Raw genomic sequence first — 347,158 nt, forward strand, 5'->3', positions numbered from 1 at the left:
GCATTAACATGCTGTATTCGTTGAAATCACGCATTAGCTCACGTGACACCACCAGCAGGATAGCCGCGAGGATCACCGCAAACTGTGAGCCCATTCCGCCCAGTACCACAATCGCCAGCACAAAGGCCGACTCGGCAAAGGTGAACGATTCCGGGCTGACAAAACCCTGGCGCGCAGCAAACAGCGTACCGGCAAAACCCGCGAACGCAGCGCTGATGGTAAAGGCGGTCAGCTTGATGCGCGTAGGGTTTAAGCCCAGCGAGCGACAGGCAATTTCATCTTCACGCAGCGCTTCCCACGCACGGCCCAACGGCATACGCAGTAGACGGTTGATGACAAACAGCGAGAAGACCACCAGCAGCAGCGCCACCAGATAGAGGAAAATGACGCGGTCAGACGGATCGTACTTCACATTAAAGAAGTTGCTGAAAGTATCCCAGCCGCCTTCACGGGCGGTACGGCTGAACTCCAGACCGAAAAAGGTGGGTTTCGGGATCTGGCTGATACCATTTGGGCCACCGGTCACTTCGGTGTTGTTGAGCAGCAGGATACGGACGATTTCGCCGAAGCCTAACGTCACAATAGCCAGATAATCACCGCGCAGGCGCAGTACCGGGAAGCCGAGCAGGAAGCCCGCAGCAGCGGAAACCAGCCCTGCCAGCGGCAGACAGGTCCAGAAGCCGAGTCCGTAATAATGGTTCAGCAGTGCGAAGGTGTAAGCGCCGATGGCATAGAAGCCGCCGTAGCCCAGCACCAGCAGGCCGGAAAGCCCCACTACCACGTTTAAGCCGAGGCCGAGGATGATATAAATCATCGTCAGCGTGGCGATATCCACCGTTCCGCGCGACACCATAAACGGCCACGCCACGGCAATCACCAGCAGCGCCACCAGGAACAGCTTCTGTTTAACGGTGGAGCCATCAATCGCCGGCAGAATAAACTTCGGTCCGGAGACGCTCTTCAGCCCCTTCTGGAAAGCAGGACGCAACAGTTGAAAGAGAAAGACCACGCCAGTGCCGATAAACACCCATTGCCAGCGGATATCCGCAGCGGTATCCACCACCAGTTTGGTGCCGTCAAGTTCCAGTTGAACGCCCATAAAGACGCCCGCCAGAATGAAGAACATAGCGGCGGAAAGCAGCGCCATTGCAAAATGCATCGGTTTCATACTTTCTCTACCTCCGGGCGACCCAGAATACCGGTCGGCATCACCAGCAGCACCAGAATCAGCAGCGCGAACGACACCACGTCTTTGTATTCGGTACTCAGGTAAGCAGAGGAGAGCGCCTCGGCAACGCCCAAAATCAGGCCGCCGATCATCGCCCCAGGAATGCTGCCGATGCCGCCCAGTACCGCCGCGGTAAAGGCCTTCATCCCGGCCATAAAGCCGATGTACGGGTTAATTACCCCGTAGAACTGACCGAGCAGTACGCCCGCTACCGCCGCCATTGCCGCGCCAATCACAAAGGTCAGCGCAATCACGCGATCGGTGTTAATACCGAGCAGGCTGGCCATCTTCAGATCTTCCGCGCAGGCACGACAGGCGCGACCCATACGCGAATAGCGGATAAACAGCGTCAGCGCCAGCATCGCGAGGAAGGTTACAATCCAGATAACCGCCTGCATGGTGGTGATGGAAGCAGAGAAGTTTTCACTACTGCCAACAGTCCACTGGCCGTTGAACAGGCTGGGCAGCGCCACATCACGCGAACCCTCGGTGAGGCTGACGTAGTTTTGCAGGAAGATAGACATCCCGATGGCGGAAATCAGCGCAATCAGGCGCTTGGAGCTGCGCACGGGCCGATACGCCACGCGTTCAATACTCCAACCGTAGGCGCTGGCAATCACAATCGCGCCGACGAAGCCCGCCGCGACCAGTAGCCAACTGGAATCAATCCCCATCATCATTAGCGCAGCGATGATCATAAAGGAGACATAGCTGCCGATCATATACACCTCGCCGTGGGCGAAGTTGATCATGCCGATAATGCCGTACACCATCGTATAACCGATAGCGATCAGCGCGTAGGTGCTTCCCAGCGTGACGCCGTTAAACATCTGCTGCAAGAAATAGAGGAACTGCTCGGACATAAGGTAACCTTTCTTAACCCGCCCGTTTTGTACGGGCGGTGGGATAACTCGTCTTCAGCGATTACTTCGCGACGGTCGATGATCCGTCCGCGTGCCACTGGAAGACACCAAACTCAAATCCCTTCAAATCGCCTTTTTCGTCCCATTTCAGCGGCCCAATCACGGTATCAGCCCCGTGAGCTTTCAGATCTTTCACCAGGTCCAACGGCTCTTTGCTACCGCTGCGATCCATTGCAGTTGCCAATGACTGGACGGCTGCATAAGTGATCCACACGTACGGACCGGTTGGATCTTTCTTGTCAGCTTTGAGCGCATCGACGATAGCTTTATTCGCCGGATCCTGGTCATAGCGTTTTGGCATGGTCACCAGCATGCCTTCAGCGGCATCACCGGCGATGTTAGACAGCGACGCATTGCCGACGCCCTCTGGTCCCATAAACTGGGTTTTCAGCCCGACAGAACGCGCCTGGCGCAGCATTTGCCCCATTTCCGGGTAGTAGCCGCCGTAATAAACAAAGTCGATATTTTCTTTTTTCAGGCGGGCGATCAGCGCAGAAAAATCTTTTTCCCCGGCGGTGATCCCATCGAAGAAGACGATGTTGCCTTTGCCCGCTTTCAGGCTGTCCTGAACTGAACGCGCCAGGCCTTCACCGTATTGCTGTTTATCGTGAATGATGGCGATGCGCTGCGGCTTCACTTTCTCCAGGATGTATTTCGCGGCGGTCGGCCCCTGAGAGGAGTCCAGGCCCGCTGTACGCATAATGTGTGCATAACCGCGCTGGGTCAGTTCTGGATTGGTTGCGCCAGGAGAAATCATCAGAATGCCTTCATCTTCATAGATATCTGATGCAGGCTGCGTAGAAGATGAGCACAGATGACCAATAACGTACTGAATGCCGTCATTGACGATTTTGTTCGCTACCGCAACGGCTTGTTTTGGATCGCAAGCGTCGTCATATTCCACAGCGACCAGTTTGTCGCCTTTGACTCCACCTTTGGCATTGATATCTTTTATGGCCTGACGTGCGCCATTAAATTCCATATCACCCCACTGCGCGACCGGACCTGACATCGCGCCAACAACAGCGACCTTGATATCTTCCGCCATGACCGCATGCGACATTGCCAGTGCTATCACCCCTGCGATGATTGTTTTCGCATTCCGTTTCATTTCTGAATCCCCATTCGTGACGTAATTAATATTTTGTATTTATGTGGTTAAAAAGCAGACTGTGCTTTTTTTGCGCTGTGCTATTTTTACCAGTCTCATTAATGGCTTAGCACAGTTTTTTAAGCAAATTACGGCTAAAAGCTCTATTTTTCAGTCGATTAAGAAAAGATAATATTCTGCTTTTCACTATAGATAAACAAAAAAAAGCGCGTTTGTCAGCATAAAATAATGGCACAAAGAGCGGAATAAAATGCTGCATTCCAGGGGATTATCCTGCCTGTTTTTCAATCTCTACTGTTTCAATCTGTCATTACCGTTGTTACAAAACTATTAACCTGGTGAATCACGTAAAAAAGAGAAAGCATCCGGGCGAATTATTTCGGTACACTGATTCCATCTTTTGTGATTTGGACATGCTGTTAATGAAGCTGACCATCGTTCGTTTAGATAACTTTAGCGACCAGGACCAGATTGATCTGGGTAAAATCTGGCCGGAATATTCCGCCTCATCGTTAAGCGTAGATGAAACGCACCGGATTTACGCCGCGCGCTTTAACGAGCGTCTGTTAGGCGCAGTTCGCGTAACCCTGAGCGGCACACAAGGCGCGCTGGATTCATTGCGCGTGCGCGATATCACCCGCCGTCGCGGCGTCGGGCAGTATTTGATCGAAGAAGTGATCCAGGAAAACCCTGACGTGAGTTCATGGTGGATGGCCGACGTCGGCGTTGAAGACCGCAGCGTGATGGCCACGTTTATGCAGGCGTTAGGGTTTACAGCCCAGGAGAATGGCTGGGAGAAGCGCTAAAAGAAAGCCGGATGGCGCTGACGCTTATCCGGCCTACGAAGTGCTCGTTGTAGACCTGGTAAGTATGTAGGCCGGGTAAGGCGAAGCCGCCACCCGGCACTCAATTACTTGGCGTCTGTCGCCGTCCCGTTTGCGTGCCAGTCAAACACGCCGAACTCGAAGCCTTTCAGATCGCCCTTCGCATCCCATGACAGCGGCCCCATTACGGTTTCCACTGAGTTTGCTTTCAGGTATTTGGCAATTTCAGCCGGATCGTCAGACTGGTTCAGGCCGGCCTGCAAGGATTGCAGCGCGGCGTAGGTGGTCCAGACGAATGCGCCGCTCGGATCCTGTTTCTTGGCTTTAATAGCATCTACGATGGGTTTGTTCGCCGGAACCTGATCGTAGTTCTTCGGTTTCGTCACCAGTAAACCTTCCGCAGACTCGCCCGCGATGTTAGACAGCGATACGTTCGCTACCCCTTCCGGTCCCATAAACTGGGTTTTCAGGCCAGCAGCGCGCGCCTGACGCAGAATCTGCCCCATTTCCGGGTGGTAACCACCGTAGTAAACGAAATCAATATTTTCTTTCTTCAGACGCGCCACCAGCGTAGAGAAATCTTTTTCGCCGGCGGTGATACCGTCGAAGAACACCACATCAGCGTTGGCTTTCTTGAGGTTGTCCTGCACGGAGCGCGCCAGGCCTTCGCCGTACTGCTGTTTGTCGTGAACGATGGCAATGCGCTTCGGTTTCACTTTATCGACGATATATTTCGCCGCAGTTGGGCCCTGATCGGAATCGAGACCGGTGGTACGCAACACCAGATTATAGCCGCGCGCGGTCAGTTCTGGCGCCGTTGCCGCTGGGGTGATCATCAGAATACCTTCGTCTTCATAGATGTCTGATGCAGGCTGAGTGGAAGAAGAGCACAGGTGACCAATAACGTATTTAATCCCGTCGTTGACCACTTTGTTAGCAACCGCTACCGCTTGTTTCGGGTCACAGGCATCGTCATATTTCACCATGACCAGTTTGTCACCCTTCACGCCGCCCTTGGCGTTGATATCTGCGATCGCCTGCTCTGCGCCAGTAAATTCCTGATCGCCATACTGCGCTACCGGACCGGACATCGCGCCGACAACGGCCACTTTAATATCCTTAGCAAACGCCATATTGCTCAAAGACAGGGCGATACATCCTGCCAATAACGCTTTACCCTTCATATTCATCCTGACAATCCCCATTATTGTGGTTATTACGTGTGTTGTGATGTTGTTGTTCAGCACTTTATTTCGATTATTGGATAGCCACCCGTGCTTTAGCAGCATACTCTGCTAAAACATACCCGATTTTTATTATTTTGGAATAGCTAAATTTACATCCAGATAACAAATTCGTGTCTGTGGAGGGGAGGAAAGGTCATAGGCCCGATAAGCAAAGCGCCATCGGGCAAAGGTGTTGCCGGATGGCAGCGTAAACGCCTTATCCGGCCTACAAAAAACAAAACCCCCGAATTCACATTCGAGGGTACATTGGCAATGCGCGAAGATTACGCTTCGATCGCCGCACGCAGTTTTTTCATGGCGTTCTTTTCAAGCTGACGAACACGTTCAGCGGAAACGCCGTAGCGATCGGCCAGCTCCTGTAACGTCGATTTGTTGTCTTCGTCCAGCCAACGGGCACGAATGATGTCCTGGCTACGCTCGTCCAGGCCTTCCATTGCGTGGGTCAGTTTGTTCGCGGCCTGATCTTCCCAGTTATCTTCTTCAATGCCGTCGGCAAAGTTAGAAGATTTATCCTGCAGATACAGCACCGGAGCCATCGGCTGGCTGTCAGACTCATCGTCTGAAGACATGTCAAACGTCATGTCCTGCGCCGCCATACGGGATTCCATTTCGCGCACGTCTTTGCTGGAAACACCCAGTTCGCGAGCAACCATTTCGACTTCATCCTGGTTAAACCAGCCCAGACGCTGCTTGGTTTTACGCAGGTTAAAGAACAGTTTACGCTGCGCTTTGGTGGTCGCGACTTTAACGATACGCCAGTTACGCAGGACGTATTCGTGGATCTCAGCTTTGATCCAGTGCACGGCGAAAGAAACCAGGCGCACACCCACTTCCGGGTTGAAACGGCGCACGGCTTTCATCAGGCCGATATTACCTTCCTGAATCAGATCCGCCTGCGGCAGGCCATAGCCCGCATAATTACGAGCAACATGAACAACAAAGCGCAGGTGAGACAGGATCAGCGTTTTAGCTGCTTCCAGATCGCCCTGGTAATGCAGCTTTTCAGCCAGTGCCCGCTCCTCGTCAGCCGACAACATCGGCCACGCGTTCGCAGCCCGGATGTAAGATTCCAGGTTACCAACAGGGGCTAAAGCTAAATTTTGCATTTCTTTGGTCATTCAAATCCTCTCAATCTTTTCATCTGGCGCATTGGCTAAAAACTAATTAACAAAAACCAGTAGCAACAACCATGCCAGAGCTTATGAGCAACGAGAATATCATTCAATCTTTTATCAGACAGTGATTTTATCCACAAGTTCCATGTCGTAATGTGTATAGATTACGCACAAAATGTGACATCACAATGAATACGCCGGGAAGAGACAACAGGGACTCTTTCCCTGCAGAGCGAACTACTCAGTGCAGGGAAAGATTATACCAGAGATTTTTTAATCGGGGGTAAAGTGGCGTAAATGTTGAACCGTGGCAAGCCAGGCTGCCACCCAGCCAATCATCGAGCACACCAGCAGCAATAACAGGCATTCGTCGAATGATAAGCCGTTGATATCAAACTTGGTTCCAAAAACCTGCGCCACTTCAGTTACCGCTGACGACAGACGCATCACCAAAATTTCTGACAAAATCAGTGAAAGAAATGCGCCGGAAAAACCGAGCAGTGCACCACCATAAAGGAACGGACGCAGGATAAATCCATCCGTCGCGCCAATCAGTTTCTGCACGTTAATGGTATCGCGACGCGCAAAAATACTCAGACGTACGCTGTTACCAATGACGAGGAAGACCGCCGCCACCATCAGCACGCCAATCATCGCGGAAACGCGTCCAACAAGGCCCGTCAGCGCCGCCAGGCGAGCGAACCAGCTGTCATCCATCCGCACTTCATCAATACCGTTGATTTGTGCGATGCGGTCACGCAGCGTGTTCAGCGACTCCGTCCCCTGGAAGTCCAGTTTAGGGATAACCACCGCCACGGCCGGCAGCGGGTTCTCTTCCAGCATATCCAGCGCGCCGCCAAAACCAGACCAGTTACGGAATTCACCCAGCGCGTCGTCACGGGAAAGATAATTCACTTTCTCAACGCCCTGCTCGGCCTGCAACTGACCCACCACCCGCGCCGCCGCATCATCATCCAGCGTTTTTTGCAGGTAAACGGTGATCTGCGGGGACGGATAATACTGGCTTGCCGCATGGTCTACGTTCTTATAAACCATGTAGCACACGCTTGGCAGCGTCAGGGAGATGGCAATAACCATCACCGTCAGAAACGTCGCCAGCGGCTTGCTTTTCAGGTCCTGCAACGCGCCCTGGAACGCATAACGTACCTGCTCGTTAAAGACATTGGTTTTACGCGAGTTCGGCTTTGGCGCAGCTTTCGCCCGCTTTGGCGCGTTGCGACCGCCGTCACCCGGCGCACCGCCCGATTTACGAAAGCGATCCAGTCGGCCACCGAACTGCTTGATTTGATTAATAGCGTCACGTCTATTCATGCGCCAGGCCTCCATGCAGATGTCCATCGCTCAGAACCATTTGGCGATAGGAGCGACGGGAGATCAGGCCAATATCGTGCGTGGCCATTAATACCGTGACCCCGACGCGGTTAAACTCTTCGAACAGGCGAAGGATCCCTTCTGACAGCGCGTCATCCAGGTTCCCCGTTGGTTCGTCCGCCAGCAGTACCGCAGGTTTGTTCACCACCGCACGAGCGATGCCCACGCGCTGTTGTTCACCGCCGGAGAGCTGAATCGGGAAGTTTTTCGCTTTGTCCAGTAGCCCGACTTTATCCAGCGCCGCTGACACGCGACGACGAATATCGTCCCCGCTGGCGCCCGCGATGATCAGCGGGATTGCCACGTTGTCAAACACGGTTCGGTCCATCAACAGGTGGTGATCCTGAAAAATCATGCCAATCTGACGACGCAGAAACGGCACTTCACGGTTTTTCAAACGGCTGATGTCATGCCCGCTGAAGTAGATTTTCCCGGCGCTGGGCCGTTCAATTCCACAAATCAGCTTCAGCAGGGTACTTTTCCCCGCGCCGGAGTGGCCGGTCAGAAACGCCATCTCGCCAGGCTGCATATGGAAGGTCACTCCCTGCAGCGCTTGTCTCCCACCGAGATAGGCCTTGCTGACATGTTCAAAGCGAATCATTGTTAATCCTCTCGGGCAAAAAGTGCCTCTATAAAATCGTCCGCTTTAAACGGACGTAAATCCTCGATACGTTCGCCCACACCGATATAACGGATAGGGATGCCAAACTGATCGGCAACCGAGAAGATGACCCCGCCCTTCGCCGTACCGTCCAGCTTGGTCAGGGTGATACCGGTTAAGCCCACCGCTTCATGGAACAGTTTGGCCTGGCTTATCGCATTCTGCCCGGTGCTGGCGTCGATAGTCAGCATAACTTCATGCGGCGCATCTTCGTCCAGCTTCTTCATGACGCGAACGATTTTTTTCAATTCTTCCATCAGGTGCGATTTATTCTGCAAACGCCCTGCGGTATCAGCGATCAGCACGTCTACGTTACGCGCCTTCGCCGCCTGGATGGCATCAAAGATAACGGACGCAGAATCCGCACCGGTATGCTGAGCAATCACCGGGATATTGTTACGCTGACCCCAGACCTGCAGCTGTTCTACCGCCGCCGCACGGAAAGTATCGCCCGCCGCCAGCATGACCGATTTACCCTGTTGCTCAAACTGACGCGCCAGCTTACCGATAGTGGTGGTTTTGCCCACGCCGTTGACGCCAACCATTAAGATAACAAAGGGTGTTTTGCCATCAACATTCAGCGGTTCGTCAACCTTCGCCAGAATCTCGCCCATCTCGTCTTTCAGCAAACCGTACAGCGCTTCCGCGTCTTTAAGCTGCTTGCGACTGGCGCCTTCCGTCAGATTCGCAATGATCTTGCGGGTCGTTTCTACGCCCACGTCGGCGATGAGCAACTGCTCTTCCAGCTCTTCAAACAGATCATCGTCGATCTTTTTACCACGGAACAGACTGATAAATCCGGAACCGAGGTTTTCTTTTGTTTTCAGCAGGCTGCGTTTCAGGCGCGCAAAGAAACCTTCTTTAGTTGGTTTTTCCTGCTCCTGGACTGCCTCTTCTTTTACCGGTTCTTCAACGGCTGGTTCTTCTACCGGCACCACTATGACGGCTTCTTCAGCAGCCTCAGCGGCCAGCGCTTGTGCTTCCAGCTCTTCGTCGGTCAGTTGCGGTTCGTTTTCAGCTTCTTCTTCAGCCGCCTCAACGATTTCCACGGTTTCCGCTTCGGCCTGCCACTCTTCGGCAGAAACATCTTCGGTTTTAACCTCTTCCGGCAGCGGCAATTCTTCGCGTTCGATGACCACCGCTGCTGGCGTTTCCACTACAGTTTCAGCAACCGGCTCAATCTCCAGTTGCGCTTGTTCGGCGACAGGTTCGTCTTCCGGCTGCAGTTTTTCGATTTCCGCAACCTGTTCAGTTACTTCAACGACTTCAGCTGCAAAGGCTTGCGTTTCAGCCTCGCTACGGGTTTCCTCGACGTGCGGTTGTTCGTCAACGACGGTAGTTTCTTCAGCAACCGGTTGTTGTTCTTCGTTTTTTACTTCTGTCTCGTTTTCCGGTGCCTGCTCTTTTTGACCAAAGCCCAGCCAGGAAAAAAAGCCACGTTTTTTCTCTTTCGCCATTTGCGACTACACTCCCCCGCTGTTGCTTCATGGCACAGCGTCAACGCTATGTACATAGCAGCTAAAAAAATGATGAAATAGTCTATCACTTAACTTAACTCACATCACCGCCTGGAATGACATGCTATAGGCGGATTGAGCAATAATAGAAATGAAAAAACCGAATCACTCTGGTAGCGGCCAGATTCGCATTATTGGCGGGCAATGGCGTGGCCGTAAACTCCCGGTTCCGGACAGCCCTGGCCTGCGTCCGACCACTGACCGTGTACGCGAAACGTTGTTTAACTGGCTGGCCCCGGTAATGGTCGATGCCCACTGCCTGGACTGCTTCGCCGGCAGCGGCGCGCTGGGTCTGGAAGCTCTCTCTCGCTATGCGGCAAATGCGACGCTTCTGGAGATGGATCGCGCGGTATCTCAGCAGCTACAAAAGAATCTCGCCACGCTGAAAGCCCCCCATGCCCGCGTCGTCAATACCAATACGCTGACATTTTTGGCCCAGACGGGTACGCCGCATAACGTGGTATTTGTTGACCCGCCGTTCCGCAAAGGATTACTGGAAGAAACATTAACTCTTCTGGAAACTCATGGCTGGCTGGCAAATGAAGCGTATATTTACGTTGAAAGCGAAGTAGAAAACGGTTTGCCGCCGGTTCCGGTAAACTGGTCGCTATACCGTGAAAAAGTCGCCGGACAGGTCGCCTATCGCCTGTACCAACGTGAAGCACGAGGAGAATACGATGCTGATTAACCTGGGACGCCTGCTGATGCTGTGCGTCTGGGCATTTTTACTACTGAATATTTTTCAACCCTTTCCACGCCCGCTTAACATCTTCGTTAACGTCGCACTGATATTTATGGTGCTAATGCATGGCATGCAACTGGCGCTGCTAAAAAGCACCATGCCCAAAGATGGCCCGCAGATGACCGGTGGAGAGAAAATCCGTATTTTTCTGTTCGGCGTTTTTGAACTGCTGGTGTGGCAGAAGAAGATTAAAGATCAGTTGAAGAAGTAACTGCGCTCTTTTCGCCCAGCGGCGCGTTGCGAGCCGGGGCGACAAAATTTGTAGGCCGGATAAGGCGTAAGCAGCCATCCGGCATCAGTCAGATGAAATCTTAGCGTTCAGCCGTAAAATCAATAAAACGCGAACCTTTGTAACTCAGCGTGCCTTTATCCCCAACCGTTAACGCATGGTACTGGCGGGCGTCCAAACGAAAGGTTTGCTCGAGGCCGCCGCTTTGTGGCTTAAAGCTGGCTTCATAGCGCATGCTGGTTCCTGCCGGGCTCACTTCCTGCTGACGGGATCGCCGATCGTTAAGCGGTTTTTCCCGTTTGTTACTCACCACCACCTGCTTTTGCACCAGCGGCGCCGCATCATTATCGGCTTTTTCACGCCGCTGCTGGACAAAACGAAACGACGCGGCGACAACGATAAAGATAATGATAATAATGAAAAAAAGTGGTGGTTTGCTCATGTTATTAACCCATCAGAAAATGCGGAAATAAGCATACATTGCCTGTTATGGTGTTGTCATCTGGCTGTGTCGGCCTCTACACTGGACAGTAGAGCCGTGAGCACCCCGCTTACGAAAAAATAACGAATTCAAGGAACTAAGATGCTTTGGTCGTTTATCGCTGTCTGTCTTTCCGCATGGTTGTTCGTGGATGCTTCCTATCGTGGGCCTGCATGGCAACGCTGGGTCTTTAAGCCCCTGACATTGCTGCTCCTGGCGCTGCTGGCCTGGCAGGCGCCAATGTTTAACGCTATCAGCTATCTGGTACTGGCTGGCCTGCTTGCCTCACTGCTGGGTGATGCGCTTACGCTGTTACCGCGCCAACGCCTGCTGTACGCCGTGGGAGCATTCTTCCTGTCGCATCTGCTGTATACCATCTACTTCGCCAGCCAAATGACGCTGTCGTTTTTCTGGCCTCTGCCGTTGGTGCTGGTCGTAATGGGGGCGTTGCTGATTGCCGTGATCTGGACGCGTCTGGAAGAGCTGCGTGTCGCTATCTGCACCTTTATCGGCATCACGCTGATGATGGTCTGGATGGCCGGAGAGCTGTGGTTCTTCCGCCCGACCGCGCCGGCGCTGTCGGCATTTATGGGCGCATCGCTCCTGTTCATCGGCAACATTGTCTGGCTGGGTAGCCATTATCGTCGCCGCTTCCGCGCCGATAACGCAATTGCCGCCGCCTGCTACTTCGCCGGACATTTCCTGATTGTTCGTTCGTTGTATCTTTAAAACGCTTGACTCTGGAGTCGACTCCAGAGTGTATCCTCCGGTTAATACGAAATGATTATCAACCGGAGGATGCCATGTCGACACCCGATACCCGTGGCAAAAAGGTCCCACAATTCTCTTCTTTCAAGCCAGTGCCTGCGCCACAAAAGGTGGATGACTGCTGCTGCGAAGGAAGCTGCTCTACCCCACCGCCCGTATCCGATACCGTACAAGGTACCCGCTATTCCTGGAAAGTGGCGGGCATGGACTGTGCGGCCTGCGCCCGAAAAGTAGAGAATGCGGTCCGCCAGGTCAGCGGCGTCAACCAGGTCCAGGTTCTGTTCGCCACTGAAAAACTGGTAGTCGATGCCGGTTCCGATATCCGTCAGCAAGTTGAAAACGCGGTGCAGAAGGCAGGCTATACCCTGCGCGATGAGCACGCGTCGGACGCCGCTCCCGAGTCACGCTTTAAAGAGAACCTGCCGCTGATTTCGCTGATTATCATGATGGCGATTAGTTGGGGGCTGGAGCAGTTCAATCACCCCTTTGGTCAGATAGCGTTTATCGCCACCACGCTGGTTGGTCTGTATCCCATTGCCCTTCAGGCTCTGCGCCTGATGAAAACCGGCAGCTACTTTGCCATTGAAACGTTGATGAGCGTGGCCGCCATTGGCGCACTGTTTATCGGCGCTACGGCGGAAGCCGCCATGGTGCTGCTGCTGTTTTTAATTGGCGAACGCCTGGAAGGATGGGCCGCCAGCCGCGCCCGCAAAGGGGTCAGCGCGCTGATGGCGCTCAAACCGGAAACCGCCACACGCTTGCGTAACGGCGAGCGCGAAGAGGTGGCTATCAATACTCTCCGGCCTGGCGATGTTATTGAAGTTGCCGCAGGTGGACGTTTACCTGCCGACGGCAAACTGGTCTCTGGTTTTGCCAGCTTTGATGAAAGCGCCCTGACCGGCGAATCGATCCCCGTTGAACGCGCCACCGGCGAGAAAGTCCCGGCCGGCGCCACCAGCGTGGACCGTCTTGTAACGCTGGAAGTACTCTCCGAGCCGGGTGCCAGCGCCATTGATCGTATTCTGAAGCTGATTGAAGAAGCGGAAGAACGCCGTGCCCCCATTGAGCGCTTTATTGACCGTTTCAGCCGGATTTACACCCCGGCCATTATGGCGGTTGCGCTGCTGGTCACCCTCGTACCGCCGCTGCTATTTGCCGCATCCTGGCAGGAGTGGATTTACAAAGGACTGACGCTGCTGCTGATTGGCTGTCCTTGCGCTCTGGTGATTTCAACACCCGCAGCCATTACTTCTGGTCTTGCCGCCGCGGCGCGTCGTGGCGCGTTAATCAAAGGCGGGGCCGCGCTGGAACAGTTGGGTAGAGTCACGCAGGTGGCGTTTGATAAAACCGGCACCCTGACCGTCGGTAAACCACGCGTCACGGCGATTCATCCGGCAAGCGGTATTGGTGAGGCTGAACTGCTGGCGTTGGCAGCGGCTGTAGAGCAGGGCGCGACGCACCCGCTGGCACAAGCGATTGTTCGGGAAGCACAAACGCGCGAGCTGACTATTCCTGTCGCAAAAGAGCAACGGGCGCTGGTTGGCTCTGGAATTGAAGCGCTGGTCAACGGCGAACGCGTGCTGATTTGCGCGGCCGGTAAGCAGCCTGCCGATGCCTTTGCCGGACAGATAAGCGAGCTGGAAAGCGCGGGCCAAACGGTAGTGCTGGTGCTGCGTAACGATACCGTTCTCGGCGTGCTGGCCCTACAGGACACGCTGCGAGACGACGCTCGCAGCGCCATCAGCGAGCTTAATCAGATTGGCGTGAAAGGGGTGATCCTGACCGGTGATAACCCACGTGCGGCGGCCGCCATTGCCGGTGAACTGGGCCTCGAATTCAAAGCGGGTCTTTTGCCGGAAGATAAGGTACAGGCCGTTACCCATCTTAACCAACAGTCGCCGCTGGCGATGGTCGGCGACGGCATCAACGACGCTCCGGCAATGAAAGCGGCCACAATGGGTATTGCGATGGGAAGCGGGACCGACGTCGCGCTGGAGACCGCCGATGCCGCCCTGACCCACAACCGTCTGCGTGGTCTGGTGCAAATGATTCAGCTGGCGCGCGCCACCCACGCCAATATTCGCCAGAACATTGCGATTGCGCTGGGCCTGAAGGGGATTTTTCTCGTTACCACGCTGCTCGGGATAACCGGGCTGTGGCTGGCGGTGCTGGCCGATACGGGGGCGACGGTACTGGTGACCGCTAACGCGTTGCGGTTATTGCGTAAAGGATAATGTGTGCGCCGGGTGCGGCGTTGCCTTATCCGTCCTGGAGGTTACACCGTCTTTGTAGGCCGGATAAGCGTTAGCGCCATCCGGCATAACAAGATTACTGGCCTTTGCGCACCAGATAGCGGTACGGCAGAGAGTCAGTCTCTTTGGCCACCAGCTCATGTTCCATAAAGGTACAAAAGCCGGGAATGTCACGGGTTGTTGCCGGATCGTCGGCGACAATCAGCAGCGTTTCACCCGCCTGCATGCCGCGCACGGTTTTACGTACCATCATTACGGGTTCCGGGCAGCGCAACCCCTGGGCATCAAGAGTATGGTCGGGAGAGGTAAACAGATCGCTCATCGTAGTCTCGTTCATTCAAAAACGGCGTTATTTTACGCTCTGTTGTGGCGTAAGCCAATCAGGTTAACGATTGCGTGAAAAACAACCATTGCAATGTGCTCTTAAAGCAGTATCATGCGACGGTTTTTATTGGGTTCCCTCACCCCATCCAACAAAAAGGTCACAATATGACTCCGTTTACACAATCTCAGCGCGTAAAAGCGTTGTTTTGGCTATCGCTATTTCATCTGCTGGTGATCACCTCCAGCAACTATCTGGTGCAGCTCCCGATCTCCATTTTTGGTTTCCATACCACTTGGGGCGCTTTTAGCTTTCCGTTTATATTCCTCGCGACCGACCTGACCGTGCGTATTTTTGGCGCGCCGTTGGCACGTCGTATCATCTTTGCGGTAATGATCCCTGCGCTGCTGATCTCTTATGTCGTTTCATCCCTGTTCTATATGGGATCGTGGCAGGGCTTCGGCGCGTTGCTGCACTTTAATCTGTTTGTCGCCCGTATCGCCGCCGCCAGCTTTATGGCTTACGCGCTGGGACAAATTCTGGATGTGCATGTCTTCAACCGCCTGCGTCAGAACCGGCGCTGGTGGCTGGCGCCGACGGCTTCCACGCTGTTTGGCAACATCAGCGATACATTGGCCTTCTTCTTTATCGCCTTCTGGCGCAGCCCGGACGCCTTTATGGCCGAGCACTGGATGGAAATCGCGCTGGTCGATTACTGCTTCAAAGTGCTGATCAGCATTATTTTCTTCCTGCCAATGTATGGCGTACTGCTGAATATGTTACTGAAAAGGCTGGCAGATAAATCCGAAATCTCTGCATTGCAGACGAGTTAAAGGTTCATTTTCCGAGTTGTGATAAGATGAACGAATGAGCCGTTATGGCCGTTTATCGAAAGGAAGAAGTCAATGCGCAATCTGGTTAAATATGTCGGTATTGGCCTGCTGGTTATGGGGCTTGCGGCCTGTGATAATAGCGATACAAAAGCGCCAGCAGAGGGTGCTGCCGCGGAGAGTAGCGCCACCGGACAACCGGTCAGCCTGCTGGACGGCAAACTCAGTTTTTCCCTGCCTGCGGATATGACCGATCAGAGCGGCAAGCTGGGCACTCAGGCGAACAATATGCACGTATATTCTGACGCAACCGGCCAGAAAGCGGTGATTGTGATTGTTGGCGACAATACCAACGAAGATCTTGCCGTACTGGCAAAACGCCTGGAAGATCAGCAGCGTAGCCGCGACCCGCAACTGCAGGTCGTCACCAATAAATCTATTGAGCTGAAAGGTCACACGCTGCAGCAGTTAGACAGCATCATCTCGGCCAAAGGCCAGACCGCTTACTCTTCCGTAGTGCTGGGTAAAGTGGACAACCAACTGCTAACTCTGCAAATCACGCTGCCTGCTGACGATCAGCAAAAAGCGCAGACGACCGCAGAAAATATCATTAACACGCTGGTTATCCAGTAACGGTTAAGACGATGACGCGGCCTCCGGTGACACCACCTGAGGCCGTTTTTTTAACCGCCAGGTCAGCAACAACGCCACCGCTACCAGCCCGGCTGCCGCCAGATAGATAACCGGCACGCCCGCCCACGTCATGACCAGCCCGGCCAGCGGCCCGGTAACCCCCAGTGATAAATCCATAAACACCGTGTAGGTCGCCAGCGCAGCGCCCTGATTTTGCTGCGGAACGGCTTTTACCGCCACCACGCCCAGCGCCGGGAAGACCAGCGAGAACCCAGCGCCGGCCAACAGAACACCGATTTTCGCCATCCACGGCATGGAAGCCATCCCGACCAGCAGCAGCCCAACAATCTCGACGCTAAAGCAGATCATTGCCACATTCAGTCCGCCTAAGCGGTTGATGCCGTTTGGGAACAACAAACGCGTGCCCACAAACGTGCAGCTAAAAAGCGTCAGCGCGAATGCGGCGCCATCCCAGCCTTTGGCATCATAAAACAGGGTAATGAAGGTAGCGATTACCCCAAATCCAGCGGAGGCCAGGGCCAGCGCCATACCGTACAACCAGACGCGCCCAAGTACCGCGCGAAACGGCAATGGTTTGCCTTTACTGGCTTTCACCGCCGGACGAGGGAGCGCCAGCAGTATCGCCAGCAACGCCACGCCCATCACGGTCAGCGCCAGCCCCCGTAAGCCTCCCCAGGCATAAAACAGAACGCCCAGCGGAGCGCCTATCGCCATCGCGCCATAAGTCACGATGCCGTTCCACGAAATCACCCGTCCGATGTGCATTGAGCCAACAACCCCCACGCCCCACAGCGTAGAGCCGGTTCCGGCAAAGCTTTGCCCGATGCCAAGAATCACGCGCCCCAGGCATAGCAGCAGCAGACTGGCCAGCGGCCAGCCGTTCGTTGAGCCCGCCAGTAAATAGCCCAGCCCACTTAAAAAGCAGCCGCACAGCCCGAATACCACAATCTTCTTTGGTCCCAGCAGGTCGGCATAGCGACCTGCATGAGGACGGCTCAGCAGCGTAGCGAAATATTGCAGGCTGATGACCAGACCTGCCCAGAAAGCGCTAAATCCCATCACGTCATGGACGTAGCCAGGCAATACCGCGAGCGGCAGGCCGATGGTCAGGTAGCTGGCGAAATTAAACATCACCACAGAAACAATACGCAGATTCAGGCGTAAACCGCTAAGCGTCGGTTCAGCGACGGGTTCGGGCATGGAGGGTCACCACATTTTCACAACAGTGTTTCATTTCTACCATGTTGCAGACTATAAATCAGCAGCCAGTTTAGGAATAACAGACGCAAGCCAACCGCTACACTTAATGCAAAAACGCAAACAGGAAGAAAACATGACAACCGCTCAGCCCGATAAAACGGGTTTGCACATTTTGCTCAAACTGGCCGCTCTGGTGGTGATCCTCGCAGGTATCCATGCCGCGGCGGATATCATTGTGCAACTGCTACTGGCTCTCTTTTTTGCCATCGTATTGAATCCACTGGTCACCTGGTTTATTCGCCGGGGGGTACGTCGCCCGGTAGCCATTACGTTAGTGGTGGTGGTGATGCTGATCGTTCTTACGGCGTTGGTCGGCGTTCTGGCGTCGTCAATCACTGAATTCATGGACCTGCTGCCAAAATACAATAAGGAGCTGACGCGCAAAGTTCTGTATTTGCAAGAGATGGTGCCTTTTCTGAATCTGCATATGTCCCCAGAACGCATGCTGCAACGCATGGACTCCGACAAGCTGATGACCTTCACAACCACGCTGATGACAAGTCTATCCGGCGCCATGGCCAGCGTCGTCCTGTTGGTGATGACGGTGGTCTTTATGCTGTTTGAAGTGCGTCATGTCCCCTATAAACTGCGCTTTGCGCTGAACAACCCACAAATCCATATTGCAGGACTGCATCGGGCGTTAAAGGGTGTATCTCACTATCTGGCGCTGAAAACGTTGCTCAGCCTATGGACCGGCGCTATTGTCTGGCTGGGGCTGGCGCTGATGGGTATTCAGTTTGCTCTGATGTGGGGCGTGCTGGCATTCCTGCTAAACTACGTGCCCAATATTGGCTCGGTCATTTCCGCCGTCCCGCCCATGATCCAGGCGCTGCTGTTCAACGGCGTTTACGAATGCGTGCTGGTCGGCGCGCTGTTTCTGGTGGTGCATATGGTGATTGGCAATATCCTCGAACCCCGCATGATGGGGCACCGGCTGGGATTATCGACGCTTATCGTCTTTCTCTCTTTGTTAGTGTGGGGATGGCTGCTTGGTCCGGTTGGTATGTTGCTCTCCGTGCCGTTAACCAGCGTGTGTAAAATCTGGATGGAAACGACCACAGGCGGCAGTAAGCTGGCAATTTTGCTGGGGCCCGGCAGGCCCAAAAGCCGATTACCGGGATAAACTTGCAAACGGCATGTGAAGAATGGTACACAACCCCATTATTACTAAAGGTTAGCCGTGATATGTACCGGATTGTTCTTGGGAAAGTTTCTGTTTTAAGCACTGGCGCGTTGCCTGTCGCACTGAGTAATCAGGCCCCGCAAGGTGCTCACCGTGCGCGCTGGCTGGCAGGTCGCGTGCTGCTTTCCCATGCGCTTTCGCCATTACCGGACATTGTCTACGGTGAGCAAGGAAAACCGGCCTTTTCCGCCGACACGCTGCTGTGGTTCAATCTCAGCCACAGCGGCGATGATATCGCCCTGTTGCTCAGCGACGAAGGGGAAGTCGGCTGCGATATTGAAGTCGTGCGCCCACGCGATAACTGGCAGACGCTGGCAAACACGGTGTTCAGTCTCGGAGAACATGCCGAAGTTGAGGCCGAATGCCCGGAGCAACAGTTGGCGGCGTTCTGGCGCATCTGGACGCGTAAAGAAGCTATTGTGAAACAGCGTGGCGGCAGCGCCTGGCAAATTGTCAGCGTCGATAGCACCGCACTAACCTCCTCACTCTCTGTCAGCCAGTGCCAGCTCGACGCCCTGAGTCTGGCGGTCTGTACCCCCACGCCGTTTACCCTGACCGCAGACGCCGTGCAGCGTCTGTAACGCCCTCATTCCCGTGCGCCACCGCGCCATATCGTAAGGTTGAAATCGGATGCAACGTATCACCATTACCCTCGATGATGATTTACTGGAAACGCTCGACGGCCTGAGCCAGCGCCGTGGCTACAACAACCGTTCCGAAGCGATCCGCGATATTCTGCGCGGCGCACTGGCGCAGGAAACCACTCAGGAGCATGGCACTCAGGGCTTCGCGGTGCTCTCGTATGTTTATGAGCATGAGAAACGTGACCTGGCGAGCCGCATTGTTTCTACTCAACACCACCACCACGATTTATCGGTCGCCACGCTGCACGTGCACATCAACCATGACGACTGCCTGGAAATCGCCGTGCTGAAAGGCGACATGGGCGAGGTGCAACATTTTGCCGATGACGTGATTTCCCAGCGCGGCGTGCGCCACGGTCATTTGCAGTGCCTGCCGAAAGAAGAGTAATTGCCTGTTTCGTTGCCGGATGGCGGCTGCGCCTTATCCGGCCTACGTCCGTTACCGTCTGTAGGTCGGGCAAGCGAAGCGCCCCCGGCAATGATGAGCAAACCAGCTAGCAACTATGCCTGTTTGAGACTTTTGCTGAGCGTTTCGATGATCCATGTATTGACTGATACCTGTTCTTCCGCTGCCGCAAAACTTAAACGTTCTCCGAAAGACTCTGGATAGCGCAGAGTAAATGTCTTCAGCTTTTCCGGGTTTGCGTAAGGTTCTATCCCTGCGGCAGAGCAATCATCAAGATAATCTCGTAAGGAGATCTCTCCCTCTTTTTGCAGCCCCTGAATGCTGTCAGAGACAAAATCACAATAGCCTGACAATCCCAGGAACTTACCGCGAAACGCATTAAGCTCAGGGACATAATTAATCACCGCAGGTTGACCGGCGATTTCCATTGAGTTTGGCGTTTTGGGTTTGATCATGGTTTTACCCCTATACTTGTTAACCAGTCACGTACGTTTTCGACCGCGCCTTTATCTGTATCCGGAGAAGGATGTGGTCTATGAAAACTCGCAATGCTCTTATTTAAAAGAAATTTACACCGTGAGCCTCGTCCTTCTTTGATTTCGCCACCTAACGCCTTGATCAGTGACTCAATTTCCGACCACTTGATTCCCTGCGGCGTCGGTGCTTTAAAAAGCTGATCCAGCGTGTTCTTTTGCTTTTTGCGTAAAGACAACACTTTTTCCTTCATCGCATGTCCTTATGACTTCATCCTTTGAAGTCATATTATAACAGCACACAATGCAGTCAAGATATGAAGCCAACCAATTACGCCATCGTACCAATCGTCTTTCGAAAGCGTAGTAGCGCTATCAGGAAAAACGCGCTGCCGATCGCCAGCAGCGTCAGAAACTGCGGCCAGACGATGCTAAACCCAGCTCCGCGATAAAGTATCGCCTGCGCGAGACTGACGAAATGGGTAGTCGGCATCGACAACATAATGTCCTGCACCGCCTGCGGCATACTTTCACGCGGAGTGGAGCCGCCGGAGAGCATCTGTAACGGCAGCAGCACCAGAATCATCAGCAGCCCCAGTTGCGGCATAGAACGTGCCAGCGTGCCCATAAAAATGCCGATCGAGGTGGTGGCGAACAGGCTCAGCGCCACGCCCAGCATAAACAGCGGTATTGAGCCTTCAATCGGTACCCCGAGCACGCCTTTTACCATCAGCATCAGCGACAGACCGGAAACCACCAGCACCACCAGCCCCATCGACCAGATTTTTGCCATCATGATCTCAAACGGCGTCACCGGCATCACCAGCAGATGCTCAATGGTTCCGTGCTCGCGCTCGCGAATCAGCGCCGACCCGGTAAGCACGATCGCCAGCATGGTGATGTTGTTGATAATCGCCATTACCGCGCCAAATCGAGCAGGTTCCAGATTAGGGTTAAAGCGCATGCGCATTTCCAGCGCCACCGGCGGCTCGCTGTTATCACGGTAACGTGCCACAAAGCTGTTCACCTCGCCGCTGATGATATTCTGGATATAGCTGTTGCCGGTAAAGGCCTGGCTCATCCGAGTGGCATCGACGTTCACCTGTATATCCGGTTGTCGTCCGGCCAGAACATCACGCTGAAAATCAGGCGGAATGTTCACGGCGAAGGTGTAGCGTCCGGCATCCAGCCCGGCATCCATCTCATCGGCAGTAATCATCTCCGGCGGTAAAAACCACGGGCGATAAAAGCTGTTCACAATCCGATTCGACAACTGCGACTGGTCCATATCGGCAATGGCAATCGGCGCCAGATGCAGCGAACCCGGGAGGACGGTCGCGGAAGAGTAAACCGAAATCGTGAAAGCGAAGACGATCAGCGTCAGCATCGCTTTGTCACCCAGCAAACTGCGTAACTCTTTGATGCCGAGGTTATAAATATTGCGTAATCGGCGCATCACCCCTCCTGTTTTTTCAGCAGTAATACGCTCAGACCAATCACCACCGGAATGGCCACCGCCAGCGGAATAAACAGCGGCCAGAGATCGGTCAGATCCAACGCTTTAGAGAACGTCCCACGCGCGATAGTCAGAAAATGGCTGGTCGGGTAAATTTCACCAATCCACCGTCCCGGCCCTTCCAGCGAGGCGACCGGATCGATCATCCCGGAAAACTGCGTCGCCGGGATCAGCGTTATAATCGCCGTACCAAAAATGGCGGCGATCTGGCTTTTCATAAACGTAGAGATTAATAAGCCCAGCCCGGTGGCAATGGTGACGTACAGCAGCGCGGCCAGCGCCAGGGTCACAAAGCTCCCCTTATGCGGGACCCCGAACACAAACACCGACAGCGCGCACAGCAGCAAGAAGTTCAGCATGCCCAGCACGATGTAAGGCAACTGTTTGCCGAGTAAAAACTCGCTGCGGGTCGTGGGCGTAACGTACAGGTTGATAATCGACCCCAGCTCTTTCTCACGTACTACGCTGAGGGCGCTGAGCATGGAAGGGATCATCATCAATAGCAGTGGGATCACCGCCGGAACAATCGCCGGCAGACTTTTCACATCCGGGTTGTAACGATAGCGAGTTTCAATGGTCATCAATCCGTTTTGCCTACTGGCATTGGGTTGACGCGCCATCACATCCTGCAGCCAGGTCTGGTGCATCGCCTGCACATAGCCCCTGACCGTTTCAGCACGGCTCGGCATTGCGCCATCGATCCAGACGCCAATCTTCACCGGTGTTCCGCGCGCAATATCGCGGCCAAAATTTGGCGGGATTTCAATTGCTACCGCGACTTCGCCCGAACGCATCCGTTTGTCCAGCTCGTCATAACTGGCGAGCGGCGGCTGCTCGATAAAATAGCGCGAGCCCGCCAGATTCAGCGTCCACGCCTGGCTGCTGACGGTCTGGTCACGATCGAGCACCGAAAACCGCAGGTTTTCCACATCCATGCTAATGCCATAGCCCATGATAAGCATCAGGATCACCGTGCCCATCAGCGCCAGCGTTGAACGAACCGGGTCACGCCGCAGCTCCAGCGCTTCGCGGCGGCTGTAGCTGAACAAGCGCCGCAGGCTAAAACCCTGCCGCGGCGGGTTATTGTTTTCATGCACTGCCGGAACATTGCCTGGCGCTAACTGAGCTTCCGGCGCCGGACCAGCCGCTTCCTGTAACCAGGAGATAAACGCCTCTTCCAGACTGGCGGCGCCGCGCTGTTTCACCAGTTCCTGCGGCGTGCCGCTGGCCAGTACTTTTCCGGCGTGCATCAGCGACATCCTGTCACAGCGCTCCGCTTCGTTCATAAAGTGGGTGGAGATAAAAATGGTCACTTTGTCCTGGCGCGACAGATCAACCATCAGTTGCCAGAACATGTCCCTCGCCACCGGATCGACCCCGGAGGTCGGTTCATCGAGAATCAACATCTCCGGGCGATGGATAACCGCCACCGCCAGCGACAGGCGTTGACTGATCCCCAACGGCAGCGCGCCGGGCAACGCGTCTTCGACATCGGTCAGCGAAAAGCGCTCGCTCATCTCCTGTATCCGCCCCGGAATTTCTGCTTCGGGGATATGGAACAGCCGCGCGTGTAGTTCGAGGTTTTGCCGGACGGTCAGCTCGCTGTAGAGCGAAAACGCCTGTGACATATAGCCTACCCGGCGGCGGGTATCGATATTTTTCGGGTCAACCGCTTGCCCAAACAGCCACGCCTCGCCCTCGCTTGCGGGCAGCAGCCCGGTGAGCATTTTCATGGTAGTGGATTTACCGCATCCGTTAGAGCCGAGAAAACCGAAGATTTCCCCGCGCGGAATACGGAAGTTAACGTGGTCCACCGCCACAAATTTACCGAAGCGCATGGTCAGGTCTTTCGCCTCGATGGCAATCTCTTCCTGCTCAGCGTGATACGGCGGGATCACCACCGGTTTATGCGCCTGGCGCTGGGCTTCGGGTAACAGCGCGATAAATGCCTGCTCCAGCGTGTCGCTGGCGGTTTGTTCACGGAGCTGCTGCGCGCTCCCGGTGGCTAACACCTCCCCGGCGTTCATCGCCACCAGCCAGTCAAAGCGCTCGGCTTCTTCCATGTAGGCGGTGGCAACCAGCACGCTCATGTTGGTCTGTCGCTGGCGGATGCTGTTAATCAGATCCCAGAACTGGGCGCGGGACAGCGGGTCGACCCCGGTGGTGGGTTCATCAAGAATCAACAGTTCCGGGTCGTGGATTAACGCGCAGCACAGCCCCAGCTTTTGCTTCATGCCGCCCGAGAGTTTCCCGGCAGGACGATCGCGAAACGGCGCCAGTCCGGTGCTGTTCAGCAGCTCGGTAATCCGTGCTTCGCGCTCCGCTTTGTCATGACCAAACAGCCGGGCAAAGAAATCGACGTTCTCATACACTGACAGCGTGTGGTACAGGTTTTTCCCCAGCCCCTGCGGCATCCAGGCAATTCGCGGGCAGACATCCCGGCGATGCTTCGGGTCGCGCATATCGCCGCCCAGTACCCTCACGTTGCCGTGTTCAATAACCCGTGCCCCGGATATGAGAGACAGCAGGCTCGATTTTCCGACGCCATCCGGACCAATCAGCCCCACCATGCAGCGGGCGGGGATATCCAGCGTGATATTGTTCAGCGCTACCGTTTTCCCGTAATGCTGACTCACGCCGTCAAGGTGCGCCACGGGAGGAACGGGAACCAGCGCCAGATGCGTCATTGCGGCAACCTCACGACCAGGTCGTCAGGCCAGGCGCGATTTTCATCAACACGCACCCACGCCATACCCGGCAGACCGGTTTTCACGTACTCAAGATGCTGCTGTAACAACTCTGGCGGGATACGCGCTTTGACGCGAAACATCAGCTTCAGCCGTTCATCGCTGGTTTCGACCGTTTTCGGCGTGAACTGCGCCACGCTTGCCACAAAGCTGATGGTTGCCGGAATACGCAAATCCGGTGCGGCATCCAGCACCAGACGCGCTTCACCGCCAATCTTCAGTAAGCCAGCCTGCTCGGTAGGCAAGAAGAACGTCATGTAGACATCGCTGAGATCGACCATATTCAGCACGCGCCCACCCGCAGAAAGTACCTCGCCCGGTTCGGCTACGCGGTACTGCACGCGACCATCGCGCGGGGCTTTCAGCTCACTGTCATCAATATCAGCCGCAATACGACGTTCGGTGGCTTGCGCGGCTTCTACGCGGGTTTGCGCCTGAATAATGCTGGTGCGAGCGGCTTCAATGGCGGCTTTTGCCGCAGAGACCTGCGCCTTTGCGGATTCCAGCGCAGCGCGTGCGCTTTCTGCCGCAGCCCGATCGTCATCCAGTTGTTGCTCAGATACAGCCCCACGCTGGGATAGAGAACGAGAACGCACGTGGCGTTTAGAGACCGACTGCAGTTCCGCCTCGCGCTGTTTGACCACCGACTGCGCGGCGCGCATTTCACTTTGCCGCTGTTCTAACAGCGCCCGCGCCGCCGCCACCGCGCTTTCAGCTTCCTTGATTTGGGCGACCGCTTCCAGCCGCTGCTCCTGCAGCACACGGGTATCCATTTTCGCCAGCACTTCGCCCTGACGAACGAATTGCCCTTCTGACACGAGGATCGTGTCAATTCGTCCGGCAATCTTGGTGGCAATATCCACTTCCGTGGCCTCAATTCTGCCGTTGCTGGCTGCGAACCCTTCCGGTATTCCGGCAGGGCGGAGCATCCACCACGCTATCGCGGCCACCACGACCAGGAGGCCCGCGCCCCACCACATCAAATGACGCTTCAACTTATCCATATTCGACCCGCCGTAATCCCTGTTTTCAAACGATGCGTGTCACAAAGCCCACTAAATAGCTATTCAGCGGGAGATTCCATCCGGGATGAGAAGGAATGAGAAACAATGGCCAGAGAGCGGACAGGCGCTAAGGCAACCTGCGCCGCGCAGGAAGTGAATGACGAAAGTGCTGTGAGATCGGGTAGTAATGTTGTCATCATCAGCGTTCCTGGCCGGAAATGAAACACGCATACTCATAACTGCTGTCTATTGAATACTAACACCTGGATTCAATATGTCTATTCGGTTGTAGCACGGATGTTGCAGGCAAAAAATCGTGCCCGGCAATCCATTTGCCGGACAAACGTTCTTCTTAGAAGGTTAGCTGGATGACTAAGGTAACGCACTGAAAGTACCATTTTTTGTATGGCGTCCAGAACGTTACTTCTGGCTCTGGAACGCCTTAAGATCCCTCTTCCTCTGCCCGCGCTCCATTGCCCAGGGAAATAAACTCTTCCAGCAGCATGGTAAGTTGCTGCATTTTTTCGACGGTAAAATCGGCTTCTATCAGGCGATAGGCCTCTTCCACCTGGACCTGCGCACTTTCATAAAGTTTTGAACCGGCCGGGGTTAGAGAAACGTACAGCTTGCGCTGATCGTTAACTGGCTTGAGGCGCAGAACCAGGCCATCGCGTTCCATGCGGGTCAGGATGCCCGTCAGACTCGGGCGTAAAATACAGGCGCGAAAAGCCAGATCGTGAAAATCCATCGACGGGTTTTCGGCAAGGATACGCACGATACGCCATTGCTGTTCGGTAAGATTGTGGCGTTTAACGATCGGGCGAAAGTGGGCCATCGCCGCTTCCCGCGCCTGTAGTAGCGCGATAGTTAATGAATCATGCATGACTGACCTCTGAATCACACCTTCATTTGTTAATAAGTTAATAATTAGCGTTAATCACACCAGAACGCAACCGGTTTCTGTCTCTGAAAAGTACAGGTCGAGATAAGAAGATAATCTTATATATTGATTTATAAGAAATAAAAACAAAACCTGTAAATTTATTGTTAATCAGATCACAAATCATTCACTTCTGTTTGCCAAACCTTTCTGCAAAGCATAAAAAATGATCATTAATATGTTAATGAAATGATCGTATCCGAAATCAGAATCAGAGGAGTGGTGAATGAAAGGTACCATTTTCGCCGTGGCGCTTAACCACCGCAGCCAGCTCGATGCCTGGCGCGAAGCGTTCCAACAGGCCCCCTACAAAACGCCGCCAAAGACCGCGGTGTGGTTTATCAAACCGCGTAATACCGTTATCGGCAACGGAGATAGCATCCCCTTCCCGCAGGGTGAAACCGTGCTAAGCGGAGGGACTGTGGCCCTGATCGTCGGTAAAACCGCCCGTAAAGTAACTGCAGAAAAAGCGGTTGCTTACATTGCCGGATATGCGCTGGCTAACGACGTAAGCCTGCCGGAAGAGAGCTTCTATCGCCCGGCAATCAAAGCCAAATGCCGCGATGGCTTCTGCCCGATTGGCGCACTTTCTACGCTCAGCGACGTCGATAACCTGACCATTATCACCGAAATCAACGGTCGGGAAGCTGACAGTTGGAACACTGTTGATCTCCAGCGCTCCGCCGCCGAGTTGCTAAGCGCCCTGAGTGAATTCGCGACCCTCAACCCTGGCGACGCCATTCTGATCGGCACCCCGCACAACCGCGTAACCCTGCGACCAGGCGATCGCGTACGTATTCTTGCCGCAGGCCTCCTGCCGCTGGAAAACCCGGTGGTTACCGAAGGAGAACTGGCATGAAACAAGCACGTATTGAGTGGCAGGGACAACAACACAACGTCCAGATCGATGAACGCGAGCAGGTTCGCCTGGCTGACGGCAGACTGCTAAAAGAAGGCGAATTTCGTTGGCTGCCGCCCGCCGACGGCACGCTGTTCGCGCTGGGTCTGAACTACGCCGATCACGCCAGCGAGCTGGAGTTCAAGCCGCCCACCGAACCGCTGGTGTTTATCAAAGCGCCAAACACCTTTATCGGCCACCAGCAGGAATCGGTACGCCCGGATAACGTTGAGTACATGCACTACGAAGCCGAACTGGTGGTGGTGATCGGCAAAACCGCGCGTAAGGTCGCCGAAGCCGACGCCATGGAGTACGTAGCCGGATACACCGTCTGCAACGACTACGCCGTCCGCGACTATCTGGAAAACTACTATCGCCCCAATCTGCGGGTAAAAAGCCGCGACACTCTGACGCCAATAGGCCCCTGCATCGTCAACAAAGCGGATATTCCTGACCCGCACACCCTGGCCCTGCGCACCTGGGTCAACGGCGAACTGCGCCAGCAGGGCACCACCGCCGATCTAATCTTCAGCATCCCGTTCCTGATCGCTTATCTGAGCGAGTTTATGACCCTGCAACCGGGCGACATGATCGCCACTGGTACGCCAAAAGGGCTGTCAGACGTGGTGCCGGGCGATGAAGTGATCGTCGAAGTGGAAGGCGTCGGCCGTCTGGTCAACCGCATCATCAGTCAGCAGGCATATGAGGAGAAGCTGTCATGAAAAAGATTAACCATTGGATCAACGGCAAAAACGTCGCGGCTACGGAGTATTTTCACACCACCAACCCGGCAACCGGTGAAGTGCTGGCGGAAGTGGCCTCCGGCGGTGCCGACGAAGTGAATCAGGCGGTGGCGGCAGCGAAGGAAGCGTTCCCTAAATGGGCCAATCTGCCGATGAAAGAGCGTGCACGCCTGATGCGCCGTCTGGGCGACCTGATCGACCAGAACGTCCCTGAAATTGCCGCCATGGAGACCGCCGACACCGGCCTGCCGATCCACCAGACCAAAAACGTGCTGATCCCTCGCGCGTCGCATAACTTCGAATTTTTCGCCGAAGTGTGCCAGCAGATGAATGGCAAGACCTATCCGGTCGACGACAAGATGCTCAACTACACCCTCGTACAGCCGGTCGGCGTTTGTGCACTGGTGTCGCCGTGGAATGTGCCGTTTATGACCGCCACCTGGAAAGTCGCGCCGTGCCTGGCGCTGGGCAATACCGCTGTGCTGAAGATGTCCGAGCTTTCGCCACTGACTGCCGATCGTCTGGGTGAACTGGCGTTAGAAGCAGGCATTCCGGCAGGCGTATTGAACGTGGTTCAGGGCTACGGCGCAACGGCAGGCGATGCGCTGGTACGCCACCACGACGTACGCGCGGTGTCGTTTACCGGCGGTACCGCCACCGGGCGCAATATCATGAAAAATGCCGGGCTGAAAAAATACTCCATGGAACTTGGCGGTAAATCACCGGTGCTAATTTTTGAAGATGCCGATATTGAACGTGCTCTTGATGCCGCGCTGTTTACCATCTTCTCGATCAACGGCGAACGCTGCACCGCTGGCTCGCGCATTTTTATCCAGCAGAGCATCTACCCCGAATTCGTCAAACGCTTTGCTGAACGCGCCAACCGCCTGCGCGTCGGCGACCCAGCCGACTTGAACACTCAGGTAGGCGCGCTGATTAGCCAACGGCACTGGGAGAAAGTCACCGGTTATATCCGCCTCGGCATTGAAGAAGGGGCGACCCTGCTGGCGGGCGGCCCGGATAAACCCGCCGACCTGCCTGCACATCTGAAGAGCGGCAACTTCCTGCGCCCAACGGTGCTGGCGGATGTCGACAACCGCATGCGTGTCGCGCAGGAAGAGATATTTGGCCCGGTAGCCTGTCTGCTGCCGTTTAAAGACGAGGCGGAAGGTCTGCGCCTGGCCAACGATGTGGAGTACGGCCTCGCCTCTTATATCTGGACCCAGGACATCAGCAAAGTGCTGCGCCTGGCACGCGGCATCGAAGCCGGAATGGTGTTCGTCAATACGCAGAACGTCCGCGATCTGCGTCAGCCGTTTGGCGGAGTGAAGGCTTCTGGTACAGGCCGTGAAGGCGGCGAATACAGCTTTGAAGTGTTCGCCGAAATGAAAAACGTCTGCATCTCGATGGGCGACCATCCGATCCCAAAATGGGGAGTCTGATATGGGAAAGTTAGCTTTAGCTGCAAAAATTACACACGTTCCGTCGATGTATCTCTCTGAACTGCCGGGGAAAAACCACGGCTGTCGTCAGTCAGCCATCGATGGACATAAAGAGATAAGCAAACGCTGCCGCGAAATGGGCGTCGATACCATCATTGTGTTCGACACCCACTGGCTGGTCAACAGCGCCTACCACATCAACTGTAGCCCCCATTTTGAGGGGAACTACACCAGCCACGAACTGCCGCACTTTATTCGCGACATGGCCTACCGCTACGAGGGAAACCCGGAGCTGGGCCAATCAATCGCCGATGAAGCCGTCAAACTGGGTGTGCGTGCTCAGGCACACAATATTCCCAGCCTGACGCTGGAATACGGCACTCTGGTACCGATGCGTTATATGAACGAAGACAACCACTTCAAAGTCGTTTCCATCTCAGCATTCTGTACCGTGCATGACTTCGCGGACAGTCGCAAGCTGGGTGAAGCAATTCTTAAAGCTATCGAGAAATACGACGGCACCGTGGCGGTCCTGGCCAGCGGCTCACTGTCGCACCGCTTTATCGACGATCAGCGTGCGGAAGAAGGCATGAACAGCTACACCCGCGAGTTCGACCATCAGATGGACGAGCGGGTCGTGAAGCTGTGGCGTGAAGGTAAGTTCAAAGAGTTCTGCACCATGCTGCCGGAGTACGCCAACTACTGCTACGGCGAGGGCAACATGCACGACACGGTGATGCTGCTCGGCATGCTGGGCTGGGATAAATATGACGGCAACGTTGAATTCATCACCGAGCTTTTCGCCAGTTCCGGCACCGGCCAGGTCAACGCCGTCTTCCCGCTGCCTGAGCAGGTTTAAGGAGTTCAGAATGCCGCACTTTATTGCCGAGTGTACCGACAACATCCGCGAACAGGCCGATTTACCGGGTCTGTTCGGCAAAGTGAACGAAGCGCTGGCGGCGACCGGCATCTTTCCCATCGGCGGCATTCGCAGTCGCGCCATCTGGCTGGATACCTGGCAGATGGCCGACGGCCAGCATGATTATGCCTTCGTGCATATGACGCTGAAAATCGGCTCCGGGCGTAGCCTGGAGAGCCGTCAGGACGTGGGTGAGATGTTGTTTGCGCTGATTAAGGCCCATTTCGCCACGCTGATGGAGAGCCGCTATCTGGCACTGTCGTTCGAAATCCAGGAGTTGCACCCGACGCTGAATTACAAACAGAACAACGTGCACACGTTATTTAAATAATGTGCAAATTGCCCGGTGGCGCTGTGCTTACCGGGCCTACACCGGCCATGAATTGTAGGCCGGATAAGCGAAGCGCCATCCGGCAATGCAATGCCACAGGAACCACTATGCTCGATAAACATACCCATACCCTGATCGCCCAGCGTCTAAACCAGGCGGAAAAACAGCGCGAACAGATCCGCGCTATTTCGCTGGATCACCCGACGATCACCATCGAAGACGCCTACGCCGTTCAGCGCGAATGGGTAAAAATGAAAATCGCCGAGGGCCGCGTGCTTAAAGGCCACAAAATCGGTCTGACCTCCAAAGCGATGCAGGCCAGCTCGCAGATTAGCGAACCGGACTACGGCGCGCTGCTGGACGATATGTTTTTCCACGATGGCGGCGATATTCCTACCGACCGCTTTATCGTCCCGCGCATCGAAGTGGAGCTGGCCTTCGTGCTGGCCAAACCGCTGCGCGGCCCGAACTGCACCCTGTTCGACGTCTACAACGCTACCGACTATGTGATTCCGGCGCTGGAGCTTATCGATGCCCGCTGCCACAACATCGACCCGGAGACCCAGCGCCCGCGCAAGGTCTTCGACACCATCTCCGATAACGCCGCCAACGCCGGGGTGATCCTCGGCGGTCGCCCCATCAAACCCGACGAACTGGATCTGCGCTGGATCTCCGCCCTGCTCTATCGCAACGGCGTGATCGAAGAGACTGGCGTGGCTGCAGGGGTACTCAATCACCCAGCCAACGGCGTGGCCTGGCTGGCGAACAAGCTTGCGCCGTATGACGTCCAACTGGAAGCCGGGCAGATTATTCTCGGTGGCTCCTTTACCCGTCCGGTTCCGGCGCGCAAGGGCGACACTTTCCACGTTGACTACGGCAACATGGGCGCGATTAGCTGCCGGTTTGTTTAGGAGAAACATGATGAATAACGCCTTTAAAGATGCCTTAAAAGCCGGTCGCCCACAGATTGGCCTATGGCTTGGACTCACCAGCAGCTACAGCGCAGAGCTACTGGCCGGGGCCGGGTTCGACTGGCTGTTAATTGACGGAGAGCATGCGCCGAACAGCGTGCAAACGATACTGACCCAACTGCAGGCGATCGCCCCTTACCCCAGCCAACCTGTGGTGCGACCATCATGGAACGACCCGGTGCAAATTAAACAATTGCTGGATGTGGGTGCGCAGACTCTGCTGGTGCCGATGGTACAAAACGCTGACGAAGCGCGACTGGCAGTGAAGGCCACCCGCTACCCGCCCGCAGGTATTCGCGGCGTAGGTAGCGCGCTCGCCCGCGCCTCACGCTGGAACCGCATCCCCGAATATATCCATCAGGCCAACGACGCAATGTGCGTGCTGGTGCAAATTGAAACCCGCGAAGCGCTAAAAAATCTGCCACAGATCCTCGACGTTGAGGGCGTGGACGGCGTGTTCATCGGCCCGGCCGATTTCAGTGCTGATATGGGATTTGGCGGCAATCCGCAGCACCCGGAGGTGCAGGCTGCCATCGAACAGGCCATCGCGCAAATTCGTGCAGCCGGTAAAGCGCCGGGGATCCTGATGGCTAACGAACAGTTGGCGAAACGTTATCTGGCGCTAGGCGCACTGTTCGTTGCCGTCGGCGTTGATACCACTCTGCTGGCCCGTGGCGCAGAAGCGCTGGCGGCGCGGTTTGGGGGGGAAATAAACGCGCCGGGTTCGCCAGGCGTCTACTAATGCCCGGTAAGCGCAGCGCTACCGGGCAAAATAGCCGTACCCTACAAAATTCCCATTAGAGGAAAATGACAATGAGCGATACATCATCTGCCATCCCGGAAAAGTTCGATCCGGCTAACCAGCATAAACAGCTGACGGCGCAGCAGCAGTCAGTTATCAACAAACTGTTCCGTCGCCTGATCGTATTTTTGTTCGTACTCTTTATCTTTTCGTTTTTAGACAGGATCAATATCGGCTTTGCCGGACTGACCATGGGGCAGGATCTGGGACTGAACGCCACCATGTTCGGCCTTGCCACCACCCTGTTTTACGTTACCTACGTGATTTTTGGCATACCCAGCAACGTGATGCTCAGCATCGTCGGCGCTCGCCGCTGGATTGCCACCATCATGGTGCTATGGGGCATCGCCTCTACCGCCACCATGTTCGCCACCGGGCCGAACAGCCTCTACATCCTGCGGATGCTGGTGGGGATTACCGAGGCCGGTTTCCTGCCCGGCATCCTGTTGTATTTGACCTTCTGGTTCCCGGCCTTTTTCCGCGCCCGCGCCAACGCGCTGTTTATGATTGCTATGCCTGTGACTACCGCGCTGGGGTCGATCGTTTCTGGATATATTCTGTCTATGGACGGCATGCTTAACCTGCGCGGCTGGCAATGGTTGTTCTTGCTGGAGGGCTTCCCGTCGGTGCTGCTCGGCGTTATGGTCTGGTTCTGGCTCGATGATTCACCGTCGAAGGCCAAATGGCTGACGGCAGAAGACAAAAAGTGCCTGCAGGAGATGATGGATAACGATCGCCTCACGCTGGTACAGCCGGAAGGCGCGATCAGCCATCACGCCATGCAACAACGCAGCCTGTGGCGGGAAGTATTTACGCCGATTGTGCTGATGTACACCCTGGCCTACTTCTGCCTGACGAATACACTCAGTGCGATCAGTATCTGGACGCCGCAGATCCTTAAAAGCTTTAACGAAAGCAGCAGCAACATCACTATCGGCCTGCTGGCGGCAATCCCGCAGATTTGTACCATTCTCGGAATGATCTACTGGAGCCGTCACTCTGATAAACATCGAGAGCGTAAGCATCATACCGCTCTACCTTTTCTGTTTGCCGCTGCAGGCTGGCTGCTGGCTTCAGCCACCGATCACAACCTAATCCAACTACTGGGGATCGTGATGGCCTCCACCGGCTCCTTTAGCGCCATGGCCATCTTTTGGACCACCCCGGATCAGTCGATCAGCCTACGCGCCAGAGCGATCGGTATTGCGGTGATCAACGCCACCGGCAATATCGGATCAGCAGTAAGCCCATTAATGATCGGCTGGCTGAAAGATATTACTGGCAGCTTTAGCAGTGGTCTGTGGTTTGTTGCCACCCTGTTGGTCATTGGCGCGGTGATTATCTGGGCTATTCCGATGAAAGGATCGCGTCCTCGCGCGACGCCGTAAGGAGCCGCTATGTGTCAGAGCTCTATCGCCAATATCGATATCAACAAAGAGTACGATGAGAGTCTGGGAACGGAAGATGTGCATTATCAGTCGTTTGCCCGCATGGCTGAGTTCTTTGGCCGCGATATGCAGGCGCACCGTCACGACCAATATTTTCAGATGCACTTTCTTGATACCGGGCAGATTGAGCTGCAGCTTGACGAGAGTCGTTATTCAGTACAGGCACCGCTGTTCGTTCTGACACCGCCGTCGGTGCCGCACGCCTTTATCACTGAGTCTGATAGTGATGGGCACGTACTGACGGTGCGGGAGGATTTGGTCTGGCCGCTGCTGGAGGTACTTTATCCCGGCACACGGGAAGCCTTCGGCCTGCCGGGTATCTGCCTGTCGCTGGCCGATAAGCCCGAAGAACTGGAGGCACTAACGCACTACTGGCGGCTGATTCAACGTGAGTCGACCTCGCAATTACCGGGACGTGAACACACACTGATGCTATTGGCGCAGGCGGTGTTCACCCTACTACTACGGAATGCGAAGCTTGACGATCATGCCGCCAGCGGGATACGCGGCGAGATAAGGCTGTTTCAACGTTTTAACCAGCTAATCGATAACCACTATCACCAGCACTGGACGGTGCCGGACTACGCCTACGAGCTGCATCTGACCGAATCCAGACTGACCGATATCTGTCGCCGCTTCGCTAACCGCCCACCAAAAAGGCTAATTTTCGACAGGCAGTTGCGCGAAGCCAAGCGGCTATTGCTGTTTTCCGACAGCGCGATCAACGAAATAGCCTGGCAATTGGGTTTTAAGGACCCAGCCTATTTCGCTCGCTTCTTTAACCGCTTAGTCGGCTGCTCACCGAGCGCGTTCAGACTGAAGAAAGTGCCCGTGTCGTGACTCTGCTTACCCTTTCATTCTAAATGACGTCTGGATCACAGAACGTTATCTCACCTGAAAAGTACCCACAGATGACCTAAAAGTCTCTTCACGAAAACCTTCTTAACCGCTTCAATTGAACAACAAAAACAAAACATAAATCTAACATCACAATCCGATTAATACTGAAGAGGTCCCCTATGAAACCTGAAAATTTCCGTGCAGACGCTAAACGCCCGTTAACTGGTGAAGAGTATTTGAAGAGCTTGCAGGACGGCCGCGAAATCTATATTTACGGTGAGCGTGTTAAAGACGTGACTACGCATCCAGCTTTTCGCAACGCAGCCGCTTCTGTCGCCCAAATGTACGATGCGCTGCACAAACCCGAACTGCAGGACACCTTGTGCTGGGGTACCGACACCGGCAGCGGCGGCTATACCCACAAGTTTTTCCGCGTCGCGAGAAGTGCCGATGACCTGCGCCAGCAGCGCGATGCCATCGCCGAATGGTCGCGCCTGAGCTACGGCTGGATGGGGCGTACTCCGGACTACAAAGCCGCGTTTGGCTGTGCGCTGGGTGCTAACCCAGAATTTTATGGTCAGTTTGAACAGAACGCCCGCAACTGGTACACCCGCATTCAGGAAACCGGCCTGTACTTTAACCACGCCATCGTCAATCCACCGATCGACCGCCATAAGCCAGCGGATGAAGTGAAAGACGTCTATATCAAGCTCGAGAAAGAGACCGATGCCGGGATTATCGTCAGCGGTGCAAAAGTGGTGGCGACCAACTCTGCGCTGACCCACTACAACATGATTGGCTTCGGCTCCGCGCAGGTGATGGGCGAAAACCCGGACTTCGCGCTGATGTTCGTCGCGCCAATGGATGCCGAAGGGGTCAAACTTATCTCGCGCGCCTCCTACGAACTGGTCGCCGGAGCAACCGGATCGCCATACGATTATCCGCTCTCCAGTCGCTTCGACGAAAACGATGCGATCCTGGTCATGGATAACGTGCTGATCCCGTGGGAAAACGTGCTGATTTACCGCGACTTTGACCGCTGCCGCCGCTGGACGATGGAAGGTGGCTTCGCCCGTATGTATCCGCTGCAGGCCTGCGTACGTCTGGCGGTGAAGCTCGACTTTATCACAGCCCTGCTGAAGCGCTCGCTGGAGTGCACCGGTACCCTGGAGTTCCGCGGCGTACAGGCCGAGCTTGGCGAAGTCGTGGCCTGGCGCAATATGTTCTGGGCGCTGAGCGACTCAATGTGCGCTGAAGCAACGCCGTGGGTCAACGGGGCATATCTACCGGATCACGCCGCGCTGCAAACCTATCGCGTGATGGCGCCGATGGCTTACGCCAAAATCAAAAATATTATCGAGCGCAGCGTCACCAGCGGCCTGATCTATCTGCCGTCCAGCGCACGCGATCTCAATAACCCGCAAATCAACGAATATCTGGCGAAATACGTACGCGGATCGAACGGTATGGATCACGTCGAGCGCATCAAGATCCTCAAACTAATGTGGGACGCCATCGGCAGCGAATTTGGTGGCCGCCACGAGCTGTATGAAATCAACTACTCCGGTAGCCAGGACGAAATCCGCCTGCAGTGTCTGCGCCAGGCACAGAGCTCCGGCAACATGGACAAAATGATGGCGATGGTCGATCGCTGCCTGTCCGAGTACGACCAAAATGGCTGGACGGTTCCACATTTGCACAACAATTCCGATATCAACATGCTGGATAAGCTGCTGAAGTAACCAGCAGCGGGAGGTCACAATGCAATTAGATGAACAACGTCTGCGTTTTCGCGATGCCATGGCCAGTCTGTCGGCCGCCGTTAACGTCATCACCACCGAAGGCGAAGCGGGCCGCTGCGGGATCACCGCTACGGCAGTCTGTTCGGTGACCGACTCGCCACCGTCGGTGATGGTCTGTATCAACGCCAATAGCGCGATGAACCCGGTGTTTCAGGGCAACGGCAAGCTCTGTATCAACGTGTTGAACCACGAGCAGGAAGTGATGGCCCGCCATTTCGCCGGGATGACAGGCATGGCTATGGAAGATCGCTTCAACCTTTCATGCTGGCAGAAAGGCGCGCAAGGCCAACCGGTACTGAAAGGATCGCTGGCAAGCCTCGAGGGTGAGATTAATCAAGTGCAGACTATCGGCAGTCATTTGGTCTATCTGGTCGAAATCAAGAACATTACCCTCAGCCAGCAAGGCCACGGGCTGATTTACTTCAAGCGCCGTTTCCATCCGGTGATGATGGAAATGGAAGTGGTCGCGTAGTGATCATATAGGGTTTACCTGGCCGCAAACCGGGTAAACCCTAAGTGAGGTTCTGTTCCCGCTATCGGCCTGAATAACGATAGCGATTGAGCACACTGCTAATTGATTCCATTCATAAAATTCTGACTTCTTGCTGGCAAAATCTACTGTGTTTTTACCCCAGAAGCTAAATCCTGTGCGCACGCCCAGGCGCTCGACCACGCCCACTGGAAGTTATAGCCGCCCAACCAACCAGTGACGTCCATAACTTCGCCGATAAAATACAGCCCCGGCACTTTGCGCGCTTCCATCGTGCGCGATGACAGCTCGTTGGTATCGACGCCACCTAACGTGACTTCAGCGGTACGATACCCTTCCGTACCGTTCGGCTGCACCCGCCACTCGGTCAGCGTTTCAACCAGCGTTTGCTGATCGCGTACGTTAAGCTGCTTCAGCGAGACATCCGGAATTTGCCCTAACTGCTGTAAGCATTCCACCAGACGCTTTGGCAACTGCATCGCTAACGTGTTCTTTAAGCTTTGATTAGGGTGTGCGCTTCGTTGGTCATCGAGGAAGCCCGCGAGGTCAACATCCGGCAACAAATTAATGCTGACAAATTCACCTGGCTGCCAAAAACTGGAAATCTGCAGCACGGCCGGACCAGAAAGCCCGCGGTGCGTAAAGAGCAGGTTTTCACGAAATACGGTGCCGTCCTCGGCGGTGATAACGGAGGAAACCGATACGCCAGAGAGCACCTGAAGCTGCTCCAGTAGCGGCTTATGTAAGGTGAACGGCACCAGACCTGCGCGGGTCGGCAACACGTTCAGGCCGAACTGTTCGGCAATTTTATAGCCAAACGGCGTTGCGCCCAGACCCGGCATAGAGAGGCCACCGGAGGCGATCACCAGCTTTTTCGTGCCGACAGTCATCCCATTCAATTCCAGGATAAAATCGTCACCATCGCGCTCAACGCTCAGGACTTCGCTACGTAACCGCATAGTTACGTTACCTTTTTCACACTCGTCCACCAGCATATCGACAATTTGTTGGGCGGAATCGTCGCAGAAAAGCTGACCTAGCGTTTTTTCATGCCAGGCAATGCCGTGCTTGCCCACCAGATCGATAAAATCCCACTGCGTATAACGCGCCAGCGCCGATTTGCAAAAATGCGGGTTTTGGCTCAAATACGCGGCCGGTTCGACATAAAGATTAGTAAAGTTGCAGCGGCCCCCGCCAGACATGAGAATCTTGCGCCCTGGCTTTTTACCATTATCGATCAGCAGTACGCGACTACCTGCTTGTCCTGCCTGCGCGGCACAAAACATACCCGCTGCGCCAGCGCCTATAATAACGGTATCAAACCTTTCCACGTTGCGATCCTCTCTAAAAAGCGGGAGTGAATTGTAAAGATTCCTCAGTGGTCGCACCAGCACCAAACTACCGATAAAGGGTATTTATCTGAAATATATAGGATAATTCTTTAGTGGTGTAAAACAAAGCAGGAGACAAATCAAAAAAACTCTATATTTCACTTTGCCCGCGCCGCCAAAGTCACTGATAATGCGCCGCGTTCATGTCCTCAAAATGGCGTAACGTCCTATGCTACATTTGTTTGCTGGCCTGGATTTACATACCGGGCTTTTACTATTGCTTGCTCTGGCTTTCGTGCTGTTCTACGAAGCAATTAACGGCTTCCATGACACAGCCAATGCTGTCGCAACCGTGATCTACACCCGCGCAATGCGTTCGCAATTGGCGGTGGTCATGGCTGCGTTGTTCAACTTCTTTGGTGTTTTGCTGGGCGGTCTCAGCGTGGCGTATGCCATCGTGCATATGCTGCCAACGGATCTGCTGCTAAATATGGGATCGTCACATGGCCTCGCCATGGTGTTCTCCATGCTGCTGGCGGCAATTATCTGGAACCTGGGTACCTGGTACTTTGGTTTGCCTGCATCCAGCTCCCACACGCTGATTGGCGCCATTATCGGTATTGGTTTAACCAATGCGTTGATGACCGGCACCTCGGTGGTGGACGCACTTAACATCCCGAAAGTTATCGGTATTTTTGCCTCGCTAATCATCTCGCCAATTGTCGGTCTGGTGGTTGCAGGTGGTCTTATTTTCATTCTGCGTCGCTACTGGAGCGGTACGAAAAAACGTGCCCGTATCCACCTGACGCCGGCAGAACGTGAAAAGAAAGACGGTAAGAAAAAGCCGCCGTTCTGGACGCGTATTGCACTGATCCTCTCCGCAATCGGCGTGGCGTTCTCCCACGGTGCGAACGATGGTCAGAAAGGCATTGGTCTGGTGATGTTGGTGCTGATTGGCGTAGCGCCTGCAGGTTTCGTGGTGAATATGAATGCTTCCGGTTACGAGATTACCCGTACCCGTGATGCAATCAATAACGTCGAAGTCTTCTTCCAGCAGCGCCCTGACCTGCTTAAACAGGCCACAGGCGTAGACCAGTTGATTCCGTCACCGACGGACGCGGCACCCGCGACGGCGACAGAGTTCCATTGCCACCCGGCGAATACCATCAACGCGCTGGAACGCGCGAAAGGTATGCTGGCGAATCTGGAAACTTACGACAAGTTAAGCGTCGAGCAGCGTGGTCAGCTGCGCCGTATTATGCTGTGCATCTCTGATACCACCGATAAAGTGGTTAAGCTGCCTGGCGTAAGCGCTGACGATCAGCGTCTGCTGAAGAAACTGAAAGCTGACATGCTGAGCACCATTGAGTACGCGCCTATCTGGATCATTATGGCCGTCGCACTGGCGCTGGGTATTGGTACGATGATTGGCTGGCGTCGCGTAGCCACCACCATCGGCGAGAAAATCGGTAAGAAAGGTATGACCTATGCCCAGGGGATGTCGGCGCAGATGACTGCCGCAGTCTCTATCGGTCTCGCCAGTTACACCGGTATGCCCGTTTCCACCACTCACGTTCTTTCCTCTTCCGTTGCGGGAACGATGGTTGTTGATGGCGGCGGTTTGCAGCGTAAAACAGTGACCAGCATTCTGATGGCCTGGGTCTTCACCCTGCCGGCTGCGATTATTCTTTCCGGGGTGCTGTACTGGCTCTCCCTGAAGCTTATCTAAGCGAATGCACGGTAAAAAAGCGGGTCAGGAAACTGGCCCGCTTTTTTTGTATCTGTCGTTGGAATCAGTGCCAGATAATCAGCGCAACCATGCTGATTAACACCAGGCCGCATAGCGCGCTGGTGAGAATGAACTGACCGCGAACCCGCTCACAGCGGCGAATAAATTCATCATCATGATGATCGCGGTAACGCTGAGCGTAGATATACCACACCAGACGCATCTGCTTATTCGGTTGCCCATGCGAGGTAAAAAAGCCTCCTCCATCTACATACTGGTAAAGCAATGGATCGCAACCACGAAGTACCACTAACAGTGCGCGTAGCGAAGAAAAATAGCGCGCCATATTAACAATGCAAACGACACATAAAGCCCAGAACAATGCAATGGTGCTTATCATACCTCCTCCCCGGCGACCCGCCCACGGAACTCCTTTCCGGGACTACCGCTCCCCGATACCCTGCCAAACCATTCAGTGAAGAGTACAGCCGAAACCGTTCGTATTAGTATCACGCATCCGAACGCCCCTCTAGATAGTGTAGGAGATTAGTTAATTTTTTTGCCAGAAGGTTAATCGCTATCAATGCAATTAACTAAAAAATTTGTTTAACTGCTTGGCAAGCAAGGCGGATTGACGGATTATCCTGGTCGCTATAATGTAAGGATAGTCCTTATATGGTACGTTTTTACGACTGGGCTAGCCCCGCGCGCAAGGTTCGCAGGACGCGGATGACGCGGCGGCAGATAACGCCAGCAGGCTAGTCATCGACAACTTATGGAAGGAGTAACACTATGGCTTATAAACACATTCTTATCGCGGTTGATCTTTCTCCGGAAAGCAAAGTTCTGGTTGAAAAAGCGGTCTCTATGGCGCGGCCTTACAATGCTAAAGTCTCCCTTATCCACGTTGACGTAAACTATTCCGACCTGTACACCGGGCTTATCGACGTGAATCTGGGCGACATGCAGAAACGCATTTCTGAAGAAACCCACCACGCGTTAACCGAGCTGTCCACCAATGCAGGCTACCCTATCACCGAAACCCTGAGCGGTAGCGGCGACCTGGGTCAGGTTCTGGTTGATGCCATCAAAAAATACGACATGGATCTGGTCGTTTGTGGTCACCACCAGGATTTCTGGAGCAAACTGATGTCCTCCGCGCGCCAACTGATCAACACTGTCCACGTCGACATGTTGATTGTTCCGCTGCGTGACGACGAAGAAGCATAAAATGCTTACCGCCGGAACATAACCCGGCCCGCAGCAAGTCGCTTAGCCTGTAAACGCCCGCCTGTGCGGGCGTTTTTGTTTTTATCATTCGGACACAATTAGTACATCAATCCAACAAACAAATCATAATTAGTGTGATCAACTAATTGGATCGAAAACTATCTCTATAATACTCTACCCCCGCGGCCAATAACCGCAGTCTATAACAAAATAAGACTTTTTCGGCGCGTTTCAGCATACGCGTTCATACTTTTCGGGATGGCTTTGAAAGGCGATGGAATATGAATAAAACTGCACCTACGGGCTTGCTGCAGCAACCTCGTCCGTTCTTCATGATCTTCTTCGTAGAATTATGGGAACGATTTGGCTATTACGGCGTTCAGGGCATCCTGGCGGTATTTTTTGTTAAGCAGCTCGGATTTTCACAAGAACAGGCATTCGTCACCTTTGGTGCCTTTGCCGCGCTGGTCTACGGCCTGATTTCGATCGGCGGCTACGTCGGCGACCACCTGCTAGGCACCAAGCGCACACTGGTACTCGGTGCCATTGTACTGGCCATCGGCTACTTCATGACCGGGATGTCGCTGCTTAAGCCCGATCTGATATTTATTGCTTTGGGTACCATTGCCGTTGGTAACGGGCTGTTTAAAGCCAACCCGGCAAGCCTGTTGTCAAAATGCTATCCACCGAAAGACGCCCGTCTGGACGGTGCTTTCACCCTGTTTTATATGTCGATTAACATCGGTTCGTTGCTGTCGCTGTCGCTGGCGCCAGTGATCGCCGATAAGTTTGGCTACGCAGTGACCTACAACCTGTGCGGTGCCGGGCTTATCGTCGCGCTGCTGGTCTACTTTGCCTGTCGTGGCATGGTGAAGGATATCGGCTCTGAGCCAGACCATAAGCCGCTGAGTTTCCGTAATCTATTCTGCGTGCTGGCCGGTACGGTAGTGACGGTATTTATCTGCGCCTGGCTGATGCACAACGTGCAGGTTGCCAACCTGGTGCTGATTGTCCTGTCGATTGCCGTGACGATCATCTTCTTCCGTCAGGCATTCAAACTGGATAAAACCGGGCGAAACAAGATGTTCGTGGCCTTTATCCTGATGCTGGAAGCGGTGGTGTTTTACGTTCTGTACGCGCAGATGCCGACATCGCTGAACTTCTTTGCTATCAATAACGTGCACCATGAAATTCTCGGTTTTGCCATCAACCCTGTGAGCTTCCAGGCGCTGAACCCGTTCTGGGTGGTACTGGCAAGTCCAGTGCTGGCCGCTGTCTATACCCGTCTGGGAAACAAAGGCAAAGACCTGACCATGCCGATGAAATTTACGCTCGGTATGTTCCTGTGCTCGCTGGGCTTCCTGACGGCCGCCGCTGCCGGGATGTGGTTTGCCGATGCGCAGGGGCTGACGTCACCGTGGTTTATCGTGCTGGTCTACCTGTTCCAGAGTCTGGGTGAACTGCTGATTAGCGCCCTGGGACTGGCGATGGTCGCCGCTCTCGTGCCACAGCACCTGATGGGCTTTATTCTCGGGATGTGGTTCCTGACCCAGGCTGCGGCCTTCCTGATGGGGGGTTATGTCGCCACCTTCACCGCCGTACCAGAGAACATCACCGACCCGCTGCAAACGCTGCCTATCTACACCAACGTCTTCAGTAAGATTGGCCTGGTCACCCTGGCAGTAACGGTCGTGATGGCGATTATGGTGCCATGGCTGAACCGCATGATTAATACGCCAAGTACCGAGCAATAATCATCAGTGCCGGATGGCGGCTATTGCCTTATCCGGCCTACATTCAAAATGCCCGGTAGCCTGCCGCCATCGGGCATTTTCAATCGCTACCCTTTGCGGGCGTCTATCCACTCCTGAACTTCAACGACAAAAGTGTCCGGCGCTTTGCGATACATTTTGCGCGCCAAATCGAGGATCGTATGCTGGCCGAGCGCTTCTTCCATTCGCTGCTGGGCCATATCCATTACCGAGCGCACACCACAAATGCCTTCACAGGCCCACTCTGGCGGATGCTCCTCAAATACCGCCAGCCGCTGGCGAATTTCGCGACATTCGAAGATGCGCTTGTCGCCATCGATGGCATTCACCACGTCCAACACCGTGATATGTTCAGCGGGTTTAGCCAACTGGAAACCGCCGCCCTTGCCCTCAATACTGCGTACCAGGCCCGCTTTCGATAAACGGGTAAAAATTTTCGCCAGATAGTCATACGGCACGCTTTGCAGCTCGGCAATTTCACGCACGCTCATATCCCGCGCGTCGCCCTTGCTGTCGACCATACACATCAGGCTATGAATGCCGTACTCAACCCCGGAACTGTAGAATGCCATTCTCTTATCTCAGCCAAAATGAATCTGAGTTTATTGTAGCTTTTTCGTCTCATTCATTCCAGACAGCAAAGTGAAGCCACTTTAAAATATAATTTTAAATACATATTTATCAAATAGATATTAAAAAACCCTTACCCTTTTCAGTAAAAAGGAGTTTGATCGCATTGCAATTCTTAACTACGACAAATAAAATCCGAGTAAATAATTCGTAGTCACCAGTGAGAAAACCCTAATGCGTAAACAAATTCTGATCGTGGGCGCCGGCTTTGCCGGTATGTGGGCAGCATTAAGCGCCGCACGACTGGCGGATAAACATCAGCAGACCATTGATATTACCGTAATTGCGCCACAACCAGAGCTGCGTGTCCGTCCACGCTTTTATGAAAGCGCCGTACAAACCCTGGTCGCCCCGCTGCAGCCGTTGTTTGACGTTACTGGCGTCAACTTCCTGCAAGGCCACGTAGAGCAGATCCTCCCGGACTCTAAAGAGATAAGCTGGAAAGATGCCAACGGTGAAATTCATCTGCGCCGCTATGACCGCCTGGTGCTCGCCAGCGGCAGCCACGTAAACCGCGACATTGTCGCCGGCGCCGCTGAGCACGCGTTTGACCTCGACCAGCTCGAGAGCGCCGCCGTACTGGAGCAGCACATTAAGGATCTCGCATTACAACCGGAAAGTGAGGCCCGCAATACGGTCGTGGTCTGTGGTGGCGGCTTTACCGGGATTGAGATGGCGCTGGAATTGCCGGGGCGTTTGCGCGAAATATTGGGCGCTGATGCTAAGACCAGAGTTGTCGTAGTTGAACGCGGCGCTCAGCCAGGCGGGCGCTGGAGCCAGGAATTACGTGACGTCATTATCGAAGCCTCCGCTGAACTGGGCGTCGAATGGTTGGTCAATGCGGAAGTAGAGTGCGTGGATGCCTCCGGCGTCACGCTGAAAGATGGTCAGGTGATTGCTTCGCAGACGGTTATCTGGACGGTCGGCGTACAAGCGAATAGCCTGACAGCACAGATTAACGCTCCGCGCGATCGCCAGGGCCGTCTGCATGTAAATACCCATCTGCAGGTTGTGGGTCACGATGATATCTACGCCACCGGCGATGTGGCCTATGCCGCCACCGACGACAAAGGCAACCATGCGTTAATGACCTGCCAGCACGCAATTTTATTGGGCAAGTTCGCCGGAAACAACGCCGCAGCAAGCGTGCTGGACGTGGCGCCGCTGCCGTACCGCCAGGAGATGTACGTCACTTGTCTGGATCTGGGAGCCTGGGGCGCGGTATATACCGAAGGTTGGGACCAACAGGTGAAACTGACGCGCGCAGAAGCGAAGAAGCTGAAGGTGTCGATTGTCAGCGAGCTGATTTACCCACCGAAAGCAGACCGCGCGGTAGCGTTTGAGATTGCCGATCCGCTGGCACCGTTTGTTTAAGCCGTAATGCCGGATGCGGCTACCGCCTTATCCGGCCTACAAACTATGCTGTCCCTGAGTAGATATCGAACCGATGCCCTTTCGTGACTACCGCATTCGGCGTGGCGACATCCGCCAGCGGCGGCGCGTAGTCCGGGCGTTTCACCACTACACGTTTGGTGGCCAACTGACGCGCAGGCTCCAGCAGGCCGTCCGCATCCAGATCCGGTCCTACCAACGACTGAAACACCCGCATCTCTTTTTTCACCAGCGCGCTTTTCTGCTTATGCGGGAACATCGGGTCGAGATAGACCACCTGCGGGCGCGGGGTGATATCGGTTAACGCCGTCAGGCTGGAGGCATGGATTAGTTGTAAACGTTCCTGCAGCCACGGGCCGATTTCCGGGTCGGCATAGCCGCGCGCCAGACCATCATCAAGCAGCGCCGCCACTACCGGGTTACGTTCCAGCATTCGGACGCGGCAGCCTACCGAGGCCAGTACAAACGCATCGCGCCCCAGCCCGGCTGTCGCATCGACTACATCCGGAAGGTAATCGCCTTTAATGCCAACCGCCTTCGCCACCGCTTCACCGCGGCCACCGCCAAACTTGCGCCGATGGGCCATTGCACCGCCCACGAAATCAACGAAGATACCGCCAAGTTTAGGTTCGTCACGTTTGCGCAGTTCCAGATGTTCCGGCGTCATCACCAGCGCCATCAGGTTATCTTCATCGTGTTCCAGTCCCCAGCGGGCGGCCAGAACAGATAAGGCGCCGTCTCCGGCGCCTGTTTCATCCAGTAAACAAATTTTCACGCGAACAATCAGCCCTTGATGCCGTAATGCGCCAGCATGGCATCCAGCTGCGGCTCACGGCCGCGGAAGCGTTTGAACAGCGTCATCGGCTCTTCCGAACCACCACGGGTGAGGATGTTATCGAGGAACGATTGTCCGGTTTGGCGGTTGAAAATCCCTTCATCTTCAAAGCGAGAGAAGGCATCTGCCGCCAGCACGTCGGCCCACAGATAGCTGTAGTAACCTGCCGCATAGCCACCAGCAAAAATGTGGCTGAAGGCATGTGGGAAGCGGCCCCACGTTGGGCCCGGCACCACGGCAACCTGCTTTTTAATTTCCGCCAGTGTGTCGAGGATTTTCGCCCCTTGCTGCGGGTTAAACTCCGCGTGCAGACGGAAATCAAACAGGCCGAACTCCAGTTGACGGAGAATAAACAGCGCCGCCTGATAGTTTTTCGACGCCAGCATTTTATCCAGCAGTTCCTTCGGCAGCGGCTCACCGGTCTCAAAGTGACCGGAGATAAATGCCAGTGCTTCTGGCTCCCAGCACCAGTTTTCCATAAACTGGCTCGGCAGTTCGACCGCATCCCACGGCACGCCGTTGATGCCGGAAACCCCCGCGGTTTCGATACGAGTCAGCATATGGTGCAGACCATGGCCGAACTCGTGGAACAGGGTGATCACTTCATCGTGGGTAAACAGGGCGGGTTTGCCGTTCACCGGACGGTTAAAGTTACAGGTCAGGTAGGCAACAGGCTTTTGCAGCGTACCGTCGGCTTTACGCATCTGCCCGACACAGTCGTCCATCCACGCCCCGCCACGTTTATGCTCCCGGGCATACAGGTCAAGATAGAAGCTGCCGCGCAGTTCGTTGTTTTCGTCATACAGCTCGAAGAAACGGACTTCTGGGTGCCAGACGTCAACATCGGTGCGCTCTTTGGCGGTGATGCCATAAATACGTTTAACCACTTCAAACAGGCCGTTAACGGCTTTGTTTTCCGGGAAATATGGGCGCAACTGCTCGTCGCTGATGCTGTAGAGGTGCTGTTTTTGTTTCTCGCTGTAGTAAGCGATATCCCACGGCTGCAGCTCATCAACGCCAAATTCCGCTTTTGCGAAGGCGCGCAGCTGGGCTAACTCTTTCTCACCCTGCGGACGGGCGCGTTTCGCCAGATCGGTCAGGAAGTCGAGCACCTGCTGCGGGTTCTCCGCCATTTTGGTGGACAGCGATTTAAAAGCGTAGCTTTCGAAACCCAACAGCTGTGCCAGTTCGTGGCGCAGCGCGAGGATCTCTTCCATTATCGGGCTGTTGTCCCATTTGCCAGCGTTTGGTCCCTGGTCAGACGCGCGAGTGGAATAAGCGCGATACATCTCCTCACGCAGTCCCTGGTTGTCGCAGTAGGTCATGACCGGCAGGTAGCTTGGGATATCCAGCGTTAACAGATAGCCTTCCTGCTCTTTAGCTTCAGCCTGGGCTTTTGCGGCGGCCAGCGCGCTCTCCGGCATGCCGGAGAGTTCCGCTTCATCAGTCACCAGCTTAGTCCAGCCCATGGTGGCATCCAGCACATTGTTGCTGTACAGGTTACCCAGTTCAGACAGGCGGGTAGCGATCTCGCCATAGCGCTGCTGTTTTTCCTTCGGCAGACCAATACCAGAAAGTTCAAAATCGCGCAGTGCGTTATCGACCGCTTTTTTCTGTGCGGTGTTCAGAGTGGCGTAATGATCGCCATCACGCAGATCGCGGTACGCCTGATACAAACCTTCATGTTGCCCAACCCAGGTGCTGTATTCAGACAGCAGCGGCAGCGTTTGCTCGTAGGCTTCGCGCAGTTCCGGGCTATTTTTCACCGAGTTCAGGTGACTAACAGGAGAGAAAATACGCCCCAGCACATCGTCAACTTCTGCCAACGGCTGGCAGAGATTTTCCCAGGTGTATGGCGCGCCCTGCGCAACCACTCGCTCAACGTTTTCGCGGCAATCATTCAGCGCCTTAGTGACGGCAGGCACAACGTGCTCAGGCTGAATTTTAGAAAACGGCGGCAGTTCGAAGGGAGTCAGCAATGGATTGGTCATTAGCGCGGTCCTGTTGAAAAGAGTGAATGAAGCGCGTATCCGGCGCTGTGCATATTAATTTGTACAATGGGGTTAAGTGTAGAGGATTTCAATGCCAGGCGTTGCGCTTTCGCGGCAGTGACGAGTTTTCTGTATACTGTGGCGATACGCTTTATTTTCGCCCGATATCGCGCTGTTTTCGGGCCTACGTTTATAACCTGGAACACGTTTACCCATGCTCAGTTATCGCCACAGTTATCACGCTGGCAACCACGCCGACGTCCTTAAACACACCGTTCAGAGCCTGATCATTGAATCGCTCAAAGAGAAAGAAAAACCGTTTCTCTATCTGGACACCCATGCTGGCGCAGGCCGTTATCAGCTGAGCAGTGAGCATGCCGAACGTACCGGTGAATATCTTGAAGGGATCGCCCGTATCTGGCAGCAGGACGATTTGCCTGCCGAGCTGGAACCCTACATTGGCGTGGTGCAGCACTTCAACCGTAGCGGTCAGTTGCGCTACTACCCGGGCTCTCCGTTAATTGCTCGCCAGCTGCTGCGCGAACAGGACAGCCTGCAATTAACTGAACTGCACCCGAGCGACTTTCCTCTGCTGCGCGGCGAATTCCAGAAGGATGAGCGCGCTCGCGTGGCCAAAGCCGATGGTTATCAGCAGCTAAAAGCAAAATTACCGCCAGTTTCCCGTCGCGGGCTGATCCTTATCGATCCACCATATGAAATCAAAAGTGACTACCAGGCGGTGGTAACCGGTATTAACGAAGGCTACAAGCGTTTCGCGACCGGCACCTATGCGCTGTGGTATCCGGTGGTTTTGCGCCAGCAAATCAAGCGCATGGTCCACGATCTCGAAGACACCGGCATCCGCAAAATTCTGCAAATTGAGCTGGCGGTACGCCCGGACAGCGATCAGCGCGGCATGACGGCGTCCGGCATGATTGTGATTAACCCGCCGTGGAAGCTGGAGCAGCAGATGAACAATGTTCTGCCGTGGTTACACAGCAAACTGGTACCGGCAGGAACCGGCCATACCTCGGTAAGCTGGATCGTGCCGGAGTAATCGCAGCCATCGGTGGAACCTTTTAATATCAGGTATACAATCGCGAATATTTTGGCGGATGGCGTAACGCTTCTCCGCCCTACAATCAACATGAAGGAGCGGTCATGACCAAGCACTATGATTACATCGCTATTGGCGGCGGCAGCGGCGGTATTGCCTCCATTAACCGTGCAGCAATGTACGGCCAGAAATGCGCACTGATTGAAGCCAAAGAGTTAGGCGGCACCTGCGTTAACGTTGGCTGCGTACCGAAGAAAGTGATGTGGCATGCCGCACAGGTCCGCGAAGCGATCCACATGTACGGTCCGGATTACGGTTTCGACACCACCATCAATAAGTTCGACTGGGATAAACTGATCGCCACGCGTACCGCTTATATCGACCGCATTCATACCTCGTACGACAACGTGCTGGGCAAAAATAATGTCGATGTGATTAAAGGCTTTGCCCGCTTTGTAGATGCCAAAACCATTGAAGTGAACGGAGAAACCATTACTGCCGATCATATTTTGATTGCTACCGGTGGTCGCCCGAGCCATCCGAGCATTCCGGGTGTGGAATACGGTATCGACTCCGATGGCTTCTTTGAACTGCCAGCGCTGCCAAAACGCGTGGCTGTTGTTGGCGCAGGCTATATCGCCGTTGAGCTGGCAGGCGTGATAAACGGCCTGGGTGCCCAAACGCATCTGTTCGTACGTAAACACGCGCCGCTGCGCAGCTTCGATCCAATGATCGTCGACACGCTGGTTGAGGTGATGAACGCCGAAGGCCCGACTCTGCATACTCATGCAATTCCGAAAGCAGTCGTTAAAAATGCTGACGGCAGTCTGACCCTGCAACTGGAAGATGGCCGTAGCGAAACGGTAGATTGCCTGATTTGGGCAATTGGTCGTGAACCTGCTACCGACAACTTCAACCTGGCGGCGACTGGCGTGAAAACCAACGAAAAAGGCTACATCGTCGTTGATAAATATCAGAACACCAGCGTGCCGGGAATTTATGCCGTCGGCGATAACACCGGTGCCGTTGAGCTGACGCCGGTTGCTGTTGCCGCGGGCCGTCGCCTGTCCGAGCGTCTATTTAACAACAAACCGGACGAGCATTTAGACTACAGCAACATCCCGACCGTGGTCTTCAGCCACCCGCCAATTGGCACCGTGGGCTTAACCGAGCAGCAGGCTCGCGAACAGCACGGCGATGACCAGGTGAAAGTGTATAAATCATCGTTTACCGCGATGTATACCGCTGTCACCACGCACCGTCAGCCGTGCCGCATGAAACTGGTTTGCGTCGGTCCGGAAGAGAAGATTGTCGGTATTCACGGCATCGGTTTTGGGATGGATGAAATGCTGCAAGGCTTCGCGGTGGCTCTGAAAATGGGCGCAACCAAGAAAGACTTCGATAACACCGTTGCGATTCACCCAACGGCGGCAGAAGAGTTCGTTACCATGCGTTAAGCAATTAAAAACCGGATGGCGCTTTGCCATCCGGTTTTCTCTTATTTACCCTGCATATACGGCGTATACACACCGTTCAGACTCTCAAGAAACGCCACGATATCGTCGATATCTTCCTGCGGCAGTTCTTTACCCACCTGATAACGCAGCATCAGTTTTACCGCACCGTCGAGCGTTGGCACATCACCGCGATGGAAATAAGGCGCGGTCAGCGCAACGTTACGCAAGCCAGGGACTTTTTGACGCAGCTTGTCACGTAATTCATTGGTGACGTTCATGCGGCCAATATCTGCGGCAGTGACCTCGCCGAAATTAAAGTCCTTTTTCAAACCCAGTGGTTCAAATGAACGTCCGCCTAAAATAATACCGCCATGACAGGTCGCGCACTTATTATCTTTAAATAACTGATAGCCATGTTTTTGCTGGGCCGTTAACGCGCCTTCATCACCACGCAGCCATTTATCAAACGGCGAATTTGGCGTGATCAGCGTTTTCTCAAACTCGGCAATCGCATCGGTAATATTATCCCCGCTGAATCCCTGCGGATAAACAGCGATAAACTCTTGCTTCAGGGTCGGGTCTTTATCCAGTTTCTGGATGATTTCATCCCAGGATTTAGACGCCATTTCAATTGGATTGAGCGGTGGACCACCCGCCTGCGCCTGCAGTGTTGGCGCACGGCCATCCCAGAATTGTTCTACGTTAAAGACCGAGTTAAATACCGTTGGCGCATTAATAGGCCCAACCGCGCCGCCTACGCCGATTGATGTTTTCCGGCCATCCACGCCGCCCGCATTCAGGGCGTGGCAGTGGGCGCAAGAAATTGTGCTATCGCCGGAAATACGCGGGTCGTGGTAAAGCGTAAAGCCCAGCGCCACTTTGCGGGCATCGGTCGGGATACTTTCCGGTATCGGCTGCACAGGTTCGTTACGATGCTGTGCGGCGGTATCGTTACTGGCGTAGTACTGCTCACGCTGTTTCGCAATCCAGCCCAGGATCTCGGCTCGCTCCGAATCGCTTACCTTGCCAGCCCAGTGCAATGCGGTATAACGCGTCGGTGGCATGGTGTCGTACTGCATCACCCATTCAATTTTATTCAGGTCGCTTTGCGATACAAGTTTATCCCCGACCAGCGCCGCACGAACGGCCTCAAGATTGAATGATTTGTATCCCAGTTGAATGTCGTAATTCATCAACTGTTTAGCGACAGGAAAAGAAGAATAGAAAGGTAATTCGGCTGAAGGGGTGTGACAATAATCGCATCCTTTTTCGCGTAAGAACCCTAATACTTTATTATTTTCTTCCAGCGTAGAGGCCTGAACATCAGCCTGTTTGCTACGTTGATTATCGTGATACCACACATAACCGGATAATCCAAAATAACAAATCGCGATGCCAGCTATAGCAATCGCGGTAAGACGGGTAATGATTTTCATTATTTTTACCCTCACCGTTGTGAGTTATTGTGACCCAGAAAATAGACTAATTAACACACAGTCTTTGTCGGACCTGACCATCATAGGAAATGAGGGGATTACTATTTTGATAAGTATCAAGCAATTACATGGGGGAGAACTATCGATAGAATAGCCTGTGCCTATTATAGAGATAAGACGTTACCTGTTTTGTTCACACCTCGTTGCAATCGAATGTTCTGAAAATGGAATATCTTCAGGTCGCGCAGAATTCTGAATTATTCATTATTTTCATTGGGATAGTTTTATTTTTTAAATATTGCCCAGCATTAAAACGTGATCGACCGCACGCTTTACTCACCAGACACCGAAGCGAATGTCTACGCTTAACTGACGAGCGGGCAATAGCCTTAATCTTTCAACGTCCATCGGAGGTCTTTCTCATTATGCTCAACCAGAAACTACCCCACGCCCCTTCTGAAGAAATGACGATCGACATCGATCTGCTTTATGAAATGGATCCGTGCGAGTTAAAGCTGGATGAAATGATTGAGGCGGAGCCTGAACCGGAGATGATTGCAGGGTTACCCGCCTCAGATGCGTTAACCCCCGCCGATCGTTACCTCGAACTGTTCGAACACGTTCAGTCGTCAAAATTGTTTGCAGATAGCAAAACCTTTCCCGATTGCGCGCCCAAAATGGACCCGCTGGACATTTTAATCCGCTATCGCAAGGTTAAACGCCACCGCGACTTTGATCTGCGACGCTTTGTCGAGAACCACTTCTGGCTCCCGGAAACGCCCTCCAGTGAATACGTTTCTGACCCGGAAAATTCGCTGAAAGAGCATATTGATCAACTGTGGCCAGTACTGACGCGCGAGCCACAGGATCACATCCCCTGGTCCTCCCTGCTGGCATTACCGCAGTCATACATTGTGCCCGGCGGACGTTTTAGCGAAACCTACTACTGGGACTCCTATTTCACAATGCTGGGCCTGGCCGAGAGCGGTCGCGAAGACCTGCTGAAATGTATGGCGGATAACTTTGCCTGGATGATTGAAAACTATGGTCACATCCCGAACGGTAACCGTACTTATTACCTGAGTCGCTCGCAGCCGCCAGTTTTTGCGCTGATGGTGGAACTGTTTGAAGAGGATGGCGTACGCGGCGCGCGTCGTTACCTTGATCATTTAAAAATGGAGTACGCGTTCTGGATGGATGGCGCTGACTCCCTGGTGCTTAACCAGGCCTACCGTCACGTGATCAGAATGTCTGACGGCTCTCTACTCAACCGCTATTGGGACGATCGCGACACGCCACGCGATGAGTCGTGGCTTGAAGACGTCGAGACCGCTAAGCATTCGGGTCGCCCACCCAATGAGGTGTATCGGGATTTACGCGCGGGCGCGGCCTCCGGCTGGGATTACTCCTCGCGCTGGCTACGCGACGCAGGCCGCCTTGCCAGCATACGCACCACTCAGTTCATCCCGATTGACCTGAACGCATTCCTCTACAAGCTGGAAAGCACTATCGCCAATATTTCGGCACTGAAAGGCGACAAAGAAACTGAAGCGCAGTTTCGCCAGAAAGCCAGTGACCGCCGCGATGCGGTGAACCGCTATCTCTGGGACGATGAAAACGGCTGCTATCGTGATTACGACTGGCGACGCGAGCAAATGGCCCTGTTCTCTGCCGCCAGTATTGTGCCGCTGTATGTCGGCATGGCAACCCATGAACAAGCCGACCGACTTGCCAATGCGGTGCGTAGCCGCCTGCTAACGCCCGGCGGGATTTTAGCCACGGAACATGAAACCGGTGAGCAGTGGGATAAGCCCAACGGCTGGGCGCCGCTGCAGTGGATGGCGATCCAGGGTTTCAAACTGTACGGAGACGATCATCTCGGAGATGAAATCGCCCGTAACTGGTTGAAAACGGTGAATCTCTTTTATCAGGAACACCATAAGATTATCGAAAAATACCACATAGCGGATGCCGCGCCGCGCGAAGGCGGCGGCGGGGAATATCCGTTGCAGGACGGCTTTGGCTGGACCAATGGCGTGGTGCGCAGACTCATCGGTCTGTATGGCGAGCCCTAACGGCTGACGGTCTGAATCATCAGGCTGTCAGTTAATCGCATCATACAGTTCGGCGTGAATTTTCTGCCATTTCTTGTTTTCCGGGCTTGGCTGGGCGCGAACGCGCAGCTCGGCCTGTTCAAGATCATACTGCTGACGTGCGACGACCGCAGGCACTGAGCAAAAACTTTGCAGATAACTTTTGTGCAGCGAAGTGAGTGACGCCCCATTCGACATCGCATGGCTGAGCGTGGTCATAAACTGTCGGCATGGTTTGCTTTCGTCCATTTGCGAAGGGTAACGCAGCAGCAGCCTCAACACCTCGGTATTGCCCGCCGAGAACGCCTGCTCCGTCCATGCCAGCTTCCAGTCCATCCCGCCCTGCAGGAACAGAGACGTCACGCGGGTGTCATTGCGATCGATAGCCGCGCGCATGTTAAAGGCATCCCAGGTGATGCCCATTCGGGTTACCGCCTCCCGCGCGCTGGGGGCATCACGTCGCGGTTCTTCCTGCACAATTTCAACGGATTGCCCGGATGGCGCCTGTGGCGCTGGCACAGTGAATAACCAGAACGCACCCAGCGAAATCGCCAGCACCATCACGCCGACCGCGACCCACAACATGCCGGAAATTAGCTGTTCACGCTCTTCCGCCGTGCGTTTGGTCCGCTTCTCCGGCGGATCGATACTGTCTGCGATTTCTTGTTTATCACCACCCGCCTGCTCGTCTTTTTGCTTTGCGGCTTCCCAAAACTGGCGAACCGTCGCCTCATCTGACTCCAGATACGACGCAGGATTAATGCGCGTACGCCGTTCTTCAAATGCTCGCTGCACAGAATGAGTAATCTGACGGTACTGGTAATCCAGCAGCAGCAGTTGTACTGAGGTTAGAGGTTGCTGCGCGATAACACAGTTACGGGCGAGGCGGCAATCATCCAGGAACATCCGCAGCGTGATACGTGGTTCAACAAACGACATGAGCACTGAGGTATCGTTAAAAATCTGGGTAAAGTGGCGTACGAATAATTTCTTATCGACGACCATCAGCGCCAGTTCGCTAAACATCATGCCGTCCAGCGCATCCCGGCTTTCCCCCAGCTTTAACCAGCGACGCAAGCGTTCACCGCCAAAGTGCTGTTTCAGGAAGCTGTTGAGCGGATGTTGATCCGGCCATACCCGCGCAATCAGGGATTTGAGGGTTAATTCTATTGCGCGAAGCTGACGCTGCGCCCGCATCTGTGCATCCGGTTCTGCACGTTCAATCTCGGTTGGATACTTCAGGATGGGCTGTTGCTGGCGCAACTGTTCCAGAGAGGCGACAAAACGCAGCGCAGAAATCAGTTGGTTTTCACTGACGTCCTGACCATTTTCATATTGGGGTACGCTCTGCTGAAGATGACGCAGGCGCAAAGTGAACTGGCTCAATTGCGCATCATTCATCTGCAACCGTCTGGCGACAACTCCCCAACCGCCCAGATTCAGTCGTGCCTGGTCAAGCTGCTCGAGAAACCAGCGTGGATCTTTCCCCTCTGCTACGTGCACACCCAGCATCAGCAATATTTCTACCGACGCCTGGCGGATTATCCCCAAACAATGTTCAAATGGTGTACATGTCGCCTGTAATGCGCTATTGGTCATTATCTTCCCTAAAAGGCCCCAAAAAGTGCGGTCTCACAATGGTATGTAGTTATCTTTTTATAAACGCAGCGCTGTGACGCCGACCAAAACATATTCATATAGTAAATAAAAGTGTTTTACAGTGACTTCCGCACAATCATTGCAAATTATTCAGGGGATAAGCCAGTGCCTGTACTGCACACCCCGCGTCTCATCAGTCAACCGCTGCAAGATGATGACTGGATTTTTGGCCTGTTAAAACATGAATATCAGCCGCCCGCGCCATAAGGCATATTGCGGTAAAAACTGGCTGGGTGGCAACTGGCGTAACGCTGAGCATTACTTAGAATAGGTCTCTTTGCACAGAGATTATTATGCCGCTGCGTTCGACGCCTTTCACGCCCGCCTGTGTCACATTTATTAAGCAATGGCAGGGCCTGTCGCTGGAAAAGTATCAGGACAAAAAGGGAATTTGGGTTATTGGCCACGGGCATGAAATCACCGCAAACGAAACCTTTGCTACCCCAATAACAGCGATGCAGGCAGAAACATTGCTGCTCGCGGATATGCGTATCTGCGAGGCATTCATCCATAAGGAAATGCCGCAAATAAAAGACAGGTTTCAGCTGGAAGCATTAATTGTATGGATATTCAGCGTGGGAATTGCCCGATTTTGCGCTAAAGAAATCTGGCCGGTGGCTATTTCACAGCCAGAAACATTCTGACTGTGAAATATGTGCCCATTACATGGCGTCGTTTAACATCATTGCCGCCTGGGTACGGTTTTTTACCTCCAGGCGCTGATACAGCGATTCAAGATGGGCTTTTACCGTTCCGGTGCTGATATTTAACAATCGACCAATTTGTTTATTAGATTCTCCGGCGGCCAGCATCGTCAGAATCTCCCGCTGACGCGCGCTGAGCAATCTGATATTTTGCCCACCGCTTTCGGTAGCAGTTATGCAATCTCTGGGGATAAACATCATCCCCATCGCGACGCTATTGAGAGCCAGCGTGAAGGTTTCCGCGTCCGAATCACGCGGAACAATGGCCAGCACATTTAATTGCGTGACCTCCTGCAGCCACTTTTTACGGCAATCCGTTGCGGTTACCAGCACTTTTACCGTCGCAAAGCGTTCTGCTATCTGTTGCAGCAAGCTACGGCAGAACTCTGCATCAAGGTCGCCATCCAGCATAACCAACGCATCAGGGCTGTCTTCCAGCATCTGCCAAAGGTCATCTGCCTGACTGACACCCTGAACATCCACTCCTGGAATATGCTCTTGCAAACTTACATTCATTCCATGAATAAATATTGACTGCCTGTCAAACATTATTACCTGCATTATTTATCTCCGTCTGAATAAGATATTAGCCTTAACACGCGGAAGGGTATTACCCGGGGGGTAAAATAAGAAGTCACCATTTGGCGGAGGCCATTTTACCGATAGACGGAAAAGAAAAAAGGAGAAGTTATTAATAGTTACAGCTCAAACCAAAGAATCACACAAAGGATCAAAAACGGGGTCCAATATTAAGAAAATCCTTAATACTGGACGTTCAAAATCGGAACGTTAATATTAATTTTCAGAGTCTATATTCTTAGCTAAAAATAAGGAACTCACAATAACAGACAAATATGTTACAAAACGAAATGTCGCATCAAATGATCATCACCTGTGGTTTACCCGGGCAGCATTGCCGTATCAATCGACGCTAAAGATTGCAGGTGATTGCATTACTCCAATCAGCTCTTCAAGCGGAACGGGTCTGCAGAAATAATACCCTTGTAAAAAATCACAGCGTTTTACGCGCAGATAGTCAGCCTGAGCCCGAGTCTCAACGCCTTCGGCAATCATGCGCAGATTCATCTTTTGCGCCAGCTCAATAAGCGTATCGATAATCCTGGTATCACCTCCCTCGCCAATCTGGCCGACAAACAGTTTGTCTATCTTGATGAACTCCGGTTCCAGCGCGTGGAGGTAACACAGATTCGAGTACCCCGTCCCAAAGTCATCTAACGCCACGGCGATATTGGATTTCCTCAACGAGGCAAACCACTCGCTTAACTGAGGGGTAAAGTGCAGAGGGCGGCTTTCGGTAATTTCGATAACCAGTTGAACCTGACCTGGGGCAAGTTTTTGCATGAGCGCCACGGCGTCCGATTCAAAGCGCGGATCGAGGCAGTTTTCGGGGCTCAGATTCAGGTTAAGGTAAAGTCCTTTGGGGAAAAGAGGGAGTCGTGGCTGCAGATCGGCAATGACCTGCTGGATAAGTTGATGCGTCAGCGAGGCAATCAGGCCCTGCTCCTCCGCCAGGGGAATAAATACATCAGGGGGAATAATGCCATACTGAGGATGCGTCCATCGGGCGAGCACCTCAATACCTGCTATTTTACCCGTCTGGCTGTTAAAAATGGGCTGATACACTGGTCTGAACTGGCGCTGAGCAATGGCTGTCTTCAACGCTTTTACCGGCGCACAGGTAAGGAAACGGGCCAGCAAGCCACTGGCGTCAGAGAATAATGTCGGGAGTTGCCTGGTTATGGTAATCATCACGAGCCTCAAGCGTGCGGCAGCCGGTCCAGAACAGCCGCACGGCAATCATCAGAACTTGACCCAGTCGTCCTGGTCGTTAGAGGAAGGACGTACCATCGAGGTCGGCCTGACGGTGTTCCCACCTTTTACCTTGTGGTTTCGCGCAATGGCGCTTTGATCGTTCGACACGCGGAAGATCGACACCACTTTTTCAAGTTGTACGGCCTGTTCCTCCAACGAGCTGGCCGCTGCTGAAGACTCTTCAACCAGAGCGGCGTTTTGTTGGGTAGTGGTATCCATCTCCGCCATGGCCTGCGCAATTTGCGAAATCCCGCGGCTTTGTTCATCGGTCGCGGCGGCAATTTCATTCATGATATCGCGCACCTGAGACACGGAAGTCTCAATCCTGGTCATCGCAACGCCCGCGCTCTCCACCAGGTGAAAACCGTTATCCACATACACCACGGACTCATTAATCAGGTTTTCAATCTCTTTTGCTGACTGAGCGCTGCGTTGGGCAAGCGTACGCACTTCAGCCGCAACCACGGCGAAACCTTTCCCCTGATCGCCCGCACGGGCAGCTTCTACCGCGGCATTGAGCGCCAGAATGTTAGTCTGGAAAGCAATACTGTTAATGACGGTGGTGATTTCAGAAATACGGTGCGAACTGTCGCGCACGCTCTTCATGGTCTCAATCACCTGCAGTGAGATCGTGCTTCCTTCCGTCGCGTTCTGTGAGGCTTCATCCGCCAGCAGTCGCGCATGGTTAGCATTTTCAGCGTTCAGCGCGACGGTCGAGGTGAGCTCTTCCATACTGGCGGCAGTTTCCACTACCGCGGCAGACTGTTGCTCAGTGCGGGCCGATAAATCCATATTCCCCGCCGCAATTTCTGAGGACGACCTGGCAACACTATCCACGCCGTCACGCACATCGTTAATGATGTTTTTCAGGTTGCTGTTCATGGTGGAAACCGCCTGCATGAGCAGGCCCGGCTCATCACGACGCGTACTGGTCAGGGTGCTGGTTAAATCCCCCCTGGCGATAAGCTCCGCCACGCGCAGGGTTTCGTTCAGCGGACGAGTAACGGATAAGGTAATCCCCATTGCCAGCAGGACGCCCAGCGCGATACCAATAACGGCGACTATGCCCATCTGCAGTTGGACGCTCTCTACCGTATCGGTGACCTTTTTCTGCTGCATGCTAAATAAGGTCTGAATCGCCTGGGTCAGCGTGACCGCTTTGCCGGTCAAGGTATCGGAGAGCGCTGCCTGTTGATCCCAAACGCTTTTGTAATTGACCAGCTCAGCCGCTACGCTCTGCATGTTTTCACGCCCGGACTGCAACCAGACCTTTTGATCTTCAGAAGCAACCAACAGCAGTTGCCCGGTATCGGACTTTGCCGTCTCCAGACGTTTGCGGATCCCATTCATTAACTCATCTGTCGGATGCTGTTTATACAGCGACATCTGTGAGTCAATGTCACTCATGATAAATGCGATTTGCGCCGCAACAAGCGCATGTTGGGCGTCCAGCGTACCATTCCGGCTCAGCGTTGAAGCCAGCTCAGAGTTATCGCACAGTCCCTGGGTATTCAGTTTTTGTTCGCTGATTTTCTTTTCAGAAAGCGCTTTCGTAAAGGGTTCAAGGCTCGCAACGTAGCTATTGACTGCATTTACCGTATCGTCCAGCGCCTTTTTCCCCTCCTGGGACCAGGACAACGTATCCATCTCAACGGCAATACCCTGCATGCGTTTGGTGGCGGCGTTGATTTGATCCAGATATTTCTGGTCCAGCGTATACTGAAAATTCGTGCGTCCCAGGCGTACCTCGGACAGCGCGTTAAACAGATCGGTGGTATGTCCGTTTTTTCTCACTTTGTCCTGGATATTTGCCAAACCAAGCAAGCCCGAAACCAGAATAGCAAGCGTAACAAGCAGGACGATTGAAAATCCAAAGAATAATTTCTTACTGACTTTTAAATTGGTAAACCGATTAATTATGCCCATATATTACCCCAGAGTCGGTATATACCGAACAACAATGCTATTTAACGAACATTAATAGAAAATAGATATAGAAAAGGTAACGATAAAAAAAAGCCCCTCACACCTGCGTGCTCAGGGCAAATACCTGGGTTGACATCACTCACTCAGGTTATCTGTCTTCTCCCTTTTTTTAACGGCGTGAGTCGGGAGTTCGCTCACTCTATAATAAACGGGGATGACATCAGGATAATTGATAATATACCCCCGCCCTCTTATATTAAGAATAAAATCCCTGGGTAACCCCAGCAGGCTAAGTTTATTATTAAGATTGTGCAGAACCTGCCATAATCTTTGCGTGGAGGGGCTCAGACTGTGCGCCTCCCAGATTTTTTCAAATAACTCTTCTTTCGTTACCGGCTGGCTCCTGGCATTCATTAATAAATACAGGAAAAGCCTTAACATTGTTTCATTAAAATAAATTGACGCAAAAGCGAGGCTTTTCTCGGTATGGCTACCTGTAAGCCGATACAGTCGGCGATTAGAAATGTCAAAATGAATTTCATCACCGATCATAAATCCATATAGACGATAGCCCATATCTTATACCCACGTTAAATGAAGACTAACATGCACCTCTACATATAAGCGTTGAGATAATCCATACCGTTTATGTGGTGGATTATATGGCTGCTATGAATGCTTTCCAATCCACAACCCGATGTACTATAAGGAACCGGTCGTTTAGCATTCGTTTATGGTAGATTAGAAGTTATAAATTAAATTCACGGTTTATTATTCTTCATATGTGAAATTTTCAGAGTATGTACCCTGTTTGCGCATAAGCGATCGAACACTCAACTTTTAATGTCGAATTTTTATAATTCTAAAGAATTAAATCCTTAACCCCCTGACTCGCTGTATCGTCTGCTCCCTTTATCACATTGACGCCACGATAAGAGCAATCGGCCACAAGAAGCAGTGATATTTTTTGATTTATACTGAATCATAGCGCACAACTTGAGGGGAAACGCGTGAAACACGCTGACAGATATAACGATAATTATTTGATTTACAAACTAAAAAATCTGAATCAGAAGTTTTACGCGCAAGCCAGTTAAACATCGCGGACAATCCGGCCCCTGAACGGCCGCAAATGGTCATGTCATGAATAAAGTGTTTCTGATAAACGAAACGGTAATATTTGAACCGGAACTTCGCCGCCTTGGGTCATTAGCGAGTTACCCGGAACGCGCGGTCACTCTGCATGGCCCGGTAAATGAATGCCTGGCGCAACTACTTGAACACAATGGAGAAGTGCTTACACAACGTTATCTTTTCTCTGCCGTATGGGAAAAGCAGGGAGCGGTTGTCACGACCAATGCGCTTTATCAGACGATTTCATCCATTCGCAAAGCGCTGAAGGCGGCGGGTCTGGCTGATGATGTGGTAAAAACGCTGCCCAAGGCGGGCTTTAAGTGTATTGCCCGGGTTGTTGCGGGTGAGCGGGACAATTTTATTAAACCGCAGAAAATATCTGCCGACCCCGTTTTAATCGCACCATCATCTGAACAAACAGAAGCATTTGTCGAGGCCACTAAAACATCACCAAAGCGTTTGTGGCCGTACTGGGTAGCTCTCCTGCTGTTTATTCTCTCCTGCAGCGTCCTTTATCAGACCTGGAAATATGAAGAGCCCATTTTTGCTCGCTATCACCCTGTTGGCCAAATGAACGGATGCACGGTTTTCTCTTCCTGGTACGATCGTGACAAAAGCCAAAGCGCATTTGAAGCGTTGTCCGGTCGCTATCCATTCAGTTGTCATGAAGGCGAAAATGCTTATTTAACCCTCAACCATGCGCAGCGTGGTGTAACGGTGTTAATTTGCGATAATAACCCACAAAAGAGCGCCACACGTTGCCGCTCCATTTATTACAAGCAGCAATATAATGAAAATAAATAAGGGTCTTCTAATCTGGTCGCTAATTGCTCTGGCGATTGCGGCACCGCTATTGGCCGCCATTTATATTCAACATCAGCGAGCGAATTTTAGCTGTGAGATCCACACCGCCATTGTGTATGACAATTCGGTACTGGATATGATCCTGGACTTTAATCTTAATAACGGTAATGGTAACTATGAAGCCGTGGGGGAATATACAGAAGATGGCGCTCAGTCTCAGTCCGTCAGTAATAAAGTGACGTTTAAATACTGGCATGAGGATGGGGAAGTGATCATGGTTTCTGATGAAACAAATCCACTCCCGAAGAAGAATGAACTCTTCAGAACGTTTATCCCCGATTTCTTTCAGCACCGCGATCGCGGGATCAGATTTCAGATAATACCGGCAAACGCCACCAGCTATATTTTTAACTATGATGGCGCGCCAGTTTTCTATTGCTCCAAAGGCTGACCAAAAGAGGGTCGATTACAGGAACATCCCGCCAGAGACTTCGATACGCTGCGCCGTCATCCAGGCCAGCTCATCGCTGAGCAACGCAGCAATAGCGTCGCCAATATCATCCGGTAACCCAACGCGCCCCAACGCCGTTTGCGATGCGATGTACGCATTCAGTTGCGCATTATCCCGCACGTTTCCGCCGCTAAAATCCGTCTCTATTGCACCAGGCGCTATAATATTCGCCGTAATACCGCGCTCGCCCAGCTCTTTTGCCTGATAACGGGTTAATACCTCCATCGCGCCTTTCATGGCAGCGTAAGCGCTGTAGCCTGGCAGCGCAAAGCGCGCCAGCCCGGTCGAAACATTAAGGATCCGTCCACCGCTGTTGATCAACGGCAGCAGGTTCTGCGTCAGGAAAAAAGGACCTTTAAAATGGATGTTCAAAAGCTGGTCAAATTGCGCTTCGGTGAACGCCGGATACGGTGCGTTAATGCCAATCCCGGCGTTGTTCAATAAATAATCAAAGGTGTCGCTTTGCCAGTGCGTCCGTAGGGTTTCCTGCACCTGTTTAACAAACTGTGGGAAAGTCGAAATATCGCCGACATTCAACGGCAATGCCGCTGCTTTACTGCCAGATTGGCGGATCTCCTCCACAACCTGCTGCGCTTCTTTTTCATTGCTGTTCCACGTCAGGATGATACCAATTCCTTTACTCGCCAGCTTCAGCGCCGCGTTTTTACCGAGTCCACGGCCGCCGCCGGTCACCAATGCGATACGTTGCGTCATAAGAAACCTCATTTCAGGTGTTGTGAAGATTGAGACAAAGCTTATTAGGTGGTAGAAAAACAATAAATACCGCTGACTGCGCATTACTGTTTCATTTAGAACAACAATAGGGCATGAGAATGGATAAAATTCACGCAATGCAGTTGTTCATCCGCGTCGCAGAACTGGAGAGCTTTTCACGCGCGGCAGACACCCTCGGACTTCCTAAAGGTAGCGTATCGCGCCAAATCCAGGCCCTGGAAAATCATCTGGGCACGCAGTTGTTGCATCGCACTACCCGCCGCGTTCAGCTCACGCAAGACGGCATGATTTATTACGAACGTGCGAAAGATCTGTTGAGCAACCTGGATGAACTGGATGGGCTATTTCATCACGATCCGGCCAGCATCAGCGGCAAGCTGCGCGTCGATATGCCAGTTGGCGTGGCGAGAAATCTGGTGATGCCCCGCTTACCGACCTTCTTGCATCAATATCCGGGCCTTGAGATCGAACTCAGCAGCAGCGACCGTCTGGTGGATTTGATCCGCGAAGGCTTCGACTGTGTAGTACGCGTGGGAACGCTGAAAGATTCAGGGTTGATTGCACGCCTGCTGGGAAAACTCACCCAGATTAACTGCGCCAGCCCACAATATCTCGCCCGCTTTGGTTATCCGGAAAGCCTCGAAGATTTAGCCTCCCATGCGGTGGTGCACTACTCGGTCAATTTGGGAACGCGTGCGCAAGGCTTCGAAGTGGCGACAGACAACGGTGCTAAATGGGTTAAAACCGGCGGTATGCTGACGGTGAACAGTACCGAAACGTATCATGCGGCATGTCTTGCCGGTCTGGGCATTATTCAGGTACCGCGCGTGGGTGTACGTGAAGCCCTGCGCGCCGGTACATTGGTCGAAGTATTGCCGCAATATCGCGCCGAGCCATTACCGGTTTCATTGCTCTATCCGCATCGCCGCAACCTCTCCCGCCGGGTACACCTGTTTATGGAATGGTTGACCGGCGTGATGAAAGACTATGTGGACTGACAAGCTATACTGTCTTGAGAATGAATAAAACAAGGATTACTGCCCTGATGACGCAGGAAAAAGAAATTAAACGCCCCATCCAGGAACTTGAGCACGCACCGATCCCAAAAATTGAGACCCAGGAGCGTAAAAAAACAGAAACCGACGGTACGACCAATCAGGCATTGAAAACCGCCCTGACCTTCGCCGATAAAATTCAACGTCAGCCCGTCATCGCCCATATGATTCGTGCCGCAGAGCGTTTTAATGACCGCATGGGAAACCAGTTTGGCGCCGCCATCACCTACTTCTCGTTTCTGTCGATGATCCCCATTCTGATGGTGTCGTTTGCCGCCGCAGGTTTTATTCTCGCTTCGCACCCTACGCTGTTGCAGGATATCTTCAGCAAAATTCTGCTCAACGTCAGCGACCCGACGCTCGCCTCTACGTTGAAAAACACCATCAATACCGCCGTTCAGCAACGTACCACCGTGGGTCTGGTCGGGCTTGGCATTGCGCTCTATTCCGGAATTAACTGGATGGGCAATCTGCGCGAAGCGATTCGTGCCCAGTCGCGGGATGTCTGGGAGCGTACCCCACAGGATCAGGAAAAAATTTGGGTCAAATATCTGCGTGATTTTGTGTCCTTGATAGGCTTATTGATTGCGCTGATTGTTACTCTGTCCATTACCTCCATCGCCGGTTCCGCCCAGCAGATGATTATCTCTGCGCTGTATCTCGACGGTATCGACTGGTTGAAGCCCGCCTGGCGACTGATCGGCCTGGCCATTTCTATTTTCGCCAACTACCTGCTGTTCTTCTGGATTTTTTGGCGGCTACCGCGTCACCGACCGCGTAAGAAAGCGCTCATTCGCGGTACGTTTATCGCGGCGCTGGGGTTTGAAGTCATCAAAATGATCATGACGTACACGCTGCCATCGTTGGTCCAATCACCGTCAGGCGCGGCGTTTGGTTCCGTGCTTGGACTGATGGCATTTTTCTACTTCTTCGCCCGTCTGACGCTGTTTTGCGCAGCCTGGATTGCCACGGCGGAATACAAAGACGACCCGCGAATGCCGGGGAAAACTCAATAGCCACCGCCGGATTAGTTGTGAATTGCCGGATGGCGACGCACTCGTCTTATCCGGCCTACGGGTGAGTTTGTAGGCCGGATAAGCGCAGCGCCATCCGGCAATTATAATGCCGCCTGTTCTTACTGATTTAGTGAATAAATCCAGTCCGTAACTTTTATTTAACCAAAAACCAGTTTTATCATCCAAGTTTTAAATTTTGTGAAGCATTTCATGGAAGTGAAATCTCCAGCCTAAAAATTATCCCCTTTTTGCTCCATTTTTGACCAACACCAAGGTTTGTTACAGATTGAAATGTCTCTTTTGCTGTGCGTAATATGACCTTTCGTTCGACCTAAAATAAGAAAATATTATGCAAGCAACAGCCACAACGCTCGACAACGAACAGGAACATACCCCGGTCAACTCGCGCAATAAAGTCGTCGTCGCCTCGCTCATTGGCACCGCCATTGAGTTCTTCGACTTCTATATTTACGCCACCGCTGCGGTAATCGTGTTCCCGCATATCTTCTTCCCCCAGGGGGATCCGACCGCTGCTACGCTGCAGTCGCTCGCCACCTTTGCTATCGCCTTTGTCGCACGGCCGATCGGTTCCGCTGTGTTCGGCCATTTTGGCGATCGCGTAGGGCGCAAAGTCACGCTGGTTGCTTCTCTACTCACCATGGGGATCTCGACGGTTGTCATTGGCCTGCTGCCGGGCTATGAAACTATCGGCATTTTCGCCCCGCTGCTGCTGGCTCTGGCGCGTTTTGGCCAGGGGTTAGGTCTGGGTGGTGAATGGGGTGGTGCTGCGCTGCTGGCGACGGAAAACGCACCGCCGCGTAAACGCGCGCTGTACGGATCATTTCCGCAGTTGGGCGCGCCTATCGGCTTCTTCTTCGCCAACGGCACTTTCCTGTTGCTCTCATGGCTGCTGACCGACGAGCAGTTTATGAGCTGGGGTTGGCGCGTGCCGTTCATCTTCTCTGCGGTGCTGGTGATTATCGGTCTGTACGTACGCGTCTCGCTGCATGAATCTCCGGTCTTCGCCAAAGTGGCTGCGGCGAAAAAACAGGTGAAAATCCCGCTGGGAACCCTGCTGACAAAACATGTCCGCGTGACGATCCTCGGCACGTTCATCATGCTGGCGACCTATACGCTGTTCTATATCATGACCGTCTATTCGATGACGTTCAGCACCGCTGTAGCGCCTGTAGGGCTTGGCCTGCCGCGTAATGAAGTGTTGTGGATGCTGATGATGGCGGTTATTGGCTTTGGCGTTATGGTGCCGGTGGCGGGTCTGCTGGCCGACGCGTTTGGTCGTCGCAAGAGCATGCTCATCATCACCACGCTTATCATTCTGTTTGCGTTGTTTGCCTTTAAACCACTGCTCGGCTCTGGCAATCCGGTGCTGGTTTTCGCCTTCCTGTTGCTGGGCTTGAGTTTGATGGGACTGACATTTGGTCCGATGGGCGCGCTGCTGCCGGAGCTGTTCCCGACCGAAGTGCGCTACACGGGGGCATCGTTTTCATACAATGTTTCATCGATTCTTGGCGCTTCCGTTGCCCCTTACATTGCCGCATGGCTGCAGGCGAATTACGGTCTGGCGGCAGTCGGTACGTATCTGGCATCGATGGCGGCGTTAACGCTGATTGCGCTGCTGTTAACCCACGAAACCCGCCATCAGTCATTGTGATTCTATTGCCGGATACGGTGTAACCACCGCATCCGGCCAGACGTCACTTCTTCATCTGCGACAGGATCGTCCGGCACTGATTCGCGTCACTCTCTGACGGCGAAATTAGCGCCAGCAAGGCCGCCGCTGGCGTCACCAGTGTTGCCAGCGCGGCAGCAACCGCACCGCGCGCAATCAGCGGCCCGGCCTTCACGCCAGCCTGCGGATCCTTAAAGGTGCCGCGAACATACAGCGGCGAACGCAGCGTAATAATACGAATGCCTTTGCTCTCTGGATCGATGGTTAAATCCAGTTGCTCCGACGCAAAGCTCGCCGTACCGGTGACATTGATGACCGCGTTTTCCGTGTCGAAAGCAAAAATCTGCGGACGCGCCACGCCGTTCACAATATCCAGATTCGCCGCCGCGCAGTTCACCCGCACCTCGTCATCACCAAATATCTGCCCGACGATATAGTTACCCAGATTCAAGCCCACAATTTCCATCAGATTCCGGCTGATCAAACCATCGTTCATCAGTAGCTTGAGGTTGCCATTGCTGTTACCAAGCAGCGCAGCGACCGAGTTTCCGCTCCCACTAAACCTGGCGTCACCGTTCATTTCGCCAAGCGTTTTTTGCATCAGTTCCACATCCGGCATCAGCGCTTTAAGCTTCAGGCGGCGAGCCTGGATATCCGCCTGCCCCCGCATCGGCTTTTTATCCCCTTCCAGATGGATGCTGGAAACAATGCTGCCGCCTGCAAGACCGAATTTCAGCGGCTGCAGGCGCAGGTCGGCATTTTTCAGGATGATATGGGTGGAGAGATCGCTGATCGGCAGACTGCTGCCGTGCTCAATACGCCGTCCTTTGAAACGCACGTCAGCGTCCATCACGTTCCATTTGTCGGTTTCAAAACGGTCATACGGCAAGACCTTGCCCGCAGGTTGAACGCTCTTCTCACCTTTGCGCTGTTCAGATTGTTTTGCCCGTTCTGCCCCTTTGCCTGAATCCACACCGATCAACGGACCCAAATCAGCCAGCCTCAGTTGGCGAGACTCAACATCCCCCTTCAGCATGGGTCGCGGTTTACCGGTGGTATAGGCCAGCGTTCCGTGAATATCGCTATCACCAATGCGGCCATTAAAATCGCGGTAATCAAAAACAGAGGATTTTTCCGGGTCGATTTTTGCCACCAGACGCCCGTCGGTTTCAAACGGCGGCGTATCCGGGAGCAGTACGCCGGTCAAATCGTACAAATCCCCTAGCGAATCTCCCGAGAATTTAAGCCGCAGATCCGCCCCGCCCATGTTCAACGGATCGTTTATCGTGCCGATAAACGCCACGCGCGTATTGCCCGAACGGAAATCAGCCTGAATCGGGAAAGGGGTATTTTCACCACGCAGCGCCAGCATTCCGCCTATTTTCCCGCTACCGCTTAGCGGTTCGCCGTTATATCGCCCTTGCGCTTTCAGCCCAAATACGTAGTCCTCGACGCGGGCGTTGCTCTCTTTACCCTTTGCGCCGGTCACTTCGCTAAAGGGCAACGGTTTACCCAGCGGATCGACCAGGATCTCAAGCTCTGACTTCGTCACCTTATCGTTAATGGCGATACGTCCCTGATCGAACAGAATGTTATCCAGCCGGAACGACCACGCGGATGGCGGCGCATTGGGATCGCGATTTTCATCCCCTGCTAAGTTAAAGATCCAGTTATTGTTTTTCTCAGACAGGCGGATAAGCCGCGCATCGGGTTTGACCAGCTTGATCCACGGGAGCCAGACGGTTTTTGTCAGCAGCGCCAGTGGGGCGAGCGTGGCTTCAACGCGCGGGAGATGCACCATGGTAACGTCAGGAATATCTGGCGGGTTGCCAAGGATAATATCTTCGGCATGGATATGCGGCCACGGAACCCAGCTACGCCAGCCGGTTTCCTGCTGCTGGCGCTGCCAAACCACGCCCAGATCCCCTCTTATGGCGAAGGGCCGGTTGAGTTCTGTAGAGACTTTCTGGTTGATGGTCGGTTTGAGCCGGTTCCAGTCAAATGTCGCAATCACAATGATGAGTACGACGATCAACAACAAGAAAACCCCTATTACTGAAGTGGTTATTTTACCTGTTCTCGTCATGTCTAACCTCCTTACTTCCTTCCTTGCCTGTCCTAAAGATAGTCCAGTAGAAGAAAAGGAGGCGCTCTACATCCTCATCAAAGGGACAGAATAACGTCTTCGAGGGTATCCAGGGGCACTGGACGAGAGAGAAAATAGCCTTGGGCCGCGAAAGCCGGTGAGTTTTGCACATCACGCCACTCTTCCAGCGTTTCGACGCCTTCAACAATTACGCCGCGGCAATAGCGGTTCATCAGCTGTAACAGTAGCGTGAAGAGATTGCGGCCTTCCGGCGTCTGGCGCAGCATGACAAACAGGTCCCGCGCCACTTTGATATAGTCGTAACTCACTTCGCTCAGGGCCGAGAAGTTCGCCATACCGGTACCGAAATCATCCAGCCAGAGCGGGCCAAATTCGCACATTGAGGCAAACGACGAGCCCTTCGGCAAACGGATATGCTCCACCAGTTCAAAGCGCAGCCACGGCAGGCATTCGATGATTTTCAGGATTTCGGGATCCTGGCGCATGGCAATAAGCGTTGGCCCGTCGACATTCACTGATGCCAGCAGATTATTGACCCGGAAAAACGCTGCTTTTTGTTCAAGCTGTAAAAGCTGCTCTTTCACTACATCGACACGATGTCGGACGGCTACTTCGGCAAAATAGCGGTCTGGCGCGATGCGTTGGGAGGGGTTTTCAGGATGGCTCACGACGGTCAGCAGCTCAACGGCCATCAGCCGACCGTTGGTCTGGTAAATCGGCTGGTAGGTGTAAGCACGCTCGCACTGCAGCCAATAGCGTCTCTCCTGCAAGCTTTCAATACTCGCATCGGGCGTAATTAGCTGCTGGGTAACCTGCTTTATCATCTGAGATGTCCTGTAAATAAGAGTGTGACTGACCGGACTCGTCAAAGGTTATCGGCGTTCAGGCGCAGAACTTTACGTTCAGCCGTACGCAAAATAGAAACTAAGCGGCAAAAAACGACGCAGAACACGTGCTGGCTCAAAAAAATAATGGAACGATGTTTTAATATAGTTGACCACTTAACACCCACAGCGCACACTAACGCTAATTTTTTTCAGAGCAGGTTACGACTATGTCCAGAAAGATTGCCGTGATTGGCGAATGCATGATTGAGCTGTCACAGAAAGGCGCTGACGTTCAGCGCGGATTCGGTGGCGACACGTTGAATACATCCGTTTATATCGCCCGTCAGGTCGATGCTGCGGCACTTTCCGTACACTATGTGACTGCACTGGGTACCGACAGTTTTAGCCAACAAATGCTGGAATCCTGGCAGGGCGAAAACGTCGATACCTCATTAACTCAGCGCATGGAAAACCGCCTGCCGGGCCTCTATTACATTGAGACCGATAGCACCGGCGAGCGCACCTTCTATTACTGGCGTAATGAAGCCGCCGCAAAATTCTGGCTGGAGAGCGAACAGTCCGCCGCGATTTGCGAAGAGCTGGCGACATTTGACTATCTGTATCTGAGCGGAATCAGCCTGGCGATTTTAAGCCCGGCAAGTCGTGACAAGCTGCTGTCATTGCTGCGTGAATGCCGTGCCAACGGTGGAAAAGTCATTTTTGACAATAACTACCGTCCACGCCTGTGGAGCAGTAAAGAAGAGACCCAGCAGGTGTATCAGCAGATGCTGCAATGCACCAATATTGCGTTCCTGACGCTGGACGATGAAGACGCGCTGTGGGGTGAAAAACCCGTTGCCGAGGTGATTGCCCGTACTCACGCTGCTGGCGTTCAGGAAGTGGTTGTGAAGCGCGGCGCAGATTCTTGCCTGGTTTCCATTGCAGGCGAAGAACTGATCGACGTTCCGGCCGTAAAACTGCCGAAAGAGAAGGTGATCGATACCACCGCTGCGGGAGACTCCTTCAGCGCCGGGTATCTGGCGGTACGTCTGACCGGTGGCGATGCTGCTGATGCCGCAAAACGCGGCCATCTGACGGCAAGCACCGTCATTCAGCATCGTGGGGCGATTATCCCCCGCGACGCCATGCCGCAATAACGTGTTGTTCTTGTAGGCCGGGGGCGCTTAGCTTGCCCGGCCTACAGGTTTACTGTACCGGCGGGATGTCCGACACTTCAGGATGTGATTCATCCGTCTCAACCGAGGTTGCCGCTGCGGTAACCGGCGCCATAATGCTATCCCACGTCGCCTGCAGATCCTTCATATTGAATTCAGGTTCACCCTTTGGCTGCAGCAGGATTAACGCCATGTCTTGCGACAATTGCTGACGCAGGTCCTGATTCAGCATCTCAACGCTCAGGCTGTTCAGGAAGCTCTGGCGTAAACGCTGATACTGTTCAGGCGCAATATCCACCACCTGATTTTGCAGCGAGCGCAAACGCTGGCTGATCAAAATATCGGTATCGGTGCGACCATAGGTGGCAAACAGCTTCTGCAGTTCCAGATTCTTTTGCGCCACCAGCGCATTAAACTCTTCTTCCGGCAGCCCCTTATCACGCACTTTGGCCAGCTCACGCGCAACCGTACCGAGGTTCGCATTCAGCTTACCGTTCGGTGATTCAACGTTGATGGCGCACTGCGCGCGCAGGAACAGCACCCGACAGTCGAATCCAAGGCCAATGTCTTTGGCATTGTTTTTGGTGAGCTCCTGCTGAATGTGCCAGAACAACGCTTCGCGAGCTAAATCAGCGCGCCAGTAACGTAGCAGTGCGGCAGATTCACGGATCGGCTGCCACGGCGTATCCCACATAATAGACAGACGATCCTGACGTACCGCATCAGTCATGATGCTCACAGCCTCTGCACGCAGCGGAGAGAGCGTCGGTACCGGCGCCGGGGTTTCGCGTTTACCTTTTAACTCGCCAAAGGTTTTGTTGATTTGCTCAGCCACGCTGCGCGCATCTACGTTACCGACGATAATCAGCGTCATCGCATCCGGGGTATACCATTTCTGGTAGAAGGACTGGATTTTCGTCGCATCGACAGGCGTTTTCAGCGGATCGGCTGGATCGTGACCCAGCAGCGTCGATCCCTTCAGACGATAGCGCCACCATCCCTCTTTGGTATCTGACGGCCAGGTTGCCACCATGTCTTCACTACTCAGCGCATGATTGACCGTTTCAGGGGTAATGCTCAAATTGCCGGAAATATTGGCCAGATATGAAAGCGACTCTTTCAGCAGATCGTTACGGCTGTTAGGCAGACTGAGGTTATACAGCGTGGAATCATAGGAAACGATAACGGGCGGCATGGGACGTTTGGGATCGAACCCCTGCTGCCAAAGTGAACGGGCTTGCGTGGCGTCGAGGCCGCCGCTTTGCGTCAGCGCGATACGTGGGATCGCATGGCTGAAACCACTCTGTTGCGTACTTTCGGTGAGTGAACCGGTATTAACCAGCAGGCGAACCTCAATACGGTCGCTGGGGCGCTGGGGAGTGGCCAAGACTTGCCACTGTAAACCATTTGCCAGCGTACCCTGTTGCCACGCCGGGTCAGGCTGGAGCGCATCTGCCTGCACATAGCCGGCAGTGGCCATCATCAGCAAGCCGCCCGCTAAAAGTCGAATTTTTGTGCCCTGCATGTGAACCCCTGATCAACTATCCTGGAAATAAAAAGACAGCCCGTGAAAGGACTCTCTGAATATGACGTTAAAAACACTTCGTGTTAGACCGCAAGAACATAAAAATGTCACGGAGGAAGTGAAAAAATCCCGACGCCGCCGAATCGGCAGTTTCAGGCACAGGGGGTAATTATGCGCAAACACCCGCAGTCCTGGAAGGGACTACGGGCATAAGTGACGAGATTAAGAGGATAAATCGTGCGTTTTGCCATCCGGCGCACGGTTATTCAACGTATCATCCAGCTTTTTGGTGTCCAATTCTTTCACCCATTTAGCCACAACGACAGTTGCCACACCGTTACCAATCAGGTTGGTCAGCGCACGGGCTTCAGACATGAAGCGGTCAATACCGAGAATCAGCGCCAGACCTGCAACCGGCAAATGCCCCACCGCAGAGATAGTCGCGGCCAGAACAATAAAGCCACTCCCGGTCACACCCGCAGCACCTTTTGAGGAGAGCAGGAGCACTACCAACAGGGTTATCTGATGGAAGATATCCATATGGCTGTTGGTGGCCTGTGCGATAAACACCGCCGCCATCGTCAGATAGATTGATGTCCCATCAAGGTTAAACGAGTAGCCCGTGGGTATAACCAATCCGACAACCGACTTCCGACAGCCCAGTTTTTCCATCTTATCGAGCATGCGCGGTAGCGCGGACTCGGAAGAGGAAGTCCCCAGAACGATCAGCAGTTCTTCACGGATATAGCGGATGAATTTAAAGATACTGAAGCCGGTTGCGCGCGCAATTGAGCCCAGCACCAGCACCACGAACAAAATACAGGTGATGTAGAAGCAGATGATCAACTGACCCAGTTGGACCAGCGTCCCGACGCCATATTTACCGATGGTAAAGGCCATGGCACCGAAAGCACCGATCGGCGCCAGGCGCATGATCATATTGATGATGCCGAAAATAACCTGTGAGAAACTTTCAATCACGTTGAAAATCATCTGGCCTTTGCTACCCAGACGATGCAGCGCAAAACCAAACATTACTGCAAACAGCAATACCTGCAGGATGTTACCGCTGGCAAACGCGCCAATGACGCTCGCCGGGATAATATCCATCAGGAAACCTACGATCCCCTGGTCTTTTGCCTGCTCTGCATACATTGCAACCGCTTTGGCATCCAGCGTCGCCGGATCGACGTTCATCCCGGCACCGGGTTGCACCACGTTGACGATGATAAGGCCGATGATCAGCGCAATCGTACTGACAATTTCAAAATAAAGCAGTGCAACCGCACCGGTGCGGCCTACGGCTTTCATACTTTCCATGCCTGCAATGCCGGTAACGACAGTACAGAAGATGACAGGTGCGATGACCATTTTGATGAGCTTAACGAAAGCATCACCAAGCGGCTTCATTTGTGCGCCTAATTCAGGATAGAAATGGCCAAGGAGAATACCTATGGCAATTGCTGTCAGGACCTGAAAGTAAAGGCTTTTGAATATAGAGGTTTTCATAGGGTGTCCTTAAAGTAAAAACCACAGGTCTTGTAAGGTTTTGTTTAACCTGCGGCCTTAAAGTAACACCCACTCAACATGACAGAAATGCACCTGGATCATAATTGATACAGAAATGTTAAAAATTTTGAGCTGGCTCGCACAAGCGAGACCTTTTTTAACTTTTGTAATCAGCGTTTTCCGGCGTCAGATAACGTTCTTCGAAGATATTTGCCGGGACCGGCCTTGCAAACAGGAACCCTTGCGCCACTTCAACTCCGGCTTGTGATAACCATTCGCGTTGCGCTTCAGTTTCGACGCCTTCGGCGATCATCTGCAAATTAAGGCTATGAGCCAGCTGAATAATGGCGGAGATCATGCTGCAATCTTCAGGAACGCCATCGACAAACATCTTATCGATTTTAAGTACATCTACCGGTAACGACTTCATATGCTGCAGCTGTCGCAGACCGGCATACCCCATGCCAAAATCGTCCAGTGCGATACGCACGCCTGCGTTGCGCAGCGGGCGTAAAATAGCCACAGCGGCATTAGGATCATCAATATGCCGGCTTTCGGTCACTTCCAGAATCAACGTCCCTGGCTTGATGCGATAGCGATTTAACAATTCCAGCAGATCCGACACCATACTCGGGTGCATCAGCTGTAGCGCAGACAGGTTCACCGACAGAGGCAGCATCAGGCCGCGTTCCTGCCAGGCTGACAGCTGGCGGCATGTCTCTTCCAGCACCCAGTAACCGACCGTTACCATCAGACCACAGGACTCAATCCTGTCGATTAACCCTTCTGGCAGCTCCCAACTTCCGTCCGGCTGCTGCATTCGCAATAATGCTTCTGCGCTCAATACCTTACCGCTAGACATCTCCACCTGCGGCTGCATCCAGAGCGCAAACTGACGGTTATCCAGCGCGGTAAGAATATCGTTCTCTTCCGTCAAACGCTGCTGCGCCTCTTCCATTTGCAACGGATCAAAGAACTGAATCTGGTTTTTACCTTTGTGGCGCGACGTTAACACGGCTGAGAGCGCCCGGCGGTATAGCTGTTCTGCGGTCAAATCGCCATTAAACATCGCCACCCCAATGTTGCAGGCAGGACGGAGTTGAATACCCTGAATCGGTAATCGCTCATTAACGATAGTAAGTACTTGCTGACCTAGCGTAATCGCGTGCCAGGGCTCTTTTACGCCATGTGCGAGGATGGCAAAGTCATAGCCGCTCACCTGGGTAAGCACCATTCTGGGGGCCAATACTGACTTCAGCTTTTCAACCAGCGTAAGCAACAGGATTTCCCGCTGGGTCTCGGATAACACACCCGCGGTATCACGCAGGGTTTCGCAGGTGACAATCATCAGCGCCGTCGTCTGCTGGCGGGTAACAACCTGCTCCAGCAGTTCCATCAGAAACGACTTGTTGGGCAGTTCGGAAACCGGGAACCGCATTGAATTGTCGCTTTGTTCTTCACTGTGGCGCTGAATCAGCTGCTGATTGAGGTTGTAGCTACGCACCAGCAGGCCAATCTCATCATCCTGATGCAGACGCGGCAGCGTCAGCTGATAGCCAATCAGATTCTGTTGGGGAATATCGTTTAACTCACGTGCTATTTTACGTAATGGATGCAAAATCAATCGGTTAATACACCATGAGATGGCTATTGTGAGGATTAACGATAGAAGTAAGTAAATGGTCACTAACGTTGAGAGCGTACTCATCACGAACTTATACATGCGGTAAGAATCCGCCTGCAGCACCAGATACGCCAGCGGTTGCGGGTTCGCTGAACGCTCAAGAGAATAGACCGGTAGCGAGATTTGTACCGGAAGCTCAAACAGACGGGTCACCGTAACCGGAACCGGACGCTCAGGGATAAAGCTCATGCGCAACGCCTGAAACTGATTGGGCAGCACCACATCGGCACGACTGACCACGCCTGCAGGCCGAATACTTCTTAAAATGGCTTCCGCTTCGGGAATATCCCCTTTCAGGATTGTGCCCGACAGAGGCTCACGGACGGAGCGAGCGATACTTTCCAGTTGCGTAGCCGTGTTATAGCGGTTCTGCTGGACCAAATGGAACAACAAAACGGTGCAAAAAATAAACACAAACACCATGACAACGGCCGCAACCATTGCCATCTGCTTAATTGTTAACGAGCGACTGACACGCAAACTGACTCTCCACGGATAGACGAAACTGCCGTCAGAGTATACCCGATCGTGGCGGTATTAAGAGAGGCGGTATCTGAAAACTTCCCAGCATGCATTATCGCGACAGGATAGGCACCTGACGACGAGATTTATCTGCATTTAAGCCGAAAAAGGCCGCAAGGTCGCCCCTGCGGCCTGGTTCGGGCGCATGTTGCCATCGCGGCAGACAGACGCCCACAAAGCGCATTACTTCCTGTTACGCAGCCAGCTCACAATCAGGCTGGCAATAATGCCAGCGATGACTGGAGCCGCTAAATCGTGCCAGAAGGCCACGCCTAACTGTGCGAGCGTCATATAGCCGCCTGTGTTGCAATGGCAACTGTTCGCGGCTATCCTTAACTTGTCTGGAGTCAAGTTAGCCCCCGTTTTGTTGCCAGGTTTATACCGAACAACGTGCGGGGGTTTTCTCTTTCCAGCAACCGATGCCGCCGGGGATCAAGCCCCCGCAACATTGCGCCTCACCGGGAATTCCCGGCTTGCCGCTGATTCTACGGTAGCCCACTTGCCATATCACTGCGCAATATTCCGCTCTGCGTAGCGCCTCGCATTTCACCCTTTTTTCTCGCCAGTACGCTGGAAAGATTCTTGCCAGTTGGCAACATTCCTGCCGACTATCAATCCAGGAAAACACATAATCCATTGATATCTATTAATTCAATTTCTGGCACAGCGATTGCTATTTGAGTGTGAGCTGTTCTGTTCCGAATTAAAGGAGATATCATGTCTGACTGTCGTACTTACGGATTCAACACCCAGATCGTTCACGCGGGGCAACAACCCGACCCTTCAACTGGCGCGCTCAGTACGCCTATTTTCCAGACTTCAACGTTTGTTTTTGACAGCGCCGAACAAGGTGCCGCCCGCTTTGCGCTCGAAGAGTCCGGGTACATTTACACCCGCCTGGGTAACCCCACCACCGATGCGCTGGAGAAAAAGCTGGCGGTACTGGAAAGAGGTGAAGCCGGGCTGGCAACCGCGTCCGGTATTTCTGCCATCACCACAACGCTGCTGACGTTATGCCAGCAGGGCGACCATATTGTTTCCGCCAGCGCGATTTACGGCTGTACCCACGCGTTTTTGTCGCACAGCATGCCGAAGTTTGGCATTAACGTCAGCTTTGTCGATGCGGCTAAGCCTGAAGAAATTCGCGCCGCCATGCGTCCGGAAACCAAAGTGGTGTATATCGAAACACCCGCTAACCCGACGCTCTCATTGGTTGATATTGAAACGGTGGCCGGCATTGCCCATCAGCAAGGCGCATTGCTGATGGTGGATAACACCTTTATGTCGCCCTACTGTCAGCAGCCTTTGCAACTGGGCGCAGACATCGTGGTGCACAGCGTCACTAAATATATCAACGGCCACGGGGACGTGATTGGCGGCATCATTGTCGGCAAGCAGGAGTTTATCGACCAGGCTCGGTTTGTTGGTCTGAAAGATATCACCGGCGGCTGCATGAGTCCGTTCAACGCCTGGTTGACGCTGCGCGGCGTTAAAACGCTGGGTATTCGTATGGAGCGCCACTGTGAAAACGCGTTGAAAATCGCCCGCTTCCTCGAAGGGCATCCGTCCATTACCCGGGTCTATTATCCTGGCCTGTCTTCGCATCCGCAGTATGAGCTGGGTCAGCGGCAGATGAGCTTGCCAGGAGGAATCATCAGCTTCGAAATCGCTGGCGGCCTCGAGGCTGGCAGACGGATGATCAATTCTGTAGAATTGTGCCTCCTCGCGGTCAGTCTCGGTGATACCGAAACCCTCATTCAGCACCCAGCGTCTATGACACATTCGCCCGTTGCGCCAGAGGAGCGGCTTAAAGCAGGTATTACCGACGGGCTTATCCGTCTTTCTGTGGGTCTTGAAGATCCAGAAGATATTATTAACGACCTTGAACACGCCATCAGAAAGGCAACATTCTGACCATTATGACCTGAACCGACGCAGATCGGTTCAGGTTGTTGAGAATCAAGGCACAACAGTCTGGCAATACGCGCAATCCTGTTTCGGGGGAGCGCGTATTTTGGGCAGGGGGTTCTATGCAGGACAACACATTACAATTAAGCAACAATACAGCAACCGCCGTACCATTCTCAAAAAAAATACCGTTTACGAAATACGATTTTGGCTGGGTATTACTGTGCATCGGCATGGCCATTGGCGCCGGAACGGTACTGATGCCGGTACAAATAGGTTTAACAGGCATTTGGGTATTCATTGTCGCCTTTATTATTGCCTATCCGGCAACCTATATTGTGCAGGATATTTATTTAAAAACATTATCAGAAAGTGAAACCTGTAATGACTACACGGATATTATTAGTCATTATCTGGGAAAAAACTGGGGCGTATTTCTTGGCGTCATCTATTTTCTGATGATTATTCACGGCATATTTATTTATTCCTTATCCGTGGTTTTTGACAGCGCCTCATATATCAAAACCTTCGGCTTGACCGAGGCCGATCTTTCACAGTCGATAATCTACAAAGTGGCCATTTTTGCCGTGCTGGTCGCCATTGCTTCCGGAGGAGAAAAACTGCTGTTCAAAATCTCCGGTCCGATGGTGGTAGTCAAAGTGGGTATCATCATCGTGTTTGGTTTTGCGATGGTTCCGCACTGGAACTTCGCTAATATCAGCGCATTCCCTGAAGCATCGGTCTTCTTTCGCGACGTGCTGCTGACCATCCCGTTCTGCTTCTTCTCAGCGGTGTTTATTCAGGTGTTGAACCCAATGAACATCGCCTACCGCAAACGGGTGGCGGATCGGGTGCTGGCCACGCGTATGGCAATCCGTACGCATCGGATCAGTTACATTACGCTGATTGCGGTCATTCTGTTTTTCTCTTTCTCTTTTACCTTTTCCATTAGCCATGAAGAGGCCGTTTCGGCCTTTGAACAAAATATTTCCGCACTGGCGCTGGCGGCGCAGGTCATTCCAGGGCAAATTATTCATATCACCTCCACGGTGCTGAATATCTTCGCCGTATTAACCGCATTCTTTGGTATTTATCTGGGGTTCCACGAGGCGATTAAAGGTATTATTCTTAACGTTCTGAGTCGCGTTATTGACGTCGAGAAAATTAATCCCCTGGTGCTTACACTGGGTATTTGCACCTTTATTGTTATCACCCTGGTCATTTGGGTATCATTTCGCGTCTCGGTACTGGTGTTCTTCCAGTTGGGTAGCCCACTGTACGGGATTGTGTCGTGTATTATTCCGTTTTTCCTGATCTATAAAGTAACGCAACTGGAAAAACTGCGCGGGCTGAAAACCTGGCTCATCCTGCTGTACGGGATCCTACTGTGCCTGTCGCCATTATTGAAGCTGATTGAATAATCCACGTATACTGCGCCGTCAGTCACTGGCGGCGCTTAATCCACACTCTCCAGTTGATAGCTGCGAATTTTATTCAACACCGTCGTATGCGACACCCCCAGCGCTTTAGCGATATGCCGCGACGACACATTCTCTTCCACCATCTGTTCAATAAGCTGACGTTCAGCACACAAAACCTGTTCTTTAAAAGGACGTTCCGTTGGGGCTTGCTCAACGGCGGGCAAATTCACCATCCCTAATTCTTCCCGCGTAATAACATCGGATTCCGCCATCAGCATCAGGCGAATAATGGTATTTTCCAGTTCACGCACGTTTCCCGGCCAGCTGTGATGATGCAGGGCATCAAAGCAGGCTTTATCCAGAATGATCCGCCGCTGGAATTCCTTCGCGTATTTCTGCACAAAGTGGCGAATCAGCAGGCTGATGTCCTGCGGACGCTCCCGCAAAGGCGGAATAGTCAGTGAAAGTACGTTGATGCGGTAATAGAGATCCGCGCGCAGCAGACGTTGTTCCACCCTCTCTTCCAGATTGGCGTTGGTGGCCACAATAATGCGCACATTGACCGGAATAATTTGCGCCCCGCCAACGCGACGGATCCCGCCATCCTGAAGAACACGCAGTAATTTAGCCTGTAAACTCAGCGGCATTTCGCCAAATTCATCGAGAAAAAGGGTGCCTTTATCGGCCATTTCAAACAGCCCTTTTTTGCCTTTACCGTCTGCGCCGCTAAAAGCCCCTTTCTCGTAGCCAAAGAATTCACTCTCCATTAGCGACTCAGGTAGCGCAGAGCAGTTGACCGGAATAAACGGATAAAAACGTCGCTGCCCGGAATTATGGATAGCCCGGGCCAACAGCTCTTTGCCGGTACCCGTATCGCCGCGGATCAGAACAGTGTATTTGCTGTCGGCAATTTTTATCGCCTTTTCGATAAGCAAGCGCATGCTCTGGCTGCTGCAAATAATGTCAGAGAAATAGCGCGGGCGTTCCGGCTCAGACATCGACAGCTCGCTTATCTCTTCGCACAGGTAAGCGACGTTAATAATATCGGTGCGCTGGCTTAAACAGGATTGCACGCAGGAAATATCCTGTAACTGGCGGCACCAGGATTTAATCAGGATCCGTCCAGGCGTGACTTTCATCGAGATGATATTGATATCGCAGCAGGAAAATTCCTTCAGGACATCCTCAACCATCGACAGACGATCAATTGTTTTAATATCCCAGCGTATCGTGACCACATTTGCTCCTGATAGTTAGCAACTGCGACACAGATATTTCTGTGACGAGAGAAAATCTGACTACATTTTAGACGCTATGGAATAATGTTCTGCCAGAGGACTCACATTGTGGGCGTAAAAACAAAATATAAAAAAACCGGAGCACAAGGCTCCGGTTATTGGGTCATAACCCACGTTTATTGCTGCGGGTTTTCATCCTGGTCAACGGCGAAACAGGCGACCAGTTGACCGCCGTAATCTTTCAACTGCGGCTGAAGCTGGGTACACGGACCAAAGCGACGACGGCAGCGCGCGTTGAACGCACAGCCCGGCGGCGGATTCAGCGGGCTTGGCAGCTCACCGGTCAGCTTGATACGCTCACGACGATCGTCAGGGTTCAGGCGCGGCGTTGCGGAAAGCAGCGCCTGCGTGTACGGATGACGCGGATTATTGAAGATCTGATCCTTCGTTCCTTTTTCCACACAGCGGCCTAAGTACATCACCATCACTTCATCGGCAATGTGCTCAACTACCGACAGGTCGTGGGAGATGAAGACGTATGACAACCCCAGTTCCTGCTGCAAGTCCATCATCAGGTTTAGCACCTGCGCACGAACGGAAACGTCCAGCGCCGAGACCGGTTCGTCGGCAATCACCACGTCCGGGTCAAGCATCAGCCCACGAGCGATGGCAATACGCTGACGCTGGCCGCCGGAGAACATGTGCGGATAGCGATCGTAGTGCTCAGTTTTCAGCCCCACTTTCGCCATCATCGCCAGCGCCTTTTCACGACGCTGCTCTTTGCTCAGCGTGGAGTTGATTAGCAGCGGCTCTTCCAGAATCTGCCCGACTTTTTTACGCGGGTTCAGGGAACCGTACGGGTTCTGGAACACAATCTGGATTTTCTGCCGACGCAGCTTCTGCGCCTGCGGGTCGTGCTTAAGCAGATCCTGCCCCTGGTAATACAGCTCACCGCCGGTCGGAACTTCAATCATTGTCAGCAGGCGGCCAAGGGTGGATTTCCCACACCCCGACTCTCCGACCACCGCCAATGTTTTACCGCGTTCTAAGGTAAAGGAGACACCGTCCAGCGCTTTCACCAGGCGTTCCGGGGCGAACATGCCCTTTTTCACCGGGTAGTGTTTTTTCAGGTCAATTGCCTGCAACAGCGGCTGTGGCAAAGCGGCCTTTTGCGTACTCATAGCCCAGGCCTCCCGGCATCATCAAGTGGGTAGTGGCATTTCGACTGACGACCGCCTTCCAGCAGGTTCAGTTCAGGTTCTTCAGCGCGGCATTTGTCGGTCGCATAGGGGCAGCGCGGATTCAGCAAACAGCCGTTCGGGCGGTCATATTTACCGGGCACCACGCCCGGCAACGAAGCCAGACGCGCTTTATCCTGAGCAAACTCCGGCAACGCGCGCAGCAACGCCTGGGTATACGGGTGACGCGGCGCGCGGAAAATATCCTGCGCGGCCCCGGTTTCCACAACCTGCCCGGCGTACATCACGATAATTTTGTGCGCTGCTTCGGCCACCAGCGCCAGATCGTGCGTAATCAAGACCAGCGCCATGTTCTCTTTTTGCTGCAACTCCAGCAGCAGCTCGATGATTTGCGCCTGAATAGTCACATCCAGCGCCGTGGTCGGTTCGTCGGCAATCAGCAGCTTTGGACGACAGGCTATCGCCATCGCGATCATGACGCGCTGGCTCATCCCACCGGACAACTGGTGCGGATATACATCCAGACGCGAGGCCGGATCGGGGATCCCGACCAGCGTCAGCAGGTCAATCGCCCGCTGAATACGCGTTTTTTTGTTGCCGCCCTGGTGCACCTTGATGGCTTCCATAATCTGGTAACCAACGGTATAGCACGGGTTAAGGCTGGTCATCGGGTCCTGGAAGATCATCGCGACTTCCGCGCCCACTAACTGGCGACGCTCTTTCTCAGAGATGCGCTTCAGGTCGCGACCATTAAATTCCAGATTTTCGGCCATTACCCGGCCTGGGTAGTCAATCAATCCCATAATCGCCAGCGAGCTGACGGACTTACCAGAGCCTGACTCCCCAACAATGCCAACCACTTCACCCTGGTTCACACTGTAGCTAATGCGGTCTACGGCGCGGAATTCGGAACCGACATCGCCGAAATGCACCGATAATTTATCTACATTTAATAACGCCATCTCGAACCTCTTACTGCTTCAGTTTGGGATCGAGCGCGTCACGCAGACCGTCACCCATCAGGTTAAATGCCAGCACCGTCAGCAGGATTGCCAGCCCCGGGAAGGTCACGACCCACCAGGCGCTTTGCGCAAACTGCAACACGTCAGAGAGCATGGTGCCCCATTCCGGCGTAGGCGGCTGTGCGCCCATCCCCAGGAAGCCGAGAGCAGCCATATCGAGAATGGCGTTAGAGAAACCCAGCGACGCCTGAACAATCAGCGGCGCAAGACAGTTAGGAAGAATATTGACGAACATCTGGCGCATCGCACCGGCTCCCGCCACGCGGGATGCGGTGACGTAGTCGCGGTTAACTTCCACAAGGACAGCGGCGCGCGTCAGACGTACATAGTGCGGCAATGCCACGAACGTCAGCGCCAGCGCGGCGTTGCCAATCGAGGGGCCAAACACCGCCACCAGCACCAGCGCCAGTAACAGGCTCGGCAACGCCAGCATGATATCGACCACACGCATAATGACGTTATCGACAATCCCGCCAAAGTAGCCGGCGATAAGCCCGAGAATCACGCCCATCAGCAGGGAGAGCACCACCACCAGACAGCCGACCAGCAGCGACAGACGCGCACCGTACATCAGGCGGGACAGCACATCGCGGCCCACATCATCTGTACCAAACAGATGCGCCATGGTACCGCCTTCCTGCCACGCAGGTGGTGCCAGCAGCGCATCACGGAACTGCTCAGCCGGATTATACGGGGCGAGAACATTCGCAAAGACCGCAATCAGAATCATGATGACAACATAAACCAGCCCGACAACCGCGCCTTTGTTGCGTTTAAAATAGTGCCAGAACTCCTGCAGCGGAGTCATTGGCACCGGTGCAGCAATAACTTTATTTTCAGTAACCTGTGACATGATGGCCCCTTACTTCTTATGCCGAATACGCGGGTTCACCACGCCGTACAGCAGGTCTACCAGCAGGTTGACGAGAATAATCATCGTCGCGACCAGCAGCACCCCGCCCTGCACCACCGGATAATCACGGCGTTGCAGCGCATCGATCAGCCAGCGCCCCAGCCCCGGCCAGGAGAAGATAGTTTCGGTCAGGATCGCCCCAGCCAGCAGCGTACCGACCTGCAGGCCGATTACGGTTACCACGGGCAGCATCGCGTTACGCAGAGCGTGAATGATGATGACGCGCATACGGGTCAGGCCTTTGGCGCGCGCGGTGCGAATGTAATCCTCGCCCAGCACTTCCAGCATCGATGAACGGGTCATACGCACAATGACCGCCAGAGGAATGGTACCCAGCACCATCGCCGGCAGAACCATATGCGCCAACGCATCAATAAAGTTGCCCTCTTCCCCCCAGATGGCGGTGTCTATCAGCATAAAACCGGTCAGGGGATTGGAGTCATCAAGGAACACCATGTCGCTCACCCGACCGGAAACCGGCGTCAGGTTCCACTGCACGGAAACCAGCATGATCAGCATCATGCCCCACCAGAAGATCGGCATGGAGTAACCGGTCAGCGCCAGGCCAACGGCGGTGTGATCGAAAATAGAGCCGCGCTTCACAGCAGCAAGTACGCCCACCGGAATACCCACCGCAACGGCGAAAATCATCGCGCAGACGCCGAGTTCCAGCGTTGCTTTAAAGCGAGGAACGAACTCTTCCCATACCGGTAAGCGGCTTTTCAGCGAGATACCTAAGTCACCATGCATAACCCCCCAGATATAGTGGAGGTACTGCTGCCACATCGGTTTATCCAGACCGAGTTCAGCCAACAGTTGAGCATGACGCTCAGGGGAGATTCCACGTTCACCCGCCATGATCATTACCGGATCGCCGGGGATCATATGGACGAAGGCAAAAGTGAGAAGAGTGATACCGATAAACGTGGGGATGACGAGTCCCAAACGTCGGAGAATGAACTGCAACATAACCCGGATTCTCTCTAATGACACACGGCCTGGAACCGTGAGTCTGTATTGCTCACAAATCTTATCCCACGCAAACTGCATCGCGGGTAAAGCATTACGCCGGATGGCGCTGCGCTTATCCGGCCTACACAATACCGGGGCGCAGCGCTTCCTTAATTGCTTTTAATTATTCGACAGAAACGTTTTCGAAGTGGTGTTTGCCCAATGGATCAACCACATAGCCTTTCACTTCTTTACGCACTGGTTCGTACACGGTGGAGTGAGCAACAATCAGAGCCGGAGCCTGATCGTGCATAACTACCTGCGCTTGCTTGTACAGTTCAATACGTTTGTTGTGATCGTCAGTCGCACGCGCCGGCTGAATCAGGTCTTCAAACGGCTTGTAGCACCAGCGAGAGTAGTTGGAACCGTCTTTCGCTGCCGCACAGCTGAACAGGGTGGCGAAGAAGTTGTCCGGATCCCCATTGTCACCGGTCCAGCCCATCATCACCGCCTGATGCTCACCCGCTTTGGCGCGTTTCAGATACTCGCCCCACTCGTAGGTCACAATTTTGGCCTGAACGCCAATTTTCGCCCAGTCGGCCTGAACCATCTCCGCCATACGGCGAGCGTTCGGGTTGTACGGACGCTGTACCGGCATCGCCCACAGCTCAACGGTAAAGCCTTTATCCTGACCGGCTTCCTTCAGCAGCGCTTTGGCTTTCTCAGGGTCGTAGGTGTAGTCTTTAACGTCGTCGTTATAGCCCCACATGGTCGGCGGGATCAGGTTCTTCGCGGCGACGCCAGCGCCCTGATAAACCGCTTTAATGATGGCTTCTTTGTTCACCGCGTAGGTCAACGCCTGACGGACTTTCACGTCATCAAACGGTTTCTTCTCGGTGTTGAAAGAGAGGTAGCCAACGTTCAGACCGGCCTGCTCCATCAGGTTGATGTTTTTATCCTGCTTCATGCGCGCGATGTCTGCCGGGTTCGGGTACGGCATCACCTGGCACTCGTTCTTCTGCAGCTTGGCGTAACGCACGGAAGCGTCAGGCGTAATGGAGAAGACCAGACGGTCGATCTGCGGCTTGGTGCCCCAGTAACCTTCGAATGCTTTATACAGAATACGGGAGTCTTTCTGGTACTGCTGCAGCTGGAATGGACCGGTACCGATAGGGTTCAGATCCACTTTCTCCGGGGAACCGGCTTTCAGCATGTTATCCGCATATTCTTTGGAAAGAATAGAAGCGAAGTCCATCGCCAGGTCAGCCAGGAACGGTGCTTCCGGACGAGTCAGGACGAACTGAACGGTTTTATCGTCCACTTTTTTCACTTCGGCGATCAGATCTGGCAGACCCATCCCTTCGAAGTATTCATAGCTGCCGCCGGACACTTTGTGGTACGGATTCTGGGCATTTTTCTGACGATCGAAAGAGAACACCACGTCATCGGCGTTTAAATCGCGCGTCGGTTTGAAATCTTTGTTGTCTTGCCACTTCACGCCCTGGCGCAGGTGGAAGGTATAGGTTTTACCGTCTTCGCTGATTTCCCACTTCTCAGCAAGGCCCGGGATGACTTCAGTTGTACCCGTTTTGAACTCAACCAGGCGGTTATAGATCGGTACGGAGCTGGCATCATAGGTGGTGCCAGAGGTGAAAAGCTGCGGGTTAAAGCCTTCAGGAGATCCTTCTGAACAATAAACCAGAGTTTTAGCCTGTACGCTTGCGGCGCAGGTCATGGCCACCAGGCTCAGACCAAGCTTCAGCATCCCTGACTTCTTCAAGGAAATACTCATTCTTCTGCTCCAAATGTGATGTTTGTTGTTTTACCCTTTGCAGTGGGTTTGCACCGCCTGGCCTTTTTTGTTTTTTACCCGGCCGGGTCGGCGTTAAGAGGATGGGGATTCCGTTCACATAAGCGACTGAGTTGCAGTGCGGATTCTCCATGAAATGCCCCTCATGCCCTACAATCTGTCAACAGAATGTGTAAACGTCAATAAGGGAGCCTTGATTTACACGGAGGATGAGAAATCCCGAACAAAGATAAAAAAAACATTTCTGAAACATTTCCAGCAGGGAAATTTATGCTACGCCCTCTGACTCAGCATAAAAAACCAAACATATTGCAACACTTAGAGTATAAATTTTACGCAGATTATGAAAAATAACTCACATTTTGCTGAATATGTGAGCATGACCTTCTGTGAACGTTAAAACGCACAGGTGAAAATGCTACTTTCAGACATAAGTTCAGACACCTTTCTCAGCGCAAGCTCATACATAAAATCAATAGAAGATGTCACAAAATGGCACGTTATCCTCACTAGCCGACATCATCTCCTCTCGTAAAATCTCACAGCATCATTGAGGGGATGGCGTTCCGCTATAAATATATAAATAAAGCCATTTTTATCTGATGTGATTTCATTCATTGCTGTTACCTCCATTAAATTTGATTCACGGCCATCAATCCGCCGTATCCGAAATTAAATATGAAATGGAGAAATACAATGAGCGACATGATTTTTTATACTGAAGCTAATTTTCAGGGAGAGAGTTTCACTTTATCATCACGTGACACTATTAACTTATTTTTAGTTAAAACGTGGAATTTTCGTTCGGCAAAGCTGAATGGCAATAAATTGTTTACTACCGTGACTTTTGAAACCTACGATCCCGTAGGTACCAAGGAGATGTATTTCAATGAAGACATTACCGATTTTACTACTATTATCGGTGACACGGCGAATGTACTCAAAATCAATGCCATTAACTTGCTTAGTAACGATATCATCGTAAGCATGGAATCAACAACAGCCTTTGCAGGATATTGCTCTCAGGGAGACGCTTGGGCTCCAGGCACTACAAATAATACTGGAGTCTGCTATGACCAGTATTCGACAGAAACTATTCCGGGTACAATGGCAATTATGAATCCGGACAGCTTAACAACACTCAAAATGACCCTGAGCTCATATACCAGACCAATTCGTCTCGCTGAAAAGCTAACAAATACGACAGTTGGAATGGATACACCACTTACGCTCAACTATGATTCAGTCGATAAATCACTTTCTGTCGATTTTACAAGTGATGTTATCACTCTCAGCGTAGATAAATTTGACGATTACCACTTTATGGTGCGCTTCCGCTTCCAGCCCAAGGGCGACATTCATGTTTGTTACTACCCTGGTGACGAGTATCGTGGAGCTATTGATATTCAGCTTGAAAACACTCTGGCAGAACTCCGTGACGCTGATGGAAACTTTATTTATAACTCAGCAAAACTGATTCATGATGTTAACTATCCATTCTATTGGGCGCAAACCACTTATAACCCTGGTGATGCAAATTATGATTTCAGCACCTATAAGAGCCAGGTTATTACCGATGGCGTACCCAATTTAGGCGCCATTTTTGATTCTACGACCTCAAACGCAGTGAGATCCATAGTCAGTGCAAACGTCATTCCGGTTTTCCTACGCCTGACCAATACCACCAACCCGAATGACTGGAAGGGCTTTGTCATTGAGAGCGAGTTTGCAACATCAATGTTAGTGGAAAACACACAGCCGACTGTCTACACCACCTTCTGCTCAAACAATCCAGCCCGAACCCAGCCGGGGATGATGTGCGTCACCTCTTATGAGGACCAGCGCCAGGATTACCGCATTTGTTTCTTACGCTATGGCTCTCTGGATGAAACGGATTCCACTGCGACCTGGAAGGGTACAACATCGGTTAATATTGATTATGCTTCGAGTGATACCCTCACGCTATCTCTGGGTAGTGATGCTCCTGCAGATTGGGTGATTACAGCCGTAACACGTGGTGAGGACTGCTGGTACGTTGATCTGAGCGGCTCTGTTCCTGCCTGATAGGCAATCATCTTCTTTTATAAGACGACAAAAGCCTCATCGATTCTCTGATGAGGCTTTTTTTATGCTTTCAAACTTATCTTCAGTTCGCATTATAAGGGGCAAAACCTGAGTGAAAATTGTCGCGTTGGCCTCAACAGCCGACATCAACATCTCCCATTAAATCCTACAGCATCATAGAGGAAGTTGCCTTTTTCTATAAAAATTATAAATAAACCGATTTTTATCTAATGTGATTTTATTTAACCCTGCTTTCTCCATTAAATTTGATTCGCGGACAACAATCTACCGCAGTAAAAATTAAATATGAAATGGAGAAATATAATGAGCGATATGATTTTTTATACTGAAACTAACTTTCAGGGCACATCCATTACCCTGCCAGTGCACAAGGTATTAGATGTCTTTGAGTATGGTATCTGGGCATTTCGTTCGGTTAAAGTAAACGGGAATAAACTTTTTCTTCAGAGTATCGATGCTGTTCAGGAAAATGAATATGTTGTCCCTTACCGTTCAGAGCTTTTTATTAATGAGGATGTCAGCGACCTGACCGTACTGACAAATAATATTGAGAACTTATCTGGCGTTTTTGCAATTTCCCTACCTGAAAATGAAATTATTGTCAGCATGGATGTGACTAACAAACTGAATAACTTCAGAACATCTATAGATTCATATGTTTCATCATTACCCCATATTAACACGGATTGTTATTTTAATCATACCCAGCAAAACATCCCTGGCGTGATGGTTTTTTTAAACCCAGAAACGCAGCTTTCTGAGTCTACCTCACTGACTGCCGAGGCTACGACGGCCAAATATCCCTATGACTGTCAATTCAGTTACGATAAATTGGCCAGCGTTACCGTCACTTATTTACCTGAATCAGAGACGATTACCCTAACGCCAGATGTCAGTGTATTGCCCTATACAATTGAGAAATTAAGTGACAACCATTTTATTGTTCACTATGAATATATTGTGGAAAACTACAACCATAGTTATTTTTACGATCAAGAGGAATATCGCGGTGACATGGCAGTTTTAAGCACTCAGTTCAGCGTGAATTTAAAAGATGATGCAAATAACTGGCTGTACCAATCAGCATCAATTTTTAGTACAGCAAATTCACCGCTGTTTTTTTTCACAACACCTTACCCTACAGATGGCGTAGGTTTTGACTTCAATGAGTTCCGCAATTTAATCACCAATACAGGTGTGGATAATATTCCTGTCGCATTAAACCATACTTCCGCTGCTGTAACCGCAGTTTATACAAGTAATGCCGTGCCGGTTTTTGTGCGCCTGACGAACACAGTAGACGCCGATAACTGGAAAGGTTTTGTCCTCCAAAGCGAGTTTATTACCGATCTCATCCAATTCGACCAGCGAGATTATTCCTCATTTTGCATGAGCAAACCGGATACCCAGCCAGGCTTGCTGTGCATTGCCCCCTATAGCGCCTCTAAACTTGATTACCATGAATGCAACCTGCGTTATGGTTCGCTGAGTGAGGATGGCTCGACCGTCACCTGGACCGGCGACTGCGGGCTTATCATCGAAAATGCTTCAACCGATGAATTAAACGTTTCACTACTGAATGCCCCGGCTGACTGGGAAATCACAGCGGTAACGCGCGGTGATGACGGCTGGTACGTTGATCTGAGCGGTTCAGCCGTTGCCTGATGGCGTTTCTCTTATCAGGCCTGGAAATGCCACTAAAGCAAAAAACCCTGCTCGTTGAGCAGGGTTTTGAATTTGGTCGGTGATAGAGGATTACTCGCCACTGCGTGGCTCGCCCTGCGGCCGTTGCTGACGCAACGTTCTCTCACTACGCTCGAGTCGAACCTCTTGCCCCCGGAGGTTCTCATCCTCGTGGATTCCTGAATGCAAAAAGCCCGCTCAAAGAGCGGGCTTTTCTAATTTGGTCGGTGATAGAGGATTCGAACCTCCGACCCCTTCGTCCCGAACGAAGTGCGCTACCAGGCTGCGCCAATCACCGAATGCGGGGCGCATCTTACTGCTCAGCAGCGCGCCCGTCAATCCCTTAGCATCAAAATGCCATTTGATCGGTGAGAAAGTCAGCAGCCCAATTACTGAGCCTTAACCTTCTTCGCGTCCGGAATGCGGCACCAGTTGTTATTCTCGTTAATACCGCCATTTGGCGAGGTATAACCGAGGCAACCCAAAATAGTGTCGTACAGTTCCACATGACGACGCGGCACCTTCATATCAGCTTCTTGCTTCAGATGTGCAAACGCCTTCGCATGGTCTGGGTCTTCCAGATATTTGTCTGACATCCACACCAACATAGGAACGCGGAACTGCTCTGGCGGCGCCATTTTACGCGGCGTACCGTGCAGGTGCTCACGCTCGTTAATCGACTCACCGTGGTCGGCGGCGTAGAACACAATCGCTTTCTTATCGCGCAGTTGATCGAACACTTTGGTAATAAAGTGATCAACATAGGTTACCGAGTTATCAAACGAGTTGATCATCTCGGCCTTCGAGCAGCCGCTATCAACATTGACACACTCCGGCTTCCATTGCGCATATTCGCGGGTATAGCGCTGAGTGTAGTTAAAATGGGAGCCTTTGGTGTGCAGAATAATCAGATGCTTGTCACCATCTTCATTATTCTGCAAAGACTGCTGCATCTCGGTAATCAGCAGCATATCGTCAACGTTTTTGCCACGGTTACGCGGCTCAGCGCCAATCTGCTCACGGTAAGCGATGTTCTCCGCCATGGTATTACTGTAGAACCACATCTCGCTTTGCATCGCGTAGAGGTCGGTCTTGAACCCTAACTGGCTGAGCACAGCAAAGACGTTTTGCTCTTTCAGGGTACGCTGCGGGTTTTCTTCCGCCCCGCCCTGACGTACAAACATACAGCGCAGCGAAAGTTTAGTTGCCGTATCGCAGGAATATCCCCGGAATGCGGCCAAATTTTTCTCCTGGGCGAGTCTTGGCGTGGTATTGCGCTCATAGCCAAAAATCCCCATATGATCCCAACGCGTGGTTTCCCCGATAATAAAGACCACATAGGTGTCGTCGAGATTTTTGGGCGCAACGTAGGTGAACTTCTTCGCCGGGTTCATCAGCGATTTGTTGTCTGAAGATTCATCCACCTGTGCCCAGGCGTACAGACCCAGCGCTGAGAGCCAGTTTGACGGCAAATAAGAGTTCGCCACAACCCCGCCATAGCTGGGTAGATCGATCCCCGTTTCACGTTCAACGCTTCTCTGTTGCATGCTCAGCAGGCGAATCGGCGCCCATACCAGCAGGCCAGCTAACAATACTACCCCCACGCTACGCCATCTCATACCCGGTGTACGAATCTGTCTCATCAGGGTATAGCGGCAGCGGTTACTCCAGATCAGCACCAATGGGATAATACTGACCGAAACCAGCCACACGATGAAATGCCAGCCGACGACTTCTTTCGATAAATCAATATCCGTGGTCATAACGGAGGCGATAATGCCGTAGCCAATTACCACGTTCAGGAAGGTCATATAATAACTGGCGCCGGCAGAACACAGCACCACAAAGGTTGCCAGCACACGCCAGGCGCGTCGGCCAAATAACGAGAGAAGTCGGAGTAAAAAGAAGGTCACCAGCACAGTGCCGGCCAATTCAACAACCGCGGAGAGTCCTTTCCAGACGGTAAACTCGTGCGCATATCCGCTAAAGCGACGGAAAAATACAGCACAGTTCATAAACAAACCGATATAGATTGCCAGCAAGAAACTGAGTTTCTGCTGCGTCATCGACTTAATGTATCTCATGCAAACAAACCCTGGAAATCGGGATAAAAACACCCTGTGCAGCGATCAATCAGACCGGACAGAGGAAAAATGCGACAACAGCAGAAGTGAAATGTCTACGGGCGCGGATAAGTAGACCACAGGAGGGAGCAAAAGTGCTTATAGAGAATGAAAATGGCGCATATATTTTTGTAAATATATGCGCCAGGTATTAATCAGACCACTAATAGATTTAGGCGTGCGCCTCGGTGTAGACGCTACGTTGTGGCTGACGAATGGTGGTAGAAAGCGCCAGCGAAATGATTAACAGCGCAAAGATAACGCAGAAGGTCACAAAGAACCCGCCAAACAGCGAGGCGATAATGGAACCGCAAATACTGCCAATACCGAAGCCCAGGTAGATAACACCGTAGTTTTTAGCCAGGTTATTCAGACCGAAGAATTCGCTCACCAGTGACGGGAACACGGTGATGGTGCCGCCAAAGTTAAATGCGACACAGGCAATCGCCATAAAGAAAGTGACGTCATTCAGCGGCGCGAACAGCAGAGCAGCCATACCCACCAGCGAAACGACCTGGCCAATGGTGATAACGCGAATACGGGAGATTTTATCGGACAGAATCCCCAGCACCAGACGGCCCGACAGGTTCGCGATAGAAATCACGGTAACCGCATTTGCCGCCGTTGCCACATCCATATGCGCCAGGCTTTGTGCGATATCTTTCGCCACGCCAATCACATACAGGCCGCTCATACACGCCGTCAGGAACATGACCGCCAGCATCCAGTACTGCGGTTTACGCATGGACTGCGCCAGGGTGAAGTCATTCTCGACCACGCCATTTTTCGTTTTCACTTCCTGATTCGGCGCATCTTTCATCAGCGTGGAGCCAAAGACGATCATTACCAGCACAATCGCGCCCCAAATCATGAAGGTTTTTTCCAGGCCTACGGTACTCAGTAACTGGCTATCGATAAATTTAAAACCGAGGCTGCCAAGGCCATAAGAACCGATGGCAAAGGCGGAAATCAACCCTTTACGCTCCGGGAACCATTTTACGCAGTTGGAAAGCGTTAACAGGTAACCTGCACCATCCGCCAGACCAACCAGCACACCGGCGCTCAGCCACAGCATAATCAGGCTGTCGGAGTGGGCGGTTAAGAAGAAGCCGACGCCGAGTAAAACACCGGAGGCCATGGTGACGCGTTTCACGCCAAAACGTTCCTGCAGCTTGCCGGCAACGGAAGAGGAAATCGCCAGCCCAAGGCTTAGCAAGCCAAAGGAAAATGCAACCTGGCTCACTGGCGCATCAAGCTTAGAAGAGAGTGCGCCATTAAACAGGCTCCAGGTATAAACAGAACCTAAAGCAAATTGGGTAATAATGGTGCCGATCAGAGTCAGCCAGCGGGTACGCTGATAATCAGAAGTTTTCATGGCAGTCTTCCTGCATAAACAAAATGGGAAATTCTCTGCCAACAACCATACCGAAGCGCTTTTATGAGCAGGAGAAAACGGCATGAAATGCCGCCAGGACGGAATGAAATGCCTGGATTGTGGAATGAATGACGAGACAAAAAGTTGGGTTACTGAATTTTATCGCATGAGTTAGTACACGCTATCGCTGAGGCGCGTGTGATTGTTGATCTCGATATGTAACAGAGATGTTTTTCTGATGATTTTTTACGTTAAAATTTGGCGCTCACACCCATGGTGTATATATAGTCGCTGTTGTTGGTGCTATTTTCCGCCTGCGAGAGCGCCGCATAAGCCGCCATGTGCGGGTTCAACAGCATGTCTGCACCGACGGTAACATCCAGCCAGTTACCGTCCTGACCCGCCGCCGTCATGCGGCTGAGTCCCGACTGCGCTTTCCAGATATTCTCGCCAAACTGCTGGTTATAGCTGATTTGCGCCCACGGTCGCACATCACCGAACTGGGAGTTCACTCGCCAGCCTAACGTGCTAACGCTGGCATGCCACAACGGATCGTTCTGCGCTATCGACGTCGCGCTATCGCCAAACTCGTTGTAAGTAGACGTGGTTGAACCGTCATAATGCAGCGCGGCAACCGGACCGGTTGTCACCTGCCTTGAAAGCGGGAAGTTCCAGCCCATACTCATGCCGCTGGTCGCCTCCATAGGCGTCTCATCCGCCAGATTCACCACGGGCCCCGCTACGTTTTGAGTGGAGCGAATACGTTCTTCCAGAATATCGTTATAACGTGGTTGGTGATCGCTGTCCCATGTATAACGTTCAGCCGTATGCCCTGACATCGCATCAACGATATATTCTTGTTGCCAGCCATATGCTGTATTGATGGACAGCGCACAAACTATGACGCTCGCCAGAGTTAACCTTTGGCGACCACTACTGTTTCTTATAATCATCAACGCGACTCCAGAAAAGAGCCGAATTCGGCGATATTATTGTCATTGTGTGAAGGATATCGGGCCCATCAGGCCCTGTATTAAATATTGTCTTTTTAGCTGGCGCGTCAAGGCGGGCCGAATGAAATTTTTACGCCAGTAAAAACAGCGAGGAAGAATATGCAGCGTTGCGGATGGGTCAGCCAGGACCCACTTTACATTGCCTACCACGACAAGGAATGGGGCGTCCCCGAAACCGATGGCAAAAAGCTGTTCGAAATGATCTGCCTTGAAGGCCAGCAGGCCGGATTATCGTGGATTACCGTACTAAAGAAACGGGAAAATTATCGCCACGCCTTCCACCATTTTGACCCGGAAAAAGTGGCGGCCATGACTGAAGAGGATGTGGAGAGGCTGGTACTGGATGCTGGCATTATTCGCCATCGCGGAAAGATTCAGGCCATTATCGGCAACGCTCGCGCCTTTTTGACCATGGCGCAAAACGGAGAATCGTTTAGCGAGTTCGTCTGGTCATTTGTTGATAATCAACCGCAAGTGACCCGCGCCGCCAACCTGAGCGATATCCCCACCTCAACGCCTGCGTCAGATGCGCTGTCTAAAGCGTTAAAAAAACGCGGGTTTAAATTTGTCGGCACCACCATTTGTTACTCCTTTATGCAGGCGTGCGGCCTGGTCAACGATCATGTCACCAGTTGCATCTGCTATCCGGGAGAACAACATGATTCGTGAATCAAAGGCTGACGATCTACCGGCGATTCTGGCGCTATGGATGGAAAGCACAATCCATGCCCACCCGTTTATCGAAGAGCGCTACTGGCGCGAAAGTGAATCCGTCGTGCGTGATGTTTACCTGCCCGCCGCGCAAACCTGGGTGTGGGAAGAAGAAGGCGAGCTCAAAGGCTTTGCCAGCGTTATTGATGACCGCTTTCTCGGCGCGCTGTTTGTCGCGCCTGCCGCCATCAGAAACGGGATCGGCAAAGCGCTGGTGCAGCATGTGCAGCAGCGCTTTTCGATACTCAGCCTTGAGGTCTACCAGAAGAACCAATCGGCGGTGAACTTCTACCATGCGCTGGGTTTTCGCATTGAAGACGGTGCATGGCAGGAGGAAACTCACCATCCCACGTGGATTATGGGCTGGCAGGCGGATCAAACGCCGTAAGGGTCAACGTTGGTCCGCTGTATTTTTCGAGCCACGCCAGCGCAGTGTTGCCCGCGCAGCCATTCCCCAGCTTCGAGCTGGGGAGATCTTTGGTCAGCACGTTGACGGCGCCATTTTTACAAATACCGTTAGCAGCGAGATCCAAATCAGGCCAGGCGCCTTCATGAATACAGATGACGCCAGGTTTAATACCTGCCGACACCACCGCTCCCGCCAGAACTTGTCCTCGCTGATTCCACACCCTGACCGTGTCGCCATCCACAATGCCGCGCGCGTGGGCGTCCTGCGGGTGGATCGTGACCGGCTCACGATCCGCTACCGCATACTGTTCGCGCAACGCGCTGTAGTTAAGCTGGCTGTGCAAACGGTGAGACGGATGAGCGGAAAGCAACTGTAACTGCTCCGGCTCTGCGTTACCGAACCACTCATCAGGCTCCAGCCACATCGGGTGTCCCGCACAGTCTGCGTAGTCGTAACCGGCAATCCTCTCACAGTAGATTTCAATTTTTCCGCTGTCCGTTTTCAGCGGATGCGCCTGCGGGTCGCGGCGAAAATCCGCGAAACGGATAAACTGCGCGCTGGCGGCGTTTTCTGGCATTTCGATCAGGGCGTTGCGCTGCCAAAACTCGGCGAAAGGCGGCAATGTCACCTGCTGACTGGCCCCGCGTTGCCCGGCAATATTGTAAAAGGTCTCCAGCCACGCCAGTTCGCTTTTACCTTCGGTAAATCGGTCATATCCGCCTTTTTCCCAGCGTTCACTCAGCTCGGCAAAGACATCATAATCATTTCTCGCTTCGTCCTGCGGCGGTACGACCTGCTTCATCGGTACCAGATGCTGGTTGCTGTAATCGCCGGTCATGGTCAAATCATTACGCTCAAACGACGTTGTCGCCGGCAGCACGATATCGGCATGCTTCGCTGCGGCAGTCCAGAAACATTCCGAGATAACCACCAGCTCCGGTTTCTGCCAGGCGCGAATTAAACGGTTGGTGTCCTGGTGATGAGTGAAGTTAGCACCGCCCGCCCACCACAGCATGCGGATGTCCGGGAAATGACGGTCCATGCCGTTGTGCTGGTAAAAACCGCCGGGGTTCTCCAGCGCTTCAACAATTCGCGCCACCGGGATTTTATCTACTGCGTCGGTGCCGCCTTTAATGCTGCCCTGCATTGAGGCCAGCACCGCAGAGCGGCGCGTTGGGTTGCCGCCGTTGGCAAAATGGTACGACAGCCCAAAGCCACCGCCTGGCGTGCCGATTTGTCCGAGCATGGCGGCCAGGGTGACGATCATCCAGTGCTTCTGCTCGCCATACTGCTGGCGCTGCATCCCCCATCCTGCCATCAGCATGGTGGTGTTTTGGTGAAATATCGCCGCCAGCTCACGTATTTTCGCTGCCGGAATACCACAAATGTCGGCTGCCCACTCTGCCGTTTTTGCAACATCGTCAGATTTACCCAGCAGATAGTCGGCAAAACGGGCATAACCGGTCGTGCACCGGGCGAGAAAGTCCTCGTCGTGCCAGCCGTTTTCCACCAGCGTATGCGCGATACCCAGCATCAACGCCACGTCAGTCCCCATATGCGGGGCGATCCATTCCATCTTATCGCCAAAAAAATCGACGCTTTCCGATCGCATCGGATCGATACAGATCAATCGTTTCCCGCTGTCGCGTAAAGCCGCAAAGTAAGCGATCCCCTGTTCGTCAGAAGCGTTCCAGGCAATCTTCAGGGTATTCAGCGGATTGGCGCTCCATAACACCACCACCTCGCTGTGCTCCAGCACCACCGGCCAGCTGGTTTGCTGCTGGTAAACTTCGTTGCCGCCCACCACGTACGGCATGATGGCCTGCGCAGCCCCCGTCGAGTAATCCCCCAGATGCCCGGTATAACCGCCCGCCAGCGCCATATAACGCTGTAACAGCGTCGCGGCTTTGTGTAACACGCCGTTGGAACGCCAGCCGTAGGAACCAGCAAAAATCGAGGCCGGGCCGTAGCTGTCACGGATGCGTTTATGCTGCGTATGGATAAGATTTAGCGCGTCATCCCAACTGACGCGAACAAATTCATCCTGCCCGCGCACCCCCTGTGGGTTATCCGGCGAGGCGAGAAAGCCTTTACGCACCATCGGAAAACGTACCCGCGTTTTACTGTGAACCTGGTCGCGCACCACGGTTTGCAAAGAGTTGGGATGGGTGCCAGGCAGCGCGCCACGCGAGGAGAAAACCGTCTCCCCATCGGTTTCGACAAGGACTGGTCCCCAGTGAGCGGCGGTTAATACCGAGTAATGTGCGGGTGAATTAGCCAAGATGGTGCTCCTGAATGCGATGTGACGGCTTATTTATTATGCCGTTCAATGTTACTTACAAATTTCAGAGTCTTCCCTGGAATTTTCTTCATGTTCACACGTCATAATCAACCGCCACGGTCGCTGTGGCAAAGAAGAAAAAGTCATTAAGGAATTAAGATGAAGAAACGTGTTTTTGTTATTGCTGCCATCGTGAGCGGCGCCCTGGCGGTTTCTGGCTGCACAACAAACCCTTACACCGGCGAACGCGAAGCGGGTAAATCCGGCATTGGCGCGGGTATTGGCTCTCTGGTCGGCGCGGGCATTGGCGCACTCTCTTCTTCGAAGAAAGATCGCGGCAAAGGCGCACTGATTGGCGCAGCGGCTGGCGCGGCCGTTGGCGGCGGTGTCGGCTATTACATGGACGTGCAGGAAGCAAAACTGCGCGAAAAAATGCAGGGAACCGGCGTCAGCGTGACGCGTAGTGGCGATAACATCATTCTGAATATGCCAAATAACGTCACCTTCGACAGCAGCAGTGCCAACCTGAAACCTGCTGGTGCCAACACCCTGACCGGCGTAGCAATGGTACTGAAAGAGTACAATAAAACCGCCGTCAACGTGCTGGGCTTCACCGACAGCACCGGCAGCCAGGATCTGAATATGCGTCTGTCGCAGCAGCGCGCGGACTCCGTCGCCAGCGCCTTAATCACTCAAGGGGTCGCGGCTAACCGTATCCGCACTCAAGGTATGGGCCCGGCAAATCCGATCGCCAGCAACAGCACGGCAGAAGGTAAAGCGCAGAACCGTCGCGTAGAAATCACCTTAAGCCCACTTCAGTAACGTTTTGTGCCGGATGGAGACAGGTCGAATCCATCCGGCATGAAGCACTTGCCATCGTTGATTTTCGCGTTAAGGTGTTGTCACCAAACTCAGGGAAATCAGCGATGAGCAAATCAACACGAGCAACCATCAGCGATGTGGCGAAAGCCGCAAAAACCGGCAAGACCAGCATTTCACGTTATCTCAACGGTGAAAAGCACCTGCTTTCCGACGCGCTGCTGGCCCGCATTGAACAAGCCATTGCCGATCTCGACTACCGCCCCAGCCTGATGGCAAGAGGCCTGAAACACGGTCGTACCCGCCTGATTGGCCTGATCATCGCCGATATTACAAATCCTTACTCCGTCAACGTGTTAAGCGGTATTGAAGCCGCCTGTCGCGATAAGGGCTTTACCCCGCTGGTGTGTAACACCAACAACGAAGTGGATCAGGAGCTGCATTATCTCGACCTGCTGCGCAGTTACCAGGTTGAAGGGATTGTGGTCAACGCCGTCGGGATGCGCGAAGAGGGGCTGAACCGCCTGCAGCAGTCTGCGCTGCCGATGGTGCTGATTGACCGTAAAATTCCCGATTTCGCCTGCGATATGGTCGGGCTGGATAACACCCAGGCGGCAACGGTTGCCACCGAGCATCTGGTCGAGCAAGGTTTTGAAGCCATCCTGTTCCTCAGCGAACCGCTGGGCATGGTGAATACGCGCCGCGAACGTCTGAGCGCTTTTCGCGCCACGCTCGCGCAGTACCCCGGCGTTATCGCGCAAAATGCCGAAGTCCCGCTAACGGACAATACGCAACTGGATGACACGCTGCGCCATTTCCACCAGCAGCATCGGGGCATGCGTAAAGCCGTTATCTCCGCCAATGGCGCCCTCACGCTACAGGTTGCCCGCGCCCTGAAGCGCATTGGCCTTAACTGGGGCAGCGATATCGGCCTGCTCGGTTTTGACGAACTGGAATGGGCAGAGCTGGCGGGCGTCGGTATTACCACATTGAAACAACCCACCTGGCAGATTGGCTACACTGCCGTTGAGCAGGTTGTAAGCCGAATTGATGGCGGCTCTTCTGCCATTCAGGAACAGGTCTTCTCCGGCGAGCTGATCGTACGCGGCTCTACCGCCCGTTAAATTACCTTCGTGATGGTGATCATAAATTCGACATCCCAGGCTTTTCTTTGGAACCGGTTCCATTTAGCGTTATTACAAGAACGCTAGTCTGGAGTTTCCATGAAAAGAAAAATTATGGTGGTCACCGCCGCTTACGGCCAAGACCAGGTGCGGGCCGCAGGCGGACAAACGGCATTATTGCCTATCATTGCCGAAGCCGGTGCTGACGGCGTTGAAATCCGCCGCGAGTTATTAACCGATGCCGAGCTGAAAACGCTCCCTACGATGGCTTCTGCTATCGAAATCTTCGGCCTGCTGGCCTGTTACTCAGCGCCTGAGCCATTGTTCCTTGCGAACGGTAACCTCAACCCCCTACTTCCCGCGCTACTTGAAGAAGCGCAGGCCCTGCAGGCGCTGTGGTTAAAAGTCTCCCTCGGCCATTTTTCCCATACCGAACAGTTCAACGTTTTACGCGAATGGCTCGACAACAGCGGAATGGAGCTGGTTGTTGAGAACGATCAAACCGCCTGCGGACGCCTGCAACCGATGCAGCGCTTTAACGAAACCTGTCAGACGCAAAACCTGCCGATATCTTTAACCTTCGATATGGGCAACTGGCTGTGGGTGGGCGACTCCCCGGAAGAAGCAGCACAAAACATGGCGTCAACCGTTGGCTATATCCATGTCAAAGCCGCTGTCACACATCGCGACAGCTACCGCGCCGTACCGCCAGATGCAGCAGACTCGCGCTGGATGGCGCTGCTAAAAATGCTGCCCAACGACGTCCCGCGCGGCATTGAGTTCCCCCTGGAAGGGCAGGATCTGACGGCGGTTACCCGCCACTACGTCGAGCTGTTACGCGAGGAGTAACGTATGAAAAATTCACTGGATGTGGTCACTATTGGTGAAGCGATGGCGATGTTTGTCGCCACGCAAACTGGCGAACTGGCGGATGTGGAGCAGTTTATCAAGCGCGTTGCAGGCGCGGAGCTTAACGTGGCGACCGGTCTTGCCCGTCTGGGCCTGAAGGTCGGCTGGGTGAGCCGCGTTGGCAACGACAGTTTTGGCCGTTTTATCGTTAAGTCGCTGGAAAAAGAAGGGATTAATGCGCAGGGAGTCACCCAGGACGGGCGTTACGCTACCGGCTTTCAGCTTAAATCCAAGGTCGAAAATGGAACCGATCCCATTGTGGAGTATTTCCGCAAAGGTTCCGCTGCCAGCCGCCTCAGCGTTGAGGATTATCACGAGGCCTATTTCGCCAGCGCGCGCCACCTGCACCTGAGCGGCGTAGCAGCCGCGCTTTCCTCCAGCTCTTATGAACTACTGGCGCATACCGCCCGCACCATGAAGGCCCAGGGGAAGACCATCTCGTTCGACCCGAATTTGCGCCCAGTGCTGTGGAAAAGCGAAGCCGAGATGGTGGAAAAACTGAACCGGCTGGCATTTCAGGCTGACTGGGTTCTACCCGGGTTAAAAGAGGGCATGATTTTAACCGGCCAGCAGACGCCCGAAGCCATCGCCGACTTTTATCTGCGCCATGGCGTGAAGGCCGTGATCGTTAAAACCGGGGCTGATGGCGCCTGGTACAAAACTGCCAGCGGTGAACAAGGCTGCGTTGCGCCGGTAAAAGTCGACAACGTGGTCGATACAGTCGGCGCAGGCGATGGCTTTGCCGTGGGCGTTATCAGCGCCCTGCTCGAAGGCCGCTCGCTACATCAGGCAGTGACCCGCGGCAATAAAATTGGCGCACTGGCCATTCAGGTTCAGGGCGACAGCGAAGGATTACCCACACGTGAACAATTAGGGGAATAAATTCCCGGCCAACTCTGTACCCTACATACAGAGGCGGCGTAACAGCATAACCAGAGGGCAGTCTATGAATAGCTCAACTAATGCAGCAAAACGCTGGTGGTACATCATGCCAATCGTGTTTATCACGTATAGCCTGGCGTACCTTGACCGCGCGAACTTCAGCTTCGCCTCCGCCGCAGGTATCAACGAGGACCTCGGCATTACCAAAGGGATCTCTTCCCTGCTGGGCGCGCTGTTTTTCCTTGGTTATTTCTTCTTTCAGATCCCGGGCGCAATTTATGCCGAACGCCGCAGCGTACGAAAACTGATTTTTGTCTGTCTGATCCTCTGGGGTGCCTGCGCGTCGTTAACCGGGATGGTCAGCAATATTCCAATGCTTGCCGCCATTCGCTTTATTCTTGGCGTCGTTGAAGCCGCCGTGATGCCGGCAATGCTGATTTATATCAGCAACTGGTTTACAAAATCCGAGCGCTCGCGCGCTAACACCTTCCTGATCCTCGGTAATCCGGTCACCGTCCTGTGGATGTCCGTGGTTTCCGGTTACCTGATTCAGGCGCTGGGCTGGCGGGAAATGTTTATCATCGAGGGCTTCCCGGCCATCATCTGGGCATTCTGCTGGTGGGTGCTGGTAAAAGACAAACCGTCTCAGGTCGGCTGGTTGTCAGAATCTGAAAAAGCCGCGCTTCAGGCGCAGCTGGAAAAAGAACAGCAAGGCATCAAAGCCGTACGTAACTACAGCGAGGCTTTCCGCTCACGTAACGTTATCCTGCTGTGCATGCAGTATTTCGCCTGGAGTATTGGCGTCTATGGTTTTGTCCTGTGGCTGCCGTCGATTATCCGCAACGGCGGTGCAAATCTGGGGATGGTAGAGGTTGGCTGGCTGTCATCCGTACCGTATCTGGCGGCGACGGCGGCGATGATCCTCGTCTCCTGGGCCTCCGATAAGCTGCAAAATCGTAAACTGTTTGTCTGGCCGCTGTTACTCATTGCCGCTTTCGCTTTTATCGGCTCATGGGCCGTGGGCGCAGACCACTTCTGGATTTCTTACACGCTGTTGGTTATTGCGGGTGCGGCAATGTATGCCCCTTATGGCCCCTTCTTCGCCATCATTCCGGAAATGCTGCCGCGCAACGTCGCCGGCGGGGCAATGGCGCTGATAAACAGCATGGGCGCGCTAGGCTCATTCTTTGGTTCATGGTTTGTCGGCTACCTAAATGGCGCAACCGGCAGCCCGTCCGCCTCGTACATTTTTATGGGGGTAGCGCTTTTTGTCTCAGTATGGCTAACTTTGATCGTTAAGCCTGCTAATAATCAACAGCTACCTATTGGCGCACGCCACGCTTAAATTTTAACTTACGGAGATTCGCATGAAGCCGTCCATTATTCTCTATAAAGCGTTACCTGACGATTTACTGCATCGCCTGGAAGAGCATTTTACTGTGACTCAGGTGCCTAACCTGCGCCCGGACACGGTCGCACAGCACGCCGACGCTTTTGCCAATGCAGAAGGTCTCCTAGGCTCCAGTGAAGCCGTCAATACCGCCCTGCTGGAGAAAATGCCCAGGCTGCGGGCGACATCCACGATTTCCGTAGGCTATGACAACTTCGACGTCGATGCTCTCAACGCGCGTAAGGTGCTGTTGATGCACACGCCAACCGTGCTGACGGAAACCGTCGCCGATACGGTGATGGCGCTGGTGTTAAGCACCGCTCGCCGCGTGGTAGAAGTCGCTGAACGAGTTAAAGTTGGCGAATGGACCAAAAGTATCGGGCCGGACTGGTTTGGTACCGATGTACACCACAAAACGCTGGGGATTGTCGGCATGGGCCGTATTGGCCTGGCACTGGCACAACGCGCGCATTTCGGCTTTAGCATGCCAATTCTCTACAACGCGCGTCGTCATCACCAGGAGGCGGAAGAGCGCTTCAATGCACGTTACTGCGATCTTGATACGCTGTTGCAGGAGTCTGATTTTGTTTGCCTGATCCTGCCGTTAACCGAAGAAACGCATCATCTTTTCAGCACCGAACAGTTCGCCAAAATGAAGTCTTCCGCCATTTTCATTAATGCCGGACGTGGACCAGTGGTTGATGAAAAAGCGCTGATTGCCGCCCTGCAAAATGGGGAAATTCATGCCGCAGGCCTGGATGTGTTTGAGCAGGAGCCATTACCGGCTGACTCACCGCTGCTGTCGCTGCCAAACGTGGTTGCCGTGCCGCACATTGGTTCAGCCACGCATGAAACACGCTATAACATGGCGGCCTGTGCGGTGGATAATTTAATCGATGCGCTGCAAGGACGCCTTGAGAAAAACTGCGTGAACCCGCAGGTCGCGCCATAAACAAAAGGCCGGGTAGCGCTTACGCTCACCCGGCCTTTCATGTATTACAGCGTCTTAATTACTGAGCGGCATTCACCGCAGCAGTCCAGGCCTGATTAAATGCCTGATGCTGAGAAGCCAACGGGCCAATTAGCGTATTGTACTGACTTGCCTGCTGTGACGTTGGGAACTGGATACCGTTGGCGACAAAGCTCACCTGTGTATCCTGCTGCGCGACAAAATCACCGACCTGCACTAACTGCTGCGTGAAGATTTGCGCGGCAGGAATCAGCGGCTGTAACGCCTCTGAAGGTACAGTGACGACTTTGTTGTAGACCTGGTCAAAGACCGGCTTCAGATCCTCGCCCTGCTTCAGCGCGCCATGCGCAGCATCCGCCTGCAGTTTCGCATTTTGCAACTGTTGCCCTAACACGCCCAGCGCACCATTTGCCTGACGCAGCGGTTCACGCTGAGTCACATAATCCTGAGGAACACGAATCGCATTTACGCTATCAACCACCGGACGCAGACCGGAGTCCATCGCCTGATTAACCTGCTGTGAATAGCCATACAGAATCGCGTAATCGGACACAAACGGGCCAAACTGTTTTTTCTGATCGGCGGTCAGCGTTGGTAAACGCTCTCCGCTACGCATTGCAGTATTCTGCAGAAAATCGATAAACGCTTTGCGTTGATCGCCTTCTTTATCAAAACACCCACTCAGGCCAACTACCATTAAGAGCGCCAAAACAGGCGCAAACCAGCGAGAGCAGGACTTACCTGTCGCCATTTTAATACTCCTTTCACCCAAAAATGCGCACAACGACACCCGCGTGCCTGACGTTGACAAGGATAGTCCAGGTCAGCCCCGCAAGATACCCTTTCCGCGTAATCTTGTGGGGGAAAATAACCACTCCCGCCACCCTTCGTTTTGCTAAACAATGCTGCATTTGCCCCACGGCGTCATATTTTAGTCATCTTTACAATCGGGTTTGCTCGTTCGGAGATCCCGACCGTTATCAGTTCGTTAGCCTGCAAAAGATTATCGGCCACAATCCGCTGAAACGAATCCATCACGCAAAGCTTAAATCCGGCTTCATTTTTTCCGACTACTCTTAATGAGCTTCGATGAAATTCACGATCCCGCTGTGTGATTTGTAGGAGTTCTCAATGGAATACAAAGATCCTATGTTTGAACTGCTGAGCAGTCTGGAGCAGATTGTTTTTAAAGATGTATCGCAGACGGTCACTCTGACGCAAAAAACCAACCCTTTCACCGAATTTGAACAGCTACGACGAGGGACAGGTTTAAAAACAGACGATTTTGCCCGGGTGATGGGCGTGACGGTCGCAATGGTTCATGAATGGGAGTCTAAACGCGTAAAGCCTTCCAGTACCGAATTGAAGTTAATGCGCCTGATTCAGGCAGACCCAAGACTAAGTAAGCAATTGATGGATTGAACTATTTTTCAATTTTACCTAAGAACGGTCCGGTAAAAGGACCGTTCCCTTACGGAGAGTATCCACAAATAAGAAAATAGTAGTTGCATCCACATGCGTAAAATGAGTTAATGCCCTCAACGGTTTGACGTACAGACCATTACAGCAGTTAGTAAGGCAAGTCCCTTCAAGAGTTATCGTTGATACCCCTCGTAGTGAGCATTTCCTTTACTGTTAAAAAATCTGTAGAGCACGCCATATCGCCGAAAGGCACACTTATTTTTTAAAAGGTAATACACTATGTCCGGTAAAATGACTGGTATCGTAAAATGGTTCAACGCTGACAAAGGTTTCGGCTTCATCACTCCTGACGATGGCTCTAAAGACGTGTTCGTACACTTCTCTGCTATCCAGAACGATGGCTACAAATCTCTGGACGAAGGTCAGAAAGTTTCCTTCACCATCGAAAGCGGCGCTAAAGGCCCGGCAGCTGGCAACGTAACCAGCCTGTAAGCTTAAAAAGCTCAAAATTCTGAATCCCTGCCATACGGCGGGGATTTTTTTATCTGTACTTCGCAAGACTTCCCCCCAAACGCTTCTTTGCATTACTTTACCCGTCGTCCCTTTGACCTTTCCCTAAGGGCAAGCTTTATAGTGAGCCAGTCTGTATTCCACAACATTCACAAGGAATTGAAGCTATGTCGAAATCCTCACTGCTGCTGATATTAGGTTTGCTCACAACCGGTAGCGCGTTCGCTGCAACCCCGCCAGCGACTTTTCTGGCGGAGAATGGGCTCAGCGGTAAATCCGTCGAGCAAATCGTCGAAACCATTGACCAGTCGCCGCAGAGCCGCCCGCTGCCGTACTCCGCATCCATCACCAGTACCGAATTAAAGCTCTCGTCGGGCGATCAGATTTATACCCTGCCGCTCGGTGACAAGTTCTATCTGTCATTTGCCCCTTATGAATGGCAAACACATCCTTGCTTCAACCACAGCCTTTCTGGCTGCCAGGGTGAAATGCCGGAGAAAACATTCAATGTCAAAGTGACGGATAACAAGGGGGGCGTGGTGGTCCAAAAAGAGATGAAGAGCGGTCGAAATGGCTTCGTCGGGATATGGTTACCGCGCAATATGACAGGTACCATCGCAGTAAGCTACAACGGTAAAACAGCGCAGTATCCCATCACGACGATGGAAGACAGCCAGACCTGTCTGACAAAATTACAGCTGCGCTAACAACATAAAAAAATGCCGGATAAGGCACAGCCGCCATCCGGCATTTTCTAAGTCAGCTCAGGACCATTACTGCAGCAGAGAAATATCCGCCACGCGCAGGAACAGTTCGCGCAGTTTTTCGAGCATAGACAGACGGTTAATACGCAGATCTTTATCTTCCACGTTAACCATCACTTTCTCAAAGAACGCATCAACCGGTTCACGCAGCGCCGATAGCTCAACCAGCGCTTCCTGGTAATGACCGGCTGCAAAAACAGGCTCCAGCTTATCGCGCAGCACCACAACCTGCATCGCCAGCGCAATTTCTTCCGGCTCCTTCAGCGTTGCCGCATTTACGCGGTCATTCAACGTCTCTTCAGACTTCGCCAGGATGTTCGATACACGCTTGTTCGCGGCAGCCAGCGCGGACGCGGCTTCCAGCGTACGGAAGTGCGAAACCGCCTTCATACGTGCGTCAAAATCAGCCGGACGAGTCGGACGACGCGCCAGTACTGCCTGGATGGTATCGACGGTGTAACCTTCATCCTGATACCAGGCGCGGAAGCGACCAAGCATAAAGTCGATAACGTCATCCACCACGTTGGCGTTAGTCAGCTTATCGCCATACAGACGAACCGCTTCCTCGGTCAACGTTTGCAGATCCAGGTTCAGGTTCTTCTCAACGATGATACGCAGTACGCCCAGCGCGGCACGACGCAGCGCAAACGGGTCTTTGTCACCTTTCGGATGCTGACCGATACCGAAGATACCCGCCAGAGTATCCATCTTATCGGCAATCGCCACGGCACAGGCAACCGGGTTAGACGGCAGGTCATCACCAGCAAAACGCGGCTGATACTGCTCGTTCAGCGCCACAGCCACATCTTCCGCTTCACCATCGTGACGCGCGTAGTGCATGCCCATTACGCCCTGGGTATCAGTGAACTCGAAGACCATGTTGGTCATCAGGTCGCACTTAGACAGCAGGCCAGCACGCGTTGCGTGGTTAACGTCAGCGCCAATCTGACCAGCAATCCAGCCCGCCAGCGCCTGGATACGGTCAGTCTTGTCGCGCAGCGTACCCAGTTGCTGTTGGAACAGCACGGTTTGCAGACGCGGCAGATGGTCTTCCAGACGTTTTTTACGGTCGGTATTGAAGAAGAACTCGGCATCCGCCAGACGTGGACGAACCACCTTCTCGTTACCGGAGATAATCTGGCTCGGATCTTTCGATTCGATGTTGGCAACGAAGATAAAGTTCGGCAGCAGTTTGCCGTCGTTCGCGTAAACCGGGAAGTACTTCTGGTCACCTTTCATGGTGTGTACCAGCGCTTCAGACGGAACCGCGAGGAATTTCTCTTCGAACTTCGCAGTCAACACTACCGGCCATTCCACCAGCGAGGTGACTTCTTCCAGCAGGCTTTCGCTCAGGTCAGCGTTACCGCCGATCTTACGCGCCGCTTCTTCAGCATCGGCTTTGATTTTCGCTTTACGCTCAGCGTAATCCGCAATCACTTTGCCGCGCTCACGCAGGATTTCTGGGTACTGATCGGCAGAATCGATGGTGAATTCCGGCTCGCCCATAAAGCGATGTCCGCGGATCACGCGATCTGACTGAATACCCAGAATAGTTGCCGGAATGACTTTGTCGCCCAGCAGCAGGGTCACGGTGTGAACTGGACGCACGAAGTGCACGTCAGACGCGCCCCAGCGCATCAGTTTCGGGATAGGCAGTTTCGCCAAAGAGGTGGCGATCATATTCGGCAGCAGCGCTTCAGCGCTTTCACCTTTCACATGCGCGCGATACAGCAGCCACTCACCTTTGTCGGTGGTCAGACGCTCAGCCTGGTCAACCGTAATGCCGCAGCCACGCGCCCAACCTTCTGCCGCTTTGCTCGGTTTTCCTTCAGCGTCAAACGCCTGGGAAATGGCCGGGCCGCGTTTTTCAACTTCACGGTCAGGTTGCGCTTGCGCCAGATTCGCGACTTTCAGCGCCAGACGACGCGGCGCGGCGAACCACTCCACGTTGCCGTGCGCGATGCCAGCGTTATCCAGCTCCGCAGTAACGTTCGCAGCAAAGGACTCAGCCAGGCTGCGCAGTGCTTTTGGTGGCAGCTCTTCAGTGCCGATTTCCACCAGAAAAGTTTTCTCAGACATGGCCGCCTCTTATTTGTCTTTGTTGCACATCGGGAAGCCAAGGGCTTCACGGGAAGCGTAGTAAGCTTCTGCCACTGCTTTGGTCAGGGTGCGAATGCGCAGGATATAGCGCTGACGCTCGGTGACGGAGATCGCTTTACGCGCATCCAGCAGGTTGAAGCTATGGGCGGCTTTCAGGATACGTTCATACGCAGGCAGCGGCAGCGGATTTTCCAGCGCCAGCAGCTGCTGCGCTTCTTTCTCGTACTGCTCGAAGCAGGTGAACAGGAAGTCCACATCGGCGTATTCGAAGTTGTAGGTGGATTGCTCCACTTCGTTCTGATGGAAAACGTCGCCGTAAGTGGTTTTACCCAGCGGGCCGTCGCTCCAGACCAGGTCGTAAACGCTGTCTACGCCCTGAATGTACATGGCCAGACGTTCCAGACCGTAGGTAATTTCCCCGGTCACAGGTTTACACTCCAGACCACCAACCTGCTGGAAGTAGGTGAACTGCGTCACTTCCATGCCGTTCAGCCACACTTCCCAACCCAGACCCCAGGCACCCAGCGTCGGGTTTTCCCAGTTATCTTCCACGAAACGGATATCGTGAATGGTCGGGTCCATACCCAGCTCTTTCAGAGAACCCAGGTACAGCTCCTGAATGTTGTCCGGAGACGGCTTAATCACTACCTGGAACTGATAGTAGTGCTGTAAGCGGTTCGGGTTTTCGCCATAGCGGCCATCGGTCGGACGACGAGAAGGCTGCACATAAGCAGTCGCCATCGGTTCCGGCCCCAGCGCACGCAGGCAGGTCATTGGGTGAGATGTGCCCGCGCCGACTTCCATGTCCAATGGTTGAACGATGGTGCAGCCCTGGCGAGCCCAGTAATCCTGTAAGGTCAGGATCAAGCCCTGGAAGGTCCTGGTATCAAACTTTTGCATATTATTTCGTGCTGGATACGTGTGGATTTAAAGGAAGCGGTCAGTATACCCGCTGGCTGCAAGATATACAGTACGAAACGGGAAAAAGGGGGAACTTAGCGCATGGAAAGGTGCAAAAACTGCCCGTCTGCATCAAAAGAGCAGACAAAACTCTCTTTACGGAAGGTCGAACCACGCATCTCATAGCTGCCCTGGAATTGTTCCAGGCCGGAGATATCAATTTTCTGCGCGCCGGTGTTATAAAGTTGTGCCGCCTCATTTTTGCACAGCGACTCCATATCCAGCGAGCGTGTTGCACTGACCTTAACCTTTTGCGCCTTCTGCGCGGGTGCAGGCGGCTGTGTGTTAGCGCACGCTACCAGCATGAGGGTAGCGATCGCGGGAAAGAAATACTTCATCATCATTTTATTACCGCCTGGTTTGCTGGTCAGTCTTATTATTAGTGTCTGGAAACGGATCCTATTTTGAGAATCTCATCAGACCATCTCAAGCTTTAGCGTAAGAACTCGGATTATTCCAGTGAGCTACGCGCGCAAAATTTCGGTCAGACTTTTTTTAACGGATACAGAGGAACTGATGCAGCCCAAAATTTTCTGGATTGATAACCTGCGCGGGATAGCCTGTCTCATGGTCGTGATGATCCACACCACGACCTGGTACATCACCAATGCGCAAAGCGTCAGCCCGTTGAATTGGGATCTGGCCAATGTGCTCAATTCAGCCTCTCGCGTCAGCGTCCCGCTGTTCTTTATGATTTCGGGCTATCTTTTTTTTGGCGAGCGCAGCGCCAAACCGCGCCATTTCACGCGCATCGCGCTCTGCATTTTGTTTTACAGCAGCGTGGCGCTGGCCTATATCCTGCTGTTTACCTCGATCAACGCCGGGCTGTCGCTGAAAAACCTGCTGCAAAAGCCGGTGTTCTATCACCTGTGGTTTTTCTTCGCGATCGCCGTCATCTACCTGGTTTCACCGCTGATACAGGTGAAAAATATCAGCGGCAAGATGCTGCTGGCGCTCATGGTAGTGATTGGGGTGATTGCCAATCCCAACACCGTTTCGCAAAAAATTGGCGGTTTTGAATGGCTGCCCATCAATCTGTACATCAGTGGCGACACTTTCTATTACATCGTGTACGGCCTGCTGGGTCGGGCGATTGGCATGATGGATACGCAAAAGCGCACGCTCACCTTGCTCTGTGCGGCGTTGTTCATCACCGCGGTGTTTATTATTTCTCGGGGCACGTTGCATGAACTGCGCTGGCGAGGCAATTTTGCAGATACCTGGTACCTCTACTGCGGCCCGGCTGTGTTTATTTGCGCCGTCTCGCTCCTGACGCTGGTCAAAAATACGCTCAGCACGCGCACTTTGCCGGTACTGGGCCTTATTTCCCGCCACTCGCTGGGCATTTATGGCTTTCATGCGCTGATCATTCACGCGCTGCGCACCAACGGCCTTGAACTCAAGAGCTGGCCACCGCTGGATATGCTGTGGATTTTCAGCGCTACGCTGGCTGGTAGTTTACTGTTGTCCATACTGTTGCAGCGTATCGATACGCGCAGACTGGTGAGCTAAAAAGAAAAGCCCTCGATCGGTAACCATCGAGGGCAAGCGATCATTCTGTAAAATCTTCCGCTACTGCTGGCGTTTCTTTTGATTGATCCAAACCACCATCACGGATATTTTTCTGTACCGCAACGGTACCAAACAGGCTCAAAAAGAAGGCCAGGCCATAAAATCCTTTCTCGTTTAGCAGCAGCGTGGCATTCCACAAACCGATAACCAACAACGCCACCGCAATAACAAACGCGGCCAGGCAGGTTACGTAGTAAATCGGCGTAGTCGGGATCCCTTCATATTTATCCCGTACCGTTTTTTGATAAGACGCAGCAGAAAACAAACCAAGCACCAAAACAGCAAAGTAATACCCCTTTTCGTTCAACTGCATTCCGCGTTCCACAACCCCAACAGATAAACCACAATACCGCCGAGCAGCGCGACCCACGACACAATGCTAAATGCGGGTGAATAAGTTGATGTCCTGTTTTCCATTTAGAGTTCCTGTCCTTTAGATAAATATTCTGCTGGGCGCATGAGTAAAACTTGCCCCAGTAAACACACAAAGAATGCCGCCGGGTACAGCCCCATTTCGATGGGTGCTAACGGGGTATTCCACACCCCCACCAGCAACAATCCGATCGTTATGAGCGCCACCATCTGACACACGGAAGCGAAGCGTTCGTCGTTCTGATTGAGATTTTCAGCACGCTGATAAGCGTACGTCACAAACATCCCCGTCATCAGCGCACCAAAAAAATAGCCTTTGCCGCTCAATAACGGGCATGCTCGCCATAAGCCAATAACGTAAATCAACGCGCCAGAGAGGAATAATATCCATGGCAACAGCCTTGTCGTCTTCATTGGGATCTCCTTATCCATCATGGATACAATATGAATAACCCGCTAAAGACAACACAGAAAAATGCCACTACGCCGGACTTTCAGAATAAATTCATGCACGCTAATTATTTATTAGATTGAAATATATATTTGATAAATCCCCACTGTTTACCAGAGGGGATTTAGGGTCAGGACATCAGCGGTTTTAATTGCTGATAGATTTGGCGGAAGGTTTCCCGACGCTGTTGGTAAAGCGCGTGGCGCCCGGCATCCGGATAATGCGCTTGTTCCAGCGTAAGCTGAGGCAGAAGGTCTGATAAAGCCCGCTGCGGATTCATGGCAATTTGCGCCAGTCGCGCCGCGCCGAGTGCAGGACCGACATCGCCGCCGGTACGGTAATCCAGCTGCAATCCGCTGATGTCAGACAGCATCTGACGCCAGTATTCGCTGCGCGCCCCGCCGCCAATCAGCGTGATGCTGGCGGGCTGCACGCCGCAGGCATGAACCACGTCCATACCATCAGCCAGCGCAAATCCCACGCCTTCCAGCACCGCCTGCGCCAGTTCTGCCGGTCCGTGCTGATGCGTCAGACCGAAAAATACGCCCTTTGCCTGTGGGTTGTTGTGCGGCGTACGTTCCCCGGACAGATAGGGTAAAAACCAGACCGGCTCAGCGTGTTCATCCGCCCCTTGCGCAGCAGCAATCAACGCAGGAACGCTCGCCAGTCCGGTTAATTTTGCCGCCCAGTCCAGGCAGGACGCCGCACTCAGCATCACGGACATCAGATGCCATCGTTCAGGCAAGGCATGGCAAAAGCTGTGGACTGCGCTTTCCGGTTTGCTGAGAAAGCCGTCGCTGACCGCAAAATAGACCCCGGAAGTACCCAGCGATAACATCGCCTGACCGGCATTCATCATGCCCACACCCACTGCTCCCGCCGCGTTATCGCCGCCGCCGGCAACCACCGCAACCTCCTGCATACCCCAGGCGTGGGCGACCTCTGGCAACAATGTTCCGGTAATATCGCTGCCTTCATAGAGCGCAGGCATATGCGCACGAGTCAGCTTACAGGCGGCCAGCATGACATCACTCCAGTCACGCTTCGCGACATCCAGCCACATCGTACCTGCCGCATCAGACATATCGCTGGCAAAATCGCCGGTCATACGCAGGCGCAGGTAATCTTTCGGCAGCAGGACTTTATCAACCCGGCTGAAAATCTCCGGTTCGTGGCGCTGCACCCACAGCAGCTTTGGCGCGGTAAAGCCGGGCATCATCAGGTTGCCGGTGATGGCACGAGAGTGCGGAACCAGGTTCTCGAGCATCACGCACTCTTCAGCACAGCGACCATCGTTCCACAAGATAGCCGGACGCAATACCTTCCGTTGCTCGTCCAGTAGCGTGGCGCCGTGCATTTGTCCGGCAATCCCCAGCGCTTTCACTTCGCGAAGTGAATGCTGCTGGCCCAGCGCTGTCACCGCACGATCCGTTGCCCGCCACCACTGCTCAGGGTCTTGTTCAGACCATAACGGATGAGGCCGCGAGACGGTGAGTTTCTCCGTGTGCGAAGCGACCACATCGCCCTGCTCATTGAGCAGAATAGCCTTTACGCCTGATGTACCTAGATCTATCCCGATATACATAGGGCATCGTTCCTTAAAGAAAGGCCCGGTAGCGCGAGCTGACCGGGCTTACCGACGTTCTCAGAGATCCGTTATTTGTCGAACAAATAATGGTTTACCAGATTTTCCAGCAATTCCTGATGACCACTCTGGTGCACCGGCGCCAGGTTGTGTTGCTCAGCGTACTGCGCAATTTCCGTCAGCGTCATCTGTCCTTTCAGAATTTGCTGACCCAGCTCACCATTCCAACCGGCATAGCGTTTAGCCACGCGTTGATCCAGACCACCGTCTTCAATCATACGGGCCGCAATTTTCAGCGACAGCGCCATGGTATCCATCGCGCCAATATGACCATAGAACAAATCGTATTTATCGGTACTCTGACGACGCACTTTGGCATCAAAGTTCAGGCCGCCGGTGGTGAAGCCGCCCGCTTTCAGGATTTCATACATCACCAGTGCATTCTCTTCGACGCTGTTAGGGAACTGGTCTGTATCCCAGCCCAGCTGTGCGTCACCACGGTTGGCATCGACAGAACCAAACAGACCCAGCGCGATGGCGGTAGCAATTTCGTGATGGAACGAGTGGCCTGCCAGCGTGGCGTGGTTGGCTTCGATATTCAGTTTGATCTCTTTTTCCAGACCGAACTGCTTGAGGAATCCGTACACGGTCGCCGCATCGTAGTCGTACTGGTGTTTGGTCGGTTCCTGCGGTTTCGGTTCAATAAGCAAAGTGCCCTGGAAACCGGTTTTGTGTTTGTGTTCCACCACCAGTTGCATGAAGCGGCCAATCTGCTCACGTTCCTGACGCAGATCGGTATTCAACAGTGTTTCATAGCCTTCACGACCGCCCCACAGAACGTAGTTTTCGCCGCCGAGCTTATGCGTGGCATCCATAGCCGTAACCACCTGCGTGGCGGCCCAGCTGAACACTTCCGGATCCGGGTTCGTGGCCGCGCCCGCGCCGTAGCGTGGGTTGGTGAAGCAGTTTGCCGTTCCCCACAGCAGCTTCACACCGCTTTGTTCCTGTTTTGCCGCCAGCACATCAACCATCTGCGCAAAGTTGTTTTTATACTCTTTCAAAGACGCGCCTTCCGGCGAAACATCCACGTCATGGAAGCAGTAATAAGGCACGTTCAGCTTGTGGAAGAACTCAAATGCCACATCCGCTTTGCGTTTCGCCAGCGCCAGTGCTTCACCAGGCTGCTGCCATGGGCGATCGAAAGCCCCCATACCGAACATATCCGCACCGTTCCAGCAGAAGGTATGCCAGTAGCAGGCCGCAAAACGCAGATGATCTTCCATGCGCTTGCCCAACACGATTTCGTCAGGGTTGTAATGGCGGAATGCGAGCGGGTTGGTGGATTGAGTGCCTTCAAAACGAACACGATCGAGTTGGTCAAAATAAGCCGGCATAATAAGCTCCATAATCAGGTAATACGGCAAGTAAACTGCGATATGGCTATACTGGAATTTCCTGATTTATTGCTCAATTACGTTATTTCACACCGCTATTAAGAGAATACCCAAACGTGCGCTGGCTCCCAAAAAAACGCGCTGAAAAAAGAAATAAAAAAGCGATCGCGATCGAAGGTTAGCCATTAAACAAAAAACCGTAATGCGTAGATAAAAAATGACAATTGTCATCCCGCTGACAGTATGTGAATTTTGCGTAGCGCCAGGCAAATAAGAAATTTGTCACGCTTCATCAAGCAGTCGTACCTGCGGTTTTGCTAGTATCGACAGGCCCACGTTAACCTTTCCAGGACAGGTTCTTATGTTTGATAAACGTCACCGCATCACTCTGCTATTTAATGCCAATAAAGCCTACGACCGCCAGGTGGTAGAAGGAGTGGGTGAATATTTACAGGCATCGCAATCCGAGTGGGATATATTCATTGAGGAAGACTTCCGCGCCCGTATCGATAATATTAAAGACTGGTTAGGCGACGGCGTTATTGCTGATTATGACGATGATGACATTGCGCAATTACTTGCCGATGTCGATGTTCCCATCATCGGCGTTGGAGGTTCTTACCATCTGGAGCAAGATTACCCACCGGTACATTACATCGCCACCGACAACCACGCGCTGGTAGAAAGCGCTTTCCTGCATCTGAAAGAGAAGGGAGTTAACCGCTTTGCATTTTACGGCCTGCCCTCCTCAAGCGGTAAACGCTGGGCCGCGGAACGTGAATATGCGTTTTGCCAGGTGGTTGCCAAAGAGAAGTACCGCGGCGTCGTCTATCAGGGGCTGGAAACCGCGCCGGAGAACTGGCAGCACGCGCAAAATCGACTGGCGGACTGGCTACAAACTCTGCCGCCGCAAACCGGTATTATCGCCGTTACCGACGCGCGGGCACGACACGTCCTGCAAGTCTGCGAACACCTGCATATTCCGGTACCGGAAAAACTGTGCGTGATAGGAATAGACAACGAAGAATTGACCCGCTACCTGTCCCGGGTGGCGCTGTCATCCGTGGCTCAGGGAGCCAGGCAGATGGGATATCAGGCTGCTAAACTCCTGCACCGTTTACTGGCGAATGAGGAACTGCCGCTGCAACGCATTTTGGTTCCTCCGGTGCGTGTCATTGAACGTCGCTCAACCGACTACCGTTCCTTAACCGACCCGGCGGTCATTCAGGCGATGCACTTTATCCGTAATCATGCCTGTAAAGGTATTAAGGTTGAACAGGTGCTGGATTCAGTAGGAATCTCACGCTCTAACCTGGAGAAGCGCTTTAAAGAAGAGGTCGGCGAGACTATTCACGCTGTGATTCATGCAGAAAAGCTGGAAAAAGCGCGTAGCCTGTTGATTTCTACCACACTTTCAATCAACGAAATTTCACAGATGTGCGGCTATCCGTCTCTGCAGTATTTCTATTCAGTCTTCAAGAAAGAGTACGACACGACGCCAAAAGAGTATCGCGATGTGAACAGTGAAGTGTTGCTATAGAGGGAATTGCCGGATGGCGGCTTCGTCTGATCCGGCCTACGAGATGACTTGTAGACCGGATCAGCACGCGAAATTACATATGCGCGGCGATTAAACGCTGGTTATCCTGATACATTGCGAACAGATAGTTGTTGTAGCTCTGTCCCTTAGTGGAGTAACCCTTCAGCTTATGGATCATCGCGGTAGCGGTGACTTCCTGGTCGGCTTTACGCAACTGCGCGCGTGACTTACGGAAGGAAGAGTAAGCCGGATGCGTGTTCAGGTTGATGACGTAAGCATTCACCGACTCTTTCACCGATTCAAACTGTGAGTAGCCTTTCACCTTACCTGGTGCATTGTTACAACGACCTTTGCCACATTTCATGCCAAACAGGTTGTTGTTGCTGCGCGCCAGCTTCGACGTGCCCCAGCCGCTTTCGGCCGCAGCCATGGTTGCCACCATACTGGTCGGGATAATGTCTACGCGCTCAAGCAGCGTATTCCACGGAATTTTACGCGTGTTACCAGACCAGCTCACTTTGTAGCGCTTCGCGATGTCTTTCATCCGCGTACGCTCAGTCGGTGACCAGCGGTTCTGGTACTGTTTTGAAATCAGCCAGTTACGGTCCGCCGTAATGGCAGCATTTTGACTGGTAATATAAGGCATAACCGTCCGGAGAAACGCTTTTTTCCTTGGTGTTCCGGAAGGGTATTTTCGCAAATCAGGAAGTGAACTACTCTTTGCACTATTGCGAGAATACTCTTGTTTACTGCTAACCTGTTTATTACTTGCCTTGGTTATCTGGGGCTTGTGACTCGTTGTCGCCGTGTGTGTCTTTGCCAGCACCTCACCCGAAAATGCAACGGTGAGTAACATAAGAATCATTGCCCCATATCGTCGAATGGGAGTCAATATCATTAGGTCTCCTGGTCGGATTTATACATTCCAACACCTTATATTTTTCACAAAAATGAGAGATGAATCTCAAATCATATCAAAAATAGCTGTCAAGAGCACCCAAAGGAATAGTCCAATTCTGAAACTATGTCACGCATTAACGGTTCGGGGTGCCATTAATTCGAAGAAAATGTGGGGGTTATCGCAAAATCAGTTTGTTTTTTGCGCGCGTTAACTCACCCTCACTTCTCCTCCTGGCGGAATCGACTCTAAGGAGGAGTTTCCGGCCTGATTTCACTGGCAAACTGGCGAAAATCGCAGCATCAAGGACAGCATTATGAAACTTGCCGCCGTTGCGCTGGCGCTCATACCCGGCATTGCCATCGCTTCATCATGGACTTCTCAGGGACTACCGACCTTCGAAGCGGAAGGTACGGGTAAATTCGTCAGCCATGCAGCGTTGACGAAGGGTACTCGTCCTTTAACCCTGAATTTTGACCAACAGTGCTGGCAGCCCGCCGATGCGATAAAACTCAACCAGATGCTGTCGCTAAAACCGTGTGAAGGCGCTCCGCCGCAGTGGCGCTTATTCAAAGACGGCGATTACACGCTGGAAGTGGATACCCGCTCCGGTACGCCAACGCTGATGCTCTCGGTAAAAAGCGCCGCAGACCCTGTCACGACCCAGATTCGCCAGTGCCCGAAATGGGACGGTGCGCCGGTCACGCTGAACGTGAGCCAGACCTTCCCGGAAGGTGCCGTGGTACGTGATTTCTACAGCCAGCAAACCGCGACGGTAAAAAACGGGGCGATTACCCTGCAGCCCGCCGCAACCAGTAACGGGCTGTTGCTGCTCGAACGGGCGGAAACTGATGCCCCTGCCGCTTTTGACTGGCATAACGCCACGGTGTATTTCGTCCTGACGGACCGCTTTGTAAATGGCGATCCGAGTAACGACCACAGCTATGGGCGTCGCAGCGACGGCATGCAGGAAATTGGCACCTTCCACGGCGGCGATTTGCGCGGGCTCGCCAGCAAACTCGACTACCTGCAACAACTGGGCGTCAACGCCCTGTGGATCAGTGCGCCGTTTGAGCAAATCCACGGCTGGGTCGGTGGTGGCACCAAAGGCGACTTCCCTCACTACGCTTACCACGGCTACTACACTCAGGACTGGACCACGCTCGACGCCAATATGGGTGACGAAGCAGACCTGCGCGCGCTGGTTGATGGCGCACATCAGCGCGGCATCCGTGTTCTGTTTGATGTGGTAATGAACCATACCGGCTACGCCACCCTGGCGGATATGCAGGAATATCAATTTGGGGCGCTGTACTTATCGGGCGATGAGCTGAAAAAAACGCTCGGCGAACGCTGGACTGACTGGAAACCGGCCGCCGGGCAGAGCTGGCACAGCTTTAATGATTACATCAACTTCAGCGATAAAGCCGGCTGGGAAAAATGGTGGGGGAAAAACTGGATCCGCACCGATATTGGCGATTACGACAATCCTGGCTTTGACGACCTCACCATGTCGCTGGCCTTCCTGCCCGACCTGAAAACCGAATCCACCAGGCCCTCCGGGCTGCCACATTTTTATCAGCACAAGCCGGATACGCACGCTAAAGCTATCGCCGGATACACGCCCCGGGATTATCTGACGCACTGGCTCAGTCAGTGGGTGCGTGATTACGGGATTGACGGCTTTCGGGTCGATACCGCTAAACACGTCGAACTTCCCGCCTGGCAGCAGCTAAAAACACAGGCCAGCGCGGCGCTGGTCGAATGGAAGAAAGCCAACCCTGACAAAGCGCTGGATGATAAACCCTTCTGGATGACCGGCGAGGCCTGGGGCCACGGCGTGATGCAAAGCGACTATTACCGTCACGGCTTCGATGCGATGATCAATTTCGACTACCAGGAGCAAGCGGCAAAAGCCGTCGAGTGTCTGGCGAATATGGACCCCACCTGGCAGCAGATGGCGGATAAACTACAGGACTTTAACGTTCTGAGCTATCTCTCCTCGCACGATACACGTCTGTTCCGCGAAGGTGGAGACAAAGCCGCCGAGCTATTGCTGCTGGCGCCTGGCGCAGTACAACTCTTTTATGGCGACGAGTCGGCCCGCCCCTTTGGCCCAACCGGCTCAGATCCATTACAGGGGACGCGCTCGGAGATGAACTGGCAGGATGTGACCGGGAAATCTGCCGCCAGCGTCGCACACTGGCAACGTATCGGCCAGTTCAGGGCCAGACATCCCGCCATTGGCACCGGTAAACAAACCACGCTGACCCTGAAGCAGGGATACGGATTTATCCGCGAACATGGCGACGACAAAGTGATGGTGGTGTGGGCCGGTCAGCCCTGACGCGCCCGGCTTCTCGCTGTGCACGCAGCGGGAAGCCTGATTCAACATAAAAAACCAGCCAGATAAAAATCTACAGAACAAAACCTCAATCCAACCTGATGCCCCCGATTTGCACCCTGCCATGGGTAGCGCTATGGTTAGCCACTTTACTACTCAGTTCGACAGACCACCTGCTATGACATTCTCACTTTTTGGCGACAAATTCACCCGCCATTCAGGCATCACACGCCTGATGGAGGACCTCAACGACGGTTTACGCACCCCAGGCGCCATCATGCTTGGCGGCGGTAATCCGGCGCAAATTCCAGAGATGCAAAATTACTTTCAGTCTCTGCTGGCAGATATGCTGGAAAACGGCAAAGCCACTGATGCGCTTTGTAATTATGACGGTCCACAAGGAAAAACCGAGCTACTGTCTGAGCTGGCGAAACTGCTACGTGAGAAGCAGGGTTGGGATATCGAGCCACAAAATATTGCTCTGACAAATGGCAGTCAGAGCGCGTTTTTCTACTTATTCAATCTGTTCGCCGGACGTCGCGCCGACGGCACAACGCAAAAAGTATTGTTCCCGTTAGCCCCGGAATACATTGGTTATGCCGATTCCGGGCTGGAAGAGGAACTCTTTGTCTCCGCGCGCCCAAACATCGAACTGTTACCGGAAGGCCAGTTTAAGTATCACGTTGATTTTGAACACCTGCATATTGGTGAAGAGACGGGGATGATTTGCGTGTCTCGTCCGACGAATCCGACAGGCAACGTGATCACCGACGAAGAGCTGATGAAGCTGGACCGGCTGGCCAACCAGCATGGGATCCCGCTGGTGATTGATAACGCCTATGGCGTACCGTTCCCCGGCATCATCTTTAGCGAAGCGCGCCCGCTGTGGAACCCCAACATTGTGCTGTGCATGAGCCTTTCGAAGCTGGGCCTGCCAGGCTCCCGCTGCGGCATCATCATCGCGAATGAAAAAATCATCACCGCCATCACCAATATGAACGGCATCATCAGCCTCGCGCCTGGCGGAATGGGGCCGGCAATGATGTGCGAGATGATTAAACGTAACGATCTGCTGCGCCTCTCCGAAACGGTAATCAAACCGTTTTATTATCAGCGTGTTCAGGAGACGATTGCGATCATTCGCCGCTATTTGTCTGAAGATCGCTGCCTGATTCATAAACCGGAAGGCGCGATTTTCCTGTGGTTATGGTTTAAAGATTTGCCGATCACCACCGAGCTGCTGTATCAGCGCCTGAAAGCGCGCGGCGTACTGATGGTTCCCGGTGACTACTTCTTCCCGGGTCTGGATAAACCCTGGCCGCATACCCATCAGTGCATGCGGATGAACTACGTTCCGGAGCCGGAGAAAATCGAAGCTGGGGTGAAAATTCTGGCGGAAGAGATCGAGCGCGCCTGGAGCGAAGGGAGCAACTGATTTTTGTCGCCCGATACCGTTTTGTATCGGGCGCTAGCATCACGAACTGTGCGATATCAGCTCGAAAATATTATCTGGGGTAAACACTCCCCGCGGATGATAAATGCGCCAGTCACTGAGCAGTGTAAACGGTAACGTATATTGCTCGCCTTCCTGCATATGATGCACGTAATACGGCTGATTGGTTAATACGCCTGTCAGATGTTCATCAGCGATGTTCTGCAACATAAACCACATATGTTCGCGCTTATCGTCATCGCCGTAGGGAACACCGATTTTGACAAGGGGCGCTGATATTTCATTATGCTGCGTCTCAAAAATATGCTGGAAATAAGGCCAGCGCATTTGCGCTTTTTGCGCATCGCTATCCGACAATGCGATACTTTTCATGAACATCACTTGATCGCCACCCAGCCCACCGTCAATCACGCTGCCAATGCCGCCACGCTCATCGGCTAGACGGAACAACAGGCACGACGGGCCATTATGCTCATCTTCCCGATCGGCCAGATCGCCGGAAAAACGCCCGGAAGGTAAATCTGAGATATCACCCACCCTCTCTGCGATCTCAGGCAACAGGTTCAGGTTGCCGCCATGTTCGATCACGCTAAGTCCCTGTTCCCAGGGAATGGCCACAATATACTGCTCGCCTTCGTGAGTTCGCGCCAGCATCAGCGGTTCATTACAATACATGCCGCGATCGTCAATACAGATATTCACAAACGCTTCAATCATGTAGCCAATACTGCCCAGATTTTCCACCGGCTGGTGAATAATCACCTCGCACTCCGGTAAACCCAACCGCCGCAGGCCATGCGTGTGCAACCAGTAATGATCGTTTTCATCATCGTGAACGGCGTGGATCGCATACAGTGTATCTGCACGCGGCCGCGCCGGAAAACGCGCTTCAAACAGTAACCGCTCGCGGGAAAACAGCCTACCGCCTGCGCTAGCGTCCTGGGCCACCAGCAGGTCCGGCACCAACAGTCCCACAATTTTGATCGCCTGCTGCCAGCTCAGGAAAACATCATTACTAAAACGGGTCGTGACTGAGATTCGCTGGCGATATTCTGCCATCTCAGAAAGTACTTCCGGTGCAACAGAACGTGCGCCAGGGACGTATTCCAGGGCGGAAGGATCGTGCTCACAGCTAAAGAGAGAAACGCGATAAAGATAAAGCTCACCGTCTGCGGTAAAGGTCAGATGCAGTTCTTCTTTCTCTTCGTCAATACGTGACAACAGCTCCGGAAATAGCGTCTGCCCCTCCACACGCGCCTGTAACGCTTCAAGGGTAACGGGTTGTGGCGGGGTCGCTACAAACTCGGAGTCCGTTTTAAACAGACCGTTGTTCGCAGCGGCGAGATACGCTTGCTTGTTTGATGCCATAATTATGCGTCCTTGCTCAATGTTCAAAAGGTAGAAAACGCCGTACGGCTACGCCTTTCACAGTTTAGCTGCGCGATCTGATTCTCGCTTACGCACTGCAACGCACTTGTCGGGCAAGCTTCAACACACGCAGGCCCCGTTTCGCGATGCCAGCACAAATCGCATTTTATCGCCTGCACCCGCGATGAGCGGGCGACAACATTCATTGCCCCAAACGGACAGGCCAGCATACAGCTTTTACAACCAATACACCGTGTTTGTTCAACGAAGATATGCCCATGTTCACGGCGAATAGCGTGCGTTGGACAAACATTCGCGCAGGGAGCATCTTCACATTGATGACAGGCGACTGCCGTTGTAAAGGCATCGTCTTTGATCACCCGAATCCGCGGGACAAACGCAGAAGAAGAGACCGACGCACAGTCCTGGTTTTGCTGATGCGCGACGACGCAGGCAACTTCACAGGTACGACACCCAATACATTTTGCCGCATCCGCCATAATAAACTCGTTCATTGCCCCCTCCTTCTGCATGAAAACTTCAGATTGCCAGAGAGACTGCCCCTGTCGCTTTGATCGGACAGGGGAAACGGTTAAATAGTGTCAGGTGTCTGAACGACGCCTGGCATGCGCCTAATCGCGAACGGTAAAGCCCAGCTCATTTGAAATGGCCTGTGCGGTTTCCCGCAGCGGCTTGAGTAGATTCTTTTCCCCTACCTGCTTGAGTCGCGATGTCGAGAGTGAAATTGATACCGCGTAGGGCACCCGGCCATGAATATCAAACACCGGCACGGCAATACAGGATACCCCCAGCTCATTCTCTTCCCGATCCATCGCCATACTGCTTTCGCGGATCTGCGCCAGTTCATCGTACATCGCCGGTAGACCGGTAATGGTATTGCGGGTCAGCGGCTGAATCAGATCCTGATGGCTCTCCCAGTAGGACTCCACGTAATCCGCATGCCCAAACGCCATGTAAATTTTGCCCATCGCGGAGCAGTACAGCGGCATATGTTGGCCGATATAGGCGCGGGTACGCAGCATGCCTGTCGTCGGCTCCAGCTTATAAATCAGAATCGCATGGTCATCTTCACGACTGGAGAAGTTGATCGTTTCGCCAGTGGCGATGTTCAGCGCTTCAAGGTGCGGTGCGGCAACATGGATGATATTCAGTGACGACAGCGCCTTTTGTCCCACGGCGATAAATTTAGTGGTCAACCGATAACTGCCCGCAGCGGGTGCGGGCGTGACGTATCCGCATGACTGAAGGCCTTGCAGGAGTCGATGCACGGTACTTTTGTTCAGCCCGGCCAGTTCAGACAAATGGGCCAGCGGACACCCATTCGGATAGTTGCTCAGGATCTCAATCAACATCAAACCACGGAACAGGCTCTGACTTCCGGCTGGCCTCTCTTTATCTTGCGTCATTTCACTCTCTTTGGTGCCCATCGCTTCCGCTCCCCTTTTCGTCGCGCTCTGATGGTAGCGCAAAGTGTGTTTCAGTTCACGATCTGAACCGAAAAAACACAACTATTTGATTTTGATGATTTTAAAAAATAGACCACCCCGTTGATCTGTCAAAATTTGATCGCTATATTTGAAATCAGATTTCGCATAGTGAAATTTAGAGATAAAAAAGCGATCAAACTTAAACAAGGAAACAGGAATGAAAGTCACTTTTGAGCAGTTGAAAGATGCGTTCAATCGGGTACTGCTGGCACGCGGTATCGCCGTTGAAACCGCCGATGCCTGTGCCGAAATGTTTGCGCGCACCACCGAGTCCGGCGTTTATTCGCACGGCGTGAATCGCTTCCCCCGTTTCATTCAGCAACTGGATAACGGCGACATCATTCCTGAGGCCAAACCGCAGCGCATTACCAGCCTGGGGGCGATTGAACAATGGGATGCCCAGCGTTCGATCGGCAACCTGACGGCGAAAAAGATGATGGACAGAGCTATTGAGTTGGCTTCCGATCACGGTATTGGCCTGGTCGCGCTGCGTAACGCCAACCACTGGATGCGCGGCGGCAGCTATGGCTGGCAGGCGGCAGAGAAAGGGTACATTGGTATCTGCTGGACCAACTCGATTGCCGTAATGCCGCCATGGGGTTCGAAAGAGTGCCGTATTGGTACCAACCCGCTGATTGTCGCGATCCCCTCCACGCCAATCACCATGGTTGATATGTCGATGTCGATGTTCTCCTACGGCATGCTGGAAGTGAATCGCCTAGCTGGTCGCGAACTGCCGGTAGACGGTGGTTTTGACGATGAAGGCAATCTCACCAAAGAGCCGGGCGTTATCGAAAAAAATCGCCGCATTTTACCAATGGGTTACTGGAAAGGTTCAGGCCTGTCGATTGTGCTGGATATGATTGCCACCCTGCTTTCTGACGGTTCCTCCGTGGCGGAAGTCACCCAGGATAACAGCGATGAATATGGCGTTTCACAGATTTTCATCGCCATTGAAGTGGATAAGCTAATCGATGGCGCCACCCGCGATGCCAAACTACAGCGGATTATGGATTTCATCACCACCGCCGAACGCGCTGATGAAAACACGCCTGTTCGTCTGCCGGGCCACGAGTTTACAAAGCTACTGGCAGAAAATCGCCAAAACGGCATCACCATTGATGACAGTGTCTGGGCAAAAATTCAGTCGCTGTAAGGAGCAACACCATGATCTTTGGACATATTGCTCAGCCTAATCCGTGTCGTTTGCCCGCAGCGATTGAAAGGGCGCTCGATTTTCTGCGCACCACGGATTTCCGCAAACTGGAGCCGGGCGTGGTGGAGATAGACGGTAAAAATATCTTCGCGCAGATTATCGATTTAACTACCCGTGACCCAGCCGAAAATCGCCCGGAAGTGCATCGCCGCTATCTTGATATTCAGTTTTTAGCCTGGGGTGAAGAAAAAATCGGTATCGCTATTGATACCGGAAATAATGAAATCAGCGAAGCGTTATTAGAACAGCGCGATATTATTTTTTATCACGCCAGTGAACATGAATCTTTTATTGAAATGACTCCGGGAAGCTACGCCATATTTTTCCCGCAGGATGTTCATCGTCCGGGATGTCATAAAACTGTCGCCACACCGATCCGCAAAATAGTCGTGAAGGTTGCTATTTCAGTTTTATAAAAGGAGCACAAAAAATGAAAGCTAATACAACCGGTTATATTATCGGTGCGTACCCCTGTGCACCCTCATTTCACCAAAAGAGTGAAGAGGAAGAGAAGGAATTCTGGCGGCAGCTCTCCGATACCCCGGATATTCGCGGACTGGAACAGCCCTGCCTTGAACATCTGCATCCGTTGGGCGACGAATGGTTATTGCGCCATACGCCGGGCGACTGGCAAATCGTGGTCACGGCCATTATGGAAACCATGCGCCGCCGCGGTACTGAGGGTGGTTTCGGGTTGGCCTCCAGCGACGAAGATCAGCGTAAAGCCTGTGTGGCGTATTACCGCCATCTGCACCAGAAAATCAACCATATCAATGCAACTAATGGCGGAAAAGTGATCGCGCTGGAGTTGCACGCTGCCCCGCTGGCAGGCAACCCGAACGTCGCCCAGGCCACCGACGCGTTCGCTCGTTCACTGAAAGAAATTACCCACTGGGACTGGTCCTGCGATCTGGTGCTGGAGCATTGCGATGCCATGACGGGCCCTGCGCCACGCAAAGGCTTTTTGCCGTTAGAAAACGTGCTGGACGCAATAACCGGATATGACATCAGCGTGTGCATTAACTGGGCGCGATCGGCCATTGAAGGGCAGAACCTCGCCCTACCGCTGACCCACACGCAGCAAGTCCAACAGGCCGGTAAATTGGGCGCGCTGATGTTTTCCGGCACCACAATCACGGGAGAGTATGGCGAGTGGCAGGACTTACACGCGCCGTTTGCTCCTTTCTGCCCGCAAAGCTTGATGACCACCGACCATGCCCGCGAATTATTCGCCTGCGCAGGAACCGAGCCATTGCAATTTGCCGGTATTAAATTACTGGAAATAAATGCCAATGCAGATGTGGATCATCGCGTAGCAATATTGCGCGACGGTATCGCTGCATTAAACAAAACAAAATTATAAAAATAACATACTACTCTACGAGAATATTAATATGAACATGACCTCTCGCCCTACACTCAAAGATATACCCCGTCAGCGCTGGCTGCGAATTATCCCACCCATTCTCATCGCCTGTATTATTTCTTATATGGACCGCGTTAATATCGCATTTGCGATGCCGGGCGGCATGGACGCCGAATTAGGTATTTCCGCCACCATGGCGGGACTGGCTGGCGGTATTTTCTTTATCGGTTATCTGTTTTTACAGGTTCCCGGCGGAAAAATTGCCGTACACGGTAGCGGCAAGAAATTTATCGGCTGGTCGTTGGTTGCCTGGGCGGTTATTTCCGTTTTGACAGGATTGATCACTAATCAGTATCAACTGCTGGTTTTGCGCTTTTTACTCGGCGTTGCCGAAGGCGGCATGCTGCCGGTTGTGTTGACGATGATCAGCAACTGGTTCCCCGACGCCGAGCGCGGTCGCGCCAATGCGATTGTGATTATGTTTGTGCCGATTGCCGGGATCATTACCGCCCCGCTCTCGGGTTGGATCATCACCGTGCTCGACTGGCGCTGGCTGTTCATTATTGAAGGTTTACTCTCCATTGTGGTCCTGGTGCTGTGGGCCTATACCGTTTACGACCGACCGCAGGAAGCACGCTGGATCTCTGACGCCGAGAAAAATTACCTCGTTGAAACGCTGGCCGCCGAGCAAAAAGCCATTGCCGGAACCGAAGTCAAAAATGCCTCTCTGGGCGCGGTGCTGTCCGATAAAACCATGTGGCAGTTGATCGCACTGAATTTCTTCTACCAAACCGGGATTTACGGTTACACCCTGTGGCTGCCGACCATCCTCAAAGAGTTGACGCACAGCAGCATGGGACAGGTCGGTATGCTCGCCATTCTGCCGTACGTTGGCGCAATTGCCGGGATGTTCCTGTTCTCTTCTCTCTCTGACCGCACCGGTAAACGCAAGCTGTTCGTCTGCCTGCCGCTGATTGGCTTTGCCCTGTGCATGTTCCTCTCCGTAGCGCTGAAAAATAACGTCTGGCTGGCTTATGCCGCGCTGGTCGGCTGTGGCTTCTTCCTGCAATCGGCTGCGGGCGTGTTCTGGACCATTCCGGCGCGGTTGTTCAGCGCGGAAATGGCCGGTGGCGCACGTGGGGTTATCAACGCCCTCGGCAACCTTGGAGGCTTCTGCGGTCCTTACGCGGTCGGCGTACTCATCACCCTGTACAGCAAAGATGCGGGCGTTTACTGCCTGGCAATCTCACTGGCGCTGGCCGCGCTGATGGCACTGCTGCTGCCAGCAAAATGCGATGCCGGTTCTGCGCCGCTAAAGACGCTGAATCCGCGTAAACACGCGGCGTAACACGATGTCCGGTGACGCTTCGCTTATCGGGCCGACGAAATCCATACATACCCCAGGCCGGATAAGCGCAGCGTCATCCGGCCAAAATGAGATGACAAAGATGAGTGAGAAAGCGACCTTCTGGCTGGGTATTGATTGTGGCGGTACATATCTGAAAGCAGGTTTGTATGATGCCAAAGGTCATGAGCAGGGAATTAACCGGCAATCGCTGCAGACAATATCGCCGTTACCCGGTTACGCCGAACGCGATATGCACCAACTGTGGCAACAGTGCGTCGCGACCATTGCCGGTCTGTTAAAACGCACTGGCGTCTGCGGCGATCAAATTAAAGGCGTCGGTATTTCCGCTCAGGGCAAAGGCCTGTTTCTTCTTGATAAGCAGGATAAACCGCTGGGCAATGCCATTCTCTCTTCCGATCGACGCGCGATGGACATCGTTCAGCGCTGGCAGCAGGATGGGATCCCTGAACAGCTCTACCCGGTCACCCGCCAGACATTGTGGACCGGGCATCCGGCATCGCTCCTGCGTTGGGTAAAGGAGAATACCCCTCAGCGCTACGCGCAAATTGGCAGCGTCATGATGGGCCATGATTACCTGCGCTGGTGCTTAACCGGCGTCAAAGGCTGCGAAGAAAGCAATATCTCCGAGTCGAACCTCTACAACATGACCACCGGTCAGTACGACCCGCAACTGACCCAATGGCTGGGCATCAGTGAAATCGACGCTGCCCTGCCACCTGTCGTTGGCTCAGCAGAAATATGCGGGGAAATCACCGCTCAGACAGCCGCCATCACCGGTCTGGCGGCGGGTACGCCCGTCGTCGGCGGTCTGTTTGATGTGGTTTCCACCGCACTCTGCGCCGGTATTGAAGATGAGCACACCCTCAACGCGGTAATGGGAACCTGGGCTGTCACCAGCGGGATCGCTCACGGCCTGCGTGACCACGAGGCCCATCCCTATGTTTATGGCCGCTATGTGAATGACGGGCAGTACATCGTTCACGAAGCCAGTCCGACCTCCTCCGGCAATCTGGAATGGTTTACCGCTCAGTGGGGCGAACTCTCTTTTGATGAGATCAATCAGGCCGTCGACAGCTTACCGAAAGCCGGTAGCGAGCTTTTCTTCCTGCCCTTTTTGTACGGCAGCAACGCCGGGCTGGAGATGACCAGCGGCTTTTATGGCATGCAGGCTATACACTCTCGCGCCCACTTATTACAGGCCATCTACGAAGGCGTGGTTTTCAGCCACATGACCCACCTCAACCGCATGCGCGAACGCTTTACGCAGGCGCATACCCTGCGCGTCACCGGAGGTCCGGCGCACTCAGATGTCTGGATGCAAATGCTGGCCGACGTCAGCGGCTTACGTATCGAGCTGCCGCAGATTGAAGAGACCGGCTGCTTTGGCGCAGCGCTTGCTGCCCGCGTAGGCACCGGCGTTTATCACGATTTCAGCGACGCCCAGCGCAGCTTACAGCACCCGGTACGCACGCTGCTGCCAGACGCCGCCGCGCATGCGAGCTACCAGCGTAAATACCGCCAATACCAGAATTTAATTACCGCACTACAGGGCTATCACGCCCGCATTAAGGAGTACGAATGATGAGTCGACCATTACTGCAACTGGCGCTCGACCACACCAACCTGCAGGCGGCCCAGCGCGATGTCGCACTGCTACAAGAGAGTGTTGATATCGTTGAGGCGGGGACGATTCTCTGCTTAACCGAAGGCCTTAGCGCCGTAAAAGCGTTACGCACCCAGTGCCCAAATAAAATCATCGTCGCCGACTGGAAGGTGGCCGATGCGGGCGAAACCCTCGCACAGCAAGCGTTTGATGCTGGCGCTAACTGGATGACCATCATCTGCGCTGCGCCGCTGGCGACGGTAGAAAAAGGTCATGGCGTCGCGCAGTCCTGCGGCGGTGAAATTCAGATGGAACTGTTCGGCAACTGGACGCTGGATGACGCCCGAGACTGGTATCGCGTTGGGGTTCGTCAGGCGATTTACCATCGCGGGCGCGATGCCCAGGCCAGCGGGCAACAGTGGGGCGAAGCGGATCTGGCACGCATGAAAGCGCTTTCCGATATTGGTCTGGAACTGTCGATTACCGGCGGGATTACGCCCGCCGATCTGCCGCTGTTTCGCGATATCAACGTCAAAGCCTTTATCGCCGGACGCGCGCTGGCTGGGGCGAAAAACCCAACGCAGGTTGCTGGCGAATTCCATGCGCAAATCGATGCCATCTGGGGAGCACAGTATGCGTAATCATCCGTTAGGTATCTATGAAAAAGCGCTAGCGAAAGACCTCTCCTGGCCGGAGCGTCTGGTGCTGGCGAAAAGCTGCGGTTTTGATTTCGTCGAAATGTCAGTGGATGAAACCGATGAACGCCTGTCGCGTCTCGACTGGAGTCCCGCTCAGCGCGCATCGCTGGTGAGCGCGATGCTGGAAACCGGTGTGGCAATCCCCTCAATGTGCCTGTCCGCCCACCGCCGTTTTCCGTTTGGCAGCCGCGATGAATCTACACGCGCCCGGGCGCGCGACATCATGACCAAAGCCATTCGTCTGGCGCGCGATCTCGGTATTCGCACCATTCAGCTGGCAGGCTACGACGTCTATTACGAAGAACATGACGAAGGTACGCAGCAGCGCTTTGCCGAAGGGTTGGCATGGGCAGTCGAGCAAGCCGCCGCCGCGCAGGTCATGCTGGCGGTAGAAATCATGGATACCGCATTTATGAACTCGATCAGCAAGTGGAAAAAGTGGGATGAAATGCTGTCATCGCCGTGGTTCACCGTCTATCCGGACGTAGGCAACCTCAGCGCCTGGGGTAATGACGTCACTGCCGAATTGACACTGGGCATTGACCGTATCGCCGCTATCCACCTGAAAGACACGCTGCCAGTAACCGAAACCCATCCGGGCCAGTTTCGCGATGTGCCCTTTGGCGAAGGGTGTGTGGACTTTGTTGGTATCTTCAAAACGCTGCATGAGCTGAACTATCGCGGGTCGTTTCTGATTGAAATGTGGACTGAAAAAGCGAAAGAGCCGGTACTGGAAATTATCGAGGCACGACGCTGGATAGAGGCACGTATGCAGGAAGGAGGATTTCCATGTTAGAACAACTGAAGTCCGAGGTGCTGGCAGCCAATCTGGCGCTTCCGGCTCATGGTTTAGTCACCTTTACCTGGGGTAACGTCAGCGCGGTAGATGAAACGCGGACACTGATGGTGATTAAGCCATCCGGCGTAGAATATGACGTGATGACCGCCGACGATATGGTGGTGGTGGATATCGCCAGCGGCGACGTGGTTGAAGGGAGTAAAAAACCCTCATCTGACACGCCAACCCATCTGGCGCTATACCGCCGCTACCCTGAGATCGGTGGGATCGTCCATACCCACTCACGCCACGCGACGATCTGGTCGCAGGCGGGTCTTGATCTCCCTGCATGGGGCACCACGCATGCCGATTATTTCTATGGTTCTATTCCATGTACCCGTCTGATGACCATTGAGGAGATCAACGGTGAATATGAATACCAGACCGGCGAAGTCATCATTAAAACTTTTGAGCAACGGAACCTGAACCCGATGCAGGTTCCGGCGGTGTTAGTGCATTCACACGGTCCGTTTGCCTGGGGTAAAGACGCCGCAGACGCCGTACATAACGCCGTGGTGCTCGAAGAGTGCGCCTACATGGGACTGTTCTCGCGCCAGTTAGCTCCGCAGTTGCCGGATATGCAGCCTGAGTTGCTGGATAAACATTATCTGCGCAAACATGGCGTGAATGCGTATTACGGGCAGTAACGGGTCAGGCGCTATTAATATGCTCTTTGCAATAGCGCCGTTTCCACGCCGCGGGCGTCAGGCTGGTATGCTTGCGAAAGATTTTGCGAAAATAACCCACCTCATTAAATCCACATTTCATCGCCACTTCGGTAAGCGATAGCGAATCACTGATCAACAGTTTTTCTGCCGCCCTCACCCGCTGGCGATGCAACGCTTCGGTGAGTGTCAGCCGGAAAGCGCTACGGAATACACGCCCCAGATAGTCCGCATTGCAATGCAGCTCTTTCGCCAGCGTTGAGGCACTAATCGGCAGGTGGAACTGAGTGTGAATTATCTGCTGCGCTTTCCACGCCAGCGCATTACCTGGACTGTCTGGTGGTTGCTCGCTGGCAGCCGCGGATATTTGCTGCAAAATCAGCAGCAGGATCAGTTCCAGCGCTATGCTGCGATGAATATTTTCCTGCTCGCGTAAGAACTGACGAAACAACGAGATAATATATTGTGGCTCGCTCACCCGGGTATGTTGAGGGATAGCAAGTAACGGTTCCGTTATTGATGCGTCGCTTTCTGCCGTCACCTCAAAATGCAGCCAGTAAAATTTCAAATCAGCCGGAAATTGCCCAACGCCAATATGCGAGCGCTGCGGCCACAGCAGCAAACTTTCTCCGGCATTCACGCAAAAAACGGTCTGGCCTTCGCGAATCGTTAATGTCCCTTTTTCGACAAAGATAATTTCCCAGGATTGCAATCGTCGCGCAGGATGACTGCCCACGCCCCGGGAAATAAATAATCCGCCATTTTGTACTTTAATCGGAAGAGACATGGATAATTCGAGCATATATATTCAAATTCCCGCTTTCAGCATTATTTAAATCGGTCTTTATTATTGATTATTCACGATAAACCCAGGTTTCACCGGATCGAAATCACATTTTCTAAATGAAGTCGGAATTGTTATCTTTTTATACTTTTCTCTTCCCTTGTTGCTCCAAACATTTCGTGCAGAATAAATAACGTACTTTGCAAATTACCCACAAATAACCCGCAGTGTAGCGGGAATTTTTCTGAACATTCTCTCCGGGAGTTATTTATGACTTCGGCTCCGATTACGACATCCGATTTGGCACAGCGTGCCCAGGACGACAAACTCTCTCTGCGTGAAAAAATAGGCTATGGGTTAGGCGATGCGGGCGGGACGGTCATTACCTGTCTGATCATGAACTTCCTGACATTTTTCTACACCGATGTCTTCGGGTTAACGCCCGCACTGGTTGGTACATTGTTTATTGCCCTGCGCGTATTTGACGCCATTTCCGACCCGATAATGGGCGTGCTGGCCGACCGTACCCAAAGTCGCTGGGGGCGCTTTCGCCCCTGGCAGCTGTGGGTGGCAATTCCCATTGGCATTATTGGCGTACTCACGTTTACCGTCCCTGACGCCAGCATGAGCGTAAAAATTGCCTGGGCGTTCGGCACCTATCTGCTGCTCTCCGTCGGCTATACCGCCATCAACGTGCCGTACTGTGCGCTGATCAACACCATGACCACCCGCCACAATGAGGTGATCGCCTGCCAGTCCTGGCGCTTTGTGTTGTGCGGCGTGGCGGGATTCCTTGTCTCCGTCGGCCTGCCGTGGATGGTGGATGTTCTGGGTCAGGGCAACGCTGCGCAGGGTTATCAGTTCGGCGTGGGTATCCTGTGCGCCATCGCGGTAGTGATGTTCCTGTGCTGCTTCTTCTGGGTGCGCGAGCGCGTGCCGCTGGCGATGATGGGGAAATTTACCCTGCGCGAACACATTGGCGGGCTGCGCAAAAATGATCAGCTATTACTGATGCTGGTAATGTCTTTCCTGCTGATTAACGTCTTTAATATTCGCGGCGGCGGGTACATGTACTTCATTACCTATGTGCTGGAGGGCAGCACCGCTTACACGTCGCTGTTTTTCACCATGGTCACCTTCGCGTCCATCATCGGTTCGGTGATCGTCAGCCCGCTGACCCGCCGCATGGATACCGTCAAACTCTATTACTACACCAACCTGGTGCTGACGGCGCTGGCGGTGCTGATGTGGTTCCTGCCAACCGGTCCGGCTTATCAGACGCTGTGGCTGGCGGTGATCCTCGGCAACGGCATTATTCTGGGCTTTACGCTGCCGCTGCATTTCTCGCTGATGGCCTTTGCCGACGACTACGGCGAGTGGAAAACCGGCGTGCGTTCTTCCGGCATGAATTTCGCCTTCAACCTGTTTTTCATCAAGCTGGCCTGGGCCTCAAGCGCGGGGATCATCAGCCTGTTGTTTATTTTTGTCGCCTATCAGCCAGGCGCTGGTAACCAAACCGCCAGTTCGCTGCAAGGGATTACCGCGATGGAAACGCTGCTGCCCGCGCTGTTCCACCTGCTGCTGGCGCTGTCTATCCGCCTTTGCAAACTCAATAACCCGATGATGTCGCGCATTGCCACCGATTTGCGTCAGCGTCATGTACAGCCTTAAGGAGCACGAAATGAACGTACTGGAAGTCGACCTGCATAAGCTCACGGTCAGCGATCCGTTCCTCGGACAATATCAGCAGTTGGTGCGTGATGTGGTGATCCCCTACCAGTGGGATGCGCTTAATGACCGCATTGCAGAGGCGGAACCAAGCCATGCGATAGAGAACTTCCGCATCGCCGCGGGACTGCAGGACGGCGAGTTTTACGGCATGGTTTTTCAGGATAGCGACGTGGCGAAATGGCTGGAGGCCGTCGCCTGGTCCCTGTGCCAGAAACCCGATGCGGAACTTGAGAAAACCGCTGATGAGGTCATTGAACTGGTGGCTGCGGCACAGTGTGCAGACGGCTATCTCAATACTTACTTCACGGTAAAAGCTCCGGATGAACGCTGGACCAACCTCGCCGAATGCCATGAACTGTACTGCGCCGGTCATTTAATTGAAGCGGGCGTCGCATTCTTCCAGGCGACGGGTAAGCGTCGTCTGTTAGAAGTGGTGTGCCGCCTGGCGGATCATATCGACAGCGTGTTTGGGCTTGGTGAAAATCAGTTACGCGGCTACCCTGGACACCCGGAAATCGAGCTGGCCTTAATGCGCTTATATGAAGTGACTCAGCAGCCACGCTATATGGCGCTGGTAAATTACTTTGTTGAACAACGCGGCGCTCAGCCCCATTTCTATGACGAAGAGTACGAAAAGCGGGGGCAAACCTCTTACTGGCACACTTACGGCCCGGCGTGGATGGTGAAAGATAAACCCTACAGCCAGGCACATCAGCCCATTTCAGAACAGCAAACGGCGATCGGTCACGCGGTGCGCTTTGTATATCTGATGACCGGCGTGGCGCACCTGGCACGTTTAAGCCAGGACGAAGGCAAGCGTCAGGATTGCCTGCGTCTGTGGAAAAATATGGCCCAGCGCCAGTTGTACATTACCGGCGGCATTGGCTCTCAAAGCAGTGGCGAGGCGTTTAGCAGCGATTACGATCTGCCCAACGACTCCGTGTACGCGGAAAGCTGCGCTTCAATCGGACTGATGATGTTCGCCCGCAGAATGCTGGAAATGGAGGCCGACAGCCAGTATGCCGACGTCATGGAGCGCGCCCTGTACAACACCGTTCTCGGCGGCATGGCGCTGGACGGTAAACACTTCTTCTACGTTAACCCACTGGAAGTACACCCTAAGTCATTAAAATTCAATCATATTTACGACCACGTGAAGCCCGTTCGCCAACGCTGGTTCGGCTGCGCCTGCTGTCCGCCCAATATCGCCCGCGTCTTAACCTCAATTGGCCATTACATCTACACGCCACGTCAGGACGCGCTGTATATCAATATGTATGTGGGCAATAGCATGGAAGTCCCCGTGGCAGATGGCGCGCTCAAACTGCGCATTAGCGGGGATTATCCATGGCATGAGCAGGTGAAAATCGCCATTGAATCACCGCAGTCGGTGTATCACACCCTGGCCTTGCGCTTGCCTGACTGGTGCTCCGCGCCGCAGGTTTTGCTGAATGGCCAACCGGTTGAGCAGGATATTCGCAAAGGCTATTTGCACATCAGCCGAACCTGGCAGGAGGGCGATACGCTCAGTCTGACTCTGCCAATGCCAGTGCGTCGGGTGTACGGAAACCCACTGGTGCGTCATGTTGCCGGTAAGGTCGCTATTCAACGTGGGCCATTGGTGTATTGCCTGGAGCAGGCCGACAACGGCGAAGAACTGCATAATCTGTGGCTGGCGAAAGAGAGCGAATTCAGGGTATTCGAGGGTAAGGGGCTGTTCAGCCATAAGATGTTAATTCAGGCTGAAGGCGTGAAGCAAAGCTGCGCCGACGCGACGCAGCAATCCTTGTGGCACTATGATGTTTCACCGGCTTCTCGCCAGGCGCATACGCTGACGTTTATTCCGTGGTTTAGCTGGGCGAACCGTGGTGAAGGCGAAATGCGAATCTGGGTAAACGAGCAGTAACGGTAAGCGTACCGGATGACGACGCTTCGCGTCTTATCCGGTCTGGCGACTGAAAAGATTGCCCTCCTCCCTGAGGACAAACGGGTGAGAATCAGAAACGCCAGGTCAGACCGGACATCAAGGTGAAGCTGTCATCGCGATCAACCATCGGGCTATTTTTAATGTCGTCCGGCAGCGCACTGTAGTTGGCGCTGGCCAGCAGCGTCAGGTTGCTGGTCAACGCGTATTTAGCGGACAGGCCAACATACGGTGTCCAGCTGTCCCCAGGAGAGTAGCTTGATAACCCACTACGGCGGGATTCATTGCCAGAGATGCCGTAGTAATATTCGTTGAAGTTTTCGTCATAGTAGAGCACGCCAATCGCCGGCGTCAGCGTTAGCTTGCCCATCGGCATTTGGCGGAACAGAGACATTTCCGCGACCCAGCCATTGCTGTTATCCAGCACATCCGCTGCGGCGGAGACTTTCACACTGCCCCATTTCTGATGGTGATACCACGCGGCGCCCGCCATGGCGGTCGCGTCACGCTTATCCAGCTTTTTCATCGCATGATCGTCGTTATCACCTGGATCAAACTCAAGCGGCATGTATGAGGCAGTAATGCTAAATTCATTACTTTCGTTTTTTGAAAGAATATAACCTAACGTTGTTTGCCTAAAATAAAAGGATTCACTTTCATAACTGACAAGCGGTACTGCGTGAACGTTATCATTATATCCACGATAAGGAGATTCATTATATACAGCGCCAGCACCAATAGAAAATTCTGCGGCAGTTGCACTCGCCATAAAAGAAAAGGCGAACAGCGCCACAATATTGCGTTTAATTAACATGCCAACATTCCATTTTAAAATAAGCTACAAAGCGCGTGCATAATAATGCTTACAATTTCATCGATGCAACATTCATATTTATATAGTAATATATACAAACATATATATATTGGGTTTGGCGATGAACAAATTACAACTCAAACACCGGGAACTGAAAATTATTTCGGTAATTGCTGCCAGTGAAAACATCAGTCATGCCGCTACGGTTCTCGGCATCGCACAGGCCAACGTCAGCAAGTACCTGGCTGATTTCGAATCAAAAGTTGGATTAAAGGTGTTTGACCGCACCACTCGGCAGCTAACTCTTACGCCGTTTGGTACGGCGCTGCTTCCTTACATCAATGATATGTTGGAAAGAAACGATCAGCTCAATAGTTTCATTGCTGATTATAAGCATGAAAAACGTGGGCGGGTAACGGTCTATGCACCAACGGGAATTATTGCTTACTTATCGCAACATGTTATTGCAAAAATTCAGAATATCGGCGGCATTAGCCTCTCACTTAAAACATGTAACCTTGAACGTAAAGCATTTTATGAAGGCGTCGACTTTCCTGATGATTGTGATGTTTTAATCACCTATGCACACCCTAAAGATGAATCACTGGTCGCCAGTTTTATTACCAAATATGCAGTGACGGCATTTGCCAGCCCTGAATACATCAAACAACATCCTATTAGTAGCCCTGATGAGCTGGAAGAACATTCCTGCATTCTGATTGATTCCATGATGATAGATGATGCCAATATCTGGCGCTTCACCTCCGCCGGCGGCAAGGAAATGCACGATTATCGGGTTACCGGAAATTATGTCTGCGACAATACACAGTCTGCGTTGGCGCTTGCACGTAACCATCTGGGCATTGTTTTTGCGCCGAATGCAAGTGTACAAAAAGATGTTCAATCCGGATTGCTGGTCCCATGTTTCTCAGAACAACATGAATGGTGGTTGGATTTGGTGGCGATTTTCCGCAAGCGTGAATACCAGCCATGGCGGGTACAGTTTATTCTTGATGAGATGTTGGCAGAGATCCGCCAGCAGCTTACTCAGTCGCTGGAGCAGCAGACTGAGTAAGCAAAATGAGGGTACCAGACTCAACAGGCGTTATTGGCGCAGGTAGTTTGAACACTGCCCAGGGTCAAAAATAGCCTGCACCTAGTGGTCGAGATACAGGTAATGCACCCAGCTGGTCATCCGCAGCAAGACCTTACGCATGACCGACACATGCTCGAAGTGGTCAGAGTAAACGGCGACCTGGGCGTAAATCCCATCAGGTAATGCGCTCACATCCGCATTTTCATTTAGCTCAATTGTGGCGATCACCCCTTCCGAACCGGGCGTCGAGTTTAAGGATTGTAGCGCCCCGTTCGACTGGTATGTCCCCCCCGGTACGGCTGGGCTGATGGCAGCCAGTTTGCCGCTAAATACCTTACCCGGCAGGGCGTTAAAGACCACTTCCGCTTCATCGCCTGGCTCCAGTCGCAGCAGCGAGTTTTGACGGAACTGGGCGATAATTTGCCGTTTTTGATCCGGAATAAACACCATCACCGGGCGCATCGGCAGCGCGGCGGCGTAGGTTCCGGGGCGCATCAGCACCTGGGTTACGTAACCATCGCTGGGCGCGCGAACCACGGTCTGATCCAGATTGAATTCCGCTTCAGCTAACTGTGCTTTCAGGCTGGCAATTTGCGAATTCTCACCCTGCACCAGGCTGTCTAACTGACTCTGGATTTGCTGTTGTTCTGCAACGGAGGATTTCACCGCGGCTTCCTGCGCCAGATAGTTTTGCCGCGCCGCGTCGATATCGCGTTCAGAAAAAGGATTCACCTTCGCCTGACTCCCCTGCGCATAGCGCTGGTAATCTTTAGCCAGTTTGTCGCGCGTGGCCTTTGCCTGCTGCGTGTTGGCTTGCATTTCGTCTAACTGTGCCACCAGAGCCTGCTCTTTATGCTGTGCGGTGACAATATCAGCTTTCAGACGATCTACCCGCGCCTGATAACGTCCCGGATTAAGCTTAAAAAGAACCTCGCCTTTTTTGATCAGCGTATTCTTCTTATCCGTTACTTCCGTCACTACACCCGTTACCTGCGGCACTACGGGAATTGAAATTACCGCCTTTTGCGCCTTAAATGTATACGGATGGTTATAATTCATCAGTAATATCAGCCCGCAAACAATAAATATACCGCCTAAGGCTGCAGTGGGTACTGTCCATTTATTTACAGGAATTTTAAATATTTTAAATATTGACCATGCGCACGCCACATAGGTCAGAACAATCAGTAAATCCATCGATATTACTCCGCCGGAGAGGTCTTCGCCTCACCCAGTTTCTTTTCCAGATCGGCCACCCGTGCCTGAAGCTGGATCAGGGAAGGATCCGCGCTCTGCATGCCCCATCCGCGCTCGGGGCGATAAAGCGTTGCCCAGATCCACAAAAAGGGCCAAATAACATGTAAGGTAAACAAACTAACCCAGCCCGCGACGTGTATTGCGTCAGCATGTGGATGGTTACGTTTCTTTGCAATTAGATAGGGAATATCATGCAGAATAATAATCCCGTAAAAAATGACCAGGAATACAAAAATAAGCACTCCTAATGCAAAATAATCAAGGAACATATTTGCCTCAGGGATTTAAATTAAAAATTCGGCTGCTGTTTGATTTAAACAATAGAGTTGATAATAGTAGTGGAATGACCAGATTGGATGCAATGGTGTTATTTATATAACGATATATGGGTTTCTATATATACCCGTCGTCTTTCGAGCTGCTTCTTTGTTGGCTGCGTTCGTTCACCCCAGCCACTTACCTGAGTAAGCATCCTGGGGATGCCCGGTACGCTAAACGCGTCCGGGCAGTAAGTGACGGGATATTAGAACAGCCCCAGCGGTTTATCTGAGTAACTCACCAGCAGGCATTTGGTTTGCTGATAATGCTCGAGCATCATCTTATGCGTCTCGCGCCCGATGCCCGACTGCTTGTAACCGCCGAACGCCGCATGCGCCGGGTAAGCATGGTAACAGTTGGTCCATACACGCCCCGCCTGAATACCGCGGCCCATCTTGTACGCCAGATTTCCGTTACGACTCCAGACGCCAGCACCGAGACCGTATTGGGTGTCATTGGCGATTTCCAGCGCCTCTTCCATGGTTTTGAAGGTCGTGACGGCCAGTACCGGTCCGAAGATCTCCTCCTGGAAAACCCGCATATTATTCTTACCAAACAAAATGGTCGGTTCGAGGTAGTAACCCTCTTTTAACTCGCCATCCAGCTGCTTACGCCGCCCGCCGGTGAGAATATCTGCCCCTTCTTTCTTACCAATATCGATGTAATTCAGGATGGTTTCCAGTTGACCATGCGACACCTGCGCGCCCATTTGCGTCACGCTGTCTAACGGGTTGCCGCTACAAATACTTTCCACCCGGCGAATCGCTCTTTCCATAAAACGTTCGTAAATGGATTCCTGCACCAGGGCACGGCTTGGACAGGTACACACTTCGCCCTGGTTGAAGGCAAACAACGCAAAGCCTTCCAGCGCTTTGTCAAAGAACGCATCTTCTTCATCCATCACGTCTGCAAAGAAGATATTGGGAGATTTCCCACCCAGCTCCAGCGTGACAGGGATAATATTCTGCGTGGCGTACTGCATGATCTGCTGCCCGACTTCCGTTGAGCCGGTAAACGCCACTTTCGCAATGCGTTTAGATGTCGCCAGATATTCACCGATTTCTCCACCCGCGCCGTTTACCACGTTCACTACGCCTGGTGGGAGAAGATCGCCGATGACTTCCATCAACAGCAGTACGGACAGCGGCGTCAGACGCGCAGGTTTAAGCACCACGCAGTTACCCGCCGCCAGCGCGGGCGCCATCTTCCAACTGGCCATCAGTAGCGGGAAGTTCCACGGGATAATTTGCCCTACCACACCTAGAGGTTCATGGAAGTGATACGCCACGGTCTCGCTATCAACCTCACTGATTCCCCCTTCCTGCGCACGAATACAGGAAGCGAAATAGCGGAAATGGTCAATCGCCAGCGGCACATCTGCCGCGCTGGTTTCGCGGATAGGTTTACCGTTATCCCAGGTTTCTGCCGTCGCCAGCAGCTCGAGATTTTGCTCCATGCGATCGGCGATTTTGAACAGAATCGCCGCCCTGTCCTGCACGGATGTCTGCGCCCACTTGTCTTTTATCTTGTGCGCGGCATCCAGGGCGAGATCGATATCCTTTTTGCCGGAAGAGGCCACTTCGCACAGTAATTGCCCGGTTACCGGCGTCAGGTTTTGGTAATACTCGCCGTCCACCGGTGCGACCCAGTCACCACCGATAAAGTTATCGTATCGGGCTTTTAACTTCAGAGGGTAACCATATTCGCCGGGATAAATACGCGTTGAAGGGGGATTATTGGTCATGACCGTCTCCTTGCTGTAGGGGTACTACAAGGGTAGACGGGGCTGGCGAATTATTCGCCAGCCATTTCCTGCTTTACGACAGGTATCACGAATTACATGGCTGCGCGATAAATCGCCATAATTTCTTCATGAGTCGCCTGAATCGGGTTAGTGAAACCGCAGGCATCTTTCAGGGCATTGGTCGCCAGTACGGCAATATCTTCTTCCTTCACGTTCAGCTCACGCAGACCGGCAGGAATATTCACTTTCTGCGCCAGTTCGCGGATCGCCGCGATGCAAGCTTCCGCCCCTTGCTCTGCGCTCAAGCCAGCAACGTCCACGCCCATCGCCTTAGCGCAATCACTCAGGCGAGCGGCAGCCACTTTACTATTGAAAACCTGCACATGCGGCAGCAAAACCGCGTTACATACACCGTGCGGCAGATCGTAGAAACCACCCAACTGGTGCGCCATGGCGTGCACGTAACCCAGAGAAGCGTTGTTAAAGGCCATGCCTGCGAGGAACTGCGCGTAGGCCATAGCCTCACGTGCCTGAGCATTGCTGCCGTCTTCAACAGCGACCGGCAGGTTTTCCGCAATCATGGTGACCGCTTTCAGCGCGCAAGCATCGGTAATTGGGGTTGCAGCAATAGAAACGTAGGCTTCGATAGCGTGGGTCAGCGCATCCATACCAGTGGCCGCCGTCAGAGACTTCGGCATACCGACCATCAGCGAGGAGTCATTAACGGACAGCAGCGGCGTAACATGCTTATCCACAATCGCCATTTTAATATGGCGTACTTCATCGGTAATAATGCAGAAACGCGTCATCTCCGACGCCGTGCCCGCGGTGGTGTTAATGGCGATCATCGGCAACTGAGGTTTTGCTGAGCGATCCACGCCTTCGTAATCGCGAATATCGCCGCCGTTAGCCGCCACCAGCGCAATACCTTTTGCACAATCGTGCGGAGAACCACCGCCGAGGGAAATAACGCTATCACATTGGTTTTCTTTCAACATTTGCAGGCCAGCAGCGACGTTACTGGTCGTAGGATTAGGATGTGTACCGTCGTAAATGACGCTGAAAATATCACGTTCCTGTAATGCCTTTTGAATCTCGCCAGCCATACCTAATTTCGTCAGCATGGCATCTGTGACAATCAGCGTACGGCGAAAACCATATTCCGCCATTGTATTCATCGCGTCTTTTAATGAATCAGCGCCAATTACATTCACGGAAGGAATAAAAAATGTTGAAGCAGCCATTGTACGTTCCTTATTTTATTCTGAAGAGCCAGGAAGCATACGTGTGAATTTTTCAACAAAGTATGATCGTGGTGGTTATTTTAATAACACTATAAATAAAAAAGCACATTAGGCTTAGAATCTAATGTGCTTATTTCAATCAACATATATTTTGTATTAATTCATTTAAACCATGAATTAATTGTTTCATTATTTTTCCGGAAACAATAACGCATCGCGTAATAAATGATCATTTCCCCGGCGACGCGTAAAACCAATGCGGTCAAAATATTCCAGAATCTGAATAGCCAATTTGCGCCCAACGTTCAGCCTGTCGCGGAAATCAGCCGCACAGGTCGATCCCCGTTCCTGATCCAGCTCGCGGATCATATTGGCAAAGGCCACAATCCGATCGTTACGGTAATAGCGATCTTTAACGATCGCGGTAATAATGCCTTGCTGTGCCGCTTGTCGTAACGCCACGCGCATCATTTGCTCATCCGTACCCGTCTGTTTTGCCAGATCGCGTACCCACCACGGTTCATCGCCAAAAAGCGGTTCTGCTTTTAGCCAGATTGCCTGCTGCTCATCGCTGAAACCCGCCTTATGATCCGGCAAATGCAGCCAGCCATGATGGCTATGGATGGCACCGCTCTCGCGCATCTTTTCAATCAGCAGCAAGACCAGCGCTTCGTCTTCCATCGGCAAAGCCATACGCCGCAGACGTTCGCGTCCAGGCCCTGGCTCATCACGGTGCTGTTCGTGGTAGGTCGCCAGCGTATCGAGGACTTTTCGCTGCCAGCGCGCCGCAACGGGAGCATTCAACAGGCTGTATCCCGCCTGAATAAAACCATGTTGCTCAATCAACGGACGCATCCCGTTGCCGTTGAGCTGGCGCGCCCAGGCGAAATCAGGAATATTCACCGCCCCACGCGTCAGATGCAGCGCCAGGGCGTCGCCGTCACTCTGCGCCTTTTCCAGCGCCGACAGCCACTGCAGATATTCCGGCTTACGTTTCCCGCGACGCGGCGGATTGAGCGTTACCACGCGCGCACCTGCTAGCGTCGTGCGGGCAGAAATATCGCGCAGCACCAGACGGTCGTTATCAGCAAGCCAGAGCGGTGTATCAAACACCAGTTCCGCCAGCGTTCCTTCAAGCAGCGAGATTCGCCCGGTTACATGACTGGCCGCGTGGTGAATATGCAGCGGTTGCCACTGCATCAGCGGCGCGGCATGTTCTAAAGAAACAATTACGCGGGTAAAAGCCTCCGGCGGCGCATCAGAAAGTAGCCAGTCGCCGCGGTTAAGTTCTTCTTTTTGCGCATCGCCGGCAATATTCAGCGCGATACGTTGCCCCGCCTGCGCGCGTTCGGTGGCCTGATTTTGCGCATGCAGGCTACGTACGCGCATCGGTTTGTTGACGCCCGTGAGCCACAGCGTGTCACCGATATTCACTTCACCGCTAAGCGCCGTCCCGGTCACCACCAGCCCCGCGCCTTTGACCGTAAAGGCACGGTCAATCGCCAGGCGAAAGCTGCGATCGCAGGCATGCTCGCGCGACGTTAATTGCAGCAAATGCTCGCGCAGTTCTTCAATCCCACGACCTTCACTGGCGGCCGTCACGAACAGAACCGCACCGGCGAAACCATAATTCTCAAGCGTGGTGTGCACCTCGGCACGTACCGCGTTGATGCGATCCTCATCCACGCGGTCGGCTTTCGTGAGCGCCACGGTGATCTGCGGATTACCCGTCAGTTGCAAAATTTGCAAATGCTCACGCGTTTGCGCCATCACGCCATCATCACACGCCACCACCAGCAGCGCGTGGTCAATCCCGCCGACACCTGCCAGCATGTTGGACAAAAACTTTTCGTGTCCCGGAACATCGATAAATCCCAGTATCCGTCCGTCCGGCTGCGGCCAGTAGGCATAGCCGAGATCGATGGTCATGCCGCGCTTTTTTTCTTCCGGCAGACGGTCGGCATTCACGCCGGTAATCGCCTGTAATAACGTTGTTTTTCCGTGGTCAACGTGTCCGGCGGTTGCAATAATCATTTCAGCATCATCTCCATAAACCGGGTCTCGTCTTCAAGGCAGCGCAGATCCAGCCACATGCGACCATCATAAATTCGCCCAATGATCGGCACGGGCAACGTACGCCAGCGAGCGGCCAGCGCTTCAAGGCGGCTACCGCGCCCGTCGTGGGGGGTAAAGGTTAATGCCGCGCTGGGCAGCCTATCAACAGGTAGCGAGCCGCTGCCAATCTGCGACAGGCAAGGCATCACATTCAGGGCGAATTCGTCGCCGTAATGCTCAGCAAGCCGTGCCTGTAATTGTTGGGCCTGCGCATGGACAGCCTCTTGCGAACGGGTGAGCTGGCGTAGCGTCGGCAGCTTCGTCGCCAATGCTTCCGGGTGCAGATAAAGCCGCAGCGTCGCTTCCAGCGCAGCCAACGTCATTTTATCAGCCCGTAATGCACGTTTCAGCGGATGGCTCTGTAAGCGAGCGATCATCTCTTTTTTACCGACGATGATCCCGGCCTGCGGCCCGCCCAGTAATTTATCGCCAGAAAAGCTCACCAGACTGACGCCAGCGGCAATCAGTTGCTGCGGCATCGGCTCCTGCGGCAGTCCATACTGGCCGAGATCGACCAGCGAGCCACTGCCGAGATCCGCCACCACCGGTACATCCAGCTCCTTACCAATAGCGGCCAGCTCAGCCTCACCCACCGACTTCGTAAAGCCTTCGATGCTGTAATTACTGGTATGCACCTTCATCAGCAGCCCGGTGTTTTCATTCACCGCCTGACGGTAATCTTTCGCATGGGTCCGGTTGGTGGTACCCACTTCACGCAGCATACATCCGGCCTGGCACATAACGTCCGGAATACGAAACGCGCCGCCAATTTCTACCAGTTCGCCGCGTGAAACGACCACCTCTTTGCCGTTAGCCGTGGCGGCCAACATCAGTAAAACCGCTGCTGCATTGTTATTAACGATACAGGCGTCTTCCGCCCCCGTCAGACGGCAGAGTAAATCCGCCAGCGCCCGATCCCGATGTCCACGCCCGGCATCATCCAGGCTGTATTCCAGCGTCACCGGCGTGCGCATCGCCTGCACCACCGCCTCGATCGCTTCTTCTGCCTGCGACGCGCGACCAAGGTTGGTGTGCAGCACCGTGCCGGTCAGGTTAATCACCGGACGCAGCGCGCTTTGCGATTCTCGTTCCAGCCGGGCGCTGGCTTCTTGTGCCCAGTCCTCACACCATGCCGGGAGCGCGTGCGTGTCGCGGATGGCTTCTCTGGCTTCGTCGAGCATATGACGCAGCAGGTCAACCACTCGGGTATGACCGTGAGACTCACGTAAGGCTGGGAAGGCGCTATCGCGCAATAAACGATCGATAGCGGGAAGCTGGCTGTAGAGTGAACGCATGTCGGTTGTCATGAAAGGGCCTGGCTGTTGGTGGCCCTCTCCACCGTGGAGAGGGATATCGATATAGGAAGGATTGTACCGTGACTTTGCTCAGGCGGACATACATACACAAAATCATTCAAGATGCATCGAGGCGGCAAGAGAATGAGTCCCCAGGAGCGTACGAATAGTACGTAACTGGGGCGAAGAAACGCTGCCAACAAAGAGGCAGCTTGAAGGATGAAGTGTAAATGTGCATCAAGCCTTTGGCGGTTCTGTACGGGCAAAACTTTCGCGTTGAAAGAGCGTTTCCACCAGTTTGACCAGGCGCGGGCGATCAACACACCAGCCGGGCGCGACCCGACGGAAATTGAGATAACCGACGGCACAAGCAATCGCAATGGTTGCCAGGTTAACCGTATCCGTTTTCAGCGTACCGTCCGCCAGATAGCCCTCCAGCATATCCAGACTACGGGTAATCTTTTCCCGCTGGCGTAACAGTTCCGTTTCTGACTGCTGCGCGGCGGGGCGAGCCTGCTCACGCACCGAGACTAAACCCGCATCCATAATTCCGTCTGCCAGCGCTTCCAACTGGCGTACCTTCAGCGCCGCCAGCGGTTCACGCGGCAGCATGGCTGGCGCAATATCCAGCAGCTCGATATATTCCGCAATGATCGGGGAGTCAAACCAGTACTCGCCCTCATCGGTGACCAGCGCGGGCACTTTTCCTAGCGGGTTATAGCGCGCCACGCCGCTATCCGCGTTATAGGGAAGTTCATTCACAAATTCGAAGGTGATGCCCTTTTCCAGTAACAGAATAGAAATTTTACGCACAAAAGGGCTGGTATAGCTGCCGATGAGTTTCATGCCGGGTCCTTTTTGCCAACAAAAATATCAGTATGGCTCAGGTCGCCGTAAATGGCAGGTGATGACGATCTCAATGATCCAAATAAAGGTAATGCATCCAACTGGTCATGCGCAGCAACACTTTACGCATCACCGACACGTGGGCGAAATGGTCAGAATAGACCGCCACCTGGGCATAGATACCGTCCGGCAACGCATCCACATCGGTATTAGGATCCAGTTCAATCGTGGCCAGCACCCCATCGGTACCCGGCACCACCGTTAAGGATTGTAATGCCCCCTGGGCCTGATAAGAACCGCCCGGCACAACCGGCAGAATGGAGGTCAACTTAGCGGAGAAAACCTGACCTGGTAGCGCATTAAACACCACTTCCGCTTCATCGCCCGGTTTCAGACGCAACAGCGAGTTCTGGCGGAATTGCGCCACGATTTGTCGTTTCTGTTCCGGAATAAACACCATCACCGGGCGCAGAGGCAGCGCGGCAGCGTAGGTCCCGGGACGAATAAGCACCTGCGTAACATAGCCGTTGCTGGGGGCACGGACGATAGTCTGCTCAAGATTGTATTTGGCTTCAGCGAGCTGAGCGCGCAGAGACGCAACCTGAGATTGCTCCCCGTTGACCATACTGTCTAACTGGCTTTGAATCTGTGTCTGTTCCGCAACCGATCCTTTGACCAGCGCATCCTGGGCCAGATAGTTTTGCCGGGCGTTGTCGATATCGCTTTCAGAGAATGGGTTTACCCTCGCCTGGCTGCCCTTCAAATAGCGTTGATAATCCTTATACAGGCGGTCACGTTCCGCAGACACGCGGGTGGTATTAGCGACCGCTTCCGACAGCTGTGCTTTCAGATTGTCGATATTATGCGTCGCGGTCACCAGGTCTGCCTGGAGTCTGTCAACCCGCGCCTGATAACGCACAGGATCGAGTTTAAATAACACCTCGCCTTTTTTAATCAGCTGATTATTTTTATCTGTCACCTCACTAACAATTCCCGTGACCTGCGGGGTAACAGGAATTGAAATAACCGCTTTTTGCGCCGTAAAGGTATACGGGTGGTTATAGTTCATTAATAAAATAAGTCCCGCCACAATAAACACGCCGCCTAATGCAGCGGTTGCAAGCGTCCATTGGTTGACCGGAATACGAAATATTTTAAAGATGGCCCAGGCGAATGCCACGTAGGTCAGGACAATCAACAGATCCATGATTAAATCTCCGGAAAGGTGGAGTTATCGGTTTTATTCTCCCCATCCAGTCTTTTTTCCAACTGGCTGATGCGCGCTGCCAGCGCAGCAATCTCGGGGTCTGGATCCTGTCCGGTCGACGTGATGTGTGACTGCATGCCCCAGCCACGCTCAGGCTGGTAGAGCGTCGCCCAAATCCACAGGAATGGCCAAATAACATGCAATGTAAAAAGACTCACCCATCCCGCCGTGTGGATGGCATCGGCATGAGGATGGTTGCGCTTCTTAGCCATGTTATATGGGATATCGTGGATGGCGATGATTCCATAAAACAGCACCAGAAATACGAAGATCAGCACGCCCAACGCGAAATAATTAAGAAACATACCTGCCTCGAATTCACGCTAATTAGAGTTTTTTTATGCCGGCAGCCGTATGCACCCAGGCTGATGTTTTGAACATAACTGCAGTTTGGGGTTTTCGCCATACCACAAAAAAAATATTTTTTCTGGTGAGAAGTTGCTTTCTTTTGCAATAAAAATGTCGGGGGTAGAACCTGCTGTAGATCACATCCGGGCAAATGCAGATAAAAATACTTTGCGATCTACATCACAAAGATTCAACAAACAGCAAAAGCAAAAATGTGAATCAGTTCACATTTACCCCTAGTTTTTGGCGAATTCGGATCCAGTGATGTTTTTTTGTACTGGTATTTTGTGATTAAGGTCACATTAACTAGCGCCCCACACCCTATATTTACGTGACGGAAGTCACACAAAAGGGCGTCGACTGGACAGTTGAACGATTCAGTGCCAGATTTCGCAGTATCTACAGGGTCCGGCTACCTCCTGCCGCTACATTAACAAACCTCGGGCTTTCAGCCTGCGCGATAGCAAACATAAGAAGGGGTGTTTTTATGTCATCCGATATTAAGATCAAGGTGCAAAGCTTTGGTCGATTCCTCAGCAACATGGTGATGCCAAATATCGGCGCGTTTATCGCGTGGGGTATTATCACCGCATTATTCATTCCGACAGGGTGGTTGCCGAACGAAACGCTGGCGAAGCTTGTCGGCCCAATGATCACCTATCTGCTGCCGCTACTGATCGGTTATACCGGTGGTAAGCTGGTTGGCGGCGAGCGTGGCGGCGTGGTTGGTGCTATCACCACCATGGGCGTTATCGTCGGTGCTGATATGCCAATGTTCCTCGGCGCGATGATCGCAGGTCCGCTGGGCGGCTGGGCTATCAAACATTTCGACAACTGGGTAGACGGTAAGATCAAGTCCGGTTTTGAGATGCTGGTGAATAACTTCTCCGCAGGCATCATCGGGATGATCCTCGCCATTCTGGCATTCCTTGGCATTGGCCCATTGGTTGAAGCACTGTCCAAAATCCTGGCGGCAGGCGTTAACTTCATGGTTGTCCATGACATGCTGCCGCTGGCGTCTATCTTCGTTGAACCGGCGAAAATCCTGTTCCTCAATAACGCCATCAACCACGGTATTTTCTCACCGCTGGGTATTCAGCAATCCCATGAGATGGGCAAATCCATCTTCTTCCTGATTGAAGCTAACCCGGGTCCGGGTATGGGCGTCCTGCTGGCATACATGTTCTTCGGTCGCGGCAGCGCTAAGCAGTCTGCGGGCGGCGCGGCAATCATTCACTTCCTGGGTGGTATCCACGAAATTTACTTCCCGTACGTGCTGATGAACCCACGTCTGATTCTGGCCGTTATCCTTGGCGGTATGACTGGCGTATTTACCCTGACTATCCTGAACGGCGGTCTGGTTTCTCCGGCCTCTCCGGGTTCTATCCTGGCCGTGCTGGCAATGACGCCGAAGGGGGCTTACTTCGCTAACATCGCCGCTATCTGTGCAGCAATGGCGGTCTCCTTTGTAGTCTCAGCCATTCTGCTGAAAACCAGCAAAGTGAAAGAAGATGATGACATTGATGCTGCCACACGTCGTATGCACGACATGAAAGCGGAATCTAAAGGCGCATCTCCGCTGGCGGCTGGCGACGTGACTAACGACCTGAGCCATGTGCGTAAAATCATCGTTGCCTGCGATGCCGGTATGGGTTCCAGCGCCATGGGTGCGGGCGTACTGCGTAAGAAAGTGCAGGATGCCGGTCTGTCTCAAATTTCTGTCACCAACAGCGCGATTAACAATCTGCCGCCGGATGTGGATCTGGTCATTACCCACCGTGACCTGACCGAACGTGCGATGCGCCAGGTGCCTCAGGCACAGCACATTTCGCTGACCAACTTCCTCGACAGCGGTCTGTACTCCAGCCTGACCGAACGTCTGGTTGCTGCACAGCGCCACAACGTGAATGAAGTGAAAGTCCGCGATCACCTGAAAGACAGCTTTGAAGAGGGTGATACCCACCTGTTCAAGCTGGGTGCGGAGAATATCTTCCTTGGCCGTAAAGCCACTAACAAAGAAGAAGCAATTCGCTTTGCCGGCGAGCAACTGGTGAAAGGTGGTTACGTTGAGCCAGAATACGTTGAGGCAATGCTGGACCGTGAAAAACTGACCCCGACTTACCTCGGCGAGTCCATCGCAGTACCGCACGGTACGGTTGAAGCCAAAGACCGCGTGCTGAAAACCGGTGTGGTGTTCTGCCAATACCCGGAAGGCGTTCGCTTCGGTGAAGAAGAAGACGATATTGCCCGCCTGGTTATTGGTATCGCAGCACGTAACAACGAGCACATCCAGGTGATTACCAGCCTGACCAACGCTCTGGATGATGAATCTGTGATCGAACGTCTGGCCCATACCACCAGCGTGGATGAAGTTCTGGAATTGCTGGCGGGTAAAAAAGCTTAACGCTTAAGTATCTCCAAAATAGTTCGAGCTGCAGGAAGGCGGCAACGCAGTGAATCCCCAGGAGCGTACATAAGTACGTGACTGGGGTGAGCGAGGAGAGCCAACGCATCTGCAGTTCGAAATATGAAGGCGATATCCTCTCCCTTGTGGAGAGGGTTAGGTTGAGGGGAAATCTATGCAGTCCCTCACCCCAGCCCTCTTGGGTAAAAACATTAATGAAGGTTAATACTATGAAAGCATTACATTTTGGCGCAGGTAATATCGGTCGTGGCTTTATCGGCAAATTGCTGGCGGACGCGGGGATACAGCTGACGTTCGCGGATGTAAACCAGGTTGTGCTCGATGCCCTGAATGCCCGTCATAGCTATCAGGTTCATGTGGTGGGTGAAAACGAGCAGGTTGATACCGTCTCCGGCGTCAACGCCGTGAGCAGCATCGGCGATGATGTCGTCGACCTGATTGCCCATGTAGATTTAGTCACTACCGCCGTCGGTCCGGTCGTGCTTGAGCGTATCGCTCCGGCCATCGCCAAAGGGCTGGTTAAACGCAAGGCACAGGGCATAGCTACTCCGCTAAATATCATCGCCTGTGAAAACATGGTGCGCGGAACGACCCAGTTGAAAGGCCATGTAATGAACGTGCTGGCAGATGAAGACAAAGCCTGGGTTGAAGAACATGTTGGCTTCGTCGATTCCGCCGTGGACCGTATTGTTCCTCCTTCAGCCTCTGCGACCAATGACCCGCTGGAAGTTACCGTTGAAACCTTCAGTGAGTGGATTGTCGACAAAACGCAGTTTAAAGGCGAATTGCCGAACATCCCGGGAATGGAATTAACTGATAACCTGATGGCATTTGTCGAACGTAAACTCTTCACGCTGAACACCGGGCATGCTATAACCGCGTACCTCGGAAAATTGACCGGTCATCAGACCATCCGTGACGCGATTCTCGACGAGAAAATCCGCGCAGTGGTAAAAGGTGCGATGGAAGAGAGCGGCGCGGTACTGATCAAACGCTATGGCTTTGATGCAGCAAAACATGCGGCATACATTCAGAAAATCCTCGGTCGCTTTGAAAACCCGTATCTGAAAGATGACGTTGAGCGCGTGGGTCGTCAGCCGCTGCGTAAGCTGAGCGCGGGCGATCGTCTGATTAAACCGCTGCTGGGCACGCTGGAGTATGCTCTGCCGCACGCCAATCTGGTCACCGGTATTGCCGCTGCAATGCACTATCGCAGTGAGGAAGATCCGCAGGCACAGGAACTGGCCGCGCTGATTGACGAAAAAGGTCCACAGGCCGCGCTGGCGCAGATCTCCGGCCTGGATGCCAACAGTGATGTGGTGGCGGAGGCGGTTAACGCATATAACGCGACCAAATGATAGAGAATGTGGCGCAGGTCAGCCTGCGCCCAAATGACAGATTGTCAGATATGCAGGCAATAATGGAACAAACGCAGGCCTTTGAAAATCGTGTGCTTGAGCGTCTGAATGCTGGCAAAACCGTACGCAGCTTCCTCATCACCGCCGTAGAACTGCTCACCGAGGCGGTGAATATTCTTGTGCTTCAGGTATTTCGCAAAGACGACTATGCGGTGAAATATGCTGTAGAACCGCTGCTTGACGGCGATGGTCCGCTGGGCGATCTTTCCGTTCGCCTGAAGCTCATCTACGGTCTGGGCGTACTCAGCCGGCCGGAGTATGAAGACGCGGAGCTTCTGATGGCGCTGCGGGAAGAGTTAAACCATGACGGCAATGAATATGCGTTCACCGACGACGAAATTCTTGGTCCGTTTGGCGAACTCCACTGCGTGACGGCACTCCCGCCGCCACCGCAGTTTGATACCTCAGACTCAGGTCTGCACGCGATGCAGATCCAGCGCTACCAGCAGATGGTGCGCTCCACGATGGTACTTTCCCTGACCGAGCTGATTTCTAAAATCAGCTTAAAAAAAGCCTTTCAAAAATAAGACCCTGCAGGCTTACTTCTCTTCCTGCTGCGGTCGATAAAGCTGCCGATAGTACGCCAGACGTTGCAGATACAGCTGCGCATTCTCCTGCGGTATTTCAGAAGGGACAACGTTGCGCGGTGGTGTTTTATTCAGATACTCGCGAAAAGCCTGGCTTGAAGCCATAAAATCGACCGTCTTATCAATAAGGACCGAAACGTTCTCACCTATTTTCGCCATAATCTTCCCTCCTCCATGTATTAACCACGCTCAGCCTGCGCGGTTGATCATTTAAGTTTAGGATCGGTTGGGCAATTACATTGAGGAAAACGTGCTTCATTATGAACCCGCCAATAAAAAGCGCCATGGCCGATCTTATCGCTTAAAATTCCTTATTAATCAAAATGGTAGTATTTTCATTAGCTGAATAATACTTGCGGCATTTGATTATTTATCTTCGATTAGTTGTGAATAATCCCGCTCTGCGCGCATACTATAGGATATTCATCCTATTTTTATCAGAAGCTATCCTATGAAAGAAGTCGAAAAAAACGAAATTAAACGCCTGAGCGATCGTCTGGACGCTATCCGCCACCAGCAGGCTGACCTGTCTCTGGTTGAAGCCGCCGACAAATATGCCGAGCTGGAACAAGAGAAAGAAACTCTGGAAACCGAGATTGCGCGTCTGCGTGAAGTCCATGGCCAGAAGCTGAGCAAAGAAGCGCAAAAGCTGACGAAACTCCCTTTCCGTCGCGCCATCACCAAAAAAGAGCAGGCGGATATGGGCAAGCTGAAGAAGAGCGTGCGCGGCCTGATTGTCGTTCACCCGATGACCGAGCTTGGCCGTGAAATGGGCCTGAAAGAGATGACGGGCTTCGCGAAGAGCGAGTTCTAATCTCCCACCGGGCAACATCCGCTTGCCCGGTCCTTCATTTCACCTCGCAATTGGCCCTACCAATTTCAGTCAGATCCTACCAGCACCTCACATTTCATTAAAATGCGCGTACAATACCGTTGCCAATAGATAACATTTGATTAACCATTCATTGTCATTACCCCTACACAACAATATTGGCAGGGCCACTTTTACACATAATGTGACCTGGAGATGAGCACAGACTCATTCCATTATGTCGGCGGCCCCCAGGAGACCTGCAATGAATCTCTGGCAACAGAACTACGACCCGGCCGGTAACATCTGGCTTTCCAGTTTGATCGCATCGCTCCCTATCCTGTTCTTTTTCTTCGCCCTGATTAAGCTCAAGCTGAAAGGCTATGTTGCGGCATCATGGACGGTGGTGATTGCTTTGTCGGTCGCCCTGCTGTTTTACAAAATGCCGGTCGATCACGCTCTGGCTTCCGTGGTCTACGGCTTCTTCTATGGTTTGTGGCCGATTGCCTGGATCATTATCGCCGCGGTATTCGTCTATAAAATCTCGGTGAAAACCGGACAGTTCGACATCATCCGCTCATCGATACTCTCGATTACCCCGGACCAGCGTCTGCAAATGCTGATTGTCGGTTTCTCCTTTGGTGCCTTCCTCGAAGGAGCAGCAGGCTTTGGCGCTCCGGTAGCGATTACCGCCGCGCTGCTGGTAGGCCTCGGCTTTAACCCACTGTACGCGGCAGGTTTGTGCTTGATCGTAAATACTGCGCCGGTCGCTTTTGGCGCAATGGGCATTCCGATTCTGGTTGCCGGTCAGGTGACCGGACTGGACAGCTTCGAGATTGGCCAGATGGTGGGCCGTCAGTTGCCGTTCCTGACCATTATCGTGCTGTTCTGGATTATGGCGATTATGGATGGCTGGCGCGGCGTAAAAGAGACCTGGCCTGCGGTGATGGTCGCTGGAGGCTCGTTTGCTATCGCGCAGTACCTCAGCTCTAACTTTATCGGACCGGAGCTGCCAGACATCATCTCTTCTCTGGTTTCGCTGGTCTGCCTGACGCTGTTCCTGAAACGCTGGCAGCCAGTACGCATCTTCCGCTTTGGCGATATGGGCGCTTCGCAGGTCGATATGGACCTGTCGCGCACCCGCTACACCGCAGGACAAGTGGTACGCGCCTGGTCTCCGTTCCTGTTCCTGACCGCCACCGTCACGCTGTGGAGCATACCGCCGTTTAAAGCGCTGTTTGCGCCCGGCGGCGCGATGTACCACTGGGTGGTCAATATTCCAGTCCCGTTCCTCGACAAGCTGGTTGCCCGTATGCCGCCGGTCGTACACGAAGCCACAGCCTACGCGGCGGTGTACAAATTTGACTGGTTCTCTGCGACCGGTACCGCGATCCTGTTTGCCGCCCTGCTGTCTATCGTCTGGTTGAAGATGAAGCCGTCTGCTGCGCTGCAAACCTTTGGCAGCACGCTGAAAGATCTGGCGCTGCCTATTTACTCCATCGGCATGGTGCTGGCGTTCGCGTTTATCTCTAACTACTCAGGTCTTTCATCAACCCTGGCATTGGCCCTGGCGCACACCGGCAGCGCGTTTACTTTCTTCTCGCCGTTCCTCGGCTGGCTGGGGGTATTCCTGACCGGGTCCGACACCTCATCAAACGCACTGTTTGCCGCCCTGCAGGCCACGGCCGCTCAGCAAATCGGCGTATCAGACGTACTGATGGTGGCGGCAAATACCACCGGCGGCGTGACCGGCAAGATGATCTCTCCACAATCTATCGCTATTGCCTGTGCGGCAGTGGGATTAGTGGGGAAAGAATCTGACCTGTTCCGCTTTACCGTGAAGCACAGCCTGATTTTCACCTGCATGGTGGGTGTGATCACCACGCTGCAGGCCTATGTCTTAACCTGGATGATTCCATGATAGTGATGCCCAGACGCCTGTCAGACGAAGTCGCATCTCGTGTGCGGGCGCTGATTGAAGAACAACAGCTGGAGGCGGGCATGAAGTTGCCCGCTGAGCGTCAGCTGGCCGTACAGCTCGGCGTCTCGCGCAACTCGCTGCGTGAGGCGTTAGCAAAGCTGGTGAGCGAAGGCGTACTGATTAGCCGTCGTGGCGGCGGGACGTTTATCCGCTGGCAGCATGAGGCCTGGTCTGAACAAAACATCGTTCAGCCGCTGAAGAGCCTGCTGGCGGACGATCCCGACTACAGCTTCGATATTCTGGAAGCCCGCCACGCCATTGAAGCCAGCACCGCCTGGCACGCAGCGATGCGGGCCACCGCCGCCGACAAAGAGAAAATCAGGCTCTGTTTCGACGCCACGCAAAGCGAAGATCCGGATCTCGCCTCACAGGCTGACGTGCGCTTTCATCTCGCCATTGCGGAGGCCTCGCACAACGTGGTGCTGTTGCAGACCATGCGCGGTTTCTTCGACGTATTGCAGTCTTCGGTTAAACAGAGCCGCCAACGTATGTACCTCGTGCCCCCCGTATTTTCACAACTGACGGCGCAGCATCAGGCAGTGCTGGACGCCATTGTCGCCGGCGATGCCGACGGGGCGCGTAAGACCATGATGGCGCACCTTAGTTTTGTCCACACCACGATTAAACGATTTGATGAAGATCAGGCCCGCCAGGCGCGTATCACCCGCCTGCCCGGTGACTCTGGTGAAAATAGCAGGGAGAACAACACATGATTATTTCAGCAGCCAGCGACTATCGCGCCGCAGCCCAGCGCATCCTACCCCCTTTCTTGTTCCATTATATTGACGGTGGGGCGTATGCCGAGCACACCTTGCGCCGTAACGTGGCAGACCTGTCGGAAGTGGCGCTGCGCCAGCGCGTGTTGAAGAATATGTCCGACCTGAGCCTGGAAACAAAGCTGTTCAACGAAACGCTTTCCATGCCGGTGGCCCTCGCGCCTGTCGGACTGTGCGGCATGTACGCACGCCGGGGGGAAGTTCAGGCCGCCGCCGCTGCTGACGCTAAAGGCATTCCGTTTACGCTTTCCACGGTCTCCGTATGTCCTATTGAAGAAGTCGCCCCGACCATCAAGCGTCCGATGTGGTTCCAGCTGTATGTCCTGCGCGATCGCGGCTTTATGCGTAACGCCCTGGAGCGCGCCAAAGCAGCGGGTTGCTCCACGCTGGTCTTTACCGTCGATATGCCTACGCCCGGCGCACGTTACCGTGACGCCCATTCCGGTATGAGCGGTCCAAATGCGGCACTGCGTCGCTACTGGCAGGCAGCCACTCATCCACAGTGGGCATGGGACGTTGGCCTGAACGGTCGCCCGCATGATTTAGGCAATATCTCGACCTATCTTGGCAAACCCACCGGCCTTGAGGATTACATCGGCTGGTTGGCGAATAATTTCGATCCGTCGATTTCCTGGAAAGACCTCGAGTGGATCCGTGAATTCTGGGACGGCCCGATGGTGATCAAAGGGATCCTCGATCCGGAAGATGCTCGTGATGCAGTCCGTTTCGGCGCGGATGGCATTGTCGTTTCTAACCATGGTGGCCGCCAGTTAGATGGTGTGCTGTCTTCTGCTCGCGCGCTGCCCGCCATTGCCGATGCGGTGAAGGGCGATATCACCATTCTGGCCGATAGCGGGATCCGCAACGGTCTGGACGTTGTGCGCATGATTGCGCTGGGCGCGGATAGCGTGCTGCTGGGGCGGGCCTATCTGTACGCGCTGGCGACCCACGGCCAGGCCGGGGTGGCGAATCTGCTGAATCTGATCGAGAAAGAGATGAAAGTGGCAATGACCCTGACCGGTGCGAAGTCGATTAGCGAAATCAGCGGTGATTCGCTGGTACAGGAACTGGGTAAGAGCCTGCCTGCCGCGCTGGCACCTCTGGTCCAGGGTAGCGCAGCGTAACAACACTTCATAAAACCCTATTTCCTGAATGGTCGGCCTGTTCTCAGCCCGACCATTTTTTATCCAAAAATAACGACCAGTTAACATTTACAACCAATATATTTGACAACTTTTTATCCACCTGCCAAATGTATATACAAGCTAATACAAGAGCGATTTATACAGATAACAACCATCATAACGGGCGAGGGTGACATGGCTTATTCCGGTAAAGTGAATATCCAGCAGGCGATAGATGATAGTCCTTTTTCGCGCTTCCATTGGGTCATTATTGTCCTGGGATTTCTGGTTTTAGCCATTGACGGCTTCGATACCGCGGCGATGGGTTATATTGCTCCCACGCTCTCAGCCGACTGGGGCATCAAGAAGCAAGATCTCGGACCGGTGTTAAGCGCCGCGCTATTAGGCCTGTCATTTGGCGCCCTGCTCGCCGGACCGATTTCCGATCGTATGGGCCGTAAGCGTGTCCTGGTCTTTTCCTGTCTGTTCTTTGGCCTCGCCAGTCTGGGAACCGCCTATGCCCAGACGCTGAATATGCTCACATTTTGGCGTTTTCTCACTGGACTTGGGCTTGGCGCGGCAATGCCCAACGCCATCACCCTGGTGTCAGAATTCGCCCCGAAACGCTGTCGTTCAATGGCGATTAACACCATGTACTGCGGCTTTCCGTTAGGTGCTGCGGGCGGCGGCGTAATCTCCTCCTGGCTTATTCCCAATTACGGCTGGCACAGTGTTCTGCTTGCCGGTGCGATCGCCCCGCTGGCCCTCACCGTACTGTTGGTGCTGTTCCTGCCGGAGTCGGTGAAGTATCTGGTTCACCGCGGTAAAGGGGTGGCACAGGTTAAACGCATTGCTCAACGTTTTATGTCGGGAAATCTGGAACAGGTTACTCAGTTTTATCTGGATGAAGACCGCGTCACGATCAAAAAAGGCAGCGTGGCGCAGCTATTCAGTATGCCCTGGCTGCCGGGCACGCTGATGCTCTGGACGACCTACTTTATGGGGCTGGTTATCTATTACGTGCTGCTGAGCTGGATGCCAACGCTGATGCTGGGCATGGGCTATCCGCTGGCTGAATCCGCCTGGCTGACGTCACTGTTTACCTTCGGCGGTACCGCAGGGATCCTGCTGGCCGGTTGGTTAATGGACCGTTGGGAAGCGCATAAAGTGGTGTCACTCGGCTTTATGCTGACGATGCTGTTTGCCCTCGCTCTCGGGTTTGAACACAACCATATCATCCTGTTCGGCGCACTGATCTTCCTGATGGGGATTACCATGAACGGCGCGCAGTCCGGGCTACAGACGCTGGCTGCAACGTTTTATCCAACCCACTGCCGCGCAACGGGCATTGCCTGGATGCAGGGCGTGGGCCGCTTCGGCGGCGTAGCCGGAACGATGATGAGCGCCCAGATGCTTTCCCTGCAATGGCAAGCAGACAGTATCTTAATGTTCCTCAGCCTTCCGGCTTTGGTCGCCGCTGCCGCGACGATTTACAAGCTGCAACGCTATAAACCGCACGCGCTGACCGTCGCATAGTACCGGCTCTTTCTGCTATTCTGCCCCCCGTTATTAAGGGGGCAGTATGCTTAACATCGTTTTATTCGAACCAGAAATCCCGCCAAATACCGGCAATATTATCCGTCTTTGCGCCAACACCGGTTTTCGTCTGCATATTATTGAGCCAATGGGCTTTACCTGGGACGATAAGCGCCTGCGTCGCGCGGGGCTGGATTACCATGAATTTACCGCCGTGCTTCGCCACCCTGATTACGCCGCCTTCGTCGCTGCAGAACATCCGCAACGTTTGTTTGCCCTGACCACCAAAGGTACGCCAGCGCATAGCGCGGTAAGCTATCAGGACGGAGATTATCTGATGTTTGGCCCGGAAACCCGCGGCCTGCCAGCCAGCATCCTCGATGCGCTGCCTGCCGAACAAAAAATTCGTATTCCGATGATGCCGGACAGTCGCAGCATGAACCTGTCAAATGCGGTGTCGGTGGTGGTGTATGAGGCCTGGCGCCAGTTAGGTTATCCCGGCGCGGTATTACGGTCGTAAAAGAATTAAATGCCGGATGGCGGCTACACCTTATCCGGCCTACAAATACCACGTAGGCCCGGTAAACGCAGTGCCACCGGGCATGGCTCGAAATCAGATGCCATCGCCGTATTCGAAAGTATGATGAATCCCATTGAAATGCTGATCCATATCCATGGACGGCTTATCGCTGTCTGGCTTACCAACGATGCGTGCCGGAACGCCTGCCGCGGTAGTGTGCGGAGGGACCGGCTGTAAAACCACGGAACCTGCGCCAATCTTCGCGCCGCGTCCGACTTCAATGTTGCCAAGAATTTTTGCTCCTGCGCCAATCATCACCCCTTCACGAATTTTCGGATGACGATCGCCGCCGGCTTTACCGGTCCCGCCGAGCGTAACGGATTGCAAAATAGAGACGTCGTTTTCAATCACGGCGGTTTCACCCACCACAATACCGGTGGCGTGATCGAGCATGATCCCACGGCCAATTTTTGCCGCCGGGTGAATATCTACCTGGAAGCTAACGGACACCTGATTTTGCAGGAAGATCGCCAGTGCCTGACGCCCCTGATGCCACAGCCAGTGACCAATACGGTAGGCCTGAAGCGCATGAAAACCCTTCAGGTACAGAAGTGGGGTGGAATATTTATCGACAGCCGGGTCACGCGTACGTACCGCCTGAATATCACAGGCCGCTGAGGCAATCATTTCAGGATCGGCGGCGTAGGCCTCTTCCACGACTTCGCGAATCGCAATGGCAGGCATGATCGGAGAGGCGAGTTTATTCGCCAGCATATAGCTTAGCGCACTGCCGAGATTTTCATGCTTGAGCAGCGTTGCGTGGTAAAAACTGGCCAGCATTGGCTCACATTCCGCCAGTGCCCGGGCTTCCGCTTTAATGTTTTTCCAGACGATATCCAGTTCTTCACACGGCATTGCGTACTCCAGAAGGTAGCAAAACGACCGACCCGTTCTTCGCGGGTCGGGTCGTTATATTCAACAGTTCCTTACAGCTAGTGGCGACTCAGCTCGTCCTTGCGTGCACGGCCTAATAACGTCAATGCTGCCTCGCGCGCGTTTTTTCCGCAATACAATACTTGATAAATTTCCTCGGTTATTGGCATCTCAACACCAAAACGGTGCGCCAATTCACGAACTTCTTTTGTATTGCGGTAGCCTTCAACCACCTGACCAATCTTGTCCTGCGCGCCCTGCACGTCCATCCCCTGGCCGAGCATCATGCCAAAACGACGGTTACGTGACTGGTTGTCGGTACAGGTCAGCACCAGATCGCCCAAACCCGCCATCCCCATAAAGGTGGCAGGATCGGCACCCAGCGCCGCGCCAAGACGAGACATTTCGGTCAGACCACGGGTGATCAATGCGGTTCGCGCATTCGCGCCGAAACCAATGCCGTCAGACATCCCTGCGCCAATCGCAATGACGTTTTTCACCGCGCCGCCCAGTTGAACGCCAATGAAATCCGGGTTGCTGTACACACGGAAGCTTTTGCCGCAGTGCAGCAACTGCTGGAGATCGTCAGCAAAAGTATCATCCGTTGAGGCCAGAGATATCGCCGTCGGCATGCCCGCCGCCAGCTCTTTCGCGAACGTCGGACCGGAGATAACCGCCAGTGGAATAGAATCACCTAACGCTTCACGCGCGACGTCCTGCAGCAGGCGTCCCGTTTCCGCTTCCAGACCTTTTGTCGCCCAGACCAGCCGCGCGTCAGGGCGCATCAGCGGTTTGATGTTACGCAGCACTTCGCCAAAAACGTGGCTCGGCACTACCACCAGAATATTACGACTGGCGGCCAGCGCAGTGGCTAAGTCACTTTCCAGGCGCAGCGTTTCGGGAAAAGGCACATCAGGGAGGAACGCGACGTTGCAGCGATCGTGCTCGAGGGTCGCGATATGTTTCGGATCATGGCCCCACAGGACAACCTGATGGCCATTTCTTGCCAGGGTAATGGCAAGAGCGGTGCCGTACGAGCCGGCACCAATCACAGTCATTGAAGCATTACTTTGGTTCATCAGGCATCCTGATGTTCTTCAGTACCTTCGCCAGCTTGCTGCTGTAAATAGTTCATGAACAGCGCATCAAAGTTGACCGGCGCAAGGTTCAGTTGCGGGAATGTACCGCGTGAAACCAGGCTGGTGATGCATTCGCGGGCATACGGGAACAGAATGTTCGGGCAGTATGCGCCAAGGCAATGCGCCATCTGAGTCCCTTCAATACCACTGATGGAGAAAATACCGCCCTGCTGAACTTCGCACAGGAACGCAGTTTCTTCGCCCAGAGAAGCCGTTACGGTGACACGCAGCACTACTTCATACACATCATCTGCCAGTTGGGTAGATGCGGTATCAAGATCAAGTTTAACCTCTGGCTGCCAATCTTTCTGGAAAACATGCGGTGCATTTGGCGCTTCGAAAGACACATCCTTGGTATAGATACGTTGGATCTGGAAAGCCATTTCAGTGTTATTTTGTTCTGACATGTTGAGAAAACCCTTTAGTGTTGTCCTTTAAATACTTCGGTACGCCTTAACGCAGCAGTGGATCCAGTCCACCACGCGCATCCAACGCATACAAGTCGTCACAACCACCAATGTGCTGTGCATCAATAAAAATCTGCGGAACCGTAGTACGGCCACTGCGCTTGATCATCTCTTCGCGCTTCACGGCATCGCCGTCAATCGGAAGTTCCTGGAAACTCACACCCTTGCTGTTCAACAGCGCCTTTGCGCGATGGCAAAACGGGCAGGTTGCTTTGGTATAGATCTCAATATTGGCCATGACTTATCTCCAGTGTTCTTTTACCCTGCGGTATGAAAGAAGACGGGTAAATTACTTGCCGCGAACCAGTGGCAGGTTCTCACCACTCCAGCCCGCTACGCCGTCTTTCAGTACAGATACCTGCTCAAAACCGGCTTTAATCAGCGCAGTTGCTGAATCCTGGCATTGCATGCCTGAGCCATCAACCACAATAACAGGTTTGTTTTTGTGTTTTTCCAGCTCGCCAAAATTATTGGCTTTGATTTCGCTCGGCAGCAGGTTAGTGGAGCCTGCGATATGACCTTTACGGAAGTCGTCGCGCTGACGTAAATCCACAATCACCGCATCTTCTTTATTGATAAGACGTGTAGCTTCTCCGCGCGTAATCACCTTCACTTTCGAAGTCAGGCTCTTAAACGTGGTAAATAATACAGCCGCCAGTAACGCAATCCAGGCGATACTCAAGACAGGGTGGCGACTAACAAATTGCATAATTTCTTGCATGGGGGGTAACAACTCCCGACTCAGTGATTAAAAAACCAGGAAAGGAGTATACCTGCGCGTTGGCGCAAATACAGCCAGAGCGTGCATTGGATTGCATTTTTGCGGGGCGCTACGGAAAAAAAAAACGTAAATCCGCGCCCTCTGCGGCGCGCTCTGGTCGATTATTTGATCTTCTGGGGCTACTTTATCGATTCAGCTGTAGTAAAATTACGCAATTATTTTTTATCTATTAAGTGTGAGGTTGTCGCAATGTCGGTTTCTAAAAAACCTATGGTACTGGTGATTCTGGATGGCTACGGTTATCGTGAAGACAGCCAGGATAACGCCATCTTTAATGCCAAAACCCCGGTAATGGATGCCCTGTGGGCAAAACGTCCGCATACCCTGATTGATGCGTCTGGCCTGGAAGTCGGCCTGCCCGATCGCCAGATGGGCAACTCCGAAGTGGGCCACGTCAACCTGGGCGCTGGCCGCATCGTGTATCAGGACCTGACCCGTCTGGATGTTGAAATTAAAGAGCGTACTTTCTTCGCTAACCCGGTGCTGACCAATGCGGTCGACCAGGCAAAAAATAGCGGCAAAGCGGTACACATCATGGGTCTGCTCTCTGCTGGCGGCGTTCACAGCCACGAAGATCACATCATGGCGATGGTAGAAATGGCCGCTGAACGTGGCGCTGAGAAAATCTATCTGCACGCTTTCCTTGATGGCCGTGACACCCCGCCGCGCAGCGCTGAACATTCCCTGCAGAAATTCGAAGAGAAATTTGCCGCGTTGGGCAAAGGCCGCGTAGCGTCCATCATCGGTCGTTACTACGCTATGGACCGCGACAACCGTTGGGATCGCGTTGAACAGGCTTATGACCTGATGACGCTGGCAAAAGGCGAGTTCCAGTTCGCTACGGCGGTTGAAGGCCTGCAGGCTGCTTATGCCCGCGACGAAAACGACGAATTCGTGAAAGCGACCGTGATCCGTGCTGAAGGCCAGGCTGAAGCCGCCATGGAAGACGGCGATACGCTGATTTTCATGAACTTCCGTGCTGACCGTGCGCGTGAAATTACCCGTGCGTTTGTTAACGCTGACTTCGACGGCTTCGCCCGTAAGAAAGTCGTTAACCTCAACTTTGTGATGCTGACCGAATACGCGGCCGACATCAAAACTGCGGTAGCTTACCCACCAGCGTCTCTGGCCAATACCCTTGGCGAGTGGATGGCGAAGAACGACAAAACGCAGCTGCGTATTTCCGAAACCGAAAAATATGCGCACGTGACCTTCTTCTTCAACGGCGGCGTAGAAGAACCGTTCAAAGGCGAAGACCGCATCCTGATCAACTCGCCGAAAGTCGCGACCTACGATCTGCAGCCGGAAATGAGCTCTGCAGAGCTGACCGAAAAACTGGTTGCTGCGATTGAGAGCGGAAAATACGACACCATCATTTGTAACTACCCGAACGGCGACATGGTTGGCCACACCGGGGTGATGGAAGCAGCGGTTAAAGCGGTTGAAGCGCTGGATCATTGCGTTGAGCAGGTGACTAAAGCGGTTGAATCCGTTGGCGGCCAGTTGCTGATCACCGCGGACCACGGTAACGCAGAGCAAATGCGCGATCCGTCCACCGGTCAGGCACATACAGCGCACACCAACCTGCCCGTTCCGCTGATTTATGTCGGTGGTAAAAACGTCAAAGCAGTCGAAGGCGGCAAACTTTCTGATATCGCCCCGACGATGCTGACGCTGATGGGTATGGAAATCCCGCAAGAGATGACTGGTAAGCCGCTGTTCATCGTGGAATAATCCCTCCCCATGAGGGGAAAGGCGATTAATACCATCACTCGGGCCGTGAAGCTGCGCAAGCTTTCAGTCAGGCCCTTGTTCTACGCCAGCGCGCTTAGCGCTGGCGTATTGCTGTGCGCCTTTTCCGCCCACGCGGACGAACGCGACCAGCTCAAATCTATTCAGGCCGATATCGCGGCAAAAGAACGCGCGGTACGCCAACAGCAACAACAACGCGCCACCCTCCTCGCTCAGCTTAAAGCGCAGGAACAGGCCATTGCCGTTGCCGCCAGGCAACTGCGCGAAACGCAAAACTCACTGGCGCAGCTGAACGCGCAAATTGCAGAGATGAATGCCGCCCTTGCGAAGCTGGAAAAACAGCGGGCCGCGCAAGAACGCAGCCTGGCAGCCCAACTCGACGCTGCATTTCGCCAGGGCGAACATACCGGCATTCAGCTCATTCTTAGCGGTGAAGAAAGCCAGCGTGGGCAACGCCTGCAGGCCTATTTCGGCTATCTGAACCAGGCGCGACAGGAAACCATCGCGCAGCTGAAACAAACCCGCGAAGAGGTCGACTCGCAAAAAGCCGAGCTGGAAGATAAGCAGAGCGAACAGCAGACTCTGTTGTACGAGCAGCGTGCTCAGCAGGCTAAGCTGGAGCAGGCGCGTAATGAACGCCAGAAGACGCTCTCGGGTCTGGAGTCATCGATTCAACAGGGTCAACAGCAATTGGGCGAAATGCGCGCCAACGAATCGCGCCTGCGTAACAGCATTGCTCGCGCCGAAGCCGCAGCCAAAGCACGCGCGGAACGTGAAGCCCGCGAGGCGCAGGCCGTACGCGATAAGCAGCAGGATGCCTCACGGAAAGGCTCAACCTATAAGCCAACCGAAAGTGAAAAATCACTGATGTCGCGTACCGGCGGTTTGGGTTCGCCACGTGGCCAGGCATTCTGGCCCGTTCGTGGTCCAACGTTACATCGTTATGGCGAACAGCTGCAGGGTGAGCTACGTTGGAAGGGGATGGTTATTGGCGCATCCGAAGGCACCGAAGTTAAAGCCATTGCCGATGGTCGCGTCATTCTGGCGGACTGGCTGCAGGGCTATGGCCTGGTCGTCGTCGTTGAGCACGGTAAAGGCGATATGAGCCTGTACGGTTATAACCAGAGCGCACTGGTCAGCGTCGGTACGCAGGTTCGCGCCGGGCAGCCTATTGCACTTGTGGGTAGCAGCGGCGGTCAGGGCAGACCGGCGCTCTATTTCGAAATTCGTCGCCAGGGTCAGGCGGTCAATCCACAGCCGTGGTTGGGAAGATAAGTTTTGCCTCAATTTCGTCGTCTATTACTCTCTCTCGCCAGCCTGCTGGCCTTCGCAACACCTGTTTTTGCTGGCAAACTCGCCATCGTCATTGATGATTTCGGCTATCGTCCACACACTGAAAATCAGGTGCTGGCGATGCCTTCCACCATCTCCGTTGCCGTTTTGCCTAATGCTCCGCATGCGCGGGAAATGGCAACCAAAGCGCATAACAGCGGGCATGAAGTCCTGATCCATCTACCGATGGCGCCACTGAGCAAACAGCCGTTAGAGAAAGACACTTTACGCCCGGAAATGAGCAGCGAAGAGATTGAGCGAATTATTCGCGATGCGGTAAGCAAAGTACCGAATGCGGTCGGTCTGAACAACCATATGGGCAGCGCGATGACCTCCAGCCTGTTTGGCATGCAGAAGGTGATGCAGGCGCTGGAACGATACGATCTCTACTTCCTTGACAGCATGACCATCGGCAACAGTCAGGCCATGCGCGCAGCATCAGGAACCGGTGTGAAGGTCATTAAACGCAAAGTTTTCCTGGACGACACGCAAAACGAAGCCGATATTCGCCGTCAGTTTAATCGTGCCGTCGAACTTGCGCGTCGCAACGGCTCGGCAATTGCCATTGGCCACCCTCACCCGTCTACGGTTCGCGTCCTGCAGCAGATGCTTTATAGCCTGCCAGCCGACATCACGCTGGTTCGCCCAAGCAGCCTGCTCAATGAACCACAGGTGGATACGTCCAGACCAAACCTCACTCCGCCAAAAAACGGTACGCCTGACGCACCGCGTAATCCTTTCCGCGGGGTGAAATTATGCAAACCGAAACAGCCGTTAGAGCCGGTTTACGCCAGCCGCTTCTTCAGCGTGCTCGGTGAAAGCATCACCCAAAGCACGCTGGTGCAGTACATGAAGCTGCAGTGGCAGGGCTGGGGAAATACATCCTCTCCCGGCACTATGAACGCTAACGTAGATTAAGCGTTTTACGTGTAATACGAGAAGGCGACGATGTTTTATCTCGCCATTTCCAGAGACGGAATGACCATAGCAGCGCCTGGTACATAACTTTGGCGCTGCGTACATTAGTAATCATGCGTTTATACATACCCGAGACAAAAATCTCTGCAATCATACGCTGACGAATATGAACATCCGGTTCTTTGCGTACTGCGTGACAAACGCGCAAAGCTTCATAGGTTATTTGCTGATGAAATTCCGGATAAAGAGTAATCCGTCCAGCATATTCACGATTCAACTTATCCAATAACCGTGTAATTTTAATATAGTGTCGTTGGTAATTGAGATTTTTTAAGCCTTGTCTTTTAAGACGGCTAACTGATTGATCATGTAAGAAGTATTTATATAAAGATTGTTCGGTATATCGTACACGTTTGGCGTTAAACATAAACTCCGTCGTCCATACAATATCCTGATGATGCAACCCAGGAACAAACGATATCTTATTTTTCTCGATAACATCCCTGCGGTAAACCCCCATCCAGACCACATGTGTCCAACGGCGTGAAGCCAATGCCATACGTAACCAGTCAGGGCCGGTCAATACACCCGTAGACCGCAAACGGTCCGTCGGTATTGATTGCCAGGTGTCCCCCGTTTCGAAAATGCACCAGTCAGAATTGCACTGCGCCAGATCCAGGTCATCCTGAAGTGCCATGGTCATCAGGGTTTCATACATATTGGGATAAACCAGGTCATCAGCATCGACAAATGCAACATAATCCCCTCTGGCCGCTGCCAGACCACGATTACGCGCAACAGATGCCCCAGCGTTAGCCTGATGCAACAACCGAACATGGGGATAGTTATCAGCATACTGTCTTGCAATATCAACAGAGTTATCCGTTGAGCCATCATCGACAATAATGATCTCTATCGCACTCCATGTCTGTGCGATCAAAGATTCCATGCAATCCCGAAAACTATCACCCGCGTTATACAACGGAATAATAACACTCAACATATTTGTGCTGTTTCTCATCAGCTAACCCTGGTTTGTTAGTACACTGATGACTTTTACTACAGTTTCATTAAGGAATTATTAAGCCTGGAACGATTTATCGCCAGAAGCGGCGCGGCGAAAGCAGCCAGTATGAGAAAATGCTATGCGAAACCTGAGTTCAGCGGGCAGTGAAAGCTCAGATCGTCTACATATTGAGGGGCGCAACCTGTATACTATATCGCTATAAATTAACGCATTATGTACACTGATATTGAGGAAAGTGATGGCCATCAGTAAGACACATGAAAAAGGTTATACGGTCTATTGTAAAGAGACCAATATAGACCTTAAGTCACTGATGAGTAAGTATATAAATAAAGAAATCAGTGGCAAACCGTTGAGCAGTGGTAACGCTATGCGCAGCGTGGAACTGGTCGAGTACAACTCACAAAAATTTATCATCAAAAACGACCGTGAAGTTGATCCTCGATTCGAGAAAAAAATGCAGAATTTTATCTCCGGTCCCTTCTATTCCAGGCTCATCAAGAAGCTGGACAAGCTCTCCCCGGAAATGCGCGCCTGTACAGCCGATCTCTACTACGCTGCAGAGAAAGTGCGCCTTCGCCAGTGTCATGATGTTTATATTATTCATGAATATATTGAAGGTACTCCTTTAAAAGAAATTAGCCCTAAGAATGCCGATGAAGTGAAGCAGTGCGTTCTGCGCCTTCACAAAGCCGGGTTGGCATCTAATGATATCCACCCAGGAAACTTCATTCGTACGCCAGGCGGTGAATTAAGAATTATCGACTTATCTTGTAAGGGAAACATGAAGATTTGTCAGGCTAATGACATTTTAGCGTTGCAGCGAAAATATAATATTAAAATCAAAGGGAAAGGGTTAGTGTATAAGCTCATCTGCCTCAAAGAAGCGACAAGATCTTTATCCAGAAAGCTTCGTGGTAAATAGCATTTATTATGTATACGGCCAGATCAAATAATCTGGCCGTTGGTAACATTTAATACAAATCGAGCCTTCAATCCCAACTCAGGATCACTTTCCCTGACTGGCCTGAACGCATCGCGTCAAAGCCCTGCTGGAATTCATCGATGGAGAATCGATGGGTGATGATTGGCGACAAATCCAGACCAGACTGAATCAGTGCAGCCATTTTGTACCAGGTCTCAAACATCTCACGACCGTAGATACCTTTAATAAACAGCCCCTTAAAGATAACTTTCGTCCAGTCGATTGACATGTCAGATGGCGGAATACCCAGCATAGCAATGCGCCCACCGTGGTTCATAGTGTCCAGCATGGCGCGAAACGCTGGCGGCGCACCGGACATCTCCAGACCTACATCAAACCCTTCGGTCATACCCAGTCCAGCCATCACGTCAGTCAGATTCTCTTTCGAGACGTTGACCGCGCGAGTGATGCCCATTTTACGCGCCAACTCAAGGCGATACTCATTAACATCGGTAATCACCACGTGGCGTGCGCCAACGTGCTTCGCGACCGCCGCCGCCATAATTCCGATTGGACCCGCGCCGGAAACCAGCACATCTTCCCCAACCAGATCAAACGACAGCGCCGTGTGCACCGCATTACCGAACGGATCGAAGATAGACGCCAGGTCGTCGGAGATGTTGTCCGGAATTTTAAACGCGTTAAACGCCGGGATCACCAGGTACTCTGCAAAGCAGCCAGGACGATTTACGCCGACACCGGTCGTATTGCGGCACAGGTGAGTACGCCCACCGCGGCAGTTACGGCAATGCCCACAGGTGATATGACCTTCGCCTGAAACGCGATCGCCGATTTTAAAGCCTTTAACTTCCTGGCCGATGCCAACAACTTCGCCGACATATTCATGCCCAACGACCATCGGTACCGGGATGGTTTTTTGCGACCATTCATCCCAGTTATAAATGTGAACGTCAGTCCCGCAGATGGCTGTTTTACGGATTTTAATCAGCAAATCGTTATGGCCGACTTCCGGTTCAGGAACGTCGGTCATCCAAATGCCCTCTTCCGCTTTCAGTTTGGATAACGCTTTCATTTCACATCCTCAGGCAATAACGCCCAGTTGTTTACCAATGCGTGTGAACGCCTCAACAGCACGCGTGATCTGCTCAGGGGTATGCGCCGCAGACATCTGGGTACGAATACGCGCCTGGCCTTTTGGAACCACCGGATAGAAGAATCCGGTAACGTAAATCCCCTCTTTTTGCAGTTCACGGGCGAACGCCTGCGCCACAACCGCATCACCCAACATGACCGGGATAATCGCGTGATCCGCACCCGCTAACGTAAAGCCTGCGGCAGACATTTGCTCACGGAACTGACGTGCGTTCGCCCACAGGCGATCGCGCAGCTCGTTGCCAGCCTCGACCATCTCCAGCACTTTAATGGAGGCTGCAACAATCGCCGGAGCCAGTGAGTTGGAGAACAGGTACGGACGGGAACGCTGACGCAGCCACTCAACAACCTCTTTGCGCGCTGCGGTGTAACCGCCGGATGCGCCACCGAGCGCTTTACCCAGCGTACCGGTGATGATGTCCACACGGCCCATCACATCACAGTATTCATGGGAGCCACGACCGTTTTCGCCGACAAAGCCGACCGCATGAGAATCATCAACCATGACCAGCGCGTCGTATTTATCCGCCAGGTCACAAACGCCTTTCAGGTTAGCGATAACGCCATCCATAGAGAACACGCCATCGGTGGCGATCAGAATATGACGGGCGCCCGCTTCACGTGCTTCTTTCAGGCGCGCTTCCAGCTCGACCATGTCGTTGTTGGCGTAACGGAAACGCTTTGCTTTACACAAGCGAACGCCGTCAATGATAGACGCGTGGTTTAGCGCATCTGAAATGATCGCATCTTCGGCGCCCAGCAGCGTTTCGAACAGGCCGCCGTTGGCGTCAAAGCAGGAAGAGTAAAGGATGGCATCTTCCATACCGAGGAATGCCGCCAGTTTTTGCTCCAGTTGCTTATGGCTGTCCTGGGTACCGCAAATAAAGCGGACCGAAGCCATACCAAATCCGTGAGAATCCATGCCCGCTTTTGCCGCTGCAATCAGCTCCGGGTGGTTAGCCAGCCCCAGATAGTTGTTCGCACAAAAGTTAATAACGTGGCTTCCGTCCGCCACGGTGATATCCGCCTGCTGGGCAGACGTAATAATGCGCTCTTCTTTAAACAATCCTTCCGCACGTGCGGTGTCGAGATCGTTGGTTAACTGTTTGTAAAAATCCCCACGCATTTCAATTCTCCAGACTGGGCAAATTTCAGCACATATTACCCAAAGCTATACGTTGATACGAGATGACGCATCACTACTTCTTCAAAATGAAGCATAAATCACGTATATCCACATGGCTAATCAGTGATGCTGCCGTGTATCTTTATTAGGAGGGATAATTCACAACCACTTGATTTATAAGAGCTTTATTGATTGAGGTGAAAAAACAGCATCAATAACAGAAGAATGCCTTCACAGCATTCTATCTGCTCAGGTAACCCTTAGATCCCATTCGAACCACTACTTTCGGGTCAGAAAAATTCGTAGTGCCTGGAGTTTTGCACCTAACGCGGTTCGCCGATAAACACGGAACAGATCGAACCATTTGCCACGACCAAGGTAATTAAGCATTAATAGCGCAGGGCGCTTGTAATAACACATAACAAAAATACCCTGATCATCATCAACAATATTATTTCTGAGGGTCTCTTTTTGGCATTCAGTGACTAATGAATAAAACTCTTTCCATTTTTCCTGAGAGCCAACAATAGCGCCACCGATAATATAAATATGATTCCCAATCATAAAGTCAAACACTTGCTTTATTGATGATACAACCAAGCCTTTTTTAATCGTAAAGAGATGCATTTTATTACGATCAAATGGGAAATCCCATATCTTTAAACCGCCAGTGACCTGAGGTTTACGACAATACCCGAAGTCGATCCACGCAACCATCGGAGTATTAACTAAGCCTAAATTAATAGCTTTAGCTACAAAATATGCTTTTAAATTAGTGATCAACACATATTCTGGAGACCAGTATTCAGGGTTACCAAGCTGTCGAGTTTCTAACTTACTCTTAAAGGCATCATCCTGCTGGATTTGTCTAATTTTATTTTTAATGTGTTTGAATTTATTATCTAAATCTATAGTTATAATTTTTGTGGGCTTACCTTTGCGTATTTCCGCAATTCTGGCTTCAAACTCAGGCGAAGTAAAAATAACCATATCGTTTTCTAAAGCGGCTAACCGCTTGAAGTAATCAAAATAGACATCAGAAGATCGGGATAGTTTTTCACGGAAGCCTTTATTAACAGTCCACTCCCCCCTACCGATATCAAAATATGCTGTAACAATAGTGGTAGACGATTTCATAGCCATATCAAACCATTAATAAAAAAAATATTATATCACATAGCTTTTGTTTTTGTACATATAATATACATGGGTGGTTATTAAAAAACCGCAATACACTTAAGAATAATTCAATACAGATAATAACCATTAAATAAGCATTCTTATGCAAGTGTTTATAGACCGTCTGCCGACTCGCCATCTTACTTAAGAGGCTGAAGGGATGCCGATGTGATGGTATGATTACAAACATTAGTGTCTGAGATTGTCTCTGACTCCATAATTCGAAGGTTACATTTATGATCATCGTTACCGGCGGCGCGGGCTTTATCGGCAGCAACATCGTTAAGTCCCTGAATGATAAAGGCATCACCGACATCCTGGTGGTGGACAACCTGAAAGACGGCACCAAGTTTGTTAACCTGGTGGATCTGAATATTGCTGACTACATGGACAAGGAAGACTTCCTGATCCAGATTATGGCCGGGGAAGATTTCGGCGATATCGAAGCGATTTTCCACGAAGGCGCATGCTCTTCCACCACCGAGTGGGACGGCAAGTATATGATGGATAACAACTATCAATACTCCAAAGAGCTGCTGCACTACTGCCTGGAGCGTGAAATCCCGTTCCTGTACGCGTCTTCTGCCGCCACTTATGGCGGTCGCACTTCTGATTTCATCGAATCCCGTGAATATGAGAAGCCGCTGAACGTCTACGGTTACTCAAAATTCCTGTTCGACGAGTACGTTCGTCAGATCCTGCCAGAAGCGAACTCTCAGATTGTTGGCTTCCGCTATTTCAACGTCTACGGACCACGTGAAGGCCATAAAGGCAGCATGGCGAGCGTCGCCTTCCACCTCAATACCCAGCTCAACAATGGCGAAACACCAAAACTGTTCGAAGGCAGTGAAAACTTCAAACGTGATTTCGTTTATGTCGGCGATGTGGCTGCGGTAAACCTGTGGTTCCTGGAAAACGGGGTTTCCGGCATCTTTAACCTCGGTACCGGTCGTGCGGAATCTTTCCAGGCCGTTGCCGATGCTACGCTTGCGTATCACAACAAAGGCAGCATTGAGTACATCCCATTCCCGGAAAAACTGAAAGGTCGCTACCAGGCATTTACTCAGGCCGATCTGACTAACCTGCGCGCAGCGGGCTATGACAAGCCGTTTAAAACCGTCGCCGAAGGCGTCACGGAATATATGGCCTGGCTGAACCGCGACGCGTAAGGCAGGCAATCAATGAGGATTCTGGTGGTGGGCCCGTCCTGGGTGGGCGACATGATGATGTCGCAAAGTCTCTATCGCACGCTTAAGGCGCGCTATCCCCAGGCGATAATCGACGTGATGGCACCTGCGTGGTGCCGTCCGCTGCTGTCGCGCATGCCTGAAGTCAACGAAGCCATTGCCATGCCGCTGGGTCATGGCGCGCTGGAGATCGGCGAACGCCGTAAACTCGGTCACAGCCTGCGTGAAAAGCGCTATGACCGCGCCTATGTGCTGCCTAACTCGTTTAAATCAGCTCTGGTGCCGTTCTTTGCTGGCATTCCCCATCGTACCGGTTGGCGTGGCGAAATGCGCTACGGTCTGCTAAACGATGCGCGCGTGCTGGATAAAGACGCATGGCCGTTGATGGTCGAGCGCTATGTGGCCCTGGCTTATGATAAAGGTGTGATGCTGACGGCCAAAGATTTGCCGCAGCCTCTGCTATGGCCGCAGTTGCAGGTCAGCGAAGGCGAGAAATCACTGACCTGTAGTCAGTTTTCCCTCTCTGCCGAACGCCCCATCATCGGCTTTTGCCCTGGCGCGGAATTTGGCCCTGCAAAACGATGGCCACATTACCACTACGCAGAACTGGCGAAGCAATTGATCGATGAGGGCCATCAGATTGTGCTGTTTGGCTCGGCAAAAGACCATGAGGCCGGAAATGAGATCCTGGCGACGCTGAGCGTTGAGCAGCAGGCATGGTGCCGTAATCTGGCGGGCGAAACACAGCTGGAGCAGGCCGTCATCCTTCTCGCAGCCTGCAAAGCGGTGGTCACCAACGACTCTGGATTAATGCACGTTGCCGCCGCGCTAAACCGCCCATTGGTCGCATTATACGGCCCCAGCAGCCCGGATTTCACTCCGCCTCTTTCACACAAGGCGCGCGTGATTCGCCTGATTACGGGTTATCACAAAGTACGCAAGGGCGATGCGGCAGAAGGCTATCATCAGAGCCTGATTGACATTACCCCCCAGCGCGTACTGGAAGAGCTCAACGACCTGTTGTTACAAGAGGAAGCCTGACGGATGCGGGTACTGATCGTTAAAACATCGTCTATGGGCGATGTACTGCATACGTTACCTGCATTAACTGACGCGCAGCAGGTCATGCCGGATATTCAATTTGATTGGGTAGTGGAAGAGGGCTTCGCGCAGATCCCATCCTGGCATGCGGCCGTTGACCGCGTGATCCCAGTGGCGATTCGTCGTTGGCGTAAAGCCTGGTTTTCAGCGCCGATTAAAGCCGAGCGTAAAGCCTTTCGCGATGCGGTGCGTTTACGCCAGTATGACGCGATAATTGATGCGCAGGGTTTGGTTAAAAGCGCAGCGTTGGTTACGCGTCTGGCGCGTGGCATCAAGCATGGTATGGACTGGAGCACGGCACGCGAACCCTTGGCTAGCCTGTTTTATAATCGCAAACATCACATTGCCCGGCAGCAGCATGCGGTAGAACGTACGCGTGAGCTGTTCGCCAAAAGTCTGGGATATGCTAAACCGCAGTCGCAGGGTGATTACGCTATCGCTCAGCATTTTCTGAAAGAACGTAATGCTGAGACAGGACAGTATGCCGTATTTCTGCATGCCACGACGCGTGATGATAAACACTGGCCAGAAGCCAACTGGCGGGAGCTAATTGGCCTGTTAAATAACGCTGGCATACGTATTAAACTGCCCTGGGGTGCTCCCCATGAAGAAGCACGGGCCCTTAGGCTGGCGGATGGTTTTTCTTATGTTGATGTTCTTCCACGGATGACTCTTGAAGAGGTCGCTCGCGTATTGGCGGGGGCAAAATTTGTGGTGTCGGTTGATACAGGCCTGAGCCATTTAACCGCTGCGCTGGATCGCCCTAATATTACGTTGTACGGTCCAACGGACCCAGGATTGATTGGTGGGTATGGGAAGAATCAAGTGGTATGTCGCTCAGGAAGTGAAAACCTTTCAGACTTGCATTCTTCGACCGTATTTAGATCAATTAATTGTGAATTTTTGAATAATTGTCTGCCGGTGTCGGAGAAATGATGGCTCTAACAAAGTTTTTTTTAAATGAGAAAAAAAACTGGAAGGTAAACTGGAATAGAGGACTTGTATTTCTTTTTATCGCCACCTATTTCTTAGGTGATATTACACGTTATAAACATTTGATTGTCATACTGATGACAATCACTACGATAGTCTATTTATGCAATAATCCTCGTCATTACATTTCAACTTTTAAAACATTTATTTTTTCAAGTGTATTATTTCTTGTAATCGCTACTTTCGTCTCTTTAATGTTCACTCCTGAACTAAAAGCCAGCCTGAAAGAGATAAACAACTCTGTTGTTGAAAATGTTTTATTATGCACCATTGCGATCCCTGTATTATTAAGAGAAGAAAGCAAAGAAACCATTTCGAAGTTGATATTCTTCTCGTTCCTTACAGCTCTTAGTTTGCGATGCCTTTCAGAACTTGTCCTTTATTATCAGGACTATCAGCAAGGAATCATGCCTTTTACTAATTATCAACATCGCGGAATTTCAGACGCAATGGTATTTTTATTTCCCGCGCTTCTGAATCTCTGGTTACTTAAATCAGCAAAATACCGTATATTATTCCTGACGCTAGGGGCAATTTATACCTTTCTAATTCTCGGAACATTGTCCCGTGGCGCTTGGTTATCGGTATTTATCATCGCTCTTACATGGATAGTTATTTATAAACAATGGCGATTGTGTCTTGTTGGAGTACTCGTCGCCATTGTTGCTCTGACAGCTATTTTTTCACACAAAGATATGTCAGAAAACCTGACAGTTAAATTACAGCAAACTGACAGCTCATACCGCTATACTAATGGTACCCAAGGAAGTGCGTTTGACCTAATCCTTGAAAACCCGGTTATAGGCTATGGCTTTGGTAACAATGCTTATAAGATAGTGTACAACAAGCGTGTTGTTGATTATCCAAACTGGACATTCCGTGAGTCAATTGGGCCACACAACCTTATTCTCTTTGTCTGGTTTGGTACAGGGTTGCTTGGACTTCTGGGATTAATACTGGTGTACACAAGCATTGTGAGAGAGTGCGTCACGCATGCATTTAGGGAGAATTATCACTCCCCATACAATGCTTATATGATAATTTTACTTTCATTTGTCGGTTATTTTATTATTCGCGGTAACGTTGAGCAGATTGAATTAGATCTGTTGGGTATTTTTGCTGGGTTACTGTTAGCCCTGAAGAATAAATAAATCATTAAAAAAGGCTACTTTATGTAGCCTTTTTATCACTCGAACCAGTTACAAATAACCTCTTCAAAACGTTGCGTAACAGCAGACCAGCTATAGTTTTTAAAGACGTATTGCTGCCCTCGTTGGGCCGTATCCGGTAAATCACTTTCCAGCATGACCCTGGTGATATCCTCAGCAATAGTGTCTGCAGTCATCGGCTCTGTTAAGTGATAGCCTGTAATCTTATCTTTAACAAACTCAATCATGCCGCCTCGAGTGCTGACTAATACAGGCCTCCCGGCTCCCATAGCCTCAATTGCCACCATACAAAATGGCTCCTGAAACTGCGAAGGAATCACTACTATGTCTGCCAGTGGATAGTAATAGTGCATTTTCTCGGGAGAGATACTACCCAACATAATGCAATGTGGCTTGAGACGCTCGGCTATCTCCCGCACTTCGCGCTGATAATCACCTTTATCATTCTTACTTACTTCCATGTGATCACCAACGACCACAAGCTTCAGATTTTTGTTTTCATGTTGCAGCTTTTCAAAAGCCTGCAGAAGCAAGAGAACACCTTTATCAGGTACTATGCGTCCAGCAAAAAATACCACCTTGCTTTCTGGGGAAATATTTAATTTACTCTTTGATATGGATTCATAGGACGATTGATAGATATCCAGGTCAATACCATTAGGTACAATAACAATATCAGCTTCAGGAAGATAAGATTGATAATAATTCTTCAAAAACAAACTTGGTACGATCATCTTAACTTTTTGATCGAGCAACTTAGGTTCAAAAGCATTATGCATATGAATCACAACTCTTGCCTGAGGAGCTCGCGAGCGAATTTGTCGATATAGCTTCATACTGTTATGGACAACAATCACACTTTGATCGGTTATCTCAAACTTTTCAGCAACTTTCAGTATGCGCTTTGAATAAGGTACCGGATCCAGTCGGGTCCACTTTTGGAAAATACGCTTATATAACGGACTAAATCCAATGCGATGAATACTGCATCGTTCGTTTACGTAAGAATAATCAGAATATCCTTCATTCCTTATGCAGACAATACGATTAGGGAATTGAGTTCTCTGTGCAACCTGATACATCCAGGTCTCAACTGCTGCGGCACCACGTGGTGGAATAGAATAAATAGGGGTTACAGTAAATATGATTTTATCAATCATAAAGATCACCTTCACATTGTCTTATATTTAATTGCTGCGATCAGGCCTGGAATTATTTTATTTTGATAAAGAAGATGCTTATATTTTTCTCTATATTCATGTTTTTGTTTTGCAACTTGATAAGGCTGATTCTTCCATGGTGACTTCTCATATACTGTGCGGAAAAACTGTGCTGAGGAATAATCAGCCCACTCGTGCCATGGTTTTGTTACACCAGTATAATGAATAAATACTGTCTCTTCATTAATCACTGATTTATAATGATTTTTATTTTTAATTTCAAACTCAGACTTCAATGAGTAAATTGAGTTAAATTTTCTCGGTAATAATACCGCATGATGCAAAAACATAATATTTAAAATATCTTGATCAGGATATTTTACTTTGGAAACTATATTTTCATCTGACAATAGTTCAAAAAATCTCTTCGTCAAACTAGAGTTAAGCCATTGTTGCAAGTTTATATACATGACCCCCGAGTTAAAGTAGTTGCCTTTAAACTCAGGGTTATGTAAACGTTCTGCGCTTTTAGCCTGCATGGAATCAACATCTACTACGACCGCACCATATTCCCCATCAAATTTCAGAGCGGCAAGATCCTCTAAAGAGCCTTTACACGTAATATCAGCATCTAGATATAGCAGTCGATCTAATCGTTCAGAAAAGTAATCAAATGAAAGCAAGCGATAGTATATTGACACTGGCCATATATTTGTTTTAGGCAGTGACACCAACGGTTCAGAATCAATATGATATAGCTTAATAACTGTTTTATACTGTTCTGCTAACTGTGTCAAAAGTGCAATATAATCTTGGTCTAAATAATCCGCAATAATATGAAAGGTAAAATTAATATTACTCTCTTTATTATTTTCAAGGATAGATGCAATAGAGATTGCCGCACCAGTTTGGTAATTTTTATCGATCCCCCATGAAATATTAAAAGTGTCACGATCATCACATGGAGTAACACGTCTGTCTAACTCAATGATATCTTTGAAGTTAGTTAACCTTTTGAAGTCCAATTTAATTACCTTTAATTATTTCAGCTATATTTTTCAGCGGCCAAGTTCTGCATAGTTATGGATGATTTTAGTAATGCACTTAACCAGCAGTTAACCTTTCAACTTGGTCAGATAATAATTAAAGTAGCTATACAGTCCCTGAACGTATAACCCTTGTTTAAATTTATGCTTTGCACAATATCTGAATTGGTTACTATTGGTCGGTTTGAGAAGCGCGACTGAATGCCAGGGCGAGGCCTCTTTCGCAACTAAAAAACTCTTCGATACCGGATAGTTGGACCACTCATGCCAGGGTTTAGTCGGTCCTACATAATGAATGAAGACAGTTTCATTATTAACAGGGTTGACTACTTTATCTTTCAGTTCATAATTAATGCTAAAGCGAGTATTGTATTTACCATTGATAAAAGTTACTTTTCCGGCTAACAACACATTAAGGACATCTTGATCAAGATGAGTTATTCTTTCCACCCATTCTGGAATACGCAACATTTCGATGGCTCGGGAAGAGATATTATTACTGTGCCATGCGTTGATATTGATAAGTAAGAATCCAGCATTAAAGTATCCGGCAGTTAATTCTGGAGTGGCCAGAGTTACAGAACGATTATGCCACCATTCGGAATCTCTTTCCGTTACAACGACAGCGATCTCATCTGCGGAAAACTTATAATCGACCAGTTCTCGTACACAACCCTGGCAAGCAATATCAGCATCAAGGTATAATAATTTATCTACCTTTTTATAGAAATAATCTGCAATAACAAAACGGAAGTATGTTGCATAAGTCCAATTTTTGGTACTAGGTAAGTCTTTTAATTTATTGCAATCAATTAGGTAGACTTTGATACAGGATTGATATTGTTTAGCCAGATCGGAGAATCTGGCTTTATCACTCTCATCGAAATAATCAGTAAATATATGAAATGTGAAATCGATTTTTTTATTCGACAATAATATAGAGGCTATTGAAACGCCGCAGCCAAATAAAAAATTCCTGTCAATACCATAACCGATATTAAAACACTCTGCAGAAGTATTTTCCCGAAAATCGTACTCAAAAACAGAAAGGATAACTTCTTTATCACTAAATTGAGACATTTGACTCTTACCAATTTTTGAGAAATAAACCACGTTCTCACATGCCCTATTCCAAATAGTTCAGGATAAATTAATCACAGAGATTTACGAATTGTTCTTTCGCGTATTTTATTAGCTTTAACCTGTGCTTCATTGAACAAATCAGCCTCCTGGCTTAGGATGCTTTTCAATGGCAATTCGCAATAGACGCGTAGAAATCTATATATATCACGCTGTGTTAATCCAATATTCATGGATGAAAAATAGAGACCAATCAAGTCTTTGTCGCGCCAGCGTCGGGGAACGGTCGACCGAATTTGAGCACGGTGCAAATCAATCACTGAAATCTTGAGATCGTCCTCATACCCAGAAAAAGGAAGATGTAATAAAAAGTGGCAAATATAGCAATCGCGATGATTGATACCTCCAGCATGCATCTTACGCACCATGGTGGCAACATGATCAATAATCATACGCTTCACTTTCACATCGGGAGAATTTGTGGCCCATTCCGCACAGTAATCTTCCAGGCTGATGGTTGGAGTGAGATCCTCAGTAATAATAAACGAGGTTTTAGTCAGTGGATTCAATCCTTTCTCACCAAATCCCACCCCTGTCATTGTATCCACGCCCAATTGACTCAGGCGATGAATAGCATTCCATTCTCTATCAGCACCTAATACTGGCATGCGTAATGAAAGTAGATTTTTAACAATCTCCTTCAGAGAAGTGCCTCTGTGCCATTTTAAAAAATAGCTTTTACCCGCTAGTTCAAATCGTAGCGTACGGCGAGTTTCCAGCTCTCTGAATACTTCACCTTGTAAATTTTTAACTTCTTCAAATGCATCTTTCCCGCGCCATAATGTGGCTAACGGTTCTTTTAATTCAACCATCTAAACCACCCGTAATCATATCCGCTGCTTTCTCCGGTAGGCTGTATAAATCTTGCGTATCCGCATAGTTTCGCGCATTTTCCCTCCACTCAGAACACAATGAAGGCTCTACCAGCGCTTTACGTAAGACTTCATTCAGCGTTTCTTGCCGGAATGGTTCTGCAATTGCCATACCACAGTTAGCATCAACAATATAATGCGCGTAACCGCATACAGCTGTGGTCAAAACCGGCAGCCCTGCAGTGATTGCCTCTAGTAGCACAATGCCTGCCGCCTCCTGATAAGCCGGATGCATCAATAAATCAGCCGCAGCCATTAATTCTGCAACATCATTACGGCCTGAATAGAAATGGACATTACTGCGTACGCCAAGTTTTTCCGCCAACGCCTCAAATTTTCTCGGTTTGTCTTGTCCAACAACAAACAGTAGCGTATTGGTTCGAAGAGTTTCTGGTAATGATGCCAACGCGCGAATTGAACGATCCACACCTTTACGAGTGAAATCAGAGCCTACCTGTAATAAAAGATTTTGTTGCTCTGTTATACCGTTTTTCTGGCGAAAAACTTCATGGCTATTCGGGATCTGCTGACTATACTTTCTGTCCGGATAAATCCCGGGAGGAAGAATATGAAATCGCTCAGCTTCTGTCTGATAATGCTTCTGAAAATCAGCAATCTGCTTATCAGTTAGCATTAATAGCTGCGTCGATTTACCCTGCTCAAACGTCGCACGCTCAAACGCTGCATAGTGCCGATATCGTGAAGTTAACCGATAGAGGAAACCTTTTTCTTGCGCCACTTTCTCGGCATAGCAAACGTCAGCAGCATAGTAGATATCCAGGCCCGGCATTTTATTAAAACCAACAACCCGATCGACAGGATGCTGAAGTAAATGAGCCTGGACCCAGGAATAATACTCCGCATTGCGGCCATGGTTTGTCCGGGACTTTACCGGTACAAGAATTAATTCAAAAACGTCAGGACACTCACCTTCCCAGGACTGCGTGTAGACACGAACATGGTGACCTCGTGCCGCTACAGTTTGCGCAATGCGCATAAAATCACGCTGTAACCCACCGAATGGGAAGTATTTATACAAACAGAAAGCAACAATCATACGGGACTCCCCGCTTGTGGCGGCACAAGTCTACCGGGTAATAGTTTATCGACAGCAGCAATAACATCGTCAGCGGGAATCACCGAAAGATACATTTCATTGCGATCGCGCTGCTCACGTGGTGGCATCGGACGGTAATCACCAGCCCAAAATTGAATCATCTGCTTTGACCATGGTCGCCAAAAATTATGATCCGTTGCGCCAAACAGGCATATCAATGGTGTATCAACCGCAGCAGCAATGTGTCCGGGAGCAGAGTCCACCCCAATAAACAACTGGGCATGATCGATGACTGCTCCTAGCTCTGGGAAGCTCATCTTTCCGGCCAACGCAGTAACGGGCTTTTCTTTGCAACCTTGTGCAATTTCATTCACGCAAGCCAGATCGTCTGCGCCTGGGCCAGAGGTCAGAACTACCTCCAGACCACGCTGGTGTAAGGCGTCAATTACCTGTGAAAACTTTTCGTTATTCCAACACTTGAAGCGTTGACGTGCCGTCGGTTGAATAACAACGTATTCATCACCAACCCCAGCCCGATTTAATTCTGTGCGCATACGTTCCCAACTATCCGGAGGATAGCTCATTGTGGTATGCGTCACAGTCGAGTTAAGTTTCAACGGGGCCAGCACAGACAGATTACTTTCCACCACATTTTCTCCGCTCAGCGGAGCCAGACATGTAAAACTATTTTTCCAAAAAGAAGATTGCCGATGAGCATAATCCTGAGAGATTTTAATCGGCGCATTCAGTAGCCGCATCAATATCGCGACGATCCACTGGTCGGTAAGGTTTACAACTAAATCATACCCATTTGCGCGTAACGTTGTGGCCAGGTGCATGAAATTAGTAATTTTGTCGGTTACTTTTGTCTTTTTATTTTTAATACCATAAAGGGCATTAATTTCTGGGTTTTCCGACAAAATTGGGATGGTATCCTGATAAAGAAGCACGTCGATTTTCGCTTCAGGATAGTTCTGCTTTAGCGTACTAATGACAGGAGTTGTTAACAACATATCTCCGTGAAAACGCATTTTTATGACCAGAATTCTATTAATTGGCTTATCCACAAGCGGCTCTTTTATCGTGAGTGTCCGGTAAAGTTAAGCAGAAAAAAGCACGCTACCGCCCCAGGCTCAACAGCTACCTGATTACTGATATCGCACTGATTTTTTACGCGCTAGTGTATCACTTCTTTCGCCATGTTCCGACTCGAATAATTCTTGCACAACCAATATCATTAAGCCATATAAATCAATAAATTACCATGTCAAGACCTTTTGATTTTAAGCTCTCTGGCTCGACTAAACCTGAAAATATCAACAGATATCGTAAAGATGCAAAAGATGTTTGCACCCAAGGTAATCCCCGCCTGAGACGCTATTTAATTTAAAAATAGGAAAAGTATTGGTAAAGCCACAACTAAATACATAGAATCCCCAGCACATTCATAAGTCAGCTACCATTATGCTCGAATTGCTTTACACCGCCCTTTTCTACCTTATTCAGCCTCTGATCTGGATACGGCTTTGGGTGCGCGGACGTAAGGCTCCGGCCTACCGTAAACGCTGGGGTGAACGCTACGGCTTTTACCGCCGTCCGCTTAAACCAGGCGGCATCATGCTTCATTCAGTTTCAGTAGGCGAAACGCTGGCAGCTATCCCATTAGTCCGCGCTCTGCGACATCGTTATCCCGACTTGCCGATCACGGTAACCACCATGACGCCAACCGGTTCCGAGCGCGTACAATCCGCTTTTGGCACTGACGTTCAACACATTTATCTGCCGTACGATTTACCGGATGCCCTGAACCGTTTTCTGAATAAAGTTGACCCCAAGCTGGTGTTAATTATGGAAACAGAGCTGTGGCCAAATCTGATCGCGGCGCTCCATAAGCGCCACATCCCGCTGGTTATTGCCAACGCACGTCTTTCAGCTCGTTCAGCTGCTGGCTACGCTAAATTAGGGAAATTTGTTGGCAGGCTGCTGCGTCGTATCACCTTGATTGCCGCCCAGAACGAAGAAGATGGCGCACGTTTTATTGCGCTTGGCGCCAGAAGCAATCAGGTCACCGTCACCGGTAGCCTGAAGTTTGATATTTCCGTCACGCCGCAACTGGCCGCAAAAGCAGTCACATTACGTCGTCAATGGGCGCCTCACCGCCCGGTATGGATTGCAACCAGCACCCACGACGGCGAAGAAAGCATTATCATTGCCGCCCATCAGGCGTTATTAAATCAGTTCCCGAATCTTTTACTGATTCTGGTTCCCAGACATCCGGAACGCTTCCCGGATGCTATTAACCTCGTACGCCAGGCTGGGCTAAGCTATACCACACGCTCTTCGGGCGAAGTTCCGTCATCGGGTACTCAGGTTGTGATCGGCGACACCATGGGCGAGCTGATGCTACTGTACGGCATTGCCGACCTCGCTTTTGTCGGCGGTTCACTGGTTGAACGTGGTGGACACAATCCACTGGAAGCCGCGGCACACGCCATTCCTGTATTAATGGGACCGCATACTTTTAATTTTAAAGATATTTGCGCCCGCCTCGAACAGGCAAGCGGATTGATCACCGTCACCGACGCAACGACGCTGGTGAAAGAAGTCTCTTCTTTACTGACCGATGCAGATTATCGTAATTTTTATGGCCGTCACGCAGTTGAAGTTCTGTATCAAAATCAGGGCGCGCTACAGCGTCTGCTGCAGCTGCTGGAACCTTATCTGCCACCCAAAACGCATTGAGGCAAGTCATGCAAAAACGGGCGATTTATCCGGGAACCTTTGATCCCATTACTAACGGCCACCTCGATATTGTGACGCGTGCAACAAGCATGTTCGATCACGTAATTCTGGCCATTGCCGCAAGTCCCAGTAAAAAGCCGATGTTTACTCTGGAAGAGCGTGTTGAGCTGGCGCAACAGGCAACGGCGCATCTTGGCAATGTCGAAGTTCTGGGATTCAGCGATTTGATGGCAAATTTTGCCCGCGATAATCAGGCTAATATTCTGATCCGTGGTCTGCGTGCGGTAGCCGATTTTGAATATGAAATGCAGCTGGCCCATATGAACCGTCACCTGATGCCACAACTGGAAAGCGTCTTTTTGATGCCGTCTAAAGAGTGGTCATTTATCTCATCGTCGCTGGTGAAAGAAGTTGCCCGCCATCAGGGTGACGTGACGCATTTTCTGCCGAAAAACGTCCATCAGGCATTATTGGGTAAACTGAAGTAATACGTCTGGCCGGATGAGACGTATGCGACCTCCGGCCAATAACGGTGTTATTTCTGACAGCGACGGCAGTAGAACGTTGTGCGCTGGGCGTGTTTTGTCGCAATGATTGGCGCGCCGCACGCGCGACAGGGTTCACCTTCTCTCCCATAGACTTGCAGCTCCTGGGCAAAATAGCCCGGCTTACCGTCACTTTGCAGGAAATCCTTCAGCGTGGTGCCCCCCTGCTCAATAGAACGCAGCAAAACCGCCTTGATGACGCGCACCAGCAGTTCACACTCGTCCTGCGACAAAGATGACGCCAGACGGTCAGGATGGATGCCAGCCGCAAACAGCGACTCGCTGGCATAGATGTTACCCACCCCCACCACCAGCTTGTTATCCATCAGCCAGGGCTTAATCGCAGTTTTCTTCTTCGCACATTTCTGCTGCAAATAACCGGCGTTGAAATCATCGCTCAGCGGCTCAGGACCAAGATGAGCGAGGACATTATGCCCATCCAGCTCTTTAGCCCACAGCCATGCGCCAAAACGGCGTGGATCGGTATAGCGCAGGACTTTGCCATTGCTCATCACCAGGTCAACGTGGTCATGCTTTTCTGCCGGAAGCTCTTCAGGGAGGATACGCAAACTACCCGACATCCCCAGATGAATGATTACCCAGCCATCCGATAGCTCCAGCAGCAGGTATTTCGCGCGCCGCTGTACGCTCAGAACGGGTTTATCACTCAGACGATAGATTTCCTCAGATACCGGCCAACGCAAACGACCGTTACGCACCGTCGCGTGCATAATCGTTGCCCCCACCAGATGCGGCTCAATACCGCGGCGGCTGGTTTCGACTTCAGGTAATTCAGGCATAGTATCTCCGGCGATGTATCAGGTCACATTAATATGGGGACGGCCAGAAAACAAAAAACCCCGCCGAAGCGAGGTTTTTTATTACATCAAAGCGAGAATTATTTGATTTTCGCTTCTTTGTAGAGAACGTGCTGACGGACAACTGGATCGAATTTTTTCAGTTCCAGTTTTTCCGGCTTAGTACGTTTGTTCTTCGTAGTGGTATAGAAGTGACCAGTACCAGCAGAAGAAACCAGCTTGATTTTCTCACGAATACCTTTAGCCATGATTTATTTCCTCTTAGTACTTAGTACTTTTCGCCACGGGCACGCAGTTCAGACAGAACTGTTTCGATGCCTTTCTTATCAATAACACGCATACCTTTAGCAGATACACGCAGGGTGACAAAACGCTTCTCGCTCTCAACCCAGAAACGGTGAGAGTGCAGGTTAGGCAGGAAACGGCGTTTAGTCGCGTTCAGTGCGTGGGAACGGTTGTTACCGGTCACCGGACGCTTGCCAGTAACTTGGCAGACTCGGGACATGTCTATTCTCCAAAAATCAAATTAGCTCGAGCTTCGTATGGGGTATCGGCGCCTCGTCAGGCTTTACAGCCCGGTCATCGCATAGTTCTAAGTGAACTCTCGATTGCCAGGCCCAAATGCCAAACCCGAGATTCTCAAAGGTGGCGTAGTATACGCTGACCCGGCGTTATGCTCAAGTCCCGAACAGACAAAGATCCCGATGGATCGCGTAAAGTGCGTTAAATCCAACCGCGTTCCGCGAAAGAAACGTACTCTCCGCGCCCAATGACCAGATGATCTAGCACCCGGATATCCATGAACTGACAGCATTTCACAACACGCTCGGTGATGAGTTTATCTGCTTTGCTCGGCTCTGCACACCCCGAAGGGTGATTATGTGCAAGGATCACCGCCGAAGCATTCATTTTTATCGCTTCACGGACAATTTCTCGTGGATGCACCTCAACGTGGCTTAGCGTACCGGAAAAAAGTTTGCTGTGCTTAATCACACGGTGTTGAGAATCCATAAAGATCACAAAAAAGATCTCGCGTTCCTCTTGCGAGAGCTGACTTTGCAGAAATTCGCGCGCCATTTCCGGGCTAAGTATCGCGCGCTCCTCTATCACCCGTACGTTGTAATAACGCCTCGCCAGCTCCGCTATTCCCTTCAGTTGCGCGTACTTCGCGATACCGATGCCCTGAACGTAGCTGAAATCCAAGTAATCAGCAGACAACAGGCCATACAGCGAATCAAAATGCTGAAGCATCTCTTTCGCCAGCGTAAGCACATCTTTACCCAGCATCCCGGTGCGTAAAAATAGAGCCAGTAGCTCAACGTCGGTCAGCGAACTGGCCCCCTGCGCCAACAGCTTTTCCCGAGGCATTATACGTCCTGTATTTCCCATGCTTTTCCTCTCCTTTAGCGTGCGCATAGTGGCATAACGCCAGCGGTGAATCGACGCTCTGTTTTCACTTCTTCGTAGCGCCTCGCAAACTGGATCGCGGGCAAAAGCACGACAAATTGCGGATTGTGATAAAATATCCGCCTTCTGGTGAAACCCAACAGGAAAGATCATGATGAGCCTGGCCGGTAAAAAAATCGTACTTGGCGTCAGTGGCGGCATTGCTGCGTACAAAACCCCTGAGCTGGTACGTCGTTTACGGGAACGCGGCGCTGACGTCCGCGTGGCGATGACCGAAGCGGCAAAAGCGTTTATTACACCTCTGAGCTTACAGGCCGTTTCGGGTTATCCCGTTTCCGACAGCCTGCTTGATCCTGCAGCCGAAGCCGCGATGGGCCACATTGAGCTGGGGAAATGGGCCGATTTGGTTATCCTGGCCCCTGCTACGGCAGACCTGATTGCTCGCGTTGCCGCAGGTATGGCCAACGATCTGGTGTCAACAATCTGTCTGGCAACGCCAGCGCCTGTTGCCGTGCTACCGGCCATGAACCAGCAGATGTACCGCGCTGCCGCGACCCAGCACAACCTGGGCATCCTTGCTTCGCGAGGGTTGCTCATTTGGGGCCCTGACAGCGGTAGTCAGGCATGTGGTGATATCGGTCCTGGACGTATGCTGGACCCATTAACCATTGTGGATATGGCGGCAGAACATTTTTCACCTGTCAACTCCCTGCAACATCTCAACATCATGATTACGGCGGGCCCGACGCGTGAACCGCTTGATCCCGTGCGTTATATTTCCAACCACAGCTCCGGGAAAATGGGATTTGCTATCGCAGCCGCGGCCGCAAAGCGCGGAGCAAACGTCACGCTGGTATCGGGTCCGGTTTCGTTACCCACTCCGCCATTTGTCCAGCGCGTTGATGTGATGACCGCGCTGGAGATGGAAGCCGCCGTGCAATCTGCGGTGCAACAACAGCATATTTTTATCGGCTGCGCCGCAGTCGCTGATTATCGCGCTGACACGATCGCCCACGAAAAAATCAAAAAGCAGGCGACGCAGGGTGATGAATTAACAGTAAAAATGGTCAAAAATCCGGATATTATCGCCGGTGTTGCCGCACTGGTTGCTAACCGTCCCTTTGTCGTTGGGTTTGCCGCCGAAACAAATAATGTGGAAGAATATGCCCGGCAAAAACGCATCCGCAAAAACCTTGATGTGATCTGTGCGAACGATGTTTCGCTGTCTACTCAAGGATTTAACAGCGACAGCAACGCATTACACCTTTTTTGGCAGGATGGAGATAAAGTCTTACCGCTTGAGCGCAAAGAACTCCTGGGCCAATTATTACTCGACGAGATCGTGACCCGTTATGATGAAAAAAATCGACGTTAAGATTCTGGACCCGCGCGTAGGGCAACAATTTCCGCTTCCTACGTACGCCACCTCTGGTTCTGCCGGACTTGACCTGCGTGCTTGTCTTGATGACGCCGTAGAACTGGCGCCGGGCGCAACAACGCTGGTACCAACGGGGTTAGCTATCCACATTGCCGATCCTTCTCTGGCAGCGGTAATGCTCCCGCGTTCCGGATTGGGCCATAAGCACGGTATCGTACTGGGCAATCTGGTCGGTTTAATTGATTCCGACTACCAGGGCCAGCTGATGGTATCCGTCTGGAACCGTGGTCAGGACAGCTTCACTATCGAGCCGGGCGAGCGCATCGCGCAGATGGTATTTGTACCGGTTGTGCAGGCTGAATTTAATCTGGTGGAAGAGTTTGAAGCCACCGATCGTGGCGAAGGTGGCTTCGGCCATTCCGGGCGCAAGTAACCCGCAGAAAAGTATCCCACAGCGTAATAACGCAATAACATACCGCAAACAACAGTTTGCGGTCGCTGTGTGGATGCCTGCCTGGCAAGAGCTTATTTTCAGGGGTATTTTGTAACATGGTAGAAAAGCAAACTGCGAAAAGGAATCGTCGCGAAGAAATACTTCAGTCTCTGGCACTGATGCTTGAGTCCAGCGATGGTAGCCAACGCATCACCACAGCAAAGCTGGCAGCCTCAGTTGGCGTATCCGAAGCGGCATTGTATCGCCATTTCCCCAGCAAGACTCGCATGTTCGATAGCCTGATTGAGTTTATCGAAGATAGTCTGATTACCCGAATCAATCTGATTTTGAAAGATGAAAAGGACACCAACGCGCGCTTGCGTCTGATCGTACTGCTCATTTTAGGGTTCGGTGAGCGCAACCCTGGCCTGACGCGAATTCTGACCGGACACGCGTTGATGTTCGAGCAAGATCGTCTGCAAGGACGTATTAACCAGCTTTTTGAGCGAATTGAGGCGCAATTACGCCAGGTTCTGCGAGAAAAAAGAATGCGTGAAGGTGAAGGCTACACCGTGGATGAAACGCTGCTGGCCAGCCAGTTGTTGGCTTTCTGCGAAGGTATGCTGTCCCGGTTTGTACGTAGCGAATTTAAATATCGTCCGACGGATGATTTCGACACCCGCTGGCCGTTGGTGGCTGCTCAGTTGCAATAGCAGATTTGTTTAGTCCGGCCTACGGGGTTACGTAGGCCGGATAAGCGCAGCGCCATCCGGCAATTCTTAAACGCCGTACGCTTCGCGATAGGCCCGTACTGCCACCAGATGCTCTGCCATCTCTGGCTTCTCTTCCAGATACGCAATCAATTCTTTCAGGGTAATGATAGAAATCACCTTGCAGCCATAATCGCGTTCCACTTCCTGAATCGCTGAAATCTCGCCGCGACCGCGTTCCTGACGATCGAGAGAAATCAGTACCCCCGCCAGCGTGGCGCCATGAGCCTGGATAATTTCCATCGACTCACGAATAGCCGTACCTGCGGTGATAACATCATCGACCAGCATGACACGCCCTTCAAGTGCGCTACCTACCAGATTACCGCCTTCGCCGTGGGTTTTCGCCTCTTTACGGTTAAAGCAGTACGGCAAATCTTTATCATGGTGTTCCGCCAGCGCAACGGCCGTTGTGGTAGCAATCGGAATACCTTTGTAGGCCGGACCAAACAGCAAATCGAACTCAATACCGGAATCCACCAGCGCTTCGGCATAAAAACGGCCTAACAGTGCCAGGTCGCGCCCGGTATTAAACAGCCCGGCGTTGAAGAAATAGGGGCTTTTGCGCCCGGATTTCAGCGTAAATTCGCCAAACTTTAGTACCTGCTTGCTAAGCGCAAACTCAATAAACTGGCGCTGATACGGTTTCATGGATTCGCTCCTCATCTCACTTTATTACAGACAAAAAAAAGGCGACTAATCAGTCGCCTTTAAAATCAATTTTCTAACGCCGCCTTCTGCGTCGCTACAATGGACTCGATCCCCCCTCGGGCCAATGCCAGTAGGGTGAGAAGTTCTTCATGGCTGAACGGCTCGCCTTCCGCCGTGCCCTGCACCTCTATAATGCGACCGTCTTCAGTCATCACCACGTTCATGTCGGTTTCTGCGGCAGAATCTTCAACGTATTCCAGGTCGCAGAGTGCTTCGCCGTTCACAATACCTACGGAGACCGCCGCGACCATCCCTTTCATTGGGTTGGTTTTCAGCTTACCGCTTGCTACCAGTTTGTTCAGCGCGTCAGCCAAAGCGACACAAGCACCGGTAATGGATGCGGTGCGCGTACCGCCATCGGCCTGAATAACATCGCAGTCCAGCGTAATAGTGAATTCGCCGAGCGTCTTCAGATCAACGGCGGCGCGCAGCGCACGCGCGATCAGACGCTGGATTTCCATGGTACGACCGCCCTGCTTACCTTTCGCCGCTTCACGGGCGTTACGGGTGTGCGTGGCGCGTGGCAGCATGCCATATTCTGCGGTGATCCAGCCCTGGCCCTGTCCTTTCAGAAAACGCGGTACGCCTTCATCAATCGAGGCGGTACACAGCACTTTGGTATCACCAAATTCGACCAGCACGGAGCCTTCAGCGTGTTTTGTATAATTACGGGTCAGGGTGACGGGACGCACCTGATTGGCACTACGACCTGCTGGACGCATGATAAATTCTCCGGCTTGAAACGAATGTGGCTGCGCATTATACGGACTTCCGACTGTTATTCCTATCCTGACAAGACGTGGATGGCTATAATCCTCCCATCTCATCTTTAAAAACAGGAACGTCTATGATCCGCAGCATGACCGCCTACGCCCGGCGTGAAATCAAGGGTGAATGGGGTAGCGCAACCTGGGAAATGCGCTCGGTAAACCAGCGTTATCTGGAAACTTATTTTCGCCTGCCGGAGCAGTTCCGTAGCCTTGAACCCGTTGTTCGCGAGCGCATCCGCACACGTCTGACGCGCGGTAAAGTCGAGTGTACGCTGCGTTTTGAGCCCGATGCCAGCGCCCAGGGCGAGCTGATTCTGAATGAAAAGCTCGCTAAACAGCTCGTGAGTGCAGCTAACTGGGTCAAAATGCAGAGTGATGAAGGTGAAATTAACCCGGTTGATATCCTGCGCTGGCCAGGCGTAATGGCTGCCCAGGAGCAAGATCTGGACGCCATTGCCGCCGAAATCCTCGCTGCGCTTGACGGTACGCTGGATGACTTCATCGTCGCGCGTGAAACCGAAGGTCAGGCGCTGAAAGCGCTGATCGAGCAGCGTCTGGAAGGCGTCAGCGCTGAAGTTACGAAAGTACGTGCACATATGCCGGAAATCCTGCAATGGCAGCGCGAGCGTCTGGTAGCCAAACTGGAAGACGCCCAGGTGCAACTGGAAAATAACCGCCTTGAGCAAGAGCTGGTGCTGATGGCGCAGCGCATCGATGTGGCAGAAGAGTTAGATCGTCTGGAAGCCCACGTCAAAGAAACCTACAACATTCTGAAGAAGAAAGAGGCGGTTGGCCGTCGTCTGGACTTCATGATGCAGGAATTCAACCGTGAGTCGAACACTCTGGCATCCAAGTCTATCAATGCCGAGGTGACGAATTCCGCGATTGAACTGAAGGTATTGATCGAGCAAATGCGCGAGCAGATCCAGAACATCGAATAAGCCAGCATTCTACGTAGCCCGCCAATAAACGGCGGGACTACGTGTTTTCCCTTCGCTTTGGTATTCTTCCCATTCATTCCGAATTATATTTTCTCATCATTTATTATCACCACCAATAACACAAAGCGCATGTCACCACGTATTTTTAGCACATTCGCATTAGCTGTAGTTATTAAAATCGCTTCACCTTAGAAAATCTCAATCGTGACAATGCGCACAAATCGTTAACCTTAGCCCCCAGCAAATCAGGGGGAATACATGCTGCTACACGTTTTATATTTAATTGGTATTACTGCCGAAGCCATGACCGGTGCGCTTGCGGCTGGGCGTCGTCGTATGGATACATTTGGCGTCATTATTATTGCTACCGCGACCGCCATTGGCGGCGGCTCAGTACGCGACATTCTTCTCGGCCACTATCCGCTTGGCTGGGTAAAGCACCCTGAATACGTCATTATCGTGGCGACCGCTGCGGTACTCACCACCATTATTGCTCCCGTCATGCCCTATCTGCGTAAAATATTCCTTGTACTGGATGCGCTGGGCCTGGTGGTTTTTTCTATTATTGGCGCTCAGGTGGCGCTGGATATGGGTCATGGGCCGATTATCGCCGTAGTCGCTGCAGTCACTACCGGCGTCTTTGGTGGTGTTTTACGTGACATGTTCTGCAAACGTATCCCATTAGTATTCCAGAAAGAACTGTATGCCGGCGTTTCATTTGCCGCTGCCGTGCTGTACATCGTGCTGCAACATTATGTCTCCAGTCACGATGTAGTGGTTATCTCTACCCTGCTCTTCGGCTTTACCGCCCGACTGCTGGCGCTGCGCCTGAAGTTAGGGCTACCGGTATTTTACTATCGCCATGAAGGCCATTAAGGCATAAAGCCCGCGATCCGCTGAGCAGCTAACCAGTTGCTCAGCGCAATGATCTCTCTATTCTCCAGCCACTGCATCACCTGGCGTGCCCGCCGCTCCCCCATGAAAGGCAACTGCCGCCAGCTTTGTTCGCTGCGCGCCTGTAACTGCTGCCACGAACCATCCCGACTGGCATTCAGCGTTGCCTGTGTTAACGGTATTCCCATGGCAATCACCCAGCGCGTGAACGGGAGATGGCGCGACAGGTTGAACTGATGCCACAACTTCTCCCCTTTGTTCACGCCGAAGGTGGACTGTAGCTGCGCCTGGGTTAATCCTAGCCAGGAAAAGATATGTTCAAAACGATACGCCTGATGGAGCTCCCGCCATCCCGCCTCGCCGATACCCTCCAGCCCCAGCACTTCTTTACCGCCCAGCCAGACCAGTCTGGCAACAAATTGTTCCTGGCACTCCGCTGTGGCATAAAAACAGGTTAATGAATTGAAGCGCCCCTCAGGTGGCACCGGCTTAATACGCTGGGTACTGCGCCAGACCACCTCATCTATACGGGGGATCCCTTGTCCAGCGAGGCTTATCAGAATCTGATCGCCTGGCGCGATATCCCATTCATTCCAGCGTCGTACAGAGCCAATATTGACGCGCTGCACCCGCTTATCATCCAGCATGACGGGGGTCAGCAATGCCACCACCGCAATTTTCCCGCTTTTGCCAACGGAGAACTGAATACCCGTTACCTCAGATACCCTTGCCACAGGAGGATATTTCCACGCCGCCAGCCAGTCACCTTGCCCGGGTAGCCAATACTGTGCCCGTGGCTCTTTTGCCGTTCGCACCACTACGCCATCCGTCACAAAGGGTAATGCTGAACTCCACCACCTGGCGCGCGACTTTTCGACGTCATCCGCATTTTTCACAGCCTGAGTATAGCGTTGCGTGTAACTGAACCCGGCAGCCGTGAGTTGCTCCAGTCTTTCAGACATGAGCGCCGGACCATCAGGCCAGGCCCAGATAAAAATATCCAGCGAGCGTAATATTTCCGGGTTGCTCTGGCGCATCATCATTCCAGCAACCTTTGAGCGGGCGTTCATTCCGCCTTTCTGTTGCTGGATATGCCCCTGCTGCTGTAAAAATATCTCCCCCTGCAACGTACTGTTAGCGAGCTGTCCTGTGGTGGTGCGTGGCACGGAAGGGATCTGAAGAACCTTTTGCGTCCAGTCTTCGCCTTTCAGGCCGTTACCACGGCTAATCGCCTGTATCAGATTGCCGTTGCGATAGACCAGCGTGACCGCCACGCCGTCCACCTTTGGCTGTACCCAGAGATCGCTGCGAGTGTGCATCCATTGCTGTAGCGCTTGCTTATCGGCAAGTTTACGGACTCCCGTGTGGGGAACTGGATGCGGGACGGTGCCACTTATTGGGGGCGCAGACAGATCTGGTGGGGCTTCATCGCCAAAACAGCGCTGCCATTGGATGAGTTGCGCATTGAGCTGGTCATAAACGCCGTCGTCTACGGCACTTTCACCCTGTTTCCAGTAACTGTCATTCCACTGTGTGATCTGCTGCTGTAGTCGAGAAATTTCTTCGTTTGCCCTGGCAGGAGACCAGACTGGGCATACCGCCCATGCGGGTAGACATCCCATTAGCAAAACCAGCCCTATGCCTTTCCATAATCCCATGTTACCTCCGCTGAACACTGCATTTCCCGGCAGATATAGCGCGAAGTAAAAGGGAAACAGAGCGGCAAAAAATCATCCTGCGAGCACCATTCCTGACATTTGCACAAATTGCTGCAAATCGCGGATAAAACAGGAAACTGGTACGCAAAACGCAATAAACATGCGCAAAAAGTGTGACAAGGGCTACGTCACATAGCGGCTACGTGTATAATAAGCCCGTATGTAGGCTCTCTTTCGACAATCACATACATTAAGATACTCATGGCTCAAGGCACGCTTTATATTGTTTCTGCCCCCAGTGGCGCGGGTAAATCCAGCCTGATTCAGGCTTTATTAAAGACCCAACCGTTGTATGACACCCAGGTTTCTGTTTCGCACACCACGCGCGCGCCGCGCCCGGGGGAAGTGCACGGTGAACACTATTTCTTTGTGAACCATGACGAATTCAGAACCATGATTGGCAGAGACGCGTTTCTGGAACACGCTGAGGTTTTCGGTAATTACTACGGCACCTCGCGTGAGACCATTGAGCAAGTATTGGCATCCGGCGTAGACGTCTTTTTAGATATCGACTGGCAAGGTGCGCAGCAAATTCGTCAAAAAATGCCGCATGCGCGCAGTATTTTTATTTTGCCGCCATCTAAGATTGAGCTGGACCGCCGTCTGCGTGGTCGCGGTCAGGATAGCGAAGACGTGATCGCAAAACGTATGGCGCAAGCTGTTGCAGAAATGAGCCATTACGCCGAATATGATTATCTTATTGTGAATGATGACTTCGATACCGCCCTGGGCGATTTGAAAACTATCATTCGCGCCGAACGTCTGCGCATGAGCCGCCAAAAGCAGCGTCATGACGCTTTAATCAGCAAACTGTTGGCAGACTGAACCCACATTCAGTATCATGCCCAGTCATTTCTTCACCTGTGGAGCATTTTAAGTATGGCACGCGTAACTGTTCAGGACGCTGTAGAGAAAATTGGTAACCGTTTTGACCTGGTACTGGTCGCCGCGCGTCGCGCTCGTCAGATGCAGGTAGGCGGAAAGGATCCGCTCGTACCGGAAGAAAACGATAAAACTACCGTTATCGCGCTGCGCGAAATCGAAGAAGGTCTGATCAACAACCAGATCCTCGACGTGCGTGAGCGCCAGGAACAGCAAGAGCAGGAAGCCGCTGAATTACAAGCCGTTACCGCTATTGCTGAAGGTCGTCGTTAATCACAAAGCGGGTCGCCCTTGTATCTGTTTGAAAGCCTGAATCAACTGATTCAAAACTACCTGCCGGAAGACCAGATTAAGCGTCTTCGGCAGGCGTATCTCGTTGCACGTGACGCTCACGAGGGCCAGACACGTTCAAGCGGTGAACCCTATATCACGCACCCGGTAGCGGTAGCCTGCATTCTGGCCGAGATGAAACTCGACTACGAAACGCTGATGGCTGCGCTGCTGCATGACGTGATTGAAGATACTCCAGCCACCTACCAGGATATGGAACAGCTTTTTGGTAAAAGCGTTGCAGAACTGGTAGAAGGGGTATCGAAGCTTGATAAGCTTAAGTTTCGCGATAAGAAAGAGGCGCAAGCTGAAAACTTTCGCAAGATGATTATGGCGATGGTGCAGGATATCCGCGTCATTCTCATCAAACTTGCTGACCGTACCCACAACATGCGCACGCTGGGCTCATTACGCCCGGACAAACGTCGCCGCATCGCCCGTGAAACCCTCGAAATCTATAGTCCGCTGGCGCACCGTTTAGGTATTCATCACATTAAAACCGAGCTGGAAGAGCTGGGTTTTGAAGCGTTGTACCCAAACCGCTATCGCGTGATTAAAGAAGTGGTTAAAGCCGCTCGCGGCAATCGTAAAGAGATGATCCAAAAAATCCTCTCGGAAATCGAAGGGCGTTTGCAAGAGGCAGGCATTCCGTGTCGCGTAAGCGGGCGTGAGAAGCACCTGTACTCGATCTACTGCAAAATGGTGCTCAAAGAGCAGCGTTTTCACTCCATCATGGACATCTACGCGTTTCGCGTTATCGTTCATGATTCCGATACCTGCTATCGCGTACTCGGCCAGATGCACAGCCTGTACAAACCACGTCCTGGTCGCGTGAAAGACTATATCGCCATTCCGAAAGCTAACGGATATCAGTCTTTGCACACCTCAATGATCGGCCCACACGGTGTCCCGGTAGAAGTACAGATTCGTACTGAAGACATGGACCAGATGGCAGAGATGGGGGTTGCAGCGCACTGGGCTTACAAAGAGCACGGCGGCGAAAGCAGCACCACTGCGCAAATCCGCGCTCAGCGCTGGATGCAAAGCCTGCTGGAACTGCAGCAGAGCGCCGGTAGCTCGTTTGAATTTATTGAAAGCGTTAAATCTGATCTCTTCCCGGATGAGATTTATGTTTTCACACCGGAAGGGCGCATTGTCGAACTGCCTGCCGGTGCAACGCCTGTCGACTTTGCCTACGCCGTGCATACCGATATCGGCCACGCCTGCGTTGGCGCACGCGTCGACAGACAGCCTTACCCGCTTTCACAACCGCTCTTTAGCGGCCAGACCGTTGAGATTATTACCGCGCCGGGCGCACGTCCGAACGCCGCATGGCTCAACTTCGTCGTCAGTTCGAAAGCGCGCGCCAAAATTCGCCAACTGCTGAAAAACCTCAAGCGCGATGATTCCGTTAGTCTGGGTCGTCGACTGCTCAACCATGCCCTGGGCGGTAGCCGTAAACTGGCTGAGATCCCACCAGAGAGCATCCAGCGTGAGCTTGAGCGTATGAAGCTCGCCACGCTTGACGATCTGCTCGCAGAAATCGGTCTGGGTAACGCCATGAGCGTGGTGGTAGCGAAAAACCTTCAGCAGGGCGAAGCAACAACAAATGTGCCGGCGCAATCTGGTCACGGTCATCTGCCGATCAAAGGCGCAGACGGCGTGCTGATCACCTTTGCGAAATGCTGTCGTCCGATTCCAGGCGATCCAATCATTGCCCACGTCAGTCCGGGTAAAGGTCTGGTGATTCACCATGAATCCTGCCGTAATATTCGTGGCTACCAGAAAGAGCCAGAGAAGTTTATGGCGGTGGAATGGGATAAAGAGACGGAGCAGGAGTTCATTACAGAGATTAAGGTGGATATGTTTAACCACCAGGGTGCTCTGGCGAACCTGACGGCGGCAATCAACACGACCACCTCCAACATTCAAAGTCTGAATACGGAAGAGAAAGATGGCCGCGTCTATAGCGCCTTTATTCGCCTGACCGCTCGCGATCGCGTGCACCTGGCGAATATCATGCGCAAAATTCGCGTCATGCCGGACGTGATAAAAGTCACCCGAAACCGAAACTAGTCTTATGAATGAACAGCGCTATGCACGTATCCGCGAGATGCTCGCGCGCCGGCAGCCCGACCTGACCGTCTGCATGGAGCAGGTCCACAAACCTCATAACGTTTCTGCGATCATTCGTACTGCAGATGCGGTCGGCGTGCATGAAGTCCACGCCGTCTGGCCGGGTAGCCGTATGCGCACCATGGCCTCTTCTGCCGCAGGCAGCAACAGTTGGGTGCAGGTGAAAACTCACCTTACCATTGGCGATGCGGTCACACATTTAAAAAGCCAGGGCATGCAGGTTCTGGCTACTCATCTGTCAGATAACGCCGTGGATTTTCGCGAGATTGATTACACGCGGCCCACCTGCATCCTGATGGGCCAGGAGAAAACCGGCATCACTCAGGAAGCGTTGGATCTGGCTGATCAGGACATCATCATTCCCATGACTGGCATGGTGCAGTCGCTGAACGTTTCTGTCGCCTCCGCGCTAATCCTGTACGAAGCGCAGCGCCAGCGGCAAAATGCTGGCATGTACCGACGAGAAAACAGCATGCTGCCACAAGACGAGCAGCAGCGCTTACTGTTTGAAGGCGGTTATCCGGTGCTGGCGAATGTCGCTAAGCGCAAAGGTCTTCCCTACCCTCACGTCAACACGCAGGGCGAAATTGAAGCCGATGCAACGTGGTGGGCCACTATGCAATCTGCGAGATAAACGCGATGAAAGGCCGTTTACTGGATGCCATCCCACTCAACTCTCTGACCGGCGTTGGCGCAGCGCAAAGCAGTAAACTGGCGAAAATTGGCCTGCACACCGTGCAGGACCTCCTGCTCCACCTCCCTCTGCGTTACGAAGATCGTACCCATCTGTACCCCATTGGCGAATTGCTACCGGGCGTCTATGCCACCGTTGAAGGCGAAGTGCTGAACTGTAATATCACCTTCGGTGGCCGCCGGATGATGACCTGTCAGATCAGCGATGGCTCCGGCATTCTCACCATGCGCTTTTTCAATTTCAGCGCTGCGATGAAAAACAGCCTTGCGACCGGTCGCCGGGTGCTGGCCTACGGTGAAGCCAAACGCGGGAAATATGGGGCAGAAATGATTCACCCGGAATACCGCGTGCAGGGCGATCTCAGCACGCCGGAATTGCAGGAAACGCTCACACCGGTGTATCCAACTACCGAAGGCGTGAAGCAGGCCACGCTGCGCAAACTGACCGATCAAGCGCTGGAGCTGCTCGATACCTGCGCCATTGCCGAACTGCTGCCGCCAGAGTTGTTACAGGGCATGATGAGCCTGCCGGAAGCCCTGCGCACGCTACACCGTCCACCGCCGTCACTGCAATTGAGCGATCTGGAAACCGGCCAGCATCCGGCGCAGCGACGTCTGATTCTGGAAGAGCTTCTGGCGCATAACCTCAGCATGCTGGCGCTACGCGCCGGGGCACAGCGTTTCCACGCCCAGCCGCTGAGCGCAAACAATACGCTGAAAGACCAACTGCTGGCGGCGCTACCGTTTAAACCCACCGGCGCACAGGCCCGCGTTACCGCTGAGATCGAACGCGATATGGCGCTGGATGTCCCAATGATGCGTCTGGTGCAGGGCGATGTCGGCTCCGGTAAAACCCTGGTTGCGGCTCTGGCCGCGCTGCGGGCTATCGCACATGGTAAGCAGGTGGCGCTGATGGCCCCCACCGAATTGCTGGCTGAACAGCATGCGAATAACTTCCGCAACTGGTTCGCGCCTCTGGGCGTTGAAGTGGGCTGGCTGGCAGGTAAGCAGAAAGGCAAAGCGCGCCAGGCACAGCAGGAAGCCATCGCCAGCGGCCAGGTACAGATGATTGTCGGCACGCACGCGATTTTCCAGGAGCAGGTGCAGTTCAACGGACTGGCGCTGGTTATCATCGATGAGCAGCACCGTTTTGGCGTGCATCAGCGTCTTGCGCTGTGGGAGAAAGGCCAGCAGCAGGGTTTTCACCCGCACCAGCTAATCATGACCGCCACGCCAATCCCGCGCACGCTGGCGATGACCGCCTATGCCGATCTCGACACGTCGGTCATTGACGAACTGCCTCCGGGGCGTACGCCGGTCACTACGGTAGCCATTCCGGATACCCGCCGCAGCGATATTATTGACCGCGTGCGCAACGCCTGCACCCACGAAGGGCGTCAGGCGTACTGGGTCTGTACGTTAATTGAAGAGTCTGATTTGTTAGAAGCTCAGGCGGCTGAAGCGACGTGGGAAGAGCTTAAACTGGCGTTGCCCGAACTCAATATTGGCCTGGTACACGGGCGCATGAAGCCTGCCGAGAAGCAGTCGGTAATGGCTGCTTTTAAACAGGGAGAATTGCATCTGCTCATTGCCACCACGGTGATTGAAGTGGGCGTGGACGTACCCAATGCCAGCCTGATGATTATTGAAAACCCGGAGCGCCTGGGCCTGGCGCAGTTACACCAGCTACGTGGTCGCGTAGGTCGAGGCGCGGTGGCCTCCCATTGCGTCCTGCTCTATAAATCACCGCTGTCAAAAACTGCACAACAACGCCTGCAGGTTCTGCGAGATAGCAACGACGGATTCGTCATTGCGCAAAAAGATTTAGAGATTCGCGGCCCCGGCGAGCTGTTGGGTACACGCCAGACCGGAACGGCGGAATTCAAAGTTGCGGATTTACTACGTGATCAAGCGATTATCCCGGAAGTTCAGCGTATTGCCCGCCATATTCATGAACGTTACCCGCAACAGGCTGTGGCGCTAATCGAGCGCTGGATGCCGGAAACCGAACGCTACTCCAACGCATAGTTGATTCTTAGCGGCGGCGGATGTGACTCCGCCGCACAGCCTTTATTGCGCGAAAATCGGCAACAGCAGATACAGCTTAATCACCAGCGCGTTAACGATATCGATAAAGAACGCCCCCACCATCGGCACCACCAAAAACGCCATATGGGACGGCCCAAAACGTTCGGTAATCGCCTGCATGTTGGCAATCGCCGTCGGCGTCGCGCCGAGGCCAAAACCGCAATGTCCGGCTGCCAGCACGGCGGCATCGTAGTTCTTACCCATCATGCGCCAGGTGACGAATATCGCGTACAGCGCCATGAAAATGGTCTGCACGACCAGAATTGCCAGCATCGGCAGAGCCAGAGAAGCCAGCTCCCACAGCTTCAGGCTCATCAGCGCCATCGCCAGGAAAAGCGACAGACTGACGTTACCCAGCACCGAAACCGCGCGCTCAAATACCCGATAAAAGCCCAGTAGCGCCAGGCCGTTACTGAGGATCACGCCAACAAAAAGCACGCAAACGAAGGTCGGCAGTTCCAGCACCGTTCCCACCAGCATTTGCGCAACGATTTTACCCACCGTCAGACAGATAGCGATCAGCGCGATGGTTTCAATCAGCACCAACGAGGTGATCATGCGCCCGACGTCCGGCTTTTCAAACGCGGTCGGCACGGCCTGATCGTCAGGCATGCCGTCAGGCGTGGTGGAGTGTTTGACCAGATAGCGCGCCACCGGACCGCCAATCAATCCGCCCAGAACCAGGCCAAACGTTGCGCAAGCCATCGCCACTTCAGTTGCATTGGTGAAGCCATAACGTTCAATAAACAGCTTGCTCCATGCGGCCCCGGTTCCGTGTCCGCCAGAGAGGGTTATTGAACCAGCAATCAGCCCCATCAGCGGATCCAGGCCCAGCAGGGTCGCCATACCAATACCGATGGCGTTTTGCATCAGCAGCAGGCCAACAACCACAATCAGAAAGATTCCCACCACACGGCCACCGGCACGCAGACTGGCGATATTGGCGTTCAGGCCAATGGTGGCGAAGAAGGCCAGCATCAGTGGGTCGCGCAGGGTCATGTCGAAGTTCACTTCCCAACCCATACTTTTTTTCAGTACCAGCAGCGCAATCGCTACCAGCAATCCGCCCGCTACAGGTTCGGGAATGGTGTATTTTTTCAGGAAGGAAACTGACTGGACGAGCTTACGTCCCAGCAGCAATACAAGGGTTGCCGCAACCAGCGTTGATAACGTATCGAGATAAAACATTTACAGCTCCATTAGTGCGTTTAGCACAATCACGCACGATGCATTCCAGACCGATTTTTAGCTCTTATTGAGTTTTCGGGGTGGATTTTAAGCAGAAAATCATGAAAAGTTATATAAAAATGTTTGTTTATCCGTTTTAAATATTAAGAATACCTGGTAGCAAACGTTTGCATTTCTGCCCTGGTCAGATAAAATCACCGCTTTTCCACCATGGGATTGCCTCTGATGTCCGTTAACGCCGTAGAGTCAACAAATGCGCAACCGGTTGCGCAGACTCACAACAGTGAACTGATTTACCGTCTTGAAGATCGCCCCCCACTAGCCCAGACCCTGTTTGCCGCCTGCCAGCACCTGCTGGCCATGTTCGTCGCGGTAATCACCCCTGCTCTGTTAATTTGCCAGGCGCTCGGCTTACCGGCTCAGGATACTCAACACATTATCAGTATGTCGCTGTTCGCTTCCGGCGTAGCTTCTATCATTCAGATCAAAGCCTGGGGCCCGGTCGGCTCAGGGCTGTTATCCATTCAGGGCACCAGCTTTAACTTTGTTGCGCCACTGATTATGGGCGGTACAGCGCTAAAAACCGGTGGCGCAGATGTCCCAACCATGATGGCAGCATTGTTCGGTACGCTGATGCTGGCCAGCTGCACTGAGATGGTTATTTCACGCGTACTGCATCTGGCGCGTCGTATCATTACCCCGCTGGTCTCAGGCGTGGTGGTGATGATTATCGGCCTGTCGCTGATTCAGGTCGGTCTGACGTCGATTGGCGGCGGCTATGCCGCAATGAGCGACAACACCTTTGGCGCACCGAAGAATTTACTGTTGGCAGGCGTCGTGCTGGCGCTAATTATTCTGCTTAACCGCCAGCGTAACCCGTACCTGCGCGTTGCGTCACTGGTGATTGCAATGGCGGCGGGTTACCTGCTGGCCTGGTTTATGGACATGCTGCCGCAAAATACCGCGCCGGTAAGCCAGGATCTGCTGATGGTGCCAACGCCGCTGTATTATGGCCTGGGTATCGACTGGAGTTTACTGCTGCCGCTGATGCTGGTCTTTATGATCACCTCGCTGGAAACCATCGGTGATATTACGGCCACCTCCGACGTCTCCGAGCAGCCGGTTTCTGGTCCGCTGTACATGAAACGCCTGAAAGGCGGCGTGCTGGCGAATGGTCTGAACTCGTTTGTTTCCGCCGTGTTCAACACCTTCCCTAACTCCTGTTTTGGCCAGAACAACGGGGTTATTCAATTAACAGGCGTTGCCAGTCGCTATGTCGGTTTTGTGGTGGCGCTGATGCTGATCGCGCTGGGTTTGTTCCCGGCGGTCAGCGGTTTTGTACAGCATATTCCTGAGCCGGTACTCGGCGGCGCAACGCTGGTGATGTTCGGTACGATCGCGGCATCCGGCGTGCGTATCGTGTCCCGCGAGCCACTGAACCGCCGTGCGATTCTGATTATCGCCCTGTCGCTAGCCGTCGGCCTGGGCGTTTCCCAGCAGCCGCTGATCTTGCAGTTCGCTCCGGACTGGGTGAAAAACCTGCTCTCTTCCGGCATTGCCGCAGGCGGTATCACCGCTATCGTTCTGAACCTGGTATTCCCGCCAGAGAAGCAATAAGCAAAATGCGGCGTTGATTCTGAATCAACGCCGCTGTAACGCTCTTTCACCATTCCCGCCTTGAGCATTGCGCCTAAATCGTGCATAACTTGACTATGTGCACTTCGCGGGATGGAAGACCATGAAATTTATTGGAAAGCTGCTTCTTTACGTGCTGATCGCCCTTGCAGTGGCGATCCTTGGCCTTTATTTTCTACTGCAAACCCGCTGGGGCGCAGAGCATGTCAGCGCCTGGGTCTCGGAGAACAGCAGCTACCATCTGGCCTTTGATGCCATCGATCACCGGTTTTCTTCCCCTTCCCATATTCTGCTGGAAAACGTCACCTTTGGCCGGGATGGTCAGCCCGCGACGCTGGTCGCCAAAACGGTCGATATTGGACTGAGCAGCCGCCAAATCACCGACCCGCTGCATGTCGACACCATTTTGTTGCAAAACGGCACGCTGAATTTGTCGCAGCAAACCGCGCCGCTGCCGTTCCAGGCCGATCGCCTGCAGTTGCAGGATATGGCCCTTAACAGCCCCGGTAGCGAGTGGACCCTGAGCGCGCAGCGCGTTAACGGCGGCGTCATTCCCTGGAGCCCTGAGGCGGGTAAAATTCTCGGGAGTAAAGCGCAAATTCAGCTCAGCGCCAGTTCGTTGACGCTCAACGATGTCCCGACCACTAACGTATTGATTGAAGGCAGCATCGACCATGACCGGGTGACGCTTAGCAATATTGGCGCAGACGTGGCGCGTGGGGCATTAACCGGCGTGGCGCAGCGCAATGCCGACGGTAGTTGGGTAGTGGAGAATCTGCGCCTGAACGATATCCGGCTGCAAAGCGACAAATCGCTGGCCGAGTTTTTTGCTCCGTTAAGCACGATTCCTTCCCTGCAAATTGGTCGTCTGGAGGTAACAGATGCCCGTTTGCAAGGCCCCGACTGGGCGGTGACGGATCTCGACCTGAGCTTGCGCAACATGACCTTCAGTAAGGACGACTGGCAAACCCAGGAAGGCAAACTGTCGATGAATGCCAGCGAGTTTATTTACGGCTCTCTGCACTTCTTCGATCCAATCCTGAACGCCGAGTTCTCACCACAGGGTATTGCTCTGCGCCAGTTCACCACCCGCTGGGAAGGCGGTATGGTCAGAACATCCGGAAGCTGGATGCGCAGCAACAAAGCGCTGGTCCTCGATGATTCCGCTATTGCCGGTCTGGAATATACGCTGCCGGAAAACTGGAAACAGCTTTGGATGAAACCCTTGCCAGCCTGGCTAAACAGCCTGACGCTGAAGAAATTCAGCGCCAGCCGTAATCTGGTGATTGATATCGATCCGGACTTCCCTTGGCAACTCACCGCGCTGGACGGTTACGGCGCCAACCTCGGGCTGGTACAGAACAATCAGTGGGGGGTCTGGAGCGGAAGCGCCACCCTCAACGCCGCTGCAGCCACCTTTAACCGCACCGACGTGCGTCGTCCTTCGCTGGCGCTGACCGCGAACAGCAGCACCATCAATATCAGCGAACTGAGCGCCTATACGGAAAAAGGGCTACTGGAGGCCACCGCCATCATTTCGCAGTTGCCTCAGCGCCAGACTCAGGTCAGCCTGAACGGGCGCGGCGTGCCAATGACGATTCTGCAACATTGGGGATGGCCCGCGCTGCCGCTTTCCGGTGACGGTAACATCCAGCTTACCGCCAGCGGCGGTCTTCAGGCCGATGCACCGCTCAAGCCTACGGTCAACGGTCAGTTACATGCGGTGAATGTGGAGAAACAACAGGTAACGCAAACCATGCTAGCGGGCGTGGTATCCGGGAGTGAAATTACCGCCCCGCCCGTTGCGCAGTGATTATTGCCCGGTAGAGCTTCGCTTACCGGGCCTACCCCCGCTTATAAACGAATATATTCACTGCATAACAACCATTTCACCGGCTCGTCCTCTTCTATCGCCGGGAAGCGACCGCCCGGCTCAAGGAAATGGTTGTCATGCAGGTCGTCATTGACCATCGAGATTTCCCAGCCCAACACGAACGCTTTCTCCGCCCAAAAGCGGTGATACAATCGCGGCGGCAAACACACTCCTTGTCCCGGTTTCAATACCAGCGTCTCGCCAGCGTCAACGGTACGCCGCTGACCATCCACGCTAACCTCAACAATGCGCCGGGCATCATACCCGTCATCAGGCGTGGCCCACGCCAGTTGCATACACAAATCACCGCCGCCGCGATTAACAATATCTTCCATTTTATGGCGATGAAAATGCCATGGTGTTTGCTGATCCTGCTGAATTTGCAGCATCTTTTCGGCGTACGGTTTGGGGTAATTGACTGACCCCATCAGACCATTGCGCAACGTCAGTAACGTCAGCCCTGTTTGCGCAAAATCTCCGCGCCCGAAGTCGGTAATGTCCCATCCCAACTGGAGATCGAGTACTTCACGCCACAGAGTTTGATCCTGTTGCCGCCAGACGTCGACGGTAAAATACGCAAAGTCAGGCAGACAGATTCGAAAAGTCTCGGCGATGGCATGCGCTTTATCGACGGCATAATTAATGTGTGAACGCTTCATTCCACTTTTCCTTATTGCGAAAGAGGCGGGTCGCCCCGCCTGCATGCCGTTAGTAAAGTGACGCTTTGCCGGTTGAGCCGAACAGTTTCATTTTATGGCGGATGACGTCACGCGCGGCGCTAATGGCTTCCGGGTAAATAACGTTAGGATCCCACCAGGTTTCTTTCGCCAGGATTTCGCGGACTTTCTGGAAGTAGGCGTATTTCATGTCGCTGGAAATATTGATTTTGCCAACGCCCAGCGTCACGGATTCGGCAATTTCCGCATCCGGGTTCGCGGAACCGCCATGCAGCACCAGCGGAATATCCACACGCCCGGCGATGTCGCGCAGGATGTTCATTTGCAGCTCTGGCTGCATCCCTTTCGGGTAGATCCCGTGCGCAGTTCCAATTGCCACCGCCAGCGTGTCCGCGCCGGTACGGGCGATAAAATCCTGTGCCTGAGCAGGATCGGTATAAGTAACCTTCGACACGCCGCCTTCCACTGACGTCCCGGTCTGGCCAATCGTACCCAACTCCCCTTCCACCGAAACGCCTACCGCATGCGCCAGTTTGACCACTTCTCGGGTCAGCGCCACGTTCTCTTCATACGGCAGCAGCGAGCCATCAATCATCACCGAGGTAAACCCACACTGAATTGCCCGCAGGACATGCTCAACCGAAGCGCCGTGGTCCAGATGCAGAGTAAAAGGAACCGGGCTGCGCAGGGTGATATCGCGCACGTAGCTAAAAAACGCATCGCCGACAAAATCATGTTCGCTGGGGTGAATGGAGATAATCGCCGGGGTATTGGTCGCTTCCGCTTCTTCCACTACGGCACGTACAAAGCAGCTGTCCGCCACGTTGAATGCGCCGATGGCAAAACCGTGCTGACGGGTAGGTTGCAGTAATTCTTTCATCGAAACTAACATGTTAATTCTCCAGTTTCAGGGTGTAGAAAGCCCTGCCAGTGCGTCATCGCAGAGGCATAGAAGGCGTTACAGAAAATGAATCAGGCTTTGCCGATAGCGCCGCTGGCCTGCAGGTACGGAATAATGGCTTCCTCGCAGGCCTGCTCCATCAGGGCCAGGACATCAACGAGTTCACCGGATGTGTCGCGACACAGGGTATGTAGTAGCGCTGCCTTTCCGGCTTCGAAAACCGCCGCGCCAACGTTTATCTTGGCAACGCCAAACGTCGGGCAGCGCTGTAGCTGGTCAAACGGCGTCCCGCTACCACCATGCAGCGCCAGCGGCACCGTTGATAACCGGGCAATTTCCTCCAGCCGTTGAAAATCAATAGCTGGCGTGACGCCCGGCGCGTACATGCCGTGCGCCGTGCCAACCGATACCGCCAGTAAATCGATCCCGGTCTGTTGGATAAAGGGTTCCACGTCAGCGGCCTGGGTCATCAAATCCGCGTTAGTCGCATAATCATAACGTGGGGCATCGGCCAGATGGCCCAGCTCACCCTCTACACACAGTTGCACGCTGGCAGCGAGATCAACCACCGCCCGGGTCTGGCGAATATTCTCCTCCAGGGCAAAGGCGGAGGCGTCGATCATTAACCCGCTGAATCCGGCGCGAAAAGCCTGGCGAATGCGTACAGGATCCTTTCCATGATCCAGCGCCAGCGCGATCGGTACCGAGGCTTCCTCTGCCAGCGTTTTGACCACCGCTACCGCTATCGGAGCCGGAAAATGGTCCAGGTGTCCCTGATACAGATTCAGAATGATGGGCGCACGGTGTTTCTCAGCCACCCGTACCGCTGCACGGGCGCTTTCCAGGTTCATACAGTTGATAGCCAGCAGCGCGTACTGCTCGCGCCAGGCTTTCGTCACCATGCTTTTCATATCGGCAAACATACGGCCTCCGGTTATTCCAGGGTGAAGGTGATCTCTTCGTCTTTCAGCTTTTGATCGCTAAGTTCATCAAACTCTTCGTCACGCTCGGTCACCGGTTTCTTCCACAGCGACAGCATGACGCCGCAAATCACCGTGCCAATCCCCAGCGCCAGGCAAAACAGCAGCGGATGCGTAAAGAGTGGGACCACGAACATGCCGCCGTGCGGTACCGGGCTTTCGACGCCCCATACCATTATCAAGCCGCCCGCTATCGCCGAAGCTACCACGCAGGACCCCACCACGCGCAGCAGGTCGCGCGCCGCAATCGGAATAACCCCTTCGGTTATCATGCAGATCCCCATCGGGAATGCCGCTTTCAGCGCCTCGCGCTCCGCACGGGTGTATTTGTGACGCGTCAGCAGGAAAGAGAGCGTAATGCCAAACGGAGGGATCATCGAACCGACAAACTTCACCGCTTCCGGACCGTACACACCGCTGACCAGCATGCCGTCAGCAAACAGCGACATGGTTTTATTCACCGGGCCGCCAAAGTCGAATGTCGCCATTGCGCCGAGGATAGCGCCCATCAGAAAGCGGGATCCGCCCTGCATGGACTCCAGCAGATGAATTAGCGCGTCCTGCAGCCAGGCTATCGGCTTGCCAATCAGCGTCATCATCAACAGGCCGCCAATAACGGTACTCAGTACCGGCAACACCATGATGGGCATCAACCCCTGCATCGACTGTGGCAAACGGATATAGCGTTTGAGCAGCAGGACGGTATAACCGACCAGAAACCCGCCCAGCATCCCGCCGATAAAACCGGTATGAATTTCTCCGCAGACAAAGCCGACAATCAGGCCCGGCGCGAATCCGGGACGATCGGCAATGGAGTACGCAATCGCCGCGCTAATCAGCGGTACGATTAACCCCATTCCCCAGCCGCCAATCTGGTTGAGCATCCAGGGTATGGTGCCTGTTTTTTCACCCACGTTAGTGCCGCCAAGTATTTGCCCGAGAGCAATACAGATCCCGGCGGCAACAATTAACGGGATCATCCACGAAATTCCCGTTAATAAATGTCTTTTTATTTCCTGAGATAGCGGAATTTTATTTTCACTCATGTGAAATCCCTCCAGAATGAGGATCGCTACTGGTTAGTATTAACTAATGATTTTTCGACCTTTTCAAGAAACTGAATCGGCGATTTTATGACGATTTCGGTTTTCACTCGCACAATGCGTTTATTTGAAAAGCGCTCCTCCCCTTTTATTTTTACATCGACAGCAAGAATCACAACATCAGCCGCAGAAATATCCTCTGCCAGCAGTTCGTTCTCCGTGCCAATGGTCCCCTGGGTTTCTACTCTTATATTATGGCCAAGCGCTTTAGCACCTTTAATTAACTTTTCACGAGCAATATAGGTGTGCGCAATACCCGCCGTACAGGCGGCGACACAAACAATATTCATAACATGCTCCACTTTTTTATTTAGTAAACATTGGATTCAGCATATTGGCTAAAAAGCTCAATAATTTTCTGTGGACTGCTTTCGACTAACAGTTGTTCAATAATATCGTCATCCGCCAACGCGCCGGCAACCTGCGAAAGCAGACGAATATGGGTGGTGTTTTGATCTTCAAGGCGTACGGCAAACAGAATGATGCAGCGCACGTTGCTGCCATCCAGGGTTTCCCAGGGAATGTCCTGGCGGGTACGACCAATCGCCAGCGTAGTATTAACCACCGCCGAAGATTTCCCGTGCGGGATCGCAATATGATTTTCGAAGCCGGTCGAACCTTCTGATTCACGCAGCCAGACATCCTGAATAAATGTTTCCCGACAGCTAATTGCCCCATCTTTTTGCAGAATATCCGTCAGTTCCTCAATAGCCTCCGTTTTGTTTGTGGCCTTCATGTCCAAAATAACGCGATTTGTATTGAGTATTTTCGTGATGTCCATCAATCTTACCTCATGGAGTTCAGACATTAATTTGCAACGACCAGCGACGTCGCCCGATGTAATTTTTCCGTAATAACCGTTTCTGTTACCCGCTTAATATCCGCATCATTGAAGAAGGCAGTGACATACACGACCGGGATGGCAACGGCAGGTAAATTGATCGTCGATACCACCAGTTCAATATCGTCCGTCAGTACGGAGGGCAGGCTGCCTGCCGACACCACGCCAACGATGGTCCAGTCCGGAAAGGCGCGCAAAATGCGGCTTTTGAGTAAGTGAGAGGTGCCGATACCGGTTGAGCAGACCAGCAGCACGCGCTTTCTTGCTATCTGCCGCTCCATTGCGGCCTGAAAATGTACGGTTAAATATCCCACCTCATCTTCCGACACGGCCCGCTCGCCCCAGCCGCTAAACACCCGATTTACCGCACACTGAGTCAGACGCCAGACATCCTGTAACTCGCCTTTAATGTCCTCCAGCAGGGGATTACGAATACGGATCTGGTAGTTCAGGCGGTTAATCAGCGGCTTAATGTGGATCAGCAATCCGTCGTACAGTGCAGTGTCCTGGCTAAGATCGCTGTCAACCATTTCGGCGAAGGTGGCAATCAGCCGCTGGGTAATTAAGCGTGCTTCGTCGCTGGAGTGCATATGGCCAATCACGCTCACATCGTTATGTTCCTCAATCACTACACCGGAGGAGATAATGTATTGATAAATAAACCAGACTTCGTCTTCCGGTAGCGGATGGGCAATACGTTTTTCGATATGCTGAATCATACGGCTGGCAATGGAAAAAATGTTCTCGTCACATAAAGTGATGTTTTCTTCTTTTCTCGCAAGCGCGTTGCCCCGCGTGATGCGGTACATCATGATCAGAATATGAGTAAAGATATTGACGTAATAAGGCTCACCCAGCGACCAGCACAGATCGTTTTCCATTTCCTGCAACAACGTCTGGACAAATAAAACATCTTCTTCGCCAAAGTAATGCACTAACGCTTTGTAACTGCCCGGGTCAAGGCGTGAATAAACCACGTTACCAGGTTCATTATGGTTAATCACACCGTTAATCAGCGACGCCATCGCCTGACGCACGCCGCTCTCACTGCCTTCGATGTGCGTACCGCTTTGGCTGCGAATCAGCGACAGGCCCAGCGGAGTGATCCAGGACTCAATCACTTTCAGATCGTTAACAATCGATGCGCTACTAATGAAATAGCGTTCGGATAATTTGCTGATCGACGTTTCATGTGGCGTTTCACTTAATAGTTGGGAGGCTATTTTGACTCGTCGTGAATTATTCATCATGCCGTCAGCATCTTCACCCTCCGCCCCTAATAACTGATCCAGATATAAAAGATCGGTAATATTATCGGCAATTAATATCACGCCCGCACCGGTACGTTTATCAATGGTTATTTTCCATTCCGCTAACCATGATTCCAGTAGCCGTAGATCGCGCTGGACTGTTTTCTCTGAAACAGATAAATATTCGGCAATTTTCAGCAGTGTGACATATTCCTTCCGGGACAGAAGAAATTTTAATAATCTGTTTTGTCGCGAGGTAATCATTTGCATTATTTACCCTTATTACATACCAGATTAAATATCTATACCCGTCATACTTCAAGCTGCATGTGCGTTGGCTTTTCTGGCTCACCCCAGTCACGTACTTATGTACGCTCAGGGGATTCGCTGCGTTGCCGCCTTCCTGCAACTCGAATTATTTAGGTTATAAAGAAGCATTTATGCTCCACGTGTATTCCGTGATGATAAATATAAGAGGACTACGATGCGCCAACAATACTAAATCGTGTCCTGTATTCCGGACAGAAATAAGACAAAAAGGGGAAATAGTGAGATATTTACGGCGCAGATCACATTTTTCGCGGGAATTAGAGTGATAACGCTCGCAAATATGGAGATATAAAATTTTAAATCAGGATGTTTTTGATTTTCAGATCTGGAACGCTGCTCGCAGCGTGGGCCGGATAAAACACATCCGGCACCACGTAGACTGAATTTACAGGGTAATCGTCAGAGTATCACCTTCAGGCGTTACCACTACGCCCTGCTCACTGCCCGCAGATGAACCGCCCTTCACGCCGCTGATCTGCGCAATATTACGCAGGCACAGCGTCCAGTTACGCGCTTCGCCACTCCCTTGCACGGTGATGGTATTACCCGCACGCGTCGCCTTCAGCGTGAAGATAACCGAACCGTCAGCCGCCGGGACTTCACAAATCGCTTCCCGGCCCTCCTGCAGATGGAACAGCTGGAAGGCGGTCCCTTCGTGCCAGGCGTAGTCCGGCTTCTGATTATTGCGCCCCAGCGCCAGCAGGGTGTTGTCGCGCACATACACCGGCAGACTCAGGAAGTCATGCCTCTGTTTATGCCAACGGCTGCCCGCCACCTCGTCGTTATGCCACAGATGCGTCCAGCGTCCTTCCGGCAGGTAGAACTGCACATCTCCTGCCTCGCTAAACACCGGCGCAACCATCACGCTATCGCCCAGCATGTACTGGCGATCGAGATAATCACACGCCGGATCGTCCGGGAACTCCAGCATCATTGCGCGCATCATCGGCGTGCCTTGCTCATTGGCGCGTGCCGCTTCGCGATACAGGTACGGCATCATACGGCATTTCTGTTCGGTGAAGTAGCGCACCACATCGCAGGATTCGTCATCGTACGCCCACGGCACACGGTAGGATTTACTGCCGTGCAGGCGGCTGTGGCTGGAGAGCAGCCCGAACGCACACCAGCGCTTGTAGACGTGCGCCGGGGCGGTATTCTCAAAGCCGCCAATATCGTGGCTCCAGAAGCCAAAGCCGGACAGACCGATAGACAACCCACCGCGCAGGCTTTCGGCCATCGATTCATAGTTGGCGTAGCAGTCGCCGCCCCAGTGCACCGGAAACTGCTGCGCGCCCACGGAGGCCGAACGGGCGAATAGCACAGCCTCTTCTTCACCGACGGTTTCTTTCAGCACGTTCCACACCAGTTCGTTGTAGATGTAGGCATAATGGTTGTGCATTTTCTGCGGATCGGCACCGCCAAACCACTGCACGTCGGTGGGAATGCGTTCGCCAAAGTCAGTTTTGAAGCAGTCAACGCCGATATCCACCAGATCTTTCAGCTTGTTGGCATACCACTCGCAGGCTTGCGGATTGGTAAAGTCATAAATCGCCAGACCCGGCTGCCATTTATCCCATTGCCACAGGGAACCGTCCGGACGTTTGAGCAGATACCCTTTCTCTTTCAATTCATTGAACAGCGGGGATTTCTGACCGATATAGGGGTTTATCCAGACGCAGACCTTCAGCCCTTTCTCCTTCAGGCGACGGATCATGCCTTCCGGGTCCGGGAAAGTCGCCGGATCCCACTCAAAGTCGCACCACTGGAAGGCTTTCATCCAGAAACAGTCGAAGTGAAAGACGTGCAGCGGCAAATTGCGCTTGGCCATGCCGTCGATAAAGCTGTTCACCGTCGCTTCATCATAATTGGTGGTGAACGACGTGGTCAGCCACAGGCCGAACGACCAGGCGGGCGGCAGCGCCGGACGACCGGTAAAGCGGGTATAGCGATCCAGCACCGCTTTCGGCGTTGGGCCGTCGATGACGAAATACTCCAGATACTCGCTTTCAACGCTGAACTGCACTTTCGACACTTTCTCAGAGCCGATTTCAAACGACACGCATTGCGGATGGTTCACCAGCACGCCGTAGCCGCGGTTGGTGAGATAAAACGGGATGTTCTTGTAAGACTGCTCGGTACTGGTGCCGCCATCGCGGTTCCAGGTTTCCACCGTCTGGCCGTTACGTACCAACGCGGTAAAGCGCTCCCCCAGCCCGTACACCGTTTCCCCAACGCCCAGATCCAGGCGCTCAAACATATAGTTTTTCCCGCTGTGGGTATCCTGGACATAGCCGTTATTTTTCAACTGGCTGCCGGTAATACGTGCCCCGTTACGCAGGAAATCCAGCGACCAGAACTCACCTTTGGTGACCCGCACGCTCAAATTACCGCTCTTCAGTTCGGCAAATTCAGCGGTGTTTTGCATCTCGACGTTGACGTCCTGCCGCACGTTCAACGGGTAGTGCGGACCGTTATCCAGCGCGCCCTGGAAGTGTTCCATACGCACGCCAACCACGCCTTCCTGCGGCGAGAAAAAGCGTAGGGTGAAGAGTGGGGTATCCAGTTGCCAGGTACGTTCACGCACGTCACGCGGCGCAACGTAGACGATCATCTCGTTACCCTGCTGTTCGACCTCGAATACCTGAATCGGGTGAGTTAAATTCAGGCCAGGTTGCGTCAGCCAGTTACCATCGCTAATTTTCATCGTCAGTTCCTTAGTTCTGTAATTCTTTCGTCGTAAAATCCTGCTGATTGCGGCGCGCGCCCTGAGCCAACTGGCTCATAATTTCCGTCAGATACGGCGTTTTCAGGGTATAGAAGCGTTTGGCGATCACGGCACTCAGCAGGTAACAAATAGCCGGGACAATCGTGAACAATGCGATAATGATGCTGATGGTGGCGCTGTTCTGGGTTTTCGCTGCGGCATCGTAACCGCCGCCCGCCAGCATCCAGCCGATCATCGCCCCACCGAGCGCCAGACCCAGCTTGAGCACGAACAGCGTGCCCGCAAAGCTGATCCCCGTCAGACGTTTTCCGTTGCACCACTCGCCGTAATCAACGGTGTCGGACATCATTACCCACTGGATGGGCGTCACGAGCTGATGCAGTACACCAATCACGAAGATGAAGACGAACATGGTGATGTTGGCGTGCATCGGCACGAAGAACATCGCCAGACTGACGACCGCCAGCAGGGCGTTCGTCCACCAGAAGACGCTGACTTTGCATCGCCAGTCGGTCAGCGGTTTTGCCAGCGCAGAGCCGATCAGGTTGCCGACGCAATAAGTGGTGAGGAAGGCGACAAACACTTCCGGCGTGCCCAGGATCCAGGTGACGTAATACATCATCGCCCCGCCGCGAACACAGACGGCCAGGATGTTGAGGATGGTCAGCAGGCCGACAATGCGCCACTGGTCGTTTTGCCAGATGTCGCGCAGGTCTTCACGCATTGAGGTGCTGCTCGGCGGCGCTTGCACACGTTCTTTGGTTGTGAAGAAGCAAAACGCCAGCATCAGGAACGCCACTACCGAGAGCACGGCAATCCCGCCCTGGAAGCCCAGCGCTTTATCTTCGCCGCCAATCAGATTCACCAGCGGCATCATCAGTACGGTGGAGAGCATGCCGCCCGCCGTCGCCAGCACGAAGCGCCATGATTGCAGGGAGATGCGCTGCGTCGGGTCATTGGTGATAACACCGCCCAGCGCGCAGTAGGGAATATTCACCACGGTATAAAGCAGGGTCAGCAGCGTGTAGGTGATGGCGGCATAAATCATTTTGCCGTGCAGGCTGAGGTCTGGCGTACTGTAAGCGAGCACACAGACCAGACCAAACGGCAGAGCGCCAAACAGCACCCACGGACGGAATTTCCCCCAGCGCGACCGGGTACGGTCGGCCAGTAGCCCCATGCAAGGGTCTGAGATAGCATCCAGCGCGCGGGCCAGCAGAAACATGGTGCCGACAAATCCGGCAGGAATACCAAAAATATCGGTATAGAAAAACATCATATATAACATGACGTTGTCGAAGATAATATGACTGGCGGCATCGCCCATGCCGTAGCCGATTTTCTCTTTAACAGACAGAATCTCACTTTTCATTACGCATCCTTGTTTGCACTTTCTCACGCGCTGGTACCGGTTACAGCTTTTGTAAACCATCCCTGTGGGCGCGGGTATTCCGATATCTCGTTATCAAATTACGATTCTTGTTTTCTGTGATCGGGGTAGCGTCAAAAAATAATCATCACTGTAACTTATGGATTTCGTAGGGATTTATTTGAAACGGGTCATGGTAACGTGAAACGGAAGTTAAAAAAGTGAGTGAGGGGGTGTGGAAACGTTTGGAAGTAGCTATAATGCGCCCCGCCTCCATGTAGCAATCGAGGCGCGGAAGATCGTCATCTCCGGTGAGGTGGCTGGACTTCAAATCCAGTTGGGGCCGCCAGCGGTCCCGGGCAGGTTCGACTCCTGTGATCTTCCGCCAAAATGCTTATATCATCCCAGCCATTTGCCCTATCCTCTCACCATATATATGCTTTTATAATTCTCGCCCAAAATCTCTAATTCCATTTATTTTTATCGAGAATCTCATATGAGTACAGCCCTTACGATAATGGCTATTGCAGCTACAGTAATTAGTCCATTATTAGCCATTCAGACACAGAAATTTATAGAAAGATATTACCAAAAAAAATCATTGAAAATTGATATATTCAAACAGCTTATGGCTACCAGATCTCAGAATGCAAGGTTGTCCAGTGAGCATGTTCGTGCATTAAATATGATTGACTTAGCATTTTATGGAAAAATAAAAAGAGGAAAGGCCAAGAGAAGCGCCTCTGAGAGCAATGTCTTATCCTCATGGAAGCTTTATTTTGCACATTTGAATACATCTTATCCAGATAATGATAATACATTAGGTGCCATATGGAACCAAACAAGCAACAATCTTTTTCTGGACTTGCTTTCAGAGATAGCAAAAGATATTGGCTATGATTTTGAGCGAGTTCAATTACAAACAGCTATATACTCACCTGTGGCCCACGGGGCAATAGAAAACGATCAATTAAAGATTAGACAGGGGTTAGCTGCAATATTCTCAGGAGAAAATGCTTTAAAAATGGAAATTATAAATATTCCCGGAAGGCAGGAGCATTAATCCACTCACCTCTTCTCTTCAGGCTCAGTATCCAACCTCACCAACGCCTTTCGTCCCAGGGTTTTGAGCCAATTCCCTAAACTCATTCCTTCAGACTTTACGCCGGCCTACGAACTGCACACAGCTAAAAACAACGTTGCGGCCTTTCATTTGCAGTTGTTCGGTTTTACCGAACAACTGCAATAACCACCATCTTCAATACGTAAAAAAGCCGCCGATAGGTTAATCAGCGGCTTTTACATTACAGCATTACATTAGAAGTTATATTTCACGCCGAGCATACCGCGGGTATCGCTGTAGCCTTTATCGCCGACCTGTTGGGCCACATTGCTCCATACGTTGAGACGCGGAGTAATTTGACCCTCAACGCCGACTTTCAGCTCGCCGATGTTTTTGGTGCCGCGCATATCGTTGCTCACATCGTCCATTTTCACGCTGGTTGTCTGCGTGTTGTGGATCCAGTTGGCTTCAACAAACGGCTGGAACTCGCGAGATTTACCGTCGTCGATGGCATTGTGACCGTTGATAAAGGCTTTTACCCCCAGACGGGTCATCAGGTTGCCATCGGTGTTGTCCCTCACGCGGGTACCGTTCGCTTCGCGGTGGCTGTCGGCCTGCACATCCATCCACACCACCTGCGCTTTCGGTTGCAGCCAGTAGCTATTGCGCTCGTTTTCACCCAGTTTGAAGCTGTAACCGGCTTCAACAGAAGCGGTTATCCCGCTGGATTTGTATTTCTCTGTCGCCTGTTCCTGGCCCATCACTTTGTTATCAAACCAGTTGTACAGCGCCCAGGTATCCACGTAGGTACCGGTCTTGTCGGCGTCATTGGCATACCATGTGCCGTACAGTCCCACGCTGTAACCGGTGACCTGACCACGTGAATGGTACCCGGTCAGGCTGGACTGCGTGCGGTTCTGGCTATTGGCATAACCTGCCATCGCGCCAAGATGCCAGCGGTCGAGACCGTCGCTACTCCACTGCGCCAGATCGCCGCCTAACTGCAAGACATAGCTGTTGCTTTGGGTTTTCAACTGTCCGCTACCGTCTTTGAAGCGGGTATGCGCTCCAACGTTACGCATCCACAGGCTGGTGACTTTTTTCTCGCCCGTCAGCATGTCGATGTACTGCGTTTCACCCAGACGGTCGTGCAGTCGGGTCATAAACAGCGTGTTAGCGGCGTAATTGTTCGCCAGATAACTGCCTGCTTCCGGGCGGTACTGCTGCTCAGTGACAGGAGGCGCAACAGGTTCTTCCGGCTCAGGGATAATCGGGTCTACAGGATCGACGGGGTCTGGATCTACTGGACCTGGGTCAATAGGGTCAACCGGATCCGGGTCAACGGGGTCGGGGTCGATGGGATCAACCGGGTCCGGATCGACGGGGTCCGGCTCTTCCGGATCAGGCGGAGCCGGAATAAAGCTGGTCAGATACCAGTTGCTGCCCTTCTGCACAACGTTATAGTCGTACGCTCCGGCAACAATACGGCCCGCTTTCTCAAAAGTACCGTCAGAATTACCGGCCACTTCGATGATCTCAATGCCTTCAACGGTCTGCGCCCCGGTTCCGCCAATATTGTTCACCGCTACAAACGCGTTACCCGCGGTGTCGCCGAGCACTTTCAGCTTGTCGGTTTCGGAGGTATCGTCATTCAGGACGGTATTGAAAACCAGTTTGCCGCCGTTTCCGGTAAAATCTTCATTGATGGTAAGCGTCTGCCACGGTTCACCGTCAGCATGCCCAAAGTTCACCACTGACCCGCTGTTCAGCGTCAGGTCGGTGAGCGTTGAGCTGTTGGTCATATTCCAGGTCGCGTCGCTCATTTGCAGCGAGATAACGCCCGTCCCGGCAGTGGCGCTGGTGATGTATGACGCCCCGCTCCACAACGAGTTGTCGGTCATGTTGAGCTTAATGGTACTGTTTTGCTGCGGCAGGCTGCTGGTTGCAGCAGTCGCGCCGGCGGCGTGAAGATCGCCATCGATAAGAAAGCGCCCACCAGCGGAGCCGTCTACGGTGCCGCCCGTTTCGGTGCTGATCGCATAGCTTTCATTGCTGTGATTGCCCGCCATGGTAATGGCGGCACCGCCTGCCAGGTTTATCGCCCCGCGTGAAGTCGCATACAGGCCGCGTGGCGCTTTACTGTATGACGCCGCTTTCGCCGAACTGTTGACGTTGATTGTTGCATTTTCGCCGAGATTTACGGTCGCGTTGGTGGAGTAGACCGCATGTGCGCTAACGCCATTGACCGTAATCGTCGCGTTGTTGCCCAGTTCTGTTTTGGAAGACGAGGCGGCATAAATCCCCGTGGAAGAGGCACCCGATGTCTCAATAGTGGCGTCATTGCCAAGCAGGATCGAGGAACCGCTCTGCCCGGTGCGAAGACCTTCTGAACTGTCACCTGTCGTCACAATGTGTGCCCGGTCGCCAACGACAATCGTATTTTTGGCCTGCGTGGCGTCTTTCATTGCGTTTGCAGTGATGCCACGTCCCTGGGTACCGGTGGTCTGAATATACAGATCGTCGCCGACATAAATGCTGGCCGATCCTTTCCAACCCTGGCTATAGGAGTTGTAACCGGCGTTAATACCGTCACCATCCTGACCGTCCACATAAATGCTGGTGCGGTCGCCTGTAATGATAAAGACTGGGTTATCAGGCGTATTGGCCCCATGCGTGCGGATACCGTCAACATCTTTACCATTATTGGCGGCATTCTTCGACTGTGTGCGAATCGTCAGGTCGTCGCCGAAAATAACGCCCGGGCTACCCGTGGTACTATTCTGAATAACGGTAACAGAGTGCTCAAAAGCTTCAGCACCGGGTCCATTAATCGTTAATCCATTGCCATAAACGGGAATAGTACCCGCACTCCATTGATAAACATAATTCGGCATGGCGCTGGTTTTAGCGAAATTGGCATTTGCCTGCGCAGGTATTATTGCCTGCAACTCTGGGGGCAAACTACTAACCAGTCCGCTGGAAGGAAGACTATCAACGTCAACCCATGCCGCATGGCTTGAAAATACCATAGAGGTTAATGCGGCTGAAACCGCTATGGCAATACGAGAGTAAGATTTGGGATTTGGCATATTAGCCTCCTGCTATCAGGCGTAGAGCGTCCACCACATCGCAAGGATGTGAAAATAATAGAAATCAGAAATGCGTTATAAAATATTCGACAATATTTGATGAATACTATGGCCTAACTTATCTTCAAGCCTGAGCTTGTAGACATATATTTTCTTAATATCGATATTATCTATTTTGGTAATTTGCTGAATACTTTTCCCTGACACAAAGCGCTTCAGTAATATCATTTCTGTGTAATTGAGTGAGCGTCCGCGTTTACTGTTAGCGAGGTGACCGGTAAATAATCGGCGAATTTTCTGACGCTGAACCTCATCATCATCATCGGAATATATAATCCCTTGAATTTTATTGCTTTTTGACAACCAGTAGTTGGCTAACGGCGCCAGGTTCCTGTCTGCTATCAACACAATATGCATACCGCTATAGGCCAGGCGGTCTACCCATTGCGGGTCGGCGAACAGGCGCAGATTCGGGAAAGAAAAGTCCACAAAAATAAACCCGCGCGACAAATGGTTTTGATTATTAAGCAGAAGTTTTTCAATAATTCCTTTTTGCAGAAAGCCATTTCCCTCTGGCCAGATCGCAAAAGCGGCACGGTGACAGTAGCTGGCGCGAACCGCAGTATCCGGAAATAATTGACAGGATAATTCACAGCTTATGCAACGAACACTCTGTGACGGTGATCTCTTCATCAAAAATGACTCCTGTTATTTTTCCATAAATATTTCATTGGTAAATAAATGTGTCAATCCGACACGTTTGACATTCCTTGTCAGTTAATAACAGTGGCGCTAATAAAATGTAATAAACTCCTGATGTGCTATTATGTATGGGCTGTGATTAATACGATTGCGCTAAGCTTTTTTGTGCCTTACCTCAGAATTACAGCCAGGGCATTAGGAATTTTATGCATAAATTAAGATTCCAGGATAAAACAGTAAAAAAGCACTATTTGCTAAAAAACAACCGATGTAAACGATACTCATTAATTACACAATACTGATAACTCAATCACCCTTGAAGTGCTGTGGATAAATATAATGATAATTCAGATAAAACTGTAATGAATTCTCATTATTTAACATTAGTTAATTCTCACCTAAGAACTGAAAAGCATAAGTCATTGTATTTAAAGAGCTTTAATCCCTTAAGTAAAATTCTTATCTTCGATCACGTACAAAGAGTGAGGCATATTTTCGATTTGGATGTAAAATTTAAGGGAGATGTTGGCACACGCGGTGATACGTTGTGGTTACTGAGGGTTGGCAATTGTACCTTATCAATCAGTTGGTCGAATTTAATCCTGATAGCAAAAGTCTGGTCAATCGTCAGACCGGGCGGGCAATACAACTTCAACTCCCAGCCTCACTTTGTTTTCTCTATTTAATTACTCACGCAAGTGACATTGTTTCGCAGAGCACGTTGATGAAAGTAGGTTGGGGCGAGAGAAATAATGTGACCACCACCAACACATTTTACCAGGCTATTCTGACGCTACGTAATGCGCTGGCGGATGTGGGGCTACCACGAGATACGGTGAAAACTATTTCCCGGCGCGGGCTCAGATTAAATGAAAATACGCAGGTAGAGGCAATAACGCATCCTGAGAGTGACGTTTACCAGCCGCCGGTTATAGAGGATTACGCGCCCCCAAAGATAATTCCTCCCGCGCCTCAACAAACGACGCGGGTACCCTGGTGGGACATTATTTTTAGCGCTGGCATCGTTATTGCCACCCTGCTTATCTGGCTGGTGTGGTATCAAACACGTCCTGTTATGCCGTTTAGTAAATTCGTGTCGGTTTCTATGCAGGTCCCCTCACGACAAAACTGTAAAATCTTTTACTCACCGAATGAGCACGATCAGGAGAATTATTTCAATCTGATGCAGTTGCATCCCTATCTCTGTGAAAACAACAAGCATGTGTTCCTTTCCGGCTACCGAAAAGCGGAGAGGATTGTGGCATTTGTCTGTGATAAAGATGCGCGGGTAGATGCTCACGCGTTTTGTACCACCCATTATTACTGGATGCGCGGGCAATGAAAAAAACACGCCACCTTATTTTGCTGGTGATCGGCCTGGCGACATTACTCGGCTCAGGTGGATGGCTATGGCATTCACGCTATGCCGAAAAACCGCTAAATTGCGTTGGAAATGTTGAATGGAATATTGGCAGCAACCGCTTTGCCGGTACGATTTCATTCCGAATGTACAAAGATGCAGGGCTATCGACCATTACCGGAAAACTGTACGGACGTAATACCTCAGACATTAGCAGGAACATCTATTTCAACTATACCAGGCAGCACGAAGCCCGAGTGCTACAGGCGATGAAGGTGGTCAAAACCTTTGCTGATAGCGCCGATGAAGCTGATATTAACAACACATTACCCGGATTTTATCGCCAAAGCGGACGAACCCTAAGCCTGGTCATGGAGGAGTATAAGGGCGCATGGATTTTTGCCAGCTCCAATGTACCCTCGCTGTACTGCCGCAAAAGGTAACGTCATATCCGGATACAAAAAGCGCGCCTCCCCAATGGAATTCATATTTTCCATCATCGACTTACGCGACATGGGTCACTGAATCCACTAATAACCCATTGCTATTCTTCATCCCGAATCAGGAAACATCCTGAATACCACGATATCCATTGCGTAATAATTAAGCGAAATGGGCGTTTTATTTTGCCCAGAAGACTTCAACCTACAGATGGATATTTGGAGAAGACGTGGGCAGGGGCGTTTATCTCTCTCGCGAGCAATGTCTGAGCGTTCAGGCGTTATCGCATTTCAGGAAACGGTGTGTTTCCGGTGTATTTTTGGCGTACATATGAGGGATACGTAATGTTTACTTTTAAAAAGTGCCTGATTGCACTTTCTATAAATTTGGCCGTTGTTTCATCAGGTTTTGCCTGTACGACCCTGCTGGTCGGTAACGAAGCATCAGCGGACGGCTCTATGCTGGTAGCCCGTAGCGCAGACAGCGATGCCCTAAAAGCGCAACATTTTGTCATTCATCCGGCAAAACAGAATCAGACCGGGGTATACAGTACCAAAGCACATAACGGTGCGAATGACTTTACCTGGCCGCTCCCCAAAAACTCTCTGCGTTATACCACCGTTCCAAACTGGAAAACTCAACTGCACGGCGCGACCGGATTTAACGAGCTGGGCGTTGGCGTGAGCGGCACAGAATCTATTTTTGCCTCACCAAAAGCGCTGGCCGCCGACCCGTACGTTGAGGATAAAGGGATCACCGAAGACGATATTCCGGATATTCTGCTGTCGCAGAGTAAAACCGCGCGTGAAGCCGTGGCGCTGCTGGGCCATATCGTTGAGACCGTCGGCGCAGGTGAAGGCTTTGGCGTTGCCGTCGTCGACGATAACGAGATCTGGTACCTGGAAACCGGCAGCGGCCATCAGTGGATGGCGCAGCGTCTGCCAAATAACCAGTATTTTGCCACCGGTAATCAGGGCCGCTTACAGGATTACGATCCGAAAAACCCGGACATGATGGCGTCAAAAAACCTGATTCAATTTGCGACTGAAAAAGGTCTGTACGAACCAACAAAAGATGGCAAATTCAACTTCTCCAAAGCCTATACCCGTGATGATGAGCGCGATCGCACGTATAACGATCCTCGTGTATGGACCATCCAGAAAGAGTTCAATCCTTCCGTAAACCAGGATATGGCCAAAGGGCGTGAATTCCCGGTCTTCATGACGCCAGAGAAGAAAATGACGCTGGACGATGTGAAGGCCGTACTGCGTAATCATTACGAAGGCACCAGCCATGACCCCTACACCAACGGTCTGAACGGCAAAGAACCATGGCGTCCGGTCAGCGTCTTCCGCACCTATGAAGCGCACGTTATGCAGGTCCGTCCGTGGTTGCCAAAAGAGATTGGTGAAACGACCTACATTGGTCTGGGCATGGCCGACCTCACCGCTTTTGTTCCGTACTACAGCGGCCTGAAAGCGTATCCGGCAAACTACACGATGGGTAGCGACAAAGCGGACGATCAATCCATTTACTGGAAATACCGCAAGCTACAGACGTTGACGATGACTGATTATCCGAAGCTCGCGCCAATCGTCAAAAAAGCCTACAAAGCGTGGGAAGACAAAGTGGCGAAGGAGCAAAAAGAGGTCGAAGCAGAGTACCTGAAGATGGCCAAAACTGATAAACCAGCCGCCGATAAGATGCTGAATGACTTCAACCTGCGCATCATGGCCGACGCCGAGAAGCTGACGGAAGACCTCACTAATCAGTTGTTTACCATCCGCACGAAAGACATTCAGTCTGATATTTTCTTTGCAAACGCGGCGAAAAAAGACTGAGTAACAACGCAATAATATTCTGGCGCAAGCGCATATTAGCTTTGCGCCAGCATTTCACACCGCGCCTTCACCGCGTCGTGCAGCAGACGGACCGCCGTCGAAAGCTGCTTCCGATGCGGGCAAATCATATTCAGCGGGACTTTCTCCCCCTGATAATCCGGCATCAGCAGTTGTAATCGACCGTCACGCACATCCTCGCTGACATCCAGCCACGACTTGTACGCCACGCCTTCTCCGGCAATCGCCAGCCGTCGAATAACTTCCGCATCGTCGCTCATAATGGTGCCGTTAACCTGTACACTGCTGACCTCGCCGTTACGCGTAAACGTCCAGCGATCGTGCAGGCGGCCGCGTAATACGAAGGTCATGGCGTTGAGCTGAGTTAAATCGTCCGGGGTTTGCGGCGCGCCGTTTTGCTTAACCCATTGCGGTGATGCCACCAGCACGCGTCGATTACCCGGTGCAACGGGCAGTGCAATGTAAGACGCGTCTTCAATGTTGCCATAGCGAAACGCAACATCGACGGGATCTTTAAAGACATCCGTCACCTGGTCAGAGAAAAAAATCCGCAGGCGCAGCGCGGGATAGCGGCGTCGAAACGACTGAAAGACGGGCAGCAGCAGGTTACGACCGAGATCGGAAGGCACGGCGATTTGCAGCGTGCCTGACACTTCATCTTCCGGGGTCTGAATTTTTTGCAGCCCGGCATGCATCACGTCCAGCATCTGGCGAGCATAGGGCAGCCAGACCTCGCCCTCCGGCGTCAGGCGCAGGCTGCGCGTGGAGCGGGCGAACAAGCGAATAGCCAACGTAGACTCCAGGCGCTTGATAGCAGAACTGACCTGGGCAGGCTGAACCCCGACTTCACGCGCGGCATCGCTAAAACTATTCAGCGCCGCGGCGCGGACAAACAACGTGAGATCTTCAAGCCGGAACATTTTCACTCCCCGAGTATAAGTCCTGTCGCCGTACGGCTATTTTTCCCGTTCTGCTACCGGTTTACCATCACATTATTCAAAAGATATACCCTAAATAATTCGAGTTGCATGAAGGCGGCAAGGGAGTGAATCTCCAGGAGCATAGCAAACTATGTGACTGGAGTGAGCGAGCGCAGCCAACGCACATGCAGCTTGAAGTATGACGGGTATAAAAGATTCCTGTGACCGGAGAGATTATGAAAGCCATCGCTATTACCCGCGCCGCGACCGACGGCAATAACATTGAATTTTTACAAGAGATTGACCTGCCCATGCCAGTCGCCACCGGGCACGATCTGCTGGTTGAAGTGAAAGCCATTTCCGTCAACCCCGTTGATACCAAGGTCCGCGAAGGTTTTAACGCTGATGTGCCGCGCGTGCTGGGGTGGGACGCTGTTGGCGTGGTGAAGTCCGTGGGTGAAGCGGTCACTCTGTTCGCACCTGGCGATGAAGTCTGGTACGCCGGTGCGCTGGGTCGCGCTGGCAGTAACAGTGAATTTCAGTTGGTTGATGAACGTATTACCGCGCTGAAGCCGCAATCACTCGATAATGCTTCTGCGGCGGCGCTGCCGCTAACCGCCATCACGGCCTGGGAAATGCTGTTTGACCGTCTGGGGATTGCGGAAAACGACAATGAAAATGATGTGTTATTGATTGTTGGCGCGGCTGGCGGCGTCGGTTCTATCCTGACGCAACTGGCCAGTAAGTTGACCAAAATGACCGTCATCGGTACGGCATCACGTCCACAGAGTCAAAAATGGGTACGTGAAGCGGGCGCTCATCATGTAATTGACCACAGCAAACCGCTGACGGAAGAGCTGACACGGATAGGTATTAAAGAGGTGACGCACGTTGCCAGCCTGAACAATACCGAGCAGCACTATTCGCAAATTATTGCCGCCCTGGCGCCGCAGGGCAAACTGGCGCTGATTGACGATCCGCAATCCCTCGATGCGCGTCCGCTGAAGGCCAAAAGCATTTCGCTGCACTGGGAGTTTATGTTCACCCGTTCAATGTTTACCACCCATGACATCATTGCGCAGCATCAGCTATTGACCCGCGTGGCGCGGTTGATCGACGACAATATCCTCCGCACTACGCTGGGCGAGCATTTTGGCGCGATCACCGCAGCGAATCTGCAAAAAGCCCACACGCAAATTGAAACCGGTCGCTCGGTCGGCAAGATTGTGCTGGAGGGGTTTTAATATGTCTGATTCAGAAGTAATTTCAATTATTGCGGTACTGAAAGCCAGACCGGGGAAAATCGACGCACTGAAACAGGCGCTGCAGGCCCTGCTGCTGCCCACGCGCCGGGAGCCAGGCAATATTGAATATGCCCTGTTCCAGCTACGCGACACGCCGGATGTGTTCTACGTACGCGAATCCTGGCGCGGCCAGGCCGGTCTGGACGAACATATCGCTTTGCCGCATTTCCAGACGTTCATTCTGCAAATGAACGATCTGCTGGCCGAACCACTACGGCTGGATTATCTGACGCCGATTGCACCTTGATATTATCGCCAGCCCCCTGCCGAGTGGGGGGCGTTGTCAGCCATGCCTCCCTCGCTTCGCTATCTCTGCTATGATGCCTGCACACAAATAAAACAAAACAACATGCCGAGGAAAAGATGAGTTCCACCAGAAGAGGGATGATGAATGTCCTGATTGCCGCCGTATTATGGGGAAGTTCAGGCGTTTGCGCGCAGTACATCATGGAGCAAAGTCAGATGTCGTCGCAGTTTCTGACCATGACGCGCCTGATATTCGCCGGGCTCATTCTGCTGATGCTCTCTTTCGTTCACGGCGACAAAGTGTTCTCCATAATTAAAAACCGCAAAGATGCTATCAGCCTGCTGATTTTCTCCGTAGTCGGGGCGCTTACCGTCCAGCTAACTTTTCTGCTGACCATCGAAAAATCCAACGCCGCCACCGCGACGGTGCTGCAATTTTTGTCACCGACCATTATCGTGGCGTGGTTCTCCGTGGTGCGCAAAGCGCGACCGGGGATTTTAGTGCTGACCGCAATCTTCACCTCGCTTATCGGCACCTTCTTACTGGTCACCCACGGTAACCCGACGTCGCTATCAATCTCACCTGCCGCGCTGTTCTGGGGAATTGCCTCGGCGTTTGCCGCCGCGTTTTATACTACCTACCCTTCAACGCTCATCGCGCGCTACGGCACACTGCCGGTCGTCGGCTGGAGTATGTTGATCGGCGGGATGATCCTGCTGCCGTTTTATGCCGGGCAAGGCACTAATTTCGTGGTGAATGGCAGTTTGATTCTGGCGTTTTTCTATTTGGTGGTTATTGGCACATCGCTCACGTTTAGCCTGTACCTGAAAGGCGCGCAGATGATTGGTGGACCGAAAGCGAGCATTTTAAGCTGCGCTGAACCGTTGAGCAGCGCGTTGCTGTCCCTGCTGCTGTTAGGCATTACCTTTACCCTGCCAGACTGGCTGGGCACGCTTTTGATCCTCTCTTCGGTAATACTTATCTCAATGGACTCACGTCGCCGCGCCAGAGCGGTTTAACCTCAACCAGCGCGGCAACGGGTCATGATTACCAGCCCGGAACCGCGCCGCCGTTAAAGATAGTTTCTGCCGCCTTCGCCACTTCCGGTGACTGATAAGATTGCAGGAATTCTTTTACATTCTCGGCATCTTTATTGTCTTCCCGCGCCACCAGAATGTTCACGTACGGTGAGTTTTTATCTTCAATAAATACGCTGTCATGTACCGGGGAAAGCCCGGTTTGCTGGATGTAGGTGGTACTGATAATCGCCACATCCACTTTTTGATCGTCCAGCACGCGCGGTAACTGTGCGCCTTCCAGTTCCATAATATTCAGATGCCGCGGATTATCAGTAATATCCAGCGCCGTTGGCAGCAGGCCAGTAGCCGCTTTCAGAGTGATTAACTTCTCTTTTTGCAGCAGCAACAGCGCCCGCCCAAGGTTGGTTGGGTCGTTAGGTATCGCAATCGTCGCACCGTCTTTTAGCTCAGCAACGCTTTTGATTTTCTTCGAATATCCAGCCATCGGGAACACAAAGGTATTACCCACCGCGACCAGCTTATAGCCGTGCGCTTTATTATCTTGTTCAAGGAACGGACGATGCTGGAAGACGTTAGCATCCAGCTCACCATGGTTAGTGGCATCGTTGGGCAGCAGAGAGCCGCTAAACCCCACCAGCTCCACCTCCAGGCCATATTTTTCTTTAGCGACTTTCTTCGCGACTTCCGCCACATCCTGTTCTGCGCCGTTAATCACGCCCACTTTGATATGCTTTGCATCATTGTTCTGCTGATCGCATCCTGCCAGCAATAATCCCGCCAGTAATACCACCGCTCCGGCCCCGAAATAAGGTATCTTCAGTTTCACGTTTTATCCTTTTGCAATAACCGCCTGATGAGTAATGAAATGACTATAGCGGGAAGGCCGCTGCGGTTTAAAAAACGAAAAAGCATCAGCAAGAAGAAAAAAGCATAAAGCAGACATATGGACAAAAATGCCCGGTAGCGCTTACGCTGACCGGGCTGGTGACATGAGGTTATCTGTAGGCCGGATAAGCGAAGTGCCATCCGGCGATAACAACATCACACCATCTCTTTCACTATCTCCATCAACCTGACGACGTCTGCAGGCCGGGTATTGCCAGTCTGTGGGTCGATAATCGAGCTGTAAACATGCGGCATGACGCGCGGTACTCCCGCTTCCAGGCAGGATTGCAGGATAACGCCGAAGTTTTCGAGATCGATCCCGCCGGTCGGTTCAATCAGCGTCATGCCGTTTCGTGCTGCAGTCGTCGCCAGTGCGTACAGCTCAGGCAGCGACCGCTCACCGCCCATCGGGAAGAATTTCGCCGCGTGAGCGCCGGAATCGAGCATCATACGTACCGCTGCATCGCAGGAAACGCGGGCTGGCGTTCCCTGGCTGCTGCTGACGCCGGTCGAGATCAACACTTCCCCCGGCGTGCCTGTGGGACTGACTAACGCGTTGATATGGGTCTGTTCACCGCCCGTGGCCGCCAGCGCCCCTGCCGCAAACCCACAACCGGTGAAGGTCTGGTTGACGTGTGCCGGATGGACCCGTGAGGCAATCATCGCCGCTTTGTAATACTGCGCCGGATCGCCCGCGCCCAACCCCACGGAAATTGATGGCACATCGGTCATCCAACGTTTTACTTCTTTGATCCCTTCTTCAACCGAGGAAAACTGCGCCGAAAGAATACCGATCACCGCGTGGCCTTCGGCAGCTTCATAGATTTCCCGGGCATTAGCGATATCCTTCGCCAGTACGTTAATGGCCACTTTATTCCGATAAAAATTAATCTGCTGCATGGTCTGCAATCTCCTTTAATCGCGCCACGATCAGCGCCATTTCTCCTTCAGCGACCGTACGCGGGTCAAGACTAAAAACGCCTTGATGAAGGTTGTAACGACGAGCGTAAATCGCGATTTCACCCCCGCGAAGTTGCGCTTCTACGGCGTAAGCATCCATTCCCAGCACCTGCGCATTCACCCGAATACGTATCCGCCAGATGGCGCGTCCGGCCTCATCCTGCTCGATATCCGCATCCAGTCCGCGAATCGCTGAAATCGCCTGCGCCACGGGGCGAAGCTCTTCAGCGGTGACCACGGTTTGTTCCTGATGGTAGTTTTCCAGGGCATACACCAGCCCAACCATATTCTCTTTGCCGATTTTCATCGCCCGGGCAATCCCGTGGTGCTGCGCTTTACACGCGGCAATCCACTGTTTCTTCCCGGTGATAAATCCGGAGGTCGGCGCGTTAAAAGCTTTTGCCCCGCTGTAGACCACCATATCTGCACCGCTCGCCACCCAGGCGTGTAAATCCTCCTCGGCGGCGGCATCGACAATTAGCGGCAGGTTGTGAACCTGCGCGACCTGCACAAAATCCGCAATGCTCAACATGCCTTTCTGCACACAGTGGTGCGATTTCACGTACAGAAGCGCGGCGGTGTTGTCGGTAATCGCGCTCTCCAGTTGCCAGCGGGCCGCCAGATTACTCGAGCCAACCTCCACCACCCGCCCGCCGCCCAGGCGGATGGCGCTGGTGATGGGCGCACCATAGTCAACGTTATGTCCGCGCAGCATAACCACTTCATTAGCCATACCTGCACTGTCCGGCATCAGCGTGACTCTTGCCTGGTCACCGCGGGTAATGGCAGCGGCAACAGCGATGGCAATACCCGCCGACGCACAGGAGGTGACATAGCTGTCTTCAGCGCCGGTGTAGCGGGAAACCAGTTCTCCGGTTCTGTCCACCAGCCGATCGATTTCAACAAAAGCCGAAGCTGCCCGCGCGGTGGCCTGCATCACTTCCGGGGCCACGCTGGAAACGCCCAAAATCGTCATTTTGCCGCAGGCGTTAATGACCTGTTTTAGCCCCAACTGTTGATAGATATTTTGCGTCATGGCTTACAGCACTCCCAGCAGCGAACAGACCACGCTGAGCGCGACAATCGACAGCAAAATCGTGGTATAACGCGGCCCTTTCTTCACCAGGTAGAAGTAAATGGCGAACACCGCCGCCAGCGGTAACAGACCGGGGGCAATAGAGTCGAGGATTTGCTGAACCACCACTTCAGAACCTTTCAGGGCACTGAGTTTTAACGGCGTGGTGATCTTGACGTAGCTAGCAGAAAGCGCCCCCATCATGATCAAGCCCAGCACGTTCGCGCCGTAAATAAGCTCCTTTATTCGCCCTCCCTGCAGCAGGCCAATTATCGAGTCACGTCCCAGCGTATAGCCTTTGTGAACCATGCCATAGCTGATTGCCAGCGTAATAGCAGGATAGAGAATTAACGGCACAATCCCGCCCATCGCGCTGCCATTGGCGGCGAACGGGATGAATATAGCAATTAACAGCGGCATCACGGCGGCCCAGATGATGGAGTCCCCCATCCCGGCCAGCGGTCCCATCAGTCCGGTTTTAATCCCGGTGATGGAGGCATCGCTGATCGGCTCGCCGCGGGTTTTCTGTTCCTCCATCGCAATGGAGATCCCCTGAATCACCGCCCCGAACGTCTGCTCCGAGTTGAAGAAGTTCAAATGGCGTTTCAGCGCTTCAACCTGCTCCTCTTTTTGCGGGTAGAGTTTTTTGATGATCGGCGTCATTGAGGCGCAGAAAATCAGGCTCTGCAATCGTTCATAGGAGCTGGAAACTTCCGCACCCAGCCAGTAGATAAACCAGGCTTTGGTGATGTCTGCTTTAGTCAGCGTGCCGCTTTCGCGCGCGCGCTCCACCAGTTCATGCTGCATAACGTCGCTGCTCATCATGCTGCTCCTTCATTTTTCGCCAGACCTTTAATCAGGAAGGCCACGCAGGTGCCAAAGATTGCCATCGCCATGATGTCCACCTTCAGGTACAGCACCGCAAAGAATCCGCCGATAAACCACGGCAGCAGACTCTTTTTACCGATCACCATAATGGTGATGGCGAAGCCCAGCGCCGGCAGAATGCCGCCCATAATTTCAAAGGAGTGGGTGAGCCAGTGCGGCATCAGCTTCAGGAAGCTTTCCACCACGTCCTGACCAAAATAGTTAGCGGCGAAGACCACCGGGAAACGCAGCACCAGCCCAAGCAACGCCGGGTAGAGGAACGCACAGCGCATAATGCCCGCCATATTTGCCGTTTCCGCATGCTTGTCGGCCATATGCACCCACGCCGCATTTAACGTGCGGCGCAGCTGGTCGAGAAACACGCCGATGACGCCGAACGGGATCGCCAGTGCGATAGCCAGGTTCGGGTCCATTCCGGCCTTCACGGCGATAGGAATTGAAATACAGGCAGCCAGCGCCGGATCCGACGGGACGTTGCCGCCCGGCGTGGAGGTCACGCCGAGATAAACCAGCTGCATACCTGCGCCGATGATCATCGCCGTTTCCATGTTGCCTAACAGCAGGCCAACGAATACGGCAATCACGACGGGTTGTAGCAGCATGGCTGAGAAGGTGTAGCCAAGGCGTAATCGGGCAAACCAGTAATACAACCCCATCAGGCTTGCAAAGACTAAAGTATCCATAATTAAGTACCCTGTTATCAAAGAATTAGAATTTTTTCAGGATATCGTCCAGCGACTGAGGCTTATCTTCCGGGATAGTCTGGAAGAACACCTGAATCCCACGATTTTTCAGGTCGCTCAGAATGCCGACGTCTTTTTCATCCAGCGTAATGTTCTGGAATACCGCTTTGCGGTTTGGCCCACCGCCCAGTCCACCGACCTGAATGGTAGTGACGTCAAACCCCAACTGGACCGCTTCCTGAACCGCCGCCAGAGAAGGGAACAGCACCAGCACTTTGCCGTCACCAAGCTGGTTTTCTTTCCAGGCTGCCGCAAAACTTTGGTTACTGAAACAATCCACTTTGATGTTCGGCGGCGCGGCCATCAGGTAGATATTTTTCATAAACGGATCGGCATCCAGCTCATCGCTGACCACCGCAATCCGGTTTGCCTGAGATTGCCCAACCCATTTGGTCACCACTTGTCCATGAATCAGACGGCTATCGATACGACATAAAACGATGTTTGCCATGATGTTTATTCCTTATTGTGATTGTTGTAATTGACGTACGTGGGCAACAACGTCCAGGCAGCTGCTACGCCCGGCCTCGACCAGATCGGCCACGCAGGTGGTCAGTTGGCCATGCTCGCGTTTGTCGAGCGCCTCCAGTAACAACGAGGCGTTGAGCCCAGAAATCACTGCCACCGGGTAATCGGCGCTCAGCCGTGCCGCCACGTTAGAGGTGGTTCCGCCAATAAAATCGGTCAGGATCAGTGAGCCTTCCGGCATAGCTTTCACTACGGCTTCGACGCGCTGATAAAATTCGCCGAGCGTATCAACGGGCATCAGCGCAATTTCCGTCACGCCTTTGATTTCGCCCATCACCATGCGCAGGCTGTTGCAAAGCTGTTGCCCCCAGCCGCCATGGGTCAGCAGCAGGATCTGGGGCAAGGATTCAGTGGTAGTCAAAATGGCCTCCTGGCTCGATTACATAGACATAGGTAAACAGAGCAAAGGCTGTGCCAGAATTTGTGTCACGCGGGGGAGTTATGGATGCCGACGGGGCGCAAAGCCCCGCAAGTCTTGGGATTAGCTATACAGCAGTTCGTAGATATAAAAATATTCCGCGTCCGATAAGCGAATGGCATAGGCCTCTTCGATCGGCAGGAAAGCAGATTTAATGACACTAAACGCACGAACATCCAGATCCGGCTTGTTCTCCAGCGCCATCTGTAACGGTTTGCGGTTAATCACGATACGCTCGACCATACAGCAGCAGTGGATCAGGAAGCGCAGTGTCACCTGACGGCTCGGTTTGAGCGAAAGCGTGGTGGTCAGATGATTCAGCACGCCTTCCATCTCTTTCAGAATACGCTGCGGGTTGAGCACCGAAATATGGTTAATGATGCTCTCCATGGTCAACGCGCTGATAAAGCGCATCGCGCTGCGCTCCATCTCCAGACGGCGTTCGCTGCTGGAGAGATCGGGCGTCAGCAGGCTGAGCACCAGTTCAGGGCCTTGCTCAGAGAACAGCTCCTCGAGCGAGATAAACGGAATATCCGGCAGTCCCGGCTGGAAAGTACCCACGATTCCCGCCAGACGTTCACTGGCGTTAATCGCCTGCTGAACGCGCTCCAGGCTGCGAACTTCGTTGTAATCGAGGATCACCATCCGCGTATCCTGCGACATCAGCTCGCCGAAGCTCTCTTCCAGCACCTTTTTGATTTTTTCTGCTGTTCCCATCCCGGTAATGCAGGAGATAACCAGCACTTTACCGCTGTTTTCCTGCTGCGGCGTACAGAGCTGACAGGGAATATTTTTGCTCTGCATCAACGCCGCCAACTGCGGCAAGTCGCTGGTTTCGTAGCTTAAATCCAGCCCAATCTCCAGCAGGCTGGTGAGCGTAATATTGGGCATCAGCAGAACATCTATCTGGAATAATTTGCTGATCGTACTGCCAAAATGGACCAGCGAGCCAATATCCACCATCAGGATTAATCGGCGATATTGCCGGGTCTGGATCATCTGCGTCAGGGCTTCCAGCGTGTCATGCACCGACTGCTCGAAAGGCATATCGATAGCGCTGAACACCTCGCGCTCCAGTACGCGATTCACGTACTGCGCCTGGCTTGTGGCAGTCGTCGCGCCGTGGGCAATCAAAATCACCCCACAGTCCGGACTGGCGTCAATCCGTTGGCGGTAATGGCGACACTCTTTGAGGAACAGGCACAGCCAGACCACCTCCGTCGCCGGACACTGAATATGCAGCAGTTCATTGATTTTTCGGCATAACAACGTAGCGTTTTCGTATTCATCTTTGCAGCGATCGAGGATCAGGCTGGAAGAATAAAGTTGCGGAATAAGGCCGCGCTGCACATAGCCAATCAGCGCCAGGAAGTGTTTGCGTAACGGGTTAACCAGATTTTCCGGCAGCGTGAAGCCAAGCACCTGCTCAACACAGCCGATCAGCAGCGTGACTCGCTCTTCAATCTGATCGCCATAGCGCGGGGGATGCGCCACGCTGTCGCGGCTATAGAGACCATATTCAAAAATCGAGCTGAGTTTGTTTTTGAGGATTGCCAGCGTTTCGGCTGGCGGTACGTTACTGTTACGCAGATTGATATATTCCCGGGTCAGGAAGCTATAAAAGAGATCGCTCTCTTCAATTTCAGCTCCGGTGGCCAGCGAATTTTTCAGTGCCGGCAGCGTGCGGGCATCGATGCTCAGGTGCTCTTTGCCTTCGAACAGCGCCCCAACCAGCAGACGTTGCTCCGGCGTGGCGTTAAAGGGGATCTCGGTCAGACGTTTATCCAGCTGTAGCGTATCGCTGTGCTCCGTCATTCCCGAAGCCCAGGCCTGGGCGCAGAGAAACTGAATATCGCTCTTGAGCTGACCAATATTGCCTTCCAGCGGCTTGTTCAGCAGCCAGAGCAGCAGGGTACGGTCGATGCTTATCGTACGCTCGATTTTGCGGCTCTCACGCTGTAAGAAGCCAACGATCAGTTCAACCTGCTCTTCCACCGAACGCTGGCGTATGCCAGGGAGATCGATACATACCTGAATACGTCGCTGGAAAGTGCGCAGCAATGCCGAACTTACCGGTTCGGTGGTCGCACATATCAGGCGAACCGAGATTGAACGCGCCACGGCGCTTGAACCCAGCGGCCGGTATTCGCCTTTGTCGAGAATAGAGAACAGCTTTTCCTGGCCTTCATACGGCAGACGATGCACTTCATCGAGCAGGAGATAGCCGCCATCAGCCTGTTCGACCAGACCGGGTTTATTCTCGTTTGCGCCGGTAAACGCCCCCTGTCGATGACCAAACAGGTGTGAAGAGAGCAGCTCCGGGTTATGCGCGTATTCCGCGCAGTTGAAATAGACCAGCGGGGGAGGCGTTCCCGCTGCACGTTCGCAGGCGAAACGGTGCATCAGTTCGGCAAAAAAGGTTTTACCTACGCCGGAGGGACCGGTTAGCAGAACATGCAGCCCGTGGGGATACAGCACCGCCGCGCGGCCTTTTTCCACCGCATCGCGCAGGCTGCGATCGTAACCAATCAGGCCGGAAAAGGGATCGTCTGTCGCCTGGTTTTCCTGAACAGGCAACAGGTCGGCAACGGTTTGCACTTCACGCTCGGACTCATCCAGTTTGCGCCCCAGCAGCGTTTCAATCGCCTGACGATGCAGAAAGAATACCGGGCGACCGCGGCTTTTAATCGCCAGGCCGTCGTTCCAGAGCTGATTGAGATCTTTACTGACCGAGTTGCGCGCCAGCCCGAGGTTGAAGCCGATAGCCTCCGCCGTGAACGCCCTTTCCTGCGCCAGATGGACAAGATTCAGTCCTCGCGTCAGCCGTTCCAGCTCTCCCAGTATTATCTCAATCCGTCTCATCTCTTTACCGCTTAAGAAATAAATGATTGTTCAGAACATACACTATTCTGCTGCGCAAGAAAGTGAGGCGGCGTCCAGACCTTCCGGTCATCAAAACGTTTTTGACAAATAATGGCGCGCGGAACCGGTTTCCGGGAAGTTATCGAGGGTCATTTGCAGCTGATAGCCGTTTTTCTGATAAAACGGCAGCGCCTGGAAACTCATGGTATCCACCAGCGCATGCAGGCATCCTCTCTCACGCGCCGTCTGTTCTGCGGCCTGCATCAATTTTGTGCCGTAACCGCCTTTACGCAGTGAATCATGCATCCACAGAAAATCAATGCACAGCCATTCGCCTTTGATTTTGCCGATCAACCCGCCCAGAATTTCATTGCGCTCATCGCGCCAGTACACCGCCAGGTCGCCAAAATTGGTGGTTTTCAGAAACTGGCGGTTGTAAGCGCGCAACCCGGCAAGCAGGGCATTTTGATCGTCTTCGGTAATCGTATCCGTAATCTGTATTTGCATCCTATCCTCCTGAAATAACTACAACTTCTGGCTGATTTATTTTTAGACATTAACACAGGGTGATGAGTGAGTCGTATGCCGTCTACACTTACTCTTGAGATGATGCGCATAGACAACAAGGATTATTATCATGAAACGAGTCATTTTTCCGATTATTGCCGTCCTTTTCATGCTACCCGGTCTGGCGCAAGCCGACTCGGCATATGGCAGTCTGCAGGCTGTACACGAAAAGAATACCGTTTTGAAGGACTTACGTAAGATTTGCACCCCGCAAGGCTCGCCATCTGATGAGGTATGGGAAAAAACGATTATGGCTGATACGCGTAACCAACAGCACATCCGCGAAGCCATTCTGGCAATTCAAAGAAACAATCAGAACAACTACTGGGAAGCGCTTGGCAAAGTTGAATGCCCAGATTTATAGGCGTGAAGCGAAATAGCCCCACGCCAGAGGGACAGCGTTAACGCTGAGGAATAATTAAGTCGCCACGCAGCACGTACGAACCCAGCACGCTTTGGGTTTTCTCATTGAGCCAACTGACGATCCGCGCCGCCATGGCATCCATAGAATATTCAATCGCCGGGATAGTTGGGATACCCGGCAGATGCAGCGCTCCGGCCAGACTAAAGACCATAATGTCTTGCGGAACGGATTTATTAAACGCCTGCAACTGCGGGATAACCCGCTGTGCCTGCTGCTCATCCGCCACCAGCAGCGCGTTGAAATTTAGCGTCGACGCGTTGTTAAGCAGCTCCTGCAAGGCCACTGACGATGACGTGGCGGCCATAAACACCAGGTTACGGTTAAACGGCAGGAAGTTTTTTTCCAGCGCGTGTTTATAGCCCAACAGCACCTGATCGGAGAAGCCCATTCCGTCCGGATGAATTAAAGCAATCTGGCGTCGATTCTGACTTATCAAATAGTTACAGGCAGTTTCGGTGGCAAATTCATGATCGAACTGAATGCTGTTGACGTCATCGCCGGAATCCAGACAATCCACCAGAATGACATTCTCCTGATTGATATTGAGCGGGAAACGCGCGCCGATAATCAGGACGTCGTCGCACAAACCGCAGCTTAATTCATCAAGAGCGCTCATGACTTCCGCTTTGGTATTGGCAAAACGCAGCAGCAGGTGCTTTTGATGCTGGCTTAGATGCTTTTCCAGCGCGTAGAGATAACCCGTGGTCTGATTGATGTTGTCCTGCGCGCATATCACGCCAATACAGCCGGTAGACTGGCTGAGTAGCGACTGCGCAATCACGTTCGGACGATAATTGAGTTCATCCACCGCTTTCAGCACAGCGATGCGGCTGGCCTCTTTTACGCCACGCGAACCGCTCAACACGCGTGACACAGTGGCTTTTGACACGCCAGCCAAACGCGATACATCGTTGATAGTAGACATCATTCTCCCCTGACAGGACCCGCCAGGCCCTTTCCATCCTGAATTTAACATTGGCTCAAATAATCGCCATCCGCAGTATAGCTGTTTCCGTTTTTCATGGAAACCGATTTTCCATTTGGACTCAAAAAGAGATTTCCACAGCCAATTTCGTGAGCTAAATCCAAATAATTAGCCTCATAAGAATAAGATCTTGATGGCTGTCACAATTCCGGTTTCCATGAATGGAAACCGGTTTCCGTATGATATCAAATCAGACTCGCAATAAGTTTTTACATTTAAAGGATGGTTCACCATGTTCAGGATTATGTTGTGTTGTTCGGCAGGGATGTCCACCAGCTTGCTGGTTCGTAAAATGATTGAGGAGGCAGAGTCTCGCGGATTGCCCGTGAAGATTGAGGCCTACGGCGTTTCCGAATTTGACATTCAGTTTCCAAATTACCAGGTGGTACTGCTCGGCCCCCAGGTAAAGTACATGCTTAATACGCTCTCCGAAAAGGCTGCCACCCAGGGTATACCCGTAAAAGCCATAGATATGATGGATTACGGTATGCAACGCGGTGACAAAGTGCTGGATTATGCTCTGTCGCTGATTGAAGCGACACACTAAAAGGGTGTCACTATGAGTTCGTTATATCAGTCAATGGTTGCCGTCATTGAACAATCCATCACCCCGCTCGCCGGCAAGTTAGGGCAGCAGAAGTATGTGATTGCAATTCGTGACGGTTTTACGGCGGCGCTGCCGTTTATGATCATCGGCTCCTTCATGCTGGTGTTTATTTTTCCGCCGTTCTCTGCCGATACCACCAACAGCTTTGCCCGGGGCTGGCTCGATTTCTCGGCAACGTATCGTGAACAGCTGATGCTGCCGTTTAACCTCAGCATGGGTGTTATGACGTTCTTTATCTCCGTGGGCATTGGCGCCAGTCTGGGCCGTCAGTTTAACCTCGATCCGGTGATGTCTGGCCTGCTGGCCTTTATGGCGTTTTTACTGGTTGCTGCGCCGTATGCCGAAGGTAAAATCTCGACGCAGTATCTTTCCGGTCAGGGGATCTTTACCGCGCTCATCACCGCCATATACTCCACCCGCATGTATGCATGGCTGAAGCAGAATAACGTGACAATCCGCCTGCCGAAGGAAGTACCGACCGGCGTCGCGCGTTCTTTCGAGATCCTCATTCCAGTACTGGTGGTGATTGCGACCCTGCATCCGTTGAACCTGTTTATCGAAGCACAAACCGGGATGATCATCCCGCAGGCGATTATGCACCTGCTGGAGCCGCTGGTTTCCGCTTCAGACTCACTGCCCGCTATTCTGCTTTCTGTTCTGCTGTGCCAGATTTTCTGGTTTGCCGGCATCCACGGCTCATTGATCGTAACCGGCATAATGAACCCGTTCTGGATGGCGAATCTGTCCGCTAACCAGGCCGCTCTGGCGGCGGGCGCGGCGCTGCCTCACGTCTATCTGCAAGGTTTCTGGGATCACTACCTGCTGATTGGCGGCGTTGGTTCGACTTTACCGCTGGCATTCCTGCTTCTGCGCAGTCGCATCGCCCATCTGCGTACTATCGGCAAAATGGGAATTGTGCCTAGTTTCTTTAATATCAATGAGCCTATTCTGTTTGGTGCGCCAATCATCATGAACCCGATGTTGTTCATCCCGTTTGTCTGCGTCCCACTGGTCAACGCCGTGTTGGCCTATAGCGCCACCAAACTCGGCTGGCTGGCACAAGTGGTTTCGCTGACACCGTGGACCACGCCTGCGCCGATCGGTGCTTCCTGGGCCGCGAACTGGGCATTAAGCCCGGTGGTGATGTGCTTTATCTGTATGGCGATGTCAGCGCTGATGTACCTGCCATTCCTGCGTGCTTACGAACGTTCTTTGCTGAAAACCGAAGAGCAAAAAGCCCAGGATGCAGTCTCCGTGGTGAACGCTGCCCGTAGCAACTCATAATGAATCAAGGAGTCAGAACAATGAGATACCGTTTTCCTGAAAACTTCTGGTGGGGCAGTGCCTGCTCAGCGCTGCAAACCGAAGGGGATAGCCTGAACGGCGGCAAAAGCCAGACCACGTGGGACGTGTGGTTCGATCGTCAGCCAGGTCGTTTCCATCAGGGGGTTGGCCCGGCAACTACCTCGACCTTTTATCAGCACTGGAAACAAGACATCGCATTGCTCAAACAGCTGAAACACAACAGCTTCCGTACGTCTCTGAGCTGGTCGCGACTGATCCCGGACGGTACCGGCGAGGTTAATCCTGAAGCTGTCGATTTCTATAACAACATCATCGACGAGCTGCTGGCACAAGGTATTACGCCATTTATCACCCTGTTCCACTTCGATATGCCGATGGTGATGCAGGAGAAAGGCGGCTGGGAAAACCGTGAAGTGGTCGAGGCGTTTGGCCGCTACGCACAGACCTGTTTTACATTGTTCGGCAACCGGGTTAAGCACTGGTTTACCTTTAACGAGCCAATTGTCCCGGTAGAAGGCGGCTATCTGTATGACTTCCATTACCCTAACGTAGTGGATTTCAAACGTGCAGCCACCGTGGCGTATCACACCGTACTGGCGCATTCGACGGCGGTTCGGGCGTATCGTGGCGCAAACCATGACGGTGAAATCGGCGTGGTGCTGAATTTAACGCCTTCCTATCCACGCTCACAAAATCCGGCGGATGTGAAAGCCGCACACTATGCGGATCTGCTGTTTAACCGCAGCTTCCTCGATCCGGTGCTGAAGGGTGAATATCCGGCAGATTTGGTCGAACTGCTGAAAGAGTACGATCAATTACCGGCATGCCAGCCGGGCGACCGCCAGTTAATCGCCGAGGGCAAAATCGATCTGCTCGGCATCAACTACTATCAGCCGCGTCGAGTCAAATGCCGTGATAGCGCCGTCAACCCGGATGCACCGTTTATGCCGGAGTGGCTGTTTGATTATTACGAAATGCCGGGTCGGAAAATGAATCCTTACCGTGGCTGGGAAATTTATGAGCCGGGTATTTACGATATTATTACTAATCTACGTGATAATTATGGTAACCCGCGCTGTTTTATTTCTGAAAACGGTATGGGAGTCGAGAATGAGCAGCGTTTTATTCAGCAAGAGCAAATCAACGACAGCTACCGTATTGAATTTGTTGCTGAGCATCTCAAATGGCTACATAAAGGAATTAGCGAAGGGTGTAATTGTCTTGGCTACCATATGTGGACCTTTATTGATAACTGGTCATGGCTCAACGGCTATAAAAACCGCTACGGCTTTGTCCAGTTAGATTTAGAAACGCAAAAACGTACGGTGAAAAAGAGCGGCGAATGGTTTGCCCACACCGCCGAAAATAACGGATTCGATTAGGAAGAGAACAACATGATTGCATTAGAAGAAGCAGTAATGGAAATCATCGTCAATGCCGGACAGTCCCGCAGTCTGTGCTTCGAAGCGCTGCACGCCGCGCGTGCCGGGAACTTTGACGAAGCGAAAAGCCTGCTTCGTGAGGCTGACGGCTACGCCCGTCAGGCTCATCACATGCAAACCAAATTGATTGAACAGGACGCCGGGGAAGCCCGGCAACCAATGACATTGATTATGGTGCATGCGCAGGACCACTTAATGACGTCGTTATTAGCCCGCGAACTGTCAGAAGAAATTATTCATCTGTATCAGCGTTAATCGTTAATTAAACATTCAACAACGGAGAAAGCATTACGATTAAATAAAACAGTCCTGTACCCGTTATTAAAACAGAAAAATCAACTTGTTTTGGTGATAGCAAATTCAACCGAGACGGGATGGTTATTATCTTAAAATAAATTAATGCACACGCTTATTCAGAATGCTCCGCGCGAACTGAAGGGTAAAGTGTCGATGAGATAACCATGAACATGATAAAAAAACTTCCAGTCACGCTGGCGGTAGTCGCCGCGCTGTGCCCAATTTCTGTCCTCGCACAGGAATTCACACAAGAACAAATCGATGCCATCGTCGCCAAAGCAGTCGATAAAGCGCTGGCGGAGCGTCAGGCGAAAATGGACGCTGCCGTCGCGAAAAAAACCGATGTTATTAACGAGCCGCAAAGCGCGGCGCAATCGCCGGATATGGCGATTCCGTTCGGTGTGAAATTCAGCGGCTATGCACGTTACGGCGCGCATTTCCAGAGCGGCGATCAGAAATACGTTGGCGTCGATGGCTCCTACAACGGTGCTTCCGCCATCGGTCGTTTAGGTAACGAAGGCAACGGCGGCGAGTTCCAGCTATCGAAAGCGTTCAAAAGCGACAACGGCGCAATCTGGGACATTAACGTGATGATCGACCACTGGGGCGACGAAGTTAACCTGAAAAAAGCCTACGCTGGCGTCACCAACGTCCTGGAATCCAATCCCAACGCCTATATCTGGGCAGGCCGTGACTTCCACCAGCGTCCGCAACAGGGTATCAATGACTACTTCTGGATGAACCACGACGGCCAGGGCGCTGGGGTGAAGAACTTCGACATCGGCGGTGTACAGTTTGATGTCGCCACCGTTGCCGCAGTTGAATCTTGCAGCCCGGAAGTGATGGAGGACGAAGCTAACCCATCGCGTATTACCTGTACCGGCGGTTCCGGCACCGGCGATAAAGGCAACTACGCGGTGACGTCAAAAATTCACAATATGAAAGTGGGCCCGCTGGATCTGGAGATCTACGCCAACTACGGTTTTGACTCCAAAGCCGTCGAGAGCGATGACCGCCTGAAAGCCTGGCAGGGTGCCTTCGTGTTGAGCCACACCAACGACAGCGGCGTGAATAAAGTGATAGCCCGTTATTCTGATAACTCTGACAACAGCGTCTATAACAAAACCGACGACCTGACCACGGTTTACGCCAGCTTCGAGGGAAGCCATAAGTTTACCCGCCAGGCGCAGGTGGAATACCTGTTAGCGTTCCATGATTACGACAACAGCGCCGATAAGAGCGATAACCGTAAGAACTACGGCGCGATTGTGCGTCCAATGTACTTCTGGAACGACGTTCACTCCACCTGGCTGGAAGCGGGCTATCAGCGGGTTGATTATGACAACGGCGGGGATAACCACGGCTGGAAGCTGACGCTGTCGCAGAATATGTCGATCGCTATGGGGCCGGAGTTCCGCCCGATGCTGCGCTTCTACGTCACTGGCGGCAAGGTGGATAACGATCGCACCGCGCGGGTGAACGGCACGTCAGACGAAACGTTGGACGACTTTAACCTTGGCGCCATGTGGGAAGCATGGTTCTGATTAGTGAGCCGTGAAGTGCCGGATGCGGCGAGAACGCCTTATCCGGCCTACGATGACAGCGCCATCCGGCGAACAACACAGGAGTTTATTGCATACCCTTTATGCGAACTTTCGCTGCCACCAGAAGCGCCGTCAGCAGCATCAGGCTGCCGGAGAGCATCAGGGGCGACAGCAGTCCGAGGTTATCGAGCGCATAGCCTCCCACTGCTGCCCCGCAGGTATTGGCAAGCTGGATCACGGCGACCTGGACGGATCCGGCTTTTTCTGCCTGATCGGCAAGCGAGCGGGTGATCCACGTCGACCAACCGACCGGTACCAACGCAAACGCCAGTCCCCAGATAATCGCAATGCCTGCCGCCACAACTTTGTCGCTGCCCCACAGAATCAGGACCAGCGCGCTGAGCGCCAGCACCAGCGGCGCACCGGCTAAGGCCAGTTTTACCGAGCGCTTCAGAATTACCGAGGAGAGCGACGTCCCGACAAAGCTGGCGATACCAAAACTCAGCAGCACCAGCGTCAGGCCATCAACGCCAAAGCCCGCCAGATTCATATAGATCGGACGAATATAGGTAAAGAAGGCGAACTGCCCGGCAAAGGACATGAAGATGGCAATCATCCCGGCCATCACGCCCGGGCGCTGCAGCAGACTGAACATGTTTTGTTTCTGATGCGAAGGTTCGCCCGGCAGCGAAGGCAGCGCTCTCACCACCCATATGGTACACAACACCCCCATTACCGCCGCCGCGTTAAACACGTTGCGCCAGCCGATAATGCCGCCCAAAAAGCTCCCCAACGGCGCGGCAATCACCAGCGCGATTGAAACTGCGCCAAAAATCACCGACAGCGCTTTCGGTACCGTACGTGCGGGAACCAGACGCATGGTCAGCGACGCCGACATCGCCCAGAAACCGCCAAGTGCCAGACCGAGGCAGGCACGGCCAACGAGCAACAGCGAAAAAGAGTTGGCAAAGGAAACCAGCAGGCAGGAGAGCGTTAGCAGCACCGAAAACAGGATCACCACGTAGCGACGATCGGTCGCCTGAATAATTTGCGTCACAAACAGGCTGGCGAACATGGCGACAAACGCCGTCACGGTCACCGATTGTCCGGCAACGCCTTCAGAAATCCCCAGATCCTGCGCCATCGGCGTTAACAGGCTAACGGGCAGAAATTCAACGGTTATCAGGCAGGCAACGCAGAACGCCACGGCAAATACCGCCGACCAGTTCGGGCGGACATTTGCCTCAGCGCGGGATTTTTGTTCAACAGCTTCACTCATTTTGTTACCTGCGTGGGGTTATTGTAGAAAAGTTACGCAGTGTAACATTAAATTTGTGACGTATTTAACGTTTTGACAACTATTCCCCGGATGCCGGCTGCGCCTTATCCGGCTTACGATTGAACCTGTTTGTAAGCCTGATAAGCGTAGCGCCATCAGGCATCACTATCAGTGCAGCCAGTGCACGCCATCTTCGGGCTGGAAAAAGGCGTTATAGCGCATCTGAAACGCATTAAGCTCCTGCATATCCGGCTCCATCTCGCGCAGAAATCCGAGCGCCAGACGCACCTGCGCGTCGGTAATCGGTGCAGCCAGCCGGGCTTTTTGCAGCCAACGGTGCCACTGCAGCAGATTCTGCTCACTGCCGTCGACAATCACGATTTGCCAGATCAACAGCACCTGGGCGGCATTTTGCAGATGTGATTCATCCGGGCGGTGCAGGTACTGTAAAAAAGCCTCCCCCTGTACTTTTCCCATCTGATCGATCATCGATTCTACCGGCACGACATCAATATTCAGTCGCTCGCTCAGACGACGAATTGCCCGACGCGACCCGGACGTCAGCACCCGAAAACCCACCACAAAAACAACCACCAACGTGGCCAGCATTATCCAAATCATTAATGACGATACCCGCCTGCTTAAACTAATTTTTCCGAGAGTGACTGGCAGGCTTCGCGCACCCACTGTGAATATTGTGGAATACAATCTTTAGGCATTTGTAATTCAACGCCGCTGATACTTATTGCCGCAATTACTTCTTTATTACGATTAAATACCGGTGCAGCAATGCAATAGATGCCAGGGGAGTCCTCGGCGTTATCAAATACCCAACCCTGCTCGCGGATTTTGGCAAACTCTTTCATCAACGCTTTTTTGCTGGTAATGGTGGTATCTGTATACTGCGGCAATTCCTCATTCGGTAACAGTTCATCTATTTTATCCTGCGGCAGCCAGGCACAAAGCGCTTTCCCCACACCGGAGCTGTGCATCGGTAACTTTTTACCGACCCAGGTACGAATACTAATAGCCTGAGTGTTTTCCAGCTTCATGAGATAAATTGGGGCAACTTCATCCAGTATGCCCAGATGGCAGGTCAGGTCCGTTTGCTCACGCAGTTTTTCCAAAACTGGAAGCGCTGCATTACGGATATCAAACTGTTCCAGCGAACGATTCCCCCATTCATACAGCTTTAGTCCCAAAAAGAAACGCCCCTTTTCCAGGCGCAAAAGATGATGCTCAACCAGGGCATTTAGCAACGAGGATGTGCTGCTTTTGGGTAATCCCAGATCCTGCTGAATCTGGCTGAACGTCGCCCCAGGGGAATTGAAAAGGTAATTACAGATTTTTACTGTCTTATCCAATGCGGGAACAGAGGTCGTAATGTCTTGGTTCATGCGCTATTAATCTTTTTTTATTCATAGACTCTGCACAGTATACCGCAATCACTTTTCTCAGGAATGCGGCTTTTTTGCACATCTGCAAATGAGCTCCATTCCCTAAATGTCAATTCCCCAAACTCGATCCATCTCACAATTGTTCGTTTTTTCCGCAAAAAGCATTGACGAACGATTTGGATATTTGCTGTACTAACTTCAATATACAGAACATGAGTTCCATATATAGAACTAGAGGAGTGGCAATGTTGAACGTTTTCAAAGGTATTTTCCCGCCAGTACCGACCATCGTTGACGATAACGGTGAATTGGATCGCGCAGGAATGGCAGCAATGATTGACCATGTTATTAGCAATGGTGCTGACGGTATGTTGATTCTGGGCAGCGGCGGCGAATTCTCACATTTATCGTCTGAGCAAAGAAAACAGATTGCAGAATTTAGTCTGCAACATGTTGCCAACAGAGTTCCAGTTCTCATCGGTATTGCCTGCGCGAGCACTGCGGAAACTATCCAGCTTGGAAAACACGCCGAAAACGCGGGGGCACAAGGAGTACTGGTAGTTAACCCCTATTATGCAAAACTCAGCGATGAGGCCCGCTTTACGCATTACAAACGGATCGCAGAAGCGTTAAGCATCCCAGTCTTCTTATATAACTTTCCAGAGCTAACCGGTCAGGATATTGGTTTAGACGTCATCACCCGTCTTGCCCGTGATGTACCAAATATCGTCGGTATTAAAGACACTATTGATAACATTAGCCACACAAGGGAAATTATTAATCGAGTTCACTGTTTTCGCCCAGATTTTATCATTTTCAGCGGTTATGACGAATATTTACTTGATACATTACTACTGGGTGGACATGGCGGAATTCCGGCAACCTTTAACTTTGCGCCTCATATTACGCGGGGAATTTATCAGGCTGTTCAACAAAACGATCTTGCTACAGCCAAAACGCTTCAACAACAACTTGCCGGATTATCACCTTTATATGCCTTAGAACAACCTTTCTTCGGCGTTATAAAAACCGCCATAAAATTAAGTGGTGTGGACATATCTACCGCAGTTGTCCCTCCTGCATTACCGTTAGATAAAGAAAAAATAGCGCAGGTTAAGAGTATTTTGACCCGTATCTCGGTATAAACCAGCATGAGAGCAATGATAATGAACATCAACCCTGTACTAAAATTGAATCCCAAAGATGATGTGGTTATCGCAAGACAAACAGTGCCCAGTGAGACCTGGCTTGAAGACGAACAAATTACGGTTTTGAGTGAAATTCCTGCAGGGCATAAAATCGCCCTGCGTGCGCTGAGTGTCGGCGACGCGGTCAAACGCTATGGACAGATTATAGGCTTCGCAACCCAGCCGATTAAACCTGGCGAACACGTCCACATGCACAATTTGGGAATGGGCGATTTTGAGCGCGACTATGCCTGGGGTGAAGATTGCCATTCACTTCCTCCAGTCCCTCAACAAGATACATTTATGGGTATCCGCCGTGCAGATGGCCGAGCAGCCACACGTAACTACATCGGTATTTTAAGCTCCGTCAACTGCAGCGCCACTGTCGTCAGGGCCATTGAGGATCACTTCCGCCTGCACGGCCTTGCAGATTATCCAAACGTTGATGGCGTAGTATCATTACCACAAAGTTTTGGCTGCGCTATCGGCGCTAAAAGTGAATCAATGGACGTCATGAGACGTACGATGGCCGGTTATGCCACCCATGCAAACTTCGCCGGGGTAATCATCATTGGTTTGGGATGCGAATCCAGTCAAATTAAAGACATGATGAACGCCCATGGCCTGGCCGATGGCCCCATGATGCACAGTTATACCATTCAGGATGTAGGCGGCACACGCCACGCCATTGAGAAAGGTATTATCCTGGTTAACCAGATGCTACCTGTTGCTAACCAGGTTACACGTCAACCCATCCCTGCTTCAGAAATTATCCTCGCGCTTGAGTGTGGCGGTTCCGACAGCTATTCCGGGATTTCGGCCAATCCAGCTCTGGGCTATGCGGCAGATAAACTGGTGCAACAAGGCGGAACAGCAATTTTATCTGAAACCTCGGAAATTTATGGCGCTGAACATCTTCTTACCCGCCGCGCCGTTTCTCGCGAAGTAGGTGAAAAACTCATTGCACGCATTCACTGGTGGGAAGAGTATTGCCGCCGTACCGGGAGCGAAATGAACAATAACCCCTCGGCCGGTAACAAAGTCGGCGGATTGACGACGATTCTGGAAAAATCACTAGGTGGTATTGCTAAAGCAGGCACAACCAATCTGACAGAAGTGTATGAGTATGCCGAACCGGTAACCGCGAAAGGCTTTGTCTTTATGGATACTCCTGGATATGACCCCATCGCCGTCACGGGTCAAATCGCCGGAGGGGCAAATCTTCTGTGTTTCACCACAGGCCGCGGTTCGGCCTTTGGTTCCAAACCAACGCCAAGCCTGAAGTTGGCTACCAATAATGCGCTCTGGGAACGCCAACAGGAGGATATGGATATTAATTGCGGAACCATTGTCGAGGGGGAAGAAACCATTGCGGAAGTTGGCGAACGTATTTACCAGATGATCCTTGAAATGGCATCCGGAAAAAAAACGAAGAGTGAGGAATTTGGCTATGGCAGTCAAGAATTCGTCCCCTGGACTATTGGCTCCATAATGTAACGCTCCACAATATAATAATACCTCGTACCGCCATACTCACTATGAGTATGGCAAGGAGTCTTTATGTCTATTATTAATACAAATACTGAAGAAGATAAATTAAAGGCAACAACAGTAAGATGGCGGATATTTATCATCATGCTTTTATTAGGTGCTATTAACTATATTGACCGCACCTCTCTTTCTATTGCCATGCCTTATATTACGGATGAATTTGGTATTACTGACACCCGCGTTGTCGGCGTTATTCATAGTGCTTTTTTCTGGGCGTATGCATTAATGCAAATTCCCAGTGGCATCATTGCCGATAAATTCAAAGCCAGAAATATCATTGCCCTGGCCACTATCTTATGGGGTGCATTTCAGGCCGTCGCAGCTCTGTGTCACTCTATTTTCACCCTTTCACTTTCTCGTCTGGGGTTAGGCGTCACTGAATCTCCAATCATGCCCGCTGGTGCGAAGTTAATGGGGACATGGTTAACACCAACAGAGCGCGGACGCGGTTCGATGCTGCTTGATGGTGGCGCCCCCCTGGGTACGGCGTTAGGGGCAGTAATCATCGCCGGTCTTATTGCAATGTTCGACTCCTGGCGTATGGCATTTGTAGTGGCAGGCGTCGGAACAATGGTCGTCGGCCTTCTGGCCTGGTGGTACATCCGCACATATCCATCAGAACATCCAAGCATTAATAAAGCTGAGCTGGACCACATTGCTGCCGCAAACGGCGCGGAAACCAGCAGCAAAAAATACCGTTTAGCTGATATCAAACCTTACCTGAAACAACGAAATGTAATTGCGCTTATCGGGGGGTGGGTCTGCTACAGCTTTGTGTTCTACGGTCTGATGACCTGGCTGCCGCTCTATTTTCAAGCCACCTACGGTTTTGATATCAAATCGATGGGCGGAGCAATGGCGCTGATCTTCCTGCTGTGCTTTGTCGGCCAATTGACGGGCGGTTACATTATGGATAAATGGCGCAGCAAAGGAGCAAAAACAAGCCGTGTTATGCATACCATGTTGGCTATTTCCGCCACTACTGCTGGTGTTGGCATTTTCCTTTGCGCACAAAGTTCGACGCCAGCCGTCGCCATCACCTTACTCACTATTGCCCTTTTCCCTCTGCGGTGGGCCAGCGTTTACTGGTCAATACCGGGACTGTTGGGCGCACAATCTGTTGCAGGCACCATTTGCGGGACCATGAACTTCACTAGTAACCTGTTCGCCGCCATCTTACCCATTTTTATCGGTTTCCTGGTTCAATCTACCGGCAACTATTACGCCGCCATGATGTTCTTTGCACTGGCTGCAGTGGGTTATCTCATCTGCTCGCTACTGATCAACTTTGATAAAAAAATGGTCATTGCCGACGATTAATCAACTGACTTTGAAACAACCTGAATACGAGATGCTTCAGCCTCAAACATAAAAAAGCCCGCCATTAAGGCGGGCAAAAGTTACCAATGCACACTTAACTTAAGCGACTTTCAATTGTTGAATCTTTTTCTCGCGGCGAATTTTCCGTTCTTCAAATACGGCCACCACGGCCATCAGGCAGATACAACCGATGGCGGCAGCATCCAGCGCGGCGAAAGTGCCCGCCCAGCCGGTCAGACCGAAAATCGGCGTGCCGTCGGCAATCATCCCCAGACCCAGCTTGGCGAAGCTGTCACCAATCAGATAAGCGAAAGTGCCTTTAATCCCATCGGCCGCGCCGATCGCTTTTTTCGGCACAAATCCGACTGCCGCAACGCCGATTAACAACTGAGGACCGAACACCAGGAAGCCCAGCGCAAACAGCGAAGCCAGATAGATATACTGGTTGCTGGCATGTTGATAAACGCCCAGGGTGGCGATAATCAACGCCAGCGCCACGCAGGCCACCAGCGCACGGCGGCCATTCGCCAGGTCAGAGAGCCAGCCCCACAGCAGCGTGCCGACCAGCGCGCCCACTTCAAACAGGGTAAAGCCCTGAATCGCCACTTCTTTGGAGAGCTTCAACTCCTGGAAAGCGTAGACGGTGGACCACTGGTCAATACCGATACGCACCACGTACAGGAAGATGTTCGAGAAACATAACAGCCAGATCACTTTGTTTTTCAGCACGTACTCAACAAAGATCTGCCATTTAGTCATCTCGTTTTCTTCTGTCTCTTTGTCCTCTTCGCTGATCTCCTCGCCGAACAGCTCTTCGGCTTTACCGAGGCCGTATGACTCCGGGGAATCGCTGCCGTAGCGCAGGCCGATAAAGCCGACTATCAGGGCAATAATTGACGGGAAGATAAACATCCCGATGACGTGACCGTCGAACAGATAGTTAGCGCCAAACAGCGCCACGCCCGCCGCACCCGCACCGCCAAGGTTGTGAGAGATGTTCCACATGCCGAGGTAAGAACCCCGCTTGCGACGCGGCGTCCATTTGGTGATGGTGGAATAGCTACACGAGCCGCCGGTACTCTGGAAGAAACCGCTCAGCGCGTAGAAGGCGATCATCAAAAACAAGCTGATTGAACCCGCACCCATGCTGGCGCTGAAGCCGAGCATACAGATGGCGGAGAGGATCAGCATAAACGGCAGGAACTGCTTGGTGTTTTTACCGTCCGCGTAGTAGGAAACCAGCGTTTTACCCACGCCGTAGGTGATAGAGAAGCCCAGGCCAATCATCCCCAACTGCGTCATGCTCAGCCCGTAGGTGGAGATCATGTCATTCTGCGCGATGTTGAAGTTTTTGCGGATCAGGTACATGGTCAGGTAGCCGATAAAGACCACCAGATAGGACTGCATGAACGGTTTGAACCACATTTTGCGCCGCACATCGAGCGGCAGATCCAGGGTCGGCTTGCGCACCTGGTTTAGAAAGGCCAGCATTTGACACTCCCGAGCTAATTTTTATACCTGCGAATGGCAGGCATTGTAAAAATCAGCCGGAAGACGCGCCTGAGACAGCGTCCAGGTGAAACCGGGAAAATTTCTTAGTTTTGCCCCACTCAGGGCAAAAAGGTGAGGTACATCACGCTTCGTTAAGATCGCGCGGGGCCTGGGCGTTTAAAAACGGCAGCAGCAGCAGCGCGGAAATCCCCGCCGCAATGGCGATCACCACAAAAAATCCTGTCCAGTGCCAGACCTCCATCACCTTCGCCAGCGGCCAGCCGGAGAGCGATGCCCCCAGATAAGCAAACAGTCCGACAAACCCGGTTGCCGCGCCCGCCGCCTCTTTGTGCGAGCACTCCGCCGCCGCCATGCCTATCAGCATCTGCGGGCCGAAGACGAAGAATCCAGTGGTGAAAAAGCACGCTGCCTGCATCACGTAGCTGGCGAACGGCATCAGCCACAACGAGCCAACGGAGAGTAAAATTCCGGCGGCGAAAATCAGGTTCATTGGACCACGGTTGCCGTTAAACAGCTTGTCAGAACCCCAACCCGCCACCAGCGCGCCAACAAATCCGCCCAGCTCAAACATCGTCACGGCGGTATTGGCGGTCACCAGATCCACGCCGAGCGTCTCTGACATATACAGATTACCCCAGTCATTGATCGCGGCGCGCACAACGTACACCAGCACATAACACAGCGACAGCAGCCAGATATAAGGATTCAGTAGCACATAGCGGGTGAGGATCTCTTTGCGGCTCAGCCCTGCGCCTTCCTGCTGCTGGGCGATCTCCAGTTCATCATGCCGCCAGTCGCCAACCGGTGGCAGGCCAATTGCCTGCGGCCTGTCGCGTAGCCGCCAGCAGAGAAAAATCCCTACTACAATCGCCAGCAGCCCGGCGATGGTCATCCCGGCGCGCCAGCCGTAGTGCAGCGCCGTCGCCGCCATCACGATGGGGATCAGCGCCCCGCCGACGTTGTGCGCGGTATTCCACAGCGCCCACCAGCCGCCGCGCTCGGTACGCGAATACCACGCGGTCAATAAACGCGCGCAGACCGGCGATCCCCAGCCCTGGAAAAAGGCGTTCAGCGCCCACAGCACCGCAAAAGCCCATAGCGAGGTGGAAAATCCAAACAGAATGTTCACCACGCCGGTGGCAATCAGCCCGATACCCATAAAATAGCGGGCGTTGGAGCGGTCGCTGACGATACCGGAAACAAACTTCGACAGGCCGTAGGTGATGTAAAACAGCGTCGCCAGCAGCCCAATGTCGCTACGAGTCAGCACACCGCTGGTGAGAATATCCGGTACGGCGGCGTTGAAGCTCTTGCGTGTGAAATAGAACAGCGCGTAGCCGAGCCAAATGGTGGTCAGAATATGCCGCCGCCAGTAGCGGTAGCGGGCATCCACCTCACGCTTATCAGTAATGAGCGGCGCACTGGCCGGGGCTTTTAAAAACGAAAACATGACTGCGCCTTACACATATCGCTGGGGTAACGACACGCTGACACGCGTGCCGTGCGTACAGGAAATCGTGAGCTTACCGCCGAGGGCGCTAATGCGTTCACGCATCCCCGTAAGGCCAAATCCCTGCTGATTCGACCCCGGCGGCAGGCCGCTGCCGTCGTCCTCAATCACCAGCATCAACCGTTCATCCTGTTGCCAGCCCTGAAGCGTCACCGCGCTGGCGTTGGCGTGCTTCACGATGTTGTTCAGCCCTTCCTGACAAACGCGAAACAGCGTTACGCGCTGGCTTTCGCTGAGCACAGATTCATCAATTCGCCAGTCGAGATGGCTGACGATGCCGCGGCTTTCCAGCTCCATTTCGCGCATCAGTGAGCGGATGGCCTGCTCCAGCGTGAGATCGTCCAGTTGGCGCGGTCGCAGACGGCCTAACAGGCGACGCACCGAATCGTACACGCCGAGAGAAAGTTGTTCGATATGCGCCCCACTGCGCTTCACCCCTGCGTTTTCCGGGGCCAGGCGCTGGACAATACCCGCCTGCGTGCGAATGGCGGTGATGGTCTGCCCGATATCGTCGTGCAGTTCGCGCGCCACATCCCGGCGCACGCTCTCTTCGGTCTCCAGCAGGCGTTCAGCCAGACGGTGGTTGCGCGCTAATTCGTTTTGCAGCGACTGGTTAAGCTCGCGCAGACGCTGAATGCCCGCGCCGAGCAGTAGCCCGGTCAGGCTTTGCGCCAGCAGCGAGAGCAGTAAATCGACGGGATGATCGTGCCAGGTCTGGCTGGCAATCAGCGCGATGGCGTTCATTAGCGTCGCAATCAGCGCCCCCTGCCAGCCATAGTGCCAGGCGAGCGCAATGATCGGCAACGCGAGGCAAAACGGCGTGAAGCGTGACAATTCATCCGGCAGGCCAAGCTGCAACCACAGACTGACGCTAAACAGCAGCAGATACCAGACCAGGTGCCGCCCGCGCCAGTTCACAGGCTGCGACACCACCGCCGGGCCCAGCGGCAGCCAGGTCGTGCTGGTCAGATAGTGCCAGAACACCAGGCAGATCGGCGCCAGCGTTAATCCGCCGGTGAGCGTCAGCAACAGCGCGTTCCACGCCTCTTCGCCTTGCCCAATCCAGGGCAACGATTGTAGCAATGCCGCCGCCGTCAGCGCCGCGCCCTGCAACAGCAGCGTGCGCCAGTCGCGCTGATGGCGGTATCGCGAAATCAGCATCACCGGGAGTAGCGTGAGGGCGCTTCCGATCATCAAAAGTGGCAAATGGGCCAGCGCCACTTCCTGTGTCAGCCAGAAAAGAAGCAGCCATTCCGCGCCCAGCAGCACCGGCCAGTAGCCGCGCGGACATTGCAGCATCAGCCCCAGTCGCAGGCCAAACGGAAACAGCAGCACCGCCAGTTCCGGGCGCTCAACCAGATGCAGGCTGATGCTCCACAGGCAAAACCACGCGGCTGAGAAAATAAAAAAGCAGGCAACAACGGTGATTAACCGGGAACAGAGCGTGTTCATTGCCAGCCGTCAAACATCCGGCGAGCCAGTTCCACGTCGTTGCTGACGTCGAGCTTTTCCATCAGGTTGGCGCGATGCACATGTACCGTCTTCGGAGACAGCCCCAGCTCGGCGGCAATCTCTTTCACCGCCATGCCTTGCGCCAGTTTTTCCGCCACCTGACGTTCGCGTTTAGTCAGCGGATCCTGACGACCGGCCGCCAGTTTGACGGCGATGTCCGGCGTCAAATAGCAACCACCGGTCGCCACGGTATGCACCGCCGCGATCAGCTCATCCGGGCTGCAGCGTTTAGAAAGGAAACCACGTGCGCCCGCGTTCAGTGCCTGCTCCACCAGCGCCGGGCTGTCATGGACGGAGAGCATGATAATCGCCATTCCCTTTGGCAACTGACTCAACAGTTCAAGGCCGGAGATATCGGGCATCGAGATATCACAGATACACACCTGCACGCCGCGTCCCGGTAATCCCGCCAACGCCTCGCTGCCTGAGCCAAACTCAGCCACAACCTGCAAATCAGGTTCCAGCCCCAGCAGTTGGGCAAAGCCGGAGCGAACGATAGTGTGGTCGTCGATAAGGGCGATGGTGATCATGGGTTTGTCCTGGCGGATAAAAAAACGCGCTTACCTTAACGATAAGCGCGTGGCTGTTCAAGTCTTGAGCGAACTACTCAAAGAACACGGTGATTTTGTTAAACATCGACGGGTCGGACTGGTTGCGGGCCACTTTCACCACATCTTCCAGCTTGTCTATCTGGCTTATCATCTGCTCCAGACGTTGATCGTCGTTGACCAGTAGCCATATGCGGCTCTTATCGCTGTCCTGAATCGGTAGACAGAGAATGCCTTCCACGTTGAAAGCGCGGCGGGCAAACAGCCCGCAGACGTGGGTCATTACGCCCGGATGGTTGCGCACGGTGAGTTCCAGGATTACGTTGTCATGAGTCTGCTGTTGCATGGCTTATTCCCCCACCATTTCTGTGTTTGCCGCACCCGGCGGCACCATCGGGTACACTTTTTGTTCGGCATCAATGCGCACGTGAATCAGCGCAGGTCCAGGGCGATTAATAATTTTCTGCAACGCTGCCTGCGGATCCGCCTCGTTATTCAGATCGCAGGTTTCGAGACCAAACCCGGCGGCTATCTGCATAAAGTTAATCATCCCCGGATAGGTCGCCGCAAAAACGCCCTGCTTATAAAACAAACTTTGCTGCTGATACACCAGACCCAACGCTTCGTTATTCATCAGGATAATTTTAATATCCAGCTGATTTTCGCTGGCGGTCGCCATTTCCTGAATATTCATCATCAGGCTGCCGTCACCAGAAAAGCACAGCACTTTTTTGTCCGGGTTGGCCAGCGCCGCGCCAATTGCCGCCGGCAGACCAAAGCCCATGGTTCCCAGACCGCCGGAGGTCAACCACTGACGCGGACGATTCAGCGGGTAAGCCTGTGCCGCCCACATCTGATGCTGGCCTACATCGGTGGTGATAATGGCGCTGTCATCCACGCAGGCAGCCACGGCGTTGATCAATCCATAGTGGCTGAGCGGGTCGCGTTCCTGCGGAATAGTGCAAGGGAATTCGCGTTGTAAATCGGCCACCATTTGATGCCACGGCTCTCGCGGCTGCGCGTCAATTAATGGGATCAATTGCGCCAGAACCTCATCGACATCAGCCTGAATCGCCACGTGCGGCTGTTTGATTTTACCCAGCTCCGCGCGGTCGATATCCACATGGATGATTTTAGCGTTCGGGCAGAACTGCTCGGTTTTACCAATCGCCCGGTCATCAAAACGTGCGCCCAGAACAATCAGTAAATCCGCTTCTTGCAGAATAAAGTTGGTGCTGCGCGCGCCGTGCATGCCCAGCATACCTAACGACAGCGGATGCGCTTTCGGCAGTATACCGAGCGCCATTAAGGTCATGGTGGTAGGCAGCGTCGCTTTTTCTGCCAGTTCACGCACGCGCTCAGGCGCGTTAATCACGCCGCCGCCGAGGTACAGCACCGGGCGCTGTGCAGCGTTAATCATGGCTGCGGCATCGCGAATGCTGTCCTGGCTGAACGCTGGCGCCGCCATTTTCTGCGCGGGCTCCGGCATCTCTTCAATATCAAAAACGGCAGTTTGAATATCCTTAGGAATGTCTATCCACACCGGGCCTGGACGTCCGGACTGCGCAATGCGGAACGCATCGCTCATAACCTGGGGTAATTCACTGATATGGCGGACCAGATAGTTGTGCTTAGTGATGGGGATAGAGATGCCGTAGGTGTCGACTTCCTGGAAGGCGTCGGTACCGATCATCGAAGCCGGAACCTGCCCGGTGATACACACCAACGGGATGGAATCCAGACGCGCGTCGGCAATGGCGGTTACCAGGTTGGTTGCGCCCGGTCCGCTGCAGGCCATACAGACGGCGGGTTTGCCATCGGTTCGCGCCATTCCCTGCGCGATAAACCCTGCGCCCTGCTCGTGGCGCGCCAGGATATGACGGATTTGCGTGCTTTGGCTTAAGGCGTCATAGACGGGAAGAATCGATCCGCCGGGAATACCGGTAACAACCTGAATGCCCTGGCGTTCCAGGAAATAAACGATGAATTCTGCGCCCGTAAAACGCGTACGCTTGGATGTTATGCCCGAACTTGCCATGCTCCAGTCCTTTTATTCTGGGCCTTTGCTCCGGGCAGGTCTCTGAAACGAAAAACCCCGCCCGGTTTGCGCCGGCGGGGTTTTGGAATCGTGTGTTGATTCGGACCCTACGGCGCATTGCCGACGACCACCACCACACGCACGACGACCGCTGCGCGAGATGGCGCAGTTTTTAGTAGGGTCGCAGTCAGCATGGAAGGGTTCATTAGGGACCTGTCTGTTTGTTGATTAACTGGATTTATACAAACACAGGTTTTTCAGCGTGACAATGGAAAAATTTTCATCTGCATAAAAATGCGTCAACGATCACATTTCACAGGTCCTGGCCGAAAAACAAAAAACCCCGCCGGAGCGAGGTTTTTTCAGCGCTGTGCGGTTGGTAGCCGCCGAACACACTGTGTTATGTCAACGAAAAAAGTATACGCGTTCTGCGAAGAACACGCAATTTCGGCACGAATTTTGATGGTTTTGAGTATGGGACATGAATGGCGTAACGTCCATAAAATACTGTTAATTTATACAGTATTTATCTATAATGTCTCGGTACGCAATGTGTTATACGGGGGCCGCATCGTAAACCGGCGCATCAAAGTCCTGGCTGAAACGGGTGGTGCCGTCAGCGCCTTAACCCCCGTGTGAGCACACTGTGTTATGTCAACAAAGGTGCTGGCAACAGGCAGCGGCGAGGTACGTCAGCACCGTGCTCCTTGTACCAAAAGGAGAGCGTATGAGCCTCGTGGATATCGCTATTCTTATCCTCAAACTCATTGTTGCAGCACTGCAACTCCTTGATGCCGTTCTGAAATACATTAAGTAATTCAGATTCAAGTCGCACCAAAGGGGGGCGGGTAACACTCCGCTCCCCTTTCACCTTCTCCCTGGTGCTTGTGTCGCGCCAATATGTTACGTTTTTATGACATTCTCAGGGAAGAATTCCACCATGACGCTTTCTGTTTTCTGCATTTTGCTGTTCGCCGCGCTGCTGCACGCCAGCTGGAACGCCATCGTCAAAGCTGGAAACGATAAACTGTATTCGGCGATCGGCGTTAGCGGCTCAGCAGCGATTATGGCATTGATCTGCTTACCCTTCGCGCCTCAACCTTCCGCCGCCAGCCTGCCGTTTTTGGCCGTCTCAACCGCGCTACAAGTGGTGTATACGGTCCTGGTCGCCAAAACCTATCAGGTTTCGGATATGAGCCAGACCTATCCGTTAATGCGCGGTACAGCGCCGCTGCTGGTCGCAATTATCAGCGTTCTGTTCCTTGGGGATAGTCTGTCTATGCTGGCGTGGGTGGGGATTGCCACGATCTGTCTGGCCATTCTCGGTATGGCATTTAACGGACGCAGCAGCTCGCAACGCGGGATCGTACTGGCGCTCATTAATGCCTGTTTTATCGCCGGTTACACGCTGGTTGATGGCACCGGCGTACGCTTATCAGAAACCGCGCTGGGTTATACGCTGTGGACCTTCTTTCTGAACGGCTCCTGCCTGCTCACCTGGGCGATGATCGCCAGGCGCCGGGAAGCGTCGCGCTATCTGGTGCAGCAGTGGAAGAAAGGTATTCTTGGCGGGATTGGCACGATGGGTTCTTACGGTCTGGCGCTATGGGCCATGACCCAGGCTCCGTTGGCTGTGGTCGCGGCGCTGCGTGAAACCTCCATTCTGTTTGGCGCTCTGCTCGCGTGGTTGCTGCTGAAAGAAAAGGTTGCCGGAATACGTCTTGTCGCGGCCGCAGGCATTGCCGTAGGCGCGGTATTACTACGTTTGTCTTGATCGTGCTGTAACCCGATGCAATCCGGCAACATTTGTTGCCGCTTTTTGTTTACATTTCCTGCCGTCCCCCCCCTAAACATTCCAGCCTACTATCTGGCCTTCTTTTTCTGTTGTGGTAGATTCCACGCGCATTTACGGGAAAGTGCAGCACCTTATTCTTATTTTTTCTCTTTTTTAAAAGTAATCAGCGAAATGAAAAGGCATAGAAGCGTCAATTTGTTGTTGATGTTGGTATTACTGGTGGCGGTAGGTCAGATGGCGCAAACCATTTATATCCCCGCAATTGCTGATATGGCGCGTGAACTGAACGTTCGCGAAGGGGCGGTGCAAAGTGTGATGGCCGCCTACCTGTTGACCTACGGCCTGTCACAACTGTTTTACGGCCCGCTTTCCGATCGCGTTGGCCGCCGCCCGGTGATCCTCGCCGGAATGTCTATTTTTATGCTGGCCACGCTGGTCGCGATTACCACTCACAGCCTGACGGTACTGATTATCGCCAGTGCAATTCAGGGGATGGGAACGGGCGTCGGCGGTGTGATGGCGAGAACCTTACCGCGCGATCTGTACGAAGGCTCGCAGTTGCGCCACGCGAATAGTTTGTTAAACATGGGGATTCTGGTCAGCCCACTGCTGGCGCCATTGATTGGCGGCATGCTGGATACCCTGTGGAACTGGCGCGCGTGCTACATCTTCCTGTTGGTTCTGTGCGCGGGCGTCACGTTTAGCATGGCGCGCTGGATGCCGGAAACGCGCCCTGCAGGTGCCCCGCGCCCACGGCTTATCGCCAGCTATAAAACGCTGTTTGGCAACAGCGCTTTCACCTGTTACGTGCTGATGCTGATCGGTGGTCTGGCAGGCGTTGCGGTCTTCGAAGCCTGCTCCGGGGTATTGTTGGGCGCACGGCTCGGTCTGAGCAGTATGGTGGTCAGTATCCTGTTTATTCTGCCCATCCCGGCGGCGTTTTTCGGCGCCTGGTTCGCCGGTCGCCCGAACAAGCGTTTCTCGACGCTGATGTGGCAGTCGGTTATCTGCTGTCTGGTCGCCGGTTTGATGATGTGGATCCCTGGGCTGTTCGACGTGATGAACGTCTGGACGCTGCTGGTTCCCGCCGCGCTGTTTTTCTTCGGTGCCGGGATGCTGTTTCCGCTGGCAACCAGCGGCGCAATGGAACCTTTCCCGTTCCTGGCAGGCACAGCCGGCGCGCTGGTCGGGGGATTACAAAACATTGGTTCCGGCGTGCTGGCGTGGTTCTCTGCCATGCTGCCGCAGACCGGGCAAGCCAGTCTGGGGTTGTTGATGACCCTTATGGGGCTGCTGATTTTTGTTTGCTGGATTCCACTGGCGTCACGCGTGTCGCATCAGGGACAGGCGGTTTAAGCGTATGATGGCCCGGCTTATCGCCGGGCTTTTCGCATTCAGGCGCGATCATCGTCGTCAGCAGCGGCTCCAGCGTCGGACGCCAGGCACCCTCCTCGCCATCATAGAACTGCGTATCCGCATTGATAGCATAGGGAATTTTCGCTTTTTTCAGCTCGCACGCCATAAAGCGGGCAAACGCCATTTGTGAGGCTGAAGGCGCGTTCCTGATGGTTTCTCCTGGCGACCAGCCTCCTACCCAACTGACATGACCAGTTTTCTGCTGCCAATGAACGGCGGTATTGATGCGGGCGCGAATAGCGGCCTTTTCTGCCGCAGTCCCTGAGGTCCACGGGTATTTGCCGTTATTTTTCAGCGGTCCCCACGGAAAAATATGCCATTGGGCCAGCACGGTATTCTGACTTTGCGGCGGCAGTTTCAGGTTAAGCAAATCTTCCGGTGCAGCACGCAGTCGCGGCGCGATGAAAATCATCCGCTGCGGGTCGATGGCATGGATGTTACGAATGGTTTTATCATACACCCGATTGAGCGACGCCTGATTATGGTTGAGCTTATCAGAGGGTTCAAATATCAGGTCGAAACCCAGCAACGGCGAGCTTTGACCAAAGTAATGCGCCACCGCCACCCACCAGTTAACCACCTCTTTTTCGTTACCGGCGCTGGGGTCTTTTTTATATTCGTCAGCCTGATAGGCGATTATCGGGATCACGCCATACTGCTCACAGGCTTCCACCAGTTTACGCAAGTGTATAAGCCGCGCCTCCGTGGGCTCTCCCGCCACGCGAATGCGCACGTGGGTCAACCCTTTCGCCTTAAAATCCCGCACCACCAGCGGATCGAATTCACGTATACCCCGATCGGTGCGCGCCCAGTCTACGTCCATCCCAACGCCAAGCTGCTGCGCATACTGCGCCGCCGTCAGCGCAGGTTGCGTGGCATATACGGTGGCGCTGGCTAACAGCAAAAGGGAAACAATCGGCTTTAACACGGTCGTCCTTACGCAAATCATCAGGAGTGATATCACGTATTTAGCATGCTTTTTCACTTTCCGTGTAGAGAGAAAGCGTAAAAAAAATTCGCGACCTGCCTAATTAACCTGCTCCTGTAGCCAGCCAATAAACGCCTCGATTTTCGGCCACTGCCTGCCGGGCAGCGTGGTGATGTAGTAGTGCTGATGGCATTTCAGCGCCATATCGCCAAAAGGCGCGACCAGCTCTCCGCTGTCGAGACGTTTTTGCACCAGCCGCCTTCGGCCCATCGCCACGCCGATATGGTTCATTGCCGCAATGACCGCTAAATCAGAGCGATCGAAACCAATTCCCGACGATGTCGGCAGGTTTGCTGCAAAATGCTGCGCCCAGCTGTGCCATTCATCGGTCCCGGAATCGTTACTCCACGCCTGTCTGTCGTGCAGCAGCGTACAGTGCGGCAGATTCACCAGCGATCCGGTAAGGTCATGGCGTCGAGCGTAGTCCGGGCTGCATACCGGCAGGATCTCTTCATCCATCAGGAAGTGATGGGTGAGTTGCGCGGAAGGCGCGTCGTCAAAATAGATAGCCAGATCGACCCCGGCACGCTGCAGATTGACGTTGTCATTGCCGGTCAGGATAGTCAGTGAAATTGCCGGGTAACGGCGGGTAAAATCACCGAGCGCCGGAACCAGCCAGCACTGAGCGATAGAGGGCCGCGAGTAGACGGTGAGCGTCCCCGAGAGCTCCTGATTCTTGATATCAAGAATTTCCTGGTTGAGCGTGTCCAGCGACGATTTCAGCGCCCAAAAAACCCTTTTGCCTTCGTGGGTGAGTTCCACTTTGCGGTGCGAGCGGACAAACAGTTGGATGCCTAACTCCTCTTCCAGCTGATTAATCCGATGGCTGACGGCGCTGGGACTTAATGACAGCTCGTCTGCTGCCAGCGCAAACGACTGATGCCGCGCAGCCACTTCAAAAGTATACAGTTTTGACAACTGCCAGCCATTGAGCAGACGATTTCTGACCTCGCGTACGGGATCCATACTCACCTCTTGTCCTCCTGATTCATTCGCCGGAGTGTAAAAAAGTTCGCTGCAAAAATCAGCATAAAGATGAATCAAAGTGAACCATATCGCAAAAACCAGACGCAATTAGACGTAAATCACTCATTTGATTCAATCTGGCTCATGTGAAAGGGGATTTATATCGTTTGTCAGACCCTGCCTTATTTTTGTCCAATACCCCTATATTAATCACAGGGCAAGGTGAGCTATGCACTCTCAAATCTGGGTTGTGAGCACGCTGCTGATAAGCATCGTGTTAATCGTTTTGACCATCGTGAAGTTCAAATTCCACCCGTTTCTGGCGCTGCTGTTAGCCAGCTTCTTCGTGGGTACGATGATGGGTATGGGGCCGCTGGATATGGTCAATGCCATTGAGAGTGGCATCGGCGGTACGCTAGGCTTCCTCGCCGCGGTTATCGGCCTTGGAACCATTCTGGGCAAAATGATGGAAGTCTCAGGCGCGGCCGAACGCATCGGACTGACGCTGCAGCGCTGCCGTTGGCTTTCCGCTGACGTCATTATGGTACTGGTCGGACTGATATGCGGGATCACACTGTTTGTTGAAGTCGGCGTGGTGCTGTTGATTCCACTGGCTTTTTCGATTGCCAAAAAGACCAATACATCACTCCTGAAGCTGGCGATTCCGCTGTGTACGGCGCTGATGGCAGTACACTGCGTCGTGCCGCCGCATCCGGCCGCCCTGTTCGTGGCGAATAAGCTGGGTGCGGACATTGGTACCGTGATTGTTTACGGTTTACTGGTCGGTTTGATGGCCTCACTGATCGGCGGTCCGCTGTACCTGAAATTCCTCGGTAACCGTCTGCCGTTTAAACCGGTTCCGGCTGAATTTTCCGACCTCAAAGTGCGCGACGAAAGTACACTGCCGTCGCTGGGCGCTACGCTGTTTACCGTTCTGCTGCCGATTGCCCTGATGCTGGTAAAAACCGTCGCAGAGCTGAACATGGCGAAAGGCAGCACGGTGTATACGCTGCTGGAGTTTATCGGTAACCCGATCACCGCGATGTTTATTGCCGTTTTCGTGGCCTACTACATTCTCGGTCTGCGTCAGCATATCGGCATGGGGGCGCTACTGACCCACACCGAAAACGGTTTTGGCTCGATTGCTAACATTTTGCTGATTATCGGCGCAGGCGGCGCATTCAACGCTATCCTCAAGAGCAGCGGGCTGGCGGATACCCTCGCACTGATCCTCTCAAACATGCACATGCACCCGATTCTGCTGGCCTGGCTGGTGGCGTTAATCCTGCATGCCGCAGTGGGCTCCGCCACGGTGGCGATGATGGGGGCGACGGCTATCGTGGCACCGATGCTGCCGCTCTATCCTAACGTTAGCCCGGAGATCATCGCCATTGCCATCGGCTCCGGCGCTATTGGCTGCACGATCGTGACCGATTCCCTCTTCTGGCTGGTGAAGCAGTACTGCGGCGCCACCCTGAATGAGACGTTCAAATACTATACGACCGCGACATTTATCGCGTCCGTGATTGCACTGGTTTGCACATTCCTGCTTTCCTTTATTATTTAAACGCAAAGAGACTGACTATGGAAAATATTCAAACACTTATCGCCCAGTATCCTTTAGTGGAAGACCTGGTCGCTCTCAAGGAGACGACCTGGTTTAACCCTGGCACCACCTCTCTTGCGGAAGGTTTACCGTACGTTGGCCTGACCGAGCACGATGTTCAGGATGCCCATGCTCGTCTGACGCGCTTCGCGCCGTATCTGGCGCAGGCATTCCCGGAAACCGCAGCCACCGGCGGCATTATCGAATCCGAGCTGGCCGCGATCCCGGCGATGCAAAAACGGCTGGTAAAAGAGTACGGGCAGCCTATCCGCGGAGAAATCCTGCTGAAGAAGGACAGCCATCTGCCGATTTCCGGCTCAATTAAAGCGCGTGGTGGTATTTATGAAGTGCTGACACACGCGGAAAAACTGGCGCTGGAAGCCGGTCTGCTGACCACACAAGACGATTACAGCATTCTGCTTTCACCTGAGTTCAAACAGTTCTTCAGCCAGTACAGCATCGCGGTAGGCTCCACCGGCAACCTCGGCATGTCGATTGGCATTATGAGCGCCTGTATCGGCTTTAAGGTGACGGTGCATATGTCTGCCGACGCTCGCGCGTGGAAAAAAGCCAAACTGCGCAGTCACGGCGTGACGGTAGTGGAGTATGAAGAAGATTACGGCGTGGCGGTTGAGCAGGGTCGTAAGGCGGCAGAATCCGATCCGAACTGTTTCTTTATCGATGATGAAAATTCCCGCACGCTGTTTTTAGGCTATGCGGTCGCGGGCCAGCGTCTGAAGGCGCAGTTTGCCCAGCAAGGACGCGTGGTGGATGCCGACCATCCGCTGTTTGTTTACCTGCCGTGCGGCGTCGGTGGTGGTCCTGGCGGCGTGGCGTTTGGCCTGAAGCTGGCCTTCGGCGACAACGTGCACTGCTTCTTCGCCGAACCGACCCACTCCCCCTGCATGCTGCTGGGGATTTATACCGGGCTGCACGATACGATTTCCGTGCAGGATATCGGCATCGATAACCTGACGGCGGCGGATGGGCTGGCGGTAGGTCGTGCGTCCGGCTTTGTTGGCCGGGCGATGGAACGTCTGCTCGACGGTCTGTACACCCTGGACGATCAGACGATGTACGACATGCTGGGCTGGCTGGCGCAGGAAGAAGGCATTCGCCTTGAGCCGTCGGCGCTGGCCGGGATGGCCGGTCCGCAACGCGTATGCGCCTCTGCTGACTATCAGCAGATGCACGGCTTCAGCGCAGAGCAGCTCAATAACGCCACCCACCTGGTGTGGGCGACCGGCGGCGGCATGGTACCTGAAGAAGAAATGGCGCAGTATCTGGCCAAAGGGCGTTAAACGTTGCTGACCTTAACGCAGCATCGCCATCAGTTCCATCGGTGAGCGATGTTGCTTAAGCAGGTCACGCATCACGCGCATATGCGGCGCGGTATGGTTGAAGAAAGCGCTGTACCCGCCGCAAATCGCACTTTTTCCACTGCTGTCGCGATGCTTTGGACAATCACCATGGCAAAAGCGTAACAACGAACACGCCTGACATTCCGCACTCAGCGTGGCCTTCTTGGAGTGACCAAATTCCGTTGCCTGCGGGCTGGCATTGAGCTCACTCAGCGACGTGTGATGAATATTACCCAGGCGAAAATCAGGGTAGACATAGTGATCGCATTGATACAGATCGCCATTCGCTTCCAGAGCAAACGCATGCCCGCAAGTGGAGCTTAGCGAACACATCTGCGCCGGATGCCCGCACCATACGCCCAGGGTTGAATCAAATAACTGGACGAATACGCGACCAATATCTTCTCTGACCCAGATATCAAAGACGGAATTCAGGAAGGTTCCCCATGCCTGCGGCGGGACAGATTCGGCGGTAAGCTCGCCTTTTTCATAATATTCAACCAGCGGAATGAACTGCAAAAACGGCGTGCCAAGCTGGCGAAGGTAGTGATACATCAACCCGGGCCGCTGACTGTTCAGAGAATTAACCACCACCAGCAGATTGAACTCCACCTGATGCTTACGCAGCCTGGCAATGGCGTCCACCACCTTATGGTGAGTCGGTTTTCCACTACGGTTAACGCGATACGCATCGTGCAACTCGGCAGGGCCATCCAGGGAAATCCCAACCAGCCAGCCGTTTTCACGTAAAAACTGACACCATTCGTCGTTGAGCAAAATCCCGTTGGTCTGGAAAGCATTATGGATTTGCTTCCCTTGCCCGTACTGTTTTTGCAAGGTCACTACGCGGCGAAAAAAGTCGATACCACAAAGGGTTGGCTCTCCACCCTGCCAGGCGAACATCACTTCAGACCCCGGCTGCGCGGCAATATGCTGGCGAATAAACGTCTCTAAGGTGGCATCATCCATTTCGGGTTGAGTGGGCTTATCAATGTAAAAACAGTAACGACAATCAAGGTTACAACGAGAGCTGGCCGGCTTGGCCATGACCTGACATCCTGTCATGCTAAATTCCCGATAAATGCAATAAGTTGGCGAACATGCGTTACAGCAAACAGTATTGCGAGGGATAACACCGCGAGGGAGATCATAAATTTGTCACGCACCGCGCGAGATTCAGAAAAATCACTATGCGTAACATCCATCAGGGTACGACTACGGGTATAGCGCCAAAGTACGATGGCCACCATCGCCAGCACCACAATTGAAACCCAAAACAGAAATCCCGCCTGATGCCAGTTGTGCTTCAGCGCCAGCGCCATTAGCGCGCCATAGCCCAGCAGCGTACGAAACCAGGCCAGCGATGTTCGCTCCGGTTGTAATCCCGGGTCGGCGATACGTCGCGACTTACGGCTATCCGGCATACAGTACCAGTCCCATGACAATCACCGCGACGATCATCAAAATCAGGCTGATGATTAACAGGCTATGGGTATACGGCAAATCCTCTTTCAGACGCATTGCCCTCTCATTACGCAGCCAGCGCAGGTAACCATAAATCGCCAGGCCACCGGCAAACAGACACAGTAACAGCGCCAAAAGCTCACGAATGACCGGCGTGGCGAAATCCGGAGCCAGTTGGTCAAGACCAACGCCCGCCGCCAGAAATCCCAGCGCGGTACGGATCCACGCCAGAAAGGTACGTTCATTTGCCAGCGAGAAGCGATAATCCGGGGCTTCTCCAAGGCGGGAAATCTTCATCCAAACTCCTCTGGCTGTCATTGCCGGATGGCGGCTAACGCCTTATCCGGCCTACAGGTAAGTGCAAATATGGGTATTTGCGTCAGGTGGCATTGTAGTCAGAACTTCTGCTTTTTCTCCTCCATTTTTACGCCCTGGGTTGGTAAACCGGTGTCGTAATCGCGTACCACCGGAGAATAGCCATCTTGCGGGCGTGGGCGGAAAGCGCCCATCCAGCGCGGTACGGCGTCCGGACGCCACGGACGCAAACTCCACTGGTAGGTACGGAACGGGTCGCGGATTTTATCCATATAGTCCAACAGAGCATCGTGCATCTGGCAGCGAACGTCGGCCAATTGTGGCGAATCTATCAGGTTGTGTAGCTCATCGGGATCGTTTCGTCTGTCGTAAAGCTCATCGCTGGTAAACAGATTCAGCACCAGCTTCCAGTCGTCTGTCACCCAGCAGCGTACCGGAATAAATCCGCCAAAACTGTCATGTTCAATCTCATAACGGTTGAACTCCACCATCACGCCGCGTGGCTTTTCAATGTTAAGGATGTTTTCACCCGGCAGGATTTGTGGCTGCTCAATGCCCGCCAGCGCCATCATCGTCGGCAGCAGATCGATATGACTGACCGGCGTGTCTACCTGCATCGGTTCTCCCTGCGGCGGGCGCATAATCAGCGGAATTCGCGTGATGTCGTCATACATCGCCGCCCCCTTACTGATGAGCTTATGCGCTCCCATCATCTCACCGTGATCGGAGGTATAAATAACCCAGGTATTCTCCCGCTGTTCTGGCGTTAAGGCATCAATCACCCGGCCAATCTGATCGTCAACAAAATCGTTGCAGGCAAAATAGAGTGGATGGTGATAGCGTCCGTCTTCACCCACCGGAGACGGCATCGCTTGCGACCACAGGCGATGATGCTCAGGCTTATCGCACAGAGTATCCTGCGCTTTCGCGCCCAGATCGTAGTAAAAGTCCTGATATTTCTGCAGATACTCCACCGGACAGGTAAACGGGTGATGCGGCTCGTCGTAGGAAATCACCATCAGGAAGGGATCATCGTTACGCGCTGGCTGGTGGAGGAAATCGACCGCCCGGTTGCTGATACGATGCGCCCAGGTGAAGGTTTTGTCGATATTGTTGGCCAGCAAATCCTCCACGCTGTTCAGACCGTTACGCCACAAACCGATCTCTTTATCCGTCAGTTCTGCCAGGTAATTGGCCCCGTCATACCAGTAGTCGGCATCCCACTCGGGTGGACACTCGCCGGTACCAAAGTAATCATGCCCGTCGAGATGCCACTTGCCGATGTAGCAGGTGTGATAGCCCGCATCCTTGAAGTAGCGCCCCATGGTGGAAATGTTTTTCCCCGGCGCGACGTTATTGGTCCACGGACCAGACTGGTTGGCATAAATACCGGTAAACAACCCCGCGCGGGCCGGGGTGCAGACCGGTGAGCAGGTATAAGCGGAATTGAAGCGAATACCTTCCGCCGCCAGACTATCAATATTATTGGTATTCAGCGGCTTACCACTGTAGCAACCGACCATATTGGTTGCCTGAGTATCGGTCATAATGAACAGAAAATTAGGGCGGGTCATGCTTTATCCTTAGCGTCAGAGACACAGTGTTCAGTAGAGATACGCCGCGACTGCCAACTGCTGAAAATCAGGTATATCACTACTGCTGCCGTGATGACGTAGCTGAAGATTGTCAGCCAACGAGAGTTGTAACCACCAAACTGCGCCAGACCAGAATAAACGCCAATCATCGCAAACAGGACGCCAACAGAGGCGATCTTCGCGTTTTTCCACGGCTTCATGTCGACCGCGAAAGCATCATGGAATTTAAACGGCGTGGCACGCGGCTTGATAACACCGATAGCCAGCATGACCACCACGTTGATGCAGAAGGTACAGGCCAGCACGTAGAGGAAGTGGAACTCGAATTTCACCAGATAGTTGATGGTGATGTAGCTGACGATACCCAGCCCCATCGCAACCTTCGCCGCCAACGCCGGGATGCGGGGGAAAAAGAAGCCCATAATAACGATGGTCACCAATGGTACGTTGTAAATGCCGTTGAGTTGTTTCATCCAGCTGTAAAGCCCCTGTGGCGCATACGCAATCCACGGCGCAACCAGCACAGAAATAACCGCGACGATAAAACCAAAGCGACGTCCCACGCTGACCAGTTTATCGGGGCTGGCCTGCTCGTTAATCAGTCGACGATAAATACCGAGGCTGAAGAGTGTCGAGGCGCTGTTGAGAAAACCGCAAAACGCGCTGATGATCGCGCCGAACAATACGGCGCTGAAAAAGCCAATCAGCGGCAACGGCATGACTTTGTTTACCAGCGCCGGGTAAGCCATATCCGCTTTTGGGAGATCCTGGAAAAGGTGAAAGGCGATAACGCCAGGCAATACCAGAATCAGCGGATCCAGCATCTTCAACACTGCCGTCAATAAGGCCCCTTTCTGTCCCTCCGATAAGCTTTTTGACGCCAGCGTACGTTGAACAATTCCCTGGTTCGTACACCAGTAGAAGGTATTCACCAGAATAAGCCCGGTCAGCGCCGCGCCGATCGGTACCGGGTCGTTACTCCCGCCAATCGAATTCAACATCTGGCTGTGATCCTGCGTTAAGCGCGTAATCCCTTCGCTCAGGCTGCCTTTACCCATTGCCATCAGGCCAAACAGTGGCACCATCAGACCGCCAATCACCAGACCGATACCGTTAATCACATCGGCAATAGCGATGGCACGCATCCCACCGACCACGGCGTACAAAATACCACTAATCCCCAATACCACCGCCATCAACCAAATTGCCGTATGCTGGGAAATATCAAAGGTTTCAGTAACATGAAACATACTGTTAAAGGCAAGCGCGCCGGAATACAAAATGATCGGCAGAAAACAAATCCCCGTGGCAATTAAAAAACAGCAGTCGATGATAATGCGGGTCGTTTTGTCATAACGCTCCTCAATAAAGTCCGGAATAGTAGCAATGCCGCGCTGCAGATAACGCGGCAAAAAAATCAGCGCCAGAAAAATGAGCGGGATCGCTGAGATAACTTCCCATGCCATTACCGACATTCCACTGCGGTAAGCCTGGCCGGTTAACCCTACCAGTTGTTCCGTCGAGAGATTCGTTAGCATCAGCGACGCAGCAATAACCGGCGCTTTTAGCGATCGCCCCGCCAGAAAATATCCTTGTTGCGATCCGGTATCCGCTTTCCGTAACTTCCACCAGGTGATTACCGCCACCAGCAGCGTAAAACCCACAAAGCTTAGAATTTGTAGCGTATTCATCTCATAGCCCTTTTTATCATTATGTCCCGGCAGCGGTAGGGAAAATCGGAGGTATTACGCACCGGGTCAGGCAGTCAGATTTCTTAAAATAAAAACGTCATATCCCTGAACGGATTTTTTCTGTTAAGTTCAGGTTGTGGGCATAATTCTCCGGCGGGAAATTAAAATGAATGGAAAGATGCAAAGTTCGCATGTAAAAAACGAAACTACGTACAATATTCCCCTATTGATTAACGAAAATGTGATCTCAAGCGGAATTTCATTGATCTCGCTGTGGCACACCTATGCCGACGAACATTACCGGGTTATTTGGCCACGCGATAAGAAAAAGCCACTGATAGCTAATTCATGGGTTGCTGTCTATACCGTCCAGGGCTGTGGGAAAATCCTGCTAAAAGGCGGCGAACACATTACCCTCACCGGAAATTGTATAATATTTTTAAAACCAACAGACATTCAGTCTTATCATTGTGAAGGATTAGTATGGGAACAATACTGGATGGAATTCACTCCAACCAGCGTAATGGATATTCCGTTACGCCAGCAAAGCATTATTTATAATGGTGATATTTATAATCAAGAACTGGCCGAGGTCTCGCGATTAATTACGTCACAAGACTCAATGAAAAATAATCTGGCCGTCGCTTTTCTCACAAAAATAATTTATCAATGGATTTGTCTTATTTACGCCGAAGGTAAAAAAGACCCGCAGCGGATACAAATTGAAAAACTGATTGCCACTCTGCATGCCAGCCTGCAAAGGCGGTGGAGCGTGGCGGATATGGCGGCCACCATCCCCTGCAGCGAAGCCTGGCTACGTCGTCTTTTTTTACGTTACACAGGTAAAACACCGAAGGAATATTATCTCGATGCCCGGCTGGAACTGGCGCTGTCACTGTTAAAGCAGGAAGGGAATACGGTCGGACAGGTGGCAGATATGCTTAACTTTTTTGACTCATTTCATTTCAGCAAAGCCTTTAAACACAAGTTTGGCTATGCGCCCTCGGCAGTGCTTAAACATGAGAAGTGAAATGACAATCCCGGCATCATTCGTAGATACCAGGTGGACAACCATTTTTGATACGTCCACCTGAAAGTAGCAAAATAATGTCGAAAAAGATGACAACATTAGATCAGTGAGCGTAATTCCTCATACGTAAAGATGCGGCCACGATAGCCTAATCCCGTATCAATATTGTAAACAGAAAGGCCAATATTGTTATCTGTATCAAAGACAAAGAAGGATTGTTCTGCACCAAAATAGACATTGTAATAGTCATTACCTACATCAAAGACCGACGATGTAAGCTCACTACGTTGGCCAGGAAAACTAAACAGATCCAATCTCTCTACCGTTGAAGCGGTTAAATCGACAGCCAGAATAGTAGGCAGGGAATCAAGCTCTGCTGAAGTATAAGAGACGGGATCAGATTCAATGATGCGAACCAACTCATTCCCACTCTCATCCGCGCAGGAATTATTGTTAAACAGAGAAAGGACGAACTTATTTTCACCCCTCCAGGCCTGGTACTTGCTGTTTTGCGTAACAAAGACCGCATGCTCTCCGTTGGGATAGTTAAAATCGTCGGTATTCACCACACTCAAATTGATTGGGCTAGCCAACACCGGGAAATCCGGATTATCAATAATCCACTCAGGATCGCCAGAGTCAATATTCAGGCCAATAATAGTACAGCTTGAACGTGAGTTAACGATTAACTGATTGGTTTCTTTTACATATTCGAGGCTATTAAAATGCACATCGTTGGTATCAGTATTATCCAGCACCGTGGCCCCTAAAAACACCTGAGAGTAATCACGCTGCCAGAGTAACGCTCCACTGGCGATGTCATATTTATAAATTACACACTCCAGTTTTTGCTCATCACTCCAGTTATCCAGCAACGAACCCAACAACCAAATATTACCTTTCCCATCCGTAGTGATGTCGTGATGAAAACCATAACCAGCAGGTGCGGTATAAGTTTGCGAAACGTTACCCGCCAGGTTAAAACGATACAAGGCGGGGGCAAATGCATGCTTATCGGGGTCATACGTTTCACTGGCCAACGCTGACCACAACGCATTGTCGATGACCTTAAGGTTACCGTACATCCAGGGGAAGAGGCCGGTAATGCGCAGATCGCCATTAATGTCATAGCCATTCCAGGCACTGGTGACAAACCAGCCCTGGCCTAAGGTGTTTTCCGCCATCTCGCTGTCATCAATATTGATTGTCAGCGCCAGCGGCACATCGCCGTAGTCCTGGCCCTCTGTTGAGATTGTTACCGAGAAAGTGGTTGTTTCACTATCCGCCTTATAAATATTCAATGTGATCGTATTAAGATAGTCAGCATACAGACCCACAACGATAATTTGAGTATTAGTAGAGTATTCATCTGTGCTGTAATTAAAATCGGCATTAGATATTTTACCCTGCACAGTATAATCAAATCTTACCGCCTCTGTATTATCTAACTGAATTAATGCGCAGAGCTTATTTTGATCATAAGGGTTAATTTTAACAGTATAGGTTGTATCCATTTTTCAGTCCTTTATTTATTAGTCTATGGAATAGTCTTATTTCCACAGTAAGCTTTATCATGCAACCGAGTATACCTGGCGATGCACTGATATGTTTTTACACTGTAAGTGCAACAATCAATAATCAACAAAAATAAAAAACAATAAAATATCCATATTTTATATATAAATAAAATCAAAAATAATATCACACATATCTATATAAGAATAAAATTCACAAAATAAATAACATATTATTTTTAATGCACTTTATTTATCAATCTCTTATTTTTGCAAATTAAATCACAAAAAATCACAACCAATCTTTTATTGAGCGATTTTGATTATTATGGTGGTTTTGTTTTCATAAAAATCTGTCGCAGAAATAAATAGTCGTCCGTTATTGAATGAGCACCAACAACTTTGATCTGGAAGCGAATATCACGGAGGTTGACTGAGTTATGTTTTCTGAATTTATCGATGTAATACAATCTTTCTTAACAGAGCCCGCTATCTTAATTGGTTTGTTAGTGGGTTTAGGTTATGCCCTTGATAAAAAGCCGCCAATTAAAATTATAACGGGCATGGTTAGCGCGATGGTCGGGTTGATGATGGTGTTATTTGGCGGATTCCAATTTTCGGCCACCTTTAAGCCTGTCGCAGATGCCGTTAGTAAATCCTACGGTATTCATGGTTATTTAATGGATTCATATGCCATGAAAGCGGCTACCCAAATTGCCCTCGGGGATAACTTTGGCTACGTCGGTTACGTCTTCGTACTGGCGTTTTTTACCAACCTTTTATTGGTGCTTTTTGGTCGCTATACGCGAGTAAAAGGGATTTTCTTAACCGGTAATACCGGGGTTTCCCACTCGCAGGCCGTACTCTGGTTGATCGTCTTCTGGTTGGGCTTTGGCTGGGTACAGTCAATCATCATTGCGGGTGTTTTAACGGGTGTTTTCTGGGCCTTTGCCACAACGTTAATTGCTAAACCCGTTGCTAAAATCACCAATAATGCCGGTTTTACTATCGCTCATAATCAGATGCTCGGGATCTGGTTTTTTTCAAAATTCGCCCACCTGTTTGGCGATGCTGAAAAGCAGGATGCCGAAAACATGAAGCTCCCCGGCTGGCTGGCGATTTTTAACCATAACGTCACCGCTATTGCCATTGTGATGACGCTATTCGTCGGCGGATTTTTGCTGTCGACCGGTATTGAAAATGTTCAATTGATGGCAAAAGGCAAACCCTGGTATATCTATGTGATTAACCTCGGACTGCAGTTTTCTATGTATATGGTTATTCTCCTGCAGGGCGTGAGAATGATGGTTGGGGAAATAAATGCCTCCTTTAAAGGCTGGCAAGATCGATTAATCCCCGATGCAATTCCGGCTGTAGATGTTGCCGCACTATTACCTTTTTCACCAAATGCAGCCACGCTTGGATTCATCTTCTGTACCTTCGGCACCATATTCTCTATGGGGATCCTGCTTATTACCAAAAGCCCTATTATGGTATTACCTGGTTTTGTGCCCCTTTTCTTCTCCGGCGGTCCCATTGGCGTTTTAGCCAACCGGATGGGGGGTTATCGCTCCGTTATCATTTGTACATTCCTGCTGGGGATTATTCAAACCTTCGGCACAGTATGGGCAATTCCCTTAACAGGCCTGGCAGCAGAAGGGGTTGGCTGGACCGGTATATTTGACTGGGCAACATTATGGCCTGCCATTTGTGAATTACTGAAACTGATCGCCTCTGTATTCAATCTGGGCCCTTACGCGGGCTAACTAACTTCGCATAAAAAGGATATCGTCATGAAAGACAAAATTAATCTTCTGTTTGTTTGCGGCTATGGTGTCGGTAGTAGCGTAATGTTGCAAACGGTCGTAAAAAAAGCACTGGCTAAATATGATTTTCAGTTTGAATTTGCGATGGAACATACCGCCGCTGGCGAAGTGGGTGGCTTTACTGAATGGGCAGATATCTATGCTATTTCTAAAAAACTGATTGATGTCGTCAGTCTGGATCCTCGCCATGGCCAGTACCTTATTCCCATCGAAAATATCATGGATGGAGAGACTATCGGTAAGCAGATCTATGCGGTGATTGAGGCGCATTTCCCGCACCTGTTATCTCCCCGTTAAGGAGCGCAGATGAAAGCAATTATCCTGTTGTTCGACAGCCTGAATAAACATTATCTGCCACCTTACGGCGATATGGTAACCCAGGCTCCTAACTTTCAGCGCCTGGCAGCACACTGTACGACGTTCAACAACAGTTATGTTGGCAGCATGCCCTGTATGCCCGCCCGTCGAGAGCTGCACACTGGTCGACATAACTTTTTGCACAGGGAGTGGGGGCCGCTGGAGCCATTTGATGACTCAATGCCGGAGTTGCTGAAAAAGGCGGGGATCTATACGCATCTTATTAGCGACCATCTGCACTACTGGGAGGACGGTGGCGGTAACTATCACAACCGCTATAACACGTGGGAAATCATTCGTGGTCAGGAAGGCGATCACTGGAAAGCCAGCGTTGCAGATCCAACCATTCCAGAGGTACTACGTGTCCCACAGAAACAGACTGGGGGCGGTGAGTCCGGGTTATGGCGGCAAGACTGGGTCAACCGTGACTATATCCAACAAGAAGCAGACTTCCCGCAATCTTGTGTTTTTACCGCGGGTTGTGAGTTTGTCGAAAAAAACCATCAACAGGATAATTGGTTACTACAGGTTGAAACGTTCGATCCCCATGAGCCGTTTTATACCACTGAAGCCTATCTCTCGTTGTATCAGGATAGCTGGGAGGGGCCGCATTACGACTGGCCACGCGGTAAGGTGGAAGAGAGCGAGCAGGCTGTAGAGCATATTCGCTGTCGCTACCGTGCATTGGTGTCGATGTGCGACCACAACCTGGGACGTATTCTCGACATGATGGACCGCTTTGACATGTGGCACGACACGATGCTCATTGTCGGTACCGACCATGGTTTCCTGCTCGGAGAGCATGGGTGGTGGGCCAAAAACCAGATGCCGTACTATAACGAAGTGGCAAACAATCCGTTGTTTATCTGGGATCCACGTGGTGGTCAACGGGGAGTTCATCGCAACGCGCTGGTACAGATGATTGACTGGGCCCCCACGCTGTTGGAGTTCTTTAATCAACCGATCCCTGCCGATGTGCAAGGACATCCACTGGCGAAAATTCTTGAGGATGACACGCCTGTGCGTGATGCGGCCCTGTTTGGCGTATTCAGCGGGCATGTCAATGTCACTGATGGTCGCTATGTCTATATGCGCGCCGCGCTACCCGGACGTGAGAATGACATCGCTAACTACACCCTGATGCCCATCAAGATGAACACACGCTTTGATGTGAAGGAATTGCAGTCGTTCACACTGGCCCCTCCTTTTAGCTTCACTAAAGGCGTCAAAACATTACGTATTCCGTCGCGTGAGAAATATCCAGGGATCAATCGCACAGGCAATTTGTTGTTCGATTTACACACCGATCCGCAACAGCTTACGCCAATCGATGATAAAGAGGTGGAGGCGCGGATGATTGCCCTGCTGGTGCGCCTGTTGCATGAAAGCGACGCCCCGGCAGAGCAATTTGTTCGGCTGGGTTTAACGGTCTAACCCAGCCCCCAGAAAAGCACCGCCAGCAGTTGTGGCGTGATAATCCTCAGGAACATCACCAGCGGATAAACGGTAGCATAGGAGAGCGCCGCCGCCCCGCTGGTGGCATGCAGGTTGTTAGCAAACGCCAGCGCGGGGGGATCGGTCATCGAACCCGCCAGCATACCGCACAGCGTCAGATAGTTCATTTTGGCGAAGATACGCGCCAGCAATCCCACGGTAATCAGCGGAATCGCAGTAATGAAAATCCCGTAGCCCACCCAGCTCAGGCCATCGCCCTGCGTCAGAGTATCGACAAAATCACCGCCTGACTTCAGACCAACCACCGCAAGAAACAGCACAATACCTAACTCTCGCAGCGCCAGGTTAGCGCTGGGAGGCATAAACCAGTACAGCTTACCAATGCTGCCAATACGCCCCAGGATCAAGGCCATGATCAGCGGCCCACCGGCCAGACCCAGTTTTAACGCCACCGGGAACCCCGGGATGAACAGTGGGATTGAACCCAGAAGAACACCCAGCCCGATACCAATAAATACCGGCAGCATCTGCACCTGCTGCAGTTTTTGCTGCGCGTTACCCACAACATTGGCGACGGCATCAATGGACGCGGGACGCCCCACCAGATTGAGGATATCCCCGAATTGCAGGCTGGCGTCGCTGCTGGCTACGAGCTCAACCCCCGCACGGTTCAAACGGGAGATAACCACGTCGTAACGCTCTTTGAAATGCAGGTCGCGGATTCGTTTACCCAGTACCTGTTCGTTGGTCACCACCACGCGCTCAACGCGTAAATCGGTACCTCGCGTCGACAGCGATGTGTCCACCTCCTGCCCAATCACCACCTGCGCGTTGTGCAGATCGCCAGGCTGACCGACCAGGTGTAACAGGTCGCCCATCTGGATAATTGTCCCTGGCGACGGCACCATCAATGTCTCTTCACGTTTCAAACGCGAGCAGATGATTTTATCGCTGTTCAGAATCGGGACATCCTGAATCGCCATATTGTTGAGGTTTGGGTTTTCCACGCGGATGTTCATCGTCTGAATCAGCGCGTGTCCGTTGGTCAGCGTGGATTCATGCTGATGGGCTTCGGCATCGACGTTAACGCGAAAAATGAGGCGCATCAGCCACATCGTGAGCAAAATACCACAGATACCAAAAGGATAGGCCATGGCATAGCTCATCCCCATCTGATCCACTACATCAGCAGGGGTACCCAGATCGCGCAGAATTTGCTGGCCCGCGCCTAAGGCCGGGGTATTGGTGACCGCACCGGAAAATATTCCCAGCACCACCGGAAGGGGAATGGCAAAAATCTTATGCAGGATCGCGGTGACCAGGCCACCCATAATAACAATCAGTACGGCAAACAGATTCAGCCGCAGCCCGGAAACGCGCAGTGACGCAAAAAAGCCCGGCCCCACCTGAATACCGATGGTGTAGACGAAAAGAATCAGGCCAAATTCCTGAATAAAATGCAGCATGTCGCCGCTCAGGGTCATCCCTGCCTGATCGACAAAATGTCCGACGATAATACCGCCGAACAGCACGCCTCCAATGCCAAAACCAACACCACGTATTTTTATGTTGCCGATCCATAATCCGACAACCGCCACCAATGCCAGAACGCTGACCGTCAATGCTATATCACTCATTATCCTGTTCCCTGTGAATAACATCATTAAGTAAATGGATTCTCGCAGAGTACAGTCGCAATGTATGGGTGGTAAAGCACAAAAAAGCCCCGTCATTTCTGGCGGGGCAAAGGCATGGAGCTATTTAACTCTCTAATGCGGGACGTTCGCTGATGGCGATACGTTGTGGAGCAATGGTTTCAGGTTCATTCCGGGTCAAATCGATATGCAGCAAGCCGTTAGTGAAGCTTGCGCCGGAGACCTCCATATTTTCAGCCAGCGTGAAGCTCAGGCTGAACGGCTGAGTGACCAGCCCCTGATGCAACCATTTGGTCTCTTTTTCCGGCTGTTGCGGCGTACCTTTCACGGTCAGGCGCGTGCCTTCCAGTTGAATATCCAGATCTTCCTGGCGGAAACCGGCTAACGCAAGGGTAATGCGGTAGTGGTTATCATCGCTCTTTTCGATGTTATATGGCGGGAAGCTCTGGCTTTCACCGGTGTTTTGCAAGGCATTGGCCAGTTTGTCAAAACCGATCCATTGACGCAGCAGTGGGGATAAATCGTAGTTACGCATAATAATCTCCTTCTAAGAAGCGAGTAGGTACTTTTCGGCTCCCTGACGGCAAGCCGATGACTTAGCAGGGCCGCCTGCAGCGGCCCACAAAATTAGTTGATTTCGATGCGGCGCGGCTTGTTCGCTTCGGGAATCACGCGCTCAAGATCGATATACAGCAGACCATTCACCAGGTTTGCGCCGCGAACATGAATGTTCTCCGCTAACTGGAACTTACGTTCGAAGTTGCGCTCGGCAATGCCCTGATACAGGTAAGTACGTTCTTTTTGATCGTCCGCATGAGCGCCTTTCACCACCAGCAGATTGTCCTGGGCAGTAATTTCCAGTTCGCTTTCAGCAAAACCGGCAACGGCAATCGCAATGCGGTAATGGTTTTCGTCTACCAGCTCAACGTTATACGGAGGGTAGCCGCCATTGCTCTGGCCCTGATTGTTTTCCAGCAGGTTAAACAGGCGATCAAAACCAATAGCAGAACGGTACAGCGGGGATAAATCAAAGTTACGCATAATCAATAGCTCCTGAAATCAGCGAGAATAATCGACCTTCCATCATGGACAGGTCAGGTAGCCAGGACACCCATCAGGCATGCCCTTCATTTGTCTACACTCTAAAAATGGGTCTTAATACAAACTTTTCAAGCGTATTCATCTGACTTTTTTTGCAGTTTGGTGTCTATTGCATACACTGGGGGAAGCAGTTGTTATCGTTAAATCGCGATAGCCGCCACAGTGCGACGAAATGGTGATGTTATTTTCGCAACGGATCGCTTTAACTCACCATGCAAACACGATAAATACAGATGAATAAATGATGATAAAAAAAATGTTGGTAACACTGGCAATGTGCAGCGGGATGGCGTTTTTGAGCGGCTGTTCCAGCATTATGTCGCATACCGGAGGCAAGGAAGGGACGTATCCTGGCACGCGCGCCAGCGCCACAATGATTAGCGAAAGTGATACAAACTGGGGAACCAAGTCGCTGGCGATTCTGGATATGCCGTTTACCGCCGTACTGGATACGGTATTGCTTCCGTGGGATCTCTTTCGCAAAGACAACTCGGTGAGATCCCGCGTAGAAAAAAGCGAGGAGAGAACGCAGGCCACAAACGCGGTTATTCCCCCGGCTGAAATGACCGCGCCTTAAGCTAGCGCCTGGTTTCTGTCACCCATAACTGGCGGAAACCCTCGACGTCTTCCATCCACGCAACCCATTGACCGTCAGGAGAAAAGACGATCGCGTCGCCTGACGGCGGGTTGCCATGATGATCCGTTAAAAAATCAATCTCTCCCGTAAGAGCATCACAACAGGCGATTTTGTTCTGCAGTACAAATCCCAGCCATTTCCCCGACGGATGCCAGTTGAACGCTGACTGAATATCCGTGACGCAGCGGGTAAGCTGACGCGGCTCCCCTCCTTGTGGGGAAATCAGCCACAGTTGCACAACACCACGATCATCGCGCATTAAAAACGCAATCTCAGAGGCTCCTGGATTACTGCGCACCCAGTGGCGCGGCTGATTAACCAGCCCAGGAAAGGCGTGCTCATGGGTAAACGTCAGGCGGCGTTGAGTTATGCCGGATGGCGGCGCAGGCATTGTCGCCTCAGTCCCCTCCAGCGGCTCGTCGCCAGGCTGTTTCCAGCCGCTTTCATCCTGTGGCAAATCAACAATAAACAGCTCCGGCACCTTCTCACCAGAGGCGGACAACGTATCGCCGATAAACGCCAGTCTGTTTTCCCCCACCCAGCCCTCTTCATAGGCGCGGTTAATCTCATCGCTCCCCGGCTTTGGCGCTGGCGTCGTCTGACTCACCAGCACGCACCAGTAGCTACCGCTATATTCACGGGGATGCTGCGAGGAAACATTCACCGGACCATACGGCGCAGCCACGCCGACGTTGCGTAAATCGAGCGCCGGAGAGCGCTCATGCAGCACATGGTCGTTATAGGTAAAACTGACAAACTCGCCGTTCGGGCTAAAAACATGCACATGACTGCCGCCGCGCAGCGCGCCCGGCGTATATGGCGCAGTAATATCCATCGCATCCAGATTCTCCATCCCAGCCTGCGAAGCAATCACCCCACGCCGATGATGGAAGTCGTAATGCCATGTTTCATCAGGATTTTCAGGCCCATGAATAAATACATATTTTTCCGACTTTGGATGAACGGTCACCACGCCAATGTGCGATCCCTGAGTAGCCCGGTAAATCACCTCCAGCTCGCCAGTATGGATATTGACGCGCTCAATTGTTTCACCGGTAAAAGAGGCGCCGGAGGGGCGCACATCAAAGACCAGCCACTGGCTGTCCGGTGTCCAGGTATTGATATTGGTAAGCTGATGATTACGCGGCGTAAAGGTGATTTGCTTCATGGGATGCCCTGATACAAGACGATTTGAGCAATCATACTTCACAAGCACTTCACTTTCAGGCTTTAGCGTATCGCTATCTTCATTTTTTGCGGACAGAAAGATGGAACATTTTGACGTAGCGATTATCGGATTAGGCCCGGCAGGCGCAGCGCTGGCGCGGCAGTTGAGTGGAAAAATGCGCGTGATCGCGTTGGATAAAAAACGCCAGTGCGGCAACGAAGGTTTTACCAAACCCTGCGGCGGTCTGCTGGCCCCGGATGCCCAGCGTTCGTTTATCCGCGACGGGATAACCTTACCCGTTAATGTCATCGCCAACCCGCAGATATTTAGCGTTAAAACGGTTGATGTTGCCGCTTCTTTGACGCGTAACTACCAACGCAGCTACATTAATATCAATCGCCATGCGTTTGATTTATGGCTTAAATCGCTCATTCCTGACGATGTACAGGTGTACCACGACAGCCTGTGTCGGAAAATCTGGCGCGAGGGCGATAAATGGCATGTAATCTTCCGCGCCGACGGTTGGGAGCAGCAGATCACCGCGCGTTATCTGGTAGGTGCCGACGGAGCGAATTCACTGGTACGCCGTCATCTCTATCCCCAGCACCAAATCCGTAAATATGTCGCTATTCAACAATGGTTTGCGGAAAAACATCCTGTCCCGTTCTATTCCTGTATTTTTGATAATGACGCAACCGACTGTTATTCCTGGAGTATCAGCAAAGACGGCTATTTTATCTTTGGCGGCGCGTACCCCATGAAGGACGGCCAGGCGCGCTTTGACGCGCTGAAAGAGAAGCTGGAAGCGTTCCATTTCCAGTTCGGCAAACCGGTGAAAAGCGAAAAATGTACGGTGCTGTTCCCCTCACGCTGGAAAGACTTCGTCTGCGGCGAAGATAACGCGTTCTTGATTGGTGAAGCGGCCGGATTTATCAGCGCCAGTTCGCTGGAAGGGATTAGCTATGCGCTGGACAGCGCGGAGATCCTCAAATCTGTACTCCTGCGGGATACGCCAGATATGAATCACGCCTACCGCAACGCCACCCGCAAGTTACGCCTCAAACTGTATGGCAAAATCCTGAAAAGTCGCGCCCTGACATCGGCGTTTTCCCGTAAATGGATAATGCGCAGCGGCGTGGCGCACATTCCCCAAGGAGACCATTCAGCACCACAAATCATAGCTGAAACAGGGCAAATACGGCGAAGCATTTGCCCATAACATCTTATTGCAGCGCAAACTTCTCAATGGCATACGCGACGCCATCTTCAAGGTTGGATTTGGTCACAAAGTTGGCGATTTCTTTGACTGATGGAATAGCGTTATCCATGGCAACGCCCACGCCTGCGTATTCAATCATCGCAATGTCGTTTTCCTGATCGCCAATCGCCATCACCTCTTCGGCTTTAATGCCCAACGCATCGGCCAGCGATTTTACGCCAGTCCCTTTATTGACGCGTTTATCGAGGATTTCGAGGAAATACGGCGCACTTTTCAGCACGGTGTACTTCTCTTTTACTTCCGCAGGTATGCGCGAAATGGCTTTATCAAGGATCTCCGGCTCGTCAATCATCATCACTTTCAGAAACTGGGTTGCGGGATCCATTTTCTCGGCTTCGCAGAACACCAACGGAATCGTCGCAACAAACGATTCGTGCACCGTGTAGTAGCTGATATCACGGTTCGCGGTATACAGCGTATTGCGATCGAGGGCGTGGAAATGCGAGCCAACTTCCCGGGAGAGTTGCTCCAGGTAACGATAATCATCATAGCTCAGCGCGGTTTGCGCCACGGTACTGCCATCCCCCGCTTTCTGCACCAGCGCACCGTTATAGGTAATGCAGTAGTCACCGGGTTGTTCCATATGTAGTTCTTTCAGATAGCTATGAACGCCGGCATACGGGCGCCCCGTAGTCAGCACCACATTCACGCCACGCGCGCGCGCCGCGGCAATCGCCGTTTTGACCGCAGGTGAAATGGTGTGATCGGGCAGCAGAAGTGTGCCATCCATGTCGATAGCAATAAGTTTGATAGCCATGAGTTCCCCGGATGAAATGAGTCCGTCCTCATGCTAACGCGATTCCGCTCAAAAAACAGCTACGAAAAGGGGGATAGAAAGGGGAATCGAGATTCCCCTTTTGTCGATCGGTCACAGGCCTACAGGAGCAGGCCCGGGTGCAGGTTAAATATCGATGTTCGCCGCTTTCAGGGCGTTTTCTTCGATAAACGCACGACGAGGTTCAACGGCATCACCCATCAGCGTGGTGAACAGCTGGTCGGCGGCGATCGCATCCTTCACGGTAACGCGCAGCATGCGACGGCTTTCCGGGTCCATGGTGGTTTCCCACAGCTGTTCTGGGTTCATCTCACCCAGACCTTTATAACGCTGGATAGCGAGACCACGACGAGACTCTTTCTGCAACCATTCCAGCGCCTGCTCAAAGCTTGCTACTGGCTGACGACGTTCGCCACGTTCGATAAACGCATCGTCTTCGATCAGCCCGCGCAGCTTCTCGCCGAGCGTACAAATACGACGGTATTCGCCACCGGTCACAAATTCATGCTCCAGCGGATAATCGGTATCGACACCGTGGGTACGCACACGGATCACCGGTTCGAACAGGTTCAGTTCAGCGTCTTTACGCACGAAGCTGTTCCAGGTGCTGCCGTGCATTTCTTTTTCATTCAGCACGTTAACCAACTGGGAAACCCAGGCCGTCACTTTCGCTTCATCAGACAGGCAGTCTTCAGCCAGCGTCGGTTGATAAACCAGTTCTTTCAGCAGCGCTTTCGGGAAACGACGTTCCATACGGCCGATCATTTTCTGCGTCGCGTTGTATTCAGAAACCAGTTTTTCTAATGCTTCACCCGCCAGGGCTGGTGCGCTGGCATTGGTATGCAGCGTTGCGCCATCCAGAGCGATAGAAATTTGGTACTGATCCATCGCTTCGTCATCTTTAATGTACTGTTCCTGCTTGCCTTTTTTCACTTTGTACAGCGGTGGCTGTGCAATGTAAACGTGGCCGCGCTCAACGATTTCCGGCATCTGACGATAAAAGAAGGTCAACAGCAGCGTACGAATGTGCGAGCCGTCGACGTCCGCATCGGTCATGATGATGATGCTGTGATAACGCAGTTTGTCCGGGTTGTACTCGTCACGACCGATGCCACAGCCGAGCGCGGTGATCAGCGTCGCGACTTCCTGAGAGGAGAGCATCTTGTCAAAGCGCGCTTTCTCGACGTTGAGGATTTTACCCTTCAGCGGCAGAATCGCCTGGTTTTTACGGTTACGGCCCTGCTTCGCAGATCCGCCCGCGGAGTCCCCTTCCACCAGATACAGTTCAGAGTGGGCTGGGTCGCGTTCCTGACAGTCCGCCAGCTTGCCCGGCAGACCGGCTAAGTCCAGCGCGCCTTTACGACGGGTCATTTCACGCGCGCGGCGTGCAGCTTCACGGGCACGCGCAGCATCGATAATTTTGCCAACGACGATTTTCGCGTCAGATGGGTTTTCCAGCAGGTATTCGCTCAGCAGTTCGTTCATCTGCTGTTCTACCGCCGATTTCACCTCAGAGGAGACTAGCTTATCTTTGGTCTGTGAGGAGAACTTCGGATCCGGTACTTTCACAGAAACAACGGCAATCAGACCTTCACGGGCATCGTCACCGGTGGCGCTGACTTTCGCTTTTTTGCTGTAGCCTTCTTTGTCCATGTAGGCGTTCAGGGTACGGGTCATCGCCGCACGGAAGCCTGCAAGGTGAGTACCGCCGTCACGCTGTGGAATGTTGTTGGTGAAACAGTAGATGTTTTCCTGGAAACCATCGTTCCACTGCAGCGCAACTTCAACGCCGATACCGTCTTTTTCAGTGGAGAAGTAGAAGATATTCGGGTGGATCGGCGTTTTATTTTTGTTGAGGTATTCAACAAACGCCTTAATGCCACCTTCATAGTGGAAATGATCTTCTTTGCCGTCGCGCTTGTCGCGCAGACGAATAGAGACGCCGGAGTTCAGGAAGGACAGCTCACGTAGACGCTTCGCCAGAATGTCGTATTCAAACTCAACGACATTGGTAAAGGTTTCGTGGCTTGGCCAGAAACGGACCTGAGTCCCGGTCAGTTCTGTTTCGCCGGTTACCGCCAGTGGCGCCTGCGGCACACCGTGCACGTAAGTTTGCTGATGCACTTTGCCTTCACGACGAATCACCAGCTCCAGTTTCTGCGACAAGGCGTTAACGACAGAAACACCCACGCCGTGCAAACCGCCGGAAACTTTATAGGAGTTATCATCGAATTTACCGCCTGCGTGCAGAACGGTCATGATAACTTCTGCCGCCGAAACGCCTTCTTCCGGGTGAATACCGGTCGGGATACCACGGCCATCATCGGTAACGGACACGGAGTTATCAGCGTGAATCGTTACCACGATATCTTTACAGTGACCCGCGAGCGCTTCGTCGATAGCGTTATCTACCACCTCGAATACCATGTGGTGCAGACCGGTGCCGTCATCCGTGTCGCCGATATACATACCAGGGCGCTTACGCACCGCATCCAGTCCTTTCAGGACTTTGATACTGGAGGAGTCATAAGAATTCGACATCAACGTTTCTCGCTCATTTTATCTTGGGTTAATCCGTTATTTTACCCTTTTCCACGGTAAACATCTTCGAATTTTCATCGGACATGTCTATAACGTGTTCAGCGCTGATTGCGCTGACAAAGACCTGAGATTGCGTGGCTTTTAAGCGGCTGGCCAGCAGCCCGCGACGCGCGTCATCCAGTTCAGAGGCAAAATCATCTATCAGGTACAGGCAGCGCCGTCCGCTTTCACGGGTCAGGAACTCCCCTTGCGCCAGACGTAAGGCGCACATCAGCAGCTTTAGCTGCCCACGCGACAACGTGTCTTCCACCGGCGCACCGTCGGCACGAATGCGGAAATCCGCCTTATGCGGGCCGTGCGCGGTGTAGGTCAACATGCGATCGCGTTCAAAACTGCGTTCCAGCACTTCGGCATAATCAGTCTCTTTCTCCCAGCCGCGCTGGAATGAGAAGGAGAGAGAAAACTCGGGAAGAAACTGCTGGCAGGTATCCGCCATATCCTGCGCGATACCGGCGCTGTACTCCGCGCGCCAGGTGCTGATTTGTTCCGCCAGCGGGATCAGTTCTTTATCCCACGGGCGCAGTTGCTCATAACGACTCACCTGGCGCAGCGCCGCATTACGCTGCTTGAGCAGTCGTTTCAGGTTGCTCCAGGCGGTGAAAAATCCGGCTTCATTGTGAAAGCATCCCCAGTCAAGGAATGCTCTTCTATATTTGGGGCCGCCATTGAGTAAAGTAAACCCCTCTGGCGTGATCAGTTGCATCGGCATCAGGTGCGCCAGTTCTGCAACCTTGTGCCCGTCAGTGCCGTCAATACGCACTTTGCTGTCGCCCAGTTTGTCTTTCGTCAGACCAATCGACGTCTCACGCTCTTCCCCTTGCAAACGCCCGTGTAAAACAAACGACTCCTGCTCGTGGCGAATGACGCGACCAATCTGCAAACTGCGAAACGCCCGGCCGTGGCCGAGCGTATAGATGGCTTCCAGCACGCTGGTTTTGCCGCTGCCGTTCGCGCCAACCAGAAAGTTAAAGCCGGGAGATAAAGCGAGATCCGCATTTTCAATATTGCGGAAATCTTTAATCAGGAGTCGGGATAGCGACATATCAACTCATAACCAGGGCGTTATCGTCGCAGTTAGTCTGGTTACGGCCAGCGCACAGCAACCGGAGCGTACTGAAGTACGTGAGGATTGCGAGCACTGCCCGGAGCCAGAATAACAAGTAAGATAGCCCGATATTCTTTACAAGCGCATAGGCATGACGACATAGGCTGCAGATTGTGACGCTGCATCTTCAATCTGTACGCTCGATACGGAATCGGTCAGCAGAATACGCACGTTCTCGCACTTCAGCGCGTTCAGAACGTCCAGTACGTAGCTCACGTTAAAGCCGATTTCCAGCTCAGTACCAGGATAGGAGACATCCAGAATTTCTTCTGCTTCTTCCTGCTCCGGGTTGTTGGCGGTGATTTTGAGCTGGTTTTCGCTGACATACAGACGCACGCCGCGGAATTTCTCGTTAGAGAGGATCGCCGCACGAGCAAATGCCTGTTTGAGGATATCGCAACCGGCTTCCAGATGTTTGTCCGGATTCTTCGGCAATACGCGGCGATAATCCGGGAACCGACCGTCAACCAGCTTGGAAGTGAAGATAAAGTCGCCCACGTGCGCACGAATGTTGTTGCTGCCAATCTGCACGCGCAGCGGGTTATCACCGCCGTCGAGCATACGCATCAGTTCAATCACGCCTTTACGCGGTACGATCACCGAATGGCTTGGCAACGGCTGACCGACAGGCATTGAACAGACCGCCAGGCGGTGACCGTCGGTCGCCACGGTACGCAGCTCTTCCCCTTCGGTTTCAAACAGCATGCCGTTTAAGTAGTAACGTACGTCCTGATGCGCCATCGAAAACTGCGTGGCTTCAATCAGACGCTTCATCGTAGCCTGCGGCAGGGTAAATTCGACTTCGCTCTGCCAGTCGTCCAGATTCGGGAAGTCGGCAGCAGGCAGCGTAGACAGCGAGAAACGGCTGCGACCAGAACGCACCAGCATACGGTCGCCTTCCAGTTGAACGGCAATCTCCGCGCCTTCCGGCAACCCGCGGCAAATATCGAAGAATTTACGCGCCGGAACGGTGGTCGCACCAGGTTCATGCGGCTGGATCAGCGCCACGCGCGCCACCATCTCCATTTCGAGATCGGTACCGGTCAGCGAAAGCGCACCGTCAGCAACCTGCAGCAGCAGGTTTCCGAGAATAGGCAGTGTAGGACGTCCACCCAGCGGGCCGCTGACCTGCTGAAGCGGTTTTAATAAATGTTCACGTTCAACGGTAAATTTCATAGCGTCACGAAGATAATGTTCTGATTAAATTGGAGAAATCTTCTTTAATATCATGGCTTTCTTCACGCAACTGCTCAATCTTGCGGCAGGCATGAAGCACGGTAGTATGGTCACGCCCACCAAACGCGTCGCCAATTTCCGGCAGACTGTGGTTAGTGAGCTCTTTTGCCAGCGCCATCGCCATCTGGCGCGGACGAGCTACCGAGCGAGATCGACGCTTAGAAAGCAGATCCGCAATTTTGATTTTGTAATACTCCGCCACCGTCTTCTGAATATTGTCGATGGTGACCAGTTTTTCCTGCAAAGCCAGCAGATCGCGCAGCGCTTCACGCACGAAATCGATAGTAATCGCCCGGCCGGTAAAATTGGCGTTGGCGATCACGCGGTTCAATGCGCCTTCCAGTTCACGCACGTTAGAGCGTAGACGTTTGGCAATAAAGAACGCCACTTCCCCGGGCAGACGAATGTCGTTTTCGTCGGCTTTTTTCATCAGGATCGCGACGCGCGTTTCCAGCTCAGGTGGTTCGATCGCCACAGTCAGTCCCCAGCCGAAGCGGGATTTCAGACGATCTTCAACGCCGTTGATCTCCTTCGGATAGCGATCCGAGGTCAGGATGATCTGCTGATTGCCTTCCAGCAGGGCGTTAAAGGTGTGGAAAAACTCTTCCTGCGATCGTTCTTTATTCGCGAAGAACTGGATATCGTCAATCAGCAGCGCGTCAACGGAGCGGTAGTAGCGTTTAAACTCTTCGATCGCGTTGTTTTGCAGGGCTTTAACCATATCCTGCACAAAACGCTCGGAGTGCATATACACCACTTTCGCGTTTGGCTTACGCGCCATTATGCCGTTACCGACGGCGTGCAGCAGGTGAGTTTTACCCAGACCCGTACCGCCATAAAGGAATAACGGATTGTAGGCGCCGCCAGGATTGTCCGCCACCTGACGTGCCGCCGCGCGCGCCAGTTGGTTAGATTTACCTTCAACGAAGTTATCAAACGTGTGTTTGACGTTGACGTTAGAACGATAGGTAGGTTCTGCCGGGGCCGGGACGTTATCCCAGCCTGGGCGCGCTGCCGGAGCGGCGCGTTGCGGTTGCACTTGCTGCGCTACGTAAGCGGGCGCAACAACGTTGTTCACCGGCGTCTTCAGCGTTTGCGTGACGGGTTTAGTACCGACTTCAAAGCGCAGCTGTGGGGCATCCGCTCCACAGAAGTTATTGAGTAATCCATTAATATTATTAAGGTATTTATCCCTTACCCAATCGAGCACGAAACGGTTTGGCGCATACAAAGCCAGCGTGTTATCGCTCAGTTCCGCCTGCAACGGGCGTATCCACATACTGAACTCTGTGGCTGGTAACTCATCCTGCAATCGGGCAAGACACTGCTGCCAAAGCGAAAGTGACACGGCGGACTCCACTCGAACAAAAGTCGATAAATGACAAAGGCTGAAACATTCATGATTGTTGACGCACATCGACAAGACCCTATGCAAAGGGTGACGTGCGAATTGCTATCTGCAATTTTTCCCCGATCAGGATCCATTGAAACGATCGGGACCGCGGATCATAGCGTAAACTGAGAAAGAGATCTTCTGTTTCTCACAGATTCTTCCCGATTTATCCACAGGATGATCCAGAATCGGCTAAGTGTAAACGATCCTGGAGAAGTGCTGCAGGTTTTAGCGCGCATATTGAAAAAATTAATGAGTAAAGATGCTTTACTGCTTAAACGATCTAATAAAGATCCCGTGCGATCCTTGCGCTTTATCCACCAGCCCGTATAATTCTTACCCCCAGCGAGTAACGGTCGCCTTACGGCGTCAACGCTGCCTGTTTTTTACGCGAAACCGTGCGGAAAAAAGCGGGAAATAAGGAAAGAGAATTGACTCCGGAGTGTACAATTATTACAATCCGGCCTCTTTAATCACCCACACTGTGGCGTAAGTCGTTCGAAACTCGTTCGGGTATACGCAAAAGTCAGTGAATTTATTCAAGTTTAGGTAGAAATCGCCATGAAACGCACTTTTCAACCGTCTGTACTGAAGCGCAACCGTTCTCACGGCTTCCGTGCTCGTATGGCTAATAAAAATGGTCGTCAGGTTCTGGCACGTCGTCGTGCTAAAGGCCGTTCTCGTCTGACCGTTTCTAAGTAATAAAAGCTAGCCCCTGAGTGGTTAAGCTCGCATTTCCCAGGGAGTTACGTTTGTTAACTCCCACTCATTTCACATTCGTCTTCCAGCAGCCACAACGGGCTGGCACGCCGCAAATCACCATCCTCGGCCGCCTGAATTCGCTGGGGCATCCCCGTATCGGTCTTACAGTCGCCAAGAAAAATGTTAAGCGTGCGCATGAACGCAATCGGATTAAACGTCTGACGCGTGAAAGCTTCCGTTTACGTCAGCACGAGCTTCCAGCAATGGATTTCGTGGTGGTGGCGAAAAAAGGGGTTGCTGACCTCGATAACCGTGCTCTCTCGGAAGCGTTGGAAAAATTATGGCGTCGCCATTGTCGCCTGGCTCGCGGGTCCTGATAGCCCTCATTCGGGTCTATCAACGCCTGATCAGTCCGCTGCTTGGGCCGCATTGCCGTTTCACTCCAACCTGTTCGAGCTACGGAATTGAGGCATTGCGCAGGTTTGGAGTGATAAAAGGCAGTTGGTTGACGGTGAAACGCGTATTAAAATGCCACCCTTTACACCCTGGTGGTGACGATCCCGTCCCGCCCGGACCATTTGATACCAGAGAACACTAACGATGGATTCGCAACGCAATCTTTTAGTCATCGCTTTGCTGTTCGTGTCTTTCATGATCTGGCAAGCCTGGGAGCAGGATAAAAACCCGCAACCTCAGGCCCAACAGACCACGCAGACAACGACCACCGCAGCGGGTAGCGCCGCAGACCAGGGCGTACCGGCCAGTGGCCAGGGGAAACTGATTACGGTTAAAACTGACGTGCTTGATCTGACCATCAACACCCGTGGTGGTGATGTGGAACAGGCTTCACTGCCAGCTTACCCGAAAGAACTCGGTTCTACCGAACCGTTCCAGTTACTGGAAACCACGCCACAGTTCATCTACCAGGCACAGAGTGGCCTGACAGGTCGTGACGGCCCGGATAACCCGGCTAACGGCCCGCGTCCGCTGTACAACGTCGAAAAAGACGCGTTTGTACTGGCTGACGGTCAGAACGAACTGCAGATCCCGATGACCTATACTGACGCAGCGGGTAACACATTCACTAAAACGTTTGTCCTCAAGCGTGGTGAATATGCTGTCAACGTTAACTACAGCGTGCAGAACGCCGGCGAAAAACCGCTGGAAGTCTCCACCTTTGGTCAGCTGAAGCAATCCATCAATCTGCCATCTCATCGCGACACCGGGAGCAGCAACTTTGCGCTGCACACTTTCCGTGGCGCGGCGTACTCCACGCCGGATGAGAAGTATGAGAAATACAAATTCGACACCATTGCTGAAAACGAAAACCTGAACGTCAACGCTAAAGACGGCTGGGTCGCAATGTTGCAACAGTATTTCGCAACGGCATGGGTTCCGCGTAACGACGGTACCAACAATTTCTACACCGCTAATCTGGGTAACGGCATTGCCGCTATCGGCTATAAATCACAGCCGGTACTGGTTCAGCCTGGCCAGACTGGCGCGATGACCAGCACCCTGTGGGTCGGCCCGGAAATTCAGGATAAAATGGCGGCCGTTGCACCGCACCTGGATCTGACCGTGGATTACGGCTGGCTGTGGTTCATCTCTCAGCCGCTGTTTAAACTGCTGAAGTGGATCCATAGCTTCCTGGGTAACTGGGGCTTCTCCATCATCGTTATCACCTTTATCGTTCGTGGCATCATGTACCCGCTGACCAAAGCGCAGTACACCTCCATGGCGAAGATGCGTATGCTGCAGCCTAAGATTCAGGCTATGCGTGAGCGTCTGGGCGATGACAAACAGCGTCAGAGCCAAGAGATGATGGCCCTGTACAAAGCTGAGAAGGTTAACCCGCTGGGCGGCTGCTTCCCGCTGATCATCCAGATGCCAATCTTCCTGGCGTTGTACTACATGCTGATGGGCTCCATTGAACTGCGTCATGCGCCGTTCGCTCTGTGGATCCATGACCTGTCCGCACAGGACCCGTACTACATCCTGCCGATCCTGATGGGCGTGACGATGTTCTTCATTCAGAAGATGTCTCCGACCACCGTGACCGACCCGATGCAGCAGAAGATCATGACCTTTATGCCGGTCATCTTCACCGTGTTCTTCCTGTGGTTCCCGTCAGGTCTGGTGCTGTACTATATCGTCAGCAACCTGGTAACCATTATTCAGCAGCAGCTGATTTACCGTGGTCTGGAGAAGCGTGGGCTGCATAGCCGCGAGAAGAAAAACTCCTGATTCGGTGTAGGCCGGATTAGGCGAAGCCGCCATCCGGCAAACGGAACATAAAGTAAAGGGCGGTCATTTTAGACCGCCTTTTTTATTGTATTAAGAAGAGACAAACCATGAGCCATAACGACACCATCGTCGCTCAGGCCACCCCTCCGGGACGTGGTGGCGTGGGTATCCTGCGTATCTCCGGCCTGAAGGCACGTGAAGTCGCAGAAACCGTACTGGGAAAACTGCCAAAACCGCGTTATGCCGACTATCTGCCGTTTAAAGACGCGGATGGCAGCGCGCTGGATCAGGGGATTGCCCTGTGGTTCCCCGGCCCGAACTCCTTTACCGGCGAAGACGTTTTAGAGCTTCAGGGCCACGGCGGCCCGGTGATTCTTGATCTGCTGCTCAAACGTATTCTGACCATTCCCGGGCTGCGCATTGCCAGACCAGGTGAATTCTCCGAGCGCGCATTTCTCAATGATAAGCTCGATTTAGCCCAGGCAGAGGCGATTGCCGACCTGATCGATGCCAGCTCAGAGCAAGCCGCTCGCTCGGCGCTAAACTCGTTGCAGGGCGCATTTTCCGCACGGGTAAATCATCTTGTGGAAGCGCTCACTCACCTGCGCATCTATGTGGAAGCGGCGATCGACTTTCCGGATGAAGAAATCGACTTCCTGTCTGACGGCAAGATTGAAGCGCAACTCAACAGCGTTATCAGCGATCTTGATGCCGTTCGTGCCGAAGCGCGTCAGGGCAGCCTGCTGCGCGAAGGGATGAAGGTGGTGATTGCCGGGCGTCCTAACGCCGGGAAATCAAGCCTGTTAAACGCCCTGGCTGGCCGTGAGGCAGCCATTGTCACCGACATCGCCGGGACAACCCGCGATGTGCTGCGTGAGCATATTCATATCGACGGGATGCCGCTGCATATCATCGACACAGCCGGTCTGCGTGATGCCAGCGATGAAGTTGAACGCATTGGTATCGAACGAGCCTGGCAGGAAATCGAACAGGCCGACCGAGTACTGTTTATGGTTGATGGCACCACCACCGACGCCGTAGACCCGGCTGACATCTGGCCAGACTTTATTGCCCGTCTGCCAGCTAAACTGCCGATTACCGTAGTGCGTAACAAAGCGGACATTACCGGTGAGACGCTGGGCCTTAGCGAAGTAAATGGCCACTCACTGGTTCGCCTCTCCGCGCGTACCGGGGAAGGCGTTGACGTGCTGCGTAATCATCTCAAGCAGAGCATGGGCTTTGAAACCAATATGGAAGGCGGCTTTCTGGCGCGCCGTCGTCATCTGCAGGCGCTGGCAGAAGCGGCGGAACATCTTGAGCAAGGCAAAGCCCAACTGCTCGGAGCATGGGCCGGAGAACTTCTGGCAGAGGAGCTACGTCTGGCGCAGCAGAACCTCAGTGAGATCACCGGGGAATTTACCTCCGACGATCTGCTTGGACGGATTTTCTCCAGTTTCTGTATTGGTAAGTAGGCTCTAAATTTTGGCTTTTCATTTGAGATCGTGCGTGGGTCGAGAAACGAAAAGCAGGCACAAAAAAAGCGGAGAATCCCTGCTTTTCGGATTCTCCGCGGCTCCAAATGATCAGCATTCCATGGCGTCAGCCCCGCACTCGTCGGTGAGTGCGCGAATTTTAGACTCTGAAATCAACGAGCGCTCACCTGCAAGAAACGATAATTTTTTGTATGACTCAACATCCCCGCCAGTTAACGGTGAGGGGAACGCAATATTGCGCTCGATTAGATCATCGTTAATCGCACTGGCGATAGTGCCGTCGCTAAAACCGGCGCGAGTTAATCGATTAATTTTTTGATAGTTCCACTCGCGTAAACCTGCCGCAACAATACCCATAATTAATTGCCTCCAAATAATGTATTAATCAGTTGATAAGGATTTGGCAACACTGCCGGAGGTGCTGCCTCCAATGACCGCGCCAACCGTGGTGACGACGGCCTTTCCTCCCGCCATACCCAGGCCACCAGAAGCCAGGCTCCCACCGCCTAACGTAGCGAGTCCAGCAGAAGAGGCCGCCGCACCGCTTAAGGTCCCACCGGCCACGCCCAACCCCGCAGCACTCGCCGCTGCGCCTATGGCTGGTGCCATGACCGCTGCCGCGCCACCGGTCGCGACGGTCACCGCCACGACCGCGAGAGACTTGATAGGATTTTCACGAATATAATCAAAGAGATCGCTAAACATATTTATCACCTTTATCAACGTAACGGGCTCATGCCTCGCTGACATCAATGATATTCAACACACCAAATAAATCAAAATAAAAAATAAATTATATAATTTGATGTAAAATAGTATTTATTATAAAAAGAATTCGCATATTTTTATTACTTGCCTTATTTGGTTCAATAAATTATTTTTTATTTGGTATTAGTTTTATATATTGACTTATAAAAAAAGGCTGATAATTTTCAAAGCAGCTTCGAAGAATGTCATGATTGTACCTCCCGGGTTCTCTCTTTTTTCGGCACGGCATTCGCATGTTAATTTTGTGACGAGAGTCACAAAAAATGGAGAATCAATGGCCCTTTCCGATCATCAAAAACAGGTTTTCAGCGATTTTCTCTCTGGCGATCGCCTCCCATTTGCGGATATATACGAGGCGATAAGCGAGCAGTTACTTCTTCTTATCTTTAAAGCTCGCCATCTTTATACCCTTGCCGACTACCGCCATTGGTTTGAAGAACAACATCGCGTCCTCACTGCGCTGCAAGCCCAAAGTGCTAAAATTAATGAGATTTTCAAATCAGATAACTATGTCGTGGGCGCAGAGGAGGAAAAAGAGGCTCCTCTTATGAATGCTCTCGCATTTATGAACCCACTGTATGACGGTTTTGATAAAGGTAACGTCAGCCTGAAGACATGGGGGGAGATGAATCATCCACCTGAGCAACGCAGAGGGGTCTACCAGCATCAGATTACCCTCCGTGAGCAATTTATTCGTGACGATCTGTTTGCCATTTTGACCAGCTGTCAAACCGGTTGCCCCGCCATTCCGACAGAAATGCGGCAGGGCTATTGCCATCAGGATCTTTCCATCGCCCATTCACACGGCAACCTACTATTAGAAAAATTAGATAACTATTTTTCTATCGATAGAGTGGCGATTTTATCCGAGACCGTTTTCCTTCTCATTGCGGATTATCGGCAAAAACACAGCGCACTCCCTCAATGGCTGGCACCCTTCGCGGAGATCTCCGGTGGATTAGCCTTCAGAGGAATACGTGAAAGCTATGATTATAAAACCATCAAGCAACATCTTGAAAAACAGGGTTGTGAACCATTTATTGATAGTGTGATCGCTCAAGAATCAGAACATGATGCTCAGCGTATCCTGAACGTTTATATCGGCGTTTACGCCACTGATATTCACCACTGGCTTTTTGACATCCTGCAGTATTTGAAGACACCGCAGACAACGCCCTATCGCTGGAAATTTACAACCATCTCACCTGATAAAACTCAAAAGGATGAAGAAAAAAAAGAGCATGAGTCCATCGATTGGGATCGCGAATTTTGCCAAATCACGATAGATCGCCATAACCTATTGGAACTCATCCAATCGAACACCCTTTATGACGCAGTGCTTACACTTGCCGATCGCCTGCTGCATATTTATCGCCCCCAGGCAGAGCAAGCATTGCAAAACAAAGATAACGTGGCTTCACTCACCGAGAACGAGCAAAAAATCCACAACTCGAATAGTTTTCTGTTTCCTGAATCAAATCGGCGCTCGTATGAAGAAAACGTGGGCAAAGTGCAAATATTTGAGGCCTGGTACCAACGAAATAAAGTGCTGCTGATCAGCAAGAATATTAAGCGAACGGAAAAAATCACCGTAGCAGAACGGATTGCTGGACTTAAAAGCTATGACCTTAAAATGGGCATCCCTTCCGGCAGTAAAATGAAGGTCAAAGACGGTGTTTACGATACCGCCAAAAACTACAGCTTTGTGAGATTACCCGATAAGTTAAGCAAGATTTCACTACAGCGATATCACTCCAAAGCGAAAGCAATTATCAATACGGAAATTGACACCCTGTTACACGCTCAACAAACTAAAAACGCAGAATTTCCGTTCAACGGTGCGGCCTATGCCATTAAACCCCTTTGGGCAAAATGCGAATACACACTGAATACCGGGAACGAGTGAATCGTTATCGCATCCACAACAGTAATTTCCTTTCAGGAAATTACTGTTGTCCAAATGGCAACTCGTGCAGTTGACTCTATGACCGTATGCTTAGCGCCACATTCCTCATGAGGTCGCTATGACACGCTTTCTAATCTGCAGTTTCGCCCTGGTGTTACTTTATCCCGCCGGTATTGATATGTATCTGGTAGGGCTGCCCCGTATTGCTGCCGATTTACAGGCCAGCGAGGCGCAACTGCATATCGCGTTTTCGGTTTATCTGGCGGGAATGGCGACGGCGATGCTGTTCGCGGGAAAAATTGCCGATCGGTCAGGACGCAAACCCGTCGCTATTGTCGGCGCCCTCATCTTTATTTTCGCCTCTGCGCTGTGTTCATTCGCCGAAAGCGGTACGCCGTTTCTTATTGGCCGCTTTATTCAGGGCACAGGCGCAGGTTGCTGCTATGTGGTGGCCTTCGCTATTCTGCGCGATACGCTCGACGATCGCCGCCGGGCGAAGGTACTGTCGCTGTTGAACGGAATTACCTGTATTGTGCCGGTGCTGGCTCCAGTGATGGGGCATCTGATCATGCTCAAATACCCGTGGCAGAGCCTGTTCTACACGATGATCGGTATGGGGGTGGCTGTTTGCCTGCTGTCGGTGTTTGTCCTGCGAGAATCGCGCCCAGCGATGCTCCCGCCCTCTGCGGAAAAGAATCATCTGTCCGAATCTCTGGTTAACCGCTTTTTCTTAAGCCGCCTGGCTATTACCACCCTCAGCGTGTCGGTGATCCTGACCTTCGTGAATACCTCCCCAGTGCTGTTGATGGAAGTGATGGGCTTCGACCGCGGCGAGTACGCCACCACCATGGCCATGACCGCAGGCATCAGCATGGCTGTCTCTTTCTCCACACCATTCGCTCTGAGCGTGTTTAAGCCTCGCGTTCTGATGTTGACCTCGCAGGTGCTGTTTCTGTGTGCAGGTGTGGTGTTAACCCTTGCCGCCTCACACGCAGTAACGCTGTTTGGGCTGACTTTAATCTGCGCGGGGTTCTCGGTTGGTTTTGGTGTCGCCATGAGCCAGGCACTGGGTCCGTTCTCGCTGCGCGCGGGCGTTGCCAGCTCGGCGTTAGGTATTGCGCAGGTTTGCGGTTCCTCGCTGTGGATTTGGCTGGCGGCGGTGCTCGGCCTTGATGCGTTGAATATGCTGATCGGGATTCTGATTGGCTGTAGCATAGTGAGTATCATGCTGATTATCACTGTTGCACCTAACCGGTCCGCGCCAACTCATGAAGAAATCCCTCAGCAGTCTCGATCTTAATTTATTACTCTGCCTGCAGCTGTTGATGCAGGAGCGCAGCGTCACCAAAACCGCCAAACGGATGAACGTCACGCCGTCGGCGGTGAGTAAATCGTTGTCGAAGTTAAGGGCCTGGTTTGACGATCCGCTGTTTGTAAACACCCCGCTGGGGCTAACGCCAACGCCGCTGATGGTCAGCATGGAACAGAACCTGGCAGAGTGGATGCAGATGAGCAACCAGTTGCTGGATAAGCCACACCATGAAGCGCCGCGCGGGCTAAAGTTTGATCTGGTGGCCGAAACGCCGCTGGTGATGATCATGTTCAACGCGCTTTCCAGGCAGATTTATCAGCGTTATCCTCAGGCGACGATCAAAATTCGCAACTGGGACTATGATTCGCTGGATGCGATTATTCGCGGCGAAGTGGATATCGGTTTTACCGGGCGTGAAAGCCATCCACGCTCGCGTGAACTGTTAAGTTTATTGCCGCTGTCGATCGACCATGAAGTGCTGTTTTCCGATCTGCCCTGCGTCTGGCTACGTGAAGATCATCCCGCACTGCAGGAAGAGTGGAATCTGGACACTTTTCTGCGCTATCCGCACATCAGCATTAGCTGGGAGCAAAGCGATACCTGGGCGTTGGATGAAGTACTGCAAGAGATGGGGCGCGCGCGCAATATCGCGTTATGTCTGCCCGGTTTTGAGCAATCGCTGTTCATGGCCGCCCAGCCGGAACACGCGCTGATAGCCACAGCTCCGGTTTATTGCCAGCGTTATAACCAACTCCACCAGCTTCCGCTGGTGGCGCGCCCAATGCCTTTTGATGCCGCGCAGTTGGAAAAAATGCGCGTACCCTTCACCCTTCTTTGGCATAAACGTAACAGTCATAATCCTAAGATCGTCTGGTTGAAAGACACGATCAAGGCGCTTTATCGCGATATGTCCTGACGATCCGCCGCCACTTTGTTGCTGAATCGACTATTCTGGCAACAGAAATGTAAATATCGCGTAATGTATTCCATTTCAGCTTACTTTTTGGGCAGCAAAGCCTGCCTGGAAGGCGCGTAAATGTTACTCTGGTAATTATCACGGACCATTACTCACGGAGCGACAAATGGCGACACATTTTGCCAGAGGGATTCTTACGGAGGGACACCTGGTTTCAGCTCGCCTCCCTTCTCCATGTCATATCGAAGCAAGAGATCTACCCGTTCATCGCCGAACACGTTTCCTGGCTTCCCGAAGTCTTCTCGCCGAACTGATGTTTATGCTTTACGGCACCAGCACGCTGCCCGAGATTGTTACTCAGGCCAAAGGAAAACCCGTTTTTCGCGATACGAACCTGCCGGGGTTTTCGATTTCTTATGCCGGGAATATCGTCGGCGTTGCGCTAACGACGGAAGGAACGTGCGGCCTGGATTTGGAGCTTCAGCGGGCTACCCGCGGCTTTCACAATCCGAATTCAGCGGAAACCTGGCGCTTCTCCAGCAACGAAAATCTGTGGATCAACAATCAAAACGACCCCAACGAAGCACGCGCGCAGCTCATTACGTTGCGCCAGAGCGTACTCAAACTCACCGGCGATGTGTGCAATGACGACCCGCGCGAACTCCAGCTTTTACCCGGTGCAGGACGTCTGAAATGTGCCCACGTTGCGCAGGTTGAAGCCATTTGCGATGCGGAAGATGTGCTGGTGTGGTCGGTTGCGGTTACGCCAACCATTGAAAAACTCAAGGTTTGGGAGTTTGATGGTAAACAGGACTGGAAAAGTTTGCCGGATATCCAGACTCGCGCCAATGAGCCTACGGGTCGTCTGATTCGATTCTCTCAATTATGCGCAGCGAAGAGCTATACGCTTAGCTGATTTAACCTTCATGATGAAACAGGAGTTACCATGTCTGAAACATTGAATGTTGTTACGTTACTGGGAAGTCTGCGCAAAGGTTCGTTTAATGGAATGGTTGCCCGTACGCTGCCTAAGATTGCTCCAGCGGGCATGGAAGTGAACGCGTTACCATCGATTGGTGATATCCCACTGTACGATGCCGATCTCCAGCAGGAAGAAGGTTTTCCGGCAAGCGTAGAAGCGCTGGCAGAGCAAATCAGGAAGGCTGACGGTGTTGTCATCGTGACGCCGGAATATAACTATTCAGTACCCGGCGGACTGAAGAACGCTATCGACTGGCTGTCTCGTCTGCCGGATCAGCCGTTATCGGGCAAACCAGTGCTGATTCAGACCAGCTCCATGGGCGCCATTGGCGGCGCGCGCTGCCAGTACCATCTGCGTCAGATCCTGGTGTTCCTTGACGCCATGGTTATGAACAAGCCTGAATTTATGGGCGGCGTCATTCAGAACAAAGTTGACCCGCAGACGGGCGAAGTGATCGACCAAAGTACGCTGGACCATCTGACCGGTCAGCTGACCGCATTTGGTGACTACATTCAGCGCGTGAAAGCGTAAAAGAAAATTTGCTTCGTACTCTTAAATAATCCAGTAAGTGTCTATGCTTCTGGATTATTTTCTTATTTCCGTAAACCAATCCAATAACTCACTTTTGTCTATTTTTTCTCCTTCACTATTGTGGCATAGTGTTACCAGACATTGCAGTTGCAATTATACCAATAAATATTTCTAATATTTTCCCGACATTTTGTCTACCGTGAACAATGGATATGCCATGGACAGGACATTTTCACATCTCAGGACCGCTTTATGTAGCAGCACACAATTGGAGAAATCCATGTATGCTTGCCTACAATCGATACCAGATTCAATAGTTTGTGACGGTATTTTCTTTAACTACTACCGTAGTGATATTCGTTGCATCCAGTTTTTAGCATTGGCGACGCATAAAACGGCACGATTGAAAAGGGATGTCATCCCCATTCCTGAAAACATTGCCCGACAATTCAATCACTCAGATAATTTTTCTACTCAGGTTATCGACAATCTGAGCCAATGCCCGTTGACTGAATATGTGGTTAGTACCTGCTTTCGTAATATCAAATCGCTTATCCTGATGCGCATGCATTTGGATGGTTTACGACTTGGTGCAATGGGTATATTTAGCCACCATGCAAATGCCTTTACACCTCAACATGCTGAATTATTTGAATCTGTGAGAGGAGAGCTCTCATTACTGGCTTTTATTGCCTTGTCACGACAAAATCTTTTAGTGAATAATACTCCAGTTCCACTATCAGAACTTCCTGTCCCAGAAGAGAATGAAAAATTTATCATCAGTCAAACCAATTCCCATCTGTATCAGTTATATAGGTCGCTGGATAAATTAGCAAATAGTGAGCAACCTATTTTACTACTGGGCGAGGAAGGTGTAGGAAAAACAACACTAGCCTCAGAACTTCAACAACGAAAAACCAACCGTAGTGGTTATTATGGATTGATAACACCTCAAGGCCAGTTGGTTATTATGAGAAGTGGGGTTGTAGATAGAACAATAAACATAGACTTGAATAAAACACCTAATATGGCTATGTTTTTGATATTACATCAAGGTTCTTTACTAGTAAAAGAAATAAAGTCATTTCCCGAGCGCTGGCAAACTTTTCTACTCGCACTCCATGCAAGCTATCGCGAGTATTGCCAGTTGCAGATTATTGCTACGCAAACACAACCATTTTCAATGGTACAAAACTCCGGTATCTACGATATATCTAAAGGCCATCTGACAAATCAACGGTATGCTAACATTCTCTGCCAGATAATCACCTTACCGCCCCTACGGTATCGCCATGATGACATCCCTCTGTTGTTAACACATTATTTAAGGAAATTATCAGGTCAACATAAATACCATACTCTACCAGTGTTAGGGGATGATGCTCTACGATTATTATTGCAATATAACTGGCCGGGCAACATCACAGAATTAATTGGATTATTAGAGAATGCGTTCTTCCGTTGCCCAGCTAATGAATTGAATATTATTATCCCCCGAGAGAGGAATACTTTGTCAATCAGCACGCTTGATGAGGCTATACGCCAGCACATTCAAAAGGCATTAAAACAGACAGGGGGAAGAATATCAGGTAAAGATGGGGCCGCAGAACTACTCGGTGTCAACAGTAACACCCTCTACAGCAAAATAAAAAAGCTGGGCATAGTTGTTAAAGATTAATCCCCTTCCCCTGGTATGGGAAAGGGGAGAATTTTCATTACTACAGTTTTTTGGAACGATGGAAACCGTCAATCATACCTTTAATTAGTGATCCTGGCTTATCTCCTGTACTGCATAAATAAAGATGCACGATGATAAAGGCTATCATAACCACAGCCAGACCATAATGGAGCCAGGCCACAACCTGCTTACCCGGCAACGAAAATAGCGTTTCGGGAGTAAGATCAGAATACATCATGAATAATCCGGTCACTATCAACGACGGCAACAACAAAAACATCACGCCAATATAGCCAAGTTGTTGGAGGATATTGAATTTAGCCTCTGGCGATGCTTGCTCTGGATGGGATTCGCCACGAAAAATACCGTATAGATAATAACGTGTCTGCCGGGTAAACCGCCCCATAAAACCTTGCCAGCTTACTCGATAATGATGCCCGTTACCGCATATCGCCACCAGGATGAAGCCCAGCCAAATAATACATAACGATACACCAGCAATATTATGCACATCGACCCAAAGTGAGAATTGCGCACTTACCCAGTGTAGTGCAAAACCACTAACGATCAGTGCAGTAAAGCAGAGCGCATTCAGCCAGTGCCAGCAACGGACAGGAAGCGTATAAAGATAATGTTTATCCATCGACATATCGATAGCGCGGTGAGACAAGATGATTCGTCCCAAACCATGGCAGATTAACAAAGCGACAAGGCCGCCCAATCCCCAGGCCACCAGACTATCCGCCTGCCCACTGCCATTATTACCAATCATGTAGGTATTGGTAAACAAAGCACCATCAACCTGGCGAACGACCGGTGGTAACGTTGATACCGTCGCGAGTTTTTCCCTCAGCACACTTTCATCAAAGAGCCCTTTCCCTAAAAGACTTCCAGCCAGTGCATTTTCATCCGGCGCGAACGTTTTCAGTCGGCTCGTCAGCAACGCGCTATCTCCATGACACTGTTCACAACTGACAGCTTGCGAGGCAGGCAGAATTCGATGCAGGGTGGTATCGGCTATATCAGCATGACAATCAATGCAGCGTAAACTGTTGAGATGCTCAGAAGCATAAGGGAGCGCCGAGTGCGCCAGATTCTGAGTAGTTGAGGTTTTTCCCCCTGACAACTGCGTAAAGACCCCCGCCCGCGAATGACAGTTCGTACACATTAAATTGTCGTCAGCAACCCGTTGTTTACCCGGATGATTTAGTTCTCCAGCAGTCATGGTGTGTGCGTTATGGCACGAGGTACAGGTGAACTCGCCATTGGCAATCTTTTCACTATGCACACTCTGCTGTACGGCATGTACCGTATCGCGCATGACTACGCCATGACAGCTTTCACAACTCTTCTCTGCTCCTGCTTTTAAAACATGAGGGGTAACTGAAAATCCCTCGCTTCCGGGTTTACTCTGATGACAAGCGATACATGGCACCTCGCCATGCACGCTATCGTGATACTTATCTGGTGAAACGAATAAATTATCCTGCACTTTATCCGTCGATATGCCCTGGATATCTCCGTCTGCGTGACATGCCAGACAAGGTTGATTGAGTTGTTGTGTCGGAATTGGCGCAGAAAATCCCGACAGCGGCATCCCCCCTGACAGTAGAAAAAAGAAGCCTCTTATTAAGAATCCGCGCATGATTTCCCTCATGGCTTCATATCCGGATATTTAAATAGATGGCAATTATTACAATAAATTACCGAGGGTTTATGCTCGTTATGACAAGCAGTACAAGGAACATCTTTTCCGTAATGCATTGAGTCATGCGGGTTAGGCTCAGCATTTTTATCTTGTGGATTAGGTTGCGTTAATTCGGCAACCTGATCGCGTGAACCGTGACAACTAAGGCACGACTTATCATTGGGTGCCGCAACTGGCGTACTGGCGCCATGGCACAACTGACATGATGTATCTCGTCCGGTTGCCTCCAGCGAATGGTGATAAGGCTTAACGGTCATTGTGTTCAGTTGCTGATGAAAAGCAGCCTCATCATCCGCCGCAGCTGTAACCTGGGAAAAACCACCAATAAGCAGCAACAGGGCTATCCATAACTTTGCCATGTTAAATTCCCTCAACATCAAATACATCACCCACTGCGCTCGAAGAAGCAACGCTGGCGCCTGCAATCCGACCAAAAACCAGACAATCAGCCACAGCACAACTACCAAGACGACTTCCACCATGTGAACCTGCAGTTGCTTCTCCGGCAGCATACAGACCTGGGATCGGCTTACTATCAGCAGCGTTAAGTACCTCTGTCCGCATATTTATCTGTACTCCACCCATGATGTAGTGCACTTTTGGCCACACACGTACGGCGACAAATGGTCCTTTATCCAGTGGAACTGCACGACTCACATCTTTCTTCATGCGATCGCCCCCCTTACGGGCTACGGCGGCATTGTAGGTATCTACTTCTTCTGTCAGCACGTCGTAAGGTATACCGAAATGCGCAGCCAACAACTCCAGGGAGTCAAATTGCCAGGCCACGCCATAGTGCAGGGCATGCCCCAGGCTTTGTGCCTGTTTTGCGCCTTCCAGGGTGGTAAAACAGATGGGATAAAGTGGATCTCCCTTTTCATCGACTTGTGCCAAAATCCCTTCTTCACGCTCTTTACGATCGGCAAGTTCGTTTGTGAAGCGATGGCCAGTACGTGGGTTAACCATGATTCCATTAGGAAAACCGGAGATAGTATTGAACTGCGATACGTAACCAAATCCGCGTTCGTCTGGTGAAGACCAGGGGCCTAGCTGAATAAGGTCAAGTTGTACTGGTGTTGCGCCAATACGTAGCATTTGCACCAGACATTCCGACGTCGCACCAGGATGGTTTGTGGAGTCGACACGCTCATCCAGCATGGGGTTTTGCATTTTACGAAAACGTAAATCGTTAGAAAAACCGCCAGAACACATCACCACGCCGTATCGTGCGCCGTAGTGCCTTATCTGACCCGTCTGTTCATCAGGGAAACGATACCCATCACGAACAGTCAGACCAACCACTCGCCCCTCGCCGTTTAGTCGGAAAGATTCCAGCTTGCATCGTGAACGAAAAACAACCCCCATTTTTGCAGCAGACTCTTTCAGGGGCCGGGTGATACCAGCCCCTGAGCTCTCGACAGTTTGCAGCGTACGGGGAACCGAGTGACCGCCAAAATGCTGGACAAACGGTTTATATTTCACGCCATGTTGCAGGGTAAACTCATAGGCAGCCATGGTATTACTGACCAAAATTTTCAGTTGATCTTTATCATTAAGCCCCCGCCCGGCTTTAAGCATGTCTTTAAACATCAGCTCAGGAGAGTCAACTATCCCCTCTTTTTCCTGCAACGGAGAACCCGCAACCGCAACGGCACCACCGTTAATCGCAGAGTTACCGCCAAAAACCGGCATTTTATCGATCACCAGTACACTGCGGCCTGCCTGGGCCGCTTCGAGCGCAGCAGCTAACCCAGCAAAACCACTTCCCACCACAATCACATCGTAAATTTTATGGTAACGAACCGCCGTTGCCTGACAGCTGCTCAGCTGTGCTCGCGCACTCCCCGCCAGCGCCGTCAGCGCACCTCCCGTCGCCAGAATGGTGCTTTTCGTTAAAAAGGCCCGCCGCGATGCATTAACGGTTTTTTTCATTTTCGTCATTTGCTCCCTGCTTGCGTATTAACCAGGGTCCCGGCAGGAAACGATGCGACTAATGCAGAGGAATCTGCAATGTTGTCGCTGAAAATCCGATCCTGCGAAACAAACGGTACTTTTTCCCGATAAGCGGCAAAAAGTTTGCCTGTCATCTCTCCCAACTTCAGGTCAGGATTTTTTTGTTTTCTTAGATCGATAGCCTGGCTGGCATGCAACAATTCCAGACCATAAATGCTACGCATATCATCAGCGATCTGATTCAAGCGTTTGGACGCCCGGAGATTATTGGTATAGGTATCTTCAATCGTGCCCGCCATCGGTTGGCCATCAAGGGATACCGGATTAACCAGGTCGCGAATATCAGCCAGTAGCGCAACCTGTGGCTTCTGAATTGCCCCAAAAGCATGTCCTTGTTGATTGGTGTCAGAAGCAAGGAAGCGACTCAATCCAGTGAAATGCTCGTCAGATAAATGCAAAGTGCGCTGTACGCTGTTATGCGCCAAATGCCCCATCGCTAAAGACAGATTCTGAATTGCCAGCGCCAGAGGCAGAGGTTCAAAATTAGAGGTTGGGAAAATCGCGCCGCTGAGGGTTTCGCCATTGGCCTCTTTTTCGCTCACGAAGTACTGCTCAACCTGGCTATTTTCCGCCAACGAACGATCGGCATTTACGATCACCGCCGGATTGTCATCAGAGCTGTTCATCTGAATTTCCAGCATTTGCCAGGCTTCATTCCACTCGCGACGTGCTTCATTAAGAACAAATACTGTCGTACGGAAAGAGAGCGGATCTTGTAAAGGTCGTCCATCCTGATGCTGCCAAAGATAAGAACCGGTTAGTACATTACGAATACTTCCGGCAGTATCCTGAATTCCAGGGAAAGGCCGCACACTTAAGCTTTGGTACAAGAATGGGGCAACATTGCCATCAAGCGCCTCCAGAGATAAACCATAGACCACAGGTGTAACGTTTATGATCTGGCGGGATTCCAGTAAGGCCTGAGCGGAGTAGGCTGTTGATATCGCATTTGAAGAGAGAATTGAGAGAGCATCTTTACCAAGCGGTTCCAGCTTTTCAATGCCCGCCTGTTTCAGGGCTTTCGCTGAATCCATCTCGACGCCTTTCACACGAACACGCCACTCACCAATCATTACGTCGCCAATATGTGATGCAAGCGTTATATCAGCTTCACCAACGGAACCGCGCGAGGGCACGACGGGAGTAATATGCTTATTGAGGAACTGCTGATACAGTTTGGCTACCTGCGGTTGGGCTCCTGTATTTCCCGTCAACATCGTATTAAGGCGGATCACCATCGCCAGACGAACCAATTCATCCGGCATATCGGGCCCAACACCTGCTGCGTGTGCATGCAGAGCGTTGATATTAAATTCACGTGAGGCCTGAATAACTTCCGGCGTCAATTTTCCATGCGCATCGAACAATGATTTATCTTTGTTGAGACCGACACCTACCGTCAGCCCGTAAACAGGAACCCCTTTACCGGCAGCAATCATCAAAAGTTTGTTCGCTTTATCGACGCGATCCATTGCAGTTGAAGCGATGTCGACTTGTTTTTCTCCTTGAGCGATGGCCCAGGCATCATCCAGTGTCAATGAATGACCATCCAGCGTTACGCTGGTAGCCGAATACGCGAATAACGGAAAAAACAGGGAGACGCAGAACGTCGCAATGACAGTCTTCTTCATTTCTAAACTCCTTTTAATAGAGATAAGAAACAGTAACGAAAAAAGCCTGTGCGAAAGTTGAAATAGCCCCTGCATTTATTAAGGCTATTTTTGATATTTCAAAAAAATCAAAATGAAAACATTTCAATTTATTAACAGATAATTCACCAGATGAAGCAACAGTTCACGGCTAGCAAATCACAATGAAGGACGGTGAATAAATCACTTAAGACTTTTGATTGAAGAGAGATAATTTGCAGGTCTGACAGGAGATGAGTGATAAAAAATTATGCTTCAGCCTTAAATCATAAGACTGAAGCATGTGTACATTAATGCGCGTCGATAAACACAATCTTCAGCACAAACAGCAGCGCGACAACAATGACGCACGGGCTGAGATCGCGGAAACGTCCGGTACCGATTTTCATCACACAGTAGGAAATAAAGCCCAGCGCGATACCTTCGGTAATCGAGAAGCTAAACGGCATCATCACGGCGGTAATAAACGCCGGAACTGCTTCTGTCAGGTCATCCCACTTCACGCGCGACAGGCTTGATGTCATCAGCACACCAACATAAATCAGCGCACCTGCGGCAGCATAGCCCGGCACCATTCCCGCCAGCGGCGACAGGAAGATAACCAGCAGGAACAGCAAGCCAACAACTACCGCTGTCAGGCCAGTACGTCCACCGACAGAAACCCCGGAAGAAGACTCAATATACGCGGTAACGGAAGACGTCCCGATAAACGCGCCGGTAACAGACGACACGCTATCCACATACAACGCCTGCTTCATGCGCGGGAACTTGCCCTTCGCATCCGCCAGACCAGCTTTATCCGTGACGCCAATCAACGTACCGGAGGAGTCGAACAGGTTGACCAGCATGAACGAGAAAATTACACCCGCCAGGCCAATGTTAAACGAACCAGCCAGATCAACATGTCCGATAACAGACATTACGCTCGGCGGCGCTGAGACGATTCCGTTGTAATGAACATCGCCCAGCATCCAGCCCAGCAGCGTGGTCACAATGATGGAGATCAGCACCGCCGCATGAATATTACGTGACGCCAGAATCGCGATGATAAAGAAGCCCAGAATGCCGAGCAGTACGCTGTGGGAGGTCAGGTTGCCGATGGACACCAGGGTGTCTTTGTTCGCCACGATAACGCCGGCGTTTTTCAGCCCCATCATGCCGATGAACAGACCAATACCGCTGGTGATCCCCACGCGCAGGCTAACCGGGATATTGGCTATCATCCAGTAACGTACGCGGAAAATGGTCAGCAGCAGCAGACCTACCGCACCCCAGAAGATAGCCCCCATACCGATCTGCCATGACAGGCCCATGGCGCCAACGACCACGAAAGCAAAGAATGCGTTCAGGCCCATAGCTGGCGCTAGTGCGACCGGCAGGTTGGCAAATAGCCCCATCAGGATGCTACCAAATGCAGCAATAAGGCAGGTGGTAACAAAGACGGCGCTGGTATCCATGCCAGCCACGCCAAGAATTTGCGGGTTAACAAAAACGATATAAACCATCGTCAGGAAGGTGGTTAAACCGGCGATCACTTCGGTCCGTGCCGTCGTGCCATGTTCGCGCAGTTTGAACACGCGTTCCAGCATCCCCTGGCCAGAAGCCTGGGTTGTGTGTTGTTGACTCATTATCAATTTCCGAACAAGGAGGGAAAATTCGTCGCTATCCTATACCAAAATGCGACAATAGGGTTGGGTTATGAGCAACTTTTTTCATTGATTTTGCTTATACGGCAACGATTGCGTTGCCTAATAATGCATTACGAAAACGTTAAACTTGTTAAAACGGAAATGACATGTCCCAGATAGAAGCCGTATTTTTTGACTGTGATGGTACCCTTGTCGACAGTGAAGTGATTTGTTCTCGCGCGTATGTCAGCATGTTCCAGGCGTTCGGCATTACGCTCGATCTTGAAGAAACGTTCAAACGCTTCAAAGGGGTAAAGCTGTACGAGATCATCGACATTATCAACGAAGAGCACGGTGTCGAACTGGCAAAAGCCGATTTAGAACCGGTCTACCGCGCTGAGGTCGCACGTCTGTTCGATACGGAACTGGAGGTGATCGCTGGCGCTAATGTGCTACTGGACAGTATGACGGTGCCCATGTGCGTAGTGTCCAACGGTCCGGTCAGCAAAATGCAGCATTCACTGGGTAAACTGGGCATGTTGCACCATTTCCCTGATTTACTGTTCAGCGGATACGATATTCAGCGCTGGAAGCCCGATCCGGCCCTGATGTTCCATGCGGCGAAAGCGATGGACGTTAACGTTGAGAACTGCATTCTGGTCGATGATTCCAGTGCAGGCGCGCAGGCGGGGGTTGCTGCGGGAATGGAAGTGTTCTATTTCTGCGCCGATCCGCACAACAAACCGATCGATCATCCAAAAGTCACGACGTTTACCGATCTGGCACAGTTGCCGGAATTGTGGAAAGCGCGGGGTTGGGATATTACCCGGTAATTTTTTGTAGGCCCGGTAAGCTTACGCCACCGGGCAATTGCCGGATGGCACTGACGCTTATCCGGCCTACTTTCTGCGTTTTTATCACTCTTTCGGATCTTTGCCCGCCAGCAGCTTATCCAGCTCATCGCCGCCCACATGACGGAAGTCCTGTCCCTTCACGAAGTAGAAGATGTATTCGCAGATATTCTGGCAGCGGTCACCGATACGCTCGATGGAACGGGCGCAGAACAGCGCGGTCAGCACGCTTGGAATGGTACGTGGATCTTCCATCATGTAGGTCATCAGCTGACGCACGATGCCTTCATATTCCTGGTCGACTTTCTTATCTTCGCGATAAATACGTACCGCTTCGTCGAGATCCATACGCGCAAACGCATCCAGCACGTCATGCAGCATTTGTACGGTGTGGCGGCCCAGTGACTCCAGGCTTACCAGCAGCGGTTGATGCTGTTGCGAGAATTTCTCCAGCGCGGTGCGGCAGATTTTGTCCGCCACGTCGCCAATACGTTCCAGCTCAGCAATGGTTTTGATTATTGCCATCACCAGACGCAGATCGCTGGCGGTCGGCTGACGCTTGGCGATGATACGTACGCAGGCTTCGTCGATCGCCACTTCCATCATGTTGACGTTCTTATCGCCTTCAATGACGCGCTTCGCCAGCTCACTGTCCTGGTTATGCATGGCGGTAATCGCATCAGAAAGCTGCTGCTCGACCATGCCGCCCATGGTCATCACCTGGGTACGGATGCTTTCCAGCTCTGCATTGAACTGGCCGGAAATATGTTTGTTAAGGTTTAAATTGTCCATCATTTCTCCAGATGCCCGGGCATATCAACCGTAGCGGCCAGTAATGTAATCTTCAGTTTGTTTCTTCGCGGGCTTGGTGAACAGATCGTCCGTGTTGCTGAACTCAATCAACTCGCCCAGGTACATAAACGCCGTGTGATCGGAACAACGCGCAGCCTGCTGCATGTTGTGGGTTACGATAACGACGGTGTAATCTTGTTTCAGCTCTGTGATCAGCTCTTCAATGCGCCCGGTAGAAATAGGGTCGAGCGCTGAACACGGCTCATCAAGCAGAAGCACTTCCGGACGAATGGCGATACCGCGCGCAATACACAGACGCTGCTGCTGACCACCGGAGAGAGAGTACCCGCTCTGGTGTAATTTATCTTTGGTTTCGTTCCACAGTGCGGCCTTGGTCAACGCCCACTGCACACGTTCGTCCATATCCGCACGCGAGAGTTTCTCAAACAGACGCACCCCAAAAGCGATGTTATCGTAGATGGACATCGGGAACGGCGTCGGCTTCTGGAATACCATGCCCACTTTGGCACGCAGCAGAGCGATATCCTGAGTGTTAGTGAGAATATTGTCGCCATCCAGCAGGATTTCGCCTTCCGCACGCTGTTCCGGGTACAGTTCAAACATTTTGTTGAATGTACGCAGCAGCGTCGATTTACCACAGCCTGACGGCCCGATAAACGCCGTTACCTGGTTTTTAGCAATATCCAGGTTGATGTTCTTCAGGGCATGGAATTTGCCATAGTAGAAGTTCAAATCACGAACCTGAATCTTACCCGGGGCAGTATCAACCATACTCATTTCAATCTCTTCCTCATCCGGCGCCGCATCAGCCACGCCGTAAAAATTAACCGTGTTTCTTCTTCGCGAAAATGACGCGCGCCAGAATGTTCAGCAGCAGTACGCACAGGGTAATAATCAGCACCCCGGCCCAGGCCAGTTGCTGCCACTCAGCAAACGGGCTCATCGCAAACTTAAAGATAGTGACCGGCAGGTTAGCGATAGGCTGCATCATGTCGGTGCTCCAGAACTGGTTGGAGAGCGACGTAAACAGCAGCGGAGCCGTTTCACCTGCGATACGTGCAATAGCCAGCAGAACCCCTGTAATAATGCCCGAGACAGACGCCTTCAGGGTGATCGCAGAAATCATCTTCCACTTCGGCGTACCCAGTGCATAGGCAGCTTCACGCAGGCTATCCGGCACCAGCTTGAGCATGTTCTCCGTGGTACGAATAACAATGGGCACCTGCAGCAGCGCCAGCGCGATAACGCCCGCCCAGCCGGAGAAGTGCTCCATTTTTGCCACCACGATGGTGTAAACAAACAGGCCAACTACGATTGATGGCGCAGACAACAGGATGTCGTTGATAAAGCGGATGACCTCAGCCAGCCAGGACTTACGTCCATACTCTGCCAGGTAGATGCCCGCCATAATACCAAGCGGTGTACCAAACACGGTCGCCCACAGAATTAACAGCCCGCTACCGGCCAGGGCGTTCGCCAGACCACCGCCCGCCGTATTCGGCGGAGGCGTCATTTCGGTGAACAACGCCAGCGACATACCGTCAATACCGCGGGTGATCGTGGACATCAGGATCCAGATAAGCCAGAACAGACCGAACGCCATGGTCGCCATAGAGAGCGTCAGCGCGATGCGGTTCTTCAGGCGACGACGCGCCTGCATTTTACGGCGGGATTCCGCTAGTGCAGCGGTGTTTTGCATTTCAAGCGTAGCCATTAGCGTGCCCCCTCGTTCTTCGCAAGGCGCATGATCATGAACTTAGACGCCGCCAGTACGATGAAGGTGATCACAAACAGAATCAGACCCAGTTCCATCAACGCGGCAACGTGCAGCCCTGATTCCGCTTCGGCAAATTCATTCGCCAGCGCAGAGGTAATACTGTTGCCAGGCATGTACAGCGAGGCACTGTCGAGCTGGTAGGTGTTACCGATGATAAAGGTCACCGCCATGGTTTCACCCAGCGCGCGACCCAGACCAAGCATCACACCGCCAATCACACCGTTTTTGGTGAACGGCAGGACGATGCGCCAGATAACTTCCCAGGTAGTACAACCGATGCCGTAGGCTGACTCTTTCATCAGGACCGGCGTTTGTTCGAACACATCGCGCATAACCGCCGCAATGTACGGGATGATCATGATAGCGAGGATCACGCCAGCAGCCAGAATACCGATACCAAACGCCGGACCAGCAAACAGCGCGCCAACAAACGGAATGTTGGAAAGGATGTTCCCGACCGGTTCCTGGAAATAAGTCGCAAACAGCGGAGCAAAAATAAACAGGCCCCACATGCCGTACACGATACTTGGAATTGCCGCCAGCAGCTCAATAGCGATACCCAGCGGGCGACGCAGCCAGCCAGGTGCAAGTTCAGTCAGGAATAAAGCAATGCCGAAACTCACCGGAACGGCAATCAGCAGCGCGATAAGCGAGGTGACCAGCGTACCGTAAATCGGTACTAATGCACCATAGATGTCGTTTGGCGCATCCCATTCTTTAGTCCACAGAAAGGAGAAGCCAAATTTCTGAATGCTTGGCCAGGAGGAGATAACCAGAGAGACAATAATGCCACCCAACATCAATAGCACAATCAGCGCAGCCAGTTTTACCAGCGCGCTGAATATCATGTCACCCTTTTTACCCGGTGGGTTAAAAGCAGGCTTGGTTGCAGCCATAAATCACTCTTTAAGTTTGGGCCAGGAAGCACGCATTTTATCGTGCTTCCCGGCTAACGTAATGCCATACCCTAAATAATTCGAGTTGCAGCAAGGCGGCAAGCTTGTGGATCCCCAGGAGCATAGATTCACTATGTGACTGGAGTGAACAAGCACAGCCAACACAGCTGCGGCTCGAAGTATGACGGGTATTTAGTACAGCGCTTTACCGCTGCTGTCTTTCACGTTGGTCTTCCATGCAGCACGAATCTGCTCAACCACGCTGTCCGGCAGGCTGGCGTAATCCAGGTCATTAGCCTGTTTGCCGCCATTTTTGTACGCCCAGTCGAAGAACTTCAGCACTTCAGCGCCCTGCTCAGGTTTCTTCTGCTCTTTATGCACCAGGATGAAGGTGGTGGAAGTGATAGGCCACGCATCGTCACCTTTCTGGTTAGTCAGATCCTGAGCGAAGGTTTTGCTCCAGTCAGCGCCTTTTGCGGCATTAGCGAAGCTTTCTTCGGTCGGGCTTACCGGTTTACCATCAGCAGAGACCAGCTTGGTGTACGCCAGGTTGTTCTGCTTAGCGTAAGCGTACTCAACGTAGCCAATAGAGCCCGGCAGACGCTGGACGAACGCGGCGATACCGTCGTTACCTTTACCGCCCAGACCGGTCGGCCAGTTAACGGTAGAGCCGGAACCAATTTTAGATTTCCACTCTTCGTTCACTTTTGCCAGATAGCTGGTGAAGACAAAGGACGTACCGGAACCGTCAGCACGACGCACAACGGCGATATTCTGCGAAGGCAGCTTCAGACCCGGGTTCAGTTTGGTGATGGCTTCATCATCCCACTTCTTAATTTTACCGAGGTAGATGTCGCCGAGCGTTTTACCGTCCAGCACCAGCTCGCCGGATTTCAGGCCAGGGATGTTGACTGCCAGTACCACACCACCGATAACGGTCGGGAACTGGAACAGGCCTTCTTGATTGAGTTTTTCGTCAGACAGCGGCGCATCTGAAGCACCGAAATCAACGGTATTCGCTGTGATTTGTTTTACACCACCGGAGGAGCCGATACCCTGGTAGTTTACTTTGCTACCGGTCTCTTTCTGATAGGTATCTGCCCATTTGGCATACACTGGCGCAGGGAAGGTTGCACCTGCACCTGTCAGGCTCGCTGCTGCAAACGCAGAGAACGCGCTCATGGATAAGGTCGCGGCGACAACAGTTGCGACAGTGGTACGCATAACTTTCATAATGTCTCCTGCACGGTTTTCGTAAATCGTTGTTTGAGTTGCTACTGTGAGCAAAATAGGACAAACAGGTGACAGTTAAATGTACGAAATATGACAGTTTTATGACAACGAAAAATACGTGAAGTTTCTCAGATAAAAATGCATTTAAAACAAAACGTTAGTCATTACCATGACAATAACATTTCGCTAAAATTTTCTTTTTATGACACTGCAAACAGTAGCTGAAGATGACGGTTTGTCACATAAAACAGGCGGGATAATTGATTAAAAACAGAACAAGCGAAAAAATAATGCCCCGCTTGTAGCAGGGCATTTTCAGTTCAGTTAAGTACGGATTACTCTACGGTAACCGACTTCGCCAGGTTACGCGGCTGGTCCACGTCAGTGCCTTTAATCAGCGCCACATGATACGCCAGCAGCTGCAGCGGAACGGTGTAGAAGATTGGTGCAATTACCTCTTCCACATGCGGCATCTCGATGATGTGCATGTTTTCACTGCTGGTAAAGCCAGCATCCTGGTCAGCGAAGACGTACAGCTGGCCGCCACGGGCGCGAACTTCTTCAATGTTGGATTTCAGTTTTTCCAGCAGTTCGTTGTTCGGTGCCACGACGATAACCGGCATATCAGCGTCAATCAGCGCCAGTGGACCGTGCTTCAGTTCACCTGCGGCATATGCTTCAGCGTGAATATAAGAAATCTCTTTCAGCTTCAGCGCGCCTTCCAGCGCAATTGGGTACTGATCGCCACGACCAAGGAACAGCGCATGGTGTTTGTCAGAGAAACCTTCAGCCAGAGCGGCAATGCGTTTGTCCTGAGACAGCATCTGCTCAATACGACTCGGCAGCGCCTGCAGTCCGTGAACGATTTCCTGCTCAATAGACGCATCCAGGCCTTTCAGACGAGACAGTTTCGCCACCAGCATCAGCAGAACGGTCAGTTGCGTGGTAAAGGCTTTCGTGGAGGCCACACCGATTTCGGTACCGGCATTGGTCATCATCGCCAGATCGGATTCACGCACCAGAGAAGATCCCGGGACGTTACAGATAGCCAGCGAGCCCAGATAGCCCAGCTCTTTAGATAAGCGCAGACCCGCCAGGGTATCCGCCGTTTCACCTGACTGGGAAAGGGTGATCATCAGGCTGTTACGACGCACGGCAGATTTGCGATAGCGGAACTCAGAAGCGATTTCGACATCACAAGGAATACCCGCCAGCGATTCAAACCAGTAGCGCGATACCATACCTGAGTTGTACGACGTACCGCAGGCGATAATCTGGATATGCTCAACCTGAGACAGCAGCTCGTTGGCATGCGAACCCAGCTCGCTTAAATCCACTTCACCGTGGCTAATGCGCCCGGTCAGCGTATTTTTAATTGCGTTCGGCTGTTCGTAGATCTCTTTCTGCATGTAGTGGCGATAAATACCTTTTTCGCCCGCATCGTATTGCAGATTAGATTCGATATCCTGACGTTTCACTTCCGCGCCAGACTTGTCGAAAATGGTAACCGAACGACGGGTCACTTCCGCAATGTCACCCTCTTCCAGGAAGATAAAGCGACGGGTTACCGGCAGCAGCGCCAACTGATCGGAAGCGATAAAGTTCTCACCCATACCCAGCCCAATCACCAACGGGCTACCAGAACGAGCGGCCAGCAGGGTTTCCGGGTTACGGGTATCCATGATCACCGTGCCGTAGGCACCGCGCAGCTGCGGAATAGTACGCAGCACGGCTTCACGCAGCGTACCACCCTGTTCCAGTTCCCAGTGCACCAGGTGAGCAATCACTTCGGTGTCTGTTTCAGAAACAAAGGTGTAACCACGGGTTTTCAGCAGTTCACGCAGCGGTTCATGGTTTTCAATGATGCCGTTATGCACCACGACAATGTGTTCAGAAACATGAGGATGCGCGTTCGCTTCTGAAGGTTCGCCGTGTGTCGCCCAACGGGTATGAGCGATACCTGTACCACCATGCAGCGGATGTTCTTCCGCAGCAGCAGTCAGCATCTGCACTTTACCCAGACGACGCAGACGGGTCATATTGCCTTCAGCATCGACAACGGCCAGACCAGCAGAGTCATAACCACGATATTCCAGACGACGTAAACCTTCGAGAAGGATTTCAGCTACATCACGCTGCGCGATAGCGCCAACAATTCCACACATATTTTTTGATTCCGAATTTAGGCATTGTGCCTGTCGTTGTCGCTGACCTGTATTTGCCCTTTCCGGGCGCCCCGAGCCTTGTAGAGAGTGGGGTTATTTTTTTAGGTACTGCTTGTTGAGCGGAGGATTATATTATCCCCTCATCTCTTGTCTGCCTGATGGCGCTCACGCTTATAAGGCCTACAGAACGTCACCGCACGTAGGCCGCCATCCGGCAAAATAAATTACTTCTTCTTCACCGGACGCTGCCAGCCCTGTTTATGGACCTGAGGTACACGGCTTAATACCAGTTCGTTATCGGCAACATTACGCGTTACGGTAGTTCCTGCGGCAATCGTCGCACCTTTACCCACGGTGACAGGCGCCACCAGCTGAGTATCAGAACCCACAAACACATCATCACCAATAATGGTTTTAAACTTATTGGCACCATCGTAGTTGCAGGTGATCGTACCCGCGCCGATGTTCACGTTATCGCCAATTTCCGCATCGCCCAGATAGGTCAGGTGACCGGCTTTGGAGCCTTTACCCAGACGCGCTTTTTTCATTTCGACAAAGTTACCCACGTGCGCGCCTTCCTGCAGCTCAGCGCCCGGACGCAGACGCGCGAATGGGCCTATGGTGCAAGCGGCTTCCAGATGGGCATCTTCAACCACACTGTATGGGCTAAGCTCACAACCTTCACCAATAACGCTGTTTTTGATGATGCAGCCGGCGCCAATCTTGACGCGATCCCCAACGGTTACGTTACCTTCAATGATAACGTTAGTATCAATTTCAACATCGCGCCCGTGAATAAGCGTACCGCGAAGATCAAAACGTGCAGGATCGCGCAGCATCACGCCCGCTAACAGCAGTTTTTCTGCCTGCTCGGACTGATACACGCGCTCCAGACGGGATAATTGAAGACGGTTATTCACCCCTTCCGTTTCGCTAATACGTGCCGGATGTACCGCAGCAATTTCGCGCCCTTCCTGGTATGCCATCGCAATGATATCGGTGATGTAGTATTCACCCTGCACATTGTTATTAGTCAGTTTGGACAGCCAGCGTTTCATGTCTGCGCCATTGGCAATCAGAATACCGGTGTTGATTTCCTGGATTTGCCGCTGCTCGTCGGTTGCATCTTTATGCTCAACGATACCGGTGACGTTACCGTTTTCACGCGTAATACGCCCATAACCGGACGGGTCGTCCAGTTTTACCGTTAACAAGCCAATGCCACCCTGCGGTTTGGCTTCACGCAGGCGACGCAAGGTATCGGTAGAGATCAGCGGCACATCGCCATAGAGCATTAAAATGTCTTCGTCATCACCAAAGAATGGCGCTGCCTGCTGCATTGCATGGCCGGTGCCCAACTGATCTACCTGCAAAACCCAGTTTAGATTGCCATCTTTCAGCGTCTGCTTGAGCAAATCACCACCGTGCCCGTAGACCAGATGTACGTGAGTCGCACCTAATTCATTAGCAGCATCAATGACATGCTGAACCATCGGTTTTCCTGCGAGGGTATGCAGCACTTTAGGAAGATCGGAATACATACGCGTGCCTTTGCCTGCGGCAAGGATCACGACGCTCATAGCATTATTCAACATACACGTCCTGACTGTAATTTGAGAACGAATTTATACCGTTTCACATTGAAAATACTACATTTTTTTCAGCGTGAAATGGACCGAAGATAAAACGTTCAATCGGGGAAATTTCCCCTCTGATAACTGTCTATTTTCATCTATTTCGGCGTCTTTTGTCTCCCAAAAACCAGGAGTCTGCTCTTATTAAAGCCTTAGGTTAATGTTTTTGCTGTTTTTTTACTGCATGAATAAAGAACTACAAAAGAAAAATACAATTTTATTAAAGTGATTCAGTGAAAAGCAGAAAAAACAGACAGGAGAAATACAGTTTTAAAAGGAAAGAGTACAAATGATAATACGGGGGAGGGGAATTTATTAACAGATGGCGCGAGCAGGTAACCGTATGAAGCATCGCGCCACAGAGCAGTTCAGGGAAGACTAAACTTCCATGCTGCTGAAAAGCGCGATGATTTTGTTAATCAGTTTCATGTTGATATCCTGTTTTTATCTGAATTAATTATGTGACATATATCACAAAAAGAAGTCTACGCCTCATTTTTTAACCGATCAACATTTTTGTGATGTAAATCACAAAATAATAAAACAGCTTTTTAGTTTCACTCTTACTGAAACAAAACCCAAAAAAAAAGCCAGCCTGGAAACCAGACTGGCTTTTGTGCTTTTCAAGCCGGTGTTACATCGCTTTTTTGGTCAACTCGATAACGCGCAGTTTCGCGATCGCTTTGGCCAGTTCCGCAGATGCCTGAGCGTAATCCACGTCACCATGAGAGCTCTTGATGTGCTCTTCAGCCTTACGCTTCGCTTCCAGGGCTCTCGCTTCATCGAGATCCTGTCCGCGAATCGCGGTATCAGCCAGGACGGTCACGCTGCCAGGCTGCACTTCGAGAATGCCGCCGGACAGATAGATAAACTCTTCATGACCGAACTGTTTAACGATGCGGATCATACCAGGCTTAATGGCGGTGAGCAGCGGTGCGTGACCCGGGAAAATACCCAGTTCACCTTCACTACCCGTTACCTGGATTTTCTCGACCAGACCAGAGAACATTTGTTGCTCTGCACTGACGACGTCCAGGTGGTAAGTCATTGCCATATCACCCTCCGATTAAGGCGTTAAAGTTTTTTGGCTTTTTCCACGGCTTCGTCGATAGAACCAACCATGTAGAACGCCTGCTCTGGCAGGTGGTCGTATTCGCCTTCCATGATGCCTTTAAAGCCACGGATGGTGTCTTTCAGGGATACGTATTTACCCGGAGAACCGGTGAATACTTCCGCAACGAAGAACGGCTGGGACAGGAAGCGCTGGATCTTACGCGCACGTGCTACCACCAGTTTATCTTCTTCAGACAGTTCATCCATACCCAGGATGGCGATGATGTCTTTCAGTTCCTGATAACGCTGCAGCAGGGACTGTACGCCACGCGCAGTGTCGTAGTGTTCCTGACCAACAACCAGTGGATCCAACTGACGGCTGGTGGAATCCAGCGGGTCAACTGCCGGGTAAATACCCAGAGATGCGATCTGACGGCTCAGTACCACGGTTGCATCTAAGTGAGCAAAGGTGGTTGCTGGGGATGGGTCAGTTAAGTCATCCGCAGGTACGTATACCGCCTGAACGGAGGTGATAGAACCGGTTTTGGTAGAGGTGATACGTTCCTGCAGAACGCCCATCTCTTCCGCCAGAGTCGGCTGGTAACCTACCGCTGAAGGCATACGACCCAGCAGTGCAGATACTTCAGTACCGGCCAGGGTGTAACGATAGATGTTATCGACGAACAGCAGTACGTCACGACCTTCGTCACGGAACTTCTCTGCCATGGTCAGACCGGTCAGAGCAACGCGCAGACGGTTTCCCGGCGGCTCGTTCATCTGGCCATATACCAGGGATACTTTGTCCAGAACGTTGGAGTCGGTCATTTCGTGGTAGAAATCGTTACCCTCACGAGTACGTTCACCTACGCCCGCAAACACGGAGTAACCGGAGTGCTCGATCGCGATGTTACGGATCAGCTCCATCATGTTTACGGTTTTACCTACACCCGCACCACCGAACAGACCAACTTTACCGCCCTTAGCGAACGGACACATCAGGTCGATAACTTTGATGCCGGTTTCCAGCAGTTCCTGAGAGCTGGACAGCTCTTCATAGGAAGGAGCCGCGCGGTGGATAGCCCAACGCTCTTCTTCACCGATATCGCCTTTCATGTCGATCGGGTGACCCAGGACGTTCATGATACGACCCAGAGTTGCTTTACCTACCGGGACTTCGATCGGGTGCTCGAGGTCTTTAACTTCCAGACCACGACGCAGACCGTCGGAAGAACCCATGGCGATGGTACGTACGATACCGCCGCCGAGCTGCTGCTGAACTTCCAGCACCAGGCTCTCTTTACCATTCATAACCTCAAGAGCATCGTACACGCGCGGTACGGCATCCTGAGGGAATTCGACGTCAACCACGGCGCCGATTACCTGGACAATTTTTCCAGTAGCCATCTTGAATCCTCTACGAATTAACCTGGTTATACCGCGGATGCACCACCGACGATTTCGGTGAGTTCCTGAGTAATGCTGGCCTGACGAGCTTTGTTGTATACCAACTGCAGCTCTTTAATCAGGCTGCCGCCATTGTCGGTCGCGGCTTTCATCGCCACCATACGTGCGGCCTGCTCGCTGGCCAGGTTTTCTACCACGCCCTGATAAACCTGAGACTCGACATAACGACGCAGCAGGGTATCCAGCAGCGCTTTCGGGTCTGGTTCATACAGGTAATCCCAGGATTTACGCTTCAATTCATCATCATCTGATGCCGGCAGAGGCAGCAGTTGGGTGATGGTTGGCGTCTGAGACATGGTGTTAATAAATTTGTTGCTGACAACGTACAGTCTGTCCAGACGACCTTCATCGTAGGCTTGCAGCATCACTTTAACCGGACCGATCAGTTCGGACAGGGAAGGGTTATCCCCCATACCGGTTACCTGAGCAATCACATTACCGCCAACGGAGTTAAAGAAAGACACGCCCTTAGAGCCGATCATTGCGATATCGCACTGAACGCCTTTATCGGACCATGTTTTCATATCCGCCAGCAGCTTTTTGAACAGGTTAATATTCAAGCCACCGCACAGACCACGGTCGGTCGACACCACCAGGTAGCCCACGCGTTTAACGTCGCGTTCTTCCAGGTAAGGGTGCTTATATTCCAGATTACCATTCGCAAGGTGACCAATCACTTTGCGCATGGTCTCTGCATAAGGACGGCTGGCCGCCATGCGATCCTGCGATTTACGCATTTTGGAAGCGGCGACCATCTCCATCGCTTTAGTGATCTTCTGCGTGTTCTGGACGCTTGCGATCTTACTACGTATCTCTTTTGCGCCGGCCATGAGCTTCTCCTCAATGCCTTGCGGTCCGCCCTAAAGCAGACCGCCAGACGTTACCAGGACTGGGTTGCCTTGAAGGAATCGAGGATAGCTTTCAGCTTGCCTTCGATTTCATCGTTATAGCCACCGGACTGGTTGATCTCTTGCATCAGCGGAGCGTGGTCACGGTCAACGTAAGCCAGCAGAGCGGCTTCGAAGCTACCGATTTTCGCCAGTTCCACATCTTCGAGGTAACCGCGTTCAGCCGCAAACAGCACCACACCCTGCTGTGCTACAGACATTGGGGCATACTGTTTCTGCTTCAGCAGTTCAGTTACTTTCTGACCGTGGCTCAGCTGCTTACGCGTAGCTTCATCCAGGTCGGAAGCGAACTGAGAAAACGCTGCCAGTTCACGATACTGCGCCAGTGCGGTACGAATACCACCGGACAGTTTCTTGATGATCTTGGTCTGCGCTGCGCCACCTACACGAGATACGGAGATACCCGGGTTAACAGCCGGACGAATACCGGAGTTGAACAGGTTGGTTTCCAGGAAGATCTGACCATCGGTAATGGAAATTACGTTGGTCGGAACGAACGCAGAAACGTCACCCGCCTGGGTTTCGATAATCGGCAGAGCGGTCAGGGAGCCGGTTTTACCTTTCACTTCACCATTGGTGAACTTCTCAACGTATTCCGCGTTTACGCGGGATGCGCGTTCCAGCAGACGGGAGTGGAGGTAAAATACGTCGCCTGGGAATGCTTCACGTCCTGGCGGACGACGGAGCAGCAGGGAAACCTGACGGTAAGCAACAGCCTGTTTAGACAGGTCATCGTAAACGATCAGTGCATCTTCGCCGCGGTCACGGAAGTATTCGCCCATTGCGCAACCGGCATATGGCGCCAGGTATTGCAGTGCAGCAGATTCAGACGCAGTCGCCACCACAACGATGGTGTTGGACAGTGCGCCGTGTTCTTCCAGTTTACGAACCACGTTGGAAATGGTGGACGCTTTCTGGCCGATAGCCACGTACACACATTTGATGCCGGAATCACGCTGGTTGATGATGGCGTCGATTGCCATCGCAGTTTTACCTGTCTGACGGTCACCGATGATCAGCTCACGCTGGCCACGACCGATTGGGATCATGGCATCAACAGATTTATAACCGGTCTGTACTGGCTGGTCGACGGACTGACGTTCGATTACGCCTGGTGCGATAACTTCGATTGGCGAGAAGCCATCGTTATCAACCGGACCTTTACCGTCAATCGGGGAACCCAGAGTGTTCACCACACGACCCAGCAGGCCACGGCCAACCGGAACTTCCAGAATACGACCCGTACACTTAACCTTCATGCCTTCGGCAAGGTCAGCGTATGGACCCATCACAACTGCACCTACGGAGTCGCGCTCCAGGTTCAGTGCGATAGCGTAACGGTTACCCGGCAGGGAGATCATCTCACCCTGCATACAATCGGCCAGGCCGTGAATGCGGATAACACCGTCACTTACAGAAACAATAGTACCTTCGTTATGAGCTTCGCTCACAACATTGAACTGAGCAATGCGCTGCTTGATCAGTTCGCTGATTTCGGTGGAATTCAGTTGCATGCTCCAGTCCCCTTAAGACTGCAAGACGTCTGCAAGGCGCTCAAGACGGCCGCGTACGCTGCCATCAATGACCATATCACCCGCTCGGATGATTACGCCTGCCATTACAGACTTATCGATTTTGCAATTCAGCTTAACTTTGCGTGACAGACGTTTTTCCATCGCTGCACTAATCTTCGTAAGCTGTTCATCACTCAGTGCATTGGCAGAAGTGACTTCTACCTCAGAGATAGCCTCACTGGCTGCACGCAGGTGAATAAACTGCTCAAGAACATCCGGGAGCGCATTCAGACGGTTATTTTCAGCCATTACCCTAATCAGGTTCTGGCCGCTTTCGTCCAACTGCTCACCGCACACGGCGATAAACGACTCAGCGAGCGTTTCCGGCGCCAGTGCGCCAGAAAGAAGCTCTGCCATTTGTTCGTTTTTAGTCACCTCAGCGGCAAACGTCAGCATATCCTGCCAACGGTCAACGCTTTGGTGCTCAACGGCAAAGTCAAAAGCTGCTTTGGCGTAGGGGCGAGCTACCGTAATAAATTCAGACATCAGCCCCTCCCTCCTTACAGTTCAGCGACAAGTTTGTCCACGATGTCGCTATTAGCAGCTTCATCCACGGAACGTTCGATGATCTTCTCGGCGCCAGCAACAGCCAGGATAGCAACTTGCTTACGCAGCTCTTCGCGAGCACGTTTACGCTCGGCGTCAATTTCCGCCTGCGCCTGTGCCACGATTTTAGTACGTTCCTGCTCTGCTTCAGTTTTAGCTTCGTCCAGGATCTGAGCGCGGCGTTTGTTCGCCTGCTCGATGATTACCTGAGCTTCCGCCTTCGCTTTTTTCAGCTGGTCGGTCGCGCTGGCCTTTGCAAGGTCAAGATCCTTATGTGCTCGTTCTGCAGAAGCAAGGCCGTCAGCAATTTCTTTTTGACGTTTTTCGATGGCAGCCATTAATGGCGGCCATACGTACTTCATGCAGAACAGAACGAACAGGACAAACGCGATGGCCTGGCCGAGGATTGTTGCGTTAAGATTCACAGCACAATGCCTCTATCTAGTTAACGTTCTGATATTGCTCTTAATTCAAGCAACGCTTACTACGCGACAGCAAACATCACGTACAGACCCAGACCTACAGCGATCATTGGGATTGCATCCACCAGACCCATAACGATAAAGAACTGAGTACGCAGCAGAGGAATCAGATCCGGTTGACGCGCTGCGCCTTCCAGGAATTTACCCCCGAGGATGCCGATACCGATCGCAGCACCGATTGCCGCCAGACCCATCATCACAGCGGCAGCAATGTACAGCAGATCCATATTCAGGTTTTCCATGACAGTCTCCAGTTTGTTTCAGTTAAAACGTAGTAGTGTTGGTAAATTAATGCTCTTCAGATGCCATCGACAGATAGACAATCGTCAGAACCATAAATATGAAGGCTTGCAGCGTGATAATCAGTATGTGGAAAATGGCCCATGGCACATTCAGGATCCACTGTGACCACCACGGCAACAGACCAGCAATCAGAATGAAAATCAGCTCACCGGCATACATGTTGCCGAACAGTCGCAGACCAAGAGAAATTGGTTTGGACAGCAGGCTTACCCCTTCAAGGATTAAGTTGACAGGGATGAACGCCCAGTGATTGAACGGCTGCAGCGTCAACTCTTTCGCGAAGCCACCGATGCCTTTCATTTTGATGCTGTAGAACAGAATGAGGATAAATACGCCCAGCGCCATCGACAGGGTGATGTTCACGTCAGCAGACGGAACCACACGCAGAGCCGGCAGGCCAAAGATATGCTCACCGATGTACGGCAGCAGGTCGATAGGCAGCAAATCCATCAAGTTCATCAGGAATACCCAGACGAAAATCGTCAGGGCCAGCGGAGCAATCAGCTTGCTTTTGCCATGGTACATGTCTTTCACGCTACCATGCACAAAGCCGATTACCAGCTCAATCGCGGTCTGAAATTTACCTGGTACGCCGCTGGTCGCCTTTTTGGCTACGCTACGGAACATAAGCAGGAACAACAGACCCAGAACCACCGAGAAGAAAATGGAGTCAATATTGAGCGTCCAGAAGGTGGCTGGGGGGTTGTGCGGATCCACCAGCGAGAATGTACGTAGGTCCAACTGAAGGTTATTCAGATGGTGTCCTATGTAATCCTGCGGCGTCATATTTTCTGAAGCCATGATGCCTTTACCCTTTGTTGTTAATTACAGCCGGCGCCAGTATCTGAACCACCAGCACCAAAACCCACGTAACGATCAGCGGCATGAATACCGCTTTCAAAACAGCCAACGCCACCACCAGCAAAACCAGCATCGCTAACACCTTGAAGGCTTCGCCGAAAGCGAACGTCCAGGCTACTCGACCTTTAGCTGGTGTATGCGCCTGGTGACGCCAGGCAAATATCATAAACAACACGTTAGGCAGTAACACTGCCAATCCACCGCACAACGCGGAGATGCCCCAGAAAGGGTCTTTGAGGCTAAACAGCAATCCACTTGCTATTACCGCCAGAAGCTGTGTGAGCAAAAGCTTACGAGCAACGTTTCGACTCAAGAGCGACATAGACATCACGTTTTTACTCCTGCTCCCTACGAGGTATGCCGCGTGTCGTATAAAACGTTCTTTATGGCTTAGAGTCAAGCATCAAAAAGCGGTCAAATTATACGGTGCGGCTTCGTGATTTCAAACAATAAGTAGCTAAAAAGTGAATAAATGTTTAAATATTTTTCGCTACCCCACATTTATCACTTTTTGGCAAACTGTGAACGATCATGCAAAACTGCAAATGCCGCGTAAACACTGGCGGCAAAGCGTGCACCAGATCACATATTGAACATATTCACCTTCGCATAATTTATTTACGTGGCAAATGATGCCTTTTCATCTTTTTGATATTTAAGCGTAAAAATAGCCACTATTAAAAAAACAACAGCTAACAACAAAAAAACCACGCATTGACATTTATAATAAAAAATTAACACAACGGGTGATTCTTACGTTCTATTTTTAGCAGACTGATATTTTCACAGCTGACTTGTTTCGCTTTTAACAAAAAACGGTACGTTATAGTTATGATGCAAAACCGTAAGGCATTGGTGAAATGTAACGACATTTAACCACACTATTCCCTATGACTTTTAACACCTGAACTGCCGTTTTTTTTCTATTTTTTTTGATAAAAATTAAATTTTGTTTGGCTTAATAACCACCAAATGACGTTCGCCTTCCAACTGCGGAACGCGTAATTTTTCAACCGACTCGACGCTGAATTCTGCTGGCAGCGAGTCAATTTCATCTGCAGGCAACTGCCCTTTTAACGCATAAAAACGTCCATCAGGTCCTGGCAAATGATGGCACCAGCTCACCATATCATTGAGTGATGCAAAAGCACGGCTAATGACCCCATCGAACGGCGGTTCTGAAGGGAATTCTTCAACACGGCTTTGTACAGGCGTGATGTTAGTAAGCGCAAGCTCATGCTGCACCTGACGCAAGAAACGGACGCGTTTTCCCAGGCTATCCAGCAGTGTGAAATGCGCTTCAGGGCGCACGATAGAGAGCGGAATTCCCGGCAGGCCAGGTCCCGTACCCACATCGATAAAACGCTCCCCCTTCAGATACGGCGCGACGACAATGCTGTCCAGAATATGGCGCACCAGCATTTCGTTGGGATCCCGCACCGACGTCAGGTTGTACGCTTTATTCCATTTGTGCAGCATATCGACATACGCAATCAGCTGATTTTTCTGGTGATCGGTAAGAGAAATACCGGCATCAGCCAGCAGACGAGAGAGTTTGTTGAGCACGGTCGTTACCTGTTAATAATCAAATGCCCGATGCGCTTTCGCTTATCGGGCCTACAAATTTGTACGGCGGGCAAGCGAAGCGCCCCCGCCAAATGAGAGTTATCAAGCGCTGCGGCGCAGCATACCTTGTTTTTTCAGCCATACCAGCAGAATGGAGATGGCGGCAGGCGTTACGCCGGAAATGCGCGATGCCTGACCGATCGATACCGGTTTGTGATCGTTCAGTTTGGCGATGACTTCATTCGACAAGCCAGAGACCTGGCGATAATCCAGCGTTGCAGGCAACAGGGTGTTCTCATTACGCTGCTGTCTTTCAATTTCTTCCTGCTGACGGGCGATATACCCTTCGTATTTCACCTGAATCTCAACCTGTTCCGCGGCCTGAGCATCGTCAAGCGCTGGTGCGAACGCAGATAAAGAGGTCAACTGAGCATAGGTCATATCCGGGCGACGCAGCAGATCTTCACCGCTGGCTTCACGTGACAGAGGCGTTGCCAGGTGAGCATTCACTTCTGCTGCAGATTCCGCTAACGGGTTTACCCAGGTTGATTTGAGACGCTGGCGTTCTTGTTCGATGCGCTCCAGCTTCTCGTTGAAGCGAGCCCAGCGCTCATCGTCCACCAGACCCAGTTCTCGACCAATTTCGGTCAGACGCAGGTCGGCGTTATCTTCACGCAGCATCAAACGGTATTCTGCGCGTGAGGTAAACATGCGGTACGGTTCTTTAGTGCCCAGCGTACACAGGTCGTCCACCAGCACGCCAAGATAAGCCTGATCGCGACGCGGTGCCCAGCCGTCTTTCTCAGCAGACAAGCGTGCGGCGTTCAGACCAGCCAGCATGCCTTGCGCGGCGGCTTCTTCGTAACCGGTTGTACCGTTAATCTGTCCCGCAAAGAACAGCCCCTGGATGAATTTGCTTTCCAGAGTAGGTTTCAGGTCGCGCGGATCGAAGAAATCATACTCAATAGCGTAGCCAGGGCGGACGATTCTGGCATTTTCCATTCCCTGCATAGAGCGGACAATTTGCATCTGCACATCGAACGGCAGGCTGGTGGAGATGCCATTCGGGTAAATTTCGTTAGACGTCAGTCCTTCCGGTTCAAGGAAGATCTGATGCTGGTTACGATCGGCAAAGCGCATCACTTTGTCTTCGATCGACGGGCAGTAGCGCGGGCCGATTCCTTCGATCACACCGGCGTACATCGGGCTACGATCGAGGTTATTGCGGATCACGTCATGGGTTCTCTCATTGGTATGCGTGATGTAACACGGCATCTGGCGCGGATGTTGAGAAGCATCGCCCAGGAATGAGAAGACCGGCATCGGGTTATCGCTGTTTTGCTGGCCAAGCACGCTGAAATCAATAGTGCGCGCATCGATACGCGGCGGTGTACCCGTTTTCAGGCGGCTGACGCGCAGCGGCAGTTCACGCAGACGACGTGACAGCGGGATAGACGGCGGATCGCCAGCACGGCCACCGCTGTAGTTATCCAGACCAATATGAATTTTGCCGTCGAGGAAAGTCCCCACGGTTAATACAAGCGCTTTGGCACGGAACTTCAGTCCCATTTGGGTCACTGCGCCCACAACACGATCGTTTTCAACAATCAGATCTTCAACCGCCTGTTGGAAGATCATCAGGTTGGGTTGATTCTCCAGCGCGGTACGTACCGCCTGGCGATAGAGCACGCGATCGGCCTGAGCTCGGGTAGCGCGAACGGCTGGCCCTTTGCTTGCGTTTAGTATCCTAAACTGGATACCTGCATGGTCGATCGCTTTTGCCATCAACCCACCAAGCGCATCCACTTCTTTTACCAGGTGTCCCTTCCCAATACCGCCGATCGCCGGATTGCAGCTCATCTGCCCCAGAGTGTCGATATTGTGTGTCAAAAGCAGAGTCTGTTGACCCATTCGCGCCGCGGCCATTGCGGCCTCGGTGCCTGCATGACCCCCGCCAATGATGATGACGTCAAAAGGATCCTGATAAAACATGGTAATTGCCTCGCATAACGCGGTGTGAAAATGGATTGAAGCCCGGGCCGTGGATTCTACTCAACTTTAGTCGATGGAGAAAGACCTGGGATCCTGGGTATTAAAAAGAAGATCTTTTTATTTAGAGATCTGTTTTATTGTGATCTCTTATTAGGATCGCGAGTTTCTGTGGATAAGGGCGATCCTTTGAATAAGATCAACAGGTTGCTGAGGATCATTAGCTGTGAATGATCGGTGATCCTGGTCCGTATAAGCTGGGATCAGAATGAAGGGTTATACACAACTCAAAAACTGAACAACGGTTGTTCTTGGGATAACTACCGGTTGATCCAAGCTTTTAACCAGAGTTATCCACATAAAAAAGTACGATCTTTACAAATCTCTGAGCAATGGATGCCACGATCCCAGCCAAATTTCAGCCGGATCTTCCGGAATTTCATGTTCCAGTACGTTGATCCTGAGCGTTTCGCCTACCTGTTTTGCTCCACAGGCCTTCAATTCGGCTTCCAGCTTGTCGATTGCGCCGCAAAAGGTGTCATATTCACGACTGCCGATCCCGATTGCGCCAAACCGCACTTGTGACAGGTCCGGCTTTTGCTCGCGTAACGCATCATATAAAGGCTGTAGGTTGTCAGGAATGTCTCCCGCACCGTGCGTAGAGCTAATAATCAGCCAGATGCCGTCAGTCGGAACCTCTTCAAGCATTGGCCCATGCAGTGTTTCGCTGGAAAAACCGGCGTCGTCCAGCTTTTCAGCCAGATGTTCTGCTACATATTCCGCACTGCCAAGCGTACTACCGCTGATAAGAGTGATGTCTGCCATGATCGCCCACCTTTATAAAGAGGGCGTATTGTACGCTGTGAGCGAGCTGGGATCTACCTGTGGAAAACCAGGGTATTAAAAAAAGCGATCACGGCTTGATGGTACGCATGATCGGGTTTTGCAGGACGATCAGGGTTTCCGTGGACTGAATTTCGTCAATTGTTTGGATCTTGTTGATAAGTACCTGCTGCAACGCGTCGATCGACTTGCACATCACCTTAATAAAGATGCTGTAGTGCCCGGTGGTGTAATACGCTTCGGTCACTTCATCGAGGCTTTCCAGTCTGGCCAGCGCTGACGGATAGTCTTTCGCACTTTTCAAGATGATGCCGATAAAGCAGCCGACGTCATAGCCCAACTGTTTGGGACTCACATCAATCCGCGCGCCGGTAATAATCCCGGCCTGTTTCATCTTTTCTACACGTACGTGAATTGTTCCTGGGCTGACGCCGAATTGTTTGGCTAATTCTGCGTAGGCGGTACGGGCATTTTCCATCAGGGCGTCAAGAATGCCGCGGTCCAGATTGTCGATCTGATAATTTTCCATAGGTTTTTCTTATGTAGATTAATGATTCCCTCTATTTTAGACGTTTATTTTAACGAATTAAAATCGAAGTCGGCTTTTTGTTTGTTGATTATTGAATATTACCTCCATTCTGTTGCTTAATCATAGGCAACAGGACACAGGAGTACACATAATGAAAACCGCTTACATTGCCAAACAACGTCAAATTAGCTTCGTAAAATCTCATTTTTCTCGTCAACTGGAAGAGCGTTTAGGTCTGATCGAAGTTCAGGCGCCGATCCTCAGCCGCGTTGGAGATGGCACGCAGGATAACTTGTCGGGCTGTGAAAAAGCGGTGCAGGTGAAGGTTAAAGCATTGCCAGACGCTCAATTCGAAGTGGTTCATTCACTGGCGAAGTGGAAGCGTCAAACGTTAGGACAACACGACTTTAGCGCAGGTGAAGGTCTGTACACGCACATGAAGGCCCTGCGTCCCGATGAAGATCGCCTCTCCCCGCTGCACTCAGTGTATGTTGATCAGTGGGACTGGGAGCGCGTGATGGGCGACGGTGAGCGTCAATTCTCCACTCTGAAAAGCACGGTAGAGGCTATCTGGGCGGGTATTAAGGCTACTGAGGCTGCGGTTAGCAAAGAGTTTGGTCTGGCACCGTTCCTGCCAGAGCAGATCCACTTTGTTCATAGCCAGGAGTTGTTATCTCGTTATCCGGATCTTGATGCAAAAGGTCGTGAACGTGCGATCGCTAAAGAGCTGGGCGCGGTATTCCTGGTGGGGATCGGCGGCAAGCTCAGTGACGGTCACCGTCACGATGTACGTGCGCCGGATTATGATGACTGGAGTTCAGCGTCCGAGCTGGGTCACGCCGGTCTGAACGGGGATATTCTGGTCTGGAACCCGGTGCTGGAAGATGCGTTTGAGCTGTCTTCTATGGGGATCCGTGTCGATGCTGACGCTCTGAAACACCAACTGTCTCTGACCGGTGATGAAGATCGCCTGAGTCTGGAATGGCATCAGGCGCTGCTGCGCGGTGAAATGCCGCAGACAATTGGTGGCGGCATTGGGCAGTCGCGTCTGACCATGCTGTTGCTGCAATTACCGCACATTGGTCAGGTTCAGTGTGGCGTATGGCCGGCACAGGTACGTGAAAGCGTCGCCTCTCTGCTGTAATAATTAACGCCGCCAGCGTCTGAGCAGGCGGCTTCGCATCCCGGTATCAAAGCGCCAGATATGATCGAAAATGCGCATGATGCCGGGTTTGCCATGTGCAGACATCGCCACCGCGTGAAAACGGTGCTGGTGTACCCGCTGTAATTCCCCCACTTTGCTGACGACCTCATCGGGTAATCGCTGAGCGATAAAATCAGAGATAACCACCGCATCGGCATCAAACCATTCCCGACCCTGCATGCGCTCAATAATGGCGCGAAAACAGCTGGCAATATCGGTACCGCCACGAAAGCGCTGACTTAAAAAACGAATCGCCTGTTCGATACCCTCTGGACCGGACAGCTCATAGCGCACCACTTCTGTTGAAAACAGCATAATGAAACAGCGCCGATTATCGGCAAGGGCAACGCGCATTAGCGCCAGGCAAAAGGCTTTCGCACACTGTTCATTGAACCCGCCCATCGATCCCGAAGTATCAACGCAGACGATAAAAGGCCCGCGCGGCTGCTCGTCAAAATCCTGATGCACCACCGGACGTTCCGTTACTTTCTCGCGCCATGCTTCGCCGTGCAGACGGTAGGTCAGCAGTTGCTTTTCCACCAGCCGGCGGTAGAACTCGTATTCCAGTTCGGTAATGCCCAGCGTGGCCAGTTCAGGCGGCAGCAAGCGCAGGATATCGTCACTTTGCTGGATGCCATCCACCTGCTCCGGTACGGTTGCCGGTTCGCGTACCAGGGTACGGAAGGTTTCCATTGGCGCATCTTTACGCGGCACGGATTTCGCTTCTCTGGAACGGCCTAACTGCTCAGCCAGACGCTGGAGTTCGGGCTGTTGCGTCAGGAATTCGCCATATTTAACCAGCAACTGATAATCACCGCGCTTGATTTGACCCGCGCTCATATCCCATAACCGGCCTGCGGCGTTGTCATTTTCTGCCAGTACGGGTTCCAGTTGCCCGCTAAGGGTCATCCGTTCCTGTACTTCACTGAGCAAATGTTCGCGCTCTTCTTCCAGCAGTTGCTGATTCAGGGTTGTGGTTTGCACCACCAGACTCAGGCGCCAGCGCTGAAGAAAAAGCGTATGGAGGGCAGGCGTAAACGCGCCGTTGTCATTGACCAACTGTTGCGCTTGTCCGGCCCACGGCGAATGGAGGCGGTGCAATAGCGACAATATTTGCGGTAGCTGGACGATAAACTGCGCATGAGAGAGGAGTTGGCTTTGCTGATAACAAATGACCTCTTCCGCCAACTCCGGCGGCACATGGGTATCTTTAAGGCGGCTACGCAAAGATTCACGCCAGCGCGGTATATCTTCAGCGATTGCTTTTTTGAGGCGGGGGAATTTTTTAAAAAAGACCACCATCTTTGGAGAAGCCAGCAGGGCGACGATCATCTCTTCGATCATCGCCTCTTCACTGACTGCCAGCATGATGTTGAGTGTATCAAGGGTCAGCATTGTTGCGCCTGGCGGATTTGCGCCCCGACATCCTGCAGGCTGGCCTCAATGCGGCCTAACCAGTCGCTATGAATAAACAGACATTTTTGCTGCTCGCTAAATGCGCTGTGCTGCTGGTGCCACTCGTTATCAAGTGCTTCGAGCTCTTGTTTTATCTCTGCAGGCATACTCTCTTGTGAAGAACCGGGCAATGCCAGTCGAGAGCCTTGTAAACTGACATCACGCACGACCAGGTGCTGCGCGCTATCCACCTCCATGTTCAGCGTCTGGGCAAAACCGATCCCGTTTAATTTTCCGCGGATCTCACCACCTTTGGTGAGCCACAACTCCAGTGCGCCACGTTCGAAAGCAATATGGATAACTTCCATGTCATGCAGCTTTAAGGGCTTTTGCAGGAGTAATGTTACGACAGAAGACGTAGCTTCCGGCGGTAAATCATAATGAGGGCGACGGCTGAACATGCCGCCCTGGCGGATCACCGTGAACGCCGTTTTGTCGCTTTGCTGCTGCTGGAGTTGAATGCGGCGCTGCACAATACCGCCCAGTCGCGTCAGCATGGCTTGCTGCTGCCATGCGTGTCCGGTCATCAATATTTCCAGCTGTTGTTGCATCAGATTCAGGCTTTGCGCGTCGTACCACAGGCAATCTTTCAGCAGGATCAGGTCGATCGGAACTACCGCATCACGTCCGCTAAAGAAGGCGCTGGCCTGGAGTAAGCGAATGGCTTTTTTCCAGCGCCGATCGGACACATAAGGGGCATTCGGTAGCGTGTCCAGTTGCTGGCGCAACGTGAAAATAAGCTCAAACACGCGATCGGGAAGCTTGATGGCGCCAATGTCCTTTTGCCACTGGTTATACTCTTCATCCGTCACCTGTAACGACGCCGGGACCGGATTGTCGCTTTCATCTTGCTGACTTAACAGCATCGAGCGGAAGTTGGCTTTGTCCTGAACTTTATCCAGCCACAGGCGAATCAGCATACGGTCGTACAGTGCTTCCAGGCTGCTGTCTGCTTCTGGCAGTTCATTGGAGGCTGCCACCAGCAAGCGCATCGGGATTTTCTCTTCATGCGCGCCGTTACGAAAGTGGCGTTCGTTGATGGCGGTTAGCAGGGTGTTAAGAATCGCCGGGCCCGCCTTCCAGATTTCGTCGAGAAAGACGATTTCAGCTTCAGGAAGATAGCCTGCGGTTAAGCGTTCATAGCGACCTTCATCTTTAAGGGCTTGAATCGACAGCGGGCCGAAAACCTCTTCCGGTGTAGAGAAACGCGTCATCAGGTATTCGAAGGCGCGAGCATTTTGAAAAGCAAATTTCAGTCGGCGGGCAATTAAGCTTTTCGCAATCCCGGGAGGACCTAATAAGAAAACGCTCTCGCCGCTGAGTGCAGCCAGCAGACACAGGCGAATAGCGTGGCTACGTTCATAAAGTCCCTTTTCCAGCGCATTGCTCAGACGGGAAATTCTTTCCGCTAATAAATGTGGGTGAGCCATAATGAAGTGGCGTCCTTTCGCCAAATGTACTGCATAAACTGCGAGTATAGATGCTTCACACCAGTGCAGTAATAGACTGAAGGTGCGCTTATTTTTCTTTGAGCCAGATTAATCTGGTCTCATTTAGGGGTACGATTTTGCGATTAATCGTGCATACTGTGCGCCTTTTTGTGGGCCAAGGGACGACGCACACATTTCTTATATATACACCAAATCAATCAAGCTGCACCAAGGCGGCAATGGAGTTTTCTCCGGGGATGGGGGGAATAACGAATGCAGCCCACGCGGAGGCGGCTTGAAAGATGATGTGTATAAACGAAAGACGAGTCTATGAGCACTGATAATAAACAATCATTGTCTGCGATTACCCTTGCGGCCATTGGGGTTGTCTACGGTGATATTGGTACCAGCCCACTTTATACGCTTCGTGAATGTTTGTCCGGCCAGTTTGGTTTTGGCGTTGAACGTGATGCCGTATTTGGCTTTCTCTCGCTGATTTTCTGGCTGCTTATCTTTGTTGTTTCCATTAAATACCTGACGTTTGTCATGCGCGCGGATAACGCCGGAGAAGGCGGGATCCTGACGCTGATGTCATTGGCCGGGCGCAATACCTCGGCGCGAACCACCTCCATGCTGGTGATTATGGGGTTGATTGGCGGCAGCTTCTTCTATGGAGAAGTGGTGATAACACCTGCCATCTCGGTGATGTCGGCGATTGAAGGTCTGGAGATAGTTGCCCCGCAACTGGACACCTGGATTGTTCCGCTCTCGATAATCGTGCTGACCCTGCTGTTTTTGATTCAAAAACACGGTACCGGCATGGTCGGTAAGCTGTTTGCGCCGATTATGCTGCTGTGGTTCCTGACGCTCGCGGTATTAGGTGTACGCAGTATTATTGGCAATCCGGAAGTGCTGCAGGCGCTCAATCCGTATTGGGCGGTGCATTTCTTCCTCGAATTCAAAACGTTGTCCTTTATAGCGCTGGGTGCGGTGGTGCTGTCGATCACCGGTGTTGAAGCGCTGTATGCAGATATGGGCCACTTCGGTAAGTTGCCGATTCGCCTGGCTTGGTTCTCCGTGGTATTACCTTCGCTGGTGCTGAACTATTTTGGTCAGGGGGCGTTGCTGTTAAAGCATCCTGAAGCGATCAAAAACCCGTTCTTCCTGCTGGCGCCGGACTGGGCGTTGATACCGCTTCTGATCCTCGCCGCGTTGGCAACGGTCATCGCTTCACAGGCAGTTATCTCTGGCGTCTTCTCGCTGACGCGTCAGGCCGTGCGTCTGGGGTATTTGTCACCGATGCGTATCATTCATACTTCGGAAATGGAATCTGGCCAGATCTACATTCCTTTCGTTAACTGGATGCTCTATTTTGCGGTGGTTATCGTGATTGTGAGCTTTGAGCACTCCAGTAATCTGGCCGCTGCGTACGGAATTGCGGTGACGGGAACGATGGTGCTGACCTCAATTTTGTCGACCACCGTGGCGCGCAAAAACTGGCACTGGAATAAATACTTTGTCTTCCTGATCCTGGTGGCGTTCTTGTGCGTCGATATTCCGCTGTTCTCCGCGAACCTCGATAAACTGATTTCCGGCGGTTGGCTGCCTCTGACGCTGGGGCTGGTGATGTTCACCATCATGACCACCTGGAAAAGCGAGCGTTTCCGTCTGCTGCGTCGCATGCATGAGCACGGCAATTCTCTGGAGGCGATGATTGCCTCTCTGGAGAAATCTCCACCGGTACGCGTGCCGGGAACGGCGGTGTATATGTCTCGTGCATTGAACGTCATCCCGTTTGCGCTTCTGCATAACCTCAAACATAACAAGGTGCTGCATGAGCGCGTTATTCTGCTGACGCTGCGCACGGAAGATGCGCCCTATGTTCACAACGTGCGTAGGGTGCAGATTGAGCAATTATCGCCCACCTTCTGGCGCGTGGTGGCCAGCTACGGTTGGCGCGAAACGCCGAACGTTGAGGAAGTGTTCCATCGCTGCGGTCTGGAAGGTTTAAGCTGTAGAATGATGGAAACCTCTTTCTTCATGTCGCACGAGTCGTTGATTGTTGGCAAGCGGCCATGGTATCTGCGTCTGCGCGGCAAGCTGTATCTGCTGCTACAGCGCAACGCGCTGCGCGCGCCGGACCAGTTTGAAATCCCACCGAACCGGGTTATTGAGCTCGGTACTCAGGTCGAGATTTAATCTCATCGACGCCCTCTTTCATCGCGAAAGGGGGCGTTTTGTTTTGTCCCTCTCAGTTTTCATTTCATCGAATGATAATCCTTGCGAAACGTTTCGATGACGATCACATTTTCGTAACGTCACGGTGGTTTTCTGTCCACTCTTCACACTACACTTATCTTCAGCGAAACGTTTCGCTAGTGGGGAAAGAAAATGAAGAAAGGCACGGTACTCAACTCTGAAATTTCAACGGTGATCTCCCGTCTGGGGCATACCGATACGCTGGTGGTGTGTGATGCAGGTTTACCCATCCCGAACAGCACAACGCGTATTGATATGGCATTAACCCAGGGCGTACCTTCTTTTATGCAGGTACTGGATGTGGTTACACGTGAAATGCAGGTCGAGGCGGCCATTCTCGCGTCGGAAATTAAACAACATAATCCGCAACTCCACGAAACGTTGCTTAAGTTCATTGAGCAACTGCAACAACACCAGGGAAACACCATTGAAATTCGTTACACCACGCATGAACAATTCAAAAAACAAACCGCAGACAGTCAGGCGGTAATTCGCAGCGGAGAGTGTTCTCCGTATGCGAATATCATTCTCTGTGCTGGCGTCACGTTCTGAGGCCATCATGAACGCATTACTGCAACTCAAAGGGATCGATAAAGCGTTCCCAGGCGTAAAAGCGCTATCCGGCGCTGCGCTGAATGTCTATCCTGGCCGCGTAATGGCGCTGGTGGGCGAAAACGGCGCGGGCAAATCCACCATGATGAAAGTGCTGACCGGGATCTACACCCGTGATGCCGGCTCTTTATTATGGCTGGGGAAAGAGACCACCTTTAACGGCCCGAAATCCTCCCAGGAAGCCGGAATCGGTATCATCCACCAGGAGCTGAACCTGATCCCGCAACTCACTATCGCCGAGAACATTTTTCTTGGCCGCGAGTTTGTGAATCGCTTTGGCAAAATTGACTGGAAAAAGATGTACGCCGAAGCCGATTTGCTGCTCGCCAAACTCAATCTGCGCTTTAAAAGCGACAGGCTGGTCGGTGAGCTGTCGATTGGCGATCAGCAGATGGTCGAAATTGCCAAAGTGCTGAGCTTTGAATCGAAGGTCATCATTATGGATGAACCGACGGATGCGCTCACCGATACTGAAACTGAATCTCTGTTCCGCGTCATTCGCGAACTGAAATCCCAGGGACGCGGCATTGTCTATATTTCTCACCGCATGAAAGAGATCTTCGAGATTTGCGATGACGTGACCGTTTTTCGCGACGGGCAGTTTATTGCCGAGCGTGAAGTCGCCTCGCTTACCGAAGACTCGCTGATTGAAATGATGGTGGGACGTAAGCTGGAAGATCAGTACCCGCGCCTGGAAAAAGCGCCGGGTGATATTCGCCTGAAGGTCGATAATCTGTGTGGCCCTGGCGTAAACGATGTTTCATTCACGCTGCGTAAAGGGGAGATCCTTGGCGTATCAGGGCTGATGGGAGCCGGACGTACTGAGCTGATGAAAGTGTTGTACGGCGCATTGCCACGCACCAGCGGCTACGTCACGCTTGATGGCCATGAGGTTGTTACCCGTTCGCCGCAGGATGGACTGGCTAACGGCATCGTCTATATTTCTGAAGACCGTAAACGCGATGGTTTAGTGCTGGGCATGTCGGTGAAAGAGAACATGTCATTGACCGCGCTGCGCTATTTCAGCCGCGCCGGTGGAAGCCTGAAGCATAAAGATGAGCAGCAGGCGGTAGGTGATTTTATTCGTCTGTTCAATGTTAAAACGCCGTCGATGGAACAGGCTATCGGCCTGCTGTCCGGTGGTAACCAGCAGAAAGTGGCCATTGCGCGCGGTCTCATGACTCGACCCAAAGTCCTGATCCTTGATGAACCAACGCGCGGCGTTGACGTTGGGGCCAAGAAAGAAATCTATCAGCTTATCAACCAGTTTAAGGCTGATGGGCTGAGCATCATTCTGGTCTCCTCTGAGATGCCAGAAGTATTGGGCATGAGCGATCGAATTATCGTTATGCATGAAGGGCATCTCGGCGGTGAGTTCACTCGCGAGCAGGCCACTCAGGAAGTATTAATGGCTGCCGCTGTGGGCAAGCTTAATCGCGTGAATCAGGAGTAAAAAAGATGACTACCCAGGCTGTTTCTGGTCGCCGTTATTTCACTAAAGCATGGCTTCTGGAGCAAAAGTCGCTCATCGCTCTGCTAGTGCTGATCGCGATTGTTTCTACCATGAGCCCTAACTTTTTTACCGTTAATAACCTGTTCAACATTCTCCAGCAAACGTCGGTGAACGCCATCATGGCCGTCGGCATGACGCTGGTTATCCTGACGTCGGGTATCGATCTGTCAGTCGGTTCCTTGCTGGCGCTTACCGGCGCGGTTGCAGCTTCGATTGTAGGGATTGAAGTCAATGCGCTGGTGGCTGTTGCTGCGGCCCTGGCGCTCGGCGCTGCCATTGGCGCAGTCACCGGGGTGATTGTTGCAAAAGGCCGCGTGCAGGCGTTTATCGCAACTCTGGTGATGATGCTGCTGCTGCGCGGTGTAACCATGGTCTACACCAACGGCAGTCCGGTAAATACCGGGTTTACTGATAATGCCGATCTGTTTGGCTGGTTTGGTATTGGTCGTCCGTTAGGCGTCCCGACGCCTGTGTGGATCATGGGGGTTGTCTTCCTCGCGGCGTGGTACATGCTGCACCACACTCGTCTGGGCCGTTATATCTATGCGCTGGGCGGTAACGAAGCGGCAACGCGTCTGTCCGGTATCAGCGTCAGTAAAATCAAAATTATCGTTTACTCACTGTGCGGTCTGCTGGCATCGCTGGCGGGCATCATTGAAGTGGCTCGCCTCTCCTCTGCGCAACCAACGGCAGGCACTGGCTATGAGCTGGATGCTATCGCAGCGGTAGTGTTAGGCGGTACCAGCCTGGCGGGTGGTAAAGGACGTATTGTTGGGACGCTGATCGGCGCATTGATTCTTGGTTTCCTCAATAATGGTTTGAATTTGTTAGGTGTATCCTCCTATTACCAGATGATCGTTAAAGCGGTGGTGATTTTGCTGGCGGTACTGGTAGACAACAAAAAGCAGTAACAACGATTACAGGACATCTTAAATATGAACATGAAAAAACTGGCTACCCTGGTTTCTGCTGTTGCGCTGAGCGCCACCGTGAGCGCGAATGCGATGGCGAAAGATACCATTGCGCTGGTGGTCTCCACCCTCAACAACCCGTTCTTTGTTTCTCTGAAGGATGGGGCGCAAAAAGAGGCGGATAAGCTGGGCTACAACCTGGTGATTCTGGACTCACAGAACAACCCGGCGAAAGAGCTGGCTAACGTTCAGGATTTAACGGTTCGTGGAACTAAAATTCTGCTGATCAACCCGACCGACTCTGATGCCGTTGGTAACGCTGTGAAAATGGCTAACCAGGCTAAAATTCCGGTTATTACCCTTGACCGCGTTGCGTCCAAAGGCGAAGTGGTAAGCCACATTGCGTCTGATAACGTGCTGGGCGGCAAAATCGCGGGTGATTACATCGCGAAGAAAGCAGGTGAAGGCGCTAAAGTTATCGAACTGCAGGGTATTGCCGGTACTTCAGCGGCGCGTGAGCGTGGCGAAGGTTTCCAGCAGGCCGTTGCGGCACACAAATTTAACGTACTGGCCAGCCAGCCGGCAGACTTCGACCGCACCAAAGGTCTGAACGTCATGCAGAACCTGCTGACCGCGCATCCTGACGTGCAGGCCGTATTTGCCCAGAACGATGAAATGGCGCTTGGCGCGCTGCGCGCACTGCAAACTGCGGGTAAATCTGATGTGATGGTGGTTGGATTTGACGGCACTCCAGATGGCGAAAAAGCAGTAAATGATGGCAAACTGGCTGCGACCATTGCTCAGTTGCCGGATCAGATCGGCGCCAAAGGCGTTGAGACTGCGGATAAGGTCCTGAAAGGCGAGAAGGTTCAGGCTAAATATCCGGTTGACCTGAAGCTGGTCATCAAGCAGTAATACCGATTCAGGTCGCTCGCGGCCTGATGGAGACATAAATACGCCATCCCCGTATCTGGTTTTGGGGATGAAAGCGTAAAAAGAAAAGCAGGGCACGCGCCACCCTAACCCGGTGGCGCACTTTGACTTGGAACACCAAATATGAAAACCGCAGGCAACCTCGTTGTTCTTGGCAGTATCAATGCCGATCACATCCTTAATCTTAATTCTTTCCCGACACCTGGTGAAACCGTAACCGGTAGCCATTATCAGGTCGCATTTGGCGGTAAAGGCGCGAATCAGGCTGTTGCTGCGGGTCGTAGTGGCGCGAATATCGCATTTATTGCCTGTACGGGCGATGATGATATTGGCGAAAGTGTTCGTAAACAGTTAGCCAAAGATAATATCGATATTGCGCCGATTAGCGTAATTTCGGGGGAATCGACCGGTGTGGCGTTGATCTTTGTGAATGGTGAAGGCGAGAACGTCATCGGTATTCATGCTGGTGCGAACGCAGCGCTTTCGCCAGCTCTGGTGGAAGCACAGCATGAGCGTATTGCGCAGGCGTCAGCCTTACTGATGCAGTTAGAGTCGCCGATCGAAAGCGTACTGGCTGCGGCAAAGATTGCACATCAAAATAAGACCACGGTTGCCCTGAATCCGGCTCCGGCACGTGAACTTTCTGACGAACTGCTGGCGCTGGTGGATATTATTACCCCGAATGAAACCGAGGCTGAAAAGCTGACGGGGATCCGGGTCGAAAACGATGAAGACGCGGCCAAAGCGGCGCAGGCATTGCACGCGAAGGGGATCGATACGGTACTGATTACCTTAGGCAGTCGCGGAGTATGGGCCAGCGTAAAGGGTGAAGGTCAGCGTGTGCCAGGGTTTAAAGTTGACGCTGTTGATACCATTGCCGCTGGGGATACCTTTAACGGCGCGTTAATTACAGCGTTACTGGAAGAGACTCCGCTGCCTGAAGCTATCCGTTTTGCACATGCCGCTGCGGCGATTGCGGTCACTCGTAAAGGTGCGCAGCCTTCCGTTCCATGGCGCGAAGAAATAGAAGCGTTTTTAAGTCAGCAGAGGTAACGCTTGGCTACAATGAAGGATGTCGCCCGCCTGGCGGGTGTTTCCACGTCGACGGTTTCTCACGTCATTAATAAAGATCGCTTTGTCAGTGAGTCTGTCACAGACAAAGTGCAAGCGGCGATTAAAGAGCTTAACTATGCCCCCTCCGCGCTGGCGCGTAGTCTCAAGTTAAACCAGACCCGCACTATTGGCATGTTAATCACTGCCAGTACCAATCCCTTCTATTCTGAGCTGGTGCGCGGCGTTGAACGTAGCTGTTTTGAGCGCGGTTACAGCCTGGTGCTGTGCAATACCGAAGGCGATGAACAGCGCATGAACCGTAATCTGGAAACGCTGATGCAAAAACGCGTGGACGGTTTGCTGCTGCTCTGTACGGAAACACATCAGCCTTCCAGAGAGATAATGCAGCGTTATCCTTCTATACCAACCGTGATGATGGACTGGTCGCCTTTTGATGGTGAAAGCGATCTGATTCAGGATAACTCCCTGCTGGGCGGGGATTTAGCCACGCAACATCTTATCGAAAAAGGTTTTACGCGCATTGCCTGCATTACCGGGCCGCTGGATAAAACTCCGGCGCGTTTACGTCTGGAAGGATATCGGGCGGCCATGAAGCGGGCGGGCTTGCCTGTCCCGGAAGGCTACGAGATTACCGGTGACTTTGAGTTCGGCGGCGGCTTTGAAGCTATGCAAACGTTGCTATCGCATAAACAGCGACCGCAGGCCGTTTTTACCGGCAATGATGCAATGGCGGTCGGCGCGTATCAGGCTCTGTACCAGTCGGGATTGCGTATTCCGCAGGATATGGCGGTGGTGGGTTATGACGATATCGAGCTGGCGCGCTATATGACGCCACCCCTGACGACCATTCACCAACCAAAAGATGAACTGGGCGAACTGGCCATCGATGTGTTAATTCATCGGATGGCGCAGCCCGCATTGCAGCAGCAGCGCCTGCAACTTACTCCTGTTTTGATGGAGCGGGGGTCGGTTTAGGCTTATGTCGCTCTTTAATCAGGTTGCGTCCATCTTTGGCTTTTAGCAGCATGAACATCAGCGCAGACACTACCGTGATAGCGCCCATCGTTATAAAGGTGTAGTGGAACTGCTCGACCGTATTGGTTCCTTCCATACCTTCATAGATTCGCAGAACGGCGGCGCTGATGGCGACCCCTAAACTGATTGATAACTGCTGAGTGACAGCCAGCACGCTGTTGCCGCTACTGGCGTTTTCATCGGTCAGATCCGCTAAAGTGATAGTATTCATTGAGGTAAACTGGGTGGACATCGCCATACCTAAAATGAACAACGGTAGGATCAGCATCCAGACCGGCATGGCGGGAGATTGCAGCGCGAACTGCGCAATCATCAGGCCGATAAACACCGTAACGCCGACCAGTGTGGTCCTGTAGCCGAGCCGGCGCAGTACCTGCGTCACCATTGATTTCGCCAGTATTGATCCCAGTGCCGTTGGCGCCATCATGCAACCGGCTATCAGCGCCGGGTAACCAAAGCCTACCTGCAACATCAGCGGCATTAAGAAAGGCACGCACCCTGTACCCAGACGAGTGGCGAGGTTTCCGGCGATCCCGACAGAAAAGGTTCGGGTTTTAAATATAGGAAGCGATATCAGCGGCGTTGGGTGACGACGCGCATGGCGAATGTAGGCAAGCAGTAACAAAATGCTGGCAAGGATAATACTGAGCGCTATCCAGGTTGCGACAAGCTTCTCACCGAAAAGCTCTACCCCGCTGGAAAACAACACCAGGCTCAAACCAAACAGAAAGAAACCGGTCATATCAAAACTGCGGCGCGGCGTGGTGAAGTTCGGCATATATTTGCGTGCATAGAAGATACCTGCCACGCCAATTGGAATATTAATCAGGAATATCCAGTGCCAGCTAGCCCATGTGACCAGTACACCGCCCAATACCGGACCTAAAATCGGCCCTACAAGTCCAGGCATGGTTACGAAGTTAAGCACGGGAAGCAGTTCGCTGCGGGGGTAAGCTCGCAATAATGCCAGACGGGCAACGGGCATCATCATGGCGCCGCCGATGCCCTGAATGATGCGGAAAATCACCAGTTCGCTTAGGGAGCTGGACAGCGCACAGGCCAGCGATCCCAATGTAAACAGGCTAACGGCAATCATAAAGACGCGCCGGGTGCCGAACCTGTCTGCCAGCCATCCACTCACCGGGATAAGCATGGCGACCGTCAGGGTGTAGCTGATAATGGCCGACTGCATGGCGAGCGGAGAGCGGTTAAGACTATGTGCTATTGCGGGTAAGGCGGTATTGAGGATTGTGGCGTCTAGTGCCTGCATAAAAAAGGCCATGGCTGCTATCCACGGCAGCCCGGCCATACTGCGTGATTTCTTTTCTGACATATTATTTATCCGGTAGCACGTTTGGTGCTATCAGCAATGCCTGACAGGCAGTGAAGGCGCGATCGCCATCGCTATCATCAATTGCATCAACAATGGCCTGGTGCAGATCCAGTTTAACCACGTCGTTATAGGTAATAGAAGTAAAGTAGGTCTGGTAAACGGAATGAAACAGTGATGCAAAGGATATAAGGAACGGATTCGCACTCATTTCATAGATGTGTTCATGCCATGCAATATCAACTTCAATCCAGCGCTCGCGTCTGAAGTTTCTTTTCAGCTCGACCATCTCTTCCATCAGCGTGTTGAGATGCGCTTTCTGTTCTGCCGTGCCTATGGTCGCCGCCAGTGAACACGCCTGAGGCTCCAGGCTGATACGCATCACCAGAAAATGTTTAATGACCTGTGGGAAATTATCTTCCGTCATCCACCAGGTGAGCAGTTCCTGATCGAGGAAGTTCCAGTTTGCTTGCGGCATGACGCGTGTACCAATACGCGGGCGCGGTAATACCATACCTTTTGCCGTTAACGTTTTTACCGCTTCTCTTACCGCAGTGCGACTCACGCCAAACTGATCGCCCAGCTCTATTTCGCCAGGCAATATCGCGCCTGGTGCGTATTCACCTTTTAATATTCGCTGAGCCAGCTTTTCGGCCAGAACGTAGGACAGGTTTTTCTGTGCGGCTAGCTGTTGGGCATTTAACGGCATGAATGTTCTTCCTTACTTATTTTCTTATTCATTAGTATGCCACCAGGAAATGTGATTGCGGCTGCAAAAACGGCAATTTGCTTATTTTATGGCATGTTAATGATGGTTTTGATGAAAAAACACGCACTCGGAAAGTTATTTTAAATTTCCCCTTGTCAGCCTGAAATAACTCCCTATAATGCGCCTCCACTGACACGGAACAACGGATTACAAGCCGCCGGGTCAGCGGGGTTCCACTGAGAACTCCGGCGAAGAAAGCGAAATTAAATGCTTGACTTCGTAGCGGGATGGCGTAATATGCACACCCCGCGCCGCTGAGAAAAAGCGAAGCGGCACTGCTCTTTAACAATTTATCAGACAATCTGTGTGGGCACTCGAAGATACGGATTCTTAACGTCGCAAGACGAAAAATGAATACCAAGTCTCTGAGTGAACATACGTAATTCATTACGAAGTTTAATTCACGAGCATCAAACTTAAATTGAAGAGTTTGATCATGGCTCAGATTGAACGCTGGCGGCAGGCCTAACACATGCAAGTCGAACGGTAGCACAGAGAGCTTGCTCTCGGGTGACGAGTGGCGGACGGGTGAGTAATGTCTGGGAAACTGCCC

At 52.3% G+C, this 347,158-nt stretch carries 316 protein-coding genes, 2 tRNA genes, 1 rRNA gene, 1 other RNA gene, 1 pseudogene and 1 other annotated feature (2 of these 322 cut by a window edge); of the genes and pseudogenes, 146 read left to right on the forward strand and 175 right to left on the reverse strand.

Translation table 11 applies throughout. The features are described from left to right. From livM to livK, 3 genes are all read right to left on the reverse strand, one after another. Positions 1-1,168 carry the 5' portion of a branched chain amino acid ABC transporter permease LivM gene (livM, locus tag OGV80_RS07125; RefSeq protein WP_043018609.1) on the reverse strand. 110 nt of this gene lie to the left of the window's left edge, so 1,168 of the gene's 1,278 nt are visible here — the first part of the coding sequence; it begins with the start codon at positions 1,166-1,168; its stop codon lies off the left edge, out of view. Further along, positions 1,165-2,091 (reverse strand): high-affinity branched-chain amino acid ABC transporter permease LivH, encoded by a 927-nt coding sequence (livH, locus tag OGV80_RS07130; RefSeq protein WP_043018610.1) that lies wholly within the window; start codon positions 2,089-2,091, stop codon positions 1,165-1,167. The genes livM and livH overlap by 4 nt, the downstream gene beginning before the upstream one ends. Positions 2,092-2,152: 61 nt before the next feature. After that, entirely contained in the window at positions 2,153-3,262 is a 1,110-nt protein-coding gene (livK, locus tag OGV80_RS07135; protein ID WP_043018611.1) for a high-affinity branched-chain amino acid ABC transporter substrate-binding protein LivK, read from the reverse strand. A 422-nt stretch (positions 3,263-3,684) separates the two neighbouring features. Here livK and panM point away from each other — a divergent pair, with 422 nt between their 5' ends. Further along, complete coding sequence (panM, locus tag OGV80_RS07140; RefSeq protein WP_087051963.1) at positions 3,685-4,068, forward strand: aspartate 1-decarboxylase autocleavage activator PanM; 384 nt, start codon at positions 3,685-3,687, stop codon at positions 4,066-4,068. Positions 4,069-4,172: 104 nt separating this feature from the next. On the opposite strand, the gene livJ is transcribed toward panM, so the two are convergent. From livJ to ftsY, 5 genes are all read right to left on the reverse strand, one after another. Then, the gene (gene livJ / locus OGV80_RS07145; RefSeq protein WP_140389828.1) at positions 4,173-5,276 is read right to left on the reverse strand and encodes a branched chain amino acid ABC transporter substrate-binding protein LivJ; all 1,104 of its coding nucleotides are present in this window, start codon (positions 5,274-5,276) and stop codon (positions 4,173-4,175) included. Between the two features lie 320 nt (positions 5,277-5,596). Further along, positions 5,597-6,451: an RNA polymerase sigma factor RpoH gene (gene rpoH / locus OGV80_RS07150; RefSeq protein ID WP_003023425.1), complete on the reverse strand. Its 855-nt coding sequence runs from the start codon at positions 6,449-6,451 to the stop codon at positions 5,597-5,599. A 270-nt stretch (positions 6,452-6,721) separates the two neighbouring features. Continuing rightward, complete coding sequence (gene ftsX, locus OGV80_RS07155) at positions 6,722-7,780, reverse strand: permease-like cell division protein FtsX (protein ID WP_016154839.1); 1,059 nt, start codon at positions 7,778-7,780, stop codon at positions 6,722-6,724. After that, positions 7,773-8,441, reverse strand: coding sequence for a cell division ATP-binding protein FtsE (gene ftsE, locus OGV80_RS07160; protein WP_003023420.1), 669 nt, complete (start codon positions 8,439-8,441; stop codon positions 7,773-7,775). Before ftsE ends, ftsX begins: the two co-directional genes overlap by 8 nt. Before the next feature lie 2 nt (positions 8,442-8,443). Continuing rightward, entirely contained in the window at positions 8,444-9,958 is a 1,515-nt protein-coding gene (ftsY, locus tag OGV80_RS07165; RefSeq protein ID WP_087051935.1) for a signal recognition particle-docking protein FtsY, read from the reverse strand. 151 nt (positions 9,959-10,109) lie between these two features. Between ftsY and rsmD the strand changes: the two genes are divergently transcribed. Together rsmD and OGV80_RS07175 are read left to right on the forward strand one after the other, a co-directional pair. Continuing rightward, on the forward strand, positions 10,110-10,706 hold the full coding sequence (rsmD, locus tag OGV80_RS07170) for a 16S rRNA (guanine(966)-N(2))-methyltransferase (protein WP_087051934.1): 597 nt from the start codon (positions 10,110-10,112) through the stop codon (positions 10,704-10,706). After that, complete coding sequence (locus OGV80_RS07175; protein WP_043018615.1) at positions 10,696-10,971, forward strand: DUF1145 family protein; 276 nt, start codon at positions 10,696-10,698, stop codon at positions 10,969-10,971. The genes rsmD and OGV80_RS07175 overlap by 11 nt, the downstream gene beginning before the upstream one ends. A 100-nt stretch (positions 10,972-11,071) precedes the next feature. On the opposite strand, the gene OGV80_RS07180 is transcribed toward OGV80_RS07175, so the two are convergent. Further along, a complete protein-coding gene (locus OGV80_RS07180; protein WP_286514293.1) occupies positions 11,072-11,431 on the reverse strand; it encodes a DUF2500 domain-containing protein in 360 nt (119 codons plus the stop codon). A gap of 141 nt (positions 11,432-11,572) precedes the next feature. Here OGV80_RS07180 and OGV80_RS07185 point away from each other — a divergent pair, with 141 nt between their 5' ends. Beyond that, a complete protein-coding gene (locus OGV80_RS07185; RefSeq protein ID WP_043018617.1) occupies positions 11,573-12,199 on the forward strand; it encodes a lysoplasmalogenase in 627 nt (208 codons plus the stop codon). 74 nt (positions 12,200-12,273) lie between these two features. Beyond that, on the forward strand, positions 12,274-14,472 hold the full coding sequence (zntA, locus tag OGV80_RS07190) for a Zn(II)/Cd(II)/Pb(II) translocating P-type ATPase ZntA (protein WP_043018618.1): 2,199 nt from the start codon (positions 12,274-12,276) through the stop codon (positions 14,470-14,472). 94 nt (positions 14,473-14,566) lie between these two features. Here the strand turns inward: zntA and tusA are convergent, their stop codons facing one another. Then, positions 14,567-14,812, reverse strand: a complete 246-nt coding sequence (tusA, locus tag OGV80_RS07195; RefSeq protein ID WP_003827551.1) for a sulfurtransferase TusA — start codon at positions 14,810-14,812, stop codon at positions 14,567-14,569. A gap of 167 nt (positions 14,813-14,979) precedes the next feature. Between tusA and OGV80_RS07200 the strand changes: the two genes are divergently transcribed. Both OGV80_RS07200 and OGV80_RS07205 read left to right on the forward strand, forming a co-directional pair. Then, a complete protein-coding gene (locus tag OGV80_RS07200; protein ID WP_019078120.1) occupies positions 14,980-15,645 on the forward strand; it encodes a 7-cyano-7-deazaguanine/7-aminomethyl-7-deazaguanine transporter in 666 nt (221 codons plus the stop codon). A gap of 72 nt (positions 15,646-15,717) precedes the next feature. Beyond that, on the forward strand, positions 15,718-16,275 hold the full coding sequence (locus OGV80_RS07205; protein ID WP_016154847.1) for a DcrB family lipoprotein: 558 nt from the start codon (positions 15,718-15,720) through the stop codon (positions 16,273-16,275). 3 nt (positions 16,276-16,278) lie between these two features. Here OGV80_RS07205 and OGV80_RS07210 read toward each other — a convergent pair whose 3' ends face one another. After that, positions 16,279-17,496, reverse strand: a complete 1,218-nt coding sequence (locus OGV80_RS07210; RefSeq protein ID WP_047408076.1) for an MFS transporter — start codon at positions 17,494-17,496, stop codon at positions 16,279-16,281. Positions 17,497-17,629: 133 nt separating this feature from the next. Between OGV80_RS07210 and OGV80_RS07215 the strand changes: the two genes are divergently transcribed. The 3 genes from OGV80_RS07215 (at position 17,630) to nikR (ending at position 19,771) form a co-directional block, all read left to right on the forward strand. After that, entirely contained in the window at positions 17,630-18,679 is a 1,050-nt protein-coding gene (locus OGV80_RS07215) for an AI-2E family transporter (protein ID WP_043018840.1), read from the forward strand. Between the two features lie 62 nt (positions 18,680-18,741). Beyond that, positions 18,742-19,320: a 4'-phosphopantetheinyl transferase AcpT gene (gene acpT, locus OGV80_RS07220; RefSeq protein WP_200001063.1), complete on the forward strand. Its 579-nt coding sequence runs from the start codon at positions 18,742-18,744 to the stop codon at positions 19,318-19,320. Positions 19,321-19,369: 49 nt separating this feature from the next. Beyond that, positions 19,370-19,771 carry a nickel-responsive transcriptional regulator NikR gene (gene nikR / locus OGV80_RS07225; RefSeq protein ID WP_043018621.1) on the forward strand — a complete coding sequence of 134 codons (402 nt, stop codon included), beginning with the start codon at positions 19,370-19,372 and terminating at the stop codon, positions 19,769-19,771. Positions 19,772-19,884: 113 nt separating this feature from the next. On the opposite strand, the gene OGV80_RS07230 is transcribed toward nikR, so the two are convergent. The 6 genes from OGV80_RS07230 to hpaR all read right to left on the reverse strand — a co-directional run bounded on the left by OGV80_RS07230 (position 19,885) and on the right by hpaR (position 26,412). Beyond that, a complete protein-coding gene (locus tag OGV80_RS07230) occupies positions 19,885-20,244 on the reverse strand; it encodes a type II toxin-antitoxin system HicB family antitoxin (RefSeq protein WP_087051931.1) in 360 nt (119 codons plus the stop codon). Next, positions 20,241-20,516, reverse strand: a complete 276-nt coding sequence (locus tag OGV80_RS07235; RefSeq protein WP_003837806.1) for a type II toxin-antitoxin system HicA family toxin — start codon at positions 20,514-20,516, stop codon at positions 20,241-20,243. The genes OGV80_RS07230 and OGV80_RS07235 overlap by 4 nt, the downstream gene beginning before the upstream one ends. Before the next feature lie 77 nt (positions 20,517-20,593). Continuing rightward, positions 20,594-21,718, reverse strand: a complete 1,125-nt coding sequence (locus OGV80_RS07240) for an ABC transporter permease (RefSeq protein WP_075145524.1) — start codon at positions 21,716-21,718, stop codon at positions 20,594-20,596. Continuing rightward, positions 21,718-24,465 (reverse strand): ribosome-associated ATPase/putative transporter RbbA, encoded by a 2,748-nt coding sequence (gene rbbA, locus OGV80_RS07245; RefSeq protein ID WP_286514301.1) that lies wholly within the window; start codon positions 24,463-24,465, stop codon positions 21,718-21,720. The genes OGV80_RS07240 and rbbA overlap by 1 nt, the downstream gene beginning before the upstream one ends. Continuing rightward, positions 24,462-25,529 (reverse strand): HlyD family secretion protein, encoded by a 1,068-nt coding sequence (locus OGV80_RS07250; RefSeq protein WP_043018624.1) that lies wholly within the window; start codon positions 25,527-25,529, stop codon positions 24,462-24,464. The genes rbbA and OGV80_RS07250 overlap by 4 nt, the downstream gene beginning before the upstream one ends. A 442-nt stretch (positions 25,530-25,971) precedes the next feature. Continuing rightward, a complete protein-coding gene (hpaR, locus tag OGV80_RS07255; RefSeq protein ID WP_043018625.1) occupies positions 25,972-26,412 on the reverse strand; it encodes a homoprotocatechuate degradation operon regulator HpaR in 441 nt (146 codons plus the stop codon). Between the two features lie 283 nt (positions 26,413-26,695). Between hpaR and OGV80_RS07260 the strand changes: the two genes are divergently transcribed. The 11 genes from OGV80_RS07260 (at position 26,696) to OGV80_RS07310 (ending at position 37,137) form a co-directional block, all read left to right on the forward strand. Then, a complete protein-coding gene (locus tag OGV80_RS07260) occupies positions 26,696-27,328 on the forward strand; it encodes a fumarylacetoacetate hydrolase family protein (protein ID WP_043018626.1) in 633 nt (210 codons plus the stop codon). Further along, positions 27,325-28,089: a fumarylacetoacetate hydrolase family protein gene (locus tag OGV80_RS07265; protein ID WP_087051929.1), complete on the forward strand. Its 765-nt coding sequence runs from the start codon at positions 27,325-27,327 to the stop codon at positions 28,087-28,089. Before OGV80_RS07260 ends, OGV80_RS07265 begins: the two co-directional genes overlap by 4 nt. Continuing rightward, entirely contained in the window at positions 28,086-29,552 is a 1,467-nt protein-coding gene (gene hpaE / locus OGV80_RS07270) for a 5-carboxymethyl-2-hydroxymuconate semialdehyde dehydrogenase (protein ID WP_286514305.1), read from the forward strand. The genes OGV80_RS07265 and hpaE overlap by 4 nt, the downstream gene beginning before the upstream one ends. Before the next feature lies 1 nt (position 29,553). Further along, the gene (gene hpaD / locus OGV80_RS07275) at positions 29,554-30,411 is read left to right on the forward strand and encodes a 3,4-dihydroxyphenylacetate 2,3-dioxygenase (protein ID WP_075145523.1); all 858 of its coding nucleotides are present in this window, start codon (positions 29,554-29,556) and stop codon (positions 30,409-30,411) included. A gap of 10 nt (positions 30,412-30,421) precedes the next feature. Next, positions 30,422-30,802 (forward strand): 5-carboxymethyl-2-hydroxymuconate Delta-isomerase, encoded by a 381-nt coding sequence (locus OGV80_RS07280; protein WP_087050788.1) that lies wholly within the window; start codon positions 30,422-30,424, stop codon positions 30,800-30,802. A gap of 107 nt (positions 30,803-30,909) precedes the next feature. Next, on the forward strand, positions 30,910-31,713 hold the full coding sequence (gene hpaH, locus OGV80_RS07285; protein ID WP_043018631.1) for a 2-oxo-hept-4-ene-1,7-dioate hydratase: 804 nt from the start codon (positions 30,910-30,912) through the stop codon (positions 31,711-31,713). A 10-nt stretch (positions 31,714-31,723) separates the two neighbouring features. Continuing rightward, entirely contained in the window at positions 31,724-32,515 is a 792-nt protein-coding gene (gene hpaI, locus OGV80_RS07290; RefSeq protein ID WP_286514526.1) for a 4-hydroxy-2-oxoheptanedioate aldolase, read from the forward strand. A gap of 71 nt (positions 32,516-32,586) precedes the next feature. After that, positions 32,587-33,963 (forward strand): 4-hydroxyphenylacetate permease, encoded by a 1,377-nt coding sequence (gene hpaX / locus OGV80_RS07295; protein ID WP_286514308.1) that lies wholly within the window; start codon positions 32,587-32,589, stop codon positions 33,961-33,963. Between the two features lie 9 nt (positions 33,964-33,972). Beyond that, complete coding sequence (gene hpaA, locus OGV80_RS07300; protein ID WP_286514311.1) at positions 33,973-34,863, forward strand: 4-hydroxyphenylacetate catabolism regulatory protein HpaA; 891 nt, start codon at positions 33,973-33,975, stop codon at positions 34,861-34,863. Positions 34,864-35,042: 179 nt separating this feature from the next. Beyond that, entirely contained in the window at positions 35,043-36,605 is a 1,563-nt protein-coding gene (gene hpaB / locus OGV80_RS07305; RefSeq protein ID WP_043018635.1) for a 4-hydroxyphenylacetate 3-monooxygenase, oxygenase component, read from the forward strand. 19 nt (positions 36,606-36,624) lie between these two features. Next, a complete protein-coding gene (locus OGV80_RS07310) occupies positions 36,625-37,137 on the forward strand; it encodes a 4-hydroxyphenylacetate 3-monooxygenase reductase subunit (RefSeq protein ID WP_043018636.1) in 513 nt (170 codons plus the stop codon). A 143-nt stretch (positions 37,138-37,280) separates the two neighbouring features. Here OGV80_RS07310 and OGV80_RS07315 read toward each other — a convergent pair whose 3' ends face one another. Continuing rightward, on the reverse strand, positions 37,281-38,486 hold the full coding sequence (locus OGV80_RS07315) for a BaiN/RdsA family NAD(P)/FAD-dependent oxidoreductase (RefSeq protein WP_043018637.1): 1,206 nt from the start codon (positions 38,484-38,486) through the stop codon (positions 37,281-37,283). 229 nt (positions 38,487-38,715) lie between these two features. Between OGV80_RS07315 and pitA the strand changes: the two genes are divergently transcribed. Further along, complete coding sequence (pitA, locus tag OGV80_RS07320; RefSeq protein WP_043018638.1) at positions 38,716-40,215, forward strand: inorganic phosphate transporter PitA; 1,500 nt, start codon at positions 38,716-38,718, stop codon at positions 40,213-40,215. A 64-nt stretch (positions 40,216-40,279) separates the two neighbouring features. Here pitA and uspB read toward each other — a convergent pair whose 3' ends face one another. Next, positions 40,280-40,615 (reverse strand): universal stress protein UspB, encoded by a 336-nt coding sequence (uspB, locus tag OGV80_RS07325; protein WP_003023371.1) that lies wholly within the window; start codon positions 40,613-40,615, stop codon positions 40,280-40,282. A gap of 392 nt (positions 40,616-41,007) precedes the next feature. Here uspB and uspA point away from each other — a divergent pair, with 392 nt between their 5' ends. Both uspA and dtpB read left to right on the forward strand, forming a co-directional pair. Then, positions 41,008-41,445 (forward strand): universal stress protein UspA, encoded by a 438-nt coding sequence (gene uspA / locus OGV80_RS07330; RefSeq protein ID WP_003023368.1) that lies wholly within the window; start codon positions 41,008-41,010, stop codon positions 41,443-41,445. A 281-nt stretch (positions 41,446-41,726) separates the two neighbouring features. After that, entirely contained in the window at positions 41,727-43,199 is a 1,473-nt protein-coding gene (gene dtpB, locus OGV80_RS07335) for a dipeptide/tripeptide permease DtpB (protein WP_286514315.1), read from the forward strand. A gap of 86 nt (positions 43,200-43,285) precedes the next feature. Here the strand turns inward: dtpB and OGV80_RS07340 are convergent, their stop codons facing one another. Further along, on the reverse strand, positions 43,286-43,789 hold the full coding sequence (locus tag OGV80_RS07340) for an RrF2 family transcriptional regulator (protein ID WP_003023361.1): 504 nt from the start codon (positions 43,787-43,789) through the stop codon (positions 43,286-43,288). 232 nt (positions 43,790-44,021) lie between these two features. Between OGV80_RS07340 and OGV80_RS07345 the strand changes: the two genes are divergently transcribed. Beyond that, complete coding sequence (locus OGV80_RS07345; RefSeq protein ID WP_213733434.1) at positions 44,022-45,221, forward strand: NAD(P)/FAD-dependent oxidoreductase; 1,200 nt, start codon at positions 44,022-44,024, stop codon at positions 45,219-45,221. 43 nt (positions 45,222-45,264) lie between these two features. Here the strand turns inward: OGV80_RS07345 and rsmJ are convergent, their stop codons facing one another. Further along, positions 45,265-46,014: a 16S rRNA (guanine(1516)-N(2))-methyltransferase RsmJ gene (gene rsmJ / locus OGV80_RS07350; RefSeq protein WP_047408053.1), complete on the reverse strand. Its 750-nt coding sequence runs from the start codon at positions 46,012-46,014 to the stop codon at positions 45,265-45,267. An 8-nt stretch (positions 46,015-46,022) separates the two neighbouring features. Further along, positions 46,023-48,065, reverse strand: a complete 2,043-nt coding sequence (prlC, locus tag OGV80_RS07355; protein ID WP_087051924.1) for an oligopeptidase A — start codon at positions 48,063-48,065, stop codon at positions 46,023-46,025. 214 nt (positions 48,066-48,279) lie between these two features. Between prlC and OGV80_RS07360 the strand changes: the two genes are divergently transcribed. Next, positions 48,280-49,122, forward strand: coding sequence for a 23S rRNA (adenine(2030)-N(6))-methyltransferase RlmJ (locus OGV80_RS07360; RefSeq protein WP_043018644.1), 843 nt, complete (start codon positions 48,280-48,282; stop codon positions 49,120-49,122). Between the two features lie 104 nt (positions 49,123-49,226). After that, positions 49,227-50,579, forward strand: a complete 1,353-nt coding sequence (gene gorA / locus OGV80_RS07365; protein ID WP_043018645.1) for a glutathione-disulfide reductase — start codon at positions 49,227-49,229, stop codon at positions 50,577-50,579. 41 nt (positions 50,580-50,620) lie between these two features. On the opposite strand, the gene OGV80_RS07370 is transcribed toward gorA, so the two are convergent. Then, a complete protein-coding gene (locus OGV80_RS07370; protein ID WP_286514324.1) occupies positions 50,621-52,015 on the reverse strand; it encodes a cytochrome-c peroxidase in 1,395 nt (464 codons plus the stop codon). A gap of 425 nt (positions 52,016-52,440) precedes the next feature. On the opposite strand from OGV80_RS07370, the gene OGV80_RS07375 reads away from it, so the two are divergent. Further along, on the forward strand, positions 52,441-54,090 hold the full coding sequence (locus OGV80_RS07375) for an alpha,alpha-trehalase (protein ID WP_043018647.1): 1,650 nt from the start codon (positions 52,441-52,443) through the stop codon (positions 54,088-54,090). Positions 54,091-54,117: 27 nt separating this feature from the next. On the opposite strand, the gene OGV80_RS07380 is transcribed toward OGV80_RS07375, so the two are convergent. Next, the gene (locus OGV80_RS07380; protein WP_080625986.1) at positions 54,118-55,707 is read right to left on the reverse strand and encodes an STY4199 family HEPN domain-containing protein; all 1,590 of its coding nucleotides are present in this window, start codon (positions 55,705-55,707) and stop codon (positions 54,118-54,120) included. Between the two features lie 353 nt (positions 55,708-56,060). On the opposite strand from OGV80_RS07380, the gene OGV80_RS07385 reads away from it, so the two are divergent. Further along, positions 56,061-56,411, forward strand: a complete 351-nt coding sequence (locus OGV80_RS07385) for a glycoside hydrolase family protein (protein WP_286514329.1) — start codon at positions 56,061-56,063, stop codon at positions 56,409-56,411. Positions 56,412-56,429: 18 nt separating this feature from the next. On the opposite strand, the gene OGV80_RS07390 is transcribed toward OGV80_RS07385, so the two are convergent. From OGV80_RS07390 to OGV80_RS07405, 4 genes are all read right to left on the reverse strand, one after another. Further along, positions 56,430-57,032, reverse strand: coding sequence for a helix-turn-helix transcriptional regulator (locus OGV80_RS07390; protein WP_043018650.1), 603 nt, complete (start codon positions 57,030-57,032; stop codon positions 56,430-56,432). Positions 57,033-57,392: 360 nt separating this feature from the next. After that, on the reverse strand, positions 57,393-58,241 hold the full coding sequence (locus tag OGV80_RS07395) for an EAL domain-containing protein (RefSeq protein ID WP_286514332.1): 849 nt from the start codon (positions 58,239-58,241) through the stop codon (positions 57,393-57,395). A gap of 51 nt (positions 58,242-58,292) precedes the next feature. Continuing rightward, the gene (locus OGV80_RS07400; protein WP_286514335.1) at positions 58,293-60,230 is read right to left on the reverse strand and encodes a methyl-accepting chemotaxis protein; all 1,938 of its coding nucleotides are present in this window, start codon (positions 60,228-60,230) and stop codon (positions 58,293-58,295) included. Between the two features lie 135 nt (positions 60,231-60,365). Further along, on the reverse strand, positions 60,366-60,806 hold the full coding sequence (locus OGV80_RS07405) for a winged helix-turn-helix domain-containing protein (protein ID WP_043018653.1): 441 nt from the start codon (positions 60,804-60,806) through the stop codon (positions 60,366-60,368). Between the two features lie 567 nt (positions 60,807-61,373). Here OGV80_RS07405 and OGV80_RS07410 point away from each other — a divergent pair. Beyond that, entirely contained in the window at positions 61,374-62,168 is a 795-nt protein-coding gene (locus OGV80_RS07410; protein WP_051642800.1) for a winged helix-turn-helix domain-containing protein, read from the forward strand. Continuing rightward, positions 62,155-62,619 carry a YqeJ family protein gene (locus OGV80_RS07415; protein WP_286514337.1) on the forward strand — a complete coding sequence of 155 codons (465 nt, stop codon included), beginning with the start codon at positions 62,155-62,157 and terminating at the stop codon, positions 62,617-62,619. Before OGV80_RS07410 ends, OGV80_RS07415 begins: the two co-directional genes overlap by 14 nt. A 15-nt stretch (positions 62,620-62,634) precedes the next feature. Here the strand turns inward: OGV80_RS07415 and OGV80_RS07420 are convergent, their stop codons facing one another. After that, a complete protein-coding gene (locus OGV80_RS07420) occupies positions 62,635-63,393 on the reverse strand; it encodes an SDR family NAD(P)-dependent oxidoreductase (protein ID WP_043018655.1) in 759 nt (252 codons plus the stop codon). 119 nt (positions 63,394-63,512) lie between these two features. On the opposite strand from OGV80_RS07420, the gene OGV80_RS07425 reads away from it, so the two are divergent. The 3 genes from OGV80_RS07425 (at position 63,513) to OGV80_RS07435 (ending at position 67,157) form a co-directional block, all read left to right on the forward strand. Further along, positions 63,513-64,412, forward strand: coding sequence for a LysR family transcriptional regulator (locus OGV80_RS07425; protein ID WP_286514340.1), 900 nt, complete (start codon positions 63,513-63,515; stop codon positions 64,410-64,412). 47 nt (positions 64,413-64,459) lie between these two features. Then, entirely contained in the window at positions 64,460-65,485 is a 1,026-nt protein-coding gene (gene yhjD / locus OGV80_RS07430; RefSeq protein WP_047408025.1) for an inner membrane protein YhjD, read from the forward strand. 349 nt (positions 65,486-65,834) lie between these two features. Next, on the forward strand, positions 65,835-67,157 hold the full coding sequence (locus tag OGV80_RS07435) for an MFS transporter (RefSeq protein ID WP_286514349.1): 1,323 nt from the start codon (positions 65,835-65,837) through the stop codon (positions 67,155-67,157). Positions 67,158-67,200: 43 nt separating this feature from the next. On the opposite strand, the gene OGV80_RS07440 is transcribed toward OGV80_RS07435, so the two are convergent. Together OGV80_RS07440 and pdeH are read right to left on the reverse strand one after the other, a co-directional pair. Further along, complete coding sequence (locus OGV80_RS07440; RefSeq protein ID WP_286514350.1) at positions 67,201-69,261, reverse strand: AsmA family protein; 2,061 nt, start codon at positions 69,259-69,261, stop codon at positions 67,201-67,203. A gap of 77 nt (positions 69,262-69,338) precedes the next feature. Then, positions 69,339-70,106, reverse strand: a complete 768-nt coding sequence (gene pdeH, locus OGV80_RS07445) for a cyclic-guanylate-specific phosphodiesterase (protein WP_043018659.1) — start codon at positions 70,104-70,106, stop codon at positions 69,339-69,341. A gap of 230 nt (positions 70,107-70,336) precedes the next feature. Here pdeH and kdgK point away from each other — a divergent pair, with 230 nt between their 5' ends. After that, positions 70,337-71,266, forward strand: coding sequence for a 2-dehydro-3-deoxygluconokinase (kdgK, locus tag OGV80_RS07450; protein ID WP_286514351.1), 930 nt, complete (start codon positions 70,337-70,339; stop codon positions 71,264-71,266). A 49-nt stretch (positions 71,267-71,315) separates the two neighbouring features. Here kdgK and OGV80_RS07455 read toward each other — a convergent pair whose 3' ends face one another. The 4 genes from OGV80_RS07455 to OGV80_RS07470 all read right to left on the reverse strand — a co-directional run bounded on the left by OGV80_RS07455 (position 71,316) and on the right by OGV80_RS07470 (position 76,815). Beyond that, positions 71,316-72,809, reverse strand: a complete 1,494-nt coding sequence (locus OGV80_RS07455) for a M16 family metallopeptidase (RefSeq protein ID WP_043018661.1) — start codon at positions 72,807-72,809, stop codon at positions 71,316-71,318. A 222-nt stretch (positions 72,810-73,031) separates the two neighbouring features. Continuing rightward, on the reverse strand, positions 73,032-74,318 hold the full coding sequence (gene dctA, locus OGV80_RS07460) for a C4-dicarboxylate transporter DctC (protein ID WP_003827429.1): 1,287 nt from the start codon (positions 74,316-74,318) through the stop codon (positions 73,032-73,034). A 157-nt stretch (positions 74,319-74,475) separates the two neighbouring features. Continuing rightward, complete coding sequence (hmsP, locus tag OGV80_RS07465; RefSeq protein ID WP_047408009.1) at positions 74,476-76,482, reverse strand: biofilm formation regulator HmsP; 2,007 nt, start codon at positions 76,480-76,482, stop codon at positions 74,476-74,478. Between the two features lie 225 nt (positions 76,483-76,707). Further along, positions 76,708-76,815 carry a type I toxin-antitoxin system toxin Ldr family protein gene (locus OGV80_RS07470; RefSeq protein WP_043018663.1) on the reverse strand — a complete coding sequence of 36 codons (108 nt, stop codon included), beginning with the start codon at positions 76,813-76,815 and terminating at the stop codon, positions 76,708-76,710. A gap of 426 nt (positions 76,816-77,241) precedes the next feature. On the opposite strand from OGV80_RS07470, the gene megL reads away from it, so the two are divergent. Both megL and OGV80_RS07480 read left to right on the forward strand, forming a co-directional pair. After that, complete coding sequence (gene megL, locus OGV80_RS07475; RefSeq protein WP_200008147.1) at positions 77,242-78,438, forward strand: methionine gamma-lyase; 1,197 nt, start codon at positions 77,242-77,244, stop codon at positions 78,436-78,438. Between the two features lie 116 nt (positions 78,439-78,554). Next, positions 78,555-79,853, forward strand: coding sequence for an aromatic amino acid transport family protein (locus tag OGV80_RS07480; protein ID WP_043018665.1), 1,299 nt, complete (start codon positions 78,555-78,557; stop codon positions 79,851-79,853). A 35-nt stretch (positions 79,854-79,888) separates the two neighbouring features. Here the strand turns inward: OGV80_RS07480 and OGV80_RS07485 are convergent, their stop codons facing one another. The 7 genes from OGV80_RS07485 to OGV80_RS07515 all read right to left on the reverse strand — a co-directional run bounded on the left by OGV80_RS07485 (position 79,889) and on the right by OGV80_RS07515 (position 87,119). Continuing rightward, positions 79,889-81,091, reverse strand: coding sequence for a sigma-54 interaction domain-containing protein (locus OGV80_RS07485; RefSeq protein ID WP_286514353.1), 1,203 nt, complete (start codon positions 81,089-81,091; stop codon positions 79,889-79,891). A 176-nt stretch (positions 81,092-81,267) separates the two neighbouring features. Beyond that, a complete protein-coding gene (dppF, locus tag OGV80_RS07490) occupies positions 81,268-82,272 on the reverse strand; it encodes a dipeptide ABC transporter ATP-binding subunit DppF (RefSeq protein ID WP_043018667.1) in 1,005 nt (334 codons plus the stop codon). Then, positions 82,269-83,252, reverse strand: a complete 984-nt coding sequence (gene dppD / locus OGV80_RS07495; RefSeq protein ID WP_005133837.1) for a dipeptide ABC transporter ATP-binding protein — start codon at positions 83,250-83,252, stop codon at positions 82,269-82,271. Before dppD ends, dppF begins: the two co-directional genes overlap by 4 nt. A 10-nt stretch (positions 83,253-83,262) precedes the next feature. Continuing rightward, entirely contained in the window at positions 83,263-84,165 is a 903-nt protein-coding gene (gene dppC / locus OGV80_RS07500; RefSeq protein WP_075145509.1) for a dipeptide ABC transporter permease DppC, read from the reverse strand. 9 nt (positions 84,166-84,174) lie between these two features. Then, positions 84,175-85,194: a dipeptide ABC transporter permease DppB gene (gene dppB / locus OGV80_RS07505; RefSeq protein ID WP_003837733.1), complete on the reverse strand. Its 1,020-nt coding sequence runs from the start codon at positions 85,192-85,194 to the stop codon at positions 84,175-84,177. Between the two features lie 166 nt (positions 85,195-85,360). After that, positions 85,361-86,968, reverse strand: a complete 1,608-nt coding sequence (dppA, locus tag OGV80_RS07510; RefSeq protein ID WP_286514357.1) for a dipeptide ABC transporter periplasmic-binding protein DppA — start codon at positions 86,966-86,968, stop codon at positions 85,361-85,363. Next, positions 86,883-87,119, reverse strand: coding sequence for a hypothetical protein (locus tag OGV80_RS07515; RefSeq protein ID WP_170974355.1), 237 nt, complete (start codon positions 87,117-87,119; stop codon positions 86,883-86,885). Before OGV80_RS07515 ends, dppA begins: the two co-directional genes overlap by 86 nt. Before the next feature lie 563 nt (positions 87,120-87,682). On the opposite strand from OGV80_RS07515, the gene OGV80_RS07520 reads away from it, so the two are divergent. Continuing rightward, entirely contained in the window at positions 87,683-89,050 is a 1,368-nt protein-coding gene (locus tag OGV80_RS07520) for a hypothetical protein (protein ID WP_286514361.1), read from the forward strand. Positions 89,051-89,374: 324 nt separating this feature from the next. Further along, entirely contained in the window at positions 89,375-90,736 is a 1,362-nt protein-coding gene (locus OGV80_RS07525) for a hypothetical protein (RefSeq protein ID WP_286514364.1), read from the forward strand. 73 nt (positions 90,737-90,809) lie between these two features. On the opposite strand, the gene OGV80_RS07530 is transcribed toward OGV80_RS07525, so the two are convergent. From OGV80_RS07530 to OGV80_RS07550, 5 genes are all read right to left on the reverse strand, one after another. Then, positions 90,810-90,941, reverse strand: a non-coding RNA gene (locus tag OGV80_RS07530) — RtT sRNA. 34 nt (positions 90,942-90,975) lie between these two features. Continuing rightward, positions 90,976-91,052: transfer RNA gene (locus OGV80_RS07535), tRNA-Pro, on the reverse strand. A gap of 91 nt (positions 91,053-91,143) precedes the next feature. Next, on the reverse strand, positions 91,144-92,838 hold the full coding sequence (gene eptB / locus OGV80_RS07540) for a kdo(2)-lipid A phosphoethanolamine 7''-transferase (protein WP_080625973.1): 1,695 nt from the start codon (positions 92,836-92,838) through the stop codon (positions 91,144-91,146). 211 nt (positions 92,839-93,049) lie between these two features. Next, complete coding sequence (locus OGV80_RS07545; RefSeq protein WP_047407984.1) at positions 93,050-94,252, reverse strand: L-lactate MFS transporter; 1,203 nt, start codon at positions 94,250-94,252, stop codon at positions 93,050-93,052. A gap of 251 nt (positions 94,253-94,503) precedes the next feature. Continuing rightward, positions 94,504-95,205: an autotransporter outer membrane beta-barrel domain-containing protein gene (locus tag OGV80_RS07550; RefSeq protein ID WP_286514367.1), complete on the reverse strand. Its 702-nt coding sequence runs from the start codon at positions 95,203-95,205 to the stop codon at positions 94,504-94,506. A gap of 159 nt (positions 95,206-95,364) precedes the next feature. Between OGV80_RS07550 and tag the strand changes: the two genes are divergently transcribed. After that, a complete protein-coding gene (gene tag / locus OGV80_RS07555) occupies positions 95,365-95,934 on the forward strand; it encodes a DNA-3-methyladenine glycosylase I (RefSeq protein ID WP_003846107.1) in 570 nt (189 codons plus the stop codon). Then, positions 95,924-96,364 carry an N-acetyltransferase gene (locus OGV80_RS07560; protein WP_043018676.1) on the forward strand — a complete coding sequence of 147 codons (441 nt, stop codon included), beginning with the start codon at positions 95,924-95,926 and terminating at the stop codon, positions 96,362-96,364. Before tag ends, OGV80_RS07560 begins: the two co-directional genes overlap by 11 nt. Here the strand turns inward: OGV80_RS07560 and OGV80_RS07565 are convergent. After that, a complete protein-coding gene (locus OGV80_RS07565) occupies positions 96,333-98,666 on the reverse strand; it encodes a molybdopterin guanine dinucleotide-containing S/N-oxide reductase (RefSeq protein ID WP_286514370.1) in 2,334 nt (777 codons plus the stop codon). The genes OGV80_RS07560 and OGV80_RS07565 overlap by 32 nt on opposite strands. A gap of 159 nt (positions 98,667-98,825) precedes the next feature. Between OGV80_RS07565 and OGV80_RS07570 the strand changes: the two genes are divergently transcribed. The 6 genes from OGV80_RS07570 (at position 98,826) to ghrB (ending at position 104,742) form a co-directional block, all read left to right on the forward strand. Next, positions 98,826-99,488: an OmpA family lipoprotein gene (locus OGV80_RS07570; protein WP_043018678.1), complete on the forward strand. Its 663-nt coding sequence runs from the start codon at positions 98,826-98,828 to the stop codon at positions 99,486-99,488. Between the two features lie 104 nt (positions 99,489-99,592). Further along, positions 99,593-100,609 carry a LacI family DNA-binding transcriptional regulator gene (locus OGV80_RS07575; protein WP_075145502.1) on the forward strand — a complete coding sequence of 339 codons (1,017 nt, stop codon included), beginning with the start codon at positions 99,593-99,595 and terminating at the stop codon, positions 100,607-100,609. Positions 100,610-100,708: 99 nt separating this feature from the next. After that, complete coding sequence (locus tag OGV80_RS07580; RefSeq protein ID WP_286514375.1) at positions 100,709-101,458, forward strand: sugar phosphate isomerase/epimerase family protein; 750 nt, start codon at positions 100,709-100,711, stop codon at positions 101,456-101,458. Positions 101,459-101,461: 3 nt separating this feature from the next. Continuing rightward, positions 101,462-102,400, forward strand: coding sequence for a sugar kinase (locus tag OGV80_RS07585; protein WP_087051912.1), 939 nt, complete (start codon positions 101,462-101,464; stop codon positions 102,398-102,400). A 64-nt stretch (positions 102,401-102,464) separates the two neighbouring features. After that, entirely contained in the window at positions 102,465-103,745 is a 1,281-nt protein-coding gene (locus tag OGV80_RS07590; RefSeq protein ID WP_003827389.1) for an MFS transporter, read from the forward strand. 22 nt (positions 103,746-103,767) lie between these two features. Then, a complete protein-coding gene (ghrB, locus tag OGV80_RS07595; RefSeq protein WP_087050767.1) occupies positions 103,768-104,742 on the forward strand; it encodes a glyoxylate/hydroxypyruvate reductase GhrB in 975 nt (324 codons plus the stop codon). A 58-nt stretch (positions 104,743-104,800) separates the two neighbouring features. Here the strand turns inward: ghrB and OGV80_RS07600 are convergent, their stop codons facing one another. Next, positions 104,801-105,511: a DUF3053 domain-containing protein gene (locus OGV80_RS07600; RefSeq protein WP_016154915.1), complete on the reverse strand. Its 711-nt coding sequence runs from the start codon at positions 105,509-105,511 to the stop codon at positions 104,801-104,803. 380 nt (positions 105,512-105,891) lie between these two features. Here OGV80_RS07600 and OGV80_RS07605 point away from each other — a divergent pair, with 380 nt between their 5' ends. The 3 genes from OGV80_RS07605 to cueP all read left to right on the forward strand — a co-directional run bounded on the left by OGV80_RS07605 (position 105,892) and on the right by cueP (position 107,399). Further along, positions 105,892-106,182, forward strand: coding sequence for an HTH-type transcriptional regulator (locus OGV80_RS07605; protein ID WP_005133819.1), 291 nt, complete (start codon positions 105,892-105,894; stop codon positions 106,180-106,182). 279 nt (positions 106,183-106,461) lie between these two features. After that, the gene (cspE, locus tag OGV80_RS07610; RefSeq protein WP_000014594.1) at positions 106,462-106,674 is read left to right on the forward strand and encodes a transcription antiterminator/RNA stability regulator CspE; all 213 of its coding nucleotides are present in this window, start codon (positions 106,462-106,464) and stop codon (positions 106,672-106,674) included. Between the two features lie 185 nt (positions 106,675-106,859). Continuing rightward, positions 106,860-107,399, forward strand: coding sequence for a copper-binding periplasmic metallochaperone CueP (gene cueP, locus OGV80_RS07615; RefSeq protein WP_043018683.1), 540 nt, complete (start codon positions 106,860-106,862; stop codon positions 107,397-107,399). A 66-nt stretch (positions 107,400-107,465) separates the two neighbouring features. Here the strand turns inward: cueP and glyS are convergent, their stop codons facing one another. The 3 genes from glyS to OGV80_RS07630 all read right to left on the reverse strand — a co-directional run bounded on the left by glyS (position 107,466) and on the right by OGV80_RS07630 (position 110,860). Continuing rightward, a complete protein-coding gene (gene glyS / locus OGV80_RS07620) occupies positions 107,466-109,535 on the reverse strand; it encodes a glycine--tRNA ligase subunit beta (protein WP_043018684.1) in 2,070 nt (689 codons plus the stop codon). 9 nt (positions 109,536-109,544) lie between these two features. Continuing rightward, on the reverse strand, positions 109,545-110,456 hold the full coding sequence (glyQ, locus tag OGV80_RS07625) for a glycine--tRNA ligase subunit alpha (protein ID WP_001168551.1): 912 nt from the start codon (positions 110,454-110,456) through the stop codon (positions 109,545-109,547). Positions 110,457-110,551: 95 nt separating this feature from the next. Continuing rightward, positions 110,552-110,860, reverse strand: coding sequence for a YsaB family lipoprotein (locus tag OGV80_RS07630; RefSeq protein ID WP_047407959.1), 309 nt, complete (start codon positions 110,858-110,860; stop codon positions 110,552-110,554). Positions 110,861-111,032: 172 nt separating this feature from the next. Between OGV80_RS07630 and OGV80_RS07635 the strand changes: the two genes are divergently transcribed. Continuing rightward, a complete protein-coding gene (locus OGV80_RS07635) occupies positions 111,033-112,028 on the forward strand; it encodes an acyltransferase (RefSeq protein WP_087050766.1) in 996 nt (331 codons plus the stop codon). A gap of 40 nt (positions 112,029-112,068) precedes the next feature. Here the strand turns inward: OGV80_RS07635 and yiaA are convergent. The 4 genes and pseudogenes from yiaA to xylA form a co-directional block, all read right to left on the reverse strand. Beyond that, positions 112,069-112,505: pseudogene (gene yiaA, locus OGV80_RS07640) on the reverse strand (inner membrane protein YiaA). After that, positions 112,506-112,874 (reverse strand): inner membrane protein YiaB, encoded by a 369-nt coding sequence (yiaB, locus tag OGV80_RS07645; protein ID WP_043018688.1) that lies wholly within the window; start codon positions 112,872-112,874, stop codon positions 112,506-112,508. It abuts the pseudogene before it with no gap. A 167-nt stretch (positions 112,875-113,041) separates the two neighbouring features. Beyond that, positions 113,042-114,496, reverse strand: coding sequence for a xylulokinase (gene xylB / locus OGV80_RS07650; protein ID WP_286514381.1), 1,455 nt, complete (start codon positions 114,494-114,496; stop codon positions 113,042-113,044). A gap of 71 nt (positions 114,497-114,567) precedes the next feature. Beyond that, entirely contained in the window at positions 114,568-115,890 is a 1,323-nt protein-coding gene (gene xylA, locus OGV80_RS07655; protein ID WP_003024252.1) for a xylose isomerase, read from the reverse strand. Positions 115,891-116,251: 361 nt separating this feature from the next. Between xylA and xylR the strand changes: the two genes are divergently transcribed. After that, entirely contained in the window at positions 116,252-117,430 is a 1,179-nt protein-coding gene (gene xylR, locus OGV80_RS07660; RefSeq protein WP_075145494.1) for a D-xylose utilization transcriptional activator XylR, read from the forward strand. Positions 117,431-117,503: 73 nt separating this feature from the next. Here the strand turns inward: xylR and OGV80_RS07665 are convergent, their stop codons facing one another. After that, entirely contained in the window at positions 117,504-118,328 is an 825-nt protein-coding gene (locus OGV80_RS07665; protein ID WP_003024247.1) for a protein bax, read from the reverse strand. Between the two features lie 316 nt (positions 118,329-118,644). Here OGV80_RS07665 and malS point away from each other — a divergent pair, with 316 nt between their 5' ends. Together malS and avtA are read left to right on the forward strand one after the other, a co-directional pair. Beyond that, positions 118,645-120,675 (forward strand): alpha-amylase, encoded by a 2,031-nt coding sequence (malS, locus tag OGV80_RS07670; RefSeq protein ID WP_286514384.1) that lies wholly within the window; start codon positions 118,645-118,647, stop codon positions 120,673-120,675. Between the two features lie 175 nt (positions 120,676-120,850). Then, positions 120,851-122,107 (forward strand): valine--pyruvate transaminase, encoded by a 1,257-nt coding sequence (gene avtA / locus OGV80_RS07675; RefSeq protein ID WP_075145492.1) that lies wholly within the window; start codon positions 120,851-120,853, stop codon positions 122,105-122,107. 39 nt (positions 122,108-122,146) lie between these two features. Here avtA and OGV80_RS07680 read toward each other — a convergent pair whose 3' ends face one another. The 3 genes from OGV80_RS07680 to yiaJ form a co-directional block, all read right to left on the reverse strand. Continuing rightward, positions 122,147-123,493 carry a DUF4026 domain-containing protein gene (locus OGV80_RS07680; RefSeq protein ID WP_286514388.1) on the reverse strand — a complete coding sequence of 449 codons (1,347 nt, stop codon included), beginning with the start codon at positions 123,491-123,493 and terminating at the stop codon, positions 122,147-122,149. Between the two features lie 23 nt (positions 123,494-123,516). Then, positions 123,517-124,008 (reverse strand): 4Fe-4S dicluster domain-containing protein, encoded by a 492-nt coding sequence (locus tag OGV80_RS07685; RefSeq protein ID WP_043018695.1) that lies wholly within the window; start codon positions 124,006-124,008, stop codon positions 123,517-123,519. 117 nt (positions 124,009-124,125) lie between these two features. Further along, positions 124,126-124,941, reverse strand: coding sequence for an IclR family transcriptional regulator YiaJ (gene yiaJ, locus OGV80_RS07690; RefSeq protein ID WP_043018696.1), 816 nt, complete (start codon positions 124,939-124,941; stop codon positions 124,126-124,128). A 217-nt stretch (positions 124,942-125,158) separates the two neighbouring features. On the opposite strand from yiaJ, the gene yiaK reads away from it, so the two are divergent. The 8 genes from yiaK to araD all read left to right on the forward strand — a co-directional run bounded on the left by yiaK (position 125,159) and on the right by araD (position 132,738). Next, entirely contained in the window at positions 125,159-126,157 is a 999-nt protein-coding gene (yiaK, locus tag OGV80_RS07695; RefSeq protein ID WP_043018697.1) for a 3-dehydro-L-gulonate 2-dehydrogenase, read from the forward strand. Positions 126,158-126,168: 11 nt separating this feature from the next. Next, a complete protein-coding gene (locus OGV80_RS07700; RefSeq protein WP_043018698.1) occupies positions 126,169-126,633 on the forward strand; it encodes a YhcH/YjgK/YiaL family protein in 465 nt (154 codons plus the stop codon). 14 nt (positions 126,634-126,647) lie between these two features. Then, positions 126,648-127,580 (forward strand): DUF4862 family protein, encoded by a 933-nt coding sequence (locus OGV80_RS07705; protein WP_043018699.1) that lies wholly within the window; start codon positions 126,648-126,650, stop codon positions 127,578-127,580. A 31-nt stretch (positions 127,581-127,611) separates the two neighbouring features. Then, positions 127,612-128,931: an MFS transporter gene (locus OGV80_RS07710; protein WP_043018700.1), complete on the forward strand. Its 1,320-nt coding sequence runs from the start codon at positions 127,612-127,614 to the stop codon at positions 128,929-128,931. 100 nt (positions 128,932-129,031) lie between these two features. Next, positions 129,032-130,534: an FGGY-family carbohydrate kinase gene (locus tag OGV80_RS07715; RefSeq protein WP_286514392.1), complete on the forward strand. Its 1,503-nt coding sequence runs from the start codon at positions 129,032-129,034 to the stop codon at positions 130,532-130,534. After that, positions 130,534-131,196 (forward strand): 3-keto-L-gulonate-6-phosphate decarboxylase UlaD, encoded by a 663-nt coding sequence (gene ulaD, locus OGV80_RS07720; RefSeq protein WP_286514529.1) that lies wholly within the window; start codon positions 130,534-130,536, stop codon positions 131,194-131,196. Before OGV80_RS07715 ends, ulaD begins: the two co-directional genes overlap by 1 nt. Beyond that, positions 131,189-132,049 carry an L-ribulose-5-phosphate 3-epimerase gene (locus OGV80_RS07725; protein WP_193145683.1) on the forward strand — a complete coding sequence of 287 codons (861 nt, stop codon included), beginning with the start codon at positions 131,189-131,191 and terminating at the stop codon, positions 132,047-132,049. Before ulaD ends, OGV80_RS07725 begins: the two co-directional genes overlap by 8 nt. After that, positions 132,043-132,738, forward strand: coding sequence for an L-ribulose-5-phosphate 4-epimerase (araD, locus tag OGV80_RS07730; protein WP_286514398.1), 696 nt, complete (start codon positions 132,043-132,045; stop codon positions 132,736-132,738). The genes OGV80_RS07725 and araD overlap by 7 nt, the downstream gene beginning before the upstream one ends. Positions 132,739-132,742: 4 nt before the next feature. Here araD and OGV80_RS07735 read toward each other — a convergent pair whose 3' ends face one another. Further along, positions 132,743-133,558, reverse strand: a complete 816-nt coding sequence (locus OGV80_RS07735) for a helix-turn-helix domain-containing protein (RefSeq protein WP_043018704.1) — start codon at positions 133,556-133,558, stop codon at positions 132,743-132,745. A gap of 252 nt (positions 133,559-133,810) precedes the next feature. Between OGV80_RS07735 and OGV80_RS07740 the strand changes: the two genes are divergently transcribed. Both OGV80_RS07740 and OGV80_RS07745 read left to right on the forward strand, forming a co-directional pair. After that, on the forward strand, positions 133,811-135,211 hold the full coding sequence (locus tag OGV80_RS07740; RefSeq protein WP_087050759.1) for an MFS transporter: 1,401 nt from the start codon (positions 133,811-133,813) through the stop codon (positions 135,209-135,211). A gap of 10 nt (positions 135,212-135,221) precedes the next feature. Then, positions 135,222-137,177, forward strand: a complete 1,956-nt coding sequence (locus OGV80_RS07745) for a glycoside hydrolase family 127 protein (protein WP_043018706.1) — start codon at positions 135,222-135,224, stop codon at positions 137,175-137,177. 91 nt (positions 137,178-137,268) lie between these two features. Here the strand turns inward: OGV80_RS07745 and OGV80_RS07750 are convergent, their stop codons facing one another. Then, complete coding sequence (locus tag OGV80_RS07750) at positions 137,269-138,009, reverse strand: MipA/OmpV family protein (protein ID WP_047407925.1); 741 nt, start codon at positions 138,007-138,009, stop codon at positions 137,269-137,271. Between the two features lie 121 nt (positions 138,010-138,130). On the opposite strand from OGV80_RS07750, the gene OGV80_RS07755 reads away from it, so the two are divergent. Further along, positions 138,131-139,084, forward strand: coding sequence for a LysR family transcriptional regulator (locus OGV80_RS07755; protein ID WP_043018708.1), 954 nt, complete (start codon positions 138,131-138,133; stop codon positions 139,082-139,084). 81 nt (positions 139,085-139,165) lie between these two features. Here OGV80_RS07755 and OGV80_RS07760 read toward each other — a convergent pair whose 3' ends face one another. From OGV80_RS07760 to OGV80_RS07800, 9 genes are all read right to left on the reverse strand, one after another. Continuing rightward, positions 139,166-140,302 carry an HlyD family secretion protein gene (locus tag OGV80_RS07760; RefSeq protein WP_047407922.1) on the reverse strand — a complete coding sequence of 379 codons (1,137 nt, stop codon included), beginning with the start codon at positions 140,300-140,302 and terminating at the stop codon, positions 139,166-139,168. A 5-nt stretch (positions 140,303-140,307) separates the two neighbouring features. Continuing rightward, a complete protein-coding gene (locus tag OGV80_RS07765) occupies positions 140,308-140,631 on the reverse strand; it encodes a DUF3302 domain-containing protein (protein WP_047407908.1) in 324 nt (107 codons plus the stop codon). A 254-nt stretch (positions 140,632-140,885) separates the two neighbouring features. After that, the gene (gene aldB / locus OGV80_RS07770; protein ID WP_286514405.1) at positions 140,886-142,424 is read right to left on the reverse strand and encodes an aldehyde dehydrogenase AldB; all 1,539 of its coding nucleotides are present in this window, start codon (positions 142,422-142,424) and stop codon (positions 140,886-140,888) included. A 92-nt stretch (positions 142,425-142,516) separates the two neighbouring features. Continuing rightward, entirely contained in the window at positions 142,517-143,668 is a 1,152-nt protein-coding gene (gene yiaY / locus OGV80_RS07775; RefSeq protein WP_043018712.1) for an L-threonine dehydrogenase, read from the reverse strand. A 189-nt stretch (positions 143,669-143,857) separates the two neighbouring features. Further along, the gene (selB, locus tag OGV80_RS07780; protein ID WP_043018713.1) at positions 143,858-145,702 is read right to left on the reverse strand and encodes a selenocysteine-specific translation elongation factor; all 1,845 of its coding nucleotides are present in this window, start codon (positions 145,700-145,702) and stop codon (positions 143,858-143,860) included. Beyond that, positions 145,699-147,090, reverse strand: coding sequence for an L-seryl-tRNA(Sec) selenium transferase (gene selA, locus OGV80_RS07785; protein ID WP_043018714.1), 1,392 nt, complete (start codon positions 147,088-147,090; stop codon positions 145,699-145,701). The genes selB and selA overlap by 4 nt, the downstream gene beginning before the upstream one ends. 225 nt (positions 147,091-147,315) lie before the next feature. Then, the gene (locus OGV80_RS07790) at positions 147,316-147,924 is read right to left on the reverse strand and encodes a glutathione S-transferase (protein ID WP_075145483.1); all 609 of its coding nucleotides are present in this window, start codon (positions 147,922-147,924) and stop codon (positions 147,316-147,318) included. Between the two features lie 70 nt (positions 147,925-147,994). Beyond that, positions 147,995-149,131 carry an HlyD family secretion protein gene (locus tag OGV80_RS07795; RefSeq protein WP_043018716.1) on the reverse strand — a complete coding sequence of 379 codons (1,137 nt, stop codon included), beginning with the start codon at positions 149,129-149,131 and terminating at the stop codon, positions 147,995-147,997. Between the two features lie 2 nt (positions 149,132-149,133). After that, entirely contained in the window at positions 149,134-149,496 is a 363-nt protein-coding gene (locus tag OGV80_RS07800; RefSeq protein ID WP_286514410.1) for a DUF3302 domain-containing protein, read from the reverse strand. Positions 149,497-150,026: 530 nt separating this feature from the next. Between OGV80_RS07800 and mtlA the strand changes: the two genes are divergently transcribed. From mtlA to mtlR, 3 genes are all read left to right on the forward strand, one after another. Continuing rightward, complete coding sequence (gene mtlA, locus OGV80_RS07805; protein ID WP_043018718.1) at positions 150,027-151,943, forward strand: PTS mannitol transporter subunit IICBA; 1,917 nt, start codon at positions 150,027-150,029, stop codon at positions 151,941-151,943. Positions 151,944-152,173: 230 nt separating this feature from the next. Next, complete coding sequence (gene mtlD, locus OGV80_RS07810; protein WP_047407891.1) at positions 152,174-153,322, forward strand: mannitol-1-phosphate 5-dehydrogenase; 1,149 nt, start codon at positions 152,174-152,176, stop codon at positions 153,320-153,322. Continuing rightward, on the forward strand, positions 153,319-153,909 hold the full coding sequence (mtlR, locus tag OGV80_RS07815; protein ID WP_005120486.1) for a mannitol operon repressor MtlR: 591 nt from the start codon (positions 153,319-153,321) through the stop codon (positions 153,907-153,909). Before mtlD ends, mtlR begins: the two co-directional genes overlap by 4 nt. Positions 153,910-153,921: 12 nt before the next feature. Here mtlR and OGV80_RS07820 read toward each other — a convergent pair whose 3' ends face one another. Next, positions 153,922-154,128 carry a hypothetical protein gene (locus OGV80_RS07820; protein ID WP_003827334.1) on the reverse strand — a complete coding sequence of 69 codons (207 nt, stop codon included), beginning with the start codon at positions 154,126-154,128 and terminating at the stop codon, positions 153,922-153,924. 292 nt (positions 154,129-154,420) lie between these two features. On the opposite strand from OGV80_RS07820, the gene OGV80_RS07825 reads away from it, so the two are divergent. The 6 genes from OGV80_RS07825 to trmL all read left to right on the forward strand — a co-directional run bounded on the left by OGV80_RS07825 (position 154,421) and on the right by trmL (position 160,717). Further along, complete coding sequence (locus tag OGV80_RS07825; RefSeq protein WP_043018722.1) at positions 154,421-154,783, forward strand: YibL family ribosome-associated protein; 363 nt, start codon at positions 154,421-154,423, stop codon at positions 154,781-154,783. 262 nt (positions 154,784-155,045) lie between these two features. Next, on the forward strand, positions 155,046-156,701 hold the full coding sequence (lldP, locus tag OGV80_RS07830) for an L-lactate permease (protein ID WP_003827332.1): 1,656 nt from the start codon (positions 155,046-155,048) through the stop codon (positions 156,699-156,701). Continuing rightward, positions 156,698-157,474 (forward strand): transcriptional regulator LldR, encoded by a 777-nt coding sequence (gene lldR, locus OGV80_RS07835; RefSeq protein WP_286514415.1) that lies wholly within the window; start codon positions 156,698-156,700, stop codon positions 157,472-157,474. Before lldP ends, lldR begins: the two co-directional genes overlap by 4 nt. After that, a complete protein-coding gene (gene lldD, locus OGV80_RS07840) occupies positions 157,471-158,661 on the forward strand; it encodes an FMN-dependent L-lactate dehydrogenase LldD (protein WP_075145481.1) in 1,191 nt (396 codons plus the stop codon). Before lldR ends, lldD begins: the two co-directional genes overlap by 4 nt. Positions 158,662-158,856: 195 nt before the next feature. Beyond that, positions 158,857-160,197 (forward strand): MFS transporter, encoded by a 1,341-nt coding sequence (locus OGV80_RS07845; RefSeq protein WP_286514417.1) that lies wholly within the window; start codon positions 158,857-158,859, stop codon positions 160,195-160,197. Positions 160,198-160,243: 46 nt separating this feature from the next. Continuing rightward, complete coding sequence (trmL, locus tag OGV80_RS07850; RefSeq protein WP_043018725.1) at positions 160,244-160,717, forward strand: tRNA (uridine(34)/cytosine(34)/5-carboxymethylaminomethyluridine(34)-2'-O)-methyltransferase TrmL; 474 nt, start codon at positions 160,244-160,246, stop codon at positions 160,715-160,717. A gap of 93 nt (positions 160,718-160,810) precedes the next feature. Here trmL and cysE read toward each other — a convergent pair whose 3' ends face one another. The 5 genes from cysE to OGV80_RS07875 all read right to left on the reverse strand — a co-directional run bounded on the left by cysE (position 160,811) and on the right by OGV80_RS07875 (position 163,977). Beyond that, entirely contained in the window at positions 160,811-161,632 is an 822-nt protein-coding gene (gene cysE, locus OGV80_RS07855; protein WP_016154965.1) for a serine O-acetyltransferase, read from the reverse strand. Positions 161,633-161,709: 77 nt separating this feature from the next. Continuing rightward, on the reverse strand, positions 161,710-162,729 hold the full coding sequence (gpsA, locus tag OGV80_RS07860) for an NAD(P)H-dependent glycerol-3-phosphate dehydrogenase (RefSeq protein WP_043018726.1): 1,020 nt from the start codon (positions 162,727-162,729) through the stop codon (positions 161,710-161,712). Continuing rightward, the gene (secB, locus tag OGV80_RS07865) at positions 162,729-163,196 is read right to left on the reverse strand and encodes a protein-export chaperone SecB (protein WP_003024155.1); all 468 of its coding nucleotides are present in this window, start codon (positions 163,194-163,196) and stop codon (positions 162,729-162,731) included. Before secB ends, gpsA begins: the two co-directional genes overlap by 1 nt. Before the next feature lie 46 nt (positions 163,197-163,242). Beyond that, positions 163,243-163,494, reverse strand: coding sequence for a glutaredoxin 3 (gene grxC / locus OGV80_RS07870; protein ID WP_003024152.1), 252 nt, complete (start codon positions 163,492-163,494; stop codon positions 163,243-163,245). Between the two features lie 51 nt (positions 163,495-163,545). Further along, the gene (locus tag OGV80_RS07875; protein ID WP_005120473.1) at positions 163,546-163,977 is read right to left on the reverse strand and encodes a rhodanese-like domain-containing protein; all 432 of its coding nucleotides are present in this window, start codon (positions 163,975-163,977) and stop codon (positions 163,546-163,548) included. A 249-nt stretch (positions 163,978-164,226) separates the two neighbouring features. Between OGV80_RS07875 and gpmM the strand changes: the two genes are divergently transcribed. From gpmM to OGV80_RS07890, 3 genes are read left to right on the forward strand one after another with little or no spacing between them, the layout of a single operon-like run. After that, positions 164,227-165,771: a 2,3-bisphosphoglycerate-independent phosphoglycerate mutase gene (gene gpmM / locus OGV80_RS07880; RefSeq protein WP_043018843.1), complete on the forward strand. Its 1,545-nt coding sequence runs from the start codon at positions 164,227-164,229 to the stop codon at positions 165,769-165,771. Between the two features lie 33 nt (positions 165,772-165,804). Further along, the gene (gene envC, locus OGV80_RS07885) at positions 165,805-167,064 is read left to right on the forward strand and encodes a murein hydrolase activator EnvC (protein WP_230586371.1); all 1,260 of its coding nucleotides are present in this window, start codon (positions 165,805-165,807) and stop codon (positions 167,062-167,064) included. A 3-nt stretch (positions 167,065-167,067) separates the two neighbouring features. Further along, positions 167,068-168,039, forward strand: coding sequence for a divergent polysaccharide deacetylase family protein (locus OGV80_RS07890; RefSeq protein ID WP_087050752.1), 972 nt, complete (start codon positions 167,068-167,070; stop codon positions 168,037-168,039). On the opposite strand, the gene OGV80_RS07895 is transcribed toward OGV80_RS07890, so the two are convergent. Next, a complete protein-coding gene (locus OGV80_RS07895) occupies positions 168,026-169,060 on the reverse strand; it encodes a glycosyltransferase (protein WP_043018729.1) in 1,035 nt (344 codons plus the stop codon). The two genes, OGV80_RS07890 and OGV80_RS07895, sit on opposite strands and share 14 nt — an antisense overlap. A gap of 244 nt (positions 169,061-169,304) precedes the next feature. Here OGV80_RS07895 and rfaY point away from each other — a divergent pair, with 244 nt between their 5' ends. Further along, positions 169,305-169,991 carry a lipopolysaccharide core heptose(II) kinase RfaY gene (rfaY, locus tag OGV80_RS07900; protein WP_043018730.1) on the forward strand — a complete coding sequence of 229 codons (687 nt, stop codon included), beginning with the start codon at positions 169,305-169,307 and terminating at the stop codon, positions 169,989-169,991. A gap of 67 nt (positions 169,992-170,058) precedes the next feature. On the opposite strand, the gene tdh is transcribed toward rfaY, so the two are convergent. From tdh to yibB, 3 genes are all read right to left on the reverse strand, one after another. After that, positions 170,059-171,084 (reverse strand): L-threonine 3-dehydrogenase, encoded by a 1,026-nt coding sequence (gene tdh, locus OGV80_RS07905; protein WP_286514426.1) that lies wholly within the window; start codon positions 171,082-171,084, stop codon positions 170,059-170,061. Between the two features lie 9 nt (positions 171,085-171,093). Beyond that, a complete protein-coding gene (kbl, locus tag OGV80_RS07910; RefSeq protein WP_043018731.1) occupies positions 171,094-172,290 on the reverse strand; it encodes a glycine C-acetyltransferase in 1,197 nt (398 codons plus the stop codon). Between the two features lie 279 nt (positions 172,291-172,569). After that, positions 172,570-173,427, reverse strand: a complete 858-nt coding sequence (yibB, locus tag OGV80_RS07915) for a protein YibB (RefSeq protein ID WP_286514532.1) — start codon at positions 173,425-173,427, stop codon at positions 172,570-172,572. 278 nt (positions 173,428-173,705) lie between these two features. On the opposite strand from yibB, the gene rfaD reads away from it, so the two are divergent. From rfaD to rfaL, 4 genes are read left to right on the forward strand one after another with little or no spacing between them, the layout of a single operon-like run. Further along, positions 173,706-174,638: an ADP-glyceromanno-heptose 6-epimerase gene (rfaD, locus tag OGV80_RS07920; protein WP_043018732.1), complete on the forward strand. Its 933-nt coding sequence runs from the start codon at positions 173,706-173,708 to the stop codon at positions 174,636-174,638. Positions 174,639-174,650: 12 nt separating this feature from the next. Then, the gene (gene rfaF, locus OGV80_RS07925; protein WP_043018733.1) at positions 174,651-175,697 is read left to right on the forward strand and encodes an ADP-heptose--LPS heptosyltransferase RfaF; all 1,047 of its coding nucleotides are present in this window, start codon (positions 174,651-174,653) and stop codon (positions 175,695-175,697) included. Positions 175,698-175,700: 3 nt separating this feature from the next. Next, positions 175,701-176,693, forward strand: a complete 993-nt coding sequence (gene rfaC, locus OGV80_RS07930; RefSeq protein WP_043018734.1) for a lipopolysaccharide heptosyltransferase RfaC — start codon at positions 175,701-175,703, stop codon at positions 176,691-176,693. Then, the gene (rfaL, locus tag OGV80_RS07935) at positions 176,693-177,901 is read left to right on the forward strand and encodes an O-antigen ligase RfaL (RefSeq protein ID WP_286514535.1); all 1,209 of its coding nucleotides are present in this window, start codon (positions 176,693-176,695) and stop codon (positions 177,899-177,901) included. The genes rfaC and rfaL overlap by 1 nt, the downstream gene beginning before the upstream one ends. Positions 177,902-177,936: 35 nt before the next feature. Here the strand turns inward: rfaL and OGV80_RS07940 are convergent, their stop codons facing one another. The 6 genes from OGV80_RS07940 to rfaQ all read right to left on the reverse strand — a co-directional run bounded on the left by OGV80_RS07940 (position 177,937) and on the right by rfaQ (position 184,261). Further along, a complete protein-coding gene (locus OGV80_RS07940; protein ID WP_075145476.1) occupies positions 177,937-179,079 on the reverse strand; it encodes a lipopolysaccharide N-acetylglucosaminyltransferase in 1,143 nt (380 codons plus the stop codon). Between the two features lie 11 nt (positions 179,080-179,090). Next, the gene (locus OGV80_RS07945; protein WP_043018736.1) at positions 179,091-180,104 is read right to left on the reverse strand and encodes a glycosyltransferase family 8 protein; all 1,014 of its coding nucleotides are present in this window, start codon (positions 180,102-180,104) and stop codon (positions 179,091-179,093) included. A 90-nt stretch (positions 180,105-180,194) separates the two neighbouring features. Beyond that, positions 180,195-181,205, reverse strand: coding sequence for a lipopolysaccharide 3-alpha-galactosyltransferase (waaO, locus tag OGV80_RS07950; RefSeq protein WP_286514438.1), 1,011 nt, complete (start codon positions 181,203-181,205; stop codon positions 180,195-180,197). 74 nt (positions 181,206-181,279) lie between these two features. Next, on the reverse strand, positions 181,280-182,077 hold the full coding sequence (gene rfaP, locus OGV80_RS07955) for a lipopolysaccharide core heptose(I) kinase RfaP (protein ID WP_286514441.1): 798 nt from the start codon (positions 182,075-182,077) through the stop codon (positions 181,280-181,282). Further along, positions 182,070-183,194, reverse strand: a complete 1,125-nt coding sequence (locus tag OGV80_RS07960; protein ID WP_193145690.1) for a glycosyltransferase family 4 protein — start codon at positions 183,192-183,194, stop codon at positions 182,070-182,072. Before OGV80_RS07960 ends, rfaP begins: the two co-directional genes overlap by 8 nt. Continuing rightward, positions 183,191-184,261: a lipopolysaccharide core heptosyltransferase RfaQ gene (gene rfaQ / locus OGV80_RS07965; protein ID WP_072033413.1), complete on the reverse strand. Its 1,071-nt coding sequence runs from the start codon at positions 184,259-184,261 to the stop codon at positions 183,191-183,193. Before rfaQ ends, OGV80_RS07960 begins: the two co-directional genes overlap by 4 nt. Before the next feature lie 397 nt (positions 184,262-184,658). On the opposite strand from rfaQ, the gene waaA reads away from it, so the two are divergent. After that, positions 184,659-185,936, forward strand: coding sequence for a lipid IV(A) 3-deoxy-D-manno-octulosonic acid transferase (waaA, locus tag OGV80_RS07970; protein WP_043018741.1), 1,278 nt, complete (start codon positions 184,659-184,661; stop codon positions 185,934-185,936). An 8-nt stretch (positions 185,937-185,944) separates the two neighbouring features. Then, positions 185,945-186,424: a pantetheine-phosphate adenylyltransferase gene (gene coaD / locus OGV80_RS07975; protein ID WP_043018742.1), complete on the forward strand. Its 480-nt coding sequence runs from the start codon at positions 185,945-185,947 to the stop codon at positions 186,422-186,424. Positions 186,425-186,471: 47 nt separating this feature from the next. Here the strand turns inward: coaD and mutM are convergent, their stop codons facing one another. The 4 genes from mutM to radC form a co-directional block, all read right to left on the reverse strand. Next, complete coding sequence (gene mutM / locus OGV80_RS07980) at positions 186,472-187,281, reverse strand: bifunctional DNA-formamidopyrimidine glycosylase/DNA-(apurinic or apyrimidinic site) lyase (RefSeq protein ID WP_043018743.1); 810 nt, start codon at positions 187,279-187,281, stop codon at positions 186,472-186,474. Between the two features lie 98 nt (positions 187,282-187,379). Further along, positions 187,380-187,547, reverse strand: a complete 168-nt coding sequence (gene rpmG, locus OGV80_RS07985) for a 50S ribosomal protein L33 (RefSeq protein WP_003024094.1) — start codon at positions 187,545-187,547, stop codon at positions 187,380-187,382. Between the two features lie 20 nt (positions 187,548-187,567). Next, the gene (rpmB, locus tag OGV80_RS07990) at positions 187,568-187,804 is read right to left on the reverse strand and encodes a 50S ribosomal protein L28 (RefSeq protein WP_003024071.1); all 237 of its coding nucleotides are present in this window, start codon (positions 187,802-187,804) and stop codon (positions 187,568-187,570) included. 218 nt (positions 187,805-188,022) lie between these two features. Beyond that, complete coding sequence (radC, locus tag OGV80_RS07995; protein ID WP_047407836.1) at positions 188,023-188,688, reverse strand: RadC family protein; 666 nt, start codon at positions 188,686-188,688, stop codon at positions 188,023-188,025. 172 nt (positions 188,689-188,860) lie between these two features. Between radC and coaBC the strand changes: the two genes are divergently transcribed. The 3 genes from coaBC to slmA all read left to right on the forward strand — a co-directional run bounded on the left by coaBC (position 188,861) and on the right by slmA (position 191,230). Continuing rightward, a complete protein-coding gene (gene coaBC / locus OGV80_RS08000) occupies positions 188,861-190,081 on the forward strand; it encodes a bifunctional phosphopantothenoylcysteine decarboxylase/phosphopantothenate--cysteine ligase CoaBC (protein ID WP_155269049.1) in 1,221 nt (406 codons plus the stop codon). Further along, on the forward strand, positions 190,059-190,517 hold the full coding sequence (gene dut, locus OGV80_RS08005; RefSeq protein WP_003827259.1) for a dUTP diphosphatase: 459 nt from the start codon (positions 190,059-190,061) through the stop codon (positions 190,515-190,517). The genes coaBC and dut overlap by 23 nt, the downstream gene beginning before the upstream one ends. Before the next feature lie 116 nt (positions 190,518-190,633). Beyond that, positions 190,634-191,230 (forward strand): nucleoid occlusion factor SlmA, encoded by a 597-nt coding sequence (slmA, locus tag OGV80_RS08010; protein ID WP_003827257.1) that lies wholly within the window; start codon positions 190,634-190,636, stop codon positions 191,228-191,230. A gap of 66 nt (positions 191,231-191,296) precedes the next feature. On the opposite strand, the gene pyrE is transcribed toward slmA, so the two are convergent. Beyond that, the gene (gene pyrE / locus OGV80_RS08015; protein WP_043018746.1) at positions 191,297-191,938 is read right to left on the reverse strand and encodes an orotate phosphoribosyltransferase; all 642 of its coding nucleotides are present in this window, start codon (positions 191,936-191,938) and stop codon (positions 191,297-191,299) included. A gap of 65 nt (positions 191,939-192,003) precedes the next feature. Beyond that, on the reverse strand, positions 192,004-192,720 hold the full coding sequence (gene rph / locus OGV80_RS08020) for a ribonuclease PH (RefSeq protein WP_003024054.1): 717 nt from the start codon (positions 192,718-192,720) through the stop codon (positions 192,004-192,006). Between the two features lie 125 nt (positions 192,721-192,845). On the opposite strand from rph, the gene OGV80_RS08025 reads away from it, so the two are divergent. Continuing rightward, positions 192,846-193,709 carry a YicC/YloC family endoribonuclease gene (locus OGV80_RS08025; RefSeq protein ID WP_003024052.1) on the forward strand — a complete coding sequence of 288 codons (864 nt, stop codon included), beginning with the start codon at positions 192,846-192,848 and terminating at the stop codon, positions 193,707-193,709. 258 nt (positions 193,710-193,967) lie between these two features. Then, the gene (locus OGV80_RS08030; protein WP_003024049.1) at positions 193,968-194,585 is read left to right on the forward strand and encodes a trimeric intracellular cation channel family protein; all 618 of its coding nucleotides are present in this window, start codon (positions 193,968-193,970) and stop codon (positions 194,583-194,585) included. On the opposite strand, the gene ligB is transcribed toward OGV80_RS08030, so the two are convergent. Continuing rightward, positions 194,582-196,261: an NAD-dependent DNA ligase LigB gene (gene ligB / locus OGV80_RS08035; protein WP_047407829.1), complete on the reverse strand. Its 1,680-nt coding sequence runs from the start codon at positions 196,259-196,261 to the stop codon at positions 194,582-194,584. The genes OGV80_RS08030 and ligB overlap by 4 nt on opposite strands. Before the next feature lie 261 nt (positions 196,262-196,522). Here ligB and gmk point away from each other — a divergent pair, with 261 nt between their 5' ends. From gmk to recG, 5 genes are read left to right on the forward strand one after another with little or no spacing between them, the layout of a single operon-like run. After that, positions 196,523-197,146, forward strand: coding sequence for a guanylate kinase (gene gmk, locus OGV80_RS08040; RefSeq protein WP_019078035.1), 624 nt, complete (start codon positions 196,523-196,525; stop codon positions 197,144-197,146). 54 nt (positions 197,147-197,200) lie between these two features. Then, complete coding sequence (gene rpoZ, locus OGV80_RS08045; RefSeq protein WP_000135058.1) at positions 197,201-197,476, forward strand: DNA-directed RNA polymerase subunit omega; 276 nt, start codon at positions 197,201-197,203, stop codon at positions 197,474-197,476. Positions 197,477-197,494: 18 nt separating this feature from the next. Continuing rightward, positions 197,495-199,609, forward strand: a complete 2,115-nt coding sequence (spoT, locus tag OGV80_RS08050) for a bifunctional GTP diphosphokinase/guanosine-3',5'-bis pyrophosphate 3'-pyrophosphohydrolase (protein ID WP_032950538.1) — start codon at positions 197,495-197,497, stop codon at positions 199,607-199,609. 4 nt (positions 199,610-199,613) lie between these two features. Further along, positions 199,614-200,303: a tRNA (guanosine(18)-2'-O)-methyltransferase TrmH gene (trmH, locus tag OGV80_RS08055; protein ID WP_043018748.1), complete on the forward strand. Its 690-nt coding sequence runs from the start codon at positions 199,614-199,616 to the stop codon at positions 200,301-200,303. Positions 200,304-200,308: 5 nt separating this feature from the next. Beyond that, entirely contained in the window at positions 200,309-202,390 is a 2,082-nt protein-coding gene (gene recG / locus OGV80_RS08060) for an ATP-dependent DNA helicase RecG (RefSeq protein WP_043018749.1), read from the forward strand. A 42-nt stretch (positions 202,391-202,432) separates the two neighbouring features. On the opposite strand, the gene gltS is transcribed toward recG, so the two are convergent. After that, positions 202,433-203,638, reverse strand: coding sequence for a sodium/glutamate symporter (gene gltS, locus OGV80_RS08065; RefSeq protein WP_003024029.1), 1,206 nt, complete (start codon positions 203,636-203,638; stop codon positions 202,433-202,435). A 225-nt stretch (positions 203,639-203,863) separates the two neighbouring features. Between gltS and xanP the strand changes: the two genes are divergently transcribed. Both xanP and OGV80_RS08075 read left to right on the forward strand, forming a co-directional pair. Beyond that, positions 203,864-205,255 carry a xanthine/proton symporter XanP gene (gene xanP / locus OGV80_RS08070; protein ID WP_003024026.1) on the forward strand — a complete coding sequence of 464 codons (1,392 nt, stop codon included), beginning with the start codon at positions 203,864-203,866 and terminating at the stop codon, positions 205,253-205,255. Between the two features lie 121 nt (positions 205,256-205,376). Next, a complete protein-coding gene (locus tag OGV80_RS08075) occupies positions 205,377-207,086 on the forward strand; it encodes an AsmA family protein (protein WP_286514452.1) in 1,710 nt (569 codons plus the stop codon). A gap of 41 nt (positions 207,087-207,127) precedes the next feature. Here OGV80_RS08075 and OGV80_RS08080 read toward each other — a convergent pair whose 3' ends face one another. From OGV80_RS08080 to OGV80_RS08120, 9 genes are all read right to left on the reverse strand, one after another. Beyond that, positions 207,128-207,805, reverse strand: a complete 678-nt coding sequence (locus OGV80_RS08080) for a D-lyxose/D-mannose family sugar isomerase (protein WP_200001111.1) — start codon at positions 207,803-207,805, stop codon at positions 207,128-207,130. A 49-nt stretch (positions 207,806-207,854) separates the two neighbouring features. After that, positions 207,855-208,715 carry a ketose-bisphosphate aldolase gene (locus OGV80_RS08085; RefSeq protein WP_040231557.1) on the reverse strand — a complete coding sequence of 287 codons (861 nt, stop codon included), beginning with the start codon at positions 208,713-208,715 and terminating at the stop codon, positions 207,855-207,857. An 80-nt stretch (positions 208,716-208,795) separates the two neighbouring features. Then, complete coding sequence (locus OGV80_RS08090; protein ID WP_080625951.1) at positions 208,796-209,647, reverse strand: class II fructose-bisphosphate aldolase; 852 nt, start codon at positions 209,645-209,647, stop codon at positions 208,796-208,798. 11 nt (positions 209,648-209,658) lie between these two features. After that, positions 209,659-210,750, reverse strand: a complete 1,092-nt coding sequence (locus OGV80_RS08095) for a PTS fructose transporter subunit IIC (RefSeq protein ID WP_003837581.1) — start codon at positions 210,748-210,750, stop codon at positions 209,659-209,661. A gap of 26 nt (positions 210,751-210,776) precedes the next feature. After that, positions 210,777-211,097: a PTS fructose transporter subunit IIB gene (locus OGV80_RS08100; RefSeq protein ID WP_043018754.1), complete on the reverse strand. Its 321-nt coding sequence runs from the start codon at positions 211,095-211,097 to the stop codon at positions 210,777-210,779. Positions 211,098-211,117: 20 nt separating this feature from the next. Next, positions 211,118-211,588, reverse strand: a complete 471-nt coding sequence (locus OGV80_RS08105) for a PTS sugar transporter subunit IIA (RefSeq protein WP_075145466.1) — start codon at positions 211,586-211,588, stop codon at positions 211,118-211,120. A 26-nt stretch (positions 211,589-211,614) separates the two neighbouring features. Then, positions 211,615-213,168 (reverse strand): BglG family transcription antiterminator, encoded by a 1,554-nt coding sequence (locus OGV80_RS08110; RefSeq protein WP_043018756.1) that lies wholly within the window; start codon positions 213,166-213,168, stop codon positions 211,615-211,617. A gap of 445 nt (positions 213,169-213,613) precedes the next feature. Next, positions 213,614-215,932: an alpha-xylosidase gene (gene yicI, locus OGV80_RS08115; RefSeq protein WP_286514457.1), complete on the reverse strand. Its 2,319-nt coding sequence runs from the start codon at positions 215,930-215,932 to the stop codon at positions 213,614-213,616. Positions 215,933-215,942: 10 nt separating this feature from the next. Beyond that, entirely contained in the window at positions 215,943-217,325 is a 1,383-nt protein-coding gene (locus OGV80_RS08120) for a glycoside-pentoside-hexuronide family transporter (protein ID WP_080625948.1), read from the reverse strand. Between the two features lie 290 nt (positions 217,326-217,615). Between OGV80_RS08120 and OGV80_RS08125 the strand changes: the two genes are divergently transcribed. Both OGV80_RS08125 and OGV80_RS08130 read left to right on the forward strand, forming a co-directional pair. Next, a tRNA-Sec gene (locus OGV80_RS08125) sits at positions 217,616-217,710 on the forward strand. Between the two features lie 108 nt (positions 217,711-217,818). Then, positions 217,819-218,385, forward strand: a complete 567-nt coding sequence (locus OGV80_RS08130) for a DUF6680 family protein (RefSeq protein WP_047407803.1) — start codon at positions 217,819-217,821, stop codon at positions 218,383-218,385. A 254-nt stretch (positions 218,386-218,639) separates the two neighbouring features. On the opposite strand, the gene misL is transcribed toward OGV80_RS08130, so the two are convergent. Beyond that, entirely contained in the window at positions 218,640-221,474 is a 2,835-nt protein-coding gene (gene misL, locus OGV80_RS08135) for an intestinal colonization autotransporter adhesin MisL (RefSeq protein WP_047407799.1), read from the reverse strand. A gap of 75 nt (positions 221,475-221,549) precedes the next feature. Further along, entirely contained in the window at positions 221,550-222,167 is a 618-nt protein-coding gene (locus OGV80_RS08140; protein ID WP_043018761.1) for a helix-turn-helix transcriptional regulator, read from the reverse strand. 577 nt (positions 222,168-222,744) lie between these two features. Between OGV80_RS08140 and OGV80_RS08145 the strand changes: the two genes are divergently transcribed. The 3 genes from OGV80_RS08145 (at position 222,745) to OGV80_RS08155 (ending at position 225,818) form a co-directional block, all read left to right on the forward strand. Then, positions 222,745-223,518, forward strand: a complete 774-nt coding sequence (locus OGV80_RS08145) for a winged helix-turn-helix domain-containing protein (RefSeq protein ID WP_043018846.1) — start codon at positions 222,745-222,747, stop codon at positions 223,516-223,518. Next, positions 223,515-223,979: a hypothetical protein gene (locus tag OGV80_RS08150; RefSeq protein ID WP_286514469.1), complete on the forward strand. Its 465-nt coding sequence runs from the start codon at positions 223,515-223,517 to the stop codon at positions 223,977-223,979. The genes OGV80_RS08145 and OGV80_RS08150 overlap by 4 nt, the downstream gene beginning before the upstream one ends. A 342-nt stretch (positions 223,980-224,321) precedes the next feature. After that, a complete protein-coding gene (locus OGV80_RS08155) occupies positions 224,322-225,818 on the forward strand; it encodes a C69 family dipeptidase (protein ID WP_080625945.1) in 1,497 nt (498 codons plus the stop codon). Positions 225,819-225,853: 35 nt separating this feature from the next. On the opposite strand, the gene OGV80_RS08160 is transcribed toward OGV80_RS08155, so the two are convergent. Beyond that, positions 225,854-226,756, reverse strand: a complete 903-nt coding sequence (locus tag OGV80_RS08160; RefSeq protein WP_043018764.1) for a LysR family transcriptional regulator — start codon at positions 226,754-226,756, stop codon at positions 225,854-225,856. A gap of 236 nt (positions 226,757-226,992) precedes the next feature. On the opposite strand from OGV80_RS08160, the gene OGV80_RS08165 reads away from it, so the two are divergent. The 3 genes from OGV80_RS08165 (at position 226,993) to OGV80_RS08175 (ending at position 229,326) form a co-directional block, all read left to right on the forward strand. Next, complete coding sequence (locus OGV80_RS08165) at positions 226,993-228,000, forward strand: zinc-binding alcohol dehydrogenase family protein (RefSeq protein WP_075145462.1); 1,008 nt, start codon at positions 226,993-226,995, stop codon at positions 227,998-228,000. A 1-nt stretch (position 228,001) separates the two neighbouring features. Then, positions 228,002-228,307 carry a putative quinol monooxygenase gene (locus tag OGV80_RS08170; protein ID WP_213731869.1) on the forward strand — a complete coding sequence of 102 codons (306 nt, stop codon included), beginning with the start codon at positions 228,002-228,004 and terminating at the stop codon, positions 228,305-228,307. 116 nt (positions 228,308-228,423) lie between these two features. Beyond that, positions 228,424-229,326: a carboxylate/amino acid/amine transporter gene (locus tag OGV80_RS08175; RefSeq protein WP_003827166.1), complete on the forward strand. Its 903-nt coding sequence runs from the start codon at positions 228,424-228,426 to the stop codon at positions 229,324-229,326. 28 nt (positions 229,327-229,354) lie between these two features. On the opposite strand, the gene nlpA is transcribed toward OGV80_RS08175, so the two are convergent. The 9 genes from nlpA to OGV80_RS08220 all read right to left on the reverse strand — a co-directional run bounded on the left by nlpA (position 229,355) and on the right by OGV80_RS08220 (position 238,213). Beyond that, the gene (nlpA, locus tag OGV80_RS08180) at positions 229,355-230,173 is read right to left on the reverse strand and encodes a lipoprotein NlpA (RefSeq protein WP_286514472.1); all 819 of its coding nucleotides are present in this window, start codon (positions 230,171-230,173) and stop codon (positions 229,355-229,357) included. Between the two features lie 215 nt (positions 230,174-230,388). Next, positions 230,389-231,132: a 2-dehydro-3-deoxy-phosphogluconate aldolase gene (gene dagF, locus OGV80_RS08185; RefSeq protein WP_087050738.1), complete on the reverse strand. Its 744-nt coding sequence runs from the start codon at positions 231,130-231,132 to the stop codon at positions 230,389-230,391. Further along, entirely contained in the window at positions 231,119-232,228 is a 1,110-nt protein-coding gene (dgaE, locus tag OGV80_RS08190) for a D-glucosaminate-6-phosphate ammonia lyase (RefSeq protein WP_047407770.1), read from the reverse strand. Before dgaE ends, dagF begins: the two co-directional genes overlap by 14 nt. Positions 232,229-232,231: 3 nt before the next feature. Next, on the reverse strand, positions 232,232-233,092 hold the full coding sequence (locus tag OGV80_RS08195) for a PTS system mannose/fructose/sorbose family transporter subunit IID (protein ID WP_005121522.1): 861 nt from the start codon (positions 233,090-233,092) through the stop codon (positions 232,232-232,234). After that, on the reverse strand, positions 233,089-233,838 hold the full coding sequence (locus OGV80_RS08200; RefSeq protein ID WP_003023960.1) for a PTS mannose/fructose/sorbose/N-acetylgalactosamine transporter subunit IIC: 750 nt from the start codon (positions 233,836-233,838) through the stop codon (positions 233,089-233,091). The genes OGV80_RS08195 and OGV80_RS08200 overlap by 4 nt, the downstream gene beginning before the upstream one ends. 25 nt (positions 233,839-233,863) lie before the next feature. Next, positions 233,864-234,349 (reverse strand): PTS sugar transporter subunit IIB, encoded by a 486-nt coding sequence (locus OGV80_RS08205; protein ID WP_043018770.1) that lies wholly within the window; start codon positions 234,347-234,349, stop codon positions 233,864-233,866. A gap of 12 nt (positions 234,350-234,361) precedes the next feature. Then, a complete protein-coding gene (locus OGV80_RS08210; RefSeq protein ID WP_043018771.1) occupies positions 234,362-234,787 on the reverse strand; it encodes a PTS sugar transporter subunit IIA in 426 nt (141 codons plus the stop codon). A 120-nt stretch (positions 234,788-234,907) separates the two neighbouring features. After that, positions 234,908-237,706 carry a transcriptional regulator DagR gene (gene dagR / locus OGV80_RS08215; protein WP_286514478.1) on the reverse strand — a complete coding sequence of 933 codons (2,799 nt, stop codon included), beginning with the start codon at positions 237,704-237,706 and terminating at the stop codon, positions 234,908-234,910. 90 nt (positions 237,707-237,796) lie between these two features. Beyond that, positions 237,797-238,213 carry a GNAT family N-acetyltransferase gene (locus tag OGV80_RS08220; RefSeq protein ID WP_043018773.1) on the reverse strand — a complete coding sequence of 139 codons (417 nt, stop codon included), beginning with the start codon at positions 238,211-238,213 and terminating at the stop codon, positions 237,797-237,799. A gap of 130 nt (positions 238,214-238,343) precedes the next feature. On the opposite strand from OGV80_RS08220, the gene OGV80_RS08225 reads away from it, so the two are divergent. Beyond that, a complete protein-coding gene (locus OGV80_RS08225) occupies positions 238,344-238,637 on the forward strand; it encodes a YicS family protein (RefSeq protein WP_199995062.1) in 294 nt (97 codons plus the stop codon). A gap of 37 nt (positions 238,638-238,674) precedes the next feature. Here OGV80_RS08225 and OGV80_RS08230 read toward each other — a convergent pair whose 3' ends face one another. After that, positions 238,675-239,622, reverse strand: a complete 948-nt coding sequence (locus tag OGV80_RS08230) for a LacI family DNA-binding transcriptional regulator (protein WP_043018775.1) — start codon at positions 239,620-239,622, stop codon at positions 238,675-238,677. 292 nt (positions 239,623-239,914) lie between these two features. On the opposite strand from OGV80_RS08230, the gene OGV80_RS08235 reads away from it, so the two are divergent. The 5 genes from OGV80_RS08235 to OGV80_RS08255 all read left to right on the forward strand — a co-directional run bounded on the left by OGV80_RS08235 (position 239,915) and on the right by OGV80_RS08255 (position 244,877). Continuing rightward, the gene (locus OGV80_RS08235) at positions 239,915-240,229 is read left to right on the forward strand and encodes a PTS sugar transporter subunit IIB (RefSeq protein WP_043018776.1); all 315 of its coding nucleotides are present in this window, start codon (positions 239,915-239,917) and stop codon (positions 240,227-240,229) included. A gap of 12 nt (positions 240,230-240,241) precedes the next feature. After that, positions 240,242-241,573: a PTS sugar transporter subunit IIC gene (locus OGV80_RS08240; protein WP_286514485.1), complete on the forward strand. Its 1,332-nt coding sequence runs from the start codon at positions 240,242-240,244 to the stop codon at positions 241,571-241,573. Positions 241,574-241,593: 20 nt separating this feature from the next. Beyond that, a complete protein-coding gene (gene gmuD / locus OGV80_RS08245) occupies positions 241,594-242,976 on the forward strand; it encodes a 6-phospho-beta-glucosidase GmuD (RefSeq protein ID WP_043018778.1) in 1,383 nt (460 codons plus the stop codon). A 12-nt stretch (positions 242,977-242,988) separates the two neighbouring features. Then, the gene (locus tag OGV80_RS08250; protein ID WP_012908063.1) at positions 242,989-243,291 is read left to right on the forward strand and encodes a PTS lactose/cellobiose transporter subunit IIA; all 303 of its coding nucleotides are present in this window, start codon (positions 242,989-242,991) and stop codon (positions 243,289-243,291) included. Between the two features lie 206 nt (positions 243,292-243,497). Further along, complete coding sequence (locus OGV80_RS08255) at positions 243,498-244,877, forward strand: carbohydrate porin (protein WP_043018779.1); 1,380 nt, start codon at positions 243,498-243,500, stop codon at positions 244,875-244,877. Positions 244,878-244,962: 85 nt separating this feature from the next. Here OGV80_RS08255 and nepI read toward each other — a convergent pair whose 3' ends face one another. From nepI to OGV80_RS08270, 3 genes are all read right to left on the reverse strand, one after another. After that, positions 244,963-246,156, reverse strand: a complete 1,194-nt coding sequence (gene nepI / locus OGV80_RS08260) for a purine ribonucleoside efflux pump NepI (protein ID WP_080625938.1) — start codon at positions 246,154-246,156, stop codon at positions 244,963-244,965. Positions 246,157-246,324: 168 nt separating this feature from the next. Then, positions 246,325-246,777: a DUF1198 family protein gene (locus OGV80_RS08265; protein ID WP_003827141.1), complete on the reverse strand. Its 453-nt coding sequence runs from the start codon at positions 246,775-246,777 to the stop codon at positions 246,325-246,327. Positions 246,778-246,797: 20 nt separating this feature from the next. Continuing rightward, the gene (locus tag OGV80_RS08270; RefSeq protein WP_043018781.1) at positions 246,798-247,553 is read right to left on the reverse strand and encodes an IclR family transcriptional regulator; all 756 of its coding nucleotides are present in this window, start codon (positions 247,551-247,553) and stop codon (positions 246,798-246,800) included. A gap of 245 nt (positions 247,554-247,798) precedes the next feature. Between OGV80_RS08270 and OGV80_RS08275 the strand changes: the two genes are divergently transcribed. The 3 genes from OGV80_RS08275 to OGV80_RS08285 all read left to right on the forward strand — a co-directional run bounded on the left by OGV80_RS08275 (position 247,799) and on the right by OGV80_RS08285 (position 251,611). After that, positions 247,799-248,698 carry a dihydrodipicolinate synthase family protein gene (locus tag OGV80_RS08275; RefSeq protein ID WP_181230951.1) on the forward strand — a complete coding sequence of 300 codons (900 nt, stop codon included), beginning with the start codon at positions 247,799-247,801 and terminating at the stop codon, positions 248,696-248,698. A 21-nt stretch (positions 248,699-248,719) separates the two neighbouring features. Then, positions 248,720-250,237 (forward strand): UxaA family hydrolase, encoded by a 1,518-nt coding sequence (locus OGV80_RS08280; RefSeq protein WP_043018783.1) that lies wholly within the window; start codon positions 248,720-248,722, stop codon positions 250,235-250,237. Positions 250,238-250,300: 63 nt separating this feature from the next. After that, positions 250,301-251,611 (forward strand): MFS transporter, encoded by a 1,311-nt coding sequence (locus OGV80_RS08285; RefSeq protein ID WP_051642805.1) that lies wholly within the window; start codon positions 250,301-250,303, stop codon positions 251,609-251,611. A 99-nt stretch (positions 251,612-251,710) separates the two neighbouring features. Here OGV80_RS08285 and uhpT read toward each other — a convergent pair whose 3' ends face one another. From uhpT to ivbL, 7 genes are all read right to left on the reverse strand, one after another. Beyond that, positions 251,711-253,102: a hexose-6-phosphate:phosphate antiporter UhpT gene (gene uhpT / locus OGV80_RS08290; protein ID WP_286514490.1), complete on the reverse strand. Its 1,392-nt coding sequence runs from the start codon at positions 253,100-253,102 to the stop codon at positions 251,711-251,713. 142 nt (positions 253,103-253,244) lie between these two features. Then, positions 253,245-254,573 carry an MFS transporter gene (locus tag OGV80_RS08295; protein ID WP_043018785.1) on the reverse strand — a complete coding sequence of 443 codons (1,329 nt, stop codon included), beginning with the start codon at positions 254,571-254,573 and terminating at the stop codon, positions 253,245-253,247. 9 nt (positions 254,574-254,582) lie between these two features. Beyond that, complete coding sequence (gene uhpB, locus OGV80_RS08300; RefSeq protein ID WP_087052852.1) at positions 254,583-256,085, reverse strand: signal transduction histidine-protein kinase/phosphatase UhpB; 1,503 nt, start codon at positions 256,083-256,085, stop codon at positions 254,583-254,585. Then, positions 256,082-256,675 carry a response regulator transcription factor UhpA gene (gene uhpA / locus OGV80_RS08305; protein WP_043018787.1) on the reverse strand — a complete coding sequence of 198 codons (594 nt, stop codon included), beginning with the start codon at positions 256,673-256,675 and terminating at the stop codon, positions 256,082-256,084. Before uhpA ends, uhpB begins: the two co-directional genes overlap by 4 nt. A 73-nt stretch (positions 256,676-256,748) precedes the next feature. After that, positions 256,749-257,039, reverse strand: a complete 291-nt coding sequence (gene ilvN, locus OGV80_RS08310; RefSeq protein ID WP_003023914.1) for an acetolactate synthase small subunit — start codon at positions 257,037-257,039, stop codon at positions 256,749-256,751. A gap of 3 nt (positions 257,040-257,042) precedes the next feature. Continuing rightward, entirely contained in the window at positions 257,043-258,731 is a 1,689-nt protein-coding gene (gene ilvB / locus OGV80_RS08315) for an acetolactate synthase large subunit (RefSeq protein WP_286514494.1), read from the reverse strand. 107 nt (positions 258,732-258,838) lie between these two features. Beyond that, positions 258,839-258,937 (reverse strand): ilvB operon leader peptide IvbL, encoded by a 99-nt coding sequence (ivbL, locus tag OGV80_RS08320; protein ID WP_003827118.1) that lies wholly within the window; start codon positions 258,935-258,937, stop codon positions 258,839-258,841. Positions 258,938-259,458: 521 nt separating this feature from the next. Between ivbL and tisB the strand changes: the two genes are divergently transcribed. The 3 genes from tisB (at position 259,459) to emrD (ending at position 261,882) form a co-directional block, all read left to right on the forward strand. Continuing rightward, complete coding sequence (gene tisB, locus OGV80_RS08325) at positions 259,459-259,548, forward strand: type I toxin-antitoxin system toxin TisB (protein WP_003840643.1); 90 nt, start codon at positions 259,459-259,461, stop codon at positions 259,546-259,548. A gap of 123 nt (positions 259,549-259,671) precedes the next feature. Beyond that, positions 259,672-260,505, forward strand: coding sequence for an EamA family transporter (locus OGV80_RS08330; RefSeq protein ID WP_047407739.1), 834 nt, complete (start codon positions 259,672-259,674; stop codon positions 260,503-260,505). Between the two features lie 192 nt (positions 260,506-260,697). Next, complete coding sequence (emrD, locus tag OGV80_RS08335; RefSeq protein ID WP_043018791.1) at positions 260,698-261,882, forward strand: multidrug efflux MFS transporter EmrD; 1,185 nt, start codon at positions 260,698-260,700, stop codon at positions 261,880-261,882. On the opposite strand, the gene OGV80_RS08340 is transcribed toward emrD, so the two are convergent. Both OGV80_RS08340 and dsdC read right to left on the reverse strand, forming a co-directional pair. Beyond that, complete coding sequence (locus OGV80_RS08340) at positions 261,809-262,891, reverse strand: cellulase family glycosylhydrolase (protein WP_181634701.1); 1,083 nt, start codon at positions 262,889-262,891, stop codon at positions 261,809-261,811. The genes emrD and OGV80_RS08340 overlap by 74 nt on opposite strands. 78 nt (positions 262,892-262,969) lie before the next feature. Then, a complete protein-coding gene (gene dsdC, locus OGV80_RS08345; protein WP_043018793.1) occupies positions 262,970-263,896 on the reverse strand; it encodes a DNA-binding transcriptional regulator DsdC in 927 nt (308 codons plus the stop codon). 229 nt (positions 263,897-264,125) lie between these two features. Here dsdC and dsdX point away from each other — a divergent pair, with 229 nt between their 5' ends. Together dsdX and dsdA are read left to right on the forward strand one after the other, a co-directional pair. After that, the gene (dsdX, locus tag OGV80_RS08350) at positions 264,126-265,463 is read left to right on the forward strand and encodes a D-serine transporter DsdX (RefSeq protein ID WP_043018794.1); all 1,338 of its coding nucleotides are present in this window, start codon (positions 264,126-264,128) and stop codon (positions 265,461-265,463) included. 17 nt (positions 265,464-265,480) lie between these two features. After that, positions 265,481-266,803 carry a D-serine ammonia-lyase gene (gene dsdA, locus OGV80_RS08355; RefSeq protein ID WP_043018795.1) on the forward strand — a complete coding sequence of 441 codons (1,323 nt, stop codon included), beginning with the start codon at positions 265,481-265,483 and terminating at the stop codon, positions 266,801-266,803. A 12-nt stretch (positions 266,804-266,815) separates the two neighbouring features. Here dsdA and OGV80_RS08360 read toward each other — a convergent pair whose 3' ends face one another. The 5 genes from OGV80_RS08360 to OGV80_RS08380 all read right to left on the reverse strand — a co-directional run bounded on the left by OGV80_RS08360 (position 266,816) and on the right by OGV80_RS08380 (position 271,928). After that, positions 266,816-267,928: an anaerobic sulfatase maturase gene (locus OGV80_RS08360; RefSeq protein WP_286514496.1), complete on the reverse strand. Its 1,113-nt coding sequence runs from the start codon at positions 267,926-267,928 to the stop codon at positions 266,816-266,818. Beyond that, positions 267,925-268,287, reverse strand: coding sequence for a DUF202 domain-containing protein (locus OGV80_RS08365; protein ID WP_043018797.1), 363 nt, complete (start codon positions 268,285-268,287; stop codon positions 267,925-267,927). The genes OGV80_RS08360 and OGV80_RS08365 overlap by 4 nt, the downstream gene beginning before the upstream one ends. Then, a complete protein-coding gene (locus OGV80_RS08370; RefSeq protein WP_042311462.1) occupies positions 268,277-268,624 on the reverse strand; it encodes a YidH family protein in 348 nt (115 codons plus the stop codon). The genes OGV80_RS08365 and OGV80_RS08370 overlap by 11 nt, the downstream gene beginning before the upstream one ends. A 98-nt stretch (positions 268,625-268,722) precedes the next feature. Continuing rightward, positions 268,723-270,216 carry a sulfatase-like hydrolase/transferase gene (locus OGV80_RS08375; RefSeq protein WP_286514497.1) on the reverse strand — a complete coding sequence of 498 codons (1,494 nt, stop codon included), beginning with the start codon at positions 270,214-270,216 and terminating at the stop codon, positions 268,723-268,725. Next, complete coding sequence (locus OGV80_RS08380) at positions 270,213-271,928, reverse strand: solute:sodium symporter family transporter (protein ID WP_286514498.1); 1,716 nt, start codon at positions 271,926-271,928, stop codon at positions 270,213-270,215. Before OGV80_RS08380 ends, OGV80_RS08375 begins: the two co-directional genes overlap by 4 nt. A 166-nt stretch (positions 271,929-272,094) precedes the next feature. Between OGV80_RS08380 and OGV80_RS08385 the strand changes: the two genes are divergently transcribed. Then, positions 272,095-272,958, forward strand: coding sequence for an AraC family transcriptional regulator (locus tag OGV80_RS08385; protein WP_043018801.1), 864 nt, complete (start codon positions 272,095-272,097; stop codon positions 272,956-272,958). Positions 272,959-273,056: 98 nt separating this feature from the next. Here OGV80_RS08385 and OGV80_RS08390 read toward each other — a convergent pair whose 3' ends face one another. Beyond that, positions 273,057-274,472, reverse strand: a complete 1,416-nt coding sequence (locus OGV80_RS08390) for an aryl-sulfate sulfotransferase (protein WP_286514502.1) — start codon at positions 274,470-274,472, stop codon at positions 273,057-273,059. 440 nt (positions 274,473-274,912) lie between these two features. On the opposite strand from OGV80_RS08390, the gene OGV80_RS08395 reads away from it, so the two are divergent. From OGV80_RS08395 to OGV80_RS08405, 3 genes are read left to right on the forward strand one after another with little or no spacing between them, the layout of a single operon-like run. After that, the gene (locus OGV80_RS08395; RefSeq protein WP_087052858.1) at positions 274,913-276,238 is read left to right on the forward strand and encodes a PTS sugar transporter subunit IIC; all 1,326 of its coding nucleotides are present in this window, start codon (positions 274,913-274,915) and stop codon (positions 276,236-276,238) included. Positions 276,239-276,265: 27 nt separating this feature from the next. Next, the gene (locus OGV80_RS08400; protein WP_087052859.1) at positions 276,266-276,595 is read left to right on the forward strand and encodes a PTS sugar transporter subunit IIB; all 330 of its coding nucleotides are present in this window, start codon (positions 276,266-276,268) and stop codon (positions 276,593-276,595) included. Between the two features lie 9 nt (positions 276,596-276,604). After that, on the forward strand, positions 276,605-278,089 hold the full coding sequence (locus OGV80_RS08405) for a sulfatase (protein ID WP_286514507.1): 1,485 nt from the start codon (positions 276,605-276,607) through the stop codon (positions 278,087-278,089). On the opposite strand, the gene OGV80_RS08410 is transcribed toward OGV80_RS08405, so the two are convergent. The 3 genes from OGV80_RS08410 to ibpA form a co-directional block, all read right to left on the reverse strand. Next, positions 278,086-279,747: a putative transporter gene (locus tag OGV80_RS08410; RefSeq protein WP_200001128.1), complete on the reverse strand. Its 1,662-nt coding sequence runs from the start codon at positions 279,745-279,747 to the stop codon at positions 278,086-278,088. The genes OGV80_RS08405 and OGV80_RS08410 overlap by 4 nt on opposite strands. Positions 279,748-279,871: 124 nt before the next feature. Then, entirely contained in the window at positions 279,872-280,300 is a 429-nt protein-coding gene (ibpB, locus tag OGV80_RS08415) for a small heat shock chaperone IbpB (RefSeq protein ID WP_047407721.1), read from the reverse strand. A 92-nt stretch (positions 280,301-280,392) separates the two neighbouring features. Next, a complete protein-coding gene (gene ibpA, locus OGV80_RS08420; protein ID WP_003023882.1) occupies positions 280,393-280,806 on the reverse strand; it encodes a small heat shock chaperone IbpA in 414 nt (137 codons plus the stop codon). Further along, positions 280,800-280,872: a sequence feature (ROSE (Repression Of Heat Shock gene Expression) occurs in the 5'-region of heat shock genes and acts as an RNA thermometer to modulate expression.), on the reverse strand. It overlaps the preceding gene by 7 nt. Before the next feature lie 238 nt (positions 280,873-281,110). Here ibpA and OGV80_RS08425 point away from each other — a divergent pair. Continuing rightward, complete coding sequence (locus OGV80_RS08425; RefSeq protein WP_167373431.1) at positions 281,111-281,443, forward strand: YceK/YidQ family lipoprotein; 333 nt, start codon at positions 281,111-281,113, stop codon at positions 281,441-281,443. A 1-nt stretch (position 281,444) separates the two neighbouring features. Here OGV80_RS08425 and OGV80_RS08430 read toward each other — a convergent pair whose 3' ends face one another. Beyond that, positions 281,445-282,671 carry a YidR family protein gene (locus tag OGV80_RS08430; RefSeq protein WP_087052861.1) on the reverse strand — a complete coding sequence of 409 codons (1,227 nt, stop codon included), beginning with the start codon at positions 282,669-282,671 and terminating at the stop codon, positions 281,445-281,447. A 100-nt stretch (positions 282,672-282,771) separates the two neighbouring features. Here OGV80_RS08430 and cbrA point away from each other — a divergent pair, with 100 nt between their 5' ends. Further along, positions 282,772-283,890: a colicin M resistance lipid reductase CbrA gene (gene cbrA, locus OGV80_RS08435; RefSeq protein ID WP_087052862.1), complete on the forward strand. Its 1,119-nt coding sequence runs from the start codon at positions 282,772-282,774 to the stop codon at positions 283,888-283,890. Between the two features lie 4 nt (positions 283,891-283,894). On the opposite strand, the gene yidA is transcribed toward cbrA, so the two are convergent. The 5 genes from yidA to dnaA all read right to left on the reverse strand — a co-directional run bounded on the left by yidA (position 283,895) and on the right by dnaA (position 291,015). Next, positions 283,895-284,707: a sugar-phosphatase gene (gene yidA, locus OGV80_RS08440; RefSeq protein WP_047407708.1), complete on the reverse strand. Its 813-nt coding sequence runs from the start codon at positions 284,705-284,707 to the stop codon at positions 283,895-283,897. Positions 284,708-284,851: 144 nt separating this feature from the next. After that, complete coding sequence (gene gyrB / locus OGV80_RS08445) at positions 284,852-287,266, reverse strand: DNA topoisomerase (ATP-hydrolyzing) subunit B (RefSeq protein WP_043018809.1); 2,415 nt, start codon at positions 287,264-287,266, stop codon at positions 284,852-284,854. Between the two features lie 28 nt (positions 287,267-287,294). Then, positions 287,295-288,368 carry a DNA replication/repair protein RecF gene (gene recF / locus OGV80_RS08450; protein WP_003844434.1) on the reverse strand — a complete coding sequence of 358 codons (1,074 nt, stop codon included), beginning with the start codon at positions 288,366-288,368 and terminating at the stop codon, positions 287,295-287,297. 138 nt (positions 288,369-288,506) lie between these two features. Continuing rightward, on the reverse strand, positions 288,507-289,607 hold the full coding sequence (dnaN, locus tag OGV80_RS08455; protein WP_005121477.1) for a DNA polymerase III subunit beta: 1,101 nt from the start codon (positions 289,605-289,607) through the stop codon (positions 288,507-288,509). 4 nt (positions 289,608-289,611) lie between these two features. Next, positions 289,612-291,015 (reverse strand): chromosomal replication initiator protein DnaA, encoded by a 1,404-nt coding sequence (gene dnaA, locus OGV80_RS08460; RefSeq protein ID WP_043018810.1) that lies wholly within the window; start codon positions 291,013-291,015, stop codon positions 289,612-289,614. 297 nt (positions 291,016-291,312) lie between these two features. Here dnaA and OGV80_RS24490 point away from each other — a divergent pair, with 297 nt between their 5' ends. From OGV80_RS24490 to mnmE, 6 genes are all read left to right on the forward strand, one after another. After that, entirely contained in the window at positions 291,313-291,393 is an 81-nt protein-coding gene (locus tag OGV80_RS24490) for a hypothetical protein (RefSeq protein ID WP_418221920.1), read from the forward strand. A gap of 228 nt (positions 291,394-291,621) precedes the next feature. Then, positions 291,622-291,762 (forward strand): 50S ribosomal protein L34, encoded by a 141-nt coding sequence (rpmH, locus tag OGV80_RS08465; protein WP_003023858.1) that lies wholly within the window; start codon positions 291,622-291,624, stop codon positions 291,760-291,762. Positions 291,763-291,779: 17 nt separating this feature from the next. Further along, complete coding sequence (gene rnpA / locus OGV80_RS08470) at positions 291,780-292,139, forward strand: ribonuclease P protein component (RefSeq protein ID WP_003844432.1); 360 nt, start codon at positions 291,780-291,782, stop codon at positions 292,137-292,139. Next, positions 292,103-292,360, forward strand: coding sequence for a membrane protein insertion efficiency factor YidD (gene yidD, locus OGV80_RS08475; protein WP_003023846.1), 258 nt, complete (start codon positions 292,103-292,105; stop codon positions 292,358-292,360). Before rnpA ends, yidD begins: the two co-directional genes overlap by 37 nt. A 2-nt stretch (positions 292,361-292,362) precedes the next feature. Further along, positions 292,363-294,009, forward strand: coding sequence for a membrane protein insertase YidC (gene yidC, locus OGV80_RS08480; protein ID WP_003023844.1), 1,647 nt, complete (start codon positions 292,363-292,365; stop codon positions 294,007-294,009). A gap of 107 nt (positions 294,010-294,116) precedes the next feature. Then, positions 294,117-295,481: a tRNA uridine-5-carboxymethylaminomethyl(34) synthesis GTPase MnmE gene (gene mnmE / locus OGV80_RS08485; protein WP_032945460.1), complete on the forward strand. Its 1,365-nt coding sequence runs from the start codon at positions 294,117-294,119 to the stop codon at positions 295,479-295,481. A 111-nt stretch (positions 295,482-295,592) separates the two neighbouring features. Here the strand turns inward: mnmE and OGV80_RS08490 are convergent, their stop codons facing one another. After that, positions 295,593-295,859, reverse strand: a complete 267-nt coding sequence (locus OGV80_RS08490) for a hypothetical protein (RefSeq protein ID WP_087052863.1) — start codon at positions 295,857-295,859, stop codon at positions 295,593-295,595. A gap of 24 nt (positions 295,860-295,883) precedes the next feature. After that, entirely contained in the window at positions 295,884-296,207 is a 324-nt protein-coding gene (locus tag OGV80_RS08495) for a hypothetical protein (RefSeq protein WP_087052864.1), read from the reverse strand. Positions 296,208-296,544: 337 nt separating this feature from the next. Here OGV80_RS08495 and OGV80_RS08500 point away from each other — a divergent pair, with 337 nt between their 5' ends. The 6 genes from OGV80_RS08500 (at position 296,545) to OGV80_RS08525 (ending at position 303,595) form a co-directional block, all read left to right on the forward strand. Continuing rightward, entirely contained in the window at positions 296,545-298,176 is a 1,632-nt protein-coding gene (locus tag OGV80_RS08500; RefSeq protein ID WP_087052865.1) for a hypothetical protein, read from the forward strand. A 118-nt stretch (positions 298,177-298,294) separates the two neighbouring features. Beyond that, positions 298,295-299,476: an MFS transporter gene (locus OGV80_RS08505; RefSeq protein WP_043018813.1), complete on the forward strand. Its 1,182-nt coding sequence runs from the start codon at positions 298,295-298,297 to the stop codon at positions 299,474-299,476. After that, positions 299,445-300,404 (forward strand): HTH-type transcriptional regulator YidZ, encoded by a 960-nt coding sequence (gene yidZ / locus OGV80_RS08510; protein ID WP_043018814.1) that lies wholly within the window; start codon positions 299,445-299,447, stop codon positions 300,402-300,404. Before OGV80_RS08505 ends, yidZ begins: the two co-directional genes overlap by 32 nt. Before the next feature lie 166 nt (positions 300,405-300,570). Beyond that, positions 300,571-301,320, forward strand: a complete 750-nt coding sequence (locus tag OGV80_RS08515; RefSeq protein WP_043018815.1) for a 4'-phosphopantetheinyl transferase family protein — start codon at positions 300,571-300,573, stop codon at positions 301,318-301,320. A 30-nt stretch (positions 301,321-301,350) separates the two neighbouring features. Further along, positions 301,351-301,917 carry an NADPH-dependent FMN reductase gene (locus OGV80_RS08520; protein ID WP_003827046.1) on the forward strand — a complete coding sequence of 189 codons (567 nt, stop codon included), beginning with the start codon at positions 301,351-301,353 and terminating at the stop codon, positions 301,915-301,917. Between the two features lie 217 nt (positions 301,918-302,134). After that, positions 302,135-303,595: an AAA-type ATPase lid domain-containing protein gene (locus OGV80_RS08525; RefSeq protein ID WP_231125752.1), complete on the forward strand. Its 1,461-nt coding sequence runs from the start codon at positions 302,135-302,137 to the stop codon at positions 303,593-303,595. 40 nt (positions 303,596-303,635) lie between these two features. On the opposite strand, the gene phsC is transcribed toward OGV80_RS08525, so the two are convergent. The 5 genes from phsC to adeP form a co-directional block, all read right to left on the reverse strand. Beyond that, on the reverse strand, positions 303,636-305,252 hold the full coding sequence (gene phsC, locus OGV80_RS08530; RefSeq protein ID WP_233592457.1) for a thiosulfate reductase cytochrome B subunit: 1,617 nt from the start codon (positions 305,250-305,252) through the stop codon (positions 303,636-303,638). Next, positions 305,249-305,662 (reverse strand): cytochrome c3 family protein, encoded by a 414-nt coding sequence (locus OGV80_RS08535; protein WP_087052866.1) that lies wholly within the window; start codon positions 305,660-305,662, stop codon positions 305,249-305,251. Before OGV80_RS08535 ends, phsC begins: the two co-directional genes overlap by 4 nt. A 1-nt stretch (position 305,663) precedes the next feature. Beyond that, the gene (locus OGV80_RS08540) at positions 305,664-307,244 is read right to left on the reverse strand and encodes a flavocytochrome c (protein ID WP_236019710.1); all 1,581 of its coding nucleotides are present in this window, start codon (positions 307,242-307,244) and stop codon (positions 305,664-305,666) included. Next, on the reverse strand, positions 307,241-308,947 hold the full coding sequence (locus OGV80_RS08545) for an HAL/PAL/TAL family ammonia-lyase (protein ID WP_087052867.1): 1,707 nt from the start codon (positions 308,945-308,947) through the stop codon (positions 307,241-307,243). Before OGV80_RS08545 ends, OGV80_RS08540 begins: the two co-directional genes overlap by 4 nt. 308 nt (positions 308,948-309,255) lie before the next feature. Continuing rightward, complete coding sequence (gene adeP, locus OGV80_RS08550; RefSeq protein WP_003023830.1) at positions 309,256-310,593, reverse strand: adenine permease AdeP; 1,338 nt, start codon at positions 310,591-310,593, stop codon at positions 309,256-309,258. 167 nt (positions 310,594-310,760) lie between these two features. Here adeP and yieH point away from each other — a divergent pair, with 167 nt between their 5' ends. After that, positions 310,761-311,426: a 6-phosphogluconate phosphatase gene (gene yieH, locus OGV80_RS08555; RefSeq protein ID WP_087052869.1), complete on the forward strand. Its 666-nt coding sequence runs from the start codon at positions 310,761-310,763 to the stop codon at positions 311,424-311,426. Between the two features lie 84 nt (positions 311,427-311,510). Here the strand turns inward: yieH and phoU are convergent, their stop codons facing one another. The 20 genes from phoU to asnC all read right to left on the reverse strand — a co-directional run bounded on the left by phoU (position 311,511) and on the right by asnC (position 332,080). Beyond that, positions 311,511-312,236: a phosphate signaling complex protein PhoU gene (phoU, locus tag OGV80_RS08560; RefSeq protein ID WP_003023824.1), complete on the reverse strand. Its 726-nt coding sequence runs from the start codon at positions 312,234-312,236 to the stop codon at positions 311,511-311,513. Positions 312,237-312,260: 24 nt separating this feature from the next. Then, positions 312,261-313,034: a phosphate ABC transporter ATP-binding protein PstB gene (gene pstB, locus OGV80_RS08565; protein WP_042998747.1), complete on the reverse strand. Its 774-nt coding sequence runs from the start codon at positions 313,032-313,034 to the stop codon at positions 312,261-312,263. 46 nt (positions 313,035-313,080) lie between these two features. Further along, on the reverse strand, positions 313,081-313,971 hold the full coding sequence (pstA, locus tag OGV80_RS08570) for a phosphate ABC transporter permease PstA (protein ID WP_016155077.1): 891 nt from the start codon (positions 313,969-313,971) through the stop codon (positions 313,081-313,083). Next, entirely contained in the window at positions 313,971-314,930 is a 960-nt protein-coding gene (gene pstC, locus OGV80_RS08575; RefSeq protein ID WP_038635761.1) for a phosphate ABC transporter permease PstC, read from the reverse strand. The genes pstA and pstC overlap by 1 nt, the downstream gene beginning before the upstream one ends. 192 nt (positions 314,931-315,122) lie before the next feature. After that, positions 315,123-316,163 (reverse strand): phosphate ABC transporter substrate-binding protein PstS, encoded by a 1,041-nt coding sequence (pstS, locus tag OGV80_RS08580; RefSeq protein WP_043018817.1) that lies wholly within the window; start codon positions 316,161-316,163, stop codon positions 315,123-315,125. 335 nt (positions 316,164-316,498) lie between these two features. Beyond that, entirely contained in the window at positions 316,499-318,328 is a 1,830-nt protein-coding gene (glmS, locus tag OGV80_RS08585) for a glutamine--fructose-6-phosphate transaminase (isomerizing) (protein ID WP_043018818.1), read from the reverse strand. Positions 318,329-318,552: 224 nt separating this feature from the next. Beyond that, complete coding sequence (gene glmU / locus OGV80_RS08590; protein WP_087052870.1) at positions 318,553-319,923, reverse strand: bifunctional UDP-N-acetylglucosamine diphosphorylase/glucosamine-1-phosphate N-acetyltransferase GlmU; 1,371 nt, start codon at positions 319,921-319,923, stop codon at positions 318,553-318,555. Between the two features lie 673 nt (positions 319,924-320,596). Beyond that, complete coding sequence (locus tag OGV80_RS08595) at positions 320,597-321,016, reverse strand: F0F1 ATP synthase subunit epsilon (RefSeq protein ID WP_003023809.1); 420 nt, start codon at positions 321,014-321,016, stop codon at positions 320,597-320,599. Between the two features lie 20 nt (positions 321,017-321,036). Further along, on the reverse strand, positions 321,037-322,419 hold the full coding sequence (gene atpD, locus OGV80_RS08600; RefSeq protein WP_003023806.1) for a F0F1 ATP synthase subunit beta: 1,383 nt from the start codon (positions 322,417-322,419) through the stop codon (positions 321,037-321,039). 26 nt (positions 322,420-322,445) lie between these two features. After that, positions 322,446-323,309 (reverse strand): F0F1 ATP synthase subunit gamma, encoded by an 864-nt coding sequence (gene atpG / locus OGV80_RS08605; RefSeq protein WP_003023804.1) that lies wholly within the window; start codon positions 323,307-323,309, stop codon positions 322,446-322,448. A 50-nt stretch (positions 323,310-323,359) separates the two neighbouring features. Next, a complete protein-coding gene (gene atpA / locus OGV80_RS08610; RefSeq protein ID WP_003023802.1) occupies positions 323,360-324,901 on the reverse strand; it encodes a F0F1 ATP synthase subunit alpha in 1,542 nt (513 codons plus the stop codon). Positions 324,902-324,913: 12 nt separating this feature from the next. Next, positions 324,914-325,447 carry a F0F1 ATP synthase subunit delta gene (gene atpH, locus OGV80_RS08615; RefSeq protein WP_006687767.1) on the reverse strand — a complete coding sequence of 178 codons (534 nt, stop codon included), beginning with the start codon at positions 325,445-325,447 and terminating at the stop codon, positions 324,914-324,916. Between the two features lie 14 nt (positions 325,448-325,461). After that, on the reverse strand, positions 325,462-325,932 hold the full coding sequence (gene atpF / locus OGV80_RS08620; protein ID WP_003827022.1) for a F0F1 ATP synthase subunit B: 471 nt from the start codon (positions 325,930-325,932) through the stop codon (positions 325,462-325,464). A gap of 59 nt (positions 325,933-325,991) precedes the next feature. Continuing rightward, positions 325,992-326,231: a F0F1 ATP synthase subunit C gene (gene atpE / locus OGV80_RS08625; RefSeq protein WP_003023794.1), complete on the reverse strand. Its 240-nt coding sequence runs from the start codon at positions 326,229-326,231 to the stop codon at positions 325,992-325,994. A gap of 46 nt (positions 326,232-326,277) precedes the next feature. After that, complete coding sequence (gene atpB, locus OGV80_RS08630) at positions 326,278-327,093, reverse strand: F0F1 ATP synthase subunit A (protein WP_003023792.1); 816 nt, start codon at positions 327,091-327,093, stop codon at positions 326,278-326,280. A 7-nt stretch (positions 327,094-327,100) separates the two neighbouring features. Continuing rightward, entirely contained in the window at positions 327,101-327,481 is a 381-nt protein-coding gene (gene atpI / locus OGV80_RS08635; RefSeq protein WP_043018820.1) for a F0F1 ATP synthase subunit I, read from the reverse strand. A 614-nt stretch (positions 327,482-328,095) separates the two neighbouring features. Then, the gene (gene rsmG / locus OGV80_RS08640) at positions 328,096-328,719 is read right to left on the reverse strand and encodes a 16S rRNA (guanine(527)-N(7))-methyltransferase RsmG (RefSeq protein WP_047407700.1); all 624 of its coding nucleotides are present in this window, start codon (positions 328,717-328,719) and stop codon (positions 328,096-328,098) included. A gap of 102 nt (positions 328,720-328,821) precedes the next feature. After that, a complete protein-coding gene (mnmG, locus tag OGV80_RS08645; protein ID WP_087052871.1) occupies positions 328,822-330,711 on the reverse strand; it encodes a tRNA uridine-5-carboxymethylaminomethyl(34) synthesis enzyme MnmG in 1,890 nt (629 codons plus the stop codon). Positions 330,712-331,083: 372 nt separating this feature from the next. Beyond that, positions 331,084-331,533 carry an FMN-binding protein MioC gene (gene mioC, locus OGV80_RS08650; protein ID WP_087052872.1) on the reverse strand — a complete coding sequence of 150 codons (450 nt, stop codon included), beginning with the start codon at positions 331,531-331,533 and terminating at the stop codon, positions 331,084-331,086. Positions 331,534-331,621: 88 nt separating this feature from the next. Then, positions 331,622-332,080, reverse strand: coding sequence for a transcriptional regulator AsnC (gene asnC / locus OGV80_RS08655; RefSeq protein WP_003023780.1), 459 nt, complete (start codon positions 332,078-332,080; stop codon positions 331,622-331,624). A 151-nt stretch (positions 332,081-332,231) separates the two neighbouring features. On the opposite strand from asnC, the gene asnA reads away from it, so the two are divergent. Next, positions 332,232-333,224, forward strand: coding sequence for an aspartate--ammonia ligase (gene asnA, locus OGV80_RS08660; protein ID WP_003827009.1), 993 nt, complete (start codon positions 332,232-332,234; stop codon positions 333,222-333,224). Positions 333,225-333,227: 3 nt separating this feature from the next. On the opposite strand, the gene viaA is transcribed toward asnA, so the two are convergent. Then, on the reverse strand, positions 333,228-334,679 hold the full coding sequence (viaA, locus tag OGV80_RS08665; RefSeq protein ID WP_087052873.1) for an ATPase RavA stimulator ViaA: 1,452 nt from the start codon (positions 334,677-334,679) through the stop codon (positions 333,228-333,230). Next, positions 334,673-336,169 (reverse strand): ATPase RavA, encoded by a 1,497-nt coding sequence (gene ravA / locus OGV80_RS08670; RefSeq protein WP_047407695.1) that lies wholly within the window; start codon positions 336,167-336,169, stop codon positions 334,673-334,675. Before ravA ends, viaA begins: the two co-directional genes overlap by 7 nt. A 330-nt stretch (positions 336,170-336,499) precedes the next feature. Here ravA and kup point away from each other — a divergent pair, with 330 nt between their 5' ends. The 7 genes from kup to rbsR all read left to right on the forward strand — a co-directional run bounded on the left by kup (position 336,500) and on the right by rbsR (position 344,446). Beyond that, positions 336,500-338,368, forward strand: coding sequence for a low affinity potassium transporter Kup (kup, locus tag OGV80_RS08675; RefSeq protein WP_075145440.1), 1,869 nt, complete (start codon positions 336,500-336,502; stop codon positions 338,366-338,368). A 192-nt stretch (positions 338,369-338,560) separates the two neighbouring features. Next, positions 338,561-338,980: a D-ribose pyranase gene (gene rbsD, locus OGV80_RS08680; RefSeq protein WP_043018826.1), complete on the forward strand. Its 420-nt coding sequence runs from the start codon at positions 338,561-338,563 to the stop codon at positions 338,978-338,980. A 7-nt stretch (positions 338,981-338,987) separates the two neighbouring features. Continuing rightward, a complete protein-coding gene (gene rbsA / locus OGV80_RS08685) occupies positions 338,988-340,493 on the forward strand; it encodes a ribose ABC transporter ATP-binding protein RbsA (protein ID WP_003023764.1) in 1,506 nt (501 codons plus the stop codon). Between the two features lie 5 nt (positions 340,494-340,498). Next, complete coding sequence (gene rbsC, locus OGV80_RS08690) at positions 340,499-341,464, forward strand: ribose ABC transporter permease (protein ID WP_043018828.1); 966 nt, start codon at positions 340,499-340,501, stop codon at positions 341,462-341,464. A 24-nt stretch (positions 341,465-341,488) separates the two neighbouring features. Beyond that, positions 341,489-342,379: a ribose ABC transporter substrate-binding protein RbsB gene (rbsB, locus tag OGV80_RS08695; RefSeq protein ID WP_003023760.1), complete on the forward strand. Its 891-nt coding sequence runs from the start codon at positions 341,489-341,491 to the stop codon at positions 342,377-342,379. A 141-nt stretch (positions 342,380-342,520) separates the two neighbouring features. After that, positions 342,521-343,450, forward strand: a complete 930-nt coding sequence (gene rbsK / locus OGV80_RS08700; protein ID WP_047407672.1) for a ribokinase — start codon at positions 342,521-342,523, stop codon at positions 343,448-343,450. A gap of 3 nt (positions 343,451-343,453) precedes the next feature. Continuing rightward, positions 343,454-344,446: a ribose operon transcriptional repressor RbsR gene (rbsR, locus tag OGV80_RS08705; RefSeq protein WP_087050730.1), complete on the forward strand. Its 993-nt coding sequence runs from the start codon at positions 343,454-343,456 to the stop codon at positions 344,444-344,446. On the opposite strand, the gene mdtD is transcribed toward rbsR, so the two are convergent. Continuing rightward, entirely contained in the window at positions 344,412-345,839 is a 1,428-nt protein-coding gene (mdtD, locus tag OGV80_RS08710) for a multidrug transporter subunit MdtD (RefSeq protein ID WP_043018831.1), read from the reverse strand. The genes rbsR and mdtD overlap by 35 nt on opposite strands. A gap of 1 nt (position 345,840) precedes the next feature. Then, positions 345,841-346,545, reverse strand: a complete 705-nt coding sequence (locus OGV80_RS08715; protein WP_043018832.1) for a FadR/GntR family transcriptional regulator — start codon at positions 346,543-346,545, stop codon at positions 345,841-345,843. Between the two features lie 478 nt (positions 346,546-347,023). On the opposite strand from OGV80_RS08715, the gene OGV80_RS08720 reads away from it, so the two are divergent. Further along, a 16S ribosomal RNA gene (locus OGV80_RS08720) occupies positions 347,024-347,158 on the forward strand (it continues 1,405 nt past the right edge of the window).

This window comes from Citrobacter sp. Ce119 (assembly GCF_030334525.1).
In the GTDB taxonomy this organism is placed as follows: Bacteria; Pseudomonadota; Gammaproteobacteria; order Enterobacterales; family Enterobacteriaceae; genus Citrobacter; species Citrobacter europaeus.

Excerpts from the sequence above, each read along its gene's own strand:
- nikR (WP_043018621.1), top strand. The coding sequence starts at position 19,370 with ATGCAACGTATCACCATTACCCTCGATGATGATTTACTGGAAACGCTC.
- OGV80_RS07360 (WP_043018644.1), top strand. The coding sequence starts at position 48,280 with ATGCTCAGTTATCGCCACAGTTATCACGCTGGCAACCACGCCGACGTC.
- OGV80_RS07960 (WP_193145690.1), bottom strand. The coding sequence starts at position 183,194 with ATGATTGTTGCTTTCTGTTTGTATAAATACTTCCCATTCGGTGGGTTA.
- uspB (WP_003023371.1), bottom strand. The coding sequence starts at position 40,615 with ATGATAAGCACCATTGCATTGTTCTGGGCTTTATGTGTCGTTTGCATT.
- OGV80_RS08490 (WP_087052863.1), bottom strand. The coding sequence starts at position 295,859 with ATGGGTATTGTTGCGGCAGGTTTACGCGAGTGGAACTATCAAAAAATT.
- OGV80_RS08425 (WP_167373431.1), top strand. The coding sequence starts at position 281,111 with ATGATAAAAAAAATGTTGGTAACACTGGCAATGTGCAGCGGGATGGCG.
- OGV80_RS07765 (WP_047407908.1), bottom strand. The coding sequence starts at position 140,631 with ATGTTCCTTGATTATTTTGCATTAGGAGTGCTTATTTTTGTATTCCTG.
- hpaA (WP_286514311.1), top strand. The coding sequence starts at position 33,973 with ATGTGTCAGAGCTCTATCGCCAATATCGATATCAACAAAGAGTACGAT.
- dppB (WP_003837733.1), bottom strand. The coding sequence starts at position 85,194 with ATGTTGCAGTTCATTCTCCGACGTTTGGGACTCGTCATCCCCACGTTT.
- OGV80_RS07705 (WP_043018699.1), top strand. The coding sequence starts at position 126,648 with ATGAAAGCTAATACAACCGGTTATATTATCGGTGCGTACCCCTGTGCA.
- OGV80_RS08430 (WP_087052861.1), bottom strand. The coding sequence starts at position 282,671 with ATGAAGCAAATCACCTTTACGCCGCGTAATCATCAGCTTACCAATATC.
- OGV80_RS08390 (WP_286514502.1), bottom strand. The coding sequence starts at position 274,472 with ATGGATACAACCTATACTGTTAAAATTAACCCTTATGATCAAAATAAG.
- dsdC (WP_043018793.1), bottom strand. The coding sequence starts at position 263,896 with ATGGATCCCGTACGCGAGGTCAGAAATCGTCTGCTCAATGGCTGGCAG.
- OGV80_RS08100 (WP_043018754.1), bottom strand. The coding sequence starts at position 211,097 with ATGAATATTGTTTGTGTCGCCGCCTGTACGGCGGGTATTGCGCACACC.
- mtlA (WP_043018718.1), top strand. The coding sequence starts at position 150,027 with ATGTCATCCGATATTAAGATCAAGGTGCAAAGCTTTGGTCGATTCCTC.
- OGV80_RS07680 (WP_286514388.1), bottom strand. The coding sequence starts at position 123,493 with ATGGCATCAAACAAGCAAGCGTATCTCGCCGCTGCGAACAACGGTCTG.
- OGV80_RS08375 (WP_286514497.1), bottom strand. The coding sequence starts at position 270,216 with ATGACCCGCCCTAATTTTCTGTTCATTATGACCGATACTCAGGCAACC.
- OGV80_RS08095 (WP_003837581.1), bottom strand. The coding sequence starts at position 210,750 with ATGAGTGAAAATAAAATTCCGCTATCTCAGGAAATAAAAAGACATTTA.
- OGV80_RS08545 (WP_087052867.1), bottom strand. The coding sequence starts at position 308,947 with ATGAAGAAGACTGTCATTGCGACGTTCTGCGTCTCCCTGTTTTTTCCG.
- OGV80_RS08370 (WP_042311462.1), bottom strand. The coding sequence starts at position 268,624 with ATGAAGATTTCCCGCCTTGGAGAAGCCCCGGATTATCGCTTCTCGCTG.
- rbsK (WP_047407672.1), top strand. The coding sequence starts at position 342,521 with ATGAAAACCGCAGGCAACCTCGTTGTTCTTGGCAGTATCAATGCCGAT.
- dppF (WP_043018667.1), bottom strand. The coding sequence starts at position 82,272 with ATGAGTACGCAAAAGGCCGCTTTGCCACAGCCGCTGTTGCAGGCAATT.
- OGV80_RS07455 (WP_043018661.1), bottom strand. The coding sequence starts at position 72,809 with ATGCAGGGCACAAAAATTCGACTTTTAGCGGGCGGCTTGCTGATGATG.
- OGV80_RS08500 (WP_087052865.1), top strand. The coding sequence starts at position 296,545 with ATGGCCCTTTCCGATCATCAAAAACAGGTTTTCAGCGATTTTCTCTCT.
- OGV80_RS07370 (WP_286514324.1), bottom strand. The coding sequence starts at position 52,015 with ATGAAAATCATTACCCGTCTTACCGCGATTGCTATAGCTGGCATCGCG.
- trmH (WP_043018748.1), top strand. The coding sequence starts at position 199,614 with ATGAATGAACAGCGCTATGCACGTATCCGCGAGATGCTCGCGCGCCGG.
- megL (WP_200008147.1), top strand. The coding sequence starts at position 77,242 with ATGTCTGACTGTCGTACTTACGGATTCAACACCCAGATCGTTCACGCG.
- OGV80_RS07520 (WP_286514361.1), top strand. The coding sequence starts at position 87,683 with ATGAGCGACATGATTTTTTATACTGAAGCTAATTTTCAGGGAGAGAGT.
- tdh (WP_286514426.1), bottom strand. The coding sequence starts at position 171,084 with ATGAAAGCGTTATCCAAACTGAAAGCGGAAGAGGGCATTTGGATGACC.
- OGV80_RS07395 (WP_286514332.1), bottom strand. The coding sequence starts at position 58,241 with ATGATTACCATAACCAGGCAACTCCCGACATTATTCTCTGACGCCAGT.
- hpaH (WP_043018631.1), top strand. The coding sequence starts at position 30,910 with ATGCTCGATAAACATACCCATACCCTGATCGCCCAGCGTCTAAACCAG.
- dsdA (WP_043018795.1), top strand. The coding sequence starts at position 265,481 with ATGGAAAATATTCAAACACTTATCGCCCAGTATCCTTTAGTGGAAGAC.
- ibpA (WP_003023882.1), bottom strand. The coding sequence starts at position 280,806 with ATGCGTAACTTTGATTTATCCCCGCTGTACCGTTCTGCTATTGGTTTT.
- rpoH (WP_003023425.1), bottom strand. The coding sequence starts at position 6,451 with ATGACCAAAGAAATGCAAAATTTAGCTTTAGCCCCTGTTGGTAACCTG.
- OGV80_RS08400 (WP_087052859.1), top strand. The coding sequence starts at position 276,266 with ATGAAAGACAAAATTAATCTTCTGTTTGTTTGCGGCTATGGTGTCGGT.
- glyQ (WP_001168551.1), bottom strand. The coding sequence starts at position 110,456 with ATGCAAAAGTTTGATACCAGGACCTTCCAGGGCTTGATCCTGACCTTA.
- pstB (WP_042998747.1), bottom strand. The coding sequence starts at position 313,034 with ATGAGTATGGTTGATACTGCCCCGGGTAAGATTCAGGTTCGTGATTTG.
- dppA (WP_286514357.1), bottom strand. The coding sequence starts at position 86,968 with ATGAGTATTTCCTTGAAGAAGTCAGGGATGCTGAAGCTTGGTCTGAGC.
- ulaD (WP_286514529.1), top strand. The coding sequence starts at position 130,534 with ATGAGTCGACCATTACTGCAACTGGCGCTCGACCACACCAACCTGCAG.
- OGV80_RS08110 (WP_043018756.1), bottom strand. The coding sequence starts at position 213,168 with ATGCAAATGATTACCTCGCGACAAAACAGATTATTAAAATTTCTTCTG.
- OGV80_RS07515 (WP_170974355.1), bottom strand. The coding sequence starts at position 87,119 with ATGGAGAATCCGCACTGCAACTCAGTCGCTTATGTGAACGGAATCCCC.
- yicI (WP_286514457.1), bottom strand. The coding sequence starts at position 215,932 with ATGAAAATTAGCGATGGTAACTGGCTGACGCAACCTGGCCTGAATTTA.
- OGV80_RS07230 (WP_087051931.1), bottom strand. The coding sequence starts at position 20,244 with ATGATCAAACCCAAAACGCCAAACTCAATGGAAATCGCCGGTCAACCT.
- OGV80_RS07265 (WP_087051929.1), top strand. The coding sequence starts at position 27,325 with ATGAAACAAGCACGTATTGAGTGGCAGGGACAACAACACAACGTCCAG.
- atpH (WP_006687767.1), bottom strand. The coding sequence starts at position 325,447 with ATGTCTGAATTTATTACGGTAGCTCGCCCCTACGCCAAAGCAGCTTTT.
- OGV80_RS07685 (WP_043018695.1), bottom strand. The coding sequence starts at position 124,008 with ATGAACGAGTTTATTATGGCGGATGCGGCAAAATGTATTGGGTGTCGT.
- OGV80_RS07390 (WP_043018650.1), bottom strand. The coding sequence starts at position 57,032 with ATGCAGGTAATAATGTTTGACAGGCAGTCAATATTTATTCATGGAATG.
- emrD (WP_043018791.1), top strand. The coding sequence starts at position 260,698 with ATGAAAAGGCATAGAAGCGTCAATTTGTTGTTGATGTTGGTATTACTG.
- mnmE (WP_032945460.1), top strand. The coding sequence starts at position 294,117 with ATGAGCCATAACGACACCATCGTCGCTCAGGCCACCCCTCCGGGACGT.
- acpT (WP_200001063.1), top strand. The coding sequence starts at position 18,742 with ATGTACCGGATTGTTCTTGGGAAAGTTTCTGTTTTAAGCACTGGCGCG.
- OGV80_RS08080 (WP_200001111.1), bottom strand. The coding sequence starts at position 207,805 with ATGAAGCGTTCACACATTAATTATGCCGTCGATAAAGCGCATGCCATC.
- OGV80_RS08295 (WP_043018785.1), bottom strand. The coding sequence starts at position 254,573 with ATGTTTTCGTTTTTAAAAGCCCCGGCCAGTGCGCCGCTCATTACTGAT.
- OGV80_RS07480 (WP_043018665.1), top strand. The coding sequence starts at position 78,555 with ATGCAGGACAACACATTACAATTAAGCAACAATACAGCAACCGCCGTA.
- pstA (WP_016155077.1), bottom strand. The coding sequence starts at position 313,971 with ATGGCTACGCTTGAAATGCAAAACACCGCTGCACTAGCGGAATCCCGC.
- dagF (WP_087050738.1), bottom strand. The coding sequence starts at position 231,132 with ATGCAGCAGATTAATTTTTATCGGAATAAAGTGGCCATTAACGTACTG.
- OGV80_RS07545 (WP_047407984.1), bottom strand. The coding sequence starts at position 94,252 with ATGAAAACTTCTGATTATCAGCGTACCCGCTGGCTGACTCTGATCGGC.
- OGV80_RS07205 (WP_016154847.1), top strand. The coding sequence starts at position 15,718 with ATGCGCAATCTGGTTAAATATGTCGGTATTGGCCTGCTGGTTATGGGG.
- OGV80_RS07820 (WP_003827334.1), bottom strand. The coding sequence starts at position 154,128 with ATGGCGAAAATAGGTGAGAACGTTTCGGTCCTTATTGATAAGACGGTC.
- OGV80_RS08240 (WP_286514485.1), top strand. The coding sequence starts at position 240,242 with ATGAGTTCGTTATATCAGTCAATGGTTGCCGTCATTGAACAATCCATC.
- OGV80_RS07435 (WP_286514349.1), top strand. The coding sequence starts at position 65,835 with ATGCAAGCAACAGCCACAACGCTCGACAACGAACAGGAACATACCCCG.
- OGV80_RS07180 (WP_286514293.1), bottom strand. The coding sequence starts at position 11,431 with ATGAGCAAACCACCACTTTTTTTCATTATTATCATTATCTTTATCGTT.
- OGV80_RS08270 (WP_043018781.1), bottom strand. The coding sequence starts at position 247,553 with ATGAACCAAGACATTACGACCTCTGTTCCCGCATTGGATAAGACAGTA.
- OGV80_RS08495 (WP_087052864.1), bottom strand. The coding sequence starts at position 296,207 with ATGTTTAGCGATCTCTTTGATTATATTCGTGAAAATCCTATCAAGTCT.
- OGV80_RS08120 (WP_080625948.1), bottom strand. The coding sequence starts at position 217,325 with ATGAAAAGTGAGATTCTGTCTGTTAAAGAGAAAATCGGCTACGGCATG.
- OGV80_RS07875 (WP_005120473.1), bottom strand. The coding sequence starts at position 163,977 with ATGCAAGAAATTATGCAATTTGTTAGTCGCCACCCTGTCTTGAGTATC.
- hpaX (WP_286514308.1), top strand. The coding sequence starts at position 32,587 with ATGAGCGATACATCATCTGCCATCCCGGAAAAGTTCGATCCGGCTAAC.
- OGV80_RS07795 (WP_043018716.1), bottom strand. The coding sequence starts at position 149,131 with ATGGATCTGTTGATTGTCCTGACCTACGTGGCATTCGCCTGGGCCATC.
- ligB (WP_047407829.1), bottom strand. The coding sequence starts at position 196,261 with ATGGGATTATGGAAAGGCATAGGGCTGGTTTTGCTAATGGGATGTCTA.
- atpI (WP_043018820.1), bottom strand. The coding sequence starts at position 327,481 with ATGTCTATGTCGCTCTTGAGTCGAAACGTTGCTCGTAAGCTTTTGCTC.
- OGV80_RS07405 (WP_043018653.1), bottom strand. The coding sequence starts at position 60,806 with ATGGGCTATCGTCTATATGGATTTATGATCGGTGATGAAATTCATTTT.
- OGV80_RS08380 (WP_286514498.1), bottom strand. The coding sequence starts at position 271,928 with ATGAATACGCTACAAATTCTAAGCTTTGTGGGTTTTACGCTGCTGGTG.
- OGV80_RS07250 (WP_043018624.1), bottom strand. The coding sequence starts at position 25,529 with ATGGATAAGTTGAAGCGTCATTTGATGTGGTGGGGCGCGGGCCTCCTG.
- OGV80_RS08195 (WP_005121522.1), bottom strand. The coding sequence starts at position 233,092 with ATGATGAGCAGCGACGTTATGCAGCATGAACTGGTGGAGCGCGCGCGC.
- OGV80_RS08160 (WP_043018764.1), bottom strand. The coding sequence starts at position 226,756 with ATGTTCCGGCTTGAAGATCTCACGTTGTTTGTCCGCGCCGCGGCGCTG.
- OGV80_RS07470 (WP_043018663.1), bottom strand. The coding sequence starts at position 76,815 with ATGACGCTCGCACAGTTAGGCGTGGCCTTCTGGCACGATTTAGCGGCT.
- slmA (WP_003827257.1), top strand. The coding sequence starts at position 190,634 with ATGGTAGAAAAGCAAACTGCGAAAAGGAATCGTCGCGAAGAAATACTT.
- asnA (WP_003827009.1), top strand. The coding sequence starts at position 332,232 with ATGAAAACCGCTTACATTGCCAAACAACGTCAAATTAGCTTCGTAAAA.
- OGV80_RS07800 (WP_286514410.1), bottom strand. The coding sequence starts at position 149,496 with ATGTTTCTTAATTATTTCGCGTTGGGCGTGCTGATCTTCGTATTTCTG.
- OGV80_RS08505 (WP_043018813.1), top strand. The coding sequence starts at position 298,295 with ATGACACGCTTTCTAATCTGCAGTTTCGCCCTGGTGTTACTTTATCCC.
- OGV80_RS07310 (WP_043018636.1), top strand. The coding sequence starts at position 36,625 with ATGCAATTAGATGAACAACGTCTGCGTTTTCGCGATGCCATGGCCAGT.
- OGV80_RS08540 (WP_236019710.1), bottom strand. The coding sequence starts at position 307,244 with ATGACGAAAATGAAAAAAACCGTTAATGCATCGCGGCGGGCCTTTTTA.
- ibpB (WP_047407721.1), bottom strand. The coding sequence starts at position 280,300 with ATGCGTAACTACGATTTATCCCCACTGCTGCGTCAATGGATCGGTTTT.
- atpD (WP_003023806.1), bottom strand. The coding sequence starts at position 322,419 with ATGGCTACTGGAAAAATTGTCCAGGTAATCGGCGCCGTGGTTGACGTC.
- ivbL (WP_003827118.1), bottom strand. The coding sequence starts at position 258,937 with ATGAACCCTTCCATGCTGACTGCGACCCTACTAAAAACTGCGCCATCT.
- xanP (WP_003024026.1), top strand. The coding sequence starts at position 203,864 with ATGTCCGTTAACGCCGTAGAGTCAACAAATGCGCAACCGGTTGCGCAG.
- OGV80_RS07235 (WP_003837806.1), bottom strand. The coding sequence starts at position 20,516 with ATGAAGGAAAAAGTGTTGTCTTTACGCAAAAAGCAAAAGAACACGCTG.
- cbrA (WP_087052862.1), top strand. The coding sequence starts at position 282,772 with ATGGAACATTTTGACGTAGCGATTATCGGATTAGGCCCGGCAGGCGCA.
- OGV80_RS08715 (WP_043018832.1), bottom strand. The coding sequence starts at position 346,545 with ATGCCGTTAAATGCCCAACAGCTAGCCGCACAGAAAAACCTGTCCTAC.
- yieH (WP_087052869.1), top strand. The coding sequence starts at position 310,761 with ATGTCCCAGATAGAAGCCGTATTTTTTGACTGTGATGGTACCCTTGTC.
- OGV80_RS07400 (WP_286514335.1), bottom strand. The coding sequence starts at position 60,230 with ATGGGCATAATTAATCGGTTTACCAATTTAAAAGTCAGTAAGAAATTA.
- OGV80_RS07725 (WP_193145683.1), top strand. The coding sequence starts at position 131,189 with ATGCGTAATCATCCGTTAGGTATCTATGAAAAAGCGCTAGCGAAAGAC.
- rpmG (WP_003024094.1), bottom strand. The coding sequence starts at position 187,547 with ATGGCTAAAGGTATTCGTGAGAAAATCAAGCTGGTTTCTTCTGCTGGT.
- kbl (WP_043018731.1), bottom strand. The coding sequence starts at position 172,290 with ATGCGTGGGGATTTTTACAAACAGTTAACCAACGATCTCGACACCGCA.
- cspE (WP_000014594.1), top strand. The coding sequence starts at position 106,462 with ATGTCCGGTAAAATGACTGGTATCGTAAAATGGTTCAACGCTGACAAA.
- livH (WP_043018610.1), bottom strand. The coding sequence starts at position 2,091 with ATGTCCGAGCAGTTCCTCTATTTCTTGCAGCAGATGTTTAACGGCGTC.
- recG (WP_043018749.1), top strand. The coding sequence starts at position 200,309 with ATGAAAGGCCGTTTACTGGATGCCATCCCACTCAACTCTCTGACCGGC.
- OGV80_RS07755 (WP_043018708.1), top strand. The coding sequence starts at position 138,131 with ATGAACAAATTACAACTCAAACACCGGGAACTGAAAATTATTTCGGTA.
- OGV80_RS08025 (WP_003024052.1), top strand. The coding sequence starts at position 192,846 with ATGATCCGCAGCATGACCGCCTACGCCCGGCGTGAAATCAAGGGTGAA.
- yhjD (WP_047408025.1), top strand. The coding sequence starts at position 64,460 with ATGACGCAGGAAAAAGAAATTAAACGCCCCATCCAGGAACTTGAGCAC.
- OGV80_RS07585 (WP_087051912.1), top strand. The coding sequence starts at position 101,462 with ATGAAAAATTCACTGGATGTGGTCACTATTGGTGAAGCGATGGCGATG.
- radC (WP_047407836.1), bottom strand. The coding sequence starts at position 188,688 with ATGGGAAATACAGGACGTATAATGCCTCGGGAAAAGCTGTTGGCGCAG.
- viaA (WP_087052873.1), bottom strand. The coding sequence starts at position 334,679 with ATGCTGACCCTTGATACACTCAACATCATGCTGGCAGTCAGTGAAGAG.
- ftsE (WP_003023420.1), bottom strand. The coding sequence starts at position 8,441 with ATGATTCGCTTTGAACATGTCAGCAAGGCCTATCTCGGTGGGAGACAA.
- dppD (WP_005133837.1), bottom strand. The coding sequence starts at position 83,252 with ATGGCGTTATTAAATGTAGATAAATTATCGGTGCATTTCGGCGATGTC.
- yidZ (WP_043018814.1), top strand. The coding sequence starts at position 299,445 with ATGAAGAAATCCCTCAGCAGTCTCGATCTTAATTTATTACTCTGCCTG.
- rfaD (WP_043018732.1), top strand. The coding sequence starts at position 173,706 with ATGATCATCGTTACCGGCGGCGCGGGCTTTATCGGCAGCAACATCGTT.
- eptB (WP_080625973.1), bottom strand. The coding sequence starts at position 92,838 with ATGAGATACATTAAGTCGATGACGCAGCAGAAACTCAGTTTCTTGCTG.
- ravA (WP_047407695.1), bottom strand. The coding sequence starts at position 336,169 with ATGGCTCACCCACATTTATTAGCGGAAAGAATTTCCCGTCTGAGCAAT.
- selB (WP_043018713.1), bottom strand. The coding sequence starts at position 145,702 with ATGATTATTGCAACCGCCGGACACGTTGACCACGGAAAAACAACGTTA.
- OGV80_RS07580 (WP_286514375.1), top strand. The coding sequence starts at position 100,709 with ATGAAAAGAAAAATTATGGTGGTCACCGCCGCTTACGGCCAAGACCAG.
- ftsY (WP_087051935.1), bottom strand. The coding sequence starts at position 9,958 with ATGGCGAAAGAGAAAAAACGTGGCTTTTTTTCCTGGCTGGGCTTTGGT.
- prlC (WP_087051924.1), bottom strand. The coding sequence starts at position 48,065 with ATGACCAATCCATTGCTGACTCCCTTCGAACTGCCGCCGTTTTCTAAA.
- OGV80_RS07260 (WP_043018626.1), top strand. The coding sequence starts at position 26,696 with ATGAAAGGTACCATTTTCGCCGTGGCGCTTAACCACCGCAGCCAGCTC.
- OGV80_RS08385 (WP_043018801.1), top strand. The coding sequence starts at position 272,095 with ATGAATGGAAAGATGCAAAGTTCGCATGTAAAAAACGAAACTACGTAC.
- kup (WP_075145440.1), top strand. The coding sequence starts at position 336,500 with ATGAGCACTGATAATAAACAATCATTGTCTGCGATTACCCTTGCGGCC.
- coaBC (WP_155269049.1), top strand. The coding sequence starts at position 188,861 with ATGAGCCTGGCCGGTAAAAAAATCGTACTTGGCGTCAGTGGCGGCATT.
- gpmM (WP_043018843.1), top strand. The coding sequence starts at position 164,227 with ATGTCGGTTTCTAAAAAACCTATGGTACTGGTGATTCTGGATGGCTAC.
- dppC (WP_075145509.1), bottom strand. The coding sequence starts at position 84,165 with ATGTCACAGGTTACTGAAAATAAAGTTATTGCTGCACCGGTGCCAATG.
- OGV80_RS07560 (WP_043018676.1), top strand. The coding sequence starts at position 95,924 with ATGATTCGTGAATCAAAGGCTGACGATCTACCGGCGATTCTGGCGCTA.
- pitA (WP_043018638.1), top strand. The coding sequence starts at position 38,716 with ATGCTACATTTGTTTGCTGGCCTGGATTTACATACCGGGCTTTTACTA.
- lldD (WP_075145481.1), top strand. The coding sequence starts at position 157,471 with ATGATTATTTCAGCAGCCAGCGACTATCGCGCCGCAGCCCAGCGCATC.
- OGV80_RS07590 (WP_003827389.1), top strand. The coding sequence starts at position 102,465 with ATGAATAGCTCAACTAATGCAGCAAAACGCTGGTGGTACATCATGCCA.
- selA (WP_043018714.1), bottom strand. The coding sequence starts at position 147,090 with ATGACAACCGACATGCGTTCACTCTACAGCCAGCTTCCCGCTATCGAT.
- OGV80_RS08170 (WP_213731869.1), top strand. The coding sequence starts at position 228,002 with ATGTCTGATTCAGAAGTAATTTCAATTATTGCGGTACTGAAAGCCAGA.
- OGV80_RS07410 (WP_051642800.1), top strand. The coding sequence starts at position 61,374 with ATGAATAAAGTGTTTCTGATAAACGAAACGGTAATATTTGAACCGGAA.
- OGV80_RS07630 (WP_047407959.1), bottom strand. The coding sequence starts at position 110,860 with ATGATGATGAAGTATTTCTTTCCCGCGATCGCTACCCTCATGCTGGTA.
- rfaP (WP_286514441.1), bottom strand. The coding sequence starts at position 182,077 with ATGGTTGAATTAAAAGAACCGTTAGCCACATTATGGCGCGGGAAAGAT.
- OGV80_RS07600 (WP_016154915.1), bottom strand. The coding sequence starts at position 105,511 with ATGGCGACAGGTAAGTCCTGCTCTCGCTGGTTTGCGCCTGTTTTGGCG.
- rpmH (WP_003023858.1), top strand. The coding sequence starts at position 291,622 with ATGAAACGCACTTTTCAACCGTCTGTACTGAAGCGCAACCGTTCTCAC.
- OGV80_RS08280 (WP_043018783.1), top strand. The coding sequence starts at position 248,720 with ATGAACATCAACCCTGTACTAAAATTGAATCCCAAAGATGATGTGGTT.
- OGV80_RS08030 (WP_003024049.1), top strand. The coding sequence starts at position 193,968 with ATGCTGCTACACGTTTTATATTTAATTGGTATTACTGCCGAAGCCATG.
- OGV80_RS08165 (WP_075145462.1), top strand. The coding sequence starts at position 226,993 with ATGAAAGCCATCGCTATTACCCGCGCCGCGACCGACGGCAATAACATT.
- rpmB (WP_003024071.1), bottom strand. The coding sequence starts at position 187,804 with ATGTCCCGAGTCTGCCAAGTTACTGGCAAGCGTCCGGTGACCGGTAAC.
- OGV80_RS08200 (WP_003023960.1), bottom strand. The coding sequence starts at position 233,838 with ATGGATACTTTAGTCTTTGCAAGCCTGATGGGGTTGTATTACTGGTTT.
- OGV80_RS07665 (WP_003024247.1), bottom strand. The coding sequence starts at position 118,328 with ATGATATTGACTCCCATTCGACGATATGGGGCAATGATTCTTATGTTA.
- OGV80_RS08520 (WP_003827046.1), top strand. The coding sequence starts at position 301,351 with ATGTCTGAAACATTGAATGTTGTTACGTTACTGGGAAGTCTGCGCAAA.
- OGV80_RS07420 (WP_043018655.1), bottom strand. The coding sequence starts at position 63,393 with ATGACGCAACGTATCGCATTGGTGACCGGCGGCGGCCGTGGACTCGGT.
- OGV80_RS08255 (WP_043018779.1), top strand. The coding sequence starts at position 243,498 with ATGAACATGATAAAAAAACTTCCAGTCACGCTGGCGGTAGTCGCCGCG.
- hpaI (WP_286514526.1), top strand. The coding sequence starts at position 31,724 with ATGAATAACGCCTTTAAAGATGCCTTAAAAGCCGGTCGCCCACAGATT.
- OGV80_RS07575 (WP_075145502.1), top strand. The coding sequence starts at position 99,593 with ATGAGCAAATCAACACGAGCAACCATCAGCGATGTGGCGAAAGCCGCA.
- mioC (WP_087052872.1), bottom strand. The coding sequence starts at position 331,533 with ATGGCAGACATCACTCTTATCAGCGGTAGTACGCTTGGCAGTGCGGAA.
- hpaE (WP_286514305.1), top strand. The coding sequence starts at position 28,086 with ATGAAAAAGATTAACCATTGGATCAACGGCAAAAACGTCGCGGCTACG.
- phsC (WP_233592457.1), bottom strand. The coding sequence starts at position 305,252 with ATGAGGGAAATCATGCGCGGATTCTTAATAAGAGGCTTCTTTTTTCTA.
- panM (WP_087051963.1), top strand. The coding sequence starts at position 3,685 with ATGAAGCTGACCATCGTTCGTTTAGATAACTTTAGCGACCAGGACCAG.
- waaO (WP_286514438.1), bottom strand. The coding sequence starts at position 181,205 with ATGTCTCAATTTAGTGATAAAGAAGTTATCCTTTCTGTTTTTGAGTAC.
- OGV80_RS08225 (WP_199995062.1), top strand. The coding sequence starts at position 238,344 with ATGAAACGAGTCATTTTTCCGATTATTGCCGTCCTTTTCATGCTACCC.
- rbsD (WP_043018826.1), top strand. The coding sequence starts at position 338,561 with ATGAAGAAAGGCACGGTACTCAACTCTGAAATTTCAACGGTGATCTCC.
- misL (WP_047407799.1), bottom strand. The coding sequence starts at position 221,474 with ATGCCAAATCCCAAATCTTACTCTCGTATTGCCATAGCGGTTTCAGCC.
- coaD (WP_043018742.1), top strand. The coding sequence starts at position 185,945 with ATGCAAAAACGGGCGATTTATCCGGGAACCTTTGATCCCATTACTAAC.
- mutM (WP_043018743.1), bottom strand. The coding sequence starts at position 187,281 with ATGCCTGAATTACCTGAAGTCGAAACCAGCCGCCGCGGTATTGAGCCG.
- malS (WP_286514384.1), top strand. The coding sequence starts at position 118,645 with ATGAAACTTGCCGCCGTTGCGCTGGCGCTCATACCCGGCATTGCCATC.
- OGV80_RS07440 (WP_286514350.1), bottom strand. The coding sequence starts at position 69,261 with ATGACGAGAACAGGTAAAATAACCACTTCAGTAATAGGGGTTTTCTTG.
- ftsX (WP_016154839.1), bottom strand. The coding sequence starts at position 7,780 with ATGAATAGACGTGACGCTATTAATCAAATCAAGCAGTTCGGTGGCCGA.
- hpaR (WP_043018625.1), bottom strand. The coding sequence starts at position 26,412 with ATGCATGATTCATTAACTATCGCGCTACTACAGGCGCGGGAAGCGGCG.
- OGV80_RS07415 (WP_286514337.1), top strand. The coding sequence starts at position 62,155 with ATGAAAATAAATAAGGGTCTTCTAATCTGGTCGCTAATTGCTCTGGCG.
- livK (WP_043018611.1), bottom strand. The coding sequence starts at position 3,262 with ATGAAACGGAATGCGAAAACAATCATCGCAGGGGTGATAGCACTGGCA.
- nepI (WP_080625938.1), bottom strand. The coding sequence starts at position 246,156 with ATGAGTGAAGCTGTTGAACAAAAATCCCGCGCTGAGGCAAATGTCCGC.
- uspA (WP_003023368.1), top strand. The coding sequence starts at position 41,008 with ATGGCTTATAAACACATTCTTATCGCGGTTGATCTTTCTCCGGAAAGC.
- dnaN (WP_005121477.1), bottom strand. The coding sequence starts at position 289,607 with ATGAAATTTACCGTTGAACGTGAACATTTATTAAAACCGCTTCAGCAG.
- OGV80_RS07635 (WP_087050766.1), top strand. The coding sequence starts at position 111,033 with ATGCAGCCCAAAATTTTCTGGATTGATAACCTGCGCGGGATAGCCTGT.
- hpaD (WP_075145523.1), top strand. The coding sequence starts at position 29,554 with ATGGGAAAGTTAGCTTTAGCTGCAAAAATTACACACGTTCCGTCGATG.
- OGV80_RS07280 (WP_087050788.1), top strand. The coding sequence starts at position 30,422 with ATGCCGCACTTTATTGCCGAGTGTACCGACAACATCCGCGAACAGGCC.
- OGV80_RS07750 (WP_047407925.1), bottom strand. The coding sequence starts at position 138,009 with ATGTTAATTAAACGCAATATTGTGGCGCTGTTCGCCTTTTCTTTTATG.
- asnC (WP_003023780.1), bottom strand. The coding sequence starts at position 332,080 with ATGGAAAATTATCAGATCGACAATCTGGACCGCGGCATTCTTGACGCC.
- xylR (WP_075145494.1), top strand. The coding sequence starts at position 116,252 with ATGTTTGATAAACGTCACCGCATCACTCTGCTATTTAATGCCAATAAA.
- OGV80_RS08230 (WP_043018775.1), bottom strand. The coding sequence starts at position 239,622 with ATGTCTACTATCAACGATGTATCGCGTTTGGCTGGCGTGTCAAAAGCC.
- yidD (WP_003023846.1), top strand. The coding sequence starts at position 292,103 with ATGGCGTCGCCATTGTCGCCTGGCTCGCGGGTCCTGATAGCCCTCATT.
- recF (WP_003844434.1), bottom strand. The coding sequence starts at position 288,368 with ATGTCGCTATCCCGACTCCTGATTAAAGATTTCCGCAATATTGAAAAT.
- OGV80_RS07200 (WP_019078120.1), top strand. The coding sequence starts at position 14,980 with ATGACTCCGTTTACACAATCTCAGCGCGTAAAAGCGTTGTTTTGGCTA.
- OGV80_RS08535 (WP_087052866.1), bottom strand. The coding sequence starts at position 305,662 with ATGGCAAAGTTATGGATAGCCCTGTTGCTGCTTATTGGTGGTTTTTCC.
- lldP (WP_003827332.1), top strand. The coding sequence starts at position 155,046 with ATGAATCTCTGGCAACAGAACTACGACCCGGCCGGTAACATCTGGCTT.
- OGV80_RS07735 (WP_043018704.1), bottom strand. The coding sequence starts at position 133,558 with ATGCTCGAATTATCCATGTCTCTTCCGATTAAAGTACAAAATGGCGGA.
- OGV80_RS07215 (WP_043018840.1), top strand. The coding sequence starts at position 17,630 with ATGACAACCGCTCAGCCCGATAAAACGGGTTTGCACATTTTGCTCAAA.
- OGV80_RS08405 (WP_286514507.1), top strand. The coding sequence starts at position 276,605 with ATGAAAGCAATTATCCTGTTGTTCGACAGCCTGAATAAACATTATCTG.
- yibB (WP_286514532.1), bottom strand. The coding sequence starts at position 173,427 with ATGAAATCGTCTACCACTATTGTTACAGCATATTTTGATATCGGTAGG.
- OGV80_RS08395 (WP_087052858.1), top strand. The coding sequence starts at position 274,913 with ATGTTTTCTGAATTTATCGATGTAATACAATCTTTCTTAACAGAGCCC.
- dut (WP_003827259.1), top strand. The coding sequence starts at position 190,059 with ATGATGAAAAAAATCGACGTTAAGATTCTGGACCCGCGCGTAGGGCAA.
- OGV80_RS07175 (WP_043018615.1), top strand. The coding sequence starts at position 10,696 with ATGCTGATTAACCTGGGACGCCTGCTGATGCTGTGCGTCTGGGCATTT.
- OGV80_RS07550 (WP_286514367.1), bottom strand. The coding sequence starts at position 95,205 with ATGATTATAAGAAACAGTAGTGGTCGCCAAAGGTTAACTCTGGCGAGC.
- OGV80_RS07605 (WP_005133819.1), top strand. The coding sequence starts at position 105,892 with ATGGAATACAAAGATCCTATGTTTGAACTGCTGAGCAGTCTGGAGCAG.
- OGV80_RS08285 (WP_051642805.1), top strand. The coding sequence starts at position 250,301 with ATGTCTATTATTAATACAAATACTGAAGAAGATAAATTAAAGGCAACA.
- dagR (WP_286514478.1), bottom strand. The coding sequence starts at position 237,706 with ATGAGACGGATTGAGATAATACTGGGAGAGCTGGAACGGCTGACGCGA.
- atpA (WP_003023802.1), bottom strand. The coding sequence starts at position 324,901 with ATGCAACTGAATTCCACCGAAATCAGCGAACTGATCAAGCAGCGCATT.
- dtpB (WP_286514315.1), top strand. The coding sequence starts at position 41,727 with ATGAATAAAACTGCACCTACGGGCTTGCTGCAGCAACCTCGTCCGTTC.
- araD (WP_286514398.1), top strand. The coding sequence starts at position 132,043 with ATGTTAGAACAACTGAAGTCCGAGGTGCTGGCAGCCAATCTGGCGCTT.
- gpsA (WP_043018726.1), bottom strand. The coding sequence starts at position 162,729 with ATGAACCAAAGTAATGCTTCAATGACTGTGATTGGTGCCGGCTCGTAC.
- OGV80_RS08085 (WP_040231557.1), bottom strand. The coding sequence starts at position 208,715 with ATGTTAGTTTCGATGAAAGAATTACTGCAACCTACCCGTCAGCACGGT.
- OGV80_RS08250 (WP_012908063.1), top strand. The coding sequence starts at position 242,989 with ATGATTGCATTAGAAGAAGCAGTAATGGAAATCATCGTCAATGCCGGA.
- gltS (WP_003024029.1), bottom strand. The coding sequence starts at position 203,638 with ATGTTTTATCTCGATACGTTATCAACGCTGGTTGCGGCAACCCTTGTA.
- ilvB (WP_286514494.1), bottom strand. The coding sequence starts at position 258,731 with ATGGCAAGTTCGGGCATAACATCCAAGCGTACGCGTTTTACGGGCGCA.
- OGV80_RS07790 (WP_075145483.1), bottom strand. The coding sequence starts at position 147,924 with ATGAAACTCATCGGCAGCTATACCAGCCCTTTTGTGCGTAAAATTTCT.
- OGV80_RS07375 (WP_043018647.1), top strand. The coding sequence starts at position 52,441 with ATGCTCAACCAGAAACTACCCCACGCCCCTTCTGAAGAAATGACGATC.
- trmL (WP_043018725.1), top strand. The coding sequence starts at position 160,244 with ATGCTTAACATCGTTTTATTCGAACCAGAAATCCCGCCAAATACCGGC.
- atpG (WP_003023804.1), bottom strand. The coding sequence starts at position 323,309 with ATGGCCGGCGCAAAAGAGATACGTAGTAAGATCGCAAGCGTCCAGAAC.
- pstC (WP_038635761.1), bottom strand. The coding sequence starts at position 314,930 with ATGGCTGCAACCAAGCCTGCTTTTAACCCACCGGGTAAAAAGGGTGAC.
- OGV80_RS07210 (WP_047408076.1), bottom strand. The coding sequence starts at position 17,496 with ATGCCCGAACCCGTCGCTGAACCGACGCTTAGCGGTTTACGCCTGAAT.
- pdeH (WP_043018659.1), bottom strand. The coding sequence starts at position 70,106 with ATGATAAAGCAGGTTACCCAGCAGCTAATTACGCCCGATGCGAGTATT.
- livJ (WP_140389828.1), bottom strand. The coding sequence starts at position 5,276 with ATGAATATGAAGGGTAAAGCGTTATTGGCAGGATGTATCGCCCTGTCT.
- rfaC (WP_043018734.1), top strand. The coding sequence starts at position 175,701 with ATGCGGGTACTGATCGTTAAAACATCGTCTATGGGCGATGTACTGCAT.
- kdgK (WP_286514351.1), top strand. The coding sequence starts at position 70,337 with ATGTCCAGAAAGATTGCCGTGATTGGCGAATGCATGATTGAGCTGTCA.
- mdtD (WP_043018831.1), bottom strand. The coding sequence starts at position 345,839 with ATGTCAGAAAAGAAATCACGCAGTATGGCCGGGCTGCCGTGGATAGCA.
- uhpB (WP_087052852.1), bottom strand. The coding sequence starts at position 256,085 with ATGAACACGCTCTGTTCCCGGTTAATCACCGTTGTTGCCTGCTTTTTT.
- gyrB (WP_043018809.1), bottom strand. The coding sequence starts at position 287,266 with ATGTCGAATTCTTATGACTCCTCCAGTATCAAAGTCCTGAAAGGACTG.
- glmS (WP_043018818.1), bottom strand. The coding sequence starts at position 318,328 with ATGTGTGGAATTGTTGGCGCTATCGCGCAGCGTGATGTAGCTGAAATC.
- OGV80_RS07710 (WP_043018700.1), top strand. The coding sequence starts at position 127,612 with ATGAACATGACCTCTCGCCCTACACTCAAAGATATACCCCGTCAGCGC.
- OGV80_RS08340 (WP_181634701.1), bottom strand. The coding sequence starts at position 262,891 with ATGATTTGCGTAAGGACGACCGTGTTAAAGCCGATTGTTTCCCTTTTG.
- OGV80_RS07525 (WP_286514364.1), top strand. The coding sequence starts at position 89,375 with ATGAGCGATATGATTTTTTATACTGAAACTAACTTTCAGGGCACATCC.
- rpoZ (WP_000135058.1), top strand. The coding sequence starts at position 197,201 with ATGGCACGCGTAACTGTTCAGGACGCTGTAGAGAAAATTGGTAACCGT.
- mtlD (WP_047407891.1), top strand. The coding sequence starts at position 152,174 with ATGAAAGCATTACATTTTGGCGCAGGTAATATCGGTCGTGGCTTTATC.
- rph (WP_003024054.1), bottom strand. The coding sequence starts at position 192,720 with ATGCGTCCAGCAGGTCGTAGTGCCAATCAGGTGCGTCCCGTCACCCTG.
- OGV80_RS07340 (WP_003023361.1), bottom strand. The coding sequence starts at position 43,789 with ATGGCATTCTACAGTTCCGGGGTTGAGTACGGCATTCATAGCCTGATG.
- tisB (WP_003840643.1), top strand. The coding sequence starts at position 259,459 with ATGAGCCTCGTGGATATCGCTATTCTTATCCTCAAACTCATTGTTGCA.
- OGV80_RS08275 (WP_181230951.1), top strand. The coding sequence starts at position 247,799 with ATGTTGAACGTTTTCAAAGGTATTTTCCCGCCAGTACCGACCATCGTT.
- gorA (WP_043018645.1), top strand. The coding sequence starts at position 49,227 with ATGACCAAGCACTATGATTACATCGCTATTGGCGGCGGCAGCGGCGGT.
- OGV80_RS08075 (WP_286514452.1), top strand. The coding sequence starts at position 205,377 with ATGAAATTTATTGGAAAGCTGCTTCTTTACGTGCTGATCGCCCTTGCA.
- zntA (WP_043018618.1), top strand. The coding sequence starts at position 12,274 with ATGTCGACACCCGATACCCGTGGCAAAAAGGTCCCACAATTCTCTTCT.
- OGV80_RS07760 (WP_047407922.1), bottom strand. The coding sequence starts at position 140,302 with ATGGATTTACTGATTGTTCTGACCTATGTGGCGTGCGCATGGTCAATA.
- waaA (WP_043018741.1), top strand. The coding sequence starts at position 184,659 with ATGCTCGAATTGCTTTACACCGCCCTTTTCTACCTTATTCAGCCTCTG.
- secB (WP_003024155.1), bottom strand. The coding sequence starts at position 163,196 with ATGTCAGAACAAAATAACACTGAAATGGCTTTCCAGATCCAACGTATC.
- ilvN (WP_003023914.1), bottom strand. The coding sequence starts at position 257,039 with ATGCAACAGCAGACTCATGACAACGTAATCCTGGAACTCACCGTGCGC.
- rbsB (WP_003023760.1), top strand. The coding sequence starts at position 341,489 with ATGAACATGAAAAAACTGGCTACCCTGGTTTCTGCTGTTGCGCTGAGC.
- OGV80_RS08410 (WP_200001128.1), bottom strand. The coding sequence starts at position 279,747 with ATGAGTGATATAGCATTGACGGTCAGCGTTCTGGCATTGGTGGCGGTT.
- rfaF (WP_043018733.1), top strand. The coding sequence starts at position 174,651 with ATGAGGATTCTGGTGGTGGGCCCGTCCTGGGTGGGCGACATGATGATG.
- OGV80_RS07700 (WP_043018698.1), top strand. The coding sequence starts at position 126,169 with ATGATCTTTGGACATATTGCTCAGCCTAATCCGTGTCGTTTGCCCGCA.
- OGV80_RS08235 (WP_043018776.1), top strand. The coding sequence starts at position 239,915 with ATGTTCAGGATTATGTTGTGTTGTTCGGCAGGGATGTCCACCAGCTTG.
- OGV80_RS08205 (WP_043018770.1), bottom strand. The coding sequence starts at position 234,349 with ATGGCAAACATCGTTTTATGTCGTATCGATAGCCGTCTGATTCATGGA.
- mtlR (WP_005120486.1), top strand. The coding sequence starts at position 153,319 with ATGATAGAGAATGTGGCGCAGGTCAGCCTGCGCCCAAATGACAGATTG.
- yiaJ (WP_043018696.1), bottom strand. The coding sequence starts at position 124,941 with ATGGGCACCAAAGAGAGTGAAATGACGCAAGATAAAGAGAGGCCAGCC.
- dgaE (WP_047407770.1), bottom strand. The coding sequence starts at position 232,228 with ATGACGCAAAATATCTATCAACAGTTGGGGCTAAAACAGGTCATTAAC.
- OGV80_RS24490 (WP_418221920.1), top strand. The coding sequence starts at position 291,313 with ATGAGTAAAGATGCTTTACTGCTTAAACGATCTAATAAAGATCCCGTG.
- OGV80_RS08330 (WP_047407739.1), top strand. The coding sequence starts at position 259,672 with ATGACGCTTTCTGTTTTCTGCATTTTGCTGTTCGCCGCGCTGCTGCAC.
- aldB (WP_286514405.1), bottom strand. The coding sequence starts at position 142,424 with ATGACCAATAATCCCCCTTCAACGCGTATTTATCCCGGCGAATATGGT.
- uhpT (WP_286514490.1), bottom strand. The coding sequence starts at position 253,102 with ATGCTGGCCTTTCTAAACCAGGTGCGCAAGCCGACCCTGGATCTGCCG.
- OGV80_RS08090 (WP_080625951.1), bottom strand. The coding sequence starts at position 209,647 with ATGTTTGCCGATATGAAAAGCATGGTGACGAAAGCCTGGCGCGAGCAG.
- OGV80_RS08515 (WP_043018815.1), top strand. The coding sequence starts at position 300,571 with ATGGCGACACATTTTGCCAGAGGGATTCTTACGGAGGGACACCTGGTT.
- OGV80_RS08140 (WP_043018761.1), bottom strand. The coding sequence starts at position 222,167 with ATGAAGAGATCACCGTCACAGAGTGTTCGTTGCATAAGCTGTGAATTA.
- dctA (WP_003827429.1), bottom strand. The coding sequence starts at position 74,318 with ATGAAAACCTCTATATTCAAAAGCCTTTACTTTCAGGTCCTGACAGCA.
- rfaY (WP_043018730.1), top strand. The coding sequence starts at position 169,305 with ATGGCCATCAGTAAGACACATGAAAAAGGTTATACGGTCTATTGTAAA.
- OGV80_RS08175 (WP_003827166.1), top strand. The coding sequence starts at position 228,424 with ATGAGTTCCACCAGAAGAGGGATGATGAATGTCCTGATTGCCGCCGTA.
- rbsC (WP_043018828.1), top strand. The coding sequence starts at position 340,499 with ATGACTACCCAGGCTGTTTCTGGTCGCCGTTATTTCACTAAAGCATGG.
- OGV80_RS07345 (WP_213733434.1), top strand. The coding sequence starts at position 44,022 with ATGCGTAAACAAATTCTGATCGTGGGCGCCGGCTTTGCCGGTATGTGG.
- OGV80_RS07385 (WP_286514329.1), top strand. The coding sequence starts at position 56,061 with ATGCCGCTGCGTTCGACGCCTTTCACGCCCGCCTGTGTCACATTTATT.
- cueP (WP_043018683.1), top strand. The coding sequence starts at position 106,860 with ATGTCGAAATCCTCACTGCTGCTGATATTAGGTTTGCTCACAACCGGT.
- OGV80_RS08130 (WP_047407803.1), top strand. The coding sequence starts at position 217,819 with ATGAGTACAGCCCTTACGATAATGGCTATTGCAGCTACAGTAATTAGT.
- pyrE (WP_043018746.1), bottom strand. The coding sequence starts at position 191,938 with ATGAAACCGTATCAGCGCCAGTTTATTGAGTTTGCGCTTAGCAAGCAG.
- OGV80_RS08220 (WP_043018773.1), bottom strand. The coding sequence starts at position 238,213 with ATGCAAATACAGATTACGGATACGATTACCGAAGACGATCAAAATGCC.
- gmk (WP_019078035.1), top strand. The coding sequence starts at position 196,523 with ATGGCTCAAGGCACGCTTTATATTGTTTCTGCCCCCAGTGGCGCGGGT.
- yiaK (WP_043018697.1), top strand. The coding sequence starts at position 125,159 with ATGAAAGTCACTTTTGAGCAGTTGAAAGATGCGTTCAATCGGGTACTG.
- yiaB (WP_043018688.1), bottom strand. The coding sequence starts at position 112,874 with ATGAAGACGACAAGGCTGTTGCCATGGATATTATTCCTCTCTGGCGCG.
- hpaB (WP_043018635.1), top strand. The coding sequence starts at position 35,043 with ATGAAACCTGAAAATTTCCGTGCAGACGCTAAACGCCCGTTAACTGGT.
- OGV80_RS08155 (WP_080625945.1), top strand. The coding sequence starts at position 224,322 with ATGTTTACTTTTAAAAAGTGCCTGATTGCACTTTCTATAAATTTGGCC.
- OGV80_RS08150 (WP_286514469.1), top strand. The coding sequence starts at position 223,515 with ATGAAAAAAACACGCCACCTTATTTTGCTGGTGATCGGCCTGGCGACA.
- OGV80_RS07740 (WP_087050759.1), top strand. The coding sequence starts at position 133,811 with ATGACTTCGGCTCCGATTACGACATCCGATTTGGCACAGCGTGCCCAG.
- xylA (WP_003024252.1), bottom strand. The coding sequence starts at position 115,890 with ATGCCGGCTTATTTTGACCAACTCGATCGTGTTCGTTTTGAAGGCACT.
- OGV80_RS08595 (WP_003023809.1), bottom strand. The coding sequence starts at position 321,016 with ATGGCAATGACTTACCACCTGGACGTCGTCAGTGCAGAGCAACAAATG.
- OGV80_RS08365 (WP_043018797.1), bottom strand. The coding sequence starts at position 268,287 with ATGCCGGATAGCCGTAAGTCGCGACGTATCGCCGACCCGGGATTACAA.
- phoU (WP_003023824.1), bottom strand. The coding sequence starts at position 312,236 with ATGGACAATTTAAACCTTAACAAACATATTTCCGGCCAGTTCAATGCA.
- OGV80_RS07845 (WP_286514417.1), top strand. The coding sequence starts at position 158,857 with ATGGCTTATTCCGGTAAAGTGAATATCCAGCAGGCGATAGATGATAGT.
- tag (WP_003846107.1), top strand. The coding sequence starts at position 95,365 with ATGCAGCGTTGCGGATGGGTCAGCCAGGACCCACTTTACATTGCCTAC.
- glyS (WP_043018684.1), bottom strand. The coding sequence starts at position 109,535 with ATGTCTGAGAAAACTTTTCTGGTGGAAATCGGCACTGAAGAGCTGCCA.
- rsmD (WP_087051934.1), top strand. The coding sequence starts at position 10,110 with ATGAAAAAACCGAATCACTCTGGTAGCGGCCAGATTCGCATTATTGGC.
- rbsA (WP_003023764.1), top strand. The coding sequence starts at position 338,988 with ATGAACGCATTACTGCAACTCAAAGGGATCGATAAAGCGTTCCCAGGC.
- yidA (WP_047407708.1), bottom strand. The coding sequence starts at position 284,707 with ATGGCTATCAAACTTATTGCTATCGACATGGATGGCACACTTCTGCTG.
- atpB (WP_003023792.1), bottom strand. The coding sequence starts at position 327,093 with ATGGCTTCAGAAAATATGACGCCGCAGGATTACATAGGACACCATCTG.
- xylB (WP_286514381.1), bottom strand. The coding sequence starts at position 114,496 with ATGTATATCGGGATAGATCTAGGTACATCAGGCGTAAAGGCTATTCTG.
- uhpA (WP_043018787.1), bottom strand. The coding sequence starts at position 256,675 with ATGATCACCATCGCCCTTATCGACGACCACACTATCGTTCGCTCCGGC.
- yiaY (WP_043018712.1), bottom strand. The coding sequence starts at position 143,668 with ATGGCTGCTTCAACATTTTTTATTCCTTCCGTGAATGTAATTGGCGCT.
- OGV80_RS07825 (WP_043018722.1), top strand. The coding sequence starts at position 154,421 with ATGAAAGAAGTCGAAAAAAACGAAATTAAACGCCTGAGCGATCGTCTG.
- ghrB (WP_087050767.1), top strand. The coding sequence starts at position 103,768 with ATGAAGCCGTCCATTATTCTCTATAAAGCGTTACCTGACGATTTACTG.
- gmuD (WP_043018778.1), top strand. The coding sequence starts at position 241,594 with ATGAGATACCGTTTTCCTGAAAACTTCTGGTGGGGCAGTGCCTGCTCA.
- glmU (WP_087052870.1), bottom strand. The coding sequence starts at position 319,923 with ATGTTGAATAATGCTATGAGCGTCGTGATCCTTGCCGCAGGCAAAGGC.
- OGV80_RS07240 (WP_075145524.1), bottom strand. The coding sequence starts at position 21,718 with ATGCGCCGATTACGCAATATTTATAACCTCGGCATCAAAGAGTTACGC.
- OGV80_RS07940 (WP_075145476.1), bottom strand. The coding sequence starts at position 179,079 with ATGATTGATAAAATCATATTTACTGTAACCCCTATTTATTCTATTCCA.
- OGV80_RS07715 (WP_286514392.1), top strand. The coding sequence starts at position 129,032 with ATGAGTGAGAAAGCGACCTTCTGGCTGGGTATTGATTGTGGCGGTACA.
- atpE (WP_003023794.1), bottom strand. The coding sequence starts at position 326,231 with ATGGAAAACCTGAATATGGATCTGCTGTACATTGCTGCCGCTGTGATG.
- OGV80_RS07895 (WP_043018729.1), bottom strand. The coding sequence starts at position 169,060 with ATGAGAAACAGCACAAATATGTTGAGTGTTATTATTCCGTTGTATAAC.
- mnmG (WP_087052871.1), bottom strand. The coding sequence starts at position 330,711 with ATGTTTTATCAGGATCCTTTTGACGTCATCATCATTGGCGGGGGTCAT.
- OGV80_RS08265 (WP_003827141.1), bottom strand. The coding sequence starts at position 246,777 with ATGATTTGGATAATGCTGGCCACGTTGGTGGTTGTTTTTGTGGTGGGT.
- OGV80_RS07380 (WP_080625986.1), bottom strand. The coding sequence starts at position 55,707 with ATGACCAATAGCGCATTACAGGCGACATGTACACCATTTGAACATTGT.
- avtA (WP_075145492.1), top strand. The coding sequence starts at position 120,851 with ATGACATTCTCACTTTTTGGCGACAAATTCACCCGCCATTCAGGCATC.
- adeP (WP_003023830.1), bottom strand. The coding sequence starts at position 310,593 with ATGAGTCAACAACACACAACCCAGGCTTCTGGCCAGGGGATGCTGGAA.
- pstS (WP_043018817.1), bottom strand. The coding sequence starts at position 316,163 with ATGAAAGTTATGCGTACCACTGTCGCAACTGTTGTCGCCGCGACCTTA.
- OGV80_RS08525 (WP_231125752.1), top strand. The coding sequence starts at position 302,135 with ATGGACAGGACATTTTCACATCTCAGGACCGCTTTATGTAGCAGCACA.
- OGV80_RS07570 (WP_043018678.1), top strand. The coding sequence starts at position 98,826 with ATGAAGAAACGTGTTTTTGTTATTGCTGCCATCGTGAGCGGCGCCCTG.
- OGV80_RS07425 (WP_286514340.1), top strand. The coding sequence starts at position 63,513 with ATGGATAAAATTCACGCAATGCAGTTGTTCATCCGCGTCGCAGAACTG.
- OGV80_RS08360 (WP_286514496.1), bottom strand. The coding sequence starts at position 267,928 with ATGACAGGATGTCAGGTCATGGCCAAGCCGGCCAGCTCTCGTTGTAAC.
- tusA (WP_003827551.1), bottom strand. The coding sequence starts at position 14,812 with ATGAGCGATCTGTTTACCTCTCCCGACCATACTCTTGATGCCCAGGGG.
- OGV80_RS07185 (WP_043018617.1), top strand. The coding sequence starts at position 11,573 with ATGCTTTGGTCGTTTATCGCTGTCTGTCTTTCCGCATGGTTGTTCGTG.
- rfaL (WP_286514535.1), top strand. The coding sequence starts at position 176,693 with ATGGCTCTAACAAAGTTTTTTTTAAATGAGAAAAAAAACTGGAAGGTA.
- cysE (WP_016154965.1), bottom strand. The coding sequence starts at position 161,632 with ATGCCGTGTGAAGAACTGGATATCGTCTGGAAAAACATTAAAGCGGAA.
- OGV80_RS08105 (WP_075145466.1), bottom strand. The coding sequence starts at position 211,588 with ATGGACATCACGAAAATACTCAATACAAATCGCGTTATTTTGGACATG.
- grxC (WP_003024152.1), bottom strand. The coding sequence starts at position 163,494 with ATGGCCAATATTGAGATCTATACCAAAGCAACCTGCCCGTTTTGCCAT.
- rbbA (WP_286514301.1), bottom strand. The coding sequence starts at position 24,465 with ATGACGCATCTGGCGCTGGTTCCCGTTCCTCCCGTGGCGCACCTTGAC.
- lldR (WP_286514415.1), top strand. The coding sequence starts at position 156,698 with ATGATAGTGATGCCCAGACGCCTGTCAGACGAAGTCGCATCTCGTGTG.
- dsdX (WP_043018794.1), top strand. The coding sequence starts at position 264,126 with ATGCACTCTCAAATCTGGGTTGTGAGCACGCTGCTGATAAGCATCGTG.
- OGV80_RS07745 (WP_043018706.1), top strand. The coding sequence starts at position 135,222 with ATGAACGTACTGGAAGTCGACCTGCATAAGCTCACGGTCAGCGATCCG.
- yidC (WP_003023844.1), top strand. The coding sequence starts at position 292,363 with ATGGATTCGCAACGCAATCTTTTAGTCATCGCTTTGCTGTTCGTGTCT.